The organism is Shinella sp. H4-D48 (assembly GCF_022637395.1).
Classification (GTDB): domain Bacteria; phylum Pseudomonadota; class Alphaproteobacteria; order Rhizobiales; family Rhizobiaceae; genus Shinella; species Shinella sedimenti.
The window spans coordinates 57672-519044 of sequence record NZ_CP093338.1; the positions used below are offsets into that span (position 1 = coordinate 57672).

At 61.6% G+C, this 461373-nt stretch carries 410 protein-coding genes, 4 pseudogenes and 2 riboswitches (2 of these 416 running past the window's edge); of the genes and pseudogenes, 162 read left to right on the forward strand and 252 right to left on the reverse strand.

Going from position 1 to position 461373, the window contains the following annotated elements; genetic code table 11:
- The 4 genes in view from ytfR to MNR02_RS17390 are tightly spaced (at most 58 nt apart) and all read left to right on the forward strand, a layout consistent with a single transcriptional unit that may run on beyond the window.
- A protein-coding gene (ytfR, locus tag MNR02_RS17375) for a galactofuranose ABC transporter, ATP-binding protein YtfR (RefSeq protein WP_241949269.1) crosses the window boundary here: on the forward strand, positions 1–832 show its 3' portion. 692 nt of this gene lie to the left of the window's left edge; only the last 832 of its 1524 coding nucleotides appear in the window; the start codon falls outside the window, past its left edge; it ends in the stop codon at positions 830–832.
- Positions 829–1854, forward strand: coding sequence for an ABC transporter permease (locus tag MNR02_RS17380; protein ID WP_241949270.1), 1026 nt, complete (start codon positions 829–831; stop codon positions 1852–1854). Before ytfR ends, MNR02_RS17380 begins: the two co-directional genes overlap by 4 nt.
- Positions 1851–2819, forward strand: a complete 969-nt coding sequence (gene yjfF / locus MNR02_RS17385) for a galactofuranose ABC transporter, permease protein YjfF (RefSeq protein WP_241603622.1) — start codon at positions 1851–1853, stop codon at positions 2817–2819. The genes MNR02_RS17380 and yjfF overlap by 4 nt, the downstream gene beginning before the upstream one ends.
- 58 nt (positions 2820–2877) lie before the next feature.
- Positions 2878–3672 (forward strand): FadR/GntR family transcriptional regulator, encoded by a 795-nt coding sequence (locus tag MNR02_RS17390; RefSeq protein ID WP_241949271.1) that lies wholly within the window; start codon positions 2878–2880, stop codon positions 3670–3672.
- A 24-nt stretch (positions 3673–3696) separates the two neighbouring features.
- Here MNR02_RS17390 and MNR02_RS17395 read toward each other — a convergent pair whose 3' ends face one another.
- The 8 genes from MNR02_RS17395 to MNR02_RS17430 form a co-directional block, all read right to left on the reverse strand.
- Positions 3697–4461: a triose-phosphate isomerase gene (locus MNR02_RS17395; protein ID WP_241949272.1), complete on the reverse strand. Its 765-nt coding sequence runs from the start codon at positions 4459–4461 to the stop codon at positions 3697–3699.
- A gap of 14 nt (positions 4462–4475) precedes the next feature.
- Positions 4476–5408: a sugar phosphate isomerase/epimerase gene (locus MNR02_RS17400; protein WP_241949273.1), complete on the reverse strand. Its 933-nt coding sequence runs from the start codon at positions 5406–5408 to the stop codon at positions 4476–4478.
- A gap of 49 nt (positions 5409–5457) precedes the next feature.
- Positions 5458–6141 (reverse strand): phosphoglycolate phosphatase, encoded by a 684-nt coding sequence (gene gph / locus MNR02_RS17405; RefSeq protein ID WP_241949274.1) that lies wholly within the window; start codon positions 6139–6141, stop codon positions 5458–5460.
- A 9-nt stretch (positions 6142–6150) separates the two neighbouring features.
- The gene (lpdA, locus tag MNR02_RS17410; RefSeq protein ID WP_241949275.1) at positions 6151–7560 is read right to left on the reverse strand and encodes a dihydrolipoyl dehydrogenase; all 1410 of its coding nucleotides are present in this window, start codon (positions 7558–7560) and stop codon (positions 6151–6153) included.
- Between the two features lie 82 nt (positions 7561–7642).
- A complete protein-coding gene (locus MNR02_RS17415; protein WP_241949276.1) occupies positions 7643–8968 on the reverse strand; it encodes an acetoin dehydrogenase dihydrolipoyllysine-residue acetyltransferase subunit in 1326 nt (441 codons plus the stop codon).
- 13 nt (positions 8969–8981) lie between these two features.
- A complete protein-coding gene (locus MNR02_RS17420; RefSeq protein ID WP_241949277.1) occupies positions 8982–10202 on the reverse strand; it encodes a transaldolase family protein in 1221 nt (406 codons plus the stop codon).
- A 22-nt stretch (positions 10203–10224) separates the two neighbouring features.
- A complete protein-coding gene (locus tag MNR02_RS17425; RefSeq protein ID WP_241603647.1) occupies positions 10225–11229 on the reverse strand; it encodes an alpha-ketoacid dehydrogenase subunit beta in 1005 nt (334 codons plus the stop codon).
- A gap of 21 nt (positions 11230–11250) precedes the next feature.
- Positions 11251–12237, reverse strand: a complete 987-nt coding sequence (locus tag MNR02_RS17430) for a thiamine pyrophosphate-dependent dehydrogenase E1 component subunit alpha (protein ID WP_202402433.1) — start codon at positions 12235–12237, stop codon at positions 11251–11253.
- A 440-nt stretch (positions 12238–12677) separates the two neighbouring features.
- Here MNR02_RS17430 and MNR02_RS17435 point away from each other — a divergent pair, with 440 nt between their 5' ends.
- Positions 12678–13589, forward strand: a complete 912-nt coding sequence (locus MNR02_RS17435) for a MurR/RpiR family transcriptional regulator (protein ID WP_241603651.1) — start codon at positions 12678–12680, stop codon at positions 13587–13589.
- Between the two features lie 41 nt (positions 13590–13630).
- Here MNR02_RS17435 and MNR02_RS17440 read toward each other — a convergent pair whose 3' ends face one another.
- From MNR02_RS17440 to MNR02_RS17480, 9 genes are all read right to left on the reverse strand, one after another.
- On the reverse strand, positions 13631–14332 hold the full coding sequence (locus MNR02_RS17440; RefSeq protein ID WP_241949278.1) for an HAD family hydrolase: 702 nt from the start codon (positions 14330–14332) through the stop codon (positions 13631–13633).
- A gap of 4 nt (positions 14333–14336) precedes the next feature.
- Positions 14337–15212, reverse strand: coding sequence for a class II fructose-bisphosphate aldolase (locus tag MNR02_RS17445; protein WP_241949279.1), 876 nt, complete (start codon positions 15210–15212; stop codon positions 14337–14339).
- Between the two features lie 294 nt (positions 15213–15506).
- Positions 15507–17228, reverse strand: a complete 1722-nt coding sequence (locus tag MNR02_RS17450) for an ABC transporter substrate-binding protein (protein ID WP_241947924.1) — start codon at positions 17226–17228, stop codon at positions 15507–15509.
- Positions 17229–17310: 82 nt separating this feature from the next.
- Complete coding sequence (locus tag MNR02_RS17455) at positions 17311–17730, reverse strand: DUF2160 domain-containing protein (protein ID WP_241949280.1); 420 nt, start codon at positions 17728–17730, stop codon at positions 17311–17313.
- 13 nt (positions 17731–17743) lie between these two features.
- Positions 17744–18634 (reverse strand): carbohydrate ABC transporter permease, encoded by an 891-nt coding sequence (locus MNR02_RS17460; protein ID WP_241949281.1) that lies wholly within the window; start codon positions 18632–18634, stop codon positions 17744–17746.
- A gap of 70 nt (positions 18635–18704) precedes the next feature.
- Positions 18705–19568 carry a carbohydrate ABC transporter permease gene (locus tag MNR02_RS17465; RefSeq protein ID WP_134653061.1) on the reverse strand — a complete coding sequence of 288 codons (864 nt, stop codon included), beginning with the start codon at positions 19566–19568 and terminating at the stop codon, positions 18705–18707.
- Between the two features lie 3 nt (positions 19569–19571).
- A complete protein-coding gene (locus tag MNR02_RS17470; RefSeq protein WP_241601217.1) occupies positions 19572–20642 on the reverse strand; it encodes an ABC transporter ATP-binding protein in 1071 nt (356 codons plus the stop codon).
- Between the two features lie 12 nt (positions 20643–20654).
- The gene (locus MNR02_RS17475; protein WP_241949282.1) at positions 20655–21737 is read right to left on the reverse strand and encodes an ABC transporter ATP-binding protein; all 1083 of its coding nucleotides are present in this window, start codon (positions 21735–21737) and stop codon (positions 20655–20657) included.
- A gap of 35 nt (positions 21738–21772) precedes the next feature.
- Positions 21773–23314 (reverse strand): FGGY-family carbohydrate kinase, encoded by a 1542-nt coding sequence (locus tag MNR02_RS17480; protein ID WP_241949283.1) that lies wholly within the window; start codon positions 23312–23314, stop codon positions 21773–21775.
- A gap of 266 nt (positions 23315–23580) precedes the next feature.
- On the opposite strand from MNR02_RS17480, the gene MNR02_RS17485 reads away from it, so the two are divergent.
- From MNR02_RS17485 to lipA, 3 genes are read left to right on the forward strand one after another with little or no spacing between them, the layout of a single operon-like run.
- Positions 23581–25314: a glycerol-3-phosphate dehydrogenase/oxidase gene (locus MNR02_RS17485; RefSeq protein ID WP_241949284.1), complete on the forward strand. Its 1734-nt coding sequence runs from the start codon at positions 23581–23583 to the stop codon at positions 25312–25314.
- Positions 25315–25324: 10 nt separating this feature from the next.
- Positions 25325–26095: a triose-phosphate isomerase gene (gene tpiA / locus MNR02_RS17490; RefSeq protein WP_241949285.1), complete on the forward strand. Its 771-nt coding sequence runs from the start codon at positions 25325–25327 to the stop codon at positions 26093–26095.
- Between the two features lies 1 nt (position 26096).
- Entirely contained in the window at positions 26097–27065 is a 969-nt protein-coding gene (lipA, locus tag MNR02_RS17495; protein WP_241949286.1) for a lipoyl synthase, read from the forward strand.
- 39 nt (positions 27066–27104) lie between these two features.
- On the opposite strand, the gene MNR02_RS17500 is transcribed toward lipA, so the two are convergent.
- The 9 genes from MNR02_RS17500 to MNR02_RS17540 form a co-directional block, all read right to left on the reverse strand.
- A complete protein-coding gene (locus MNR02_RS17500; protein WP_241949287.1) occupies positions 27105–28718 on the reverse strand; it encodes a ribulokinase in 1614 nt (537 codons plus the stop codon).
- On the reverse strand, positions 28715–29722 hold the full coding sequence (locus MNR02_RS17505) for an ABC transporter permease (RefSeq protein WP_241949288.1): 1008 nt from the start codon (positions 29720–29722) through the stop codon (positions 28715–28717). Before MNR02_RS17505 ends, MNR02_RS17500 begins: the two co-directional genes overlap by 4 nt.
- Positions 29719–30723 carry an ABC transporter permease gene (locus MNR02_RS17510; RefSeq protein ID WP_241949289.1) on the reverse strand — a complete coding sequence of 335 codons (1005 nt, stop codon included), beginning with the start codon at positions 30721–30723 and terminating at the stop codon, positions 29719–29721. The genes MNR02_RS17505 and MNR02_RS17510 overlap by 4 nt, the downstream gene beginning before the upstream one ends.
- Positions 30716–32236 carry a sugar ABC transporter ATP-binding protein gene (locus MNR02_RS17515; RefSeq protein ID WP_241949290.1) on the reverse strand — a complete coding sequence of 507 codons (1521 nt, stop codon included), beginning with the start codon at positions 32234–32236 and terminating at the stop codon, positions 30716–30718. The genes MNR02_RS17510 and MNR02_RS17515 overlap by 8 nt, the downstream gene beginning before the upstream one ends.
- 67 nt (positions 32237–32303) lie before the next feature.
- The gene (locus MNR02_RS17520) at positions 32304–33335 is read right to left on the reverse strand and encodes a sugar ABC transporter substrate-binding protein (RefSeq protein WP_241949291.1); all 1032 of its coding nucleotides are present in this window, start codon (positions 33333–33335) and stop codon (positions 32304–32306) included.
- A gap of 82 nt (positions 33336–33417) precedes the next feature.
- A complete protein-coding gene (xylB, locus tag MNR02_RS17525) occupies positions 33418–34896 on the reverse strand; it encodes a xylulokinase (protein ID WP_241949292.1) in 1479 nt (492 codons plus the stop codon).
- Between the two features lie 83 nt (positions 34897–34979).
- The gene (glpD, locus tag MNR02_RS17530; RefSeq protein ID WP_241949293.1) at positions 34980–36503 is read right to left on the reverse strand and encodes a glycerol-3-phosphate dehydrogenase; all 1524 of its coding nucleotides are present in this window, start codon (positions 36501–36503) and stop codon (positions 34980–34982) included.
- A complete protein-coding gene (locus tag MNR02_RS17535) occupies positions 36496–37320 on the reverse strand; it encodes an HAD-IIB family hydrolase (RefSeq protein ID WP_241949294.1) in 825 nt (274 codons plus the stop codon). Before MNR02_RS17535 ends, glpD begins: the two co-directional genes overlap by 8 nt.
- A complete protein-coding gene (locus MNR02_RS17540; protein WP_241949295.1) occupies positions 37320–38666 on the reverse strand; it encodes a sn-glycerol-1-phosphate dehydrogenase in 1347 nt (448 codons plus the stop codon). The genes MNR02_RS17535 and MNR02_RS17540 overlap by 1 nt, the downstream gene beginning before the upstream one ends.
- Positions 38667–38919: 253 nt before the next feature.
- Here MNR02_RS17540 and MNR02_RS17545 point away from each other — a divergent pair, with 253 nt between their 5' ends.
- The 8 genes from MNR02_RS17545 to MNR02_RS17580 all read left to right on the forward strand — a co-directional run bounded on the left by MNR02_RS17545 (position 38920) and on the right by MNR02_RS17580 (position 49649).
- Complete coding sequence (locus MNR02_RS17545) at positions 38920–39834, forward strand: sugar-binding transcriptional regulator (RefSeq protein WP_241949296.1); 915 nt, start codon at positions 38920–38922, stop codon at positions 39832–39834.
- Positions 39835–40055: 221 nt separating this feature from the next.
- Positions 40056–40556 carry an RNA polymerase sigma factor gene (locus MNR02_RS17550; protein WP_241601233.1) on the forward strand — a complete coding sequence of 167 codons (501 nt, stop codon included), beginning with the start codon at positions 40056–40058 and terminating at the stop codon, positions 40554–40556.
- 116 nt (positions 40557–40672) lie between these two features.
- The gene (locus MNR02_RS17555; protein ID WP_241949297.1) at positions 40673–41668 is read left to right on the forward strand and encodes a FecR family protein; all 996 of its coding nucleotides are present in this window, start codon (positions 40673–40675) and stop codon (positions 41666–41668) included.
- A 332-nt stretch (positions 41669–42000) separates the two neighbouring features.
- Complete coding sequence (locus tag MNR02_RS17560; protein ID WP_241949298.1) at positions 42001–44436, forward strand: TonB-dependent receptor; 2436 nt, start codon at positions 42001–42003, stop codon at positions 44434–44436.
- 90 nt (positions 44437–44526) lie between these two features.
- Positions 44527–45309 carry a heme acquisition protein HasA gene (locus MNR02_RS17565; protein ID WP_241949299.1) on the forward strand — a complete coding sequence of 261 codons (783 nt, stop codon included), beginning with the start codon at positions 44527–44529 and terminating at the stop codon, positions 45307–45309.
- A 13-nt stretch (positions 45310–45322) separates the two neighbouring features.
- Positions 45323–47140, forward strand: a complete 1818-nt coding sequence (locus MNR02_RS17570; protein ID WP_371746770.1) for a type I secretion system permease/ATPase — start codon at positions 45323–45325, stop codon at positions 47138–47140.
- Entirely contained in the window at positions 47127–48437 is a 1311-nt protein-coding gene (locus MNR02_RS17575; protein WP_241949301.1) for an HlyD family type I secretion periplasmic adaptor subunit, read from the forward strand. Before MNR02_RS17570 ends, MNR02_RS17575 begins: the two co-directional genes overlap by 14 nt.
- Before the next feature lie 111 nt (positions 48438–48548).
- Entirely contained in the window at positions 48549–49649 is a 1101-nt protein-coding gene (locus MNR02_RS17580) for a hypothetical protein (RefSeq protein ID WP_241949302.1), read from the forward strand.
- A 284-nt stretch (positions 49650–49933) separates the two neighbouring features.
- Here MNR02_RS17580 and MNR02_RS17585 read toward each other — a convergent pair whose 3' ends face one another.
- Positions 49934–50134 (reverse strand): cold-shock protein, encoded by a 201-nt coding sequence (locus tag MNR02_RS17585; protein ID WP_241601240.1) that lies wholly within the window; start codon positions 50132–50134, stop codon positions 49934–49936.
- A 378-nt stretch (positions 50135–50512) separates the two neighbouring features.
- On the opposite strand from MNR02_RS17585, the gene MNR02_RS17590 reads away from it, so the two are divergent.
- The 3 genes from MNR02_RS17590 (at position 50513) to MNR02_RS17600 (ending at position 53905) form a co-directional block, all read left to right on the forward strand.
- Positions 50513–51412: a DMT family transporter gene (locus MNR02_RS17590; RefSeq protein WP_241949588.1), complete on the forward strand. Its 900-nt coding sequence runs from the start codon at positions 50513–50515 to the stop codon at positions 51410–51412.
- Positions 51413–51730: 318 nt separating this feature from the next.
- Positions 51731–52186: a hypothetical protein gene (locus MNR02_RS17595; RefSeq protein ID WP_241949303.1), complete on the forward strand. Its 456-nt coding sequence runs from the start codon at positions 51731–51733 to the stop codon at positions 52184–52186.
- Positions 52187–52405: 219 nt separating this feature from the next.
- Complete coding sequence (locus MNR02_RS17600; RefSeq protein ID WP_241949304.1) at positions 52406–53905, forward strand: DegQ family serine endoprotease; 1500 nt, start codon at positions 52406–52408, stop codon at positions 53903–53905.
- 58 nt (positions 53906–53963) lie between these two features.
- Here the strand turns inward: MNR02_RS17600 and MNR02_RS17605 are convergent, their stop codons facing one another.
- From MNR02_RS17605 to MNR02_RS17635, 7 genes and pseudogenes are all read right to left on the reverse strand, one after another.
- Positions 53964–55376 (reverse strand): PepSY domain-containing protein, encoded by a 1413-nt coding sequence (locus tag MNR02_RS17605; protein ID WP_241949305.1) that lies wholly within the window; start codon positions 55374–55376, stop codon positions 53964–53966.
- 218 nt (positions 55377–55594) lie between these two features.
- Complete coding sequence (locus MNR02_RS17610; RefSeq protein WP_241949306.1) at positions 55595–55987, reverse strand: hypothetical protein; 393 nt, start codon at positions 55985–55987, stop codon at positions 55595–55597.
- A gap of 81 nt (positions 55988–56068) precedes the next feature.
- Positions 56069–59035, reverse strand: a complete 2967-nt coding sequence (locus tag MNR02_RS17615) for an autotransporter outer membrane beta-barrel domain-containing protein (protein WP_241949307.1) — start codon at positions 59033–59035, stop codon at positions 56069–56071.
- 267 nt (positions 59036–59302) lie between these two features.
- Positions 59303–59641, reverse strand: a pseudogene (locus MNR02_RS17620) (MFS transporter); the annotation flags it as partial.
- Between the two features lie 88 nt (positions 59642–59729).
- Positions 59730–60878 carry a fumarylacetoacetate hydrolase family protein gene (locus MNR02_RS17625; protein ID WP_371746771.1) on the reverse strand — a complete coding sequence of 383 codons (1149 nt, stop codon included), beginning with the start codon at positions 60876–60878 and terminating at the stop codon, positions 59730–59732.
- A 91-nt stretch (positions 60879–60969) separates the two neighbouring features.
- Positions 60970–62247, reverse strand: a complete 1278-nt coding sequence (locus tag MNR02_RS17630) for an L-fuconate dehydratase (RefSeq protein WP_241949308.1) — start codon at positions 62245–62247, stop codon at positions 60970–60972.
- A 62-nt stretch (positions 62248–62309) separates the two neighbouring features.
- The gene (locus tag MNR02_RS17635) at positions 62310–63044 is read right to left on the reverse strand and encodes an SDR family oxidoreductase (RefSeq protein ID WP_241949309.1); all 735 of its coding nucleotides are present in this window, start codon (positions 63042–63044) and stop codon (positions 62310–62312) included.
- Between the two features lie 350 nt (positions 63045–63394).
- Between MNR02_RS17635 and MNR02_RS17640 the strand changes: the two genes are divergently transcribed.
- A complete protein-coding gene (locus tag MNR02_RS17640) occupies positions 63395–64183 on the forward strand; it encodes an IclR family transcriptional regulator (RefSeq protein ID WP_241949310.1) in 789 nt (262 codons plus the stop codon).
- Positions 64184–64194: 11 nt separating this feature from the next.
- Here MNR02_RS17640 and gcvA read toward each other — a convergent pair whose 3' ends face one another.
- The gene (gcvA, locus tag MNR02_RS17645; RefSeq protein ID WP_241949311.1) at positions 64195–65124 is read right to left on the reverse strand and encodes a transcriptional regulator GcvA; all 930 of its coding nucleotides are present in this window, start codon (positions 65122–65124) and stop codon (positions 64195–64197) included.
- 136 nt (positions 65125–65260) lie between these two features.
- Between gcvA and MNR02_RS17650 the strand changes: the two genes are divergently transcribed.
- Both MNR02_RS17650 and MNR02_RS17655 read left to right on the forward strand, forming a co-directional pair.
- A complete protein-coding gene (locus MNR02_RS17650) occupies positions 65261–66514 on the forward strand; it encodes an SRPBCC family protein (RefSeq protein WP_241949312.1) in 1254 nt (417 codons plus the stop codon).
- Positions 66504–67589: a hybrid-cluster NAD(P)-dependent oxidoreductase gene (locus MNR02_RS17655; RefSeq protein ID WP_241949313.1), complete on the forward strand. Its 1086-nt coding sequence runs from the start codon at positions 66504–66506 to the stop codon at positions 67587–67589. The genes MNR02_RS17650 and MNR02_RS17655 overlap by 11 nt, the downstream gene beginning before the upstream one ends.
- Positions 67590–67606: 17 nt before the next feature.
- On the opposite strand, the gene MNR02_RS17660 is transcribed toward MNR02_RS17655, so the two are convergent.
- Entirely contained in the window at positions 67607–68200 is a 594-nt protein-coding gene (locus MNR02_RS17660; protein WP_241949590.1) for a dimethylsulfonioproprionate lyase family protein, read from the reverse strand.
- On the reverse strand, positions 68200–70236 hold the full coding sequence (locus MNR02_RS17665) for an NADH:flavin oxidoreductase (RefSeq protein ID WP_241949314.1): 2037 nt from the start codon (positions 70234–70236) through the stop codon (positions 68200–68202). Before MNR02_RS17665 ends, MNR02_RS17660 begins: the two co-directional genes overlap by 1 nt.
- Positions 70237–70385: 149 nt before the next feature.
- On the opposite strand from MNR02_RS17665, the gene MNR02_RS17670 reads away from it, so the two are divergent.
- From MNR02_RS17670 to MNR02_RS17705, 8 genes are all read left to right on the forward strand, one after another.
- On the forward strand, positions 70386–71015 hold the full coding sequence (locus MNR02_RS17670) for a TetR/AcrR family transcriptional regulator (RefSeq protein WP_241949315.1): 630 nt from the start codon (positions 70386–70388) through the stop codon (positions 71013–71015).
- A complete protein-coding gene (locus tag MNR02_RS17675; protein ID WP_241949316.1) occupies positions 70996–71823 on the forward strand; it encodes a pyrroline-5-carboxylate reductase in 828 nt (275 codons plus the stop codon). The genes MNR02_RS17670 and MNR02_RS17675 overlap by 20 nt, the downstream gene beginning before the upstream one ends.
- Positions 71824–71887: 64 nt before the next feature.
- On the forward strand, positions 71888–72889 hold the full coding sequence (locus MNR02_RS17680) for an ABC transporter substrate-binding protein (RefSeq protein ID WP_241949317.1): 1002 nt from the start codon (positions 71888–71890) through the stop codon (positions 72887–72889).
- Positions 72890–73303: 414 nt separating this feature from the next.
- A complete protein-coding gene (gene minC, locus MNR02_RS17685) occupies positions 73304–74053 on the forward strand; it encodes a septum site-determining protein MinC (protein ID WP_241949318.1) in 750 nt (249 codons plus the stop codon).
- Between the two features lie 29 nt (positions 74054–74082).
- The gene (gene minD / locus MNR02_RS17690) at positions 74083–74898 is read left to right on the forward strand and encodes a septum site-determining protein MinD (protein WP_241601260.1); all 816 of its coding nucleotides are present in this window, start codon (positions 74083–74085) and stop codon (positions 74896–74898) included.
- On the forward strand, positions 74895–75158 hold the full coding sequence (minE, locus tag MNR02_RS17695; protein WP_241601261.1) for a cell division topological specificity factor MinE: 264 nt from the start codon (positions 74895–74897) through the stop codon (positions 75156–75158). The genes minD and minE overlap by 4 nt, the downstream gene beginning before the upstream one ends.
- A 133-nt stretch (positions 75159–75291) precedes the next feature.
- Positions 75292–75477 carry a hypothetical protein gene (locus tag MNR02_RS17700; RefSeq protein WP_241601262.1) on the forward strand — a complete coding sequence of 62 codons (186 nt, stop codon included), beginning with the start codon at positions 75292–75294 and terminating at the stop codon, positions 75475–75477.
- Positions 75478–75764: 287 nt separating this feature from the next.
- Positions 75765–77936, forward strand: coding sequence for a right-handed parallel beta-helix repeat-containing protein (locus tag MNR02_RS17705; protein ID WP_241949319.1), 2172 nt, complete (start codon positions 75765–75767; stop codon positions 77934–77936).
- A gap of 46 nt (positions 77937–77982) precedes the next feature.
- On the opposite strand, the gene MNR02_RS17710 is transcribed toward MNR02_RS17705, so the two are convergent.
- Entirely contained in the window at positions 77983–78846 is an 864-nt protein-coding gene (locus tag MNR02_RS17710; RefSeq protein WP_241949320.1) for a DMT family transporter, read from the reverse strand.
- A gap of 112 nt (positions 78847–78958) precedes the next feature.
- On the opposite strand from MNR02_RS17710, the gene MNR02_RS17715 reads away from it, so the two are divergent.
- Positions 78959–80377 (forward strand): PLP-dependent aminotransferase family protein, encoded by a 1419-nt coding sequence (locus MNR02_RS17715; protein ID WP_241949321.1) that lies wholly within the window; start codon positions 78959–78961, stop codon positions 80375–80377.
- Here the strand turns inward: MNR02_RS17715 and MNR02_RS17720 are convergent.
- The 6 genes from MNR02_RS17720 to MNR02_RS17745 form a co-directional block, all read right to left on the reverse strand.
- The gene (locus tag MNR02_RS17720) at positions 80340–81137 is read right to left on the reverse strand and encodes an ABC transporter permease (RefSeq protein WP_241949322.1); all 798 of its coding nucleotides are present in this window, start codon (positions 81135–81137) and stop codon (positions 80340–80342) included. The two genes, MNR02_RS17715 and MNR02_RS17720, sit on opposite strands and share 38 nt — an antisense overlap.
- Before the next feature lie 2 nt (positions 81138–81139).
- Positions 81140–82318, reverse strand: coding sequence for an ABC transporter permease (locus MNR02_RS17725; RefSeq protein WP_241949323.1), 1179 nt, complete (start codon positions 82316–82318; stop codon positions 81140–81142).
- Positions 82315–83394 carry an ABC transporter ATP-binding protein gene (locus MNR02_RS17730; RefSeq protein WP_371746782.1) on the reverse strand — a complete coding sequence of 360 codons (1080 nt, stop codon included), beginning with the start codon at positions 83392–83394 and terminating at the stop codon, positions 82315–82317. The genes MNR02_RS17725 and MNR02_RS17730 overlap by 4 nt, the downstream gene beginning before the upstream one ends.
- A gap of 92 nt (positions 83395–83486) precedes the next feature.
- A complete protein-coding gene (locus MNR02_RS17735) occupies positions 83487–84539 on the reverse strand; it encodes an ABC transporter substrate-binding protein (RefSeq protein WP_241949325.1) in 1053 nt (350 codons plus the stop codon).
- Between the two features lie 197 nt (positions 84540–84736).
- Complete coding sequence (locus tag MNR02_RS17740; RefSeq protein WP_241601270.1) at positions 84737–85477, reverse strand: SDR family NAD(P)-dependent oxidoreductase; 741 nt, start codon at positions 85475–85477, stop codon at positions 84737–84739.
- 72 nt (positions 85478–85549) lie between these two features.
- Positions 85550–86230, reverse strand: a complete 681-nt coding sequence (locus MNR02_RS17745; RefSeq protein ID WP_241949591.1) for a GntR family transcriptional regulator — start codon at positions 86228–86230, stop codon at positions 85550–85552.
- Between the two features lie 210 nt (positions 86231–86440).
- Between MNR02_RS17745 and MNR02_RS17750 the strand changes: the two genes are divergently transcribed.
- Both MNR02_RS17750 and MNR02_RS17755 read left to right on the forward strand, forming a co-directional pair.
- The gene (locus MNR02_RS17750; RefSeq protein ID WP_241949326.1) at positions 86441–87451 is read left to right on the forward strand and encodes a phosphotransferase; all 1011 of its coding nucleotides are present in this window, start codon (positions 86441–86443) and stop codon (positions 87449–87451) included.
- Positions 87452–87453: 2 nt separating this feature from the next.
- The gene (locus MNR02_RS17755) at positions 87454–88770 is read left to right on the forward strand and encodes an aspartate aminotransferase family protein (RefSeq protein ID WP_241949327.1); all 1317 of its coding nucleotides are present in this window, start codon (positions 87454–87456) and stop codon (positions 88768–88770) included.
- Between the two features lie 36 nt (positions 88771–88806).
- On the opposite strand, the gene MNR02_RS17760 is transcribed toward MNR02_RS17755, so the two are convergent.
- Genes MNR02_RS17760 through MNR02_RS17780 form a run of 5 tightly spaced genes read right to left on the reverse strand, consistent with a single transcriptional unit; the run spans position 88807 to position 93895 of the window.
- Positions 88807–89739, reverse strand: a complete 933-nt coding sequence (locus MNR02_RS17760; RefSeq protein WP_241949328.1) for a phosphatidate cytidylyltransferase — start codon at positions 89737–89739, stop codon at positions 88807–88809.
- Entirely contained in the window at positions 89736–90386 is a 651-nt protein-coding gene (locus MNR02_RS17765) for a lysophospholipid acyltransferase family protein (protein WP_241949329.1), read from the reverse strand. The genes MNR02_RS17760 and MNR02_RS17765 overlap by 4 nt, the downstream gene beginning before the upstream one ends.
- Entirely contained in the window at positions 90383–90805 is a 423-nt protein-coding gene (locus MNR02_RS17770; protein ID WP_241601276.1) for a hypothetical protein, read from the reverse strand. The genes MNR02_RS17765 and MNR02_RS17770 overlap by 4 nt, the downstream gene beginning before the upstream one ends.
- Before the next feature lie 11 nt (positions 90806–90816).
- Complete coding sequence (locus MNR02_RS17775; protein WP_241949330.1) at positions 90817–92130, reverse strand: phosphatase PAP2/dual specificity phosphatase family protein; 1314 nt, start codon at positions 92128–92130, stop codon at positions 90817–90819.
- Between the two features lie 28 nt (positions 92131–92158).
- The gene (locus MNR02_RS17780; RefSeq protein WP_241949331.1) at positions 92159–93895 is read right to left on the reverse strand and encodes a bifunctional alpha/beta hydrolase/class I SAM-dependent methyltransferase; all 1737 of its coding nucleotides are present in this window, start codon (positions 93893–93895) and stop codon (positions 92159–92161) included.
- Between the two features lie 119 nt (positions 93896–94014).
- On the opposite strand from MNR02_RS17780, the gene MNR02_RS17785 reads away from it, so the two are divergent.
- Entirely contained in the window at positions 94015–94611 is a 597-nt protein-coding gene (locus tag MNR02_RS17785; protein WP_241949332.1) for a CDP-alcohol phosphatidyltransferase family protein, read from the forward strand.
- On the opposite strand, the gene MNR02_RS17790 is transcribed toward MNR02_RS17785, so the two are convergent.
- Together MNR02_RS17790 and MNR02_RS17795 are read right to left on the reverse strand one after the other, a co-directional pair.
- Complete coding sequence (locus MNR02_RS17790; RefSeq protein ID WP_241949333.1) at positions 94608–95924, reverse strand: replication-associated recombination protein A; 1317 nt, start codon at positions 95922–95924, stop codon at positions 94608–94610. The genes MNR02_RS17785 and MNR02_RS17790 overlap by 4 nt on opposite strands.
- Before the next feature lie 152 nt (positions 95925–96076).
- Complete coding sequence (locus tag MNR02_RS17795) at positions 96077–96616, reverse strand: flavin reductase family protein (RefSeq protein WP_241601281.1); 540 nt, start codon at positions 96614–96616, stop codon at positions 96077–96079.
- Between the two features lie 229 nt (positions 96617–96845).
- Here MNR02_RS17795 and MNR02_RS17800 point away from each other — a divergent pair, with 229 nt between their 5' ends.
- Complete coding sequence (locus tag MNR02_RS17800) at positions 96846–97460, forward strand: hypothetical protein (RefSeq protein ID WP_241949334.1); 615 nt, start codon at positions 96846–96848, stop codon at positions 97458–97460.
- An 8-nt stretch (positions 97461–97468) separates the two neighbouring features.
- On the opposite strand, the gene MNR02_RS17805 is transcribed toward MNR02_RS17800, so the two are convergent.
- The 12 genes from MNR02_RS17805 to MNR02_RS17860 all read right to left on the reverse strand — a co-directional run bounded on the left by MNR02_RS17805 (position 97469) and on the right by MNR02_RS17860 (position 111213).
- The gene (locus MNR02_RS17805; protein WP_241949335.1) at positions 97469–98842 is read right to left on the reverse strand and encodes an FAD/NAD(P)-binding protein; all 1374 of its coding nucleotides are present in this window, start codon (positions 98840–98842) and stop codon (positions 97469–97471) included.
- A 141-nt stretch (positions 98843–98983) separates the two neighbouring features.
- A complete protein-coding gene (locus MNR02_RS17810; RefSeq protein WP_241601284.1) occupies positions 98984–99997 on the reverse strand; it encodes a CorA family divalent cation transporter in 1014 nt (337 codons plus the stop codon).
- Positions 99998–100006: 9 nt separating this feature from the next.
- Positions 100007–100915, reverse strand: a complete 909-nt coding sequence (gene ppk2 / locus MNR02_RS17815) for a polyphosphate kinase 2 (RefSeq protein ID WP_241601285.1) — start codon at positions 100913–100915, stop codon at positions 100007–100009.
- Positions 100916–101069: 154 nt separating this feature from the next.
- A complete protein-coding gene (locus MNR02_RS17820; protein ID WP_241949336.1) occupies positions 101070–102530 on the reverse strand; it encodes an FAD/NAD(P)-binding protein in 1461 nt (486 codons plus the stop codon).
- Between the two features lie 2 nt (positions 102531–102532).
- Complete coding sequence (locus tag MNR02_RS17825; RefSeq protein WP_241949337.1) at positions 102533–103945, reverse strand: LLM class flavin-dependent oxidoreductase; 1413 nt, start codon at positions 103943–103945, stop codon at positions 102533–102535.
- Between the two features lie 228 nt (positions 103946–104173).
- A complete protein-coding gene (locus MNR02_RS17830; protein ID WP_241949338.1) occupies positions 104174–105388 on the reverse strand; it encodes an SfnB family sulfur acquisition oxidoreductase in 1215 nt (404 codons plus the stop codon).
- Between the two features lie 67 nt (positions 105389–105455).
- Positions 105456–106496 carry an isopenicillin N synthase family oxygenase gene (locus tag MNR02_RS17835; protein ID WP_241949339.1) on the reverse strand — a complete coding sequence of 347 codons (1041 nt, stop codon included), beginning with the start codon at positions 106494–106496 and terminating at the stop codon, positions 105456–105458.
- A gap of 215 nt (positions 106497–106711) precedes the next feature.
- Positions 106712–108073, reverse strand: a complete 1362-nt coding sequence (locus MNR02_RS17840; protein WP_241949340.1) for an O-acetylhomoserine aminocarboxypropyltransferase/cysteine synthase family protein — start codon at positions 108071–108073, stop codon at positions 106712–106714.
- 25 nt (positions 108074–108098) lie between these two features.
- The gene (locus MNR02_RS17845) at positions 108099–108395 is read right to left on the reverse strand and encodes a hypothetical protein (RefSeq protein ID WP_241949341.1); all 297 of its coding nucleotides are present in this window, start codon (positions 108393–108395) and stop codon (positions 108099–108101) included.
- Complete coding sequence (locus MNR02_RS17850; RefSeq protein WP_241949342.1) at positions 108385–109173, reverse strand: ABC transporter ATP-binding protein; 789 nt, start codon at positions 109171–109173, stop codon at positions 108385–108387. The genes MNR02_RS17845 and MNR02_RS17850 overlap by 11 nt, the downstream gene beginning before the upstream one ends.
- Positions 109173–110174: an ABC transporter permease gene (locus MNR02_RS17855; RefSeq protein ID WP_241949343.1), complete on the reverse strand. Its 1002-nt coding sequence runs from the start codon at positions 110172–110174 to the stop codon at positions 109173–109175. Before MNR02_RS17855 ends, MNR02_RS17850 begins: the two co-directional genes overlap by 1 nt.
- Before the next feature lie 4 nt (positions 110175–110178).
- Complete coding sequence (locus tag MNR02_RS17860) at positions 110179–111213, reverse strand: ABC transporter substrate-binding protein (RefSeq protein ID WP_241949344.1); 1035 nt, start codon at positions 111211–111213, stop codon at positions 110179–110181.
- A gap of 435 nt (positions 111214–111648) precedes the next feature.
- Here MNR02_RS17860 and ssuD point away from each other — a divergent pair, with 435 nt between their 5' ends.
- Positions 111649–112818: an FMNH2-dependent alkanesulfonate monooxygenase gene (gene ssuD / locus MNR02_RS17865; RefSeq protein ID WP_241949345.1), complete on the forward strand. Its 1170-nt coding sequence runs from the start codon at positions 111649–111651 to the stop codon at positions 112816–112818.
- A 102-nt stretch (positions 112819–112920) separates the two neighbouring features.
- On the opposite strand, the gene MNR02_RS17870 is transcribed toward ssuD, so the two are convergent.
- The 8 genes from MNR02_RS17870 to MNR02_RS22935 form a co-directional block, all read right to left on the reverse strand.
- Positions 112921–114594, reverse strand: a complete 1674-nt coding sequence (locus tag MNR02_RS17870) for a glycerol-3-phosphate dehydrogenase/oxidase (RefSeq protein ID WP_241949346.1) — start codon at positions 114592–114594, stop codon at positions 112921–112923.
- Positions 114595–114609: 15 nt separating this feature from the next.
- The gene (locus MNR02_RS17875; protein ID WP_241949347.1) at positions 114610–116133 is read right to left on the reverse strand and encodes an FGGY-family carbohydrate kinase; all 1524 of its coding nucleotides are present in this window, start codon (positions 116131–116133) and stop codon (positions 114610–114612) included.
- Positions 116134–116201: 68 nt separating this feature from the next.
- The gene (locus MNR02_RS17880; RefSeq protein WP_241601298.1) at positions 116202–117056 is read right to left on the reverse strand and encodes a DeoR/GlpR family DNA-binding transcription regulator; all 855 of its coding nucleotides are present in this window, start codon (positions 117054–117056) and stop codon (positions 116202–116204) included.
- Between the two features lie 114 nt (positions 117057–117170).
- Positions 117171–118118: a D-ribose ABC transporter substrate-binding protein gene (locus MNR02_RS17885; protein WP_241949348.1), complete on the reverse strand. Its 948-nt coding sequence runs from the start codon at positions 118116–118118 to the stop codon at positions 117171–117173.
- Between the two features lie 116 nt (positions 118119–118234).
- The gene (locus tag MNR02_RS17890; protein WP_241949349.1) at positions 118235–119275 is read right to left on the reverse strand and encodes an ABC transporter permease; all 1041 of its coding nucleotides are present in this window, start codon (positions 119273–119275) and stop codon (positions 118235–118237) included.
- A gap of 12 nt (positions 119276–119287) precedes the next feature.
- A complete protein-coding gene (locus MNR02_RS17895) occupies positions 119288–120829 on the reverse strand; it encodes a sugar ABC transporter ATP-binding protein (RefSeq protein WP_241949350.1) in 1542 nt (513 codons plus the stop codon).
- On the reverse strand, positions 120826–121476 hold the full coding sequence (locus tag MNR02_RS17900; RefSeq protein WP_241949351.1) for a DUF2291 family protein: 651 nt from the start codon (positions 121474–121476) through the stop codon (positions 120826–120828). The genes MNR02_RS17895 and MNR02_RS17900 overlap by 4 nt, the downstream gene beginning before the upstream one ends.
- Entirely contained in the window at positions 121469–121591 is a 123-nt protein-coding gene (locus MNR02_RS22935; RefSeq protein WP_256464536.1) for a hypothetical protein, read from the reverse strand. The genes MNR02_RS17900 and MNR02_RS22935 overlap by 8 nt, the downstream gene beginning before the upstream one ends.
- A gap of 631 nt (positions 121592–122222) precedes the next feature.
- Here MNR02_RS22935 and MNR02_RS17905 point away from each other — a divergent pair.
- The 6 genes from MNR02_RS17905 to MNR02_RS17930 all read left to right on the forward strand — a co-directional run bounded on the left by MNR02_RS17905 (position 122223) and on the right by MNR02_RS17930 (position 128568).
- On the forward strand, positions 122223–123773 hold the full coding sequence (locus MNR02_RS17905; protein WP_241949352.1) for an FGGY-family carbohydrate kinase: 1551 nt from the start codon (positions 122223–122225) through the stop codon (positions 123771–123773).
- A gap of 46 nt (positions 123774–123819) precedes the next feature.
- Positions 123820–125331, forward strand: coding sequence for a glycerol-3-phosphate dehydrogenase (locus tag MNR02_RS17910; RefSeq protein WP_241949353.1), 1512 nt, complete (start codon positions 123820–123822; stop codon positions 125329–125331).
- Positions 125332–125339: 8 nt separating this feature from the next.
- Positions 125340–126275 (forward strand): sugar phosphate isomerase/epimerase, encoded by a 936-nt coding sequence (locus tag MNR02_RS17915; RefSeq protein WP_241601575.1) that lies wholly within the window; start codon positions 125340–125342, stop codon positions 126273–126275.
- Between the two features lie 73 nt (positions 126276–126348).
- On the forward strand, positions 126349–127293 hold the full coding sequence (locus MNR02_RS17920) for a sugar-binding transcriptional regulator (RefSeq protein ID WP_241949354.1): 945 nt from the start codon (positions 126349–126351) through the stop codon (positions 127291–127293).
- A 28-nt stretch (positions 127294–127321) separates the two neighbouring features.
- On the forward strand, positions 127322–128092 hold the full coding sequence (locus tag MNR02_RS17925) for a triose-phosphate isomerase (RefSeq protein ID WP_241601305.1): 771 nt from the start codon (positions 127322–127324) through the stop codon (positions 128090–128092).
- A gap of 14 nt (positions 128093–128106) precedes the next feature.
- Complete coding sequence (locus MNR02_RS17930; protein WP_241949355.1) at positions 128107–128568, forward strand: RpiB/LacA/LacB family sugar-phosphate isomerase; 462 nt, start codon at positions 128107–128109, stop codon at positions 128566–128568.
- 42 nt (positions 128569–128610) lie between these two features.
- Here the strand turns inward: MNR02_RS17930 and MNR02_RS17935 are convergent, their stop codons facing one another.
- Both MNR02_RS17935 and otsB read right to left on the reverse strand, forming a co-directional pair.
- The gene (locus MNR02_RS17935) at positions 128611–129057 is read right to left on the reverse strand and encodes a PPC domain-containing DNA-binding protein (RefSeq protein ID WP_241949356.1); all 447 of its coding nucleotides are present in this window, start codon (positions 129055–129057) and stop codon (positions 128611–128613) included.
- A gap of 54 nt (positions 129058–129111) precedes the next feature.
- Positions 129112–129924: a trehalose-phosphatase gene (gene otsB, locus MNR02_RS17940; RefSeq protein WP_241949592.1), complete on the reverse strand. Its 813-nt coding sequence runs from the start codon at positions 129922–129924 to the stop codon at positions 129112–129114.
- Positions 129925–130030: 106 nt separating this feature from the next.
- On the opposite strand from otsB, the gene MNR02_RS17945 reads away from it, so the two are divergent.
- Positions 130031–131107 (forward strand): ROK family protein, encoded by a 1077-nt coding sequence (locus MNR02_RS17945; protein ID WP_241949357.1) that lies wholly within the window; start codon positions 130031–130033, stop codon positions 131105–131107.
- Positions 131108–131127: 20 nt separating this feature from the next.
- Here the strand turns inward: MNR02_RS17945 and MNR02_RS17950 are convergent, their stop codons facing one another.
- The 4 genes from MNR02_RS17950 to MNR02_RS17965 all read right to left on the reverse strand — a co-directional run bounded on the left by MNR02_RS17950 (position 131128) and on the right by MNR02_RS17965 (position 133823).
- On the reverse strand, positions 131128–131430 hold the full coding sequence (locus MNR02_RS17950; RefSeq protein ID WP_241601310.1) for a plasmid stabilization protein: 303 nt from the start codon (positions 131428–131430) through the stop codon (positions 131128–131130).
- 92 nt (positions 131431–131522) lie between these two features.
- Positions 131523–132272, reverse strand: a complete 750-nt coding sequence (locus MNR02_RS17955) for an SDR family NAD(P)-dependent oxidoreductase (RefSeq protein ID WP_241949358.1) — start codon at positions 132270–132272, stop codon at positions 131523–131525.
- A gap of 10 nt (positions 132273–132282) precedes the next feature.
- Positions 132283–133062 carry an SDR family NAD(P)-dependent oxidoreductase gene (locus tag MNR02_RS17960; RefSeq protein WP_241949359.1) on the reverse strand — a complete coding sequence of 260 codons (780 nt, stop codon included), beginning with the start codon at positions 133060–133062 and terminating at the stop codon, positions 132283–132285.
- Positions 133063–133091: 29 nt separating this feature from the next.
- Positions 133092–133823 carry a GntR family transcriptional regulator gene (locus MNR02_RS17965; protein ID WP_241949360.1) on the reverse strand — a complete coding sequence of 244 codons (732 nt, stop codon included), beginning with the start codon at positions 133821–133823 and terminating at the stop codon, positions 133092–133094.
- Positions 133824–134005: 182 nt separating this feature from the next.
- Between MNR02_RS17965 and MNR02_RS17970 the strand changes: the two genes are divergently transcribed.
- Both MNR02_RS17970 and MNR02_RS17975 read left to right on the forward strand, forming a co-directional pair.
- Positions 134006–135019 (forward strand): SIS domain-containing protein, encoded by a 1014-nt coding sequence (locus MNR02_RS17970; protein WP_241949361.1) that lies wholly within the window; start codon positions 134006–134008, stop codon positions 135017–135019.
- Between the two features lie 80 nt (positions 135020–135099).
- Positions 135100–135912, forward strand: coding sequence for a PfkB family carbohydrate kinase (locus MNR02_RS17975; protein WP_241949362.1), 813 nt, complete (start codon positions 135100–135102; stop codon positions 135910–135912).
- A gap of 9 nt (positions 135913–135921) precedes the next feature.
- On the opposite strand, the gene MNR02_RS17980 is transcribed toward MNR02_RS17975, so the two are convergent.
- The 6 genes from MNR02_RS17980 to katG form a co-directional block, all read right to left on the reverse strand.
- A complete protein-coding gene (locus tag MNR02_RS17980; RefSeq protein ID WP_241949363.1) occupies positions 135922–136893 on the reverse strand; it encodes an amino acid ABC transporter permease in 972 nt (323 codons plus the stop codon).
- 26 nt (positions 136894–136919) lie between these two features.
- Positions 136920–138200 carry an FAD-binding oxidoreductase gene (locus MNR02_RS17985; protein WP_241949364.1) on the reverse strand — a complete coding sequence of 427 codons (1281 nt, stop codon included), beginning with the start codon at positions 138198–138200 and terminating at the stop codon, positions 136920–136922.
- Between the two features lie 59 nt (positions 138201–138259).
- Positions 138260–139087, reverse strand: coding sequence for a transporter substrate-binding domain-containing protein (locus tag MNR02_RS17990; RefSeq protein WP_241601318.1), 828 nt, complete (start codon positions 139085–139087; stop codon positions 138260–138262).
- Positions 139088–139533: 446 nt separating this feature from the next.
- The gene (locus MNR02_RS17995) at positions 139534–139839 is read right to left on the reverse strand and encodes a hypothetical protein (protein WP_241949365.1); all 306 of its coding nucleotides are present in this window, start codon (positions 139837–139839) and stop codon (positions 139534–139536) included.
- A complete protein-coding gene (locus MNR02_RS18000) occupies positions 139836–142127 on the reverse strand; it encodes an FdhF/YdeP family oxidoreductase (RefSeq protein ID WP_241949366.1) in 2292 nt (763 codons plus the stop codon). Before MNR02_RS18000 ends, MNR02_RS17995 begins: the two co-directional genes overlap by 4 nt.
- A gap of 188 nt (positions 142128–142315) precedes the next feature.
- The gene (gene katG, locus MNR02_RS18005) at positions 142316–144499 is read right to left on the reverse strand and encodes a catalase/peroxidase HPI (RefSeq protein ID WP_241949367.1); all 2184 of its coding nucleotides are present in this window, start codon (positions 144497–144499) and stop codon (positions 142316–142318) included.
- A 167-nt stretch (positions 144500–144666) separates the two neighbouring features.
- Between katG and MNR02_RS18010 the strand changes: the two genes are divergently transcribed.
- Both MNR02_RS18010 and MNR02_RS18015 read left to right on the forward strand, forming a co-directional pair.
- Positions 144667–145593 carry a hydrogen peroxide-inducible genes activator gene (locus tag MNR02_RS18010; RefSeq protein WP_241949368.1) on the forward strand — a complete coding sequence of 309 codons (927 nt, stop codon included), beginning with the start codon at positions 144667–144669 and terminating at the stop codon, positions 145591–145593.
- 160 nt (positions 145594–145753) lie between these two features.
- Positions 145754–152542, forward strand: a complete 6789-nt coding sequence (locus MNR02_RS18015; RefSeq protein ID WP_241949369.1) for an S-layer family protein — start codon at positions 145754–145756, stop codon at positions 152540–152542.
- 70 nt (positions 152543–152612) lie between these two features.
- On the opposite strand, the gene aguB is transcribed toward MNR02_RS18015, so the two are convergent.
- The 4 genes from aguB to MNR02_RS18035 form a co-directional block, all read right to left on the reverse strand.
- Positions 152613–153491: an N-carbamoylputrescine amidase gene (aguB, locus tag MNR02_RS18020; RefSeq protein WP_241949370.1), complete on the reverse strand. Its 879-nt coding sequence runs from the start codon at positions 153489–153491 to the stop codon at positions 152613–152615.
- A 129-nt stretch (positions 153492–153620) separates the two neighbouring features.
- Positions 153621–155345 (reverse strand): biotin carboxylase N-terminal domain-containing protein, encoded by a 1725-nt coding sequence (locus tag MNR02_RS18025; RefSeq protein WP_241949371.1) that lies wholly within the window; start codon positions 155343–155345, stop codon positions 153621–153623.
- Between the two features lie 10 nt (positions 155346–155355).
- Complete coding sequence (locus tag MNR02_RS18030; RefSeq protein ID WP_241949372.1) at positions 155356–156945, reverse strand: 5-oxoprolinase/urea amidolyase family protein; 1590 nt, start codon at positions 156943–156945, stop codon at positions 155356–155358.
- A gap of 49 nt (positions 156946–156994) precedes the next feature.
- Positions 156995–157762 (reverse strand): LamB/YcsF family protein, encoded by a 768-nt coding sequence (locus MNR02_RS18035; RefSeq protein ID WP_241949373.1) that lies wholly within the window; start codon positions 157760–157762, stop codon positions 156995–156997.
- A 154-nt stretch (positions 157763–157916) separates the two neighbouring features.
- Here MNR02_RS18035 and MNR02_RS18040 point away from each other — a divergent pair, with 154 nt between their 5' ends.
- Positions 157917–158579 carry a GntR family transcriptional regulator gene (locus tag MNR02_RS18040; protein WP_241949593.1) on the forward strand — a complete coding sequence of 221 codons (663 nt, stop codon included), beginning with the start codon at positions 157917–157919 and terminating at the stop codon, positions 158577–158579.
- Positions 158580–158586: 7 nt separating this feature from the next.
- Here MNR02_RS18040 and MNR02_RS18045 read toward each other — a convergent pair whose 3' ends face one another.
- The gene (locus tag MNR02_RS18045; RefSeq protein WP_241949374.1) at positions 158587–159594 is read right to left on the reverse strand and encodes a D-alanyl-D-alanine carboxypeptidase family protein; all 1008 of its coding nucleotides are present in this window, start codon (positions 159592–159594) and stop codon (positions 158587–158589) included.
- Between the two features lie 211 nt (positions 159595–159805).
- A riboswitch (cobalamin riboswitch) is annotated at positions 159806–160034 on the forward strand.
- Between the two features lie 159 nt (positions 160035–160193).
- Here MNR02_RS18045 and MNR02_RS18050 point away from each other — a divergent pair.
- From MNR02_RS18050 to MNR02_RS18090, 9 genes are all read left to right on the forward strand, one after another.
- Positions 160194–161210 carry an ABC transporter substrate-binding protein gene (locus MNR02_RS18050; RefSeq protein WP_241949375.1) on the forward strand — a complete coding sequence of 339 codons (1017 nt, stop codon included), beginning with the start codon at positions 160194–160196 and terminating at the stop codon, positions 161208–161210.
- The gene (locus MNR02_RS18055; protein WP_241949376.1) at positions 161207–162247 is read left to right on the forward strand and encodes an iron ABC transporter permease; all 1041 of its coding nucleotides are present in this window, start codon (positions 161207–161209) and stop codon (positions 162245–162247) included. The genes MNR02_RS18050 and MNR02_RS18055 overlap by 4 nt, the downstream gene beginning before the upstream one ends.
- Positions 162244–163008, forward strand: coding sequence for an ABC transporter ATP-binding protein (locus MNR02_RS18060; RefSeq protein ID WP_241949377.1), 765 nt, complete (start codon positions 162244–162246; stop codon positions 163006–163008). The genes MNR02_RS18055 and MNR02_RS18060 overlap by 4 nt, the downstream gene beginning before the upstream one ends.
- 4 nt (positions 163009–163012) lie before the next feature.
- On the forward strand, positions 163013–163786 hold the full coding sequence (locus MNR02_RS18065; protein ID WP_241949378.1) for a class I SAM-dependent methyltransferase: 774 nt from the start codon (positions 163013–163015) through the stop codon (positions 163784–163786).
- Between the two features lie 109 nt (positions 163787–163895).
- Positions 163896–166304, forward strand: a complete 2409-nt coding sequence (locus MNR02_RS18070; RefSeq protein WP_241949537.1) for a glucan 1,4-alpha-glucosidase — start codon at positions 163896–163898, stop codon at positions 166302–166304.
- A gap of 45 nt (positions 166305–166349) precedes the next feature.
- Entirely contained in the window at positions 166350–167357 is a 1008-nt protein-coding gene (gene gnd / locus MNR02_RS18075; protein ID WP_241949379.1) for a phosphogluconate dehydrogenase (NAD(+)-dependent, decarboxylating), read from the forward strand.
- 22 nt (positions 167358–167379) lie between these two features.
- Complete coding sequence (gene zwf / locus MNR02_RS18080) at positions 167380–168795, forward strand: glucose-6-phosphate dehydrogenase (RefSeq protein ID WP_241949380.1); 1416 nt, start codon at positions 167380–167382, stop codon at positions 168793–168795.
- Entirely contained in the window at positions 168776–169477 is a 702-nt protein-coding gene (locus MNR02_RS18085; RefSeq protein ID WP_241949381.1) for an ROK family protein, read from the forward strand. The genes zwf and MNR02_RS18085 overlap by 20 nt, the downstream gene beginning before the upstream one ends.
- A gap of 137 nt (positions 169478–169614) precedes the next feature.
- Positions 169615–170376, forward strand: coding sequence for a DeoR/GlpR family DNA-binding transcription regulator (locus MNR02_RS18090; RefSeq protein ID WP_241601337.1), 762 nt, complete (start codon positions 169615–169617; stop codon positions 170374–170376).
- A gap of 16 nt (positions 170377–170392) precedes the next feature.
- Here the strand turns inward: MNR02_RS18090 and MNR02_RS18095 are convergent, their stop codons facing one another.
- Positions 170393–171262 (reverse strand): LysR family transcriptional regulator, encoded by an 870-nt coding sequence (locus MNR02_RS18095; RefSeq protein WP_241949382.1) that lies wholly within the window; start codon positions 171260–171262, stop codon positions 170393–170395.
- Between the two features lie 93 nt (positions 171263–171355).
- On the opposite strand from MNR02_RS18095, the gene MNR02_RS18100 reads away from it, so the two are divergent.
- Entirely contained in the window at positions 171356–172345 is a 990-nt protein-coding gene (locus MNR02_RS18100; protein WP_241949383.1) for a bile acid:sodium symporter family protein, read from the forward strand.
- 139 nt (positions 172346–172484) lie between these two features.
- On the opposite strand, the gene MNR02_RS18105 is transcribed toward MNR02_RS18100, so the two are convergent.
- Complete coding sequence (locus tag MNR02_RS18105; protein WP_241949384.1) at positions 172485–172736, reverse strand: hypothetical protein; 252 nt, start codon at positions 172734–172736, stop codon at positions 172485–172487.
- Positions 172737–172929: 193 nt separating this feature from the next.
- Positions 172930–173886, reverse strand: coding sequence for a LysR family transcriptional regulator (locus MNR02_RS18110; protein WP_241601341.1), 957 nt, complete (start codon positions 173884–173886; stop codon positions 172930–172932).
- A 128-nt stretch (positions 173887–174014) separates the two neighbouring features.
- On the opposite strand from MNR02_RS18110, the gene MNR02_RS18115 reads away from it, so the two are divergent.
- The 10 genes from MNR02_RS18115 (at position 174015) to lhgO (ending at position 185854) form a co-directional block, all read left to right on the forward strand.
- On the forward strand, positions 174015–175415 hold the full coding sequence (locus MNR02_RS18115) for an amidase (protein WP_241949385.1): 1401 nt from the start codon (positions 174015–174017) through the stop codon (positions 175413–175415).
- 123 nt (positions 175416–175538) lie between these two features.
- Positions 175539–176765, forward strand: coding sequence for an ABC transporter substrate-binding protein (locus MNR02_RS18120; protein ID WP_241949386.1), 1227 nt, complete (start codon positions 175539–175541; stop codon positions 176763–176765).
- Positions 176766–176839: 74 nt separating this feature from the next.
- Positions 176840–177640 carry an ABC transporter ATP-binding protein gene (locus MNR02_RS18125; protein ID WP_241949387.1) on the forward strand — a complete coding sequence of 267 codons (801 nt, stop codon included), beginning with the start codon at positions 176840–176842 and terminating at the stop codon, positions 177638–177640.
- The gene (locus tag MNR02_RS18130; RefSeq protein ID WP_241949388.1) at positions 177637–178362 is read left to right on the forward strand and encodes an ABC transporter ATP-binding protein; all 726 of its coding nucleotides are present in this window, start codon (positions 177637–177639) and stop codon (positions 178360–178362) included. The genes MNR02_RS18125 and MNR02_RS18130 overlap by 4 nt, the downstream gene beginning before the upstream one ends.
- 5 nt (positions 178363–178367) lie before the next feature.
- On the forward strand, positions 178368–179255 hold the full coding sequence (locus MNR02_RS18135; RefSeq protein ID WP_241949389.1) for a branched-chain amino acid ABC transporter permease: 888 nt from the start codon (positions 178368–178370) through the stop codon (positions 179253–179255).
- A gap of 9 nt (positions 179256–179264) precedes the next feature.
- On the forward strand, positions 179265–180335 hold the full coding sequence (locus MNR02_RS18140; protein ID WP_241949390.1) for a branched-chain amino acid ABC transporter permease: 1071 nt from the start codon (positions 179265–179267) through the stop codon (positions 180333–180335).
- A gap of 9 nt (positions 180336–180344) precedes the next feature.
- Complete coding sequence (locus MNR02_RS18145) at positions 180345–181928, forward strand: GMC family oxidoreductase (RefSeq protein ID WP_241949391.1); 1584 nt, start codon at positions 180345–180347, stop codon at positions 181926–181928.
- 12 nt (positions 181929–181940) lie between these two features.
- Positions 181941–183446, forward strand: coding sequence for an aldehyde dehydrogenase (locus tag MNR02_RS18150; protein WP_241949392.1), 1506 nt, complete (start codon positions 181941–181943; stop codon positions 183444–183446).
- Between the two features lie 14 nt (positions 183447–183460).
- The gene (locus MNR02_RS18155; RefSeq protein WP_241949538.1) at positions 183461–184564 is read left to right on the forward strand and encodes a class II histone deacetylase; all 1104 of its coding nucleotides are present in this window, start codon (positions 183461–183463) and stop codon (positions 184562–184564) included.
- Positions 184565–184666: 102 nt separating this feature from the next.
- Positions 184667–185854 (forward strand): L-2-hydroxyglutarate oxidase, encoded by a 1188-nt coding sequence (lhgO, locus tag MNR02_RS18160; protein ID WP_241949393.1) that lies wholly within the window; start codon positions 184667–184669, stop codon positions 185852–185854.
- 30 nt (positions 185855–185884) lie between these two features.
- On the opposite strand, the gene MNR02_RS18165 is transcribed toward lhgO, so the two are convergent.
- Positions 185885–187117 (reverse strand): acyl-CoA dehydrogenase family protein, encoded by a 1233-nt coding sequence (locus MNR02_RS18165; RefSeq protein WP_241949394.1) that lies wholly within the window; start codon positions 187115–187117, stop codon positions 185885–185887.
- 564 nt (positions 187118–187681) lie between these two features.
- Between MNR02_RS18165 and MNR02_RS18170 the strand changes: the two genes are divergently transcribed.
- The 3 genes from MNR02_RS18170 (at position 187682) to MNR02_RS18180 (ending at position 190993) form a co-directional block, all read left to right on the forward strand.
- Positions 187682–188644 carry an amino acid ABC transporter substrate-binding protein gene (locus MNR02_RS18170; protein ID WP_241949539.1) on the forward strand — a complete coding sequence of 321 codons (963 nt, stop codon included), beginning with the start codon at positions 187682–187684 and terminating at the stop codon, positions 188642–188644.
- A 148-nt stretch (positions 188645–188792) separates the two neighbouring features.
- On the forward strand, positions 188793–189938 hold the full coding sequence (locus MNR02_RS18175) for an amino acid ABC transporter permease (protein WP_241949395.1): 1146 nt from the start codon (positions 188793–188795) through the stop codon (positions 189936–189938).
- A complete protein-coding gene (locus tag MNR02_RS18180) occupies positions 189935–190993 on the forward strand; it encodes an amino acid ABC transporter permease (RefSeq protein WP_241949396.1) in 1059 nt (352 codons plus the stop codon). The genes MNR02_RS18175 and MNR02_RS18180 overlap by 4 nt, the downstream gene beginning before the upstream one ends.
- Before the next feature lie 39 nt (positions 190994–191032).
- Here the strand turns inward: MNR02_RS18180 and MNR02_RS18185 are convergent, their stop codons facing one another.
- The 10 genes from MNR02_RS18185 to MNR02_RS18230 all read right to left on the reverse strand — a co-directional run bounded on the left by MNR02_RS18185 (position 191033) and on the right by MNR02_RS18230 (position 202555).
- On the reverse strand, positions 191033–191809 hold the full coding sequence (locus MNR02_RS18185) for an ABC transporter ATP-binding protein (protein ID WP_241949397.1): 777 nt from the start codon (positions 191807–191809) through the stop codon (positions 191033–191035).
- A gap of 49 nt (positions 191810–191858) precedes the next feature.
- Complete coding sequence (locus MNR02_RS18190; protein ID WP_241949398.1) at positions 191859–193208, reverse strand: ABC transporter substrate-binding protein; 1350 nt, start codon at positions 193206–193208, stop codon at positions 191859–191861.
- Positions 193209–193263: 55 nt separating this feature from the next.
- A complete protein-coding gene (locus tag MNR02_RS18195) occupies positions 193264–194592 on the reverse strand; it encodes an ABC transporter substrate-binding protein (protein ID WP_241949399.1) in 1329 nt (442 codons plus the stop codon).
- Positions 194593–194609: 17 nt separating this feature from the next.
- Positions 194610–195662, reverse strand: coding sequence for a branched-chain amino acid ABC transporter permease (locus tag MNR02_RS18200; RefSeq protein ID WP_241949400.1), 1053 nt, complete (start codon positions 195660–195662; stop codon positions 194610–194612).
- Positions 195663–195665: 3 nt separating this feature from the next.
- On the reverse strand, positions 195666–196547 hold the full coding sequence (locus tag MNR02_RS18205; protein WP_241949401.1) for a branched-chain amino acid ABC transporter permease: 882 nt from the start codon (positions 196545–196547) through the stop codon (positions 195666–195668).
- Positions 196544–197338 (reverse strand): ABC transporter ATP-binding protein, encoded by a 795-nt coding sequence (locus MNR02_RS18210; RefSeq protein ID WP_241949402.1) that lies wholly within the window; start codon positions 197336–197338, stop codon positions 196544–196546. Before MNR02_RS18210 ends, MNR02_RS18205 begins: the two co-directional genes overlap by 4 nt.
- 125 nt (positions 197339–197463) lie before the next feature.
- Positions 197464–198870, reverse strand: a complete 1407-nt coding sequence (locus MNR02_RS18215) for an LLM class flavin-dependent oxidoreductase (RefSeq protein WP_241949403.1) — start codon at positions 198868–198870, stop codon at positions 197464–197466.
- Between the two features lie 189 nt (positions 198871–199059).
- Positions 199060–199695 carry a 3,4-dihydroxy-2-butanone-4-phosphate synthase gene (gene ribB, locus MNR02_RS18220; protein WP_241601361.1) on the reverse strand — a complete coding sequence of 212 codons (636 nt, stop codon included), beginning with the start codon at positions 199693–199695 and terminating at the stop codon, positions 199060–199062.
- 86 nt (positions 199696–199781) lie between these two features.
- A riboswitch (FMN riboswitch) is annotated at positions 199782–199928 on the reverse strand.
- Positions 199929–199984: 56 nt separating this feature from the next.
- Entirely contained in the window at positions 199985–201328 is a 1344-nt protein-coding gene (locus tag MNR02_RS18225) for a DUF4038 domain-containing protein (RefSeq protein WP_241949404.1), read from the reverse strand.
- A gap of 27 nt (positions 201329–201355) precedes the next feature.
- A complete protein-coding gene (locus MNR02_RS18230) occupies positions 201356–202555 on the reverse strand; it encodes a glycosyltransferase family 4 protein (RefSeq protein ID WP_241949405.1) in 1200 nt (399 codons plus the stop codon).
- 218 nt (positions 202556–202773) lie between these two features.
- On the opposite strand from MNR02_RS18230, the gene MNR02_RS18235 reads away from it, so the two are divergent.
- The 3 genes from MNR02_RS18235 to MNR02_RS18245 all read left to right on the forward strand — a co-directional run bounded on the left by MNR02_RS18235 (position 202774) and on the right by MNR02_RS18245 (position 206574).
- Positions 202774–204012, forward strand: coding sequence for a polysaccharide pyruvyl transferase family protein (locus MNR02_RS18235; protein ID WP_241949406.1), 1239 nt, complete (start codon positions 202774–202776; stop codon positions 204010–204012).
- 132 nt (positions 204013–204144) lie between these two features.
- Positions 204145–205599: an oligosaccharide flippase family protein gene (locus tag MNR02_RS18240; RefSeq protein WP_241949407.1), complete on the forward strand. Its 1455-nt coding sequence runs from the start codon at positions 204145–204147 to the stop codon at positions 205597–205599.
- Positions 205600–205602: 3 nt separating this feature from the next.
- Positions 205603–206574 carry a glycosyltransferase family 2 protein gene (locus MNR02_RS18245; RefSeq protein ID WP_241949408.1) on the forward strand — a complete coding sequence of 324 codons (972 nt, stop codon included), beginning with the start codon at positions 205603–205605 and terminating at the stop codon, positions 206572–206574.
- Between the two features lie 4 nt (positions 206575–206578).
- Here MNR02_RS18245 and MNR02_RS18250 read toward each other — a convergent pair whose 3' ends face one another.
- The 6 genes from MNR02_RS18250 to MNR02_RS18275 all read right to left on the reverse strand — a co-directional run bounded on the left by MNR02_RS18250 (position 206579) and on the right by MNR02_RS18275 (position 213682).
- Complete coding sequence (locus MNR02_RS18250; protein ID WP_241949409.1) at positions 206579–207835, reverse strand: polysaccharide biosynthesis/export family protein; 1257 nt, start codon at positions 207833–207835, stop codon at positions 206579–206581.
- A gap of 11 nt (positions 207836–207846) precedes the next feature.
- On the reverse strand, positions 207847–210030 hold the full coding sequence (locus MNR02_RS18255) for a polysaccharide biosynthesis tyrosine autokinase (protein WP_241949410.1): 2184 nt from the start codon (positions 210028–210030) through the stop codon (positions 207847–207849).
- A 26-nt stretch (positions 210031–210056) separates the two neighbouring features.
- A complete protein-coding gene (locus tag MNR02_RS18260) occupies positions 210057–210860 on the reverse strand; it encodes a response regulator transcription factor (RefSeq protein WP_241601369.1) in 804 nt (267 codons plus the stop codon).
- A 67-nt stretch (positions 210861–210927) separates the two neighbouring features.
- A complete protein-coding gene (locus tag MNR02_RS18265; protein ID WP_241949411.1) occupies positions 210928–211581 on the reverse strand; it encodes a PIG-L deacetylase family protein in 654 nt (217 codons plus the stop codon).
- Positions 211578–212390, reverse strand: coding sequence for a glucose-1-phosphate cytidylyltransferase (locus MNR02_RS18270; RefSeq protein WP_241601371.1), 813 nt, complete (start codon positions 212388–212390; stop codon positions 211578–211580). Before MNR02_RS18270 ends, MNR02_RS18265 begins: the two co-directional genes overlap by 4 nt.
- Positions 212387–213682, reverse strand: a complete 1296-nt coding sequence (locus MNR02_RS18275; RefSeq protein WP_241949412.1) for a class I SAM-dependent methyltransferase — start codon at positions 213680–213682, stop codon at positions 212387–212389. Before MNR02_RS18275 ends, MNR02_RS18270 begins: the two co-directional genes overlap by 4 nt.
- Before the next feature lie 291 nt (positions 213683–213973).
- Between MNR02_RS18275 and rfbC the strand changes: the two genes are divergently transcribed.
- Positions 213974–214519, forward strand: a complete 546-nt coding sequence (rfbC, locus tag MNR02_RS18280) for a dTDP-4-dehydrorhamnose 3,5-epimerase (RefSeq protein WP_241949413.1) — start codon at positions 213974–213976, stop codon at positions 214517–214519.
- Here rfbC and MNR02_RS18285 read toward each other — a convergent pair.
- The 4 genes from MNR02_RS18285 to MNR02_RS18300 all read right to left on the reverse strand — a co-directional run bounded on the left by MNR02_RS18285 (position 214510) and on the right by MNR02_RS18300 (position 219078).
- A complete protein-coding gene (locus MNR02_RS18285; RefSeq protein ID WP_241949414.1) occupies positions 214510–215829 on the reverse strand; it encodes a DUF4910 domain-containing protein in 1320 nt (439 codons plus the stop codon). The two genes, rfbC and MNR02_RS18285, sit on opposite strands and share 10 nt — an antisense overlap.
- Positions 215830–215838: 9 nt before the next feature.
- On the reverse strand, positions 215839–216909 hold the full coding sequence (locus tag MNR02_RS18290; protein WP_241949415.1) for an NAD(P)-dependent oxidoreductase: 1071 nt from the start codon (positions 216907–216909) through the stop codon (positions 215839–215841).
- Positions 216910–217039: 130 nt separating this feature from the next.
- Positions 217040–218416, reverse strand: a complete 1377-nt coding sequence (locus MNR02_RS18295) for a glutamate-1-semialdehyde 2,1-aminomutase (RefSeq protein WP_241949416.1) — start codon at positions 218414–218416, stop codon at positions 217040–217042.
- 104 nt (positions 218417–218520) lie between these two features.
- Positions 218521–219078: a response regulator transcription factor gene (locus MNR02_RS18300; RefSeq protein ID WP_241949417.1), complete on the reverse strand. Its 558-nt coding sequence runs from the start codon at positions 219076–219078 to the stop codon at positions 218521–218523.
- Positions 219079–219574: 496 nt separating this feature from the next.
- Between MNR02_RS18300 and MNR02_RS18305 the strand changes: the two genes are divergently transcribed.
- Entirely contained in the window at positions 219575–222835 is a 3261-nt protein-coding gene (locus MNR02_RS18305) for a response regulator (RefSeq protein WP_241949418.1), read from the forward strand.
- Here the strand turns inward: MNR02_RS18305 and MNR02_RS18310 are convergent.
- Entirely contained in the window at positions 222826–223815 is a 990-nt protein-coding gene (locus MNR02_RS18310) for a GDP-L-fucose synthase (protein ID WP_241949419.1), read from the reverse strand. The genes MNR02_RS18305 and MNR02_RS18310 overlap by 10 nt on opposite strands.
- Positions 223799–224869, reverse strand: coding sequence for a GDP-mannose 4,6-dehydratase (gene gmd / locus MNR02_RS18315; protein ID WP_241949420.1), 1071 nt, complete (start codon positions 224867–224869; stop codon positions 223799–223801). Before gmd ends, MNR02_RS18310 begins: the two co-directional genes overlap by 17 nt.
- Before the next feature lie 296 nt (positions 224870–225165).
- Between gmd and MNR02_RS18320 the strand changes: the two genes are divergently transcribed.
- From MNR02_RS18320 to MNR02_RS18330, 3 genes are read left to right on the forward strand one after another with little or no spacing between them, the layout of a single operon-like run.
- Positions 225166–226428: a glycosyltransferase family 4 protein gene (locus MNR02_RS18320; protein WP_241949421.1), complete on the forward strand. Its 1263-nt coding sequence runs from the start codon at positions 225166–225168 to the stop codon at positions 226426–226428.
- Positions 226425–227657 (forward strand): glycosyltransferase family 4 protein, encoded by a 1233-nt coding sequence (locus MNR02_RS18325; RefSeq protein ID WP_241949422.1) that lies wholly within the window; start codon positions 226425–226427, stop codon positions 227655–227657. Before MNR02_RS18320 ends, MNR02_RS18325 begins: the two co-directional genes overlap by 4 nt.
- Positions 227654–228850, forward strand: a complete 1197-nt coding sequence (locus MNR02_RS18330) for a glycosyltransferase (protein WP_241949423.1) — start codon at positions 227654–227656, stop codon at positions 228848–228850. The genes MNR02_RS18325 and MNR02_RS18330 overlap by 4 nt, the downstream gene beginning before the upstream one ends.
- Before the next feature lie 11 nt (positions 228851–228861).
- Here MNR02_RS18330 and MNR02_RS18335 read toward each other — a convergent pair whose 3' ends face one another.
- The 4 genes from MNR02_RS18335 to MNR02_RS18350 form a co-directional block, all read right to left on the reverse strand.
- A complete protein-coding gene (locus tag MNR02_RS18335) occupies positions 228862–229455 on the reverse strand; it encodes a putative colanic acid biosynthesis acetyltransferase (RefSeq protein WP_241949424.1) in 594 nt (197 codons plus the stop codon).
- Positions 229452–230732, reverse strand: coding sequence for a hypothetical protein (locus MNR02_RS18340; protein WP_241949425.1), 1281 nt, complete (start codon positions 230730–230732; stop codon positions 229452–229454). Before MNR02_RS18340 ends, MNR02_RS18335 begins: the two co-directional genes overlap by 4 nt.
- A gap of 76 nt (positions 230733–230808) precedes the next feature.
- Entirely contained in the window at positions 230809–231642 is an 834-nt protein-coding gene (locus MNR02_RS18345) for a glycosyltransferase family 2 protein (RefSeq protein WP_241601386.1), read from the reverse strand.
- Positions 231643–231652: 10 nt separating this feature from the next.
- Entirely contained in the window at positions 231653–232729 is a 1077-nt protein-coding gene (locus MNR02_RS18350; protein WP_241949426.1) for an MraY family glycosyltransferase, read from the reverse strand.
- A 51-nt stretch (positions 232730–232780) separates the two neighbouring features.
- On the opposite strand from MNR02_RS18350, the gene MNR02_RS18355 reads away from it, so the two are divergent.
- The 8 genes from MNR02_RS18355 (at position 232781) to MNR02_RS18390 (ending at position 237780) form a co-directional block, all read left to right on the forward strand.
- Positions 232781–232984, forward strand: coding sequence for a hypothetical protein (locus MNR02_RS18355; protein WP_241949427.1), 204 nt, complete (start codon positions 232781–232783; stop codon positions 232982–232984).
- Between the two features lie 275 nt (positions 232985–233259).
- The gene (locus tag MNR02_RS18360; protein WP_241601389.1) at positions 233260–233469 is read left to right on the forward strand and encodes a cold-shock protein; all 210 of its coding nucleotides are present in this window, start codon (positions 233260–233262) and stop codon (positions 233467–233469) included.
- A gap of 130 nt (positions 233470–233599) precedes the next feature.
- Positions 233600–233824, forward strand: a complete 225-nt coding sequence (locus MNR02_RS18365; RefSeq protein WP_241601390.1) for a hypothetical protein — start codon at positions 233600–233602, stop codon at positions 233822–233824.
- A 33-nt stretch (positions 233825–233857) separates the two neighbouring features.
- Positions 233858–234238 (forward strand): DUF6481 family protein, encoded by a 381-nt coding sequence (locus MNR02_RS18370; RefSeq protein ID WP_241601391.1) that lies wholly within the window; start codon positions 233858–233860, stop codon positions 234236–234238.
- 76 nt (positions 234239–234314) lie between these two features.
- Positions 234315–235124, forward strand: a complete 810-nt coding sequence (locus MNR02_RS18375) for a transglutaminase family protein (protein ID WP_241949428.1) — start codon at positions 234315–234317, stop codon at positions 235122–235124.
- A gap of 122 nt (positions 235125–235246) precedes the next feature.
- Positions 235247–236320 (forward strand): AI-2E family transporter, encoded by a 1074-nt coding sequence (locus tag MNR02_RS18380; protein WP_241601579.1) that lies wholly within the window; start codon positions 235247–235249, stop codon positions 236318–236320.
- A 225-nt stretch (positions 236321–236545) separates the two neighbouring features.
- Positions 236546–237283 (forward strand): cytochrome c oxidase assembly protein, encoded by a 738-nt coding sequence (locus tag MNR02_RS18385; protein WP_241949429.1) that lies wholly within the window; start codon positions 236546–236548, stop codon positions 237281–237283.
- On the forward strand, positions 237280–237780 hold the full coding sequence (locus MNR02_RS18390) for a CopD family protein (protein ID WP_241601393.1): 501 nt from the start codon (positions 237280–237282) through the stop codon (positions 237778–237780). Before MNR02_RS18385 ends, MNR02_RS18390 begins: the two co-directional genes overlap by 4 nt.
- On the opposite strand, the gene MNR02_RS18395 is transcribed toward MNR02_RS18390, so the two are convergent.
- Complete coding sequence (locus MNR02_RS18395; RefSeq protein ID WP_241949430.1) at positions 237758–238258, reverse strand: DUF2231 domain-containing protein; 501 nt, start codon at positions 238256–238258, stop codon at positions 237758–237760. The genes MNR02_RS18390 and MNR02_RS18395 overlap by 23 nt on opposite strands.
- A 27-nt stretch (positions 238259–238285) precedes the next feature.
- Between MNR02_RS18395 and coxB the strand changes: the two genes are divergently transcribed.
- From coxB to MNR02_RS18410, 3 genes are read left to right on the forward strand one after another with little or no spacing between them, the layout of a single operon-like run.
- Entirely contained in the window at positions 238286–238990 is a 705-nt protein-coding gene (gene coxB / locus MNR02_RS18400) for a cytochrome c oxidase subunit II (RefSeq protein ID WP_241949431.1), read from the forward strand.
- Positions 238987–241488 carry a cytochrome c oxidase subunit I gene (gene ctaD, locus MNR02_RS18405; RefSeq protein WP_241949432.1) on the forward strand — a complete coding sequence of 834 codons (2502 nt, stop codon included), beginning with the start codon at positions 238987–238989 and terminating at the stop codon, positions 241486–241488. Before coxB ends, ctaD begins: the two co-directional genes overlap by 4 nt.
- Positions 241485–241802, forward strand: coding sequence for a hypothetical protein (locus MNR02_RS18410; RefSeq protein ID WP_241949433.1), 318 nt, complete (start codon positions 241485–241487; stop codon positions 241800–241802). Before ctaD ends, MNR02_RS18410 begins: the two co-directional genes overlap by 4 nt.
- A 15-nt stretch (positions 241803–241817) precedes the next feature.
- Here the strand turns inward: MNR02_RS18410 and MNR02_RS18415 are convergent, their stop codons facing one another.
- The 6 genes from MNR02_RS18415 to MNR02_RS18440 form a co-directional block, all read right to left on the reverse strand.
- Complete coding sequence (locus MNR02_RS18415; protein ID WP_241949434.1) at positions 241818–242882, reverse strand: ABC transporter ATP-binding protein; 1065 nt, start codon at positions 242880–242882, stop codon at positions 241818–241820.
- The gene (locus MNR02_RS18420; protein WP_241949435.1) at positions 242879–243802 is read right to left on the reverse strand and encodes a PfkB family carbohydrate kinase; all 924 of its coding nucleotides are present in this window, start codon (positions 243800–243802) and stop codon (positions 242879–242881) included. The genes MNR02_RS18415 and MNR02_RS18420 overlap by 4 nt, the downstream gene beginning before the upstream one ends.
- Entirely contained in the window at positions 243803–244819 is a 1017-nt protein-coding gene (locus tag MNR02_RS18425; RefSeq protein ID WP_241949436.1) for an SIS domain-containing protein, read from the reverse strand.
- A gap of 2 nt (positions 244820–244821) precedes the next feature.
- Positions 244822–245667 carry a carbohydrate ABC transporter permease gene (locus tag MNR02_RS18430; protein WP_241949437.1) on the reverse strand — a complete coding sequence of 282 codons (846 nt, stop codon included), beginning with the start codon at positions 245665–245667 and terminating at the stop codon, positions 244822–244824.
- The gene (locus tag MNR02_RS18435; protein WP_241949438.1) at positions 245667–246551 is read right to left on the reverse strand and encodes a carbohydrate ABC transporter permease; all 885 of its coding nucleotides are present in this window, start codon (positions 246549–246551) and stop codon (positions 245667–245669) included. Before MNR02_RS18435 ends, MNR02_RS18430 begins: the two co-directional genes overlap by 1 nt.
- A 70-nt stretch (positions 246552–246621) precedes the next feature.
- Positions 246622–247860: an extracellular solute-binding protein gene (locus tag MNR02_RS18440; RefSeq protein WP_241949439.1), complete on the reverse strand. Its 1239-nt coding sequence runs from the start codon at positions 247858–247860 to the stop codon at positions 246622–246624.
- 199 nt (positions 247861–248059) lie between these two features.
- Between MNR02_RS18440 and MNR02_RS18445 the strand changes: the two genes are divergently transcribed.
- Positions 248060–249265, forward strand: coding sequence for an ROK family transcriptional regulator (locus MNR02_RS18445; protein ID WP_241949440.1), 1206 nt, complete (start codon positions 248060–248062; stop codon positions 249263–249265).
- 35 nt (positions 249266–249300) lie between these two features.
- Here MNR02_RS18445 and MNR02_RS18450 read toward each other — a convergent pair whose 3' ends face one another.
- The 8 genes from MNR02_RS18450 to MNR02_RS18485 all read right to left on the reverse strand — a co-directional run bounded on the left by MNR02_RS18450 (position 249301) and on the right by MNR02_RS18485 (position 258559).
- Positions 249301–250788 (reverse strand): sugar ABC transporter ATP-binding protein, encoded by a 1488-nt coding sequence (locus MNR02_RS18450; RefSeq protein WP_241949441.1) that lies wholly within the window; start codon positions 250786–250788, stop codon positions 249301–249303.
- A complete protein-coding gene (locus MNR02_RS18455; protein ID WP_241949442.1) occupies positions 250785–251855 on the reverse strand; it encodes a hypothetical protein in 1071 nt (356 codons plus the stop codon). The genes MNR02_RS18450 and MNR02_RS18455 overlap by 4 nt, the downstream gene beginning before the upstream one ends.
- Positions 251852–253975, reverse strand: a complete 2124-nt coding sequence (locus MNR02_RS18460) for an SMP-30/gluconolactonase/LRE family protein (protein ID WP_241949443.1) — start codon at positions 253973–253975, stop codon at positions 251852–251854. Before MNR02_RS18460 ends, MNR02_RS18455 begins: the two co-directional genes overlap by 4 nt.
- A gap of 60 nt (positions 253976–254035) precedes the next feature.
- Positions 254036–255064: a sugar ABC transporter substrate-binding protein gene (locus tag MNR02_RS18465; RefSeq protein ID WP_241949444.1), complete on the reverse strand. Its 1029-nt coding sequence runs from the start codon at positions 255062–255064 to the stop codon at positions 254036–254038.
- An 83-nt stretch (positions 255065–255147) separates the two neighbouring features.
- Entirely contained in the window at positions 255148–256077 is a 930-nt protein-coding gene (locus tag MNR02_RS18470; protein ID WP_241601580.1) for an ABC transporter permease, read from the reverse strand.
- A gap of 193 nt (positions 256078–256270) precedes the next feature.
- The gene (locus MNR02_RS18475; protein WP_241949540.1) at positions 256271–257260 is read right to left on the reverse strand and encodes a quinone oxidoreductase; all 990 of its coding nucleotides are present in this window, start codon (positions 257258–257260) and stop codon (positions 256271–256273) included.
- A gap of 12 nt (positions 257261–257272) precedes the next feature.
- Positions 257273–257683: a carboxymuconolactone decarboxylase family protein gene (locus tag MNR02_RS18480; RefSeq protein ID WP_241601409.1), complete on the reverse strand. Its 411-nt coding sequence runs from the start codon at positions 257681–257683 to the stop codon at positions 257273–257275.
- Between the two features lie 21 nt (positions 257684–257704).
- Positions 257705–258559: a branched-chain amino acid aminotransferase gene (locus MNR02_RS18485; RefSeq protein ID WP_241949445.1), complete on the reverse strand. Its 855-nt coding sequence runs from the start codon at positions 258557–258559 to the stop codon at positions 257705–257707.
- 142 nt (positions 258560–258701) lie between these two features.
- Here MNR02_RS18485 and MNR02_RS18490 point away from each other — a divergent pair, with 142 nt between their 5' ends.
- On the forward strand, positions 258702–259589 hold the full coding sequence (locus MNR02_RS18490; RefSeq protein ID WP_241949446.1) for a LysR family transcriptional regulator: 888 nt from the start codon (positions 258702–258704) through the stop codon (positions 259587–259589).
- Positions 259590–259645: 56 nt separating this feature from the next.
- Here the strand turns inward: MNR02_RS18490 and fabZ are convergent, their stop codons facing one another.
- Both fabZ and MNR02_RS18500 read right to left on the reverse strand, forming a co-directional pair.
- The gene (gene fabZ / locus MNR02_RS18495) at positions 259646–260119 is read right to left on the reverse strand and encodes a 3-hydroxyacyl-ACP dehydratase FabZ (protein WP_241949447.1); all 474 of its coding nucleotides are present in this window, start codon (positions 260117–260119) and stop codon (positions 259646–259648) included.
- 26 nt (positions 260120–260145) lie between these two features.
- The gene (locus MNR02_RS18500) at positions 260146–260889 is read right to left on the reverse strand and encodes a phosphatase PAP2 family protein (protein WP_241949448.1); all 744 of its coding nucleotides are present in this window, start codon (positions 260887–260889) and stop codon (positions 260146–260148) included.
- 299 nt (positions 260890–261188) lie between these two features.
- Between MNR02_RS18500 and MNR02_RS18505 the strand changes: the two genes are divergently transcribed.
- Both MNR02_RS18505 and MNR02_RS18510 read left to right on the forward strand, forming a co-directional pair.
- Complete coding sequence (locus MNR02_RS18505) at positions 261189–261881, forward strand: response regulator (RefSeq protein ID WP_241949449.1); 693 nt, start codon at positions 261189–261191, stop codon at positions 261879–261881.
- Positions 261878–263044: an ATP-binding protein gene (locus MNR02_RS18510; protein ID WP_241949450.1), complete on the forward strand. Its 1167-nt coding sequence runs from the start codon at positions 261878–261880 to the stop codon at positions 263042–263044. The genes MNR02_RS18505 and MNR02_RS18510 overlap by 4 nt, the downstream gene beginning before the upstream one ends.
- Positions 263045–263114: 70 nt before the next feature.
- Here MNR02_RS18510 and MNR02_RS18515 read toward each other — a convergent pair whose 3' ends face one another.
- Complete coding sequence (locus tag MNR02_RS18515) at positions 263115–264068, reverse strand: DUF535 family protein (protein WP_241949451.1); 954 nt, start codon at positions 264066–264068, stop codon at positions 263115–263117.
- A gap of 150 nt (positions 264069–264218) precedes the next feature.
- The gene (locus MNR02_RS18520; protein WP_241601417.1) at positions 264219–265118 is read right to left on the reverse strand and encodes a LysR family transcriptional regulator; all 900 of its coding nucleotides are present in this window, start codon (positions 265116–265118) and stop codon (positions 264219–264221) included.
- A 160-nt stretch (positions 265119–265278) separates the two neighbouring features.
- On the opposite strand from MNR02_RS18520, the gene MNR02_RS18525 reads away from it, so the two are divergent.
- From MNR02_RS18525 to MNR02_RS18555, 7 genes and pseudogenes are all read left to right on the forward strand, one after another.
- Positions 265279–266889: an ABC transporter substrate-binding protein gene (locus MNR02_RS18525; RefSeq protein ID WP_371746772.1), complete on the forward strand. Its 1611-nt coding sequence runs from the start codon at positions 265279–265281 to the stop codon at positions 266887–266889.
- Between the two features lie 90 nt (positions 266890–266979).
- Complete coding sequence (locus tag MNR02_RS18530; RefSeq protein ID WP_241601418.1) at positions 266980–267954, forward strand: ABC transporter permease; 975 nt, start codon at positions 266980–266982, stop codon at positions 267952–267954.
- Positions 267954–268904 carry an ABC transporter permease gene (locus MNR02_RS18535; RefSeq protein ID WP_241601419.1) on the forward strand — a complete coding sequence of 317 codons (951 nt, stop codon included), beginning with the start codon at positions 267954–267956 and terminating at the stop codon, positions 268902–268904. The genes MNR02_RS18530 and MNR02_RS18535 overlap by 1 nt, the downstream gene beginning before the upstream one ends.
- Before the next feature lie 11 nt (positions 268905–268915).
- The gene (locus MNR02_RS18540) at positions 268916–269896 is read left to right on the forward strand and encodes an ABC transporter ATP-binding protein (protein ID WP_241949452.1); all 981 of its coding nucleotides are present in this window, start codon (positions 268916–268918) and stop codon (positions 269894–269896) included.
- Positions 269893–270720: pseudogene (locus MNR02_RS18545) on the forward strand (ATP-binding cassette domain-containing protein); the annotation flags it as partial. The gene MNR02_RS18540 and the pseudogene MNR02_RS18545, both read left to right, overlap by 4 nt.
- 98 nt (positions 270721–270818) lie before the next feature.
- A complete protein-coding gene (locus MNR02_RS18550; RefSeq protein ID WP_241949453.1) occupies positions 270819–272042 on the forward strand; it encodes an amidohydrolase in 1224 nt (407 codons plus the stop codon).
- Position 272043: 1 nt separating this feature from the next.
- The gene (locus MNR02_RS18555; protein ID WP_241949454.1) at positions 272044–272928 is read left to right on the forward strand and encodes a shikimate dehydrogenase; all 885 of its coding nucleotides are present in this window, start codon (positions 272044–272046) and stop codon (positions 272926–272928) included.
- Here MNR02_RS18555 and MNR02_RS18560 read toward each other — a convergent pair.
- Positions 272925–274238: a four-carbon acid sugar kinase family protein gene (locus MNR02_RS18560; RefSeq protein ID WP_241949455.1), complete on the reverse strand. Its 1314-nt coding sequence runs from the start codon at positions 274236–274238 to the stop codon at positions 272925–272927. The genes MNR02_RS18555 and MNR02_RS18560 overlap by 4 nt on opposite strands.
- A gap of 2 nt (positions 274239–274240) precedes the next feature.
- The gene (gene oiaX, locus MNR02_RS18565; protein WP_241949456.1) at positions 274241–275497 is read right to left on the reverse strand and encodes a 3-oxo-isoapionate-4-phosphate decarboxylase OiaX; all 1257 of its coding nucleotides are present in this window, start codon (positions 275495–275497) and stop codon (positions 274241–274243) included.
- Between the two features lie 150 nt (positions 275498–275647).
- Here oiaX and MNR02_RS18570 point away from each other — a divergent pair, with 150 nt between their 5' ends.
- Positions 275648–276394, forward strand: coding sequence for a transcriptional regulator NanR (locus MNR02_RS18570; protein WP_241949457.1), 747 nt, complete (start codon positions 275648–275650; stop codon positions 276392–276394).
- Here the strand turns inward: MNR02_RS18570 and MNR02_RS18575 are convergent.
- The 15 genes from MNR02_RS18575 to MNR02_RS18645 form a co-directional block, all read right to left on the reverse strand.
- The gene (locus MNR02_RS18575; RefSeq protein ID WP_241949458.1) at positions 276367–278229 is read right to left on the reverse strand and encodes a hypothetical protein; all 1863 of its coding nucleotides are present in this window, start codon (positions 278227–278229) and stop codon (positions 276367–276369) included. The genes MNR02_RS18570 and MNR02_RS18575 overlap by 28 nt on opposite strands.
- Positions 278226–279260: a Gfo/Idh/MocA family protein gene (locus MNR02_RS18580; protein ID WP_241949459.1), complete on the reverse strand. Its 1035-nt coding sequence runs from the start codon at positions 279258–279260 to the stop codon at positions 278226–278228. Before MNR02_RS18580 ends, MNR02_RS18575 begins: the two co-directional genes overlap by 4 nt.
- Before the next feature lie 103 nt (positions 279261–279363).
- Positions 279364–280632, reverse strand: a complete 1269-nt coding sequence (locus MNR02_RS18585; protein ID WP_241601428.1) for a TRAP transporter large permease — start codon at positions 280630–280632, stop codon at positions 279364–279366.
- Positions 280629–281117 (reverse strand): TRAP transporter small permease, encoded by a 489-nt coding sequence (locus tag MNR02_RS18590; RefSeq protein WP_241949460.1) that lies wholly within the window; start codon positions 281115–281117, stop codon positions 280629–280631. Before MNR02_RS18590 ends, MNR02_RS18585 begins: the two co-directional genes overlap by 4 nt.
- A 57-nt stretch (positions 281118–281174) precedes the next feature.
- Positions 281175–282143 carry a TRAP transporter substrate-binding protein gene (locus MNR02_RS18595; protein WP_241949461.1) on the reverse strand — a complete coding sequence of 323 codons (969 nt, stop codon included), beginning with the start codon at positions 282141–282143 and terminating at the stop codon, positions 281175–281177.
- A 179-nt stretch (positions 282144–282322) separates the two neighbouring features.
- Positions 282323–283150 carry a phosphogluconate dehydrogenase C-terminal domain-containing protein gene (locus MNR02_RS18600; protein WP_241949462.1) on the reverse strand — a complete coding sequence of 276 codons (828 nt, stop codon included), beginning with the start codon at positions 283148–283150 and terminating at the stop codon, positions 282323–282325.
- Between the two features lie 518 nt (positions 283151–283668).
- The gene (locus MNR02_RS18605) at positions 283669–284094 is read right to left on the reverse strand and encodes a heme-binding protein (RefSeq protein WP_241949463.1); all 426 of its coding nucleotides are present in this window, start codon (positions 284092–284094) and stop codon (positions 283669–283671) included.
- Between the two features lie 167 nt (positions 284095–284261).
- Positions 284262–285398 carry a mannitol dehydrogenase family protein gene (locus MNR02_RS18610; RefSeq protein ID WP_241949464.1) on the reverse strand — a complete coding sequence of 379 codons (1137 nt, stop codon included), beginning with the start codon at positions 285396–285398 and terminating at the stop codon, positions 284262–284264.
- A gap of 56 nt (positions 285399–285454) precedes the next feature.
- A complete protein-coding gene (locus MNR02_RS18615; protein ID WP_241949465.1) occupies positions 285455–286450 on the reverse strand; it encodes a Gfo/Idh/MocA family protein in 996 nt (331 codons plus the stop codon).
- On the reverse strand, positions 286447–287328 hold the full coding sequence (locus tag MNR02_RS18620) for a sugar phosphate isomerase/epimerase (protein ID WP_241949466.1): 882 nt from the start codon (positions 287326–287328) through the stop codon (positions 286447–286449). Before MNR02_RS18620 ends, MNR02_RS18615 begins: the two co-directional genes overlap by 4 nt.
- Positions 287329–287386: 58 nt before the next feature.
- A complete protein-coding gene (locus MNR02_RS18625; protein ID WP_241601436.1) occupies positions 287387–288220 on the reverse strand; it encodes a carbohydrate ABC transporter permease in 834 nt (277 codons plus the stop codon).
- Positions 288217–289158, reverse strand: a complete 942-nt coding sequence (locus MNR02_RS18630; protein ID WP_371746773.1) for a carbohydrate ABC transporter permease — start codon at positions 289156–289158, stop codon at positions 288217–288219. Before MNR02_RS18630 ends, MNR02_RS18625 begins: the two co-directional genes overlap by 4 nt.
- A 56-nt stretch (positions 289159–289214) precedes the next feature.
- Positions 289215–290414 (reverse strand): sugar ABC transporter substrate-binding protein, encoded by a 1200-nt coding sequence (locus tag MNR02_RS18635; RefSeq protein ID WP_241949468.1) that lies wholly within the window; start codon positions 290412–290414, stop codon positions 289215–289217.
- 24 nt (positions 290415–290438) lie between these two features.
- Complete coding sequence (locus MNR02_RS18640) at positions 290439–291422, reverse strand: alpha/beta hydrolase (protein ID WP_241949469.1); 984 nt, start codon at positions 291420–291422, stop codon at positions 290439–290441.
- Positions 291419–292096, reverse strand: coding sequence for a GntR family transcriptional regulator (locus MNR02_RS18645; RefSeq protein ID WP_371746774.1), 678 nt, complete (start codon positions 292094–292096; stop codon positions 291419–291421). The genes MNR02_RS18640 and MNR02_RS18645 overlap by 4 nt, the downstream gene beginning before the upstream one ends.
- 100 nt (positions 292097–292196) lie before the next feature.
- On the opposite strand from MNR02_RS18645, the gene MNR02_RS18650 reads away from it, so the two are divergent.
- Positions 292197–293273: an ABC transporter ATP-binding protein gene (locus tag MNR02_RS18650; RefSeq protein WP_305854558.1), complete on the forward strand. Its 1077-nt coding sequence runs from the start codon at positions 292197–292199 to the stop codon at positions 293271–293273.
- A gap of 105 nt (positions 293274–293378) precedes the next feature.
- Here MNR02_RS18650 and MNR02_RS18655 read toward each other — a convergent pair whose 3' ends face one another.
- From MNR02_RS18655 to MNR02_RS18675, 5 genes are all read right to left on the reverse strand, one after another.
- Positions 293379–295178 carry an NAD(P)/FAD-dependent oxidoreductase gene (locus MNR02_RS18655; protein WP_241949471.1) on the reverse strand — a complete coding sequence of 600 codons (1800 nt, stop codon included), beginning with the start codon at positions 295176–295178 and terminating at the stop codon, positions 293379–293381.
- A 65-nt stretch (positions 295179–295243) separates the two neighbouring features.
- Positions 295244–296317 carry a 2,3-butanediol dehydrogenase gene (locus MNR02_RS18660; protein WP_241949472.1) on the reverse strand — a complete coding sequence of 358 codons (1074 nt, stop codon included), beginning with the start codon at positions 296315–296317 and terminating at the stop codon, positions 295244–295246.
- A gap of 166 nt (positions 296318–296483) precedes the next feature.
- Positions 296484–298355 carry a sigma-54-dependent Fis family transcriptional regulator gene (locus tag MNR02_RS18665; RefSeq protein ID WP_241949473.1) on the reverse strand — a complete coding sequence of 624 codons (1872 nt, stop codon included), beginning with the start codon at positions 298353–298355 and terminating at the stop codon, positions 296484–296486.
- 75 nt (positions 298356–298430) lie between these two features.
- The gene (locus MNR02_RS18670; protein WP_241601444.1) at positions 298431–298793 is read right to left on the reverse strand and encodes a ribbon-helix-helix domain-containing protein; all 363 of its coding nucleotides are present in this window, start codon (positions 298791–298793) and stop codon (positions 298431–298433) included.
- A gap of 90 nt (positions 298794–298883) precedes the next feature.
- On the reverse strand, positions 298884–299441 hold the full coding sequence (locus tag MNR02_RS18675; protein ID WP_241949474.1) for a DJ-1/PfpI family protein: 558 nt from the start codon (positions 299439–299441) through the stop codon (positions 298884–298886).
- 322 nt (positions 299442–299763) lie between these two features.
- On the opposite strand from MNR02_RS18675, the gene MNR02_RS18680 reads away from it, so the two are divergent.
- From MNR02_RS18680 to MNR02_RS18690, 3 genes are all read left to right on the forward strand, one after another.
- Positions 299764–300225 carry an MgtC/SapB family protein gene (locus MNR02_RS18680; RefSeq protein ID WP_241949475.1) on the forward strand — a complete coding sequence of 154 codons (462 nt, stop codon included), beginning with the start codon at positions 299764–299766 and terminating at the stop codon, positions 300223–300225.
- A gap of 103 nt (positions 300226–300328) precedes the next feature.
- Entirely contained in the window at positions 300329–300550 is a 222-nt protein-coding gene (locus tag MNR02_RS18685) for a hypothetical protein (RefSeq protein WP_241949476.1), read from the forward strand.
- On the forward strand, positions 300550–301347 hold the full coding sequence (locus MNR02_RS18690) for a Ku protein (RefSeq protein ID WP_241949477.1): 798 nt from the start codon (positions 300550–300552) through the stop codon (positions 301345–301347). Before MNR02_RS18685 ends, MNR02_RS18690 begins: the two co-directional genes overlap by 1 nt.
- 2 nt (positions 301348–301349) lie before the next feature.
- On the opposite strand, the gene ligD is transcribed toward MNR02_RS18690, so the two are convergent.
- Positions 301350–303905: a DNA ligase D gene (gene ligD, locus MNR02_RS18695; protein WP_241949478.1), complete on the reverse strand. Its 2556-nt coding sequence runs from the start codon at positions 303903–303905 to the stop codon at positions 301350–301352.
- Positions 303906–303907: 2 nt separating this feature from the next.
- Complete coding sequence (locus MNR02_RS18700) at positions 303908–304759, reverse strand: Ku protein (RefSeq protein WP_241949479.1); 852 nt, start codon at positions 304757–304759, stop codon at positions 303908–303910.
- 122 nt (positions 304760–304881) lie between these two features.
- On the opposite strand from MNR02_RS18700, the gene MNR02_RS18705 reads away from it, so the two are divergent.
- The 8 genes and pseudogenes from MNR02_RS18705 (at position 304882) to MNR02_RS18740 (ending at position 314229) form a co-directional block, all read left to right on the forward strand.
- Complete coding sequence (locus tag MNR02_RS18705) at positions 304882–305577, forward strand: DUF72 domain-containing protein (protein WP_241949480.1); 696 nt, start codon at positions 304882–304884, stop codon at positions 305575–305577.
- 32 nt (positions 305578–305609) lie between these two features.
- Complete coding sequence (locus tag MNR02_RS18710; RefSeq protein WP_241949481.1) at positions 305610–306149, forward strand: DNA-3-methyladenine glycosylase; 540 nt, start codon at positions 305610–305612, stop codon at positions 306147–306149.
- 238 nt (positions 306150–306387) lie between these two features.
- The gene (gene kdpF / locus MNR02_RS18715; RefSeq protein ID WP_241601453.1) at positions 306388–306489 is read left to right on the forward strand and encodes a K(+)-transporting ATPase subunit F; all 102 of its coding nucleotides are present in this window, start codon (positions 306388–306390) and stop codon (positions 306487–306489) included.
- A gap of 14 nt (positions 306490–306503) precedes the next feature.
- On the forward strand, positions 306504–308213 hold the full coding sequence (gene kdpA / locus MNR02_RS18720) for a potassium-transporting ATPase subunit KdpA (RefSeq protein WP_241949482.1): 1710 nt from the start codon (positions 306504–306506) through the stop codon (positions 308211–308213).
- A gap of 81 nt (positions 308214–308294) precedes the next feature.
- Positions 308295–310273: pseudogene (gene kdpB / locus MNR02_RS18725) on the forward strand (potassium-transporting ATPase subunit KdpB).
- Positions 310274–310275: 2 nt separating this feature from the next.
- The gene (gene kdpC, locus MNR02_RS18730) at positions 310276–310845 is read left to right on the forward strand and encodes a potassium-transporting ATPase subunit KdpC (RefSeq protein WP_241949483.1); all 570 of its coding nucleotides are present in this window, start codon (positions 310276–310278) and stop codon (positions 310843–310845) included.
- Positions 310846–310852: 7 nt separating this feature from the next.
- A complete protein-coding gene (locus MNR02_RS18735; RefSeq protein WP_241949484.1) occupies positions 310853–313540 on the forward strand; it encodes a sensor histidine kinase KdpD in 2688 nt (895 codons plus the stop codon).
- Positions 313540–314229 (forward strand): response regulator, encoded by a 690-nt coding sequence (locus MNR02_RS18740; protein ID WP_241949485.1) that lies wholly within the window; start codon positions 313540–313542, stop codon positions 314227–314229. Before MNR02_RS18735 ends, MNR02_RS18740 begins: the two co-directional genes overlap by 1 nt.
- 42 nt (positions 314230–314271) lie before the next feature.
- Here MNR02_RS18740 and ehuA read toward each other — a convergent pair whose 3' ends face one another.
- The 11 genes from ehuA to MNR02_RS18795 form a co-directional block, all read right to left on the reverse strand.
- Complete coding sequence (gene ehuA, locus MNR02_RS18745; protein ID WP_241949486.1) at positions 314272–315051, reverse strand: ectoine/hydroxyectoine ABC transporter ATP-binding protein EhuA; 780 nt, start codon at positions 315049–315051, stop codon at positions 314272–314274.
- Positions 315048–315740, reverse strand: a complete 693-nt coding sequence (ehuD, locus tag MNR02_RS18750) for an ectoine/hydroxyectoine ABC transporter permease subunit EhuD (RefSeq protein WP_241949487.1) — start codon at positions 315738–315740, stop codon at positions 315048–315050. The genes ehuA and ehuD overlap by 4 nt, the downstream gene beginning before the upstream one ends.
- A gap of 12 nt (positions 315741–315752) precedes the next feature.
- A complete protein-coding gene (ehuC, locus tag MNR02_RS18755) occupies positions 315753–316418 on the reverse strand; it encodes an ectoine/hydroxyectoine ABC transporter permease subunit EhuC (RefSeq protein ID WP_241601461.1) in 666 nt (221 codons plus the stop codon).
- Positions 316419–316479: 61 nt separating this feature from the next.
- Positions 316480–317331 carry an ectoine/hydroxyectoine ABC transporter substrate-binding protein EhuB gene (gene ehuB / locus MNR02_RS18760; protein WP_241949488.1) on the reverse strand — a complete coding sequence of 284 codons (852 nt, stop codon included), beginning with the start codon at positions 317329–317331 and terminating at the stop codon, positions 316480–316482.
- 61 nt (positions 317332–317392) lie between these two features.
- Complete coding sequence (gene doeB, locus MNR02_RS18765) at positions 317393–318406, reverse strand: N(2)-acetyl-L-2,4-diaminobutanoate deacetylase DoeB (RefSeq protein ID WP_241949543.1); 1014 nt, start codon at positions 318404–318406, stop codon at positions 317393–317395.
- A gap of 7 nt (positions 318407–318413) precedes the next feature.
- Complete coding sequence (gene doeA / locus MNR02_RS18770; protein ID WP_241949489.1) at positions 318414–319592, reverse strand: ectoine hydrolase DoeA; 1179 nt, start codon at positions 319590–319592, stop codon at positions 318414–318416.
- On the reverse strand, positions 319589–320602 hold the full coding sequence (gene eutC, locus MNR02_RS18775; protein WP_241949490.1) for an ectoine utilization protein EutC: 1014 nt from the start codon (positions 320600–320602) through the stop codon (positions 319589–319591). The genes doeA and eutC overlap by 4 nt, the downstream gene beginning before the upstream one ends.
- On the reverse strand, positions 320599–321618 hold the full coding sequence (eutB, locus tag MNR02_RS18780) for a hydroxyectoine utilization dehydratase EutB (protein WP_241949491.1): 1020 nt from the start codon (positions 321616–321618) through the stop codon (positions 320599–320601). Before eutB ends, eutC begins: the two co-directional genes overlap by 4 nt.
- Positions 321619–321687: 69 nt before the next feature.
- Complete coding sequence (locus tag MNR02_RS18785; protein WP_241949492.1) at positions 321688–323136, reverse strand: PLP-dependent aminotransferase family protein; 1449 nt, start codon at positions 323134–323136, stop codon at positions 321688–321690.
- Between the two features lie 186 nt (positions 323137–323322).
- Positions 323323–323985 carry a hypothetical protein gene (locus tag MNR02_RS18790; protein ID WP_241949493.1) on the reverse strand — a complete coding sequence of 221 codons (663 nt, stop codon included), beginning with the start codon at positions 323983–323985 and terminating at the stop codon, positions 323323–323325.
- 43 nt (positions 323986–324028) lie between these two features.
- On the reverse strand, positions 324029–324262 hold the full coding sequence (locus MNR02_RS18795; RefSeq protein WP_241949494.1) for a hypothetical protein: 234 nt from the start codon (positions 324260–324262) through the stop codon (positions 324029–324031).
- A gap of 246 nt (positions 324263–324508) precedes the next feature.
- Here MNR02_RS18795 and MNR02_RS18800 point away from each other — a divergent pair, with 246 nt between their 5' ends.
- Positions 324509–325723 carry an MFS transporter gene (locus MNR02_RS18800; protein WP_241949544.1) on the forward strand — a complete coding sequence of 405 codons (1215 nt, stop codon included), beginning with the start codon at positions 324509–324511 and terminating at the stop codon, positions 325721–325723.
- Positions 325724–325814: 91 nt separating this feature from the next.
- On the opposite strand, the gene MNR02_RS18805 is transcribed toward MNR02_RS18800, so the two are convergent.
- From MNR02_RS18805 to MNR02_RS18885, 17 genes are all read right to left on the reverse strand, one after another.
- The gene (locus tag MNR02_RS18805; RefSeq protein WP_241949495.1) at positions 325815–326612 is read right to left on the reverse strand and encodes an HpcH/HpaI aldolase/citrate lyase family protein; all 798 of its coding nucleotides are present in this window, start codon (positions 326610–326612) and stop codon (positions 325815–325817) included.
- On the reverse strand, positions 326609–328033 hold the full coding sequence (locus tag MNR02_RS18810) for an FAD-binding oxidoreductase (protein ID WP_241601470.1): 1425 nt from the start codon (positions 328031–328033) through the stop codon (positions 326609–326611). Before MNR02_RS18810 ends, MNR02_RS18805 begins: the two co-directional genes overlap by 4 nt.
- A gap of 75 nt (positions 328034–328108) precedes the next feature.
- Positions 328109–329116, reverse strand: a complete 1008-nt coding sequence (locus tag MNR02_RS18815) for a DctP family TRAP transporter solute-binding subunit (protein ID WP_241949496.1) — start codon at positions 329114–329116, stop codon at positions 328109–328111.
- Between the two features lie 56 nt (positions 329117–329172).
- Entirely contained in the window at positions 329173–330450 is a 1278-nt protein-coding gene (locus MNR02_RS18820; RefSeq protein ID WP_241601472.1) for a TRAP transporter large permease, read from the reverse strand.
- Positions 330447–330968: a TRAP transporter small permease gene (locus tag MNR02_RS18825; RefSeq protein ID WP_241949497.1), complete on the reverse strand. Its 522-nt coding sequence runs from the start codon at positions 330966–330968 to the stop codon at positions 330447–330449. Before MNR02_RS18825 ends, MNR02_RS18820 begins: the two co-directional genes overlap by 4 nt.
- On the reverse strand, positions 330965–331687 hold the full coding sequence (locus MNR02_RS18830) for an SDR family NAD(P)-dependent oxidoreductase (protein WP_241949498.1): 723 nt from the start codon (positions 331685–331687) through the stop codon (positions 330965–330967). Before MNR02_RS18830 ends, MNR02_RS18825 begins: the two co-directional genes overlap by 4 nt.
- Complete coding sequence (locus MNR02_RS18835) at positions 331684–332544, reverse strand: oxaloacetate decarboxylase (RefSeq protein ID WP_241949499.1); 861 nt, start codon at positions 332542–332544, stop codon at positions 331684–331686. Before MNR02_RS18835 ends, MNR02_RS18830 begins: the two co-directional genes overlap by 4 nt.
- A gap of 4 nt (positions 332545–332548) precedes the next feature.
- The gene (locus tag MNR02_RS18840) at positions 332549–333241 is read right to left on the reverse strand and encodes a GntR family transcriptional regulator (protein WP_241949500.1); all 693 of its coding nucleotides are present in this window, start codon (positions 333239–333241) and stop codon (positions 332549–332551) included.
- Positions 333242–333525: 284 nt separating this feature from the next.
- Positions 333526–334194: a class II aldolase/adducin family protein gene (locus tag MNR02_RS18845; protein ID WP_241601477.1), complete on the reverse strand. Its 669-nt coding sequence runs from the start codon at positions 334192–334194 to the stop codon at positions 333526–333528.
- Between the two features lie 8 nt (positions 334195–334202).
- A complete protein-coding gene (locus MNR02_RS18850; RefSeq protein ID WP_241949501.1) occupies positions 334203–335243 on the reverse strand; it encodes a 2-hydroxyacid dehydrogenase in 1041 nt (346 codons plus the stop codon).
- The gene (locus MNR02_RS18855; protein WP_241949502.1) at positions 335240–336799 is read right to left on the reverse strand and encodes an FGGY-family carbohydrate kinase; all 1560 of its coding nucleotides are present in this window, start codon (positions 336797–336799) and stop codon (positions 335240–335242) included. Before MNR02_RS18855 ends, MNR02_RS18850 begins: the two co-directional genes overlap by 4 nt.
- A gap of 1 nt (position 336800) precedes the next feature.
- Positions 336801–337925: an ABC transporter ATP-binding protein gene (locus MNR02_RS18860; protein ID WP_241949503.1), complete on the reverse strand. Its 1125-nt coding sequence runs from the start codon at positions 337923–337925 to the stop codon at positions 336801–336803.
- Positions 337922–339040, reverse strand: a complete 1119-nt coding sequence (locus MNR02_RS18865; RefSeq protein ID WP_241949504.1) for an ABC transporter ATP-binding protein — start codon at positions 339038–339040, stop codon at positions 337922–337924. The genes MNR02_RS18860 and MNR02_RS18865 overlap by 4 nt, the downstream gene beginning before the upstream one ends.
- Before the next feature lie 4 nt (positions 339041–339044).
- Positions 339045–339902: a carbohydrate ABC transporter permease gene (locus tag MNR02_RS18870; RefSeq protein ID WP_241601482.1), complete on the reverse strand. Its 858-nt coding sequence runs from the start codon at positions 339900–339902 to the stop codon at positions 339045–339047.
- Between the two features lie 10 nt (positions 339903–339912).
- Positions 339913–340836 (reverse strand): carbohydrate ABC transporter permease, encoded by a 924-nt coding sequence (locus MNR02_RS18875; protein WP_134646633.1) that lies wholly within the window; start codon positions 340834–340836, stop codon positions 339913–339915.
- Between the two features lie 142 nt (positions 340837–340978).
- Positions 340979–342421 (reverse strand): extracellular solute-binding protein, encoded by a 1443-nt coding sequence (locus MNR02_RS18880; RefSeq protein ID WP_241949505.1) that lies wholly within the window; start codon positions 342419–342421, stop codon positions 340979–340981.
- 122 nt (positions 342422–342543) lie between these two features.
- On the reverse strand, positions 342544–343512 hold the full coding sequence (locus tag MNR02_RS18885; protein ID WP_241949506.1) for a sugar-binding transcriptional regulator: 969 nt from the start codon (positions 343510–343512) through the stop codon (positions 342544–342546).
- A 386-nt stretch (positions 343513–343898) separates the two neighbouring features.
- On the opposite strand from MNR02_RS18885, the gene MNR02_RS18890 reads away from it, so the two are divergent.
- From MNR02_RS18890 to catE, 5 genes are all read left to right on the forward strand, one after another.
- Positions 343899–344693: a hypothetical protein gene (locus MNR02_RS18890; RefSeq protein WP_241949507.1), complete on the forward strand. Its 795-nt coding sequence runs from the start codon at positions 343899–343901 to the stop codon at positions 344691–344693.
- Positions 344694–344873: 180 nt separating this feature from the next.
- Positions 344874–346865: a BCCT family transporter gene (locus MNR02_RS18895; protein WP_241949508.1), complete on the forward strand. Its 1992-nt coding sequence runs from the start codon at positions 344874–344876 to the stop codon at positions 346863–346865.
- 224 nt (positions 346866–347089) lie between these two features.
- Positions 347090–347992, forward strand: coding sequence for a hypothetical protein (locus MNR02_RS18900; RefSeq protein WP_241949509.1), 903 nt, complete (start codon positions 347090–347092; stop codon positions 347990–347992).
- A gap of 180 nt (positions 347993–348172) precedes the next feature.
- Positions 348173–348679, forward strand: a complete 507-nt coding sequence (locus MNR02_RS18905) for a ferritin-like domain-containing protein (RefSeq protein WP_241601489.1) — start codon at positions 348173–348175, stop codon at positions 348677–348679.
- A gap of 92 nt (positions 348680–348771) precedes the next feature.
- Positions 348772–350922: a catalase C gene (gene catE, locus MNR02_RS18910; RefSeq protein WP_241949510.1), complete on the forward strand. Its 2151-nt coding sequence runs from the start codon at positions 348772–348774 to the stop codon at positions 350920–350922.
- A gap of 58 nt (positions 350923–350980) precedes the next feature.
- Here catE and MNR02_RS18915 read toward each other — a convergent pair whose 3' ends face one another.
- Complete coding sequence (locus MNR02_RS18915; RefSeq protein ID WP_241601491.1) at positions 350981–352312, reverse strand: NAD(P)/FAD-dependent oxidoreductase; 1332 nt, start codon at positions 352310–352312, stop codon at positions 350981–350983.
- Positions 352313–352571: 259 nt separating this feature from the next.
- On the opposite strand from MNR02_RS18915, the gene MNR02_RS18920 reads away from it, so the two are divergent.
- Genes MNR02_RS18920 through MNR02_RS18940 form a run of 5 tightly spaced genes read left to right on the forward strand, consistent with a single transcriptional unit; the run spans position 352572 to position 356186 of the window.
- Positions 352572–353087, forward strand: a complete 516-nt coding sequence (locus MNR02_RS18920) for a sigma-70 family RNA polymerase sigma factor (RefSeq protein ID WP_241949511.1) — start codon at positions 352572–352574, stop codon at positions 353085–353087.
- Positions 353084–353737 (forward strand): ChrR family anti-sigma-E factor, encoded by a 654-nt coding sequence (locus MNR02_RS18925; protein ID WP_241949512.1) that lies wholly within the window; start codon positions 353084–353086, stop codon positions 353735–353737. Before MNR02_RS18920 ends, MNR02_RS18925 begins: the two co-directional genes overlap by 4 nt.
- Before the next feature lie 3 nt (positions 353738–353740).
- Entirely contained in the window at positions 353741–354556 is an 816-nt protein-coding gene (locus MNR02_RS18930; protein ID WP_241949513.1) for a DUF1295 domain-containing protein, read from the forward strand.
- Positions 354553–355590, forward strand: coding sequence for a cyclopropane-fatty-acyl-phospholipid synthase family protein (locus MNR02_RS18935; protein WP_241949514.1), 1038 nt, complete (start codon positions 354553–354555; stop codon positions 355588–355590). The genes MNR02_RS18930 and MNR02_RS18935 overlap by 4 nt, the downstream gene beginning before the upstream one ends.
- Positions 355590–356186 (forward strand): hypothetical protein, encoded by a 597-nt coding sequence (locus tag MNR02_RS18940; RefSeq protein ID WP_241949515.1) that lies wholly within the window; start codon positions 355590–355592, stop codon positions 356184–356186. The genes MNR02_RS18935 and MNR02_RS18940 overlap by 1 nt, the downstream gene beginning before the upstream one ends.
- Here the strand turns inward: MNR02_RS18940 and MNR02_RS18945 are convergent.
- Positions 356151–356552, reverse strand: coding sequence for a DUF2177 family protein (locus MNR02_RS18945; protein WP_241601497.1), 402 nt, complete (start codon positions 356550–356552; stop codon positions 356151–356153). The two genes, MNR02_RS18940 and MNR02_RS18945, sit on opposite strands and share 36 nt — an antisense overlap.
- 121 nt (positions 356553–356673) lie before the next feature.
- Here MNR02_RS18945 and MNR02_RS18950 point away from each other — a divergent pair, with 121 nt between their 5' ends.
- Together MNR02_RS18950 and MNR02_RS18955 are read left to right on the forward strand one after the other, a co-directional pair.
- Positions 356674–357054 (forward strand): DUF2147 domain-containing protein, encoded by a 381-nt coding sequence (locus MNR02_RS18950; RefSeq protein WP_241949516.1) that lies wholly within the window; start codon positions 356674–356676, stop codon positions 357052–357054.
- A gap of 22 nt (positions 357055–357076) precedes the next feature.
- Positions 357077–357901 (forward strand): DUF1365 domain-containing protein, encoded by an 825-nt coding sequence (locus MNR02_RS18955; protein ID WP_241949517.1) that lies wholly within the window; start codon positions 357077–357079, stop codon positions 357899–357901.
- 59 nt (positions 357902–357960) lie between these two features.
- On the opposite strand, the gene MNR02_RS18960 is transcribed toward MNR02_RS18955, so the two are convergent.
- Positions 357961–358293: a response regulator gene (locus MNR02_RS18960; RefSeq protein ID WP_241949518.1), complete on the reverse strand. Its 333-nt coding sequence runs from the start codon at positions 358291–358293 to the stop codon at positions 357961–357963.
- Positions 358294–358522: 229 nt separating this feature from the next.
- Positions 358523–360010: a PLP-dependent aminotransferase family protein gene (locus tag MNR02_RS18965; RefSeq protein ID WP_241949519.1), complete on the reverse strand. Its 1488-nt coding sequence runs from the start codon at positions 360008–360010 to the stop codon at positions 358523–358525.
- Between the two features lie 148 nt (positions 360011–360158).
- Between MNR02_RS18965 and MNR02_RS18970 the strand changes: the two genes are divergently transcribed.
- Together MNR02_RS18970 and MNR02_RS18975 are read left to right on the forward strand one after the other, a co-directional pair.
- A complete protein-coding gene (locus MNR02_RS18970) occupies positions 360159–361742 on the forward strand; it encodes an ABC transporter substrate-binding protein (RefSeq protein WP_241949520.1) in 1584 nt (527 codons plus the stop codon).
- Between the two features lie 58 nt (positions 361743–361800).
- Complete coding sequence (locus MNR02_RS18975; RefSeq protein ID WP_241949521.1) at positions 361801–362640, forward strand: alkaline phosphatase family protein; 840 nt, start codon at positions 361801–361803, stop codon at positions 362638–362640.
- Between the two features lie 128 nt (positions 362641–362768).
- Here the strand turns inward: MNR02_RS18975 and MNR02_RS18980 are convergent, their stop codons facing one another.
- Both MNR02_RS18980 and MNR02_RS18985 read right to left on the reverse strand, forming a co-directional pair.
- Positions 362769–363674 carry a homocysteine S-methyltransferase family protein gene (locus tag MNR02_RS18980; RefSeq protein WP_241949522.1) on the reverse strand — a complete coding sequence of 302 codons (906 nt, stop codon included), beginning with the start codon at positions 363672–363674 and terminating at the stop codon, positions 362769–362771.
- Positions 363675–363926: 252 nt separating this feature from the next.
- Entirely contained in the window at positions 363927–364823 is an 897-nt protein-coding gene (locus tag MNR02_RS18985; protein ID WP_241601505.1) for a LysR family transcriptional regulator, read from the reverse strand.
- 105 nt (positions 364824–364928) lie between these two features.
- On the opposite strand from MNR02_RS18985, the gene MNR02_RS18990 reads away from it, so the two are divergent.
- From MNR02_RS18990 to MNR02_RS19005, 4 genes and pseudogenes are all read left to right on the forward strand, one after another.
- The gene (locus MNR02_RS18990) at positions 364929–366011 is read left to right on the forward strand and encodes a 4-oxalomesaconate tautomerase (RefSeq protein ID WP_241601506.1); all 1083 of its coding nucleotides are present in this window, start codon (positions 364929–364931) and stop codon (positions 366009–366011) included.
- A 41-nt stretch (positions 366012–366052) separates the two neighbouring features.
- Positions 366053–367054 (forward strand): ABC transporter substrate-binding protein, encoded by a 1002-nt coding sequence (locus MNR02_RS18995; protein WP_160870390.1) that lies wholly within the window; start codon positions 366053–366055, stop codon positions 367052–367054.
- Between the two features lie 65 nt (positions 367055–367119).
- Positions 367120–367887, forward strand: a complete 768-nt coding sequence (locus MNR02_RS19000) for an ABC transporter ATP-binding protein (protein WP_241601586.1) — start codon at positions 367120–367122, stop codon at positions 367885–367887.
- Positions 367874–368651, forward strand: a pseudogene (locus MNR02_RS19005) (ABC transporter permease). Before MNR02_RS19000 ends, MNR02_RS19005 begins: the two are co-directional and overlap by 14 nt.
- A 106-nt stretch (positions 368652–368757) precedes the next feature.
- Here MNR02_RS19005 and MNR02_RS19010 read toward each other — a convergent pair.
- The 7 genes from MNR02_RS19010 to MNR02_RS19040 all read right to left on the reverse strand — a co-directional run bounded on the left by MNR02_RS19010 (position 368758) and on the right by MNR02_RS19040 (position 377870).
- The gene (locus MNR02_RS19010) at positions 368758–370401 is read right to left on the reverse strand and encodes a tetratricopeptide repeat protein (RefSeq protein WP_241949523.1); all 1644 of its coding nucleotides are present in this window, start codon (positions 370399–370401) and stop codon (positions 368758–368760) included.
- 80 nt (positions 370402–370481) lie between these two features.
- Complete coding sequence (locus MNR02_RS19015; RefSeq protein ID WP_241949524.1) at positions 370482–371990, reverse strand: CoA-acylating methylmalonate-semialdehyde dehydrogenase; 1509 nt, start codon at positions 371988–371990, stop codon at positions 370482–370484.
- Positions 371991–372067: 77 nt separating this feature from the next.
- On the reverse strand, positions 372068–373564 hold the full coding sequence (locus tag MNR02_RS19020; protein ID WP_241949525.1) for a tripartite tricarboxylate transporter permease: 1497 nt from the start codon (positions 373562–373564) through the stop codon (positions 372068–372070).
- A gap of 2 nt (positions 373565–373566) precedes the next feature.
- Positions 373567–374067 (reverse strand): tripartite tricarboxylate transporter TctB family protein, encoded by a 501-nt coding sequence (locus MNR02_RS19025; RefSeq protein ID WP_241949526.1) that lies wholly within the window; start codon positions 374065–374067, stop codon positions 373567–373569.
- Positions 374068–374095: 28 nt separating this feature from the next.
- Positions 374096–375445: an MmgE/PrpD family protein gene (locus MNR02_RS19030; RefSeq protein ID WP_241949527.1), complete on the reverse strand. Its 1350-nt coding sequence runs from the start codon at positions 375443–375445 to the stop codon at positions 374096–374098.
- A gap of 103 nt (positions 375446–375548) precedes the next feature.
- Complete coding sequence (locus MNR02_RS19035; RefSeq protein WP_241949528.1) at positions 375549–376520, reverse strand: tripartite tricarboxylate transporter substrate binding protein; 972 nt, start codon at positions 376518–376520, stop codon at positions 375549–375551.
- Positions 376521–376562: 42 nt separating this feature from the next.
- Complete coding sequence (locus tag MNR02_RS19040; RefSeq protein WP_241949545.1) at positions 376563–377870, reverse strand: CapA family protein; 1308 nt, start codon at positions 377868–377870, stop codon at positions 376563–376565.
- 297 nt (positions 377871–378167) lie between these two features.
- Between MNR02_RS19040 and MNR02_RS19045 the strand changes: the two genes are divergently transcribed.
- Positions 378168–379067: a LysR family transcriptional regulator gene (locus tag MNR02_RS19045; protein WP_241949529.1), complete on the forward strand. Its 900-nt coding sequence runs from the start codon at positions 378168–378170 to the stop codon at positions 379065–379067.
- Between the two features lie 81 nt (positions 379068–379148).
- Here MNR02_RS19045 and MNR02_RS19050 read toward each other — a convergent pair whose 3' ends face one another.
- From MNR02_RS19050 to MNR02_RS19095, 10 genes are all read right to left on the reverse strand, one after another.
- Complete coding sequence (locus MNR02_RS19050) at positions 379149–380231, reverse strand: AbrB family transcriptional regulator (protein WP_241949530.1); 1083 nt, start codon at positions 380229–380231, stop codon at positions 379149–379151.
- A gap of 20 nt (positions 380232–380251) precedes the next feature.
- Entirely contained in the window at positions 380252–381337 is a 1086-nt protein-coding gene (locus MNR02_RS19055; RefSeq protein ID WP_241949531.1) for a 4-oxalomesaconate tautomerase, read from the reverse strand.
- A gap of 77 nt (positions 381338–381414) precedes the next feature.
- The gene (locus tag MNR02_RS19060; protein ID WP_241949532.1) at positions 381415–382014 is read right to left on the reverse strand and encodes a glutathione S-transferase family protein; all 600 of its coding nucleotides are present in this window, start codon (positions 382012–382014) and stop codon (positions 381415–381417) included.
- Positions 382014–383381: an MmgE/PrpD family protein gene (locus MNR02_RS19065; protein WP_241949533.1), complete on the reverse strand. Its 1368-nt coding sequence runs from the start codon at positions 383379–383381 to the stop codon at positions 382014–382016. The genes MNR02_RS19060 and MNR02_RS19065 overlap by 1 nt, the downstream gene beginning before the upstream one ends.
- 23 nt (positions 383382–383404) lie before the next feature.
- The gene (locus MNR02_RS19070; protein WP_241949534.1) at positions 383405–384760 is read right to left on the reverse strand and encodes an MmgE/PrpD family protein; all 1356 of its coding nucleotides are present in this window, start codon (positions 384758–384760) and stop codon (positions 383405–383407) included.
- A 5-nt stretch (positions 384761–384765) separates the two neighbouring features.
- Positions 384766–386154, reverse strand: a complete 1389-nt coding sequence (locus tag MNR02_RS19075; protein ID WP_241949535.1) for an MmgE/PrpD family protein — start codon at positions 386152–386154, stop codon at positions 384766–384768.
- A 51-nt stretch (positions 386155–386205) separates the two neighbouring features.
- Entirely contained in the window at positions 386206–386973 is a 768-nt protein-coding gene (locus MNR02_RS19080) for an amino acid ABC transporter ATP-binding protein (RefSeq protein ID WP_269470865.1), read from the reverse strand.
- Between the two features lie 21 nt (positions 386974–386994).
- The gene (locus MNR02_RS19085; protein ID WP_241601589.1) at positions 386995–388041 is read right to left on the reverse strand and encodes an amino acid ABC transporter permease; all 1047 of its coding nucleotides are present in this window, start codon (positions 388039–388041) and stop codon (positions 386995–386997) included.
- A 61-nt stretch (positions 388042–388102) separates the two neighbouring features.
- Positions 388103–389299: an amino acid ABC transporter permease gene (locus MNR02_RS19090; protein WP_241949536.1), complete on the reverse strand. Its 1197-nt coding sequence runs from the start codon at positions 389297–389299 to the stop codon at positions 388103–388105.
- A 63-nt stretch (positions 389300–389362) separates the two neighbouring features.
- Positions 389363–390403, reverse strand: coding sequence for an amino acid ABC transporter substrate-binding protein (locus MNR02_RS19095; RefSeq protein WP_241601522.1), 1041 nt, complete (start codon positions 390401–390403; stop codon positions 389363–389365).
- 130 nt (positions 390404–390533) lie between these two features.
- Between MNR02_RS19095 and metC the strand changes: the two genes are divergently transcribed.
- Together metC and MNR02_RS19105 are read left to right on the forward strand one after the other, a co-directional pair.
- On the forward strand, positions 390534–391697 hold the full coding sequence (gene metC / locus MNR02_RS19100) for a cystathionine beta-lyase (RefSeq protein ID WP_241601523.1): 1164 nt from the start codon (positions 390534–390536) through the stop codon (positions 391695–391697).
- Positions 391698–391824: 127 nt separating this feature from the next.
- Positions 391825–392481, forward strand: coding sequence for a GntR family transcriptional regulator (locus MNR02_RS19105; protein ID WP_241948915.1), 657 nt, complete (start codon positions 391825–391827; stop codon positions 392479–392481).
- A 113-nt stretch (positions 392482–392594) separates the two neighbouring features.
- Here the strand turns inward: MNR02_RS19105 and MNR02_RS19110 are convergent, their stop codons facing one another.
- On the reverse strand, positions 392595–393347 hold the full coding sequence (locus MNR02_RS19110) for a sulfite exporter TauE/SafE family protein (RefSeq protein ID WP_241948916.1): 753 nt from the start codon (positions 393345–393347) through the stop codon (positions 392595–392597).
- Between the two features lie 97 nt (positions 393348–393444).
- Between MNR02_RS19110 and MNR02_RS19115 the strand changes: the two genes are divergently transcribed.
- Positions 393445–394326, forward strand: coding sequence for a LysR family transcriptional regulator (locus MNR02_RS19115; RefSeq protein WP_241948917.1), 882 nt, complete (start codon positions 393445–393447; stop codon positions 394324–394326).
- 60 nt (positions 394327–394386) lie between these two features.
- Here the strand turns inward: MNR02_RS19115 and mtnA are convergent, their stop codons facing one another.
- Positions 394387–395481 carry an S-methyl-5-thioribose-1-phosphate isomerase gene (mtnA, locus tag MNR02_RS19120; protein ID WP_241948918.1) on the reverse strand — a complete coding sequence of 365 codons (1095 nt, stop codon included), beginning with the start codon at positions 395479–395481 and terminating at the stop codon, positions 394387–394389.
- Positions 395478–396749, reverse strand: a complete 1272-nt coding sequence (gene mtnK / locus MNR02_RS19125; RefSeq protein ID WP_241948919.1) for an S-methyl-5-thioribose kinase — start codon at positions 396747–396749, stop codon at positions 395478–395480. Before mtnK ends, mtnA begins: the two co-directional genes overlap by 4 nt.
- A gap of 147 nt (positions 396750–396896) precedes the next feature.
- Here mtnK and MNR02_RS19130 point away from each other — a divergent pair, with 147 nt between their 5' ends.
- The 3 genes from MNR02_RS19130 to MNR02_RS19140 are packed head-to-tail and all read left to right on the forward strand — an operon-like array spanning position 396897 to position 400557.
- The gene (locus MNR02_RS19130) at positions 396897–398411 is read left to right on the forward strand and encodes a sugar ABC transporter ATP-binding protein (protein ID WP_241948920.1); all 1515 of its coding nucleotides are present in this window, start codon (positions 396897–396899) and stop codon (positions 398409–398411) included.
- Positions 398411–399463: an ABC transporter permease gene (locus tag MNR02_RS19135; RefSeq protein ID WP_241949546.1), complete on the forward strand. Its 1053-nt coding sequence runs from the start codon at positions 398411–398413 to the stop codon at positions 399461–399463. Before MNR02_RS19130 ends, MNR02_RS19135 begins: the two co-directional genes overlap by 1 nt.
- A 50-nt stretch (positions 399464–399513) precedes the next feature.
- Positions 399514–400557 (forward strand): substrate-binding domain-containing protein, encoded by a 1044-nt coding sequence (locus tag MNR02_RS19140; protein WP_241948921.1) that lies wholly within the window; start codon positions 399514–399516, stop codon positions 400555–400557.
- Positions 400558–400658: 101 nt separating this feature from the next.
- Here the strand turns inward: MNR02_RS19140 and MNR02_RS19145 are convergent, their stop codons facing one another.
- The 6 genes from MNR02_RS19145 to MNR02_RS19170 all read right to left on the reverse strand — a co-directional run bounded on the left by MNR02_RS19145 (position 400659) and on the right by MNR02_RS19170 (position 408303).
- Positions 400659–402713 (reverse strand): bifunctional aldolase/short-chain dehydrogenase, encoded by a 2055-nt coding sequence (locus MNR02_RS19145; RefSeq protein WP_241948922.1) that lies wholly within the window; start codon positions 402711–402713, stop codon positions 400659–400661.
- A 57-nt stretch (positions 402714–402770) separates the two neighbouring features.
- The gene (locus tag MNR02_RS19150) at positions 402771–403766 is read right to left on the reverse strand and encodes a sugar-binding transcriptional regulator (RefSeq protein ID WP_241948923.1); all 996 of its coding nucleotides are present in this window, start codon (positions 403764–403766) and stop codon (positions 402771–402773) included.
- A gap of 494 nt (positions 403767–404260) precedes the next feature.
- Entirely contained in the window at positions 404261–405061 is an 801-nt protein-coding gene (locus tag MNR02_RS19155; protein WP_241948924.1) for an ABC transporter permease, read from the reverse strand.
- 1 nt (position 405062) lies between these two features.
- Positions 405063–405926, reverse strand: coding sequence for an ABC transporter permease (locus MNR02_RS19160; RefSeq protein WP_241948925.1), 864 nt, complete (start codon positions 405924–405926; stop codon positions 405063–405065).
- Positions 405913–407004 carry an ABC transporter ATP-binding protein gene (locus MNR02_RS19165; protein WP_241948926.1) on the reverse strand — a complete coding sequence of 364 codons (1092 nt, stop codon included), beginning with the start codon at positions 407002–407004 and terminating at the stop codon, positions 405913–405915. Before MNR02_RS19165 ends, MNR02_RS19160 begins: the two co-directional genes overlap by 14 nt.
- 78 nt (positions 407005–407082) lie before the next feature.
- Positions 407083–408303: a PotD/PotF family extracellular solute-binding protein gene (locus MNR02_RS19170; RefSeq protein ID WP_241948927.1), complete on the reverse strand. Its 1221-nt coding sequence runs from the start codon at positions 408301–408303 to the stop codon at positions 407083–407085.
- A 344-nt stretch (positions 408304–408647) separates the two neighbouring features.
- Between MNR02_RS19170 and MNR02_RS19175 the strand changes: the two genes are divergently transcribed.
- Positions 408648–409535: a LysR family transcriptional regulator gene (locus MNR02_RS19175; RefSeq protein WP_241948928.1), complete on the forward strand. Its 888-nt coding sequence runs from the start codon at positions 408648–408650 to the stop codon at positions 409533–409535.
- On the opposite strand, the gene MNR02_RS19180 is transcribed toward MNR02_RS19175, so the two are convergent.
- From MNR02_RS19180 to MNR02_RS19200, 5 genes are all read right to left on the reverse strand, one after another.
- The gene (locus tag MNR02_RS19180; RefSeq protein ID WP_241948929.1) at positions 409524–411011 is read right to left on the reverse strand and encodes an L-fuculokinase; all 1488 of its coding nucleotides are present in this window, start codon (positions 411009–411011) and stop codon (positions 409524–409526) included. The two genes, MNR02_RS19175 and MNR02_RS19180, sit on opposite strands and share 12 nt — an antisense overlap.
- Before the next feature lie 76 nt (positions 411012–411087).
- Positions 411088–411624: a secondary thiamine-phosphate synthase enzyme YjbQ gene (locus MNR02_RS19185; protein WP_241948930.1), complete on the reverse strand. Its 537-nt coding sequence runs from the start codon at positions 411622–411624 to the stop codon at positions 411088–411090.
- Positions 411596–412306, reverse strand: coding sequence for a triose-phosphate isomerase (locus tag MNR02_RS19190; RefSeq protein ID WP_256464533.1), 711 nt, complete (start codon positions 412304–412306; stop codon positions 411596–411598). Before MNR02_RS19190 ends, MNR02_RS19185 begins: the two co-directional genes overlap by 29 nt.
- 3 nt (positions 412307–412309) lie before the next feature.
- Complete coding sequence (locus tag MNR02_RS19195; protein ID WP_241948932.1) at positions 412310–413077, reverse strand: TIM barrel protein; 768 nt, start codon at positions 413075–413077, stop codon at positions 412310–412312.
- An 80-nt stretch (positions 413078–413157) separates the two neighbouring features.
- On the reverse strand, positions 413158–413934 hold the full coding sequence (locus MNR02_RS19200) for an SDR family oxidoreductase (protein ID WP_241601542.1): 777 nt from the start codon (positions 413932–413934) through the stop codon (positions 413158–413160).
- Between the two features lie 371 nt (positions 413935–414305).
- On the opposite strand from MNR02_RS19200, the gene MNR02_RS19205 reads away from it, so the two are divergent.
- From MNR02_RS19205 to dhaL, 6 genes are all read left to right on the forward strand, one after another.
- On the forward strand, positions 414306–414818 hold the full coding sequence (locus tag MNR02_RS19205; protein WP_241949547.1) for a MarR family winged helix-turn-helix transcriptional regulator: 513 nt from the start codon (positions 414306–414308) through the stop codon (positions 414816–414818).
- Between the two features lie 67 nt (positions 414819–414885).
- Complete coding sequence (locus tag MNR02_RS19210) at positions 414886–415224, forward strand: DUF6616 family protein (RefSeq protein WP_241948933.1); 339 nt, start codon at positions 414886–414888, stop codon at positions 415222–415224.
- Positions 415225–415752: 528 nt separating this feature from the next.
- On the forward strand, positions 415753–416700 hold the full coding sequence (locus tag MNR02_RS19215) for a substrate-binding domain-containing protein (RefSeq protein WP_241948934.1): 948 nt from the start codon (positions 415753–415755) through the stop codon (positions 416698–416700).
- 74 nt (positions 416701–416774) lie between these two features.
- Entirely contained in the window at positions 416775–418274 is a 1500-nt protein-coding gene (locus MNR02_RS19220; protein ID WP_241948935.1) for a sugar ABC transporter ATP-binding protein, read from the forward strand.
- Positions 418264–419226: an ABC transporter permease gene (locus tag MNR02_RS19225; protein ID WP_241948936.1), complete on the forward strand. Its 963-nt coding sequence runs from the start codon at positions 418264–418266 to the stop codon at positions 419224–419226. Before MNR02_RS19220 ends, MNR02_RS19225 begins: the two co-directional genes overlap by 11 nt.
- A 36-nt stretch (positions 419227–419262) precedes the next feature.
- Positions 419263–421029, forward strand: coding sequence for a dihydroxyacetone kinase subunit DhaL (gene dhaL / locus MNR02_RS19230; RefSeq protein WP_241948937.1), 1767 nt, complete (start codon positions 419263–419265; stop codon positions 421027–421029).
- A 6-nt stretch (positions 421030–421035) separates the two neighbouring features.
- Here the strand turns inward: dhaL and MNR02_RS19235 are convergent, their stop codons facing one another.
- Positions 421036–421992, reverse strand: coding sequence for a sugar-binding transcriptional regulator (locus MNR02_RS19235; RefSeq protein WP_241948938.1), 957 nt, complete (start codon positions 421990–421992; stop codon positions 421036–421038).
- A 158-nt stretch (positions 421993–422150) separates the two neighbouring features.
- Complete coding sequence (locus MNR02_RS19240; protein ID WP_241948939.1) at positions 422151–422354, reverse strand: hypothetical protein; 204 nt, start codon at positions 422352–422354, stop codon at positions 422151–422153.
- A gap of 69 nt (positions 422355–422423) precedes the next feature.
- Between MNR02_RS19240 and MNR02_RS19245 the strand changes: the two genes are divergently transcribed.
- Positions 422424–422813, forward strand: a complete 390-nt coding sequence (locus tag MNR02_RS19245; protein WP_241948940.1) for a helix-turn-helix domain-containing protein — start codon at positions 422424–422426, stop codon at positions 422811–422813.
- 62 nt (positions 422814–422875) lie between these two features.
- Here MNR02_RS19245 and MNR02_RS19250 read toward each other — a convergent pair whose 3' ends face one another.
- Entirely contained in the window at positions 422876–423751 is an 876-nt protein-coding gene (locus MNR02_RS19250) for an AraC family transcriptional regulator (protein WP_241948941.1), read from the reverse strand.
- Between the two features lie 170 nt (positions 423752–423921).
- Here MNR02_RS19250 and MNR02_RS19255 point away from each other — a divergent pair, with 170 nt between their 5' ends.
- On the forward strand, positions 423922–424677 hold the full coding sequence (locus tag MNR02_RS19255) for an SDR family NAD(P)-dependent oxidoreductase (RefSeq protein WP_241948942.1): 756 nt from the start codon (positions 423922–423924) through the stop codon (positions 424675–424677).
- Positions 424678–424797: 120 nt separating this feature from the next.
- Here MNR02_RS19255 and MNR02_RS19260 read toward each other — a convergent pair whose 3' ends face one another.
- The 6 genes from MNR02_RS19260 to MNR02_RS19285 all read right to left on the reverse strand — a co-directional run bounded on the left by MNR02_RS19260 (position 424798) and on the right by MNR02_RS19285 (position 431559).
- Positions 424798–425850, reverse strand: a complete 1053-nt coding sequence (locus tag MNR02_RS19260) for a carbohydrate kinase family protein (RefSeq protein WP_241948943.1) — start codon at positions 425848–425850, stop codon at positions 424798–424800.
- Positions 425847–426878: a hypothetical protein gene (locus MNR02_RS19265; RefSeq protein ID WP_241948944.1), complete on the reverse strand. Its 1032-nt coding sequence runs from the start codon at positions 426876–426878 to the stop codon at positions 425847–425849. Before MNR02_RS19265 ends, MNR02_RS19260 begins: the two co-directional genes overlap by 4 nt.
- A 48-nt stretch (positions 426879–426926) precedes the next feature.
- Positions 426927–427697 carry an ATP-binding cassette domain-containing protein gene (locus MNR02_RS19270; protein ID WP_241601554.1) on the reverse strand — a complete coding sequence of 257 codons (771 nt, stop codon included), beginning with the start codon at positions 427695–427697 and terminating at the stop codon, positions 426927–426929.
- Complete coding sequence (locus MNR02_RS19275; RefSeq protein ID WP_241948945.1) at positions 427697–428683, reverse strand: ABC transporter permease; 987 nt, start codon at positions 428681–428683, stop codon at positions 427697–427699. The genes MNR02_RS19270 and MNR02_RS19275 overlap by 1 nt, the downstream gene beginning before the upstream one ends.
- A gap of 152 nt (positions 428684–428835) precedes the next feature.
- On the reverse strand, positions 428836–429837 hold the full coding sequence (locus tag MNR02_RS19280; RefSeq protein WP_241948946.1) for a substrate-binding domain-containing protein: 1002 nt from the start codon (positions 429835–429837) through the stop codon (positions 428836–428838).
- Positions 429838–430011: 174 nt separating this feature from the next.
- On the reverse strand, positions 430012–431559 hold the full coding sequence (locus MNR02_RS19285; protein WP_241948947.1) for an FGGY-family carbohydrate kinase: 1548 nt from the start codon (positions 431557–431559) through the stop codon (positions 430012–430014).
- Between the two features lie 156 nt (positions 431560–431715).
- On the opposite strand from MNR02_RS19285, the gene MNR02_RS19290 reads away from it, so the two are divergent.
- Positions 431716–432924, forward strand: a complete 1209-nt coding sequence (locus MNR02_RS19290; RefSeq protein WP_241948948.1) for an ROK family protein — start codon at positions 431716–431718, stop codon at positions 432922–432924.
- A 48-nt stretch (positions 432925–432972) separates the two neighbouring features.
- On the opposite strand, the gene MNR02_RS19295 is transcribed toward MNR02_RS19290, so the two are convergent.
- The gene (locus MNR02_RS19295) at positions 432973–433920 is read right to left on the reverse strand and encodes an MYG1 family protein (RefSeq protein WP_241948949.1); all 948 of its coding nucleotides are present in this window, start codon (positions 433918–433920) and stop codon (positions 432973–432975) included.
- A 271-nt stretch (positions 433921–434191) separates the two neighbouring features.
- Between MNR02_RS19295 and MNR02_RS19300 the strand changes: the two genes are divergently transcribed.
- The 6 genes from MNR02_RS19300 to ggt all read left to right on the forward strand — a co-directional run bounded on the left by MNR02_RS19300 (position 434192) and on the right by ggt (position 440685).
- On the forward strand, positions 434192–435202 hold the full coding sequence (locus MNR02_RS19300; RefSeq protein ID WP_241949548.1) for an ABC transporter substrate-binding protein: 1011 nt from the start codon (positions 434192–434194) through the stop codon (positions 435200–435202).
- 11 nt (positions 435203–435213) lie between these two features.
- Positions 435214–436257 (forward strand): iron ABC transporter permease, encoded by a 1044-nt coding sequence (locus MNR02_RS19305; RefSeq protein ID WP_241949549.1) that lies wholly within the window; start codon positions 435214–435216, stop codon positions 436255–436257.
- The gene (locus MNR02_RS19310; protein ID WP_241948950.1) at positions 436254–437015 is read left to right on the forward strand and encodes an ABC transporter ATP-binding protein; all 762 of its coding nucleotides are present in this window, start codon (positions 436254–436256) and stop codon (positions 437013–437015) included. Before MNR02_RS19305 ends, MNR02_RS19310 begins: the two co-directional genes overlap by 4 nt.
- A gap of 22 nt (positions 437016–437037) precedes the next feature.
- On the forward strand, positions 437038–437973 hold the full coding sequence (locus MNR02_RS19315; RefSeq protein ID WP_371746760.1) for a DMT family transporter: 936 nt from the start codon (positions 437038–437040) through the stop codon (positions 437971–437973).
- 208 nt (positions 437974–438181) lie between these two features.
- Positions 438182–438856 (forward strand): GntR family transcriptional regulator, encoded by a 675-nt coding sequence (locus MNR02_RS19320; RefSeq protein ID WP_241601561.1) that lies wholly within the window; start codon positions 438182–438184, stop codon positions 438854–438856.
- Between the two features lie 236 nt (positions 438857–439092).
- Positions 439093–440685 carry a gamma-glutamyltransferase gene (gene ggt, locus MNR02_RS19325; protein ID WP_241948951.1) on the forward strand — a complete coding sequence of 531 codons (1593 nt, stop codon included), beginning with the start codon at positions 439093–439095 and terminating at the stop codon, positions 440683–440685.
- Between the two features lie 78 nt (positions 440686–440763).
- On the opposite strand, the gene MNR02_RS19330 is transcribed toward ggt, so the two are convergent.
- The 5 genes from MNR02_RS19330 to MNR02_RS19350 all read right to left on the reverse strand — a co-directional run bounded on the left by MNR02_RS19330 (position 440764) and on the right by MNR02_RS19350 (position 444290).
- Positions 440764–441495, reverse strand: a complete 732-nt coding sequence (locus MNR02_RS19330; RefSeq protein ID WP_241949551.1) for an amino acid ABC transporter ATP-binding protein — start codon at positions 441493–441495, stop codon at positions 440764–440766.
- Between the two features lie 73 nt (positions 441496–441568).
- The gene (locus tag MNR02_RS19335; RefSeq protein ID WP_241948952.1) at positions 441569–442210 is read right to left on the reverse strand and encodes an amino acid ABC transporter permease; all 642 of its coding nucleotides are present in this window, start codon (positions 442208–442210) and stop codon (positions 441569–441571) included.
- 11 nt (positions 442211–442221) lie between these two features.
- On the reverse strand, positions 442222–442890 hold the full coding sequence (locus tag MNR02_RS19340) for an amino acid ABC transporter permease (protein WP_241948953.1): 669 nt from the start codon (positions 442888–442890) through the stop codon (positions 442222–442224).
- 22 nt (positions 442891–442912) lie between these two features.
- Entirely contained in the window at positions 442913–443356 is a 444-nt protein-coding gene (aroQ, locus tag MNR02_RS19345) for a type II 3-dehydroquinate dehydratase (protein WP_241948954.1), read from the reverse strand.
- 103 nt (positions 443357–443459) lie between these two features.
- A complete protein-coding gene (locus tag MNR02_RS19350) occupies positions 443460–444290 on the reverse strand; it encodes a transporter substrate-binding domain-containing protein (RefSeq protein ID WP_241949552.1) in 831 nt (276 codons plus the stop codon).
- A gap of 420 nt (positions 444291–444710) precedes the next feature.
- Here MNR02_RS19350 and MNR02_RS19355 point away from each other — a divergent pair, with 420 nt between their 5' ends.
- Positions 444711–445385, forward strand: coding sequence for a GntR family transcriptional regulator (locus MNR02_RS19355; RefSeq protein WP_241601566.1), 675 nt, complete (start codon positions 444711–444713; stop codon positions 445383–445385).
- Between the two features lie 2 nt (positions 445386–445387).
- A complete protein-coding gene (locus MNR02_RS19360; protein WP_241948955.1) occupies positions 445388–446092 on the forward strand; it encodes a GntR family transcriptional regulator in 705 nt (234 codons plus the stop codon).
- A gap of 260 nt (positions 446093–446352) precedes the next feature.
- Here MNR02_RS19360 and MNR02_RS19365 read toward each other — a convergent pair whose 3' ends face one another.
- The 5 genes from MNR02_RS19365 to MNR02_RS19385 form a co-directional block, all read right to left on the reverse strand.
- Positions 446353–446850 carry a hypothetical protein gene (locus tag MNR02_RS19365; RefSeq protein ID WP_241948956.1) on the reverse strand — a complete coding sequence of 166 codons (498 nt, stop codon included), beginning with the start codon at positions 446848–446850 and terminating at the stop codon, positions 446353–446355.
- Positions 446851–446974: 124 nt separating this feature from the next.
- Positions 446975–447640: a transcriptional regulator gene (locus MNR02_RS19370; RefSeq protein ID WP_241948957.1), complete on the reverse strand. Its 666-nt coding sequence runs from the start codon at positions 447638–447640 to the stop codon at positions 446975–446977.
- A 503-nt stretch (positions 447641–448143) separates the two neighbouring features.
- Positions 448144–448470, reverse strand: coding sequence for an Atu4866 domain-containing protein (locus MNR02_RS19375; RefSeq protein ID WP_241948958.1), 327 nt, complete (start codon positions 448468–448470; stop codon positions 448144–448146).
- A gap of 105 nt (positions 448471–448575) precedes the next feature.
- Complete coding sequence (locus tag MNR02_RS19380; protein WP_241948959.1) at positions 448576–449130, reverse strand: nuclear transport factor 2 family protein; 555 nt, start codon at positions 449128–449130, stop codon at positions 448576–448578.
- Between the two features lie 100 nt (positions 449131–449230).
- Positions 449231–450289 (reverse strand): aldo/keto reductase, encoded by a 1059-nt coding sequence (locus tag MNR02_RS19385; protein WP_241948960.1) that lies wholly within the window; start codon positions 450287–450289, stop codon positions 449231–449233.
- Positions 450290–450385: 96 nt separating this feature from the next.
- Here MNR02_RS19385 and MNR02_RS19390 point away from each other — a divergent pair, with 96 nt between their 5' ends.
- Positions 450386–451276 (forward strand): LysR family transcriptional regulator, encoded by an 891-nt coding sequence (locus MNR02_RS19390; protein ID WP_241948961.1) that lies wholly within the window; start codon positions 450386–450388, stop codon positions 451274–451276.
- A 216-nt stretch (positions 451277–451492) separates the two neighbouring features.
- Here the strand turns inward: MNR02_RS19390 and MNR02_RS19395 are convergent, their stop codons facing one another.
- The gene (locus MNR02_RS19395; protein ID WP_241948962.1) at positions 451493–453304 is read right to left on the reverse strand and encodes a methyl-accepting chemotaxis protein; all 1812 of its coding nucleotides are present in this window, start codon (positions 453302–453304) and stop codon (positions 451493–451495) included.
- A gap of 281 nt (positions 453305–453585) precedes the next feature.
- Entirely contained in the window at positions 453586–453810 is a 225-nt protein-coding gene (locus tag MNR02_RS19400; RefSeq protein WP_371746761.1) for a hypothetical protein, read from the reverse strand.
- 101 nt (positions 453811–453911) lie between these two features.
- Between MNR02_RS19400 and MNR02_RS19405 the strand changes: the two genes are divergently transcribed.
- Positions 453912–454082 (forward strand): hypothetical protein, encoded by a 171-nt coding sequence (locus tag MNR02_RS19405; protein ID WP_241948963.1) that lies wholly within the window; start codon positions 453912–453914, stop codon positions 454080–454082.
- 141 nt (positions 454083–454223) lie between these two features.
- Here MNR02_RS19405 and MNR02_RS19410 read toward each other — a convergent pair whose 3' ends face one another.
- The 3 genes from MNR02_RS19410 to MNR02_RS19420 all read right to left on the reverse strand — a co-directional run bounded on the left by MNR02_RS19410 (position 454224) and on the right by MNR02_RS19420 (position 458634).
- The gene (locus MNR02_RS19410; RefSeq protein WP_241948964.1) at positions 454224–455300 is read right to left on the reverse strand and encodes a siderophore-interacting protein; all 1077 of its coding nucleotides are present in this window, start codon (positions 455298–455300) and stop codon (positions 454224–454226) included.
- Between the two features lie 8 nt (positions 455301–455308).
- The gene (locus MNR02_RS19415) at positions 455309–456382 is read right to left on the reverse strand and encodes an ABC transporter substrate-binding protein (protein WP_241948965.1); all 1074 of its coding nucleotides are present in this window, start codon (positions 456380–456382) and stop codon (positions 455309–455311) included.
- Positions 456383–456453: 71 nt separating this feature from the next.
- Positions 456454–458634, reverse strand: coding sequence for a TonB-dependent siderophore receptor (locus tag MNR02_RS19420; protein ID WP_241948966.1), 2181 nt, complete (start codon positions 458632–458634; stop codon positions 456454–456456).
- A 280-nt stretch (positions 458635–458914) separates the two neighbouring features.
- Between MNR02_RS19420 and MNR02_RS19425 the strand changes: the two genes are divergently transcribed.
- On the forward strand, positions 458915–459919 hold the full coding sequence (locus MNR02_RS19425) for an AraC family transcriptional regulator (RefSeq protein ID WP_241948967.1): 1005 nt from the start codon (positions 458915–458917) through the stop codon (positions 459917–459919).
- Positions 459920–459986: 67 nt separating this feature from the next.
- On the opposite strand, the gene MNR02_RS19430 is transcribed toward MNR02_RS19425, so the two are convergent.
- Positions 459987–460448, reverse strand: coding sequence for a MarR family winged helix-turn-helix transcriptional regulator (locus tag MNR02_RS19430; RefSeq protein WP_241948968.1), 462 nt, complete (start codon positions 460446–460448; stop codon positions 459987–459989).
- Between the two features lie 298 nt (positions 460449–460746).
- On the opposite strand from MNR02_RS19430, the gene MNR02_RS19435 reads away from it, so the two are divergent.
- Positions 460747–461373, forward strand: partial view of a substrate-binding domain-containing protein gene (locus MNR02_RS19435; RefSeq protein ID WP_241949554.1) — the 5' portion only. The gene runs 417 nt beyond the window's last position; the window shows 627 of its 1044 coding nt (coding positions 1–627); it begins with the start codon at positions 460747–460749; its stop codon lies beyond the right edge, outside the window.

Consider the following 461373-nt stretch of genomic DNA (forward strand, 5'->3'; position numbering starts at 1 on the left):
GCCGCGCCGTGAACTCATCGCCATGATGCTCGGCCGTGAACTCGTGCACGAAGTCAGCGAAGCAAAACAGAGTGAAGCGAAGGCGCCCGGCGCCGCGCGCTTCCGCTTCCGCGGCTTCGGTCGCAAGGGGCATATCCAACCGTTCGATCTCGATGTCGCCTCCGGCGAAGTGGTCGGCATTGCCGGCCTCCTCGGCTCCGGCCGCACGGAGACGGCAGAAATTCTGTTCGGTGCCGAGCGCGCCGACAGCGGTACGGCCGAGGTCGATGGCCGCCCGCTCGACCTCTCCTCGCCGCGCGCTGCGATCCGCGAGAAATTCGGCTTCTGCCCTGAGGATCGCAAGGTCGACGGTATCGTCGGCGATCTCTCGGTGCGTGAAAACATCGTGCTGGCACTGCAGGCGCGGCGCGGCTGGGCGCGGCCGATCAGCCGGAGCGAGCAGGACAGGCTTGCCGATCACTACATCAAGGCGCTCGATATCCGCACAAGTGACCGTGAAAAGCCGATCCGGCTTTTGTCCGGCGGCAATCAGCAGAAGGCCATCCTGGCCCGCTGGCTGGCGACCAATCCGGAATTCCTCATCCTCGACGAGCCGACGCGCGGCATCGATGTCGGCGCGCACGCGGAAATCATCCGCCTCATCGAAACCCTGTGCGAAAAGGGCATGTCGCTGATCGTCATTTCCTCCGAACTGGAAGAACTCGTCGCCTATTCAAGCCGCGTCCTCGTGCTGAGAGACCGGGCACATGTGGCCGAACTGACGGGGGAAGAGGTCACCACCAACGCCATCGTCGAGGCGATCGCCTCCGCGCATGAAGGGAGGCCGTCATGACGGGCACGCTCAAGGCCTATGCTGTCAGGCTGTTTCCGCAGGTCGCGGCGCTCGCCATCATCCTCTTCATGGTGTCGCTCGCCTTCCCCGGCTTTTTCAAGCTGTCGTTCCAGAACGACCGCCTCTATGGCAGCCTTATCGATATCCTGAACCGCGGCGCGCCCGTCGCCCTGCTGGCCATCGGCATGACGGTGGTGATCGCGACAAAGGGCATCGACCTTTCCGTGGGCGCGGTCATGGCGATCTGCGGCGCAGTGGCTGCTGCCTCCATCACCGCAGGCCACTCCCTGGCCTTCACCCTCCTGGTTACGATTTCGACCGGCATCCTGTGCGGCCTGTGGAACGGCGTGCTCGTCGCCGTGCTCGATATCCAGCCGATCATCGCAACGCTGGTGCTTATGGTGGCTGGGCGCGGCATCGCGCAGCTTATCACCGAAGGCGCCATCCTCACTTTTAACCATCCGGGCCTGATCTTCATTGGCAGCGGCTCGCTGTTCGGCCTGCCGATGCCTGTTATCATTTGGCTGGGCTTCGGGCTCATCGTGGCGCTGCTCGTGCGGCGAACGGCGCTCGGCATGCTCATAGAGGCCGTGGGCGTTAACCGCCGTGCATCCCGACTGTCCGGCGTGTCGACAGGCGTCCTGCTGATCGCGGCTTACATACTCTCCGGGCTTTGCGCAGCCCTGGCAGGCATCATTGCAGCCGCCGATATCCGCGGTGCGGACGCCAACAATGCCGGCCTCTGGCTTGAGCTCGACGCCATCCTCGCCGTCGTCGTCGGCGGTACCTCCCTGCTCGGCGGCCGCTTCAGTATTGCCGCCTCGCTGCTTGGTGCAATGATCATCCAGTCGATCAACACCGGAATCCTGCTTTCAGGCTTCCCGCCAGAATTCAACCTCATCATCAAGGCGGCCATCATCGTGCTGATCCTGGTCATCCAGTCCCCGCGCGCGCAATCGGCCTTCATCTGGATGTCGCGCGTCCGCGCCGCCGAGCCCAAGAAGGAGCAGGAGGCGAAATGAACCCGCGCTACCTTCCGCTCACCGCGACCGTCGCGATCTTCCTCATCGCCTACGCCGTCTGCATCGCGCAATATCCCAACATGCTGTCGACCCGCGTGATCGGCAACCTGCTGACGGACAATGCCTTCCTTGGCATCGCAGCTGTGGGCATGACCTTCGTCATTCTGTCTGGCGGCATCGACCTGTCGATCGGCGCGGTGATCGCCTTCACCGGCGTCTTCCTTGCCGTGCTTCTGCAATCGACAGCGATCCATCCGCTCGCCGCGTTTGCTCTGGCGCTGATCATCACGACAGCCTTCGGCGCGATGATGGGGGCCATCATCCACCATCTAGAAATGCCGCCCTTCATTGTCACACTGGCCGGCATGTTCCTTGCCCGCGGCATGGCGTTTGTGCTTTCCATCGACTCCATCCCGATCAAGCATCCGTTCTATACGTCGCTGAAGAGTTTCTATTACGTCCTGCCCGGTGGCGGACGCCTGACGCTGATTGGCGGACTGATGCTCGTGGTCTTCCTCGTCGGTATCCTGATCGCCCACCGCACGCGCTTCGGCGCCGATGTCTATGCGCTGGGCGGCGGCACCGCCACGGCGCGGCTCATGGGTGTGCCGATCGGCCGCACAACTGTCATGATCTACGCTCTATCAGGGTTTCTCGCCGGCCTTTCGGGCATTGTCTTCTCACTCTACACCTCGGCGGGATACTCGCTGGCAACCGTTGGCGTCGAGCTTGATGCCATCGCGGCCGTGGTCATCGGCGGTACGCTGCTCACGGGCGGCTCCGGCTTCGTGGCGGGAACGCTGATCGGCATCCTGATACAGGGGCTGATCCAGACCTACATCACCTTCGACGGCTCGCTTTCGAGCTGGTGGACCAAGATCCTCATCGGCCTGCTGCTCTTCGCGTTCATCCTGCTCCAGAAGGCCCTGATCCTCCTGTCCGACCGAAGGCGACGCCATGCCTGACGCGATCCGAAAGGCACAGGCCGCCCCGCGGGGCCACCCCGAAAGAAGGCGATAGCAGATGGTCCGCCGGAAGGGAGTGCTCGATACGGTGATCACGGGCGCGGGTGTCCGCACAAGCCACTGGCAGGTGGTGAACGCGCTCGGCAAGGCGATCATCGCCGGAGAGTTTCCCGTCGGCACGACCCTACCCGGCGACGCTGAACTGGAGGCCAGATTCGAGGTTTCCAGAACCGTCTTGCGGGAAGCGATGAAGACGCTGGCTGCCAAGGGTCTGGTCGTGCCGCGCGCCCGCATCGGCACGCGTGTGACGCCGAAAAGCCAGTGGAACCTCTTTGACGGCGATATTCTCACCTGGCATTTCGCCGTCGGTGTCGACGAGAATTTTCTCTTGCACCTCAGCGAGATCAGACTCGGCTTCGAGCCGCATGCCGCCGCACTTGCCGCGCGCCATGCCTCCGAGGCGGATATCATTCAGATGATGCATCTGGCCGTCGCCATGGGTGATCCCAGTCACACCCCCGAGACGATGGCGATCGCCGACCTGCGCTTTCATCTGAGCGTGATGGAGGCCTCGCGTAACCCCTTCATGCGCACGGTAGGAAGCCTAATCGAGGCCGCTCTTGCCGGCGTTTTCGAATTGAGCTCACCAGCAACCGCGGATATCCGCATCACCGACGTCTCATCGAGCCATATCCGCATCGTCGAGGAAATCCGCAGGCGCGACGAAGACGGCGCACGCCGGGCGATGGAGAACGTCATCCTCGTTGGCCGAAACCGCATACTCGGCGCACGACCCGCCACGGCGCCGGGCGGGAACGGTGACAATGACGCCTCTCCGGTTCGTGCCGGCTGAGGCGCCATATCGGACCCGTGCCGTTCAGACCACGCTGGCGACCCGTTTGAGGATGTCGAGATAGCCCTCGATGGTCCAGGCCGAGCGGCCGATGAACAGGCCATCGATATGCGCTTGTGACACCAGTTCCGCACAGTTTGCGGGGTTGACGCTGCCGCCATAGAGCAACGGCAGACGCCGGCCCATGGCCGCTTCCACGACCGCGCTGATCTTCTCGTGACGGGCATTGGCATAATCCATCGTGGCGGGGATGCCGTTCACGCCAATCGCCCAGACCGGCTCATAGGCGATGAGGATTTCCGCCTGTTTTTCCGCCGGGGTGAGCAGAGCCAGAGCCGCCCTTACCTGACGCGCCAACACTTCGTCCGCCCGCCCGGCCTCTCGTTCGGCAAGTGTCTCGCCGATGCACACCAACGGGATCAGTCCGTGGCGCACCGCAGCCGCGGTTTTGCGGCCAACCGCCTCATCTGTCTCGTTGAAGAACTCGCGACGCTCGCTATGCCCGATCTCGACAAGGTCGGCATTGCAGTCCTTCAGCATGACCGGCGAGATCTCGCCGGTCCAAGCCCCGCCGTCGTCCCAATGCATATTCTGCCCACCGACCTTCACGCTGGTCTGCGCAAGGCGGCTCTTGACCTCCCTGATGGCCGTGAATGCGGGCAGGATGAAGCGTTGAACATGCTGCGCGCGTTCACCATCCGCCGCCTTGAGGCCGTCTGCGAAAGCCAACGCCTCGGCAAGCGTCTTGTTCATCTTCCAGCTTGTGCCGACCCAGAGCGATTTTGCCATGTCTTCTTCCTTCCTCAGCCGCGAAAACCGTTCATGCCGGTATCGATATGCGGTTCCCAATAGGCGACCGATTCCCGAATCATCTCGACCACGCGTCCATCCGTCGGTTCGCGCTCGCGGAATGACAGTTCCATGCAGATTTCGTTATCCGCGCCGCCGGCCTCCCTGACGGTGCGGATCAGCTTTTCAGGCTGGATGCGGCCGTCCTTGTTGTGTTCGGCGGTGAAAGGCCAGTGCCCGCCCTTGTTCATGGAGGACTGCTTGACGTGGATGATCGGCGATTCCTGCGGGAATGCCGCCGCCCAGGCATAGGGGTCGGTATCATCGGGGTTCGAAGAGGTCACGTCGCCGTGGTCGATGTCCACGATCATGCGGAACGGTATGGCGAAACCCGCGCTCGCAAGCCGCCGGTCGAGCGTGCGGCACGCGGCAATCGTCTGGCCGAACTCACGGCCAACCGACATCGGCTCCCAGAAGATGTATTTGAGCCCAGCCGCCTTGCCCTGTTCGGCCACGTCCTTCCAGCAGTCGATCACGGTTTCGATGAGTTCCTGCCGCCGCGTCTGGTCGTTGTAGTCCTTCTGCGTGAACACCGCGAACTGCGAGCCCATGCCGTCCGCGCCCAGTTCACCGGCTATATCGGCCAGCGTACGGAACCATTCGAGATAATAGGCGCGCACATCGGGGTCGGAATGACCGAAATGATTGAGGCGACCGTAGGTGCTCGTCATGACGGACGTGACCCGCACGCCGGTTCGGTCCAGCGCGCGGCGGAAGGCGCGAACACGGCGCGTAATGACGGAGGCCGGCCACGACGGATTGATGAACTCAGGGGTCAGCTGGATATGACCGATACGGATTCGCTCTGCGATGGTTTCGATGAGATCATCGACATCGGCGAACCGGTTGACCAGCGGATTGGTGTTGAGCGACAGCCGCAGCGCCATTTTCTTCTCCAAGAGTTATGCAATGCCGGCGCCGGCCGGCATCAGGATGTCATGTTTCCGCCAGCCGGCGCGCCTGTAGCGAGGCGATAGCGTCGGGCAGTTCCGCGAAGGCATCGATGAGCCGGTCGGCGCCGAGATCGTCCAACGGCGTTTTCGTATAGCCGTAGGTCAGCGCAATCACCGGCACCCCAGCTGCCTTTCCGGTTGCGATGTCGACCTCTGAATCGCCGACGAAAAGAACCGGATGCGCGCCGCCGGCCGCCGCCGCGGTTTCCGTCAGATGGCGGGGGTCCGGCTTGCCGACGCCGAAGGTGTCCGGCCCTGCAACCACGGCAAAGAAGCGCGAGAGGCCGAGGTGATCGACGATCTGTCGGGCGAAGCGCTCCATCTTGTTGGTGCAGACCGCCATCTTCCAGCCCTCACCCGCAAGCTGCTCCAGCACGGTCTCGACATCGGCATAGGGCCGTGTCTCCTGAGCGACGCGTGCGCCGTAGATTTCGGTGAAGCGTTTGACGGCGGCCGCGCCGGCGTCGTCCTCCCATTCCACACCGCGCTCGCCCAAAGCCCGGCGCACCAGGTTCGGAATACCGTGGCCGATCAGCCTACGGGCGGTTTCGACACCGATCGGCGCCAGCCCCCTTTCGGCCATCAGCGTGTCGAGAGACCCTGCCAGGTCCGGTACGCTGTCTACCAGCGTGCCATCGAGATCGAAAACAATCGTGCCTTTGCTCATGTCCATCCTCTATGCGTGAATCGCGCGTGAATCGGAGGCCAGCGTAGCCTCATGCAGCGCTTCCGACAGCGTGGGATGGGGAAATATCGTGTGGAGAAGATGCTCGCGCGTCGCGCCCATGGTCAGCGCAAGGGAAAAGACGGGCACGAGCTCGCTGACCGAGGGACCGATCATGTGCGCGCCGACGAGCCGCCCGCTCACCTTGTCGAACAGGACTTTGACGAAACCGTCTGTTTCGTCAATGGTGACCGCCTTGCCATTTCCGCGAAAAGCGAAGCGGCCGATATCGACGACAAGCCCTTTTTGAAGAGCGGCCTCTTCCGTCAGGCCAATGGAGGCGACCTGTGGCGTGGCGAAAATGCAGGACGGGACCGGCCCCATGCCAGCGTGCAATCCACGTCCCGCGATCGCCTCGACACAGCGCACGCCCTCATGCTCGGCCTTGTGTGCCAGCATGGGCGGGCCGGCAACGTCGCCGATGGCATAGAGTCCGGAAATGCTGGTCCGGCCGGCCGCATCGGTAGCGATTGTGCCGTTGCGCAGGGCGATCCCAAGCTTCTCCAAGCCAAGCCCGTCGACATTTGCCACGACACCCGCGGCGGAAAGAAGCTTATCGGCTGTGATTTCGCGAGGACCATCGGGTTGGCTGAAGCGCACCGTCACGCCGGCCACATCGGGCGAGACCTGCGAAATTTCAACGCCGGTCAAAACCTCGATGCCCCGCTTGCGCAGGGACTTGCTCATCTGTTCGGCCACCTCGGCGTCTTCCTGCGGCAGGATACGAGCCAGACGCTCGATCAGCGCCACTTTCGCGCCCAGCGAACTGTAGAGGCTTGCAAACTCCACACCGATGGCGCCGCCACCCACAATGGCAATGGAAGCCGGCAGCGCAGCCGGCGTCATCGCATGATGATAGGACCAGATGCGTTCGCCGTCGGTAACGATGCCGGGCAGGCGGCGCTCGGAGGCGCCAGTGGCGATAATGATATGTGCCGCATCGTAATCGCCGGGTGCAAGCGTGCCCTTCGGCGCCTCGCCCTCAACGGCCGTGACGCGCACCATGCCGGGCGCCAGGATTTCGGCGCCCCCCCAGATGACGTCGACCTTGTTCTTGCGCAGCAGGAACTGCACACCGGCATTGAGCTGGCCAGCGACCATGCGCGAGCGCGCGACAACGGCCGGAAAATCGACGGAGGGCGTTTCGCTGCGAATGCCGAAGGTAGCAGCATGACGGACCTCATCCAGAAGGGCCGCAGAATGGAGCAGCGACTTCGTGGGAATGCAGCCCCAGTTGAGGCAGACGCCGCCGAGATGCCTGCGCTCGACAACCGCCGTCCGCAGACCCAGCTGCGCCGCACGAATGGCCGCGACATAGCCGCCCGGCCCAGCGCCGATCACAATGATATCATAGGCCGGCATGCGGCAGTCCTTTCGAGGGATATTGGCTCGACGCGGCCACGCACCAGCGAGAGGTGCGTGGCACGGCCGGGAGGCGAAGCGCTCAGCCGGCGCTTCGAATGGCCTGCGACACGAGGCGCCCGACGAGTGGAGCGGCTTCGAGTTGCGGCAGATGCCCGACCTGCGAGAGACGATGCAGCCCCACATGCGCCGGCAGCGCATTGCTGTGCTCTGCCGGTACGATGCGATCCTGCTCCCCGACGATGACGCGGGCGGGCCCGCCGAAACGGTTCAGAGCATCGCGCACGGAGAAGAGCTGCGTGCTTCCCGCAAAGACACCGGCCGCAAGCCGCGTCTGGTTCGCCACCATACCCGTTCCTTCGCGACCGGAAAGTGTCGCGCGGACCAGGACACCGGGCAGGCTCGCCGGTTCATGAACCAAAAGGCCAAGCCAAGCCTGAAGCGCCGCCTCGCTGTTGGCAGACAGGAACCCGCTCACATAATCGCCGTTGATCTTGGGTCCGAGGCCGGCCGGCGCAATCAGCGTCAGCGACCGCACGTCGAGATCCCCGCCGCCTGCGATGGCCGTGGCGACTGCCGCGCCGAGCGAATGGCCGACCAGATGCAGTCGTTCGATCTTCTCGGCGGCAAGTGTGGCTCGTACGACGGAGACAAGATCGTCGAAGCTGTCGGCCGATGCATTCGCCGCGCCACCGTGACCGGGAAGGTCGATCGCGAGGATCGGATTGGTCACGCTGATATGGCCGATGAACGACCGCCAGGCGGAAAGTTCGGCGCCGAAGCCGTGGATGAACAGCACCGGGTCTCCCACACCGGCTTGCAGCGTCTTGAGGACGCTGCGGCCGCTTGAAGCCGTGGAAGCGGCGCCGCCGAAGTTGACGAGCGTGCCCGAGCCTGGGGAGCGCTTGAATGCCTCCACGTCGCGCTTCACCACAGCACCGCGTGGGCCGGAGCCGGACACCCGCTTTATGTCGATGCCGGCGGAGGCGGCAATCCGTCGGGCAAGCGGCGAGGAACCCCCGGCGCCCGATTTCAGGAAGGCCGTCTCGTTTTCGCGGACGGACTCCCGCGGGAAGACGGCGAGGTTCTCCTTGGCCGTCTCGACGATGGACTGGGCATCCTCGCCGGAGAAAGCTGCGACAGGAGCGGCGGCGACTTCCAGCTTCTCGCCCTCTTCGCCGACCATCATGAGGGGTTCAAGAACAACCCCCATGTCGCCGACATTGTAGCGTATCTCGAGGATCGTACCCGTCTCGAAGGCCTCGACCTCAAAGACCGCCTTTTCGGATTCGACTTCAGCGACGATGTCGCCCTTTTTGACCTTGTCGCCGACCTTGACGAGTATAGCCGTGATCTTGCCTTCGGTCAGGTCCTGACCGACCTGCGGCATCAAAATGGGACGTGCCATGACGGTTCTCCTCTCAAGCCACGCGACGGTGGAGCGTTTCGACGGACTGCGCGACGAAATCCACGGTCTTGCGGGTGGCGGCTGCGAATTCCGCTGCCGTTGCAGCGAAGGCGCCAAAGCGTGAGAACTCCTCCGGCTTCATGCCGTCGAATTCATAGGCCTGGCGGAAATAGGGAATGCGCAGCAGCTTTTCGATGAGCTCCGCCGACGCGTCCGTATCGATTGCGGCAGGATCGAAATCCGGCAGCCGGTCCTCGGCCTTCATGAGCTGCGCGATGTAACCGGGCGGGCAGGTATAGACGAAGTCGCCGCCGGCGATCAGCGCGATATGGCCGCTCGATGCCTTGCCGCCCTCCCCTTCGTCCTGCACGCGCATGGAGCATTGCAGCATCTTGCTGGGATGGTTTCGATCCTTTCCGTAGCGATAGGCACGCTTCAGCACCGCCATCTCGCCTAGCAGGATTTCCTCCGGCGAAAGCGCAATGCCACGCGCATCGGCCTGGGCCTTGAGGTCCCCGACATTCCCGAGACGTGAGGACATGTGGGTGATGACGGAGCGCCATTTCGACAGATCGACACCCGCTGCCTTCGCCCGCTCAAGGCCGCGTGAAACGGCGTCCATGCAGGCGACATATTGCGGAACGGTGAAGGACGTCGTGTTGTTGGTGGAGATGCCGCGGGCCGTCAGCTCTTCGATGACCTCATAGCCTTCCTTCGAGCCGGGGATCTTCACCATGACGTTCGGCGCGATCTCTGCAAGCTGAAGCCCCTGCTCCAGCATGCGCGTCTTGTCCGTGACGAAACGCGGGTCGACCTGGCCGGAGACATAGCCGTACTTGCCGCCTGATGTATCGAAGACCTTGCGGATCATCGCCGCGCCGCGGCGCACGACATCGAGATAGACCGCCCAGTAGATATCCTCGACATCATCAGCGTTGCGTGTCGATGCGATCTTGCGGATCTCGTCCGCCCAGAAGGCCGGATCGGCCTGAATCGCCTGCAGCGAGAGCGGCGGGTTGGTCGTGACGCCGCGAAAACCCATCGTGCCGTCACGGGCAGCAGTTTCCGCGTCGAAGAGGCGCGACAACTGCGCCTCCCAATCCGCCCGCTTTCCGGCAGGCGCATCCTTCAGGACAGAGGCTTTCCAACCTTCGTAGATCAGGGGTGAGGAATCCCACCAGATTTCACAGTCCGGATTTGTGGCTGCGAGCTTTTCCAGCACATGCAAGGACATGGTCGTCTCCCGATCTCTCTTCTCACTCAGCGGCTTGCGCGAGCGGCTTCGAATGAAGCGTGCGGCGCACGGCAAGCACGATGTCGTCCACCTGTGGAACGCTCGCCTTTTCAAGCTCGAGATTGAACGGGATCGGAATGTTGAGGCCCGCGACGATCTCGATCGGCGCGTCCAGCTGGTAGAACGCCTCTTCCTGGATGATGGACGCGATGTCCGAGGCGACGCCGCCGCGGCGCACGGCCTCCTGAACGATGACGGCGCGGTTGGTCTTGGCGACCGAGCCGAGGATCATATCCTTGTCGAGCGGCACGAGCGTGCGCGGATCGATCACCTCGGCATCGATGCCTTCGGCAGCCAGTTTCTCGGCCGCTTCCAGCGTACGGGGGATCATGTTCGACCAAGCGATCAGCGTCACATCCTTGCCCGGGCGCTTGATATCGCCCTTGCCGAACTCGATGACGTGCTCGCCATCGGGAACGAGGCCCTTTGTCATGTAAAGATGCTTGTGCTCCAGGAACATGACGGGGTCGGACTGGCGCAGCGCATATTTCAACAGGCCTTTCGCGTCCGCAGGGGTCGACGGCATGACGACCTTCAGACCGGGAATGTGGTAGAACAGCGCCTCGAGGCTCTGCGAATGCTGTGCCGCCACACCGCCGCCCGTACCGCCCTGCGTGCGCATGACGAAGGGAACCCGACCGTCGCCGCCGGTCATCAGACGGAACTTGGCGGCCTGGTTGACGATCATGTCCATACCGAGCATGGCGAAGTCGATATAGAGAATTTCCACGATCGGCCGGGCACCGGCAATGGCCGCGCCCACGCCGACGCCGATCATGCCGGCTTCGGCAATCGGCGTGTCACGCACGCGCTTGGGACCATATTTCGACAGCAGCCCTTCCGTGACCTTGTAGGAGCCACCGCGTTCGGCAATACCTTCGCCGATGATGAAGACGGTGCTGTCGCGTTCCATTTCTTCGTCGATCGCCTCGCGCAGCGCATCGCGGTACATGATTTCTCTGGCCATGGTGTGATCCTCCCCGTCTGCTCAGTAGGCTTCGACGAATTCGTTGAACTCGGCCAGCGTGATCTCACGGCTCGCCTTGGAGAATTCGACGGCATCCTCGAATTCCTGCTTGATCTCGTTTTCGATCGCTTCGATTTCGGCCTGGTCGAGACCCACGATCTCGACGAGAGCATTGCGCGCGCGGTCGACCGGGTCGCGTTCCTTGTAATAGGCCAGCGTGTCGGCCGGCATATACTTGCCGGGATCGTTCACATGGTGGCCCATGTGGCGGTAGGTCTTCGCCTCGATGAGGATCGGGCCTTCTCCACGGCGGCACTTTTCAACCGCATCCTGCATGAGGTGATAGACGGCGAGTGAGTCATTGCCGTCGACCTGATGGCTTTCGACGCCGATGGCGAGGCCGCGCTTGTAAAGATCGACGTCGCGCGTCGATTCCTCGATACGCGTTGAGACGGCATATTGGTTGTTTTCCACGACGAGCACGTAGGAAAGGTTCCAGATCGCCGCCAGATTGAGTGATTCCAGAAACGTGCCGTTGTTGGAGGCGCCGTCCGTCGAGAAGGTCACCGTAACGGCATCGTTACCCTTGATCTGGTTGGCGAGCGCCGCACCGACGCCGAGCGGCGTACCGGCGCCCACGATGCCGTTTGCGCCAAGATTGCCGGCCCTGATGTCGGCGATGTGCATGGAGCCACCGTAGCCGCGGCAGTAACCCGTCTCCTTCTGCAGGAGTTCGGCCACCATACGCTTCACATCGGCACCCCAGGCGATGCAGTGGCCGTGCCCGCGGTGGGTCGATGCGATGAAATCGCCCTCCTGCAAGGCGGCGCAAACGCCCGTCGCGATGCCCTCCTGTCCGAGATAGGGATGGAAGTATCCACGGATCAGCCCCTGACGATAGAGCTTGATGCCTTCGGACTCGAAGACACGGATTTTGTAGGCCGTCCTGAAAAGTTTTTCCAGAAGCTCCCGCGAGGGTGCATTCGCCTTCTGAGCCTGCGCTGCCATGGATTTCTCTCTCCCCGATATGAAGATCGCTTGTCGATGAATGGCGTTCTAACATCCGAAAAACATGTTGTCGAGAAAATTTTCTTCATAAATGAAAGCGCTGAATTCAGCGGGGAAATCACTCACAAACAGCTGACGAGCAACCAATATCGTTGTTTTTTAATGGTTTTTTGTGTCGCATGGGATCGCAAACAAAAAATGGAGTGAAACTTCTGCCTTGTGCCGCCTGCGAAACCAGCAGAGAAATCCAGTAAAAAGTAAAATTCTTTCCACAATCTGACGCGCGTGTTTATGGCGCAGCAAAACGAGCGATCACGCGGTGAGCTTTTCGCTGCACGTACCGACTTGAAAAGCAGAGAGTAAACTTTTCTTCCTCAGTCGATAGTGCTACCAATGTTCAGCAGACCTATCGGCCTCGGCCGGCACCTTGGATTGAAGTCATGACTGATGCTCGACCGTTGAGCGACCTTAAGCAGAGCGATCTTCTGGAACGGATTCAGGAACGCTATGGCACGCTCAGGAAATCGGAGCGCATCGTCGCGGACTTCCTGCGGGAAAATGCCGGACGGCGTCTCGATTCATCCATTACGGAACTCGGCCGCACGCTTGGCGTCTCGGAAGCCACGATCAGCCGCGTAAGCCGGGCGCTTGGCTATGACGGCTATTCGGACATGAAACTGTCGCTTGCCGAGGGCGCACGCGCACGCGCGAGCTTCGTCAACCTGCCGCTCGAGATCGAAGATACGGACTCCCTGATCAGCACATCGAGCAAGCTTGCCAATCTTCTGATTGCCGGCGTCGACGGCACGCAGCGCATGCTGGACGCCCACAGGCTCGAGCAGGCCGTGGAAGCGTTGCGCAATGCGCGCAAGATCGTCTTCGTCGGCGTAGGGGGTGCGGCGGCGATCTGCGACGAGGCCGCCCATATGTTTATGAAGGCGGGCTTCGAGGCCACCAGCCTGCGCGACGGCTATACCCAGACGATCGTCGCCGCGACGATGACCGAGAAGGACGTGATGGTCGGCATCTCGCATACCGGCACCACCGAGACCGTAACGGACGCTTTGCATCTGGCACGTGAGCGAAAGGCAACGACGATTGCCATCACGAGCAATGTCGGTTCGGAGGTCGGGCGCGCTGCCGATGTCGCACTGACCACCTGGAGCGCGGGACAGCAGCTCGTCCCGCTGCACGGCGACTTTCTGGAGGGACGGCTCAGCCAGCTGTTTTTGATCGACTTGCTTTATGTCGGCACGATCTTTCGTGCGGGCGAAGAACCGGCCAAGGCGCTGAAGGTCACAGGCGAGGCCCTCGAGAAACGCTATCGGCATAAAGGCGGAAAGGCCGGCTGAACGAACGGCCGGCCTTTGATCGCAAAGCGGAATGCCGATCGTCAGGCGTCGATGAGTGCGCGGCAAAAAGAGATATCGACGTTTCCTGCATCCAGATCATCCACGACCCGGTCAGCGAGCGAAAAATCCTCCTCGCCGGTATAGGACGAGATCGTCACGACGCAGTGCATGCCGGCCGCTTTGGCCGCGCGCAGCCCGTTGTTGCTGTCCTCGATCACCACGCAATGACCCGGATCGAGCCCGAGCGTCCGGGCGGCGAGGTTGTAGATATCCGGCGCCGGTTTCTTGGCGGCGACCACGTCGCCCGCGAAAACTCTAATCTTCTCGGACCTTTCAGGTCCAAGCATCACATCGACCACCGCCTGGACGGCCTTCTCGTTCGAGGTCGAGCAAACCGCGAGCGTGATACCGTTTGCGACGGCCTCGTCTACGATGCGTGCGATGCCAGGCCGAAGCGGGAGACTGCCCTCTTCGATCAGGCGCATGAAGATTGCGGTCTTGCGCTTGTGGATCGTCGCGATCAACGCGTCCCGGTCCTCGGTGCCCGCGGGCCAGCCCGTCTCATCGAAATGACGCCGCATGCGTTCCTTGCCGCCAGCGGTCAGAAGCAGTTCGCCATAGCGCTCGACCGACCAGACGCAGTCTATGCCGAGTTCGGCAAAGGCCTCGTTGAAGGAAACGCGGTGTCCGTCGCGCTCCGTATCGACGAGAACGCCGTCGCAATCGAAAATCAGAGCCTGCATCGTTTCACGCCCCCGCAGCATGCGCGGCCTTGCCGGCCGATCCGAAGATGCGGATCATGTCAACGACGTCCTTCTTCATGGCGTCATATTGTCCGACGATGAAAGGAAGCGGCTCTTCCAGCTTGGGCTTTTCCGCACGCACGCCGATAAAGCCTTCGATGAAGCGATGTTTGTGCATGGTCGAGATGTTGACCTTCGCGCAGCCGCCGGCGATGCAGCGGTCGAACTGTTCCTGGCTGAGCCCCGTCCCGCCATGCAGCGCAATCGGCACGGAAATCGATTGCGTGATGCGCTCGAGAAGATCATAGGCGATCTTCGGCTGCCCTTTGTAGAAACCATGTGCCGTCCCGATGGCGGGCGCGAAGACTGCGAGGTTCGGCATGTCCTTCACGAAAGCGAGGCATTCGTCGTAGTTTGCAAGGATCGCGGCATCCTCCGCCACGAACTTGTCGTCCTCGACGCCACCGATCGCACCGATCTCAGCCTCCAGCCCGACGCCGGCCTGTTCGGTCATGCGGTAGATTTCCTCCGAGCACGCCTTGTTCTCGGCAAAGGGCAGCGAGGAACCGTCGAACATGACCGATGACCAGCCGGCATCGATACAGCGACGGATCACGTCCGCATCACTGCAATGGTCGAGATGAAGCGCCACCGGAACATCGACATCATCCGCCAGCATGCGCACCCAGGTGGCGATCGCTTTGTAGCCCCAGTGCTTGATCGTCTTGACCGAGACCTGCACGATGATTGGCGCATCCAGCTCCGCCGCGCCCTCGATGATCGAGCGCACGCTGTTGTAATCGATCATGTTGAAGGCGGCGATGCCGTAGCGGGCCGCCTGCGCACGCTTCAGCATCGGACCCATAGTGACGAATGCCATGACTTTCACTCCACCTGCCGGTTTTCGCCGCCTACGCCATGCGACGAAGCAGCACTATCGCTACAATCTCCCTAGCAAGAAGATGTATTCTTGTAAATTATTTTCTTAGCCGGAGCTGCGAAAAATCATTTGTCACACGCAGTTTAGCGCATAACTCAAAGAAGCCGCGACGCGATGCGCTCTCAACAGTCCCATCAATCTTCAAAATCATGAAATATTTTTTACTTCACCGCCACGACATGCAAACGGCCGGGGCATGCCCCGGCCGTCGCCTTGTCTCAAAAGGAAAGAACCTTACTTCTGCCAGGATTTGACGAGTTCGTCATAGTTGACGGTGGTTGGTTTTTCCTTTTCGTTTTCGATCTTGAGCTGAGGTGCGAGGTTGCCCTTTGCGACGGCGTCCTTGTTCCAGTATTCGAGATCGTGCTCTTCGGCGAGCTTGGGACCCATGTCGCCCTGGACGCCGGCGCGTTCGAGGCGTTCGAGCACCTTCTCCTGCTCGGCGCACAGCGAATCCATCGCTTCCTGCGCGCTCTTGGCGCCCGAGGACGCATCGCCGATCGCCTGCCACCACAGCTGCGCCAGCTTCGGATAGTCGGGGATGTTCGTGCCGGTCGGCGACCATTGCAGACGGGCCGGCGAACGGTAGAACTCCACGAGGCCGCCGAGCTTGGGCGCGCGGTCGGTGAACGACTGGTGGTCGAGCGTCGACTGGCGGATGAAGGTCAGGCCGACATGGCTCTTCTTCACGTCCACCGTCTTGGAGGTCACGAACTGCGCATAGAGCCAGGCGGCCTTGGCGCGGTCGTCAGGCGTGGACTTCATCAGCGTCCAGGAGCCGGCGTCCTGATAGCCGAGCTTCATGCCGTCCTTCCAGTAGACACCGTGCGGGGACGGCGCAAAGCGCCACTTCGGCGTGCCGTCCTCATTGACGACGGGCAGGCCTTCCTTGACGAAGTCGGCCGTGAAGGCCGTATAGGTGAACATCTGCTGGGCGATCTCGCCCTGCGCGGGAACCGGGCCGGATTCGGAGAAGGTCATGCCGGCTGCGGCAGCCGGCGCATAGGCCTTCAGCCATTCGAGATATTTCTCGATCGAATAGACGGCCGCAGGACCGTTGGTGTCGCCGCCGCGCGCCACGCACGAGCCGACCGGACGCGAGTTCTCGTCGACCTTGATGCCCCATTCGTCGACCGGCAGGCCGTTGGGAATGCCCTTGTCGCCGTTGCCGGCCATCGACAGCCAGGCGTCGGTGAAGCGCCAGCCCAGCGAGGGATCCTTCTTGCCGTAGTCCATGTGGCCATAGACCTTCTTGCCGTCGATCTCGCGGCCGGTGAAGAATTCCGCGATATCCTCATAGGCCGACCAGTTGACGGGCACGCCGAGGTCGTAGCCGTACTTCGCCTTGAAGTCGGCCTTGTTCTTCTCGTCGTTGAACCAGTCGTAGCGGAACCAGTAGAGGTTGGCGAACTGCTGGTCGGGCAGCTGGTAGAGCTTGCCATCCGGCGCCGTCGTGAACGACTTGCCGATGAAGTCGTCGATGTCGAGGCCCGGATTGGTGACGTCCTTGCCCTCATTGGCCATGAAGTCGGTCAGCGAGCGGGCCTGCTGGTAGCGCCAGTGGGTGCCGATGAGGTCACTGTCGTTGACATAGGCGTCGTAGATGTTCTCGCCCGACTGCATCTGCGTCTGCAGCTTCTCGATGACGTCGCCCTCGCCGATCAGGTCGTGCGTGATCTTGATGCCGGTGATGGCGGTGAAGGCCGGCGCCAGCACCTTGGATTCGTATTCATGCGTCGTGATGGTTTCCGAGACCACCTTGATGTCCATGCCGGCGAAGGGCTTGGCGGCATCGATGAACCATTGCATCTCGGCTTCCTGGCCGGCGCGGTCGAGCGCCGACTGGTCGCCGATCTCCGCATCCAGGAACTTCTTGGCCGCGTCCATGTCCGCGAAGGCGGAGCCGGTAAGCGCCAGCAAGATCGCTGCCGTCGTCGTCAGAAGTTGCGTTCGCATGGTATCCTCCCTAAGGTTTTGCGATTGCGACTGCATGTGCGAAGGTCCCTCCACTCTCTCCCGGGACCTTCATTCCTTTGCCTCACACGAAGCGGAACACGCCGATGGCGTAGACCACGGACAAGGCAAGAGCCCACCACAGGTTGGGACCGACAAGCCCCAGCCATGCGAGATGAATGAACGCCGAACCGAGCAGCGACACGAACAGCCGGTCGCCGCGTGTCGTCTCGAAGCGCAGGATGCCGATGCGCGGCGAACCGCCGGGCCGCGCATATTCCCAGACCGCCATCAGCGCGATCAACAGGAAGATGGTCAGGAAGAACATGGCCGTCGGGAACGACCAGGCCATCCAGCCGCCGGGGATGAGCGAGGCGAACCAGTCGCGCGCACCGTCCTTGACGGGCAGTGCGGCGACGAGAAGCCCGACAATCACGGCATAGAGGACGAGCACGGCGGCGAGTGCGACCGGCCAGCGAGTGTTGCGGTTGGCGACGGCGACCATAAGCCCCTCCCCTTCAGACCCGGCCAAGGGCAAAGCCCTTGGCGATGTAGTTGCGCACGAAGTAGATGACGAGCGCGCCCGGAATGATCGTCAGCACGCCGGCCGCGGCCAGCACGCCCCAGTCCATGCCCGACGCCGAGACCGTGCGGGTCATCGTGGCGGCGATCGGCTTGGCGTCCGTCGTCGTCAGCGTGCGGGCGATCAGAAGCTCCACCCAGGAGAACATGAAGCAGAAGAACGCCGCCACCCCGATGCCCGACGCAATCAGCGGCACGAAGATCCTGGTGAAGAAGCGCGGGAACGAATAGCCGTCGATATAGGCGGTCTCGTCGATCTCCTTGGGCACGCCCGACATGAAGCCTTCCAGGATCCACACCGCCAGCGGCACGTTGAACAGGCAATGCGCGATGGCCACCGCGATGTGGGTGTCGATCAGGCCGAAGGCCGAATAGAGCTGGAAGAACGGCAGCGCAAACACCGCCGGCGGCGCCATGCGGTTGGTCAGGAGCCAGAAGAACAGGTGCTTGTCGCCCAAAAACCGGTAGCGCGAGAACGCATAGGCCGCCGGCAGCGCCACCGACACCGAGATCACCGTGTTCATGACCACATACAGGATCGAGTTGATATAGCCCGAATACCACGCCGGATCCGTGAAGATCACCGCATAGTTCCTCAGCGTCGGGTTCGCCGGCCACAACGACACCGACGTCATGATCTCCGTGTTCGTCTTGAAGCTCATGTTCACAAGCCAGTAGATCGGCAAAAGCAAAAACACGATGTAAAACGTCGGCACAAGCCAGGACAGGCCGGCTTTGCTCTTGCGGCGGCCGAGCACGAGGCTCGTTGCCGGACGGCTTTGGGTATGCCCCGCATCGAGGGCCGCCGTCGAGGTGTTGAGGCTCATCGCATCGTCCTTTCGAAGTTCGCGGAACAGGCGTGGTTCAGGCTGAAAACTGGAGTCGATAAGATCGGGGTCACGCCTGATCCCCCTGTGTCATGACCGTATAGAAGATCCAGGAAAGCAGCAGCACGATCAGGAAGTAGACGATCGACATGGCGGCTGCCGGACCCAGGTCGAACTGACCGACCGCCATCTTGACGAGATCGATCGACAGGAAGGTCGTCGATGAACCGGGGCCACCGCCGGTAACGACAAAGGGCTCGGTGTAAATCATGAAGCTGTCCATGAAGCGCAGCAGGATAGCGATGAGCAGAACACGCTTCATCTTCGGAAGCTGGATGTAACGGAAGACAGCGAGGCGCGACGCACCGTCGATCTTGGCTGCCTGGTAGTAAGCTTCTGGAATGGAGACGAGGCCGGCATAGCACAGCAGCACGACAAGGCTCGTCCAGTGCCAGACATCCATGACGACGATCGTCACCCAGGCATCGACCGGGTCGGCGGCATAGGCGAAGGGAAAGCCGAGCTGGGTCAGCCCCCATCCGACAAGGCCGATATCGGCACGGCACAGCAACTGCCAGATCGTTCCTACGACATTCCACGGAATGAGGAGCGGCAGCGCCATGAAGATCAGGCAGACCGGCACGCCAAGCCCGTGACGCGGCATGTTGAGCGCGATGAAAATGCCCAGCGGGATCTGGATCGCCAGAATGACCGCAGAGAAGGCAAGGTTGCGAACAAGCGAATCCCAGAAGCGGGCGGAATCCAGCACCTGCGTAAACCAGTCGGTCCCCGCCCAGAAGAACTGGTTGTTGCCGAACGTATCCTGAACGGAATAGTTTACGACCGTCATCAGTGGGATAACCGCCGAGAAGGCGACCAGCAGCAGCACCGGTAGCACCATGAACCAGGCCTTGTTGTTCCAGGTCTTATCCATGGCTCAGGCTCCCCTTTCGACGCGCCAGCTGTCGGCATAGATGTTGATGGCTTTGGGATCGAAGGCGATGCGGGCGTCCGCCGGCACCTCGTCCTCCTCCGGCATCACCGCCGCAACGGACTGGCCGGCAAATGTTGCGCGCACGATCTTGTGCCTGCCGATATCTTCGACCTTGTCGATGCGGACGGGATGGCCCTCTCGGCCGATGCGGACGAATTCGGGGCGAATGCCCAATTCCAGTTTAGCAGCGACCTTCGGAGACGGAGCGAAGCCGAGATCGATCCGCTCGCCGCCGATCACGGCAGTCGCGCCATCGACCTGCATTGGCAGGACATTCATGCCGGGCGAGCCAATAAAGTAGCCGACAAAGGTGTGGCGTGGTGTCTCGAAGAGCTCGGCTGGCGTGCCGATCTGCACGATCTGGCCATCGTACATGACGACGACCTTGTCGGCAAAAGTCAGCGCCTCCGTCTGGTCGTGGGTGACATAGACCATGGTAAAGCCGAACTGCCGGTGCAGCTTCTTGAGCTGCGAGCGCAGCTGCCATTTCATGTGCGGGTCGATGACGGTGAGCGGCTCGTCGAACAGGATCGCGTTCACATCATTGCGCACAAGGCCGCGGCCGAGCGAAATCTTCTGTTTCTGGTCCGCTGTCAGCCCGCGCGCCTTGCGGTTTGCCCGGTCAGCGAGCCCCGTCATCTCGAGAATCTCCTCGACCCGGCGCTTCACAGCACTCTCGGCCACGCCACGGTTACGCAGCGGGAAGGCCAGATTATCGTAAACGGTCATGGTGTCGTAGATGACCGGGAACTGGAAGACCTGTGCGATGTTGCGCGCTTCCGTCGGAAGGTCCGTCACATCCTCGCCATCGAACAGGATGCGACCCTCGGAAGGCTGCAAGAGGCCGGAGATGATGTTGAGCAGCGTGGTCTTGCCGCAACCGGAGGGGCCGAGCAGCGCATAGGCCCCGCCGTCGCTCCACTCGTGATTGACCTCGCGCAGTGCGTAGTCATTCGGTGCTGAGGGGCGGATCCCATAGGCATGACGGATGTGATCGAGCGTGATGCGTGCCATGAACTTTTCCCTCTATGCCGCCATCGCGACCGGCGCGCCGAGCGCCCTGCCATCCATGCCGAAGGCCATCAGATGGCGTGTATCGACATGGACGGTGATCAGCGCATCGGGCTCGATGTCGTGAATGCCGGGCGACAGCATGACCCAGCGGCTACCCTCGAATTCGATATGGACGAAGCTCTCCGAACCCGCGATTTCCGAGATGGCAGTGCGCGCCTGAAGCGGCGCAGAACCTGGCGCCTGGCTGGAAAGCGAGAGGTGGTGCGGGTGAAAGGCGATGGTGCAGGGACCGTCTGCCAACTGGGACAGGTGCGGCGGCACTGCCAGAAGCGGCCGATCGCCGGCGGTGAACTGACCATTCCGCTTGACGACATCCATGGCGTTCAGCGGCGGATCGGCAAAGGTGCGTGCCGTCAGGAGATCGTTCGGCCGGCGATAGACATCGATAGTGCGGCCGAACTGCGTGATGCGGCCTTCGGACATCGTTGCCGTGTTGCCGCCCAGAAGCAGCGCTTCCGAAGGCTCCGTCGTTGCATAGACGAAGATCGCGCCGGAGGCGGCGAAGATTTTCGGCAGTTCCAGGCGAAGCTCCTCGCGCAGCTTGTAGTCGAGATTGGCAAGCGGCTCGTCGAGCAGCACGAGGCTGGCATTCTTGACGATGGCGCGGGCCAGAGCCGTGCGCTGCTGCTGGCCGCCGGACAGGTTGAGCGGCGTGCGGTCGAGATAGGGTGTGAGCTTGAGCAGTTCGGCCGCCTTGCGCACCTCGCGGTCGATGGTCGCCTTGTCGGCACCCTTGATGCGCATCGGCGAGGCGATGTTCTCGTAGACAGTCAAGGCGGGATAGTTGATGAACTGCTGGTAGACCATGGCGACGCCGCGATCCTGCACGCGCACGCCCGTCACATCCTTGCCGTCGAACCAGACGGACCCCGCCGTCGGCGTGTCGAGCCCGGCCATCAACCGCATCAGCGATGTCTTGCCCGACAAGGTCGGACCAAGCAGCACGTTCAACGAGCCGCGCTCCAAAGCGAGCGATGTCGCATGGACATGCGTATCCCGGCCCACGATTTTTTCCACATGGCGCAATTCAAGCACGGTTCAGTCCTCTTCAATGCGGTTGGGCGATGCGCTCAGCTTGCACAGGCAAGCGCCTGATCGCCGCTGCCGGCCGACCAGAGATCCGCCACCATGTCGATGGCCGTGAGATAGGTCTTGTATTTCTGGCTGAGCACGGCCGCGCGTGCGCCATCCGGCTCGAGCCGCTGTTCGACATGGACCATGTTGGAGATCGCGGTTGCCACATCCGGGTAGACGCCCGTTGCCACGGCCGCGCAGATCGCACCGCCCTTGGCGCCGAATTCACTGCCATTGGCGATTTCGACAGGTAGGCCGAGACCGTCGGCAAACATCTGCGCCCAGACACGACTGCGCGTGGGACCGCCCGCGAGCCTAATGACCTCGGGGTTGGCCGCATCAGGTCCTGTCAGCAGGTAGGTCATGTCGTAGCGATGGGCGAAGACCACGCCCTCATAGACCGCGCGCACAATATCGGGAAGCTGCACGCCGGCGCGAAGCCCGAGGAAGCCGCCCGGCGCACCGCGCGGGCCGTCATAGAGGAACGGGAAGAACAGGATGCCGTTGGTTCGGTCAATGGCGCCGGCGACGAGTTCGTTGCACACATCATAGATGCTACGCCCCTCCAGCACCGCGCGCTGCGCTTCCGCCGACAGCATGGTCTTGCACAGCCATTCGAGATTGCTGGCCGAGGTCGGCGTCGCCGTCGTTGCCAACACCTGCCCATCGACGGGATAGGGTGTCTGGATCGTCGGGAGCGGGTTAAGTGCGGGCTTGCGATGGACCGTCGAATGGATGCTGAACGTGCCGGCAACCGCTGCAAGCTGCCGGGAACTCACGGCACCAGACGCGAGGGCACAACCGACGACATCATACACGCCGCGCACGACGGGCGTTCCTTCACGAAGTCCGGTCAGGGCCGCAACGGATGCTGGAATATAACCTACCACCTCGACGGAAGGCCGAACCGGCGGAAGCTTTTCGAGCCACCCCTGCATGCCGGCGGCCTCGAAGGCCTCCCGGGAAATATCGGATTTCGTGACGTTGATGATGCCGGCACAGCCGCCGTCCGTAGGGTCCGTCGAGATATCGCCGCAAAGCCGCATGCGCAGGAAATCCTTGCAGGGCAGCATGTATCTGGCACGCCGCATCACCTCCGGCGCATTCTCCTGGAACCAGGCCATGATGGGAAAGGTCTGGCCCGGCCAGACCTGCTGCTCGATATGCCGCGAGACTTCGGCGGCAAGTCCAGAGCGCTTCCAGCGCTCGATAAGCGGTATGGAACGCGTATCGGTGGAGACCAGCCCGTTGGCGACCGCATTACCTTCCGCGTCGACGAAATACGCACCGCCACCATAGCCTGACGGCGTGACCGCAATGATGTCCGCGGGGTTGGTTCCGGTCTTTTCAAGTAGCACGCGCAGGCACTCGCAGGTCGCGCGCCACATGACGTCGGCGTCCCGCTCGGTCCAGCCCTCTTGGGGCAAAAGCATGATGTTTGGGCGACGCTCGCAGGCGAGCTCGTTTCCCTTGACGTCGAACAACACGACCTTGGTCATGGTGCCACCGGCGTCGATGCCGATCAGGCGTTCCCGCATGGTTCCTCCTCCTCGCCGACGCGCCGTCTCCACCCGGCACATGGACCATTCGGTCTCATCGGCTTTGTTCCTCGTGAGCTAGGCTATTGGACGAGCCTGAATTGTCAATCGAATTCGTAAGGAAATTTTTTACAGAAATAAATAACTGATATTACGTGATATTTTTTACATTCCGGTTCGCGACCAAAACATGACGCCTTTCAAAAGTAATAAAATGCCATTATAGCAGCCCCATCTTCTGAGGATGACGGTCAAGAGGGGCTTTCGTGCGAAACAGAACAGAAGCAATCGCCGCGTTAAGGGCTGCCACAGCCGCACAACCGGTCCTTATTGTCGGCGGCGGCATCAACGGGATCGGGCTCTTCCGTGACCTGTCCCTGCAAGGCGTGCCCTCCGTCTTGGTGGACAAGAGCGACTTCGCCTCCGGCACCAGCGCGGCGCCCTCGCGGCTCATCCATGGCGGGCTTCGTTATCTCGAGACGGGCGAGTTCGCGCTGGTGCGCGAATCGGTCATCGAACGCAATCACCTGGTGCGAAACGCCCACCACCTCGTCAAACCCCTGCCCGTTTGGGTTCCAGCCTTCAGCTGGTTCGGCGGGCTGTTTTCCGCAGGCCTGCGTTTCCTCAAGCTGAAGAAAACGCCGGGCGCCAAGGGAATTGCGGTGGTAAAGCTGGGGCTGGTGTTTTTCGATCGCTTTGGGCGGGCCACGAGCGCGATGCCAGGCCATCGTATCGTTTCGCGCGGCGAACTACGGACCCGGATGCCCAGCCTTTCGCAGCGGATCAAGGCGGTGGCCGAGTATTATGACGCACGGTTGACCCACCCGGAACGCCTCGCGCTGGAACTCATCAAGGACGCCGAACGGGATTGCCCCGCATCCATCGCCGTACCCTATATGGCGCTGGCGGGTTCAGATGGCGATCAGATCATCCTGCGCGACGAGATCAGCGCAGAGGAGATTGCACTGCGGCCACGTCTCGTCATCAACTGTGCGGGCCCCTGGGCAGACGAGGCAAATCGCAAACTCGGCATCGAAGGGCGGCTGATCGGCGGCACGCGCGGTTCGCATATCGTCCTGCACCGGCCTGACATCGCCCGCCAGCTGGGCGATGGCATGCTCTACTTCGAGACCCGGGACTTCCGCGCGTGCCTCGTCTATGCGCTCGACGCGGAGCACATCCTCCTCGGCACCACCGACATTCGTGCAAGCGATCCTGATACGGTGCGCTGCTCGGACGAGGAAATCGACTATCTCTTTGATGTGCTGGAACAGATCATGCCCGGCGCGGCCGCACGGCGCGAAGAAATCGTCTTCACCTATGCCGGGGTTCGTCCGCTTCCCTATAGCGGTGAAGGAACGACCGGCGCGATCAGCCGCGACCACTTCCTTCGGGATTTCGAGCCGGAGGGCAATCGGCGCTTCCCCGTGTCAACGCTGGTCGGCGGCAAGTGGACCACCTATCGCGCCTGCGCAGAACAGATCGCCGATACGGTTCTGACGCGCCTTGGCGTGAGCCGCCGATGCAGCACGCTGGATGTGCCGATCGGCGGAAGCGCTGGGCTCGACAACGACGCCCAAAAACGCCTTCCCTTCATCCATGGGCTGATGGCCCGCCACGGCCTCAACGAGGCCGTCTGCACAGCACTCGTCGAGCGGTACGGCAGCCAGGCCGATGATGTCGCGCGTCATGTTTCGGCCGATGGCGGCGAGACGGTGGGTGAGGCCTCGCTCTATCGCGCAGGCGAAATCCGCTGGATCGTGGCCGAGGAGCGCGTCACCAGACTTTCCGATATCGTGCTGCGCAGAACGCTCATGCCGTTTGAAAACGCCGTCACGCGGGCGAGTCTTGATGCCATCGCGCGTATCGCCGCAGATGCGCTCGGTTGGGACAGGCAGCGCCGCGAGGCGGAAATTGCCGCGACGGTAACGATGCTCGACGAGCGGTATCGCGTGGAATTGCTGCCGGTGCCAGCCGCCCTCCGTTCCAACGCTTCCTAGGGATTCTCACATGACACCCGCTATCAGACCCCTCCTCGCCGGCAACTGGAAAATGAACGGCACGGCCAGCGCACTTGCGACCCTCGACGCAATCGCCGAGGGGATCACGCGCCTGCCGGACGTCTTCGACACTTTACTCTGCACTCCGGCAACGCTTGTCCACCGAGCCGCCTCCTCAGCAAAGGCAAGCCGGATCCAAATCGGCGGTCAGGATTGCCATCCCGACCAGGTTGGTGCGCATACCGGCGATGTCTCCGCTGATATGCTTGCCGATTGCGGCGCCCAGTTCGTCATCGTCGGCCATTCAGAGCGGCGGACGGATCACGCGGAAACGGATGGACTCGTTTGCCGCAAGGCGCTGGCGGCCATCGCCTCGGGCCTGACCGCCATCATCTGCATTGGCGAGACCGGCGGAGAGAAGGCCGAAGGCAAGACGCTTGCAGTCGTCGAGCGGCAACTCCTGAAATCCGTGCCGGATAGCGCGACAGCGCAAAACGTCGTTATCGCCTATGAACCGGTCTGGGCGATCGGCACCGGCCTCACGCCTACCGTCGAGGATGTCGCGTCGGTGCATCGCTTCATACGCGACCAGCTGGTCGCGCGGTTCGGCGCCGAGGGTGCCGGGATGCGTCTGCTCTATGGCGGGTCCGTAAAGGGCGCCAATGCGCACGAGCTGATGGCGATCGATCATGTGGACGGTGCGCTTGTCGGCGGCGCGAGCCTGAAGGCGGAGGATTTCCTGGCGATTGCAAGCGCATTTCCTGTTCTGGCAGAGGCCTGAAATGGTCACCATTCTCGACCGCACCAATCTCGATCCGAACGCGCCGCGCGTGCGCCATCCGGAGAAGGCCCACAAGCCGGATACGGAAGTGTTGCGCAAGCCGGAATGGATCCGCGTCAAGGCGCCGGTCTCCAAGGGTTACCAGGAGACGCGCGAGCTGGTGCGCTCCCACAAGCTGGTGACGGTGTGCGAGGAAGCCGGCTGCCCGAATATCGGCGAGTGCTGGGACAAGAAACACGCCACCTTCATGATCATGGGCGAGATCTGCACCCGCGCCTGCGCCTTCTGCAATGTCGCGACCGGCAAGCCGAACGCGCTCGACATGGCCGAGCCGGAGAATGTCGCCAAGGCCGTCAAGCAGATGGGACTTTCCCACGTCGTCATCACCTCGGTCGACCGGGATGATCTGGACGACGGTGGCGCCGAGCATTTCGAGAAGGTGATCTGGGCCATTCGCGCGGCGTCGCCCGCAACGACCATCGAAATCCTCACTCCCGACTTCCTCAAGAAGCCGGGCGCGCTGGAGCGTGTCGTCGCTGCCAAGCCCGATGTGTTCAACCACAATATGGAGACCGTGCCGGGCAACTATCTGACGGTGCGTCCGGGCGCGCGCTACTTCCACTCCGTGCGGCTTTTGCAGCGCGTGAAGGAGCTGGACCCGACCATGTTCACCAAGTCGGGCATCATGGTGGGGCTCGGCGAGGAGCGCAACGAAGTGCTCCAGCTGATGGACGACCTGCGCACGGCCGATGTCGACTTCCTGACCATCGGGCAGTATCTCCAGCCGACCCGCAAGCATCATGCCGTCATGAGCTTCGTAACGCCCGACGAGTTCAAGTCCTATGAGACGGTAGCCTATTCCAAGGGCTTCCTGATGGTCTCCTCGAGCCCGCTGACGCGCTCCTCGCACCATGCCGGAGACGATTTCGCCCGCCTGCGCGCCGCGCGGGAGAAGAAGCTGCTCGGTTGACGATATGAAGAAGCCCGTCCTGCACAGACGGGCCATTTTTCATTCGGCAGGTTGCGCCATGGCCGTGCGCGGCGCGGTATCGGGCAAAGCAAGATCTACCGCCTTGCCACTCCTTGGCGTGTCGTGTCCACGCCGCGCCATCCGGTGCATGAGTGGCGACAGGGCCTCGTGGGTTTCCCGGTAGAACTCGAACACCGCGCCATAGGCCTCGTTGCGGCCCATGTCGGGTTCCACGACATGGCTTTCTTTCACCATGTGTCCCGACGCCTCGGGCAGCGAGCCATAGAACCCGGCGCCGACCGCCGCATTGATCGCGGAGCCGAAGGCCGTCGCATCCAAGACTTTGGGAACGGCAATCGGAATGCCGCAGACATCGGCATGCATCTGCGTGAGGAACGGCGTTCGGGTGGCACCGCCGCAGATCACCATCGTTTCAATGGAAACCGCATGCGCCCGCAGCGTGCGCAGAATGTTTTCCGTGCCGTAGGCGACGGACTCGATCAGCGCGCGCAGCATGTGGGCGGGCGTGTGCTTCAGCGTCAGCCCCCATAGCGCGCCCTGAAGTTCGTAATCGGTATAGGGATTGCGGTTGCCCTGCCAGAAATCAAGCGCCACAAGGCCGTCGGCGCCGATCGGCATGCTCTCCGCCTGGCGAAGCATGTCGCCGTAAGTGTCCGCACTCCCCTGGCCGAGCCGGCCGATATGATCATGCCACCATCGCACGATGGACCCCGAAGAGACCTGCCCGCCTTCCATAACGAACAGGCCAGGCACCACGCAATCGGGATGCGGCCCGAAGATGCCCGGCACCTCCACATCCCGGTCCGTCATCGGCAGGACGAGATGCGAGGAACCGGTGATGAAGGCCGTGCGACCGGGGCGGCAGACGTCAAGGCCCACCATCGCGACATAGGCATCCGTACCGCCGCACACGACGAGCGTTCCCGGCAAAAGGCCCAACTGGTCAGCGGCCTCGGAGGTCAGCGGCCCTATCGGTTCGGCGAGCGGAAGAATCTCATCCGGGAAGCGTGCGGTGATGTCGTCAAGGCCGATCCGGGTGAAGAAATCCTCCGGCCAGCCACCGCGTCGACCGTCGTAGAACCATCGGTTGGTTATGTGGTTGAGGCCGAGTGTCAGCCGTCCCGTGAGGCACAGTGCAAGATAGTCCGTCATCTCGACGAACCAGCGGGAGCGCTCGTAGATCGCTGGCGTCGATTCCTTGATCCAGAGGATTTTCGGCAGCATCCATTCGGAACTGACGCCAAGGCGCGACCGGCGAAGCGCCGCATCGTTGGTCTGCGTCATGCGGCGGGCCTGCTGGGCGGCGCGGCTGTCCATCCACAGGATCGCCGGCATGGTCGGCTGTAGATTGCCGTCGAGTGCAACAAGCGTGCTGGACGTGCCGTCGGCGGAGATGGCCTTGACGGCGGCTACGGGTATACCCGCTTCTCGCACCGCCTGACGAACCGCCAGGCACGCGGCGCGCCACCAGTCGGCGGGCGTCTGCTCGGCCCAGCCCGGACGTGGAAATGTGGTCTCGTAGTCGTGCGTGGCCATCGAAACGACGTTGCCGTCCTGATCCACCACGATGGCCCGGGCGCCGCCCGTGCCGCCATCGAGCCCGACGAAGTAGGCCTTGCCGTTCATGGTCATGATGCCTCCGGATGTTGGGACTGCCGGCCATTCACGGCCCGCATGGCGACGGTAACGCCGATCAGCAGCAGGATGCCTTTGATGATCTGGCGTTGGTAATCGGCCCAGCCCAGTAGCGCGCTGCCGCTGACGAGAACGGCGAGGATAAGGATGGCGGTGGTCGTGCCGAGCACATTGGGCTTGCCGATCCTGAGCATCATGCCGCCGAGCAGCACCGCCGTCAGGCCGTCGATGAAATAGGACGACCCGATCATCGGCTGGCCGGAAGAAAGGCTCGCCGCCAGCAGCACGCCGGTCAGCGCCGACATGACCCCGGAAAAGACGAAGAGCAGCATGAGCAGGTTGCGAACCGAGACCCCCGCCTGATCGACCGCGGCCTCGCTTTGCGCCGTCGCGAAGATATAGTGGCCGAAGGTCAGCTTCTCCTGGGCATACCAGGACAGGGCGTAGAGAACGGCAACGGCGATTGCGATGACCGGCACGGGACCGATATTGGTGAAGATGAAGTCGCCAAGCGGACCTGGATCGGCGATGCGGATGGATGTGCCTTTGCCGAGTGCTGCGGCGATGGAGGCGCAGATGCCGCCCGTCGCGATGGTGACGATCAGCGGCTGAAGCCGCATGACAGCTACGAGCAGGCCGTTGAACAGACCCGCGATTGCGCCCACGGAGACCCCGGCAAGCCCGGCCACCAGCCAGCCATGACCGCTGGCAAGAAGATAGGCCGTGGTCATGTTTCCGAGGGCGGCGACATGCATGAAGCTGACATCGATCTTGCCGGCCGCGATCACCCAGGTCAGTCCCAGGATCATGATCGCCGTCAAAGCCGAGGAACGCAGGATCGTCGCAATGTTGGAGCTGTCGACGAGTTGCGGTCTGAGGAAGGCAAAGACGGCGACCATGAACACGAGCGTCGCGAGAAGCCAGTAGCGGCTGACGAGACCGTTCTTCGGCTTCTGCGTATCGAGACGGGCGACGGACCGGTGGGCGATAGCGTCGGTCATGAACGCTTCTCCTTCTTGACGGATGCGGGCTGGAGAAAGCTGCCGATATCGCTCAGGAACTCACGCAGGCGGGCATCGAAGAACACCACACCGGCCAGCAGGATCGCGCTGACGACGCCGTCGCTGTAATAGAACGGAATGCCGAGCAGCGAAAATCCATCGAGCAGCATGGTGATGAGGAATGTGCCGGCAAGCGTCGCCATAACGGACGTTCGTCCCAAGAGCGCCGTGCCCAGGAAGACACCGGCATAGGCGGGCATCAGCAGGTTGGCGCCTTCATTGGTATCGGCAGTCCCGGATTCCGCGAGAATGAGCAGTACCGCGAAGACACAGGTCACGCCGCAGGCGACGAAGGCGAGCATGGTGTAGAGCCTCGTCGGCACCCCGGAGTAATAGGCCGCGACCGGGTTCTCGCCCGTGGCGTAGAAGGACGCGCCATAACGCGTGCGGTGCATGAAGAACCAGGCGACGGCGTAGAGGCCGAGCAGGAAGACGAAGGACAGGCTGTAACCGAAGACGCGCGCATCGTTCAGATCGAGGATGCCCGACGACATGAAGTTCTGGAAGATCGTGCGGCCATTGGAATAGACGAAGGCGAGGCCTGCGGCGATCGACCCCGTCGCGATGGTCGTCACGATGTCGGGAAAACGGAAGTAGCTGATGACGACACCGTTAAACGCGCCGATGGCCGCACCGACGACGATGCCGGCCGGAATCGCGATCCAAAGTGGTTGGCCGAGCGCTATGAGATAGCCGATGGTCATGGCGGCGAAACAGGCAGTTCCGGCAAAGGAAAGATCGAATTTCCGGACAATGACGACGAATGTCAGGCCGAGTGCCGCCAGTCCGTTCGCGGCCATATGGCGCGTGACGGCAGACATATTCTGCGTCGAGAGGAAGCGTGGCTCGGCAAGCGTGAAGGCCATCGCAACGAGGACGACGAGAAGCAGGAAAGCAAGAAATCGCCCGCTTCCCGCTGGAAGCGTGAAGGTTCTAGTCACGATGCAATTCTCCCATGATGCCGGCCATAAGCAACTGGTTGCGGGTCTGGAGACCATCCGACGATGCGATCTGGCGGCCCTTGTAGAGCGCGAAGGTACGGTCGGCGATGCCGTGGGCTTCATCGCAATCGCTTGACAATACGATGACGCCGGCCGTGCGGCTCAACTCGCGCATCAGCCCGTAAAGCTTTGCGCGCGCACCGATATCGACGCCGACCGTCGGCTCCACGAAGATGTAGACGTCCGCCTCGGCGAAGAGGCCCTTGGCCACGACGATCTTCTGCTGGTTGCCGCCACTGAAACCGCTGACCGGCATGGAAAGGTTCGGCGGGCTAAGCGCGAGGCGAGCGGCGAACTCACCGCTGGCAGTGCGATTGCCCGCTCGTTTCAGGATACCGGCGGCACCTGAGGCGCGCTTGAGATTGGCAAGCGTGATATTGAAAATCGAGGTTTCCGTGAGCGCCAGCCCCTCGACACGTCGATCGCCCGGCACGAGGAAAATCCCCGCCTTCAGGGCTTCGCGCGGCGAGCGCGGCGCGATGGTGTGCCCTTTAAGGACGACGCTGCCGCCTTCGATGGGGATCGCGCCGAACAAGGCCTTGGCAAGTTCGTCGGCGCCGGAACCAACAAGGCCGAAAATGCCGAGGATTTCTCCGCGCCTGAGCTCGAAGCCGATGTTGGAAAAAGCACCGGCCGCGGTCAGGCCACGCACCGCCAGGACCATCTCACCAATGGCATCAGTTTCGGCCCTGGCTGGAAAGACGTGCTCGAGCGCCTCGCCAAGCATCAGCTCGGCGAGTGAAAGGTTCTTCGCCTTCACATCGGCGACGGGCATGCTCGCCACCATGCGCCCGCCGCGAAACACGGAGAGCCGGTCGGCGATCTCCATCACCTCTTCCAGGCGGTGGGTGATATAAAGAACGGAAATGCCGCCGTGGCGCAGCGTGTCGATCAGGCGGAACAGCACCGTTTTCTCGACTTCCGTCAGCGTGGAGGTGGGCTCATCGAGAATGAGGACACGGATGTGATCGCCGGCGAGTGCCTGCAGGATCGCGACGATCTCGCGTTCGACAGCAGACATCTCCGCCACCGTCTTAGAGAGATCGATATCGACGGGAAAACGTTTCAAAAGCGCGTTGGCGCGGCGCGAGAGATCGGTGCGCTCGATGCGCGAGAACAGGCCGGAACGAGCCGACTCGCGTCCGAGAAAGATGTTCTCGTAGCCTGTGAAATCGGCGACAAGTTCGGGATGCTGCTGGACGGTCGCGATGCCGTGCCGGATCGCTTCCTTCGGATCGCGGCAGTCAATCGCCTCCCCGCCAACTTCTATGGAGCCCTCATCCTTGCGGTAGACGCCGGAGAGAATCTTGATGAAGGTCGATTTCCCCGCGCCGTTGACCCCGAGCAAGGCGTGAACTTCTCCGGTCTCGAGAACGAAATCGACGTCGCTGAGCGCATTCACGGGGCCGAAACGCTTTGAAATCGCCCGTGCGCGCAAGGCTGGAGCCGTCATGTCTCACTCCTTCGCTTTGTCTTGGTCGGATGGGCGGCCCGCCGTAGCGAACCGCCCGACGCTCAGTTCAGACGGCGCGCACCCAGCCGAGCTGGTCGGCGCGGCCCGGAACGTCGAAGTCGTCAGGAATGCCATCCTTCAGCATGGCCTCCTCGACGGCATAGGTCGGCGTGACGACGAGGCGCGGGGTCTTCTGGCCGGCCAAATGCTGGTGGGCGTAGAACACCGACAGATAGGCCATCTCGTAAAAGCTCTGCGCCATGGAAAGCTTCAGCTGCGAGGGACCGGCGATGTAGTTGAAGGCCTGCGAGCCGCCGTCGATGCCGGTGATGATGAGATCGGGTTTATTGGCGGCGCGTGCCGCAAGCGTGCCTTCGACCGCAGCCCCATCCCAGGCGCACCAGATCGCGTCGATATCCGGATTGGCCGTCAGAATGTTGTCGACTGCCTGGCGCGGCGTGACATTGCCCGCCAGTGCGAAGGCCCAGTCGGCGACGATCTTGATGTCGGGATAGCGGCGCAGCGTCCACTCCATCCCGAGCGTGCGCTGATCCCAGCTTTCGTTCTGCGGCAGCAGGACGCGGGCGATATTGCCCTTGCCGTTCAGCTTGCGCGCAATGAAATCGCAGGAATAGGCACCCATACCGAAATTGTTGGACATGGACGTCGTGTTGACAGCGACCCCGGGAACGGCGCTGTCGGCGCAGAACACCGGAATGCCGGCGGCGATGGCGCGCTGCACGGCCGGTGCAATGGCGACGGCATCGGCCGGCGTGATGAACAGCGCCTCCGGCTTGCTCGATATCAGCGAGTCGATCTGATCGGTCTGGGTTTTGGCGTCGAAGCCGGCATCGGTCGTGGTAAGCGTGCCGCCAAGTTCCTTGACCGCGGCGGTGAAGCCGTCCTGAAGGTGACGCCCGGAATCATAGGTCGTCCAGCCAAGTGCCGCGGCGAACTTGCGGTCCGCCGCCTCGGCACGGGCACCCGATGCCGCGAGATATTGTGCCGCAAAGAGCGCGGCACTGCCCCCGAGCAAGGCACGCCGTGAGATATCGAAATTGAACTTGTCCATGTCCTTGGTCTCCTCCCAGATAGACATTGTCATCCTCCAGACCCGAGCCCTGCTGGGCTCGGGAACAACCCGCGCATGACCCGACCTCCTCGGGGCGCAACGCGGTATTTCAGGCCGCCTTTCCCAGAGCGACCGAAGCCCGGCGAACCTCCGGCATCACCGAAAGCCAGGTGTCGTATGCATCTGCATAGGCCGGTGCGAGGTTCTGCACGGGGGAAATCACGCGCTTGATGCGCGGTGACGTGAGAACGCTCTCCGGGCTTTCGCCACTTTCGGCGATCAGCGCGAGCCGCGCCGCGCCGAAGGCTGCCCCCAATTCGCTCGCCTCGGGCACGCGCAGGTCCACACCGAGCGACGTCGCGATCATCGACAGCCAAAGCTCCGAACGAGATCCGCCGCCGATCGCCAGCAGGCTACCGATGGTAGAGCCGGCAGCACGGAATGCGTCGGCGCATTCACGTAGCGCGAAGGCAACGCCTTGCAGAACGGCGCGCGTGAGGACCTCGTCATCGCAGGAATGCTGCAGGCCAAGCAGCGCACCGCGGATTTCCACATCCGCCCGCGGCGACCAGCACCCGTCCAGAAAGGGCACGAAAAGAACCGGGCTGGGTGCGCCGAGCGACGTGCCGAGTTCAGCGACAAGCTCGGATGCCGGCCGCTTCACGACCTTGGATAGCCAGTTGATGCAGGACGTCGCCGACAGGATCACCGACATCTGGTGCCAGACACCGGGCATGGAATGGCAGAGCGTTTCGATCGCGTGATCGTAGCTCGGGCGCACCTCGCCGGTGGCCAGGAACAGCACGCCCGATGTACCGAGAGAGACGGTGCCCTCCCCGTCACGGAAGACGCCTGTGCCGCAGGCGCCGCAGGCATTGTCGCCACCCCCGCCGGCGATGACGGCGCGAGACGAGATTCCCCAGCGTTCCGCAAGTTCAGCGCGTAGATGCCCCGTCGGATCAATACCTTCGTACAGCTTAGGCATCTGCCTGCGATCAAGATCGGTTGCCGCCAGAAGGGTGTCGGACCAGTCGCGCGCCGCAAGGTCGAGCCACATCGTGCCACTGGAATCCGCCATGTCGGATGCCTTTTCGCCGGAGAGCTTCAGCCGCAGATAGTCCTTCGGCAACAGCACAGTGCGGATGCGGCGGAAGGCGTCCGGCTCATGGTCGCGCAGCCAGGCAAGCTTGGGTGCGGTGACGCCGGGCGTCGGCCTGCGACCCGCGATGCGACGGATATCTGGCGCTCGCGCTTCCAGATCGGCGCATTCCTTTTCGGTGCGCGTGTCATTCCACAGGATGGCAGCGCGGATGGGCGTATCGCGTTCATCAAGAACCGTGGCGCCATACATCTGTCCGGAAAGGCCGATTCCTCTGACGGCGCCCATCGCCTTCGGATGGCTTGTGGCAAGCGCGTCGAGGCTTTCACAGACGGCATCCCACCATTGTTCAGGATGCTGCTCCGACCAACCCCGATAAGGCCGCGACACGCCTATCGGACGCGACGATGATTCTGCAACCAGCGCCTGGTTCTCATCCATCAGCATGGACTTCACGCCCGACGTTCCCAGATCGATACCGAGATACATGGTTCCTCCTCCCATGCGGGCCTTTCGGGCACCCGCTTTCCCACTTATTCCTCCGCGCGTCTCTCCCGGCCGCGGCGGGCTCCTCAACCCGCCAGCGACTGCCGCTTTCCCTCCAGAAAGCGGTCGAGTGCCGCGATATCTTCCGAACGCATTTTCAAACCGAGCTTGCTGCGGCGGAAGACGATGTCCTCGGCGCTCTGCGCCCACTCCTCCCGCATGAGATAATCCACTTCCGCTTCCGTCAGGCCTGCGCCGAAGGTCCTGCCGAGATCGGAGAGGCTCTTCGCATGGCCCAGCACGAGGGGAAGCCGGCTTCCGTAATAGGTGAAAAGCCGCCTCAGCTGCTCTTCAGGCAGGAAAGCATATCGGGCGCGTAGAGCGGCAAGCTGTTCCTCTAAAGCATCGATCGCGAAGTCTCCGCCCGGCAGCGCGGTCCTGCCCGTCCAGCCGGCACGAGCCGCAACGGCCTTCGCCTTCTCCCGTGCAAGCAGCGGCTCAAGCCTGTCCATCACAGCCTCGGCCAGCCGGCGATAGGTCGTGATCTTGCCGCCGAAGATCGAGATCAGGCCGATACCGGCCTCCTCGTCCACCTCGATCACATAGTCTCGCGTCGCTTTCTGGGCTGCACTCGCGCCATCGTCATAAAGTGGGCGCACGCCGGAATAGCTCCAGACGATATCAGCTGTCGTCAACGGTTTATCGAAGCAGCGGCTGACCGCGTTGCAGAGATAGGCCTTCTCCTGCTCCGTCGCGGAGAACTGGTCGATATCGCCATCGAAATCGCGATCCGTGGTTCCGACGAGCGTGTAATCGCCCTCATAGGGAATGGTGAAGAAGATGCGGCTGTCGCTGTTCTGGAAGATGAAGCAGCGGTCGTGCGCATAGAGTTTCGGCACGACGATATGCGATCCCTGTACAAGCCTGACCTTGCCGCGCGCCGGCCGACCCGCGGTGCGCGAGACGATGTCGTTGGCCCAGGGACCGGCGGCGTTGATCAGCGTGCGCGCGCGGATCGTGCGCTGGTGTCCGCCGCGCGAGACCGTCACGGACCACCCGTCCCCATCGCGTTTCGCCGCCGTCATGGCTGTCTGCGTTTCGACCACCGCGCCCAGTTCGCTTGCGGCCTTGGCATTCATGACAACGAGACGGTTGTCCTCCACCCAGCAGTCGGAATATTCGAAGCCCGACTTCAGCGACGATGCCAGTCCTTTACCGAGCGCCTGCCCGGCCAGCCGAACGCTCGTCGTCCCGGGGAGGCGCACGCGCCCGCCGATATGGTCATAGATGAAGAGACCGAGGCGAAGCTGCCATTTCGCCCGCATGCCGGGCATGTAGGGCAGGACGAAGCGCAGCGGGCGAACGAAATGCGGTGCGATCGCCCAAAGCCGTTCGCGTTCCTGCAAGGCCTCACGCACCAGCTTGAACTCGTAATGCTCAAGATAGCGCAACCCGCCATGCAGCAGCTTTGTTGACGCGCACGACGTCGCACCGCCGAGATCGCCTTTTTCGCAGAGATAGACATCGAGCCCGCGTCCCGCAGCGTCGCGGGCAATACCGCACCCATTGATGCCGCCGCCAATGATCGCGATGTCGTAGATCTCAGGCATGGGCGCGCTCGCGGATCTCGGAGGGCCGGGCAGCCAGCAAACGGGACGCGATCTGGACGAACCCCTCGCCGCCACGCTCGGAGGCGACAAACGCCGGCAGCGCAGTCTCGCCGCCGGCGAAGTCGGTCACGTTCGCCACGCCGCAGGAGTTCGGAAAGAACGAGAACATCGGGCCGTCATTCGGGCTATCGCCGGTGAAGATGAACCGTGCCTTATCGGCGTCGAGATCCATTCCAAGCACATCGGCGGCGAAACGCCGGGTCATCGAAAGCTTGTCATAGCTGCCGAACCACCCGTTGACGTGGATCGAAGACAGCTTCGCGACGGCGCCTGCTTCCTTGAAGAGAGCCAGCACGCGTTCCACCTCGCCCTGCGGCAGCGGTTCGACATCCTCGCAGACATCGATGGCTAGGTCGGCCTCGCGGTAGAGTTGGTCGGAGGCGATGCCTGTGCCGGGCACCTCTTGCAGGATCCGGTCCCGCAAGGCATCAAGCTTCCGGCGATTTTCGCGACGTTCATGTTCAGTGGCGAAAAAGGCCTGACGCATCTTTCGCGCCTCGCGATCATAGGAAAAATAGAAGGCGCCGTTTTCGCCGACCACGCCTGCAACGGGCCAGAAGCGGGCGATCATGTCGCACCACCCGGCCGGCCGGCCAGTGATGGGCACCACGGCGAAGCCTGCGCGCGCCAGCGCCTGCAGGGCGGCGTAAGGTTCGGCGCGAAGCTGGCCTTCGGAGGTAAGCGTGTCGTCGATATCGGTTAGGACGACCTGCACCTGTGACAGCAAGCCATCGGAAAGCTCGTCGAGCGGGCGCATCAGCACTCCTCCTCGATGAACTGCTCGAGCAAGCCCATATCGGCAGCGAGGTCGAGCATGGAATAGCGGTTACGCATCTCCTTCGAATAGCGCACCGCATCGCGATAGAGATCGCGGTCGATACCGATCTCTTGCGGGGTCGCGCCGCCGCCGGCGGCACGGATATGCGCAGCAAGGGTGGCCGAGGGGATCGCCATCTGCTCGAGGGTTCGACGCAACTGCGGCCAGAGCGCCTCCAGTTGTGCGTTGAACCTGTCCGCAGAGGCGGCATCGAGAACCTTGGCGCGTGACGCCTCGAGGCAATGGTCGACCGCGGCGGCAGGATAGCGCGCCCGGATGTCCGCTTCGTCAAAACGGGTCGGCCTAATCTGGGGCGCCTTTTCGCTCGCCAGGATGATCTCCTGAAGCCGCGCCATCGTCACGGATGACACGCCGACCTGCTGGCCGTGCACCGTGCCGGGATGACGCGCGCCGGCAAAGCTGTCGATCCAGTGGGAAATCTGGTGTTCGCCCATCGAGCCCGGATGGCTCATGCCGGTCACGCTGATTCCGATTCCGCCAAGGGTCAGGATGCGGTGCAGATAGCCTATGGCGTCATGCTCACGACGGCCCAGTCCAGCGGACCTTGCCAGCATCTCCCTCTCATCCGCTTCCTGTAAGATGTAGGGAGACGTGGCATAGGCCGTCCTGAGCATGACATGGGAAAAATACCAGTCCACCTGCGCAGTCGAGCGGCAGAGGCTGTCGCCGAAACCGGCGGCGATCAGGTACTGAGGTGCATTCGCGCTGATCTCTATATCGAGGAAGACGCCCTTGGCGGCATGTGCGTTCAGCGTCGTCTTCAACCCGTTGTCGAGCGTGATGGATGCCGTCGTCGACGTGTAGCCGTTCATGGACGGCGCAGTGCCGAAAACGCAGTAGTCCTTGCCATCCAGAAACGTCGTGTATTTGCACAGATCGTTGATTGTGCCCGATCCGACAGCAATGACGGCGTCGGCGTTGCGGGTTTTCTCCCGAAGCTCGCGGATCGCGGCTTCGTCCGCATGGGGGTGATCGAGCACCACGGTCGTTGCACGCCCGCCGAGGCTTCGGGCAACGGCATAGCCGAGCGCGTCATAGGTATCGGCGTCCGCGACGACCGCATAGGTCGAGGCCGGCATCACGCTTGCGACATAGTCGGCCTCGCCGCCACGCACGCTTTCCTCGATGAAGATGGCCTTGAAGGGAACCTCGGCGGCGACGCCGGTATCGGGGTCGATCCACCGTCCGGCACTCACGTCGCGGATAAGCGTGTTCCAGTCTTGCCACCCGACAGGCCGTCGGGCGGCGGGTGCCGCATGCAACATCATGTCCTCCCAGACTTGTTAATGGCAATTTTCACGCACCCATGCAAAATGTCAACAACATTTTTCATTGTTGCATGAAATTTGCCAGAACCGCTGCGGGCAGGCGCTCCTGCGAAACTGGACTTGCGGATAAAAAGCTGCCAAATGAGGAGAAAGGAGGCCAACGACGCTGATGCAATCAGAACACCCTCAGGACCGTAATGGCCGAAAAAAAGCACCACCCATGCAATTCGGCGCGGATTTGCCCTTGTGGGTGGCTTGGCTTTACTACGAGGAGGGACTGAAGCAGGACGAGATCGCCACGCGGCTCGGCATATCCCGCTCCTCGGTGTTCAACCTGCTTCAGAAGGCGCGTGACGAAGGCATCGTCACGATCACCATCGACCCGACACGCCTTGAACGCGCCGACCTGTCTGTCGAACTGAAGGAGAAGGGGCAGCTCGCCGAGTGTTATGTCCTGCCCTCGTCATCGGGTGGGGCCGCGCTTTCCGAACAGATCGGGCGGCTCGGGGCGCGGATTTTCGAACAGAAGCTGGAAAAGGACGACGTCGTCGGCGTCGCGTGGGGGCGCACGGTCATGGCGCTGTCGAAGGCGCTTTCACCGACCAGCATGCCCGGCGTCACAGTGGCCCAGGTTACCGGCAGCTCGATAGCGACATACGACTTCTCCCCCGAACTGTGCACCTCCAACATCGCCGCGCGCCTGAATGCGCGCTGCGTCAACCTGCACGCGCCGGGCGTCGTGTCGAACGCGAACATGAAGTCGCTCCTCATGCAGGAGCCGATCGTCGGTCAGCATTTCGAACTCCTGCGACACTGCACGAAATCGCTCTTCGGCGTTACCCACATCACCGGCCCCACCCTGCTGGAAGATACCGGCGTCATGACGGAAGAGCTTCTGCGGCAGTATCAGGACAAAGGCGCAGTCGGCTTCGCCTCAGGCTATTTCTTTGACATCGATGGCACGATCATCCGCACAGGTTTCGACGACCGCCATCTTGTCATGCCGATCGACGATTTTCTGAATGTGCCGGACCGTCTGTGTATCGGTGGCGGGCCGGAAAAGGTGGATGCGATCCACGGGATGCTGAAGGCCCGCATCGCGACCATCCTGATCACAGATCAGGAAACGGCAAAGGCCGTCTGCGCCAACCTCAGCGCGGCGTAGACCGGCGCGATTTGTCGACTGGACCAGGTGAGCACCGCATTGCGGGAGTTGTATCCGTCCCGCTGTTTTAAAACAGCGTATTCGCGGTATGTCGTTGCCCGCAATAACATGATTGCAAAACTCATCTTATTATGGCTATCACAGTCACCAACGGCAATCGGGGGTGCCGGAGTCCTGCGAAAGGTAATGCTGGACCGTGACGGAAGGCGCTTGGCGGGCATATGGGCAGTCAGGGACGAGATACGCGCAACGAAGCCTATGTGGCCTATCGCGCCGAACTGGTTCGGTACGCCACGCCGATTCTCGGCTCCCGGGAGGATGCCGAAGATATCGTGCAGGAGGCCTTCGTGCGCTTCGTGCCGGAAGCGGCGGAATCGCCCTCCCGCCTCAAATCCTATCTGTATCGTATCGTACGCAATCTCGCCTTCGACACGAGGCGGCGGCGCCGGCTTGAAGCGCGCGGACATCCTGATGATACACCCTGGTGGGGCCTCCCACAAAACCATGACACACCGGAAGACCAAGTCCTTCTCTGTGATCGGGTCCGCCAGGTTGAGGCCATCATGGAGACGATGCCGACAGAAAAGCGCATAGCGCTCGAAATGCATCGTTTCGGCGGCTACCGCATCGAGGAGATCGCGCGTCACCTTGGCGTTTCGACATCAAGCGCCCATCGGCTGATCCAGTCCGGCCTGGCGGAACTGCTTAAAAAAATACTCTAGGAAAGAGAAATCGCACCGGATCCTGAGAAAATCCCCGAAGCTATTCGTCTTATAGGTAACGAGTGACATTCGCGAGGGCTTCTGCGGGTACGGGCGAGACGAAAGCGATGACCGGCATGCGCGATACAGGAACGGACATACCCCAGAAGATCGCCGACGAGGCGGCCGGGTGGATGATTGCCTTGCAGGAAGAGCCAGGTGATCGCCTCTGCCGGGATCGTTTCGAAAATTGGCTCGACCAAGCCGAACAACATCGGCAGGCATGGGCGCGCCTGCAGGTCACTTGGCAGGCCCTCGGCGCAACCGCTCCTGTCTTCAAGGAAAGCTGGAAGGACGCCGCACACGCCTCGGCCTCCCCGAAATCCTACCGCCCGCGCCGCGCAGCCTTGGCACGTCGCGCAGGCATGTTCGGGGCCGCTGCTGCCGCCATGCTCTGTCTCGCGTTCATCGTCGGACCAACCGTCATGCTTCGTGTGGAAGCTGACTACAGGACACAGACCGCGGAAAGCCGTACCGTGACGTTGGAGGACGGCAGCCTCGTTCACCTCTCCGGCGCCAGCGCCATCGCCACGGATTTCAAGAACGGGCGCCGTTCCGTGCGTCTCCTGGCAGGCGAGGCCTTTTTCGAGGTGACGCCGGATAAAAGCCGCCCCTTCACCGTCGATGCCAACGGGGTCACGGTCACCGTGCTCGGTACAAAATTCGATGTGCAGACAGACGGCGAGTTCACGGTCGTTGCCCTGGCGGAAGGCTCCGTCAAGGCGTCTGTCACCAACGATGCGGAGGATGAGTTCCTCGTGCCAGGCGATCAACTGACCGCAAACAGCGCCACCGGCGAAGTGTCGCGCACGATCATTCCGGTTTCCGACATCGCCACATGGCGCGATGGGAAGATATTCGTGGTCGATGCCACAATCGGCTCCGTTGTGGAGCAGATCCGCCGCTACCACCCCGCTTGGATCTCGCTGCCCGACGGCACACTGGCCAGCCGGCGGGTGACAGGCTTCTACGACCTTCGCAATCCCGATCAGGCGCTCCACGCGCTCGTGACGCCCTATGGCGGAAAGGTGCGTCGTGTTTCGCCGGCCGCGCGTCTCATCAGCCGCTTCTGATAATAAAAATATGACTGGGATAATCAAGGTTTAGCGTAAACTACGAAAAAAGCCGGGAAAAAATCCGCAGCTGTCCGTCTTTCCGTTGAGTGCCGCATGAAGCGGCGCTGCAAGGAAGAGACCAAGACATGCATACCAAGTACCCGGTGACACCAATTGCGAAAGGCAACGGAACAGGCCTCGCCCGCACAATATTTGTCACAACGACGGCGCTCGCCCTGATGTGCACATTCGCACCGACACTGGGACAAGAGACACAGACTCAGGAAAGCGGATCCGAGACCAGTTCGACGGAAACGGCACGAATTGCCTTCAATCTCCCGGCGCAAACATTGGCCAATGCCGTGGGCGCGTTTGGTCGGCAATCCGGGCTTCAGGTTACCCTTTCCTCGACGCAGGCAGGAAACGTCCGCACAAACGCGGTTAACGGCCGCTTCACACCGTCGCAGGCCCTGTCCCGCATGCTCGCCGGCACCGGCATCCATGGTCGTGTCAGTGGCAATTCAGCCATCCTGAGCAGCGACGACCAGACCTCGGATCTCGGGGCGACCGACGGCTCCACGGTGCTGGAAACGATCAATGTGGGAAAAGGTCCGCGCAGCGCGGCGAGCGGTGCCGGCTTCCAGGGCACGCCTGACTGGGTCTACGAAACGCCGGCAAGTGTCAGCGTCATATCGCGCGCGGCCATCGAGAAGAAGCAGCCGCGCAACGCCTATGATCTGTTTTCCGGGGTTTCCGGCGTTTCTGTCGCCGGCGCGGCACAGAATCCCGGTGTCGCCATCAATGTGCGGGGCCTGCAGGACCAGACCCGCGTAACGACGACGATCGACGGCGCACGTCAGAACTTCCAGCAGGCAGGACACGGCTACACGTCGAATGTTTATGTCGACCCTGCTCTGATCAGAACCGTGGAGGTTGACAAGAATGCCGGCGCTGGCGTCGGCAGCGGTGGCTCCCATGGTGGCGTCGTCGGTTTTCGCACGCTGACGGCCGACGATGTGCTTCTTGAAGGCCGCAATGCCGGCGGCTGGATCGATGCGACCAAGGGTACCAACGCCTATGAATTCTACGGCTCTGCAGCGCTCGCAGCCCGTACCGATGACGGCATCGACGTCGTGGCGGCGCTCAGCCGCAAGAACCTCGATGCATATGAAATCGGCAAGAATGGAACGCTGGAAAGCAATCCGGGCGGCGACAAGCCCGTCTTCACCGGCTCGGACACCACGTCCGGCCTCATCAAGGCCGGCCTCGACCTGGAGAACGACCAGCGCATCGAGTTCGGTTTCGTCGGCTACGATGCGCGCTTCACGACCAGCACGGCGCTCGCCACGAACGAGAACACCAACCATGTGCGCAATCTGACGGGCACGCTGACGTACACCTACAAGCCCGACGATCCCCTCTTCGACCTGAAAGGCCAGCTGTGGTGGAACCGGACGGAAAACCATCAGTGGCGCTCGGCGCGCAACGGAAGCGGCGCGTTCGATCTCGACTACGGCCTGAGCACGTACGGCTTCAACATCGAGAATACCAGCACCTTCGCACTGGCCACGGGGGATCTCTCGTTGCACTACGGAACGGAGCTCTTCCTCGATCGCGCCGAAACGGAAGCTGCGGCAGGCAACCCGACTGATGCTACGAACACCTGGTGGTTCACAGGCCCGAATCCCACCGGCGACCGTTGGTTGTCCAGCACATTTGCCACCGCGAAATATGAGCATCAGGAATGGCTCGAGGCATCGATCGGCGGACGATATGACTACTATAAAACTACCGGCTCTTCTCTCGTCAACGGAGGAAGCGAGCTCGTCATCGTCCAAGAGGCATATTGCGCGCAGTACCATCCTCTAAATCCGACCCGATGCATCAGACGTATCCCCGCGGTCTATGCCCAGCGCGATATCATTCATAATATATCCATCGACAAATCTGCTGGTCGCTTCTCGCCGGAGGCTCTCATTGCGCTGAAGCCGCAGGACGGCATCCAGGTTTTCGGAAAGTACAGCGAGGGCTTTCGACCGGGTACGCTCGGAGAGATGCTGCTTGGCGGCGTCCATGTAGGCGGCATACCGATCAGCAACGCACCGAATGCGAACCTACAGCCGGAAACGTCGAAGACGTGGGAAGTGGGCGTTAACCTCAGCGGCGACGATTTGCTGGCAGCAGGAGACAGCATTCGTTTCAAGGCAGCCTATTTCGACAAGACGATCGACAACTATATTGCGCTCGGGAGTGTCACGGGCAGTCCAGTCACTGGCGGCCAGATCGACAGCTTCTATGCTTATACAAACCTCTTGGGCGAATCGCGTTTGCGCGGTGTCGAGATTGAGGGCAACTACGATGCCGGGCCTTATTATTTCGGCGGCACCTTCACCTACACGAAGGGCGATTTCTCAAAGGTCTATAACGACAATCCCTGGGACAATGCCACGTCCACAGGAAATGGCACTGTCCTGTATGTTTCCGTCGCTCCGAAGTATCGCTTCACGGCCGATGTGGGCATGCGGTTCTTCGACGACAAACTCAATGTTGGCGCTCGCGCAAACCGTGTCGTTCCCTCTGAACAGCTTGGCCTCTTCTCGACCGTCTACAAGGCCAAGCCCTTCACCACCTTCGACATCTACGGCTCCTGGGAGTTCAACGAGAACGCCTCGCTGCGCTTCGCCGTCAACAACCTGACGGACGTCGCCTATGTCGACCCGATGAACTCATCCGATTTCCCAGCACCCGGCCGCACGGCGACCCTGTCGCTCAAGGTTCGCTTCTGATCCCGCGATCGCGCCGGTTCAAACCCGAACCGGCGTGAGACCAGCTGCATCCGAGGTCCGGATGCGGCGCATCCTAGAAAGGAAAGCACAATGGCAACGATCGATTTCAACGACGCCAACAACGATGGCGAAGGCGTCGACTTTCTCGCCTATCTGAACACCTGGGGCACCACCTTCACACCCGGCTACTACGGCTTCTTCTCCACCAATCCGGTTGACTTCTCAGGTAATCAGTTTGCCGTCGCCGACAGCAACAGTGCGACGGTCGGTGGCGTCGGCGGTGCCGATACTGTCGTGATCGATTCCGGCAGCGCGGGCGACCTCTATTATGACATGACGTCCCATGTTCTTGCCGGTGCCGTTGATGGCGCTACCTTCGGCCAGGGGCTTAGCTACAATGCCGGCACGGACACGTTCTCTCAATCATCGTGGGATATCGACATCAGCGGGCTTGGGCTGACGGGCACGGGTGCCGCAAACCCGGTTCACAACTTCGTCTACGGCATCATGCAGGGCAATCCGGCGAACCTGATCAGCGTGCTGAACAGCCAGAACAATACGTTCAACGGCAGCTCTGGCGACGACGTGATCTATAGCTTCGACGGAAACGACACGCTGACTGGCGGCGATGGATATGACCGGTTTGTCTTCAGCGGAACAGACGGCAACGACGTCATCACAGACTTCAACGCTGCACAAGACATCATCGATATCTCCGCATGGGCGGCCGGCAGCGCACTTTCCGTAACCTACGCCTATGATACCGTCAGCGGCCTCTACGATGCCACCATCACGGATGGCGTGAACGGCAGCATTTCCGTCCAGGACATTGCGAACAATTCGCTCGTCAGCGGCTTAAACCTGTTCGTCTGAGAAGTTTGCTGTAGTGTTGGTAGCCCCACAGCAGGCCCCGTCGCAGTCTCTGACTGCGGCGGTCGCCTCACCTCTCAGACGAGCATCCTTGGGGATAGCGCTCATCAGCGGCGTGGTCAACGTTCTGGCGCTGACCTCGCCGCTCTTCATGCTTCAGGTCTACGACCGTGTTCTGGCAAGCGGCAGCGTGCCTACACTCGTGGGTCTGGCCGTCCTGGCGGCAGGGCTATACCTCTTCCAGGCAGGGCTCGATATCGTTCGGGCGCGCATCCTGCTGCGCATAGGCGAGCATGTGGACGGCGTACTGTGCGGCCCTGTGCACGATGCTGTCGTGCGCCTGCCTCTTGTCGCCAGTATGCCGGGCGATGGGCTTCAGCCGCTGCGTGATTTGGACAATGTCCGCGGTTTCCTTTCGGGACAGGGCCCGACCGCGTTTTTCGACCTTCCCTGGATGCCGCTCTATCTCGGCATCTGCTTCCTCTTTCATTTCTGGATCGGCGTGACGGCGCTCGCGGGTGCCCTCGTGCTCGTCGCCCTGACCATTCTCGCCAATGCGCTTTCGCAGAATCCCGTGCGGGAGAGCATCACCCACAACATGATGCGCAACAGCCTCCTCGAGGCGTCGCGTCGCAACGCCGAAATCGTGCAATCGCTCGGACTTGCCGGGCGACTGGAAGCGCGTTGGCAGCAGGCGAACGCGGACTACCTCGCCGCCAACCGCCGCGCCGGCGATATCGCGGGTGGCCTTGGCAGCCTGTCGAGAACCTTGCGCTTGATGCTGCAATCGGCGGTGCTCGGCGTTGGCGCCTGGCTGGTGATCGAACAACAGGCCACCGGCGGCATCATGATCGCGAGCTCCATCATGGTGGGGCGGGCGCTGGCCCCCATCGATCTGGCGATCGCCAGCTGGAAACCCTTCCTGATGGCCCGGCAGAGCTGGACGCGCCTTCAGGATCTGCTCGGCAGAATCCCGCCCGTGCCGGAGACAATGGCCCTTCCAGCGCCGTGCCGGGACCTGCGTGTTGAGAACGTCACCATTCTGCCGCCCGGCGAGAAGCGGCCGACGGTGGCCGGTATCTGCTTCCATATCCAGGCTGGGAGCGCGCTCGGCATCATCGGTCCCTCCGGATCGGGCAAATCGACACTTTCGCGCGCACTCGTCGGCGCATGGGCGGCGGCTGGTGGCAAGGTGCGTCTGGACGGCGCCAGTCTCGATCAGTGGGACCGTGCGGCACTTGGGCGACACATCGGCTATCTGCCGCAGGGCGTAGAGCTTTTCGGCGGCACTATCGCGGAGAACATCGCCCGCTTCGAAGAGGACGCCGACGCCGAGAATATCGTAGCGGCCGCCCGGACCGCTGGCGCCCACGGCCTGATCCTGCGCTTCGAGGACGGATACAAGACGCGCATCGGTGAAGGTGGCTCTTCGCTTTCAGCCGGTCAGCGCCAACGTATCGGGCTGGCGCGTGCACTTTATCGCGATCCTTTCCTCGTTGTGCTGGACGAGCCCAATGCCAATCTCGACGCCGAAGGCGAGGCAGCGGTCGTGCGCGCCATCGCCTCGGTGCGGGAACGCAACGGCATCGCCGTGGTGGTCGCCCACCGCCCGAGCGCCATCGGCGTGGTCGATCAGCTCTTGATGATGGAGGGCGGACGCCAGAAGGCATTCGGTCCGCGCGACGCCGTTCTCGGGCAGGTGTTAAAGCCGGCGCCTGTCACCAGAAACGGCTTCACCACAACCGGCCATGGGATCATGCCGCTGCGCGTCGTCGCAAACCCCGCAAAATCCGAAGATCACAGCGAGGCGGATAGGACAGATGGTAACACCTGATGTGACGACCGTGACCCGTTCCATCCGCATTCACCTTGCGGCGGGCCTCGCACTTGTCACCCTGCTGACCGGCGGCGTCGGCGGGTGGGCGGCCACGACGAAACTCGCCGGCGCGGTGGTGGCGTCCGGCCATTTCGTCGTCGATTCCTACCCGAAGAAGGTGCAGCACGCCAAAGGCGGCATCGTTGGGGAAATACGCGTACAGGAAGGCGAAGCCGTGAAGGCAGGCGCGGTCGTTCTGCGGCTCGACGCTACGCAAACACGGGCCAACCTCGCCATCGTCACGAAGCGTTTGAACGAGCTTCATGCCCGCCTGGCCCGCCTCGAAGCCGAGCGCGATGACAGGGAAGCCATTGGCTTTCCGCCCGGTCTGAGCACGGATAGCACTGATCCAGACATCGTCTCGACGGTCAGGAGCGAGACCCGCCTCTTCGAATTTCGGCGCGACGCCCGCAATGCCCGAAAAGCCCAGCTTGCCGAACGCATCGCCCAGTATGAGCACGAGATGGAGGGACTGAAAGCACAGGAGATCGCCTATGCCGGCGGACTCACCGTGCTGCGCACGGAAATTGCCTCGCAGGAATCGCTGCACGACAAGGGCGTCGTTTCGGTCCAGCGGCTCAACGGCCTGAAGACCCAGGCAGCGACCTATGATGGCGAGCGCGGCGAGAAAATCGCCTATCAGGCACAAACGCAGGGCAAGATTACAGAGACACGGCTCCAGATTCTCTCCATCGATCAGGACATGAAGACGGAAGTCGGGCGAGAACTGCGCGAAATCCAGGGGCAGATCGGCGAATATGTCGAGCGCAAGGTGGCCGCGGAAGACGAATTGAAGCGCATCGATATCCTCGCCCCGCAATCGGGCATCGTTCACCAACTCGCCGTGCATACGGTCGGTGGCGTGATCAATCCGGCTGAAACGATCATGCTCGTCATTCCGGAAGGAGATGATCTAGCCCTTGAGGTCCGCATCGCGCCGCGTGACATCGACCAGATCCAGCCCGGCCAGCGCGCAGTCCTCAGGCTATCGGCGTTCAACCAACGCACGACACCCGAACTTTCAGGTCATGTCTCGCGCATCGCGGCCGACCTCACAGTCGATGAAAGGACTGGCCTCTCGTTCTACGTCGTGCGCATCGCCGTGCCGCATGAAGCGTTGCAGAAACTCGGCGGTCTCACACTGCTTCCCGGCATGCCGGCCGAGGCGATGATCCAGACCGGGGAACGAACCGCCCTCTCCTATCTCGTCAAGCCGCTTGCGGATCAACTCAATCGCGCCTTCCGGGAAGAGTGAAAGCCTTCCTTGGGTTCGCCCGTGCTGGAGTGCAAAATTTCAGCGAATGAATAATACCCCTGCGCCGTCTTGTCTCTGGCAGCACAATAACAGTATCACCTCAGGCAGATTATGACTTTCCCGACAATCAAGCTTCCCACCCGCCCCCTTGCCGTCAAGCGCGGGACGATCTCCACCCCGTTCGTCTACTACTTCTCCATCCCCGTCCTGCTGGCGATCGCCGCCTTCATGATGCTGACGGAAGCACCGGGCATTCTGCGCGATTACACGATCAGCCAGAATCCGGTTTTCGTCGACGGCAGGATCGACGGCAGCTGCAAGACGCGGAAGGCCATCTTCACCACCTGCGAGGTCGATCTTTCCTACGAGCAGGGCGGCCAACGCTACGAGAAGGATGTCGAGATCATGTTCGTCGACATCCACAGCGGCGATTACGAGGCCGGCCTTGTCGTGTCGGGTGATCACCCCGAACTCGCGACCATTACGCTCGGCCTAGACATGCTCTGGAACCGGGTCATCACGTTGTCGATCTTCACCCTGCTGCTCGGCGGCGGCGGTCTTGCCATGATCTTCCTCCTGCTGCGATTCTGGCGGGTCAGCGGCCAACTGCGCAATCCGGCCCCGCTCACCGTGGTCCCTGTCGAGATCACGGCCATGGACACGAAACGCAATCGTCTGAACGTCACCTATGCCGACCGGGTCAGCGAACGGAAGACCAAGCGCGTCGCCTTCACCCGCTTCGAGCCGGGTCAGGAGCCGATTATCGTCGGCGATGCCGGCAGCAACGTGGTCGCGCTTGCCGTCTGGCACGGCAACACATCGCTTCCCGTCTTGCTGGACGACCGCTTGGAGCGGATCGAGATGACGGAGCAGGAACGCGCCGCAGCGCTCGCTCCGCTTCAAGAACTGGCGCAATCGACTGACCATGCGTCCGCCGCCAGCCGCGCCGAGCCGTCGAACAAAGGCATGTCCCTAGCACGCAGGGCGGGCGTTTTCGTGCTCGTCCTCCTGCTGCTCGTTGGCGGTATTTTCGGCTATTGGCTCTGGTACGTGACGAGCGCGCCTTCGCAGTACAATTCACCGGGAATGGACATCAACAACATGATGCCGGAGGCCCTCAACCGGTGGGGCTGTGACCAGCTGAAAAGCCGCTTTGGCAACGGCAACGCCCCATTTGGCTGCACAGCCGCGGATCATATCAGCTGGAAGTAAGCTCCCTGCCGGCGCGTTGACCATTCAAGCGCGGTACATTGCCAAGTCGCAGAAGCAGGGCGCAGCTGAATATGGCTGCGCCTTTCTCGTGCCGACCACATGGCGCGCTCAAACACATACAGCCGTCGTTTCGAACGGATGCGCTGAAGCTGCGTCTAGAAGTTCATTCAGGGAAAAACGAAACTGCTCTCTGGCGCCAAAAGGCAAGCGGCAGCAGTACGCACTCGGACTCACCCGGGGCCGGGATACGGGCGCCGGACTTGATCCGGCGCCCGTAATATCAATTAGATAACGCGGACGTTCTCAGCCTTGGACTTACCGGTCTTGCGGTCCTGTCCCATGTCGTAGCTCACGCGCTGTCCGTCGCTCAATGCGCCGCCCTGAACTGCGGAGATATGGACGAAAACGTCGGTTCCGCCGTTTTCGGGTGTGATGAAGCCAAACCCTTTGTCGGTGTTAAAGAATTTGACTGTGCCGTTCGCCATGATTTATCTCCAGAATTCAGCGATGGACGATGGGGCGCAAACCTACAGGTGCACGGCGGCAGCCGCAATACCCTCATTTGCTTTGAAGCAAGCAAACCGTCATTTTCTCTCGTTTTGCTGGTGAGCACCGCGCATTATCATGACACGCGCGGCCGCAACCTGCCGGATTCGGGGCAAATTCGGACGATCGGCGGAGGTGAAAACGGCCTCCCCCTTGGCAAACCGCTCGAATATGGTCAAACAGACACGTCTTCCTCGTCTGGATACGGCGTTCACAGCCATGTATCGCAGAGGCCTTCCTGGATCTTTCCGAATGCGCACGCCCTACTTTTTCGCCGACCCGGCGCCGTTTTCCGCCACTTCGGGCAGGAAATCTCCATGAGCGTGGGCCTGATCGACTCACGACCGCTGGCCGGGATAGCGCTTGCCTCAGCCGGCTACGCCTGCTTCGCCTTGCAGGACGCACTCGTGAAGTGGCTCGTGGCAACGTATGAGGTGCCGCAAATCCTCTTCATGCGCAGCCTGGTGATTGTGCTCATCTCTGGGGTGTTGGTACGCTTCTACCGTCATCCGTCGATTCTGAAGAGCCCCTATGGAGGAACCGTCGTCCTGCGTGCAGCCCTGATGCTGATCGCATGGCTCCTCTATTATAATGCCGCGCGTTATCTCGGGCTTGCGGAACTGACGACGCTTTATTTCTCCGCGCCGATTATCACCGTGTTCCTGTCCATCCTCGTCCTCAAGGAGGCAGTTGGGGCTGGTCGGTGGATTGCTTGCGTGGTGGGTTTCGCCGGCGTGGTGATTGCGGCAAACCCATCGCACTCCCCCAATCTCATCCCTGCGGTCATGTGCCTAGTCGCCGGCTTCTGCTGGGCCTGGAGCACGATTCTCATCCGGCTGGTCAGCCGTAGCGAAAGCACGCTGACGCAGATGTTTGCGACGAGCCTGCTGTTCGGGCTGGCCTGCGCGGTGTCGTTTCCCTGGATCTGGCGAACACCAGACATGGAAGGCTGGGCGCTGATGCTGGCGCTCGGTCTTATAGCGACGATTGGGCAATACCTGCTTTATGAGGGTTTCCGCTATGCCCCGGCCTCGGCGCTTGCACCGGTCGAATATACCGGGCTGATCTGGGCTTTCATTTACGGCTATGCGATCTGGGCGGAGATTCCTACCCTGAACGTCTTCATCGGCGCCATCTTCATCGTGACCGCCAGCCTCGTGCTGGTCTATTGGGAACGGCGCAGCGACCTGATCGCGAAGAAGCGGCTCATGTCATGATACGTCCGCTCGCACTCAGCGCGCGGGAAACATTACAGGCATGTCATGTGCCGGCGGTCGAATCTGAAATACGGCTGCCGGACCAGTCCGTTGAATCCAAACGACATTTTTCGCCAAAACCGATGCAGCGCTCCGCGAAATCGGCAATATTTTGGCAAATCCCCCCTTCGGAACTTTATTTAATTGTAACATGACCCCGCGAGCCGGGCGGACCTATAAATGATGTCAGGCTGGATGCCGCCGGCGGTTGGAAACCGTGACGCGACGGCACCGGACAGCCTGCCGGGGAGAGGTCTCCCCTTTTCGAGGACACGCACCATGCGCTCGACACTCAAAACCATCGCTCTTGCCGCTACTGCTCTTTCGCTCGCCGCCGGCGGCACCTTTGCTGCCAGCCGACCAGCAAATCCAAATCCGGCGTTGCAAGAGCACCACCGCTATGACCGCTCCTCAGGGGATCACGACTCCGCTGACGATTTCATGATGCCGGCACAGCCCACCCCCGTACGCATGACGCCTGCCATGACCTATAAGCCGCGCCTGCACCAGGTTCTTGCCGATGTCCGCTCGGCGGAGAAGAGCATCCGCAGGGAAGAAGCCATGCACAAGCTTTCGGCCGGCGCCGCAGGCCGTCTCGAAGCCGAGGCCCAAGGCATCCGGCAGCGCGCGATGGCGGTTGCCGACGCCAATCACGGCACGCTTCCGAAGGCGAACTTCCAGCGTCTGGAAGCCTCCGTCCGCAAGCTCGACCGGGATATCGTCCGTTTGAGCTGAAACATGCCGCAGGCGGATCATCCTTGATCCGCTGAAATCAAGCCGCCGCCGCGCTTGGCGGCGGCCGGTGTCGCATTCAGGCTTCACCCTGATGCCTTACGCGCCACCCCTTCCACCTCAAAGAAACAACAGGACCGGCCAGCAAACAGCGCGGCCGGAGCGCTCGCTCTCGCCCGAAGGGCAGGCAGCGCAACACCGAGCAGAACAAAGGAAACGACCATGATCAGGATTCTTCAAAGACATCGCGCCGCAGCGCTTCTCGGTGTCGCATTGCTTGCGGTGCCGATCGCAACGTCCAGCCTCGTCGGCGCACGAAACGCGCAGGCAGCAGCACCTGCGAGCGTCAATTCTCCCCTTGCGGACGGCTCCTTCGCCTCCATCGTTTCGAATGATAAACCGGCCGTCGTCACCATCACGACGGTTTTGAAGGCCGAGAACGCCTCGGCCGACGGCGCCATGCCGTTTAGCGGAGACTCCCCGTTCGACCAGCAGTTCCGCGACTTCTTCGGTGAACGCCAGGTGCCAAAGCAGCGCAGCGAGAAGGCGCAGGCACTCGGCTCCGGCTTTATCCTCACCAGTGACGGCTATATCGTCACCAACAACCACGTCATCGACAAGGCGAGCACGATAAAGGTGACGCTGGACGACGGCACCGAACTTCCCGCAAAGCTGATCGGCGCCGATCCGAAATCGGACCTCGCCGTGGTGAAAATCGAAAGCGACAAGCCGCTGGCGACGATCGGCTGGGGCCAGTCCGACAAGTTGCGGGCGGGCGATCCGATCCTTGCCATCGGCAATCCGTTCGGCATCGGCACGACTGTCACGGCGGGCATCGTGTCGGCCCGTGGCCGCGACCTTCACAGCGGGCCGTATGACGACTTCATCCAGATCGATGCGCCGATCAACCACGGCAATTCGGGCGGCCCGCTGGTCGGGCTCGATGGCAAGGTGGTCGGCATAAACACGGCGATCTATTCGCCGAACGGCGGCAGCGTCGGCGTCGGCTTCGCCATCCCGTCCGACCAGGCGCAAACCGTCGTCGACAAGCTTATGAAGAACGGATCCATCGAGCACGGCTTCATCGGCGTGCAAATCCAGCCGGTGACCTCTGACATCGCCGATGCCATCGGCCTGGCCAAGCCGGCCGGTGCACTGGTGGCACGCGTCGATGACGGCACGCCTGCTGCTGCGGGCGACATCCACTCCGGCGATGTCATCACCGCGCTTGGCGGCAAGCCTGTGGGCTCCCCGCGCGAGCTCTCCCGCATGGTGGCCGACCTGACCCCTGGCGAAAAGGAGACCATGACCGTCTGGCGCGACGGTGCGGCAAAGGACCTCGCCGTGGTCATCGGCAACAATGACGATGGGGGGCAGGTCGTGGCTAACGCCGGCGGCAAATCAGGCAAGGCGGAACAGCGCGTGCCCACCATCGGCGTTCAGCTCGGTGACCTCACGGCGGACATGCGCCAATCCCTCGGCCTGCCGAAGGAGGAAAAGGGTGCCGTCGTGGAGGGCGTCAACCCCGATAAGCCGGCAGCCGATGCGGGCCTCCAGCCCGGCGACATCATTCTATCGGTGAACCAGAAGCCGGTCGGTTCGGCCAGCGAGGCCAAGACCGCCGTTGCCGAAGCCGGCAAGGCGGGCCGCAAGGCCGTTCTGCTCCTCGTGCAGCGACAAGACGAACAGACCTTCGTAACCGTGCCCTTCGCCGCAGGTTGACGGCCTGAGCCGCCGCCCGGCACAAGCCGGGCGGCGGCTGTCCTTTTTCTCGCAACCCTCAGCTCAACGCCCTCTTCAGGGGCCGTATGTTGCGGATAACCAGAAGATCCAGCACGAGCACGCTGACAAGCACAGCCCCCGTCAGCGGAAACAGCAGCGACACCGCCAGCATGACAAAGGCACCGGTTTTCCACAGCGGGCCCGGCTCACTGATGTTCGGCGCGAAAAGGCGGACCGCCCCCTTGGGACGACGCTTCCACCACATGACGAAACCGCTCACCGACAGGAACACGATCGACAGGCAGAAGAGCGTGTTGAGAGCGAGATTCCAGAGGCCCATATCGCCCTCGTGAAACGCGATGCCGACGGCCATGGCCTTGCCGGGAAGGCCATAATCCGCAAAGCCGACATCGGCGAGAACCTTGCCGGTGTATTGATCGACATGAACCGTGCGGTCGGACAACGGGTCGGAGCTGTCATTGCTCATCGTGTCCCGTGCAATCGTCCACACACCGGTTTCGCCATTCGGGAAAGTGAGCTGGAAGCGCTGATCGAAGCCGACCTTGCGAGCCAGCGCCACAACGGCATCGATCGTCACCGGCTCGCCTTCGGGCGTTCCCGCAATGCCGGCATCCGAGCCCGAGGCGGGCATCGGCGTCTGCTCCAGCGTCCATGGCACCTGCTTGATGCCGCCATGGTTCATGCTGGCATGCGTGAAATCGGAAAGCGGCACATTGTCCCATTTCTCGGCTGGAAAGGTGCTCCAGGCCTGCGTCATGCGTTCACCCCACACGCCCGCCCAGGTGAGACCCGAAAGCAGGAAAAGCACAAGAATGAAAGATACATAGAAGCCGATGCTGAGGTGCAACGACTTCCACAATTGTCGGCCCCTAGCCGACAGGTCAGGCACAAGCACTGCGCCCAATCGCTTTCCGTCACGCGGCCACCAGAGATAGAGCCCCGTGATGACCAGCACGATACCGAAGCCTGCGGCGATCTCGATCAGCCTGTCGCCAAGTGTGCCGATGAGCAAGCTGCCATGGATGACGTTGGCGAGATCGTAGAGCGCATCCCGCCGGCTCCACTGGGCGACAACATCAGCGGTGTAAGGATTGACCGCGACCATCGAGGCAGCGCCGTCGTGATCGATACGGAAGACCGAGACCCCGTCTGCGGTGCGCGGCGCGATATACTGGATTACCTGCCCGGGTACGGCGATGAAGGCGGCGCTCGCCTGCTTCGACACAGCGGCCACCGACTGGCCGGGCGCGACCTTGAATGCATTCTCGCCGTCGCGGCCGACGAGGGCGCCAGCCCACAGCATGATGAGCCCGGTGATCGCAAGCATGATGAGGAAGGGCGCGACATAGAGGCCGGCATAAAAATGCCAGCGCCAGGCGGTCAGATAGAAACGGCGCGTAAGGCCGGACGTTTCATTTGAGGGCTTTGACAGCCCCGTTACGGTAGACATGGAGAGAACCTCTCGAAAATCTTGTATCGACAAGAAAAATCGTCATGAGAGGCCGTTCGGGAACGATGCTGCGGAAGCGCTCTGAGGTATAAGGGGTCTTGCCCCTAATTCACGCATGCAGTCGATACCAACGAACAGCCCGGTAAGCCGCTTCTGGTGGAAGAAGCAGCGAGGCTGCACAGGTCAGCCGCCCCATAGGGTGGCTTTCGGTCCAGCGATCAGGCGACGGCAGGTGGTCCGCGCGGGGTCGCGTTCGGCGGAAAGAGCTTGCGATAGGTGCCTTCGACCGAAACGGGCAGATAGAAGACGGTCGTGAACGCGATACGGGCGCCGGTGATATCGGCCGGTTCCGGCACAACGGTATTGCCGGCAATACGGCACGCTTCGCAGGTCGGTGGCTGGCTATGGTCCTTGCCACCGTCGTCATGGCCCGTGAGGCATAGGTCGGGTAGCGTTCCGTCAGGAAGCGTGTAGAGCGCGATTTCAGCGGGGGTGTAGACTGGGACGGCCAGCGCCGGCGTGCGGTGGCCAAAGCCAATCGCCATCAGAGCGATGGTGCAGAGAGTGCACACCGCCCATTGAAGGCTCCAGCTCAATTTCCGCCGCGCCATATCATCCCCTCGGCATAGCGAGACAGCCGATAGCAGCAACATGGCCCCGTCGCAACATCAAGATTGCCGCAGGTCCAGGTGCTAGAACCGCATATTAAAGCCTGCTCTTCCCGTCAGGGCGTAGCTGTCACCGAGGCTTCTGAGACTCGTATCGATGATGGCTTCGCCGTAAACCGCGTATCGGTCATTACCCCAGCTATAGGTGTCGCCGAGACCAACGCCGCCCCACAGGGCTTCCGGTTTGCTCGATAGGCTGACGCCCGAGAGCCTCGTGCGCGCTTCGGCCTGGAAATTGTAGTAGAGGTTGGCGATGCCGTAGGCGTGGAGGCGGCTCGTCTGGTTCGCGGCATCCTTCCAGCTGTCCTCGTAATCGGCTGAAACGCCCAGGCGTCCCTTGACGTCACGCGATCCCCTGAGCGCGACGTCGCTGCCGAAGACATCCTTGAAGTCGTCATAGTCCACCGACGAGTAGGTGAGTTGCGCCTGCGGGGTAAGCGACCAGTGTCCGTCGAGTGCTATCTGTTGCCCGGCTTCCAGGCCGAACGCATAGCCAGTGCCATCATTGCCTGTGACCAGATTGCGACCGGACGTGGAGGAAAACAGATCGCTGTCATACCATGTCGCATTCGCCTGGGCATCGACGTAGAACCCGGCATTGGCGTACCAGGTCAGGGAGCCGCCCACGCCGTAACCCGTGCTGTCGATCGAGCCGGAACCGTAAACCGAAGAGACATCGGCGGAGATCGTGCCGTAACGCATCGATAGGCCGCCGATGAGGCTGCCGGCATCGCCCGAATAGAGCGCGCCATCGGCCCCGGCCTGGATCTGCCAGAGAGCGGTGTCGTAATCGGCACCAGTGGTCGAATATTTCGGGTCGCTGCCGGCGCGGCGCGCCATGATCCGCCCCCACGTGCCGCTTTCGGCACCGACAGATTGGTGCGACATATCCGCGTCGGCCGCGCCATCGGACCAGGACCGGTTGCCGAGACGCTGTTGCAGCGTATCAAGCATATTGAAGTTCTGCAGGACACCGGCATAGGCTTCGTAGAGCGGCGCGCCAGCCTGGTAGAGCGGCGTGGCGGGGCCGCTGGAATTCAGCAGAGCCGAGCGCAGATACCAGTCGCCGTCGGCAGGTGTGCTGGTGCCACCCTGATACAGGCGATAGGCGTAGGCGCCTGCGACCACGGCCTGCTCACCCTGGAACGTGTAGCTGCCCAGAAGCGTGAAACTTCCAGCGGAAACACCACCCACCTCGATAATCCTGATGCCTTCAGTGGTCTGCGCGCCGCTGCCACCGAGGTTGATCACCCGGACATTGGTGTTGCCGGACGTGTTTCCCGTCACCACAAACCTGTCCGTCGCCGAGCTATCGTCGCCCAAAACACTCTCGATCTCGAGTGTGCCGCCGCTGCCGGTATAATCGCCGGCAACGGTCAGCGTGCCGATAGAATTGCCGGGCGCAATCGTGCCGCCGGCAAAATTGGTCGTGCCGCCCACCTGGCCGGCACCCTGAAGGCGCCCACCTATGACCTCCATCGTCCCGCCCAGCGATCCGTTGACAGAGAGGATGCCGTTTTTGACCTGCGAAACACCGGCAAGAGCCGAATTGTCGGCAGTAAGCCGGGTCATCCCGGAGCCGACCTGGTGCACGCCGCCGGTTCCCGCAATCGTTCCACCGAAGATCACGTCGTCGGAGCGATTGAAGGCCAGGATGCCATCATTGCTCACGTCTCCCAGAATGGAACCTGACGTACCGCCGGCACCCAGTTGCAGTGTACCGAGGCTGATGGTCGTATCGCCCAGATAAGTGTTTGCACCCGTCAATGTTAGCGTGCCCGAGCCATCCTTGGTCAGAGCGCCAATGCCCGTCAATTCCGGCGAGATGCCGATATCGTGCCCGTTCGTATCGACAATACCGCCCCCGGCGTCGAGCGTGACCGTCTGGGTTTTGAAATCGACGAAGAAAGACGTCGTGTTCTGCGTGGCGCGGAGGATGCCGCCGGCGAGGGTGACATCGGCCGTTCCAAGTCCGCCCCGCAGGAAATTGGTCTCCAGAATGCCGCGCGCACCCGGCAAACCGTTCACGGTCAATGTACCGCTTGACGACGCCCAACTGCCGAGCCACACACCGTCTTTTACAGAAACCAGCGCTCCGTCTTTGATTATGATCGAACCGGATCCGTAGTTCCCAAGGGTGAGGCTTGAGTCCGTTATATCCCAGCGCGAGCCGGGCCCCGTAACGGTGACTTCGCCTACCACGCCGGGGCCGGCGCCCACGTAACCCTGTTTGCTGGTGACGGCGGCGGCGGCCTCGATTAGCATGGTGCCGCTGCCGTAGCTGCCGACTGTAAGCTGGTCCGAGTTGACCCATGTCGAACCCGCGCCGCTCACCTCAACATCGCCATGTCCGCTCGCTCCAACTGTACCGAGGCCGTTGGAGACATGACCGCCATCGTCAATGCGCAGAATCCCATTGTCGATTGTCACGCGCCCCGTGTTTTCCCACGAAGAACCCGTTCCGGAAACACGTGCCTCGCCAAAATAATCATAACCGAGCGAGGTATCACTACCGACGATAAGCTTGCCACCATTGAGGATATTGAGTGTGCCTGCTCCACCTTCGCCGACCGTGAAATAATTGTTGTTGGTCCACGTTGACGCGTTGCCGCTCCCGTCCGTGCCGGAAACAGTGGCCATGCCGGCAACGATCCCGCTGTTGTTGGTAACCGAACCGCCGTCGCGGATGGTGATTGCGCCGCCGGATATGCGCGTTTCCGTTGCGGTCAACGACGCCCCGGATCCATCAACTGTAACCACGCCGCCGGACTGTATTTCGACGTTGTCTGCCGCGGCGGCACCCGAAATGGTGGCGTTACCCGTGCCGACCACGACATTGCTGGCAGAATTCGGCTGCGTGTTGCTGTCCCAGTTGCCGTCTACTGACCAGTTTCCTGAGCCACCGGTCCAGTTCTGCGCGAATGCCGGAAAGGCAACTCCGGCGATCAGGATGCCTAGCACGGTGGCGCGCGACAGGCGCGGCTCCGCCAATTCCAATCCCCGCCCAAGACCTTTACGCCCCGCCGCAGCACGACGTCCCCAAAGCGTCAGGACCGGTAGGGAAGGACAGACATCCTCAGAGAGCGATGCGGAGGAAATTCCATCTGGCTTCTTCACGCAAAATCGGCTCACGGGCATCGCTCTCTCTAAGAAAGAGAATCAAAAATGATAAGAAAAATCCAAATTAATCAGAGCATTATATCGTTAATTTCTTCTAAATTGCCGCTCTCACATCGAAGCAATTTAGCCCGTTCCAAAACCAAGCGCGAGCAGCAAACGGGCGGCGATCAGCAGAGGCGCGTTCGGCGCAAATGCCGCCAACACCGAAGCGGTGCCGAACAGGGTAAGGCCGACGAGAAGGATACGACGGTTTCCGACCCGGTCGGCCAGCGTGCCCATCGGCACGAGCAGGCCCGCCATCAGCAGGGGATAGATGTCTATGATCCAGAGGACCTGCGTGCTGGAGGCACCGAGCGCCTGCGTCAATGTCGGGACGGCGACATGCAGAATGGTCATGTCGAGTACGACGGGCAGAAAGGCAAGCATGACTGCCACGAGGACCAGCCAGCGTCCGGCATGGGGAGGAGCGGAGGACATCATTCACCCGATAGGTATCGCGCGCACGGGTATAAATGGATGAATGCCGATTTCAATCAGAATGTTGACGGTCAGGCAGCAAGCCGCCCTATATCAGCCCGCGCGCTGCAAGATTACGCATGAGATGGGAGATGCCGAAGGTCCAGGGCGGGCAATCGGTCGAAAGCTTTACCGTGTTGACGAGCGCGCCGAGCCGGTCGTTCGAGATCGTCACGACATCGCCGATCTTGTGCGTGAACCCCTCGCCCGGCGCATCGCGATCCTCTACCGGCGCGAAAAGCGTGCCAAGGAACAACACGAAGCCGTCGGGATATTGATGATGGGCGCCACGGGTCTGGGCGACGAGGTCAAGCGGATCCCGGCTGATCTCCCGCATAGAGCTCTTGCCGCGCAACACGAAACCGTCCTTGCCTTTCACGTGCAAATCCAGCTCGGCGTTGCGCACGTCTTCGATGGTGTAGGTCTCGTCGAACAGGCGGATGAAGGGTCCGATGGCGCAGGACGCATTGTTGTCCTTCGCCTTGCCCAGCAAGAGGGCCGACCGTCCCTCGACATCGCGCAGGTTGACATCGTTGCCGAGGGTTGCGCCCTTCACACGGCCTTCGCTATCGACAGCAAGCACGATTTCCGGCTCGGGATTGTTCCATTTCGAAATAGGATGCAGGCCGACTGCAGCCCCGGTCCCGACCGAGGACATGACCTGTGCCTTCGTGAAGACCTCGGCATCGGGACCGATGCCGACCTCCAGATACTGCGACCACAGGCCTTCCTCGATCAGGGCTGCCTTCACGCGCTGGGCATCGTCCGATCCGGCCTTGAGGTCGCGCAGGCTGGCGCCGATGATCTGCGACACCTTCTCACGAATGCTTGCCGCACGTGCGGGATTGCCGGCTGCGCGTTCTTCGATGACGCGTTCGATCATCGAACGGGCGAAAGTAACGCCGCAGGCTTTCACCGCCTGAAAGTCGATGGGAGCGAGCAGGTGGACCTGCGAGAGGTCAGGCTCGTTAAGGGAGAGCAGATCTTCGAGCGGACCTATGTCACGGCCCGGCGCATTGTGTGCGGCATCTGCGGGCGCCTCCTGTTCGAGGAGGTCGCGCATCGTGGCGCAATTCTTCGCCGTTATGTCAAAGAGGCGGCCATCGCGGACCGTCACGAGGACTGGCCCTCCAACCTCGGGAAGCCAGGCCCGACCGACGAAACTTCCCGTGGCGAAGGTCGAAGTAATATGGGTCACGGTGGTCGATCCTCCCTGTATTCTCATGCCAGTACTACCTTCGCCGAACTCCACAAAGGCGGAAAGCCTTGATTTTCCCCCTCGGACGAATTCACGGCCTGAATGTGTAGGCCGCAATCGATTCCGGTTTCATCTGGATGGAAAAGCCCGGCAGCGACGGGGGCATATAGGCGGCGTTTTCGATGCGGCAGGGATCGAGGAAGTGCTCGTGCAGGTGGTCGACATATTCGATCACCCGGCACTGCTTGGTGCCGGATATGGCGATATAGTCGATCATCGAGAGATGCTGCACATATTCGCAGAGGCCGACGCCGCCGGCATGCGGCCACACCGGCAGGTCATACTTGGCAGCCATCAGGAGAACGGCGAGCACCTCGTTCAGCCCGCCCATACGGCACGCGTCGATCTGCACGATGTCGATCGCGCCGCCGGCGATCATCTGCTTGAAGATGATGCGGTTCTGGCACATTTCTCCGGTCGCCACCTTTACCGGGTGAACCGCATTGCGGATCGCCTTGTGACCGGCCACGTCGTCGGGGCTCGTCGGCTCCTCGATGAAGAACGGCTTATAGGGCTGCAATTCCTTCACCCAGTCGATCGCCTGCCCCACCTCCCAGATCTGGTTGGCGTCGATCATCATGGTACGCTCTTCGCCGATCACTTCGCGGGCGATGCGCAGACGCCGCTTGTCATCTTCGAGGTCGCGACCGACCTTCATCTTGATATAGGCGAACCCCTGATCGACAGCCTCCTGGCAGAGGCGTCGCAGTTTTTCGTCGTCATAACCAAGCCAGCCGGCAGAGGTCGTGTAGCAGGCGTAGCCTTCGTCCTCGAGCGTTGCGACACGCTCCGCCCTGCCGGCTTCCGCCTTCTTCAGAATGGCCAGTGCCTCCTGCGGCGTCAGCGCGTCCGTCAGGTAGCGAAAGTCGATGATATCGAGAATTTCCTCCGCGCTCATCTCGGCGATCAGGCGCCAGACAGGCTTGCCGGCCCGTTTGGCAAGCAGGTCCCAGACGGCATTGACCACAGCACCCGTCGCCAGATGCATCGCGCCCTTGTCCGGGCCGATCCAGCGCAACTGGCTGTCACCAGTGACATGCCGCCAGAAGCGGCCGGGATTTTCCCGCACCCAGTCGAGATCGAGGCCCACGACAAGATGCTTCATTGCATCGATTGCCGCGCAGCAAATCTCGTTGCCCCGGCCTATTGTAAAGGTCAGGCCGTGGCCTTCCAGCCCCGCCGCATCCGTGCCGAGAACGACATAGGCGGCGGAATAATCCGGATCGGGGTTCATCGCATCCGAGCCGTCAAGGCTCAACGAGGTGGGGAAGCGAAGGTCGATCGATTGCAGGCTGGTGATCTTTGTCATTGGAAGCGGCCCTTGGAAATGGTCGGGTGGCTATCGGAGCAACCCCGATGGCCGTCAATGCATCAGATGGTCCAGCCGCCGTCGATGGCGTAGGCCTGGCCCGTCGTATAGGTCGCGCCGGCGAGATAGACGGCGAGATCGGCGATTTCTTCAGGCGTGCCGATGCGCCCGATCGGCTGGCGGGCGATGAAGGCAGTGCGTGCGGCTTCGAAATCGCCCTGTGCGCGCAGGCGCTCCTGCAGAGAGGGGCTCTCCACCGTGCCGGGGCAGATGCAGTTGCAGCGAATGCCCTGTCCGACATAATCGGCTGCGACCGATTTGGTGAGGCCGACGACGGCCGCCTTGGTGATGGTGTAGGCGGCCCGGTTTGGCACGCCCTTAACGCTGGAGGCGACCGACGCCATGTTGATGATTGCGCCGTCCTTCCTTTCCAGCATCGCCGGCAGCACCGCACGGATGGTTCGCACCATGGCGCGAACATTCAGGTCGAAGGCGAAGTCCAGGTCTTTATCGGGCATCTCGAGGATCGTGCCGGCATGCACGAAGCCGGCGCAGTTGAAGAGAACATCGAACGGACCATTGGTCGAAACGACGCGGTTGACCGCCTCCTCGCTCAACACGTCGAGAAGACACGTTTCGATTTGGGCTTCGCCGGCAAGGCTCTTCAGCGCCTCGGCGTTGATATCGGTCGCGACGACCGTCGCACCGGCACGCGCAAAGGCGAGTGCGCTCGCCCGGCCGATACCCTGGCCGGCCGCGGTCAGAAGGACACGCTTGTTTTGGAGTGAAAGGCTCATGGCTGCTCCTTGACTGCATCAGGCGCCCGGACTGCGCTCGACGATATAGATATGATGGGCGATGAAAACGGTCTCGCCCTGAACGGAGGCTTTCGCCTCATTCGGACACGCCCGACTTACCGGCAAGATCTGGTACGCTCGCGATTATGGTATCGTGACAAGAAGCCCTCGATCCAGGGCGAAAAATCTCGACATAAGCTCCTCCCAAACCGCTCACCAGCCTCCACTGGCCCTCCAATAATTCAAATACAAATCAGTTATTCATTTGCAGTCAAGTGATATATGCCTCGCACTCATTGTCAGTGACTTTTCATGCGTATATGAATTTATCGATTTACAGGAGATGACGGGTGACTGACGACGAGAACGACCGCTACCGGGCGCCGGCTCTGGATAAAGGTCTCGACATCCTTGAACTGCTCGCCGCGGTAGATGGTGGATTGACGCAGGCGGAAATCGCCAAGCGGCTCGATCGCAGCCCGAATGAATTCTACCGCATGCTCGATCGACTCGTGAAGCGAGGCTATGTCACGCGCATCGACGGCGACCGCTTTTCTCTGACCCTCAAGCTCTTCGGCCTCGCCCAGCTCCACGCTCCCGTCAGACGGCTGGTCTCCTTTGCGGTTCCGCTGATGCGCGAGCTTGCGGAGACATCGCGGCAGGCCAACCAGCTTGTCGTTTTCGATCGGGGCAATCCTATCGTCATCGCGCAACAGGAGGCGCCGGGATATTGGGGTATCTCCATCCGCGTCGGCTCGCGCATCAGCCTGTTCGATACGGGTTCGGGTCATGCTCTGCTCGCCTTCCGCTCACCGGAAGAGCGCGCGCGCATGATCGCCGAGCATGTCGGCGGTGGCGGAGGCGATGCGCGCGTGACGCCTGAATTCCTGGCGCGCCTCGATCTCATCCGCACCCGCGGACACGAGATGATGCCAAGCGCCCAGACGGCCGGGGTCATCAACCTGTCGGCCCCTGTGCTTGGTGCCGACGGCACGGCGATCGCCGCGCTGACCGTGCCTTACATTACACTCATCAATGCGCCGGCCGCACCCGACATCTCCACCACGATCCAGCTCCTGATGGATGCGACGAGGACGCTTTCGGATATGGCGGGCGCCGGATTCTCGGCTGAAAGCTGAGCAACTGCCCTTCACGCATTGCGCACAAACGGCTCACCGGAGGCGTGCTCCGAGCCCAGCCACTCGATGAACAGCCGCGCGCTTTCCTTGACAGGCCTTCGCGCCGGTATGACGACAAAGTAAGCGGCGCGGGTGCGGATCGACGCATCGGTCAGGCGCACCAGACGGCCCTGCTGGATGAGATCGGATACGAGACGGCTCCAGCCAAGCGCGATGCCTTGGCCATTCATCGCAGCGTAGATAACCTCTGTATAAAAGCTGCATCGCAGCCCTCGGCTTTTCTTCGGTGCCTTCACGGAAAATGCCGCCAGCCATTCCTCCCATCCGGTCCAGGTCGGATCGTCGGCGTCGCTGGATATCAGCGGTTGGTCAACGAGATCCGCCGGCGAAAGGATTGGGCCTCTCGTCTGCATGTAGTCGGGACTGCAGATAGGAAACACCTCGTCTTCGAACAGGAACACTGCCTGTCCATCCGGCCATGTTCCCATGCCATAGCGCAGCGAGAGGTCTATATCGCCGCCTTCCGTTCCGATGCGTGCATCCTGGGTTATGATGCGCAGTTTGATTTCGGGATGCGCGCGCGAGAAAGCGGCGATGCGCGGCATCAGCCAGAAATGAGCGAAGGATATGGTTGCGGATATCGCCAGCTCGTCATCCGGCCCATCTGCGCGCAGGTCCGCCACCGCATCGGCGATCAGGCTGAAAGCATCTCCTGCCGCGGAGAAAAGCAGCCGCCCCTTCTCCGTCAGCTCGATCCTGCGATGAAGCCGGTGAAACAGCGGAAACCCGAAATCCTCCTCGAGAAGATGGATCTGGCGACTGACAGCGGCCTGCGTCACACCCAATTCTGCGGCCGCACGCGTGAAGCTGGCATGCCGCGCGGCCGCTTCAAAGGCCGTGAGTGCGGTCAGCGGCGGGAGTTTCTTCCGCAGATTTGCCAAAGCGGCCGGCCTTTCCAAAACAACGCATTACGCATTACATCCAGTAATGCGAATGTCGCACATTTTTGCCGTTGAGCAACCGATAAACGTGGGCGATGCTGTCACGGGAACTCCAGCCTCGACATAAGGTGGCATTATGCTTCAGACGTTCGCGACACCGATCTCCTCCCTGCTTGATGAGAGAGCCGAAGGGCACTCCTTGCCGGCTGGCCTTTATACCCGACAGGATGTCTTCGAGGCCGATCTGGAGGTCTTCTTCCGCAACCACTGGATCTGCATCGGTCTCGATTGCGACGTGCCGGAAGCCGGCGACGCGACGGTGGTCGACATCGGCAAGACCAGCCTCATCCTGCTGCGTGACGACGACAACCAGATCCGGGTACTGCACAATGTCTGTCGTCATCGCGGGTCCCGCCTGCTGGATACCGGCAAATCCATCGTTTCCAAGCTCGTCTGTCCCTATCACACATGGACCTACGAACTGACGGGCGAACTCAGCTACGCTCCGCATATGGGCAAGGGCTTCGACAAGGAATGCCGCAGCCTCAAACAGGTCGCCTTCAAGTCGATCGGCGGTCTTGTCTATGCCTGTCTTTCAGACAATCCGCCCGAGGACATCGACCGTCTCGAAGAGGTGATGACGACGCGTCTTGCACCCTACGATATCCGCAATGCCAAGGTCGCCCATGAGACCGATGTGATCGAAAAAGGCAACTGGAAGCTGACGATCGAAAACAACCGGGAATGCTACCACTGTTCCGCCAACCATCCGGAACTGTGCGTTTCCTTCGTCGATCTCGATTTCGGCTTCGATCCGGACGCGCTCAGCCCCGAGGACAAGGCGCAGGCGGAAGAGCATTTTGCCTTGTATGAGGCACGAACCAGCCAGTGGGAGGCGGACGGCTTTCCCTCCGCCGCCGTGGAGCAACTGGTCGATTGCGCCACGAATTTCCGCACGCAGCGCTTGATCATCTCCGGCGCGGGTGAATCCCAGACGCCGGATGCGACCGCTGCATCCGCCAAGCTGCTCGGCACGATGACCCGTAAAGACCTCGGCGATGTCCATCTGTGGGGCCACAACAGCTGGAACCATTTCATGGGCGATCACGCCGTGGTTTCTATCGTCATTCCGCTTTCACCGGACACGACATTGGTGCGCACCAAGTGGCTCGTCCACAAGGATGCAACCGAAGGCGTCGATTACGATCTCGACAAGCTGACCAACGTCTGGATCGCCACGACGGACCAGGATGCCGAGCTCGTCGCCCGCTCGCAGGCCGGCGTCGAAGATCCCGCCTACATCCCGGGGCCCTACTCGCCCTTCTCCGAGACGAACCTCGACAAGTTCGCAACTTGGTACATCGAACGGATGCGTGCCCATGGATACTAGGAGCGATATTCTGCCGGCCGAGCGCGCGCACCACGCCCCCCTCTGGAGGCGGGAAACGGACGAGGAACTCGTCTGCATCGACATCCATCAGGAAACGCACGACGTGAAGACCTTCACCTTTGCGTCGCCAGAGGGAAAACGCTTCGCCTTCGAGGCCGGACAGTATTTCCTGTTCGACCTTGACGTGGCGGGCGAAATGGAAAGCCGATGCTACAGCATTTCCTCCTCCCCAGCGCGGAGCCATGCGTTCTCGATTACGGTGAAACGCGTTGCCGGCGGGAGGATATCCAATTGGCTGCACGACAACCTCATGGTCCACTCGAAGGTGAAGGCGAATGGGCCGCTCGGTCATTTCATCCGGCCCAATGCGCGCAAATATCTCTTCCTCTCCGGCGGTTCGGGCATCACTCCTGTCATGTCGATGCTGCGCGACATCGCCGATACTTGCGAGCCCGCCGATATTGTCTTCCTGCATGCCTCGCGCAGCCCGAAGGATCTGATCTTCCGCGAAGAGCTGACATGGCTGGCGGAACGCGTGAAGGGTTTGCGCCTCCACTTCCTGCCGGAAACGGTGATGGGCGAGGCACATTGGCCCGGCCTGACAGGGCGCATCTCCCCGGACTACATGAAGCTTGCCGTTCCCGACCTTGCCGAACGCATCGTGCTGTGCTGTGGCCCTGCACCGTTCATGGCGGCTGCGCGCGCGATCGCAGCGGAGCTTGGAGTTCCCTCGGCCAACTATCTCGAGGAGAGTTTCGACGCTGCGGTCATCGATGACATCGACCTTCCGGTCGTGACCGAAGCGGCGACGCGCAGCTTTCAGGTCTCCTTCGCCAAGCAGTCGCGGGAGATTGCGGTATCAGGCGACCAGACAATACTCTCCTGCGCCAAGAAGGCGGGCGTGAAACTGCCGTCGTCCTGCTCCAACGGCGTGTGCGGAACCTGCAAGTCCAAGCTGATCTCCGGTAGCGTGGACATGAACCACAATGGCGGCATCCGACAGCGAGAGATCGATGCCGGCCTCTTCCTGCCCTGCTGCTCGAAACCCCTCAGCGATCTCGTCATCGACAGATAGGGACAGCGGTCGGACGGTTAGGGCAACAATGCCCAGAAGGCGAAGAGTGGCTTTTCGCCCGAGCGCATGGCGTGGCGAATGCCGGGCGGATTGTAGAAGGTCCCGCCCACACCCGGCGAAAACCAGCCGGAATCGCCATGCCGGAATTCACCGTCCGACATGACGAGATAGGTTTCTTCCGGCGCGTGATCGTGATCGGGATAGCGCACATGCGGCGCCAGCAGGCTTACGCCCAGCCAGATATCCGCCCGGTCCTCAAGCCCACCGGGGCCGACGATCATGGTATTGGCATGCCCCGATGGGAAATTATCGCTTGCAGTTTCATCAAATTGCGGGCGGCTCTTCCATTCCAGCAACGGCTCCAGCGCTCTGAACCGTTCCAGCAGACGAGCAAACGGCGGTCGATCGCATCCTGCCGAAAGGGCATCCTCCAGATAAGGCTCGCAGACCGGCAGCCGCCGGCCGATGTCCTGCCGCTCCGGATGAGGCACCTTCGATGCCGCGACGATCCGCTTGATCGACGCGCGCCCCAGCGCGTCCGTCACCCGGTCATCGAAGGCGTCGAAGATGGCATCGAGGAAGCCCTGCAGGACATCGCTGCGCGCCATGATCAGAGATCCTTTGCCAGACGCAGGGCGTCGTAGATCGCGGCATGGGTGTTGCGTGCAGCAACCGCATCGCCGATCCGGAAGAGCTGGTAGGTGCCGTCAGGGTTGCGCTGTACGGTCTGAGGCGCTCCTGCGACGAGGTCGTTATAGGAAACTTCGCCGAGATTGCTCGAACCGGGCTTCAGCTCGAAATAGAGGTCATCAAGCGGAATGGTGCCGTGGTTGACGACGATCTGGTCCACCGTGCGCTGCCGCGAGACGCCGCCGTAATCGCTGCCGACATGGGCGATGATCTGGTTGCCGCTCTTTTCGGCCGCCTCGAGCCTATACGTGACGGTGAAGGTCGTATCGAGCGTCTGCAACGAGCGCATATAGGGCACGAGGTTCATGGCCATCACTTCGGGCGCGAAGGAGCGGTCGGGCGTCATGATCTCGACCTTGCCACCGGCCTTGGCGATGAACTCGGCGGCCTGCAAACCCGCATGGTCGCCAGCATCGTCATAGACGAGCACATTGGTGCCCGGCTTAACATCGCCGGAAATGATATCCCAGGAGGAAACGACCAGTTCGTTGCCTTTCGACAGCACATCCGTATGCGGCAGGCCACCCGTAGCGATGATCACGACATCCGGCTTCTCCGCCGTGATCGTCTCGGCATCCGCCCAGGTGTTGAAGTGGAAGGTGACACCCAGCTTCTCGCACTGGCTCATGCGCCAGTCGATGATGCCGATCATCTCGCGGCGACGCTCGCTCTGCGCCGTCAGCCGGATCTGGCCGCCGGCATTGTTCGCAGCTTCGAAGATAACGACGTCATGGCCGCGTTCGGCCGAGACACGCGCGGCCTCCAGCCCGGCCGGGCCGGCGCCGACGATGACGACCTTCCTGCGTGCCGCCGACTTTGGAATGACATGCGGCATCGTCTCTTCGCGGCCGGTCGCAGCATTGTGGATGCAGAAGGCCAAGCCGCCCTGATAGATGCGATCAAGACAGTAGTTCGCCCCGACGCAGGGCCGGATGTCGTCCTCACGTTTTTCGATGATCTTGCGCAGGATATGCGGGTCGGTCATGTGCGCACGCGTCATGCCGATCATGTCGACCTTGCCTGTCGCGATGGCATGGCGTGCGGTGGCCACATCCTGGATCTTGGCCGCATGGAAGGTCGGGAACTTCGTAGCGGCGCGCACATCGCCGGCGAAATCCAGATGCGGCGCACTTGCCATGCCCTGGATCGGGATAACGTCCGTCAGGCCCGGATCGGTATCGATATGACCGCGGATGACGTTGAGGTAGTCGATCAGGCCGCTTTCCTTGAGGCGACGGGAGATTTCGAGGCCCTCGGCCTTTCCGGTCCCGCCGGGAAGACATTCGTCGGCGGTGTAGCGCACGCCGAGAATGAAATCGTCGCCCACCCGCTCGCGCATCGCCTTGAACACGTCGAGACAGAAACGCAGACGGTTGTCGAGCGAACCGCCATAGGGGCCGTCCAGCTCATTGGTCAGCGGCGAATTGAACTGGTCGATCAGGTGGCCGTAAGCCTCCAGTTCCACCCCGTCCATGCCGCCGGCCTTCATACGCTCGGCCGCATCGGCGAAGTCCTTGATGATGCGCGTGATATCCCAGTCTTCCAGCTTCTTCGGAAACGCACGGTGCGCGGCTTCACGATGATGCGACGGCGCCACGACAGGCAGCCAGTCGCCCTTGTCCCAGCGCGTGCGGCGGCCGAGATGGGTAAGCTGGATCATGATCGCCGCACCCTCTTCATGTACGGCATCGGTCATCTCGCGGATCCACGGAACGATCTCGTCCTTGTACGCCAGCAGGTTGTTGAAGACCGGCGGACTATCCTTGGACACCGCGGCGGAACCGGCCGTCATCGTCATCGCGACGCCGCCCTTCGCGCGTTCGACCGTATAGGCACGGTAGCGGCCCTTCGGCATGCCATCCTCGGGATAGGCTGGCTCGTGCGAGGTGACGATGATGCGATTGCGGAGAGTCAGATGCTTCAGCTGATACGGCTGGAGCAGAGGATCGTTCGACATGCGCCGGGCTCCGGTCTGGTGGGGGATTACGCTGAAAGCTAAACCGAAATGTACACAAGCGTCAATATTATCTGACAGTCAGGTTCGGGTAATTGACATAGATGTACATTTTTCTTGCCCCGAAGACGCGAATTTGCTAGGGGAATTCCATGGAACAGGCGACCACTGACAGCGGCTGGCGTGGCTCCCAGGAGGGATGGCTGGAGGCCGCCTATGAAGCGCTGCTCGAGTCCGGCGTTGAATCGGTCAAGATCCTGCCGCTTGCCAAGCGACTCAGTCTCTCCCGCACCAGCTTCTACTGGTTCTTCAAGGACCGGGAAGAATTGCTCGACGCGCTGATTGCGCGCTGGAGGGACAAGAACACCGGCAATCTCGTAAAACAGTCCGAGGCTTATGCGGAGACGCTCGCCGAAGCGATGCTCAATGTCTTCGATTGCTGGCTGAACAAGGATCTGTTCGACTCCCAGTTCGAATTCGCCGTTCGCAGCTGGGCTTTGCAATCGCCCGATATCCTTGCGGAGGTGCACGCCGCCGACCAGACACGAATGGAAGCGCTGCGCCGAATGTTCGTGCGCTTCGGCCACGAGGAAGGCCCCGCCGACGTTCGCGCGCGCACCACCTATCTGGTCCAGATCGGCTACATCTCAATGCAATCACGTGAGGATATCGCGCTGCGCATGAAGCGCATCCCCGAATATATCGCAATCTATACCGGCGAGGTTCCGCAACAGCGGGAACTCGACCGCTTCTTCGCGCGCCATGGATACAAACCGGAGTGAAAGCAGGGTGGAACAGGGCAAGGACCTGAGAATCGGTATTATCGGCGGGGCCGGCTGGCTGGGCGGCGCTATGGCCGCCGCTATGCTGGACGCGGGTGTCGTCGCCCCGGAGAACCTTACCCTCTCCTACCGCACCATGCGGCCGGACCGTTTCTCCCGCGCCTTCTGGACAAAAGACAACCAGGCCCTCGCCGACCGCTCCGACATCATCATCCTCTCCATCCGCCCGGTCGACTGGCAGGACCTGACCATGACGGCAGAGGGCAAACTCGTGATTTCCGTGATGGCCGGCATCCGCCTCGCAGCACTTGGCAACCGCCACCGCACACACAGAGCCGTCCGCGCCTTGCCGAATGCCGCCGCAGAAGCCCGCAAATCCTATACGCCATGGCTCGCGGCCGACGGGATTGATGATGCCGATCGCGCGGTCATCAGGGCGATCTTTGACGCCTGTGGCGTGCAGGACGAGGTGCAAAGCGAAGCGGAGATCGACTATCTCACAGGCCTCACAGGCTCCGGCCCGGCGTTTCCCGCGCTTCTCGCGGACGCCATGATGGCCGATGCCATTTCAAGGGGTCTCGACCCGCGCGTCGCACGCCGCGCGGTCAACATGCTTCTGGTCGGTGCCGGCCGGATGTTGGAGCAACGCAACGACTGTCCAACTGAAACGGTAAAGACCTTTCTCGATTATCGCGGCACCACCGCTGCCGCCATCGAGACGATGACAAGCGCGGGGTTTCGAGCCGCCGTCGCGCAGGGTCTAGCTGCGGCCTATGAGAAATCACTGCATCTGGGAGATGCCTCCTAGCAACGCAGGATACGGGCCAAAGCGGCGGCCCGCACAGAAGATGCCGCAAACAAAGGGAACCACAATGAAGAAACTGCTCGCATCAACCTGTTTGACACTCGGTATTTTCGCCGCGGCCTCCGGCGCCAGTGCCGCGGAATGCGGCGATGTCACCATCGCCAGCATGAACTGGCAAAGTGCCGAGGTGATCTCCAACCTCGACAAGATTATTTTGAACGCCGGCTATGGCTGCAATGCCGATATCACGATCGGCGACACCGTACCGACGATCACGTCGATGGCCGAAAAGGGCCAGCCGGACATCGCCCCCGAAGCCTGGATCGATCTTTTGCCCGACGTCGTCAAGAAGGGCACGGATGAGGGCCGCATCGTGCAGGTCGGCTCGCCGCTACCGGATGGCGGCGTACAAGGCTGGTGGATCCCGCAATATGTCGCGGAAGCCCACCCTGACATCAAGACGATCCCGGATCTCCTGAAGCATCCCGATCTGTTCCCGGACAACGAAGACAAGAGCAAGGGCGCCATCCTCAACGGTCCGCAGGGCTGGGGCGGCACGGTCGTCACTTCGCAGCTCTTCAAGGCTTTCGACGGCGAAAAGCTCGGCTGGAAGCTTGTCGACACGGGCTCGGCAGCCGGTCTCGACGGCTCGATGGCCAAGGCCTACGAGCGCAAGGAGAATTTCGTCGCCTACTATTGGGCGCCGACGGCGCTTCTCGGCAAATACCAGATGGTCCGCCTCGCGGAAGGCGTCGACAACGATGCGGCCGAGTGGAAGCGCTGCAACACCGTCGAAGCCTGCCCGGACCCGAAGCCGAATGGCTGGCCGGTGGACACGATCGTCACGCTGGTCGCCAAGCCGTTTTCCGAGCGTGTCGGCCCTGAGGTCATGGACTATCTCAACAAGCGCTCCTGGAGCAACGACACCATCAACAAGCTGATGGCCTGGATGACCGACAATCAGGCGAGCGGCGAGGACGGCGCCAAGCACTTCCTCTCCGAAAACAAGGATACCTGGAAAGCCTGGGTCACGCCGGAAGCCGCCGAAAAGATCGAAGCGTCGCTCTGACGGTACCTCGTCAATGAAACGTGCGATGCGCACTGCGCATCGCACGTTTTCCGCAACCCATGAGATGGTGTTCACCGCTGCGTCGACGTTACCGCCGAACATATCCTGACATATGAGTCGGCGCGTTTACCGCCACAGACAGCAGAATCATTGCCAGCCTGAAGGCAGACAGATTATTTTCATTACGCAGGAGTGGGTGGCTGGCGGCTGAATGTGGCGTCAGGCCCTTGCGGCGATGGCTTACTCATCCCCTGGCTCGCCCCGCCAAACGACCCGCTACAGACGTTTTCGCGCGGCATTAGCGCTGCGCACGCCGGTGAATTGTGGCGCGTCATGCTTCGCGCCAGCCAGGCCTGAAATTAACCATTTGTTAACCATTTCACCGCTACACAAAGCTACCGAAAATTAACCAAGATGACTGACGTGTTAACTCAACCCCGGCCGATCCGCCTCAAGGGGCGGTCCTTCCTTGCGCTTGCGCTGACCCCGGAGCTGCCCGTTGCGGACTGGCTGGTGCGCCTTGACGATCTTGCGGCCCGTTCGGCCGGCTTCTTCCTTCGTCGTCCGGTCGTTCTGGATATCGATGGCCTCGATATCGACCGTCAGGAACTGCGCGAACTCGTCGAGCAATTGTCGTCCCGCAATGTCCGCGTGATGGGCATCGAAGGCGCGCGCACCTCCCAGCTTGGCCCCGACATGCCGCCGGCGATGACCGACGGCCGCCCGGCGGCCGATTTCGAAGCCCCTGCCGAATCGGAGAAGGCGGACAAGCATGCGATCGACTCGGTCGAGAGCGCGGCACCGGTCCCCGCTCATCAACAGTCGGTTACTGCGGCGCCATCCCTGATCGTGTCCCGCACGGTACGATCCGGCCAGTCGATCTTCTTTCCCGAGGGTGACGTGACCATCGTCGGTTCGGTCGGTTCCGGCGCCGAAGTCGTGGCGGGCGGCTCGATCCACGTCTACGGCGCACTGCGCGGCCGGGCGATGGCGGGCTCCACAGGCAATGCCGAGGCACGCATCTTCTGCCGCAAGCTGGAAGCGGAACTCATCGCAATCGACGGCTTCTACAAGACCGCCGAAGACATGGAACCCGAACTGCGCGGCAAGGCCGGGCAGATCTGGCTCGAAGGCGAAACAATCAAGGCCGCGATACTCGGCTGAACACGAATTCCTATGGACTGGAGAGGTATATGGGCAAGGTAATCGTTGTCACATCGGGTAAGGGCGGCGTCGGCAAGACGACGTCGTCGGCCGCATTGGGTGCCGCACTGGCGCAGAACGGCGAGAAGGTCGTGGTCGTCGATTTCGACGTCGGCTTGCGCAATCTCGATCTCGTCATGGGGGCGGAACGCCGCGTCGTATACGACCTCGTCAACGTCATTCAGGGCGAAGCCAAGCTCACGCAGGCGCTCATCCGCGACAAGCGCGTCGAGACGCTCTATTTGCTGCCTGCCTCGCAGACCCGCGATAAGGACAACCTCACGCCTGAGGGCGTCGAGAAGGTCATCGCCGCGCTGAAAAGCGCGTTCGACTGGGTGATCTGCGATAGCCCCGCCGGCATCGAGCGCGGTGCAACGCTCGCCATGCGCCATGCGGACATTGCTATCGTCGTGACCAACCCGGAAGTCTCTTCGGTCCGCGACTCGGACCGCATTATTGGCCTTCTCGATTCGAAGACGCTGAAGGCGGAGAACGGCGAGCGCATCGAAAAGCACCTGCTTTTGACCCGTTACGACGCCAATCGCGCCGAACGCGGCGACATGCTGAAGGTGGACGACGTGCTGGAGATTCTCTCCATCCCGCTGCTCGGCATCATCCCGGAAAGCATGGACGTGCTGCGCGCGTCGAACGTTGGCGCTCCCGTGACGTTGGCCGACGGCCGCAGCGCGCCTGCGCTTGCCTATTTTGAAGCCACGCGCCGCCTGAAGGGCGAGGATTTACCGGTCACCATTCCTGGTGAGAAGCGCAGCTTCCTCGGCAAGATTTTCGGAAGGAAAGCGGCATGAAGCTTTTCGGTTTCTTCTCCCGCGGCCAGTCGGCGCCGGCAGCCCGTGAACGGCTGCAGGTCCTGCTTGCCCACGAACGCGCCTCTACCGGCGACATCGACCTCGTCAACAAGCTGCGCGACGAAATCCTGAAGGCGATTTCCAAACACATGCAGGTTGATGACGAGAAGGTCAGCATCAAGATGGAACGCGGCGCGCAGGTCTCCACGCTGGCCGTGGACATCGAGATCCCCTTCGACGCCGGCAAGAAGGCCGCCTGACGGCCATGCCGATCACGCCGCCGCGCCCGACTCGGGCGGGCGGCACTGTTCAACGCTCAGGAAGGACACCTGGCCGACCGCAGCCCGCTTTGGGCGCACCCCTCTACACATCAAGCATAGCAAGGAGGCTGTCATGACCCGCTTAGCCCTTCTGGAGAGACTGAAAGCAGTCCAGCAGATGCCGAAGTTCGAGCGCCGCGACATCACCACCATCGCCGCCATCCTCAACACGAAAGCACTCGCCCGGCATGTCGAAGTGTGCGAGAGCGACGCAGGGATCACCAGACCCGGTGTCGATGTGCCGAACGGCCCGGCATAGTCTCGTCGCATCCCGCCAAGACGCTTCCCCTGACTTTCCTGATTGCGCCATTTTGTCACCTTCAAGTGCCATGCTCAACCGCTGGCATGGGCGCTATCAATCGCAGGCGAAGCGTTTACAGCAGTTGAAGCGCGTTCGCGCATCCAGAAAAACATTCGGCCTATCGTAGAAGTTGCGTTATCGAACAAAGCGCAGCTGGGCTCTCCCGCATATAAAGTTGGCTCTTTTATTCATGTATCATATCGCCGCGACTGTCCGCCGATCGGACAATCGAATTGGAGATTTTTATGTGTATCTTGAGAGGGTTAGCCGGGCCGCTCCTCGCGGTGGCCACGGGGTTTTCGCACGCCTATGCGTCAGATTTTGGTGGTCTTGCCGAATTCGAGGGGCGTTTGGGAAGTGAAGCGTCGACTGGTGGCCTCGGCATCATGCTCCCCTTCCAGCTGGACGCCGGGCAAACATTCTTCCTTGATCTCAATGGCGCACTGGTATCCGGTGGCGTCGAACAGGGCTCGCTTGGAGCCGGTTACCGTTTTGCGACATCGAGCGATTGGGTGCTCGGCATATACGGCTACTACGACTACCTGAACTCGCGCCTCGGCAATGATTTCCATCAGCTGTCCTTTGGCGCGGAGGCCATTGGTGCAGTGCTGGAAACGCGCGCAAATGTCTACCTGCCACTCGGAAATGGCTATTCGGTCGACGGCTTAGGTGTAGCGGTTGTCGATAACGGTGTCCTTCGCTTCCGCGACGGCCGCGAACAGGCACGCCCCGGCCTGGATGTTGAGGCTGGCATCAAGATGCCGGGCCTTGACGACGATACGCAGCTGAAATTCTTTGCCGGAAGTTACTGGTATGGCGGCAAAAATGTCAGCGACATGTTCGGGGCCAAATTGCGGGCGGAGCTCGCCTTTACCGGTATCAACGGATTGCCGTCCGGATCTACTGTCTCCTTCGGCGCGACCGGCACCTACGACAATCAGGACAAGCTTGGCGGCGCGGTCATGGCACGGCTGCGTATTCCATTTGGCGGAGCCGGCAGCGCGGCCGGCGACCCCTTCGACCCGGCAATACAGGCCGTTAGACGAGCCTCGACCATCAAGACTCATTTCGGCGTGACCGGCGACATCGAAGATGCGGTTCTTGACCTGAATGGCCAGACGGCTGGCAGGCTCGTCAACATCTCTGCGGGGAGCGGCGACGCCGCAGCCATCAATGCCATCCTCGCAGGAGCGGGAGACGGCGCGGTTGTTCTCGCCGATGGCGATATCGGCCTCAATGGCTCCCTGATGCTGGCGAACGGACAGACTCTCCTTGGCGGTGGCGGGACGCTGGCTCTTCGCGGCGCGAAGAGCGGCGGCCGGGGCAGTTTCACCAATAGCGGCGCTCATACAACGCTGACCGGTTATGACCCGGCCAGCGACCTCGTGACAATGGCCTCCAACAGCATGGTCTCCTCGCTGGGGATCATCGGCGGCCTTGCGGGAATTGGCAGCGCCGGTACGAGCAGGCTGACGATCCACAATGTCGACATTTCGAATACGGCCCATGACGGAATCCGACTGGCAAGTGTCGATGGCGCCGTCATCGAGAACAGCCGTATCCACGACCTTTACATCTGCGACAACAATACGCTTTGCGAGTTCGCCGTCGGCAACCCGAACCGCGCGCCTTATGCCGCGATCAGCGCGCACGGCACGGCGAATCTCACCATTCGCGATACAACCATCGACAACGTGACCTATGGCATTTTTGCCGGAAGCGTTATCGATGACAGCGACTGGCCTCCTGTCGTGACGGACCTTGCCAGAAACATTACCTTCGACAACGTGTCCATTTCCCGCTCGCGGCGGGAGGGCATCCTGCTTGTGGCAGCGGACAAGGTCGACATGAACAAAGTGACGATCGACAACACACAGCAAGGCCGCGACATGGACCTCGTCGTGCTCCAGGGCACCTCGAACGTCTCGATCACTGACATGTCGCTGAAGGGCGGCATCAATGGCCTGATGCTGGTGACGGCGTCCACCCTTCCCGAAGATGCCGTGACGACAAATGTGAAGGTCAAAGGCCTGACGACCGATGGTACGACGAATGCCGGCATCTTCTTCAATCCCGTCTCGGGCATTTCACTCGAAGATGTCACGATCAAGAATGCCGGCACCTACGGCATGTTCATTTACGGAAGCGACTATGCCTTCCTCGGCGGGCCGGTGGCCGATATCGACTTCAAGAACGTGGTTATCGACAAGGCGGCGAATGCCGGCCTCTACTTCATGGGACCGGCGAGAGACCTGAAGGGCGATATCACCGTTCGCAACACGCCACGCGATTGCAAGTCCGATCCGCATTGGAGCGGCACTGGCGTCAACGGCTCCATTACGCAGTCGCCAGGCTCCGTCTTCACCGTCAACGGCCAGGAGATCGGCAACACGACGCTTGCGGCACGTTGCGGCTGAAAACGATAAGTGCGACGAGGGGCGGCTCGCGCCCCTCGTTTGCGTTTCAGCGCGCGAACTTCCGCGCGCCGGCGACGCAGAGCACGACCGCGAGCGTCGTGACAATCATAACTGGGCTGACCTTCTCGTGAAGCAGCACAGCGGCGATCAGAAGACCGAAGAAGGGTTGCAGCAGCTGCAACTGGCCGACAGCGGCGATACCGCCCTTAGCCAAGCCGCGATACCAGAAGAAGAAGCCGACCAGCATGCTGAAAACCGAAACGTAAAACAGCCCGGCCCAGGCACTAGGCGCTATGCCGCTCCAAGCATCCGGAAGCCATAGCAGCGCGATGATCGCCATCGGCGGCAGGGACAGGACGAGCGCCCAGCAAATGACCTGCCATCCGCCGATGGCGCGCGAGAGCTTGGCCCCCTCTGCATAGCCGAGGCCGCAGAGGATGATTGCAGCGACCATCAGCAAATCGCCGACAAGCGAGATCCCCACGCCGGCCGTCAGCGCAAAGCCGACCACCGTTGCGCTGCCGATGCAGGAGAACAGCCAGAAGAGCGGCTTCGGCCGCTCGCCGCCGCGCAGCACCCCGAAAATTGCGGTCGCCAGTGGCAGGAGCCCGATAAAGACGGCGGAATGCGCGGCCGTGACATATTGCAGGGCAATCGCGGTCAGAAGCGGAAAGCCGACAACAACACCAAGTGCAACGACGGCGAGCGGCAGGAGATTTTCCCGCGGCGGCCGGACTTGCCGCAAGGCGAGAAGAAAGATCGCCGCCAGCGTCCCGGCGATCACCGCCCGCGCGGAGGTCAAGAACAGCGGCGAGAAATCTCCAACTGCCAAGCGCGTCGCGGGGAGCGACCCACTGAAAATGACAACGCCCGTCAGCCCGCTGCCCCAGCCTTCCATCGATGTTTTCATAGCACCTTGCCTTTCCTGTCCTGTTAAGCGCGGGGAGACTGGAAATGACAGGAACAGTGCAGTACAATTATGAAAAACTGTACTGATGCAATAACCAATACAAAGGCCTGACATGACAACGACAGCGACAGGCACACGGACCTCCCATGTCATGAATGCCGTTCGCGGGCGGATCGCCGGACGCATGCTCGGCCCCGGAGATCGCCTGCCCTCGATCCGTAATTTTGCCACCACCATGGGCGTTTCCCCGTCGACTGTCGTGGAGGCCTATGACAGACTTGCAGCGGAAGGATTGATCCGACCCCAACAGGGATCGGGCTTCTATGTGACTGGCGCCGCCCTTCCTCCCCTCAAGCTCGCCGAGGCCGAAACGCCCAAAGCCCGCGCTGTCGATCCGTTCTGGGTATCGCGACAGTCGCTCGATGCGGACGATACGACGCTCAAGCCCGGCGGCGGCTGGTTGCCGGCCGACTGGATGCCCAACGATGCCCTGCGGCGGGCGATCCGAAGCCTTGCGCGCAGCGACGACGCGCTTTTGGCCTACTACGGCAGTACGCGCGGCTCCCCTGCCCTTCGACGCCTTCTGCTCGGTCGTCTCGCCGAGAACGGCATTCCGGCCGGACCCGACAACCTGCTTCTGACCAGCACCGGGACGCAAGCGCTCGACCTTATCTGCCGCTTCCTCCTGCGGCCCGGCGACACGGTGCTGGTGGACGACCCCTGCTATTTCAATTTCCAGGCGATGCTGAAGGCGCATCAGGTCAAGGTCATCGGCGTCGCCCGCACGCATCATGGGCCTGACATTGCCGCTTTCGAGGCAACGTTGGCCGCGCACCGACCCCGTCTCTACATCACCAATTCGACGATCCACAATCCGACGGGCTCCACCCTTTCCCCGCAGGTTGCCCACCGGGTGCTGAACGCCGCTGCGGCCAACGAAACGATCATTGTCGAAGACGACATCTTCGCAGATTTCGAGCCGGAGCCCTCCACCAGGCTCGCAGCGCTCGACGGGCTCGAGCGGGTCATTCGGATCGGCAGCTTCTCGAAAACCCTGTCGGCTGCGGTGCGTTGCGGCTATATCGCGGCCCGCCCGGATTGGGTCGAGGGCCTGATCGACCTGCAGATCGCCACAAATTTCGGTGGGCCGAGCCCAATCGCCAGCGAAATCATAACCCATATGCTGGCAGGCGGCGGCTACCGCAAGCACATGGAGGATGTGCGCCGCAAGCTGGTGCGCATCCGGCGCGAGACGGCCGACCGCCTGTCCCGCCTCGGCATCGAGCCATGGCTCATGCCACGCGGCGGTATCTACCTCTGGTGCCGGCTGCCGGAGGGACTGGATTCCGGTGAGGTCGCGCAGGCAGCCCTTGCACAGGGCGTGGTTCTGGCGCCGGGCAACGTGTTCAGCGTATCGCAGAGCGCCGGCAACTTCATGCGCTTCAACGTGGCCCTCATGGTGGAGCCACGCATCTATACCGTGCTTGCCGACGTCATGAAGCGGCCGGTCTCGTCCGTCTCTCCAGCATAGACCGCGACAGCACCACGACGAGGCCGATCAGGATCGTCGCAGCGATGAACAGGAACGCCGCGGCGGCAATCGCCGGGCTGATATTCTCACGAATACTGGAGAACATTTGACGTGCCAATGTGCGCTGGTTGGGGCCAGCGACGAAGAGTGTCAGCACCACCTCGTCCAGCGATGTGGCGAAGGCAAGCACGGCACCGGACAGAACCCCCGGCATGGCCAAGGGCAGTGTCACGCGCCGGAAGACGGTGACGGGCGCCGCCCCAAGACTTTGCGCGGCAAGCTCGACCCGTTCGTCGATGCCGGCAAGCGCCCCCGTCACGCTCACCACGACGAAGGGAATAGCGACGACCGTATGGGCGATGATCACGCCGGCATAGCTGTTGATGAGGCCGAAGCGTGCGAGCAGCACCTGCATGCCCACGCCCAGCACCACAGCCGGCACGACCATCGGCAGCAGAAAAAGCGTGCGCATCGAGCCCCGGAAGAAGAACAGCCTGTTGCGAAGGCCGAGCGACGCTGCGGTGCCCAACACGGTGGCGAGCAGCGTCGTGCCCGTGCCGATGATCAGGCTGTTGATGATCGCGCGGCGCCAGGCATCCGCAAAAAACAACTCCTCGAACCAGCGCAGAGACCAGGACGGGATCGGATAGGTGAGGATGACGCTAGACGTGAATGCAAGCGGCAGGATGGCGATGAGCGGTGCGACGAGAAACAGGATCGTCAGCAGGGCGAAGGTAAGTTTTGCGATCTTCATAGGCATGGTCAGCGCCTCCCTGGCTCGTCCGAGGAAAGCCTGGCATAGACGCTGTAGAGCAACAGCGTCGCCACCAGCAGCACCATGCCGAGCGCGCCCGCCATGCCCCAGTTCGCCGAACCCGTCGCGTAGAAGGCGATGATCGAGGAGATCATCTGGTCGCCCGGCCCGCCGATCAGCGCCGGCGTGATGTAGTACCCGATGGCCGAAATAAAGACGAGTAACCCGCCTGAAGCGACGCCGCGCAGGCTAAGCGGCAGGAGAACGCGCAGGAACGCCCGGATGGGCGGCGCGCCGAGCGAGGCCGCCGCCGGCATGAGGTTCTTAGGGATGGTGATAAGCACCGAGTATATCGGCAGCACCATGAAGGGCAGCAGCACATGCGTCATGGCGATAATGACGCCTGTGCGGTTGAAGATGAGCGCCAGCGGTGCGTCGATCAGGCCGATGGCGCGCAAGAAATCGTTGATCAGTCCCTGTTCCTGCAAAAGGATGAACCAGGCGGCCGTGCGCACCAGAAGCGAGGTCCAGAGCGGCAGGAGAACGGCGGCCAGCATCAAATCGCGCTTCCATCCGGTCAGCGAGGCGGCGATGATCGCATAGGGAAAGCCGATACAGGCACAGAAGAAGGTGACAAGCGCCGCAATCCAGAAGGTCCGCACGAGGATAACGCGATTGACGGACTGGTCGGCAGGCAGATGTTCTATGGCACCGGCTGAATTGCGCCCGAGATCGACGGCGGCGAGCAGGTTGCGGTCGGTGAGCGGCGACAGCGCGTCGGCGATGGCGATCCAGAATTCCGGTTTTTCCCAGCGCTTGTCGATGGAAACGAGATCGGGCGGCGGGCTGGCGGCATCGCCAAGCGCGCTCGTCGTCTTCGACATCAATGTGCGAAAACCGGAGCGGGCGCTGTTGAGGCGACGCACCATGTCGCCGAGTGCCTGATCATCATCGACAGCCTTGAGATCTTCCATCAACGCCGTCTGCATCGGCATGCTCGGCGGGGATTCGCGATCCCAATCGCCCATGATTTCAGCTGTGCGCGGCAGGAGGCGCAGGACCGCCGGATCGGAGACGGCCTGCGACATCATGCTGAACAGCGGCCAGACGAAGAAGCCCATGAGGAAGAGAAAGAGCGGCGCGAGCAGCAGAAGGGAACGCCCCATGCGGGACGACGAGCCACTCATGGCGCGATAACCCGGCAATCGCCCGCCGAAAAGGCGGCGAAGACCTTGGTGCCCGGTGCGAATTCACGCGAGCGACGGCCGAGCTTGGCAATCAGCGGATACGCCTCGTTCTGCAACTGAACACGCAGGTGATCCCCCTGATAGACGCTGTCCGTCACCTCTGTCTCCAGCACGTTTCGGGCGGCACCGCGGGCTTCGGCAAGATCGATGCGTTCCGGGCGGATGGAAAGATAGACCCCCTGGCCGGCCGCAACACCGTCAGACACGGCAGAGACGATCTGCGCACCGTTCGGCAGGCGCACCGTCGCCTCCCGGCCCTCGATCGCTTCCACCACTCCCTCGACGAGATTGGTCTCACCGATGAATTCGGCAACGAAGCGCGTCGCCGGCTCGTCGTAGACCTGGCGCGGCGTGCCGATCTGCTCGATCTTGCCCTTGTTGAAAACCGCAACGCGGTCCGACATGGTCAGAGCCTCGGACTGGTCGTGCGTCACAAAGACGATGGTCAATCCGAGTCGGCGATGGAGTTCGCGGATATCGAGTTGCATCTGCTCGCGTAGTTGCTTGTCGAGCGCACCGAGAGGCTCGTCCATCAACACGACGCGCGGCTCGAAGACCAACGCGCGGGCAAGCGCCACGCGCTGCTGCTGGCCACCGGAAAGCTGCGAGGGACGGCGATCGGCCAGCGTAGACAGCTGCACCATATCGAGGGCCTGCTTGACGCGCGCGGCGGTCTCGGCTTTGTCGATGCCGCGCATTTGCAGCGGAAAGGCGATGTTTTCGCCAACCGTCATATGCGGGAAGAGCGCATAGCTCTGGAAAACCACACCCATATCCCGCTTGTGGGTCGGCACATCGTTGATGGCCGCGCCATCGAGCAGGATTTTTCCTGAGGTCGCCTGCTCGAAACCGGCAAGCATCATGAGCAGCGTCGTCTTGCCGGAACCGGACGGCCCCAGGAGACTGACAAACTCGCCCTTCGCAATGCTCAGATCGAGATTTTCGACGACACAGAGCGGGCCATAGAATTTGGTGATGCGATCGAATTTGATAAATTCGGCCAAGGAATGCTCCATCGCTAGCGGCGAAGGATGCGGCATGAAGGATCGCGACGCATCCGGCCAGTCAGGAAGGGCGCCCGTGAGGACGCCCTTCGCTGCGGATATCCTTATTGGGCCAGCCAGGCATTGAACCGCTGCGTCAGCGATTCCGCATTGTCGATCCAGAAATCGACGTTAAGCGCGATGGCTTCCGGCAGGTTTGCCGGATCGGTGGGCAGATCTTTTGCAAGATCAGCGGGCACCATCGCCGCGGCTTCCTTGTTTGGCAGACCGTAGGCGACGGATTCCGGCAGCTTCGCCTGATTTTCCGGCAGGCTCGCGAAGGCGATGAAGTCCTGCGCCACATCCTTGTTCTCGGCGTCCTTGAGAACGACCCAGCTGTCGACGGCGTAGATGCTGCCCGGGAAGACGACCTTGAAGTTCTTGCCTTCGGAACGGTTGATGCCGGTGATGCGGCCGTTATAGGCCGACGTCATCGCGACTTCGCCGGATGCGAGGAACTGGATCGGCTGCGCGCCGGATTCCCACCATACGATGTTCGGCTTCAGCTCATCGAGCTTCTTGAAGGCGCGCTCGACACCTTCTTCGGTAGACAGGACGTCATAGAGCTCATCCTTGGAGACGCCATCGGCCAAAAGCGCGAATTCAAGCGTGTATTTCGGGCCCTTGCGCAGCGAGCGCTTGCCCGGGAACTTTTCGACGTTCCAGAAATCCGCCCAGGACTTCGGCCCTTCGGCCAGCTTGTCGCCGTCATAGGCGATGGCCGTGGACCAGACGATGGCGCCGACGCCACAATCGTTGACGGCACTGTCGAGGAACTTGTCCTTGCCGCCCATCTTGTCCCAGTCGATCTTCTCGTAAAGGCCATCGGCACAGCCGAGCGCGAGCTCCTCGGCTTCCACCTGCACGGCGTCCCAGTTCGGCGCACCGGCCTTGACCTTCGACTGGATGACGCCGATGCCACCGTCCCAGGCTTCGTCGAGCACCGGCTTTCCGATCTTCTCGGAGAAGGGCTTGAAATAGATGTTGCGCTGCGCGTCCTGATAGTTGCCGCCCCAGGAAACGACGGTAAGGTCCCGCGCAGCAGCCGGAAGAACCAGGCTCGCGGAGAGGGCGACCGCTGCGGCCGCCAGGATTCCGGATTTAACGATAGTCTTCATTGCACTCCCCTTTTCTGTTTTGTGGAAGAGCCGGTGCGGGCTCTGTTGCGACTTTCGACCCGCTCCGCGCCCGCCTTTTGGCGTGGCACGGCATCATGGCCTCTCCAGTCGGCCTGTCCTTTCCCCGGGACATGTCGACCGATTCATGCATTCCGATCATCGCCGGTCAACGGAAATCCGCCGCGGCTTGATTATCGTCAGACGTGCTGCCCTCCATTGATGTGGATTTCCGCGCCGTTGATGTAGGAGGACTGCTCGGTGCACAGGAAATAGATGGTTTCCGCGACTTCGCGCGGTTCGCCCAGCCGTCCCAAGGGCACTTCCGCAGCCACCAGTGCATCGGTGCCGGGTGACAGTATCGAGGTTTCGATCTCGCCTGGCGCGATCGCGTTGGCCCGCACGCCGCGCTTGCCGAATTCATGCGCCATTTCGCGCGTCAGCGAGGCAAGTCCGGCCTTGGAGGCCGCATAGGCGACACCGGCAAAGGGATGCACGCGCGAACCGGCGATTGAGGTGACGTTGACGATCGACCCCTTGGCCGCTTCGAGCTCGGGCATCAGCGCGCGCGCGATCAACGCTGTCGAGACGAGATTGACGTTGAGGACCTGTGTCCACACGTCGGCATCCGTGCCCATTACCCCGAGACGGCTTCTGTTCGGCCCCTTCGGCGAGATGCCTGCATTATTGACGAGTGCATGCAGCCTGCCGTTGGGCAGCCGCTCGCGCACCGTCGCGGCAAGACGATCGATCTGGCTGAGGTCGGCAAGGTCGGCCTGAATGTGGCTTTCACGTGCGGAAGGCCAGGCACACTCCTCGGAGAACGGCTGGCGCGAAACGGTGAATATCCGCCAGCCTTTCGACTGGAACAGCTTGACCGTTGCGTGCCCGATGCCGCGGCTTGCGCCCGTCAGCAACATGTAGCGGCGTTCTTCGGTCATCCGGCAGTCTCCGTTGATGCTTGATACATCGTAATCCGCGGTCGGTGAAATGCAAGTCCCTTTCGGCGGGGTTCAGGCCGAACGCTCTGCGCCGGGCACGACAGCTCCAATGCGTTCGAGAATCGGCTTCCCGCCCAGAAGGATGTCGTCCACGATTGCCATGGACGCCGCGGCCGGGTCGTGCCGCTTCAGCGCCTCGACGACCGGATAGTGATGATCGATCATCGCCCGTCCGCCGGCAAGGTAGGCATCGGAAATATGCGGTCCCATCTGTAGCCACAGGCGTCGCAGGATCGTCGTCAGAACGGGAAGTCCGGCGATCTGCGGCAGTCTGAAGTGGAAAGCCTGATTGAGCTGCGTGCCCCGCAAGCGATCGCCATCGGCGATAGCCGCTTCATTTTCCTTGAGAATTTGTTCCAACGCCTGGATATCCGCGCTCGTCGCGACCTGTGCTGCGGTCTCCGCGGCAAACCCTTCTAGGCGCACGCGGATGGCGCGTATTTCGCGATAGCGGTTTTCACTCAGGCCGGCGACGCGGATATCGCGCGGCGAGCGGAAGGTGATCGCCTCATCATTGGCCAGACGCAGAATCGCATCACGGATCGGCGTGACGCTGGTGCCGAACTGCTCGGCAAGGTCGCGGATCTTGAGCCGGTCGCCCGGTTGGAACCGTCCCTGCATCAACGCGTCGCACAGAGCGCCATAAACGACGCTGTTGAGGTTCTCATGTTCCAGTGTGGTGAATTCCGCCATGGACCGGCCCATAAAATTGCGCAATAACATACTTGATGCATCTTTTTTGACGTGTTTCAAGTATGGGGTCGTACCAAGGGTCGTTCCTCTTGCGAAAACCTTCGGAAATCCCGCATGCCCTTTATCTGCGGCAGAACGATACGCCGAACAGAGCGCGCCAACGGAGCCAGCATGACCGAGCCACCGCTCGCCAGTCCCAGAAAAGATTCGATGTCCGCGACCCTGACGGTGACGGCCTTGCCGGAGGCCGCGGCAGCGGTCGCCGCGGTGTACGGGCTCAAAGGCGAGGCCAAGCGTCTTTCGAGCGAGCGGGACGAGACCTTCCTTTTCAAGCGGACTGACGGCACGGCATTTATCCTGAAAATCGCCAACGCTGCGGAGGATCCTGCGGCGCTGGAATTCCAGGATGGCGCGCTGCTGCACCTCGAAAGGGCCGCCCCTTGCGTACCGGTTCCAAGACTGATCCGCACCCAGGCTGGCGAGCAGAGCCACACGCTCGCGAGCCCCGACGGGCCGCGCATCATGCGCTTGCTTTCCTTCCTGCCCGGCGAACTGCAATATCGCACGCCTGCAACGCCGTCGCAGAGCCGCAATGTCGGCCGTGCGCTCGCCGAACTCGGCCGTGGGCTTGAGGATTATCAGGGCCGCCCTCCGGAGGGAAAGCTGATGTGGGACATTTCCCACATGCTCGATCTTGCCGCCGTTGTCGGACACGTCGCCCCCGAGCGTCGCGCCCGGGCCGAAGCCGTTCTGGCGGAATTCGAGGGCGCGCTACCAGCCATCAAAGCCCTCAGGCGGCGCCAGATCATCCACAACGATTTCAACCCGCACAATATCCTGCTCGATCCCGCCACGCCGGACGTGGTGGCCGGCATCATCGATTTCGGCGACATGGTGCATGCACCGCTCATCAACGATCTCGCTGTCGGCCTTTCCTATCATCTGGCGACAGAGAACTGGGCGGCGCGCGCCAGCGGCTTCCTTGAAGGTTTCCTCTCGGCGCGACTGCTGGAGAAGGCGGAGATCGAGGTTCTGCCGCTCTTGCTGCGCTGCCGATTGGCCATGTCCATCATCATTGCCGAATGGCGCTCGGCGCTTTTCCCGGAAAACCGGGATTACATCATGCGCAACCACGCCACCGCCCTCAGGGGCCTGCAGAACATTTCCGATCTCAATCCGGCCGGGCTCGCATGGCTCGTGCCCAATCTTTCCGAGGCCTGATCATGTCGATGGTGAATGCATTTTCGCGTGCGGATTTCGAGCGGCTCGACGAAGCCGACCGGGCGCTGATCGCCCGCCGGGAAAAGGTACTCGGTCCTGCCTATCGCCTGTTCTATGAAAAGCCGCTGCATCTTGTGCGCGGCGAAGGCGTCTTTCTCTACGACACCTCCGGCGAGCGGTATCTCGATGCCTATAACAACGTTGCCTCGGTCGGCCACTGCCATCCGCGCGTGGTCGAGGCGATCACCCGTCAGACGGCCGTGCTCAATACCCACACGCGCTACCTGCATGAAGGGATCATCGACTATGCCGAAAAGCTGACGGCGACGTTTCCCGATTCGCTCAGCCAGGCCATGTTCACCTGCACGGGCAGCGAGGCCAACGATCTTGCTGTGCGCATCGCACGCTTCGTCACAGGCGGGACAGGCATCATCGCGACGGAACTCGCCTATCACGGCCTGACAAGCGCGGTCGCGGAGTTCTCGCCGTCGCTCGGCGAATCCGTCACGCTCGGGCCGCATGTGCGCACCATTCCCGCACCGGACAGCTATCGCCACACGCCGGAAGACATGATGGAAAAATTCGGCCGCGACGTTCGCGCCGCCATCGCGGACCTGAAGCGACACGGCATCAAGCCGGCCATGCTGATCACCGACACGATCTTTTCGAGCGACGGCATCTTCGAGGGGCCGAAGGGCTTCCTGAAGCCTGCGGTGGACGCCATCCACGAGGTGGGCGGCCTGTTCGTCGCAGACGAAGTGCAGCCCGGCTTCGGACGCACGGGCGAAACCATGTGGGGTTTTGAACGCCATGGTGTCGCGCCCGACATGGTGACGATCGGCAAGCCGATGGGCAATGGCTATCCCATGGCCGGCATCGTGCTTCGACCGGAAGTGATCGCCGAGTTCGGGCCACAGGCCCGTTATTTCAACACGTTCGGCGGAAACCCGATCGCCGCTGCTGCCGGCAAGGCCGTATTAGAGGTCATCCACGAAGAAGGCCTTCAGCAGAATGCGCTGGATGTCGGCCGCTACATGATGGATGGTCTGAAGAGCCTATCGGACCGTTACCATGCCATCGGCGACGTCCGCGGCTCCGGCCTGTTTATTGGCGTTGAGATCGTCGCAGACCCCGCGGCAACGAGCGCGGATGCCGCGCTCACGGCCCGCATCGTCAACGGGCTGCGGGAGCGCCGCGTGCTCATCAGCGCCTCCGGCCCGCGCGCCAACGTCTTGAAAATCCGCCCGCCACTCGTCTTCTCGCGCGAAAATGCGGACATGCTGCTCGACGCCCTGCGCGGCGTCTTGCAGGCGCTCTGACCGACGACGACGGCGGGTTTCAGGAGCGACCCGCCGTCAGGTCCAGGCGTAACGAACAATGTGGAAGAAAACGGGAGCGGCAAAGACCAGGCTGTCGGCACGGTCGAGCATTCCGCCATGGCCTTCGATCATGTGGCCCCAGTCCTTCACCCCGCGATCGCGCTTGATGGCAGAGGCGACGAGGCCGCCGAAGAAGCCCATAATGCAGGCGAGCGCCGCCAAAACCCCGGCTTCGAGCGGCGAGAATGGCGTCAGCCAATAAAGCCCCGCCCCCATCAGCGATGCGCTGGCGATGCCGCCGATGAGGCCTTCCCAGGTCTTGGATGGAGAAATGGCGGGCGCCACCTTGTGCCGGCCGAACAGCTTGCCGAAGATATATTGCAGCACATCGCTGCCCTGCACGGTGGCGATCAGGAAGGCAATCAGAAGCAGTCCTCGCCCTTCATTGCCGGGAATGGGCAGCGTCACGAGCGCCGGCACATGGCTCAGGCAATAGACCGAAAGCATGATACCCCATTGCTGCTCGCTAACCCGCTCAAGAAAGCGGGAGGTATCGCCGCGCAGCGCCGTCAGCGCCGGCATGGCGAGAAAGCAGTAGACGGGAATGAAGATCGAGTAGAGCCCGTACCAGTCGATCCAGATCAGATAGTATTGTACCGGAATGACGATCAGGAACATGCCAAGCAGCGTCCAACGGTCTGCGCGGCGGGTATTGGTGAGCGTCACATATTCCCGCAGCGCCGCGAATGACACGAAGGCGAACAGCAGGATCACGCCGCCTTTGCCGAAGACGAAGGCCACCGAAATGCCCGTAACCATGATCCACCACGCCTTGATGCGGGCGTTCAGGTTGTCGAGCGTGGAAGGCAAAGGCTTGGGACTGCGCCAGGAGAGGATGGCCGCGACAAGGCTCGCCACCGACAGCACCGCGACAAGCCCGAGAAAAAGACAAGTGGTATCGTCGCTCATTGCGGGGTTCCATCCTTTCGCGGCGCAAGCGCGAGAAGCGCCACTCGGGCGCGGTCAAGAAAGACTTTGCGGTCCTCGCCATTTTCCAGCTTAAGCGGCGCGCCGAACACGACGCGGCAGAGCAGCGGGATGGGCAGGAACGCTCCCTTCGGCAGTACACGGGACATGTTCTCGATCCAGCACGGCACGAGTTCCACCTCGGGACGTGCGGCCGCGAGATTGTAGAGGCCAGAGCGGAAGCGCAGCAGCGGCTCCTCCGTCATGTTGCGCGTGCCTTCTGGAAAGAAGATCAGGCTCTCGCCCGCATCGAGTGCCGCGAGCATCACCTCCATAGGATCCACTCGGCGCTCGACCCAGTTGCGTTCTACCAGCACGGTGCGCAGCAGCCTGCCGGCGATGAAACGCCTGACGGGACCGGCATTCCAGTAATCCGCGCCGGCGACCGCCGCTGTGCGACCACGCTCGGCCAGATGAAGGCAGGTGCAAACCAGAATGAAATCGCCGTGGCTGGCGTGATTGGCGAAGTAGATGCGCAGCGGCCCGTTCGGCGACGTGCCCGCCCAGATCGGGCGCACACCGGTCACGGCGCGGGCGAGCACGGCGAGCACAGCGGCTGACGCTTTCTGGAGGAGGCTCGCCCCGCTCATGCCCCGCCCCCCTCGATACCGTCGAGCAGCAGGATGGCAAAAAGGGAAAGCGCGAAGGCCAGAAGAATGCGCTGCATCCAGACCAGCCGCCGGCATCCCGCAAGTCTGGTGGCAAGGGGAGCGGGCTGGCCGTTGCGCTTGCGAAGGCCCATGCGCTCCAGTACGTCGTCGATGGCCGATAGCGCGGCATCTTCCCTCTTATGGGAGGCAGCCAGCCTGAATAGCCCGGCATCGAACAGAAGGTGAGCCGACAGCCCGAGCGGCGCGAGACAGAAGGCGAGCAACAGCCACCAGCCGAGCGGCGCGGTAAAACCATGGGCGCCGGCGGTCGGCGGAGCGACCGCGAGGATCAGCACCGCAAGCGCTCCGCCCGCAAGTCCGTTGCGCCTGAAGCTCAGCGCTGCTTTCGTCATACGCATCCGCCAGTCCGTCATCGCGCTGCCTCATCGATCACAGCATAGGCCTCGACCGGCAGATGAACCGGCCGGCCGGCGGCCCTGATCTGCGCCACCGCAATAGCCGCACTTGCCGCATACCCCATGCGAACCAGAACGCAGGCAGCAACCACCGCACTGCGCTGGAAACCCAGCGCGCAGCAGATGAGGACGGGGCCGTGACGGCGGGCCTCCTCCACGGAAAGCGTGGCTTCACGGATGCGGCCGGCAGACAACGACAGGAGATCGAGGGACGGGAATGCGCGCCAGGCAAGCCCCGGCACCACGAGACCCGGCAGCTCTGCCGTCATGTCGATCACCGTCGCGATCGTCGAAAGCGTCTTTCGTTCGGGAAACCGCCCGAGCAGCACACCATCACCGATTTTCACCGTCGCCGGAAGCCGGCGCGTCCACCAGAGCATGTTGAGCCACGCGCCGAACCGGTAAGGCATGAGCAGCCAGCGGCTCGCCAGGCTGACACGGCCGTCGGTAGCCTTCTGGAAAACCGCCTCGCCCGCCCCCGCATAACCGAGAGCCACGATGGCAAGCGCCAGCGCCGGCCAGAGCAACAACAGCCCGGCGCCGTAACTGTGCGTCGTGAGGATCGCCAGAATGAGCAGGATCGCCGCTGCGGCTGCGTAGAAGGTGGCAAGCCGCCGTGGCTTTGCCTCCGCCGTCCATCGGACGCCGGAAAGCGGCGACTTTCCTCTCGAAGGAAAAAGCCAGAGCGCAAAAAGCCCGAGAAGTGCGCCGGCTGGAATGTCCAAAACATGATGCTGCCATGTCGTCAGCACGGAGATTCCGATTAGAGCGCTCCAGAGATGCCAGATCATTCTGACTGCGCCGGCAAAGCGACCGCGCCAGTGATCCCAGATGATCACCAGAAGTGCAATATGCAGCGACGGCGCCTGGTTGAACGGCTTATCGAAACCACCGAGCACATCGAACATGAAACCCGGCAGCCCCTCTGTCGGCGGTCGCACAAAGATGGCCTGGAGGGGAAACGCGACGAAACAGGCGATGGCTACAACCTGTGCCGTCAGATAGCGCCGCGCCAGCCGGCCGACTGCGTCCGGCGTGGCATTGACGAAGAGCGAGAGGGCATAGAAGACATTGATCGACCAGTAGGGCACGATCGTCCAGGCGAGGAAAGGGATGTGACGTTCCCAGCCGAAGGCGATGTTCGGCACACCGGATCGCAGCGAGGCCAGCCAGTTCGCCGTGCCGTAGGTCAGGTAGAAGAATGGCGCCAGGAAAAGCAGCCACAGTGCCGCCGCGCGCAACACTGCGCGGCGCTGGCTCCCGGGCATGGATGCGACCCCCTCCCCCATTATGGCCTCAGACGCGTTCGGCCAGTGAGACGGTGAAGATGCCCCACTTATCGATGCGCTGCTCGATCTTGCGGAAGCCCGCCGCGGCCACGAGTTGGTCCATCTCCTGCTGCGTGCGACGGCGCATGATCCAGGCTTCGCCGCCGCGATGGGAGGTCAGCGCCCGTGCGATCATCTCGAGCTGCGGATGCCAGGGTTGGCCGGTATAGACGAGCAGCGATCCCGGCTCGAGCGCTCGGCCCAAGCCGGCAAGCGAGGCCTCGACCATGGCATTGTCCGGGAAGAGTTCGTAGAGGCCGGAAACGATGGCAAGCGTCGGCTTCGGCTCGATGGACGCAAGGCCTTGCGTATCGAAGGCATCCGCCCGATGGAATGCCGCGCTGTCTCCAAGGCCCCGCGCCGCGATCAGCGCCGTGCCTTTTTCTACGTTGATCGGCGAATAATCCTGCAAGCGGATGCTTTCCGGCTTCACCTCGGATGCGGCGACGGCGTCGAGCAAATACCGTCCATGGCCAGCGGCGATGTCGAGAACGCGCGCCGGCTTTCCTTCGGCATCGAGGCGTTTGAGCGCCTTGCCGATCAACTCCTCCAGATGCACCTTTCTCTGGCGGATACCGCGCCAGCCGATGGCATCGAGGAACTGCCGGTCGATCAGCCGTCCGCCGGGGCCAAGCCCGCGCGCCTCGTCCTCGTAGACGTAATCGAGCGTGGAACCGGAATCGAAGCCCGTGCGGCTTCCGGTGGCAAGCCCCTTGGAGAACAAGCCGCCAAGGCGGATCGAGGCGCGTGTGAGCGCCCAGTAAAGGCCGCGCGGCGAAAGCAGCGGCAGGGGCGTCGCCAGCCGGTCGGCTTCGTCACGGGTGTAGCCGGACAGGTGGGCGCTCCGCACATCGGCCACGGCGGGTGGTTCGGCAAAGCGGGCGAGGAGGAAGGTGCGCACCTTCTCCAGCGCCTTGGCCCGATCCCGCTCGCCCAATGTGTCATGATAGAAACCGGGCAGCACGTGGCGTTGCTTGATCGTCGCACCAAGGTTTTCGAAGAAGCGATGCTGCGGCGCGTGGCGCACGACGAAGTCGCTGCCCGAGATCAGGATTTGCGTCGGCACCGTAATGGCGCGGGCATCCGCCACCACACGGTCGGCAGCCTCATAAAGCTCCAGCAGGATGTTGGACGCGATAGGGCGCGTGATCAACGGGTCGGCCTCGAACGAGGCGATGCGCGCGCGGTCATGGGTCAGGAAGCGCGCCTTGACGTAGGAATTGACAAAGAAGGTACCCTTCAGCTTCTGCCAGAGCGCAATGCCCTCCTTCGCGAAGGGAACGTAGAGCTTGACGTCGAAGGCCGGCGCGGCCAGCACGAGCGCACGGATATCAGGCGCATAGTCATGCACCCAGGTCGCAGCCAGCACGGCCCCGACGCTCTGGGCGACGACGGCGATATCGCCGATTGCAAAACCGCCGGTCTCCATAATGTGCCGGACGAAGCAATCGAGGTCGCGCACCGAATGGGCAAACGACGGCGAAAAGCCGCGTTCGCCGGGCGAGCGGCCGTGGCCGCGTGCATCCCAGGCGTAAAAGGCGAAATCGTCCAGGCCCAGTTCATCGACAACATGCGCCACCCGGCCACCATGTTCGTGGCCGCGGTGCAGAAGCACGATGGCTCCCTTCGGCGTGCCGGAGCGGGCCGGCCAGTAACGGTAGAAAAGCTCGACCCCGTCGTGGCTGGTAAACGTCGATTCGATCATGCCTGTCCTCGTTTCGCGTATGAACACACATCCTATACGGATGAGACCGCCTGTTTGCAGTTGATTTCATACCGCCGCACCTGCATTTGTTGAATCGAGCGAAGCGGATTCAAGCCCTTATGTCGATCTATAAACTGAAATCGTCCTTCCAGAACCTGCTGCGGCCACTGGTCGGGCGCCTCGCCGAACGGGGCGTCACCGCCAATCAGGTCACGCTTTTCGCGGCCATCGTCTCGGTCGGAATCGGTGCACTTCTCTTGGCCAATCCCCAACCCGCGCTCTTCGCGCTGGTGCCGCTCTGGATGTTCCTACGCATGGCGCTGAACGCCGTTGACGGCATGCTGGCGCGCGAGCACGACCAGAAGAGCGCGCTCGGCGGCTATCTCAACGAGATCACCGACGTCGTTTCCGACGCCGCGCTTTACCTGCCCTTTGCGCTGGTCGCACCCTTCTCGCTGCCGTGGCTGACGGCCATCGTGTTCCTGGCGACGCTCACGGAATTCACCGGCGTTCTGGGCGTCGCGCACGGCAAGGGCCGCAGCTACGAGGGACCGATGGGCAAGAGCGACAGGGCGCTGCTTTTCGGCGCGCTCGGCGCGCTTGTGGCCGGTTTCGGCACCCTGCCGGACTGGACATGGCATATCCAGCCCATGGCCTGCGTCCTGCTCGTCTGGACGGTCGTCAACCGCGTGCGGGCCGGCCTCGCCCCGTCCTAGCGCTTCGCGCCGAACCGGCCGGGCGTCGGTCGCCCTGTGACCTGCTCCCAGTGTTCGTCCGCACGCCGCTCGAAGGTCGCGGCATCGCGCGCATCGCTTTGGTAGAACGCGCCGCGGGGCACGTCCGGTGCATAGACCTGCTCGCTCCAGCCGCGCCCGTCATCATGCGGGAAGGCGTAACCGACATGGCCGAGTGCTGCCGCGCCCTTGTAATGCGTATCGCGCAGATGCATCGGCACCGCCGATGGCGCTTCGTTCGCCACATGCGCAAGCGCAAGCGAGATACCCCGACAGGCGGAGTTGGATTTCGGTGCCCGCGCGACATGAAGGGCGGCATGGGCCAGCACGATCTGCGCCTCGGGATAACCGATCTTTTCCACGGCATGCAGGGCCGCGACCGCGGTCTGCAACGCGGTGTTGTCCGCAAGCCCGACATCCTCGGAGGCATGGATCATGATGCGCCGGGCGATGTAACGGGGATCTTCGCCGCCGTGGATGAGCCGCGCCAGCCAGTAGAGCGTCGCGTCGGGATCCGAGCCGCGCATCGATTTCACGAAGGCCGAGACCACATCGTAATGGGCATCGCCCGATCGATCGTGATTGACCGGCGCGGCCGCATAGGCTTCCTCCACCATCGCTTCGGTGATGACGACGGGCTGGCCGTGTACATGGCCGACAGCGAGGCTTTCGAGCACCGTCAGCGCGCGGCGCGCATCACCACCGGACCGGCCGGCAATGCGACGCAGTTGTTCGGGCGGGAGATCGACAGCGACGCCGTTTGCGGCGAGGTGTTGCAGGCCACGCCGCACGACCTCCTCCATTTCCTCGATCGCCAGAGGCTCCAGCTTGAGAATGGTGGAACGGGAGATGAGAGCGGGTGTCAGCGTATGATAAGGATTGCCCGTCGTCGCACCGATGAAGTCCGCGACGCCCTCCTCACACAGCGCAAGCAGATGATCCTGTTGCGTGGCGCTGAAGCGATGCACCTCATCCGCGAAAAGCAAGGTCGGGCGCATACGCGCCTCGTCGGCGATCTTGCGGATATCGGCGACATTGTTGTGCGCGGCATGCAGCGGGCGGAAGTTCTTGCCAAGCATGTTGCCGATGGCGCGTCCGATGGATGTCTTGCCGAGGCCCGGCGGTCCGTAGAGGATGATGCTGCCGAGCCGTCCGGCCGCAATGCGCCGGCGCAGCATGGTACCCTCGCCTATCACCTTCTGCTGACCAATGACGTCATCCAGCGTCGACGGACGCATTTCCGCGGCCAGCGGCATGGAGCCCGTGCGCGGCGCCGCGTCGAAAAGATCGGACATGGGACCTCCCGTCGAAAACCAGTGCAGGCGGCGGGCGTGACGGAAAACCCGCCTGCCCGGCCGATGACTGTCGTCTATCGAGCGCGGCAGGCGGGGTCAAAGGCATTATTCGGCTTTCCGGCCGGCGGGCGACGTGTTTCCGGCGTCCGTCGTCAAGCGACCGCGTGGTAGCGTCCATCCTGATATAGTAGCGAACGGCCCGTGCCGAGGCGGATAGCCAGCACGGTGCCGATGACGATAACGTGGCTGTGCCGCTCGATGGCCTCTTCGACGACACAGTCAATCGCCGCAACGGCATCGACCAGCAGCGGTGCGCCGCTGACGGCCGTTGTCCACTCGGCGCCGCGATAACGGGCCGGCCCGCGCAGGCCGCCGCGGCCGGCGAACTGGTTGGCGATCTCCTCATGGGCCGCCCCGACGATGTTAATCCCGAAATGACCGTAGCGCTCGACCACGGGCCATGTGGAGGACGAACGGTTGAGAGAGACCAGCATTCGCGCGGGCTCGACGGACAGGGCGGTCGCGGAGGTCACGGTGGCTCCTGTGCGCGTTTCCCCCTCGCCCGCCGTGATGATGCTCACGCCGCCGCCAAGCGTGCGCAGGGCCGCCTTCAGGCTGTCCGCATCCGTTGGCTGGTTGAGCAATGCCGTGTTTTCGGCGTTGAAAAGAATGTTTTCGACATGCGCGTTCATCGTTCCCGCTCCGGCAGAGACTTCGAATGATGAAAGGCATAGCAAACCCGGCAGGGCATCAGCAGGCACGTCTTTCTTAATTTGACTATTTTTATAGAAAATATGCACTCTGTGCGTCTGCCTCTATGCGCCCTGTTTTGTGTCAGGCAACACGATTGCGGGTGGCGCCCATCGAAAATTCCGTCTTTCATGCTACGTTGGGGAAGCGCCCGACATGCCGGAGCCAACTATGAGTTTACAGAACCGCGTCACACCCTTTGGCGAGATCGTCGCCATTGCGCAACGAGGCCTTTTCACGGGCAATCGCGGCATCATCCACGACCCCGCTACCCGTACTTTGTTGAAGAGGCGCTGGACGAGCAAGGCCTGGATCATCTGCGACTGCGATTTCAAGAACGTCCGCCGCGACGTGATGAGCACGCGCAGCTGGACGGAGCTTTTCTTCCTGGACGAGGCCATTGCGCTTGCCGCGGGGCATCGGCCCTGCTTCTTCTGCCGCCGGCCACAGGCCGAACAGTTCCGCGCCTGCTATCCGGCAGAACAACCCTCGGCCCGGGAAATCGATGCTCAACTCCATGCCGAACGTCTGGAAAACGGGCAGAAGCGCCGGCATCCCATGGAGGGTCCGCCGTCCGCCCTGCCGGACGGTTCCGTTGTCGCGGCCGGCACGGACGCCTACACAATGCGCCGCGGTCACGCCCATCGCTGGACCGTTGAAGGGTATGCGCCTCCGCGAGGCCTCGATCATGCCGACGGCCTGCTGACACCGCCCTCGACGGTCATGGCGCTGCGTGCTGGTTACCGTCCAGTCTTCCACCCGTCCATCGACACCGCGCTCCCGTAAGAGGGCTGTCATTCGGCCCGAACGACATCGACGCCGATGAGTTGACGCTCGGCGAGAGCCGACGCCGCCGCATAGGCCTGCGTCACGATCTGCGGCACGAGGTCGATATCCGGCAGACTGCCAAGGCCCAGCGGCCCCATGGCGAAAAGACCTTCGAAACGATCCTCGCCATTCACCACGCGGCCGCTGGCATCGACAAAGACGCCGAGGTCGAGTTCGTCCCGCTGCGCGACGCCGGTGGAGAACAACGCCCTGAACAGCGACGAATCCAGATCCGCCGACCGAATGCGACAATCGATCGTCACGTCGGCGGCAAGAACCTGTAGGCCTCCGGCCGTCGACAGGAGCACCCCGTTTGTCGCGATGCGCTCGACCTTGCCCTTTCGGACGGTAATCGCGCCGCTGGCGATCGCCTCACGCAGACGTGCATACTGGGCGGGCGGCAGACGGTTTCGATGGCTGTCATAGATCGGCTTGACGTGCCGCTTGAAGCGTCGGCGCTCCTCCGGCGTCAATCCTCGCCAGAGATCGCATGCCCGTTGACGGAAATCATTCATGATCCCCTGCCAGCCAGATCCGTCCACGGCCGCGCGGTTGGCCGCTTCGCGCAGCGAGCGGAAAGCCCCGCGCAACGTGTTTGGGAAAGGCTTGTCCGACACCACAGTGCCGACAGCAGCGGCGGTATGCGGTTGGGGCAGGAAACCGGACGCGGAAATGAGCGTCACATGCGCCGCGCCGCCGGACGCCAGCAGGCGAAGCGCGCGATCGACCGCATGGACCCCGCCGCCGATGACAATCGCCTCTGTGGCTGTGCCCTGCGCAGCCGTGTCCTCGCGCCCGTCGCGCAGGCCATAACCTGTCGCCAGGAACACCGCATCGAAGCGCGCGCGCTCCCCGCCGGAGACGACATTCAATCCGCCTTGCGCGTGCCGCTCGACGGCAGTCACGCTCTCCGCGCTGATCTGCATGATGACGTCGGTGCGACCGTGCAGCGCCTCGGCGAAGCGCTGATAGACATACGCACTGAAAATTTCACCGGGAACGAACGCATGGTCGACCGCGCCATCGGCGCTTGTCTGACCACCCTCATCCCAGCGACCGTCCGTTTCCAGCCAGGCTCGAAAATCATCGCGCAGGATCGGATCGATGGAGAGATCCCGTACCCGGCTGTTCAGCAGCGGCGAGGCCGTATGGGCGATGCCTTCGCCGCCATCGATCCTTGGATAGGGATCGTGCAGTACGAGGTGGAACGGCCTGTCGAACGTCTTCAGCAAGGCAATCGCCGTCATCATGCCGGTAAAGCCGCGACCGACCACGGCGATGCGGGCAAGGGCTCCGGTCTCTCGCGATTGCTGGGCGAAATGGCTTGGAACAAGCGTCATCTGTCGGCTCCTCTCCTGTGTTGCATCAGGCGGTATTCCAGGGCTCGCCCCACGCGGGACGAGCGGTGACTCTGCATTTCCCTACTAAAACAATAGAATTTAGATGAGATTGCAAGCCCCTTTTTCGCGGTCTCGCAATCCTCAGAAGCGCAGGCTGATCCCGGCACGCCGCAGCAACCAGTAGAAAAGTCCGGTCGCGGCGATCCCAAGTGCCACGGCCCAGCCGAAACCCGAATCACCGTGGCTGAATGGCAAGCCGGCCGTGTTCATGCCGAAGACGCCCACGACAAGCGTGCCGGGCAGAAGAAGCGCGCTCATGATCGCCATCGCACGAAGGCTGCGGTTGGACTCATCGGCAAGCTCGGCCGCCATTTCCTCCTGAAGCAGTCGGGCGCGATCATTGACGGTGACAATTTCGCGATCCAGCCTTTCGAGACGCAGGGAAAGCCTGCGCAGCACGGCATGAGCGGTTTCCGACAGCATCCAGCCTTCGCGGTCCTCCTCATCGAAGAGCGCCACCATGCCGGCGACGGGCCGATGCAGGGAGACCGCAAGACGGCGGACCTCCTTCAGGCTGCGCCGTTCGTCGCTCAGCCGTTCGGTGACGATACGATCCTCAATGGTATCGAGCAGGCCCGAGGCCTCCTTGAGCCGAAGATTGGTGTTCTTGCAGAAGGCGGCGACAATGCCTTCGAACAGTTCGTAGGCCGTGGCGGGCGCAAATCCCTCGGAGAACGAGCGGCGCACCCTATCCACCGCGGCGAGCGGATGACGCCTCGCCGTGACGAGAAGCCGGTCGGTCAGCGCGAAATGCAGCCGTCCGACGACAGTCGTCACGCGTCCCATGTCCTGTTCCAGGTCGACCACGACGCCGTGGGTGGTGCCCGCCTCATGGCCCAGCACCAGGCTCTCGTCGTGCCCGTCGAGGACGGCACGTGCGGCGATGGGAAGGGCACAGCGCCCGGTCAGCCAACCGTGCATGCGCTGATCGACGAGATCGACATGCAGCCAGACCCACCCGCTGCCATCGGCCAGTGCCGTATCGAGATCCTGCGGCGCGATCGGCCGCACGCGGCCGCCGCCTTCTCCACGCCATGCGCCGACGAGCCCGGGCGCATGTCCGCTTTCACTCTCATTCAGAAGGGCCAGGGACATGACCGCGCGTCAGAAAACCTCGGGAACGTACATTTCGTCCGGCGGCTCGCGGCGGATGTAGTCGTCGTGCCGCACGCGCTCGGGCAAGTCGACAGCGGCCTTCGGCACATCCTCGTAGGGCACCTGCGCAAGAAGGTGGGCAATGCAGTTCAGGCGCGCCCTCTTCTTGTCGACGGCCTCGACGATCCACCAGGGTGCCTCGGGAATGTGCGTACGTTCCAGCATCTCTTCCTTGGCCTTGGTGTAGTCCTCCCAGTGAACGCGGCTTTCCAGGTCCATCGGAGACAGCTTCCATTGCTTCAGCGGATCATGGATACGCATGCGGAAGCGGAATTCCTGCTCGTCGTCGGTGATCGAGAACCAGTATTTGATAAGGATAATGCCGGAGCGGACGAGCATGCGCTCGAATTCCGGCACCGACCGGAAGAATTCCTCCAGTTCGTCGGGCGTGCAGAAGCCCATGACGCGCTCGACACCGGCGCGATTATACCAGGAGCGGTCGAACAGCACCATTTCGCCGGCCGTCGGAAGATGCGGCACGTATCGCTGGAAGTACCACTGATTGCGCTCGCGCTCGGTCGGTGCAGGCAGGGCGACAACGCGGCAGACGCGGGGGTTAAGCCGCTGGGTGACACGCTTGATGGCGCCGCCCTTGCCGGCGGAATCACGGCCTTCAAACAGCACGACCACCTTGAGCTTCTGGTGCTGAACCCAGTCCTGAAGCTTGACCAGCTCGTGCTGAAGGCGAAACAGCTCGCGGAAATAGATGCGGCGCTCCAGCGTCTGCGCAGGCGCCTCGGACATGCCCTCAGAGATGAGGTCGTCCAATCGATCCTCCTCGATCTGCATTTCCAGCTCCTCGTCGAAGCTGTCGGCAATTTCCGCCTTGATGCGGTTCAGATGATTATCGTTGAACATGACCGGTATCCGCCAATGGAAGCTGCGCCCGGAAGCGGCCGCCGCCGGGGTCAGTGAGGCGCGTGCGGACCGGGAGGCCAGCATCGGCGCGGCTTAGAGATAGGAAGGCTTCATGAAGGTATTGTGACGGCAGCCACGTGCATGCCGTCGCGCCTCAGTCGATCCGGCATTCCCCCGCCGTGACCGTTTGCGAGGCAGGCCGAGCCAGTGCCGCTGCGACCCGCTCAGCCACGAAGACTGCATGCTCCGTCACCTGGGGAAGGCCCATAAGTTCCCCGAACGTGCCGCGGGCAAGCGGTCCGGCGACGTGGATATCTCCGACGTTCATGCCGTCTTCGCCGATCGCGCGGCTTTCGGCATCGACCGCTATGCCGAGACCGACGCTGTCGACCTTCAGAACGCCGGCCTCGGCAAGTCCGGCAAGAAAGGGCTGGCTGGACAGGATGCTGCCATGCCCCGGCCCTGTTGCCAGCACGACGGCATTGTATCGCCCTTTAAAGGGCAGACCGCCGCGGCGCGGGCGAAACGTGACAGCGATCGTGTCGTCCGGTTCGCGGACGACCGAAACAAGCGATGCCGCATGAAAGCCGAGACCACCGGTCGAAAGACGCTGCTCGATGGCCGCCTCGACCTGCGGGGCTATGCGGAAGCGGTGGACATCCCAGTAGGGCCGCAGAAAGCGCACCAGCCGTCTTCGCTCGGCAACCGGCAAGGCGCGCCAGATGTCACCACCCTGCGCCCGCAGCCGATCGAATACCGCATGCCATGTCACGCCGTGCGCCTCGGCGACTGCGATCGTACGACGAACCTGCCGCAACAGAGCACGCGCCGTGCGGCTCGGCGGATCGACGAACTCGCCGAACGGCTCCTGCGGGAGCAGATTGTGGCCGCGCGAGCGCAGCCCGCGCCGGGAAACGGCGGTAATATTGCCGGAATGGCCGGCCGCGTCGAGCGCCGCGATGATGTCGGCCGCCGTCAACCCCGTTCCGACGATAAGCACACGGTCGTGCGCACGGATCGCCGCGAGCGCCGATGGCCTCGTCGCGTCTGCGACGTAACGAGGGTGCCCGGCAAGCGCCCGCTCGATGGCAGCCGGCGCCTGCGGCCCCGGATGGCTTGTCGCCAGGACGAGGTGGTCGGCCACGAGGCTGGTGCCATCCTCCGCCTCGATCCGCCATGCCTTGCCTGCCGGCTCGATTGCGACGACGCGCGCCCTGTGATGTTCGACAGCGCCCGCCGCCAGAAGCGGCTGAAGGTGGGCTGCAACGTAACGCCCGAAGGTCGAGCGGCGCGCGAAGACGTGCCCATCGGGCGTCGTCGCTTCCGCATCGTCATCGAGCGCGCCTGTCTCGAGCAGCCAATCCTGAAAATGTTCTCCCTGGCTCGGAATGAGCGACATGCGCGACGCCGGCACATTGATGCGGTGGACCGGTACGGCCGTGTCATAGGCAAGTCCGCCGCCGAGCGTGGCACGCGGCTCGTAGACGACGATCCGGACAGCCGCAGCACCTACAAGACCGGCGAGATGATAGGCCAAGGCCGCCCCGGTGAAGCCACCGCCGATGATGGCAACAACAGGCCGGGCCGGTCCTTTGTGCTGGAAAGGCACGGTCATGCTCACCCCGCGATCTTCACGGCCGAGATCACCTCAGCTTCGCGCTGTTTCAACGCCTCGATATCCCTGTAGCTCTCCGCCGGGTGGGACTTCGGCAGATATGCCCCCTCCCCGAAGAGCTTCTCCCGCAGCGTTCCCGGCTTGTAGGCCGTGGGATAGGCGTCGCGCTTCTGCAGTTCTGGCACGATATGACTGACGACATCCTCGAAACTGTCCGGTGTGACGGCATAGGCGATGTTGAATCCATCGACATCGGTATCCGCCACCCATTCCTGCAGGATATCGGCGATGCGCTCCGGCGATCCGACAAAGACCGGCCCCATGCCACCGATGCCGCCGAACTGTGCCAACTCGTCGATGGTCCACGACTTGTCGCCGCCGGCAATGTGCTCGACGAAGGAGTGGATGGCGTTGGTCTCGATCCTCTCCACCACGTCGGTCGGCGCATACTGCCCGAAATCGATGCCGCTCCAGCCCGACATGAAGGTCAGCGAGCCATCATAGGACACGTAGTCGCGGTAGTCCTCGAATTTCTTCTGCGCCTTCTCTTCCGTTTCGTCCGTAATGATGGTGACGAGCGTGTAGATATAGACCTTCTTCGGATCGCGGCCGGCGTCGGCAATCCGCTGGCGAATGTCGGCGACATAGGCCTTGAGCACGGCCTTGGTCGGCGCGGCCACGAAGATGCACTCGGCATGCGCGGCGGCGAAAGCCTTGCCGGGGCCGGACGCACCGGCCTGATACAGCACCGGCGTGCGCTGCGGCGAGGGCTCCGTCAAACCGTAGCCCGGCACCTCGAAATACTTGCCCTTGTGAGCGATCTCGTGAACCTTTTCGGGATGGGTGAAGATGCGATTTTGGCCATCGCGCACAACGGCGCCCTCTTCCCAGGACCCCTCGAGCAGTTTGTAGAGCACTTCGAGATATTCGGCGGCGACTTCGTAGCGGTTGTCATGCCGGCGAAGACCGCCCTGCCCCACATTCTTCGCCCCGCTCTCCAGATAGGAGGTGACGATATTCCAGCCCACGCGGCCCTTGGTGTGATGATCCGCCGTCGCAAGCCGCCGCGCGAAGGTATAGGGGTGCTCGAAGGACGTCGACGCGGTGATGCCTATACCCAGATGCTTCGTGGCAAGCGCGATCGGCGCTGCCAGCTGGAGGGGATCGTTCACCGGAATCTGCGCGGCCTGGTGGATGGCGTGGTAATTCGAACCCTTGTAGACATCGTAGTAACCGACGACGTCGGCGATGAAGATGCCATCGAAGACGCCGCGCTCCAGCGTGCGGGCAAGGTCCTGCCAGTAGTCCAGGTCCTTGTACTTCGAGGACTTGTCGCGCGGATGCGCCCACAGGCCCGGTGACTGGTGGCCCACGCAGTTCATGTCGAAGGCATTGAAGCGAATGTGGCGTGCCATTTGTGTCTCCAGAGGTGGGGAATGCCGAGCGGCTTCCAGTTCTGGCTGAGAATAATGCTCCGGTTCATTAAATACAGAAATTCCATATTTTATATAGATTAATTATGGAAATCGCTTTTCAACGGAACCGTCGGGGTGCCAGATGCACCGATGGGGGCTCGGTCGATAGAAAAGACCGCAATCCCCAGAGATTGCGGCCAGGCGACCACCCCCACCACGAGGTTGATTTCACAGCGCTCCGTTTCTCGGCGGAATAACATCGTTGAGATGATAGTTGCCCACGACGTGGTACTTCCAGCGCACCGGATCATGCAGCGTGTGTGTACGGGCATTGCGCCAATGGCGTTCGAGGTTGAGGCCGCGCTTCGTCGCGGATGTGCCGGCAAGCTCGAAAAGCACGTTCGTTGCGTCGATGACCAGCTCCGTCGTCAGCACCTTGGCAGCGGCGACAGCAAGCGTCGCGGCGACCGCATTGTCCGCGTTGAGGCTCACCTGCGCCTGGTCGATCTTCCGCCCGGCCCGCTCCACCGTCGCCTCGGCCGCCTCAATACGGATCGCCAGATCGCCGATGCGTGCAATGGTCAGCGGATCATCTGCGGCACGCTCGACGCCCGAATCCATCCAGGGACGTGCCTTGTCGCGCACATAGCCGATAAGTTCCTTGAAGGCGGCGCGAGCAATGCCCAGATCGACGCCGGCGTGGATGATCTGGCCGACGGACCCGATCGTACCCGGCCGTTCAAAGCCCTTCTGATGCGGTACGACGGCATCGGCGGGAACATAGACGTCGCGCAGGATCGTCGTACCGCTTCCCGTCGTGCGTTGACCGAAACCGTCCCAGTCATCGACGACCTCGATGCCGTCGGTCTCGCGCGGCACGAAGGACATCGTCAGCCGCTCCTGGTCGTCCACGGCGAAGACCGTTACCCAGTGGGCGAACAGTACACCCGTCGAATAGAACTTCCGCCCATTGATGCGAAAGCCCGCCCCGTCAGGCGTGATGCGCGTGTTGTAGTCCCCGACCGTTTTCGTACCGACTTCCGAAAGGGCATTGCCGAAACGGTCGCCGGCAAGCGCGCGGCCGAAATAGAAGCGCTTCTGCGCCTCGCTCCCGTCATGGCGCAAGGCCTCGAGGATATAGAAATGGTTCTGCGGAATCTGCCCGATCGAGCTGTCGGCTTCCGACAGGATCGCCGTGACCTCGGCAAGCACCGCATTCGAGACGTCGATGCCGCCGTATTCGGCTGGAACCGTGATCGCGAGCAGGCCCGAGTCGGAAAGCCTGTCCAATTCCTCGTGTGGCAGCGCGCGTTCGAAATCACGCCGACTGGCACCTCCGGCGAATTCAGCCGCAAGGGCGCGGGCAATCGACAGCGCCTCTTCCTCGCTTGCGATGCGATTGGCCGCCTTGGGAGGCTGTACGAGCGTGGTGACGCTGCTCATGGATCTTCCTTTCTAAGTAAGGGCGGTATCGGCGCTCGTGTGGCGGCGCTGGAAACCGCGACCTGCATCATGCTTTCGCGGGCTTCTCCAGAAGATGGAGCAGGTCGGCATGGTGCCGCTCGGCCACATCGGGGTGCGAGCGCAAACGGCTTTTCAGGTGGTTGACGCCGACCTCGCGAAAGATGGGATTGAGCGGATCGACCGTGACGCCGCGCTCGCCGCGCTTCAGTTCTTCCGGCAGCGGAATAACCGGGATGATCGCGTCGTAACGCGCGCCGAGGAAGAAGGCGACCGAGAAGCGCTCCACACCGGCCGGCGGCGTGACGACATCATGCACGTCGGCGCGCACGAAACCGTTCGTCGCCAGTTCGAGCAGCTCGCCGCTGTTGATAACGAAGGTGCCCGGCACCGGAGGCGCCTCGATCCAGACACCCTCTTCCGTGCGGATGCGCAGGCCGGGCGTCGTATCCTGCAGCAGGACCGTGACGAAGCCGCCATCTTTGTGCGCACCGACGCCCTGGTCACTGCCGGCGGCCTCGCGGCCCGGATAGCGGATAATCTTCAGGAGCTGCGACGGCGTCGGCTCGTAGATGTCGGCGAAGGCATTTTCCGGCTGTCCCAGCGAAAGCGCGATCGCCTTCAGCACGTCGATGCCGATGCGTGTGACTTCCGCCTGATAGCGCAGGAGAAGCGGCTTCAACTCCGGCAGTGCCTCGGGCCATTGATTGGGTCCGTGAAGCCGGTCCCAGGGGGTGTCTACGCCACCCTCGACAGCCTCGCCCTCGGTGTTGATGTCGAGCTGTTCGCGCCAGTCCTGCTCGCCACGGGTCCGCTCGTATCCGGCTCGATTGTAGCCGCGGAAATGCGGCGACCTCACCATCTCGATCGACAGCTTGTCTGCCTCCGGCAGGGCAAAGAATCGCTTCGAAACCGCGATCACATCGTCGATCAGACTCTGCGGAACGCCATGCCCCGTGAGGTAAAAGAAGCCGTGATCATGCAGAATGCCGGTCAGTTCCCGGATGAAACCATCGCGTTCTGCGGCATCGCCGTAGAACCGTGAAAAATCGATCGTCGGCAGATGAACCGGCTTGGTGTGTATCGTCATATCGGAGGTCCCGCGTTGTTCTGGCGTGGCCGGAAAATCCGCCGCGCCCGTGATCTGACACGAGACTAGCGGTAGCCCCGCGCAAATACAGAAATTCTATCTTTTTTATGCGGTTAAAGGTGAAATGCATTTCTTTTTGCGCAACCGGCCTTTTAGCAAGGGAAGCCCCGGCGCGGGAGGAGGTACGCCGGGGCCATGCCGATCGAACGGACGGATCAGGCCAGTGCAATGGCGCGTTCGAGATCGGCGATCAGGTCTTCGGGATGTTCGAGGCCGATGGACAGGCGCACATAGCCGGGCGTGACGCCTGTCGCGAGCTGATCGTCCTGCGACAGTTGCGAATGGGTCGTCGTTGCGGGGTGGATCGCCAGCGAGCGGGCATCGCCGATATTGGCGAGGTGGTAGAAAAGCTGGAGCGCGTCGATAAAGCGGCGCCCCGCCTCGCGCCCGCCCTTCAGCTCAAAACCGATAAGCGCACCGAAATGGCCGGGCTTGAAGTATTTTTCGGCACGGGCACGGGCCGTTCCATCCTGGAATTTCGGGAAGATGACGCGCTCGACCTTGGCATGGCCTTTGAGATAGTCGGCGACCTTCACCGCATTCTCGTTGTGCTGGCGCAGACGCAACGGCAGGGTTTCGAGGCCCTGAATGAACTGGAACGCATTCTGCGGGCTGATTGCAGCGCCGATGTCGCGCAGCAGCACGGCACGGGCACGCAGGATGTAGGGGTGGAAGCCGATCACCGACGCCTTATCGATCCAGGTCTTGCCCTGATAGCTCGCGTCGGGCTCCGTGAGGTTCGGCTGCCGCGTTGGGTTTTCCGTCCAGGGAAAGCTGCCGCTATCGACGATCGCGCCACCAATAGAGGTGCCGTGTCCGCCGATATATTTCGTTGTCGAATAAACGACGACAGCGGCGCCATGCTCCAGCGGCCGGATGATCAAGGGAGCGGCAGTGTTGTCGATAATCAGCGGGACGCCGTGCCGGCGGCCGATTGCAGCGACTTCGGCAATCGGGAAGACTTCCAGCTTCGGGTTTGGCAGGGATTCGGCGTAGTAGGCGCGTGTGCGTTCATCCGTCGCCTTCTCGAACGCCTCAGGATCGGCAGCGTCGACGAAGCGCGTCTCGATGCCGAAGCTCTTGAGCGTAGCGGCAAACAGCGCCCAGGTGCCGCCGTAGAGGCCCGCGGCGCTGACGATATTGTCTCCGGCACGCGCAAGATTGAGGATAGCGAATGCCGACGCCGCCTGTCCCGAGGAAACCGCCAGCGCAGCCGCACCGCCCTCCAGTTCGGCCAAGCGTTGCTCGAAGACATCCTGCGTCGGGTTTGAGACACGGGTATAAAGATGGCCCGGCGCCTCAAGCGCAAAGAGCTTGTCCGCCCCTTCGGTGCCGGGCAGTTGGAACGAGGAAGTCTGGTAGATCGGAACCGCGACCGCGCCCGTCGTCGGATCGAACCGGAAGCTTCCGCCGTGGAGCGCGATGGTTTCGGGATGACGGCTCTTGAAGGTCGCGTTTCCGGCGGGAACGTCGATGATATCCGGCTCGGCGACCTCTGGGGATTGATGAATCGTCATGACATTTCTCCTTTGATGAGGCGCGTCAGGCGCGCGCGGGACGAGCCGACAGCAACGCGCCGGCAAGGAATAGGCTTGCTGCAGCCCAGAAGGCTTCCGGCGCGTACCACCGGATGCCGTAGAGGTGATCGTCGGTGCAGAGTGCCTGGGCGAGCGCACAAAGGTCCGTCGCCCCGGCAATGCAGGTGACGGCCTGGCGGACGGTCAGGTAGTCCGCCTCAACGACCTTGCTGAAGATCAGCCACCACCAACCGATCGCGACGAGGGAGAAGGCGCCCCCCGCGGCTGCGACGATCGGATAGGTTCGGGCGCTAGACGTCATGGGAGATCCCAAGCTTTTCAAGCAGTTCGCGACGAAGCGCCACAAGACCGGCATCATCGCGACGACGCGGATGAGGCCGATCGACGCGAACCTCCGCAACGATGGACGCCGGACGGTCCGAAAGCACGATCACCCGATCGGCGAGAAGCAGTGCTTCCTCGACATCGTGCGTCACGAGAAGCGCGGTGAAACCGGCGCTCTTCCAGAGGTCGAGAAGCTCGTTCTGCATTCTCAGCCGCGTCAGCGAGTCGAGTTTGCCGAAGGGCTCGTCGAGCAACAGCAGCTTGGGGTCGTTGACGAGGGCGCGGGCAAGGGCTGCGCGCTGGGCCATGCCGCCGGACAGCTGATGCGGGTAGACATCGGCAAAGCCCTCGAGCTTCACTAGTTTCAGCACCTCGTCGATACGGTACTCCCGCTCGCGGATTAGGCCCCGCGCCTCAAGACCGATGGCGACATTGTCTCGTACCGTGCGCCAGGGAAACAGCGTCGCGTCCTGAAAGACGAGGATGCGATCCGGATTGGGCGCGGCGATCGGCAGGCCGTCCTCCAGCACGTTCCCCACGGTGGGTGTCTCCAGCCCGGCGGCAAGCCTCAGAAGCGTGGACTTGCCGCACCCCGACGGTCCGAGCAGGGCAACGAATTCCCCTGGCTCGATAACGAGGCTCACATCGTCGAGAACCTGAAGATTCCTGCCGTCGAGGTCGTAGTGGTGTGTGACGCCTTCGATGTCGAGGGCAATGCTGTTGGCGACAGCGTTTTCCGCAGGAGCAAGGGCCATCAGAGAATCCCCTTCTGCCAGCCGAGCAGACGGTCGCGCACCACGAAGAGGAGACGCACGAGGCCAGCGCAGATCAGCGCCATGATGATGAGGGCGGCATAGACATTGGCGTAGGCCGAATAGGCCGTGTTGAACTGGAGATACCAGCCGAGGCCGAACTTCGCGCCGAGCATTTCGGCGACGACCAGCACGGCGAAGGAGTAGTAAAGGCCCATGAAAACGCCGACGAAGACGTTCGGCAACGATGCGGGAATGGCAACCTTGAAGATGAGGAAGCGATTGCTGGCGCCGAGCGTACGAGCGACATCATAGAACGAGCGGTTGACCTGCCCGACACCGGCGGCCGTGAGGATGGCGACCGGAATGCCGGATGCCAGCGCCACGAGGAAGATGGACGCGTGGAAAGTGGTCGGAAAGAGGAAGAACGTGCAGGGGATCCAGGCACTTGCCGGAACGGGTCCAATCAGTTTGAGAAGCGGCATGCCCCAATAGGCGAACCGCTTCGACCAGCCGAGCGCCACGCCGCCGGCAAAGCCCACGAGAATGCCCGAAAAGAAGCCGAGACCCCAGAGCCGCCCGGTATAGGCGACGCAGATCAGCAGCCGCTCCCAATCCGTGACATAGACATGCAGCAAACCCTGCGGTGGCGAAAAGAACGGTTTGGGCAACCAGCCGAGCTTTGCAGTCAGCACTTCCCAAATCGCAAGCCATAGGCCGAGGACGATGAACCAGGGCCCATAGTGCACAAGGGTACGTCCCAGGCCGCCGAGCCGGTGCACCGTCACCGACAGCACAAGAAAGAAGGCTGCGCCGAGAAGCGTCACGATTGCGAACAGCTCCGTTGCACCCCAGGTGATGACATCGGGCAAGCCGTAGGTCACGGCAGAGGCGAGCAGCCATGTTCCGGCTGCCAACAGGCCGTTTCGCCAGAGGCCGGTGACGGGCAAAGCGAGGGATCGCCGCCCTGCTCCGCCGAATGTACCCTCTATCGCAGCGCTCATGGCATCACGCGAAGATGTCTATGGTGATGCGGTTTGCGATCTCGTCCGGGTCCGTCGACGCATCGATGACGCCGGTCAGCTTGAGATCCTCGTAACCGATCTTAACCTCCTTCAGCAGCTCCTTGCCGAACCAGTGGTCGTGGTAGGTGAAGGACGAGAGGACTTCCGTCAGGTCCTCCAGCGGAAGGCCCGGCTTCAGCGTATCGAAATACCATCTGGCAACCTCGTCAGGGTGTTTCGCCGTGTACTGGTGGATTTCCAGATTGGCAGCGGCAACGCGCTTGATGGCATCCTTGTTGGCTTCGTAATAATCGCCATTGACGCCGAGCACGCAGCAGACGCGGTCCGTGAAGGTGCCGGTCTGCGTGTCCGCGACGCGGCGGAAGCCGTGTTGCTTTTCATAGGAATAGGCCCAGGGATCCATATGCGCAACGGCATCCGCCTCGCCCTTCAGCACGCCCTCCGCCACCAGATCGAACGGGAAGACCTTCCAAGTAACGTCTGTTTCGGGATCGAGGCCAGCTTTGGCGAGCGCGACGGAAAAGGCGACGCGCGAAGGCGACATCACATCGAAGGTGCCGATCGTCTTACCCTTGAGGTCCGTCAGCGTCTTGATGTCGGAGTCCGGCTTGACGAGCACGCTCTGGCAACCGCCATGCGAGCCGGCAAAGAGCCGCACGTCGAAACCCTGCTCGATGGGCTTCAGCCAGTCGTACAGCAGGCCCGGCCCGGCTTCCGCCTTGCGGGTGGCGAGCGCCTGGATCAGGGTCTGGCCGCTCGCGCCCTGATAAAACAGCTCCACATCGAGACCGTGCTTGGCATAGATGCCCTTGGAAAGACCGAAGCCGACAGGCGAATGGCAGGCCGCCACTTCCGTCCACTCCAGCTTGATCGGAATCGGATTGCCGGCGATCGCATAGCGCGTCGAACGGGCGCCGACGACGCCGGCCGTGGCGGCTGCCGCTGTCACCCCTGCTGCCTTGATCAGGCTGCGACGCGAAAAGCCCTTTGATAACGTGGATTCGGATTGCTGGCTCATCATTGGTCCCCTCGACTGTTGATGGCACCAGCTTAATCGAAACGTCTATTGTTTATAGATTTTATAGATTATTTCTGGTGGTAAGGTGGGAATATTGTTTTGCGCGGCGCCCCCGCCCGCGCATTCTCGTCCTCACCAAGGCAAGAGGGCATCGATTTCCTCCGCCGTGAGGCAGAGCCCCAGGCCCCGCGCTGAACGCTGGAATGAATATGGTGTCAGCCAAGTCTTGTTGAAGCGCCGCATGCCGGCTCAAAAACTTTGGCAGACACCGAACGCGTTTCCGCACATTCGCGGATCGCGATAAAAATCCACCGGGCCTCGTCACAAGAGAATTAAATTCCTTATGGAAACTATAGAATTTATTATTCTCGGGGAAACGCCTGTTTCCGCAGGCGCATCACCAGACGACGCCATGCGCACCGCAGGAGACATTTCGTGACCAAGACAGCCACTCCCCTTGATTTCCTGTGGTTTATCCCGTCATCCGGTGACGGTTCCTATTTGGGCTCTGACAAGCTGAGCCGCCCTTCGGATCCAGGCTACTTCCGCGAGATCGCCGTTGCCGTTGATCGGCTGGGTTATTCGGGCGTGCTCATCCCGGTCGGGGCGGCCTGCGAAGAGTCCTTTGTGCTTGCCGCGGATCTCGCCGCACGCACGGAAAAACTGAAATTTCTCGTCGCCATCCGTCCCGGCACGGCAACCCCAGCCTATTATGCCCGGCTCGCCTCGACGCTTGACCGCGTGTCGAACGGCCGCTTGCTGCTCAACATCGTCGTGGGCGGCAGCGCGCAGGAACTGGCCGGCGATGGCATCTTCCTGCCGCATGACGAGCGCTACGATCACGCAGCCGAATTCTTCAAGGTCTTCAACGAACTGATCGAAACCGGCAAGTCCAACCTCGACGGCAAGTATATCAAGGCAATCGACGCCCAGCTTGGCCTTCCTCCGGTGCAGCAACCGCGCCCGCCGATCTATTTCGGCGGCTCCTCGGACGCTGCAATAGACTTCGCCGGCGGCCTCGTCGACAAGTACCTCACGTGGGGCGAGCCGCCGGCGCAGGTGGCCGAAAAGATCGCGCACGCCCGAAAGGCCGCCGCTGCCAAGGGCCGCGATGCCTCGTTCGGCATCCGGCTGCATTTCATCGTCCGCGAGACGGACGACGAGGCGTGGGAGGCTGCCGACAGGCTGATCTCCCATCTTTCCGACGAGGCGATTGCAGCGGCACAGGACGTGCTGACCAAGAATTCGGATTCGGTCGGCCAGGCGCGCATGGTCGCCCTTCACAACGGCCGCCGCGACAAGCTTGAAGTCTCGCCCAACCTGTGGGCCGGCATCGGGCTTGTGCGGTCCGGCGCGGGCACCGCGCTGGTCGGCTCGCCGAAGACGGTTGCCGCGCGCCTGCGTGAGTATCAGGACCTCGGCATCGATACGGTCATCGCCTCGGGTTATCCGCATCTCGAAGAGGCCTACCGCGTCTCAGAACTGCTCTTCCCGGAACTCGGCCTGCCCGGGCCGCGCAACCAATTGCGTGCCTCGTTCGGACACCATCAGGTCTTCGGCGGCGGTGGCCACGGCGGCAACGTCAAGCTCACATCCGCCTCCTGAGCGCCTTGCTCGTAGACCGGGTACGCCGGGTCCTCCGGCGTACGCTGTCACAACGGATCCTCTCCATTGCGGTCAGGTTTGATCTGGGGACAATCGCGCGGCTTAGAGGCTGACGCGGTTGAACGTTGTGAGATGCGCGGTCACGGAAGCCAGTTCAGCGGCCAATTTGTCATCGTTCCAGCCGAGAGCCGTCGCCGCAACGCGTGCGATCTCATCGAGCCCCGCTGCCGTCAGCTTGCCTTCGATGGCAAGCGTCGTGCGCCGCATGACGATATCGGCGAGATGGCCGACCATCTCATTACGCACGACCCAGTCGATTTCACCTTGGCCATAACCCTCGGCGTGAGCGAGCGGCTGGTCGCCCACCTTACGGATATGCGCCAACACAGCGTCGGCGGTCGTGCCGTAACGCGCAAGCAGTCCCTCTATCCGAGACGCCGGAAGGCCACTCTCCGCCGCACGCCGGGCAATCCACGCCTTGCGTGCCGCGTCGTCCGTCGGAAAATCTCGTCCGCCGCCGATCGGCAGCATCTGCGTGCTGACGATGCGGCTACGACCGATGCGCGAAAGGATCGTGTCGGCGACTTCTTCGGCAAATCCACGGAACGTCGTCCATTTGCCGCCGACCAGCGAGATGACCGGGAACGGTCGTCCCTTGGCCGGCTCTGCGACCGGTGCAGAATGGTCGCGGCTGATCAGGCCCGGATTGCTGGCGTCTGACGCCGGAAGCGGGCGGATGCCACTATATGCATAGACAATCTGGTCGCGACTGAAATCGAGCTTCGGCAGGAGCGAGCGCAGGCTGGCGATGAAGTAGTCGATCTCGTCTTCCTCGCAGCGCACGGTATCAGGATTATCGGCCTTGATATCCGTCGAGCCGACCAGGGCGAGCCCGAGAAAATCGTAGACGAGGCAGATACGCCCGTCGTCGGCCTCGAAATAGATCATCCGGCCCTTCAGGCTCTTCACCAGTTCCGGGTGCTGCAGCAGGATATGCGAGCCCTTGGTACCTCCGATGAGCTTGCCCGATATGCCTAGCGTTTCATTGACGTGATCGATCCACGGGCCGGCGGCGTTCACCACCGTCCCGGCGCGAACCAGCCGTTCGACTCCGTCTGCGTCGCGCAGCGTGATCAAACCGTCCCGTTGGCCAACCAGCGTGGCGCCATTCATCGCGCCGGACCCCGTGCTGGCGTCGAGACCATCGCGCACCAGTTCCCAGACGAGCCGCTCGGGCCGGCTTATCTTGGCATCATAATAGATGCCGCCGGCAACGATGCGCGGCGTCAGCGCGGGCATTTCCTGAAGCGCCTTGCGGCGGAAGAAGAACTGGTGCTTCGGCATTACGCGATGGCGCGCGCCGTAGAGGTCATAAAGCGCAAGGCCGATCTTGATGAGCACAGCACCACGGCTGCGCGGCGCGGTGGTGGAGCCGAGAAGCGTGCGCAACGCGGCAAAAGCCCCCTTCATGAGCGAGAAGGACGGGATAAAGGTCGGCAGGGGCTCCACGCAATGCGGCGCGTTGCGCAGAAGCAGGTTGCGCTCCAGCGTCGACTGCGCGACGAGGCCAAGCTCGCCGGTCTCCAGATACTTGATGCCACCGTGGATGAGGCGCGAGGGCGCTGCGCTGGTGCCGGCGCCGAAATCCGACTTTTCGACAATGAGGCACTTCAGTCCCTGGAGGCAGAGGTCGCGAAAGAGCCCTGCCCCGTTGATGCCCGCACCGAGAATGATGACGTCGAATGTTTCGACCGCATCGGCTGCCATGTCCGTCATGATGGGTATGTCCTGTTACTGTACCGCGCCGCCGAGACGCCGCAGCGTCGGCCAGAGCGGCTTCATCGCCTCGGCGAGATCGAGAAAGACCCGGTACTTCTCGTCATAGGCTTTCTGCCTGTCAGGGTCCGGCTGATAGATCGTTTCGATCGACGCCAAATCGCGGGGATCGTCCGTCGGAGAGGCGAAAAGCCCCGCACCCGCACCGGCGCAGAGCGCCGCGCCCCAGGCCGCAGCCTCCTCGGTGCGCGTCGCCGTCACCGGCATACCGAGAATGTCGGCGAAGAGACCGGCCATGGCCGGATTGCGCGAAACGCCGCCCGTCAATCGTGCAGAACTCGGTTCAAAGCCGTCGCGCAAGGCTTCGACATGGACGCGGTGGTTGAACGCGATGCCTTCCAGGACCGAGCGCACCAGATCGCCACGATCGTGCCAGGCATTAAGGCCATAAAACCCGGCGCTCGAGGCCCCTCCGAAGGGTGAGCCAAAAAGATAGGGATGGAAGAAAACGCTCGACGGGCGCCCACGCGCCGCCTCGAATTCCTTGCCGAGGATGGTGTGAATGCTCTGGCCGGCAGCTTCCGCCGCCTTCGCGTCGCCAGCGCAGAACTGATCGATGAACCAGTCGTAATTGGCAGTCGAGGCCGGTGAGATCGACATGCTGTTCCATTCACCGGGAAGGATGCCGTTGCGGCAGAACCAGCGCGCATCGACCTTCGGCGCACGCGACACCGTCTCATTGATCGAGTAGGTGCCGGCAATGACGGCGACGACACCCTCGCCGTACCCACCCATGCCGAGCGCGGAGGCGGTGACGTCGTGGAGACCGGCCATGACGAGCGTGCCCTCGACGAGGCCCGTGAGGCGCGCGGTGGCCGCAGTCACGCCGCCGACGACCTCGGTAGAGCCTGCGATCGGTGGCTGCCGGCCGACGAGCCCGTCCAGTCCGAACAGGCGCAATGCGTCGTCAGTGTAGTCCTGGGTGCGAACGTCGGTGAAGGAGGTGCTCGCCTCCGTGCGGTCCGTGCCGATCGTGCCGCAGAGGCAGAAGCGCAGCCAGTCTTTCGCGGCGATGAAATGCGCAATCCGCGCGTAGCGCTCAGGCTCGTTGTCGCGTATCCACCTCAGGATGGCGGAAGGCGCGGAAGCGTGTGGCTTCTGGCCGGTCAGGGCAAGCGATCGTTCGCCGATCTCGGTGCTGTTCCAGGCATCCGCAATCGCATCGGCGCGCGTGTCCAGCGACACGATGGCATTGCCGAGCGGCCGCGTCTCCTTATCAAGCAGGTAGATGCCGTCGCCATGCGCCGTGGCCGCGATGGCGACGATGTCGGAAGCCGGCCGGCCGCAGGCGGCAACCGCCTCGCGGATCGCATCGGCCGTTGCCTCCCAGAGGCAATCCATATCGCGCTCAACATGCTGCGGAGCGGGGATGAGCTGTGGAACGCGCCGGCGGGCGGTGGAAAGGACCGTTCCATCCGTATCGAAAATTACAGCCTTCGTTACGGTCAGGCCGCTGTCTATACCCAGAATGCAGGGCATCATATTCTCCATTCTCAAGCGTAGGAGAAACGGCGCCAGGCATCAGTCGGTCCGCAATAGCGAACCCTTCAGCCGGACCGCTCTCCGTCCGCCACTATCACGTTGATCCCCTTCGAGCGCAGGCGCGACAGATGGGAGACCGGAATATCCTCATCGACGATCACGGCGTCGAATTCCTGCAGCGTCGCGAAGTGATGCAGCGCGCGCCGCTCGAACTTGGTGTGATCAGCCAGAAGTACGCGCCTAGATGCGCATTCGAACATCGCGCGTTTCGTCTCTACCGTCTCGGGCGACTGGTGATAGACCACGTCGTCGACGATGGCCGACAGCGACATGAACACGGTATCGGCGCGCAGCCGGCGGATTTCGTTGGTGGTGATGTGCCCCATGAAGGCATTGCACCAATGGTAGAACTGCCCCCCGAGACAGATGAGGTTGATGTCCTTCACCTCCTTCAGCTCGGTGATGAGGACGAGCGAATTGGTGATGACCGTCAGAGGCACCTTGGCCGGCAGGAAACGCGTCATCTCGTGGACGGTTGTCGCATCGTCCATGAAGATGGCCTGCCCCGGCTCGACGAACTGCATCGCTGCCTTCGCGATGGCCTTCTTCTCCTTGGCCTGCTTCGTCGCGCGATAAGCGTCGGAGGATTCGATCAGGCTGGTGGGCGCTGCGGAAACGATGCCACGCGTCTTGCGAAACAGCCCGCGGCTGACGAGTTCATCGACATCGCGGTGGGCGGTCATCAGGCTGATGCCAAAACGTTCGGTCAGATCCTCGATGCGCAGTGAGCCTTCGGCAATTACCGCCTCGGCAATCATCTGGCGTCGCGCGATCTGCCGGGCCTGCCGGCTGTCGCTCGGCAGTTCCTCCGAAAGCAAATCCTTGACATCGACTTTCTTGTTCACGGGAAATCCTGCCATGCTTCGAGGTGAGAGCTGTCGTATCTCGTATCGGGCGGCAAGGAGAATGCCAAGCTGACCGGGCGGTGCCCTGGATCCGGGTGGGAGCGCCCCGAAAGGCGCTCCCAGTCTTGATTACTCGCTCAGAACGAACGGAGCGGTGTACTTGTCGACGTTGTCCTTGGTGATCAGCAGGCAATCGAAGAGCTGCTTTTCGGTTTCAACGCCGGTCGAGCCCGTCTTGATGACGTTGTCGGCCTGCTTGACGGCTGCTTCCGAGAAGACGGCAACCGGCTGGAGAACGGTGTACTGCAGTTCACCGGCCTTGATCGCGGCAACAGCGTCAGGCGAACCGTCGAAACCGCCGACCTTGACCTGGTCGAGCTTGCCGGCTTCCTTCAGGGCCGCGATGGCGCCAAGGGCCATTTCGTCGTTACCGCTGATCACGCCGATGATGTCCGGGTTTGCCTGAAGCAGGGACTGCATCTTGGCGTGGCCCTTCGTGCGGTCCCAGTCAGCCACTTCGCGGCCGACCTTCTCGAGGTCCGGGTACTGCGTCAGGACGGTTTCGTAACCGTTGGAGCGCGTTGCGGCGTTGTTGTCCGAAGGCGCGCCGAACAGTTCGACATACTTGCCCGTCTCGCCGACCGACTCGACCCACTGCTGCGCACCGAGAGCGGCACCCTGGGCGTTGTTCGAGACGAGCTGAGCCTTGGCAAGGCCTTCCTGGTTGATCTCAGCGTTGACGAGAATGACCGGGATACCGGCAGCAACGGCCTTCTTGACCGCGCCGACAGAACCGTCGGCGTTGGCCGGGTCGAGGATGATCGCAACCGACTTGTTGGTGATCGCGGTGTCGATCAGGTTGCTTTCAGTGTTCGTGTCGCCCTTGTGTGCGCCGACATTGGCCGTGTAGCCCAGGCCTTCAGCCGTATTCTTGGCAACTTCGCCTTCCGTGAACCAGTACGGGTTGGACGGATCGTTGACGATGACGGTGATGAGGCCTTCGGCCCAGGCCGAGCTGAACAGCAGCGGCACGACGGCAGTTGCTGCGAAGAGGATACGCATACCTTTTTTGAACATAGTCTCACTCCCTTTGTTGAGTCTGTTGACGCCGATTTTCGGCAATACTTTCCGCTGCCGGCTCCTCGATGGTCCGCCTCGTCCGGCCGCGGTCAGTTCCAGTCAGCCGTCGCGTTTCAGCGACGGCCGTATTTGACGCTGTTCAGAAGAACGGCGGTGACGATAACGGCGCCGGTGAAAACCGTCTGCCAGTATGCGGAGACGCCGATAATCACGAGGCCGTCCGACAGGAACCCGATCACGAAGGCGCCCAGCATCGTGCCGATGACCGTGCCGCGGCCGCCCGTCAGCGCCGCGCCACCGATGACCACGGCCGCAATGGCCGTCAGTTCGTAGGTGGTGCCGGCAGTCGGGCCTGCGGATGTCAGCTGCGAGGACAGGACGAGGCCGGCCACGGCAGCGCAGATGCCGGAAAGCACATAGACACTGATCTTGACGCGCTTGACCGGCACGCCCGACAGTTCTGCTGCGCGCTCATTACCGCCGGAAGCATAGAGCCAGCGGCCGAAGGCGGTGCGCGTCAGGATAATGTGGCAGACGACGGCGAAGACCAGCAGCACAATCACACCGATTGGAACGCCGGCCAGGCGGTTGAAGCCGAGCCAGTCGAAGCCGGTATTGCCAAGCTCCGGACGACCGCCAAGATTGTTGTAGGTTAGCCCGTTGGTCATCAAGAGAGCGATACCGCGGGCGACGTAGAGCACGCCGAGCGTGGCGACGAACGCCGGGACACGCAGATAGGCGATGAGTACGCCGTTGACCGCGCCGACGACCGCACCGAGCAGGCATGTCAGAACCACGACGACCCAGACAGACGGATAAAGGATCACTCCGATCTGCGGCAGCGTCACGCCCTGCATCAGGAAGCCCGCAACAACGCCGGCAAGCCCGAGCGTCGAACCCACGGACAGGTCGATACCGCCATTGAGGATGACGAGCAGCATGCCGATGGCCAGCAACCCGAAGATCGCCACGTGCGACGCCATGATCAGGAAATTGTTGATCGTGAAATAGTTCGGCGACATCAGCGAGAAGACGACCACGATGGCGATCAACGCGAAGAAAGCGCGGCCTTCGAACAGCAGTTCGACAAGGCTTTTCTTGCGCTTGCCGCCGCTTGTCGCCGCCTTCGTGTCTATTGCAGGTGTGACTGACATGCTTCAGCGCTCCTAATGGGCATGCACGGCTTCGCCGGAGGCGGCCATGATCTGTTCCTTGGTCGCATCGGGACCGAATTCTGCGGAGATGCGGCCACGCCGCATGACGATGACACGGTGCGCAATGCTGAGGCACTCGCCGACCTCGGAGGTCGTGTAGACAACGGCAAGTCCCTGCCTTGCGCGCTCGGCCAGCAGCTTGAACACTTCCGCCTTGGCGCCGATATCGATGCCGCGGCTGGGCTCGTCGAGCAGGATGACCTCAGGGTTGGTCGCCAGCATCTTGCCGATAACCACCTTCTGCTGGTTGCCGCCCGAGAGCGAACCAATTGCGGCATCGCCTCCGTCCGTCTTGATGTGCACTTTGCGGATCGCGTTGCCGACAAGATCAAGCTCTTTGCCGGCGGACGTGAAGAGACCGCGGGTGAAGGAGCCGATGCTGGCAAGCGAGAGGTTTCGCCCGACAGTCATGGTCTGCACCAGACCGTCGCGCTGGCGATCTTCCGGCACGAGCACGAGACCGTCGCGAATGCACTGCGCAATCGACTGGCCTGTTACGTCCCTACCCTTCAAAAGCACCTTTCCGGCGGTTGGCAAGAGACGTCCTGCGGCCGTTTCCAGCAATTCCGTGCGCCCTGCCCCCATGAGGCCATAGATGCAGACGATCTCGCCCTCGCGCACCGACAGCGACAGGTCGTCGACGACCGAATAGCCGGCACCGCCAGGATCGGGAACCGTCAGACCTTCGATGGAAAGCGCGACGCCGCCCATCTCATAACCTGTTGGCGGCGAGCCAAGATCGAAATTTTCACCGACCATGTGGCGCACGATCCATTCCAGATCAATGTCTTCCCGCCCGGCATAGGCGGTCATGGCGCCGTCGCGAAGAACCACCGCGTGGTTTGTGATCTGCAGCGCCTCCTCGAGGTGGTGCGAAATGTAGACGATGGAGACGCCGCGGGCGGTCAGATCGCGGATGACCTTGAACAGCACCTCCACCTCGGACGCACTGAGCGCCGAAGTCGGCTCGTCCATGATGAGAATGCGCGAATTGACGGACAGCGCGCGGGCGATCTCGACGATCTGCTGCTGACCGAGGCGCAATTCCTCTACCGGGGTCAGAGGATCGATATCCTCTTCGAGCTCTTCCATCAGGAGGCGCGTCTGGCGCTCTTCTTCTGCGAAGTCCACGCCCGTCGCCGTCATGATTTCGCGACCCATGAAAATGTTATCGCGGACGTTCATGTTGGGAGCGAGGCTGAGCTCCTGATGGATGATGGAGATGCCGCGGTCGCGTGCTTGGGAGGATGACGCGAAGGCGACAGGCTCCCCATCGAGTATGATTTCGCCGGACGTGGGCTGTACCACGCCGGACAGGATTTTCATCAGCGTCGACTTTCCGGCGCCGTTCTCGCCGAACAGCGTCGTCACTTCGCCGCGGCGAATGTCGAAGTTCACACCCTTGAGAGCGTGGATATTGCCGTAGGATTTCGCCACGTTGCGTGCAGCAAGGACGACTTCACCCTTCTGGCCGATGTCGGCAACTTCGCTCATTGGACGTCGAACCTCACGGGCGTGACGATCCAGCTCTTCGGGTTGACCAGCTTGAAGACGCCGATGACAGTTACGGTCTTGCCCTCGATCGTCGCAGGATCGAGATCCCCGAGGACGACCTTCTTGACCTCGTTGTTGATGGCAGAACCGGCATCCTGATATTCGATCTGGTTCTTGAACTGGCCGAACTCGATCTTGCCCGTCGCGTCGCGCAGGTCCGTGCCGTTCAGTGCCGGCCCGGTCTGGACGCGCACGGTCAGCTCAGCGGGCAGGCCCTCGACCGCAACGACATTGTAGTTTGCCTTGCGCTCGCCGAGCACGCCAGTGAATTTCACAGGAAAGACCGGCCCGACGGACGTAGCGACGCCATACTTTTCACCGGCGGCCTTCCTGTCGGCCGCAATGGCCTGCGACAGCTCGACCGCATCGACGGCGCGCTCTTCCACATTCTGCGTGATGAGCGGGAACTGCTCGGCGCCGAAGGCGACCGGTGAGAACTTCTGCACCTGGACATCAGCGTCCGAGCCGATCGTCACGATCTTCGTGTCGAAGGCCATGGCGCCGACGAGCACGATGGCGGCGGCAATGCCAAACCAGCGATAGGACCGCGCCGGCTGCGGCGATTTCGAGAGCGTGGCTTCAGTCATGTCCGTTGGCCTTGAGATAGAACGAGGAGGTTGTCAGCGAGGACGGCGACGACAGGAACGGCGCATCGCTCATGCGGCGACCGTTTACGGGCATCTGGAGATCAGAAGATGTCACGACGTCCTCCCATGAACCGCGCTGGCCAGATCTCCTCACCTGCTTCGCGCTGCATTGCACACATCTTCGCATCTGCGGTATGTGCACGTTATATGTCCCAACACATATGTTAAGTTAACACAGGCTGTCAATCGGGCTTTTTGCGGCAATCCACATTCATTCGCGATGACTGCCCTCGTCGAAACGTCAGAATTCCCGCCCCGACAGAAACAAGCCAGACAGAGTGAAATCGTCGCCTTGGAAGCATAGAGAAACCCGATATAATGCTGATTTTACTCAATTAACCTCGCAAGCCGTGTGAATACAGGGCACTTTTCGACAACGTATGAGAACACAATCACAATCTGGCACACGATGCTGGGACCTCAAAAATTGCGTCGACGCAACAAGCACCACAACCTGGGCTTACCTTGAAAAAAACTCCACAGGCCGAAAATTTTTCCGAGACATGCGATAACTTTGTGTTATCTTCCATCGCGAGGTACGGAATATCTGCGTTCATTTCCTTTTGGCGTCACCGCCGAACACGAAAAAGCACGCACTTCCGGAAAGACTTGTCGGGAGGATTGAATGCCCTGTTTCGGATCAGGCAACGCGGCGGCCACCGCTTCGCGTGGCGTGGGTGCGCGACATGACTGAGTCGCATGATCTGATCATCGGCATCGATGCCGGCACGTCGGTCATGAAGGCGGTGGCCTTCAGCCTGAACGGCCGCCAGATTGCCAGCGCCTCGGTGCGCAACAGCTACAAAACGGGCGACGACGGGTCCGTCACGCAATCCCTGGACCAGACCTGGCACGACTGCACACGCGCACTGCTCGGACTGGCGGAAAAGATCGATCGTCTTGCCGAACGTACCGCTGCCATCGCTGTCACAGCACAGGGCGACGGCACCTGGCTCGTCGGCGCCGGAAATCGCCCGGCTGGCGATGCTTGGCTCTGGCTCGATGCCCGTGCTGCCTCCACCGTCGAGCGCCTTGCCGCTACCGACGAGGATAGGGCGCGATTCGCTGCGACGGGAACGGGCCTCAACACCTGCCAGCAGGGCACGCAACTGGCCCATATGGACCGTTATTATCCCGAGCTCCTCGCCGGGGCGGAAACGGCCATGCACTGCAAGGACTGGCTCTATCTCAACCTGACGGGCGTGCGCGCGACGGACCCGTCCGAGGTCAGCTTCACCTTCGGTAATTTCCGAACACGCCAGTACGATACGGATGTTTTGGCCGCCCTTGGCCTCACGCATCGGCGCAACCTGCTGCCCGAGGTCATCGACGGCACGCAGACATCGCACAAGCTGACGGCGGCCGCGGCGGCGTCATCCGGTCTCAGGGCCGGCACGCCTGTCTGCCTCGGCTATGTCGATATGTGCATGACAGCGCTGGGGGCCGGCGTACGCAGCGAGGGCCGCAACGCCGCCTGCTCCGCCATCGGCTCGACCGGCGTTCACCTGCTGGCCAAGGCTGTAGAAGACGTCGTTCTGAATGCCGAACGCACCGGATACGTGATCGCCCTTCCGATTCCGGGCATCGTCACCCAGGTCCAGACCAATATGGGCGCGACGATCAACCTCGACTGGTTGCTGCAGGTGGGCGTCGGCATGCTGGGCGAGTTCGGCGTCAACGTCGGGCTGGACGAGATGATCGCCCGCGTCGACCAATGGTTTACGGCAAGCAGGCCGGGCAACATTCTCTATCATCCCTATATTTCGGAAGCCGGGGAACGCGGGCCATTTGTCAACGCACGCGCGCGTGCCAATTTCACCGGCCTTTCCAGTCGCCATCGCTATCCCGATCTCGTTCGCGCCGTGGTCGAGGGCCTCGGAATGGCAACGCGCGACTGCTATGCCGCCATGGGGGGCCTGCCCTCCGAGTTGCGCGTGAGCGGCGGAGCAGCCCGGTCAGCCTCCCTTCGACGCACGCTCGGCGCCGCCCTTGGAGCGCCCGTGCGCGTCAGCACGCGCGAAGAAGCCGGAGCCGCCGGCGCCTCGATGATGGCAGCTGTCGCCATCGGCGCCTACAGCACCATGGACGACTGCATCGCCGATTGGGTGACACCCGAGCTGGGCGCGGCCGAACAGCCTGATGCAGAAGCATCCGAACGTATGACACGCCTTTTCACCGCCTATGCGGATGTGCGCCGGGGCATCGCGCCCGCCTGGGACATCCTTGCCGCGCGTTGAGGACAACGACGATCGTGCCGCCGCGGCGGCGCCAGAGGAGACTGATATGAACGAGCCAAAGCTTATTGACCTCTTCGTCATCGGCGGGGGCATCAACGGCGCGGGCATCGCACGCGACGCTGCCGGACGCGGCCTTTCCGTGGTACTCAGCGAAAAGGACGATCTTGCCGAAGGCACATCCTCGCGCTCGGGAAAACTGGTGCATGGCGGCCTTCGCTACCTTGAATATTACGAGTTCCGCCTGGTACGCGAGGCGTTGATCGAGCGCGAAGTGCTGCTCAACGCGGCGCCGCACATCATCTGGCCGATGCGTTTCGTCCTGCCGCATAGCCCGCAGGACCGGCCGGCCTGGCTGGTACGCCTAGGCCTCTTCCTCTACGATCATCTTGGCGGCCGCAAGAAATTGCCCGGCACACGCACGCTGGACCTGAAGCGCGATCCCGAAGGCACGCCGATCCTCGACCAGTATACGCGCGGCTTTGAATATTCCGATTGCTGGGTGGATGACGCCCGCCTCGTTACGCTGAACGCCATCGGCGCCGCAGAAAAGGGCGCCGTCGTGCTGACCCGCTCGCCGACCGTATCGGCCCGCCGCGAGAACGGCGCCTGGACGGTCACGACGCAGAACAGCGTGACCGGTGAAAGCAGGATCTTCCGCGCAAAGTGCCTCGTCAACTGTGCAGGCCCGTGGGTCACTGACATCATCAACCGCGTCGCCGGCTCGAATTCCGCACGAAATGTCCGCCTCGTGAAAGGAAGCCACATCATCGTTCCGAAATTCTGGGCGGGCGCGAACGCCTATCTGGTCCAGAACCACGACAAGCGTGTCATCTTCATCAATCCCTATGAGGGCGACAAGGCGCTGATCGGCACCACTGACATCGCCTATGAAGGCCGCGCCGAGGATGTCGCCGCCGACGAGGCCGAAATCGATTACCTGCTGACGGCCGTGAACCGCTACTTCAAGGAGAAGCTGCGCCGGCAAGATGTGCTGCACTCCTTCTCCGGCGTGCGCCCCCTCTTCGACGATGGCAAAGGCAACCCCTCTGCTGTCACCCGCGACTATGTCTTCGATCTCGATGAAACCGGCGGCGCACCGCTGCTCAACGTGTTTGGCGGCAAGATCACGACATTTCGCGAACTTGCCGAGCGCGGCATGCACCGCCTGAAACATATTTTCCCGAATATGGGCGCGGACTGGACCGAGAAGGCACCCCTGCCCGGCGGCGACATGCCAAACGCCGACTACGAGACCTTCGCCAACAGCCTGCGGGACACCTATCCCTGGATGCCGCGCAAGCTCGTCCAGCACTATGGGCGCCTCTATGGCACGCGCACGAAATCTGTCGTCGGCAGTGCCACGGGCATCGAAGGCCTCGGTCGGCATTTCGGCGGGCAGCTCTATGAAGCGGAAGCCCGCTATCTCGTCGAGAAGGAATGGGCGCTGACGGCGCAGGACATTCTCTATCGTCGCACCAAGCACTACCTTCACCTGACTGAATCCGAACGGGCCGCCTTCGCGGACTGGTTCAGCACCAGCCGCCTTACAGCGGCGTGAGGATGACCATGCCGCTGACGCTCTCGCTCAACACCAATCCGCTGGTCAACCGCTTCGCCGACCCTGACGACCTTATCGACACGGTCGCAAGGGATCTCCGGCTGCGCGATCTTCAGCTGACCCATGAGTTCATCAACCCAAGCTGGAACGCCGATACGATCCGCCGCCTGACGCGCCAGATGGACCGCGCGCTCCAGCGCACGGGCGTGCGTGTCACATCCGGTATGACCGGCCCTTACGGCCGCCTCAATCATTTCGGCCACCCGGATGCGGAAGTGCGGCGCTATTACGTCGACTGGTTCAAGACCTTCGCCGACATCATCGGTGACCTTGGCGGCCAGTCCGTCGGCACGCAGTTCGCGATCTTCACTTACAAGGACTACGATGATCCGGTTCGTCGCGAGGAGCTGATCAAGATCGCCATCGACTGTTGGGCAGAGGTCGCGGATCACGCCAGGGACGCCGGCCTTTCCTATGTGTTCTGGGAACCAATGAGCATTGGACGCGAATTCGGCGAGACCATCGAAGCCTGCCTTGCCTTGCAGGATCGGCTGACGGCGGCGGACATGGCCGTTCCCATGTGGATGATGGCCGATATCGACCATGGCGACGTCACATCCGAAAACCCGGACGATTACGATCCCTATGCCTGGGCGCGCGCAGTCCCGAAGGTTTCCCCCATCATCCATATCAAGCAGAGCCTGATGGATAAGGGCGGCCACAGGCCGTTCACCGCCGCATTCAATGCCAAGGGCCGTATCCAGCCGGAGCCGCTGCTGAAGGCGTTTGCAGAGGGTGGCGCGGTCGAGAACGAGATTTGCCTCGAACTCTCCTTCAAGGAACGCGAACCGAACGACCGCGAGGTCATCCCGCAGATTGCCGAAAGCATTGCCTTCTGGGCGCCCTATATCAACACCGGTGCATCCGATCTCAAAGTGGGCTGACCATTCCCGGAACGCTTGTCAGGACATCTCTGACAGGGACGTTGCGGGCGGACAGCAGGACAGGACATCATTGATGACCGACAACGAAGATTCCCTCGCCGTCCGTGCTGCTTGGCTGCACTATGTCGGGGGCTTCACCCAGGCCGCCGTGGCCAAGCGGCTCGGCATTCCCTCGGGCAAGGCACACCGCCTGATTGCGCGTGCTGTGGCCGATGGTGTGGTGAAGGTCAGCATAGATGGCGACATCGCCGAATGCGTCAACCTGGAGGTCGCGCTTTCGGAGCGCTACGGCCTCGATTACTGTGAGGTCGCCCCCGATGTCGATGACGACGCGCTTGCGCTGACGGCGCTCGGGCATGCCGGCGCGGATTTTCTCCGTCGTGAAATCGAAAGCGGCACGGCTGCCGTGATCGGTCTTGGTCATGGCCGTACGCTTTCAGCGGCCGTTCACCACCTGCCGCGCATCAACGCGGGTAATACCCGTTTTGTCTCGCTTCTCGGCGGGCTTACCCGCGACTACGCCACAAATCCCTATGATGTCATGCATCAGCTCGCCGCAAAGACCGGCAGGCAAGCCTATGTGATGCCTGTGCCCTTTTTCGCCAATACGGAGGACGACCGCGAGGTTCTGCTCTCCCAGCGCGGCGTCAGCGATGTGTTCAATCTCGCTCGCAGTGCCGATCTCAAGGTCGTCGGTATTGGCACAGTCGACAACCAGGCGCACCTGGTCACATCGGGTATGCTGCACGCCGACGAGTTGGAAGAGATCGCAACGCTTGGCGGTGCTGGCGAACTGCTCGGTCACTTCTTCGACAGCAAGGGCCGCATCCTCGAGACATCCGTGACGGCGCGCACACTTGCAGCCTCGTTCACCGACGCCGGCCGGGATCGCATCGTTGCCGTTGCGGGAGGCCCGGCCAAGACCGAAGCCATCCGGGCCGTTCTGCACAGCTACAAGCTTCACGGCCTGATCACCGACGAGCGCACCGCCCGTCTTCTGCTACAAAGCTCCGCATGAGGCACACAATGACGAGGGAGAATACACTATGAGCGACGGCCGGAACTTCTGGGTCGGCACAAGCTGGAAGATGAACAAGACGCTGGCCGAGGCAAAGGTTTTCGCCGAGGGCCTGAAGGCTGCCGACAAGGATCGCCATGCCCGCATCCAGCGCTTCATCATCCCGCCCTTCACCGCCGTGCGCGAGGTCAAGGCGCTGCTTGCCGAAACCTCCGTCAAGGTCGGCGCACAGAATATGCACTGGGCCGACGAGGGTGCCTGGACCGGCGAGATCTCTCCGGTCATGCTGAAGGACTGCAATCTCGATCTGGTCGAGCTTGGTCATTCCGAACGCCGCGAGCATTTCGGCGAAACGGACGAGGCCGTTGGCCTGAAGACGGAAGCCGCCGTGCGCCATGGTCTCGTGCCGCTGATCTGCATCGGTGAAACGCTGGCCGACCGGGAAAGTGGCAATGCCGACGCTGTACTGGCGCAGCAGGTTCGTGGCGCCCTCGGAAAGCTCCAGGGCGCACAGAAGGAAGCGGAAATCCTGCTCGCCTATGAGCCCGTCTGGGCGATCGGCGAAAAGGGCATACCGGCGACCGCCGACTATGCGGATGCCCGTCATGCGGAAATCGCCAAGGTCGCGGAAGATATTCTCGGCCGCCGGATTCCTTGCCTCTACGGTGGTTCGGTCAACCCGCAGAACTGCGAGGAACTGATTGCCTGCCCCAATATCGACGGGCTTTTCATCGGCCGTTCAGCCTGGAAGGTTGAAGGCTATCTCGACATCCTGGCGCGTTGCGCCGCCACCATCTGAAAAGGAGTTGCACCATGAAACTTGCTATTGCCGGTGACAGCGCGGGCGAAGGCCTCGCCAAGGTTCTCGCCGATTACCTCAAGGACCGCCACGAGGTGCACGAAATCTCGCGCACCGAAGCCGGCCCGGATGCTTTCTACGCCACCCTCTCCGACCGCGTCGCTTCGGCGGTCATCGCGGGCGAATATGACCGCGCTATCCTCGTCTGCGGCACCGGCATCGGTGTGTGCATCGCCGCCAACAAGGTGCCCGGCATCCGCGCCGCGCTGACCCACGATACCTATTCGGCCGAGCGCGCGGCGCTGTCCAACAATGCGCAGATCATAACGATGGGTGCACGCGTCATCGGTTCGGAAGTCGCAAAGACCATCGCGGACGCCTTCCTTGCCCAGACCTTCGACGAAAACGGCCGCTCGGCCGGCAACGTCAATGCCATCAACGACGTGGACGCCAAATACAACACCGCCGGCAAGTAAACCGGCCTGGAAGGGCGGAGACGGTTGTTTCCGCCCTTTCTGTCAAGCCTGATCGATATCGATCAATGCGATGCCAAGTTCGGCATTGTGCCTTCGGCGCAGTTTCGCCGGCGTTTCGCGCACCACCACCTCCAATGTCGGCCGCACATGGCCTTCGAGGAAATGTCCGCCCCTCGTGCTGCCATCGGACAGGCCGAGCACGACGTGAAGATGCAGACTCGCTTCGTCCTTCTCATTGACCGCGACGTCGCCCATCAGGCTCAGCACCTCCGTTTGCACCTCGACGGGTATCTTCTTGTAGTTCTTCGTCTCGAATTCGAAGAAGGCGATGGTTGCCGAGCGGAAGGCGCCGATCGCCGTGATGGACGCCGCCGTAATGCGTTCCTGCCGCGCGAAGGCGGTGAGACACGCAAAAGCCTCGTCGTCTTCCTCGAGGATAAGGATGAAGGTGCGCTCACCCGCATCGTTTGCCAGCAATTTGTGCTTCATCGATTTCTCCCTTGTTCTCGGGGAAAGGCGCGGAACCGGTCTGGGTTCCGGCGCTTACGACGCAGAAGCCTTTCGATCGGCACTCGTGGACGCGATGGTTGCCAGTGCCGAGCGGATGGCAGAGGGAGAAGATGCCTTGGCAAGCGCGCAGGTTTCGGTCGACAACGAGCCAACACGGATCGACTTTCCGCCCCGGGCATTGGCCAGTGCAAACATGGATTCGTCCGTCAGATCGTCACCTATCGCGATCGGCAGGCGCCCGGCAAACACCGGTTCTTCCAGGTAGGACGCAACCGCTTCGCCCTTGTCGGCGCGCGATGGTCTGATTTCGAAAACCATCTTTCCGGGTTGTAACACCCAGTCCGGTCCCGCCTCCTCGGCAAAGGCACGCATGATCTGCTCTAGCGCCTTGTCATACGCTGGAGCCAATCTGTAGTGGGCCGCGACGGCAGCCCCCTTGTCCTCGATCAGCACACCCTCCATCCACGCCGTCTGCTGCAAGAGGCGCAGCTTGATGTCGGCAAAAGCCGGCGTCTCCACGACGGCATTGACCTTGCCATCCGCGCCACGGAACTGCGCGCCGTGCAACCCGGCGATCGGGAAACGATGCGGCGCGAAGAGCCGATCGACATAAGGAAGGCTTCGGCCCGTCACCAACGCCAATGCGCCACCGAGGCGGGCCGAAACCGCGCTGAGATCCGATCTCAGCGATAGGGGCACCTGAATGGCATCGGGGGTCGCCGCGAGGTCGATCAGCGTGCCATCGATATCGAGGAAGAGTGCCCAGCGGTCGGGCTCGTCGACGATGCGGCGAACAAGATGGCGGATGGCCGCGTCCGACGGACGCAATTTCTCCAGTTCAGTCATGGCATTGCAATTAGATCGTAAATCCGGCCCGGCAAGGGGTGCGCTGGAACAACTTTCATCGGGCGGCATTTGGGTTCTGCGTTTCGTCACGGGGCTGGGAGCTGGCATGACAAAAAAGAAAAAACCGCAGGATAGCAACGGTGGCGCGGCGCCTGTCGCGCACGGTGCAGAGGATCTGCCGGCGGTGACGGTGGCAAGCTACAATCTGGAGGTCCGTGACAAGGAGGGCTTTATTGGCGACCGCGCCAACAAGTCTGCCTTCCGCGACATGCTCGACGAATGGCGCAAGCGCGCTGGAGATGGTGGGCCTGACCCAATAGGGGACATTCGCACAGGCGATCTCTCCAAAAAGGATGTCGACGCATTTCTGGAGCAGCTCGAAACGGAGAAGGCAGCACTCGTTCTTTCTGCCATCGATGACTTTTCGCGGGAACTGGCCGGCGTCCTGACTCGCTACATGAAGGAAGAGCCCTGGAAGGGCGTGAAAAAGATCGTGGTCGGCGGTGGATTCAAGGACAGCCTGTCCGGCCTCATGGTGATTGCACGAACGGGCCTTCTACTGAAGGCGGCCAGAATGAAGGTGGATCTGCTGCCGATCGAGCATCACCCTGACAAGGCAGGCCTCATCGGCGCGGTGCATCTCATTCCCGCTTGGATGCTTCGAGGTCACGACGCCATTATCGCCGTCGATATCGGCGGCACCAACATCCGTGCCGGTATTGTCAAACTCAATCTCGATGAGAAGCCGGATTTCTCTAAGGCAAAGGTATGGAAATCGGAACTGTGGCGTCATGCGGAGGATGAGCCGCGACGCACAGCGACCATCGCCTATCTGGTCAGCATGATCGAGGACCTGATTGCCAAGGCGAAGAAGGCCAAGATCGCGCTGGCGCCTGTGATCGGCATCGGCTGCCCGGGCATTATCGCGGCCGAGGGCTCGATTGCCCGCGGCGGCCAGAATTTGCCCGGCGGGAATTGGGAAAGCACCCATTTCAACCTGCCGGAAGCACTGTGCAAGGCGATTCCGCAGATAGCGGACCACCCGACCTTCGTCATCATGCATAACGACGCAGTCGTTCAGGGCCTATCGGAAGTGCCGCGCATGGCCGATGTCGATCATTGGGGCGCAATCACCATCGGCACTGGCCTCGGCAACGCAAGCTTCGTTCGAAAGAAAGACTAGGCCGGCACGACGCGACCGCGTCAATGGTGCCGTTCCTTGCGGGTTTCGGCGGCTTTCTTCGCGCTGGCCGACCGCTCGGATGCGGGGCGGTCAGCCGATGCGGCACCGCCCTTTCGCCCGCCTTTCTCGGCGGAAGCATTCGTATCCGGCTTGCCTCGGCCAGATCCGGATTTGTTGCCGCCGCCGCTATCCTTGTTGACGGTTGCCCAGGCCCGGCGCTCAGCTTCATCCTCCGAAACGCCACGCTCCTTATAGCCTTCCTCGATATGTTCAGCCTTGCGCTTCTGCTTTTCGGTATAGGCGGATTTGTCTCCACGGGGCATATCGGATCTCCTCACTGGGGCATGGATCATGCCGAAACGACAGGGCACGCCTGATGTTCCAGGCCCAACAAGCGTCGATCGCACCCGGCAGGTCAGGTCTTTGCCTCTTGGAGGATGTTTCCGCCGTCTACGACCAGCACTGCGCCGTTGATGTAGCTGGCCTTCGGCGAGGCCAGAAAGACAACGGCTGCGGCGACCTCGTCGGGCCGGCCTGCGCGACCGCAGGGTGTTGCCTTCGCCGCGCGGCGTTCTTCTTCTGTAGAGGCTCCCGTGTCGATCCAGCCCGGCGCGACGGCATTGATCGTGACACCATGCGGGCCGGCTTCCAGCGCGAGCGCGTGCGTCATGCCCACCATCCCGGCCTTGGCGGCGGAATAGGCGGTCTCGCCGCGATTGGCGACATAGGGCCCTGTTACCGATGCCACATTGACGACGCGGCCATAGCCGTCCGCCAGCATGTCCGGCAGGTAGATACGGGTCGCTAGGAAGGCGGTTTTCAGCGTGACGGAGATGCCGCGATCCCAATCGGCCTCCTCCAGATCGACGAACTCACGCTGCAATGCCGGCTGTGCGAGGCTGCCCATACCGGCATTGTTGACGAGGATGGTGGCGGGTCCTGTCACACCGCGCAGGTTCTCGACCGCCGCCTTCGCGGTAAGATCGCAGATATGACCCGTCGCCGAAAAGCCAGCAGCCCGAAGCTCGTCGGCCCGCTGGAGGATGCGTTCGCTGGTGGCAACGAGGTGAACGATGAGGCCTTCCTCCGCAAGGCTTTTCGCACAGGCGAAACCGATGCCGTCCTCGGCGCCCGCCCCCGTGATGATCGCGGTCTTGCGCTGCATGGGCTTCTCCTCAGTAGCCAGCCGTCACGCCGAAATCGATCGACAGCGCCGCGCCGGTGATCGGGGCCGCACCCTCCTCGCACAGAAAGGCCACCATGCGCGCAATCTCGTCCGGCCGTATGAAGCGGGCGGCTGACTGCTGCGGATAGTTGGAAAGCAGCTTCGCCTTGTAGCCCTCCGGATCGCCATCGCCATAGCGCTCGGCCTGGAAGTCTATCATCGGCGTGGCGACATCGCCGGGGCAAACGGCATTAACGCGGATCTGCCGGGGCGCAAGTTCCAGCGCAAGCGCCTTGGTCAGAAGCACGAGCCCGCCTTTGGACGCGCAATAAATCGAGGCGCCGTTATTGCCGACCAGTCCGGCATCCGAGGCGATATTGACGATGGACGCACCAGCCGGGAGATGCGGGATGGCCGCCTGGATTAGGAAGAACGCGCCCTTGAGGTTGACATCCAGAACAATGTCCCAATCGTCTTCCGTCATCGTAACCGCATCGCCCTCGCGCCAGACGCCGGCCGCATTGACCAGCACGTCCAGACGGCCATGCCAGTCGATCACTGTTTCGACGGCGGCTGCGCAGGCGGAAACCTTGCGGATATCAAGCGGTACGGCCAGCGCTTCGGCACCTTGCGACGTCAGCGCAGCGACTGTGGACGTCAGACGCTCGGACGCGAGATCAGCGACGGCGACGGCATAGCCGGCGGCCACGAGACGCGATGCGATCGTCACCCCCATGCCGCCGGCTCCTCCGGCCACAAGCGCTACTTTCCGATTGGTCTGGTCGGTCATGTCCACCTCTGATGTAAAAGGTCTTGGCGCTATTTGCGCGTCAGGCTGAAAGAGAAATGGCTGCCACGATGATAGTCTATGGCGTAGTTCACCGGCACGCCGGCAGCGTTGAAGCAGGTTTCTGTGATGAGAAGTGCGGGGCCGAAATCGCGCAGGCCATGCCGATCCACCACGTCCTGTGGCAGCATGACGGCCGAAACGCTGGCCGCCGACATGCGTGGCCGGTTGCTATACCGCTCGAGCAGGTCAAGGAGCGACCCGCTCCACTCGATGTCATAGAGCGGACCAGGAACGATGTCGCCTGGCAGGTAGTCGACGCAGTAGAGAATGGGCGTATCGTCATGAAGGCGTAGACGCTCGATCCGGATGACCCGATCCGTCGGCGCGAGCCGCAGGCTTTCTGCTACACGCTTGTCCGGCGCCTCCTCGGCAATCGAAAGCACCTTGTTGACCGGCCGGTAGCCATATTGGCGCGCCATGTCGGTAACGCTCTCGAAAACCGTTATCGGCCGGTCGACCTGCACGGCCGACAGCGCGGAGACGAAACGGCCGCGGCCATGCTCCACATAGATCACGTCGTCCTGTTCAAGCAGTTTCAACGCCTCGCGCAGCGCAGGGCGGGAAATCTTGAAGCGCTGGGTCAGTTGGGCTTCGGTCGGCAGCTTGTCACCCGGCCTCAACCCCTCCTCACGGATGAGGTCGGCGATCCGGTCGCGGAGCTGGACGGCCAGCGTGCGAGAATCGCGCAGGGGTTCGTCCACCGTAAGCCTCGTCCGATTGTTGTACTTCTCCCTTCTTGTCTGACAAATCCTGGCGGGTCAAGGCTAGCGTACACATCCGATACTCTGCCGCACCACGGCTGCGCGCTTTGAGAACGTATTGACAGACGATATCAGTGATGTCAGTTGTCTTACAACTTCATCATTCCTCGAAAAGAGCCACCATGTTGAACTTCGATGAACAGAGATTCCTCCGTATCCAGTCCGGCGCCGTCGCATTGCGGCAACGCCTGGAGACCATTGTCGCCGGTTGCCTCGACGCGGGCGCGGAGAACATCTTTTTCCTTGGCACGGGTGGTGCGGCGATCCTGATGCAACCGGCTGCGCAGCTTCTACAACGGCGCTCGCGCTTTCCCGCCTTCATCGACATGCCCGCCGAACTCGCGGTTACCGGTTCTGTACATCTCACGAACAGGTCCATCGTCGTCATGCCCTCACTGTCCGGCACCACAAAGGAAAGCGTCGCCTTGCTGGCGAAGCTCAAGGAGATCGGTGCGACGGTCCTCACGCTCGTCGGCAATGCGGCTACGCCGCTCGGAGAAGGCGGCGACCACGTCTTCGTCAATGCCGCGGCGGACGATACCTCGTCAGAATCCTTCTACCTGCAATCCCTGTTTGTCGCGCTGGCGATCCTGAAGTATCGCGGCGAGATCGCGAACTACGACGATATCGTGGCTGGTCTTGACCGCATGCCAGAATTGCTGCTGGAGGTGAAGCGCGCGTACGAACCGCAGGCCGAGGCCTTTGCGAAGGTGCTCGCCGGATCGGACTATCACATTATCACCGGCGCGGGGAACGTCTGGCCGGAAGCATTCTACTACGGCATGTGCATCCTGGAAGAGATGCAGTGGATACGCACGCGTCCCGTCCACGCCTCCGATTTCTTCCACGGCACGCTGGAACTGGTGGAGAAGGATGTCAGTGTTATCCTCTTCAAGGGCGAGGACGAACTGCGGCCACTGGCGGACCGTGTCGGCACCTTCGTGCCGCAATATACCGACAAGCTGACTGTGCTCGACACCGCTGCTTTCGCGCTGCCGGGCCTATCGTCGGAGGTTCGGGCGCTGGTATCACCTGTCGTACTGGCAACCGTTCTCGAACGTATCAGCGCGCATCTGGAAGTCATGCGCAATCATCCGCTGACCACCCGGCGCTATTACAAGCGGGTCGCCTATTGAAGCCACGGCATGACGCAACCTAAAAGCCGGAAATGCAGGATCAAGACCCCGTACTTTCATGGCCTTACCCCGGAATATTCATGACGCGCCTTAAGTTCGCAGTCGTCGGCGATAACTGCATCGACCGCTTCGGCCCGCCGCTCTCTAGATCTCTCGTGGGCGGCAATGCCGTGAATGTCGCCGTACAGCTCGCACGGCTGGGGCACACATCGTTATATTTCGGCGCGGTCGGTGAGGATGCAGCCGGACACAGGACAGGCGCGACACTCACGGCAAACGGCGTAGACGTCACATATCTGCGAAAACGCCCCGGCATAACGGCCTATACCGATATCGAGATCACGCCCTCAGGCGAGCGCATCTTCGTCCATGAGGATTTCGGCGCATGTACCGGCTACAGGCCCGACGACGCGGACATTGCGGTTCTCAAAACCATGGACCACGTTCATATCGGCTGGCTGGATGACGGCGGCGCCCTCAGGCGGGCGCTCGCAGCGGCCGGCGTCAGCGTCTCGCAGGATATTTCCGTAAATACAGATCCGAGCAATCTCGGCACCGCGGGTCTTTCCATCGTCTTCGCCTCGGCAGGCGACGGCCGTGGCGCGGCCGATGCCCTGTTGCATAAGCTGCTTGGAGATGGCGCGCGGCTTGCCGTCGTCACGCGTGGCAGTAACGGTTCGGTTGCCGGCGACGGACATGAACGCGTCGCGGTCTGCAGCTTGGCCGTGCCCGTCGTGGATACGACAGGCGCAGGCGACAGCTTCATCGCCGGCTTCCTTGGCGCACGCATCGCCAAACGTCCGCTTTCGGAATGCCTCCTGTCCGGGCGTGACCACGCGGCACTGACCTGCACCCATTTCGGCGGGTTCCCGCAGGAACCGCAACCGCTCTGAAGCCCCCTCTCAACGCGCGTTGAAGCGTCCGAAGCGCTCTTCGATCCGAGACTGGGCGAATTCCAGGCCGATGGACAGGATCCAGTAGATCATCGACGCGGTGATCAGCATCTCGATATGACGGAACTCGGTCTGGCCCTGCGTGCGGGCGAGATACATGATTTCCCAGACACCGACGACGGACACGAGCGAGGAATCCTTCAGCATAGCGATGAACTGGTTTCCGGTGGGCGGGATGATGACCCGCATCGCCTGCGGCAGGATGACGAGCATCATTGTCTGGGCAGGGCTAAGACCGAGCGCCGTCGCACCCTCCGTCTGTCCGCGATTGATGCTCTGGATGCCTGCGCGGAAAATTTCCGTCATATAGGCCCCGTAGCAGAGCGACAGAGCAAGAATACCTGCCGGCACAGCACCGATCACGTAACCGACCTGCGGCAGGCCGAGATAGATGATGTAGATCTGCATGAGCAGCGGCAGGCCGCGAAACAGCGAGGTGTAAAAGGTCGCGAGGCCGTAGATAACACCATTGCTGGATAATTTCGCGATCGCGCCGGCAAGCGCGATGATGGTCGCGATGATGATCGATATGGCCGAGATATAGAGCGTCGTGACGACGCCCTGCGAAATGAGGAAGCCGATCTTCTTGGCGATGAAGGCGAAGGACAGATCGAAGGAATAGAAGAATAGCATCAGCAGCGCGAAGAGTTCGACCCAGACCGCCACGATCTGCTGACGCCTTGAGAGCTGGCGCAACGCCTTCCAATTCGCAGCGAGGATCAGAGCGATCAACACCGCAGAGATAAGCCGGCCAACGCCCGGATTGGCCTTGATCCATTCCGCCGACGAGGGCAGCAGATGGCCCATCCAGACGGGGCTCACCCCAAGCGCATAGAGGGTGGCCACAATGAAGGCGAGGATCAGCAGGCTCCCGACCCTGCGCGCTGTTTCGGGATAGGAGAGTATCAGTCGACCGATCATGTTTCGCCCTTTCCCGTTTCAGACATTCAGGCTGCGCGCTCGCGCCACCAGTCCTGCGCCTGAAGCTTCCAGTAAGTAAGTTGCGCCACCGCAAGCCCGGCCAGACCGCCGGCCCAGACGAGCCCGAAAGGCTCGTAGAGCCGGTAGCGATCACTTTCACCGAGAATCCCTTCGGCAATGACCTTGCCGCCGATCGCCGTGGTGTTGAGGCCGTGCCCGCCGAACGCTGTGCAATACCAGACGCCCGGGCTCATGCGCCCGATCTGGGGCATCAGATGGCGGGCGTAAGACATGAGGCCCGACCAGGCGAGTTCCGTTTTAAGGCCGGCAAGCTGCGGATAGGTGCCGACCATCTCGGCGCGCAGTTCCTTGACAAGACCCGCCGTCGAGGCCGCGTGGGTGGTGATACGACCGCCCCAGAGCAGCCGTCGTCCATCATCGATGACGCGGTAGTAATCCCCTGCCCTGCGGTTGTCACCGATAGCGTCGCGCGTGGCGATGGCCGAGGCGATCAGCTCCGGCGCCTCTTCGCTGACCATGACGTAAGTCGCGATCGGCAGGAAGGAGCGTTTCAGCCTGGCGTTGAGCCCGCCCGTATAGCCGCCCGTCGTGAAGACAACGTGCGGCGCGAGCACCTCGCCGCCTGCAGTTTTGACCCGCTTTTGGGGCTTGGAAAGTTCCGTCGCCGTTGCCGGGGACTGTTCGAAGATCAGTCCGCCGAGGCGCTCGATTTCGCGTGCGAGCCCGCGCAGGTAGTTCAGCGGATGGATGTGAAAGGCGTTCGGATTGCGTAGCGCCTGAAAATAGCGATCCGACTTCAGGACCGCCCGCACGGCGTCGCGGTCCATATATTCGAGTTCATAGCCGTAGTGGCGGCGGCTGCGCTCGGCATAGGCCTTGAGACTGGCGGGATCATCGTAGCGCAGTACGCTCATGAGACCCGGCACGGGTTTGGCATCATCGATACCGAGCACCCGGATGTTATCGCGAACGAAATCCACGCCTTCGATGGACAGCAGGTGGAGCTTGTGCGCCGTATCCTTGCCCGCGATCCGGGCGATATCGTCACCGTCTGTCGCATAGCCGGCACTGACGAAGCCGCCATTGCGACCCGACGCGCCGAAGCCGACGCTTTCTGCCTCCAGCACCGTAACGCGCTTGCCGGCGCGGGCAAGCTGCAGGGCGGTCGACAGGCCGGCCAGGCCCCCACCGATGATGACCGCGTCGCACTCCACAATGCCCGACAGGACCGGCCGCGTCGCACCGTCCGCCATTGTTCTCTTGTAATAGGTGTCCGGATAGGACATCGGCATGCTTCCCCTGGAATTAAAGGGCGCGGGCGAAGGACGCCCGCGCCGGCCTTGCCTCAGTCGGCGCTGTAGTCCTTGCCGTACCACTTGGTGGTCAGCTGGCCCAGCGTCCCGTCCTTCTTCATCTCCTCGATGATCCCGCCAACCTTTGCGGTCCATTCCGGATCGACCTTCTCCGCAATGACGACGAGCGGTTCGCGGAAAGCATATTCCCCTTCGAGTATTTTGACCGGATAACCGTTCTTGATGGCGTTCATCGCGGTCTGTTCCGGCGCGATGACGGCATCGAGGCGAACGCCGGCGCCCAGACGCAGATCATCGAAGGGCAGCATGGAATCGGCGAAGGTGCGGATCTCGCCCGGTTCGAGCTTGTATTCCACCGGCGGAAGGCCCGGCGCATCGATTTCCAGGCGGCGATTGATGAAGTCTTCAGAGGTCGTCGCAGTCTCGACGCCGATGACCTTTCCGTTGAGATCAGTCACGGACTTGGCGTCGCTGTCCTTGTGCACGACATAGACATAGGGGCTGTAGTAATAGATTCCGACAAAGTCGATGACCTGCGCGCGTGCCTTGGTGGGCGTGACCGAGCCGACGCCAAGGTCATAGCGGCCCTGCCAGCGGCCACCCGTCAATGTCTGCCAGTCTGGCGTATCGAAACTCACCTCGACACCGAGGCGCTTGGCAATTTCGCGCGACACGTCGATGTCGAAGCCGACCATCTCGTTATTGTCGTCAAGGTAGCTCTGGGGCGGCCAGCCGCTGTTGGTGGCGACAACCATCGCCTTCTTTTCCATAACGCGGTCGAGCGTTTCACCGGCTTGTGCCGATACCGCAGCCGCCATGAAAGCAGCGCCAACGGCAAATCGCATGAAGAGCGTTTTCATATGGTCCTCCTATGATGGGTCAGCCTTGATCCCCATTATTATGTAAGATGTCTGACAACGAAATCTGTCAGCGCAAAGCTTCCAGTGTCAAGGGCGAAGCGACGGAGACCTCATGAAACAATAAGATCACGTCATAGGCTATGGTGATGGCGGAAAACGGGGCATTGTTGGGGATTGGCATTAGACCGTAACAGCAGTTCGCTTTCAAAACGTGCTGAAAGGGGTGAAATTTTCCCGGCGCGGGCTGATTGTGGCGTCGCTCGCTCCGCAATACCGTTTTTCGAGCAGGTTTATTTGCGCAACCGTACCCGATTCGCCAGATCAGACCTTCCTTGCCGATGATCAAAACCGTAGTGGGAGTTACTCGCGTTCTCGCGAGCTTCCCCGCGTCACCGGGAGCCAAACCGTGGCGCTTGCTGCCCCGCTTCGTGCGGGGCTCTTTTTTTTCAGGGCCCGGCCGCCGCGAGAAGACACTTAGCTGCTTCGCTGAGCGAAAAATGCGTACGCATCGTGCGACCGTCCTTCTTTTCGATATGTAGCAATCCGCCGCGTTGTGCGAGACCGTTTACCGCGCGCAGCACCAACGCATGCTCAATGTCGAGCAGCCGCGCGAACGTGCGGCTGTCCCTTGCAATATTGGCGTGCGCGGCGACGAGAAGACCGGCCTCGAGCGCCGTCAGGCCACTATCTCTCTCCTGCAACTGCCCGACTGCCGTAAGGAAAGCGTCCGCGGCGGGTGCTGCGGCGCTCACGCGGCGCGCTTGCGGAACGTGACCATGATCGACTTGGAGGTCGGCGTATCGCTCTCCTCGCCGGCGCTGGCAAGTGGCACGAGCACGTTCAGTTCCGGGTAGTATCCGGCAATGCTGCCGCGCGGAATATCATAGGGCACGAAGCGGAAATCGGTGGCGACACGCTCAATACCGTCGTGATGGTCACCGACCACATCCACGCGTTCGCCGGCTGCCGCGCCCATGGCCTTCAGGTCCTCCGGGTGAATGAAGATCACCTGACGCTCACCATAGACGCCGCGATAGCGATCATCGAGGCCATAGACCGTGGTGTTGTACTGGTCGTGCGAGCGGAAGGTCTGCAGGGCATAGCGGCCGCCGCCGCGCTTGGCGCGCTGGTGCACCGTCTCCGACGGCAGCGGGCCGGCGAAAAACGTCGCCTTGCCGGCAGGCGTGCTCCACTCCCGGTGAGCCGCCGTGTTGCGCAGGTGAAAACCGCGCGGTTTGCGCAGACGCGTGTTGTAGTCCTCGAACCCCGGAATGGTCGCCTCGATGTGGTCGCGGATTCGGTCGTAATCGTCTGCGAGAGCCCGCCAATCGATGACGCCATTGCCGACGGTCGCAGCCGCGATGCCGGCGATGATCGCGACTTCCGATAGCAGGTGCGGCGAGGCCGGACGGTTGATGCCCGCCGAGCCATGCACCATGCTCATGGAGTCCTCGACGCTGATCAGTTGCGACTGGCCGGCGGCATTCAGGTCCATTTCCGTGCGGCCAAGGCAGGGCAGGATGTAGGATACCTCACCCGGCATCAGGTGCGAGTGGTTGGGTTTGGTGGCAATGTTCACCGTGAGCTTGAGGCCACTCAACGCCTTCTCGACAAGGGCGCTGTCGGGTGTCGCACGCGCGAAATTGCCGCCGAGGCCGATAAACGCCTGCGCCGATCCATCCAGCATGGCTCCGATGGCCGACAGCACATTGTGCCCTTCCTTTCGCGGCACCGTAAAACCGAAATGCGCCTCCAGCGCATCAAGGAAAGCCTTCGGCGGCTTCTCGTTGATGCCGACGGTACGGTCGCCCTGCACATTGGAATGGCCGCGCACCGGGCAGAGGCCGGCACCAGGCCTGCCGATATTGCCGCGCAGGAACATGAAGTTGGAAATCTCGCGGATCGTCGCGACGGAATGCATGTGCTGCGTGATACCCATCGCCCAGGTGCAGATCACCCGGTCGGCCTTCATGTAGACCTCGGCCGCCCGTTCGATCTCGGCGCGCGTCAGGCCAGACTGATCCTCGATCTCGGCCCATTCCGTGGCATCGACGGCGGCACGGTAGGCGGCAAACTCGGCGCAGTGTTCGGCAAGGAAAGCGTGGTCGAGAACAGACGGACGACCGGTGGCAACCGCCGCATCCTCGGCCGCCAGCACGACCTTCGCCATGCCGCGAACCGCGGCCATGTCGCCGCCGAGCTGCGGCTGGAAATAGTGGCTGGCGATATCCGTCGCGCCGCCCCGCAACATCTCGATTTTGTCCTGCGGATCGGAGAAGCGCTCGAGCCCGCGCTCGCGGATGGGATTGAAGACGACGATGTGCGCGCCACGCATGGCAGCACGACGCAGGTCGCCAAGCATGCGGGGATGGTTGGTGCCGGGGTTCTGGCCGATCACGAAAATCGCGTCCGCGGCCTCAAAGTCCTCCAGCAGGACGGTCCCCTTACCAACGCCGATTGCCTGCTTGAGGGCGACGCCACTCGCCTCATGGCACATGTTCGAGCAATCAGGGAAGTTGTTGGTACCGTAGATGCGCACGAAAAGCTGATAGAGATAGGCCGCCTCGTTGCTGGCGCGGCCGGATGTGTAGAACTCGGCGCGATCCGGGCTGTCGAGCCCCTTGAGAATGCCGCCGATCTCCGCGAAAGCCTCGTCCCAGGCCACCGGCAGGTATCTGTCACTCGCTGCATCGTAGCGCATGGGATGCGTCAGACGCCCGTTTCGCTCCAGCTCGTAGTCACTCAGCTTGCGAAGTTCGGCAACGGTGTTGGCGGCGAAGAAGGCCGGCGTCGCCCGCATTTCTGTCGATTCCCAAGCAACGGCCTTCACGCCATTCTCGCAGAACTCGAACGAGGAGCCGTGGGCTGGGTCGCCCCAGGCACAGCCTGGGCAGTCGAAGCCATCCGGCTGATTTGCCTTCAGCAAGGTGCGTGCGCCGGAGAGCGGTGCACCGCTCTCCAGTAGACGCTTGCCGCAACTCTTCAGCGCTCCCCAGCCACCCGCCGCGGAGGATTTCTTACCGATAAAGGGTGTGTCCATGACCCCGATATTTGTGATCTGTCAGGAATGATCAAGGGGACGGTTCGTATGGCTTGATAGAGAACGTCTATCGAGCACAATGGAGAGCTTCGTGCGCGGCCGGACATGGCCGGCATCGGCCCGTCCGCCTTCCAAACAAAAACGCCGCGGAGGTTACCCGCGGCGTTTTCGATGCGACGATCGCTCGATCAGGCGAGATCGAACCGGTCGGCGTTCATGACCTTGTTCCAGACGGCGACGAAGTCGCGTACGAACTTCTCACGGGCGTCGGACGAGCCATAGACTTCAGCGAGCGCACGCAGCTGGGCGTGCGAACCGAAGATCAGATCGACGCGCGTGCCGGTCCACTTCACCTCGTTCGTCTTGCGGTCGCGGCCTTCATAGACGCCGTTCCGGCCCGCAAGCGGAGCCCAGACCGTGCCCATGTCGAGCAGGTTGACGAAGAAGTCGTTCGTCAGGGTTTCCGGGCGGTGCGTGAAGACGCCGTGCTCGGGCGTGCCTGTCTTCAGTACACGAAGGCCACCGAGCAGCACCGTCAGTTCCGGTGCGGTCAGCTTCAGGAGCTGCGCGCGGTCGATGAGGGCCTCTTCCGCCTTGAGGAACTGTTTGCGGTTCGCGTTCACATAGTTGCGGAAGCCATCGGCACGTGGTTCCAGCGCAGCGAAGGAGGCAGCATCGGTCTGTTCGGCAGACGCATCCATGCGGCCGGGCGTGAACGGAACGGTCACGTCGTGGCCGCCCTCCTTCGCCGCCCTTTCCACACCGGCGCCACCGGCAAGCACGATGAGGTCGGCAAGCGAGATCTTCTTGCCGCCCGTCTGGGCTGCATTGAAGTCCGACTGGATACCTTCGAGAACGCCGAGCACGCGAGCGAGCTGCTCCGGCTGGTTGACTTCCCAATCCTTCTGCGGAGCCAGGCGGATGCGTGCGCCATTGGCGCCGCCGCGCTTGTCGGAACCGCGGAAGGTCGAGGCCGAAGCCCAGGCGGTGGACACCAGTTCCTGAACCGAAAGACCAGAGGCCAAAACCTTCGCCTTGAGATCCGCGATGTCCCTCTCGTCGACCAGCGGATGGTCGACAGCGGGGATGACATCCTGCCAGATCAGGTCTTCAGCCGGCACTTCCGGACCGAGGTAACGGGCCTTGGGGCCCATGTCACGGTGGGTGAGCTTGAACCAGGCGCGCGCAAAGGCATCGGCGAACTGGTCAGGGTTCTCCAGGAAGCGGCGGGAGATCTTCTCGTATTCCGGATCGAAGCGCAGCGCGAGGTCCGAGGTGAGCATGCGCGGCAGGTGCTTCTTGTTCGGATCGAACGCGTCCGGGATCGTGGCACCGGCGCCCTTGGCGACCCACTGATGCGCGCCGGCGGGGCTCTTTTCCAGTTCCCAGTCGTAGCCGAACAGGTTCCAGAAGAAATTGTTGCTCCACTTGGTCGGCGTCGAGGTCCAGGTGACTTCGAGACCGCTGCCGATCGCATCCGTGCCGACACCGGAATTGAAGGTGCTCTTCCAGCCGAGGCCCTGGGCCTCCAGCTCGCCGCCTTCCGGGTCGATGCCAACGAAGGATGCGTCGCCTGCACCGTGGGTCTTGCCGAAGGTGTGGCCGCCGGCAATGAGCGCGACGGTCTCTTCGTCGTTCATGGCCATGCGGGCGAAGGTGTCACGGATATCGCGCGCCGATGCGAGCGGGTCCGGGTTACCGTTCGGACCTTCCGGGTTGACGTAGATGAGGCCCATCTGAACGGCGCCGAGCGGTTCTGCCAGTTCACGCTCGCCGCTGTAGCGCTCGTCGCCGAGCCATGTGCCTTCCGGACCCCAGTAAAGCTCTTCCGGCTCCCAGACGTCGGCACGACCGCCGGCGAAACCAAAGGTCTTGAAGCCCATGGATTCAAGCGCGACGTTGCCGGTCAGGATGAGCAGGTCGGCCCACGAGATCTTGTTGCCGTACTTCTGCTTGATCGGCCAGAGCAGGCGGCGGGCCTTGTCGAGGTTGACGTTATCGGGCCACGAGTTGAGCGGCGCAAAGCGCTGCTGCCCCATGCCTGCGCCACCGCGACCGTCGGTGATGCGGTAGGTGCCGGCAGAGTGCCAGGCCATGCGGATGAAGAGGCCGCCGTAATGGCCGAAGTCCGCCGGCCACCAGTCCTGCGAATCCGTCATCAGCGCGTGCAGGTCCTGCTTCAGGGCGTCCAGATCGAGCTTCTTGAATTCCTCGGCATAGTCGAAGTTTTCGCCCATCGGGTCGGACAGGTTGGAATGCGTATGCAGCACCTGGACATCAAGCTGGTCCGGCCACCAGTCGCGGTTCGAGCGACCCTTCGTGACGGAATGCGCGACGGGACACTTGCCCGCGGTGTCGGTTTTCTGGTCCATTTTGGTCTCCTGTTCGTCATTACCCAGTGGTCGAATGAAAGCACAAAGCGACCTGGGACGCCTTGCCTGACGGCAAATAGACAGCCGCGCCTTCGTTGCCTCCTTCATAGCTGACGGATATGATAAATTTAAGTTGGATTTACTGATTATCCCGATAAGATATCCTTATGGCAAACCTGACCCTGAAACAGTTGCGTTATTTCGAGGCGTTGACCCGACACGGCCGATTTCGCCTTGCCGCCGATGCATGCGCGATTTCGCAGCCCGCCCTCTCCATGCAGATCCGGGAGCTGGAGGATCAGCTCGGCAACGAGCTTTTTGAACGGACAGCCCGCGATGCGAAACTGACGGCCTTCGGAGAAATCTTCGCCCACCGGGTACGAGATATCCTGCGCGCAGTGGACGAACTGGGCGAGCTTGCCCGGGCCGCACGCACCCCGTTTCTCGCGCGTCTACGTATCGGCATCATCCCGACGGTGGCGCCCTATCTGTTACCGGTCGTCATCAATGAGATTAATCGTACTTTCGAGGGCATCCAGATCGATGTGCGAGAAACCCAGACTGCCCGTCTGATACAGGAACTGGCGCAGGGCGAGCTGGACATGGCCATCGTGGCGCTGCCAGTTTCGGAGCCCTCGCTGACGGAGTTCAAATTGTTCGACGAGGACTTCGTGCTCGTCCGGCGGCAGGAGGACGCGGGAAAACCTGTGCCCGAGCGGGATGCACTGCGGGAAATGCGGCTGCTGCTCTTGGAGGAAGGCCATTGCTTTCGCGAGCAAGCACTTTCTTTCTGCCGGATCGGTTCCGCACGTCCGCGTGAAGTCATGGAAGGCAGCTCTCTTTCCACGCTGGTCCAGATGGTGGGGGCAGGCATCGGCATCACCCTGATCCCCGAAATGGCCGTTCCGGTCGAAACACGGTCGGCACAGGTTTCCATTGCCCGCTTCCCCGCTCCTTCGCCATCACGCACCATCGGCATGATCTGGCGCAACGCGACCCCGCTTGCCCGCCAGCTCCGCCAGATTGCTGATGTCATCCACGCCTGCACAGCGCCCATGCGCGAACGAGCAGAAGGCGGCACCGGCCGGCCTTAGGTGATCGGGCAAAAGCGCCGGATTCTCAGGAAAGACAATGGGCCGCACAGGCGGTCTGAAGGCAAAAAGACAGGCTCAGGCAAGCTCATCCGCGTATGGAAAAGCCTGCCTAGTTGTGGAATCGCGCGTTTTTTTCGCTATTATTTTCAGGGTTTTGCTCATGACGTCGGTCGTTTCATCGCTCACCATCAACCAGATCCGGCAGCTGAAGCCGGAGGTGATCCGGGAGTGGACGACGGAAGACGTGGCCTCGCTTTCCACAGGCCAGTTGGGCGCCCTCTCGTCCGCGCAAGTCGCCGCCCTGGAAGCGGAAGACATCGGCGTATTGGGAGCGCGTATCAGCGCGATCTCCCGCGGCGCTATTCTCGGCCTGTCGCTGGAACATATCGGCGTCCTCGAAAAATTTGCTATCGAAAGTCTGACGACCGGTCAGGTCGGCGCGCTGTCGACTGCCCAGCTCGGTGCATTGACGAGCGACCAGGCCGAGGCCCTGACGCCCGGCCAGATCAACATGCTGAGCGCCGCGCAGCTCGCCGCGCTTGGTCCCGAGGAAGTCGCGACCTTCTCCACCGAGGACATGGCGGCAATCAGCTATAAGTCGGTTCAGGGGCTCAGCCCCGCCGCAATCGCCGCGCTCTCCACCGACCAGATCGCATCGCTTGCACCGCTTTCGCTGGCCGGGCTCACATCCGCGCAGGCCGCGGCGCTCACTGCGGAGCAGATCGAGGCGCTTTCCATCGAGCAGGTCGCCCTTCTGAAGCCCGCTCAGATCGCAGCACTCGGCCCGGACGCTATCCAGGCGTTCTCCGCCGAACAGATCGCCGCGCTCAACAACGGCGCGATCGGCGGCCTGACAACCGCACAGATCAAGCTTCTGGACACTGACCAGATAGAGGCCTTCACGACGGCACAGGTTCGGGCGCTCACTGCACAGCAGCTTGCCGCCATCGGTCCGGCCGGCATCGTCACCTTCTCCGCCGCCGACATGACCGCGATCTCGGCCAAGTCGATCAGCGGCTTGAGCCCTGGCATGATCGCCGCGCTGGACGGCGAGCAGATCGCGGCCCTTGACCCGAAAACCATTGCAGGCATGACGGCCGCTCAGGCCGCGGCGCTGACGCCTGAGCAGATTGGCGAATTCACACCCGCACAGGCCCGCGCGCTGACTGCAATCCACCTCGGGGCGTTTTCCGCCGATAGTCTCGCAGCGCTGTCGAGCGAAAGCATTGCCGCTCTGTCGAACCAGGCGATAAAGGGCATCAGCACGACCGCAATCGCGGGGCTCGCCGGTGAGGTCGCAACGCTGGTCGAGTCACTGAGTGCGAGCCAAGTCAGCGCGCTCGACGCAAAACAGATCACCGCCCTCGGCGCAGACGGTCTGCGCTGGTTCACCCCTGCTCAGATAACCGCCATAAGCCCGGCGGGCGTCAAGGGACTGACCGCGGCCGAGATCGCCGAGCTCGATACCGATCAGGTCGCGGCGTTCACGCCGGGCCAGATCAAGCTCTTCGCATCCAGCCAGATCGCCGCGTTCGACAGTCTTTCGATCGCCGCCTTCTCGCTGGAGGATATCGCGGCCATCGCCGGCAGTACCATCGGCGGTCTCAGCACCGATGCTATCGAAGGTCTGACGCCGGCGCAGATAGCAGCCCTCAGCCCGAAGGCCATTGCCGGTCTCACCGCCCAGCAAATCGCAGCATTCTCGCCTGAACAGGCCGCCGCTCTCACGCCCGCCCAAGTGAAGGCGATGACGCCGACCCAGGTCGGCGCGCTTTCGCCCGAAGCCGTCGCCGAGTTTTCCCCTGCCAAGATCGCAGCGATTCCGACCAACGCCATCGGCAGCCTGAGTGCGGAAGCGCTCGAAGCCCTCGACGGCACCCAGATTGCAGCCATGACAGGTGCGCAGATTGCTGCGCTCAAACCCGCCCAGGTCGCTTCGCTCGATGTCGAGGTCCTTTCGCCGGCACAGATCCGTTTCATGACCGCGCAGCAACTCGCTGCGCTGAGTGCCGAAGCGCTGTCGACCTTCTCTGCCGAGGACATGGCCGCGATCACGAACAAGGCGATCAGCGGGATCAGCAGCGCTGCGATCGCCGGCCTGCCAGACGGTCACCTCGCCGCGCTCAGCACGGCAGCCCTCGCCAGCCTGACCACGACACAGATGCGTGGCGTCACAAGCGAACAGCTGCTGGCGCTCTCCACCGGACAGATCGCGGGTCTTAACGCGGGCCAGATCTCCGCCCTTTCGTCCAGCGCGCTGCTGGAACTGTCGCCCGCACAGTTCGGCGCCATCAGCGGGAAGGCGATCGCCGGCCTCTCCACGTCGGCGCTCGCTGCCCTTTCGACGGACCAGATCGCCGCGCTCAGTTCGGGCGTCATCGCCGGATTGTCGACACAACAGATCGCAGCCCTCAGCACCAGCCAGGTCGAGGCGCTCACGCCGACCCAGGTGCGCGCCCTGAATGCCAAGCAGCTCACCGCGCTCGGCTCGGCAGGCATCGCAACCTTCTCAACCGAGGATATCGCGGCGATCAACGCGAAGGCCGTGCCCGGTCTCACCAGCACCGCCTTTGCCGAACTGACATCCAGCCAGCTCGCTGCCCTCACCACCGCTCAGATCGCCGCCCTGCTTCCCGCACAGATCAGCGGCGCCAGCGAAGGCTTCTTTGCCGGGCTCACGCCCGCGCAGGTCGCCGTCCTCGGCACGGGCATCATGGCCAGCCTCAAGCCCGAACAGATCGAGGCCATGACGACCGCGCAGGTCGAGGCGCTGACGCCGGTTCAGGTCCGCGTGCTGAGCTCCGCGCAACTTGCCGCACTCGGCTTCGCGGAACTCGCGACGTTCTCGACCGCCGATATCGCGGCGATCAGTAACAAGGCCATCTCGGGCCTGACACCCGGCGCGCTTGCCGGCCTTACCACGCCGCAGACCGCCGCGCTCAGCCGCGCCGCGCTTTCCGGCCTCACCGCCGAGCAGGTCGAAGCCCTGTCGACGGCCCAGATTGCCGCGCTCACGACCACGCAGATCGGGGGGCTTACCTCCACGCAGATCGCGGCACTCCAGATCGAGGACCTCCAGGCCCTGACCGCAGCGCAGGTCACGGCGATCAGCGGCAGCGCCCTCAAGGGGCTCGGCACGGATCTCCTGGCGGGCCTCTCTTCGGCCCAACTCGCCGCGCTTACAACCAGTGCCGTCGCGAGCCTCACCAGCGTCCAGGTGGAGGCGCTGACATCCCAGCAGATCGGCCTGCTGTCATCCGGCCAGGTCAAGGCGCTGACCGCCGCACAGCTGGGAGCGCTTGGCAACAATGTTTCGGCGCTCACCCCCGCCCAGATTGCCAGCCTGAGCGCCGCCGCCATTGGCGGTCTGGCGACCGACCAGGTTTCCGCCATGCATTCGGGCCAACTGGCCGCGCTGACGGCAGCGCAGATCGGTGCACTGTCCTCGAGCCAGGTGGCGGCGCTGGGAAGCGACAATCTGGCCGCTTTGAGCACGGCGCAGATCGCCGCCATCAGCGCGGGCGGCATTTCCGGTCTGACCTCCGCACAGATCAACGCGCTCGGCACCGGGCAAATGGCCGCGCTTACCGCCAAGCAGATGGCGGGCCTGACCTCCACACAGATCCCGGCTTTGAGTACAGCGAAGATCGCCGCGCTCACGACCGCGCAGATTGCCGGTCTCAATGCCGGCAGCATCTCCGGTTTCACGACCCAGCAGCTCGCCGTGCTGAACCCGGCCCAGGCCGAAGCCCTGACGAGCGCACAGGTCGGCACGCTGAGTTCCGAGCAGATCGCGCAGTTCGGCACCGACAGCATCGCCGCCTTCTCCACAAAGGACATCTCGATGATCACGGCAGGCGCTGTTGCCGGCCTCACCACCGCAACCCTCGCCTCGCTTTCGACCGCGCAGATCGCCGCGCTCAGCCCGGCAGCCGTCGGCGCGCTCAGCACACGCCAGATCGATGCCTTGAGCAGTGGGCAGGTACAGGCGTTGACCCGCACCCAGATCGCCGCAATGAGCTCCGCGCAGATCGCCGCTCTCGGCCCTGACGACATCGCCACCTTCTCCGTACAGGAAATGGGCGCGATCAGCGCAGGCGCGATGGCCGGCCTCTCCACCGAGGCGCTCGGCGCGCTCTCGACGGCGCAGATCGCGGGCCTCAGCACGGCTGGCATCAGCGGCCTGACGACAAGGCAGATATCGGCGCTGAGCCTGGCACAGGCCGAGGCGCTTTCGACCACACAGATCGGCAGCCTGTCGTCAACGCAGCTTGCCGCCTTCACGACGGACAAGATTGCCACCTTCACGACGCGCGAGATCGCCGCGATCGGCGCAACGGCGGTTGGCGGGCTTTCGAGCGACACCATAGCCTCCCTCTCGACGGCCCACATCGCGGCGCTGAGCACGGCGGCGATCAGCGGGCTGCAGCCGCGCCAGATCGCGGCGTTGACGAGCGCGCAGCTGGATGCGCTGCGCCCGGACCAGGTACGGATCCTCGACGCGCGTCAGATTGCCTCCCTCGGGCCGGAGTATATTGCGTCTCTGACGCCCGCGCAGATCGCAGCCCTGGGCACCGCGGCCATCGCTGGCTTGTCAACCGAACAGGTCGCCGCGCTCTCCACGGCCCAGGCCGAGGCGCTGGCGCCGGCGCAGATCGCCGCCTTCACGTCCCGCCAGATCGCGGCGCTGAGTGCCGAACAGCTCGACACTTTCTCGCTGGCCGACATGGCGGCCATCAGTTCCACCGCCATGTCCGGCCTGTCGACGGGCATGCTGGCATCGCTCTCCACAGGCCAGATCGCTGCCCTCGGCCCCGCCGGGCTTTCGGGAATGACCAGCGCGCAGATCGGAGCCCTCAGCCCCGCGCAGCTCGAGGCCCTGACCACGGCGCAGATCGGCGCCCTCGGCTCCCGGCAGATCGCTGCACTGACGCCGCAGAACCTCGCGGGCTTCTCGTCCGCGCAGATTTCCGCGCTGAGCGCCGGTGCCATTCCCGGCCTCACCACGGCACAGATCGCCGGCCTGTCCAGTGCGCAGGCGGAGGCGCTCACCAGCGCGCAGATCGCGGCCCTCGGCTCCGCCCAGATATCGGCCTTCAGCGCTGAAAACATCGGCACCTTCACGACGGGCGAGATCGCCGCAATCGGCTCGTGGGCCGTCGCCGGTCTGCCAACCGCCGTCATCGCAGCCCTCCCGGCAGGCCAAATCGCCGCCCTCAATGCGGCCGGCCTTACCGCCGCGCAGGTTGCTTCGCTCAATGCCAGCCAATTTGAAGCTTTGACCAATCTCCAGCTTGCCGCGCTCGGCTCCACACAGATCGCGGCCTTCGGCACGGCCGGCATCGCCGCGCTCTCGCCGGCCCAGATCGCAGCCCTCAGCACGGCAGCCGTCGCCGCGCTCAGCACCGCGCAGATCGGCGCGCTCTCGACCGGGCAGGCGGAAGCGCTGACGCCGACGCAGGTCGGCGCGCTGACCTCGCAGCAGATTGCGGCCTTCAGCGCGGACGATCTCTCGCTTTTCTCAACGGCTGATATCGCCGCCCTCGGCTCGCGGGCCATTCTCGGCCTGTCGACCGCGATGCTGGCAACGCTTACCACCGCGCAGATCGCCGCCCTCAGCACGGCCGGCATTTCCGGACTGTCGAGCGCGCAGATCAATGCATTGACAGAGGAACAGATCGAGGCCCTGACCGCCACACAGATCGGTGCGCTCTCCTCCAAGCAGGTCGCCGTCCTAGATGCCGCCGACATCGCCTTGTTCACCACGGCGGAAATCGCCGCCATCGGTTCGGCGGCCGTTGCGGGCCTGGCGGCGGCGATCATTGCCGGTTTTTCGCCCGAACAGATTTCAGCCATCAGCCCTGCGGGCATCGGTGGCCTGTCCACAAGCCAGATCGCCGCACTCGGCTCGACCCAAATCACCGGGCTTTCCAGCCAGCAGATTGCAGCCCTCGGTTCCAAACAGATCGCAGCGCTTGGCGCGGCCGACATTGCAGCACTTGCGCCCGGCCAGCTTGCCGCTATCAGCCCCGCAGGCCTTGCCGGACTCACCGGTCCGCAGGCCGCAGGCCTGACCTTCGAGCAAGCCGAAGCCCTTTCCGCCAGCCAGATCGCGGCGCTCGGTTCCGCAGCGCTCGGCGGCCTTTCGAGTGCGGCTCTCGACACGTTGTCGACGGACAAGCTCGCCGCCATCGGATCGGCCGCCATCAAGGGCCTTCCGGCATCCTACCTGGCAACGCTGGAAACCACTGAAATCGCCGCCTTAAGCACAGGCGCCATTTCCGGTCTCAGCAGTGCACAGGTCGCCGCGCTCTCGACGCAACAGGTCGAGGCGTTGTCGGCAGCACAGATCGCAGCCCTCAGCTCGCCGGGCACGGCCGGCCTGACGCCCGCGCATATGGAAACCATCTCCACGGAAGAACTGGCGTCGATGAGTTCGTCGGCGATCCGGGGCCTGACGACGGCCTTCATCGGCGCGCTCTCGACGGAAAGCGTGGCAGCGTTGCGCAAGGAGCAGATCGCCGCCCTCACCTACGGCCAGATGGGCGCCATGAATACCAGCCAGGTCGCCATCCTCTCCACGGAGCAGGCCGGCGCGCTGACCGCCACGCAGGCGGCAGCTCTCGGCCCGGCAGCCCTCGCAGCCTTCCCCGTCGACAACATCATCGCGCTGGGATCCAACGCCATCTCTGCCCTGAGCACGGCGGCGCTTGCCGGCCTGACGTCGGAGCAGGCAAATGCCTTCACGCCCGGCCAGCTCGCCGCCATGAGCCAGTCGCAGATCGACGCGCTGCCACGCGGACCGGGCGCCTCGCCGTCCGCCTTCCGCGCCGCCGGGGAAGACAGCGTTGTGCCGGAGGGCGTGCAGTCCACGGCCGAGAATACGGCAGAAACGAGCGGCCAGCAGGACGATATCGCCGCCTTCATTTCGTCCTATCTGGACGTTTGAGGCCTCCCACAAATGCAAAGGAGCCGGACGAGACGTCCGGCTCTTTACGATCGCCCGTTCATCGTGAACGTTACAAGGCGGCGCGGCCGTCCAGGGTCGCAAGATGCCTGTAAAGCTCCGGCCGCCTGTCGCGGAACACACCCCAGGATCGGCGCTGATGATCTATGGCGTCGAGATCGAATGTGACGGTCAGCACCGTTTCCGTCTTCCGATCGGCCTCGGCGACCTTCGCGCCCGTAGCATCTGCAATGAAGGATGAGCCGTAGAACGTGATCTTCGTGCCGTGGCGTCCGTCTTCCGTACCGATGCGGTTCGATGCAAGGAGCGGCATCAGGTTCGCCCCGGCATGGCCCTGCATCACGCGCTGCCAGTGTCCGCTCGAATCCAGCGTTGCATCATGCGGCTCCGAGCCGATCGCCGTCGGGTAAAGCAGGATCTCCGCGCCCTGCAAGGCCATGGAGCGCGCGGTTTCGGGAAACCACTGATCCCAGCAGATACCGACGCCGATGCGGCCGGCGCGCGTGTCCCACACCTTGAAACCGGTATCGCCCGGCGAGAAATAGAACTTTTCGGTATAGCCGGGGCCGTCGGGAATGTGGCTCTTGCGGTAGTTGCCGAGCACGGTGCCATCGGCATCGATAATGGCCACGCTGTTGAAATGGGATTGTCCGGCGCGCTCAAAATAACTGATTGGCAGGACGACGCCAAGCTCGGCGGCGAGCTTGGCAAAATGCGCGATCAACGTGTTGCCCTCGAAGGGCTGCGCCAGCGCGAAGAAATCGTGGATCTGGTCCTGGCAGAAATAGGGTGTCGCAAAGAGCTCCTGGATGAGCACAAGGTCGGCGCCTTTGTGCTTCGCCTGGCGGACGAGCCGCTCGGCCCGCTCGATATTGGCCTTCTCGTCCCAGATACAGGCCATCTGGGTGGCCGCGACCGTTACATTGCGCATCTGCCGATATCCTTCACTCGACGTCCTTCGGTGCGGACCGCCCGAATGCCCACTTCGCAGCGCTCCGCGCTCGCATTTAGGCAGGCGCGCGCCTCTCCGGTCAATGTGCGATTTACAAGCGGCGTGCCGTCAGGGCTCGTAGATCAGCAGCGCATCGCCGGCATTGACATACTCGCCTTCTTTCACCCGCCTGCGTAAACGACCGGCGCGGACCGCGAAGACCTGCGTTTCCATCTTCATCGCTTCCATCACGGCAACAAGGTCGCCTTGCGCAACCTCCGCACCGTCTTCGACCCGGAAGGCCTGCAGCGTGCCGGAAACGGGTGCGACAACGGCATCTTCGTCCGGTTTTGCGGTGCCAGCAGGCGCCGAGCCTTGTCCCGCCCCTCCCAGACCGGCAAGCAGTATGGCCGGCAAGGCTAGGGCGACGCGCCGGCCGTCGATTTCCAAATGCGTGCGGATCAGTGTTGGGTCGGTGGCAAGCGCCGGCCGCACCTCCGCCTCAGGCATGGCCGCGAAATCCGTTTCGATCCAGCGCGTATGCACCTTGAAGCCGTCAGCGCCGATGAAATCCGCAGTCTCGATGGCTGCGCGGTGGAACTCCAGGACGGTAGCGACGCCCTCGATGCGAAACTCACGCAAAGCACGGCGCGCACGGCGCAAGGCTTCCTCACGGGTCGCACCCGTGACGACCAGTTTGGCCATAAGGGAATCGAAGGCGCCGGGAATGGAAGAGCCGCTGGCCACACCACTGTCGAGCCGCACGCCGGGGCCCGTTGGCGGCTCGAAGACCGTGATCGTGCCCGGTGTCGGCAGGAAGCCTCGCCCCGGATCCTCGGCGTTGATGCGGAACTCGATGGAATGGCCACGCGGCGCGGGTGTTTCAAGCACGGACAAGTGCTTGCCCTCAGCGATGCGAAACTGTTCGACGACCAGATCGATGCCCGTCGTTTCCTCCGTAACCGGGTGCTCCACCTGAAGGCGGGTGTTCACCTCGAGAAACGAAATGGTTCCGTCCGCGCCAAGCAGGAACTCGACCGTCCCGGCGCCGGTATAGCCGGCCGCCGCGCAGATCGCCTTTGCCGCCGCATGGATCGTTTCCCGTTGCTGCGCGGTGAGAAAAGGGGCCGGCGCCTCCTCCACGAGCTTCTGGTTTCGCCGTTGGAGCGAACAGTCACGCGTGCCGAGTACCACCACGTTGCCGTGCCGGTCGGCGATAACCTGCGCCTCGACATGGCGCGGACGGTCGAGGAACCGTTCGAGGAAGCATTCGCCCCGGCCGAAGGCGGCCGTCGCCTCGCGCACGGCCGATTGGTAGAGATCGGCGATCTCGTCCATCTTCCAGGCGACCTTGAGGCCGCGCCCGCCTCCGCCATGCGCCGCCTTGATGGCGACCGGCAAACCATTCCGCTCGGCAAATGCGATGACCTCGGCAGACGATGAAACGGGTCCGTCGCTGCCAGCCACAAGCGGCGCTCCGACACCCGCGGCGATCCGGCGCGCCTCGACCTTGTCGCCAAGCGAGCCGATCACGTCAGGATCGGGGCCGATCCAGGTGAGGCCAGCGTCCAGCACAGCGCGCGCAAACTCGGCTCGCTCGGACAGAAAGCCATACCCGGGATGCACGGCATCCGCCCCGGAACGTTTGGCGATGGCGATCAGCTTTTCAATATCGAGATAGGTTTCGGTCGGCCGCACGCCATCGAGACCATAGGCCTCATCGGCCTGATGGACGAAGAGTGCATCCGCATCCGGGTCGGCATAGACGGCAACCGACTGCAGCCCGTAGTCGCGGCAGGCCCGCACGATCCGGACGGCAATTTCGCCGCGATTGGCGATCAGGACTTTCTTCACGGCATGTCTCCTATCGGGTCGCGGCAATGTCAGCGAAAGGGCCGAGCGGGCGGAAACGGATCCTCGCACCGACGGGAACCTGACCCGCCAGATCGAGATGGTATTCGGCGACAGCCCCGATCACCGGATAACCGCCGGTCAGCGGATGGTCTGCCAGGAAAAGTACCGGCTGCCCGCTATGCGGAACCTGGATCGCCCCGGTCGCCGTACCCTCACTCGGTAACTCGGCACTGTCCTTGCGTTCCAACGGCACATCGCCGGCCAGGCGGATACCGATGCGGTTGGATTGCGGGGTCACCTGCCAGAGTTGGTTCGTCAGCGTTTCCAGTCCCTTTTCGGTGAACCAGTCGGTGCGCGGGCCGAGCACGACATCAAGCGTCACCACGTCAGCGGCGCCGGGAAGATCGAAGGCGGCGGCCTCGTTGAGCCCAACGCTCGAAAGCCCCAACACCTCTTGCTTCAGCGCGAGCGCGGCGCCCGAGACGACGGGTGGGGGACCGACGATGGCGAGCGTATCGGTCGCGGCGCTACCCAGCACTGGCGCGACCTCGAACCCGCCCCTGACGGCGAGATAGGTGCGCATGCCCCTTCTGGGGTGACCGATGGTCACGACATCGCCGGGCTCCAGGGCGATCGGCGCATAGGTCCCATATTCCTGACTTGTCCCAGCATTGTCGCGTACGTTTGCCACTACGGATGCGCCGGCAAGCGCGATCACGGTGCGCGCATTGCAGGCGAAACTGAAGCCACCGACTGTGATTTCCAGCGCTGGCGTGTTCACCGGATTGCCGACGACGCGATTGACGGCGTTGAAGGCCGAACGGTCCAGCGCGCCGGAGGCGGATACGCCCTGTCCCGTCTGGCCGAAGCGGCCGAGATCCTGGAAGACCGCCGGGATCGGCGCAGCCAGCACGCTGAACTGAGGTCCATCGGTGTTGACGACCGGCGCGGGGCGCGGGATCGACTTGGGAACGTCGATGGTTTTGCCCGCGTCGATGTCGCGGAACCGCACCCGGTATCCGGGCTGCAAGAGGGCGCCCGGCTCGCGATCGATATCCCACATCCTGACGGGCGTCGTGCCGATGATCTGCCAGCCGCCGGGGCTCTCCTGCGGATAGACGCCGCTGAAAGCGCCGGCAATGGCCACCGAACCGGCAGGAACGCGGGTGCGCGGGCTCTTGCGGCGCGGCACATGCAGTGCCGGATCGCCGCCGACCAGATAGCCGAAGCCCGGCGCGAAGCCGCAGAAGGCTACGGTGAATGTGCTGTCCGTGTGCCGGCGGATGACCTCCGCGACGCTGAGGCCGGTCAGCTCCGCGACATCCGAGAGGTCTTCGCCATCATAGCGCACGGGGATCTCGACGAGATGCCGGGAGGGTTCGATGCGTGCCGACAGATCGCGTCGTCCGACCTGTATGGCGATCGTTGCCGGAGAGATTGCTTCGGGCCGGAAACGGATCATCAGCGTACGGGCGGCCGGCACCATCTCCTCGATGCCGTCGATAGGCTCAGCCTGCAACGCGGCGAAGAGCGCGAGTGTCTCGTCGAGATCGGCAAGTGCGACAAGGACCGTGGTCAGGCTGACGGGGAGAACGCGCATCGGAGCCTCGCGAGGCGATGTTTCAGGGCATTGCCGGCAGAGACGAGCTTCAGGCCGCTTCAGCAAAGGAACGAATGACGATACCTTCCGCCTCGAAACGACGCCGGATTGCGCGGGCAATGGCAACGGCGCCAGGGCTGTCGCCGTGCACGCAGATCGACTGCGCCTCGACACGGATCGTGCTGCCGTCGATGGCCTGGAGTGTCCCACCGCGGGCAAGCTGCACCATTCGGTTTGCAATGACGGTCTCATCATGCAGAACGGAGCCGGCTTCACGACGCGAGACCAGTTCGCCCTTCGGCGTGTATGCCCGGTCGGCAAAGGCCTCGGCAACGACGGCAAGGCCCGCGCGTCGGGCGAGATCAAGGATCGGGGCATTGGCGAGCCCCATTAGGATGAGAGAGCGATCGACAGCAAGAATGCCATCGATCACCGCCTGCCCCTGCCCCGCGTCGTAGGCAATGCGATTGTAAAGCGCTCCGTGGGGTTTCACGTAGCAGACCGTCGTTCCCGCCGCCGCCGCGATGCCCTTCAGCGCGCCGATCTGGTAGATGACGTCGGCGGTCAGATCTTCCGTGGTGATATCGAGATCGCGCCGACCGAATCCGACGCGATCCGGGTAGGAAACATGTGCGCCGACCACCACGCCATTCGCGGCTGCGGCCTTTACGGTGCGATAGATCCCGGCCGGGTCGCCCGCATGGAATCCGCAGGCGATGTTGGCGGAGGAAACGACGGCAAGCATCGATGCATCATCGCCCATCCGCCAGGCGCCATAGCCTTCACCGAGATCGCTATTGAGATCCATCACCGTCATGGTCTTCTCCTTCACATGTTAAACGAGAGTACATGAATGAACAAAAATATCAATATTGTTCAACAATCATTCCTGAGGAATCGGCTATATGCTAGAGTGCCGGGAATTCCTGCAAGCAGACAACCGTTTGGACATGATGGTGAAACAAAACGCTATGACGGACGACGCACAGGGCCTGCCGCTTGCCGACCGCCTGGCGCGACGCATCCGCGCGCTGCTGATCGCGGGCGAACTTTCGCCCGGACAGCGCCTGTCCGAAGCTGCGTTCAGCGAGCGCTTCAACGTGTCGCGCAATTCGTTGCGTGAGGCGTTTCGCCTGCTGACCAAGGATGGGCTTGTGCGCCACGAGGCCAATCGCGGCGTATTTGTCGCAGTCCCGACAATGGCCTCCGTCATCGACATTTACCGCGTGCGGCGCTTGCTGGAATGTGCCGCCCTGCGCCAGGCTTGGCACCAGCATGCGGCCATCCGCACCATGCGCGACGCGGTCGCCGCAGGACGCGAGCGGCGCGATGCCGGCGACTGGCTCGGCGTCGGCAGCGCCAACATGACGTTCCACACCGCTATCATCGATCTCGCCGACAGCACGCGCATCAGTGAATTCTACGAGCGCATATCAGCGGAATTGCGTCTCTGCTTCGGGCTGCTGAAAGACCCGGAGCACCTACACGCGCCGTTCGTGGACATGAACGGCGAGATCGTGACGCTGCTTGAACAGAACAAGCGCGAAGAGGCCGCGGCGCAGCTCGACGCCTATCTCAACCTGGCGGAGCGGACGATGCTGAAGACGCTGGAACGCGCCTCCGAGCCCTCATGATGCCGGACTAGGACGGCCGGCGGGCCGGTATCGGTACATCCACGGCCGTATCGTCCGCCCATGTGCTGATAGTGTGGACCTCGCCTTTCGTTTCGCCCTGCAGATAGCTTTCGTGGCCGGGAAGCCCCATCGGGTAGAGCGCGTCGCGGCTCGTCTCATAGGCCGCGCTCTGATCGGTGCAGAGACGCACGCGCATATCCTCTGGGGCGACATCCTTTCGGTTCGCCAGGTCGTCCACGCGTCCGGCACCGCCGGAAAGCTGCCCCTCAAAGGCCTGCGTCATGTATTGCGCGGAGCGTTCGTTGCGTTCACGCTCCGTCGTCGCGCCGAGAATGACCACCATCACACGCTTGCCGTTGCGCGAGGCGAGCCCGACGATATTGCGGCCGGATGCGCACAGGAAGCCCGTCTTCATGCCCGTCGTGCCCGGATAGCGGGTCAGCAGCAGATTGTTGGACTTGATCTCCTTGCCGTCGATGGTGACCGACGACGCCAGGAAGAAGCGCCGAAATTCGGGAAACTGCCGGTCGACTTCCATGCCGAGGATCGCGAGGTCGCGTGCGGTCGTATAGTTGCTCTTGTCAAACAGGCCGTTCGGATTGGCGAAATGCGTGCCGGTCATCCCCAGACGCGCTGCGGTGTCATTCATGCGCTTGACGAAGGCGGCTTCGTTGGGCGCGACCGTTTCGGCGACCGCGACCGCCACGTCGTTGGCCGATGCGGTGATCATCGCGAAAAGGGCGTCCTCCAGCGTCATTGCGCGACCGAAGGTCAGCCCTGATTCAAGGAACGCCTGCTTGGTTGCGTTGCGCGTCATCGTCACCGGTGTCGTCAGCGCCACCTCGCCCGCTCTCAGTGCTTCGAACGTCACGAAAGCCGACATCAGCTTGGTCGTCGACGCGGGATACCACGGCACGCCGGCATCCTCTTGATACAGCACCTGATGGCTGTCGGGATCGACGACGAGAACTGGCGTGGCATTGGCGACACTCGCCATGAAAAGGGACGCAGCCAATACCAGACATTTCCACGGTCGCCCGACCATCGTGCTTTCCACCATGTATCCGTCTCCAGAAATCAAGCTATTCTAATGGCATGGCACGCCCTTGAAGGGCAAGACGCCGATGCGACGCAGGCTTGCGCACCCTGCGGAGCCGTCCACACTGCATATATAAACGTCGTTTTGGACGAACAGGCGGCAGCGCCTTGACGCGGATCGGGACGCATCATAAGGGGAATGCGACGGTTCCCGGAGGACGACTCCGAAGGGATTAATAGGGAACACGGTGCGGACGACCCAATAGGGACCAAAACCGTGGCTGCCCCCGCAACTGTAAGCGGATTGCCGACCATCCCCGGGCCTTGAAGGCCATGCCACTGCGAGACATCGCGGGAAGGCAGATGAGCGACAGATATCCGTGAGCCAGGAGACCTGCCGTCGAACACGATCCAATCAGCCGGGCGGGGATGCCTGGAAAGGAGCAGATATGTCTGACCTGAACCTTTGCCGTTCGACGGCATCCATCCGCCTCGATTGGGCTTTCCGCGCGAACTGACACTTATGTCGCCCGCTGCACCTGCGCAGCGCTCGCCCTCTTCGGAATTGAGGTTTCCATGCGCCAGATCATTGCCACCATTACATTCGCAGTCGGCCTGACCGGCCTTGCCGGCACCGGCTTCGCTGCCACGCGGTATCCGCTGACCATCAGCAATTGTGGCCAGCAGGTCACCTTCTCCAAGGCTCCCGAAAAGATCGTCTCGATCGGCCAGGGCATGACCGAAGTGCTGTTCTCCCTTGGGCTTGCTGACAAGATTGCGGGCACCGCCGTATGGGTCGGCCCTGTTCTTCCCGCCTATGCCGAGGCCAACGGCAAGATCAAGCGACTTGCCGACAACGATCCGAGCTTTGAAGCCGTCGTCGGCGAGGAGCCCGATCTCGTCGCGGCCGAGTTCGAATGGCATGTCGGCGTACAGGGCGCGGTCGGCAAGCGCGAGCAATTCGCCGATCTCGGCATCAATACCTATGTCGCGCCGGCCGACTGCGTCGCCAAGATCAATGAAGATGGCGGCGACGGCGTGCGCAAGGAACTGTTCACGATGGACCTGATCTATCAGGAAATCGCCGAACTCGCTGAAATCTTCGACATCAAGGAGCGCGGCGACGCCCTCATCGCCGACCTGAAGAAGCGCGAGGCGGATGCCGTCGCATCGATTGCGGGTGCCGCCGGCAAGAACCTTCCCGTCGTGTTCTGGTTCTCCAGCAAAGAGGTGAACGGCGACGCCTTTATCGCCGGCAAGAACAGCGCGCCTGCCTATATCCTCAAGACGATCGGCGCCAAGAACGTCGTCGCCACCGAAGAGGAATGGCCGCTGGTGGGCTGGGAGACCATTTCCCAGGCAAACCCCGCCGTCATCGTGCTCGCAACGATGGAACGCCGCCGCTACGCAGCCGACGACCCGCAGACGAAGATCGACTTTCTTGAGAACGACCCTGTAACCAAGGAACTCGACGCGGTAAAGAACAGGCACTTCGTGATGATGGATGCCCAGTCGATGAACCCGACGATCCGCACGATCGACGGCATCGAGACGCTGGCGGCCGGCATCAAGTCCTTCGGCCTGTCGCAGTGAGAGCTGCCGCATCCCGACAGCATCGGTGGTGGGCGCTTGTGGCGCTCACCATTGCCGCAGTCATCCTGCTCGCGATCATGATCAGCTTCGCCGTCGCCATCGGCGAGATCGCCATTCCCGTTTCCACGACGGCCAAAGCAGTGTCGAACCGGATCTTCGGCACATCCTTCGAACTCAACCGCATCCACCAGGGCATCGTGTGGGACTACCGGCTCAGCCGCGCGCTGGTTGCCGCAAGCGCCGGCGCATCGCTTGCCCTCTGCGGCGTCGTGCTCCAGGCCATGTTGCGCAATCCGCTTGCAGAACCCTATGTGCTCGGTATCTCGGCAGGCGCCTCGACGGGCGCTGTGTGCGTCATGATCCTTGGCCTCGGCTACGGCGCGCTGACGCTCTCGGGCGGCGCTTTCATCGGCGCGATCGTCGCCTTTCTGCTCGTTGGCGTCCTGGCCGCCGGCGCCGGCCGGTCGAGCGAACGCATCATCCTGTGCGGCGTCGCCGGCTCGCAGCTCTTCAACGCGCTCACATCCTATATCGTTACAACATCCGCCAATGCCGAACAGGCGCGCGGCGTGCTGTTCTGGCTGCTCGGCTCGATGAGCGGCGTGCGCTGGCCCGACGTCTATCTCTCCGTGCCGGTCGCCATCGCCGGATATCTCGCCTGCCTGTTCCATGCCCGTGCGCTCGACGCCTTCGCCTTTGGCACGGATGCAGCCGCCGCACTCGGCATCGCCGTGCGGCGCGTTCAGGTCGTGCTGTTCGGCATCACCGCGCTGATGACTGCGGCCGTCGTCAGCATGGTCGGATCGATCGGCTTCGTCGGGCTCGTCATTCCCCATGCCGCGCGCTTCATCGTCGGCCCTTCGCACCATAGGCTCCTGCCGGCGACAGCACTGGGCGGGGCAATGTTCATGGTTTTCGCCGACATCGTCTCGCGCATCATCATCCCGCAGCAAATCCTGCCCATCGGCGTCGTTACCGCGCTGTTCGGCGCTCCTGCTTTTGCCATCATTCTCTTTCGTGCCCGGAGAAGCGTGTGAGTATCGCCGTCGAAAACGTCGCCTATACTGCCGGCAAGACCATCGTGGTCGATGGCATCACGCTGGCGGTGGAGCAGGGCAAGGTGCTCGGCCTTCTGGGGCCGAACGGTTCGGGGAAGTCCAGCCTGCTCCGGCTGATCTGCCGCCTGCGCAAGGTCGATAGCGGCATCATACGCCTTGCCGAACAGGACATCGCCGCCGTTCCGCGTGCAAGCCTCGCGCGTCGCGTCGCCTTCGTGGAACAGCAGGCGACGACCGATACCCAGTTGACGGTGCGTGATGTCGTCGAACTCGGGCGGACACCGCATCGTGGCGTCCTGTCGCCCTGGGGCATGGATGACGATATCGCCGTCAACGACGCGCTGGCACGGGTGGACATGGCCCATAGGGCGGACCAGTTCTGGCATACACTTTCGGGCGGCGAGCGTCAGCGGGTGCACATCGCGCGGGCACTGGCGCAGACGCCGAGCGAACTTCTGCTCGACGAGCCGACAAACCACCTCGACATCCAGCACCAGCTGGAGATCCTGTCGCTCGTCACCCGGCTCGGCGTCACGTCGATCATCGCCCTGCACGATCTCAATCTCGCGGCGATGTTCTGCGACAGTCTCGCCGTCCTGCAGAACGGCAAGGTCGTGGCCGCCGGCGCCCCGCAGGATGTGCTGACCGAGGACCTTATTGCCCGCGTGTTCGGCGTGCGGGCGCACATCGAGCGCTCCGCCGTCCATGGTCGCTACAACATCCAGTACGCAATGGGCTGAACGGATGGACGGCCGAAACTTCAATCTCAAGGAAGAAATCCGCGAATACTGGTCGAAACGGTCGCAGACGTTCGACCTCGCCTTCGGTCACAGAATTCCCGCCGGGCCCGAGGCCGATGCCTGGCAGCGGCCGATCCGGGAACTGCTCGGCGAGGAGCCGAAACGCGTTCTCGAGCTTGCCTGCGGCACCGGCGAGGTGACGCGCCTGATCCACGACCTCGGCCACGAAGTCACGGCTCTCGACTTTTCCGAGGCCATGCTGTCGGTCGCGCGCGCCAAGCATGCGGGCAAGAGCGGACTTCGCTTCCTGCTGGCGGATGCCGAAAACACCCTTGAACCGGATCAGTCCTACGACGCCATCATCTGCCGGCACCTCGTCTGGACGCTGACACGGCCGGAAGAAACCTTCCGCGAATGGTTCCGCATCCTGCGTCCAGGCGGATGCCTGCTCGTCTTCGACGGCGACTGGGCAACACCGAAATTCTCCGGACGCGTGGCCGGTCTGCTCATCTCGCTCATCGACCGCATCATCGGACCCGACACCAATTATGACGGCGCCATGAGCGAGCGCCATGCGGCGATCATGAACGCCCTGCCCTTCGGCGCCGGACTGCGGCCCGCCTTGATCGAGCCCTTGCTCGCATCCGCGGGCTTCCGCGATATCGCCCTGCATTCGCACGGACCGATCGCGCGGGCACAGCGCCGTAACGCCAGCCTGCGCAACCAGCTTCGAACCTTCGTATATCGCCGCTTCATTCTGACCTGCCGCCGTCCCTGAGCGCGACCGAATGGCACACCGTCCGTCGTACGGCGGCCTCTGGCGAAGCGATTGCAATACCCTACATTAGGGATAGCATCGGCCGCCTCGCGTGGAGCAGAACTTGGACATAGCCGCCAGCCAGAATCCCGCCCCCGGTGCGCCGGGAATTGATGCCCGATGGACCTCCAGCGCCAAGAGTGGAGTGGGAACGGCGCTGACCGCGGCCTCGCGCACCTGGTTTACCATCAGCCACGGCATTCTGAACGAGGTCTACCATCCGCGCCTCGATCACGCCTGCACGCGCGATCTCGGCCTGGTGGTCACGCGCGACGACGGTTATTTCTCGGAAGAGAAGCGCCACGCGAGACATGATGTTGCCTGGTTTGCGGACGGCGTTCCCGCCTTCCACCTCATCAACACGGCGCTCGACGGCGCCTACCGGATCGAGAAGCGCATTCTCACCGATCCGTTGCGGCCGACGGTCCTGCAGAATGTTCGGTTCACCCCGCTTTCCGGCGGGGCAGCGGATTATCACGTCTACGCCCTGCTTGCTCCCCATCTCGTGAATGCGGGGATGGGCAATTCCGCATGGATCGGCGATTACAAGGGCGTGACGATGCTCTTTGCCAGCGGCCGGGGACAGTTCCTGGCGCTCGCCTCATCCCTGCCCTGGCGCGAGGCGTCTGCCGGCTATGTCGGCACCTCGGACGGCTGGCGCGCCCTGTCTGCCTCGGGCAGGCTCGACGCCCAATATGCAAGTGCGTCGAATGGCAACGTCGCGCTGACAGGCGAAATCGGCTTCACCGCAACGCAAGACCTCGCCCTTCTTGCGCTCTCCTTCGGGCCGAGTGCGGATGAAGCGGGTTACAACGCCCTTGCCAGCCTCAATGCCGGTTTCGACGCCGCTGCGCGCAGCTACGTGGCCGGATGGCGCGACTGGCAGAAGGATCTTCTTCCGCTCGATCAGCCCGGTCATAAAGGCCCCAACCTCTACCGCACCAGCACGGCGGTGCTCGGCACGCACCGCTCCTCCAGCTTTCCCGGGCCCGCCATCGCCAGCCTCTCCATTCCCTGGGGTTTCGACAAGGGCGACGATGATCTCGGCGGCTATCATCTCGTCTGGCCGCGCGATCTCGTCGAAACGGCCGGCGGTTTTCTTGCCGTCGGCCTCGTCGACGATGCACTGGAAATCCTCGCCTATCTGCGCACCATTCAGGAGGCCGACGGGCACTGGCCGCAGAATGTCTGGCTCGACGGCACAGCCTACTGGAGCGGCATCCAGATGGACGAATGCGGCTTTCCGCTGCTGCTGGCTGATGCGCTGCACCGCACGGGCGCGCTTTCGCGCGAGATGCTCCTGTCCTACCTGCCCATGGTGGAGCGCGCGACCGCCTATCTCTTGAAGAATGGTCCCGTCACCGGCGAGGACCGCTGGGAGGAGGACAGCGGCTACTCCCCCTTCACGCTTGCCGTGGAGATCGCGGCCATGCTTGCTGCCGCAGATGTTCTCGACGCCTGCGACAGGCCACAGGCTGCGCGCTTCGCGCGCGAGACCGCCGATTGCTGGAACGACCAGATCGAGAAATGGACCTATGCGAGCGGAACGGATACATGCGCCGCGCTCGGCGTGTCCGGCTACTATGTGCGCATCGCTCCGAGCGATCTTTCCGGCGCGGCCTCTCCCCGGGATGGCTTCGTTCCCATCAAGAACCGACCGCCCGGCGATGCCGACCGGCGGCCGGACCTGATCGTCAGCCCGGATGCGCTGGCGCTGGTGCGCTTCGGCCTGCGTGCACCCGACGATCCCCGCATCATCGATACGCTCAAGGTCATCGACGCGTCTCTGCGTGCCGACCTCCCACAGGGTCCGGTCTGGTACCGCTACACCGACGACGGCTATGGAGAACATCCCAATGGTGACCCCTTCGATGGAACGGGCCAGGGGCGGCCCTGGCCGCTGCTGACGGGCGAGCGCGCGCATTACGAACTCGCCGCCGGCCGCCCACAGGTCGCCTTGGATTTTCTCGGCACCTTTGCCGCCTCCGCCGGGCCGGGCGGATTACTGCCCGAGCAGGTCTGGGACGGCGCCGACATGCCGGAACGGGAACTGCTGCGGGGCTGCCCTTCCGGCAGCGCCATGCCGCTCGTCTGGGCGCATGCGGAATATGTCAAGCTGCTGCGATCGCTGCGCGACGGACATGTCTTCGACATGCCGCCACAGGGGCCGGCGCGCTATATCAAGAGCAGGACCACCGCGCCGTTCCGCTCATGGCGTTTCAACAACAAGATCCGCACACTCGCCGAAGGCAAGATGCTGCGCCTCGAGCTTCTGGCTGCCGCGACCGTTCGCTGGAGTGCCGACGCCTGGGTGACCGCCGAGGAAAGCGCCACGTGCGAGAATGCCTTCGGCATCCATGTCGTCGACATTCCGGTTTCGCATCTCGTCATCGGCCAGGGTGTCGAGTTCACGTTTTTCTGGCTTGACGCGCAACGCTGGGAAGGGCGCAATTTCGGCGTGATCGTCGCGCCGGAGTGACGGCTCGACCCCGCCAGACCACTATCTCAAACGAAGGACGTAGCAATGCAGATCGGCATGATGGGATTGGGGCGCATGGGCGCCAACATGGTACGGCGCCTTATGAAGGACGGCCATGACTGCGTGGTCTACGATATCAACCCCGAGGCCGTCGCGGTGCTCGTCGCGGAGGGTGCGACTGGCGCGTCCTCGCTAGAGGATCTCGTCGCGCGGCTTGCAAAACCCGCCTGCCTCTGGCTGATGCTGCCCGCCGCCATCACCGGCAAGATCGCAAACGAAGTCGCTGCAGAAATGCAGCCGGGTGACATCATCATCGACGGCGGCAATTCGCATTATCAGGATGCTGTCGATCTCGCCGCGGAGCTTTCCGGGCGTGGCATCAACTTCGTCGATGTCGGCACCAGTGGCGGCGTCTGGGGGCTGGAGCGCGGCTATTGCCTCATGATCGGCGGCCCCGACGCTGCAGTGCGACACCTCGATCCAATCTTCGCCACGCTTGCGCCCGGGGCTGACAAGGATACGGCGCCGTCCCTCGAACAGGGCACGGCCCCGTTCGGCTACCTCCATTGCGGCCCAAGCGGCGCAGGGCACTTCGTCAAGATGGTGCACAACGGCATCGAATACGGGGTGATGGCGGCTTATGCGGAGGGGCTGAACATCCTCAAGGCCGCGAATGCCGGCAACCGGCCGCGCACCACCGATGCCGAGACGAGCCCGCTCAAAAACCCGGAATACTATCGCTTCGATATCGACCTTGCTGCCGTCACAGAAGTTTGGCGGCATGGCAGCGTCATCGGCTCCTGGCTTCTCGACCTGACGGCCGGCGTCCTCAAGAACGACCAGACGCTTGGGGGCTATGGCGGGCGCGTCTCGGATTCCGGCGAAGGACGGTGGACGCTCAAGGCGGCGATCGACACCGGCGTGCCCGCGCCTGTTCTCTCTTCGGCCCTCTTCGACCGCTTCAGCTCGCAGGGTGAATCAGCTTTCGCAGACAAGCTATTGTCGGCAATGCGCTTTGCCTTTGGCGGCCATGTCGAGAAGAAGGCGGATTGATACCCGTTCGAAGGAGACCACGATGACGAACGATCGTTCGGATGCTCTCGTATTGTTCGGCGCAACGGGGGACCTCGCGCACAAGAAAATCTTCCCGGCGCTCTACCGCATGGTGGCGCGCGGCGCGCTTCACGAGCCGGTTATCGGCATCGCCTATGACGACTGGCCGCGTGAAAAACTGATCGAACGGGCGCGCGACGGCATCACGAGAGCCCTTGGCACGATAGACGAGGCCGTTTTTGCCAACTTTGCCAGCCTGCTGAACTATGCCAGCGGCGACTATCGCGTGCCCGGGACTTTCGACACATTGAAGCGCGCGCTCGGCAGTGCCCGCAATCCATTGTTTTATCTTGCTGTACCACCGAGCATGTTCGCGCCGGTGGTGGAAGGCTTGCAGCACTCGAACCTTGCGAAAGGCGGGCGACTGATGGTGGAAAAGCCGTTCGGGCGCGACCTGGCCTCTGCCCGGCAGCTCAACGCCATCCTGCACACGGCCTTTGCGGAGAAATCCATCTTTCGCATCGATCATTACCTCGGCAAGGAGGCGATCCAGAACCTGCTTTACTTCCGCTTCGCCAATTCCTTCCTCGAGCCGATCTGGAACCGCGATCATGTGGAAAGCGTCGAGATCACCATGGCCGAGGATTTCGGCGTGGAAGGCCGTGGCAAGTTCTACGACGAGGTCGGATGCCTTCGAGACGTGATCCAGAACCACCTGCTCAATGTCCTGCTGCTGCTCGCGATGGAGCCGCCGGCCGGTCGCGCAGTCGATGACCTGATCGACGAAAAGGTGCAGGTGCTGAAGGCCGTGCGCACACTCAAGCCTTCCGATGTGGTCCGGGGACAGTTCAAGGGCTACCTCGACGAGCCCGGCGTGCACCCGCTCTCGTCCGTGGAAACCTTTGCAGCGGTGCGTTTCCACGTAGATACATGGCGCTGGAAGGATGTTCCCTTCCACATTCGTGCCGGCAAGAACCTTCCGGTCCACATGACCGAGGTTGTGGTGCGGCTGAAACGGCCCCCCATCGATGTCTTCGACACCATCCGCCGTGACGATGCCAACTATCTACGTTTCCGCATCTCGCCGCAGGTCGCGGTGGCACTTGGTGCACGGCGCAAGGCGGCCGGCGACGCAATGGCTGGTGAGCCTGTCGAACTTCTGGCGGTCGATGACGATACGGGCGACATGACGCCCTACGAGCGGCTGATTGGCGACGCCATGAACGGCAATGCCCAACTGTTCACGCGTCAGGATGCGAGCGAGATCGCTTGGCGCATCGTGGAACGTGCTCTCGAAGACCCGTCACCGCTCCACGTTTACGATCCCGGCTCGTGGGGTCCGCCTCAGGCCACGCAGGGATTTGGGCCGCCCGGTGGCTGGTACGCAGCCCCTGCGCAGGACAATCAGGAGAGCGGGCATGACGACGCAAGAGGATGACGCCTCATCGACCGACAAGGTCGTTCTATCGATCGATGTGGGCGGCTCGCATGTGAAAATCATGACGAGCACGCATGTCGAGGAGCGACGGGTGGAATCCGGTCCAAGCATGTCTGCGGCGCGGATGGCCGACGCAGTCCGCGACCTTGCCAGGGGCTGGTCGTATGACGTTATCTCCATCGGCTATCCTGGCCCCGTCAGGGAAAACAAGCCGATAAGGGACCCCGCCCATCTCGGGAGCGGCTGGGTCGGCTACGATTTCGCGGATCATTTCGGAAAGCCGGTTAAGGTGGTCAACGACGCCCTCATGCAGGCCATCGGCAGCTATGAGGGCGGGCGGATGCTCTTCCTCGGTCTCGGCACGGGTCTGGGCACCGCAATGATCCTCGACAATGTCTGTCATTCCCTGGAAGTTGGCCACCTGCCCTTTCGAAAAGGCCGGAGCTTCGAGGATTATGTCGGCGAGCCCGCCCTTGAAAAACGGGGAAAGAAGAAATGGCGCAAGGCCGTCGCCGCGGTCACGGACTGCCTGAATGCGGCCCTGCTGCCCGACTACATCGTCATCGGCGGCGGCAATGTCGCACACCTCACCGACCTGCCTGTCAACAGCGTACGCGGCGACAACACACGCGCCTTTGCCGGCGGCTTCAGGATATGGAAGGACGCATCGCTTCGCCTGTAAGGCGCGGTCCCATCGTCACGGTCGATGCCTTGTCATTGATGTGGCATTTTCTGCTTTTTTGACCGATCATGCGGCTTTTCTTGTCAGCGCCCATCGAACGGATTAAGGAAGCAGAAAGCCTTGTGGACATGACTGACATGAACCCTTCCAAACGCCACAGCGATATCCTCCGCCTCCTCCAGCAGGACGGCACGGTGACGATTGCCGAACTCGCGAGCAAACTTGGCGTTTCGCTCGAAACCGTGCGCCGGGATATCAAGCCTCTGACGTCGAACGGCAGTGTGGTGAAGATGCACGGCGCCGTGGCGCTGCCCTCCATTGTCGGGGAGGCGCCCTTCGAGAAGCGCATGCGCGAAAACAGCGAAGCGAAAAAGGCGATCGCGGCCGCCCTGGCCCTGACCATTCGCGACGGCGATTCCGTCATGCTGGATACGGGCACCACCACGAGCTATCTCGCACGCGAGCTGCTCGGGCACCGGCGCCTGACGGTGGTGACGAACTCCTCCGACATCGCCCGCACGCTTTCCACGGTCAACGACAACCGCGTCTATATGGCCGGCGGCGAGCTGCGCAGCGACAATGGCGCCGCGTTCGGCGTGTCAGCGATCGATTTCGTCAGCAATTTCACTGTAAGCCACGCCGTCATCACGACAGGCGCGGTTGACGCTTCAATCGGTATCATGGACTACGATCTGGAGGAGGCGGAATTCGCGCGAACGGTTATCTCCCGCGGAAAGCGTGCGATCGTCGTCACCGACCACAGCAAATTCGGACGGCAAGGCCTTGTCAGGGTTTGTGCATTCAACGCACTGACCGACCTCTTCACGGACAAGGCCCCACCCCGCGATATCGGCTCAGCCCTGAAAACTGCCGGCGTCAGTCTGACCCTGGCGGGTTAGGCGTCCGACGAAAACCTCAGCCCACGCTCCCGACCGGAACGAAACCCTTGCCGAACCTCTCGCGCACCCGACGAGAAAAGGCACAAACGGTTGCACGGTCGGCGGATGCCGATGTCACCAGCACGAATTCAACGTCTTCGAGAGCCGGCAGATGGGGCGGCGCGATTTCGCGCAGACCGGCCGGCGCAAGGCTGCGGGGCTGCACCAGCACGCCCATGCCGGCGCGGGCCGCCGCCGTCAGGCCGCTGAGGCTGGGGCACGAGCAGATGATGCGCCATGCCGTACTACTTTGCTCAAGCGCTTCCATGAGCAGCATGCGCGTCAGGCTCGGCGGCGGGAAAACGATCAGCGGCAGGACGGGTTTCGCCAGCACGGCGGCGGGATCGCTTGCCAGCCAGATCAAGGGCTCGCGCAAAACGCTGTCGCCCCGCCTGTCGCCAATCCTGCGTTTGGCCATGACGAGATCCAGCTCGCCGCGATCCTGCATTTCTCCGAGCGTCCTGGAAAGCGCGACGGAAAGCTGAAGGTCGACGGAGGGATAGTCCGCGATGAAATCCTCCAGAAGGCCCGGCAGTTGCCCGCTCACAAGGTCCTCGGAGACACCGAGCCGGAAAGCTCCCCGCGGCGTCTCCGTCTCGAATTGCGCGACCGCCTGGCGCTCGAGGGCCAAAAGCTGCCGGGCATGCGGCAGCAGAGCTTCGCCGTCCAGCGTCAGTCGCACAGTGTGCGTGTCGCGGTGGATGAGCCGTCGCCGCAGATCGCGCTCCAGACGCTGCACATGCTGGCTGACCGTTGACTGACCGAGCTGCAGGCGTTCGGCGGCTAGGGTAAAGCTTTTTACCTGCGACACCGTGAGGAAACTGCGCAACTGCACGAGATCAAGCACATCACGATCCTTGATAACTGTTATTTCTTGCATCTCGATTCAGGATATCCATGATCGCGCGATAGTCGAGACTTGATCGATCTGGATACACACGTGAAGAACCTTCTCCCTGATACCTTCACCCTTCTCCTCCTGGCAGCTGTTGGCCTGGCCTCAATCCTGCCGATTTCCGGCGAACCGGCGGATTGGTTCGGCATCGCCACGATGCTGGCGATCGCCGGCCTGTTCTTCCTGCATGGCGCGCGTCTTTCCACCGATGTGGTTATTGCGGGCTTCCTGCACTGGCGGCTGCAACTGTTCATCCTGGTCACGACCTTCGTTGTCTTCCCGCTGCTCGGACTGGCGCTCGGCATGCTTTCGCCATGGCTTATTCCCCAACCGCTCTATCTCGGCCTGCTCTTCCTCTGTGTGCTTCCGTCCACGGTGCAGTCGTCGATTGCGTTTACCTCGATTGCCGGCGGGAACGTGCCGGCAGCGATCTGCGCAGCATCGACCTCAAACATTCTCGGCATCTTCCTAACCCCGGTGCTGGTCGCCATGCTGTTTTCCGCCGGCGGCCATGTCGGGGTTTCTTTCGACATGGTGTGGAAGATCATGCTGCAGCTCTTCCTGCCCTTCGTGGCCGGCCAGCTACTGCAGCCATTCATCGGCAACTGGGTACGCGCCCGCAAGGCGCTGCTCACCCCATTCGACCGCGGCTCCATCCTGATGGTCGTCTATCTCGCGTTCTCAGAGGCGGTGACGCAGGGCGTCTGGCACCAGCTGGACGGAAAAGATCTGGCACTGCTTGTCCTGATCGACACTCTCCTGCTGACGACGGTGCTTTTGATCACCAGTTTGGGCGGAAAGCTGTTCGGCTTCAACCGTGAGGACCGCATCACCGCGCTGTTCTGCGGTTCGAAGAAAAGCCTGGCGAGCGGTGTGCCCATGGCCGGCGTCATCTTCGCCGGCCAGTCGGTCGGGGCCATCGTCCTGCCTCTGATGCTGTTCCACCAGATCCAGCTCATGGTCTGTGCCTGGCTGGCGCGGATCTACGCTCAGAAGAAGGCAACGACCGCACCGGACCCCGCGCCCGCATCATGACGGCGACAGCAGCATCGTTGATTTCACCGAAGATGCGGAGTCATGAGCAAACGCGGTCCGTCACGGCGTTCGGTAATCTCCTTCCTGGAGATTGAACGATACGACGCTACCGACGGGAACCCCGTTGGAGGGACGCAGCCTAGGAAAACATAGTCGGAGGCTGGTTCGGAAACTCGGCTGAGAATTTCAGTTTAAACAACATATTCCCTGCCTCATCTGTGACGGCCATCATCCATTCGTTGCCCAGCCACAGGTTCATATTCTCATCTGTGAGCATTTCACCGGCACCGCGAAGCGCCTCGAATCGAGCTTGATTTTCATTGGCAAGAAAAAGGCCGTCAACGTCGATCGCTGCGCGCCCATCCAGTACGTGGAAGAAATATCTAGGCATAGCTTGCACTCCTTGCGGCGGGAGCGCGGTATAACTCTCTGTCTCAGCGTGCCAGGGGATAGCTGATGATGCGTTATTGTACGCCTATTGTGCTCCAGAGGAAATGGTCAGTTTGTGACGGCGTTTGGCAATCTCCTTTCCAGAAGGCGAACCATACGACGCTATCGAGATGCCCTCCCTTATGGGACGCAGCCTAATTGAAAATCAGGGATGAATGCCGCTCTTCGACGCAGACGGAAAATCCGGCGGGGCCGACCTCACGGAAAAACCGGCGGATGATTTCGATGAACAGCCGCACGAACAGTGGCTTGGCGTTGCCATAGAGGTCCAGCACGATAACCGACGGCGGCGGAAGCTCGTCGAGGATCGGCCGACGCACGATTCCCTGCCCATCCGACGTCGCCCGGCCGATGGGTCGCATGTTGAGGATCGACATGCCGAATCCCGACGCGACTGCGGAACGGACCGTCTCGTAGGAGCGGGTGTGAAAGCGCACATCGGGTCTTTTTGCGAGGATATCGAACAGCGTCAGCAGGTAGGTCGCCGTCTGCGGCATGTCCAGCAACACGAACGGGCGCGTTGCGATTTCCGACAGCCACACGGCATCCCGGGCGGCAAGCGGGTCATCGACATGCAGGACCGCATGCGCCGGAACCTTGCAAATCTTCGTCATCGCCCCCGTCGTGATCGAACCGATATCGTAGAGAACGGCCAGATCGATCAATCCCTCGCCCAGCCAGGTTTGCAACTGCACCTGGTCGCCCTCCAGAAGGTCGATTTCCACGTCGGCGACGTTGTCGATGTACATGCGCAGCATTTCCGGCATGAACAGCGCGCCGAACGGCTCGAAACACCCGATGCGCAGCACCTTTGGCACGCGGTCGGCAAGGTCGCCGATCGCCCTGTCGAACTCCGTGGCAGCGGATAGCATAATGCGGGCCGCGCTGATGAAGCGCTCGCCGGCGGGCGTCACCTGCACCCCGCGCGCAGGGCGCCGCTCGAAGATGCGCGCACCCATCTCCCCCTCGGCAAGCGTGATGGCCGCGAGAATGGACGATTGCGAGATGTGCAAAGCCTTCGATGCAGCCTGTACGCTACCCAGGTTCGCCACTTCGCAGACGTAACGAAGCTGCCGGATTGTAAGGTTCATCGCACGCACGCTCCACAGAATGTATGAAGTTATGCGAAAGAATACATTTTGTGAGTGCGAAAGAAAGGTCCATTCTGCCCGCAACAAATCAACCTGCCGAAGATGCAGGGAACAAGGGGAACGACAGAATGCCTTTACAGAACCCGCTCGAAGGGGCGGCGGAGCTATGCCGTCTTGATGCGGACGCGCTGACCGCAGCCTATCGCAACGGCACGCTTTCGCCCGTCGAAGTCGCCATGGCCGCGATGGAGCGCGCAGAAGAGGTGAACGCAGAGCTCAACGCTTTCACGTTCATTGACCGGGAGGGCGCGCTTGCGGCAGCGGGTGCCTCCGAGAAGCGCTGGGCTCAAGGAGCGCCCCTTTCGGAGGTCGATGGCATCCCGACCACCCTCAAGGATATCGTATGGGTCGACGGCTGGAGTGTGCGCTATGGCAGCGCCACCACGCCGGCACGCCCTTACAACGAAGACGCGCCATCCGTGGCCCGCCTTCGTAACGCCGGTGCGGTCTTTGTCGCGCAAACCACCACTCCGGAATTCGGCTGGAAAGCCGTCACCGACAGTGCCCTTTTTGGCGTGACCCGCAATCCCTGGAACAGGCAGAAAACCCCGGGCGGCTCATCGGGCGGCGCAGCCGTGGCCGCAGCGGTCGGTGCGGGCGTCTTTCATCTCGGCACCGATGGTGGCGGCTCGATCCGTATTCCGGCATCGTTCACCGGGATCGTCGGCCACAAGCCGACATTCGGCCGAGTGCCGGCTCATCCGGCAAGCGCTTTCGGCACCGTCGCCCATGTCGGGCCCATGGCGCGAACCGCGCGTGATGCGGCGGCTATGCTCCGGGCAATGTCCGGCAGAGACATCAGGGATTGGGCGCAGGGTGCCGGCGTGCTGGCGAGCCTCGATCATCCCGCGAAGGTTGATCTTGCCGGCAAGCGCATAGGATACTGGTCGAAACCCGCGAGCGGCAAACTCGATCTCGACATTGCTGCGATCGTTGACGCCGCCGTCGCAAGACTGTCTTCGGCGGGCGCCCGCGTGGAACCGATCACGCTCCCGGCAGAGGGTCTGCTCGACCTCTTCCATCATCACTGGTTCACCGGGGCGGCTGCGCGCCTGTCCGTCATTCCTGAAGCCCAACGCGCGTCGATCGACCCGGGCTTTCTGGAAATCGCTCGCGCCGGCGCTGCCTACAGTTCGACGGAGCTTGTGCTCGCGCAGGTGCGGCGCGGCGATTATGGCGCAGCGATGGATCGTCTGCTTGCCGAATACGATTTCGTTGTTTCGCCTGGCACGGCGCTGCCGGCCTTCGATGCAGGTCTTGAGATACCTACGGGAAGCGCCTTTGAACGCTGGACGGAATGGGCGGGCTTCAGCTTTCCCATCAACCTCAGCCAGCAGCCCGCCTGCGTCATACCCTGCGGCTTCACGCCGGACGGCCTGCCGGTCGGTTTCCAGATCATAGGAGCGCGAGGCGCAGATGCCAGCGTTCTTTCCGCCGCTGCCGGCCTGGAGGTGATCTTCTCCAGATAAGCATCGATACGCGCATGACGAACACAACCAAATATAAAAGGGGTAACCGTTATGATGAATAGACGTGCAATGCTTCAGGGCGCCTTGGGCGCCGGCGCCGCCGGTGGGATGCTTCTTGCCGACATGAACAGATCCGCCAAGGCGCAGGACACCTCCCCGATCGCAGTGGGCTCTGCGCTGCCGATGTCCGGCATCGCGGCGGCGGATGGCATCGAGTTCAAGAACGGCCTCGACCTCGCCGCCGAGGAAATCAACGCCGCGGGCGGCATTCTGGGCCGGCCCGTCGAGATCCATATCGAGGACACCAAGGAAATGGGTGCGGACCTCGTGTCCCAGTCCATGCAGCGGCTGGTCGATCGCTACAATACCCCGGTGATCATCAACGGCTATAACCTCGGCACCAACATGATCGAAATGGACGTCGCGGCCGACAACGACGTTATCATGATGCATTACAACACGCTCATCTCGCACAATGAGAAGTTCAAGACCGACCCTGAGCGGTATTACGGATCGTTTCAAGGCGATCCGCCTGAGTTCTGGTATGGCCCGGGTTGCCTGAACTTCCTGAAGTCGCTTTCTGACGCCGGCACGTGGAAAGCGCCGAACAAGAAAATCGCGATCATTCCCTCGGCAAACGAGTATTCGATCGTCATCGCCAACGCGATCCGCGATCAGGCTAAGGATTACGGTTTCGAGGTAAGCCTGTTCGAAACCGTGCCGTTCCCGACGAACCAGTGGGGGCCGACACTGGCGAAACTGCGCCAGGACCCGCCGGCAGCCATCATCGTGACGCACTTCCTGCCCCAGGATCTTGCCCAGTTCATGGTGCAGTTCCTCACGCAGCCCACTAACAGCCTCGTCTACATGCAGTACGGCCCCTCACTTCCCGCCTTCCGCGAGATCGGCGGCGAGAATATCAACGGCGTCATCTATTCCACGGTCGTCGGCTGCCTGCCGGATGACTTCTCGAAGCCGTTCCGCGAGTCCTATCGCGCCAAGTTCGGCCCCAACTCGGCCTATATCACGGGATCGCAGACCTATGACGGGCTGTGGATGTGGGCGATTGCCGCTGCCATCGCCGGCGGTGCAGGCGAGCCTTTCAACAAGGAGCAGGTGAGCAAGGTCGCCGCCGTCATGCGACGCAACGTCTATCGCGGCGTCAACGGAACCTACCGGGCCGATCCTGCCGGCCAATCGGCCTATTGCTACCCGACACAGACCGCCGATCCTTCGCTGGGCATGCCGCATCAGTTCCTGCAGCATCAGGACTATAAGACCGACCCCAAGCTCATCGCGCCGGCGCTCTACGCCACCGATACATTCCTCCTGCCGCCCTGGATCAAATAGGCTCTGGCAACGCAGCCCTGAACGGGGTGTCGGCCGCCGCAGCGGCCGATACCGATGGCGAGAGGAGCGGATTGATGGAAAACAGCGGGACAGTCTTGCTGGAATGCGAAGATGTCGTGAAGCGCTACGGCTCGCTTGCGGCGGTCGACGGCATGTCGTTGACGGTAAACCGCGGCGAGATCGTCGGCATCGGCGGCCCGAACGGCGCGGGCAAGACGACCTTCTTCGACGTGGTGACAGGCGTGACGCCCGCCACCGAGGGACGGATGGTGTTCGATGGCCATGACATTTCAAGGCTTGGCGCCGACAGCATATGCCAGCACGGCATTGCACGCACATTCCAGCTCAACGCCGCCTTCGAAAGCCTGACGGTGCGCGAAAACATCGATGTCGCCGCCTATTTCGGGAGAAGCCGGAGGGCGATCCCGGGCCTGAAGCTCGGCCAGGATGTGCGCGAACAGACGGAAGAGGCACTGGCCTTCGTCGGCCTGTCGGACAAGGCGGACGCCACGGTGGCGCAACTTCCCGTGCTCGACCGCAAGCTGCTGATGATCGCCGGCGCGATCGCGACACGGCCGAAACTGCTTTTCCTGGACGAGCCTGTCGGCGGGCTCAATTCCAGCGAGATCGATCACATCATCGGTCTGGTCGAACGGCTCAAAGCAAACGGGATGACCGTCGTTCTCATCGAACATGTCATGCGTTTCCTGCTGGCGCTCTCCAGTCGCGTCATCATCATGCACCACGGCAAGAAGATCTTCGAAGGCCCACCGCAAGCGGTGGCTGAAGATCCGGTCGTGGTGGACTCCTATCTTGGAGAGGGCACACGCAAGCGGCTTGCGACGTATTTTTCCCAAGAGGAGGTGCAGCCGTGAGCGCTTCCGCAGAACCGCCCGTCCTCAGCCTTTCCAATGTGGTTTCGGGCTACAAGGGACTTCAGGTCCTCAAGGGCATATCCTTCGACATTGCGGCCGGCGACTTCGTGACCGTCGTCGGCCCCAACGGCCACGGCAAGTCGACCCTGCTGAAAACCATTTCCGGCCTCGTAGCGCTGACGTCTGGCGCGATCCGCATCAACGGAGAGCCGGCCCCGGCCAAGCCGCACACCATCGCCGGGCTCGGCGTGGCCCACGTTCCGCAGGGCGACATGCTGTTTCCGGAAATGAGCGTTCTGGAAAACCTGCTCATGGGCGCTTATCTCGCGCCCTCGAAAGCCGAAGTCGAGCGACGGCTCGACGAGGTCTACACGCTCCTGCCCAAACTTTCCGATCGGCGGGACCAGCTCGCATCCTCCCTCTCGGGGGGCGAGCGACGGATGGTCGGCATCGGTCGCGGGCTCATGATGGGCGGGCAGATCCTGCTGATCGACGAACCGTCACTGGGGCTCGCGCCGCTGATCATCGAGCAAATATACGGCGTCATAGCGGAACTCTCCAGAAGCGGCCGGACCATCCTGCTCGTCGAGGAAAATCCGGCCCGTGTCGCCGACCTCGCCGATCATCTTCATCTGCTGGACGACGGTGTGATCGTGTGGTCGGGCCCGCCGGCCGAACTGCTCGCCCGCGACGAGCTCCTTGCAACCTATCTCGGAGGCTGACGATCATGTTCGACATCCTGACCGCCATCCTCATCGCCGGCCTGACGACAGGCGCGCTCTATGCGCTCGCAACCGTCGGCCTCTCCCTCGTCTGGGGCTCCATGGGCATGCTCAACATGGCGCATGCCGCCATGTTGACGCTCGGCGGCTACTCGGCCTTCACGCTCTGCACCGTGCTTGGCCTCCCGGTCATCGTCGGCTTCGCAGGCGCTATCGTGATCGGCGCCGTCGCGGGTGGGTTGCTCTACGTACTGATCGTGCGCAACCTGTTGAAGACCGACAAGGCGACGTTCGAAGCCAATGTGATGATCGCGACCGTCGGCATCGGTATCGCACTCGAAAACGCCATCCTTCTGACCTATGGCGGCCAGCCGTTGAAGCAGCCGATCTCGGCGACCGGATCATTCGTCCTCGGACCGGTCAGCCTGCCCTTTCAGAACATGCTCATCGTGCTGGTCGTCATCGCGCTGATGGCTGTGATAGCACTGCTGCTCGGCAAGACGCGCATGGGCCGCGCCATCCGCGCCACGGCGCAAAACCGCGAGGCGGCCCAACTGATGGGGGTCGCGGTCAACTCGGTCTACTTCCAGGTGCTCGTCCTGTCGGGCGCCATCGCCGGCATCTGTGGCGTGATGGTCAGCTCCATGACCCAGCTTTCGCCGCCTCTCGGCAACGATCCCATGTTGAAGGCCTTCATCATGTGCGTGGTCGCAGGCCTCGGCAACCTTCCGGGCGCGGTGGCGGCCGCCTTCGGCCTCGCCCTGCTGGAAGCCTTCGTCCAGTACGTTGCCGGCGCGCGCTGGGGGTTCCCCACCCTGCTCTTCGTGGTCATCGCTGTCCTGATATGGCGGCCCGCCGGCCTCTTTGGCCGTGTCCAAATCCGTCGCATGTGAGGTGGCGCCATGAACAAGACTTCCAGCTCCAAGGGCATGTCCATCAACGCCCGTATCGACCTCCTCGTCAGCCTGCTGCTGATCGCCGCCGCAATCGCGCTCCCCTTCATGATCGACAGCCGATACGTGATGGGTCAGATCGTGCTGGCGCTGTTCTACGCCACCATTGCCTCGCAGTGGAACCTGCTGTTCGGCTTTGCCGGCGTCTTCTCCCTTGCACAGATGGCAATGTTTGCCTTCGGCGGCTATGCGACCGCGATGATCTGCTTCTACTTTGGCTGGAATGTCTGGGCGGCTTTGCTCCCGGGCGCGCTTTCAGCCGTCGTCTTCTCGCTGATCGTCGGCCTCGCCTGCCTTCGCCTCACGGGGGTGTACGTCGCGCTGCTCACCCTCGCCATCGCCCAGACAATGTATCTGCTGATCGTCACGGATACCGAATGCTTCACCATGGTGGGCTCCATCTGCCGGCAGTTTACCGGAGGCGCGGTGGGCTTCGCCCGCTTCGGTGATCTCGGCACGCGCGCGCTCCTCAAGGGCCAGTGGCTTGCCGGCAACTATGCCATTATAGCAACGCTCTTCGCGGTCACGATGCTCGTCACCTACATCATCGTCAAAAGCCCGATAGGCCTCGCGTTTCGCGCCCTCAAGGACAATCCGGGCTATGCGGTGGCCCGCGGCGTCAACCGGTTTCAGGCCCAGCTTCTGGTGTTCGGCATATCGGCCTTCTTCACCGGTCTTGCCGGCGGTTTCTATGCCGCGCATTTCCAAGCCATCGGGCCCGGCATCCTGTCGATGTCGCAGCTGATGTTCATCATCGCCATCACCGTCGTCGGTGGCGTCGGAACCTTCTGGGGGCCGCTCGTGGGCACCATCGTGCTGGTGGCGGCTGACGAACTGATGCGTGAAGCCGGCGAATTTCGCACGCTCGGGCTTGGGCTCATCATCGCGCTGTCGATCCTGCTTATGCCGAAGGGCCTCGTCGGGCGGCTCGGCGATCTCTTGTCTTGGCTGCGCCACCGCAACCGCGCCGCCGCATCTGCCATCACGTTTCAGGAAAAGCCGGCAACCACCGGGAAGTGAGGAGTTTTCATGTACGACACGATCATCATCGGCGCCGGTTCTGCCGGCTGCGTGCTTGCAAACCGGCTGAGCGCCGATCCGAACCGCAAGGTCCTCGTGCTGGAGGCCGGCCGGGCAGCGCCGCTGGCCTCGGATATTCCGTCCGACTGGGTAACCATGTTCAACACGGGGGCCGACTGGGGTTACTACACCGAGCCTCAGGCCGGTTGCCGCGGGCGCCGCATCTTCTGGCCGCGCGGCAAGATGGTGGGCGGTTCAGGCGCACTCAACGCGATGATCTACATCCGGGGACTGCCCTCCGATTACGATGCATGGGAAGCGATGGGATGCAGTGGCTGGGGTTGGAAGGACGTGCTTCCGGTGTTCCTGTCTTCCGAAGTCAACGCCGACATCAAGGACAGTCCCTATCACGGCAACGATGGCCTCCTGCATATCGGCAATGTGCCCTATGTCGACCAATACGAGCGGATGTGGATCGAGGCCGCAGAGGCGGCCGGTTACCCCTACAATCCCGACTACAACGGCGAGACCCAGGAAGGGGTCGGCCTTTTCCAGTTCACCATCAAGAACGGCGAGCGCTGGGGAACCGGCAAGGCCTATCTGCGGCCTGCGCTTGAACGCCCCAATCTCACCGTCGAGACAGGCGTTCTCGTCACGAAGCTCATCGTCGAAAACGGCCGTGTAAAGGGTGTCAGCTATCTCATCGACGGTGTTGCGCACACGGCCTATGCCGAAAGCGAAGTCGTGCTCTCGGCGGGTGCGATCGCATCCTGCCAGCTCCTGATGCTGTCGGGGATTGGGCCGGCGGACGAATTGAAGGCGGTCGGCGTCGATCCCATCCACGACCTTCCCGGCGTTGGCAAGGATTTGCAGGATCACCTCAACATCCCCATCACCTTCTACACCAAGGAACCGCTCGGCATAGGCGCCTGGACCGACGAGGTGATCGCCGACAGCTTCGAGGAATGGCGCGACCACCGTACCGGCATCCGCTCCTCGCCCTGGGTGGCCTCCGGCGGTCATGTGTGCAGCCGTCCTGGCGTCGAACCCGACTTGCAACTCTACGGCGCCATGAGCCCGCACCGCGACTACGCACGCTTCCTGGGCGGCCAGTCCGGTATAACCACGCATTCCACGCTTCAGCGCCCGAACAGCCGGGGTGAGATCAGGCTGCGCTCGGCCAATCCGATCGAATATCCGTCGATCGACCCCAAATATTTCGTGAGCGATCCGGAGGGGCTCGACCTCGCCACCATGGTGGAGGGCGTCAAGATCAACCGCCGCATCATGGAACAGTCGCCGATGCGCGATCTCGTCGATTACGAAGTCAGCCCCAGCGCCGAGTGCAGGACGGACGCCGAAATCGCCAACTACGTCCGCGGCCACATGACAACGCTCTATCACCCGTCTTCATCCTGCCGCATGGGGACAGACGCGATGGCCGTCACCGATCCCGCGACCCTGAAGGTGCACGGTCTCGAAGGCCTGCGCGTCGCAGATGCATCGGTCATCCCGAAGATGGTTTCGGGCAACCTCAATGCGCCGACGATCATGGTCGCCGAGCGTGCCGCCCAGATGATCCTCGCCGGTTAAGGAGACGCATCCATGAACATCGCCCCATCCACAGGCAGCTGGCACGACAGGGCCGCGAAACTCTCTTTCGAAGGAAGGCTCTTCATCGACGGCGACTACCGCGAGGCGGTCTCCGGTGCGAAATTCGAGACGGTCAATCCGGCGGATGACAGCATCATCGCGGCGGTGTCGCGAGGCGACGGCGCCGATATCGACCTCGCCGTCGCTTCCGGGCGCAAGGCCTTCAAGTCGGGCGTCTGGTCGCGCATGGCGCCGCGTGCCCGCATGGCCGTCATGCTGCGGTTCGCCGACCTTGTCGAACAGCACGCGGGCGAATTCGCTGTTCTCGACACCCTTGACATGGGAAAGCCCATCCAGGAGATGCTGGCCGTCGATATCCCGCTGGCATTGACCTGCCTGCGCTTCACGGCCGAATGCATCGACAAGATCGAAGGCAGCGTCGGCGCGACGGCAAGCGACGTGCTGTCCTACGTCATGCGCCAGCCGCTCGGCGTCGTCGGCTGCATCGTTCCATGGAATTATCCGCTGCTGATGACGGTGTGGAAAATTGCCCCCGCCCTTTCGGCCGGCAATTCCGTCGTGCTGAAGCCGGCCGAACAATCCCCGCTCTCGGCGCTGCTGCTTGCGCGGCTCTTCATGGTGGCTGGCGGGCCCGCGGGCGTGTTGAACGTCGTCAACGGCTTCGGCGCAGAGGCCGGCAAGGCGCTGGCCTTGCACGACGGCGTCGACAAGATCGCCTTTACCGGCTCGGCAGAGGTCGGCAAGCTGATGCTGATCTATGCCGGCCAATCCAACATGAAGAAGGTCGCGACAGAGTGCGGGGGCAAATCTCCGCACATCGTCCTGGCGGATGCGGAAAACCTCGAAAAGGCGGCCTGGTGGGCGGCCATGGGGATCTTCGGCAACCAGGGAGAAGTGTGTTGCGCCGGTTCGCGCATCATCGTGGAAAAGTCCGTCGTCCCAGACTTCATCGATGCACTGTCGGCGCAGGCGAAATCCGGCTACGTGCCCGGCGACCCGCTGGACGAGGCCACCACGATGGGCCCGCTCGTTACCCGGGAACAGCAGCAGCGCGTGCTGAACTATATCGACATCGGTCGCCGGGGCGGCGCGGACTGCATCCTCGGCGGCGGCGTGCCCGACGGTCTGGAGCACGGCGCCTATGTCGCGCCCACCATCTTCACCGGCGTCGATAATAGCATGACGATTGCGCGCGAAGAGATCTTCGGACCGGTCGCCAGCATCATTCCGGTGTCCGGTTACGAAGAGGCGGTCGCCATCGCCAATGACAGCCCGTTCGGCCTCGCCGCCGGCATCTGGACGAGCGACCTGGGCAAGGCGCATCGTTTCGCACGCGATGTCGAGGCCGGCATGGTCTATGTGAATAGCTACATGAATGGCGACATGCAATTGCCCTTTGGCGGCTGGAAGGAAAGCGGCAACGGCCGCGACAAATGCATGGGTGCGATCCTCTCCTACACGCAGAGCAAGGGCGTGTGGGTAACGGTCGGCGAATGACGAGGACTGAGATGATGAGGACCGGATGGAATTTTCATGAACTCTACCTCTGGCACGATACCGGCGCGGCCGCGCAGTTCTTTCCGGCCAGCCTGACCGTTGAACCCGGCGAGCATGCGGAAAACGCCGAAACGAAGCGGCGTTTCCGCAATCTCATGGAGGTCTCCGGGCTCACCGAGCAGCTTACGAGCGTCAAGTCGGTTCCGGTAGACGAGGACGACCTCGCGCTGTTCCACACCCGCGACTACATCCGGCGCATCAAGGCGCTCAGCGACGACCGCGGCGGCGATGCGAGTTACCTCACGCCGTTCGGACGCGGCAGCTACGAGATCGCCTGCCTTGCTGCCGGCGGCACGTTTGCCCTGATGGACAAGGTTCTTTCCCGCGAACTCGACAACGGTTACGCGCTGGTGCGCCCGCCGGGTCACCATGCGGAAAGCGACAAGGGCATGGGTTTCTGCGTGTTCGGCAATGTCCCGGTGGCCATTCTGAAGAACCGCAAGAAGCACGGTTTCGAGCGCGTGGCGACAGTGGATTGGGATGTCCACCATGGTAACGGCACCCAGGCCGCATTCTGGACCGATCCCGGCGTGCTGACGATCTCGCTTCACCAGGAGAGGCTCTATCCCCATGACAGCGGCGACCGCGAGGAACGCGGCGCCGGTGCGGGTCTCGGCTACAACCTCAACATTCCGCTTCCGGCCGGCAGTGGGCACGGCGCCTATATCGCGGCCTTCGAACAGGTCGTGCTTCCAGCACTACGGGCCTACAAGCCAGATCTCATCGTCGTCCCCTCGGGTTTCGACGGTTCGGGTGCCGATCCGCTCGGCCGCATGATGCTGCACAGCGATACCTATCGCGAGATGACTCGGATGCTGATGGAAGCGGCCACCGACCTGTGCAGTGGGCGTCTCGTCATGTCGCACGAGGGCGGCTACTCCGCCGCCTATGTGCCTTATTGCGGCCTCGCCGTGCTGGAGCAGCTTTCCGGCATCAAGACCCACATCGACGATCCCTTCCTGCCTGTGTTTCGAAATTACGCGGGACAGGATCTGCGCCCTTGGCAACAGGAGGCGATCTCGGCCGCCGCCGAGCTGGTGGCCGGCATCCGCGCTTAGCAGGCTCGGCCATCGCTGCGGCGTGCAAGGTAGCAAACGCAGTTTCAGCTATGGCGAACGCCATCTTGTGGGCGCATAATCGGCCGAGCAAGGGCGAGGCGGATGATTTACGATTATTGCGTCATTGGCGGCGGTATTGTCGGGTTGGCGACGGCCATGCGACTTCTCGAAGCGCGGCCCGGCAGCAGCCTTGTCCTCATCGAGAAGGAAGACGTGCTAGGCCGGCACCAGACCGGCCATAACAGCGGCGTCATCCATGCGGGCATCTACTATCCGCCGGGCAGCCTCAAGGCCGAACTGTGCCGGAAGGGTGCGGCGGCCACAAAGGCGTTCTGCCAGGAACAAGGCATCCGTTTCGAGGTCTGCGGCAAGCTGCTCGTCGCGACATCCGATCTCGAAGTGGAGCGCATGGAGGCGCTTTACGAACGGTCGAAACAGAACACGATCGAGGTCCAGCGCGTCAGCGAAGGCGAACTGCGGGAACGCGAACCCAACATCAGCGGCCGTGGTGCGCTTTTCGTACCCTCGACAGGCATCGTCAGCTATGCCGAAATCTGCCATGCCATGGGCCGGCGCATCATAGCACTCGGCGGAGACATCCGCCTTTCGACACGCGTTACCGCCATTCGCGAATCCATCGACGCCGTCGATATCGCATCCGCCGGCGAGAACTGGCGGGCAAGGAAGCTGGTCGCCTGCGCGGGCCTGCAATCGGACCGGCTGGCAATCCTTGCGGGCCTGTCGATCGAGCACCGCATCGTCCCCTTTCGCGGGGAATATTTTCGGCTGCCGGCCGACAAGAACGACATCGTGCGCCACCTCATCTATCCGATCCCCGATCCCGCCCTGCCCTTCCTCGGTGTCCACCTGACCCGGATGATCGACGGCAGCGTGACGGTCGGGCCGAATGCCGTGATCGGCTTTGCCCGCGAAGGCTATCCGCGTCTTTCGGTCAACGTCGCCGACATGGCCGACTATGCACTCTTCCCGGGTTTCTGGAAGACGGTGCTCGCCAATCGGAAATCCGCGATGACGGAACTGCGCAACTCCCTCTGGAAGGCAGGCTATCTCGCGGAATGCCGCAAATACTGCCCGAGCCTCGCGCTGAAAGACCTCCTGCCGCACGAAGCCGGCATCCGGGCGCAGGCCGTGCGGAAGGATGGGGCGCTCATCCACGATTTCCTCTTCGCAGAGACCAATCGGATGCTGCATGTCTGCAATGCGCCGTCACCAGCCGCCACATCCGCCATACCGATTGCCGAGATGATCAGGAGCCGGCTGGAGACATAGCCGGCCCCGCAAGATTGCCGTTCACCTTGGTCAGCCTGCACTCGCGCCGATGCGCCACTGGTAGGGCGGCGGCGTGCCGTTGACGGCGAAATCGCCGATGATGCGGTGCTTGTAGATACGCGGATTGTGCGAGGCGAGCGTGCGAGCGTTGCGCCAGTGACGGTCGAGGCCGGCGGGCTTCTTGGTGGCCGAGGCGCCGAGCGCATCGAACAACAGGGTAGACGCCTCGAGGACCAGGTCGGACACGACCGTCTGGGCCTGCGCCGCCTCGAGTTCTGCTATCGCATTGGCTTTCTCCTCGGCAGCCTCGTCGTCCACGAAATGCGCGTCGAAAGCGCGCTGAAGACTTGCCGCGGCCTGGAGCGTAATGGCGGACGCCGCATAGGCTGCGGCACGGATGCGCCCGACGACCTGCAAGACCTGCGGGTCCTCGCTGGACCGCGCCGCGGCGGCGTGGGTATAGGTTCGCCGCCGCTCTGCCACCGCCTTGGCGACATCGGCCGTAATCGCACGGCCGATACCGGCAAGCGTTGTGAGATGAACGAGTTGGTAGAAGGCAGCCGCGTATCTGAAACGTTCCTCGTCGACGACGATATCCTCAGGCTCCACCACGACATCGCGGAAAGTGGTGGTGCCGCTTGCCGTCAGAACCTGACCGAAGCCGTCCCAGTCATCGACGACATCGACACCTTCGGCGTGGCGGCGCACCGCGACCGAAATACCCTCGCCCTCGGCATTCGAAGCTCCGACGTCGATCCAGTCGGCGAAGAGAGAGCCGGTCGTGTAGTACTTCGCACCGTTGAGAACCAGCCTGCCGTCCCTCTCCGCGATATGGGTGGCGAAGCGGTCAAGTGCTGCACCGGCGCCGATCTCGCTCCACGCGTTGCCCGTGATCTCGCCGCCGCCGATGCGCCCGAGCCAGAGTTTACGGCGTTCCGCATCCCGGGTGTTCAGGATGTCCTCTGTGAAGCCGAAATGCCCGCGTAACGCCTGCGTGATGTTGGAATCCGCTGCGGAAAGCTCGATCAGCAGGTTGAAGAACTGCGGCAGGCTGGCGCCCCTGCCGCCCGATTCCACCGGCAGCCGGACGGCGCCGAAACCCGCTTCCTTCAAGTCGCGGATCGCCTCATGCGGCAGGTCGCGTCCAAGGTCCCGCGCGATCGCATTTTCAGCGATCCGCGCAAAAATTGGACGAAACGGCGCGGCGATGGTCTCGTAGTCCTCACCAGGGCCTGCGCCCCAAGCATTCTCGATCTGCGTCATGTCTTCTGCTCGTTGCTATGGCGCCGGCCATGGGCCGGTCACGCTTGGAATTGCAGCGAGGGTAGCCGCGCCAGAAATGGAATACAGAAAATCCATGTCTTTTATGTACTATAAGGTGAAAAGCTGTTCCGTCTTTGGCTGTAAAAGGGGCGCCCCATCGAGGGAAAGGCAGCGGCGTAAACGTAGAGCCGCCTACCTGGGTCGAGCGCCGCTCTGTCCGAAAGGCTCGACAAGTCGCGGATTGAAACGGTTTCGATCCCCTTCGAAACCGGACAACCATTAACAGGTCTCGATACCAAACGATCCCAAGTGCGGCCGCCTTATCTCGGCCTGTCTCACTGGCACAAACTGGTAGCAATTTTCGCTTCCGTACCGAAATTTGGTATGCCTGTTTCTTAAATAAAGTAATTTTATAGATAACATGAAAAATACTTTCACTGCCCGGCATACATCCCTGTGGTGGAAGCTCTTTTTCGAGAATGGGGACATTTCCATATGAGTGCACAGACCACCTTTCGGCGGGCCGTACAGTCCGTCGCCGCCGCCACCTTCCTCGCCACGACCATGCTGTCCGGCCTTGCTCACGCCGGTCCGACGCTCGACAAGATAAACCAGCGCGGCACCATCAAGGTCGGCGTCGGCACGACCCCGGGCTTTTTCACGCCCGACAGCAACGGCAAGTGGCAGGGGTTCTTCATCGATTACGGCCGCGCCCTTTCCATTGCCGTCTTCGGCACGCCCGACAAGGTCGAGTTCACAGCGTCCTCGCCGCAACAGCGTCTTCCGGCCCTGCAGAGCGGCGAATTCGACATTCTTTTGTCCGGCGTGACAGTCACCGCTACCCGCGCCTTCAAGCTCGGCTTCCATTTCGGCCCGACGGTCTTCTATGACGGCCAGGGCATCCTGGTTCGCAAGGACCTCGGCGTAACGAAGGCTGCGGATCTCGACGGAGCGACGATCGGGGCGCAAAGCGGCACGACGGGCGAGCTGAACGTGGCCGACTTCTTCCGCAAGACGGGCAAGACCTTCACACCCGTGACCATCGAGGATACCGGACAGTTCATCGACGCACTGGAATCCGGCCGCGTGGACGCGATCACGCAGGACTCCTCCGATCTCGTCGGCAAGCGCACCCAGCTGAAGAAGCCGGACGATTATGTCCTCCTGCCGGAACGCCTTTCGAAGGAGCCGCTCGCACCGGCTATCGCCGGCGGCGACGATCGCTGGCTGGAACTTGTGAACTGGACCGTGAATGCGACGATACAGGCCGAGGAATGGGGCATCACGTCGGCGAATGTCGATGACTTCCTGAAATCGGAAGATCCGGCAATCCAGCGCTTCCTCGGCGTCGATCCCTCTTTTGCCAACGATATCGGGCTCGACCCGAAATGGGCCTACAACATTATCAAGACCGTCGGGAACTATGGTGAGATCTTCGACCGCAACCTGAAGCCGCTGGGCTGGGAGCGCGGTTACAACAGCCTATGGACCGATGGCGGCCTGCTTTATTCGCCACCCTTCCGCTAAGCCGGCGCCGTGACGATGACGGGCGGCCGTATGGTTGGAATTGCGTAAAGGCGAACACATGGAGCATTTTCGCAATTCCGGGCGAAACGCGCCGGTTGCAGATCGACGCGTTTTCCAAATCGCCTTGTCGGGTCCTCCGCGGCCCAGCATGGCGGAAAAGTTCCGGACATGGTGGGGCGGCTGGCCGTGGGGCCAGCTTGCCCTTCTCGCCGTGTTTGCGGCGCTGGGCGTGCTTTTCATCAGCAATGTTCTGGAGAACATGGCGCGCATCGGCATCCTGCCCGGTTTCGCGTTTCTCTCGAGTTCCGCCAATTTCGAAATCGGGGAAAGCCCGATCGCCTTTCGCGCAGGGGATACCTATCTGCGCGCGCTTCTGGCGGGCCTTCTCAATACATTGAAGGTGTCCCTGCTCGGCTGCCTTCTCGCAACGATCCTCGGTGTCGCGGTGGGTGTGGCGGGGCTGTCGCGCAATTTGCTGCTCTCCCGCTTCGTGCGATGGTTCATCGAGATCACCCGCAACACGCCGCTTCTGCTGCAGCTTTTCTTCTGGATGGCGCTGGCCAAGGCGTTGCCGGCACCGCGCCAGGCATCTGGCCTTTTCGACGCGGTTTTCCTCACCAACAGAGGTGTCTACATACCCTCGCTCTCCTTCGTGGGTGGTCCCTTCGGGATTGCCGCGGCTCTCGGCACAGCAGCGGTAGGAACTCTTTTCCTCATCATCGTCCTGCGGGCCATCGGCAAACTGACGCGCCGTTCCGGCATGGTTGTAGCCGGGCTCTCGGTTGCGGCACCCTTCGCTTATCTCCTTCTGGCCGGTGCGCAGCCGGCGTTGGACCTGCCAGCGTTGTCAGGCTTTAACATCAGAGGCGGCCTCAACCTCTCCCCGGAATTCGCCGCACTGCTGACCGGCCTCGTGGTGAAGTTCGCGGCGCTGATCGCGGAGATTGTCCGCGCGGGCATACAATCGGTCGGCAAGGGTCAGTGGGAGGCAGCGCGGGCGCTGGGGCTGCATGACGGTCAGATTATTCGCCTCGTCGTGATGCCGCAGGCACTGCGCGTGATAACGCCGCTGACGACGTCGAGCTATCTGGACCTCACCAAGGATTCGAGTCTGGCCGTCGCCATCGGCTTTCCCGACCTGGTCAGCATCGTCAACACGACGGCCAACACGACCGGCCAGTCCATGGAGGCGCTGATCATTCTCATCGGCGCATTCCTCACCATCAATCTCGCGCTGTCGGCCCTGATGAACATCTACAACAACCGTGTCGCGCTCAAGGGAAGCAGACGATGACCACACGCCTTTCCCGCGCGCTGCCTGGCCTGCGCGCCGGCCTCTTCGGAACGCGTGCCAATACACTCGTCACGCTGGCGACGCTCCTTTTGCTGTGGCAGATCGTTCCGCCGCTTCTGCGCTGGTCGGTGCTCGACGCTACCTTCGCCGGCGAAGCGAACGCCTGCACGCGTGCGGGCGCCTGCTGGGCCTTTGTTACGGCGAAGCTGCGCTTCATCGTCTTCGCCTTCTATCCGCCGGACCTGCAATGGCGACCGCTTCTGGTGATTCTTCTCCTATGCGCGATTCTTTCGGCAAGCGCCCTGCCGCGCTTCTGGGGGCGCTCGCTCATCCTTGCCTGGCCGCTGACGATCCTTGCCTGCTGGCTGCTCATGCAAGGTGCCTTCACGGCAACACCCATCCCCTCCAATCAGTGGGGCGGTCTGCCGGTGACGCTGTTCGTCTGGGCGTTGTGCTTTGCCGCCGCCACGCCCATTGCCGTCCTTCTGGCGCTGGCCCGCCGCTCGACCCTCGGAGGGCTGCGCACCTTTGCCGTCCTCTATATCGAACTCATGCGCGGCACGCCGATGGTCGCCATTCTCTATGTCGCCATGCTGATCCTGCCGATGGCGTTGCCGGACGGGCTTTCCATCGACAAGATGCTGCGTGCGATCATCATGGTGACGCTGTTCTGGGCCGCCTATATTGCCGAGGTCATCCGCGCCGGCCTTCAGGCCGTGCCGAACGGACAGACGGAAGCAGCAACGGCGCTCGGGCTCGGATACTGGCGTATCCAGGGCCTCGTCATCCTGCCGCAGGCCTTTCGTATCGTTATCCCAGGCATCGTGAACCTCGCCATCGGCTTCCTGCTGGCGACCTCGTTGCTCGCCGTCATCGGGATATTCGACCTCCTGAATGCCGCCCGTGCCTCCGCTGCCGATCCGCAATGGCTGGGCTTCTACAACGAGGCATATATCGTCGTGGCCGTCATCTACTTCGTGATCTGCTTCGGCGCCTCGCGCTATAGCCAATGGCTCGAGCGCCGGCTGGGAAATAGCGGGGCAGCGCCCGTATAGGCGCACCCCGCCGCACACAAATCAGTGAACGTTTGGAACTCAGGCACCGGACCCAAGATAGATGTGATGAAGGTCATCGCGCCGCGCGAGATCCTCCGCCTTTCCTTCCAGCGCCACCCGGCCACTTTCAAGAAAGTAGGCGCGGGATGCGTGGGCGAGGGAAAGGGCGGCATTTTGCTCGGCGAGCAGGAAGGCCACCCCCTTCTCGCGATAGAGCCGGACGATGATCCTGAAGATCTCCTCGACGATGGTCGGCGCGAGCCCCATGGACGGCTCGTCCAGCAAAACAAGGTGCGGCTGCGTGAGGAGCGCGCGGCCGATCGCGAGCATCTGCTGCTCGCCACCGGAGGTGAGCCCGGCGAGAGTTCGTCTCTTGTCCTTCAGGCGCGGGAACCACGCATAGATGTCGTCGAGCTGGCGCACGAGTTCGCCCCGCGCCGGCTTGTGAAGGAACGCGCCGGACAGCAGGTTTTCCTCGACTGTCAGATGCGAAAACACCCGCCGCCCCTCAAGCACATGCACGATGCCGCGTTTCGCCAGCCGGTTTGCCGCCGTCCCCAAAATGTCCTGGCCGTCAAAGCGCACATGCCCTTGCCGCACGGTCGCCCTGTCGGCAGCTGCAAGCCCCGATATCGCCTTGAGCACCGTGCTCTTGCCGGCACCATTGGCGCCGAGCAGCGCGACGATCTCGCCCTGGCCGACGGTCAGCGAAACATCCGCGACCGCCAGGATTGCGCCGCCATAGACGACCTCTATGCCCGACACGTCCAGAAGACGACGGTCGGCAGCGACAGGCAGTTCAGGCTGAAGGGTCATTTTTCTCTCCTTATAAGGCCGGGGCGGCGACCGCCCCGGTCCTGATGGATCAATTGGTGCCGACCTCGCGCGGCGTGATGCCGTGCTCCTTGGCATAGGCGGCGGACTTGGCGTCGATCAGCGGGCGCAATGCCTCGCGGTCGGCCTGAACCCAGTCGCTGACAAGGTTCCAGTTCTCGCCGGTCCACTGCTGGACACGCACGGCACCGCCACCCTCGTGGTCGGCAGGCGTCAGCTGGAGGTTCTGGACGAGACCGAGGAAACCGGCCTTATCGAGTGCTGCGTCGTCAAGCTTGAGGTGCTCCAACGCCCACTGGCCTTCTTCACCGGTGATTGGCCGGTTGCCGAATTTCGCCTGCGCCTGACGAACGATTTCGACCGATATCAGCGCATCAACGAGCCCGGAATTGTAGTACACGCTGCCGAAAGCCTTGGTATCGCGCAGGTCCGACTTGCCGGTATCGATGATGTGCTGCTTGAGGCGTTTGTGGATTTCGAAATCGGCGCCGGCTGGATAGGGCGTCAGCGCGAGATAGCCCTTTGCGGCGTCGCCGGCCGGAATGACGTCCTCTTCCGAGGATGCCCAGACATCGCCGATGATGCGGTCGGCCGGGAAGCCGAAGCGCTGCGCCGTCTTAATGGCGACCGGCGTGGAAACGCCCCAGGTGCGCAGGAAAACCCAGTCCGGCTTCTGCTCACGAACCTGGCGCCAGTGCGAAGACTGCTCGCTGCCCGGATCCGGCACCGGAATCTGAATGTTCTCGAAACCGTACTTCTCGGCAAGCAGCGCCAGCGGATCGAGCGTTTCTCGGCCATAGGCGCTGTCATGGTAGACGGTGGCGATCTTCTTGCCCTTGAGCTTGTCAAAGCCGCCTTCCTTCTCGGCGATGTAGTTCACGACGGCCGAGGCCTCGCTGTAGAACGTCACCATAACGGGGAAGATATAGGGAAAGACGCGCCCATCGGTCGCTTCGGTGCGGCCATAGGCCAGCGTCACCAGCGGAATCTTGTCCTGCGCCGCACGGTCGGACAACGCATAGGCGGCCGGTGCGCCGTTGGGGAAATAGGCAGAGACCGGCGCGCCGTTCAGGCCGCGCTTGAAGCGTTCGTAGCATTCGATGCCCTTTTCGGCCGTCCATTCCGTCTCGCATTCCTGCCAGACGATCGGCACGCCGTTGATGCCGCCCTCCACTTCATTGATGTAGCGATAATAGTCGATGCGCCCCGCCCATATCGATGCGCCGGAGGCCGCATAGGGACCGACGCGATAGCTGGCGATCGGGAAGAACTGCTTGTCGCTGTCCGGTCCCGGCGTCGTGTCGATTGCCTGTGCGGACCCCGCGAGCACCAGCACGGAAGCGGCTGCGACGATCGCGCCGCGCAAGAAAGTCTTGAACATACCCATCTCCTGTTGGGGGGTCGAGACGTGGCACCCGCCACGCCCCGCCATGGAATCAATTGGTTTCGGTTTCCGGCGTGCGCGGCGTGATGCCGTTTTCCTTGGCGTAGGCCGCAGCGCCCTCCTTGATCAGCGGATTGAGGAGTTCGTGGTCAGCCTTGATCCAGTCGGTCTGGAGAACCCACTTCTCGCCGTCCCAGCTCTGGATGCGGGCCGCGCCGCCGCCCTCGTGATCGGTGGGCGTGATCCTGATCTGCTGGAGAAGCCCCTTGAAGCCGATTTCCTCAAGGCGCTTGTCATCGATGGTCAGATGTTCGAAGGCCCAGCGGCCCTCCTCGCCGTTCAGCGGGCGCGCGCCGAAATGCTTGTAACCGGTGCGCAGTGCCTCCACGGCGAGCGCCGCATTGACGAGGCCGATATTGTAGTTGACGGCACCAAACAGCTTCTGGTCCCGCAGGTCGGACTTGCCCTTGTCGAGGATTTCGGCCTTGAGACGCTTGTGGATCTCGAAATCCGTTCCGCCCGGATAGGGCGCGAGCGCGGAATAGCCGATGGCCGCCGTGCCCGCGGGAATGACATCGGATTCGGAGCCGGCCCAGACATCGCCGATGATATGATCGGCCGGGAAGCCGAAGCGCTGTGCCGTCTTCAGCGCAACGACCGTCGAGACGCCCCAGGTACGCAGGAAAAGCCAGTCCGGCTTCTGCTCGCGGATCTGGCGCCACTGCGGCGACTGCTCGTTGCCCGGATCGGCAACGGGAATCTGGATGTTCTCGAAGCCGTACTTCCTGCCAAGCGCGTCAACGGCCGGCTGGCTGGCGCGACCATAGGCGCTGTCATGATAGACGGTCGCGATTTTCAGGCCCTTGAGCTTGTCGAAGCCGCCGACCTTCTCGGCGATATAATTGATCCCCGTCGAGGCCTGGCTGTAATAGCTGAAAAGCAGAGGGAAGGCGTAGGGGAAGACCGTGCCGTCGACCGTCTCCGTCTTGCCGCCGGCCGGATCGATCAGCGGAATCTTGTCGGCCGCCGCCTTTTCGAGCAGCGCATAGGTCGCCGGCGTGCCGTGCGTGAAAAAAAAGGCGAGCGGCGAACCGTCCTTGCCGGCCTTCACGCGCTCATAGACCTCGACGGTACGGTCCGGGCTCCACTCTGTCTCGAATTCCTCGTAATTGAGCTTCACGCCCTCGACGCCGCCTTCAACCTCGTTGATGTAGCGGAAATAATCCCGCTCCCCGCCCCACCAGAGTTCGCCCGAAGAGGCATAGGCGCCGACGCGATAGGTCGGCAGCGGGATGTACTGGCTTACTTCCTCGGCGCAGGCCGGGGCGAAGCTGGAGAGAAGCGTGCCGGCTAGGAAAGCGGCGACAAGCAGACGTTTCATGGTTCAACTCCTGGGTTTCAAGATGGAAAGAGACGGCGGCGCGTGCCCTGCGCACGCCGCAAACCGAGCAGACGCGCCAACCCTTCCGGCTCCTTGATCAGGAACCAGATGATGAGGAGGCCGAAGATGGCTTTCTGGATGTTCTGAAGCAGGCCGGCATCGACATGGCCGCTGAAGACGTGCTGGAACAGCCAGTCGAGCGCGAGCGGCAGAAGGCTGACGAAGGCCGCGCCGAAATAGGCGCCACGAATGGTGCCGAGACCGCCGATGATGATGATGAACAGTATCTGGTAGGAGCGCGTGAGGCCGAAGCTCTGAACGCTGGCCGATCCGAGATAGGCAAAGGCCCAAAGCGCGCCGGCAATGCCGAGAATGAAGCTCGAGACGGCAAAAGCCTGCAGTTTTGCGCGGAAGACCGGGACGCCGATGACTGCGGCCGCCGTATCCATGTCACGGATCGCCATCCAGTTCCGCCCCGTCTGGCCGCGGATCAGGTTGAAGGAGAAGAGCGTCAGGAGCGCGACGATGCCGAGCGTCAGGTAGTAGCGCCCATGCGGTCCGTTGGCATCCAATCCGAAAAAGGACAGGCCGCGCGACAACGCAATGGTGGCGGACGAGTTACCGTTGTAGAACCATGGAAACTTCAGGAACAGCCACTCGAAGAAGAACTGGGCGGCCAGTGTGCTGACGATCAGGTAGAAGCCCTTGATGCGCGTCGATGGAATGCCGAAGAAAAGCCCGACAGCACCCGCAATGAGACCCGCCACGATCAGCGCCAGCGGCAACGGCAGATCGGGAACACGCAGCTGAAGCGAGAAGGTCGCGTAGGCGCCGACCATCATGAACGCGCCGGCGCCAAGGGAAAGTTGGCCAGCGTAGCCGGTCAGGAGATTGAGGCCGAGGCCAGCGAGGGACAGGATCAGGAACGGCACGATGATCGCGTTGATCCAGTATTCCGAAGCGAGGAAAGGGGCGGCAAGAAGCACCGCTATTGCAGCCGCAACACCAAGCGCCTTGAGGCCGATGGAATCCACGGGTTCGGCAGCGGCGGGCAGGTTGATCTCGGACATGACTCAGACCCTCTCGATCTGTCGTTCGCCGAACAGGCCGGCCGGGCGGATGAAAAGGAAGACGAGCGCCAGCACATATGCGAACCAGGGCGTGATGCCGCCGCCGAGATAGGGGCCGATATAGGTTTCGGCCAGGCTCTCGCCGGCGCCCACGATCAGCCCGCCAACGATGGCGCCGGGGATCGACGTGAAACCGCCGATGATGAGGACCGGCAACGCCTTCAACACCACGAGCGACAGCGAGAACTGCACCCCCTGGCGCGCGCCCCAAAGCAGGCCGGCGACAAGGCCGACCAGCCCGGCGACCGCCCAGACGATCTGCCAGATGCGGTTGATATCGATACCGAGCGAAAGGGCCGCGCGCGTATCATCCGCCACGCCCCGCAGCTGGATACCGATACGCGTGCGATTGAAGAGCAGTGACAGGACGACGACGATTGCAAGCGCCACGGCGGCGGCAATGAGATCGAACTGGCTGATCATGATATCGCCAAGGAAGATGGGCAGATCATCGATGCCAAGGTTCAGGGCGCGCACCTGCGATCCCATGATGCCCTGCGCCACGCCCTCCACGACATAGGAGAGGCCGAGCGTGGCCATGAAGAGCGTCATGGGGCTGCGATTGGTCAGCGGGCGCAACAACAGCTTTTCGATGGCGATGGCTGTGAGGATCAAGAGGGCAATCGTCAAGGCAATCGCGCCGAGCGCCGGCACGCCTTGGTCGGTGAGCGTGACGAAAGTGAGCGCGCCGAACAACAACAGAGAGCCCTGGGCGTAGTTGAAGACGCCCGACGCCTTGTAGATCAGCACGAAGCCGATCGCGACGAGGGAGTACATCGTGCCGGCGAGCAGGCCGCCGATCAGGGTTTCCAGGAACATGTTCATGCCGCGGCCTCCGCATGTTGCGCACCCAGATAGGCGGCGATGACATCCGGGTTGTCGCGGATGGTTTCCGGCGGGCCGTCGGCCAGCTTGCGTCCGTAGTCGAGTACGACGACGTGGTGGGCGAGTTTCAACACGATGCCGATGTCGTGCTCGATGAGGACGATGGTGAGGTCGAGTTCCCTGTTGAGCCGTGCGATAACGGCCGCGATCTCCTGCTTTTCGTTGGCGTTCATTCCCGCCAGCGGTTCGTCCAGCAGGAGCAGGCGCGGCTTCGCGACAATGGCGCGGGCGATCTCGACCTTCTTCTGCACGCCATAGGGCAAGGTGCCGACAACGGTTTCGGCATGTTTTTCGAGGTCGAACAGCTTGAGCACATCCAGCGCCCGCGCACGAAACGCATTCTCCTGCGAGAGTGCCCGCGGCAATCGGAATGCCTCCTCGAACAGCGTCACACGGGATTTGCGGGACAAGCCGGCAATGACATTGTCCAGTACGCTCATGCCGGAAAACAGCGCATTGTTCTGGAAACCCCGACCGATTCCGCGCCGCGCGGCCTCGAGCGCTTGCATGCGCCGGAAGTGCTCGCCCTCAAAGACGATTTCACCGGAATCCGGAATATAGACGCCGTTCAGGATATTCAGGAGAGAGCTCTTTCCGGCGCCGTTCGGGCCGATCAGAGCGCAGATTTCACGACGCTCGACCTGAAACGAGAGCTCCGAGATCGCTTTGACGCCCTTGAAGGAAAGCGAAACATTTCTGACTTCCAGGGCGGGACCGGCTGATGTGGCCATCGGATCATTCTCCTCATTTCGTCCTGACGCACACACGGCCGCGCTCGCCCGCATCGGTAACGGGGCGTCCGGTCTGTGTGCTGGGAATGGTTGGCGGTTTCAGCCGCGGTTGAACTAGGCCGGCATCATGCAGCCTCGCCGGCGGCGGCATTCGCCTCCTCGCGCTTGACCCGTTCGATATCGCGGAAGCGATGGGCCGGGTGGCTTTCAGGAAGATACGGGCCATCGCCGAAGAGTTTTTCGCGAAGCGTGCCGTCGCGGTAGCCCGTGGCATAGACACCGCGCTTCTGGAGTTCCGGCACGAGATAACCGATCACGTCGGCAAAGGTCTCATGCGCAAGGGCATAGGCCAGGTTGAAGCCGTCGATATCGGTCTCTTCCACCCATTCCTGCAACAGGTCGGCTACCGTGGCGGCGGACCCGACAAACAGCGGCCCAAGCCCACCGATGCCACCCCATTTTGCCAGTTCCTCGATCGTCCAGACCTTGTCGCCTTCCGCCAGGTGCTCGACGGCGGAGATGATGGCGTTCGTCTTGACCTTCTTGACCGTGTCGGCGGGCTTGTAATGACCGAAGTCGATGCCCGTCCAGCCGGACATCAACACAAGGGCACCGTCATACGAAGCATATTTCACATATTCCTCGTATTTCGCCCGTGCTTTGGCATCGGTTTCATCGACGATGATCGTCGCCATTGCATAGATGAGGACCTTCTTCGGATCCCGGCCCTGCGCGCCGGCGCGCTGGCGGATGTCAGACACATAGGCCCGCGTCGCATCCTTGAGCGGTGTCGAAATGAAGACGCATTCCGCATGGCCTGCCGCAAACTGCTTGCCCGCGCCCGATGCGCCGGCCTGGAAAAGCACCGGCGTGCGCTGTGGCGAGGGCTCACTCAGGTGATAACCCGGAACCTCGAAATACTTGCCCTTGTGGCCGATCTCGTGAATCTTCGAAGGGTCGGCGAAGATGCCGCGCTCCTTGTCCCTGACAACAGCGCCCTCTTCCCAGCTGCCCTCGAGGAGCTTGTAGAGCACCTCGACATATTCGCTCGCCACATCATAGCGGTTGTCATGGGAGCGAAGCCCGCCCTGCCCGACATTTTTGGCACCGCTCTCGAGGTAGGAGGTCACGATGTTCCAGCCGACACGACCCTTGGTGTGGTGGTCTGCCGTCGAAAGGCGCCGCGCGAATGTGTAGGGGTGTTCGAAAGAGGTGGAGGCGGTAATGCCAATCCCGAGATGCTTGGTCGCCTGGGCGATGGGGTTGGCCAGTTGCAGCGGATCGTTGACGGGAATCTGCACGCCCTGGAGCAGGGCGTTGTCCAGATTGCCCTTGTAGACATCATAATAGCCGACGACATCAGCGACGAAGACGGATTCGAAGAACCCCGTTTCAAGAAGCTTCGCAAGGTCCGTCCAGTAGTCGAGATCCTTGTACTCCCAGGAACGGTCGCGCGGATGACGCCACAGGCCGGGAGACTGGTGTCCCACGCAATTCATCTCGAAGGCATTGAACCGTATTGTTTTGCTCATGAAGGCTCATCCGTTTGACTGGACGAGACATTATGATCCCAAAACGATGCCGGACAGGCATTCTATATTTTTTATAGAATTTATCTTGAAACAAATTTCCGCTGCGCTTCAGGCTCAGAGTGTCGGCCTTTTACCAAGCCGACACCCTGAGTTCAAAGCCCTTCGTCGTTGACTTAGCCAGAGACCCGATCAAGCCGCGTTCGCGGACGCGCCGGATTGGCGTGCCTCAATGAAGCTAATCAGATCCTCGATGGTGATCAGCGGCAGCTGATGCTGCTCTGCGAAGGCCATCAGTTCCGGCAGGCGCGCCATGGTGCCGTCATCGTTGGCGACCTCGCAGATCACACCCGACGGCGCCTTGCCAGCGAGACGCGCGAGATCGACGGCGGCTTCCGTGTGGCCCGGTCGGCCGCGCACGCCGCGCGGATGGGCGCGCAGCGGGAAAATGTGGCCCGGTCGTGCAAAATCCTGCGGCCGTGCGGCGGGATCCATCAGAGCCTTGACGGTTACCGCCCGATCAGCCGCCGAAATACCCGTCGTCGTGCCGGAAAGATAATCGACGGAGACGGTGAAGGCGGTCTGGAGATACTCCGTGTTCTGGGGAACCATCAGCGGAATGTCGAGTGCATCGAGCCGCTCGCCCTCCATCGCCACACAAATGAGACCGCGGGCGTGTTTCATCATGAAAGCGATGATCTCCGGCGTCACCGCCTGCGAGGCGACGATGATGTCCCCCTCGTTTTCACGGTTTTCGTCGTCGACGACCACGATCATACCACCACGCGCCAAGGCCGCGATTGCGTCTTCAATTTTCGAGAGTGCCATTTCATTGCCTTTCAAGGGTTGCCGTACCGGCGATTCATCCCTTGGGCGAACAGGCCTGCAACCGCCCTGAAAGAGCGGGTTTACAGACATGTCCTCTTCCATCCGGACTGTGACCGTCGGCTCCGGCATCGCACCGGATCTGCTGACCCCTTCATTCGCGAAAGGCGCTCGCGGGCTCCGGGCTCTCACCCGATACCGCCGGTGGGGAGTTTCACCCCGCCCTGAGAACATCTCTAGATAAGGAATTTTGGTGGGCAAATGCAAGAGCCGGCTTAAAGCATCAATCGATCTAGTTGTCCTGCAAGCCACCATCCGTCCGCAGCACGACAAGCCAGTCCCCGGCGTCAGATACTTTCGAAGACGTCGGCACCACAAGTCGCCTCAGGTCGGCTTCGGGCTCCGCGACGGCCAGTGCACCGGTCGAGGGATCGTACCATTCGACGGCGCCGCTCGCGGCCGCAAGAACGGTCGGGTCGAGATCGAGCGCGACCGCACCCTGGATGTAGGCGACGGCGAAGGTTCCATCGCCAGCGACCGCGGATAGGGCGGTAGCGGATGGCGCACCCTCGAGATGGCGCACAAACCGTCCGTCGTCGGGCTTCAGCTTCCACCAATCAAAGCGTTGGAACAGGGTCGCCAGATGGCCGATGCTCTTTGCTCCCTCGCTGTCTAGCGACTGCCGCCAGCCTGCCGGAGTGTCGTAAAGCGCAGGGCCACCGAAATGCCAGACGGGGTTGTTGCCGAAAACCTGGCCACTTGCGCCCGACAGAAGCGCGCCGTAGGCGATCTTGCGGATTTCCTCCGTCTTGACCCCGTGCTCTCCTTCATAACGCGCTTCAATCAGGAAGAACGGCCGGTGCGGCCCGGCGCGATAGCGCCCCTGCACGGCTGCGGCAACATCGTCATAGGTGTAAACCGTATCGATCGACAGCCATTTCGCATCGGGCCAATAGGCAGCGGTCACGCTGTCGCGATCGCCGTGCACGGTCTGCAGAGCGCCCGGCGCAACTTCGGTAATGCCCTTAGCCAGCGCATCGACAAGCGCACGATCCGGCGGATCGTAATCACCGCCCTGCACCCAGATAATGTTGGGATAACGAGCATAGCGCTTGCCGAGATAGCGCCCGTAGGCGCGCAAGGCGTCCGGCCCCGCTGCCGCCATCTTGGTATACCATCCCTGCGGCCCGCCATTCGCACCGGCATAGGCGGGTGCCAGCAACACCAGCATGCCCGCTCGACGTGCCGCGTCGAGCACATGCTCGGCATCGGCAAAATAGTGATCGTTCGGCCGCGCAAAATCGCCGGGTGCCAAAAAAGGTGCGATGCCGGCGGCGTTGTTCGGCGCGTTGCGGGCGAATTCATGCTCGATCAGCGAGACCAGTATGGTGTTGAAGCCCCGCGCCTTGCGATCGGCGATGTAGAGGTCTGCATCCTCGGGCGGAAGATCTGCGATCAACGACCAGGCCGCATCGCCCGTGATGAGGAAAGGTTTTCCATCCGCATCCTCCAGATACGTGCCTGAAGCGGCGATGCGCAAGGGAAAGCGCGCCTCGGCGCCAGCGGGCATGACGCGGCCGGCCAGGAAGATCAGCAGCACGAAGACGATCCGCATAGTGAAGCCGATGATCTGCATCCATTTGCTCCTTGTTTCAGACATGGCTCAAAGCCGCTCCCGGATACCCCGCAGCCAGTTCTTCACGGGTCGCGGCAGGAACGTGCGCAGACCGGCGCGCAGCCCGCGCGGCATCGACCACGCGTCCATTGGAAGGGGTGCCGCGATCGGCGGCGGGTCTGCCGCGACGCCGCGGAGTATGGCGGCGTAGTCCGCCGCCATACGCTCTACCGTGAATGCGCCTTCGACCTTGCGGCGCGCAGCGGCCGAAAGGCTGCCGAGTCGCGCGCGGTCCTTGTCCAGCGCGCGGACGATCTCCGCAACACCGACGGTATCGCCGACCGGGAAAAGCAACCCGTCACGGCCATGCTCTATTATCATCTCGGTAACGCCGCGAATCCGCGAGGCGACCGGCACGCATCCGGCCGCCATGGCCTCCACCAGTGCCATCGGCAAACCTTCGTAGCGTGAAGGCATGAGGAAGATGTCGTGGCGCGCCAGCAGCGCCGGCACGGCTTGCGCCGCAACGGGTCCGGCGTAGATGACGCGCGGCGCATCCTCCGGCATGACAGCCTTCAGTCGCCTAAGATCCGGCCCCTCGCCAGCGATGGTAAGGGTAGAAGATGCCGGCAGCCGCGTCAGAATATCGGGCAGCCAGAGCACACCTTTCGAGGCATCCTCGATCCGGCCGAGAAAGAGAAGGCGAAGCCCCTGCCCGATCGGTCGCGGCGACCGGTCGGTTGCAGAAAAGGCATCGATCGCAACGGCATTGGCGATGACGCTGGTGCGCATGGCCGGAAAATGGTGGCGTTTCACAAGGTCGTCGCGGCAGCGCTGCGATACGCAGACGGTGGCATGTACATGGGGTTGGATCACCTCGGCCGCCGCGTAGGTTCCGGGCGTGATGTTGTGCACGACCATCAAACGGAGGAGATCAGCCGGAAGATAGCGTACGATATTGGTCTGTATGCGATCGCTGAGTACGTTGACCACCACACCGTCGAACGCGCCGGCAAGGATTGCCTTCTCCATCAGGCGCGCAGCAACCCTGTCGTCATCCTGCGACGGCACCTCGACAAGCGTACCGAATGCGGCTTCCCGTTCCAGTCCCGGTGCTAGTCCCTGTCCGACCGGCACGAGGCCGAGCCAGCAAAGCTCGATACCGTGCGGCGCCAGACCAGCACGCAGGTTTCTGAAGACAGTGTAGGTTCCGCCGAGATGCGGCAGGACGAAGTAGGCGATCTTCAAGGGCAGCCCTCCGCTTCTCTTGTTAAGCCGGACGGGCGATTGGGGAAGGTGGGCATTGGAGAGCGCAAGCGGCTCTTGGCAGAATACGGTCGGTTTTCTACCTCTTTCGGCGCAGGTCCTGTCGCCGAACATCGGCGTTTTCCGCACTGCGTCATGGCGCGATAGTGCGGCCGCTTGGGCTGTCCATTCAACTTACACTCGACAGCGGCGGACATTTCATGAAAATCGCCTTGCTTGGGCAATTCGGGTCCGGAAACTCTGGAAATGACGGCTCGCTGGAAGCGATGCTGGGCTTTCTGCGCAGCGCGTGTCCCGATGCGGCCCTGTTGTGCATCTGCTCCAATCCCGCGGCGATCCGCGAGCGCTTCAGGCTTGACGTGACCGGGCTGCGCGCCCGCACGGCCCTTTTCCCACCGACGCGGCGCTGGCTCGACAGCAGGCTGGGACGAAATATCGGTCGGTTGCTCGGCCTCGCCTCCATCCTGCGGATACTGGGCGATGTCGATGTGATGGTGATCCCGGGGACGGGAATTCTCGACGACTTCCAGGAGGCGCCTTTCGGCTGGCCTTTCATCGTCTACTGGTGGTGCTTTGCCGCCCGGCTACGCGGTACCCGCATTGCCTTCGTCAGCATTGGCGCCGGCCCGATCCGTGGCGGCCTCAGCCGCTGGTTCCTCACATCGGCCGCGCGCATGGCCAGCTACCGCTCCTACCGCGACGACTTCTCACTGCGCTATGTCCAGGGCCTGGGCATCGACACCGATTCCGACCATCGCTTTCCCGATCTTGCCTTCGGGCTGCAGGAGCCGGCGCAATCCGGAGCCGTACGTGACCGGCAAAAGCCGGCGACGGTGGGAATTGGCGTCATGCAATATCGAGGGTGGGAGCGCGACCATGCCAATGCTGATGCCATCTACACCACTTACATCGCAAAGATCGCGACCCTCACACGCCGACTCCTCGATGGCGGCCGTGATGTCCGCCTCTTCATGGGCGACAGGGCTGACGAAAAGGCGCTCGATGATATCCTTGCGACCCTGCCGCAAGGAAACGGTGCGGGGCACCTTTCAGCCACCCGCACCGCCTCTTTGCAAGCGGTCATGGGCGAGGTCCTGAAAGTCGATATGGCCATCGTATCACGGTTTCATAATCTGCTCTGCGCGCTCAAGCTCGGCCGGCCTACGCTCTCGCTCGGCTATGCGGAAAAGAATGATGAGTTGATGGCGGCGTTCGATCGGGCCGAATTCTGCCAGCATATCGAGTGCTTCGACGTGGACCAGGTCCTGCGGCAGGTGGACATCGTTCTGGATGACCTGACAGCCGCCGAAAGCGCCATATCCCGCCACAATATCGCGATCCGCGCCGAGCTCAGGCGGCAGGAGGATCTGCTTCTCGCAGAGGTGTTGGTCGATCGGCGGGGCAACGCCCTACCACTTGTACAGGATGCCCTACGCTGAATGGACAAGTGGGCATCGTTGCGCGTGCGCCTACACTGTTTGCAACCAACGAAGTGAAGCCCATGATCCAGAGACCGGAAGGCTACAGTCCTTCCCGAAAGTGTGAACCGCATGGTCCGACGCGCTTATGTGATGGCATCCCTCGAGCAGTATTTCGCGCTACTCATCAATTTCACAGTGCTGGTGATCATGGCGCGCATCCTGACACCTGGGGAGATCGGCGAGGCAGTCACGGGCCTGGCCATCGCGGTGGTCGCCTTCTCCGCGCGCGAATTCGTGACGTCCGAATTTCTCATCCAGCGTGGCACGGTGGATGTCGAGACGCTTCGCACTGCGCTGACGCTTCAGGTTGCGGTCAGCGTGGTGATCGCGGCAGCCCTCGTTGCCCTCTCTGATCTTATCACCCGCTTCTATGCTGCTCCGGACCTTTCGTTTTTCCTTTCTCTGGCAGCGGTGGCGGGCGTCGTCGAGGCGCTCGCCCAGCCCGTCATCGCTCTTTTGAGACGCGAAATGGGATTCGGGGTTCTCGCCTGCATCAGAACCGCGGTTTCGCTGACCGCCGCACTGGCCACGATCATCCTCGCCTCTCTCGGCTTCGGCCCCATAGCTTTCGCATGGGGTATGCTCGCGGGATCCTTGACGCTGGCAGTCCTGTCCGTCACCTGCTCACCATTTCCCGCAGCGGCGATCTTTCGCCCGGGTCTTGCGCGCTGGCGCGAAGTGCTGAGCTTCGGCCTGTTCAAGGGCGCAGCGCTCGTGGTTGAGCGCCTGCACGAAACCGTGCCGCAGTTGATCCTGGGGCGCATCGCCTCCATGACCTCGGTCGCGCTCTACAACCGCTCGAACACCCTTTGCGGCATCCCTGACCGCATCATCATGTCAGCCTTCTACAGCATGGCCTTTCCCGCGCTGGCAAGCCGCGTACGGGAGGGGCATGACATCGAGAAGACCTATCTCGGCGTGCTTGCCTATCTGTCCGTTCTCTACTGGCCGGGCGTGGTGCTGATTTCTTTCCTCGCCCCGTCGATCGTCGGGATCGTGCTTGGCCCGCAATGGACGGAGGCCGTGCCGCTCGTCCGTGTGCTCGCGCTCGCTGCCGTCTTCTGGCTGCCCGTCATCGTCACGGGACCGCTTCTGCTCGCGCTTGGCCGCAACAGGGACGCCTTCCTTGCAAGCCTAGTCTCGCGCTGCCTTGCCGCCGGCATCCTTTGCACCGCGAGCCTCTACGGCGTGATGGCTATGGCGTGGAGCCAGTTCGTCTCGCTGCCCCTCCAGATGATCATTGCGCTGGCCTTCGTGCATCGTCACGTGCGCTTCTCCCTGTCGAGCCTTGTGGCAGCGCTGATGCCGAGCGCGATCGTGACCGGTTTCGCGCTGATCGGGCCTGTCGCGCTGATTGCATTGCCCGGACATGAGGAAGGGGGCCTCCTCGTCTTACTTGCAACGGTCCTTCTTGCAGGCGGGGGCTGGCTGATCGGGCTTCTCGCCACGCGCCATCCATTTCTCACCGAACTCCACGTCCTGCTGAATGCAGGCCGCAATCGCGCACGCCGTCTGCGACGGTTTCTCGTCGCATCAGGAGCATGAGCCATGGCAAGCGTTGACGTCGTTATCCCCAACTACAATTACGGCCGCTATCTCGAGGCCTGCGTGAACAGCGTGCTGTCGCAGGATATGGCCGAGGTCCGAGTCCTGATCGTCGACAACGCCTCGACGGACGACAGCACCGATGTGGCGAAGCGCCTTGCGGCCGCGGATCGACGTGTCGAGCTGCTGCTGCGCCCGAAAAACCTCGGTCCCCACGCCTCCTTCAATACCGGGATCGACTGGGCGCGAGCCGATTACTTTCTCCTGCTCTTTGCGGATGATTTTCTGGTGCCGGGCGCGCTACACAGGGCGACCACCGTCATGGAACAAGATCGCGGTATCGCCTTCTGCTACGGCCGTGATGTGGCGATTCAAGGCAATGTTCCGATCCCAGAGATCGAGCCACAGCCGACCAGTCCCCCAGTCAGATTGATGACAGGCAGAGCCTTCATCGAGCGCTTCTGCCGCCTCGGTGTCTTCCAGATACCCGGACCGTCCATTATCGTGCGCACGAGCGCTCAGAAGCGTGCCGGCCATTACCGGCCAACCCTGCCGCATAGCGACGACTACGAACTCTGGCTGCGCCTTGCGCTGCACGGAACCGTTGCCGAGCTGGATTGCGTTCAGGCCGGCATCCGTTCGCACGACGCCAACCGCTCGACCGAGCTTTGGGCGCACCAGATCCTGCACATCCGCCATACGGCGGACGCTGCGGAGAGCTTCTTCTATCATGAAGGACGATGGCTCGATGGAGCGGAGATGCTACGTCGCCGCGCCCGACGTGGCATAGCAGAACGCGCCTATTGGTCGGCAGTATCACATGTGCTCAGGGGAAACGGGGAAGCGTGGAAGCTGCTGATGCTCGCCTTTAGCATGGCACCGGCGACAGCTGTACTGCCGCCGCTAGGCTACCTACTGCATCGGCCCGATACGATGTCGCGCATGCGCTCTCTACTCGCCAAGGTCTGGCGATAGTATCTCAGCGTTCCGCCACGTCGCCCGTATCAAGGGCAAGGCTGACCCGAAGGATGTCGCCTGCCCGCACCGCATCCGTCTGGCCCACCGGCACTTCGCGGTACTTTCCGTCGACCAGCCGCACTGCGGAAAACCGGAATGCCGTCTGTCGCGCGCCGCCCTTCCTTTCGATCGCGATGCCGGCCTCGGCCATTGCCTGCAGGTTGTAGTTCATCTTGCGGCGAAGGCGCAGGATATCGATGTTCAGTTCGCGCAGCTCCACTGCGACTTCTCCCCGGCGCTGTTCGCGCAACGACCCGAGGCGGCTATCGATCACGGTCAGGTTCTGTCGGGCGCGCGCCAGGAAGGAGCCGAATTCCAGCGCATCGCGGTTGGTCGCGGAAATTTCCCGCTGTTTGTCCCTCAGTTGGGTCTTCGAGGTCAATCCCCGCGCCACCATGCTTTGTGCGAGCTTGACGTCCTCATCCAGCAAGGTGAGCTCGCCATTGCGCAGCTTGCCGCTCTGTTCCAACGTTTCGATCTCGTCGACATAACCGGCCCGCTGCTGCTCCAGGCTCTTCAACTCGGCTTCCAGCGTCGTGCGGCGAAGTTCAAAGACTGTGCGTTCGGCTTCCACGATCTGATTGACGATTCGCGGATCCGGCGTGCCGATTTCGTCGTTCGGACGATAGGTGAACGGCTGCCCGTTGAGCTCTGCCTCTAGTCGCACTCGCTTCACGTCCTGGCCCAGAAGCTGTGCACCGAGATCGGCATATTCCTGCCGCAGGCCGGCGAGTTGTATTCCGGCGTTGTCGCCCCGCGCAAGCACCTCCTTCTGTCCGCCGCCGAGCGCAAAGAGTTCGAGCGCGATCATGCCGGGGCGGAACTCATAGCGGCCCGGTCTCTGGACTTCGCCAACGACGAAAACCGGCGCATAGGTTTCCACCACGACCGCGACCGACAGGTTTGCGATGTGCTCTTTAAGTCCGGCATCGATGGCCTGGCGAACCTCTTCGACGGGCCTGCCATTGACGGCGACATTGCCAAGCAGCGGATAGCCGATCGTGCCGTCAGTGCCGATGGGGAAGGACCCGCTCAGTCCCGGATCGCCATAAACGGTGATGCGCAGCACATCGCCACTCGTAACCTTGTAATCCTGTCCCTGCGCGCCTGCCGGCACAACCGCAGCCACGAGGAGCAGGATAAAGGCGCAGACCTTCTGAAGGAGGGAACGCCATCTGAAGTGTTGGTCGTTGCAGTGTTCAGCTTGAATATGTGCCATTGCATTCAACCTCACAACCCGACAATCGAAGGCATGTCGGTGGGCATTTCCATACGCTTCCGGGCTTCAGCGGCTGAACCTGCATAATCGTTCGCAAAGGAAACGACATTGCTGCGCTCCAGAGTGGCGCGCGACGCCCCATTGACGACGAGACCGTCGATCGTGAGACCGGCCATACCGAATTTGCGAATGGCGCGGTCGGTATCTGCGCGTTCGACACTTTCGGGAACGACGAGGATCGTCCGGTCGGAAAGCGCGGAAACCAGCAGCGCACCCGAACCGTTTGACACCGCTGTGGAGTCGATTACCACTACGTCGTAGGCACTTCTCAGTGCGGCCAGGAGACGCGCGAAGCCGCCGTGCCCGAGAATATGCTCGGCGGGACCGCTAGACGTCCCCGCGCAGATCAGATCAACGCCCGAGGAACCATCGTGGCGAACGAAGTCGCCGATCTCCAAGTCTTCGCGCCCGCTGATTGTATCCACGGTGCGCGACGGGCGCGCGCAGAACTCGGCGGCTACGCGGGGCGCGGTGAGATTAGCGTCAAGCAACAGCGTGCGCAGGCCGGTGGCCGCAAGGGAGCGGGCAAGGCAGGACGCGACGAGCGTCTTTCCTTGTCCGGAGGTGGCCGATGTTACCGCGATGACCGGCACTTGGCCGGGTCGGGCGGAAAGGCGCAGGCGGCTTTGAATGTCGGCAATGGCGTGGGCAAACGGCTCGCGGGCATGGCGAACAAGATCGCCGATACCGGCACGCTGCAATGCGGAAAGCTCGGGGATGCGCCCGATGACCAGAATGCCGGAACCACCCTCCTCCGGATCGGCGCGGCGCAGGTATCCGGCGCGAAGTTCGAGAAGAAGGGCTGCAAGCGCGCCGCCGGCGAGGCCAAAAACCAGACCGCCCATGAGCCAGGCGGGAGCGCTCGGGCTTGATGGCGACGCAGACGGCACGGCGCGCGATATGATGCGCGCCTCGGCCATCGCAATGCCATCCTGTTCGATCGTCTGCTTGTAACGCGTGAGATAGCTCTCGTAGATCGCCCGGTTTGCGCTGGCCTCGCGGTCAAGCTGGTCAGCCTGCACGAGTGCATCGTTGGCGTTCGACATCTCGGCCTGCAATTGCTTCAGGCTTGCCTCCAGCCCGGTCTGCTGGCGCCGCGCCACCTCTATCTCCGTACGCAGGCTGTCAACGATCTGTTCCACCTCCGCGTCGATCTGCTTCTGAATTGTCTCCAGCTGCGAGGTGAGTTCCGGGATTTGCGGATTCTTGATCGCGCCGCTTTCGCTGATCGCGGCAAGCTGGCGCTTGAGGCGCGCCTCCTCGGTCCGCAACTGCTGGATCGCTGCCGAATTCAGAACCTCGGGAAGGGCTAGACCCGCTTTTCCATCCGACATGTCGACCGCGGTCGCAAGACGCGCGAGCGAGCCGGCGAGTTGCGCCCTCAGCCGCGCAAGTTCGTTATTCAGCCCAGCAATTTGCTGAGCGAGCAGCGTTGTACCGTTCGACTTGGCGACGCCGGACTTCTCGCGAAACACCGTCGCCGCATGTTCGGAGCGCTCGAGCTCGCTACGCAGGCTGATCAGGCGTGTCCCGAGCCAGTCGCTGACCCGCCGTGTCGCCGTCGTCTGCACATCGACCTGATAGTTGATGTAGGCTTCGGCATAGGCATTGGCGACTGCGGCCGTGAATTCCGGTTCCATGCCTGTGAAAGCGACATAGATCGTGTAGGAACGGCCGTCATTGGTGACGCGCACCCCGGACATGAGGCTGTCGAGAAGGGCGCGCCGGTCCGAAACCACACGGTTCACACGCCCGGAGGCCGACTGACCGGTTGCATTTTCTGTTGTGAGACCGAAGCCTTTGGCGGCATCGATGCCCTGAGACTGCAGGAGGGCGAGAACCCGCTCGGCCATGGAACGCGAACTGATGATGTCTACCTCGGTTCGCAGCACCGGACTTTCCTGCGGCAGCGGCGAAACGACCGATTCCGTCGGCAGCGCCTGGAACTTGCGCATATCGAGCGCCAGCACCGCCTCCGCACCGTAGCGGGACGGCTGGTCGAGATAACCGATCACCGCAAGGGCGACACCGGCGGCAAGACAGGCAAGGATCGCCCGCCTTCGTTCGACAATGACTGTCAGGACCCGGGGAAGGACGAGCTCCTCCGGGGCAGCCGGTTTCATTGACCAGATCATGGCATTGTTCCCGCTTTACGAGCCGGTTACACCCGGCTGTTATGATAGGCATCGTCCGACATGATCTCGCCGAACTTGCAGGCCACCTCGGTGCGATTGGTCGCACCAAGCTTCTTCATGATGTTGCGGATGTGAACTTTCACGGTGCTTTCACAGAGATTGAGTTCACGGGCGATCATCTTGTTTGCCTTTCCCCGGCGCAGCGCCTCGGCGATGGCCGCCTGCCGTACCGTGAAGGCATCCCGGCCGCAGAATTTCTGCGGATAGCTGCCGAGCAGGCCCCGCATCGCCAATATGCTGCTCGCCGGAACGAACTGCCCACCCGCAATGGCGAGCCCGATCGCCTCGATGCAGACGTCAATATCGACCGAACTCGGAATGAAGCCGTGTACGCCGAGATCGATGACGTCGAGCACGTGCTCAAGCGTCTGGTTGTCCGAAAGCACCACGATAGGCACCGGTTCGAGTGTCGTCAGAAGCTGCGTGATCTCGTCCCTGAGTTCGGGATCAGAGACGCTCTTGCTGCCGATGTTCACGAGACTGGCACGGAGGGTGCCGAGGCTGGCCTTGCTCTGCTGCCAGGCGGCAAGCCCTGAAAAGGTGAAGACATTGATGCCGATGCGATGGGAATGCAGGCTGTTTGCGAGACATTCCCTGTCCAGGTTGCGCTTGTCGAAGATTGCGACATAGTCGCTTGCGGCATATTGCTGAGGTTGTCGCCGGTCGACCGGCACCCTGATTTCTGCCTTTTGGTCGCTGTCGATAGAATTCCTTGCCCGGAAAATATCGATCGACTGGTCATCGAAATCCGCTCTGTCACTTCTTGTCATGGTACCCCTCACTAATTTCCTGGTCAGAATTACGAGTTCGGGCCTGCGTTCGATTGTGCTGTCCGCCCTATACAAGAGCCATCTTGCGTACCGTGAAGGCCTCCGCGAAAAGCGAGGGCGATCGGCATTCCATCCCGCGCATGCGGGCCAAACCCCGAAAGACATCCGCGTCGAACCAGTCCTTGGACCGTTGGGTCGCGAAATGCGCCATGAGCAGATCGATCTTGCGATCGATCACCCCGGGCTGGAGAGGCACGTAGGCATTACGCTGCGTGATGTCCCCGTCCCATTTCGGGATCTCATACTCTAAGACGAAATGGTCTCGGAATATATTCATTGTTAACTTATTTAGCTCTCGATGATCTTGATGTGCATCATGGCGGCTGTGGGTGAAGATGACGTCCGGCTCGACACGGTCGCGCAAGGACAGCATGAAAGACTTGATCTCGCGGCTCTGGCTTGGAAAGTAGCTGTCCTCGAAGCCGCAAACCTCCACCGTCGCTGAGGCCGCGCCCTCAAGGAACGCGGCCGCGGCCAGTCGCGTCTCGGCGGCGCGCTCCGGCGTCGCGCTCATCACGCACCAGAAAACCTCCAGCTCCACGCCGGCAGCGATAAGACCGAGGATCGTGCCACCTGCACCTATTTCGATATCGTCTGCATGCGCGCCGAGACAGAGAACCCGAAGCCGGTGCCCGGCGGAGGCAAGGGGCAGCATTTTCATGATCTGCCGACCTTGCGAAGCCGGGAAACGCGTTCTCTTTCCGTCTGACGCACCCACGGCATCTCGCCGCGTTCCACCATTTCCTCCAGCATCTGCCAGTCGCGCAGCGTGTCCATCGAGCGCCAGAAGCCCTCGTGCTTGTAAGCCATAAGCATGTCGTCTCGGATCAGCCGCTCGAAAGGTTCGAGGACCAGCTCCTCGCCCTCGCGCATGTAATCGAATATCTCGTGGCGCATCAGGAAATAGCCGCCGTTGATCCATATCTCCGACCGGTCCGACGAGCGGAATTCCCGCACCTGGCCTGCTTCATCGATATCGGCGAGATGGTAGGTAAGCGGCGGCCGCACCGCGAGAAAGCAGGCGATTTTGCCGCTCGCCTCGAAGCGGGCGACCATGTCGTCGAGGTCGACATCCGTCAGGCCGTCGCTGTAGTTGGCAAGGAACATCCGCTCACCGCGCACTTGCTCGCGCACGGCCCACAGACGTTCGCCGATGTTGCGCCAGATACCGGTATCGATCAGCGCGATGCGCCAGTGTTCCTGCGCATCGCCGAGAAGCTCCACCCGTCCCTCGCCAGACACGATGCAATCCGAAAATGTCTGCGGCCGGCAGTTCAGAAAGAAGTCCTTGATGACGTTGGCCTTATAGCCAAGGCACAGCGTGAAATCGTCGTGGCCGTAGGACGCGTAGTACTGCATGACGTGGCGCAGGATCGGCTGCGCGCCGAGCGGGATCATGGGCTTGGGAACAGCTTCGGAATATTCACGAATACGGGTTCCGCGTCCGCCGCAGAATAGAACGACCTTCATGACAGATCCTCCAGCGGATCAATGACAGCGACCTCGGGAATGGGAACGACGAACTTCGCGCCCCACTGGCCGACATGGCGCATCTGGTCGACGATTTCGGCCTTCAGGTTCCAGGGCAGGATCAGAATGTAATCCGGCCGGTGACGATCGATCGCCTCGACGGGCAGGATGGGAATATGCATGCCCGGGGTAAAGCGGCCGTGTTTGTAGGGGTTGCGGTCTACGGTGAAATCCAGGAAGTCCGTGCCGATGCCGCAATAGTTCAGAAGCGTGTTGCCCTTGCCGGGCGCACCGTAGCCGCAAATGCTCGCCCCCCTCTCCTTCACGCTGATCAGGAAATAGAGGAGGTTGCGCTTGGCCTGCCGCGCGCGCTCTGCAAAGGACGTGTAGGCCTCTACGCCGTGCAGGCCGGCCTGCTGCTCCCGTTGAAGGAGAGCCGCGACATTCGCGCTGATCACCCCGGATCGTCCGGCGTGGCCAAGATAGACCCGCAGTGACCCGCCATGGGTCGGCAGTTCCTCGACGTCGAAGATCTCCATGCTGTGTATGCGAGCAGCCACCTGCACCGTGAACAGGGAAAAATACGAGAAGTGCTCGTGGTAGATCGTGTCGAACTGGTTCTGTGCGATCAGGGTGGCGACATGGGGGAATTCCAGCGTCACCACCCCCTGGGGCTTGAGGATGCGCTTCATGCCGCTCAGGAAATCGTTGATGTCAGGCACCTGCGCCAGCACGTTGTTTGCTACGATCAGGTCTGCCTTCTGGCCGACTGCCGCCATGTCGCCGGCAAGCCGTTTGCCGAAGAAAGCGATCTTCGTGGGTATGTTACGGGAAATCGCGACCTCGGCCACGTTGATCGCCGGCTCGATACCAAGAACAGGGATGCCCCGCGCCACGAAATGTTGAAGAAGATAACCATCATTGCTGGCGAGCTCGACGACAAAGCTTCGTGCGTCTAGACCAAAACGCTCGATCATCTTCTCGCAGTAGCGCTGCGCATGCGCCACCCAGCTGGTGGAGTAAGAGGAGAAATAGGCATACTCCTCAAAGATGCTCTCGGGGCTAACATATTCCTCGAGCTGCACCAGCATGCACTCTTCGCACACCCGGACATGCAGAGGATAATAAGCCTCCATAAGGCCGAGTTCGCTTTCCTGGCGAAAGCTTTCGCACGGTGGCGACATGCCGAGATCAACGACCGTATGTTTCAAGGTTCTGCCGCACAGTCGGCACGCCGGCCGGAGCGACAGGTTGTGAGACTGATCGAGCGAATGGCTGGCCTGAAAACTCATGACAACGCCTCCATGGAGATTTCCGGTCCAAACCTGGAAAGGGAGGCGATCGAAGCTAGCCTGCCTGCGAAGGGACCGTTTCTCGACGTGTTGCCAGATTAGACGTGGCGTACGAAGCCAGCCATACTACCTTGCGAATACCGCACCTGTCCGAAAGGCGTAGCACTATGAAACGCACTTAAACGAACATTGACTATCCTACCGCTGCGCTTGCGGCGATACGCCGGAAGCGGCACTTGGCAGTCGCGCTGCATCCGTCAAATTCGGGGAAATCAGGGAGAAGACGCAGCGATGCTGTTCACCAGAACCGATCTCAAGGATGTATGGCTGCTTGAGGCGTCGCCGATCAGGGACGAGCGGGGCTCGTTCGCGAGGACCTTCTGCGTCGACGAGATGGAAGCGCGAGGGCTCGAGCATTGCTTCGTTCAGCATAGCCTCTCGCGCTCAGCGGCAAAGCACACCCTGCGCGGCCTGCATTTCCAGCGCGCGCCGCACGAAGAGGTCAAGGTGGTGTCCTGTCTGAACGGCGCGATCTGGGACGTCGCCGTCGACCTGCGCCCGCAATCACCGACCTATTGCCGCTGGACAGCCGCCGAACTCAGCGCCGATAACATGCGCCAGCTCTATATTCCCAGGGGCTTCGCCCATGGTTTCCTGTCGCTGACGGAGGGTGCGGTCGTGGGCTACCTGATATCGACACGCTATCACCCGGCGTCAGCCGCCGGTATGCGCTATGACGATCCTGCCCTCGCGATTGACTGGCCGGCAGCACCGGCCGTGATGTCGGACAAGGACAGGAACTGGCCGCTGCTTGCGGACATCACAGGTCACGCCTGAACGTCTCCGAGCAGCCCGCACGCTTCCAGCCGCGTGGCGGCAGTGGCGATCGTCGAGAACGGAAGCCCGGATCGACGGGCGATGTCGACCAGGGAATGGCTGCCATCGGCAAGGTTCAGCACCCAGAGATAGGCCCTCGTGATTTCAGGCGTCGTCTTGTGGCCACCGGTCGCAGAATACAGCCCCCGTTTTCCGAGCTGCGGTTCGCCGTTCGGCGAGAGATTGAGGGGTATTCGGTCGGTTTCAATTACGTCGATAATGTCCATGATCATGCGAAAGGAGGAGGCAAGGTGCTCCGGCCGTACGAAATCCAGATCATCCGCCGACGTGTGGTATTCGGCAAAGGTGCCAAAGGCGCTGCGCTGTAGGAGGCCGACAGGCAGGTTGAACCCTGGCGAACAGAACTGCCGCTCATCATAGCCAAAGGGACTGAAATCGACCATCGTGACCTTCCGACCGTCACACCGGATAACCTCGATTGCCCGGTCGATCATCGCATCGCCGCGACGGCTGCGCTTGTAGATCGGCCCGCCACCATCTCCGATACAGGAAACGACGAGACCGTGATGAACCCGTGAAAGCCGGTCCTCGTTTGCCGCGAGCCAGCAGAGCGCCCCGATCGTTCCGGGCGCAAAGAGAAAACGGTATCCAAACCGCCTGCGCCGCCCGGCAAGCGCCCGTGCCAGGAAAGCGAGAACCGCAAGGCCGGAACAGTTGTCATTGGCGAGCGAGGGGTGGCAGATGTGGGCGCTGAGCAGGACCTCGTGTTCAGTTTCGCCCGGCAGCAAGACCTCGCCATAGGTAAGCGATCCATCGGCAAGCGTTGTATCGATCACGACGTCGTAATCCCCCTCCTCCAGCCCCAGATAATCGCGGTGCGCCATGCAGAAGCCCCAGCTGCGGCTGTAGTAGCTCGTGCGGTACGGGATGAGATCCGGCTGGTCCGGCAGCGTGTGGATATGAGCCCGCAGCTCCGAGAGCGGCATGCGGCGCGCCACCGGCTCGCTGTAACCGACGAGGTGGAGATTGGAGTCCGCGATATCGACCACGGTTTTGCCGCTCGCGGTGCGGATGGAGGCGCTCCGCAGATTCCATTCCTGCGGAACGGTCCAGTCGAAGACCTTGGTGCCGGAGGGCACTTCGCGGATAGCGACGTCAGCATGCTCGGACAGGATTGCGAGCGTGCGGCGCACCCCCTCGCCCGTAATGCTGCGACAGATCGGAAAAAGCCGGGACACGAGCGCATGGATCTCCCCGCCGATATCGGCCGCCTCTTCCGCCGATGGAGGGAACCATGCCGCCTCGTTCATTGCCGTCCCTCAGGCGCGCATTGCCATCATGTCCGCAGGCACCTTCGCGGCAGCACGCCATCTCAGGTTCCGGTCGAGCGTGTTGCTGGCGAGAAGCGAGCGGATATGGCCGATGCGCTGGTAGCGCGGGCCCTCGAACTCCTCGAGCGTCAGTCCGGAGCTGCGATAGGCGTCGTAGAGCTGCTGCGCCCCGGAAACCACGTCCCACCTCGGACTGAAGGCCGGCAGCGTGCGTGCGATCTTGCCGAAATCGACGCGGTAGGAGCGTGGGTCAGGCCCGGCCTCGCTGGCATATTCCAGCCGGCAGCCCGGCACGGTTCGCGCCACCACGTCGGCGATGTCGCGAACTTGATAATTGTGCTCCGTCCGACCGACATTGAACGCCTCGGCGAAGACGGCATCCCTCGGCGCTTCGAGCGCTGCCAGAAATGCGCCCGAGATATCCTCGATATGCACGATCGGCCGCCAGGGCGTGCCGTCCGACTTGAGCAGGATAACGCCCCGCGTGACGGCCCAGGCGACGAGGTTGTTGAGAACGATATCGAAGCGCAACATGGGCGACAGGCCGTAGGCCGTCGCCGGTCGCAAGAAGACCGGGCAGAAACCGGCATCCGCCAGCGCCGCGATGTCGGCTTCCGCCATCACCTTGGAGCGGCCATAGGCCGATACAGGATTGAGCGGCGCGTCCTCATCGACGAGGTCTTCGCCAGAAAGACCGTAGTTGCTGCAAGATGAGGCAAAGAGAAAGCGCGCCACGCCCGCCTGTCTGGCCGCACGCGCGACGCGCACGCTGCCCTTGTGGTTGATGTCATAAGTGACTTCGGGGTCGAGATTGCTCAACGGGTCATTCGACAGCGCCGCCAGATGGATCACCGCGTCGAAACCTTCGAGGTCGCGAGGTACAATATCCCTTACGTCCTTCAGCGTGGATGGAACCTCGGTCATCTGCCCGCCGGGCGCATAGGCGCAGCGCCGGTAGAGCCTGCTGTCGTAGCCATGCACCTCATGCCCTGCCGCCAGGAGGGTCGGCACCATCACGGAGCCGATATAACCCTGGTGTCCCGTTACAAGCACCTTCATGTCCGTGTCTCCCGCTTCTTTGCTGAAGCAGATGCTATGTCGGCGCAGTGCGGACCACGATTGACGACAAAGACGGCGGCGCGTGCCCGAGTGACGTATTGGAAGCTTCTCCCTACGTCTTTTGGACAGGTCAGGCTGTCTGAACCCTTGCGACCGGCTCGGCGTTTCGGGGCTCTGACTCGGTGTTGAAGCGGCGGAAAACGACGTCCGAAGGACGGCCGACCAGATGGCTCTCGATGCCGTGATCGAGGGCCCGACGGTAAACACCGAGCGCACCATCGAACGCCTCGATCGTCTGGTCAATCTCGTCGTTGCCGTGCGTGTAGCTCACCACGAGCGATGGCGCGAGCACGCCGCGGCGTATGGTTTCCTGCAAAAGCAGCGTCCTGAAGGCCTGCGAAGGTGTTCCGCTGCCGTCCTTCGTAAAATAGCTGAGGCAGGCAGGATGGCCTGTGACGCCGACAAAGCCGGCGAGCCCATGCCGGGCAACCGCCTGCTCGATACCCGCCTTGAGCCGCATTCCCTGGCTGCGCAGGTGCGGGATGACCGGTTCCTGCGCGTAGACATGCATGGTCGCTATCGCCGCCGCCATGGCATGCGTTTCTGCACCATGGGTGGTGGACAGCAGGAAGACGCGGGGCTTTTCGGTCTGCTCGATGCCGCCGAGCGACATGAATTCCCGCTTTCCGGCGAGCGCCGAGATGGCGAAACCGTTGCCGAGCGCCTTGCCGAAGCAGGAAAGGTCCGGCCGCAGCCCGTAATACTCCTGCGCGCCGCCGCGCGCCCAGCGGAAGCCGGTGATCATCTCGTCTAGGATGAGCAACGCGCCATGGCGATGGCAAAGCGCCTGCAGATCCTGCAAATAGCCTTCGGCCGGATCATCGCCGCGCGAGGCCTCAAGAATGAGAGCGGCAATCCTGCCCGGATGACGGGCGAAGAGGTCACACGCATCATCGAGGTCGTTGTAGCGGAAGCCGAGCGTGAGTTCTCGGATGGCTGCGGGAATGCCGGCATTCATCTCCGTCGTGCCGATGAACCAGTCGTCCGTGGAGAAGAACGGGTGATCGCGGCACCTTGCAATAAGATCCCTGCCCGTTGCGGCTCGCGCGAGGCGCACCGCCGCTGAAGTCGCGTCCGATCCGTCCTTGCAGAATTTCACCATGTCCGCGCCGGGGACCATCTGGAGGAAGGTCGAGGCGCATTCGAGCTCTATACTCGCGGGCCGCGTAAAATTGCAGCCGAATTCCAGCTGCCGCGCCACGGCCTCCACGACATGGCGATAGGCGTGCCCGAGACCGACCGCGCGATTGCCCATGCCGTATTCGATATAGGCGTTGCCATCGACGTCCCACACATGGCAGCCGTAACCGTTGACGATGAAACCCGGGGACAGGACTGGATACTGATCATCGCCCTTGGCATAGGTATGCGCGCCGCCGGGAATGATCCGGTGCGCGCGCTGGCGAAGCCGATCTGAATTCTCGAAGTCGTGAATGAACGCGTCCATCGCAGTCTCCTTTCCCCACCAGCCCGTCAGGGCACTATCGCGCCACACGCGGCAGGCGCATCCGCGCTTTTGGTGGATAGGGTATGACCCGATAGGCGTAGAAATCAGCCGTAAAGGTCATTGAGCTTGAAGATCACTTCCGTCCGATTACGGACTTTAAGCTTCTTCATGATGTTGCGGATGTGGACCTTGACCGTGCTTTCGCGCAGGCCGAGTTCGTAGGCGATGATCTTGTTGGCCTTGCCGAGCTTGAGCATGGCGATCACGTTTTCTTCTCGGCACGTGAAGATTTCTGCCCGTTTGCGCTCTTGCTGATCGGCTGCCGACATCAACCTTCGCAGTTCGGGCAGGCTCTCGGTGGAGATGAAGACGCCACCGGAAAGTGCAAGCGAGATCGCCTTCACGCATACCGAAATGCCCACGGCCGAGGGAATGAACCCTTTCACCCCGAGATCGAGCGCCGTCAGGACCTGGCGCAAATCATGATTGTCCGAAAGGATGATGACCGGCAGATTTGGGAAGCGTGATACGAGCATGCGAATGTCATTTTCGATGCGCGGCTCGGTGCAATCGCGGCTGCCGATGTTGATCAGCACGCCGCTGGATGCTTCCGCATATTTCGACATCCACGCTTCGATGGAGTTGAAAAGCACAATCGTCATGTCGAGACCGTGCGATACAAGGCTTTGAGAAAGACACTCCCGATCCAGAGCCCGTTCGTCGATAACGTCCAAGACGCGCAGGCCTGTCAACGCATTCTTTGCGGTATTGGCAAGCTTGAGCGCTGGCAACCTCATCGCCGCATTTGCAACAACGCGGTGATTTGCCCCGTTAGCACCTCCGACTTCAACCACAGCACTACCCCCACGATTGAGAAATCACACCTGGAGCACCCATTCTTTAATAAACAAGCTCACAGAAGGCCACATTTGTCTCAGGACGAGACATCATATAGACGCTTAAGGAATAACATTTATTCCCGTCATCATCATTTTTTACAATTTTAAATCCATATCAAAATGAAATTCTTGCGAAAAGATTCGGAAAATACCTACAGCCGAGGGTAGGCAATCACGGCGACGACACCTATACTATCGTGAACTCCATACACCCGCGACGAATTCTCAATTTGCTTGCATAATTATTGAGATTGCACCCATGGGTTTAAACCGCTCTTTTTCAAGCATCTCATTTGGAGGCGAAACCACCTCCGGGAAACCTGTGACCGGTGTTGTCGCCATCAGTGTCGCAGCCGGCGATCTCGATGCCTGCCGAACCCTGTTCGAGACCATACCTTCGGGCGGCGGAAACGCCTTCATCCTCGTCCATCATCAAGACGCGATGCATGAAACCATGTTGGTGGAATCCTTCTCCAACCATACGACCATGACGGCCGTCCAAGCCGAAGACGGCCAGACGCTTGCGCCTGAACATCTCTTCGTAGTCCCGGCTGGCTGGTCCATGACGGTGCAGGACGGCACGATCCAACTTACCAAGCCGCCGAAACCCCTTGGCCTGCACACCCCTTACGATGTGCTGCTGCGTTCTCTTGCTGCCGAATACGGCACGCGGGCCACCGCCGTCGTCCTGCTTGGTACAGACACAGATGGAAGCATGGGTATCCGTTTCATTCTAGACGCAGGCGGCCGTGTCTATCTGCGAGACCCGGCGGAAGCCGACTTTAAATGGACGGGGAAGGGCATGATCGATCCGGAAATGGCCGTGCATGTCACACCGCTTGCGGCCATCGCGCAAGCCTTGCACGAGCCCAACAAGCCGGCGGGTGAGGATGTAGGCGACAATATTATGGTGCAAGAGGAGCCGGGTCCCGTCGTGGGACGACAGCTGTCACTCGGCGAACTCTGCCACAGCACGATCCTCGACACCTACGCCCCTGCCACGGTGCTGATCAACCGGAAGTATGAATGCCTTCATTGGCTTGGTCCTGTGCAGCGCTACTTGCGCGGCGCGCCCGACCATTCGGCCCAAGACCTCCTAAGCATCATGCCGCTCAGCGTGCACGCCAAACTGCGCTCAGCGTTGCACCGCGCGGATGAGGAAAAGGCGCGCACAGTGGCGGTTGGCCTGCACGAAGGCACCTCCGATATGCGAATCCGTTACGACATCGCGGTGCAGCCTGTGACAAGCAACGGCGAAGATTTTTTTCTCGTAAGCTTCCTTGATGCTGACCGGCCAAGCCCGACGTACGATGCCACCGGGACACTCCGCGATGAGCTGACGGATGCATCGGTCCAGCGCGCGACGGCCAGCGATATCGAGAATATGCTTGAAAGCACCGACGTCGCCACAGTCTTCCTCGATGGCGACTTGAACATCCGCTATTTCACACCCGCAATACTCTCGATTTTCAAGATCACCATGCACGACGTCGGTCGGCCTTTGGCGGACATCTGCGCACGCGCGCCCGATCCGACCCTGCTCGGCGACGCCGCGGGGGTCCTGGACGACAGCGTGACAAGGGAACGCGAAATCCGCATCGCAAACGGCACCTGGTACATGCGGCGTGTCATGCCGTACAAAACCCAAGAAGGCGGGACAGCTGGTGTCGTGATCATTTTCTCCGACGTTTCCGCGCAACACCGTGCCCATGAAGCGCTCACCCGGGCAAAACGGGCGGCTGAGCGCGCCAATGCCGCGAAGTCCCGCTTCCTCGCCACCGCAAGCCACGACCTGCGCCAACCGCTTCAGTCGCTCGCACTGCTACAAGGCCTCCTGGAGAAATCAGCGGAAGGAGAGCGATCCCAGAAGCTCGTGCGAAGCTTTCGCGACACTCTCGCCTCCATGTCTGGAATGCTCAACACGCTTCTGGACATAAACAAGATTGAAGCGGGTACGGTCTATCCGCGCATCGTGACATGCAGGGTCGATGACGTCTTGCGACGCCTGAATGACGAATTCAGCTACAGCGCTATGGAAAAGGGCCTTTCCCTTCGCTTCGTATCATCGAGCCTGCTGGTGCGGACCGACCCTCGTCTTCTCGAACAAATGATCCGCAATCTGATGGCGAACGCCCTCAAGTACACGCGACATGGCAAGATCCTGCTAGGGTGCCGGCGGCACGACGATGCGATCACCATCGAAGTCTGGGACAGTGGTATCGGCATTGCGGCGCATGAACTTCAGACCATTTTTGACGAGTACCACCAGGCAATCGGTGATGGTGCCGACAGCGAGTCCGAAACCGACCTGGGCCTTGGCCTCGGGCTGTCCATCGTCAAGCGCCTCAGTACGGTGCTCGGCCACCGCATTCAGGTTCGATCCGTTCCCGGCAAGGGCTCGGTGTTCTCCGTCCATGTCGCGCTTGGCCGAGACGACGGACAGCACGAACCGCTCCCAATAAAGAGACGAGGCCAACTGGGACCGCCTATCCGTGGCACCGTTCTTGTCGTGGAAGATGATGGGAAGGTCCGCAGCTTGATCGAGATCGGGCTGCGCGACGAGCAGCACACGGTCTACGCCGCAGAAGACGGCGCAACTGCGGTGGACCTTGTTTCCACCGGCATCGTGGACCCGACACTCATTCTCGCCGACTACAACCTTCCAAACGGGGCCAATGGCATCGATGTCGTCAGGGATATTCGCTCGGCCCTTGGCCGCCATGTTCCTGCGATCATCCTCACGGGGGATATCACGGCCAATACCCTGCGCCTTCTGCCGGCTGAGGATTGCCTCTACATGCCAAAGCCCGTGAGCCTCAGTGATCTACTGAAGGCTATCCAGCTTCTGCTGCATGCCAGCAGGCTCGAACACGACGCCGGGCCGCGAGTACTCGAAGTCTCTTCGCCAGACAGGCCGACGATCTTCGTCGTCGAGGACGACCACGCGACACGAACCGCCCTGCATGAGTTCTTCGAAGTCGAGGGGCGTCGTGTTCAGACATTTCCCAATGGCGAGACTTTTCTCGCCGCGTTCGACAACGCATCCATCGGATGTCTTGTGATCGACGTAAGGCTCCCGGGAATGAGCGGGCTGGACGTGGTCAGCACACTACGCGCGCGCCGGGCACGGCTACCCATCATCGTGATAACAGGCGAAGGCGACGTTGCGACCGCTGTCATGGCGATGAAGGCAGGGGCGTCCGATTTCATCGAGAAGCCGGTCGGCCCTGCCGAATTGCTTGCAAGCATCTCCGAGGCTCTCTCGTATAGCTCCAGCACAGGGACCGAGAATAAAAGGCAGCGGGATGCGAAGCTCCGCCTGGCGCGGCTGACGAAACGCCAGAGGGAGATCCTCGACCGGGTGCTCGCGGGCCAGCCCAGCAAGGTAATCGCCCAAGATCTGGATGTCAGCCAGCGCACGGTCGAAGCCCATCGCGCCGCAATCATGCGGCGCATGCAGGTCAGTTCTCTTCCGGCGCTCGCACGGCTGGTCATGCTCGCACACGACGATCAGGGATAATCCTGTCGCACGGCCGGCCGGCTGTCACTTTCCCTCCACCGGTGATACAGGTCACGGATGCCGGTACGCAGCTGCGTCTCGTGCGACCAGCCGAGCGCACGAAGCCGCGAACTGTCCAGGAGCTTGCGGGGTGCGCCGTCCGGCTTGAAGGCATCGAACACGATGTGGCCGCGATAATCGACGATATCTGCGATCAGGAACGCCAGTTCGCCGATGGAGATCTCCTCCCCCGATCCGACATTGATGGGTTTTGGGCTCTCATATTCCTTCATGAGGAAAACACAGGCATCTGCCAGGTCGTCGACATGCAGGAACTCCCGCTTCGGCGTTCCCGTTCCCCAGACAACCACGCTATCGCGATGTGCGACCTTCGCATCGTGCATCTTGCGGATCAGCGCGGGAATGACGTGGGAATGGTCGAGATCGAAATTGTCGTTCTGACCATAGAGATTGGTCGGCATGACGGAGATGAAACGGCGGCCATATTGCTCTGCATAGGCGGCTGCAAGCTTGAGACCAGTGATCTTGGCGAGCGCGTAGGCTTCATTTGTAGGCTCGAGACTACCTGTCAGAAGCGCGTCCTCACGGATGGGTTGCTCGGCATGTTTCGGATAGATGCAGCTCGACCCCAGGCACATCAGCTTCTCGACGCCAAGTTCCGACGCGGTCTTGATGACATTGACCAGGATGAGCACGTTCTCCGACAGGAATTCCGCCGGATAACGGGCATTCGCCCCGATGCCGCCGACGCGCGCGGACGCTATGAAGATAGCTTCCGGCCGTGCCTTGCGCATCCAGCTTTCTGTATCGGACTGTCGTGTCAGATCGACTTCGGCATGCGACACTGTCTGGATATCGCAACGCTCCCGCTTGAGCCGCCGCAGAAGGGCGGAGCCGACCATCCCCGAATGGCCGGCGACCCAGACACGTTTGCCGCGCAGATCGTACGATACCGCGGTCTTTTCATCCGTGAAGATCATTGCGGCCTTCCTCCCTCGTGATGACGCGCAGATCCGATTCCACCATTTCCGAGACGAGATCCTCGAAGGATACGGTCTGCTGCCAGCCGAGCCTGTCCCGCGCCTTGGTTGCATCGCCGAGCAGAATGTCCACTTCCGCAGGACGAAAGTAGCGCGGATCGATCTCAATGAGGGCGCGGCCGCTCCTGCGGTCGTAGCCGATCTCTTCGACGCCGACGCCATCCCATTCGATGGACTTGCCGACAACCTCGAAGGCGCGTTCCACGAATTCGCGAACGGTATGCGTCGTGCCCGTGGCAAGCACGTAATCATCGGGAACATCCTGTTGGACAATCCGCCACATACCCTCCACGTAGTCGCGCGCATGGCCCCAGTCGCGCTTGGCATCGAGATTGCCGAGGAAGAGCTTGTCCTGCAGTCCCCATTCGATTGCGGCGACCGCCCGCGTGATCTTGCGCGTGACGAAGGTTTCGCCCCGCCGCGGGCTTTCGTGATTGAAGAGGATGCCGTTCGAAGCATGGAAGCCATAGGCCTCGCGATAGTTGACCGTCATCCAGTAAGCGTAAAGCTTGGCCGCAGCATAGGGACTGCGTGGATGGAAGGGCGTGCCCTCGCGCTGCGGCGTTTCGCCGATGCCGCCGAACAGTTCCGATGTCGACGCCTGGTAGAAGCGGCAATGATCTCCCACCTTCAGAAGGCGCATTGCTTCCAGTAGCCGCAGCGTGCCGAGCGCATCCGTATTGGCGGTGTACTCCGGTGTCTCGAAGCTTACCTGCACATGGCTCTGGGCGCCGAGATTGTAGATCTCGTCAGGGCAGACGTCCTGGATAACCCGGCAAAGGTTTGTTCCATCCGTCAGATCGCCGAAATGCATGTGAAAACGCACATCCGGCGAGCGCGGATCGACATACAGGTGATCGACGCGGGCGGTGTTGAAGGAGGACGAGCGCCGCTTGAGACCATGCACCCGGTATCCCTTTTCGAGCAGCAGTTCGGTGAGATAGGAGCCGTCCTGGCCCGTCACGCCGATGATCAAGGCTTTCTTTTCAGACATGCGCCACCAGCTTTCACACGAGGAAATGGCGTGCACGATCCTCCGCACACCGACTGTCGGAGAGTTAGCGACAGTACGGTTTGAGCGGCAAGGTAACCGTTCGGGGGATGGACGCCGGTTCGCTAACCGCCGGATGGGTGATGCCGTTATCCGATACGCCGAAGGTGCATGTCTTTCGGGCGGAAGGCGTAGAGCGGTTGAAAAGCCGGCATGCCCGCTAGCGCCTTTGGAGAACTTGTCGCCCGCCAGCCTGCTGTCAAGATCACGGCTTACAGGAAAAAATGCGGGGCGGCTCGATGAGGACGATCTTCGTAAACCGGTACTTCCATCCCGACCAGTCGGCGACGAGCCGCATGGTGTCCGCACTGGCATTCGGCCTCGCCAGACACGGTGGCGCGGTCACCGTCCTCACCAGCCGAACGCTTCACCACGACCCCACCGCGGCGCTCGCCGGGCAAGAGATCTGTTCGGGCGTGGAGGTCGTGAGGCTGTCCACCTCGCGCTTCGGTCGTGGCAGCCTGCCCGGCCGGGCCGCCGACTACCTGTCCTTCCATCTTTCAGCCTTCGCCTGGCTCTCCCGCAACGTCCGGCGCGGCGATGTCGTCGTCGTCTGTACTGATCCGCCGCTGATCTCGCTTGCCTGCGCGCTGCCCATCCAGCTGCGCGGCGGACGCATGGTCAACTGGGTCATGGATCTCTTTCCCGAAACTGCAATCGAGCTTGGTCTCCTTCGCACCGCCCCTATCCTCGGCCGGCTTGCGGCATGGTTGCGCGACCGGTCGATTGCCCATTCGCGGCTGACCATCTGTCCGACAGAGCGGATGGCGGACTATCTCGTGACACGAGGTCTGCCGGCAAAGCGGATCCGCGTGTTGCACCATTGGTCAGACGCCGCCGAAATTCACCCTATCGCAAAGGAAAAGAACCCCCTGCGAGCCGCCTGGGGTTATTCGGACAAGTTTGTGGTCGGCTACTCCGGCAATTTCGGCCGTGCTCACGAATTCGAGACACTGATCGAAGCGGCGACGCTTTTAAAGGACCATCCTGACGTCCGCTTTCTTATGGTCGGGGGCGGCCACAAGCTACAATCCGTTATGGATGCCGTACACAAGCGCGGCCTGGCCAATGTAGCCTTCAAGCCGCTGCAGCCGGCCAGACAGCTTGCTGACAGCCTGGGCGTGCCGGACCTTCACGTCGTCTCCCTGCTGCCTTGCCTCGAACACTGCATCATTCCAAGCAAGTTCTACGGCATCCTCGCGGCGGGAAAACCGACACTCTTCATCGGCGATCCCAGGGGGAGTGTCGCAGCCGTCGTGGCCGCCGAGCGCTGCGGCGTCAATATAGAGATCGGTGAGTCGCAAACGCTTGCCAGAACGATATCCGATCTCGCCGCCGATCCAGAAAGAGTGACGGCGATGGGCGCAACCGCAAGGGCAGTGCTCGAAGCCGACTATGCTTATGAGCGCGCGCTCACGACCTGGAGCGCACTTCTCGCCGAGATCGCCGAGAAAGACCCCGTTCCGGCGGGTGCTATCGTGCTGGAGCATCGACCGTCATGACCCAGACCGTCATCGTGAGCCAGCTCGGCGCCCGCATGCATTATGCCGTCGCCCGCATCCTGGCGAAGGAAGGGCGGCTTGGCCATTTCTTCACCGATATCTGCGGCACGAAAAGCTGGCCGGCACTGCTGCGCCTCCTGCCGCCCGCCCTGCTGCCTCGTCCCGTGCGACGGCTGGTCGGACGGGTTCCGAATGGTGTACCGCCGAATTTGATTACGGATTTCCCGCTTTTCGGCGTCCGTTCCGCCATCCGCCGTTTGCGCATCGAGGATGCCGCAGAAGAAGCCTCGCACGCCGTGTGGGCTGGCAGCCGGTTCTCGACTCTCGTCGCCATGCAGGGCTTCCACGATGCCGCGGGCCTCTACGCCTATAGCGGTGACGCGCTGGAGCAGATGCAGGCGGCGAAACGGCAAGGTCTTTGGGTCACCGTCGAGCAGATGATCGCACCGCGCGCCATCGTGGAGACCGTTCTCGCCGAGGAAATGCGGCGTTTCCCGGAATGGGCGGGGCCGCCGCCCCCGAATCCTCACGCCCAGGCATTCGCGGAGCGCGAGCGCGCGGAATGGGCGCTGGCCGACCGCATCGTCTGCCCTTCGGAATTCGTGCGCGACCATGTTGTCGCCGAGGGCGTTCCGGCAGAGCGCTGCGTGGTCGTACCCTATGGCGTCGATGCGAAGGACCATTCGAGCGCGGCCATACGTACACCTGGGCCGCTGCGCATATTGACGATCGGCGAGGTCGGCCTGCGCAAGGGCTCGCCCTATGTGCTGCAGGCTGCCGAACGCCTCGGATCCGCTGTGCGTATGCGCATGGCCGGCCCCGACCGGCTGCCCGAACCGATCCGCCGCCGGCTAAGCCGTTCGATCGAGCTGAGGGGCATCGTACCACGCGCGGCAATCGCAGACGAATATCGCTGGGCGGACGTGTTCCTGCTGCCTTCGCTTTGCGAGGGGTCGGCAACAGTGGTCTACGAAGCGCTGGCCTCGGGTCTCCCCGTTATCACCACTTACAGCACCGGAAGCGTCGTGCGCGACGGCGTGGAAGGACTGATCGTGCCGGAGCGGGATCCGCAGGCCATCGTCGATGCCGTCCGTTATCTTGCCGACAACGAGGACGTGCGCACGACCATGGCAGCCAACGCCCGGCTTCGCGCGCAGGAATATACCGTCGAACAATATGGTGCCCGCCTTCTCGGCGTCCTTTCCTCGCTCAGCGGATCTCCCTCATGAAGATCGTCCACGTGATCACATCGATCGACCCTGACAGCGGCGGGCCGCAGGCCGTGGTGATGCGGCTCGCCGCAGCCCAGGCGAGCCTCGGGCACGATGTCCGCGTGGTCAGCCAGGCCGACGACCGCACGCTCGCCAGTGTCGCCCGGCTCGGCGCGACAATTCCAGGCTTCCGGCAGGTCGTCTGGAATATTCTGCCGCCACCAGGCACGATCGAGGCGATCCTGTGCCTGAAGGCACGCCCCTTCCTTACGCGCATTCTCACCGACAGCGAGCAGGTGCATCTGCACGGCGTGTGGGAACCGATCCTTGCCTGCGCGGCGGCCATCGCCACGCGCAACGGCATTCCCTATTGCGTCTGCCCCGCCGGGATGCTCGACACATGGAGCCTCGCGCAAAAGCCCTGGAAGAAACGTTTCGCTCTCGCCGTGGCTTTCCGTCGAATGCTCGATAATGCTGCGTTTCTTCACGCGCTCAACCGCGACGAGGTCAAACTGATGCGCCCACTTCAGCTGAAAGCGCCGGCGGAAATCATCCCCAACGGCGTTTTCACCGAAGAATTCGAAACCCTGCCGTCCGCAGCAGATTTCCCAACCGTGCTGGGTTTGCCGACGGGGCGACGTTTCGTGCTCTTCCTGTCGCGGCTGCATTACAAGAAGGGGCTCGATCTCCTGGCAAGCGCCTTCCAGCTGGTGGCGCGGCAATGCCCAGATGTCGATCTCGTCGTCGCCGGCCCCGATGGTGGCGCGGAGAACGATTTCCGTGATCTCGTGCGCCGCTTTGACCTCGAGAGCCGCGTGTTCATGGTAGGCCCGATCTACGGCGAGACCAAGCTGCAGGCCTTTGCGGCGGCGGCCTGTTTCTGCCTGCCCAGTCGTCAGGAGGGGTTCAGCATCGCCATCACCGAGGCGCTCGCCTGCGGCACGCCCGTGGTCATTACCGATGCCTGCCATTTTCCGGAAGTTTCCGCGGCCGGTGCGGGCGCAGTCGTCAGCCTCGATCCGATGGAAATAGCCACAGCCCTGATTGATGTGCTCTCCCATCCTCTCGCAGCGACGGCAATGGGATACAAAGGCCGCCGGCTGGTGTTCGAGAACTACACCTGGCCGCGCATAGCGCATCGGACCATCAGCCTTTACGAGGCCTACAGACCGGTGGCGGTAAAACAAAGCCTGACGGCTGCGAGACGATAGTCACAGCCCGATTAAACGTCGTCCGCACTCCGCCGGCGGCTCGCGACAGCCTTCGCCGGATTGCCGGCATAGACCGTCCAGGGCTCCAGTGATTTGACGGCCACGCCCCGCGCACCAAGCACCGCACCCTCTCCCATTTCCGTTCCCGGCCCGACAAAGGCTTCTGCGGCAACCCACGCCCTGTGACGCAGAATGATGGGTCGCGCCACCAATGGGAAGGATGCCTTATGAATATCGTGGGTGCCTGTGCACAGATGCGCGCGTTGCGAGACGATGGCAAGAGCCTCGAGCGTCACCGGTGCCACGTTGTAGCAGATGACACCCGGCCCCATCGAAGCGTTACGCCCCATCACGAGATTGCCCGGCCACCAGATTGCCGTGCTGCCGTGCACGATGGCGGTCGGGTGAACCTTCGCACCGAACAGCCGCAGCACAAGGTTTCGCCATGGATGGAGGGGCGACGGTGTCCAGGCGGCAAGACATTGCCAGGCAACGAGCCAGACAAGCCGCATGAGGCGGAACCGCAACGCGAAAGTCGGCCCGCCGAGAAGCGGTGTGGCGAGGCCGCTTGCTTTGAACGCGGGATCGTCATAGCGCGATTTCATGAATGGACGAGCCTCCTTGACGCGAACGGATCGGGATGGGCGCCAGGATCTCGCCGTGCGGGAACGGCCGCCAGCGCCAGCGACGGCACGAGAAACAGCACCATGTGTACCCAGGCCATAATGACCCAGTCGGTCTGATGCGACACGACATGCATGGCCGGCACGACCGACAGCATGTAGACGATCTGACCCGCTGCCTGGCCCTCCTTTGCGCTCGCCCAGAGCCGGGCGAGAAGATAGGCGATCAGGAAGAACTTCAGCGCGCCGAAATACCAGAACGACTGAAATGCGTCGGCCATGCCTGTCTCCGTCGTGCCGGTCAGCGCGTTGTAGTCGCGTGCCATTGCCGGCGTTCTGAGCATCAGCGACCGCTTCGCCGCCTCACCGACGATCTGGGAGGGCACGTAGTTGAACACCAGCCGGTTCCAGTGAAATTTGCCGTAGTCGAATTCGAGCGAGTCGGCGGCATGATCGATCCGCAGGATCGCATTGCGCACTTCCAGACCACCCTCCTTCAGGGTTGCCCTGAAATTGGCGGTGACGTCGATCTGGCTGATATCCTGCCAGATTGGGGAGGAATTCTCCCGCGTGATCGCGCGGTAATCACCCATGCTGTTCATGAGGAACGTCCCCACCAGCACGCCCGCAAGTATGATCGTCCGAGGCGCCAGCCACCCGCGGTGGAACCAGAAGGCGACGGCGAAGATCGCGAACAGCTCGACGGTTTCCGCCCTTTTCCCCGTCACCACGATGCGGTCGAGGTAGAAGACAAGATCGAAGACAACGATCGACAGCGCGAAGAGCGACGTCCGTCTTGCAAGGCAGAGCGCGCCGATAGCAAGCCCGTAGGTCATCAGACGCGCAACAAAAAGGTATATAACCGGCACGCCACTCATCTGCACGCCGACGACCATGTCGCCCGGCAGGCGACTGAGCTTGAAATAGAAATAGGCGCCGATGACGGAAAGCGCGGCGGCGATGATCAGCAGGCGCCTCTCGCCGAAATTCCCCCGGAGGAAGGCGACAGGCTTGCGGGTGGAAATCCAGCCGAGCCACGCGGCCACAAGGCACAGGATCGTGAACGCCACCATCCGGTCGTAGGCGCCGCGCGGCAGGAACCGGTCGTCCATCAGTCCGGGAAGCTGCGGCAAAAGAAAGCTCCCGGCCATGACGCCGACCAGGAAGGGAAGCTGATAGATGCGCGCCGGGGCCAGCATGCCCCACAGAAGGAGCATGGCGACCGTCAGGCAAAGCAGACAGGTCAACACCAGCGTCACGGGCGCGTCTCCTTCTTTAATGAGCGGGTTCACGAAATATCAGCCGCCGTAAGGCACGTGCGGCCCGCAACAACGATCAGACCGGCAAGCCTTCTTCCCTGCGTCGCAGTTCTTCGGTCTTGATGACGATCATGTATTCGTAAGCGGCGAGCAGCCGGCAGTAGTGGTAGCCTTCCTTCCCATCGAGGAAGCCGCCGCGCAGCACATACATGTAGAGAAAGCGGGCAGTTGGTCGGAATGGCAGACGCATGGACAGTTCCTTGAGTGCCCGCCGACGAAGCTCGGGTACGCCGCTTAGGACATCACGCCAGGGCACGCGCTTCTCGCGCAGGCTGACCACCGTCTCGCGCGCCTCCGAAGAGGAGTAGCGATTATGCTTCTCGTACCAGGCGTTCATGCCCTTGTTGAAGCTGTAATGGATGAAATGCGCGTTGAGTCGGCCTTCCGGGCCTTCGGTCAGGCAGCGGGAATGGGCGTCGCGTTCGTAGCGCACGCGGTCAGGCCGCACCAGCCGGGTGATCCAGGTCGGGTACAGGCTGCTGTGTTTGATCCAGCGTCCCATGAACATGTTCTTGTAACGGATGCGAAAGGCGCTTTCGGGCCGTCTCTGGTCGCGGGCAATCGCCAGCATCTCGTCGCGCAGGTCGGGCGGCGTCACCTCGTCGGCATCGGGCGTATAGACCCAGGGATGCTTGTATTCGATCTCTTTCAGTCCATAGGTTCGCTGGTTCGATTCAGTATCGTGGACCCGCTGATAGACACGGGCGCCGGCGGCCCGCGCGATTTCCACGGTCGCGTCGGTCGAGTAGGAATCGAGCACGACGATATCGTCGCACCAGTCCAGCGAGGCGAGGCAGGCGGGCAGGTTCTTCTCCTCGTTCAGCGTCATGATCAGCACGGAGATCGACATCGTGCTCCTCCTATATCTGCAGCTTGATGGATGGGCTTGCTGCCCGATTGGCGCGCCGATGCGTGGCGGTCTCGACGGTCAGAACGAAAGCGCTGTGAACGACCGTCACGAGCAGCAGGCCGGCAACCATTACCTGCTGCGGCACCTCGAAGAGCAGGCCCAGATAGCCGATACCGCCACACAGAAACGAAACGAGGATGATGATGTAGCTCGTCGCAGCCTGAGACAGACCGGAATCGATCATGAGGTGGTGCAGGTGCCGGCGATCCGCCGACATCGGGCTGCGGTGATCGAGCAGGCGGCGCACCATGAGGCTCAGCGTATCGATGACAGGAACGATCACCAGCCACAGAAGGGATGGGAACGGCAGGCCCTGCGCACCATCCGACAGGCGCAGGATCAGATAGGCGATGATCGCGCCCAACCCCGTGCTACCGGCATCGCCGAGATAGACTGAGGCGCGTGCGCGCCATGGGCTGCGCAAATTGAAGACGAGAAAGCCACCGACCGCCGCAAGCAGCGCCGCGACTGGAAAGATGAGCCCGTCTTCTCCCATCTGAAGCACGAGGACGAGGATCCACACCAGAGTGGATGCGGCCATGCCGCCAGCCAGGCCATCAACGCCATCAGCCATGTTCCAGGCATTGATCAACCCGACGACGAAGCCAACGGAGATGACGAGCAGCACGACATAGGCGCCTGGGCCGGCTACCGGCAGAATGTCGCCGAACGACATCTGCCCCAGGCTTTCGGCGGCGATCATCGCCACGGCAATCATGACCTGTGCAGCGAACCGCAAACGCGCAGGCAAGGTGAAGCGGTCATCCAGGACCCCTAGCGTGACGACGAGGATCGTCGCCAGCCAGAAGCCCGGCCCGACATCCATTCCATTGGCCGTGAGCAGGTTCATGCCGGCGAAGGCCATGAAGATCGCAATCCCCCCGCACAGCGGGACGGCGCCCTCATGGATCTTGCGGTGGTCCGGCAAATCGATCAGGCGAAGCGGCACCGAAAGCCAGCGCAACAGAACGACAAAAACGGTGCTCAGCACGAGAGAAGCCGAGCTTTCGACCAGCAAGAAGATCATCTGACGCCCCTGCAATCGCGCCGATGCCCTTCCCTTAATCGGTCAGGTCGCATGGGCGATGATGCAAGCATAGCGTTTGATTCGCCGGTCACACCATTCGAGCAAAAGGCCAAGGCGATCGGCGCGAAGGGTGAATTCAACGGCATGGCCCACCCCGTCTACTCCCTTTCCATCCCTGTATCCTCCCTTTGGCCGAGGGTGGCAGATGTCGCTGCCACCCACTTTGCGACCGGCATTCTGTACGACGTGCCCTGAGACAAGAAGACAGCGCCCAGGATCAAAGCGGTCGTTGAACGAGCCGGCGCGTGTACGCCATCACCGCACAACCAAATGACGAGATTGAATGCTGAAAAAACTAATAGTTGACCCGCCCACATTACCAGGGTACAAGTGCGCATCGAATTTGCTTTGAGCTTTGCTTGTTGCGCGCCTGGCACCGCGCCCTGAACGAACTTCCTTTCAAAATCGCTATCATCCTCCGGCGCGCCTTGGCGCATCGGTTTCTCAATGTTGCTATGAAAGGGTTCATCATGACCACTGGCACAGTTAAATGGTTCAATTCCACCAAGGGCTTCGGCTTCATTCAGCCTGACAACGGCGATGCAGACGCATTCGTTCACATCTCCGCCGTCGAGCGCGCCGGAATGCGCGAACTCGTCGAAGGCCAGAAGATCGGCTTCGACCTGGAGCGTGACAACAAGTCCGGCAAGATGTCGGCCTGCAATCTCCAGGCTGCCTGATCAGGTAGCGCTTCCCTTTGACCACGGATGTACTGGCACTGCCGGAAGCGCGCCACCCAAAGCAAGGCCAGGCAAACCGCCTGGCCTTTTGTTTTCCGCTCGCCTGCCGGGCGTCACCACAGGAAATCCAATGACCGAAAAACACAGCCGCTCGCGCCAGATGGCCGAGATCGCGTTCAATGCCATCCAGACACCCTTCTTCGCCAAGGCCGAGGCGGTTGAGGAGCTTGCCTCCATCAGCCAGTCCCGCGACGCCAAGACCCAACGGCTCCGCGAAGCACGGCTTGCGAAGAAAATGGAAGACAGCGCATCCGCCACCTCAGCTCTCCTCGCAAAGCGCGCTACGGCGCGGTGATACCTTCTCAACCACAACAGACAGGACGAAAATTTGAAGAACGCCAGAGATAACCAGCTTTCCGACCGCCGCACGGCATCGGCCGATGCGAAGTCGGCCCTGCTGAAAGCCTATCGCGCGGCCCAGGCCACCGCGGCACCTGCCAGAGCGGAGCGCCAGGCTGAACGTGCACTCGTCGCCGCGGCACGCGAGGAACGGCGCGCCGAACGCGAACGCGTAAAGACGGAAGAGCAGGCACGAATCGCCGCCGAAGAAGCCGCCTTGCAGGCCGAGGCGCAAGCGGCTGCGCTTGCCGAGACGCATGCCCGCGAGAGCGCCGAAAAAGCGCGTGTCGCGCGCGTGATCGAAGACGAGGCAGAGCGAAAGGCAGCGCGCGACCTACGCTACGCAAACCGCAAGGCCCGGCGCGCATAGGTCTTCTTCGCCCTGAATGGAACGTCAAGCATGCGAAAGCGTTGCGCTTTATCATGGCTGTTCCAGGGGTATGCCAATGAAAATACGCGCCGGCTTCGACATCGGTTACGAGTGCGAGAACGATACGGCCATGCTGCTGGTTCTCAATATCCACCCCAGCCGGCGCGCCGATCTGCTCACGGAGCAGATCCTGACCTTCGACCGCCCGATTGAGGCTTGGGAATATCTGGACGGGTTCGGCAACGCCTGCAGCCGCATCTTGGCCCCCGCCGGCCTGACGACGATCTCCACCCGCTTCGAAATCTATGACAGCGGCCTGCCGGATCCCATACCGGAGAACGCCTTCCAGCACGACATCAAGGATCTGCCCGACGACGTGCTGGTTTTCCTGCTCGGCAGTCGCTACTGCGATACGGACCGGCTCGCAGATTTTGCCTGGAAACGGTTTTCTACCACGCCGCTCGGCTGGCCGCGCGTGCAGGCGATAGTCAACTTCGTACACAATCACATAACCTTCGATTACAACAAGGCCGACCCGCTCCGAACAGCTTACGGCGGGTTCAACGATCGGACCGGTGTCTGCCGCGATTTCGCGCATCTCGCGATCACCCTTTGCCGCTGCATGAACATTCCCGCACGCTACTGCACCGGCTATCTTGGCGATATCGGCGTTCCCAGGGATCCGCATCCCATGGATTTCAGCGCTTGGTTCGAAGTCTATCTCAGCGGACGCTGGTATACGCTTGATGCGCGTCATAACACGCCCCGCATCGGCAGGATTTTGATGGCGACGGGGCGGGATGCGACTGACGTCGCCCTTTCGACGGCCTTCGGACCCGCACTCCTGACGCGATTCGAGGTCGTGACGGAAGAATCTGCAGGGTAACAGCCACCCTCGCCGGGCGGTTTCCCATTGGCCTTTGATTGAATCTGTCTTTATTGTTCGCCCGAAATGTTCTGCATCCGTCCGGCAGGAATGTCACGAGCGGCCTAGCCAGCAAGGCAACCATGTCTATTCAACGTACGAGCTTCTACGTTCTTCTGACACTCCTGACGGTCGCGTTCCTCTGGCTCCTGCTGCCCTACTACACTGCGATCTTCTGGGCAGTTATCCTTGCCATCATCTTCTTTCCGGTCCACACGAGGCTGGAACGGCGGCTCCACGGCCGCAGCACCATCGCCGCCCTGTTGACGGTCTTGTTGTGCATCTGCCTCGTCATCGTGCCGGCCATGATCATACTCGGTTCTCTCATTCAGGAGGGAACGAGCCTCTACCAGCGGATCAGCAGCAACGAGATCGACCTGAATGCCTATTTCACGCGTATCCAGGACGCGTTGCCGGCGAGCGTCGACAACTGGCTCAATTCGATGCGGCTGGGCGGCTTTGCCGAACTGCGCGACCAGATTTCCTCTGCCTTCATGCAGGCCGGCCAGACGATTGCGGGAAGCATTCTGAGTTTTGGTCAGAACACGCTGCAGTTCTTCGTCAGCTTCGGCATCCTGCTCTACCTGCTTTTCTTCCTGTTCAGAGATGGCGCCGCGCTCGGCGTGACGATCCGCAAGGCGATACCGCTGAGTGACGACTACAGCCGCAAATTCATCGACAAGGTCGCAGACGTGGTTCGCGCCACCGTCAAAGGCAACATCATCATCGCAATCGCTCAAGGTACGATCGGCGGCGTCAGCTTCTGGGCTCTGGGTATTGAAGCCGCCCTGCTGTGGGGCGTGGTCATGACGTTCCTGTCAATGTTGCCCGCTGTCGGTGCGGCACTCGTCTGGATTCCGGCCGCGATCTGGCTCTTCCTTGCAGGCGCTTGGTTGAAGGGCGTGATTTTGGTTCTTATCGGCGTGTTCGTGATCGGGCTGATCGACAACCTGCTGCGGCCACCGCTTGTAGGCAAGGGAACGCGGCTGCCCGATTATGTCGTGCTGATCTCCACGGTCGGCGGTATTTCGCTGTTCGGCATCAATGGCTTCGTCATCGGCCCCCTGATAGCCGCCCTTTTCATCTCCGCCTGGTCGCTCTTTATGCAGGAACAAAACGCCGAGAAGAAAAGGCCCACGGACTCTACGGCCTTATGAACATGCGCGAAGTGGAGATGTAGGGCTGACAAGCCCTGCTTCTTTTGTTCTCACCCCTCGCATCGTCGGTGGAAAAAAGCAGCCGGTTTATGGACTTGCCGCCACCGCGACCTATGTCGCTTCGGACAGGGGCAATCTGGGCGGCGCGGCGACGCCGGACAAAGCACAGGCGCTGGCCAGCCTGCTTGCGAAAACCCATGCGTGAAGCACCGAGCGGAGAGAACGATGCCGAACGACGAAATCTATTGCGGGCCGGCCCCGGACCTTCTGTCCCTGCCGTGGCGGTGGAACTTCGATCCTGTTTTGCTCGTGGCGCTGGCGCTTCTTTCTTTTTCCCTTTATCGCCACGGTAGCGATTGGCCGCGCCGCAACTATGCTGCCGCCGCCGTCGTGGTGCTTCTCGTCGCCTTCGTGTCCCCGCTCTGCGCGCTGGCGTCCGCCCTTTTCTCCGCCAGAGTGCTTCATCACATTCTGCTCGTCGCCATAGCAGCGCCGCTCCTGGTTCTTGCCCTGGGCCGGCTGCCATGGCGGCCCCGCGCGCCGCACATAGCCTTCGCGGTCCATGCGCTGCTGTTCTGGCTCTGGCATTCGCCCGTCGCCTATCACTTCGCGCTTTCCTCCTATGCCGCCTATTGGCTGATGCAGCTTTCACTACTGGGCTCGGCGATGTGGCTGTGGATGATCGCGCTCGATCCCCGGACCTCCGCTGGCAATGCCTGCGCGGTTCTGTTCGGCACGGTGCTGCAGATGGGTATGCTGGCTGCACTTCTCACTTTCTCGCGCAACCCACTCTATGACGTCCATCTGACCACGACTGCGGCTTTCGGCGTGACGCCACTCGAAGACCAGCAACTGGCCGGCGTTCTGATGTGGGTTCCGGCCGCCGGTCCTTATCTCGTCGCCATGCTGTGGCGCATCCGCACCCTGCTGTCGCAGAACAGCCTCGATCGGCCGGCATCGTGATCGCGCTTGCCAAATTCCTGCATATCGCCGCCATCGCGATCTGGGCGGCCGGTGTCGTCAGTCTGCCGGGGCTTTACGTGCAGCGCGCCCATGTGAAAGACGAGGATGCGCTCTTGCGTTTGCAGCGGCTGGTGCGGTTCGCTTATATCGGCATCATATCGCCGGCAGCTTTCGTGGCCGTTCTCACCGGGACGATGCTGATCTTCCTGCGACAGACGTTCGAGGCGTGGTTCTCCATCAAACTCGCCCTCGTCGGCGTCTTCGCCATTCTGCACGTGCTGACCGGTCTCGTCGTCATCAGGCTTTTTCGCGACGGTGAAATTTATCCGCCCTGGCGCTTCGTGACGGCTACGGTTCTCAGTGGCGGGGTCGTGGTCGCGATCTTCTTCATCGTGCTGGCCAAGCCGACAGTGGATCTGGCGCTCATCGACGTCCTCTCCGAGCCAGGTGGCCTGAAGCGCCTCTACGACGAATTCAATCCTTGGGGGAAACCATGAGGCCGACGCCGTGATCGAAGATGAGCTTGCCGCCATGCCAGCCTGCTATCCCCGTGAGAACCGCGGCCAGCCCCGAGAGCAAGAGGCCCTGCGGGAGAACGTCGAGCGGATTGATCATGCGCGTTCCCCAGTTGGCACCCATCACGGCAATGAGGGTCATGGCGGCAATGGCATGCGCCCAACTGGCCGCCCGTGCGCGAATACCCGGCACAAGCAGAAGCTCTGCGGTGCCGACGAGGCCCGCCGCCATCCCCAGGAAGAATGCGCCGCCGGAAGACCACAGCCCGACACGAAGCCAGAAGGCATCGCCCGTCCACCAGTAGAGCACGTCCACGCCAAGCGTGGCGAACACGAAGGCGATGGGAAAGTGCACACTCATGGCATGCAGCGGGTGCCCGCTGATCGCGACCAGCGAGCTGGCATCCTTTTCGTCGACCTTCTGGATGACGGGATTGCCCTTGTCCTGCGTTTCTTCCATGCGTGTTCTCCCTTCCCGCCGATAACCGTGCGACAAGCAATCGGGTTCCGCCGCGTCTTCGTCTTTTCGTCCCCGCTTCTGCTCACCGGCTGCACCGGCGATCTTTCCGCGCTCGATCCGGCAGGTCCCTTCGCCGGCGCTATCGCAAACCTCTGGTGGCTGATGCTGGCTGGCTCGGCGGTAATCTTCCTGCTTGTCCTTGCACTTTTCTTGCTTGTCGTCTTCCGGCCGGGAACCGGACGTCGGGTATCACCTTCCCGCTGGATCTGGCTAGGTGGAATCGTCTTTCCGCTCGTGACTCTGGTCGCGCTGATCGGCCATGGACTGATGCGCGGCGAGTATATCCTGAATCTCGGGATCGGTGGCGAACCCTTCAACGTCGAGGCGCGCGGCAGCATGTGGCGCTGGGACTTCCGCTATGCCGAAGGTGTGCGGACAAGCCAGGGCACCCTTCACATCCCGGCAGGCAGGACGGTCGTGGTGACGGCGACCAGCAATGATGTGATCCACAGCTTCTGGGCGCCCCGCCTCGGAGGCAAGATCGACGCAATCCCCGGCCACGCCGCCACAATACGCATTCTCGCAGACCGTCCCGGCATCTATGGCGGCGTCTGTTCGGAATATTGCGGAACTGGTCACGATGGCATGTCCTTCGAGGTGCATGCCCATGCACAAGAGGATTTCGAAGCCATTCTGGCCGGTCTGCCTCAAGCGCAGGAGCCCGCCCGATGACGCAAGCCCCCCGGAAATCGGCGTTGCGCCTTCATCGTGAACTGACGGAAATATGGGGCACGCCGCCCGGATGGGGCCGCCTGCAGGCTGTCAACCATACCGTCATCGGCAAGCGCTTCATGCTGACCGCGCTGGTCTTCTTCGCCATCGGCGGCATACTGGCCATGCTCATCCGCACGCAGCTCGCCACAACCCAAAGCGCCTTCCTCGACGCAGCCACCTATGCACAGGTCTTCACCATGCATGGCGTGGTGATGATGTTCCTCTTCGCCATCCCCTTCTTCGAGGGGCTCGCGATGTATCTCCTGCCGAAGATGCTGGGAAGCCGCGATCTCGCTTTCCCGCGCATGTCCGCTTACGGCTACTGGTGTTACCTGTTCGGCGGGACCTTTCTCGTCGGCGCGCTCGTTACGGGCGTCGCGCCCGACGGCGGCTGGTTCATGTACACGCCGCTGTCGTCATCGACCTATTCGCCCGGCGTCAATGCCGATGTCTGGCTGCTCGGCATTACTTTCGTCGAGATTTCGGCGCTTTCCGCGGCGGTTGAGATCCTCGTTTCGGTGCTAAAGCTTCGCGCACCGGGCATGTCCTTGACGCGGATGCCGATCTTCGCCTGGTACATGCTGATCGTCGCCGGCATGATGCTGATCGGCTTCCCGCCGCTCATTCTCGGCTCGATCCTGCTGGAAGCGGAGCGGGCCTTCGGCCTTCCGTTCTTCGATCCGACCCGCGGTGGCGATCCACTGCTGTGGCAACACCTCTTCTGGCTGTTCGGCCATCCCGAAGTCTATATCATCTTCCTGCCGGCGGCCGGCGCACTCTCGACGATCATTCCAACGCTCGCGCGTCGCCCGCTCGAAGGCTACGAGATCGTCGTGGCAGCGGTCATCGCGCTCGCATTCCTCTCCTTCGGGCTTTGGGTCCACCACATGTATACGGTCGGCATTCCCCATGTCGCTCTCTCCTTCTTCTCGGCCGCCAGCGGGCTGGCGGCGGTTCCAACCGGCGTGCAGATTTTTGCCTGGCTTGCCACGCTCGCCCATGGCAAGCCGCGACTTTCGGTGCCGATGCTTCATATATTCGGCTTCATGTTCGTCTTCGTGTTGGGTGGGCTGACTGGCGTCATGCTTGCGATGGTGCCGTTCGACTGGCAGGCGCATGATACGCATTTCGTCGTCGCCCATCTCCACTATGTGCTGGTCGGCGGCTTCGTCTTCCCCATGCTCGCCGCAGCCTATTACTGGCTACCCCACATCTTCGGCCGGCAGGCCGTGCAGCATCTTTCGCATGCCGCCTTCTGGATGATCTTCATCGGCTTCAACCTGACCTTTTTCGCCATGCACCTGACGGGTCTGCGCGGCATGCCGCGGCGCATTTCGACCTATCCTCCGGAGGCGGGCTGGGAAACGCTCAACTTCATCTCCTCGATGGGCGGCTTCATCATGACAACGGGTTTCGCCCTTGTCGCGCTCGACCTGTTGCTGCTTGCCGTCTTCGGAAAGCCCTTCCGCCGCAATCCGTGGCAAGCCGGCACGCTGGAATGGGCTATGCCAACGCCTCCGACTGCCTATGCCTTCGCGTCGCTGCCCGAAATCTCGGCGCGCGCCGACCAGCTCGATCCGGACCGTCTCGGGCCAATGCTGGCTTCGGGACAAGGCTATCTTGGCGCAACACGTCACGGCTGGATGGAGGTGATTGGCGTCGACATGGTGACGGGAAAGCCAGAGCAGGTCGTCGTCTTGCCGAAGAGAACCGGCCTTCCCTTGCTGACGGCAATCGCGACCGGCAGCTTCTTTGCGCTTCTCCTCGTGAAACTCTATTGGCTTGCGCCCATTGCACTCCTGATCGTCGCGGCGCTCTTCCTGCTATGGACCCGCGATTGCGGCCTGAAATCGGATCTGGCCGACCTCCCTGTCGGTCACGGTACCAACCTGCCGCATCACTACCAGACCGAGCAGCCTCCATCCTATTGGGCGATGGCATTCACCCTGACCGCCGATGCAACGCTCTTCGCGTCGTTGCTCTTCGGTTCGCTCTTTCTATGGCTGTCAGCCCCGAACTGGCCCCCGGAGAGCGCAATTCCCATCGATGTCACTACGTCTCTGATTGCGGCAGCCGCGCTTGTCGTGGCAGCGGGTTTCGGGCGAGCAACCTTCACGGGCCGAACCGAAAGAAACCTCTGCATCGTCGCGCTTGCCTATGGCGTCGCCCTCCTGGCTCTCGGCTACTTCCTCATCAACACCCACGGCGAGGCGACGCAGCATGCGGCCATGGCCAGCATCTTTGCGGTCAAGACCTATGCGATCCTGCATATTTTCGTCGGGCTTATCCTGTCGCTGTTCTGTCTCTGGCGCGTCAGAAGCGGATATGTCTCCGTCCGCAGGGATCTCGACTTGCGGCTTGGCCGCCAATGGCACCTGTTCACGCTGACCACAGGCCTGATCGCCTTGGCATTCCCTCTGGTCATCAATCTTCTCGCCGGAGGGGCCGGCCCATGAGCGGACGTGCGTTGCTCGGTATCCTGATCGCCTGGATCGGCTGGGCGGGCGGCTTTCTGTTTCTCTACGCCGTTCAAGCGACAGGGTGCCGGGCCGGTTGGAACGAGCAGATGCTCGGCCCGATCTCACTGCTACGCCTGCTGCTGATCATCGCAACAGCAGCCATCGTCCTTCTGCTTTTCTGGCTTACCGCGAAGGCACAACGGGATGGCTCGACCTCTTCGCTGGCGAGGATCGGAGTCCTGGCGAACGGCGCCGCACTTCTCGCCACGATGTGTTTTACCGGCGTGGTATGGCTGCGCCTGTGCGCGTGACCTGAGAGAAATCGGTCAGTTGAGGCGCTGCTCCGTTTCGGCGTCAAAGACATGAAAGGCAGAGGCATCGGCATGGATGGTGATTTCGTCTCCGGCCTTTATGCCCGCATCCGCCGGCATGGCCGCCACGACACGCTGATCGCCAATCCGCGCGGTGACGACGAGCTCCGGGCCGGTCAGCTCGGCAACCTCGCAGCGCGCGTCGCGGAACAAGGGCTCGCGCGATTTGCCGATCGCTTCCGGACGGATGCCGAGTGTGACGCGACGGCCCGGCGCGATGGCTTCCAGCCCTGGAACAGCAACCGTCGCGCCTGTCCCATTGATCGTCACACCCTTTTCTCCCATCGTCCCGGCCAGCAGGTTCATGGGCAGAGCGCCGACAAAGGTCGCGACATAGAGCGTGGCCGGGCGGTTGTAGATGTTTTCGGGCGTATCGAGTTGCTCGATGCGTCCATTGCGCATGACGGCAATGCGCGTCGCGAGCGTCATCGCCTCGATCTGATCATGCGTCACATAAACGACTGTCGTCTTCGTCAGTTGATGCAGGCGCTTCAGCTCGGTGCGCATTTCCAGACGCAGCTTTGCGTCGAGGTTCGACAGCGGTTCATCGAACAGAAAGACCTTCGGGTTGCGCACCAAAGCGCGGCCGATGGCGACGCGCTGACGCTGGCCGCCCGAAAGCTGAGCGGGCTTGCGATTCAGCAGGTTTTCGATCTGCAGCAGCTTTGCAGCCTCCAAGACCGCCTTGTCTCGAGCAGCCTTGTCGACCTTGCGCATTTCCAGCCCGAAGCCGATGTTTCGGTGCACGGTCAGATTGGGATAGAGCGCGTATGACTGAAAGACCATGGCGATGTCCCGGTCCTTCGGATGCACTCCGATGATCGAGCGCTCATCGATACGCACGTCTCCGCTGGTCGGTTCACCGAGGCCTGCGATGATATTGAGCAGGGTGGACTTTCCACAACCGGACGCGCCGAGCAGAACGAGGAACTCTCCGCTCTCCAGCGCTATGTCGATGCCCTTCAGCGTTTCGACCGGACCGTAGCTCTTGCGGATAGCGTCGATGGTCAGAGTGCTCATGCCATGGCTTTCTGCTGGGGCGCTTCGTAACGTCGCGGATGGGTCGAAATGGCGCGCGATGCGACGCCCGTTCCTGCTTCGAGGCTCGCCTTCACGCCCTTGCCCTCCGCATAAGCAGCGAGAAAGGCCGCATTGAAGACGTCGCCGGCGCCAATCGTATCGACCACGGCCACGCGCGGCGCATCCACACGGGTGACTGTTCCGTCGCCTTCAATGGCGATCGCGCCCCTTGGGCCGCACTTCACAACGACAAGACCACCGGCAGACATGCCCCGACGCAAGACGTGACCGGCTTCCACGGGATCGGAAACACCGGCGAGGTTCGTCGTCTCCACTTCATTGAGAAGCGCAATCCGGCAGCGCGACAGCCATGACGCTGCATCGCGCCTGTTAGCATCGGTCCAGCCCTCCAGCGGCCAACCGGTATCCAGCGCCACGCAGATATCGTGACGGTCCGCCCAATCGAACAGGCGGTAGTAGTCCTCGACCAGCTTGTCGGTGAGGAAGGAGCCGCAAAGAAGGGCAATGCCACCCCGAAGGCGGTCACCGTCGAGCACCGCGAAGACATCCTCCAGGCTGAACAGCGGCAGGTGGCCACGCGTCGTGAAGAAGGTTCGCTCGCCATCCGGATGGGTGATGCCGACGGACAGCGTGGTGCTTTCGCCATGTGCCGGCCAATGCCGCGCGTGGTCGCCGAAGCTTGCAGCAAGCCAAGACCCGAACTGATCACGACCAATGCTGGCGGCGATCTCGAACGGTGTGCCGAGCGCCATCCACGCCAGCGCCGTATTGCCGGCCGAACCGCCGACCCGCAACTCGTCGTGACCGACGATGACCTCGGTACCCGGCTGCGGCCAAGGCGCGGCCGGCCCCATGATGAGGTCGACATTGACGTTTCCGATGACGGCGAGCGGTCTCACTCATTCACTCCGGGTAATCTTGGTTGACCGCACCGGCGTTCCCGCGTCGGGAACGCGCGCATCAGCGAAAGCGATCATCAGGCGCTGCGCCGTCGGCAACATCGCGAAGATCGCAGCAAGGCCGTTCGATGCCGGGAAGGCAATCGTTGAGGCACCCGCCACCGGTGGCCGGCCGGAGCAATCGAACATTACGAGTCTTGCGCCGGTATCGACAACGGAAACCGCCATCGCGGTCACCAGATCGGCCGTCTCGTCGTCACCACGAAAGAGAATGACGCCCATCTCTGGAGAGAGCATCTCCATCGGTCCGTGGCGCAACTGCCCGCCCTCCAGCGAGAAGCTTGGTATCCGGGAGAGTTCCGCAAAGCCAAGCGCGATGGCTTCGGCCATGCCCTGCAATCGGCGGCCGGATGTCACGACCGATTGCACATCCGAAAGAGTGGCGACAGCCTCGTCGATCGGCGGCGCCAGGGGTGTATCAAGGGCTGCGAGCGCCGTCGAAACGTCCTCGCCCAGCGCTGCCAAAATGGCCAGATGCAGTGCAAAACTGATCGTGAGGCTGCGCGTCGCGGCGAAAGCCTGCTCGGTGCCCCCCGCACCCACGAGGCAGGGAGCGCTGCGGCCGAGGAAGGAGCCGCTCTCAAGCGTGAAGCCAAAGCTATCGGCATTGCCGCCCGCCTCCGCAAACCAGCGCAGCACTTCCGCGCTTTCACCGGACTGGGAGGTGATGAAGACTGTCCTCCCATCCAGGGAAAGCGGTGCGGAAAGCTGCTCGGACAGGGGGACGGCGATGGCGTCGATGCCGAGGTCACGGTAGAGCGATTCGACGGCACGGCCGACCGCGTGCGAGCCGCCCATGCCGAGCAGCAGAAGTTTGCCGGTCCGCTTCAGGCTGGCGGCGGCCTTCTCGGCCGTCTCGCCATTGGTGCGGAAAGAGGCAACGGCATCGGCATGCTGGCGCTCCATCTCTCGATCGATTGCCTGGAGCCCCTTCGGCCGATTTGTCGTCTCGGTCATGATCATCCTTTCACACCGCCGCTGGTGAGACCCGAAATCAGGGCCCGTTGCATGATGAGGCCGACAAGGACGGGCGGCAGCGCGGCAAGCACGCCGGCCGTCGCGATCAGCCCGTAGTCGGAAACCCTGCCGCCCGCGAGTTCGGCTATAGCCACCGTCAGGGTTCGGGCGCGCTGGTCCGAGGTGAAGAGCAGCGCATAAAAGAACTCGTCCCAGGCAAGCAGGAAGGCAAAGAGCGCCGAGGTCGCGACGATGGGCATGGCAAGCGGCAGCGTGATGATGCGCAAGGTCGCAAGCAGGCTCGCGCCATCCATCATCGCCGCTTGCTCGATCTCTCGGGGAATACCGTCGAAGCCAGACTTCATGAGCCAGGTCGTGAAGGGTGCCAGAATGGTAAGATAGACCAGCGCCAGCCCAAAGACGGAGTTCAGCAGCCCGAGAGCCGCCAGTGCCATGTAGAGTGGAACCGCAAGGGCGACCGGCGGCAGCATGTAGGTGGCGATCACGAGCGACAGCGACCAACTGATGGAGGGCGTGCGCGAAACGGCCCATCCGGCCGGCACCGCAAGCGCAATAGCCGCGAGCGTCGCCATGCCGGCGACGAGGACGCTGTTGACCAGCGAGGCAACAAAGTTGGCGCCCGCACTGTTGGGAATGCTTGAAAGCAACGTCGCGTAACGCGAGAAATCGACCGCGCTCGGCCACCAATTTAGCGGTCGGGCAACGAGATCGGCAGCCGGCGAGATGCTCATCACGAAGAGCCAGAACACCGGCGCGACGATGACGACGGCGAGAAGCAGCGCCGCGGCGTAAATAAAGACGGAGACGAGAAGGCTGCGGCGTTCCATCAGGCGGAACTCCCCGCCGTGCGACGCACCAGCATGCCATAGCCGACCGCGAGCACCGTCACGATAAGCGTGACGACCAGAGCAAGCGACGCCCCGGAGCCTGCGCGCTGGAAGGAGAAGGCTTCCTGATAGACGAGAATCGACAAGGTCCGCGTCGAATTGGCCGGGCCGCCGCGCGTCATCACCCAGATGATGTCGAACACCTTGAAGGCCTCGATCGTGCGCAAAACCAGCGCCACCATCAGCGGGCCCGCAAGATAGGGCAGGATGACGAAGCGAAAGCGGGCGAAGGGTCCCGCGCCATCGACAAGCGATGCGGCGGTGATGTCACGCGGCACCGCCTGAAGCGCGGCAAGCGCAATGAGCGCCACGAGCGGAAAGTTCTTCCAGCAATCCGCGACGATCAGCGCGGTCATGGCCGTGCCCGGCTCACCCAGCCAGGAACGATAGCTGTCGAGCAGCCCGATCTGCGTGAGCGCGGAATTCAGCGCGCCGTATTCGGGATTGTAGATCAGCCGCCACAGCGTGGCGTTGACGACGGTCGGCAGCGCCCAGGGCAGGATCAGCAGCGCGCGCAGCACGGCGCGGCCGTAGAATTGCTGGTTGAGGAGAAGGGCAGCGAGGACACCGATCACCATTTCGGCGGTGACCGAGATGACGGCAAACCACGTCGTGGCAAAGAGCGCGCGCTGGAAATTGTTGCTCGACAACATCTTGACGTAGTTGTCGAACCCGACGAAGGCGCCTCCCGTCCCGACAAGCTTGGCGCCGGTAAAGGAAAGCCTGACGGTATCGATCATCGGCCAGCCGATGACGGCTGTCATGATGATCAGAAGGGGCAGCATGAGAAGCCATGCCCGGGTCGTCATCCAGGTGCTGGACATCACGTCTTCTTCGTCGCTTGTCGGGGGCAATACTGTGCGGGTGGCCGAAGCCACCCGCAAGCGCTCGGGATCAGAGCCCGCTGTTTTCGGCGGCGGATTTCAGCGCGTCTTCAGGCGTTACCTGATCGAGCAGCGCTTCCTGTATGCCCTGCTGAAGGGCCGTGGAAAGCTCCTGATACTTCGGTGTCGTTGGCCGCGGATACATGGCCGCAAGACCAAGCTTGGCGGCAGCGATCAGCTCTTCCTGGCCGGCAGTCACGGCCGGATCCTCATAGGACGATGCCCAGATCGGCAGGCTCAGCTTCGCATAGGCATTCTGCGTTTCCTGCGAGGTCATGTGCACGATGTACTTCCAGGCTTCTTCCTGATGCTGGCTCGTGGAGGTGATGCCGAGGCCCATCGAACCGTTGACGGCCGAAACCTCGCTCTTGCCCTCGACACCCGGTGCGGGAACGATGCCGACCTTGCCGGCAACCTTGCTGTCCTTGCCGCCATTGGCCATGTTGTACATGTAGGTCCAGTTGAGCGCGAAAGCCGCCTCGCCGTTCTGGAAGATGTTGCGTACATCCTCCTCCAGGAATTCCTTGGAGTTCGGGTTGGTGAGGCCCGACTTGTAGCTCTCGACCATGTATTTCAGCGCGTCGAGCCCACCGCCTTCACCGAAGGCCGGCTTGCCATCCTTCAGGAATTCGCCACCATAGGCGCTGACAAGCGTGGTGTAATCGCAGATCACGGCTTCCGCCTGCGCCCAACTCCAGGCGATGGGTGTTGCAAGCAGGCCCTTGTCCTTGATGATCTTCGCCTGCTCGGACAGCTCTTCCCAGGTCTTCGGCGGCGTCTTGATGCCGGCCTTTTCCAGGATTTCCTTGTTGTAGAACAGGTATTTGGTGTCGAGAATCCACGGCATGCCGTAGGACTTTCCGTCGTAGTTGACGGTCGTCCAGGCGCCCGGCAACACCCCCTTCTTCATCTCGTCGGTCACACGGCCGGTCACATCAACCAGAACGTTGTTGGTGGCATATTCCGCAGGCCAGATCACGTCGAACAGAACGACGTCGTAACCGCTGCCGGAACCTTGTGCCAGTACGGTCTTATCGTGCAGGCCCTCATAAGGAACGAATTCGAGGTTCACCTTGATATCGGGATTCGCCTTCGTGAAGGCATCGGTCATCGCGCGGACATCCGCCTCGCTATAAGCGGCCTGCGCCATGAACAGCGCGTTGAGCGTCGTTTCGGCGAACGCGTGCGGAGCCGAAACGGCCGCGACCAGCGCTGCATACAACAGGGTCTTCTTCATCGATTTCAACATGCCTGCCTCCAGTTTGGTTTTGAATCCCGACGTGCCCTCGGGCACGCGTGCTCACTGCGCCTTATGGCTTTCGCCGGATCGCTCTGGGCGCGGCATCGCCTCGCCCCTTGTTCCCCGGAACTCTTTGGTTCCTTATTAAGTCAAATGTATTGACTTAAGTCTTGTGTAATATCCAAATGGTGTCAAGAGGGAATCGTCGATGAACGAACTGCGGACGATCCGCGCCAGAAGCGGGACCAATCAGGAGGGCACGAGCGCGCATAACCGGCGCGTGCTCATCGAGGCCATCCGCGTCAATGGTCCGATGTCGCGCGCCGCCCTCGCCCGTGCCACGCACTTGACCAAACAGACCGTCTCGAACCTCATCGAGAGCTTGGAAGCCGATGGGCTCGTGGCATCGGAAGACGTTGTGCGCGGCGGCCGCGGCCAGCCTTCCACGCCCTACAGGCTGGTTCCCGAGGGCGCCTTTGCGCTCGGCGTTCAGATCGATCGGGAACTCACACGGATCGTGGCCGTCGATTTCCTGGGCCAAGAGGTGGCTCGTGCCGTTGCAAACCTTCCGCCCGGCGAGCCTGAGGAAGGCAGCAAGGTGATCCTCCATCACATCGGACAGGTCCGGCGCGATCTTGCCGACCGTATCCCGATGTCCACGCAGCGCCTCACCGGTCTCGGCATCGCCATGCCAGGCCCATATGGGCTGAAGCCGTCTGGTGACGATCCCTGGATGATGGCGAAGTGGCAGTCCTTTCCCCTGCTGGAAACACTGGCCGCAGGCACCGGTCTCGAGACGACCCTCCAGAACGACGCGACCGCCTGCGCGACCGCCGAACGCATGAACGGCGTGGCTGATGGCCTTGACCACGCCGTCTGCCTCTATTTCGGCTATGGCATCGGCGCCGGCCTTATTCTCGGCGGCGAGATTTATACCGGCAGCAACCGCAATGCAGGCGAGATCGGCATGGTTCTCTTCTCGCGGGGTGGCACGGTCGCCCCATTCGAACACCGGTCCTCGTTCGCCTCACTGCTCCAGCATCTCGGCCTTGGCACCGCAACGACCGACGCCTATGACGAGGTCGAAAGGCTGACGCTTGCAGACGATCCGCGCATCCGCCAATGGCTGGAAGGTGCCGGTGCCGATTTCCGGCAGGCCGTTCACATGGTCGAGACCATCTTCGACCCCGAGACCGTCATCCTGAACGGCAGCGCGCCGTCCGCCCTCTCACGAAGGCTGTTCGAGGCGATGCACCCCCCTCTGCCGTCGATTGCCGAACGCCCCGGCCGAACCATACCGCGCGTCCAGCTCGGCATGATCGATCCCTGGGCCGTCGCGCTCGGCGCCGCAGCTGCCCCCATCCGGCGCGCATTCGACCCGCTCTTTTCAGCGATCCTGAAGGAAGCCCCCTGAACGCCGCCTTTATACCCGGCAGCTGTCCGCTCGCTTCAGTGCACCGCGGCGTACATGATGTCCTCGCTGGAGGCGTCCGTCGGGGAGAACTCTTCCACGACCCGCCCCTGGCGCGCGACGAGGATGCGATCGGATAGGGCAAGAATTTCGGGAAGGTAGGACGAGATGACGACGACGGCGAGCCCTTCGTCGGCAAGCCGCTGGATCAACGCATGGATCTCAGCTACCGCGCCGACATCAACACCTCGCGTCGGCTCATCGAAGATGATGAGACGCGGCTTCTGGATGAGCGCCTTGCCGATAACCACTTTCTGCTGGTTGCCCCCGGAAAGCTCGACGACACGCGCCTCGCCGCCGATCGAGCGGATCGCAAGCTTGTCCGTCCACACCTCCGCCAGCGACTTCATCTCGGCGATGGAGACAAAGGGAAAACGGTTCAGACCGGCTGCCAGAAGACCCGCATAAAGATTTTCGGCAATCGACATGTTCTCGAAGAAGCCTTCGAGCTTTCGATCCTCCGTGACGTAGACAATCCCGTCCGCGACAGCCGGACCGGGCGTCGCGTAGCGCACCGGCCTGCCTTCATAGGCGATGGCCCCGCCTCGCAGGAAGTCGCGCTTGAAGACGCCCGCGATGATCTTCGCCGTCTCGGTGCGGCCGGAGCCGACAAGGCCGAAAAGGCCGGTCACCTGTCCCGCAAAGACCGAGAAGGACGTGTTGCGCACAAGCGTCCCCATCGACACGTCTTCGACCGAAAGCACGCGTTTTCCAGCCGGACGCGTTTCGCTTCGCGGTGAAAACTCCGTTTCGAGTTCGCGGCCCACCATGGCCTGGACAATACGCCCCTGCGTGAGATCTCCGGCATTTTCCGTCAGCACACGCTTCCCATCGCGCATGACAGTGATGCGGTCGGACATCTGTAGCGCTTCCTCCAGCGCGTGCGTGATGAAGATGATGGCGACGCCGCGGGAGCGAAGACGATTGATCAGCGAGAAGAAATGCCGACGCTCCTCGGGTGTAAGCGTCGCGGTCGGCTCGTCGAAGATGATAACTTTTGCATTCAGCCTCACCGCACGCGCAATCTCCACCATTTGCCGTTTCGCGGCCCCGAGGCTGGAGACCAGCGCCGTCGGATCGACGGTGAAATTCAGGGATTGCAGGAACTGCTGGGCGGCGATCGTGATGCCCCGCAATCGGTTGAAGGCCTTCTCGTGCCCCAGAAACAGGTTCTGCGCCACGGTCATCGATGGCACGAGGCTCGTCTCCTGATAGACCATGGCGATACCGCGACGCAGCATCTCAGCCGGCCCATCCGCTTGCAACGGTTTTCCAAGATAGAGGATTTCCCCGCCTTCAGGCGGATAGACGCCGGCGAGCAGCTTGCTGAAGGTCGACTTCCCAGCCCCGTTCTCGCCAAGGAGCGCGTGAACCTCGCCGGCGTGCAGGTCAAAGTCAACAGCATCGACCGCCACATTGCCGTGGAAAGCCTTGGTCAGCGCGCGTGCCTGGAGGATGCTTGTCATGCCAGAGGCTCCCGCTTGCGGATATCGACGATCTCGCCCGCGCCTTTGAGGGCCACCATTCGGGCATTTGGCAAGTCCAGAACCGAAACCGCACCATGACGATGCCCGTCGGCGCGCGAATGATGACTCCCGACCGGCTGGAACTGCGCGTCCAGCCTTGCGACGAGACCATAAGACCGCGCCGGCGCCCAGGGTTTGCGCACGCCCATGGTACGAACCCCGCCGCGCTGCAACGGTTCAAGGAAGCTTTCGCCCGATCGTAACGCAGGCGCGATCCAGTAATCCTGCGGCACGGTGGCAATCATATCGGCGCGGAACCGGTCTTCGCGCAACACGAGTTCGATGAGCCGGTTGCGCGGCGCAAAGACCGCCAACCACCAGCCGCCGTCATGCGCCGGTGCCAATCGGCCGGGATAGCCGGGAATACGGTCGAGAACCGTGCGCGCACGCCCGCCGGCCAAGCTGATGATGCGGTGGGCGAATGCCTCCGCCACCACCGGCGCGCCATTTTCGTCAAGCGCCAGCCCGGCCGGGAACGCAAGTCCGTCGGCGATGCGCTCTGCCTTGCCGCTTGCAAGGTCCAGCCGCCAGATGGCGCCGTCACGCTGCTTGCGCATGAGGGCCTGCACCCAATCGGTCGCGGCGGAATGCGCCGAGCCCTGCGCGACGAGGAGCGCGTTGTCATCGCCCGCGAGAAGCGCCGTGGCCGATACGACCGTGGGAAAAGCTGTGCGAAGATCCTGCGTCTCACCGTTCCGCCGCAGCATAAGGCCGCCATCGGCCGTCGCGATCGCAAGCCCGCCCTGCGGCGGGGCGGCAAGCGCCGTCACGGGCGAGGAGAAACGCTCGACCGGCGTCGGGTTCCCGTCGTCGAGCCGGTAGAGCGCATAGCCGGCCGTCAGCCAGATTTCGCCTTCCGCATCCTGCACGAGATTGTCTACCTCCGGCAGGCTTGCCACACGGGCGGCGGTTTCGATATCCGTATTCGGCTTCCACGCGCCGTCATAGGGCGGGATGGTGACGGCCTCGCCGCGAAACGGATCGAGCAAACGGTCGAGGAGCGTCATGCCCGACCTCCCCAGTAGGAATTCCAGCTTGTCCAGTTCGGATCGGCATCCGGCAGGCGGATACGGCCGATCCGGTTGTTCAGGATACCGCCGACATAGAGCCAGCCTTTGTGCTCGCGCATGGAGGTCACCATCGGATGTGCCGCCCCGCCAAGATCGCCTAGTGTCCCGACAATGGCGCCGGTCTCGTCGAATTTTACGACGCCGCCCGTGTTGATGTTGGGGAAAAGCCAGTCATCCTGCGGCAGGTTGCGTGTCATGCGCTTTCGCATCGCCGGATGACGCAGGGCCAGGTCGAAGCTCGGGGTGCGCATGCCGAGCCACGCCATCCAGTAAGTACCGTCGGAGGCGCGATTGATGTTGTCGGGATAGCCCGGCATATCGCGGATCACGGGTTCGAGTTGCCCCTCCTTCGGCCCCGCAATCCAGTACCGGTGCACCGAGCAGGCCCAGCTTTCGGCAATCAGCAGCGACTGGCCGTCATGGCTGAGGCAGACACCGTTGGCGTAGCGTAGGTTCCTCAGCACCGTCCGCGTCTTGCCGGTCTTCGGATCGTGTACGAGAAGCCGGCCGGTCGGGCGGCTCTCGATGGAATCGAGCGCCCAGTCATGCGCGTCGTAACGCGTGGTGGAGTCGGTAAACCAGATGCGCCCGTCCGGGCCGATGTCGCAGTCGTTCGGATCACGCAGGCGCGCGTCGTCGACGACGGAAAGAAGCGACCGTTGCGTTTCGGTGGAAAGCTCTTTGACCTTTCCATCCTTCGCTACACCGTAAAGCCCCATCGCACCCACGCAGGAAACGATTTCCCCATCCCGCGCCATCGCGAGCCCGAGCGGGAACCCACCAATATGTGCGAAAACCTCTGAGCGCGTGTAGTCGGGTGCAAACCAGCGCACGATCTCGCCATGGCGCGTGCCGGCGTAGAGATTGTCAGCGGCATCGAGAATGACATCCTCAGGGCCTTCAACCGTGCCGAGTGCAATCGCTTGAGCAGAGGCAAGCGTGTTGTTCAGCGCATAGGCCGTGCCGGAGCCCGGCAGGGCGGATTGCGCGGGCTGCATGGCGTGGTGGAGCGGGGCTACATAGACCTCTGACAGTACTTTGTGCCTGTTCTTCAGCCATCGGACATCGAGCACGATCGCGGCGGCGAGCAACAGGCCGACAATGAGCTGGCTGGTGCCGGTGCCCGCCCCCATGCGGATCAGGCCATTGGTAATCAACAGAACGATGATGGCGCCCATCAGGCCCTTGGCGATGGAGCCGCGGCCGCCACCCAAGCTGTTGCCGCCCACGACGGCAGCGGTCAGCGCCGCCAGCTCCAGTCCAAGCCCTGTGCCCGGCCCCACGCCGGAAAGACGCGCGGCAAACAGGAAGCCGGCAATGCCGCAGGCCGCGCCCGAGACGACATAGGTGAGAAAGATCGTCCGGCGGACATTGATGCCCACATTGAAGGCCGAGCGCCGCGCACCACCGACCGCGGTAAAATGCCAACCAATGCGCGAGCGGCTCATGACAATATGCGCAGCCAGCGCGAAACCGAGTGCAATAAGCGCGCTGATCGGCTGCCCCCAGATCGCCCCCGTGCCGATGTGATCGAAGGTGTCGTTCCACACCGGTGAACTCTGGATGCGGGTGCCCCAGGTCGTGATCAGGATATCATAGATCGAGCGCCCGATAATGAGAGTAACCAGCGTGGTCAGGAAGGCCCGAAGCCTGAGATAACCGACCAGGAAACCATTCAATGCGCCGAAAAGCGCGCCGGCACCGAGCGCAGCCAGAAAGGCGAGCCAAGCGGGGCCCTCTGCGATATAGATGACGCAGAGGGCCGCAAACGCGCCCAACGCGAAGATGGAGCCCACTGAAAGATCGATGCCGCCGCCGATGATGACGATGGTCAGGCCAAGCACGACGATCAGGAACTCGCCGAGCTGGCGCGTGGTGTCGAGCAGGCTCGACGGCGCGAAGAAACCCGGCAGCAGAATGCCAAACGCCGCCACAACCACGACGAGGAAGACGAAAGGCACAAGATTGTCGGCCCAGCTCTTCGAGAGAAGTTCTCCCAAAAGGTGATCGGGCAACTTGTTGTAGCGCAGGCGGGTTAGTCTTTCGCGAAGGTTCATGCGTGCCGCTTCCGTAGGCTGGAGGAGGCTGGCCGCTGGCCGGCCCCCTCCGTGTCATCGTTACTTCTTGGCGGCTGCCTCGATGGCGGCCTGGCTCCAGCACGTGTTTGGCGTCAGGTCCTTCTTGGTACGGGCAACTTCATGCGTGTAGAGGTAGTTCTTGCTGGCGCCGGGCTTGATGCCGCTCTGCAGCAGGATCTTGATCGCGGCCACGACGTCCTGCGACTGGCGCGGCAGTTCGCTCGTCACGATGGCGCCGAAGGTGCCGTCTTCGAGCAGCTTGCAATCGATGGCTTCGCCGGACCCCGTCGTTGCCAGGAAGATCTTGTCCTTCAGGCCGGCGTCGCGGATCGCCGAAGCCGTACCCTGCGCGGTCGCATCCCAGAAATCGACGATACCGCAGACATCGGGATGCTGCTGGAGGACGGTTGCCGCCGCGTTGCGCGCGGTCGTCGCATCCCAGTTGGAATCGGCGGTACCGGCAACCGTCCAGCCCGGATTGCGCTCCAGAACGGCCTGTACACCGGCCCACTGATCGAGGCTCGACGCATTGACCTGGTCACCCTGGATGACCGCGATCTTCTTGGAGGAGTTTTCGCCGCAATGGTCGATGACCGCCTGCGTCTCCAACTCGCCGAGACGCTTCCAGTCCGAACCGGCAAACACGTCCGATGCATAGTTCGACGGGTTGTCGACCTGCACGACGAAGATACCGGCTTCCTGCGCACGCTTGAACAGACGCGAGTAGGAGTTGAGGTCCGGCGTCTGGACGATCAGCACATCCGGCTTTTCGGCAGAAGAGATCAGGTCGGTGATGGCCTGTGCGCCGGCGTCGACACTCCAGTTCGGATCACGGGTCTCCCAGATGCCACCGAACTGCTTGACCTCCTCACCGATGAAGTGGTTCCAGCCCTGAGCCAGGTCGAAGCCCATGGTCATCGGCACCATGACGACGCGCTTGCCTTCCAGCGCCGAACGGTATGCCTCAGGGCCTGGGTTGGTTTCCTGCGCGTAAGCACCGCTGACTGCACCGGCAAGGCAGGCGCCTGCAAGAACGATATCCCGGAATGTCTTTTTCAGGCTGCTCATGTTTACGTCTCCGCTGAGAATGCGCCCCTCTCCGGGCCGCGGTTGTTGCGATCTTCATGAACGGAGGGCATTACGCCCTCCGGCTAGATGTCCCCCTGCTGACTGGTTTGTTCGTCGCGCGGGTTGAGTTGCCCATCGAGAATGATCGCGCCGAGCAGGATCAGTGCCTTGATGAGGTTCTGGTGGATATTTGGGAGGTTGAGAATTGTCATTCCATTGAGCAGGATACCGATGAGAAGCGCGCCGACCACCACATTGCGCATACCGCCTTTGCCGCCGGACAGTCCGATGCCACCGATCACCACGACAAGAACCACGTCATAGAGCAGGGCCGAATTGACCAACCGGGTGTTCATGCTTTGAAGGCTGACCGCACTGGCAATGCCCGCCAGCCATGCCAGCACCGCGCTCGCGACAAAGGATGCCACGATCAGGGGCCGCACGGGGATGCCCATTGTGCGCGCGGCCTGGAAGTTGTCGCCCATCAGGTAGAGAAAGCGACCGGGCCGCGACCAGCGAAGCAAAACCAGCGCTATCAGCACGACCGCCAGAAAGACGATAACGTCGAGCGGCAGGTCGAACAGACGGGCCTTGCCGAGCCACAGCAGCGATCCCGCCGTCTCAGGTATGTAGATCACATCCTGAGTGAGAATCTGCGAGCGAACGAAACCGAAGACGAAGGCGCTCGAGGCCAGTGTGGCAAAGAGCGCGGAAACACCGGCGTAGGCCACCATGAAACCGTTCATCAGGCCAAGTCCGACCGTGATGACAGCCACAATCGCCGTGGCCGACCAGAGCGACCATCCAGCCTGCAACAGCTGAAGCTGGATAGCGACCGTCACCACCATGATGGAGACCATCGAGAGATCGATGCCCCGCCCGATAACGACGATGCCCATGCCCGCCGCCAAGATGCCCAGCACCGATACGCTGCGCACGATATTGAGCAGATTGGCTGGAGCGGTGAAACCGTCGAGCGCCACAGCGAAACCGGCGAACAACACGACCGCCATTAAGAGAACGATGGTTTCCTGTGTGAATATTCTCAAAAGCGGGCGGTTGCTTGGCACCTGATGACTTCCGTCTAATGCATTCGATTTCGGGCGCACCCGTGGTCAAGGTGATACTGCCGGGCGCAAAGGCCGACAATATCTATGGATTTTGTTTTACATGCTTGATGGGGCAGGTTTTTCCGCCGATTGAGCCTCACGCGGAAAATCCGTCCATCGTCAAAATCGTCGATCCGGTGGTCGCTCTGCCTTCGAGGGCGCGATGCGCCCGCGCCGCCTCGCGCAGGGGTATGCTCGACGCCGCACCCGCGCGCAGGCTGCCATCCGCAAGACGCGCAAAGAGTTCTGCGCTGCGCTGACGACGCTCTTGCGCGCCCGTCAGATAATCGAACACGACCGGCCGGATGACCGATTTGGAGCCTGCGGCAAGGTCAGAAATTTTGAACCCCTCGATAGGTCCGGACGCTTGGCCGAAATTCACGAAACGGCCGTGCGGGCGCAGGCTACTCAGCGAGCCGCGCCACGTATCCTTGCCGACGGCATCGAAAACCGTGTCGCACAGCGCTCCATCCGTGAGTTCCGCCACGCGTGCTGCGAAATCCTCGCGGCAGTACTCGATCACAGCGTCATAGCCATGAGCACGGGCCAGTTCGGCCTTTTCCGGCGAACCCGCCGTTCCGATCGCGCGCGCCCCCAGTGCCGAAATCCACTGACCGAGCAGCAGTCCCACGCCACCGGCGGCGGCATGAACCAGAATTGTCTGCCCCGCCTTGACGGGCGCTGCGGTTGAAACCAACGCCTGTGCTGTCAGCCCTTTCAGCAGCACGGACGCCGCCAGAGCCGTATCGATGCCGTCGGGAAGCAAGAATAGCCTTTCGGCTGGCATGACGCGCATTTCCCGGTAGGCGCCGGTGCGTTCCAGATAGGCGACACGCTGGCCGACCGAAAAATCCTCGACGCCCGGCCCGATCGCTACAACGGTGCCAGCCGCTTCCGCACCCGGGACGAGCATCTCGCCCGGCCAGGGATAAAGCCCGGAGCGATAGTAGGTATCGATGAAGTTAAGCCCTGCCGCTTCCTGACGGATAAGAACCTCACCCGGGCCTGGCGTATCAACGGCGAACTCCGCCCATTCCAGAACCTCCGGGCCACCGGGCTTGCGTGCAACAACCGCGCCAGCATTCATCGGCGCCATGTCTCAGCTTTCGACCAGGAACTGCGGATCGATCGGAAGCTGCATGGCATTCAACAGGGCATTGGTCTGCGAGGCCATTCCGATGACGGCCAGCAGTTCTTCGTGCTGCGCCTCGGTCATGCCTTTTGCCTTCGCGGCCGCCGTGTGTGAATGGACGCAATAGCTGCAGCCGTTGGCGGCCGACACCGCGATGTAAAGCATTTCCTTGACCAGCGGATCGAGCGCGCCAGGCTTGACCATGACATCCTTCAGGCCCGCCCAAATGCGTTCCAGTGTATCGGGCTGGTTGGCCAGTCCACGCCATACATTGTTGACGAAGTCGGATTTACGAGTGGCCCTGATATCGTCGAACACCGCCTTAACGCGCGGGTTCGCTTCAACTTCGGCGTCGGTCCACAGACGAACTGTGCTCATTGAAAAACTCCTCTCAAGGCCTCAGCCATGTGCCCAATCCCAGTAGAGCTGCCGCGCCCTGCGTGCGAATGGGCCGTATTCAAAAGTACGGTCGTCGAAACCGAGCACAGGCATGACCTTGGAAATGTTGCCGGTGCTGAATATCTCGTCCGCCGCCCGGAAATCATCGACCTTCAGCGTCTTCTCGTAGACTTTTACGCCGTCCTGGCGCAGCAGTTCAATGACACGCTGCCGGGTGATCCCGTCAAGGAATGTGCCGTTCGGGACGGGTGTGAACACAGCGCCGTTCTTGGCGAAGAAGACATTCGATGTCGCCAGTTCCGCGACATTACCGAGCGTGTCGCAAACAAGCGCATTGCCGAAGCCCTTGGCGCGTGCCTCCGCCAGCATGCGGGCATTGTTGGGATAAAGGCAGGCGGCTTTGGCATTGACCGGCATCGTTTCCAACGTTGGTCGGCGAAAGCGGGTCGTGGTAATCGTGAAGCCACCGGGTACGGCCATGGGCCGCTCTTCCAGGCACAAGGCAAATGCGGTCGATGCCGGATCGGGCGCAACGACGCTCGCATCGCTTTCCTCCGCCCAGTACATCGGGCGGATATAGATGGCAGCATCGGGCGCGAAATGCTTGAGCCCCTCTTCGACCAGTTCCATGATGCGTGCGGCGGTTAGTGTCGGCGCGAGGCCAAGCGCGCGAGCGGATTCGTTCACCCGCTCGGCATGAAGGTCGAGATCGGGAACGACACCCTCAAAACGGCGGGCACCATCGAACACCAGCGAGCCGAGCCAGGTTGCATGCGACCCGGCGCCGAGAATGCGAATATCGCCCTCGTGCCACTGGTTCTCGTACCACGTCCACACGGAAGGAGTTTGCGACATCGGAAACCTCGATTTTATACGGTCCTTTACCTACACACACCTTGCCTCATGCGTCCAATGCAAATATTCCACTTCAATGCATGCACAAATGGCATGGATGTGAAGGGGACGAACGGTGGATGAGCGGCTCTTGAAGAGTTTTGTGACGACCGCACAGCTCGGCAGCGTCACCTCAGCGGCGGAACGGCTGAACCTCACCCAGCCGGCTTTGTCGCGACAGATCCAGAGGCTTGAGCAGGAGTTGGGCTTGACGCTGTTTCAGCGCAGCGGCCGAAATCTACGCCTATCCGTGCATGGCGACCGACTCCTCGGCGACGCGCAGGCCGTTCTGGCAGCAAGCAAGCGCCTGCACGACGCTGTTTCGGAAATGCGCGAGGGAGAATACGGCATCCTGCGGATAGGCGCCTGCTCGCAGATGATCGAGCGGCATATGAGCGAGGTGCTGCCGGCCTGGAAGCAGGACAACCCCAACATCGACATCAGGCTGGAGGAAGGCGGCGGCGCCGAGCTTGCCCGCCGTCTCGATGAAAACGAATTGCACTTGGCGATCAATGCCCGCCACTTTGCGCGGCCGGACCGCTTCAGCCGCGTTGACCTTGGCGCGATGCGCGTGCGCGCCTTTTGCATCCGCTCGGCCTTCACCGCCGAGCCGGACACGGTCACGCTCGCGCAGCTCTGCTCCAAGCCGCTTCTTCTTCTCAATCGCCGGCATTTCACGCGCGAACTCTTCGAAACGGCCTGCCAGGCGGAGAGCTGCCTCGCGCAGCCGGCGCTCGAATCGGGATCGCCGCATACCCTGCTGGCTATTGCCCGAAGCAGCGGCGGCGTCGCCATCGTACCGCATATGGGCACGGGCGCAGTCGAAGGCCTGGTCGCCCACGATATTCTGCACCGCGGCAAGCCACTCGATTTCGAAATGTCGGCGATCTGGCCCTCCTCGGTTCCCCTGCCCGGCTACGGCCACCGGTTCATCGCCCACATCCGCGAGCGCCTCTTGCCCGCACCAGCAACCGTGGTCAGCGCGCAGTAAGGTTCCGAATGCGGGCAGCGGCAATCCGCTTCGCCAAAATTTTATAGCGATAACAGTCAGATATATTCATTTTCCTCGATTACGAGCATCGCGCAAACATCTGCCTCAGCGACAACAGCACCGTCGACTTTGGCTTCGCAATGAAACTTCCAGACATTGTGCCTCCGGTGGCGCTTGCAGACATGAATTTCAAGCCGATCACCGGGTTCGACGGGTTTTCGAAACCGGGCTTTATCGATCGTCATGAGATAGACGAGATGGCCGACGCCTACCTGTTTGCGGGCGCATATGGCCCCTGCCGTCTGGCACATCGCTTCAACGATCAGAACGCCCGGCATGACCGGGCGCTCGGGAAAATGACCCACGAAATGCGGCTCGTTTGCCGTGACGTTCTTGATGCCGATAGCTGAATTGTCGGCATCGATGTCGATAATCCTGTCGATGAGCAGAAAGGGATAACGATGCGGCAAAAGCTTCATCAAATCATGGATGCCGACTACACCAAGCGTCGTGCTCATTTCTTCGGACATGATCGCCTCGCCCAACAGTTTGCGCCTCATCGCCGCGCCCTCGTGATGAACCGGCAAATGGCGTCTGAGCGGGGCTCCATCCATCGCCAGATCAGCACCATGGCGAACATGGTGAAAAGCCAGCCAAGCATGATGTCGGACAAGAAATGCGCGCCGAACAGAACGCGGTTGAATGCGATCATCAATATGAACGGCACCATTGCCAGAGCCGCGATCCCTCTCAGCCTTGCCGGGACGAAAACCAGAAGGGAAAGGGCTGCCGCGGCCGCAGACGACTCGCCAGACGGGAAGGAACAACTGCGGCTGCACGCGGCGGAAAATTGCCAGACCGGCGTAAAGTCGGCGCTTCCGCCGAACTCGTACAGGTCGCGAGGGCGCACGCGTCCAATCAGGAATTTCAGGACATGGACGACGATGAATGGCCCAACCGCAAAGCTCAGAAGCACGAACAGCGGCTTGTGGGGCTGGCCGAATTCGTAGCGTTTCGGCCCGAACGCCTGCAGGCCCATCAATAGCAGCATCGCGCCGATGAGATAGATCTGACCGTCTCGGCCGATCCGCCGCACGGCCTGCAGGAACGGCTGCTCTGCCAGAACGAAGACCTGATCCCGGGCGAACCATTGTGACACTGCAAGATCAACCATGGGAAAGATCATGAAGAAAAAGCTGACGCAGATGATCGACGTCCCCAGAACGGTCAGCGCTTTGTCGGCGGTGGACGGCTGTTGGATGGAAAATTTAAGCAGGTCGCTCGATACAGCTTTTTGCATGTCGATCTTTCAACAAGGCGACAGCCGCGACCCGCAAATCTCTTTCGATTGCCGTGCCGCCGGATGCGCGATTTTGATGGATAGAGCGGTCGCAAGCGACTGGAAGGACGCCGCGCGCTCTGGAACGACGGCAACTTGGAGCGCGATTATCAAGAAACGGCCAAGAGAGGATCAAGGGCCCGTCCGGAATCGGTTATCCGTCCGTCGAGAGGCCGTTTGGAATTGCGCAAGCCGATCATCTCGCCGATAGTCGTTGCGCGGCAAAGCCGCGAGTAAAGACAAGGCAGCAAGGCATCACAGTGGATAATAATCTTGTTCTCATCGTTGAGGATGAGCCGGCGATTGCAAGAATTCTCGAAGGGTATCTCTTGCGTGATGGCTTCAGGACCGTGCAGGCCGCCGATGGCGAAACTGCCCTTCAGCACCATACGCTCCTGAAGCCGGACATCGTGCTTCTGGATGTTCGCATCCCGAAATTGGACGGACTTGGCGTGCTCGCCCGCCTTCGGCAAACCAGTTCGACGCCTGTCATCATGGTGACGGCGCTTGCCGATGACCTCGACCGATTGAGCGGCCTGCATCTCGGTGCAGACGACTATGTCGTTAAGCCCTTCAACCCGCAGGAAGTCGTCGCGCGGGTGAAAGCCGTGCTGCGCCGGACGCTTGGGGAGCGACGGGATTCCGTCCGCCGGTTCCGCGAAATAGAAGTCGATTTTTCCAGCTACTCCGTTGTCGTCAACCGCGACGGAAAGCGCAGCCCGATGTCCCTGACGCTCAGCGAGTTCCGCATCCTCGCCCATATGATCCGCCATCCGAACCAGGCCTTTGCGCGCGCGGATATCCTTGATGCCTGCCTGCCGGAAAGCGATGCGCTCGTGCGTACCGTGGACACACACATTTCCAACCTTCGACGCAAGCTTGAAGAGCTGGGTCAGACCGGTTTCTTCCCTGCCGTGCGTGGCGTCGGCTACCGGTTCTTTGATCCCCAATGAAGATGCCCAGATTCCCGACCCTGTCGCTTGCCACGCTCACCGCGACCGTGATTACGACGATGCTCTTGCTCAGCGTGAGCATCGCCTATTTGGGGGTGACCTGGTATTCGACCTATCTCGAGGACAGCATGGCCGACGCGCTGCCACCCGAGGCTGCGAACGCCTACAAGATGGTCAATGAAGGCCGGGTTCCCGACAGCAACGCGCTCAAGACCCTGCTTGAGCATCTTAACGAGCAGGCAGCACCGACAGATTTCAAGATCCAGCTCGCTGTCCTGATCTGCGGCCTGCTTTCCGCTCTCGTCTGCGCCGTTATCGGCATCTATCTTGCGCGACGTATCGCCCGGCCTCTGGAGGATCTCACTGTCGCTGCGACATCCCTCACGTCGGGCGATTTTTCGGCCCGGGTTGCCGCTTCATCCAGCAGCACGCGCGAGGTGGCAAGCCTTGTAGAGACCTTCAACGCTCTCGCCACAAGCCTCGACAGGATGGAGGAGCGACTGCGCTTCAACAACATGGCCATTGCGCACGAGCTGCGTACGCCGCTGACGATACTGCAGGGTGCGTTGCAGGGCATGGTAGACGGCGTCTTCGCGATGGATCGGAAGATCATTTCCGATCTTCTCCTCCAGGTGGAAGGTCTGGGGAAGATCGTCGAGGATTTGCGCACTCTTTCCTTGGCGATCGGCCAGAAGCTCGTGATGCAGCGGCAGCCAATCGATGTGGCAGAGGTCGTGGAAACCGTCCTTGCGGCAGCAAAACCTATGCTGGATGCGAGCCAGATGGAAATCGAAGCCGGGCTTCAGCCGGCCTGCATATCCGCGGACCCCTCGCGAATCCGCCAAGCCGTGCTGGCAGTTCTGGAAAATGCCAGCCGCTATGCGCAAAGCGGTGGATGGCTGCGGTGTGAAACGGAACGGCTGCCGGACGAAAGCGTGATCATTCGTATTCTCGACCGAGGTCCAGGCTTTCCTGAAGACATGGATGCAATAGCCGTCAATCCTTTCTGGCGGGGCGACGCGTCACGCTCGCGCGCCACAGGCGGAACGGGGCTGGGGCTCTCGGTGGTTCAGGCGATTGCGACCGCGCATGGCGGCCATCTGGAATTTACCAACCGGCAGGGCGGTGGCGCGCTGGTCGCCATCCATTTGCGCCCCGAATAGCAATGGAGCAGGCGCGCGCTGAATGTGGGAGCCGATCGGCAAGGCCCTCGACGCAATCCGCGTTGGCCCCTCAGCAGAACAACTCGCCAACCCGATTGAACTGCGATTTGCTTGCGTTTCGCCGGTCGCTTCTATCGATCTGCGAATAGGGAACGACGAAGCCATAGGTATCATCCGGCTCACCGCAGCGTTCGCACCAGAAGCCGTCGATATTTGACAGCAACATAGACTGCCGCCGGGAGCGCCGATAAAGGATCGGGTGCTTGGCCTGCGATATGGCCCGGAAATGCCGGGTATTTCCTTCTGCGACCAGTCCCTGCAACACCATGAGGATAGCCTCCTTCGGCCGAAGGCCGTACAGATCGCGGGTGGTCTCGACCATCAGCCGCTTGGCGTTGCGCGGGCCTTGCAGGCTTCCCACCACAAACGTGTACCCTCGCCCTTCGCTCTCACGCACGAATGTGAACCGGACAGTGCATAGTGCCGCGTTGTCTCGGGTCCGCACAAGCTCGATCCCGAAGGCGCCCTCATGGCGCCCGCCGCAGCGGTCGGCTAGAACGAGACGGCACGAATAGGTGTCGTTGCGTCCATGTACCTCTCCCATATCGACGGTTTCGCCGCTCCAGAGCCGTATCATGCTGTCTCTCGACAGGATTGTCTCGGCAATCGTGAAATGATCGATGAGCAGCCTGAGCCGCTGCGAACCGCTCAGGCCGTAGACGAGAAATTTGGACAGCGGCTTCTGCAGAAGATCGTCGTGCGGGAGAGGATAGCCGCGTGACGCGGCAAAGGCTGCCATCCATCGCCACCATCCCAGGGTAAGCGGCGGATTGGCTGCAAAGCGCATCCAGAGCAGAACACTGCGTTTCCACCGCATTCTCGAAACGGCGGTCAGGATGCGCCAGGCCATGGCATGGGGCGGGTTCGGCACCCGCGCTCGATGGGGCGACATGCCCTCAAATGGCAGGGCGCTCAGCTTTTTCTGTTGCATGATTAATGTCCGTCGGTGATTTTCCGCGAACATCTGCGCCCACATTGTCAAGGTTGTGCGAAGAAAGGGTCTGCCTTTCATGGACGACCGGATGGCTGATATCGAATGCAGGTGCATCCTGCCGGCACCCGCACCGAAGCACGCAAGTACGCCTTGCCATGGAGTGGCCGCCGGCGCGCTCGCTTACCCGAACTGGCCACTCTCGATGAGCGACTTGATCAGCATGCGCATCGCGTTGGTCAAATGGCGCTCGCTTCTCGTGATCACCTGCGTTTGCGACGTGACTTTCGAGGCATAGTCGAGTGGCAGCGGCACGAGCTCGTCATCAAGCTCGCGCTGCGGTGATGGGCGAAACGGCATCAGGAAAACCCCTTCACCGAGCAGCACGAACTTGCGCACGATGGCGTAGGAATTTGCCGTCAGCGACGGACGCAGTACCACATTCTCCGACCGCGCAATGAGATCCGTGACCTGCCGTCCGCCGAACTCCGGATGCAGCATCCCGATGGGATAATCGACCACATCCGTCAGCTTGGGATCACGCCCGAGCCGCGTCAGCGGATGGTCCTGATGAACGACGACACAAATCGGTACGTCGGACCGGGCATGAAACTTCAGATCCCTGTCATTCGGCGCAAAGTAGGTCACGCCGATATCGGCCTCATCCTCCAGAATGGCGCGGACGGTCTCGTCCGTCGGATGAATGCGGATATCGAGGTCGATACCGGGATACTGCGTCTGGAAGGCCCTAAGCGGCCCATTCACCACCCACTCCCCGAAGCCCTCCCCCATCGAGAGGCGGATGAGGCCGCGCTTGATGTTGCGAAACTCGTCGAGGCGCGCCCGCAACTGGATGTCGGCGGATCGTTGCGTCCGGTAATACTCGCACAGCGCGCTGCCGGTCTCCGTCACCTTCACCTTGCGGCCACGTTTTTCCAGGAGCGTAAGTTGAAGTTCCCCTTCCAGGATAGCGATCTGCCGGCTGATGGACGATGGATTAACCTTCAGTTCTTCAGCCGCCTGACGGATGCCACCGCAAGCATCGGTGTAGAACAGATAGCGCAGGCGGGTGGGGTCAAGCATCGTTTCTCCGGGTTGACTGTTGCGCAACTGTTGCCTTTTGCGCAACATGCAATATGCCTCTCGGCAATTGTTCGCAACAGAATTTCCTTCTATGGCTGGCGGCGAATGCGATGAAGGTGACGTCGCGTCGATCACGACAATTAGCGATTGGGAGATAGCTTTGCGTATCAGAAGAATTTTGACAGCGGCGGCGCTGGCACTTGCAACGTCGGTTTCGGCTCTCGGTGGTACGGTAAGCGCAGCTCAGGCCGAGACGTTCCGCTTTGCTTCTCAGGGCGACCTCAAGTCGCTCGATCCGCACGCGCTCGCCGAGACCTTCTCGCTGGCCATGATCGGCGGCATCTACGAAGGCCTGGTGGCGCGTGACGAAAACCTCAAGCTTGTGCCGGCGCTCGCCGAGAGCTGGGATGTTTCCGAGGATGCCCGCACATGGACATTCCATCTGCGCAAGGGCGTGAAGTTCCAGGGCGGCCAGGATTTCACCGCCGACGACGTCATCTTCTCAGCCGATCGCGTCCGCTCGGCTGGCTCCGATCTCAAGACCCGCGTTCCGGCCAATGCGGTGTTCAAGAAGATCGACGACTATACCGTGGAGGTAACAACGCCGGAGCCCTCTCCACTTCTGCATGCCGTGTGGGATACGTGGTACATCGTCTCCAAGTCCTGGGCCGAGGAACATGCTGCGACTGAAGTCGCCAGCGCCTCGTCTGCTCCGTCCTATATCTCGCTCAATGCAAACGGCACGGGACCTTTCAAGCTCCAGCAGCATCAGCCGGGCGTTCGCACAACTTGGGTTCCGAACCCGGAATGGTGGGGCACGCCGAAGCACAATCTCGATGAAGTGGTGTTGACGCCGATTGCATCGGGCGCGACGCGCGTCGCGGCGCTGCTTTCGGGTGAAGTCGACATGATCGACCCGGCGCCTTTGCAGGACGTCGACCGCATCAATGCGAGCGGCAACGCGTCGGTTCTGCAGGGGCCGGAAGTCCGCACGATCTATTTCGGTTTCGACCAGCGCCGCGATGAGCTGCTGTTCTCCTCGGTGAAGGGCAAGAACCCCTTCAAGGATGCCCGTGTGCGTCGTGCGGTCTATCAGGCCATCGATATCGAGGCGATCCACAAGCGCATCATGCGCGGCGCCTCCGTGCCGACGGCGCTCATCGTCGCCAAGGAACTGTTCCCGCTGGCCGACCAGTTCGAGCGTCCCGCCTATGACCCGGATGCCGCCCGCGCGCTGCTGGCCGAGGCAGGCTACGGCGACGGCTTCGAAGTCACGCTGGATTGCCCGAACGATCGCTACGTCAACGACGAGCGCATCTGCCAGTCGGTCGTTCCCATGCTGGCGCGCATCGGCATCAAGGTGAACCTGAACGCCGAGCCGAAGGCCACCTATTTCGGCCGCATCTTCGCCAGCGGCGGCTACCGCACCTCGTTCTACCTGCTCGGCTGGCAGACAAACGGCTCCGGCAGCCTCGGCGTTCTTCAGGACCTCTACCGTTGCCGCGACGATGCCGGCAATGGCGGCGGCTCGAATGTCGGCGGCTACTGCAACGAAGAGGTCGATGCGCTGATCACCAAGATCGGGCACGAGCCCGACGAGGCGAAGCGCAACGAACTCATTCGCCAGGCCTACGACATCGCCCAGAACAAGGAGACGGCGTATTTGCCGCTGCACCAGCAGTCGCTGGCGTGGGGCGTCTCGAACAAGGTCAAGGTTGTGCAGCGCGCCGACAACGACTTCCGCTTCTACTGGGTCACGAAGGGCGAGTGATGTGCCTTTCGCCGGCGGTCTTTCGATCGCCGGCCGATCCCGACCAGGCGCCTGACGCAGTCCTGCGCGCCGCATGACAGGATGAACCGAATGATTGCCCTTGTCATCCGACGGCTTTTGCAATCGCTTGCCGTGATGCTGGTTGTCTCGCTGCTGGCCTTCGTGATGTTTCGCTATGCCGGCGATCCCGTCAACCAGATGGTCGGCGCGGAAACCACATCAGCGGAGCGGCAGGCCGTCCGTGAAAGCCTCGGCCTCGATCAGCCGACCCTCGTGCAGTTCGCCCGCTATGTCGGCCGCGTTGTCACGCTGGATTTTGGCGTTTCCTACCAGTTCCGCCAGCCCGTGACGAAACTTCTCGCCGAGCGGCTTTCAGCGACGCTGGAGCTATCCTTCGTCGCCGCGTTGATCTCGCTTTTCGCCGGCATCGTGCTTGGTGTCTACAGCGCGCTCAATCCGCGCGGCCGAATTTCCTCCCTGTTGCAGAGCGTGTCGCTGGTCGGCGTGAGCCTGCCGACATTCCTGATCGGCATCCTGCTGATCTACATCTTTTCCGTCTCACTCGGCTGGCTGCCCGCCTTCGGCCGCAACGGTCTCATCCCCGTGACGGAAAACTGGTCGACCGGCCTCCTGACTATCGAAGGCTGGAAGTCGCTGCTTCTGCCTGCGATCACGCTCGGGCTCTTCCAGATGACGCTGATCATGCGCCTCGTGCGGTCCGAAATGCTGGAAGTGCTGCGTACCGATTTCATCAAGTTCGGCGTCGCCCGCGGCCTGCCGCGTGCACGGCTCTACTTCCGTCACGCCCTCAAGAACACGCTGGTGCCCGTCATCACCGTGGTCGGCCTTCAGATTGGCTCGATCATCGCGTTTTCGATCATCACCGAGACCGTGTTCCAGTGGCCGGGCATGGGGCTCCTGTTCCTGCAGGCTGTGCAGAATGTCGATATTCCGATCATCTCCACCTACCTGTTGTTGATCGCGCTGCTGTTCGTCACGGTCAATCTCATCGTCGACCTGATCTACAATCTCATCGATCCGCGCCTCAAGGACGCTGCAAGCTAATGGCAGAGGCCTCTTCCGATACCACAAAGCCGGTCGAACCGAGCCTGCGCGAGCGGATCGCCGACAACGACATCTTCATCGACTTCAAGCGCAACCGGTTGGTTATGTTCGCCACAGCGCTGCTGGTCCTGATCCTGGGTGCGTCCCTGCTGGCTCCCTGGATCGCACCGACGGACCCGTTCGACCCGCTGTCGCTCGACATTATGAACTCGAACCTGCCGCCGGTCTGGCAGGCCGATGGCCAATGGCCTTTCCTGCTAGGAACCGACGATCAGGGGCGAGACATGCTGTCGGCGGTGCTCTACGGCCTTCGCGTCTCGATCATCATCAGCGCGCTCGGCGTGTTTCTTGCCGCGGCCATCGGCATCTGTCTCGGCGTGCTTGCCGGCTACTTCGGTGGGTTCCTCGATGCGTTCATCATGCGCGTGGCCGATATCCAGCTCACCTTCCCTGCCATCCTGATCGCACTTCTGATCGATGGTCTTCTGCATGGCATGCTACCGTCGCTATCGCGCGAAAGCAGCGCGTCGTGGGTGATCATCATTTCGATCGGTCTGTCCTTCTGGGTTCAGTATGCCCGTACCATCCGATCCTCCACCATGGTGGAGCGAAAGAAGGACTACGTGAACGCCGCCCGTCTCTTCGGTCTGCCGCCCGTCGCCATCATGGCGCGCCACATTCTGCCGAATGTGATGGGGCCGGTCCTCGTGATCCTGACCATCAATTTCGGGCTGGCAATTATCACGGAGGCGACACTGTCTTATCTAGGCGTCGGCCTGCCACCGATGCAGCCTTCGCTCGGCACGCTCATCCGGATCGGCCAGGAGTTCCTGTTCTCCGGCGAGTGGTGGATCGTCGCCTTCCCCGGCATCGCGCTGGCGGCACTGGTCCTGACCATCAATCTCCTGGGCGATTGGCTGCGCGACGCGCTCAATCCCCGGCTGCGGTGAGGAGGAGAACCATGTCCGAGACGATTCTTTCGGTTGAAAACCTGCGCGTCGAATTCGAGACGCGCCGCGGAACGCTCGTTGCCCTCGACGACATCAGCTTCTCCATCGCCAAGGGCGAGGTTCTCGGCGTCGTCGGCGAATCCGGTGCGGGCAAATCGATGACGGGTGCCGCGATCATGCATCTTATACCGCGCCCGGGCCGTATCGCGGGCGGCCGTATCATGCTGGGCGACCAGCGGATCGACAACCTGGATCGAACGGGTATCGAAGCCATTCGCGGTCGGCGTATCGGCATGATCTTTCAAGACCCGCTGACCAGCCTCAATCCGCTGATGACCGTCGGCGATCACCTGACCGAGACGATCCGGGTGCATCTGCCGCTCAACCGGCGTCAGGCACGCGCCCGCGCGATCGAACTGCTCGAGGAGGTGGGTATTCCTGACCCGACGGTGCGCATCGATTCCTACCCGCATGAGTTTTCAGGCGGACAGCGGCAGCGGGTGGTCATCGCGCTCGCGCTTTGTGCCGAACCTGAACTGGTCATTGCGGATGAGCCGACAACAGCCCTCGACGTTTCGGTTCAGGCCCAGATCATCAAGCTGATCCGCAAGTTGTGCTCCACGCGCGGCACCGCCTTCATGCTGATAACGCACGACATGGGCATGATCGCCGAGACGGCCGATCGCGTGGCGGTAATGTACGCCGGCAAGGTCGCCGAAATCGGCAAGGTCAGCCCAGTCGTCGGCGCACCGCTTCATCCCTATGCGCAGGGTCTTATGGGGGCCATTCCCTCGCTCGACAACGAGGAGCCGCGACTTCGCCAGATTCCCGGCTCGATGCCTTCGCTGACGGCGCTGCCGGGCGGCTGTTCGTTCCATCCGCGTTGTGAGCGCGCCATGGACATATGCCGCCAGCGCACACCGGCCCTTCTTGGTGGCATCGACCACAAGGTCGCCTGCCATCTTTACGAGCGCGAAGAGGTGGCGGCATGAGCGACAGTGAATTCGTCCGGGTCGAGAAGCTCAACCGGGTCTTTGATGTCTCGAAGCCGCTCCTGAACCGCATCATCGAGCGCCAGCCCAAGCGCTTCGTGCATGCCGCGACCGATGTCAGCTTCTCAATCGCCAAGGGTGAGACCTTCGCGCTGGTCGGCGAGTCCGGCTCCGGCAAGTCGACGGTGGCCAAGATGGTCGTCGGGCTCCTGCCAGCCACTTCCGGAACCGTCGAGATCGACGGCGTTTCGATCACAGGCAAGCATGACCGGGCACAGATGCGTGCGCTGCGCCGCCGTATGCAGATGATCTTCCAGGATCCCTATGCCAGCCTCAATCCACGCTGGCGCGTCGCCAACATCATCGCAGAGCCCATGCTGGCCCTCGGCATCGTGAAATCGAAGGCCGAAGCGCAGCACGAAGCGAGCGCGCTTCTGAAGGTCGTTGGTCTCAATCCGCTCGACGGGCGCAAATACCCGCACGAATTCTCCGGCGGCCAGCGCCAGCGCATCGCAATCGCCCGCGCACTTGCGGCAAAGGCGGAGTTCATCGTCTGCGACGAGCCGACCTCGGCGCTCGATGTGTCGGTTCAGGCGCAGATCCTCAACCTCATGCGCGACCTGCAAGAGCAGTTCGGCCTGACCTATCTTTTGATCAGCCACAACCTTGCGGTCGTGCGCCACATGTCCTCGCGCATCGGCGTCATGCATTTCGGCAAGCTGGTGGAAGTGGAGGAATCCCGGGCCCTGTTCAAGAATCCCCGCCAATCCTACACGCGCATGCTGATCGACGCTGTCCCGGACATTTCCGCGGCAACTCGCAGATAATCACGCCGCAAGCGCATCCGCGAACCAAACATGCCTGTCGCCGTCTCGCCACGGCGCAAGACCTTGTCGTCCTCCAATCAAGGAAATGACCTTCCATGTCCTCCATCGATCGCAGCAAGCTCGACGCCTACATGCCGGACCTGATCGCCCTGCGCCACGACATCCACGCCCATCCCGAAACGGCCTTCGAAGAAGTTCGCACCTCTGCGCTGGTCGCTGAAAAGCTCAGGGAATGGGGTATCGAGGTCCATGAGGGCATCGGCCGGACCGGTGTCGTAGGCGTGCTCAAGGGGTCGCGCCCTGGCCAGCGCCGCATCGGCCTTCGCGCCGATATCGACGCCCTGCACATCTTCGAGCGCAACGAATTCGACTACGCCTCGACGGTCGAGGGAAAGATGCATGCCTGCGGCCACGACGGCCATACGACCATGCTTCTCGGTGCGGCCCGCTATCTCGCGCAGGACCCGGATTTCGCCGGCACCGTGCACTTCATCTTCCAGCCCGCGGAGGAAAGCGCCGGCGGCGCACCGGCCATGATGAAGGACGGCCTGTTCGACCGCTTCCCCTGCGATGCCGTCTACGGCCTGCATACGGAGCCCGGTCGTCCCGTTGGCGAAATCGCCTCGCGCATCGGTCCTGCGCTTGCCGGATCGATGTCGTTCCACGTTACCTTCAAGGGCACGGCCGGACATGGCGGGGCCGCTCCGCATCTGGCGGACGATTGCACCATCCCTGTCGCGCATTTCATTCTAGGGCTCCAGTCGATCGTGGGCCGCAAGGTCGCGGCGATCGATGCAGCCGTGATTTCCATCGGACACATTTCGGGCGGCTCGAAGGGCTCGCCGAATGTCATGCCGGCTGAAATGCTGGTCTCCGGCACCGCACGCTACTTCCGGGACGACGTACAGCAAATCATCGTGAGCGGCCTGCGCGATCAGGCCGAACTCTTCGCAAAGGCCAGCAACTGCGGCGTCGACATCCAGATCAATGAAGGCACACCGCCCCTGGTGAACCACCCCGAGGCATTCGAGAGCGCGCTTGCCGCCGCTGAAAAGACCTTCGGCAAGGACAAGGTCGAGCGTGAACGCACCCTGTCGACCGGTGGCGAGGATTTCGCCTATTTCGCCAATACCGTGCCAGGCACCTATATGTGGATGGGGGGCGGTGTAGGTCCTGATGGCCTCGTGCACGACGTCCATACGGATCGTTTCGACTTTAACGACGCATCGATCCCCTACGGCGTCTCCTATTGGGTCAATCTCGTTCACACCGAGCTTCGTTCCGACGAGACAGCGACGCCAGACGGAAAGGTCGCGTGACATGCACGCATCGAAATCGACGCCGGTCGGACCGTCACGCGTCAAGCTCGGCTTGATCGGCGACAACATCGCCCGCTCGCAATCACCCCGCCTCCACCGGCTGGCGGGGCGTATGTGCGGGCTGGACGTCAGCTATGCCTCTCTCATACCGGCCGATCTCGAGATGAACTTCGATCAGGTCTTCGAGCGGTGCAGGACCGACGGCTTTCGCGGCGTCAACATCACCTATCCCTACAAGGAAACCGTGATCGACAAGGTGCGGATAGATGATCCGACAGTGCGGGCTCTGGGCGCCTGCAACACGATCCTTTTCGAGCAGGACGGCCCGCGCGGCTTCAACACGGACAGCAGCGGCTTTGCCAGCGCCTTCGTGAGCGCGTTTGGCAGTGTGGCGCCGGGGCGCGTCACGATGGCCGGCGCTGGCGGCGTCGGCAAGGCGATCGCTTTTGCGCTCGGCAAACTCGGCGCCACACACCTCGCCCTCGTCGATCCCGACCAGTCCAAGTCCGCCGCATTGGCGGCGTCACTGACGGCCTACTTTCCGAACCTCGACATCAGCCGGCCGGAGACGCTCGTCGAGGCTGTGGACGGTTCCGATGGCCTGATCAATTCCACCCCGATCGGCATGGTCGGACATGACGGCAACGTGTTCGATGGCCTTGACCTCAAGCATAGCCGTTGGGCATTCGACGCGGTGTACACTCCCGTCGAAACGCAGTTCCTTGCGGCCGCGCGAACAGCTGGCGCCGAAATCCTCTCCGGTTACGAACTGTTCTTCCACCAGGGCGTCCACGCATTCCGCTTGTTCACCGGGCAGGAACCTGACGAAGGAGCCTTGCGCACCGCGATGCTCGCCCCTGAACAAGGCGACGCTGGCCGCGCCTAGGTCGCGTGACCTGTCCCACCGGCTCTGATCATGCTGAAATAATCGTCACCCCCAACCTGGCCGCCTTTGAGGGCGATCTCCAGGCCGTCTGCAACGCCACCATGGGCTTTGCACAGCGGCGAACCCGGCGTTTGCGGAAGCGGCATTTTCAGCGTCAAGGCGCTGATGCCCATTTCCCCGAGCGCGTGGCTCGACGTATCGCCGCCAGCGACGACGGCACGCGAGAGGCCAGCGCGTTTGATCAGTTCGGACTGGATGCGGCCCAGTGCACGGCCGAGCCGGTGACGCGCGCCGGCGGAGGAATCCAGTTCATTGCCGCGATCGGCGGACGGTCCGAGCGCGGTGTAGAGCACCACGCTTCTGCCGCCCTCCAGCACCTTGAGACCGGCCGAGATAGCGTCCGGGATAGCACTCGCATTCTCTTGCGCCGACAGCGCGATTGGATCGATCGTCACCCCTTCGAACCCATTTGCCAGCGCATGCCGGATCTGGCGCTCCGTCGTCGGGGACACGCTGCCGGATACGACCGCAATGCGGTCCACCGGACCGGCAGCGGCAAAGGCCGGAGCCGCACCGATCAGGCCGCTATCCCGCCACGCAGGTATGAGGGCATATTCGACGCCCGAGGAGCCACAGACGAAACGGCCCTTCGCGCGCAAACCGTTCCAGAGCAGGTTGCCGGCGGCCTTCTGCGTCTGGGCATCGAGCACGTCGAGCAGCAGAATGTCCGCTTCGTCAGGCTTCGGATGACCGAGTAGCGCGACATTATCCACCAGTGCGGACGATAGTCCGGTCTGTCGTGCAAGATGCAGCAGCACGTTCGCCTCACCCATCGGCGTAACGGGATGGCGAGACATGACCGGATGGCGGTCGATACGATAATTACGGCCCTGATAAGCAGCGAACAGTTCACCGAAGGCCGTGTAACGGCGGACCTGCGGCGCACCGACGATGAGGGGAACAGTGGCCTGGCCGAAAATTGAACGGCCGATTTCAATAGCCCGACCGATGTTACCGACTTGCGGCGCGGAATCGAAGGTCGAGCAGACCTTGTAATGGCAAAACTCTGCGTCCAGAGACTTGAGCCAGGCAAATGCTTGAGCCAGGTGAACATCCATCCATTCGGGCGTTTCGCTGCGGCTGGTGCCGGCAAGGCCGAAGGCACGGGCTCCGGGGAAGCGCGAGAGCAGGTCGGCGTCCGGCATCTTCAGGAAGAGCACGGTTTCGACGCCGTTCGAGGACAGCGCCTCCATGACATCGGTGGAACCCGTGAAATCGTCGCCGTAATAGCTGATCAGAGGTCGCGTCATGTTCACGCCGCCTTGCCGTCGGCAAATTTTTCGATGGACTGCGCCAGTTCCGAATGTTCCCTGGCGTAGGTATCGAGCGGTATGCGCGCGACGGCAGCCTCCCACGCCTGTTTGACGGCCTTCACCCCGGCACCCGGTCCGCCCGGATGGCTGACGATACCGCCGCCGCAGAGGTAAAGCAGATCGGTCGAGCCACCAGTCGCGGCAATCGTGTCGGGCGCCTGGCCGCCCCACTGACCCGAGCCGATGACCGGAAGCGCCACGTCGCTCTCCGCGAAGAGCGGAGTGGTGACGGCTTTGTAGGAGCGCACGAAACTTTCATCCGGCTCCCAATATTTTACACGGATGCCGTTGATCTGGAACTGGTCGACACCGAGCAGCCGCCAGAACTGCTGCCAGACAGAGAACTCGAAACCGAGGCCCGCGTGGCGCGTGAGGATATCCCAGCCGTTGCGATGGGCGTGCAGGACGAGCCCGGATCGTTTGCGCAGAAAAGCCATGCCGCCGAAGCCGATAGAATTGATGTTGACGACCGCGCAATTGCCGCCTGCCGCCAGAACCAGATCGTGGTTGCGCATCATCTCGTCGGGATCGGTATGACTTATGCCGAAGGCGTACATGACCTTCTTGCCGGTCTTCTGTTCGTGATCGAGGATTTTCGGCATGATCGCTGCCACACGATCGCCCAGCGACGAATATGCAGGGCTCATCAATTTCTCATCGTCCTTGATGAAGTCGACGCCGGCGTCGATAAGTTCGCCGACCATCTCAGCGGTCTCATGCGGTCGAAGGCCGAGCGCCGGCTTGACAATGGTACCGATGATCGGCCTGTCTTTCACGCCTGTCAGCGCAAAACTGCCCGGCACACCGAATTGTGGGCCGAGATGGGCAGCCGCGAATTCTTGCGGCAGCTTCATGTCGACGATGCGGATACCTGTCATGCCTTTGATGGAGAAGACGCCGCCGATCGCGATCGTCATCAGCGCGGCAAGATCGGTGCCGACGGCATCGAGCGGGAAATCGATATCGACATCCGCTCGGTTGAAGCGTGTCGCGCCGCCAGCTTCGTCGGGAAACGATGGTCGATCGGCCGGAGGCAGCGCACGGATTTCAACCACGCGGGCCGCGACGCGCGCCTTCAGCTCTTCCGTCTCGCCGGGCAACGCTACAAAGGTACCGGTGGACTGGTCGCTGGCAATCTTCGCCGCCATCTTCTCCACCGAACCTGCTGTCTCTATCCGATAGGTCAGACGGATCATGTGCTCTCCTTTAAGGTCCGGCGCATTATGCTTGTTTGGTATAGAAAACTGGTATAATGAGTATTCATGTCATTGCAAGCCGGTTGCGGCGAAAGCTGTTGCGACAATTGAACTTGGTGCATATTCAGACCTGTCAAAATCAGGTGACTCATGAACGTCGTTTCCGAACCGATCATCCGCAAGAAACTCTCCGATGAAGTCTTCGCGCGGCTTAAAGCCATGATCGAGACCGGCGAACTGCAGGCCGGTGATGACATGCCCTCCGAACGTGAACTCATGGAGCGCTATGGTGTGGGCCGCCCGGCTATCCGCGAGGCCATGCAGGCGCTCGCCGGCAAAGGGCTGGTCGAGATTTCGCAGGGGGAGCGCGCCAAGGTGCTGCGCATCACGGCGGAGTCCATCATCCGGCAGGTGGATCTGCCGGCCAAGCTGATGCTCTCGGGTTCTTCCGACTCGCTGGAACACTTGAAGAATGCCCGCATCTTCTTCGAACGGGGCATGATCCGCGAGGCCGCCGTCAAGGCGACGCCGGAGCATATCGCTGAGCTGCGCACCCTTCTCGACAGGCAGAAGGCAAATTTTGGCGATGCGGACGCCTTCATCGAGGCCGACATGGATTTTCACCAGTGCATCGCACGCATTTCCGGCAATCCGATCTTCGCCGCCGTCAGCGGCGCGATGCTGGGCTGGCTGAAGTCCTATCACACCGAAATGCTGATCTGGACAGGCCGTGAGAATGTCACCCTCGCCGAGCACGAGGAGATCATCCGCGCTATCGAGAAGGGCAATGCGGACCAGGCCGAAAAGGTGATGATCAAGCATCTCGAACGTTCCCGCGCGCTCTATACGCTGAAGGGACACAAATTGCCTCAGAGCACTGCTTCTACGCAGCCGTAGGACGGCAGGACGACCTGTTCGTCCGCCGGCAGCCCCCCGCCGCCGATCAACGAAACCTGGCGCGGTGGAGACGGTAGCACCACGGTCTGTGGTTCCGGCGTGATGTTGGCGAGCAGGATCACCCTATCCGACGCAAGCCCCAGAACGGCATCCGGCCGTGACGTTTCGACAGACCGCACATTGTGTCCCGCCAGCGCGCCAAGGCGTGCGAGGACATGGGCAAGCGGCCGCAGTTCGCCAGGAGCCATCACCTCGCCCGCCCCTGCCACCAACCCGCAGGGGCCGGCGAGTGTCGAAAGCGTCAGCACCTCGAGCCCGGTTGTGGCGACCGTTGCGGCGTAAGCCATCGTCCAGGCCGCGCCGAACTGACCATTGTGGCGCGGATCGACACTGGCCATCGGAATGCGCTTGCCGGCAGAGTTCTCCTTGGTCGCACTGCCATAGGGGTTCTGGCGCATCGCAATCGTCGAAGGCCCGATGCGATAGGGCGTCTCGCCATAGAGTGCCCGGACCGAGCCGGCCACGTAACGCAGAGCCTCGAACGTCTGCATGACCGAGAGATCGTCGGCGGCGTGCACGATGGGGTTCGTGCAATGGCTCACATAATCGATGAGGTTGCCGGGCACGCGCTTGCGGTTGAGCTCGGTAAAGTAGCTCATCATGCCGCCACCGAGCCGGACATTCGGGAAGGCAGTCCGTGCGGCGGCGTAAACATCCTCCAGCGGCGGGCATTCCGGCCATGCGCTTCCCGGCGGCGTCGACTGGCGGTCGACCGACGGGCAGACGAAGAGGCTTTCGAGCGACAACCCCGCTTCGCGAACCAGCGACGCGAGTTCGGACATTTCCTCGTCCAACGAACGCTGGCAGGCGACGGCGACCTCCAAGGTGACCTTCAGTCCCGATTTTTCCGCAATGTCGGCATAGCCCTTCAGTGTGGGCAGGCCATGCCCCGCACCGGGATCGAAATGCGCGATCAGGTGGCGTGCGCCGACGGTCTCGAGCGCCCCGAACGCCGACCGTTCCTCCACAAGGCATTCCGGACGCAGGCCGACGCCGATCTCGGGGAAGCGGCGGTCCGTCCGCGAGAGCGTCAACGTTACCGCATCGGAATTGTCCTTAGCGACGCCGGCATCATCGACCGACTGAATTTCAACGAGAACCTTCTGGGTGAACGGCTCATGCGGCGCGATACGGTAAGGCCAGGGCAGCGCCAGCGGGCGCACATAGGTCTTGTAGGAGCCGTCCGTCCAATTGCGCTGGTCTTCCATCTCGAAGATGTCGCCGACGAACTGCGTCACCGCCGAGACGCCACGCGCCACCTGATGGGTGATCGCCGAAATATCCATGAAGGGTTGCCAGGGCTCGATCCGCTCCGGCCAATGCGCATGCTCGACGCTACCATCGCCGTGACGCACCGAAACGGGTTGTCCTGCGACACCGGCGACGGGATGCAACACGACAAAGCCGGCGCGCGCCGTCTCGAACGGCGCGTCGCTGACGCAATCGGCCGAAAATGCCACGGTCTTGGCTGCGCCCGATATAGCGATGGCACAATCGAGATTGGCGCCGTCGGGAGCGGTGAAGCGAGCCTTGTAGGTGACCGAGAAGCCCGCGTCCGTCGCCCGCACCTCAAGATCGTTGATTGCCGCCCCGCAGGTACCCCAATCCTTGTCGCGAACGAGGAAGGCCACACCGCGCAGCACCTCATGGCCACGGTACCGCAGGGTCCTCAGATTGCTGTCCTGCAATACCACGCTCAGGTCGCCGGCGACGAGCGTGCGGCTGTCCGGCTCGCGTTCGTTCGTGCCGTAAAGCCTGAGCAGGTCGCCGCTCATGCCAGCAAATCCGCAATCACGATGGTCTCGCCGCGTTCGGCGCTGAGATAGGCGGCCTCGACGAGGGCGAAAGTCTTCAGATTGTCGCGCCCAGACGTATCCGGCTCGCGGCCTTCCGCCAGCCGTTCGGCCCAATGCTTCTGGATGAGCGCAACACTTTCCTGAATGTTGTGCCAGGGCCGCGACGCCCAGGGCAGCAGGTTCGGCGCGACCACGCTTTGTACCGTGCCGTCAGGGCCATGGACCGTCAGCTTGTAGTCCTTGCCAAGACGCAGCGTGCCCCTGGTTCCATCGATCTCTACGAAGGTTTCAGGAAAGGGTTCTTCCGGTAGCTTCGTCGCATAGCTGACATCAACAATGGAGGTCACTCCGCTATCATGGTCGAGCAGCATGGTGGCCACATCCTCACCGGCAATCTCAGGATTGACGCGCCGAGTGCGGGCGGTCATGCGGCTTGCGTCCCCGAAGAGGAAGCGCGCAATGTCGAGCGAATGGATGGCGAGGTCTTCGATGATGAAGCGCTTGCCCTTGGCGAGATAGGGCTGGCCGGAAAAGACGTCGAAGCCTGAGCGGAAGGAGACCCGGCCCCAGAAGGGCTCACCGATCGCGCCGCTATCCAGCACCGCCTTGACCGCGAGGATCGGCGTCTGCCAGCGGAAGTTCTCATGGACCATCAGCGGAATGCCGGCGGCATCCGCGGCAGCGACCATGGCTTTGGCATCGGCCAGCGTCGGCGCAAAAGGCTTCTGGCAGATCGCTGGAACCTTGTAGCCGGCGGCAAGCTCGACGAGCGCGCGGTGACTGCCGACGGTCGTCGCGATATCGACGAAATCGAAGCCGCCATCGGCGAACATTTTCTCTGCCGACTGGTAGCGCCGTTCTACGCCGAACTGGTCGCCGACAATTCTCAGCCGCTCCGGATCCCGGTCGCAGATCGCCACGATCTCCACGTTGGAAAGGTCCCACCAGCCATGCATCTGGTTGACGGCGAAGAAGCCGCAGCCGATCAATGCACCCCTATATGCCGCCATGCAGCCGCTCCTCCTCGATACGTGGGCCCTGCCCCGCCGAGGCGGAGCAGGCATTTCGGACTTTCGCTTCATCCTGCTGATCGCGCAAGCAGGAGGGCGCGCCTTATCCCTTGCCCGGAAGCCAGGTGGCGATCGCCGGGAAGAAGATGATCGCCAGCACGACCGCCATGATCGACGCGAGATAGGGCACGCAGGCAAGCGCCACGCGCATCACTGGCTGTTTGGCAATGGAAGCAGAGACGAACAGGCAGATCCCCACCGGGGGCGTCACGAGCCCGATGGCAAGGCCGATGATCGTGACCATACCGAACTGGATGGGGTCGATCCCCAGCGCCACCGTCGCCGGGAAGAGGATCGGCACGAGGATGATGATGTTCGCCGTCAGGTCGAGGATCGCCCCGGCGACGAGATACAGGAGCAGGATGAGCAGAAGAACCACATAGGGACTGCTCGTCAGGTGCGCGATCATTTCCGCCACCGCCTGCGGAACCTGCGCCCGCGTCAGGATCAGACCGTAGAGCGACGCAGCCGCGATCATCAGCATGACCACGCCTGTGGTGGACGCCGCCGAAAGGAAGATGGGGCGAAGGTCGCTCAGCGACAGGCTCTTGTACCAGTAGCGGCCCACCAGGTATGCATAGACAACCGCTATTGCCGACGCCTCGGTGGGCGTCGCGACGCCGAAGCGGATGGAACCGATGATCACCACTGGCAGGGTCAGGGCGACGATGCTGCGCAGGAAGGCTTTCCCGATCTCGGGCAGCGCCACCCGTTCGCCACGCGGCAGGTTCTGGCGGCGGGCGACGAGGCTGATCGTCAGCATCATCCCGAGCGCCATGAGCAGACCGGGAATGATGCCCGCGATGAACATGCGGCTGACCGAGGCGCCCGTCACCACGCAGAAGACGATCATCGGCACGGAGGGTGGCAGGACGACTGCGATGGTCGAGGAGCAGGCGGTGATGGCGGCGGAAAACTGTCCGCTGTAACCGCGCTGGACCATCGCCGGAATGATGGCGGTGCCGCTCGACGCAGTGTCGGCGACCGCAGAGCCAGTCATGCCGCCCATCAACACGCTGGTGGCGACGTTTGCGTGGCCGAGCCCACCGCGCAGACGCCCAAGCAGCGCCTCCGCGAAGGCGATGATGTCGCGGGCGATGCCGCTCTGAGCCATCAGGTGGCCGGTCAGCAGGAAGAACGGCACGGCCAGCAGGACGAAACTGTCGATCGAGGCCACCATGCGCTGCACCACCAGCGTCAGCGGCATGCCCTCCCAGATAAGGGCCGCCATGGAGGAAAGGCCGAGCGCGAAGGCGACGGGGGAACCCAGCACGACGAGTATGACGAATGTAACGACGAGGACGGCGATCATCCTTCGGTCTCCGGAACGGGGTGACGCCAGCGGCTGAACCAGTCGAGCAGAATCTCCAGCGAGACGAGGATCATCGCGACATAATAGGAGACGTAGATCCAGGCCATCGGCACGCGCAGCACCGCGGACGGTTGGCGGATGGATACCTCGAGGATGCGCTGGCCGTAATACAAGCTGGCGATCGCGAACACCAGCACTGTGAATTCGAGGAAAGTCATAAGCAGGCGGCGCGGCCGCGGCGGCAGCATCTGCGGCAGGACATCGATACCGAGATGCTCTCGCCTGACCCAAGCATACCAGACGCCCAGGAACGACAGCCATATGAAGACATAGCGAGAGAGTTCTTCAGACCATGTCAGCGGCGCATTGAATACATAGCGGCTGATGACCTGCCCGACCGCCGAGGCGACCATGATGCCGAACAGGACGATAATGGCGGCCTCACCGATCCGGCGAGCGACCATACGGGGCTTCGATACTACCATGTGGCGGTTCCCGGCGTGGAAAAAGCGGCGCGGCCTCAAGGGCCGCACCGCCATGCATCATTCGGCTGCGACGGCGCGGATGCGCTCCAGCAGGGCCGGGTCGAAATCGAAGCTGGAATAGACAGCCTGCGCCTTTTCGCGGAACGGCGTGGTGTCGATCTTGGCGATGTTCACGCCGCGTTCGCGCAGCAGCTCGGCCTGCTCGGTCTCCAGACGAAGGCTTTCGGAGCGCTGGAAGGCTGTCGCATCCGGAAGGGCTTCGAGAACGGCGGTGCGGACCTCTTCCGGCCAGCTTTCCCAAACGGACTTGCTCGCCAGCACCATGTGCGGGCCGTAGACGTGGCCTGTCAGCGCGATATGGCTCTGCACTTCCCACAGCGAATTGGTGTAGAAGATGGTGATCGGGTTTTCCTGGCCGTCGATGACGCCTTGGCCGAGGCTGGTAAAGACCTCGCCCCATGCCATGGGAATGGGTGACGCGCCGAGCGCTTCAAAGGCACGCATGTGGACCGGGTTCTGCATGGTGCGAAGTTTCATGCCGGAAAGATCGCCTGGCTTTTCGACGGCTTTCTTGGCGGACAGGTGACGCCAGCCGTTTTCCCATATGGCAAGGCCGACCATATCGGCGCCGTCGAACTTCGCCAGAAGCTCCTTGCCGATATCGCCGTCGAAGACCTTGTAGGCGTGCGCGGAATTCTCGAACAGGAATGGCAGGTCGAGCACGCCGGCTTCAGGTACGAAATTGACGACAGGGCCGGTGGAGACGACCGTCATCTCGACCGTGCCAAGCTGAAGACCTTCAACCATCTCGCGCTCTTCGCCGAGCTGCCGGTCGGGATAGACCTGGATGACGACCTTGCCTTCGGTGCGCTCCTTGACGAGTTCGGCAAGCTTCAAGAGGCCGATATGCGTCGGATGGCCGGTCTGCACGCCGTGCCCGATATTGACGACGGTTTGCGCCAATGCCGGGGCAAAACCGGCAGCGGCAAAGATTACGGCCGTGGCCGCGAGACGTTTCATGTTCATATAGTCCTCCCTTGGATCGTTCTGATACCGAATCCTGCGCCTGCCATAAACCGGACCGCTCAGCCAAAAGGCCGCAATCACGCGACAACAACAGGCATTCCGCCGGCCGACGGCCCGCTTGGCCGGCCGCACTCCTCGACAGCCGGACACCGGGAGGGCAACGCCACTCCCGTATTTTTTTAGGTGATACGCTGGATGCTGGCCGCGATTTCCGCCGGCTCGAACACGCGCTTCCAGTCATCCTTCATCAGCACGGGTTTGCCGAACTCGATGGCCTTGTTGCAGGCGTCCGAGAACACGCCGGGCGTCTCTTCGAAGATGACGGCGCCAAGCACGTTCATGTGGCCGAGCAGGAAGTCGCGCGCGGCCTCCTTGGGCACACCACGGCGCACGCATTCATCCATTGCTTCTCGCATGACGTCGAGCAGCGAAGCACAGACCGTTTCCGAAAGGCCAGGCTCCAGAAGCGCCATCTGCTCCACGGTGACACGATGCGAACGCATGACGGGTGCCCAGATGACCTTGGCGATCTCCTCTCCGAGCGCATAGGCCTCTTCGGGACCCTGCATCAGCGCGGAAACGATGTGCTGCTTGGCGGCGACGCCTCCGAAAAAGTCCCGCTTCGCCGCAGGATCCGTTTCGTCGTTGAAGATGGGCGGATGGCAAGGATGCGTAACGAAGTAAGTAAGATCCGCACGCTCGGGCAGATGGCCCGCAAAGGGTGCGGCCGCATCGAGGGCTACGACCATTGTGCCCGGTTTCAGCTTGTCGACGATACCGGCAGCCACCTTTCCGATCGCCGTATCGGGAACGGCGAGAATGACGACATCAGCACCTTCGAGGCCCTGATCGGCGGATACACACGCGAGGCCGAGATCGTCGGACAGTCGCTTTTGGCCCGCCTCGCTCACCTCGATATGACGCACATCGAACCGCGAACCCTTGAGGTTCTTGGCGAGCCGATAGCCCATTTTGCCGCCGGCGCCGAACAACGCGATTGATGTCATTGAAATCTCCAAAATGCGAACGGTCGGGACGCATAGACCGACCCAACCGGATGTCCTCAACCGGCAACCCGCCGTGCGCCTATATTTCCCAACTGGTATAACAAGTCAATAACTATCTCATAGAATATGCCATGGGATATCGATCCCCGGCAAGAAGCCGTGACCAGCGACCGACGGACCTCCGGCGCAATTATTTGAGAAAAAACTATTATTTGTCTGAAGACTGAATGCAGTCACCGGATGCGGCAAACGCTCGACGCTGCCATCTACCTCCCCGGCGCCTTGCGTCGCAGGATCGAACAGCTTGCGCGTCCTGTGGTTCTCGGTGTTAGGAAACGTCTCGGGCGAGCCGATCATACCGCGCGGCAATGCGCGCGCGAACCGCTCATTGCGGTCAAGGCCGGCGGGCCGGCCGCTAGTTCGTTTTTGAAAGCCGAGAATTCCGGCCTCCGGTGGCCCAGCAACCTTGTGCGGTTCACTGGACCACGCATGGGGGAAATGCTGCCTTTGCGGCTTCCTTATCCTCTCGTTGCCAAAAAATGATCGATACCAGCCTGGGCGCACTGCGTATCCTGCGACGGCGTACCGGAGCTGAGGCCGATGGCGCCCACGACGTCACCATCGATTATAACCGGCAGTCCGCCAGCAACCACCATCAGACGACCACCGATTGCGGAATTGATGCCGTAGGCAGGGTTGCCCGGCTGGCTTGCCGATCCATAGCTCTCGGTCGTCCGCTTCGCGCCCGCGGCTGTGTAGGCCTTGTCCTGTGCGATGATGGTACTCGTGATCTTTCCGCCATCCATACGCTCGAACGCAAGCAACTGGCCCGACTCATCGGTGATGGCTATGCACATCGGCACCCCGATTTCCTCTGCCTTGGCGCGGGCGCCCGCAATCAGGATGCGAGCATCTTCGATGTCCAGACGGCGGATAGTCAACATAATGAAGGTCCTTCCCTCGTAAAATCCAGGTTTCCAAAAGCCTTACTATCTGGATGTCAGGTGATTTCAACGATGTAATCGGCTGGATTGCGATCGGAGTAGGCGAACAGGTTCGAAAATCTGGCCGTTGCTACGCCATGGCGCGGGTTTGACGAGGTTTGCTGTCGTCACCCATGCGCGGCCTCCAGAGCGGCTGCAAGAAGGGGTTGGGCTATCGGCGGCTTCGCAGCCTGCCCCCTGTCAAACATAGGCTTGATGCGTCGCAATTTCTTTTCGGTATGATTGCCTGCGATATCAGAAAGGCGATGATCGAGATAAGGATTGAGGAACCGCTCGCGCACCTCGTCGATGTAGCTCAAGGCTTCGGCCTGCATTCCGTCCAAAGCGAAAACCGGCACGACCTCTTCACGCCAGACGGTTTCCAGGTCGCGACGGACGGCGGTGTCCGCCATGATTTCGCGCACCGTCTCGTCTCGGGGACGATTGCCCGCAAGCCAACGTTCTGCAAGATAGCTGTGGCCGAGGTTGAGAATATGCAGCTTCAGATGTTCGTAACGATCAAGATCGTCGGTCACGACTACGGAAAGGTGCCGACAGGGAAGAACAAGACCTTCCTGCGCCTCGATAGCCCATAGCGCATAGGGCTCGGCAACCGCTCCAACCGGTTCCAACGGCTCAGACACGATCCGATCGACCAGACTGTTGGCAAAGTGACATTGCCGCCCGATGTAGCCGAGAAAGTCGGGTGACAGGTTCCAATCCTTGGCGATCGTCAGGATGATCGCCTTCAGTTTGTCGCCGTTACGCTGTACGAGCTCGCAGGGAAAAATTGACAAGGGCTGTTCCGGCCGCACGCGCCAGCGTACATGAAGCAGCGTCAGCAGCTTTACGGGAAAGCTTGCCGGAACCCTGTCCGGCTCGGAAAGGAGCGAGACATCATCGCCGTCGTCCAGATCATAGCCCCTGTCCCCGGTATTGCTGAGGATGACGTCCGCGGCGATCCCGGCGCTAACGATGGCAGGCCAGTCCGTTCCGGTGAACAGCGCCCGTGATATGGCCCTGCCCTGCCGCACTTCGTCGATCGTCTTCCCATCTTTGAGGCCGCGGATTCGCACCGGATAGGTTTGCCCGTCGGCAAGAGCCTCGATCCGGCGGGCGCTGACCGGGTTGCCCGTCGTCTGCACGACGGTGATGGACCCAAGCGCTTCATCCTGTTCCATAGCCTCGGATATGAACAGATCGGCATGGGCGAGAAGGAAACGGCTCGTTCCGAACTGGAGTATCGGGGTCAGGGCAACAGCCATCGTTTTGTTCCTCGTGAAGAGCCGGCCCCGGACGTTCCGGGGCCGCAGTTCGATACCTAAAGATCCAGTTCGCGGCGCAGGGTTTCCAAACGCTCCATGGCGATCACCCCATCTGCGATGGTCGGCGCCGGCGTCGAGGCGCCACCAAGCGCCGGGACGACATCGGCCAACAGGGAATGGTAACCCTTCGGATCCTCGTTGGCAGCCGCCGTGAAATTCGGCTTCCAAGTCAGCGTGTCGCAGTCCTCCGAGAGGGTCGCACCGAGATCGTCGATCTTGAAGGGTGGATTGCGATGCCACTTGATCTCGATAACGTCATCGACCTCGATGCGCTGGTGGTCGCCCATGAGTTCGATGCGTTCGACCGGCGTGCCGCGAGACTGGATCGTGCCCATGGCAATGTTCCCGATCGCGCCGCATTCGAATTCGAAGCCGACATGGAAGAGCACCCGGCCCGGCGTCTTCTCCACCTTACGGGCAGAGATCGAACGGACTGGCGAAACAAGGAAGGACACCAGATCCATGTAATGCACGCAGTGGTGCAGGAAAAACCCGGTGTAGTCGACATTGCCGGCGAAGTAGCCCGGCGCCGTCATGTAATAGCCCGTCACGCCGAGCACGTCGCCGAACCGGCCGGATTTGACGATGTTTGCCGCCATCCGGTTGCCGATCGAATAGCGCTTCATGAAGCCGAGTAACAGTGGCTTCTTCGCCTTTTCAGAGGCTGCAAGAAGTTCGCGCGCGCCGGCCGCCGACCCCGACGGCGGTTTCTCCATAAAGACCGGCAGACCGCGCTCCAGTGCAGCCTTACCGAAGGCAAGGTGCTGGTCCGGCCCGACCGCCATGCCGACCGCATCGATACCCGGCGTCTTCAGCAGGTCCTCGACATTGGTTACGAGGTTCCTGACGCCAAACTGGCGACCGGCACTCCTGAGGCGTTCGGCATCAATGTCGCAGAGCGCGACGAGCTCGACATCGTGGCGTACAAGCTGCGGAAGCAGCATCTGGGTGGCGTGGATGCCGCAACCGATCCAACCGATTTTCATAGTCATCGACGATATTCCGTAAGCAGGAGATGGGACTTGATGAAGGCGCTGGATGCAGCAAGACGATCGCTCTCGTCCTCGTGCGGCGCACGCCACTGGGCGAAAGGCACACCGAAACGGTCATCGGAACGGCGGAAGGGTTCGAGTGAGATCGGCCCCTTGTAGCCGACGGCATGTAGCGCGCGGCACACCTCGACCCAGTCGGTCTGCCCGGTACCGGGGAAGCCTCTATGGTTCTCGTTGGCCTGGAAATGCACCAGGCGATCGCCGCCGAGACGGATGGCTTCGCCCAGCGAGCTTTCCTCCATATGCATATGGAAAGTGTCGAGCATGAGCTTTACGGCCGGATGGTCAACGGCGTCGAGCAATTCCATCGCCTGCTGCGTTGTGCAGAGCACGTCGCTTTCGAAACGGTTCAGCGGCTCGACCGCGAGAAGAACGCCTGCGCTGACAGCATAGTCTCCCGCCTCTTTCAAGCCTCTGACGCATCGGTCCTTTCGCGCGAGGCGTTCGGCCTCATCAACCGGCTGCGGGGGGCGGCCTGCAAAAACGAGCGGGTTACCGGTCAAGGGCCCGCCGACAATCGTCGCGCCAAGGCCGGCGGCGCAATCGACGGTGTATTTCAGATAGTCGATCCCGGATCGATGCGCTTCGGCTTCGGCGGAGGACAGGTTGCGCTGCAGATTGACACGGGCGGCGAGAACGACGCCAAGGCCTGCATCGTCCAGCGCTCTCCGGGTCTCAGCGATATCGAGCTCGCCGACTTCGGGCACGAGAAGCTCGACGAAGTCATAGCCATGGTCGCGCATCTTCGCAAAGAGCGAGAAGTGTTCAGCGGTGAACGGTCTGGCATATTGCATGGAAATCAACCCGACGGGGTTCATCTGTCTTTCCTTTTCACTCGTATAACATTCATTGTTAGGCTGGTTTCGCGACCGACCGTCACCCCTTCACGGCACCCTGGGTCAGGCCGCCGATCAGACGGCGCTGAACGAGCAGGAACAGGATCGTTGCCGGCATCGCACCGACCACGGCGCCTGCCGCCAGCAAGCCCCATTCGATCTGATATTCCCCGATCAGTGTCTGGATCGCGACCGTCACCGGCCGCACGTTTCGGCCGCCGAGCGTCAACGCGTAGAGATATTCGTTCCACGCCGTGATGAAGATGTAGATGCCCGTCGATATGATCCCCGGCATGGTCAGTGGCAGAACCACCTTGCGGAGGGCCGTTAGCCGGGAGCATCCATCCGTCATCGCCGCCTCATCGAGGCTTTTGGGGATCGCGGCGATATAGCTCGTCAGCATCCAGACCGCGAAGGGAATGGCCACCGTCGCGTTGGCGAGGATCAGGCCGAAATGCGTGTCGAGAATGCCGATGCTGCGCATGAGAACGAAGAGCGGCAGGATCAACAGCACGATCGGGAACATGTTGATCAACAGAAACTGCATCATCAGCAGCTTGCGGCCGGTAAAGCGAAACCGGGAGAAGGCATAGGCGGCCGTCACCGAAACGAGCAGGCCGACAACGACTGTCCCGCCGGCGATGATGAGGCTGTCGAGCATGTTCTTCAGGAAAGAAGTCTGCTCGAAGAGCCTGATATAGTTGTCCATGCTCCAGCCCATCGGCGAAAGCGAGACACCGGTAGCCGACAGTATCGCCGTTGGCGTCAGCGATGTCAGGATCATCCAGACGAACGGCGCCATGGCGAAGAGAACGATCAAGAAAACCGGCAGGTCGGTGGTGACGATCCGGCGAAGCGTGCTTTGCTGCGTCATCGTTCTACCTCACGCATGGTGCGGGCGAGATAAAGGACCACGAACGCACCCAGAAGAATGGTGAAAGTGACGGCTATCGACGTACCGTAGCCGAAGTCGAGATTCTGGCGGGCCTTGATGAAGGCGTATAGCGGCAGCGTGTGCGTCGCATAGCCCGGCCCACCACCAGTCATCACGAAGATGACGTCCATGGAATTGGCGACCCATATCACCCGAAGCAGGCCGGCCGTCGCCAGGACCGGCGCGATGCCCGGCAATGTTATGTGGATGAACTGCCTCCAGGCGGAAGCCCCGTCGATCGATGCGGCCTCGTACTGGCTTTTTGGAATACCCTGCAGGCCCGCCAGGATCATAACTGCGAAGAAGGGAAAGCCCTGCCAGGTCAGCGTCGCTATGATGGCGTAGATTGCAACATCGGGATCGGCGAGCCACGGCACGGCGGTCTGAACGATCGACAGATAGACCAGGATATCGTTCAGAACGCCCGTGTTCGGGTCATAGATCCAGCGCCACATCAGCGCGATGACCACACTGGGTAGCGCCCACGGAATGATGATCAGCGCGCGCGCCAGGCCGCGCCACGGAAACTCTCTGTTCAGAAGCAGGGCGGCGAAAAGGCCAAGCCCCATTTGCAAGGGAACTGTGAGGCCGATCCACAGCAGCGTGTTCCACAGCGCCGTCCAGAAGACGGGATCATTGAAAAGCTTCACATAGTTGCCGAAACCGACAAATTTGCTGGCATTCGGCTTGAACAGGATGAGATCGTAGAAGCTCGTCCAGACCGCCTGCACCATGGGCATGAAGACGATGACAAGGGTGACGGCGACGGCAGGTGCAAGCAGAAGATGGGGAAGAAGCCGTTCCGACCGCCACGCGAAGATCGAATGACGCTTTACGGGGGATATATTCGACAAAGACATGACTGCTCCTGCCTCCATTTCAAGGCCGGGGGAAGCGCCCCGACACGGATGTCGGGGCAATGCGGTAGCGTGTGTTATTCGGCAAACAGCGTCTGGAGCTGTTCCATCATCTGCGCCGCCGTGATCTGGCCGGTCAGCGCCTGCTGCATGTTCGTCTGCCAAGCCGTGTTGACGAATTCAGAGACGGCTGAAGTCTGAGGCAAAACCTTCGCGAACGGCAGGGACTGGACCGTTGCATCCACAAACCGCCGTTCATGCAGCTTCCAGTCGGCCGAGCCGCTCTTGGTCACCGTCATCTGGCCCGTCGCGCTGTTGAATGCGACGTTGTTCTCGCCTTCTGCAAGGAAGGAGATCCACTTCCAGGCTGCGTCCTTCACCTCGGAATTCGAGAAAATCGCCAGGGACTCGTCACCGTAGGATGTCCACCGGCCATTGCCGCAGGCTGGCACAGGCACAGCAGAAACCTTGTCGCCCAAAGCCGCTACCAGATCCTTGGAAGAGCCTATGTGGTGAATGGTCATGGCCGTCTTGCCCGACTTGAAGGCGGCGATGATTTCCTGGAAGCCGTCGTTCGGGGCGGACGGCGGAATAACCTTGTCCTTTTGGAACAGATCAATCAGCCACTGATTTGCGGCGATAGCCTCGGGATTGACGAGACCGCCGGGCTTCAGTTCGGCGCCCTGCGACATCACGAACGCACCCCACTGGTCCCAGCCACCCTTGCCGCCGCGCAGGCCAAACCCATAGGTCTCAGGCGCCTTCGTCAGTTTGATGGCCGCGTCGCGGAAGTCTTCGCAGGTCTTCGGCGGCTGCAAACCAGCCGCTTCGAACAGGTCCGTCCGGTAATAGAGGTAGAGAACGACATATTGGATCGGCAGGTAATATTGCGTGCCGTCCGGCCCTTTGTTCAGTTCGAGCACGTTGTCGAGCAGGTCAGACTTGCCCTGCCAGGCATCGATCCGTTCCGCGAGCGGCTCAAGCGCGCCCATCTCCACAAGTCGCGGCTGCGCAAAAAGCTTCACCATCGCCGCGTCAGGCGCGTTACCGCCGACAAGCGATGTATAGAGATTGTCGTAGTAGCTGTTCCACGGCACATTTTCTGCTTCGATCGTGATGCCCGGATTGGCGGCCTCGAATTTCTTGACCAGATCGCCCATCGGATTGGCCGGGTTGTCGAAGTGATACCAGAAGCGGACGGTCTCAGCCTGAGCCTGGGTAAAGGCAGCGGACGCCGCAAGAACGGCGCCTAGTGCGAGTGTTTTCAGAATTTTCATGTCTTCCTCCTCCGAGTTGATAGATCAGATGCGGCCGGTTAGCCGCCTTGCTGCCCGCCCTGCCGCCGCCAGAGCCTCCCGTGCGGCAGACAGTTCGTATGTGTTTTGCAGGAAACCGTGCATGACGCCGGGGACGATGCTCAGTTCGTCGTCTCTCCCGAGCGCCTTGAGGCGCTCGCTCAAAATCAAGGTATCGGACAGCAACGGATCGACCGCCGCCGCCATCAGATGAAGCGGCGGCAAGGCTGCGAGTGCGTCATCGCAGGCAAGCAGAGGGCATGCCAAAGGATGGACCTCGATTGCCTGCTCGCCGGCATAGAAAGACCAGTAGCGCTGCATCTTAGCGCGGGTCAGGCCAGGCCCCTCGCTGAAGCGAATATAGGACGGCGTTTCGAACGAGCGCGCATAATTGCCATAGAAAAGCAGCGCACCATCCGGAAGCGCACGATCCGCAGCCAGCTCATGCAGCATGGCCGCGAGCGCGAGGTTGGCGCCTGCGGAATCGCCGGATATCAGCAACGGACCGCGTGAAATGCCAGCGCTTGCCGTGACATCGAACATGCTGCGAAGGGCCGACACCACATCCTTCAAGCCGGCCGGAAACGGATCTTCCGGGGCAAGCCGGTAGTCGGGCAATACGACCGGCATGCCGCTTTCGATTGCCAAGACGCGGGCGCAACGCTCGTGGGTTTCCGGCGAGCAGAAAGCGAAACCGCCACCATGAACGAAGAGTATCGCGCCTTCTGCGGCACCCGGCGGCACGAGGACCTTCAAACGACATCGCGTGGCACCGAGCTCGGCATCTTCCTCGACCCACACTTCGTAAACACCTTGCATAGACGGCAAATCGACGTTGCAGCGCGCGTTGGCGAAGAGGGCTAGCGCCCGCCCTTCCGTTGGCGGCAATGTTGTCGGATCCGGTAAGGGCCCGAGCTCCGCGAGCACCCTTTCAACCAAGGCAACGGTTTCGCGCGACAGTACGCCTGACATGTCAGGGCCGGCGCTCACTGCACGGTCTCCGGGAACACTTCAGGCCCGAGATCAACGATCGTCGCGATATGATGCTGCATGGACGCGGCTGCGCGGCCCGCATCCCCGCTTCCGATAGCCTCGATGATGCTGCGATGGCGAAGTGCAGTCGCCTCGAGATCCCGAGACATCGGGCTGCGAGAAATCTTGAACCGATGATTGTGAACCAGGCAACGGTGCAGGATGGGATCGAGTGCCGGCAGGTTGGCGTCCTCGAAGAGACGACGATGGAAATCGCGGTCGAATGAAGCAAGCTCCAGCTCATCAGCCGCGGCAGCCGCTTTGAGCATCTTGTCAAGAAGTTCACTTAAGTCTTTGATCAATGTGCGACTTGGCGAGCGCATCACCCGCACCATTCCGTTGCCTTCGATCTGCTGGCGCAGCCGAAACATCTCGATCGCCTCGTCTTCGGTGCACTCGGAAACTTGCGTCCCGCGGCGCCCTTTGCGAAGGACGAGCCCCTCCTCCTGCAGCTGAAGCAAAGCCTCACGAACAGTCCCCTGGCTGCACTGAAAATGCGCGGCAAGCTCCAGTTCGGTCAAACCGGTGCCAGGCTCGAGCACGCCCAACATGATGTCGCGCTTCAAGGCATCGAATGCGGCGCCGGACTTAGGAGATTTGGTATTTTTCTGCCTGGGTGGAAAATACGCCATCGTGACCTGCCTGAGCTGTTGCGTATTCGTGAACTTATCATTATCGATATTGACATCGATAATGATCGTCAAGCACGAAAGTTGCGCTTAGGAGGAAATCGTGGCTGGAATTGCACTGAAGGAAATCCGGAAGTCGTACGGCAATCTAAAAGTCATTCATGATATCGACATCGACATACAGAGCGGCGAGTTTCTAGTGCTCATCGGGCCGTCCGGATGCGGCAAGTCCACGCTGCTGCGGATGATTGCAGGCCTGGAAGAAATCACGGGCGGAGAACTCAATATCGATGGCAAGGTGGTCAATCTGCTGCCGCCCGCAGAGCGCAATATCGCGATGGTCTTCCAAGACTATGCACTTTATCCGCATATGAGCGTGCGCGAGAACATGTCGTTCGGCCTGAAGATGCGCGGCAATAAGGACGCGGACATAAGCGGCAGGGTCCAGCACGCCGCCGAGATCCTGAAGATCACGGATTACCTCGAGCGGCGGCCGGCCCAGCTGTCGGGCGGGCAGCGCCAGCGCGTCGCCATGGGCCGCGCAATCGTTCGTGAACCGGCTGCGTTCCTCTTCGATGAGCCTCTCTCTAACCTCGACGCTGCATTGCGGGTGGAAATGCGCCTGGAAATCGCCAAGCTGCACAATCGCATGAAGGCCACCACCGTCTATGTCACGCATGATCAGGTGGAGGCCATGACGCTCGCCGACCGGATTGTCGTCATGAACGGCGGCGTCGTCGAGCAGATCGGCAAGCCGCTGGACCTTTACCACAACCCGGCCAGCCTGTTCGTGGCGCGCTTCATCGGCAGCCCGACTATGAACACGCTTCCGGCAACCCTATCGGGTGGTGCGCTTCAGATCCTTGGTCGGACGATCAAATTTGAAGGAGCGGCTGGTGTGGCCAACGACGGCAGATCCGTTGTCGTCGGTCTGCGACCGGAAGATATCGCGCAATGTTCGCCCGACGAGGCCTGGTTCAGCGGAGAACTGGTTGTTGCCGAATGCCTGGGAAGCCAGACCTACGGCTACATCGAAATCGGGCATTCGAAGATGCTGAGTGTCGAATTTCCCCGCAACAGCAAGCTTGAGGTCGGCCAGACCCTGCATTTCCGTGGCAATCCGGAGAGCGTCCATCTCTTCGATGCGAAGACTGAGAAACGGTTACCGACAAACCACTAGACGTGTTGCAGTTCCCGAAATAACTGCTCGGGCTTTCATCACCGGAAGCGTGTCCGAACAGTCCTGATGGCAGGCGGCCTCGGCGGGCCGCCTGATCTGGGCGCTCTACTTTCGGTGATGAACGGCCTGGAGGCCATAGACTGGAGTGGGGATGCCTTCCAGCCGCGCCTTCAACTGCAAAGAGAGATACTGCGAATAGTGGCGCGACTGGTGCAGGTTTCCGCCATGGAACCACAGCGCTTCCTGCTGCGTCGGCTTCCACATGTTTCGCTGCTCGCCCTCCCACGGACCGGGATCCTTGGGCGTGTCAGAGCCAAGCCCCCACACCTTACCGACCTTATCGGCGGTCGCCTGGTCGATGAGGTCGGCCACCCAGCCATTCATCGAACCATAGCCCGTCGCATAGACGATGACATCGGCCGGAATTTCCTTGCCATTCGAGAGCTTGACGGCGTTTTCCGTGATCTCCTCGACCTGACCCGCAGCCAGCTTCACCTTACCGTCGATGATCAGCTGAGAGGCGCCGATATCGATGTAGTAACCGGAGCCGCGGCGCAGATACTTCATGAAGAGACCAGAGCCATCCGCGCCCCAGTCCAGCTGGAAGCCGGCCTTTTCCAGCGCGGCGTAGAAATCGGCATCGCGCTCGCGCATCTTGTCATAGAGCGGGATCTGGAATTCGTGCATGATCCGGTAGGGCAATGATGCGAAGATGAGATCGGCCTTTGCCGTCGTCACCCCGTTTTCCAGGGCCTGCTCGGAATAGAGTGAACCGAGACCGATATCCATCAACGTGCCGGATTTCACGATATGGGTCGTTGAGCGCTGGATCATCGTGACATCGACACCGGCCTCGTAGAGCGCCGCGCAGATATCGTGCGCCGAATTGTTCGAGCCGATCACCACCACCTTCTTGCCCTTGTAGCCATCCGGTCCCGGATGCTGGGAGGAATGGTGCTGTTCGCCGCGGAACCGCTCGCGGCCCTTGAAGTCCGGGATATTCGCCTTGCCGGACATGCCGGTGGCAAAGACCAGTTGCGTCGGCCGCAGCACCAGTTCCTCGCCGTCACGCTCGACGACGATTGTCCATTCTTTCGTTGCATCGTCCCATTTGGCCGATTTGGCGGTCGAGCGTGTCCAGTAGTTCAGCTCCATCACCTTTGTATAGAATTCCAGCCAGTCACCGATCTTGTCCTTCGGCGCGAAGACAGGCCAGTTCTTCGGGAAGTCGATATAGGGCAGATGGTCGTACCAGACGGGATCGTGCAGGCAGAGAGACTTGTAACGCTTGCGCCAGCTATCGCCGGGACGGTCGTTCTTCTCCAGGATAATGGTCGGCACGCCAAGTTGGCGCAGCCGGGCGCCAAGCGCGATGCCGCCCTGCCCGCCGCCGATGATGACGACATAGGGCTGCTTTTCATAGCCGAGCGTGCGTTCCTCCTCTTCGCGCTCTTCCTTCCATGTCTTGGCACCGAGATCCTGACCGTGCTTGGCACCGAGCGGACGGGTGAAGCCGGATTTCTCCTCGTGTCCCTTCAGTTCGGAAAGCGCGGTGAGCAGCGTCCAGATCAGGCCGTTCTTGAAGCGCACCAGGCCGTAGCCACGCCCGGTCGCCGTCTCGAAGGTAATCCAGCTTTCCAGCACGCCGTCGGCTTCCGTAGCCTCCTCGCCTGCAGCAACGCGCCAGTCGGACGGCCTGGCCGTCGACAGCTGCGACTGCAGCATATCCCGCACCTGATCGCGTCCTTCGACGGTCTTGATGTTCCAGGTGAAGGCAACGAGGTCGCGCCAATAGCATTCTTCTGCGAAGAGATTGACAGCGTCGTCGATCCGGCCGGCGGCTAGGGCGGTGCCGAGTGTATCGAGTAGCGTCTGGACGCGAGTGGTGGCGGTTTTATCGAGCATAGTTTCTCCTCCTGCTCAGTGGAAAAACGGGACGGCTCCTCAACCGCCCCGCAGAACGGACCGGCCTATCGGGACAGGTCGATCAGAATTTTCAAATGCTGGCCGGCAGGGTCGAGCAACTGGTCGAACCCCTCAGTGACAGCCTCGCCCAGCGAGACATATTTCGTCACGATGCGCTTAGCCGGAATCTGGCCACTGGCGATCAGCCGGGCGACGCGCGGCCAGTAGTGGGTTGGATAGGCCCAGGAACCGCGGATATCGATGTCCTTGAACGTAACATCGAACCAGTTCAACGGATTTTCGCCCGGGTGAAGCCCTGTCTGGACCACGACGCCCTGCTTGCGAACCGCATCGGCACAATTCTTCAGCGCATGCTCGTTGCCGACGCATTCGATCGCGACGTCACAGCCGACGCCGCCTTCCGTCTCCGCACGGATCACGTCACCAACCTTTTCCGTCTTCGGATTGATGGTGCGGACCTCGCCCAGCGCCACGCGGGCCAGCGCCAGCCGTGTATCGTTGAGATCGGATAGAAATATCTGCGAGGCTCCGGCCGCCCGCGCTGCCATGGCGACAAGGATACCGATCGGCCCGGCACCGGTCACGAGCACGCTGTTGCCGGCCGTTACACCGCCGCGGTCACAGGCATATACGGCAACCGCCGTCGGCTCGATGAGGGCCGCCTCCTCGTCGCTCAAATCGTCGGGAATTGGCTGCACGTTGTAGTCATTCAAAAGCGACGCTTCCGCCATGCCGCCGGAATGCCAGGAAAGCCCCACAAGCGCGAGGCCGCTGCTCAGGTGAAAGAGGCCGCGGTCGGCATAATAGTCGCCATGCCGCGGCATAATGAGCGGCTGCACCGACACCCGGTCACCCGGCTTTACATGGCTGACGCCGTCGCCGACGGCTTTGACGACGCCGCCGAATTCGTGACCGAGGACTTGCGGGCCATGGGCACCGGTAAAGGGATGCGGTTCCTTGGGCACGAAGATCGGGCCGTAGGCATATTCATGCAGATCCGTGCCACAAATCCCGCAGAAGCGGTTTTCGATCAGCACCTCGCCCGGGGCCGGCGACGACGGAGCGTCGATAGTATCTATACGCAGATCCTTGGCGGCGTGAAAGCGCAGAGCTTTCATTGGCATTTCCTCCTGATGTTGTTCTTGCACAGGAGGGACAGCAAGCGCCGTGCCAGAAAACTGACATGCCTATTTCTTGATTGCTATCAAAAGCTTGCAGCGAGGCCTCGCGAAGGCATCCATCAAATGCACCAGATCGCCCGCAACAGGTGTTGCAGGTGTTGCATCAGCTGAGGCGCTTCAGACGGCGATGGACCGTGGACCGGTTGACACCGAGTTTGCGAGCGAGTGCGGAGACATTGTCACCGCACTCGCTCAGCGCGCGGCGCAAGGCTCCGCCATCGTCCACGGCTGCGGGCGCGGACACAGCGAAAATGTGATCAGGCAGGCAATCCGGTGTGACGAGACCACCGTCCGACAGAGCCGCAGCGACCCGCAGCGCATTGGAAAGCTCGCGCAGATTGCCCGGCCAGGCATGCGACAGAAGCGCCGCCCGCGCATCCTTGTCCAGACGATAGGCCTCCCCATTCTCCTTCTCGATCCGTCCGAGAAGCTGGCCGATCAGCCAGCCCAAATCGGTTCGGTCGCGCAGCGGTGGCAGGCTGAGCGTCGCGGCGTTGAGGCGATAGTAGAGGTCCTGACGGAAGCGGCCTTCCTTCACGAGTTCGGCGAGATCGCGATGAGAAGCGGAGAGCACGCGCAGGCGAACCGGCCGTGCCTTCAGCGCGCCAACGGGCTGCACCTCATTTTCCGAGAGGACCCGCAGGAGCCGGCTTTGCAGGGCAAGCGGCATATCGCCAATCTCGTCGAGGAACAGCGTGCCACCACTCGCCTCCTCGATCAAGCCGCGCTTGCCCTTTGGATTGGCGCCGGTGAAGGCACCCGGCACGTATCCAAAAAGTTCGGACTCGATGAGATGCTCAGGGATCGCAGCGCAATTGACCGCTACGAAGCTGCCCGGACTGGCGCAACTGTCGTGAATTGCGCGCGCAAGAAACTCCTTGCCGCTGCCGGTCTCGCCCTGGATGAGGATTGGGATGTCGCGGGCAGAAAGTTTTGCCGCACGCGCCTGCACGCGCTCCATGGCAATATCTCCGCCACTCAGATCACGCAACACTCGCGGCAGGCGCGGTTCAGGCGCGGCGGGCCCACGCAGGCTAACGGCGGGCGCGATGGCGCTGGCAAACAGCACAAGTCCGTTGCGCGCCCGTATCAATCGTTCGCCGTTGGGCCTGCCGCGCATGAAACGGGGCAGATCATCGACATCGATATCGAAAACCTGAGAAATCGACTGCCCCAGGAAATCCCGTGTGGAAAAGCCGCGCAGGTTCATCGACCGTGCAAGCGCGCCGAAGCCGCCGTGGGTCATGCCCGTGATGCGCCCGCTGCCATCAAGTGCGATGGCAGCATCCGGGTCGACGTCCAGAAATTCCGGCGAGCGCGCGAGCCGCAGCACCCAGTCGTTGCGGGTGCGGGTCATAAGGTTGGCAAGCTCGATGCGGCGCGCCGTGGAGGCGACGAGGTGCAGCGCGAGTTGCTGGCTTGCCTTGGCTGTCGGCGATCGTAGCTGCGATATGTCGAGCACGGCCGTCAGGTCGCCCAGCGTGTCGAAAACGGGTGCAGCGGTACAGGTGAGGCCGATATGGCTGGTATCGAAATGGTCGTCCTGATGAATGATCACCGGCTCGCCAGAGACGAGGCAGGCGCCGACCGCGCAGGTACCCGCCCGGCTCTCCGACCATTCAGAACCGAGATAGAGGCCGGCCCGGCGCAGTTGGTTGTCGAAGGTCGGATCGCCCATGAAGTCGACGGTCACGCCCCGCGCATCCGACAGGAGCAGCACATAGTTCTGCTCGGCGATCTGATTGAACAGGGTTTCGAGGCCGGATCGGCCGATGCGGATCAATTCCTCCGCCTGCTCACGATGTTCGCGCAGCTTCAGCTCGGGAACGATATAGGCTTCCTGCGCGACCGTCGGATCGAGCTTGTAGTCGTTGAGACAGCGCAGCCAGGACTGGACGACGGGCGCATCACGCGGGCTGACCGCCCCCATTCCGACGCGCTCGATCTCCCGTATGTGCGACAATGTCGACACCATCCGCTCTTCCTCCTGTGCGTATCGTTGCACAGGATCGGGTTGACGGCAATTCAGAGAATGCGCCGGCAGGTAGGGTCAGTTGATCACGGCGTGACGGCGTTGGGCTTCCCGGGCGAGGATCTCCCGCGCCGCGTGATCGGCGATGGGGACATTGAGATCCTTTGATATCTCACCAGCTGCAATGAGCGCGTGATACCGGGCACAACACACCCGCAGGAACGAGGTGAAATTGCCGAGATCGTGATCAGCATCCATCGCTTCGTGCCAGAGCCTCGTTATGAGCTGCGCGACAGTCATGCCGTCGCGCAGTCCGATTTCGGTCAGCGTGTCCCAAAAGTGGTTCTCGATGCGGATCGAGGTGGCGACACCATCTATTCTCAGGCTGTGGGTTCGGCTTTGCCATTGGCTGGCATCGGCCTTGATGAAGAGTTCGCACATACAGACGGCCCTCCTTGCCTTCGATCCCGGCGCCGTCCGGATGTCGAACCGGTCAGCCGCGCTGTTCGCATCACTCCACCCGCGTGGGTCTTACAGGATCGCCAGAAACTGCTTGAGCCATGCCGGATGTGCCGGCCATGCCGGCGCCGTCACCAGATTGCCATCCGTCACGGCTTCTGTCACCGCGATATCGGCGAATGTTCCACCCGACGCTGTCACCTCATAGGCGCAGGCGGGGTACGCCGAGCAGGTGCGCCCCTTGAGAACGCCGGCCGCTGCCAGCAGCTGTGCGCCGTGACAAATCGCGGCAATCGGTTTTCCCTCATCAAAGAAGTGTTTCACTTTGGCGAGCACATCCGGATTCATTCGAAGATATTCGGGCGCGCGACCGCCCGGAACGACCAGCGCATCGTAGCCGGCCGGATCAGCAGCAGCGAAATCGGCGTTCAACGCGAAATTATGCCCGGGCTTTTCCGAATAGGTCTGATCGCCTTCAAAGTCGTGGATCGCCGTTTTTACCGTCTCGCCAGCCTTCTTGCCGGGGCAGACAGCATCGACGACATGGCCGCAAGCCAGAAGCGCCTGGAACGGGACCATGGTTTCATAGTCTTCCGTGAAGTCGCCAGTGATCATGAGAATCTTCGCCATCGTACATTCTCCCTTGCCTTGATGGTTATCGCGGCAGAATAGGTCTTGTGACTTCGAAGCGGGTGTTATTCCGATACTACCCGCCATGCCCTCGCGCTTTTGCCGAGCTTTTGGTCATGTCTTCAGCGCCGTCGGTATAGGCGCACCTGGTCGCCCAGTGGCGGCGGCCCGACACTCCAGGTCGATCTCACATAGGTCGCAAGCTCGTCATCATCCGCTCCAGTCGAAGTGATAAATCAAATATCTGAGTGGCAGCGATCTTGTCGCAGGGCGAAGCGAGGATATCTGGAGGTTTAACCCAACCGAACCCAAGGATCCCGTCATGCAGTGGTTGCAGAGCATCGGCATCAACCTCGACGTTCTACCTCATCTCGGCACCCTGTTGACCGCCTACATCCTGGCGCTGCCTATCGGCTGGGATCGGGAACGTCACGAACGGAGCGCCGGACTGCGGACATTTCCTCTCGTCGCCATCGCGAGCTGCGGGTTCGTGCAGGCGGCGGAACCGCTCATCAATGGCAATGCCGAAGCGACCGCGCGTATCGTCGAGGGGCTCATCACCGGAATGGGCTTCATCGGCGGCGGCGCCATTCTCGTTGTGAAGAACAGCGTGCGCGGCACCGCAACGGCTGCAAGCCTCTGGGCAACGGGCGCCATCGGCACCTCCGTCGGGCTCGGTTCCTATGACACGGCAATCGTGCTGTCCGTCGTGACGCTCCTGACCCTTCGCGCCATGTCGACCTTCAAGGAAGAGCCGGAAGACTTCACCCGCAAATCAGAGTGATCCTTGCGGCGAGGAATGCTCGAGCCCCTGCCCCGCCGTTGTTTAGGAACCGATGCGTCAATTGCGCATTACATCCAGAGGCATCGCGACTGCGGAGATTTGCATGGATAACAAGGACAGGCTGATCCTGGCGTTGGCGGCCCTGCTGCGTGCGGAGCGCGAAACCCGCGGCGCGTTGATGGACGCGCTGGAAGAAGAATCCATCTCGCGCGAAACGCTCCTCGCCATATTGTCAGACCCCATCCCCATCGTGACGCAAGAGGATATCGAGTTCGCCGAGCGTTTTGCACTCTCGAAGCATCTTCCGCTTGAAAGGAACGGATGATGGCGCCGCGGGCCTTTTGGAAGGGTTATCTCAAACTGTCGCTGGTGACGTGCCCGGTGGCGATGTCGCCCGCGATTTCGCAGGAGGACAAGGTCCGCTTCCGCACCTTGAACGGCAAGACGGGCAATCCGGTGGTCAGCCGCTATTTGGATGCCGTCACTGGCAAGGAAGTCGGTGAGGACGATGAGGTGAAAGGCTATCCCCGCGGCGAAAACGATTATGTCATGCTGGAGGACGACGAAATCGATGCGGTGGCGCTGGAAAGCACGCGCACCATCGATATCGAGACCTTTGTGCCGCGCGAGACGATCGAATGGATCTGGTACGATTCTCCGCATTTTCTGGTACCGAACGATAAGGTCGGGGAAGAAGCGTTCTCCGTCATCCGCGAGGCCATGGCCTCGACCGGCACAGTCGGTATCTCCCGGCTCGTGCTTTACCGCCGCGAACGGGCCGTTATGCTGGAACCGCGAGGCAAGGGCATCGTGCTATGGACCTTGCGGTACGGCGATGAAGTGCGCGGAGAGGCAGATTACTTTGCCGACCTGAAGCAGGCAAAACCGGATTTAAAGGCGCTGGCCCTCGTCAAGACGATGATCAAGGAGCGCACCAAAGCCTGGGATCCCAAGATGGTCGACGATCCCGTACAAGAGAGATTGCTCGACATCATCGCGGCCAAGAAGAAGAGGCGCAAGCAGCCTTCCAAACGCAAGGCTCAGCCGAAGACATCCGGTAACGTCATCAATATCATGGATGCCCTGCGCAAGAGCATCAAGGCTGAAGGCAAGGGCAAATAGGATCAGGTCGTCTTCTGCCTTACAGTCTTCAACGGCCGGGCGGCACCCGTGAAATCAGTCCATGGATCAGCCTTCAGCGACTGGAGTCGCGCCGGTGTGTTTTCGACCGTGAAATAGGCCGGGCCGATATCGGCGCTGAGTTCATCCCATGCCAGCGGCATGGAGACGGCGGCGCCAGGTCGTGCTCGCGTCGAGTACGGGGCGACCGCGGTCATGCCGCGCTGATTGCGCAGGTAGTCGATCAGGATTTTTCCGCGACGCTTCGATTTGGTGATCGTTGCCACATATTTGTCCGGGCTGTCCTTTGCCATGGAGTCGGCAATGCCCTTGCAGAAGGCCTTGACTGCGGGCCAGCGCGCGGAAGGCTTGAGCGGCGCGCAGACATGCAGGCCCTTGCCGCCCGAGGTTTTGACAAAAGCGTTGAGACCCGCAGCTTCAAGGCGCTTGCGCGTCTCCTCCGCGCCATCGATGACCGTCTGCCATTCGACGCCTTCGCCGGGGTCGAGGTCCATGATGATGCGGTCGGGCCGCTCCCAGTCCGCAAGCGTCGAGCCCCATGGGTGGATTTCAAGCACCGCCGCCTGAACGAGACCTATCAGGCCATCGAGATCGTTGATGGCGACATAGGGCTCGTCATCCTTCTCCGCAGGGTCCTGCACCTCGACAACGTTTGTATTGATGCCCTTCCAGGCATGTTTCTGGAAGAAGGTCTGTCCATCGATGCCGCTCGGCGCGCGCAAAAGCGCAAGCGGCCGACCGACGATGTGCGGCGCGATATAGCGCCAGACCTCGGTATAATAGTCCGCGAGCCCCTCCTTGGTAACCCCTTCTTCCGGCCAGTAGACCCGGTCGGGATGGGTGAGGCGCACGGTACGGCGTTGCGGGTTTGGCCCTTTCGCCGCGGTGGCTTTCGTTGACTTGGGCATTTCGGCAACGACCTCCTGTGCGGGCTTGTCTTCCCTGAGACCGCGGAAGGATGCGTGCCGAAGATGGCCGTCGGCCGTCCACGCACGGAATTCCACCTCCGCCACCAGCTCGGGCCGCACGTAACGGGCCTGGCGCGCCTCTTCCGCCGTCAGCTTCCGGCCAAAGGGACTTTCCTCCGTCCGAATGCGCGACAGACGCTTGAAGATATCCTCTGCTACGAGCGCAGAAAAGCCCGTGCCGACACGGCCGACCGGCTCCAGCTCGCCCTTGTTGTAGACACCGAGCACCAGCGAGCCGATCGCCTTGCGTGAAACGGTGGATGGCACGTAGCCGCCGATGACGAACTCCTGCCGCGCCGAGCATTTCGACTTTATCCAGCTTTTGCTGCGCCCGGCCCTATAGGGCGCATCGCGCAGCTTCGATACCACGCCCTCAAGGCTGAGGCGGCAAGCATGGCGTAAAACTAGAGCGCCGTTTTCGTCGAAGTGGCCGCTATAGCGCAACGGCCCCTCCGCTCCCGGAACAAGCTTTTCGAGCAGGCTCTTGCGTTGCTCAAGCGGCAGACGTGTCAGATCATATCCGTCGAGATAGAGGAGGTCGAAGAGATAGAAGGTGAAACGATCGTCGCGTCCGGCGCTGAGATCGGCTTGCAAGGCTGAAAAATCGGATGCGCCGGTGCCGGTCTCCACGACAAGTTCGCCATCCAGGATGGCCGTGCCGACTGGCAAGTCCCGCAGCGCTTCCGGCACGGCCTTGCCGAATTTCTTGGTCCAGTCGAGCCCGCTTCGGGTGAGCAGCTTGACCCGGCCTGCCTCGATGCGGGCCTGAAGGCGATACCCGTCGAACTTGATCTCGTGCAGCCATCGCTCGCCGGCAGGCGGAGCGTTGGCGAGCGTCGCAAGCGTCGGCGGCAGGAAATCCGGCAGCTTCCCTTTGCGAGCACCTTTCATATCCGAAGGGTCAGGTGCGTTCGTTGCCGTCTCTTCGACCTCTGCGGCCTTTTCTTGTTTTTTTGCCTTCGATGATTTGCGGATGCGTCCCGTTTTTGACGACCAGCCGGGCTCTTCACCAGCCACATCGCCGATTTCGCGTCCCGTTTTTACCGATTGCGGACGCTTCTCGAGCAGGTCGTCTTCCCCCTCAGCTACTGCGAATTCATCATCGCCCTTGATGAGCAACCAGTTTTCCCGCTTCTCGCCGGGCTTGCCATGCATGCGCACGAGATGCCAGCGCCCATGCAGCTTCTCACCGTCGAGCGTGAATTCGAGATGCCCTTTTGCATAGGCCTTTCGGGCGTCGCCGATCGGCTCCCATGTTCCGCGGTCCCAGACGATGACTGTGCCGCCGCCATATTCACCTTTGGGGATCGTCCCCTCGAAGTCGCCATAGGCAAGAGGATGGTCCTCCACGTGCACGGCAAGACGTTTTTCGCTCGGCACCAAACTTGGGCCGCGCGTCACAGCCCAGCTTTTGAGGACACCATCCATTTCGAGACGAAAATCGTAGTGCAGCCGTGTGGCGTCGTGCTTCTGGATGACGAAGCTGTTGCCGCTCTTTTGTGCCTTCTTACCGCGCGGCTCAGATGTCGTCTTGAAATCCCGCTTCTGCCGATAGACGTCCAGCGTCGCCATGATCATCCTGCCTTTCGACGGCCGGCCGCCGGCTTTCCTGTGGCCGCGGGCTTCTTCGCTTTGCGTTTTGCCGGTTGTTCGCTCTTGCCCGCACTCTGGCGAAGCGCCTCCATCAGATCGACGACCTTACTTTCGGCCTTCGGTTTGGCAGGCTTGATTTTTCGTCCCTCGATCTTTGCCTTAACCACCTCGGCGAGCGCGGCGTCGTAACGGTCGTCAAAGCCCTTAGGGTCAAACCGCCCCTTCTTGGTGTTGATGATGTGTTCAGCAAGCTCCAGCATTTCGCCCTTGAGCTTGACATCCGGTATCTCCGAGAAGGCTTCCTCGGCCGAGCGCACCTCGTAGTCGTAGTTGAGCGTGGTTGCGACAAGGCCCTGGCCTTCGGGTCTGATCAGGACGGTACGGACACGGCGAAAGAGAACGGTTTCGGCAAGGGCGGCCACGTTCGATCTCTTCATGCCCTCGCGGATCAGCGCGAAGGCTTCGACGCCGTGACGGTCGGATGGCGTGAGGTAGTAGGGCTTGTCGAAATAGAGGTCGTCGATGTCGTCGCAGGCGATGAACGCTTCGATTTCCAACGTCTTATCGCTTTCAGGCAGGGCGTCGGCTATCTCCTCCGGGTCGAGCGCAATATAGTCGTTGTTGCCGACCTCATAGCCTTTGACCTGGTCCTCGCGCTCGACGGGCTTACCCGTCTCGCTATCGATAAATTCCCGGTGAAGTCGATGGCCTGTCTTGCGGTTGAGCATGTGAAAGGCGATGCGGTCGCTGGTCGAGGCGGCGGTGTAGAGCGCTACCGGACAGACCAGTTCGCCCACTTTCAGGAAACCTTTCCAGTTCGCTCTTGGCGCCACACCCGTTCTCCAGCTTGAACATCGGCAATGCCGAAACGAGCGGAATGTTCCGGCGTTCGCGGGGAACCAAAGCGGCAAAGTAGAATTCCATTTGACGCTTGTGAAGAGGAGCGGAGGACACGGTGCCCTTCATCGCAACAGCAGCATGGTCCATTCCCAGGACGGTCGCACGACGGTTTCCCGAAACGGGCACCGGCCTGGAACGATACGCCGCCGTCTTCGATGGCGTCGAAGTCAACTCGACGTTCTACCGCCACCATCAGGTCAAGACTTTCGAGCGATGGGCCGCCTCGGTGCCGGAGCACTTCCGTTTTGCCGTGAAGATACCCCGCGAGATTACCCACACAAAACGGCTTCGCGGCATAGACGGCCTTTTCGATGCATTTCTAAACGAGATCCGCAGCTTGAAAGACAAGCTTGGTCCGCTCCTGTGCCAGCTGCCGCCAAGCCTCGAATTCGACGCGACGATGGCCGACGAAGCCTTTGCTGCGATGCGCCGCAACCATGCTGGTATGATCGTGGTCGAACCACGCCATAACAGTTGGGCGTCGGAGCCTGCAGAATCGCTCCTGCAACGCCATGCCATTGAGCGTGTTCTGGCCGATCCGGCACCCGTCTGGCCCGAAACGAGTTTCGACAAGCCTCCAAATTATGTGCGACTCCACGGCTCACCGAAAATCTACTATTCCAGCTACAGCAAAGCGGACATCGAGCGCTTCGGCAAACGCCTGGCCGATGACAGCTGGTGCATCTTCGACAACACAGCGTCCGGTGCCGCCATCGAAAATGCGCTGACGATGCGGGATCAATTGATTTGACGGGTTTGGACGAACATTTCTTCGCACGAGATGTGCTCGCCGTCGCGACCGACCTCCTGGGAGCAAGCCTGCAAGTCGACGGCATCGGGGGGATCATCGTCGAGACGGAAGCCTATCGCCGCGATGATGAGGCGTCACATAGTTTCAGGGGGCAAACGGTTGCAAATGCGGCGATGTTCGGTTCGCCGGCGCGCGCCTATGTCTATCGCTCCTACGGGTTGCACTGGTGCCTTAATTTCGTCTGCGAACAGGGCAGCGCGGTGCTCATCCGCGCCTTGGAACCGGTATATGGCATCGAAACCATGAGAGAACGGCGGTCGGTGAGCGAAACACGAAAGCTATGCTCGGGGCCGGGAAACCTTTGCAAGGCGCTCAGCGTCACCGGAAATATGAACGGACTTTCCGTTCTTGCCCCCCCGTTTTCGCTGGAACTTCCGGCCGCTATTCCCGCGATGACGAGCGGCGTGCGTATCGGCATCAGCAAAGCCGCCGAGCGGCCCTGGCGCTTCGCGGTGGCGGGATCGCCTTATCTCAGCAAGCCGATCCGAACGGAACGGAACGTTACGGACTGAGACGGCAATCTCGTGCTGATCGGCGGATGGCGATATTATCCCGCACGATCACCTCACATCCTCTCCTTATGTTTTCTTTATTCCTTCGACAGGACTTCCCAATCGAAGCCTGAGCCGTGAGGCGCGTATTCTGCTCCTGATCAACAGGAGACACAGACATGTCCGACCTCTTCTTTATCGCGCTTGGCGGCGGCACTCTTCTTGTGCTTGCGTTCTATGCCCGCGCGCTCAACCGTCTTTGAGGAAAACGACGATGGTTGAACCTCTCTTCGGCTTTCTCGTCGCCATCGGCCTCGGCGCCTATCTCGTCGTGACGCTGCTGCGTCCCGAACGTTTCTGATCGGGAGCAGATCCATGACAACAATCGGATGGTTGCAGATCAGCCTCCTCTTCCTTGCCGTCCTCCTCGCGATCAAACCGCTCGGGCTCTACATGGCGCGGGTTTTCAGCGGCGAACGAACCTTTCTCTCGCCGGTACTTGCCCCCGTGGAGGGCGGCTTCTACCGCGTGAGCGGGGTAGATCCGAACAAGGAGCAAAGCTGGCTCGGCTACACGCTTGCCATGCTCACCTTCTCGCTAGCGGGCTTTCTTGCGCTTTACGCGATGCTCCGGCTGCAAGCCCATCTGCCGTTGAATCCGCAGGATTACCCCGCCGTTCCATCCGATCTCGCCTTCAACACCGCGGTCTCCTTCGTCACGAACACCAACTGGCAGAATTACGCCGGAGAAACGACGCTCAGCCATTTCAGCCAGATGGCCGGACTCACCGTGCAGAACTTCCTGTCGGCGGCCACCGGCATGGCGCTGGCGGTCGCCTTCACCCGGGCGCTCGCCCGCTCCAAGGTCACGACACTCGGCAACTTCTGGGTCGATATGGTCAGGGCCACGCTTTACGTGCTGCTGCCGCTCTCCATCATGGTCGCGCTCGTCTTCGTCGCCATGGGCCTGCCACAGACACTCGAAGCGTCAGTCACGGCTAAGACGCTCGAGGGCGCTAACCAGGTCATCTCGCTCGGCCCCGTCGCCTCGCAGGAGGCCATCAAGCAACTCGGCACCAATGGCGGAGGATTCTTCAACGTCAACGCGGCCCACCCCTTCGAGAACCCAACCGCGTGGTCGAATTACCTGAATATATTGGCCATGCTGTCCATCTCCGCGGCCCTCGTCTACAGTTTTGGCCAGATGGTCGGCAATCGCCGACAGGGCTGGGCCCTTATCTCTGCGATGGCAATCCTGCTGATCGCAGGCGTCGCCATTACATACTGGGCAGAGGCGCAGGGCAACCCGATCCTGACCGCAGTCGGCGTCGACCCGGCGCTCGGCAACATGGAAGGCAAGGAAGTCCGCTTCGGCCAGGCCATGACCGCACTCTATGCAGCAGTGACCACCGGCCTGTCAGATGGTGGCGTCAACGGCATGCACGGCTCGTTCACAGGCCTCGGCGGCCTGGTGCCGATGTTCCTCATGCAGCTTGGAGAAGTGCTGCCAGGCGGTGTCGGCTCGGGCCTTTACGGGATGCTGGTCTTCGCGCTGCTCTCCGTCTTCGTCGCCGGCCTCATGGTCGGTCGGACGCCCGAATTCCTCGGCAAGAAGATCGAGGGGCGCGAGATGACATTCGCCATGCTGGCTGTCCTGATCCTGCCGCTCGTGATCCTCGGCTTCACCGCCGTCTCGGCGATGCTGCCCTTCGCGGTTGCCAGCATCGGCACATCAGGCCCGCACGGCCTGTCGGAAATCCTCTATGCCTACACGTCGACAGCGGGCAACAACGGCTCGGCCTTCGGCGGGCTTACCGGCAACACGCCCTGGTACAACACCACGCTCGGGATCGCGATGCTGCTCGGCCGCTTCGCCTATGTCGTGCCGGTCATGGCAATCGCCGGATCGCTCGCCGCCAAGGTGAAGGCCCCGGCCTCGGCCGGCACCTTTCCAACCGACGGCCCGCTCTTCGTCGGGCTCCTGATCGGCATCATCCTTATCCTCGGCGGCCTGCAATTCTTCCCCGCACTGGCGCTCGGCCCTGTTGTCGAACACCTCGCCATGCTCGCCGGCCAGACCTTCTGAAGGAACTCCCATGTCCACGCCTACAAGCCGACAGATCACAGGGCGCCAGGTCTTCTCGATCCGTCGATCCTGTTTCCGGCAATGCGCGACGCCGTCGTCAAGCTCGATCCCCGCAAGTTGCTGCGCAATCCGGTCATTTTCGTAACCGAGGTCGTCGCTGCGGTCGTGACGATCCTCTTCATACGCGACCTCGCCTCCAATCCGCCCCAGGCCGGTTTCTCCGGCCAGATCGCCGCATGGCTCTGGTTCACAGTGCTGTTTGCCACCTTCGCCGAAGCCGTGGCCGAGGGCCGAGGCCGCGCCCAGGCCGACAGCCTGAAGAAAACCAAATCCGACCTGGTCGCCCGCAAGGTCGCGGCAAACGGCACGACGGAGACGATCCCGGCATCCAGCCTCAAGGTCGGCGATGTCGTGCTCATTGCCGCCGGCGAATTCATTCCTGGCGATGGAGAGGTTATCGAGGGCGTCGCCTCGGTTAATGAAAGCGCCATCACCGGCGAGTCCGCGCCCGTCATCCGGGAATCGGGCGGCGATCGGTCTGCCGTCACCGGCGGCACGCAGGTGCTGTCCGATGAGATCAGGGTGAAGATCACGGTCCAGCCCGGCTCCTCCTTCGTCGACCGCATGATCGCGCTGATCGAGGGCGCACAGCGCCAGAAGACACCGAACGAGATCGCATTGTCGATCCTCCTGTCCGGCCTCACGCTGATTTTCCTGTTCGTCTGCGTCGCGATATGGGGGTTGGCCGGCTATTCGGGCACGGTGCTTTCCGTGACGGTTCTTGCAGCCCTTCTCGTCACGCTGATCCCGACGACGATCGGCGGCCTGCTCTCGGCCATCGGCATCGCCGGCATGGACCGCCTTGTGCGTTTCAACGTCATCGCCACGTCGGGCCGCGCCGTTGAGGCCGCCGGCGACGTCGATACGCTACTTCTCGACAAGACGGGCACCATCACGTTCGGCAATCGTATGGCGAGCGACTTCCTGCCGGCCCCCGGCGTCACCGCAGGAGAACTGGCTGAGGCCACCCTCCTCGCCTCGCTTTCCGACGAGACACCGGAAGGCCGATCGATCGTAGCGCTCGCTACCGGCGAGTTCGGCGTTGCCATGCCGAACATGACCTTCGATGCCGTCATCGACTTCACCGCCGAGACGCGGCTTTCCGGCGTCGATATGGGCGCACGCCGCCTGCGCAAGGGCGCCGTGGATGCCGTGCTGCGGTTCGCTGGCCTCAAGGAACAGAACGGGCCAGCCGATTTCCACAGCGCGGTGGAAAGGATCGCCCGCACCGGAGGCACGCCCCTTGCCGTCGCGGACGGCGAGCGCCTACTCGGCACCATCCACCTGAAGGATGTGGTGAAACCCGGGATCAAGGAGCGCTTCGCAGCGCTTCGCGCCATGGGAATCCGCACCGTCATGGTCACGGGCGACAACCCGGTGACGGCTGCAGCCATTGCGTCGGAAGCCGGCGTGGATGACTTCCTCGCCCAGGCCACGCCGGAAGACAAGCTCGCCTATATTCGCCGCGAGCAACAGGGCGGCCGTCTCATCGCCATGTGCGGCGACGGCACGAACGACGCGCCGGCGCTCGCCCGGCCGATGTCGGAGTCGCGATGCAGACCGGCACCCAGGCCGCGCGCGAAGCCGCCAACATGGTGGATCTCGATTCAAGCCCGACCAAGCTCATCGAGATCGTCGAGATCGGCAAACAACTCCTGATGACACGCGGCTCGCTGACGACCTTCTCCATCGCCAATGACGTGGCCAAGTACTTCGCCATCATCCCGGCGCTGTTCGTCGCGACCTATCCGGCTCTCGACGCCCTCAACGTAATGGGGCTGGCCTCGCCGCAATCGGCCATCCTGTCGGCGGTCATCTTCAACGCACTCATCATCGTGGCGTTGATCCCCCTCGCACTGAAGGGCGTGGCCTATCGTCCCTCGGGTGCAGCATCGCTCCTGCGCCGCAACCTGCTGGTTTACGGCGTCGGCGGCCTCGTCCTGCCCTTCGCCGGCATCAAGCTCATTGACGCCGCCGTCAGCGCACTTCATCTGGTGTAATCATGCTCAATCATCTCAGACCCGCCTTCACCCTGGTCGTTGTCCTGACCGTTCTCACCGGCCTTGTCTATCCGCTCACAATCAACGGTATCGCTCAGGCGGTGATGCCGGCGAAGGCCAATGGCAGCCTCATCGAGCGTGACGGCGCGGTCGTCGGTTCGATGCTCATCGGGCAGAACTTTATGGCTGATCGCTACTTCTGGCCGCGTCCCTCGGCCACCGGCCCGGGCCCGTACAATGCCGCGGCCTCGTCCGGCTCTAACCTCGGCACAACCTCAGCCAAGCTGCGGGATCGCGTCGCAGCCGATGTCGCCCGCTTGAAGGTCACAGGCATGACATCGCCAATGCCGGCCGATGCCGTCACGACGTCGGGCTCTGGTCTCGACCCGCATATCTCACCGGCTTTTGCCGAGGCGCAGGTCCCGCGCATCGCACTGGCTCGGGGGCTGGAGCCAGCCGTTGTTGCCTCACTCGTCAAGCAGCAGATCGAAGGCCCGGCCTTCGTTATTATCGGCGAGGCGAGGGTGAATGTGCTAAAGCTCAACCTGGCGCTCGATGCCTTGAATATGTGAGAGCCTGATGGCGGATGACGACCGCAGGGACGTGCGACGTCCCGACCCGGATGCCCTGCTTGCCCTGACGGAGAAAGACCACCGGGGCAAGCTCACCGTTTTCCTCGGCGCAGCACCCGGGGTCGGCAAGACCTACGCCATGCTGTCGCGGGCAAAGCGCCTGAAGACAGACGGCGTCGACATCGTCGTCGGCATTGTCGAAACCCACGAGCGAAGCGAGACGGCGGCACTCCTCGAAGGCCTCGACGTCCTGCCCAGGCGGCGGATCTCCTACCGCGGACGGATGCTCGATGAGTTTGATCTCGACGCGGTTCTGGCGAGGCGGCCGCGGATCGTCATCGTCGATGAACTCGCCCATTCCAACCCCGACGACAGCCGCCACCCCAAGCGGTACCAAGATATCGAGGAACTCATAACGGCCGGCATCGATGTCTGGACGGCCTTGAACATCCAGCACCTCGAGAGCCTGGCAGACGTGGTCGCCCAGATCACTGGCGTGACCGTACGCGAGCGGGTGCCAGACATCGTGTTGAAGCGTGCAGACGAGGTTCTGCTGGTGGATCTTGCGCCGTCCGAACTGATTGAACGGCTTCGCGACGGCAAGGTCTATCTTCCGGAAAGCGCAAACCGCGCCGTCGATCGCTTCTTTCGGCTTGGCAACCTGACGGCACTTCGGGAACTTGCCCTTCGCCGCACGGCCGACCGTGTCGACGACCAGATGGTCGATTATCTCAAGCAGAACGCAATCGACGGCCCCTGGGCGACGGGCGAGCGGCTGCTGGTCTGTGTGGGATCCGATCCGCTGTCGGAAAAAGTCGTGCGGGTGGCAAGCCGCCTGGCCTCCGGCCTTAACGCGCCCTGGCTGGTCGTGTCGCTCGAGCGGGCGGACCGTGAGATCGATACGGCCGGGCATGTGCAGCGGATCGAGGCGCTTTTCCGGCTCGCCGAGCAACTCGGCGCGGAAACGCGCCGCGTGATCGGTAACGACTTCGTCGAGGAAATCCTGAAGCTCGCGCGCCGGGAACATGTCACTCAGATCGTGATCGGCGCACCGAAACGCGCCGGCTGGCGCAAGCATCTCAAACATGCACTTCCGGAGGCGCTGACGAACAGGGCCGCCGGCCTTGGCATTCACATCGTGACGCCGGAGGGGCCTTCCGGTGAGCGCATGCGACGGCCGCTCATGATCCCCAAAGCGCAAGCGTGGCGGCAATCGGCGCTGAGCGCCGCAGGCTTCGTCGCTCTCACAGTGCTGCTGGGCAAGACGATCGACATCTTCGTCGATCTGCCCAATATCTCCCTGCTCTTTCTCCTCTCGGTGCTCGGCGCTTCCGTCGCCGGGGGCTATGTCGCTGCATTCCTGGCGGCCATTCTTTCGGCCCTTGCCTACAACTTCTTCTTCATCGACCCGCAGCGCACCTTCACGATTGCCGCGCCGCATGAAGTTTTTGCGCTTTTCGTGTTCCTGATCGTGGCAATGATCGCGGGCGGCTTCGCATCCCGCATCCGTCAACAGGCGGAGGTGGCGGGCCTGCGGGCAACCGAACTGCAATCGCTTCACGACTTCTCCCGAAAGCTCGCGACAACGGAAAAGAGCGAGGATGCGATCTGGCTGACCGTTTCGCAACTCCAATCGCGATTGAAGCGCAACGTCGTTTTCCTGCTTCCTCGAACGGGCGACCTCGGTGTGGCAGCTGCCTGGCCACCGGATACGGATCTCGACGTTACCGACCTGACTGCCGCACGATGGACCCATGACAAACGCGAGCCGGCGGGTCACGGCACCGGCACGCTTCCCAACAGCCGCTTCGAGTTCCGCCCCTTGCTAGGTCCACATGGAATCGTCGGGGTCTGTGGCGTCGAGCATGCTGCCGAGCCGCTCGCCCTGAATGCGGAGCGCATGTTGAGCGCTGTTCTCGATCAGACAGCGATTGCCCTTGATCGCGCTCGGCTTGCGGACGAGACGATCGTCCAGGCGGCGCGCCTGGAGGGTGAACGTTATCGCGATGCGCTGCTTTCATCCATTTCGCATGACCTGAGGACGCCCCTCGCCACCATTACCGGCGCTGTCACCGCGCTTCGCGAGCTCGGCGAGCGGATGAGCGCGGAGAGCCGCGACGACCTCCTGAAATCGATCGAAGAAGAAAGCGGCAGAATGAGCCGCTTTGTTGCGAACCTGCTCGATATGACGCGAATTGAGGCCGGTACGCTGAAGCCGAAGCGGGACTGGATCGACGTGACCGACGTGGTGCAGTCCGCCGTCGAGCGCACACGCAAGCACGCACCGGGACATATCATCGAGACGAGCATCGCGACCGACCTGCCGCTGATCCGAGGCGACAGCGTCCTCATCTCCCAGGTGCTTTTCAATCTGCTCGACAACGCCATCAAGTATGGTGGCAGGGAGCCGGTCAACGTCTATGCGCGCCGCGAGGGCAAGGATGTGATTATCTCGGTCACCGATCTCGGCAAGGGCATTCCGCCAGAGGACCTGGACCGCATCTTCGAAAAATTCTATCGCAGGGGTAACCCGGACGGGCGCGCGCCCGGCACGGGGCTCGGGCTATCCATCGCGCGCGGTTTCATCGAAGCTATGGGCGGCAAGATCCATGCGGAGAGCCCGGCGCTCAAAAAGCGAGGCACACGTATCGTCATGCGGTTTCTCGGAAGCGAAGAAGCAAAGGGCAGTGCCTGATGAATCCGTCGCGTATTCTCGTCGTGGATGACGAGCCGCAGATACAGCGTTTTCTGAAGCCGTCCTTGGCCGCCGCGGGCTACGAGGTGATCGAGGCTGTGAACGGCGCCGAGGCGCTCAAGTTCGTTGCAACTCAGGCGCCCGATCTCGTGATCCTTGATCTCGGCCTGCCGGACATGGACGGCAAGGCGATAATCGCCAGCCTCAGGGCGTGGTCGGACATCCCCATCGTCATACTGTCCGCCCGCGATCGTGAAAGCGAGAAGATCGAAGCACTCGATCTTGGCGCCGACGACTATATCGAAAAGCCGTTCGGCATCGGGGAGCTGACCGCACGTATCCGCACCGCGCTGCGCCATCATGGTCGGCGCGATGCGATCTCGAGCGTCATGGACGTGGACGACCTGAGGATCGATCCTATCAAGCGGCTCGTCACGCGCGCAGGCGAGATCGTGCACCTGACGCCCAAGGAATATGACTTGCTGCTCCTACTTGCCCGCCACGCCGGCCGTGTCGTGACCCATCGGACCCTGCTGACGAGTGTCTGGGGACCTGCTCATGGCCAGGACATGCATTATCTGCGCGTCTTCATCGGCCAACTACGCCAGAAGATCGAACGCGACCCTACCCAGCCGCAAATCGTGCGCACGGAGCCCGGCGTCGGCTACCGGATGGCGGAGCCGGATTGATTCACGAGCGCCGTCGCTCAGATGACGGCTACAGCATCCAGACTAAGCAAGAACCGATGAGAGGAACTCGCGCGTGCGAGGCTCGCGCGGTGCACCGAATATTTCATCGGGCGCGCCCTGTTCGCAGATACGACCCTTGTCGAAGAAACAGACACGATCGGAAACCTCTCGGGCGAAACGCATTTCGTGCGTCACCAACAACATGGTCAGGTCATGTTCGTGGGCAAGGCCGCGAATGACCGAGAGCACCTCGCCCACCAGCTGCGGATCGAGCGCGGATGTGGGCTCATCGAACAGAAGGACGCGCGGACGCATCGCAAGAGCGCGAGCGATCGCAACGCGCTGCTGCTGCCCGCCGGAAAGCTGCGAGGGATAAAAATCCTTCTTGTCCGCCAACCCGACCATATCGAGCAGTTGCAGCGCACGGCATTCAGCCTCCGCCCGCGCAATGCCGAGAACACGCAGCGGCGCTTCCACGACGTTGCGCAGAACCGTCATGTGCGGGAACAGGTTGAAGCTCTGGAACACCATCCCGACGTGGGTGCGGATCTGGCGCAGATGACGTTCGGAGGCCTTGAAGGGGCCCTTGCCGTTCGGCTCGTGATAGGACATGCCCGACAGCGTCAGCCTGCCGTCTTGAAACGGCTCGAGTGTCATCAGGATGCGCAGAACGGTCGACTTGCCCGAACCGGACGGGCCGATCAGCGTGACCTTCTCACCCTTACTGACGCTGAAATTGAAATCGTCCAGCACCGTGAGCGGGCCGAAGCGCTTGGTGACGTTGGAGAATTCGATGATGGGCGCGGAGTTGTCTTCGGTCATCGCAAGGGGATTCCTGCTTTTGGAAGCGCTTTCTGCAAACGGTGAAGGCCCGCCGAGCAGATCAGCGTGAGGAGGAGGAAAATCAGGCCGACGAGCGTCAGCGGAACGAGATATTCGAAGGTGCGTTCGCCGATCATGTTGGCAAGCCCCATCATTTCCATGACGGTGACGACGGACAGGACGGGCGTTTCCTTGATCATCGCGACGAGGTAGTTGCCCATCGCCGGTACGATACGCGGGATGGCCTGCGGAATGATGATGTCACGATAGGCCTGCATCCGGGTGAGGTTCAGCGCGGTCGCCGCTTCCCACTGGCCACGGGCCACAGCCTCGATGCCGCCCCGATAGACCTCCGATGTATAGGCTGCATATTGCAGGCCCAGCGCGAGTGCGCCCGTCAGGAATGCCGGGAGCACGATCCCGAATTCGGGGAGCACATAGTAGAGGAAGAAGAGCTGAACCAGGAGCGGCGTGTCGCGCAGGAACTCCACGATGACGGCCGTCGTCCAAGAGATCGCGACCAGCCGGCTGCGGCGCAGCAGGGCGAAAACGAGACCGAGAACGAGCGCGATGGCAAAGCCTGCCGCCGCCGCCTTCAGGGTAACGGTCAGGCCGATCAGAATAATGGGCAGGATCGAGGTCGTGTAGGTGACCCACGTCGTCGTATCCCATTCGTATCCGTACATCATCAGATCATATCCTTACGAACGGGGCATCTGCGGGAACGCATGACCGCGTCTGACGAGACGCTCGATCACGCGGATCGCGACCATGAGGACGAGGGACATGGCGAAGTAGCAGAGAAGCGTGATCGAATAGATGCTCGTGCTGTCCAGCGTGATGTTGCGGATCGACTGCGCCGCGAAGGTCAGATCGGCAATCGAAATCAGCGATACGAGCGAGGAAAGTTTGAGCGTCTCGATGGCCAGGTTTCCGAAGGCCGGCATCATCTCGACGATCGCCTGCGGAAGAGAGACCCGAAACAGCGTCTGCAACCGGCTGAAGTTCAAGGCACGCGCAGCCTCGAGCTGCTGTGTGGAAACGGAGGATAGCGCACCGCGCACGATCTCGGCGCCATATCCGCCCGCATGGGCCGCCAGCACAAGGATACCGGTCGTGACGGGATCGAAGCTCAGCCCGACAAGCGGCAGCGCATAGTAGAACCAGAAGAGCTGAACGAGCAGCGACGTGCCGCGAAACACCTCCGTGTAACACAGCGCGACGGTGGAAAGGATTGGCCCTCCTTCCACGCGCATGATGCCGAACACGAAGGCAAGCACCGCGCCAACGGCGATCGATGCCAGCGTGATCGTCATCGTGACGAATGCCCCTTGCCAGAGCATCGGCAGGTAGGCTGTCCAGTCCATGCGGAAGTCTCCCGATCCCGAGGAGTGGCGCTCGACCGACGATGATCGAGCGCCTTTGCCGTTACTTACCCGCGCAAAGGTCTTCGACCTTCTTGCTCGCGGCAGCTTCGATACTCTGTTCGGACAGACCGTACTTGGTCAGGATCGTCTTGTACTCATCCGTCTTGCGGAATTCGACAAGGGCGACGTTGAAAGCGTCGCGCAGTTCCTTGTCCTCCGGGCGGAAGGCAAAGCCGCCGTAATTGCGAACGGGCGCGCCTTCCACGACCGGATCTTCGAACGGAGCGACCTGCTCGACCTGTGCCTGATCCTTGGCGAGTGCTGCGACGGTCAGTTCTGTCGCGGCATAAGCATCGGTCCGGCTTTGAACCGTCGGGATGGCATCCGCATTGGCCGGGATGAAGACGATCTGTTCGTCCTTCACGCCGACGGCGCGCAGGAAGTCCACATTGTTGGCGCCCGAAACAACGGCGACCGTGAGCGACGGGTCCTTGGCGATGTCGGCATAGGTCTTCAGGCCCTTCGGGTTGCCCTTCTTGACCAGCAGGCCCTCGCCGTATGACGAGTTCGGCTCGGTGAAGGCGACCTGCTTGCAGCGCTCCGGCGAGATGTTCTGCTCGGCAGCAGCGAAGTCGAAGCGCTTTGCCTTGAGGCCGGGGATCAGTGTGCCGAACGGCGTGACGGTCCAGTTGATCTCTTCGACCCCCATCGATTTCAGAACGGCGGTGGCGACATCTGGCCCGATACCGGCAGAAGTGCCGTCGGGCTGCATGTAGGAATAGGGCACTTCGTTGGCTGTCGCCGCGCGGATGTATCCCTGTTCCTTGACTTCTTCGAGCGTCAGCGCGTTGGCGTACGTCACACCAAGGATAAGGCTAAGAGCGGAAAGGCCGGCGGTTTTCTTGATAGGCATGTGAATTCTCCTCTGGCTGTGGTTATGCGGTCCGTTTTCGGATCTCGCGTTGGTTTGCGGGCTAGGTTTCCTCCGTGACCGTGGCGATCACGGAAAGGCAGTCGCCGGCCTTGATCAGGCCGGGTACGTGGCGCGCCGCAAGCACGCCATCCATGGCCGCGCGGTAGGCGATGGGCGCAACGCCGGTTTTACCGACGGGGTAGACATTGGCGATGATGTCGCCCGTCCCGACGGCGTCGCCGAGATCGACGGCAAAGGCGATGAGCCCCTCGTCTTCGGCAAAGGTGAAGCAGTCGCTCGAGGGCATGTCCAGCCAACGCGTAGACCCCACATCGGGTTCACCCGAGAGAATGCCGGCATGTCGGAGCAGGTTGAGGCTCCCGTTCCGGGCAATTTCTATCGAGCGTGCGGTGGCGGTGCCAGCACCACCAAGCTCCGTCGTCACGAACACCTTGCCCATATCCTCGACGGTGGTGTCGAGCATCCCGACCGCATCGATCTCCAGCATCTTCATCGAAAATGGCGCCGCAAAGGCTGCCACGGCCGCAAAACAACGGGCCTCCTGATCCTTGTCCGGCAGTTCGTGCGCGGCAGCGTAGGGAAGAAAGTCCAATGTCCTGCCGCCGGAATGGAAGTCGAGGACGATATCGGCCAGCGGAATGAGATGGCGTGTCACATAGTCAGCTATCTTCTCGGTCACTGTCCCATCCGGCCGGCCCGGGAAGCTGCGGTTGAGGTTGCCCCGATCGATGGGCGACGTACGTGTGCCGGCCCGAAAGGCAGGATAGTTGAGGGCAGGAATAATAATGATGCGTCCGCTTATTTCGGATGGGGCAAGCGCCTGCGCCAGCTCGAACAGTGCTGCAGGTCCCTCATACTCGTCGCCATGATTGGCGCCGGTCAGCAGGGCCGTCGGCCCCTCGCCATCGGCGATGACGCAGATCGGGATCATCACAGAGCCCCAGGCGCTATCGTCGCGGCTATAAGGTAGACGCAGGTGCCCATGCTGCACGCCCTTCGCGTCGAAATCGACGGAAGGGGTGATCGGCGAGGGGCGCAGCGCAGCATTGTTCAGCATCGTATCAGTCCTTCACGAACAGCTGGCGCGGCACGTTGGACAGGCATTCGACGCCGGTCTCGGTGATGGCGATGCTTTCTGTGATCTCCAGCCCCATATCCTCCAGCCACAAGCCGGTCATGAAGTGGAAGGTCATGCCGGGCTTCAGCTCCGTCCGGTCGCCGGGGCGCAGGCTCATGGTGCGCTCGCCCCAATCCGGCGGATAGGACAGGCCGATTGGGTAACCCGTGCGGTTATCCTTGATGATGCCGTATGTCTTCAACACCGTGAAGAAGGCATTGGCGATGTCTTCGCAGGTATTGCCCGGCTTTGCGGCCGCAAGACCCGCCTCCATGCCCTCAAGCGTTGCCTTCTCGGCGTCTAGAAAGGCCTGCGTGGGCTTGCCCAGGAAGACGGTGCGCGACAGCGGGCAGTGGTAGCGCTTGTAGGCGCCGGCGATCTCGAAGAAAGTGCCCTCACCCGACCGCATCGGCTTGTCGTCCCAGGTCAAGTGCGGCGCAGAGGCATCGGCGCCAGACGGCAGAAGCGGCACGATCGCCGGATAATCGCCTCCGAATTCCGACGTGCCGCGAATGCCAGCGTCATAGATTTCGGCGACGAGATCGCATTTGCGCATGCCGGGCTCGACGACCTCGACAATACGCTTGTGCATCAGCTCGACGATCTTGCCGGCCTTACGCATGTAGTCGAGTTCAGTCGGGCTCTTGATGGCGCGCTGCCAGTTTACCAGACCGGCCGCATCCTTGAAGCGTGCGTTCGGCAGGTTTTTCTGCAGCGAGGCGAAAGCCGCGGCTGAGAAGTAGTAGTTGTCCATCTCTACGCCGACGGTGAGACCTGACCATTTGCGTTCGTCGATGATCTGCGAGAGCAGGTCCATTGGATGACGCTCGGTCGACTGCACATAATGGTCGGGATAGCCGATCATATTGTCGTGATGGAGATAGGCGGTGCGCCTGGCGCCGTTAGCATCCTGCTTACGGCCATACCAGATAGGCTCGCCGCTCGGCGGCACCAGAACGCATTGATGTACGTAAAAGGACCAGCCATCGTATCCCGTCAGCCAGTGCATGTTGGAAGGATCCGTGACGACCAGAAGATCGATTCCGGCCTTCTCCATGGCTTGACGGGTCTTGGACAGACGCGCGGCATATTCCTCACGCGTAAAGTTCAGCGTCACGCTCACGCGTCACCTCCCATTTCTCTCTTGTTTTCGATTGTCTTTCCGCTGCCTGCGCCTGCTGCGCGACTGACGGCGAGATTGGCGATCGCGGTGTCCTGCACGCCGGTACCCGTCAGGTCGGCGAAGGTAATGTCATCGGCGCCAGCACGGCCCTTTGCCGAGCCCGCAATCACCGCGCCGAGTTCCGCGAACGGATCATCGGGACCGACCAGGCCCGCCTCGATGGCATGGTGCAGCTCCCCGAGTATACGGGTCTGCGACAGACGGTCGGCGATGTAGGTGGCGCGGGCGAAAACAGCGGGATCGATCTCGTTCTTGTGCTCGGCATCCGACCCCATTGCAGTAAGATGCTGGCCGGCTTCGAGCCATTCCGCCTTCAGGATCGGCCGTTCCGCCGGCGTGGTGGTAACGACGATATCGCTGCCGCGCATCGCTTCATGCGGATCGGCGACGGCGGCAACGTCGAACCCGTACTGCCGTGTGCATTCGGCGGCCAGCTTCTCCGCCTTGGCATGGTCGCGCGCCCAGATGCGCGCCGACCATATCGGTCGGACAAGCGTCAGCGCTGCGAGCTGCATCTGCGCCTGCATGCCGGCGCCGAAGATCGTGGCGACGGAAGCGTCTTTACGCGCGAGATGCCGGGCGGCAACGGCACCGGCCGCCGCGGTACGCACATCCGTCAGATAGCCATTGTCAAGAAGCAGGCCTTCTACAAGGCCCGTCTTGGCGCTGAACAGGATCATCAATCCGTTGAGACTGGGCAGGCCAAGCTTCGGATTGTCGAAGAAGCCAGGGCTCACCTTGATGGCAAAGCCATCGAAACCCGGCACATAGGCCGTCTTGACATCAACCTCGCCGCGGAATTCAGGGATATCGAGACGCAGGATCGGCGGCATGGCGACTGGCTTGGTTGCGAGCGCCAGAAAAGCCTGCTCGATGCAGTCGACGACCGAAGCATCCAACTGAACTGCGGCCCGCAGGTCGTTTTCCGTCAGGATGAGAATGCGGCTCATACAGCGCCTCCCGCAATGATATTCCGGTGAACGTCCGGATCGATATTGCAGCCCGAGAGGATGACGACCGTTGGGCCGAACAACTCCACCTTGCCGGCGAGAATGGCGCCGACACCGACCGCGCCGGCACCCTCGACGACCTCCCCCTCCTCGCGTGCGATATGGCGAATGCCTTCGGCGATTTCGTCCTCGGTCAGCAGCACGATGTCGTCCAACAGCGCGCGACAGATCGGAAAGGTTACGCGGTTCGAAAGGCCGATGCCGCCGCCGAGCGAATCCGCCAGCGTCTCCTCTTCGCGCACCGCAACCGGCTTGCCGGCGGTGATGGAGGCATGCATAGCCGCACCGCGCTCCATCGAAACGCCGATGATCCTGGCGTGCGGCTTGAGCGCCTTGAGCGCTACGGCGATGCCTGCGGCGAGACCGCCACCGGAGAGAGGAATGAGGACAGTGGTGACATCAGCCAGGTCCTCGACGATTTCGAGGCCGATCGTGCCTTGACCAGCGACAACATCGGCATGGTCGAATGGTGGGATCGGCGTGAGACCACGATCTGCGACGAGGCGGTCAACTTCCACCTGCGCATCATCCTGGGAGATGCCGACAATACGGATTTCAGCGCCGAGCGCCTTGATGGCCTGGATCTTGTTGGCGGGAACCAGTGACGACATGCAGATCGTCGAGGACATGCCGAGCATCTGGGCGGCATAGGCGACCGCCCGTCCATGGTTTCCCGTCGAGGCCGTTACAAGGCCGCGCTCGCGCGCCGCTTCATCAAGCGAGACGATGGCATTGGTCGCACCGCGCAGCTTGAAGGCGCCGATCGGCTGGCGTGTTTCGAGCTTCAGATGAACGGACTGGCCCGTCAGCTGCGAAAGGGAGGTCGAGCGAACGAGCGGCGTGCGCGCTACACGACCCCGAATGCGGCCGGCAGCGCACTCGACGTCCGCGAGGCACACCGGCAGCTGCTGATTTTCGATTGGTCGGGTCAGTTCTTCGCTCTTCATGATTGTCATGTTGAGAGCGAAACAAAATCATGTCAATTATTATATTGTAATGATTCAATGATTGCCTCTTGGCGAGCGTCAACCGATGGCGCCGACGTCATAGACCGGCGGTAACTGCTCGAAAGCATGCCGCACCGTCGTCAGCGCCTTTTTCAGGCTCGCGTGGCTCATACGCCCACCGAGGCAGATGCGAATGCCCCCACCATGGCCCGGCCCGGCGATGAAGGGCTCGGACGGCGTGACAGCGACGTTCTGGCTGGCGAGCGCGCGAACCAAACCGTCTTCGGTCCAGTGCTGGGGCAACTTCAGCCAAGAACACAAGGAAAGAGGGTGGCTTGATGCGAAATGATCACCCAGGATGTCAGCGGCGATGCTTTGACGTACCCTCGCTTCCTCCCGCTGAAGTGACAGCAGGTGCTGCGCCATACCGTTTTCAACCCAGCGCGAGGCGATCTCGGCAGTGAGATAGGTTCCGCTCCAGCTCGAGACACGCAGGATGGATGCCGCCCGGATGGAATAGGCGGGCGGCACGACGAGATAACCGACACGCAGGCCGGTTAGCACGGTCTTGGTGAAGCTTGTGACGAAGAAGCCAAGCGCTGGCAGCAATTCGGTAATCGAAGGCAAATCCTCCTCGATCATCGGCCTGTAGACCTCGTCCTCGATGACGAAGACGCCGTAACGCCGTGCGATCTCCGCGATCGCGCGCCTGCGCTCGGCACCAGCAACATGACCCGTCGGATTGTTGAGCGTCGGAATGATGACCAGTGCCCGGACGCCCCCCGCGGTGCAGGCCGCTTCCAGAGCGTCGGGCAAAATCCCTTCCGCGTCAGTGGGGAGACCCTTCAGGCTGAAGCCGAGGATGTTGGAGAGCCCGATAATGCCGTGATCGGTGAGATTTTCGCACAGGACGACGTCGCCGGAGCGAATGATGCAACTGAGGGCAAGGAAGATGCTATGCGCCGCACCGTTCGTCACCAGGATGCGCTCCGCGCCCGCGCTGACCCCCATCGGCTGCAACCAGAGCCGCGCGATTTCTCGGTGACGCTCCAGTCCCGCTATCGGGCGGCACGGACGCATAAAGCTCGCGATGTCGCTTTCGGCAAGCTCGCGGAAGATCTCGCGCGAGGCGGCTTCATGCGCATCGAGGTAGACGGCGCGGATAATGGAAAGGTCCAGCACTTCATTTTGGCTATGGTCGAGCATCATGCGGCCGGCACGATCTGTCACGCGGGCCTTGACGAAGGTTCCCCGGCCGATCTCACCGCTCAGATAGCCGAGCCTCTCCGCTTCCTTGTAGGAGAGGCTAACGGTCTGCACCGAAAGGCCGAGCTCGCGCGCCAGATCACGATGGGTCGGCATACGGTCCATCGGCTTGAGAAGGCCGGAATCGATGTCGGCGATGATGCGCTCCGTCAGAGCGGCATGCTTCGTTTCACCCTTCTGTTTTGCCAGGACCGGGCGCCAGGCCACGACCTTAGTGGCAGGGACCGGGTCGGCAGCAAGGGGATTGGCGTGGCGGCGCATAAATTGTCTCGTTTCAACGGCGAATGTTTCATGACATTATGCACCTTTGAAGCAAAAGATGAAGCACCGCGCATTGCATTGGCATCGCTTGCTCAGGACTTTGTGTGACCGACACCTTGTCTTGCCGCCTTGGCACTCAATTCATGAACACATCGAACGCTCAATCCTCAGCCTGCCCGCTGCCGTTCAAGGCTCGCCTTCCAGCATCTCCTGGATATCCTGCCCTGCATCGCCGGCCATCGTATCGGCTTTGGCAGCTGCGTCGAGAAAGTCTTTCTGCGACGCAATCGCATAGTTGCAGCCGACGAACATCGTCTTAGGCTTTCCTGCTTCCATCGGCATGCCCAGCATTACGGCCAAGGCGTCATCGGTTGGGGCGAAGGCGCCGATCATCGGTCCACTCTCCGGATCGACGAACCGATAATACTGCTCAGTCACCTTGATCGGCGCGCGCTTCATGTCCTGCTTGCGGATCGTTTCCAGTGCGGCATCATATGTCTGCTCCGTCACGACCCATTCCTGGAGGAACGCGATCCGTGTCGTGGGTGCGCCAAAAACCGTGATCGGCGTCTTGAGGTCGAAGGTCTCGAGCCCCATCATTCCATCATGGCCGTCATCGTCAACCGGCGCGAGCCATTCGGGAATAGCACTTCCCGTGAAAAGCGCCATTCCGGTCTCGCCGAGAACATCTCGCGGCGCGCGGCACTCCGCAAGCGCAGCAAGGATCTCTGGCGCGAGTTCAAAAGTGCCCTGCTCAACGGGCTGGTCCTCGGCATACGCAATTCCGTTGCCTGTCAGTTGGCACACAAACGCAAGCGCGATGAACGTGCTCAGACAGAGTTTCATCATATCCACGTCCGTTGCCCCTCTCGGCTCGAAATCACGGCAAGCTTCACGAAGCGGCGTATTTCACTGTCACGCCACGCTGGCGAAAGTAGGCCTGCATGAGTTTTCTGCCTGAGCGATTGTTCTGCACGAGCCGGGCAGGGTCGAACACGGCCTCTTTCACGCCTTCCCTCACCAGCGCCGCCTTCAGTGTCGCGATGTGCACATCGATGTCTGCATTGTCCGCTTGAAGCGATCCATAAATGCGCTCTACTGCCTCTGCCACGGTCGGTTCGCTCACGTCGGTACTCCTGTCGTTATTGGGCGGAGGGCCGCCCCGTTTTCCGCGTTTAGCAGCCCTGATCATCCCGATCTACCGGCCTTCATGGACTTCAACAAGGGAATCCATCGAAGCGACGCCGACAGGTGAACACCAATGTCGGGAATTGACGCCGGCAAACGTCTTTATACAGTCGCGTTGAATTCCGACTGCCAGAACGCGATGCAACACATTCTGCCCGGCCCAAACCGTTACGGAGAGAACAGCATGCGCAAGACCGGATATCGTTGGATTGTTGTGGCTGTTGGCGGCCTGCTTGGCTGCGTGGCCATAGGGTCGATGTTTACGTTGCCAGTCTTCATCCGCCCCATCGTGACGGAGACCGGGTGGTCGGTCACCGGAATATCCACCGCCATGACAATTGCTTTCCTCGCGATGGCGCTGGGCAGCATCGTCTTTGGATCGCTATCCGACCGGATTGGCGTTCGACCGGTCGTTCTGGGCGGATCCGCGGCACTTGCCGGCAGCCTGGCATGGGCAAGCCGCGCAACTTCGCTCGTCGAATTTCAGCTGATTTTCGGCCTGCTGGTCGGTCTGTCGATTGCAGCGATCCTGCCGCCTCTCATGGCCTCGGTCATGGGCTGGTTCGATACCCAACGCAGCCTGGCTGTTTCACTCGTATCGGCGGGTATGGGCATGGCGCCGATGACGGTATCGCCCCTCGCCGCCTGGCTCGTCTCGACCTATGACTGGCGCTCGTCACTGCTTGTCATTGCCGCAATTGCGGCGGTGACGATGTTGCCGCTATCCCTTTTTCTCCGGCAGGCCCCAGAGACCAGCGACGAAGGTGATGCGCCACTATCAGACGCCCAAACCGGTGCGCCAATGTCGGTTTCAACAGCGCTTAAATCCCAACCTTTCATCATCCTGATGCTGGTCAACTTCTTCTGTTGCGCAACCCATTCCGGACCCATCTTCCATACCGTCGGATATGCCGTCAGCTGCGGCATCCCCCTGATGGCGGCCGTGACGATCTATAGCGTCGAAGGTTTCGCCGGACTTGGCGGGCGCGTTGCCTTCGGCTTGATGGCCGATCGCTTCGGCGCCAAGAACATTCTGGTTCTCGGCCTCCTCGCGCAGGCGATCGTTGCATTCTTCTTTTTCTTCGTCCGTCAGTTGGAGGGGTTCTACGCCGTCGCGGCGATGTTCGGCTTCATCTATGCCGGCGTCATGCCGCTCTATGCCGTTCTGGCGCGTGAAAATTTCCCGCAAAGGATGATGGGTACGATCATTGGCGGCACCGGAATGGCGGGCGGCCTCGGCATGGCGCTTGGCCCCTGGGCCGGCGGCCTGATCTACGACACGTTCGCCACTTACACTTGGCTCTATCTCGGTGCCTGCGGCATGGGCCTCGGAGCCTTCCTCATCGCCATGACGTTCAAACCCTTCCCCACGACAGAACGACAGGTGGCTGCGGGTTAGAGGAGCGAGCGGCGTCCATCAGGCGCTCTTTGGGGAGCGCCTTGCCAGGACTGGTAAGGCTACTGGACGCTTGTAGCTTTTCCCTTGGTTCTCAGTAGGTGCTGACTGTGACGGTTTCGCCCAACGCGCCAAGTTGCCTGTCGCGATCGGCAGCGGCTTCGCGGGCACCGTTGACGATCAGCGAGACGTCGTTGGTGCCGATGATGAAACGGTAGCCGAGACGCGTCAGATCGGCGAAATCGCGTCCCGCCCCGACGATCGTCCCGAGCGGTTTACCGGCTTTCGCCGCGCCGTCCTCGATCGTTTTCAGCAAAGCCTGGGGCTCGGGTTCCAGCATGCGCTCCATCTTGCCGATCGATGCGGCAAGATCGTTCGGCCCGACGAAGAGCATGTCGATGCCTGGCACGGCAGCGATTGCCGCGAGGTTTTCGACGGCCTGGTGATGCTCGATCTGCACCATCAGCAGCAATTCGTCATGGGCATTGGCGGCATAGTCGGGCCGCGCGCCGTAGCGGGAAGCACGGACGATGGGGGCGGCATAGCCGCGACGGCCGCGGGACGGATAAGTGCAGAATTCGGCGATGGACCGCGCGTATTCGGCCGTGTTGACCTGCGGCACGATCAGCGATCGGATGCCCCGGTCTAATACGCGTTTCAGCGTCGTCTCCGAGCCATCGGGAACGCGCATGACGACCTCGCCGCCGGCGGCCTCGACAGCGCGCGCGACATGCACGGCCTCCTCGATGCCGCCGATGCCGTGTTCGCCGTCAATAACGATGACGGGCCAGCCATTCATCACCATTGCCTCGGCATTGTCGGGGCTACCCATCTCCGACCAGGCGGCTGTGACGGTCTCACCAGCAAGGATGCGCTGCTTGATCGGGTTCACGAGATTGCCTCCACATCAAGGTCAATGACTTTGCCAGGGTTTAGGATGTTCTTCGGATCGAGCGCTTTCTTGATGGTCGCCATGAGAGCGAGCTCCTCAGCACTGCGGGAATATGGAAGATAGGGTTTTTTGACCGTGCCGATGCCGTGCTCGGCAGAGACCGTACCGCCGAAGGAGCGCACCGTTTCATAGACGATCCGGTTGATATCGGCCGAAGGTTGCTGTGCAGAACCTTCAACCAGCGCGACGATGTGCAGGTTGCCGTCACCGATATGGCCATAATAGACTGAAAGGCAACCGGGAACTTCGGCCTCAAGACGCGACCGGCACGCCTTGGCGAAATCGTCCATGGCGTCGACGGGCAGGCCGATATCGAATGCACAATGTGCGCCGAGCACCGTCTGGAACTCGCCCGCGGCATCGCGCGTGCGCCAGAAGGCCAGCGTGTCCGCCTTGCTCTGGGAAATCGCCGCGTCGGCGATAAGCCCTGCCTCGAACTGGCTTTCCAACCAGGTCTGGAACCGGCCGCCGTCAACCTGCTCGTCAAGGCCCTGCGCTTCGACAAGCACGTAGAAGGCGTGGTCGCCTTCGACCGGCCGGCGGATGCCGGGCACCCGAACCGTGGCGGCATGCCAGTAATCCGGCCACATCACCTCGAACGCCGACAAAAGCGGGCCAAGCCCCCGACGCGCGCCATTCAGGAGCTTGACGACGCTGCCGTAATCATCGACGCCGCAAAGTGCCGCCATCGTGCAGCCGGGCTGCGGATGAAGGCGCAAGACCGTGCGCGTGATAACGCCGAGCGTGCCCTCCGACCCGATGAAGAGCTGCTTGAGGTCGAAACCGGCATTGTTCTTGATCATCTTGTTGAGGCTGGTCATCAGCGTGCCGTCGGCCAGAGCGACCTCGATGCCCAACACCATTTCCCGCGCCATCCCATAACGGATGACGCGGTTGCCGCCGGCGTTCGTGCCGAGATTGCCACCGATGGCGCAGCTGCCGCGTGCGCCGAGATCGAGCGGAATGAAGAAGCCCGCCTCATCCGCGGCCTTCTGGATCACCTCGAGCGGCGTGCCCGCCCTGACCGTCATGGTGGCGGCAGCGGCGTCGATCTCCTCGATACCCTGAAGACGCTCGAGGGAGAGGGCAACCGCGCCTTCGATCGGATGTGCGCCGCCGGCAAGCCCGGTCAGTCCACCCTGCGGCACCACCGGCACGTCATGGGCGGCGCAGATGCGCAGCACATCGGCAACACCTTGAGGCGTGTCGGGGCGCGCGACGGCAAGAGGACGGACCGGAGGCAGAAAGCTCGTATCGGCCGTGTTGCGGGCTGGAATGTCCTCGCCGGTCAAAAGCGCATTTCGGTCCAGAATGGCGGAAAGCGCCTGTATGCATTCACCGGCGCGGGCTTGGGCGATCATGTCGTAATAGGTCCTGAAACTGTTGAATGCGTCCGACGGCGCGGCGGACCGCGCCGTCGGTTGGGAGGATCGAGCTTATTGGCCGCGCATCGCGGCAAGCTGGTCCTGAACGAGTGTGTAGGGTTCTTCCCCGATCGACGCCTTGTTGGCCTCATAGACGGGTTTGATCGCTTCGCGCAGGCGCGTCATCTCGGCGTCGCTCAACGTTTCCACGACTTCGACGCCGTGACTGCGCAAGGCTTCGAGAGCCTCGAGTGCCGCCGCGCGGCTACGCTCGAGCTGGGCGGTGCGTGCCTCCGCGGCACAGGTCTGCAGCAGTTCCTGTTCCTGCGGCGTATAGCTGTCCCACACCTTCTTGGAGAACATGACCGGCGTCGGTGAATAGGCATGCCGCGTCAAGGTGAGATACTTCTGCACCTCGTAGAACTTCGATGCCTCGATCAGCGGCAGCGGGTTTTCCTGTCCATCGACGGCACCGGTCTCGAGCGCAGTGAACACTTCACCGAACGCCATCGGCACCGGATTGGCGCCGAGACGGCGGAATGTGTCGAGGAAGATATTGTTCTGCATCACACGGAAATTGAGTCCGCGGAAATCTTCGATCTTCTCGATCGGGTGCTTTGAATTGGTGGTGTTGCGGAAACCGTTTTCCCAGAACGACAAAAGCACCAGCCCGTGGTCGGGCATACGCTTGGACAGATAGTCGTAGAAGGGGCCGGTAAGAACGGCGTCTGCTTCTTCATTCGAAGCGAAGAGGAAGGGCAGGCCGAACAGGTTCATGGCCGGCTCGATGCCCGCAAGCGCGTCGGCACCAGCGACAACCATTTCAAGCGAGCCGGACCGCACGGACTGCGTTGCGTCCAGATCGTCGCCCAGCGCGCCCGAGTAGAAACCGCGCAGCTTCATCTTGCCGCCGGAACCGGCTTCCAGGCACGCCGACATCGCGTCGACGCCGGCCGCGACCGGATGGTCCTTCGGCGCTCCATTGGAAACCTTTATATTGCGGCTGTTGAACTCGGCCGACGCCGAACCGGCAAACATGGTGGCAGCCATCAGGGCGGCAGCGAAGATTTTCAGTTTCATTTTTCACTTTCCTCCAAAGTGGGGCGGGGCAAAGGATTTTGTCCCGCCAAGAAGCCTCACCGCAGGAAATTCAGCGGGACGAGAACGAGTTGCGGGAACATGACCAGCAGGAACAGAACGATGACCTGCGCGGCGATGAAGGGCAGCGACCCCTTGATCACTTGATGCAACGGGATGCGCGCGACACCGCTCGCCACGCTCATCACGATACCCACTGGCGGCGTGATCAGGCCGATCGCGCAGTTGATGACGAAAAGCACGCCGAAATAGACGGGGTCGATACCGGCTGCCGTGACGACCGGCAAAAGCACCGGCGCCAGGATCAGGATGGTCGGGCCCATGTCGAGCGCCATGCCGATGACGAGAATGATCAGCATGATCACCCCCAGAAGCAGCTTGGGATTGTCGGCGAGCGGTGCGACAAGGTCCATAACGACGCCGGAAAGATCGGCCACGGCAATGAACCAGGCGGTGGTCAGGGCGGCTGCTGCCAGCATCATGACGACGGCCGTTGTGACCGCAGCGTTGCGCAACGCCTCGTACATCGCCGACAAGGGCAGTTCGCGATGGACGAAGATACCGACGAAGGTGGCATAGACCGCGGCAACCACGGCGGCTTCCGTCGGCGTCACGATGCCGAATCGGATGCCGCCCAGAATGATGACCGGCATGCCGAGCGACCATCCTGCCGCACCGAGCGTCTGAAGGCGGACTTTCCATCCCTGGCGCGGCATCACATCGACATTGTCGGTGCGAGAGACGATCGCCCAGGCGACAGCGATGCCGACACCCATCATAAGGCCGGGCACGATACCCGCCAGGAAGAGCTGGGTGATCGAGACGTTGGTCGCCACACCGAATATGATATAGGCGATCGACGGCGGCATGATCGGCGCGATCGTCCCGCCGGCTGCCATGAGGCCGACGGACCGTCCCTGTTCATAGCCGGCCGCACGCATCATTGGCAGAAGCATGGCGATCAACGCCGCCGTGTCGGCGGCCGCCGAACCGGACAGGCTCGCCATGATGACGGCGGCAAGGATCGCGACGAAACCGAGGCCGCCGCGACGATGCCCGAGGAAAGAGCTCGCGAAGGCGATGATGCGCTTCGACATGCCGCCCGCATTCATCAATTCGCCGGCCAGCAGGAAGAACGGAATGGCCAGCAGTGGGAAGCTGTTCGCGCCCACGACCATGCGCTGGGCGATGATCTGTGTGTCGAAAAGGTCGAGATAGATGCCCATCGTGAGCGCACACAACACGAGCGCAAAGGCAACGGGAACGCCGACAGCAAGAGCGCCACCGAGCGTGGCAAGGAAAATTGCAAGCGTCATAGCGCGCGCTCCACCAAAGCGTCCGTCGTTTGTGGCACGGCGTACGGATCATATGTGCCCCGAAACGCGCCGATCATGCGGTGGATAGCGATAATGCCGATGCCGATCGCGGACGGGATCACGATGCCGAACACAAATATCATCGACAGGCCGGTGACCGGCGAGCGGTCCGTGGCAGTCACGCCGGATTGCCGCCAGGCGCCGTCGAGCAGCAGCCAGCAGACGAAAACGATGAGCCCGTTGGCGATGAACAGAAGCACACGCCGCACATTCGGTGTGGACGCGCTCACAAGAAGATCGAAGCCCATATGCGCGTGGTTGCGCATCGCAACGACGCCACCGATGAAGATAAGCCAGACGAAGAAGAAGCGCGACAGCTCTTCGGAAACATCCAGACCTGAACTGAAGACGTAACGCAGCACGACATTGGCGAACACCATGACTGTCATGCCGGCGAGTAGCAGCACGAGCAGAACCTCGAGCAGCTTGAAAAACACATTGATCGAACGGTCGATCATTTCCTTCCTCCCGAAACGGTGACCACCTCTCCCGTGGTGTATGCAGCGCGGAACAGCAGCCATGCAGCGGCTTCCGCAACGTCCGCGGCGTCGCCGAGACGATGAAGCGGTATGGTCGCGACGCGCGCGTCCATCTCGGCGCGGTCAGCGAAGACATCCTTCTGGATGTCTGTGTCGATGATTCCGGGCGCCAGCGCATTGACGCGAATGGCCGGCGCGAGTTCGCGGGCCATCGCGAAAGTGAGCGACTGCAGGGCGCCTTTGCTTGCGGCATAAACCGCGTTTCCGGCCGCCCCGCCATTACTGGCCGCAATGGACGACAGGTTGACGATCGCGGCATCAGGATGTTCTGCCCGGGCACGCAGAAAGGCTCGTGTCACCACGAAAGCGCTGCGCACATTGATGCCGAGAACCCGGTCGACCTCCGCAGGGTCGATGTCGATGAGCGGCATGCGGCGGCCGATGATGCCGGCATTGTTGACGAGATGGGTCGGCGCCCAGTCGTCGCCAATCCGCGCTATCGCTTCGTCGACGGCGGCGGCATCCGAAACGTCAACGTTCTCCACCCGGACTCTATCGCCAAGCGCATTGCGCGCTCTTTCGAGCCGCTGCGCATCGACATCCCAGAGGATCGCGCGCGCGCCGCCGGCGATTACGGCATCCGCAATGGCGCGGCCAATCCCGGCCGCACCGCCCGTGACGAGGACGACGGCGTTCATCGTCCGAAACTTTCATCCAGTTGCTGATGGAAGCCGAGATCGACGATCTCGCAGAACTCGGCGTAGCTGTGCTTGGCGGGGCCACCTTCCGGCGCACCGGTGGCGCGTAGTTCCGTCAGGGCGTCTTGCATGGCACGCGTTGCGCTGAGCAGCGCCGTGAGTGCATAGAAGACGACACTGAATCCCATGTCTTGAAGGTCGGCCAGTTTCAGCGCGGTGGTTTCGTTGCCATCGACGATGGAAACGACCTTTGGTCCATCGATCGCCCTAGCAACGGCCTCGACATCGGCAATCTTCTTGATGCCGTCGACGAAGACGAGATCGACGCCCGCGTCCTGATAGAGTCTTGCGCGATAGAGCGCCTCTTCGATGCCGTCCGCCTGCAGCGCATCCGTGCGACCAATGATGACGAGGTCGTCCTTCGCCCGCGCCGATATGGCCGCCTTGAGCCTCAGAGCCGATTCTTCACGGCCCATCAGCTTTACACCGGCCATCTGCCCGCACCGCTTGGGTGCGACCTGGTCTTCCAGGTGGATCGCGGCAACACCGGCCTGGACGTATTCGCGTACCGTGCGGTGAATGTTCGACGGACCGCCATAACCGGTATCGGCATCGGCAATGACCGGGATCGAGACGGCGCGCGTCATGTTGCGCGCGTGTTCCGTCATTTCGGTCTGCGTAAGAAGACCGATATCGGGCGTTCCCAGCCGCGTCGCCGTCGCGCCGAAACCGGTCATGTAGACCGCTTCGAAGCCCGCGCGCTGGACCAGCCGGGCGCTCAGGCTATCGGGAGCACCCGGCGCAGCAATGATCCGCCCGCCTTCCAGAAGGCGGCGTAGGTTTTGTGCTTCATTCATGATTTTAGGGTCTCCTGCTACCCGCATCCTCGGGCAGCGCATCGCGAGCGACACGCAGTGTTCGCCAGACATGTTCATCCATGATGGCGGCGAGAGCGTCGATATCCTTGGCGGCAATCAGATCCGCCATCTGCCTGTGTTCTGAATAGCTTTGATCGCCGGGCTGGCCATAGGCCACGCTGAGAGAGCTTCGGATCGCGCCGAGCTGGCCTTCCGCGACGGCATAGGCATCCCTGATCAGCCGATTACCGCAAAGAACGAAGAAGGCCCGATGAAATTCGGCGTCGGCGCGGGCATAGGCGAACTGGTCGCCGGCCTCGAGTGCCGCGGTCATTGCAGCGACAGCCGACTGTATCGTGCCGGTGAGTTCGCGATGATTGCGCGTCATCGACAGCCGCAATGCCTGCATCTCAAGCATCAACCGGTATTCACAAAGGATTTCCACGTCCGCAAGAGTCGGGGAGAACACGAAGCTCCCGCGCTTGGGGCGCACGATCACCAGCCCGGACTGCTGAAGCTGCAGGAGAGCATCGCGTATCGGCGTCCGGCTCACCCCGAACGTCTCGGCAAGCTTGTCTTCCGAGATATTCTCGCCAAGCCCGAAATGCCCGTCGATGATGGCCTCTCGCAGTCGCTCCACCACCATCTGCGCGATGGATTGCGGCTGTTTGATCCGTAATTGGCGCGTGCCTCCCAACCGTGACCTCCTCCTGCCCGGTTCATGTTATGTGTTACATACAACAAAAAGTGCGCACGCGTAAACAGCCAAAATTCTGCGACGCGAGGGATCGGTTAGCGAAATTGATTTTCGTGCAGGAGATCGCGTTCGTTGCCCTGTCTACACGACAAGAAAACTAAAGAAGTCAGACCGAAGCGACCTCAATCCAGGCATCAGCGGGAATGTCCGGACACAGAAAAATGGCCCGGAGCTTTCTATAAGCACCGGGCCACCGAGCGGTTCTGACTATTTGGGCAACCGCCTCAGGCAGCCTTGCCACCCGTCTTGCCGTCCTGGAGGCCGTAGGTGGCGAAGCCCTGAAGCACGCCCACGATTTCTTCGTCGGGCAGGATCATCGGGCCGCCGATAAGCAGCGTATGGTAGTACTGCTTTGAAAGCGTTTCGAGTTCGACGGCTGCCCACATCGCCTTTTCCAGCGTCGCGCCGGTGGCGATCATGCCATGGTTCGCCATCAGGCAGGCGGAGCGGCCTTCCATCGCCCGGATGACACTGTCCGAAAGCGCCTTCGTACCATACCGGGCATAGTCGGCGATCCTGACGTCCGGGCCGCCGAACGCCGCGATCATGTAGTGGCATGCCGGGATCGGTTTGCCCGCCATGGCAAGGATCGTCGCGTAGGTGGAATGCGTGTGCACCACAGCGCCGACATCCGGCCTCGCCTTCATGATATCAAGATGAAACGGCCATTCGACGGACGGCTTTTTCGGGCCGTCATAGTCCCCGTTTCCGGCGAGTGGAAGCGACGCAATCATGTCTGGCTGCATCGTATCGTAGGGAATGCCGGAAGGCGTGATCAGCATGCGGTCGCCGAAGCGCACGCTGATATTGCCGGACGTGCCCTGATTGAGCCCGGACGCGTTCATGCCGCGGCAATGGTCGATGATCGATTGACGAATGGAAAGTTCTGTCATGGGAGGCCTCAGCAGGGATTGACCGGCGGCTGACCGGCGATATAGCGACGCACCTCGTCGGCCGCCATCTCGGCAGCATATGTCACGGTACGCACGGATGCACCGGCAATATGCGGCGTGAGCGTGACATTGGGCAACTGCAACAGCGGCCAGTCGGCCGGCACCGGCTCGACCGCGAAGGTCTCCAGCATGGCGCCGCCAAGATGGCCGCTGGTCAGCGCCTCATAGAGCGCATCATAGTCGCAGAGTGGCCCGCGCGCCGTATTCACAAACAGGGCGCCCGGCTTCATTTGCGCAAAGGCATCCGCGTTCATCATGTTGCGCGTCTCCTCCGAAACGCGCGGATGCAGCGTCACCACATCCGCGCGCGACAGCAGCGTGTCCAGCGAGACATGCTCGACGCCCGCATTATGATCGTCGGCGGAGAGCTGGACATAGGGATCACAGACCAGAACCTTCGTTCCAAAGGCCCTGAGCAGCCGCACGACCTTCGTGCCGATATTGCCGTAACCGATGACGCCCACGGTCAGCTCGGAGAGTTCACGCCCCGTTACGTCCGCGCGGTAGAGTTCGCCGCGCCATTCCCCCTTTCGAAGCGACTCGTGGCCACTGCGAATGAGTCGCGTCTCGGCGAGGATTGCGCCGATGGTGAATTCAGCGACAGCGCTGGAATTGCGGCCGGGTGTATTGACAACCGTAACGCCGGCCTCACGTGCCGCGCTCATGTCGATGTTAACAGGGCCACCGCGGGAGACGGCGACGAACTTTAGACCAGGCATACGTTCGAACATGGCATGCGAAAGGGGCGCCAGCTGCGTGATGAAGATTTCAGCGTCGCCGATAAAATCCACGATCTGGTCGGCTGAGCCCAGATATTCCTTGAGCCCGTCCATGCCCGCGACCTCATAACCGTGCTCCATCGGAACGTCCGGCCAGGGAAGCTCGAGCAGCCTGATGTCGTGGCCGTCGCCACAGGCTTCCACGAGCTTTTCCTGAAAGACCTGCGGGAGCATGAAACGGTCACCCGCGATGGCTATCTTCTTCGTCATTGAACCTTATCCTGTTTTTTGGTCATCGTCTCCCAGACTGGCCGAAGCGCCTCACGCGAATGGCGATAGGCGGGAAACACCGAATCGAAATATCGGGAAAGCTTTTGGTCGGCGGGTTCGGCCGGCCGCTGGCAGGGCGTCACCCATTCCTTAATGCATTCCGCCATCGATCCGTAAAGGCCAAGCGAGACTGCAGCGATCATCGCGGCACCCGCCGCGCCCGCCTCCTCCCGCTCGCTGGTCTGGATGCTGGCGCCCAGCGCACCGCCGAGGATGCGGCGAAGCGAGGCGCTACGTGCGGCCCCGCCTGTCAGCCGCACGCGTTGTGGCAACGGCCCCATGGCGAGGTAGCAATCGCGCGAGGCAAGCGCCAGGCCGTCAAAGACGGCGCGCACCATGTCCGGGAAGCCGCTCGAAACGGTGAGTCCGATGAAGGACGCCCGCGCCGCCGCATCGACGAACGGCCCCCTCTCACCGGCTTCCGATATGTAGGGATGGAAGATCGGCGGCCGGTCGTTCGCCTCGGCGAGCCACACCTCCATCTGCGCCAGAAGTTCCGCCTTCGTCTTCTCGACCCCCATGCCTTTAAGCAGCCCGCCCGCCACCGACAGTATCCAGTCGATATTGAGGGTCGCGGCCATGTTGGATTGCATCTGCGCGTAGACACAGGGGATCGGCATGCACATCGTGTAGCCGGTCAGGTCATCGTTGAGCCGTACATCGTCAGGGCTCGTCGCAAGACGCATGTGCATGCCGGTCGAACCGATGATCGAGCAGCCCGTATCGGTCCCGGGATCATAGAGGCCGGCGCCTAGCGACGTACAGACCACGTCGACATAGCCGAGCACGACGGGCGTGCCGGCGACGAGGCCGGTCAGCGCAGCTGCGCTTTCCGACAGGCCGTGATGTGTCACTGCGCCATCGACGATTTCGGGCAGGAGGTGGTCCTGTCCCTGCAGGCCGAGGATATCGATCACCGTCTGAGAGTAGGCCCGCTTGCGAAAGTCTCCGAAGGTGAAGCAGGCTTCCGACGGATCCGTCGCGCGTATTCCCGTCAGCTTGAAATAGAGCCAATCCTTACAGTGGAAGGCTGTCACCGCCCCCTCTAGCATTTCCGGCGCCTCGTCCAGCATCCAGCGGATCTGCGACCCCTGCTGGCAGGCGGCAAGCCCTGAGCCGGTATGGCTGAAACGCTCGGCGTCTCCACCCTCCAGGCGAAGCCGCGAGACGGTGTCTCCCGCCCGCGCGTCGAGCCAGAGCCATCCCTTGCCGACGGGATCGCCCGCCTTGTCGATGAGCCATGTCCCATCCCCCTGCCCGGTCACGGCGATGGCTGCGACGCGCGCGCCGAGGTTTTCGACCTTGCCCGCAAGCTCCGAAAGCGTGCGGGCGGTGTCCGCCCAGGTCCGCGCCATGTCCTGGACCGCCCCCGTCCGCCCCACGGTCTCGTAGCCGTTGGGAACCGCCGCCGCCGCGATCTGTCGGCCCTTCAAATCGAAGGCGACCGACTTGATGACGGACGTCCCGGCATCTATGCCGATCAAGATATCACGCATGTCAGGCAAGCTCCGGGCCGTGGCTGACCGCGACGCCGCTCTCGCCGTCGAAGACATGCAGGTTGTGCGGATCTAGCTTCAACGCGATCATGTCGCCCAGACCAAGACGCACGCGGTCGTGCTCGACGAGAACCATCGTTCCGCCGGCAAAATCCGCGGCAATATGCGTCTGGTCTCCGAGCCACTGGCTGACCGATACTCTGGCAGGTACGCCGCCATCCTCGCGCCGAACCGCATAGGGCCTGATGCCGAGCGACACCTTCTTGCGATTGCGCAGCTCGGCAAGAACGGCAGGAGAGAAATCCGATACCGCATATTCGAGCCGCACCCCCTCGTTGAGGCCGAACACCATCGTGTCACCACTTACCGTGACGGTGGCGTCGAACACGTTCATGGGCGGTTCGCCGACGAAGGTGCCGGTGAAGAGGTTCGCCGGCCGCTCCTTGATCATCTGCGGCGTGTCGAACTGCTGCAGCACCCCGCCCTCCATGACGGCGATGCGGTCCGCCAGCGCATTGGCTTCCGTCTGGTCATGCGTCACGAGGATGGCAGTCAGGCCCTTTTCCTTGATATAATGCTTGATGCGGCCGCGCAGGATGGCACGCAGCTGTGGCTCAAGCTGGCCCATCGGTTCATCGAGCAGATGCAGGTCGGCATCGCGGATCAGGGCGCGCCCGAGCGAGGCGCGTTGCTGCTGGCCGCCAGAGATCGAACTCGGGTAACGGCCGAGGATATCCTCGATCTCCAGAAGCTTTGCGATATAGGCAACTTTCTCATCGACCAGGCTCTGCGGCAGCTTGGAAGCCTTGAGCGCAAACGCGATGTTTTCGCGCACTGTCAGCGGTGGATAGAGCGAATAGCCTTCGAAGGCCATCGCGACGTTGCGTTTGACCGGTGCGAAGGTATGGACCTCCCGGCCCGCAAGCGAAATCTGTCCGCGCGAGACGGCCTCAAAACCGGCAATCATACGCAGAGTCGAGGTTTTTCCGCAGCCGGACGAGCCAAGCAATGCGACGATCTCGCCCTTCGCAATCTCCATCGACAGCTGCTTGACGGCGTGAACACCGTGATCGACCGGCCCATAGAACTTGTCGACGCCCTTGATCTGAAGTCCCGCGCCGCTCATGCCGCTTCTCCCTGCGTACCCGTATGGCTGCCATGCCGGGCGATCAGCGCGCCCGTCTGCTTGTCGAAGAGGAAGGCATTGGCACCGTCGACCGCAATATGCGCGGACCCGGACGCTGGGCCCGGCGTTCCCGCCGGCCGCGACACGAGGATTTCCCGGCCGCGCACGGTCAGGGCGAGCGTCACGGTCTTCTCGTTGAGCGGCGTTTCCGCCTCGACCGTAACGGGAATGGCGCCCGGCGTTCCCGCCGGCACGAAGCTTAGCGCTTCGGGACGGAGCCCGAGCACGCAGGCCTTGCCAGCAGCGTTCGCGGGAATTCCGGGTAGCACGATCCGCACATCGGAAAGCAAGACTGACACGCCGTCCGCCTCCGCGTTGGGCTTGACGTCGAGCAGATTGATGGTCGGATCGCCGAAGAGGCGGGCAATGTCGATATCCGCCGGTGCATTGTAGATGTCCTCGGGCGTGCCGATCTGGCGGATCCGGCCTTCCGACATCACGGCGATGCGGTCGCCGAGCGCCATCGCCTCTTTGTAGTCCTGGGTCACATAGACGACTGTCGCTCCCTGCGCGGCCAGAACACGCGGCAGTTCAAGCCGCATCTCGAAGCGAAGCTTCGCGTCGACGTTCCTGAGGGGATCGTCGAGCAGCAACAGCGGCGGCGAGCCGGCAAGCGCCCGGGCCAGTGCCGTGCGCTGCTTCTGGCCATTGGAGAGCGCCTTTGGCCGGTGCGTCAACACGTGGTCTATCTTGAGAAGCTTTGCCACGCGGTGGACGCCGGCCTTGATTGTATCCGCCGAGGAGCGCTTCGCCTCGAGCGGCGTCGCAATGTTCTCGAAGGCGTCCATGTGCGGGAAGAGCGCGAAGTTCTGGAAGGCCATGCCGATGCCGCGATGCTCGGCATCGACATCGGTCATATCCTCGCCGCCGATCAGGATGCGGCCCTCTTCGGCGTCGATGACACCGGCGATCAGCCGCAGGAGGACCGACTTGCCGGCGCCCGACGGGCCAAACAGTACAAGCGTCTCGCCATCCTTTACGTCAAGCGACAGGTGGTCGAGCACGGTGTGATTCTTGTAGCGCTTGACGATGTTTTCGAGTTGAAGCGTGGTCATGGCCTTACCCCTTCACCGCGCCGAGCGACAGGCCTTCGACGAGGTAGCGCTGGGCATAGAGTGCGAGTGCGAGCGTCGGCGTGACGGACAGCACGATCGCGGCGGCGATCTGCCCATACTGGATGCCCGAAGAGGTAACGAAGGCGAGCGCGCCCACCGTCACGGGCTGCTTGTCGGCGGATGCCAGCACCAGAGCGAAGACGAAGTTGTTCCAGGCGAAGATGAACGCGAGCAGGCCGGCGGCGGCAATGCCCGGGCCGGCGAGCGGCAGCGCTATCCGGCGGAAGGTCGCAAACCAGGAATGACCGGCGATGCGATAGGCATATTCCACGTCCGCCGAGATATCCTCGAAATAGCCGCGCACGATCCACAGGATCAGCGGCAGGCAGATAAGCTGGTAGACCCAGATGAGGCCGATATAGGTGTTGGCAAGGCCGAGCCACTGGAAGTACTGCGTCAGCGGCAGCAGAACGAGAAGCGGCGGCGCGAAACGGAAGGACAGGAGCGTGAAGGCAATGTCTTCCGACCCCTTGAACTTGTGACGGGCAAAAGCATAGGCCGCGGGAACGCCGAGCACCAGCGCCAAAGCGACCGAGGTCACCGACAGGAAGACGGAATTGCCGAGGTTCTTCATGAATGCGATGTCGAGCGTACCGGCGGCCGATGTCAGCTTGCCGGTTATTAGTGCCGTGTAGTTCGACAGTGTCGGTTCGAAGATAACCTGCGGGGGAATGCGCAGGATCGTCTCGTTCGTCTGGAACGACATCAGGAAGATCCAGAAGATCGGGAACATGAAGAAGATGACGACGAGCGTGAGCGCAAGGAGGCGCAGCGTCTTTTCGAGTGTGGAAGTCGTTTCCATGATCAGCGCCTCATGCCTCACCGCGCGCGCGTTCGCGCAGACGCAGCCAGTTTTTGATGAAGATGTTGGAGAGGATGTAGGTGATGGCCCAGAGGATGATGAGCAGGGCTGCCGAGCGCCCGACATTCGTCGACTGGAAGAAGTTCAGATACGCCTCGACCTGGAACACCGTCAGCGTGTTACCCGGGCCGCCCTGCGTCATCGCGTAGATGATGTCGAACTGCTGAATGCTGTCGAGCAGGCGGAACAGCGTCGCCGTCAGGATATAGGGCGTCAGCATCGGCAGAGTGATGCGGAAGAAGACGAAGAGCCGCGGCACGCCATCGAGCGCGGCAGCCTCGAAGGGCTGGGTCGGCAGCGACCGCAGGCCGGCGAGCAGCAGGATCATGATGAAGGGCGTATAGACCCAGATGTCGACGAGTACGACCGTCAGCAATGCCGTAGACGGCGAGGACGCCCAGCGGAAATCGTGCAAGCCGACGAGGCTTGCCAGATAGCTCAGGACACCAAAACCCGGGTTGGTCATCAGCTTCCACATCAGCGCGGCCAGCGCCGGCGCGATCATCAGCGGCAGGAGAAGCATGATCGAAATGAAATTGTTGACCGTAGACCGGCGCTGCAGGAGAAGCGCGATGCCCAGACCAAGCAGCAATTCCAGCACCACCGTGAAGCCGGCATAGAGCAAAGAAACCTTCAGCGTGTTCCAGAAAGCGGGATCGCTGAAGAAGTTGAGATAGTTCTCACCCCAGTTGAACTGCCGCGCCCAGGGCTGCGACAGTCGGTAGCGCTGGAACGAATAGACGACGGCCGTGAAGAACGGAATGAGGATACCGATGCAGACCAGCAATGCGGGAAGGCTGAGCACATAGGGCAGCGCCTTCTTGCTGATCCGGAAGCCGGAGCGCCTGGATTCGGGTGTTGCCGGGGAAGCCATGACAAGGTCTCGTTCAATAGGTCCGGCACCGCGTCGTTGTTCGCCGGGCCAAAAGCCCCGCGTTCGTTCTGCGCCGACCGGTTTTCATGTTCCTGTGGTGGAGCCCGGCATGTCGCCGGGCTCCTGCGAGCAATGCGCGGTCTCAGCCGAGACCGGCTTCCTTGAGCTGCCGATTGATGCTCTCGGCCAGTTGGTCGAGACCTTCGTCCACCGGAACCTGCTTGGCGACCATGCGCTGCAGCGTCGCTGCCCATTCCGTCGTCACATCGAAGAACAGCGGCTGCGGAGTGAACTTGATGGAAGCGCCGGCGGCCGAAGCGTCGAACATTTCCACATAGCCCGGATACTTTTTATTGAGCTTCTCGCGGAACGCCTCGTCCTTCCAGATCGAGTTACGGACCGGATCGACGAAGTCCATCTCCACCGCGCCGAAGAGCGCGTGTTCCGGACCCGACGCCCATTGCAGGAAGTACCAGGTGGCGTCCTTGTCCTTCGAGAAATTGGACATGGCGAGCGACCAAATCCAGATGTTCGGCGTGGACTGAGTGGCTTCCGGGTTAGCTACGAAGGCGGCATAGCCGAGTTCGCCAGCCATCTTGTTGTCGCCGCCGTTCATGAAGTAGCCAAGGCAATCGGCGTCGTAGATCATGGCGGATGCGCCCGCGCCGAGATCCGTGCCGACCTGATACCAGGTATAGGTCGACCAGTCCTTCGGGCCGCTTTCCTGGATAAGCTGCACGAACTTCTCGTGATAGGCCTTTGAGCCGGCCGTGTTCATGGCAGCCGACAGCTTGCCATCGGCATCCACGTTGAGATCTTTCTCGTTGAAGTTCGCATAACCGGACAGGAAGCCCGGATGGATCGTCGCCCAGGAGCGGGATCCACGAAGACCGATGCCATAGATGCCGGGCACGTCCTTCTGGAGCTTCGCGGCAACCGCGATCATGTCGTCGAGGTTCTTCGGAATCTGGACGCCAGCCTTGTCGAACATCGCGCGGTTATACGTGATGTTGTTCTGCTCGAAGGCCCACGGAATGCACCACTGCTTGGCGTCCTCCGAGCCCAGGGCGCCGCCGGGCTGGCCATTCCAGGCGCAGGAGTTTTTCACGCCCTCGACAAAGTCGCCCCAGTTGTAGTTCGGGTTGGTCTTCGTCGGATCGTTGATCCACTCCTTGAGGTCGGTAATCCACCCCGCCGGACCATAGGTCCAGGTCATGTAGGCGCCGGTCATGAACGCGTCATATTCCGACGAGCCCGAGGACAGGGCCGCCGTCACCTTGTCGAAGTAGACGTCTTCCGGAAAAACGTCGTAGGTGACCTCGATGCCCGTCAGGTCCTTGAACGCCTGCAGGTTGGCAATCATGGCATCGGCATAGGGGTGCTTGTTGAGCAGAAGCTTCAGCGACTTGCCGGAATGCGCCTTCCAGTCGAAATCGGCCGCAAGCGCCCGGGTTGCCATCATGTTGAAGAGCGTTCCGGCAGCCGCCGTGGTCATGCCGGCGGCCGCGATGCCCTTTAAAAGGTCGCGGCGGCCCATCTGTCCGCGCATGAATGCGCCGATAAGATCTTTCTCTTTATCATACATTCTTGTTCTCCTCCGTTGCGGGTACTTCTTGCTTGGACAAGCATGTTACCGGCTACCCAGACCGGTATTCCTCCCACCGGGGCGGGCCTGCGCCCTCTCCCGGACCGATTTTCAGAACTCCCTCACCTATCGTGTCCTACAAGCGCGGCCGCGGTCGCCTCGTCGGTGATGAGGCCGCTGAGCAGCCCGCTGGCCAGAACCGCCTTCATCGCTGGCAGCTTGATCTTGCCACCGGAGATCGCCACCATCCGCCTGTCACGAAGTTGGTCACGCCCGAGTGTAAAGGTGCGGTCGGAAAGCGCCGTCTCTACCGGCCTTCCCTTGGCGTCGAAGAAATGGCCGAGGATCTCGCCGACGCCTCCCGCGCGCTTGATCTCCTCGAGCTCGACTTTCTCGATCATACCGGTCGCCACAAGCGATGCCTCCCGCTCGACCGTACCGACACCGACCATGAGGAGGTCGGCGCTCGCGGCCAGATCGAAAACGTCACGGACACCGCGCTGGCTGAACAGGATATCGCGATCCTCCACAGAGTTGGCGAAGAACGGCACAGGCATGACATAGGCTTCCGCGCCCGTGCGCTCGGCCAGCCGATGGATAACGTCATGCGGGTTGGCCGAGAATTTGCGAGTCAGCCCCCCCAGCAGCGAGACGAAGCGCACGCCGCCCGTGGTGGTGCGTGGCAGGTATTCGACGCAGGCAGCAAGGGTCCTTCCATGTCCCATGCCGATCAGCATGTCGCCGCCGCGCTCGATCTCTCGCTTGAGAAACTGTGCGCCCGCGATACCGAGCGCCTTCAGCGGCAATGCATCCGGATCGAAATCGGGGACCACTTCACAATAGTCCAGTCGATAGCGCTCGATCAGGGCCTGCTCCAGTTCCACGCATTCGGAGACTTCACCATCGATATAGACCTTAACCAGCCCGTCCTGGTTGGCCTTTGTAATCAGCCTGTGGGCCTTCAGCGACGTAAGTCCGAGACGTTTGGCAACCTCGGCCTGCGTCAGACCGCCCGCATAGTGCAGCCATGCGGCACGGGCTGCCATGCTCGCCTCGTCATCCCTGAGGGATCCGCCACCGCCCGCTGCCATGCCTCCGCTCCGATATGATAATTTTTGCTTTTCTTGAAATATTTTTCAGGCGAAAATTTTCACGCCCCGTAGAAAGTGTCAAGCGGATTACATTCCGCATGTGCGAAGCATTCTGACTGAAACCGCGCGACAACTCGGCTAGATCTGCGTTGGCATGACTGAATAATTCAACGATTCAGCAACTTGCCGCAGCGCGCACTGTGCGTGCAGTGCAAAGCACTTTCCTTATGTGATTGAGGATGACCATCAGCGATGCCGCTCGAGGGACGAAGCGAAGGTGAGCCTCCGGGTTGTGGCCATGTCGCATATCCTGCTCTAGGTAGGTTCGCTATATGAGTGGGCCATCGCCTAATGCGCCGAGCGGCCCTGATGAGAGACTACGTGATATGTTCGACAAAGCACCCAATGGGGCCGCCATAGTACTCACAGCGACACTCGTAGCGGGCAGCACCGTCTGCGCGGGTGCATCAGACGCAAACCTCACGATAGAAGTAAGCGGCGCGCTTCTCGAACACGGCGGCGTTGTAACCATCTATCCGATACCAGTAACGCCGGAGGACCTGCGCGCACCAGACGGAGAGGCCGCCGACCGCATTGCGGTTACCTCCCGCTATGCCGAGGTACAGCTGAAATATCCCAAGAACGGCAAGTACGTCTTCCGCTTCCGAAACCCGGCAGAAACCCCAGATGATCAGAAACTTGGCACACAGGCGCTCTCGGTCATCGGTACCGATAATCAAGATCGGGGCCCGCAGATGACGGCTGGTTTCAAGGATGCCTATTCGTCAGGTGGGCAGGTCATCCGCGTGTTGCCGCGCGCCGAATACGCCGCGGAAAGTGAAGCGGCGCGGACAAATGCCCGATGGGGAAAGTTAGAGGGAAAGGAGGTGTTGCCGCCGGCCGATGAACGCGGCGCCCGCGCGCTGGCGGCAATCGTCGGCTACGGCATGTCCGATTTCACGTTCCAGTGCACAGGTAACGCGTCCGTACAGGTGTGCACGATCCCGCCAGACCAATGGCCAGCGCTCGACATGCGCTGGTGGCGCGATATCGCGGAAGCCCGGCTTGAACGGTTGGATCACCACGCATTGCGGCGCTGCTACAACAGCTCATGGCTGGGCGGTGGCACATGCGAAGCCGATCCGCAATCCGACGAGCCTGCCTATAATCACCGGAAGTGAGCTGGCGTCATTGAGCCGTCTCCGCGTCAGGCCATCCCGGCGCAGCGGAGTGCAAGGCCGACACCTGCATGCGACGCTCTTGGTCGACCTCTTGATTTTTGTTCTATATTCCCTTTGCCAAGATACAGGTTCGATCGCGTCTTCAGGCGCATCGGCCGTCAAGCAGTGGATGCCAGCATCATGTTCAAGCCGTTCGTCATCAACCCGCCCGTTTTCTTTGGATCGCTCGCGATCATCGGACTGTTCCTGGCCGTCGGCATTCTGTTTCCATCCCAGGCAGAGGAAATATTCAGAAGCCTTCAGGCCCAGATCCTGGCAGGCTTCGGCTGGCTGTACCTTCTTGCCGTCGGGATCATTCTGGCTTCCATGCTGCTCTTGTGTTTCAGTCGGTATGGCGACCTGAAGCTGGGCCCCGACGATTCCACACCCGACTTCAGCTTCCTGTCGTGGATCGCAATGCTGTTCGCCGCCGGCATGGGGATCGGCCTGATGTTTTACGGCGTCGGCGAGCCTATGACCCATTATCTCGCTCCGCCGACCGCCGAACCGGGATCGATCGCTGCCGTCCGCGAGGCCATGTCCGTCACATTTCTGCATTGGGGTATCCACGCATGGGCCGTCTATGCCCTGGTCGGATTGTCACTCGCTTATTTCGGCTATCGCTACAACCTGCCGCTCACCATACGCTCCGGCCTCTATCCCTTGCTGAAGGAGCGCATCAACGGTCCAATCGGCCATGTGGTCGATATCTTCGCCATTGTCGGGACCATCTTTGGCATCGCCACGTCGATGGGTGCCGGCGTAACGCAGATCAATTCCGGCCTCAACTTCGTCCTGGGTGTGCCGATCGGACCTGCGGTGCAACTGCTCATCATTGCCTGTGTCACAGGCCTCGCGACGGTGTCCGTCCTCACGGGGCTCGACAAGGGTGTCCGTATCCTCTCTGAGGCTAACCTGCTTGTGGCAATCCTTCTGATGGTGTTCGTCCTCATGGTCGGCCCGACGACCGAACTTCTGCGCGACTTCGTGCAAAATCTCGGCCTGTATCTAGATGGCCTCGTGCTTCGCACGTTTAACATCTACGCCTATAATCCGACACCATGGATCGATGCCTGGACGCTGTTCTACTGGGCCTGGTGGATTTCCTGGTCGCCCTTTGTCGGCATGTTCATCGCCCGCATCTCGCGCGGCCGGACCGTCCGCGGCTTCATTACCGCCGTACTCTTCATACCCGCCGGCTTTACCTTCATCTGGATGACCGTGTTCGGCAACACCGCCATTTGGATCGACAAGGGCGTGGCCGCCGGGGCGCTTGGAAAGGCGATCGTCAGCGATCTTTCGGTGGGGCTCTTCGAATTCTTTACCTATCTTCCGTTCACGGCGGTGACATCGACCCTCGCCATTCTTCTGGTGGCAATCTTTTTTGTCACCTCGGCGGATTCGGGATCGCTGGTCGTCGACGCCATCGCTGCCGGTGGAGAAACCGAAACGACGACCCTGCAGCGCGTCTTCTGGTGCGCCTTTTCAGGCATCGTTGCTGCCGTACTACTGCTTGCCGGGGGGCTGTCTGCCCTACAATCGGTCACGATCGCGAGCGCTCTGCCCTTCGTGATCGTCATGCTCGCGTTGCTGTGGTCTCTCCTTGCGGGCATGCGCGCCGACATGGCGCAGCAATGGGCCGGGCGCACGGCAGGTGGCCCCACCCCCGCCTACCCAGCCGCCGGGGCCTCCTGGCAGCGACGCCTCGGGCACATGCTTCGCGCGCCGCGCGAAGGCGAAGTGCGGGCCTTTATCATGACCCATGTGCGCGCAGCGCTGGAGCAAGTCGCCAGGGAGCTTTCGGCTCGCGGTCGTCCGACCCATATCGAGGAAGGAGAGAACGGCGCAATCGCCCTCCGCGCCCAATCCGAAGGGGTGCGTGACTTCGTCTACGGTGTCGCCGTCGCCAGTCATCCGCTCGCGGTACTGTCTCCGATGGCGGCCGGGAAACCGGAAATGCGCTTTGAAGCACGCACCTATTTTTCGAGCGGCAGTCGTGGCTATGACGTCATGGGCATGGAACGCGACCAGATCATCGCGGATGTCCTGGGCCAGTTCGAGCGCTACCTCAAACTTGTCCAGTCACCCGACGCCCAACTGGTCCACGGCGCGCCGGAACACGGGGGTATCTGACACCGGAAGCCGCGACCCCTGACGGGATCGATATCCATCGCGCATATTGCTGCGACGTTTTTGGAACATCGGACGATACAGCGAGTTGGGCCACCATGCTGCGGGCCGTCGCCTGCGCGTTACAGGAGGTCTCAACAATGGGTCGTGGTATTCTTCTCTGGCTTCTGGGTATTCCCCTGCCGCTCGTCATTCTGCTCGTCCTCTTTCTGCGATAGGAGGCGGCGATGTCCCTTTACAGCTCGGATGTTTCCGATGTCGGTGTCGAATCCGGCAGGCCGGCCCTCGCCTGGGGTCCGGTTATCGGGGGCGCGGTCGCAGCCGCAGCCGCCACGATCATTCTCCTTCTTCTCGGGTCAGGTGTTGGTCTGACGATGGTGTCGCCCTGGGCAGGCGACAGCGCCTCGTTCGCTACCGTCGGCGTTACGGCCGCGATCTGGTTTGTCGTCGTTCAATGGCTTTCTTCGGCACTGGGCGGCTATCTGACCGGACGCCTTCGCACCAAGTGGGCCAATGTTCACACCGACGAAGTGTTTTTTCGCGATACCGCGCATGGGTTTCTGAGTTGGGCCCTGGCAACGGTGGTTGTGTTGGGTATGGCGGGCTCTGCGTTCACTGCACTCGCCGGGGCGGGCGCCCAGGCGGCATCCTCCGCAGTGGCGACCGCAACAGTCGCGGGCACGGCAGCTGCCGCAAACAGCGACGCATCCAGCCCCGATGCGGCAACCGGCTACTTTACTGACATCTTGCTGCGCCCGCAGGACGTAGCCAGCCGCGCTCGAACGGACGATGCGTCCGCAGCAGCCGAGGTCTCGCGTATCCTGATGCGGGGTGCGGTGAGCGATGGCGTACCGGAAGCCGACAGAGCATATATTTCGTCGATCGTCGCCGCGCGCGCCGGCATAACGCCGGAAGAAGCCCGTGCCCGTGTCGATCAGGTGCTGACACAGATCGAAGATGCAAAGAACGCCGCCCTTAAGGCGGCTGATGAGGCACGCAAGTCCGCCGCAACTGCGGCCATGCTCGGCGCCCTGTCCTTGCTGGTCGGTGCATTTATAGCATCTGCCGCTGCCGCCCTTGGCGGACGCCAGCGCGATGATGAAGAAGCTGCATTGATCGTTGCACGATGAGTGACTGAGAAGCCGCCCCCCGGGGGGCGGCTTTACACCAACCAAAGCCACGTCTGTTGCACAGGCTCGATGTGGTTGGGGCACCGCAACCCACGGATTTATTTTCCGCCGAGCGGAACGTCGTCTCCACTCCCCGGTTCAGTAAGTCCTATTCCTCTCACAAATTGAACGGATTCTATCATGGCTACAGAAAAAACATTGAACGACCTGTTCCTCGATACGCTCAAGGACATCTACTTCGCCGAAAAACAGATCCTGAAGGCACTGCCTAAAATGGCGCGTGCGGCGCAATCGGAGGAAGGCAAAGCAGGCTTCCTCCAGCACCGCGATGAAACGCAGGGCCAGATCGAACGCCTTGAACAGGTATTCGAACTTCTCGGCAAATCCGCCCGCGGAAAGACCTGCGAAGCCATCCAGGGCATCATCGCTGAAGGCGAAGAAATCATGGAAGACTACAAGGGCACAGCTGCCCTCGACGCCGGTCTCATCTCCTCCGCCCAGGCGGTCGAGCATTACGAGATCGCGCGCTACGGCACGCTGAAGGCCTGGGCGAAACAGCTTGGCATGAAGGACGCCATCCCGCTGCTCGACGCCAATCTTCAGGAAGAGATCGCCACCGACCAAAAGCTGACCGCTCTCGGAGAATCCTCGGCAAATGCCAAGGGCTCCATGAAAAAAGCCAGCTAGACCGTCAGCACCTCCAATCAGGCCGCCCTCGAGGGCGGCCTCTTTGCTTCCGGGCCATGGCGCCCATCGATCCGTTTACAGGAGCCAGTTCCATGGCCAAGAAAACAACGGCTACATCGCAGCTCAGCACAACCGATACCGTCACGATTCACGACGCAAAGCTGCAACGGGGTCAAGGCGGCGAGCTCCACCAGACGGCCGATGATGGCGATGCGGCCGTTCTGACGACCGCGCAGGGCGGGCCGGTCGCGGATGACCAGAACTCGATGCGGGTCGGCCCGAGGGGCCCGCTCGTTGTCGACGATTTCCATTTCCGCGAGAAAATCTTCCACTTCGACCACGAGCGTATTCCCGAACGCGTCGTTCATGCCCGCGGCTATGGCGCGCATGGCTTCTTCGAAACCTATGCTTCGCTTGCGGCCTATACCAAAGCCGATCTTTTCCAGCGGCCCGGCGAGCGTACGCCTGCCTTTGTCCGCTTCTCCACGGTTGCCGGCAACAAGGGCTCGGCAGACCTCGCGCGCGATGTCCGGGGTTTCGCCGTCAAGCTCTATACCCAGGAAGGCAACTGGGATCTCGTCGGCAATAACATTCCGGTTTTCTTCATCCAGGATGCGATCAAGTTCCCCGACCTGATCCATGCCGCCAAGCAGGAACCCGATCGGGCCTTTCCGCAGGCGCAGACCGCCCACGACACGTTCTGGGATTTTATCAGCCTGACTCCGGAAAGCATGAACATGGTCATGTGGATCATGTCGGACCGCACAATTCCGCGGTCATTTCGCTTCATGGAAGGCTTCGGTGTCCACACCTTCCGGTTCGTCAACGCCAAGAACGAATCGATCTTCGTGAAATTCCACTGGAAGCCGAAGCTGGGGTTGCAATCGGTCGCCTGGAACGAAGCCGTCAAGATCAACGGCGCGGATCCCGATTTTCACCGTCGCGACCTCTGGCAGGCGATACAGTCCGGCAACTACCCGGAATGGGAATTGCAGGTTCAGCTGTTCGACCAGGATTTCGCCGACAGCTTCGACTTCGACGTACTCGACCCGACGAAGATCATCCCGGAAGAAATCCTCAAGCCGCAGCCGGTCGGACGTCTGGTGCTGGATCGCATGCCGGACAACTTCTTTGCGGAGACCGAACAGGTCGCCTTCATGACGCAGAACGTGCCGCCGGGCATCGATTTCAGCAACGACCCGCTGCTGCAGGGTCGGAATTTCTCTTATCTCGACACCCAGCTGAAGCGCCTTGGAAGCCCGAACTTCACGCATCTGCCGATCAATGCGCCAAAGTGTCCGTTCGCGCATTTCCAGCAGGATGGTCACATGGCGATGCGAAATCCGGTGGGTCGGGCGAACTACCAGCCGAATTCCTTCAACAAAGGGCCACGTGAATCCCCGATGCGCGGTCATCGCTCCTACGCCGTTGAAGAGCAAGGGACCAAGGCGCGGTTGCGTCCCGAGAGCTTTGCCGACCACTACAGCCAGGCCCGGCAGTTCTACATCAGCCAGACTCCGCCCGAGCAACGCCATATCGCAGCCGCGCTCACCTTCGAACTGAGCAAGGTTGAAACGCCTGTTATCCGCGAACGTATGGTCTCGCATCTTCTCAATATCGACGAGACGCTGGCCGCGACCGTTGCCCAGAAGCTCGGCTTCCAGTCGATGCCGAAGCCCGCAGACGCGGCCGTGCCGACACGCCAGGATCTGGAGCCGTCGCCGGCACTCAGCATCGTCGTGAAAGGCCCCAAGCACTTCGAGGGCCGCAAGCTCGGCATTCTCGTCACGGACGGCGTGGACGCCGAACTGCTGAAGGGCATTATGGCGGCGATAGAAACGGAAAGTGCCGTCTATGAACTGATTGCTCCGAAGGTCGGCGGCGTCACGGCATCGGACGGATCATGGGTCGAGGCGCATCATATGATTGACGGTGGACCGTCCGTCCTGTTCGATGCCGTGGTACTCCTGACGTCTACCGAGGCGATCGACGACCTCGTGATGGAAGCAACGGCGCGCGACTTTGTTGCCGACGCCTTCCAACACTGCAAGTTCATCGGTTACGACTCGTCGGCGGTGAAACTACTGGAAAAGGCCGGCATCGCTGATGCCCTCGACGAGGGCGTGATCATGCTTCCCGGCGAGGACGGCATTGCCGGCTTCGTTTCCGAACTCGGCAAATTGCGTGTCTGGGGACGCGAACCATCAGTAAAGCTTGGCAAGGCATCACCGACAATCAAATAAGGCGGCATGAGCGCGGCATAAATGCCGCGCTTCTTTTCTACCGGTCCGGCCGACAAAATCAGACATTTTGCGGGCTGCAAAAAATCCTGTCGGAATGCCCGGGGACGGTCCATGGCCTGCTGGCTCCCCCGAGGCTTTCGCCGACCGCAAGCCCCGCCTGAATGGCGTCCTCGTGGAATCCGGAACCGAAATACGAGCCACAGAACCAAGTGTTGCCTTCGCCTTGAAGGGACCAAAGCTGCTTCTGCGCTGCAAGTGTCGCCGCGTTGAATAGAGGATGTTGATATAGGCCGCGCCAGATAACCTTGTCCTCGGCGGGAGCATGAAGAGGGCTGAGGGTTACGAAGAACGGACGCTTGTCAGAGATACCCTGAAGCCTGTTCATCCAATAGGTGACGCAAGGCTTTCGAGGAGCCACACCATCCCGCCCGGACGTCGCCAGATAGTTCCAGCTCGCCCAGACGCGACGACGACTGGGCATCAGGCTTTCGTCCCGGTGCAGTACCGTTTCGTTGTCGGCATAAGCGAATACGCCCAACAGATCAGCCTCCCGTCGCGACGGATCTGCCAGCATACCCAGTGACTGGTCGGCGTGGGCGGCAATCACGACATGATCGAACCATTCCGGCTCAGCACCCGGGACAGAAATCTCGATTGCGCCGTTCACCCGGCGGATCGACTTCACCGGTGCATTGATGCGGATGCGATCACGGAAAGAAGCTGTCAGCCGTTCGACATAGGCGCGGCTGCCACCCTCGACCGTGCGCCAGACCGGCCGGCGCACGAACTTTAGTAGACCGTGATTTTCGCAGAAACGCACGAAGGAAAGCGCCGGATAATTGCCGATCTCCAGCGCTGGCGTCGACCAGATCGCAGCGGCCATGGGATAAAGGTGGTCCTCTCGAAAGGCGCGCCCGAAGCCGGCGCTGTCGAGATAGTCATTGAGGCTGGCGGACGGATCGAGATCTCTTACACCGCTCGGCGCTTGCCGGTAAAAGCGCACGAGGTCGCGCAGCATGGACCAGAACCGCGGGCTTGCCAGATTGCTGCGCTGCGCGAAAAGGCCGGCAAGGTTGGTCCCCGCATATTCGAGTTGCCCTCCATCCATCGAGACGGCGAAAGACATATCGGATGCCCTCGTGGGCACGTCGAGATGTGCAAACAGCGCCGTTAAGTTGGGGTATGTCGCCTCGTTATAGACGATGAAGCCGGTATCGACAGGTGCGCCCCCCGTGTCCACCGTGTGGGAATGGCCGCCGACGCGGCTGTCCGCCTCGAAAACCGTGATTTCATGGCGTTGCGACAAGAGCCATGCAGCGGAAAGACCGGCAATGCCCGTGCCCACAACCGCAATTTTCAGGGGCCGGTCGGATTGAGGAAAATGGCGCATGACAATCCTTCTGCGGCTGTCGAACTCGTGAGAAACTAGTAGAACTCTTTACGAGCCTGGTGTTCTGACGGATCACCGCCATAACCCAAATTCGTCCGGTGTGATCCACTCTGGAGAACGCCGCGTAGAAGGACGCATGAATGAAGTTTCGAGCCCCATTGAGATTGATCGCAAACCCAGCGTGCCGACAGGCCGGCGGCTTGCCGTGGTGAGTTCAAGGGATACACAACAGACGCCGTCGCCCGACGCGCTCGTCGAAATGATGATGCAGGTCGCTCAGGGACGCGACCGGCAGGCCTTTGCGCTGCTTTTCCGTTATTTCGGCCCGCGACTGAAGACGTTCTTCCTGCGTTGGACGATTTCTTCCGCTGTGGCGGAGGATCTCGTGCAGGAGACGATGCTGACCGTCTGGCGCAAGGCTTCGTATTTCGATGCCGGGCGGGCGGGCGTCGCGACCTGGATCTTTACGGTGGCGCGCAACATTCGCATCGATCACCTGCGCCGGCAGCGCGACCCGTCGGCGCTGCCGGCCGATCCCGAGGGTTCACCGGACACAGTCGAGGACGGATTGCTCGGAGCCGAGCGCGACGCGCAGGTGCGCCAGGCGCTGAAGACCCTCTCGCCCGAGCAGCAGACCATCATTCGGCTCTCCTACTTCAGCGAGAAATCGCAGACAGAAATCGCCGATGAGCTGGGTATCCCTCTCGGCACCGTGAAATCTAGAACTCGCCTGGCCATGAACCGCCTGCGCGCGCTGCTGGAAGACAGATCATGACCGCCAACCATCACGCAACAGACGAGACCCTAATGCGCTTCGCCGCCGGCACGCTCGCCGCTGGTCCGGCCATCGTGGTCGAGGCGCATTTGGCAAGCTGCCCGGCCTGTCGGGCCCGCATTGGTACTTTCGAGGCTGTCGGTGGTGCCATCCTCGAAGACATGGACCCCACCCCGCTTTCGGCAAAGGCGCTGAACGATACCCTGGCTATGCTCGATGACGATGAGGAAGCTTCGGCAGTCGTGCCGTCGCCGCCCACACCTGTTGAAATCGAGGGTATCCGTCTGCCGGACGCCCTGCGTGGCTGCGATATCGGGCGCTGGCGCTGGATTGGCCCCGGCATGAAGATGAGCCGTGTCGGCGTTCCGCAGGACCCGGACGCCAATCTCATCCTGCTGAAAGTCGGTCCTGGTCGCGCTCTTCCCGATCACGGGCATGTCGGCACGGAGTTCACCTACATCGTCTCGGGCTCGTTCTCCGACAAGTTCGGCACGTTTCGCCCCGGAGACCTTGCTGAAATGGACGACGACGTCGAGCACCAGCCGGTTGTCGACCGGGATGTTGAATGCATCTGCCTTGCCGCCATGGAGGGCAAGATGCGCTTCAAAAACGTCATCGGCCGCATGCTGCAGCCGATCTTCGGGATCTGAGCCATGACGGCGGCGGTGCTCTTCCTCCTTCTTGCCGTCGCCGCGGGACTCGTAATGACCGTTGTGTGGTTTGCCGTCGTAAAGGGGGCTACATCCGGCTGGGTCGATGCGGTCTGGTCGTTCCTTGTGGGCGCCACCGGCATCACGGCCGCGCTCGTGCCCGTTATCGGCTGGGAGGGCGACTGGCAGCGGCGGCTCTTTATCGCAGCCGCCGCGGGTTTCTGGTCATGCCGGCTGGGCGTCCATATCCTGCGGCGCACGTTGGAAGGCGGCGAGGATCCGCGTTATGCCAGACTGCGCGAGGAATGGGGGGAAAGCTGGCGCTTGCGCCTTTTCATCTTTCTGCAAATTCAGGCCGCTGCTGCACTTCTTCTGACGGCAACCATCTTCATTGCCGCACGAAACCCTGCAGTAGGGCTGCAATGGAGCGATATTGCCGGCATCGCCATCCTCGCCATGGCTGTAATCGGTGAAGGTGTGGCCGACGCGCAGCTGTCGCGGTTCCGCGGCAAGACGGCAAACAAGGGGAAGGTCTGCGACGATGGGCTATGGAGCCTCTCGCGTCACCCCAACTACTTCTTCCAGTGGCTTGGCTGGTGCGGATATGCGGTCATCGCTGTCGGCCCCGCGGGCGACTGGGGCTGGGGATGGTTGGCGCTTGCCGGCCCGGCCTTCATGTATTGGCTGCTTGTACATGTCTCGGGAATTCCCCCGCTCGAAGCGCACATGATGCGTTCACGGGGCGCGGCCTTCGCGGCTTACGTCACTCGCGTCAACGCGTTTTGGCCCGGTTTAAAGAAAAGGGAGAAGACGTCATGAACCTTGCCGTTACTGCTATTACCGCCGCGGAGCGTCTGCCCGTTCCTGATCCCGCCCTGCGCTTCGGCATCAGCCGGCTCGTTGGGCGCACGCGCCGTCTGCTGGCGCAGAGCGGTGGCCCGACGGATAGCGACTTTGCCCGATCCATGACCGATTGGCCGATCGCTGTTCACACAGATGAAGCCAATGCCCAGCATTACGAACTTCCGGCGGCATTCTTCGCTCTGACGCTCGGGCCGTGCCGTAAATATTCCTCCTGCCTCTATTCCTCATCCAGCACCACGTTGGCGCAAGCCGAGATCAAGGCGCTTGAAGAGACGTGCCGCCATGCGGACCTTGCCGATGGACAGGACATTCTCGAACTGGGGTGCGGCTGGGGATCCCTCTCCCTTTTCATGGCCGAACGTTATCCGTCCGCACGCATCGTCTGCGTCTCGAATTCGGCCTCGCAACGAGCCCATATCGAGGCACAGGCCATCAAGCGCGGTCTCGGCAACCTCACGGTCGTCACCGCCGACATGAATATCTTTTCTCCGGAGAGAACTTTCGACCGAATTGTTTCGGTGGAGATGTTCGAACACATGTCCAACTGGAAGTCTCTGCTGGAACGGGCGCGCGGCTGGGTCCGCGACGACGGTCGTCTCTTCCTGCATGTCTTCTCGCATCGCAAGACGGCTTACCGCTTCGACCATGCCGACAAGGCGGACTGGATCGCCCAGTATTTCTTCACCGGCGGCGTCATGCCGAGCCATGGCCTCGTGCGGGAGTTCAGCGACAGCTTCATCGTTGAGAAGGACTGGCGCTGGAACGGCACGCATTACGAACGCACGGCCCTCGACTGGCTCGACAATTTCGACAAGAACCGAGACGAAATCCGTACCATCTTCAACGCGACCTACGGGCCCGACGCGGCACTCTGGATGCGGCGCTGGCGACTGTTCTTCCTCGCCACGGCCGGACTTTTTGGGCATGCGAATGGCGAGGAATGGGGTGTCAGTCATTACCGCCTCCGTCCCGCCGGCACCAGATCGTGATGTCCCTTCTCGCCAACCCCATCGAGACAGTGCGGGCCTATGCCCGCAATCCCGATCCGCGCGTGGCTGCGGCAAATGTCATCGCGCTCGTGGTCGCGTCCAATCAGCCGTTCTATCCGCTTTATCTTTTCTGGCTGGTCAGCGACGACATCACGGCCGCCTGGTTCACATTCCTGTCGACACCCTTCTTCCTTGCCGTACCGGCCGTTTCACGCTGGAACGATACCGCCGGTCGCGCGCTCCTGCCTTTGGCGGGTATAGGCAATACGGTGCTCTCGGCCTGGCTTTTCGGCACCGCCTCGGCGGTCGAGATCTTTCTCATTCCCTGTGGGGTCATCTCACTGTTGCTGTTTCGTCCTCGGGAGCGTCTGGTCGCGCTGGCAATCACGGCAATTGCTTTCGGCGTCTTTCTTTTGCTGCACGACGTCTATGGACCGCCGCTCGCCCACTATGACGCAACGGAATATGCCGCGCTCTCCCGCCTCAATCTCATCAGCGCCAGCACGCTGACGGCTTTTGTCGCCCTTATATTCTCCGGGGTTCTCGCGGAGGCGGAACGATCATCCAACGCGGCTGGCGACAAGAAAACCGGCTGAGGCGCCGACGGCTGTCACAAAGGCACCCCAAGGGATATCGGCAAGTGTCACTGAAAGCGGCCAATCCTTCAGCGTCGCTTGGTTGGTAAGGTCATAGGTCGCATAGGCAACCAGGCCAAGCACGGCACCATTCAGCGCAGCCTTGGCAAGCCCGCCGCCCTCGATTGCGGGCATGACGGCGAAGAACACGATGCCGGCGACATAGATCAGATAGAACACGATGGCCGGAGCCAGATGAAACTGCGGCGCGAGCTTGTCGCCCATCAGCGGCCTGTAAAGCATGTCCGCCATTGTCGAGAGCCATATGGCATCAACGATCAGGAACGCGATGCCGGTTGCCAGATAGGCCGTTGCGATCGTCTTCATACCATTTTCTCCTGCGGTGTCCTCGACACTGTCTACGCCATCCCGTCTTCGGCGGATCACCAAAAGTGAACCGATCGACCAGCGCTTCCGTATTTCATAGGAAAGCAAGGAGGATGGATCGATGAGAATAGCCGTTCTGACTGCATGCGCCGCCTTGATGTCGACCGCCGCTGTGTCCTACGCGCAGGAATCTGCCGATCCCAGCGGAACATGGCTGCGCGACGATGGAAATGCACGTGTGCGTATAGCGCCCTGCGGCAGCAATATCTGCGCCACAAATCTCTGGATCCGCGATACCAGCAAGGGAGAGGAGGCCGGAGACCGGCTCGTCATGTCGCTCAAGCCGAAATCGGCGGACACGCTTGCCGGCACCGCGTATGATGCCAAACGCGACCGAACTTATGCCATCACGGTGCAGGTCTCGGGCAAATCGCTTCTCACCCGCGGCTGCATCCTGGGCGGTGTGTTGTGCAAAGACGTCCACTGGCAGCCTGCGCCGTGAAAAAGCGGGCAAAAGAGAGAAGATGAGGCACGACCGTATCACGAGTATGGCCGAGAATGGGGCGCCGCCAGCGGCCGCTGGCACGCTTTACCCCGGCAAGGTCATGCACCAGCGGCTCAATCCCTTCGGACACCGTTTCAGCTACAGCGTCTTCTCCCTGCTGGTGGATATCGACCGTCTCGATGCGCTTTCCCAGAGCACCCGCCTCCTCGCCGTGAACAGGCCGGGCATTCTTTCTTTCCGCGAAAGCGACCACGTCGAGAACAAGGGTGAGACGCTGCGCATGTTTGCAGACAGCCTGCTGGCGCGTGCCGGGCTCGACAAGCCGGCGGCGCGCGTGCTGCTGCTCGCCTATCCCCGTATGTTCGGCTATGTGTTCAATCCACTGTCCACCTATTTCGCCTATGACGCGGACGAACGACTGGTCGCGATCATATACGCCGTGCGGAACACCTTCGGCGAGCGGCACAGCTATGTGGCACCGGTGCTGGAGGGAGAGGAAAGCCCGGCCGGCATCCGCCAGACTCGAACCAAGATTTTCCATGTCTCACCCTTCATGGATATGGGATTGCGCTACCACTTCCGCGTCCTTCCGCCGGGCAAGGCCGTGCGCATCCGCATTCACGAGACCGCAGGCAAAGAGCCGGTGCTGGCCGCAACATTCCAGGCGGACGCCGCGCCGCTGACTGACGCCAACCTCGCTCGATGCCTCCTGCGCTTCCCCTTCATGACGCTCAAGGTAATTGCCGGCATTCACTGGGAGGCGCTCAAGCTCTGGCTGAAAGGAGCGCGCTTCCGTACAAGCCCGCCTCCCCCCGAGACGGCGAGCTTTCGGGATGCCGCATGACGGCATGATCGTGACCAGGGCTCGGGAGCACAAATGCCGAGTGCGATCGGGCTATTGCATTACGCCTTTATTCGCCGCTCACCTCGGCGATCTCGAAGGTTCAGGTGCGCGACCATGTCATCCATTCGATAGGGCTTCGCAATAAAAGTCTCGCCGGGCTTGAGGTCTGCGTTGCCGGGCCTGTTTCCACCGGACGTGACGATGACGCCAACGCCGCTGTCGTGATGCCGAACGAATCTTACGAGATCGAACCCGTTAAGCCCACCCGGCATATCCACATCGGTGATCAGAAAATCGATATGGTGCATGCCGAACGCCGCCACGGCCTCAAGCACGCTCGACGCTTCGATCACGTCATGCCCCTCGTCCAGAAGGGCATCGACCAGTGTCATGCGGATCAAAGGCTCATCTTCAACAACGAGCACGGTTAGATGAGACATGCTGAGACCTCCGTACTTCGGTTACGCGTTCAACGCGGTCTCCCCACAATCAGTCGGCCCCTTTTCAAGAGTTTTCTCCAACAAACTTAATAAAATGCGAACGATAGTTTCAGGGATGCTTAACCATGTCAGACTGTTGGCGTTGCGGTCAGCCTGAGCGGTTAGAACAGCGGGGACGACACTATTCCACGTCAACACAGCTCCTTAACAACTTGGTTGCGCTCTCGATTTCCTCCTCATTGGATGCGGCAAACCCGATGAGGAGCGCTTTGCGCGGTGATGATCGATCTGCATAGTAGTAGGAGAGTTGCTCGACCCCGAGATTGTGCTGACGGCACCGGATCAGCACCGCATCTTCGTCGATTGACTGATCCTTGAAGTAGCACAGATTGTAAAAGCCCGATGCAAACTCGGGGGGCTCGAAAATGTCGGAAAAATCCGACCGCAGGATCTGCAGCAGGCGGTTCTGGCGCTTGGCGTAGATCCGCCGCATGCGATGAAGATGCCGCGTGTAATGACCATCCTCGATAAGGCGCCCGACGATCTGTTCGGTAAACTGCGGCAAAGCCCTGTAGCGCACCTGGATCAGTCGGCGGCACCGGTCTGCCAATGGGCGCGGCATGATCATATAGCCGACGCGCAGCGATTGCAGCAGCGTCATGCTGAAGGCGCCGACATAGATAACCTGCCCGGCCTGATCCAAGGCCTTAAGCGGCGGAATGGGCCCGCCGCGGTAACGGAATTCGCTTCCCAGGTCGTCCTCGATGATCAACGTGTCACGATCGGCGGCCCAATGCAGCATTTCCAGCTTGCGTTTCAGCGGCATGGCGACTGTCATCGGCTGCTGCTTGGCTGCGGTGACAAAGGCAAGCTTGACGTCACGATGTTCGACTGTCTCCGGGTTTGGACCGGACGCGTCGACATGCATCGGCACTATATTGCAGCCAGCGGACTGGAAAATCGACCGGATTGCCGCCATTCCCGGTTCCTCGAACGCAACCGTGTCTCCGGGATTCAACAGCAGTTCGGCAAGAAGCGTCACTGCGTGGTGGCCACCAAGCGTGGTGACCACTTCCTCCGGTTCGCAGCGGATACCGCGGCTTACCGCGATATGGCGGGCAATCTGCTCTTCGAGCAGGGAGGGTTGAAAGATTTCCCGATAGTTGACGATGCGGAAATCCCCCTCCGCATAAACCTCCCTCGTCAGCCGCGACCAGATGTCCACCGGAAACAGCCGGTGATCGGGGCTTGCCATATGAAGGTGTTGCGAGCCGTCGTTCAGCGTCAGTGAGGTCCGCCACGTCAGCGCCTGTCCGCGCCGTGACAAAAGTCTCTCGAAGCGCCCAGGTGTCGTCTTGTCAGGCTGTGTCGCCAGACTGGCTCCAGCGCTTTGCCGCATAGGAACGGTTTCCACATAGGTGCCGCTACCTCTAGTAGAGTGGAGATAACCCTCCGCTGCAAGTTGATCGAGCGCGGTGACCACTGTGAAACGGGAAACACCGAGGCTCTCGGACAGAACGCGTGATGACGGAATACGTGCCCCGCCGGCAATCGCGCCAGAGAGAATCAATTCCCGCAACCCGTCGTACAGCTGGAGATAGAGCGGTCGGGCGCTTTGGCCGTCGAGCATCAACCCGTCCAAACTGAAACCATCGATTGTGCGGGCCATGACAGCGCTCCATGCAGACGTGCCGGTCGAAAGTGGACTGGTCATTCTTACGATTTCTGGACATGTATACGGCAATCTTGCGGATTAGTATCCCGGCCGAAACGATCGTCCGAGCGGTAGGCGCCCGGTCGCATCAGGGGAAAAATCGATGGATGAACTGACCTATCTCTCCGGCCTCGTCGCACAAGGCCGGATGTCGCGGCGCGACTTTCTCGGCCGTAGCGCGACGCTCGGCGTCGGCCTTGTAGCGGCAGGCTCTTTGCTGTCCACGGCCGCGCGAGCGGAAGGACCCGTGCGCGGCGGTACGATCAAGGTCGGCATGCAGGGTGGCGCCTCGACGGACAGCCTCGATCCGGGCCTGGCGACAAACCAAGTCAGCGCCATGGTGAACCATCTGTGGGGCGAAACCCTGGTGTGGCTGGCGCCCGACGGCTCGCCTATCCCGGTGCTTGCCGAAGAATGGACGGCCTCTGCCGATGCCAAGACGTGGACCTTCAAGATCCGGAAGAACGTGCAGTTCCACGATGGCAAGACGCTGACGCCCGACGACGTCGTGGCAACCATCGAACGGCATTCGGACGAGAGCGCGAAGTCCGGTGCCCTAGGCGTCCTCAAGGGCATCCAGACCGTGAAGTCGGACGGCGATGCCGTCGTCATCACGCTCAGTGAAGCCAATGCCGACATGCCGTTCCTGATGAACGACTATCATCTCGTCATCCAGCCGAACGGCGGAAAGGACAATCCGGAGGCTGCGATCGGTACGGGACCGTACAAACTGGCCGGCAGCGAGCCGGGCGTCCGCTACAATGCGACACGTTTCGAGAACTATTGGGGACGCGAAACGGCGGGCTTTGCCGAGCAGGTGGAGATCATCGTCATCAATGATGCGACCGCGCGCATCGCCGCGATGCAAAGCGGTCAGGTTCACATGATCAACCGCATCGAACCGAAAACGGTTGCGCTGCTCAAGAACATGAAGAAGGTGATGATCAAGAACGTCTCCGGGCGTGGCTTCTATCCCTTCAACATGTTCTGCGACACGGCCCCGTTCGACAACAAGGACCTGCGCCTCGCCCTGAAATACGCGATGGATCGCCAGACGATGATCGACCGGATTCTGATGGGTTACGGAAGCGTTGGCAACGACACGCCGATCAACAAGGCCTATCCGCTCTTCGAGGAAATCGAACAGCGGACCTTCGATCCGGAAAAAGCAGCCTTCCACTTCAAAAAGTCCGGTCATAGCGGTGGTATCGTGCTGCGCACATCGGAAGTCGCATTTCCCGGTGCAGTCGATGCCGCGGTTCTCTATCAGGAGAGCGCGAAGGAGGCCGGCATCACGATTGATGTGAAGCGCGAGCCCGGTGACGGATATTGGTCGAACGTGTGGAACGTCCAGCCCTTCTGCACCTCTTATTGGGGCGGCCGTCCGACGCAGGACCAGATGTATTCCACCGGCTACATATCCTCGGCGGACTGGAACGACACGCGCTTCAAGAACGAGGCTTTCGACAAGCTCGTTGTCGCCGCCCGTGCGGAACTCGACGAAGCGAGGCGGCGCGCCATGTATCGCGACCTCTCAGAAATGATGCGCGACGAAGGCGGTGTCATTTCGCCAATGTTCAACGATTTCATCGACGGCGTCAGCGAGAACATTCTCGGCTGGGAGGACAATCCCGCAGGTGAGCTCATGAACGCGGATGCGCCGTTGCGTTGCTGGCTCAGCGCCTGACGAACCGAGCCTGGCGCACCGCTTCGGGCGGTGCGTCCTTCAATACCAGGGATACACAATGGCGCTTCGCAACAAACTCCTGCTCATCATTCTCGACGGACAGCCGTGGCGCAATGCTCGCCGGCTCATGGGCAACCTGGAGGGCTGGGTCCAAGCAGGCGAAGCGCGCGTCTGGCGTATGCGATCGGTTCTGCCGTCGACCTCCGCGTCCTGCTATGCCTCGATCCACACGGGGGTACCGCCGCAGGTGCATGGCGTGCTTTCCAACGAGACGCTCTTTCGCGTGACGCAGCCTGATATCTTCTCGGAAGTGGCGAAGGCAGGCGGCAAAACCGGCGCCGTCACCCATTCCTTCTGGTCTACCTTCTTTCGCCGCTCGCCCTTCGATATGGTCGAGGACATCGAGTACGACGACGCGGAGGGACCGATCCATCACGGCCGGTTCCACACCATGGCGGGGTACAACCATCAAAACCAGATGACGCCGAGCGACCTCGACCTGTTCGCAACGCTGACAATGCTGACCGAACGCCATCACATCGACTACGGCATCCTGCACACCTGCACGCTCGACAGCATGGGGCACCGCTACGGGCACGACTGCTCGCAGATGGATCATGCCTGCTTCACCATCGACGCACAGCTTGCCGCCTTCCTGCCCCGTTGGCGCAAGAACGGTTATGAAGTCATCGTGACAGCCGATCACGGCCAGACCGACCGGGGCCATCATGGCGGGCATGACCCGGAAATGCAGGACTTCGCCTTCTACTGGTTCGGCGACGGGAAAGGCCCGCCCGAAGATACGCTCCTCGACCAATTGCAGGTCGCACCGACAATCCTGTCACGCCTTGGCGTCGACGTGCCTGCGAGCATGGCGCAAGCCGCTTTCCTCGATTAGCTATCTCCAAGCCGAAACGGATGAGGCGCCAAGGCGCCCATCGCTGCTTCCGGTTGTCGCGGGCGGTCACGAACGATACAGGAACGACCGCGTCATGGTGAAATGAGAGGCGAGCGCCGTTCGGTTCGTCAATCCTTCGACACGCGCCGCTTCACGCGATGAATGTGGGAGGCACCGACACCGCAGCAGCCGCCGATCATCGTTGCACCGCTTTCGACCCAGTCACATGCAAAGCTCGAGTAACGATCGTCCGAAAGATCGTCCCGAATCGCGTGGAGTGTTTCGTTCGCCGCGCCTTCCTCCTCTGTCGTGAACGCATTGGCATAGACACCGAGCGGAACGGTACGACCGGACTTCGTAAGGACGGCGCCGGCAACGGCGAGAGCGCTCTGCATGACCTCCGGGCGGCTGCAATTGAACAGAAGCGCCGCGGCATTCGAGCCCGCTATCCAGCGCGCGGCTTCCTCGACGCTTTCGCCGGAGCGCAATACCGGTGGCCGCGCCTCCGCGCCGGGCTCGTCCTGCAGCGTGAAGGAAATCCAGAACGGCTTGCCGGTTGCCGCGACGGCCTGCTCGACGGCTTCGGCTTCAGCAATCAAGCTGAGGGTTTCTCCCAGGAAGACGTCGACCGAGGAATTCAGTTCCGCCACGAGAACGGAGAGGTAATCCCGCACACGATCCGGATCGAACAATTGCGGTTCATAGGAGCCGAAGATCGGCGGCAGCGAGCCGGCGACACGGATCCGGCCATCGCCGGCTGCATCCGCCGCCTCCCGCGCCAGTCGTCCCGCAAGAGCGATGAGTTGCCTGCCCTCTTCGCGAAAACGGGTCTCGCCGATATGAAACGGCACCAGGGCATAACTGTTGGTCGTAATCACATCGGCGCCTGCACCGATGAATTCCTCATGCACGCGCCTGACGATCTCCGGGTTTTCCATGAGCGCAAGCGCCGACCACTCGGGCTGCCGAAGCGTCGCGCCAAGGCGTACCAATTCACGGCTCATGCCGCCGTCGAGGATCGTGATTGATGTCATGGTTTTCTCCCAGGTTCTGCATGCGCAATGCGAGTGCTGCGCGGCCTCGATACAGCCATCCAACGCGGGTGCGGTCATGAGGGCTGTCAGCCACTAGTCGTTTTAATAAGCCGGGATGGATATGGCAAATCGCGTGGATCTGCACGGACAGAATCTGCCAAGACGTCATCAGAGTGCGCACACGAGTGCGCAGCCTTAAACGCTCACGCCGGCGCCTATCGTACCTTATATCGTCTCTCGTAAGGCTAAAAATCATCGTTTCCAAACGTTTAGCAGGACTTCGATGAACTTCTCCGCCGCCGGCGATAGCGGTGCGCTGCGGCGGCGCACGATGCCGATGGTCCTTGTGACGACGGGGTCGATGATCGGGCGGGTCACCAGATAGGGGTGCTCCTCCTGTGGCGTGGCAAGCCGCGGCAGAACCGATATGCCGAGCCCGGCTTCAACCAGACCGAGGGACGTGTTCAGATGCGTCACCTCGTAGAACCAGTTGAGACGCAGGTTATGCTTAGCCAGGGCGCCATCCAGGAGCGCCCTGTTCCCGCTGGAGCGGTCGACCACCACCAGGGGATAGCCGTCGAGCTGGCGCCAGTGGATTTGATCGAAGTCAGCGAGAGGATGGTCCTTGCGGATCGCAAGCACGAACGGATCGTCGATGAGCGGTTCGAACGACAGGTCCGGATCCGAGTTCCCCATCAGATTGATGCCGAACTCGACCTCTCCCCGCGCGACCGCCTGCAGGCCTTCATTGGCGGTGAGATCGCGGATACGGAGCCTTATGTGCGGGTAATCGTTGCCGAATGTCTTGATGACCGTCGGCAGGAAGTAAAACGCGGCGGTAGGCACGCAGGCCATCGTGATCAACCCACGACGCTGAGAGCCGCCTTCCTTCAGAGCGAAGAGGGATCCATCGAATTCCTCCAGCATGCGGCGAACGAGCGGCAGCAATTCCTGTCCGGTTGCCGTGGGCGCAACGTGCCGGGTGGTGCGATCGAGCAGCGGCGCGCCGATGGATTGTTCCAGTTTCTGAATGCGTCGCGTCAATGCGGGCTGGGAAATATGAAGGGCCTCGGCAGCGCGGTGAAAACTTTCGAGATCGACAACAGCCTGAAAGGCACGCAGATCAAAAATCTCGCAATTTATGCTCATGACGCATCAATCCCTTCAAACATTGCATTTCACAGTTATCCCACATTTCGCATATTGCAACAAGACACCCGATTAATTCGGGTTACGCAATATTGAGGTGAGGAAATGAACGATCTGATACGCATTCCATGCGTCCTGATGCGCGGTGGCACGTCGCGAGGCCCGTTCTTTCTTGCTTCCGATCTGCCTGCCGACAGGGAGCAGCGCGATGCGGTCCTTTTGTCCATCATGGGGTCGGGGCATCCCCTCCAGATCGACGGAATCGGCGGAGGAAATCCTGTAACGTCGAAGGTCGCCATCATCGGCCCCTCCAGCGTCGATGGGGCGGATGTCGACTATCTCTTCGCTCAGGTGCGCACCGACAGGCAAATGGTCGATTATTCGCCGAATTGCGGCAATATGCTTGCCGCTGTCGGTCCGTTTGCCATCGAGGCCGGGCTCGTCCAGGCCAGTGGGTCGACCACGCTGGTGCGCATTCACAACGTCAACACCAAGAAGATCATCGAGGCCAAGGTTCCAACCCGCGACGGTGAGGTCATCTATCTCGGCGACGCATCGATCGACGGCGTTCCGGGACTGGCCGCGCCCATCGCCCTCACCTTTCTTGACGCAGCAGGCGCCAAGACGGGCAAACTGTTCCCCACGGGAAATCCTTTGGATATCATCCAGGGAATACCCGTGACATCGATCGACTGCGCCATTCCGATGGTTCTGGTGCGGGCGGAGGATGTCGGTGTCTCCGGTTATGAAGATGCTCCATCCCTGTCGGCCAACCACGAATTGATTGCGAAGCTGGCATCCATCCGTACCGAGGCGGGCCGCCTGATGGGGATGGGCGACGTGTCCGACATGGTGATCCCGAAACCGGTCATCCTTTCGGCACCGCGCAAGGGCGGTACCCTGTCTGTCCGCTACTTCATGCCGAATGAATGCCATCCCGCTCTTGCGACCACCGGCGCTGTCGGCATCGCAACGGCGGTGGCCAGCATGGGTACCGTGGCCTCGTCGATTGCCGGCGCTACGGAACTGCCGGTCTTGGTTCGTATCGAACACCCAGGCGGACGCATCGACGTCCAGCTGGAGACACGAAACGGGGCCACTGTCGCGGGCCTGGTAAGGACCGCGAGACGACTTTTCGAAGGTCATGCCTTCGCAAAGCCCAAAGAGCGTGTGGATCACGCTGCTTAACGCGCTCTGGTGAGGACCGGAGCATTTAACGGAGGAAATTCATGCGCAAACTACTTCTGGCGACTGCCGCTGTGCTCGCCCTGACCACTGCTGCCCACGCCGATTCCGTTCGTATGAGCGTCGGCTCCTACAACCTTAACAACCTGCCCTTCCCGGTTGCCGAAAGCCTCGGTTTCTACAAGGAAGAAGGTCTCGACGTAACGATCGAGAACTTCGCCCAGGGCGGTTCGAAGGTGCTTCAGGCGCTCGTTGCCGGGTCGACCGACGTCGCTGTCGGCTTCTACGACCATACGATCCAGATGCAGGCGCAGGGCAAACACGTCATCGGCTTCATCCAGCTCGCGCGCAACTCGGGCCTCGTGCTCGCAGGCAAGAACGACACGGATTTCGACCCGGCCAAGCCGGAAACGATCAAGGGCAAGAATGTCGGCATCACCGCGCCGGGTTCGTCGTCCGACTTCTTCATCCGCTACTATCTTAAGCAGCACGGCCTGACCGACGATGACATCTCGATTATCGGCGTCGGTTCGGGTGCCGCCGCCGTTGCAGCCCTACAGCAGGGCAAGATCGACCTTCTGGTGAATTACGACCCGGCCGCGACCATCGTCGTCGAGCGCGGTCTCGGCAAGATCCTGATCGACGCCCGCAGCGACGAAGGCGCGAAGGCCGTCTACGGCGGCATCTATCCGACATCTGTCCTTTATGCGAACCAGGACTATATCGAAGCCAACCCGCAAGTCATCCAGAAGGTCACCAATGCGACGCTCAAGGCGCTGCACTGGATGAAGGATCACTCGGCCGAAGAAATCGTCGCCAAGCTGCCCGAGGACTTCGTGTCCGGCGACAAGCAGACGTATATCAAGGCCGTCGAGAACGCCAAGGCGATCTTCTCCGAAGATGGCAAGTTCGTCCCGGCCGATCTGGAAACCCCGCTGGCCGTTCTCAAGAGCTTCAACGAAAGCGTCGGCAACGCCACAATTGATCTCGGCGCGACCTACACGAACAAGTTCGTCGAGGCTGCAGGCCAGCCCGCGAAGAACTAAGGAAAACCATCATGTCTATTGCAGCAGCTAAAATCGAGGCTGTGTCGCAGCCCGGTCTGCCTCCGATGGTCACGATCGACGACGTCACGATGGCGTTCGGCTCGTTCGTTGCGGTCGAGAACGTCAATCTCACCGTTGGAAACGGCGAGTTTCTGTCGATCGTCGGGCCGACCGGGTGCGGCAAGTCGACCATTCTTAACGCGATCGCCGGGCTTTTGAAGCCCGCGAAGGGCGAGGTCTCCATCGACGGAGCGCCGGTCAAGAGCGTGCAGAACAACATCGGCTATCTCTTCCAGCAGGACGCCCTCCTGCCTTGGAAGACGGCGTTCCAGAATGTCGAGCTCGGCCTGATGTTTCGCGGCGTGCCCGTCGAGGAGCGTCGCGTCAAGGTCATGGCCTGGCTGGAAAAGGTGGGCCTGAAGGGCTTCGAAGGCCGCTTCCCGCACCAGCTTTCGGGCGGCCAGCGCAAACGCGTCCAGATGGCGCAGGCGTTGATCACCGAGCCGAAGGTCATCCTCATGGACGAGCCGTTCTCGGCGCTCGACATCCATACGCGCCACCTGATGCAGAACGAACTGCTGCGCCTTTGGCAGGAAGACCGCCGCGCCGTCGTCATGATCACCCATGACCTCGAGGAAGCCATTGCGCTGGGCGACCGCGTCGTCGTGCTGGCGGCAGGTCCGCGCAGCCGCGTCATCGAAAGCTTCGGCGTGGATCTCGAACGTCCGAGAAACGTCTCCGAAATCAAGCTCGACCCGAAGTTCATGACCCTTTACCGCGACATCTGGGCGTCGCTCAGGGGCGAAGTGGAGAAGTCCTATGCAAGCCGTTAACGTTCGTCTCATCCAGGTCGCGCTTCTGACCGTGCTTCTGGGTGGTTGGCAGCTCGGTGTTACGACCGGCGTCATCGACCGCTTCTTCTTCCCGGCCCCGCTCGACATCGTCCAGCAGGTCATCACCTGGGTCATCGATCCCGGCTTCTACAAGCATGTCGGCATCACGCTGAGCGAAACCGTACTTGGCTACCTGATCGGCACCGGCCTCGGCGTCGCCGCAGGTGTCTGGCTCGGCCTGAGCCCCTTTACGGCCCGCATTCTCGATCCGTTCATCAAGGCCATCAACGCCATTCCGCGCGTCGTTCTTGCACCGATCTTCGTGCTCTGGCTTGGCCTCGGCCTATGGTCGAAGGTGGCACTGGCCGTAACGCTCGTGTTCTTCGTGACATTCTTCAACGCCATGCAGGGCGTGCGCGAAGTCAACCCGGTCGTGCTGTCCAACACCCGCATTCTCGGCGCTCGCCGCTCCGACCTGCTCCGCCACGTCTACTTCCCGGCGGCAGCCAGCTGGATCCTGTCGTCGCTGCGCACCTCCGTCGGCTTTGCGGTCGTCGGCGCGATCATCGGCGAATATCTCGGCGCGTCTGCTGGCCTCGGCTACCTGATCGCCCGTGCGGAAGGCAACTTCGATGCAGTCGGCGTCTTCGCCGGGATCATTATCCTCGCGGTGTTCGTCCTGATCATCGACCTGCTTCTCGATTGTCGCCGAAAAGCGCCTGATCACCTGGCGCCCCAAGGCCGGCGAAGAACGCCCGGCCTAAGCGGATCAACGAACGTCAGATAGTCCATGGGCGGCCTTGTGCCGCCCATTTTCTTTTGGGAAGTGCAGGGAGGCATGGCTCGGCCAGCCCCCCGATTACAGTATGATTAGGCCTTGCGGCAGAAGCAGGAGAAGCGGATCGCGACGTCGCTATTCTGCTCCAGCTTGTCAATCTTGCCGCGGATCGTCGTCGCTTCCTCGAAGCGTCCGAGCTTCTGTAAACACTCGTGGTAACCTTTCAGGCTCCAGATGTTGTCAGGATGCTGGCAGGCGCGCGGCAGAGAAGCATTCAGCCCGAGATCGGCCTCGTAGACAGCCAGCGACTTCTCGACATGGCCCTGCTCCAGCATCAGCGCTCCGAGCGCATGACGGGCCGGCTGCATCCAGCCCCAGGGCTCGTCGTAGGGAAGCGCATCGTCAAGCGCGACCGCGTTTCGCAGATGCTCGAATGCTTCGGGATAAGCGCGCTCACGATAGGCTATCTCACCCAGCATCATTTCTCGCGCGACCGCCAGAATGTCGATGCACCGGTTGTTGAAGAGATAACGGCTTTCCTGAACGCGCGCGAGCGCAGCATCAAACTCGCCGGCGCAGGCCTTTGCCTCCACGACATTGCCCAGCACGCCATGGGCAACCGCCTTGGCATACCAGATCATCGCCGTGGTGACGCTGAACAGTGTTTGATCCGAGGGGAGTTCTTGTGCGATGATTTCCTTCCACCGTCCGAACCGGACCAGCACGTGCTGCTTGACGGACACGAAGCTTTCGAGCCAGTCGGCCATCGGCGGGGATTCGACGCGCAGCAGTTCCTCCGGCAAGGTCGCCAGCATTTCGTCCGCGGTGGTGATGGCCGTTTGATACTGGCCCGCGAACATCGCGCCGTAAATCTTGAAGTGGAAATTGTGGCACCGATAGAGAGAGTAGAAATTGATCGGGCCGCGCAGCTCGAGATACTTCTTATCTGCCTCGATCGCCTTCGAATTGGCATCGATGGCTGCCACGTAGTCGCCGACGAGCACATCGATATGGCTCGGCATATGGTTGAGATGGCCAGCGTCCGGGACGAGATTGCGCAACGCGTTCGCCGCGGCGAGTGCCCGCTCGGGATGCGGCGACATCTCCATCGCGTGGATGTACATATGAAGCGTGCCTGGATGGGACATGCCCCCGTTGGCAAGAGCCTTTTCCAGAACGTCGAGGACTTCCTGCGTATCCGCACCTTCGGCGATGGTGCCCTTGTTGATGTCCCACAACTGCCACGGAGTGCGGTTCATCATCGCTTCGGCAAAAAGGGCAGCGATTTCGAGATTGCCCGGCAGCTGCTCATAGGCCTTGCGCATCGCGTTGGCGAAGTCGTTGTTCCATTGATCGAGGTCGCCGCCGGGAGAGCCCGACTGATATCGGGTCGGAAGCGCTTCGATCAGCAGCCTCTCGACGAGCGTCGTTCCCTCCCTTAGCGCCATCGCCTTCTGGGTCATTGCAAAGGCTTCATCAATGGACTTTGCCGCGTCAACCGGATCGAAGGCGGCCCATGGCTTGTTGTAGTTGCAGCCGAGAACGAAAGCCTTGCCCCAATAGGCAATCGCGCAACCCGGATCGGCCGCGATCGCACGGTTGAAGCATTCATATGCCTCCTGATGATTGAAGGCGTAGCAGAGCATCAGGCCGCGATTAAACCAAAGCTCAGCATCTGCCGAAGATGTCGTTACGGTGACGGTGTAACTGCCGAGATCGAAATAATCCGATGTCATGTCATTCTCCATTCCAATGAACTGTCTGCTCCCGTCCGCGACACCATGACGGCATCGAGCATGCGGCTTTCCGGCCGCGATCAGCCTTTTGTGTCACTGCCTGCGTGGAAATTGAAGACCGCGCCCTCCTTGATGCCGCTCGGCCAGCGCGTCGTCATCGTTTTCAGACGGGTGTTGAAGCGCACGCCTTCCATTCCGTGAATATGGTGATCGCCAAACAGCGAGCGTTTCCAGCCACCAAAGGAATGGTAGGCGACAGGCACGGGGATCGGCACATTGACGCCGACCATGCCGATGCGCACACGGGTGAAGAAATCGCGCGCCGTATCGCCGTCACGGGTGAAGATCGACGTGCCGTTTCCGTATTCGTGGGCGTTTATGAGGCCGACGGCCTCGTCATAGGATTGTGCGCGCAGAACCGACAGAACGGGTCCGAAAATCTCGTCCTTATAGATCGACATGTCCGAGGTGACGTTGTCGAACAGGCAGCCTCCGAGGAAGAAACCCTCCTCATAGCCCTGCAACTTCACCCGACGACCGTCCACGACGAGCTTGGCACCGGCACTTTCGCCTTCGGCGATGTAATTGAGTATCCGGTCCAGACTCTGGCGCGAGATGACAGGCCCCATGTCGGACGCGGGATCATCGAAGGGCGCAACCTTCAGAGCCTCGACCCGCGGGGCTAGGACTTCGATCAACCTGTCCGCCGTCTCGTCACCCACCGGCACTGCAACGGAGATTGCCATGCAGCGCTCACCGGCCGAACCATAGGCCGAACCGATCAACGCATCGACGACCTTTTCCATATCTGCATCGGGCATAACGACGAGATGGTTCTTTGCGCCACAAAGCGCCTGGACGCGTTTACCGTTGGCGGTACCCCGGCTATAAATATACTGCCCGATAGCGGTCGATCCGACGAAGCTGACCGCATCGATATCCGCATGATCAAGAATTGCATCAACAGCCTCCTTGTCACCGTTGACGACGTTGAACACGCCGGCCGGCAGGCCCGCCTCATGCAGCAGCTCGGCGATCCGCATCACCACGGACGGCGCCTTTTCCGAAGGCTTCAGGATGAAGGCGTTGCCGCAGGCAAGCGACACCGGATACATCCACAATGGGACCATGGCCGGGAAATTGAACGGCGTGATGCCGGCGACGACACCGAGCGGCTGGCGAATGGAGAAGCTGTCGACCTGGGATGCGACCTGCTCTGAATACTCGCCCTTCAGAAGATGCGGAATACCGCAAACGAACTCGACGACCTCGATGCCACGGGCGATCTCGCCCTTGGCATCCGCCAGCGTCTTGCCGTGCTCGCGCGACAGCAAAGGAGCCAATTCGTCGATGTGGCGCAACAGGAGATCGCGGAATGCAAACATCACCGTAGCGCGCTTCGCCGGCGGCTGCGCGCCCCAACGGACCTGTGCAGCCTTGGCAATGGCAATCACATCCGCAACGTCTGCTGCACTGGCGAGAGCCACCTTCGACATCGCCGTGCCGAGGGCAGGGTTGAAGACATCGGCGCTACGGTCGGAATTGCCGGCCCAGATCTTGCCATCGACGAAATGCTGTACTGTGTACATGTGGGATTCCTTGTTTGGATTTCGGCTCGGCGCGCAGCGTCGGCGCGCCTAAGCCAGGAACGGAATGATGGAAAGCCTCAGGAGAGCGCCACGAGCTTCCTATTGCGCATGCGCGCCATGATCTTCCAAACCGACAGGAACAGGATGATCGCGTATACGACCATGGCGAGCTTGCTGGAGATGAAGGCGGCGGGATCACCACCCGACAGGACGAGTGTGCGGCGGAAATGCTCTTCGAGCAGTGGGCCGAGTACATATCCGAGGAGCAATGGCCCGAGCGGGAAGCCCGCCCTGCGCGCCCAGATACCGAAGAGACCGGACAGGACGACCAGGCCGACATCGACGACATTCAACCGGATCGAATAGGTTCCGATGCTGATAAACATCATGATCATGGGATACATGTAGCTGGTGGGAATACGCAGCAGCCGGACCCAGACACCGATCAGCGGGATATTGAGGATGACAAGGATGAGATTGCCGACCCAGAAGCTCATGATCAGCCCCCACACGACCTGCGGGTGATCAAGGATAAGGCGAGGACCGGGCGCAATGCCGTGTACGATGAGCAGGCTGAGGATCAGCGCCATCGACGCCGAACCGGGAACGCCCAGCATCAGGGTTGGGATGAACGACGTGATGCTCGCGCTGTTTGCAGCAGCTTCAGGCGCCGTCAGCCCCTCGACGGCCCCCTTGCCGAAGCGGGACTTGTCCTTGGCGACACCGCGCTCGAGACCGTAGGCGATGAATGTGGAGACGGTTGCGCCGGTCCCCGGCAGCGCGCCGAAGAAGGCGCCGACACCGGTGCCGCGCAATATCGGACTGACGATCCGACGCAGGTCGTCGCGGGTCGGCAACATCGACCGCATCGTCACCGAGTTCACCGGAAGCATCTTGCTGTTGTAACTCATGATGAGTTCGGCCACCCCGAACACGCCCATTGCGACAACGACCAGGCTTATGCCGTCCTTGAGTGTCAACAGACCGAAGGTGAAGCGGTCAGCACCGGAATCGACATCGACACCGACGAGGCCAAGCACGATGCCGAACGCCGCCATACCCAGGCTCTTGCTCGCTGCGCTGTCGGACATCGCCGTCGTTGCAAACAGACCCAAGGTCATCAGGGCGAAATATTCAGGTGAGCCGAAAGCCAGCGCGACCTTCGAGATGGCGGGCGAGAAGATGATGGTGATCACGATGCCGATTGCAGCACCGCCGAAGGCTGCAAGCGTGGTCAACAGGAGAGCAACGCCGGCCCTCCCCTGACGAGCCATCGGATAGCCGTCAAGGCAGATCACCGCCGCATCCGTCTCGCCCGGCACGTTCATCAGGATAGCGGTTATCTTCCCGCCGTAACTGGTCCCGTAATAGATGCCCGCGATCATGATCAACGCGAAACCGGGCTCGATGTGATAGGTCACCGGAAAGAGGATGGAGATCGCCGCCAATGCGCCAAGCCCCGGCAGAACGCCCACGATCATGCCCATGACCACACCGAAGGCGCAGTAAAGCAGTCCTTGCCAGGACAGAGCCACGGAGAGCCCGAGAACAACGTTGCTGAGTATGTCGTTCATGCTTATCTCCCGAATGGCCACTTTACGATCGGCACAGGCACCGACAGAAGCACGGCAAACATGAGGGTTGCCGCCGCGGCGGCACCAGCCGCCAGCAGCAGGCGTGCCGTCCAGGAAAGCTTGTTTCCGATGGATGCCGTTATGAATATCTGCGCAAAAATCGCCGGCGCGAGACCGAAGTTCTCCACGAACAAGGCGAACACACCCAATGCGAGGATGACGAACAGGGCAACCTTGAGATCGAACCGCTCCTGTTCTTCTTCATCGGGCTGAACCACGCGGGCAGGCAGCTCCCCTGCACGGCTTTTCCACGCGATCGTCAGTGTCGAGACAACCCCGGTCGCTGTCATGAACAGTCCGAGCACGAGAGGAAACGCGCCGGGCCCCGGGCGCGAGATGGAGCCCATGCGCAGCGTCATATAGGCGTATGTCACGACCGCGAGGCCGACTCCCAGGATAAGAACGCTGGGCCAATATCGAGAACCAAAACCTGCCTCTTCCATCGAATCCTTCTCCTGAGAGGGGTTGCGATCAATGTGCGATAAAATCCCTGAGCTTGTTCAGGTCGCCTTCACGTTCTCCGAAGCCCTTCAGCAGATCGAAGAAGGCCTCGGTCTTCGCGGCACCCAGGACGGGAGAGACGAGCTCGGTGAATTTGCTGTGATGGTCGTCCCATGTGAAGGGGCGACGCGGGTCACCGAACGGGATTTCCGATACGGTCTCGATCTTTTCACCGTTTTCCAGATAGACCTCGAGCCTCGTCTCATCCTCCGGTTGATCCGGCTCCACGATGGTTTCAATCTTCTGAAGAAGGTTCAGGATTTCCGGATCCTTGGTGATCTCGTCCTTGAAATCGAACGGGCCAAGATTGCGGCCGACCAGGGCCATGGCGATGCAGAACGCAATACTGAAGCGGCATTCCAGACCGGTCTTTGGATTGGTCTTGCCGGCGGTAACCAGCGCCGTTCGGTCGAGATAGACGACGATACGTTCAATGGGGCGACCGTCGATCAGCGGGCGGGCCGCAAAGGCGGTCTCGGCCGGCGTATGCGTCGCGCGGCAGCTTGCATAGCGCTTGTAGCCGGTTTCAAGCAGCTCCCACCGTTCGATGAAATCGAGTTCAGGGATGACGAAAGTGTCGTCTCGCAGGAATGCGCTGAGCCAACCGTTCTTTTTCTCATAGAGCTGATGACCGCCGATGAAACCTTCCTTGGCCAGCTCCGCCGACAGGATACCGTCCATCGCAGCCTTGCCGGCATGGAACGGCTTGCCATGTGTTCCGAACGAACCCAGCAAGCCGCTTGCGGTCGTGGCCACACAACCGAATGCATTGTCGATCTGACGTGCATCGAGGGCGAGGATCGAACTGGCAGCAGCTACCGCGCCCATGCGCCCGACCATCGATGTCGGATGAAAGCCTCTGACCTGCAAGGTGCGGCCGACACCGAAGGTGCCGCCACCGCCCAGCCGCGCCATGACTTCGTAGCCCGTGACGAAGGCAGCGATCGCCTGCGCTTCGGTGCTGTCATACTGCTGCGCCATGGCAAGAGCGGTCGACCAGCACGGCCCGGACGGATGACCGCACCCCTGGCTGTGCGTATCGTCGAGATCCATCGCGTGCGCCATGGTGCCATTGGCCAGCGCCGCCATCATCGGCTGCGTGCTTCCGCCAAGGATGATCTGTGCCTTGCCGGGCATGTTCCAGTGGGCAGCGAGCTTTCGGGGTGAGGATGCGGCGGCATCGTTCACTGCCGCGATCGCGACACCCAGATAGTCGACCAGAGCTTGTCTGGCAGCCTCCACGACCTCGTTTGGCAATGCGCTGAAGCTATTCTCAGAGACAAACTTGCTCAGCTGAGCGCCACGCAGGAACTCGGACATTCTATTCTCCAGTTTTTGTAAGATTGCGGGCCGATCGTGATATGTGCCCGATGCGAATTTGGCATTGGCCGGCCCTGATGGCCGGCCGTTACAGTCAGGAAGACTATTCCTGGATCATCTTAGCGGCAGCCTGATACTGAACATACTGCGTTTTCAGGAGCGCCTTGAACTTTTCAGGACCTGCGGCATCGACCTGGAAGGAGGTTTCCGTCTGCAGTTTCTTGGCGACCGTCTCCGAATGAAGCGCCTTTGCGATAGCGTTGTTCAGGATTGCGACGACGTTGGCGGGCACGCCTTTCGGCGCCACGACGCCATAACTCTGGATGATGTCGTAGCCCGGCAATGTCTCTGCAACCGTCGGGACGTCAGGAAGCGAGGGATGCCGCTCCTTCGACGTTACGGCGAGATAGAAGGCCTCGCCGCCGTCGATGTACTGTTTCACCTCATAGGGGAAGGCCAGGAAAAGCGGCACACGGCCGGACAGGAAGTCTGCGAACATTTCGCCACCGCCCTTGTAGGCCACTTTGATCATGCTGATGTCGGCTGCCGCGGAAAGCTCTGCAAACACAACGGCCTGTAGCGTTGCCTGGCCGGAAACCGGATAAGGAATCGTGCCGGGCGCTTCCTTCGCCTTTGCGATGAGCTCGGGAAGTGTCTTCACCCCAAGCGAATTCCATGCCGTCAGGAAGTAAGGCGTCGAAGCCAGGTTGATGACGGGCTCGAAATCGGTCTCGAAATCATAGCCCACGTCGGCGCCGATCACCGCCTGCGCTACGAGCATGGAGCTGCTCATGCTCATGACCGTGCAACCATCCGCCGAGGCCGCTTTGAGAGCCTGCGCAGCGATGGCGCCGCTTGCGCCGGTCCGGTTCTCGACCGTGATGGTCAGGCCGGGATGCTCCTTCTGCAACTCGTCCACGACCACGCGTGCCATCCAGTCGACGCCACCGCCGGCCGAGAAGGGCACGATCCATTGCATGGACTTGCACGGGAAGTCCTCGGCCTGTGCCGGGCTCGCGAACGATGCCAGGCAAAGAGTGCCGACCAATGCCGAAATATACGTTTTCAGTGCCATTTTCCCGACCCCTCGGAGGTTGTTAATATGCGTTGTTGATTTTCATGCGATGTCGATAATGCCAATGTTTCCTTCAAGCCGGATGGCGGTTCCATACGGTTGGGAATAGCTTGCGATGTTGCTGATAATTCTGGCCGATGTCTCGGCGTCCGCAATCCGCGGCAGACCGCGCTGCGACCGCTTTACGTCATAGGTCGAGACGGCATGCAGGCGAATGGAGCTCAGCCTGCCGTTATCGAAGACGATATCGGCAATGGCTGCTTCATGCCATTCGAGATACTCGTTTCCGGAACGCAACGGCCTGATATTGTCCTTCTTCACACGGCCCGAGCGGATCGCATCGCGGTATTCGATGGCTTCCTGCGGCAGAGCGTCAGGACGCATTCCGCCTCTCAGATACATGTCCGGCGGGAACGCCTTGATGGTTTCACTCTGATAGAAGAAGTTCCCGAGACTGTAGAGGATCGGCTTGCCATTGTAGATCTCCACGCCCTGGAGGAGATGGGGCCCGTCGCCGACAATGACGTCGGCGCCTGCGTCGATCAGCTTTCTGGCAAGATTTTCTATACGTTCCGACGGATAGTGTCCTTCCGTCTCCTGGTGCAGGTGAACGATCACGTAATCGGAGGCCAGCTTCGCGTCGGCAATGGCGCGGCAGTTGCGACTAACGTCATAGGCGGAGGGCGTGTAGACGGCCAGGTTTTGCTGTGATTTCTCGAACACCTGTCCGAAGGCCAGAACTTGACCATCTCGGACGGCCTTCTTCATGTCCAGTTCGGTCATCAGCCTGGAGAGACTGGCAAAGGTCTCGTCATCGACCTCATATTTAACGTCATGGTGTATCGCATTGATACCGGCCCGCCCGATCGTTAGCTGACCCTGTTCGCCGGCGGGGCAATGCGGCGGGAAATCCGTGCACATGGACAGAAAGCCGACACGACCGTTCGGTGTTTCGAAGAATGTCGGACGTGTGGCCTCGGCCAGATTTTTACCGGCGCCGGCGTGAAGCAGGCCGGCACGGTCGAGGATCTCGGCCTCTTCGATCAGCATCTCCGCACCATAGTCCATGCCATGGTTGTTCGACCGACCGATCAGGTCGAGCCCCATCCACTTCAGCTCGTCCGCAACGAACGGATCGGCCTGTTGATACGATTGCTCCATGCCCATCGTATCAACAGGCATCGGCGCACCCTTGAATGTGTGGACCCGCGTTTCAAGATTGGTGCATGCGACGTCGGCACCACGAAGGATGTCCACGACGTCGAGAAAAGGCCTGTCCACGAAACTGGAATGCCGTCTTGTGCAAAGGGTCTCACCTGTAGCGGCAATACGAAGCACGAAAACCCCCATCTGCTTGGAAGCGCGGCCTGCATCCTCGGTTATCGAGGCATCGTGCGTGGCGCGCAACCGATTGATATGGAAGCACTCTAGTCGCACATCATGGATGCGCCAAATGCAAATATAAGTGAGATAATTGCGCCAAGTAGATACAATGACGCCAGCAATCAGCCATAATACCTCATATGTTGCATCAATCGGTCATTCTCTGCATATACGGCCAGATCCCGGCCCACCGCCTTAATGGCGCTGAATTTGCCAGGCGGTGCGAAAGCCGGATGAATATGAACGGGCAGGATTGAGGGGAAAATGAACGTCAACTTCGAATTGCGCGATCTTCGGTTGTTCGTATCGGTTATCGACAACGCCTCGTTTCGCAAAGCCGCAGAACAAAACAACATCTCGCAGCCGGCCTTGTCGCGCAGGATTCAATCGCTCGAAACATCCTTCGGCGCTGTGCTGCTGGAGAGGTCGACACGGCAGGTCGCCCTCACCCCCTATGGCCGTGAAGTCGAGGTGATCGCACGCCGCACAATCCACGAGCTGGAATTTCAACTCGCCGCGATCTCGCGAAAGCGAAGCGAGGAGACCGGCCTTGTAAAAGTGTCGTGCCTGCATACGACGGCGTTTCAGTATCTTCCCTACGCCATCGAAAAATTCGGCGAGCGATTTCCCAATATCCGTTTCAAGATTTTCGAGGCACCTGCCTCGCAAGCCCTTGCGGCAGCAAGAAACAAGGAGGTGGATATCGGGATCAACTTTTTCGGCTTTTCAGACGAGAGCCTGTCCTACACGCCGCTTCTCGACGATCCCTTCATGATCGCAATCCCGCCAGGCCACCGCTTTATGGAGCAGGATGCCGTGCAATGGAGCGATCTTCAGGGAGAACGCCTGATTGGCGTGAACAGGGAGAGCAGCAACCGCATCCTGATCGACTCCAATCTCAGCAAGTCAGGAATCTACCTCGACTGGTTCTACGAACTTACGCACTCCGCGACATCGATAGGCCTTGTCGAACGGGGCATCGGCATAGCGGTCCTGCCGAAAATCGCCATGTCGCCATCGCACCACCAGTCGGTCAAGATGATGCCCCTTATCAATCCGGTCATTACCCGCGCCGTGGGCCTTGTCCAGCGACGCGACCACATGCTTCCTTTCGCGGCCCAGAGCTTCCGCGACTTCCTGCTGCTGGAAGCCAATGCGGGCTGATATCCGCGCCGCCTGCCGCGTTTAGCGGCCAGGAGTATATCAGGGCACTGTTGTCGCGCTCATCTCAACGAAGGCGTGTGCCTATCGATCCTGCGCCAAAAAAGCCTTGCCGCGGCTACGAAAGAGCCAGACGGCGCCGACATTGACAAGAAGGATCCGCACCAGCTGGCTGGAGGTGACCAGCGCCACATTGGCATGCAGCGCAAGCGCGATCAGCGACATTTCGGTCGTTCCGCCCGGCGCCAGCGAAAGGAAGAGGACACTGCGGTCGAGGCCGGCGAGCGGTGCGATAAGCAAGGCGACGCCCAGGCAGATGCTGACGAGAATCGGCAGGAGGCAAAGGCCATGGCGCAGGGAATGCCACAACAGGGACCAATTCGTTCCGATGAAGTTGGAGCCGAGGGACGAACCGAGGATGAGCTGGGCAAGCACGATGCTGCCAGGCGGCGGTGCGGCGGCGGAAGCGCCCCCGAGATGGATCGCCGCGCTCAGAAGCAGCGGCCCGATGACCGGCGCGTTCGGAACACCGAACCGTCTCGCAAGCCACCACCCGATCGCACCGGCGCCGATGAGCCAGAGCCAATCGGCCACGGCGATATCGGCTGCGCTATGTTGGAAAATCCGGCTCGACTGCGAATCGACGTGAAACAGCGCCGCAAAGGCGAGCGGTACCACCATGACCAGAAGGAAGATGCGCGTGCCGTGTATCAACGCGATGCGGCGTTCGTCACCGCCTGCAAGCCCGCCCTGAAGGGCCATCTCCTGCAAACCGGCCGGCATGCCTGCGAAGTAGGCGGTGATGGGATCGAACCCCGCCACGCGGCGCAGATACTGATATCCAGCAAAGCCGCATAGAATCGTGGTCAGCGTGATCGCCCCAACGAGCATCAGCAAGGTGCCGATCTCCGTGAAGGCCGACGGCTGGAACGCCGAGCCGAGCATGACGCCAAGAATGGCTGCGAAGGGCGGACGGATCGGCCGTGTCCGGGCGAGAGGCACACCGGACAACGCAGCAAGCATTGTCACTGTCATCCCGCCCAGCATCCACGGCAAGGGTAGATGGAGCCGATGGAAAACCCAGCCGCCGGCTGCCGCAAGGGCAAGCGTCAGCGCAATGCGCCACGATAACACCGAGCGGAGGAAGCCGGTCACCACATCAATCATCGTCCTGCACTCATCTTTCGCTATGGCCAGACTGCGTGCGGCACCATCACCTCGCCGCGAACCAGCAGCCGCGCCGTGCGCATGATCCCAGCGGACCGCAGCCGAAGGCCACCATCGACAAGCTCGTAGTCGACGACGACGTCGATGTGGCCTGAAGGATGCTCCAATCGTAACCGAGCGGGAGACGCCGCGACCTCCTCTACGAGATCCGCGGCGACGCTTCCAGGTAGAAGCAGACTTGCGGCGATGCATTGCGCACCGGTTACCGCCATTGTCGGGTGACAGGTCGTCGGCATGAAGTATCGCGCACTCACCGAACCGCCCCGGCAGGGCGGGCCGAGAATGGCGAACTTCGGCGTCACGGACCCCGCCACATCCCCCATGCCCATTCGCTTGCCGGCTTCGATCCGGACGGCTTCGCGTCGCGCGGCAAAGGTAGCATTCGCATCAAGCGCGCCAGGCGTCTCAGCCCCCGTCAGGCCGAACGCCTCGGCACGGGCGATGACAACGGGCATGGCTACATCGAGGCAGGTTACCTCAATCCCGTCGATCAAGTCGCGTGGATTTCCGGTCGGCAGCAGGCTGCCCGTCACGGAGCCGACGGTCTCGCGAAAACTGAGCTGGATGGGCGCACTGGTGCCCGGCACCCCGTCGATCGCCAGCCTTCCCTCGTAGGAAACTTTGCCAGCCGGTGTCTGCACCATAGCATCGACAAGTGCCCCGGTATTGACCGCGCGAATACGTATCCGTGTTTCGCCTGGCTGTGCTTCGAAGAGGCCCATCTCGATGGCGGCCGGTCCGACACCAGACAGGATGTTGCCGCAGGTTGGCCTGAAGTCGACACGCCGTTCCTCTACGAGCACTTGCGCGAAGAGGTAGTCGATGTCGGCGCGGGGATCCTGTGACCGCGAGAGGATGGCAACCTTTGTCGTGACCGCAACCCCGCCCCCGATGCCATCGATATTGTAACGGTGGCCGGAGCCAAGAGCCGCGATCAACACGTCCGCCAGCGTCTCACGATCCTGAGGAAGGTCGTCCATGCGGAAATACGGACCTCTGGACGTCCCGCCGCGGAAAAGAAGAAATGGGATCGCGCGTTGCGACAAGTCAAAGTCCTCCTATGCGGGCATGCATGCGCCATGCCCGATGGAAAGTGCAGAGGTGGAAGCCCCCGAGGGCGGAATCAGCTCAACGCGTCGCGGATATGACGACGGTAGCCGGGCCTTTCAGACAGACGCTCGGCGTAGGCCGCCAGGTTGGCGAACCCCTCACTGGCTTCGGGCAGCCGGAACCAGCGGTGGACAGATGGAGCCGCAACGATATCGGCGAGCGACAGCGCGTCACCGGCAAGGAAGTGCGAACCCGCCAGCAACTCGTCCATGGCGGTAACGGCCGCGAGCACGGCCGGCAGATCGCCATCGCCTGATCGCCCGGCCGAACGGGCCTTCCGTAACCGTGTCAGCGGCGGCGTCAACGAGAGGGAGGCCCAGTCCATCCATCGGTCCACGATGCTGCGTTCCGCATGATCGTGAGGCCAAAGCGTGGTGGGTCCGTAGCGGCCGGCCAGGTAGCGCAACACCGCGTTGGACTCCCAGACGACCGTCTCGTCGTCACGCAGCACGGGCACTTTTCCAAACGGGTTCATCGCCTGGAATTCCGGTGTATCGGTGGCGCCAAAGCCGCGGCCCGTGAGGATGAGATCATAGTCCATGCCGAGTTCGTCCAGCAGCCAGAAAACCTTGGCGCTGTTGGAAGAGTTCGGGCGTCCGTAGACCGTCAGCATCATGCGTCTCCCTTGCCGGAAAGCCCTGCCATGAGCGGCCCGATGGGTGTGTCGGCGTCGAGCGCGAGGAAGGCGCGATAAACATTTCCCGCGTCCAGTTCGCCCAGGCTTGCCGCAGCGCAATCAACGAACTTGTCGCCGAGTTCGTCATCCGACATGGGATTGGCGGGACCTCGGCCGAAGTTGGTGGATGCGCCGGCCTCGAAGACGCGGCCGTCCTTCAGCACCACACGCACATCGCCGCGATAGGCATCGGCATCCTGATGCGCGCGCGCGGTAATGCGCGGCAGCAGCGATGCGATGTCAGAGGTCAGGAAATGCGCATCGTCGAAGTCACCGAGACGGATGCGGCCGGCAGTCAGCGCCTTGGCGGTAAGGAACTGGACACTGAACTTCGCATCCAACCCCGAACGCGGCTCGGGCCGGTTGGTATGCGCAAGGCGACGTTCGTGCGTGCGGGTCTCGATTGCCTCGATGGCGTCGGCTGCAATAAGGCCTTCCCGCGCGACGATATGCAAAGCGGCGTCAATTGCGGAATGGGCGCTTCCGCAACACGGGTGCTGTTTGATCGCAATGCCGGGCTGCAACACTTCCAGCGGGCCGTCCCAACCATCCAGGATCGCATCGGCATCATAGGTGCCCGCGCCATTGAACAGATTGAAGAAGCCGTAATTGTGCTCGAAGGCCTCGAGGTTCGCGGTCATTCCGCGGCGTGTGACAAGAGCGGCCATGATGCCGTTGTGCGCGGCCTGGCCGACATGCAACGGTTTCACAGGCGTGCCGAAATTCGATTTCAGGCCTGAGGCCATCGAGACTGCAACAGCAAGAGCGGTTGCCATCTGCTCCTCATCGAAGTCGAACATCCGGCCGGCGGCGGCTGTGGCGCCGAAAACGCCGAGCGTTGCCGTCGGATGCCAGCCCTTCTCGTAATGGTGCGGAAGCAGGCCGCGCGCCAGACGGGTCTCGACCTCGACGCCGGTGATCCAGGCTTCGATCGCCTTGCCGGCGGGCAGGCCGAGCGCCTCGGCCAACCCCAACACGACAGGCACGACGGGTGCCGACGGGTGCCCGCCCATCGTGGTCGAGCAATCGTCAAAATCAAGCGCATGCGCCGCCGTGCCGTTGACGAGCGCGGCGTGCAGCATGGAAGCGCGGCGCCCGCCCCTGCCCCAAAGCGTTACCTGCCCCGGTGCTGCATCGCATTCCAGGACAGCCTCCAACGCATCGAGATAGGGCGCATCGGCCCCGGCCAGCGCGACACCGACCGTATCGGCAAAGGCGCGGCGACCGATGTGGACGGCTTCCTCAGGTACGGTGGCGAGGCGGATCGAAAGCGCCCGGCGGGAAAGTTCGCGTGCAAAACTCATATCTCTCGTCCCTTTGGATATCTTCAGAGCGTGGCGGCTTCGATGGCGGCCGTGAGGTCCGCCATGGTTGGCAGCTCATCGAGGCCCATCAACTGGCCAAAGATTTTGGTCGCGCCGTCGTCGGTAAGGCTGCGGCGGGCGCAGTCGATGAACTTCGCCTCCAGCATTTCCTGCGGAAGGGGAGCTTCCGGGCCGCGCCCGAGCGGAGCGGCCACCGTCTGGCGTAACACCGTGCCATCTTCCAGCGTCACCACGACCTCCGCGCCATAGTCGTTGGCGTCATCGTCGTGAGGCTCCATGCGGATCAGGCCCATGATGCGCATGACGGTGGGATCGTGAAGCGCCGCGTCCTCGAAATGATCGAGCAGCACCGCCCCGTTTACGAGACCCCGCGCCACGGCGTAAGGCAGCGAGAACTTTGCATTGAGCGCGCTCGTCGCAGGATTGCGTACGTGCGGCAGCAGGCGGCGGGGATGCATCCGCACAAGCACATCCGTCACCGCCGCAGTGGTGCCGAGCGGACCGTCATGAAGCTGGATTGCAGCGTCGATCGCGCCATGGACGCTATAGACGCAGGGGTATTTCTTGATCGAAATGCCGGGCGCCAGCAGGTCTAGCGGCTCCGCCCATCCGGCCAGCATCCGGTCAATATTATAATTGCCGGCTCCATTGAAGACTTCCAGGAATCCTTGCGGATGCTCCAGCGCGACGGGCGAACCGGCGACGCCCTTGGAGGCCATCAGCGCTGCGAAAAGTCCGTTTCGCGCCGCGATACCCGCATGCAACGGCTTGGTCGACGTGCCGAAGTTGGCCTTCAGACCAGAGGCGAGAGAAGCGGAGATCGAGATCGCATTGGCGATCTCGTCCTGCGAAAGCTCCATCAGGACGGACGCAGCAACCGCGGCACCAAAGATGCCGAGCGTGGCGGTTGGGTGCCAGCCTTTTTCATAATGCTGGAAGTTGACGCCACGCGCAAAGCGCGTCGCCGCCTCGACACCGATGATATAGGCATCGACGAAAGCCTTACCGCTCGCGCCTCTCATCTCGGCGAGCGCCAGCAAACCGGGTACGATGATGACAGTCGGATGGCCGGACAGGGATTTCGACGTGTCGTCATAGTCCAGCGCATGGCCAGCCGTGCCATTGACGAAGGCGGCGTCCAACATGCCGAGCCTCTCGCGACGGCCCAGGACAAGGCAGGAGCCCGCACCATGAAGCTCAGGCATGCGTGCGGCGTCGGTCGTGTCGGTCGGCGCACCCAGCAAGGTGCAGCCGATCATGTCGGCGATGGCGTTTCGCGCCCATTTCGCAGCGTCTGGGTCGAAGCTGTTCGGATCGAGCGCGACGACGCGCGCAGCAAGTTCGCGGGAGAGAGACATCGGGATCACCTTTCGTTGGCCGCGCACGAGGCGGAACGGTTCTGGGTGGTGGAAACAGGCTGCATCAGGCTGGTCAGACTGCGCATCGAGGGCTGATCGGGCAGCGCAATGAGACTTGTGTAGAGGCGTGAGGTCCCGTCGGGCGAAAGGACACGTCCGGCACAATCGTCAAACTTCGCGCGGAACTGAGCCTCGGTCATCGGATTGGACGGGCCGCGGCCCATGGCGACGCTCGCGCTCGCAGACAGGCTGCGACCATCGGCAAGACGCAGCGTAACGTGGCCAAGCGACAGATCCGCTTCGTCATGGGCAACGAGCCGCACGCGAGCGGCAAGCGCAGACGTCGCGCCATCGGATAGCAACGGCTCCTCGAAATCCGCAAAGCCGACGGTGCCGGCGATCAGCGCGCGCGCCGTCAGATATTGGGTCGAGAACTTGGCATCCAGTCCATCACGCGGTTTTGGCCGGTCGATGTTTCGCAGGCGGCGCGCATGCAGTGCGACCTCGATCTCCTCGATTTCACCGACGGCGAAGGCGCCACGCAGTTCGCAGGCGGCGTCGATGGCGCAGTGAATAAAGGCGCAGCAGGGATATTGCTTGATCGCGATACCCGGCGAAAGGAGCGCGAAGTCCTTGCCCCAGCCATCCAGAGCGGGCGCGATATCGGTCGTGATACCGCCATTGAAGGCAGCCATGAAACCAAATTTGTGTTCCAGCACAGCCGGTCCGGCCGTGAAGCCTTTTTCAGCCAGCAATGCGGCCTGCAAGCCGTTACGGTTGGCCTGCCCGGCATGCAAAGGCTTCGTCATCGTTCCGGAATTGGCCCGGAGACCGGCAGCGCAGGACGCTGCAATCCCGATGGCGGCCGCCATGCCTTCGGGGGTAAGTCGCAGTAGCCGCCCGGCCGCGACGGCCGCGCCGATCACCCCGAAGGTGACGGTCGGATGCCAGCCTCGGTCGGCATGGGCGGGATTGGAAATGCGCGCAACGCGGATTTCCGTCTCGACGCCTGCGACATAGGCCGTCAAAAGGTCGGCGCCATTGCAATCAAGTTGATCGCCGAGCGCGAGAAGCGCCGGAACGATCGACACGGACGGATGACCGTCCATTTCGAGGTTGCAGTCGTCGAAATCCAGCGCATGGGCGGCAATGCCGTTGATCTGTGCGGCGTCGAGCGCATGCAGGCGCCCTTCACGACCGAAAAGCGCGGACGGGCCGGGAGCGGCGGACAGAACGGCGCCGGCCAGGTGCACGACGTCCTCGCCGGCACCGGCGATTCCGCAGGCGACCGTATCGGCAAAGGCGCGGCAAGCCCAGTCACGGGCGGCGGCGCTGAGGTCAGCAAGGCTCAGGCCTGCGGCGCGGGCCGCAAGCTCAGGCGTCAAAGACGTCACGGAAATCTCCTGTCTTTCGGGGTGGCCCGCCGCAGCGGCGGGCCGTAAAGGTCAGTGTTTGAGGATCTGGTCGAGGAAGGTGCGTGTGCGCTCCTCACGCGGATTGCCGAAGAACTCCTCGGGCGGCGCACTTTCGACCATCCGGCCGTCGGCCATGAAGACGACATTGTCCGCAACGGTGCGGGCAAACCCCATCTCATGGGTCACGACGATCATCGTCATGCCGCTTTCGGCGAGTTCGATCATCGTATCGAGCACTTCCTTGATCATCTCCGGGTCGAGCGCAGAGGTCGGCTCGTCAAACAGCATGATCTCGGGCTCCATGCAAAGCGAGCGGGCAATAGCCACACGCTGCTGCTGCCCCCCCGACAGCTGCAACGGGTACTTCCGCGCCTGTTCGGGAATGCGGACCTTGCGCAGGAAATGCATCGCAAGGTCTTCGGCGTCGGCCTTCTTCATATGGCGGGTGAGCATCGGACCGAGCGTGAGGTTTTCAAGAACCGTGAGATGCGGAAACAGGTTGAAGTTCTGGAACACCATGCCGATGTTGCGGCGAATGGCGTCGATGTTCTTCACATTGTCCGTCATCTCCAGGCCTTTGACAAAGATCCGGCCTTCCTGATGCACTTCCAGGCGGTTGATGCAGCGAATGAGCGTGGATTTGCCGGAACCGGACGGCCCGCAGACGACGACTCGTTCGCCCTTTCGGACATCGAGATCGACGGCGCAGAGTACCTGGAACTGGCCATACCATTTGGAAACGTTGTGCAGGCTGATGATCGGGGCGTCTGCCGCCTGCGTGGACGTGGACTGGGACATGAATATCTCCGATTTCAGCTGTTAGATCCGGCCGCTGGCGATCCACTTCTCCACCTTGCGCGCATAGAGCGAGAGCGCGTAGCCGAAGAAGAGATAGACAGCCGCGACGAACAGGTAGGCCTCGACGTAGAACTTGCGCCAAAGCGGATCCTGCATGACAGCCGTGGTTGCGGTGAGGATATCGAACAGGCCGATGATGATCACGAAGGATGTGTTCTTCATGGCGGCAATGATGTGGTTCGTGATAGCCGGCAGGCAGATGCGCAGCGCCTGAGGCAGGATGATGCGACTGGTCGTCTGCCAGTAGGTCAGGCTGAGCGACGCTGCCGCTTCGTACTGCCCACGTGGAATGGCCTGGAGACCACCGCGTATCACTTCTGCCTGATAGCAGGCGAAGAAGATGGCAATGCCGATCGTGATGCGCAACAGCTTGTCCACCTGGACACCTGCAGGCAGGAACAGCGGGAAGACGTTCACGGCGACGAAGAGGATGGTGATGAGCGGAACGCCGCGCAGGGCCTCGATAAAGACGACTGAAACACCCCTGGCGACAGGCAGCGGCGCACGTCGGCCAAGTGCGAGCAGCACCGCGACCGGCATGCCGAACAACACGGTGCCCGTGAAGAGCAGCATGGTGAGCGGGAGGCCGCCCCATTCCGACGTCGGCACATAACGCAGCCCCAGGACGCCACCGAACATCAGCACGCCGATGGAGACGGCCGCCACCAACCATAGGGGCACGAGGAAACGCAAATTCCAGTTGCGCGGCATAAGCGAGACGACGACCGTGACGAGGTAGATAACCATCATCAGGACTAGCCGCCAATGCTCGTCATAGGGATAGAGCCCGAACAGCATCGGCCGGTGCTTTTCGACGATGACCGCCCAGCACGCGCCCGTGGCGGCCCGGCACACGTCAGGATCGGACGTGACCCATACCGCGTTGATCACGCCCCAATCCAGTACGAACCAGAAGAAGCGCAGCAGTACCGCGGCCGTAACGAGGGTCAGGAGGGTCTGCCAAACCGAGCTGAAAAGATTCCGTTTCAGCCAGTCGGCTGCAGACATGCGTGCAAGTGGATCGTAAGCGGCCGTGACGAGCCGAGTTTGCGAGGAAGCCGTCGTCATTCTACCGCTCCTTGATCGCCACGAGGCGGTTGTAGGTGTTCATCAGAAGCGAAGTCACGACACTGATGATGAGATAGACCGTCATCATCACGGCGATAGCCTCTACCGCCTGGCCGGTCTGGTTCATCACCGTATTGCCGATATTCACAAGATCGGGATAACCGACGACGACGGCGATGGAACTGTTCTTGATCAGGCTGACATACTGGCTCGTCAGCGGCGGCACGATCACGCGCAGTGCCTGAGGCAGAACGACGTAGCGCATGATGAAGCGCGGACGAAGCGCGATGGACCGGGCGGCCTCGACCTGCCCCTTGGGCGTCGCCTCGATGCCAGCGCGGACGATCTCGGCGATGAAACCCGAAGCATAAAGCGAAATCCCCGTCATCAACGCTACGAATTCCGGGCTGATCGTGTAGCCACCGACGAAACTGAAGCCCTTGCGCTCGGGAAAACTGATCAGGTGCGGTGCACCGAAAGCAAGCCACACAACGAGCGGCAGACCAATGACGACGGCGAGGCTCGGCCACAGCATATCGACGTGCTTGCCGGTCGCCTCGCGATGGCGCCGCGCCCATCGATCGCCAATGCCGGCCAGCGCGATACCGGCGACGAGGGCAAGGAACATCCAGCCATGCGCGGGATCGGCGACCGGGGTCGCGAAGGTCAGGCCCCTGTTGCTGAGGAAACCCAATCCCCACAGCTCGAGGGCCTGACGCGGCGCAGGCAGGTTGCGGGTGACCGCCGCCCAGAAGATTACCTGAAGGATGACCGGGACGTTGCGTACGATTTCGACATAGCCCGTTGCGATGCGCTGCAGCAGCCAGTTATTCGAGACACGGGCAATGCCGACCGAAAAGCCGATGATGGTGGCAAGAACGATGCCGGCTGCCGAGACGCTGAGCGTATTCAGAAGGCCGACGAGCAAAGCGCGGGCATAGGTGTCACGCGCGGAATAGTTGATCAGCGTCTCGCCGATTTCGAACTGGGAGACCTCCCTCAGAAAGCCGAAACCCGTCGCAATATTCTGGCGCTGCAGGTTTTCGACCACGTTCTGGTACAGGAACAGCCCGACGAAGACGACAGCGGCCGCAAGGGCGATCTGGTAGGCTGCTGCGCGGAAGCCCTCACTGTAGAGCAAGTCCTTCGACCGGCGGGCAGAAGGCTGCCCGTCGCGTGCCGGAGTGGCATCGATCATGTTATATCTCCAGTGGATATGCGTGCATGGAATCCGCGCCCTTCAGGGCGCGGATCGACCGACTTATTGCATCGGCAAACCGTAGAGCAGGCCGCCCTCGGTCCACAGCACGTTCTGATCCCGGTCCAGGGCCACAGGGCTATCCGGGCCGAAGTGGCGCATGTAGATATCCTTGTAGTTTCCGACCTGCTTGACGATGTCGTAGGCCCACGTATTTCCGACGCCGAGCTTGGTGCCGTTGTCGCCGATAACGCCCAACAGGGTCTGGACATCGGGGTCCGTCGAGGCCTTCATTTCATCGACATTGGCCTGCCCGACGCCCATTTCCTCGGCATTGAAGGTCGCATACACCACCCACTTGATCAGGTCGTACCACTGATCGTCACCCTGGCGCACTGCCATGGCGAGCGGCTCCTTGGAATAGATGCCGGGCAGGAGAACGTGGTCGGCGGGATTTTCCGTATCGACAGCACGCACGCCTGGAAGCGCCGCCTTGTCCTTCGTCAGCGCATCGCAACGGCCGGTCACGTAGGCATCGACCAGCTGCTTGTTGTTTTCGATGACGACGGGCGTGTATTTCATGCCGCGTGCGGCAAAGATCTGGGCGACGTTACGCTCCGTGGTCGAGCCCGGCGCCATGCAGATCGCCGCACCGTCGAGATCCTCGACCTTGGTGATGCCGTCGTCCTTACGCACCAGGAAGCCGGTTCCCGTATAGAAGATCGGCGGAGAGAAATTGAGACCCAGAGCCGTATCGCGGCTGAGCGTGGCCGTCACATTGCGTGCCAGCACATCGACTTCGCCCGACTGGATGGCGGGAAAACGCTGCTGCGAGGACAGGGCAACGAAACGCACCTTGCTCGCATCGCCAAAAATGGCGGCGGCTACCGCATGGCAGAAGTCGACCTCGAAGCCGCTCCACTTGCCCTGACTGTCAGGCGCAGCAAATCCGTGGCGTGCCGGGTGGACGCCGCACAGAACCTCTCCACGCGCCTTGACGGCGGCAAGCGTATCGCCGGAGTTCGCCTGTGCTGCAGAGGCGCCCAGAGCACCAGCTACAACACCCGCCAGGACCGAGCGAATAACAGCTTTCAATATTGTCATGTCTTCTCCTCATCGTTCCCCAGGGCGGCGGGCTTTATACCTCGCCATGTGATTGACGCCCCTTAGGTTACTGTATACATATGTATTCAATGGTATGCAATAGACATCAAACACCCTCGGGAAAATGCTTATGAACAACGACGATCTGGGTCTGGATACCCGCCTGGCGCATTGCGGCCGCTCGCCCGCTGACCACTCCGGCACCGTCAACACGCCCGTATACCGCGCCTCCACCATCCTCTTTCCCAACCTCGCAGCCCTTGACGCAAAAGAAAGCGCACGGCTGCGCTATGGTCGACGCGGCACACCCACCACACACGCACTTGAAGACGCAATCTGCGCCCTGGAGGGCGCGGACAAGGCGCTCGTTACGCCCTCCGGCGTCAGCGCGATCAGCATCATCCTCATGAGCTACGCAGAACCGGGCGCGCATTTCCTGGTGACCGACAGCGCTTATGGTCCAACGCGCAAGTTCTGTGAATTCACGCTGAAGAAGTTCGGGATTGAAACGACCTATTACGACCCGACCATCGGTGCAGATATCGAAACCCTCATTCGCCCCGAAACGAAGCTGATATGGATGGAATCGCCCGGCTCGCAGACCTTCGAGATCCAGGACGTCTCTGCGATCACCGAAGTGGCGCGCCGCCGCGGCATCGTGACCATCATCGACAACACATGGAGCGGTGGTTACTTCTGCCAGCCTATCGCCCAAGGCGTCGATATCTCCGTCCAGGCCGGCACAAAATACATTTCGGGACACTCCGACCTTATGCTCGGCACGATCGCCTGCCGCGAGTCGGAATATGACCGTCTTCGCGAGGCCTATCTGCGCTTCGGCCTCTGCGTCGGACCGGATGACGCCTTTCTCGCCCTGCGCGGCCTGCGCACGATCGGCGTACGCATGGCCCAACACCACATCAACGGACTGGAAGTTGCACACTGGCTCGGCGAGCAGGAAGACGTGCTGCGCGTCATGCACCCGGCCCTGCCTGACGACCCCGGGCACATGTTGTGGAAGCGCCATTTCACCGGAGCGTCCGGCCTGTTCGGCTTCGTGATACCCGCTGTTGATCGATCCGCACTTGCCCGCATGTTCGACGGCTTCACACTCTTCGGCATGGGATCGAGCTGGGGCGGTTTTGAAAGTCTGATGGTGCCGAGCAATCCATCCGTCTACCGCACCGCAACCACTTGGGAGCCTGGCGGACAAACGATCCGCATCCATGTCGGACTGGAGAACCCGGCCGACCTTATTCGCGAGATACGCCAAGGGCTTGATCGTTTGCGATGACAGCCGCATGCATCTGCGGCTAGTGTTAAACGACATTTGTGGTACGGCAGAAAAAACGTCTGTATAGGGGCTAAGAGGTCACCCGCCCATCGGCTGGAGGCCGCGCTTGAAAGGCATAGGTAGTCGCATGAAGCAAGTGTTGGAGCCGAGCTCAGCGCGCCGCAATCCGGTCGACCACATCCTCGATCTCATCGAGAGCGGCGAACTGCGTCCGGGAAGCCGGCTGACCGAAACCGATCTGGCGCAGCGACTTGGCATTAGCCGGACCCCGGTGCGCGAGGCCCTTCATCGGTTGCATACGATGGGGCTGGCCGAACACGGTCCACAACGTGGACTGGTCATCGCACATCCGAGCGTCGATCACATTCGCCAGCTGTTCGCGGTTCGTGAAGGGCTTGAGGGCATGGCAACCCGGCTCGCCGCAGAGCATGCATCACGTGCGGAAGTCAATCTGCTGCGGGAAATGGTCATGCAGGATCGCGAGCTTACCGATCCGCTCAAGCTTCTGGCGCGAAACAAGCTCCTGCATAGTCAGATCGTACAGGCCTCGCACAATAAGTTCATGGTGGAGGCGCTCAGCAACCTGCGGGTCCACCTGAGCCTCTTGCCCGGGTCCACATACACGAAGGCTGATCGCGTACAATCCGCGCAGGCCGAGCACGAGGAAATTGTTGAAGCGATCGCACAGGGTGACGGCGATCGCGCCGAACGTGCCGCACGCCTGCATATTTCAGAGGGATTTCAGATACGCCTGAAGATGCTTGCTGAGGGCTCCAACGCTTGACGACCTGACCGTCAATCGCGTGGCGGATTTCAAGACTTGTCAAGAAGAGACGTTCGCTGCTCGTGGCGGCTTCCCTACCAGAAGCGATAGGAACGCGCGATGAATCAGCCGCGCTAAAGCACGCCCCGAAGCATCATCTCCAACCCGAGAAGCGCAAGCGCGATCAGAAAACAGCGTTTGAACGCCGCGGGGCTGACACGCCGCCTGATATACTGACCCATCCACATGCCGAGCAGCGCCGGAGCAACGGCGGCTGCGGAAAGCAGCAGCGTCTCCATCTCAACGACGCCCCGTGATCCCAACGCTGTGGCAAGCGCGACGGTGGACACCGTAAAGGAAAGGCCCAGAGCCTGAACGAGGTCATCCCTTCGCAGTCCAAGGGCTTGCACATAGGGCACGGCCGGAATAACGAAGACACCCGTCGCGCCGGTAACAAGGCCCGTCACGCCTCCGACAAGAGGCGAGAGCCAGCGTTCGCATTGCGGCCCCACCTGAAAGGGACGTGCGAGCAGGGTGTATACGGCATAGACAGCGAGCGCGAGCCCAAGCATGAAGTTGCCGAGAACCGTCCCTCCGTCTTTCAGAAGAGAGGAGCCGGCGAACGTCCCCAGGACCACGCCCGCCATCATGGGCCAGAGGCGCCGTACAATCGGCATGATGCTTTGCCCTGCCAGCAGCTGCGAGACGTTTGTCACGAAAGACGGGATCACAAGTAAGGCAGCGGCAGCGAGTGGCGAAAGCAAGCCACCGAGAACCCCCATCGCAACGGTCGGAAGCCCCATGCCGGTGACACCCTTGACGATTCCAGCGACAAGGAATGTCGCGGCAACAGCAACGAGCAGCGGGGGGTCAGACAGGTTAATCATCCCCTTTTGATAGTTGACCTGAAAACCGCGACAATGCGTTTCTCCCTGAGTGAGCCTTCGTCTGGACCGAAGCCTGAATCGGCTTTAAAATCGTGCCATGCGCTTCGACTTTACCGATCTCCGGCTGTTCCTCGCCGTTGCCGATGCTGGCAGCATCACGCATGGCGCGTCTGCCGTGGGGCTATCGCTTGCTGCAGCAAGCGATCGTTTGCGCGAGATGGAGATCACCGGGCAGGTCAAGCTCATGGAAAGGGGACGGCGCGGGGTGGCCCTGACGGAAGCGGGCGAGGCACTGTCCCATCACGCCCGTGAAATCCTCAATCGGGCATCCGTCATGCGTGGGGAAATGGCGCGCCATGCCAAGGGGATACGGGCCACGATCCGCCTGCACGCCAATACGGCCGCCATCGCGGAAGCCCTCCCGGCGCGGCTGGTGCCTTGGCTTGCCAAGCAACTCCAAATCGACATCGACCTACAGGAGCGGCAAAGCCAAGAGATCGCACGAAGCGTCGCCGCCGGATTTGCCGATATCGGCGTGTTGTCTGACGCGGCCGCCACAGACGGTCTGCAGCTGAAGCCCTTCACCGTAAGCAGGCTTGCCGTAGTGTCGGCGCAGTCCCATTGGCTTGCACACGAAAAGGACGTTCCGTTCTACAACATTGCCAGCGAATACTTCGTGGGATTGGAGACTGGCGCATTGCAGGATCACATCGACCTTCAGGCGGACCGGCTCGCCATGAAGCTCCGGTACCGGATCCGGCTGCGTACATTCGAGTCGATATGTTCAGCGGCAGGCAGTGGGATTGGTGTGGCGATCGTTCCCGAGACGATCGCACGGCGATGCCGACGTTCGAATGCCATTGCCGTCACCCCGCTTGTGGACAGCTGGGCAAGACGGCATCTTTCGGTCTGCTTACCCGCGAATCTCGACATCGCGCCCGCGGCGCGGGAGCTATTCGACCATCTGGCGCAGGCTTGACAGACGAAGGGGTCCGGTTTCACGGCACCCCTCAATTCTGTCTACAAAATCTACCCGGATTTACCTGCGTTCCGGAAAGAGCGCTTTCAGACCCTCTGGCGATGGCGTGGCTATGCCGCGTTCGGTAATGAGGCCGGTTATGAGGCGCGCAGGCGTGACGTCGAAGGCGGGATTGGCGGCAGGGCTGCCTTCGGGCGAGATGCGCACGCTGGCAATCGAACCGTCGGCGGCGCGGCCCTGCACGAAACTCACCTCGTCGGCAGTGCGTTCCTCGATCGGAATTTCCTTGACGCCGTCATGCACCGTCCAGTCGATCGTGGGCGAAGGGAGCGCGACGTAGAAAGGCACGTCATTGTCGCGCGCGGCAAGCGCCTTCAGATAGGTACCGATCTTGTTGCAGACATCGCCGTTCGCCGTGGTGCGGTCGGTGCCGACAATCACCATATCGATGTCGCCATGCTGCATCAAATGGCCGCCAGCGTTGTCGACGATCAGCGTGTGCGGCACACCGTGGCCATTCATCTCCCACGCCGTCAAATAGGCGCCTTGGTTTCGCGGCCGTGTCTCATCGACATAGACATGAACAGGAATGCCCGCCTCGACAGCCATATAGATCGGTGCCGTCGCGGTTCCGTAATCGACGGTCGCAAGCCAGCCGGCATTGCAATGGGTGAGGATACGCACGGGCTCGCCGGGTTTTTTCTTCGCCGCGATCTCGCGGATCACATCGAGGCCGTTGGCGCCGATGGCGCGGTTGAGCTCGATATCCTCTTCGGCAATTTCCGCCGCTCGCTTGTAGGCGGCGTCCGCGCGGTCGGCTTGCGGCAGCGGGCGAAGATGATCGCGCATCGCATTCAGTGCCCAGCGCAGGTTGATGGCGGTCGGACGGGTCTCGTTCAACTCTTCCCAGACCGAATCGAGATGGGTATCTGATGGATCCCTTGCCATGGCGATGGCCATACCATAGGCCGCGGTGACGCCAATCAGTGGTGCGCCACGGACCCACATATCCCTGATCGCGACGGCGACATCGGCAACGGTCTTGAGCGTAACGACGCGGAATTCGTGTGGCAGCCAGCGTTGGTCGATGATGTCAATGGAGCAGCCATCCTCGTTGAGCCAGATCGTACGGTAGTGGCGTTCTTCGACTTTCACGCGATGATCTCCTTTTCAAGCCGCTCCACCATTTCGCGGATGTCGCGAAGACTGTGGATGCGCTGCCGGTTGACGGCGAGGTGACGCCCGAGCTTCAGGGCCTTGCGCTCGCAGGGCGCGCGGCGGTCGGGGTCGGCGATGGTTTCGAAATCGGCATTGTGAGCAAGACCGAGGATGCGGCGATGGATCTCGATGCCGGCAAAGCCCAGCATTTCGTGCCAGATCTCGTCGATGACGATGGAGAGCGCCTGTTCGGCGGCGAGCGGGTCGTTGCGGTCCTCGAAGAGGCTGGCCTGATAGAGGATGCCCTTGCGCTCCGTGCGCCAGAGATGCGCGAATTCGGCACGGAACGTTTCCCACAGCGTATCGATCGTATCGAGCAGATAGGCGCGCATATTGTCGCGTGCACCGGGCGATGCTTCATGGCCGGTCTGCGAGACGTAGCTCATCCAGAAATTGGCGATCAGCATGCCGACGTCGAAGCTGATTGGGCCATAGAAGGCAAATTCCGGGTCGATGACGCGGGTTTCGTCTTCGGTCACCATGACAGAGCCGGTATGCAGGTCGCCGTGGCAGAGCGTCTCTGCCTTGGCGGAGAAGAGATGCTTCAGCCTCTGCGCTTCCACCTTCAGATCGCGGTCGGCGCGTAGTTCGGCGACGATGGTGTCGAGCTGCGGTGTGGTGTGGCGGTTCAGCTCGGCTTCGAAATAGGGATCGGAGAAGACGAGATTTTCGGTGATGTCGCAAAGCTCGACATTGTCGGAAAAGAGAGCCACATCCGCCTTCTTCTCACGCGTCGGCATGGAAAGATCGGAGCCGCGGAAAAGTGTGCGGGCGGCAAAGAGACCGAGGTCACGGCCGATCTTCGGCAGCTGACGCCCCTCAATGAGCGCGCGGCGCAGGATCACATGCGGCGTCAGGAATTCCATGACGATGATGGCCTGTCCCTCATCGAAAAACAGGATCTCCGGCACCATGCCGGGATCGCGCGCGCCCTGGCGCTTCAACGCGTGATATTCGAAGAAGGAACGCTTTAGCGGCAGCGGCCAGCTCTCGCCGACGAGCCGCACATAGGGCAGCGCCTGCTTGACGATGACGGCCCCTGTCTCGCCTGTGACGATGAAGACCAGATTGAGGTTTCCGTCGCCCACTTCCTTGATGGTCCAGCGAGACGAATCGGCGCCGATCCATTCTTTCAGGGCGGCGTTCTCGCCCAGCCGAACTGGCAATGTCTCGGCGCTCAGCGCCTCGAAGACGTGGCTGTTCATGTTGTTCTCCTCCTGCCGCATGGGGCAGTCGCCTCCGCTTGCCGCCATGCCGTTCTTGCCCACAGCTAAGGCATCATTCTGTCAAATGTCAACGACCTTGACATTTGATGATAGCCTATCCTAACGTGGCGTCATTGGGAGGCGGAAATGAGCGAACAGGCAGTGTTTCGCATTGATGGCGTGCGCAAATCCTTTGGGCCGGTCACGGTTCTCCAGGGTGTTGACCTCGACCTCAAAGCAGGCGCAGTGACGGTTTTGATGGGTGCCAACGGTGCCGGCAAATCCACGCTCGTGCGCATCCTCTCCGGCGTTTACACACGCGATGCCGGCACGATCACGCTGGCTGGCGCTGCCTTCGAACCGGCAACGCCGGCTGAGGCGATCCGCGCCGGTGTCGTCACCGTGCACCAGAACATCAATGACGGCGTGGTCGCTGATCTCGACGTCGCAACCAATCTGACGCTCGACCGGCTGAACGGACGCGGTGCTCGGCTGTTCTTCAATCCGCGCAGGGTGCGCCGCGAGGCTGCCGCCGTCGCGTCGCGCATGGGTCTTGCCATCGACCTCACCGCCAGTATCAACGACCTGACGCTGGCCGACCGCCAGATGGTGGCGATCGCGCGCGCCATGGCGCATGAGCCGAAGGTGCTGATCCTCGACGAACCGACCTCGTCTCTATCGAGTGCGGAGGCCGACCGCCTGTTCGACCTCATCGACCGCCTTAAAGCGCGCGGCGTTGCTATTCTCTATATTTCGCACCGCATGTCGGACATCCGCCGCCTTGCCGACAGCATCGTCGCATTGCGAGACGGCCGCATCACCGGCCGGTTCGAGGGGCCCGACCTCGACTATGAAGGCGCGGTCAACGCTATGCTCGGTCGCAAGGTATCAGCCGGTGCCGTCGCGGTGCGTGACGCAGACCGGCCGATCTTCAGCGTGCGCGGCCTCAAGCTTTCTGACCAGACGCGATCGTTCGACTTCGACCTCGGTGACGGCGAGATCGTCGCTGTCACCGGCCTTGTCGGCGTGGGCAAGACGGCGCTCGCCGAAACGCTGTTTGGCGCCCGCGCGCCGGCGGCCGGGGATATGACGCTGGACGGCAAGCGCTATGCGCCGAAGACAACGGGACAGGCAATTGCCCAGGGCGTATTCCTCGTCGCCAAGGATCGCGCGATCAGCGGCATCGTTCCGGATTTCAATATCTACGAGAATATCAGTCTGCCGTTCCTGCGCCGCCTCTCATCTCTTGGCATTGCCAGCCGTCGGGCCGAGAAGGTCAAGGCACGCCAGCAGATCGCAGAGCTCGGCGTCGTCTGCCGCAGCGAGCGCGATGAGATGCAGACGCTGTCTGGCGGCAATCAGCAGAAGGTCATGGTCGGCCGCTGGCTGTCCGAACCGTCGCGGCTCCTCATCCTCGACGAACCCTTCCAGGGTGTCGACATCGCTGCCCGGCGCGACATCGGCGCGAAACTGCGCGGGTCCGCCGCCGGGCGCAGCACCATTCTTTTCCTAACGGAACTCGACGAAGCCTTCGAGGTCGCTGACCGCATCCTGGTGATGTCGGAACAGGCCATCGTGGGTCAGCATCGCAATGCCGACATCGATGTCGAGCGGCTGCTCTCCGAGATCGCTGGGCAATTCTATCAACAGGTCAGTGCATGATGACGAGTGAACAGAGCAAATCCGCCGCGCCCACCGGCGCCGTTCCACCGGCCACCCTGAACATCCGGGAAACCGCGATCAAATACGGCTTCCTCGTGCTGCTCGTTGGCATGGTGCTGTATTTTTCGCTGGTCACCGGAGGCTTTGCCTCGCCGCAGAGTGCGGTCTTCATCCTGCAATCCGTATCGATCACCGGGATTCTGGCGCTAGGCGTGACGGCAACGCTCGTCGTGGGCGGCTTCGACCTTTCCATCGGCTCCGTGGCCACCACGGCTATGATGGCCTCGTCCTATGTGATGGTTGTGATGGGCGGTGATGCCCTGACGGCGACACTCGTGTGCCTTGCCGTTGGCGTGCTCGTCGGCCTCGTCAACGGCATCATCATCGTCTACATGCGCGTGCCGGATTTGCTCGCTACGCTCGGCATGATGTTCCTCCTGCTCGGCCTCCAGCGCATTCCGACCGAAGGGCGTTCGATTGCCACCGGCATGACGCTGCCCGACGGTTCGACGGCGACGGGCGCTTTCAGTCCGGCCTTTCTTGCGCTCGGCCGCCATCGGTTCGATTTCATCCTGCCAAATCTGGTGCCGGTTTCGGTGGTCGTGCTAATCGTGCTTGCGATCGTCATCTGGTTCTTCCTCGAATATACGCGTTTCGGCCGCATGATGTATGCCGTCGGGTCCAACGAACGCGCTGCAAGCCTCGCCGGTGCGCCGGTCAATGCCTACAAGATCTCGGCCTACATCATATCTGGCGTGTTTGCCTCGATCGGCGGCATCCTGCTGGCCGCCCGCCTCGGGCGCGGCGATATCGCCTCGGGCAACAACCTGTTGCTTGACGCCGTCGCCGCCGCACTCATCGGCTTTGCCGTGCTTGGCACGGCCAAGCCGAATGCCTTCGGCACGGCCATCGGCGCCCTATTCGTCGGCATCCTGCTGCAGGGTCTGACGATGATGAACGCGCCTTACTACACCCAGGATTTCATCAAGGGCGCCGTACTCGTGATCGCCCTGATCTTCACCTTTGCGCTCTCGAAAAGAGGCAAACGCTGAGGCGGGAGCCCTTAGCGGACAACAGAAATTCACCAGTGGAGGAGACTGATATGAATTTTACGCGTAGAACCCTGGGCAAGCTGACGCTGGGGCTGATGGCCGCAACCTCGTTTGCCTTGCCATCGTTTGCGGCGGATATGCCCAAGCCATTCGACAAGCCCGGCGACGTCAAGATCGCGCTTGTGCGCTATCTCTCGACCGGCGACTTCTTCCAATCCTACCTTGCCGGCGTGGAAGCGCAGGCCAAGGCACTCGGCGTCCAGCTTCAGGTCTTCGACAGCCGCCAGGACGCTGCACTCCAAGCCGACATGGTCGATCAGGCCATCGCGCTCGGCGTACAGGGCATCATCATCCAGCATGGCCTGACGGAATCCATGAAGGAAGCCGCCCAGCGTGCGGTCGATGCCGGCATCAAGGTCGTTGCCTTCGACGTCAATGTCGAAAATGACAAGATCCCGCAAGTCGAGCAGTCGGACCGCGACCTCGCCCGTCTCGCCCTTGAACAGGCGATCAAGGACAATGGCGAAAGCTTCAAGGCCGGCTACGTCTATGTCGCGGGCATCGCGCCGCTCGACCGCCGCGACGAGACCTGGAAGGAATTCAAGAAGAAATATCCCGGCATCAACGAGGCCGCCCAATTCGGCACGATGGACAACCCGATCGCCAACTCGGTTGCCAATCAGGCGCGTTCGGTCATTTCGGCCAATCCTGATATCACCGTGATGTTCGCTCCCTACGACGAATTCGCCAAGGGTGTGAAGATCGCCGTCGACGAAGCGGGCCTGTCCTCCAGCGTCAAGATCTATTCGGCCGACATCTCGACCTCGGACATCGCCGCGATGCGTGAGTCCGGCTCGGCGTGGGTCGCAACGGCTGCGACGAACCCTGCCGTGGTCGGTCAGGTCTCGGTACGCTCACTCGCCATGCTGCTTGCCGGGGAAGACCCGGGCAAACAGGTCATCGTACCGCCGACGCTGATCACCCAGAAGGACCTCAATGATCAGGATATCAAGAACATGGAAGAACTCGGCGCCAAGCTGCCGCAGTTCGCCCATGCTGATGTCGCCATGCCTACCTGGATGCCGAAGCCCTGATTTCCGTGTGTTGGAACCAAAGAGGGGCGGCCCATCGGGCCGCCCCTCTTTGCATATGCGGTTAAAACGAAAACGGGGCAGTTGCCTGCCCCGCCTGGAGATTAGCGCATTGCCGCTGCGATGTTGCCGCCATCGACCGTGGTAACGTCGGCGGTCGTGCGTTCGGCAAGCGCGTGATGTATGAAGGCGCGCGCGACGTCTTCCGCCGTCACTTCGAGGCCGAGCAGGTTGCCGCCCATATATTCCTTTACAGAAAGGCCGCGGGCGGCCGCGCGGTTGGCAATCATCTCATCATTCAGTAGGCCGGAGCGGATGCGGTCGGCATTGACGGCATTGACACGGATGTTATCGGCGCCGTGCTCGAGCGCATATTGGCGCGACAGGAAGAGTGTCGCCGCCTTCGGCAGGCCGTAGGCCCCGAATTTCGCTCCGGGATTGACCGCCTGCTTGGAGGCGTTGAACAACAGCACACCGCCGGTCTTTTGTGTCTTCATGATGCGCACGGCATTTTGCGCGACCGTCTGATGGGCGAAGAAGTTCAACTCGAAACTCTTACGCAGCAGCGCGTCATCCATCGTGGCGATCGGGCTTTCCCAAGCGGCACCCGCATTGGAAACGACAATATCCACGCCGCCGAAGGTGGCGACCGCCCTGTCGAAGGCGGTGCGAACGGAGACGGGGTCGGTGATATCACAGGCGATGCCGATGGAATTGTTGCCAGCCGCCTTGGCGACCGCTGCTGCCTTTTCACCGTCTAAATCAAGTGCCACGACATGCGCGCCCTCGGTGGCAAATGCCTTGACGACGGCCGCACCGATGGCGCCTGCCCCACCGGTAACCACCGCCACCTGTCCGGTAAACGGCTTCGGCTTGGCACCAGCGAGCTTTGCCTGTTCCAGCGACCAATATTCGAGATCGAAGAGATCGGGCCGACTCACCGGCTCGAAGCGGCCGATGGATTCAGCGTCACGCGCCGCCTCGATCCACATCTCACCGACATCGACGGCGATGGTCGCATCCTTGAAGGTCCGGCCATGGCCAAACATGCCGAGGCCCGGGACCAGCGTCAGGCGCGGCATCGGATCGAGCATGATGCGTTTGACGTCGTCGCGGGCATCGTTGCTGCGGAAGTATTCCGTGTAGTCGGCCGCGAAGGCGGCAACATGCTGGTCAATGACTGCGCGGTAGCCCGCCAGGTCGCTCTCGGCCGGCGCCGGCAGCACCATCGGACCGGTCTTGATGCGGATCGAGAGGTCAGGTGTCGAGACGCCGCGCGCGGCCATATCCTGAACTTCAGCCGCATTGACGAAATCGAGAATGGCCGAGGACGAGCGAAAGACGCTGACCATTCGATCATAGCGCCCTTCACCCTTGTCTACGGCCACTGCGCCACGCAGCATAGGGGCGATATCGGCCGGACTTGCGACCTTTGCGGGCAGAGTGGCTGGAGTGAAGGGGTTGTGGCCGTTTTTCTTGACGTGGTTTTCCGCAACCGTGACGTAGTGGATCATCCGCTCATAGGCTTCCTTGGCAGTGTCGCCGAAGGTAAAGATACCGTGTTTGTCGAGAATCAGACCCTCGACCGTCGGGTCCTGTTCGAACACTTCGGCGGCCGCCTTGGCGAGTGCGAAACCGGGCATGATATAGGGCACGAAACCCATCTTCTTGCCGAAGAGTTCAGCACTCATCTCACGGCTCTTCGCTTGGTCGGCGATGGCAAGAATTGCGGTCGAATGGGTGTGATCGATGAACTTGTGCGGCAGGAAGGCGTGTAGCAGCGCTTCTACGGAAGGATTCGGCGCACCAGGGTCGATGAGATTGGCGCGCAGCAAAGTGACCATATCCTCGTCGGAGAGCTTGTCGAGCTTGCGGCTCTTGAGGAGCGCAGTGATCTTCACGGCGGGCAGGCCCGGCGGCTCGATCGTGCCCATGTCCCACCCGCTGCCCTTCACGCAGAGCACGGCATGAGTATCGCCGACAAGGTCGGTCACTTCGGTCTTTACGGAAGTGTTGCCGCCGCCGTGCAACACCAGCCGCGGCTCGCCGCCCAAGAGCCGGGTCGTATAAGTGCGCAACGCCAGATCGCGGTTCACGCCCTTGGCGGCGTAGCCGGCGACGACCGTTTCGGCTTCGTCGTCGCGCCAGAGATTTTCCATGTTTTCATCCTCCCGATAAACCGGTCCAGCCGGCATCGGCGGACCCAAAGAATTGGTTCAAACCTCGCCAGAGCTGCCCTTGGCCGTACCCCTACTAACAAGCCTTTCCCTTGACCAGCGTTCCAGGATGCGGCGCGCCATCGAGGTGGTCACGACCAGATGCGAGGCAAAACCGCCCTTCAAAGCGGCCATCAAAGGTTCGAACTTGTTGTCTTCCTGCACAACCAGCATTCGCTTCTCGATTGCCCTGATAGAATCGAGGTCGGCGGAAATGCAGCGGCGGTTATGGTTGCAGTCCATCCACTGGCCGTCGTGATCGATCAGCTGGCCTGCAATGACCCCGGCCGCTCCGTTTTCACCCATGGCGTGCATGTCGGCCGCAGACAACGCACCGCATTTGACAAGATGGCTGTCGTCCTCGATACCGCCGACGGAATAGAGTGCAAGGTTGCAGTCCGAGATCGTTGCCAGCTGTTCCTTGATAACGGGCTCACCGCGCAGCTCCTCCGCGAGACGTTCGGAAGACAGGACGAGCGGCGCGTAGAAGTTGATGCCTTCAGCATTCAGACGCCGGGCGATTTCCGTAGTGCACTGGTCGGGACGATAGGAATAGGGTGCGCCGAGATTGCCACAAAGCTGCACGACGGTGACGCCGCGAAGGTCTGCAAACGGCATGACATCGGCGATGTGGTAGACGGTCCTTCCCCAAGCAACACCCACTCTGTCGCCCTTACTGAGCAGTTCCAGGAAGACGGATGCTGCGACAACAGGCATTTCCGACGCGGGGTCCATTGCCTGACGGTCCTCGGGCACAAGCCATGCCGTGCTCAAGCCTGTAGCATCCTCAAGTTCCCGCGCCAGCACGTCGTCCGAGAACAATTCCGAGGATGTCGAAATAGTCACGATGCCCATCTCACGCGCCTTGCGGAGATACATGGCGATAGATGCACGGGAAATTCCGAGCCGCTGCGCCACCTCATCCTGCCGCAGGCCATGCGTATAGTACAGCCAAGCGGCTTTGTGGATGATCTGGTCGTTGGCTCGGATTGGCATCAGGGCTCCATCTGTCGATGCCCTGACATTAGTCAATGTGCCTGACAAAAGTCAACAGATGGCTTCATGCTGTAGGGATTCGGCCCGTGGCGTCTCACGGCGCATGGAACCTGGGACAGAAGAAAGATACGAGGCCGCGGAAGTCTAGCTGTTCAACAGGCGTGGACCGATCGGCAAGGTCTCTCGCATTGTGCTGGCAACTGCTCCGATTAAGAAATGGACAAGCCGCGAACCATAGTAGTTGCGGCTTGTCCACTCACCTCTCTCGCCTGTGTCCGGAGCCCATCGAACCTGTTGGATCAGCTGCCCGGCGGGTTTGTATTCCGGGTTGGAAGGAGAGCCGAGCAATGACGCCGGATGAAGTCCCATGCCGAAATTTGCAATTCAAACATCGACATGGTTTTTCCGAGCTTGCGATACTCAGTGAATATTGCAGCTGAGAACGAATGCATCATTGCAGTTTCTCCCCCCTTCTAACGACAGGCCGTTGCCGGCTAAGCGGCTTTTCGTTTCAGCCTGATGGCGACAAGCAGTGCGATGATCATAGCAAAAACGACGATGTTGATGAGGCTTGAGAGAGCGTAAAGCTCAGGCTTGACGCCGTAGCGAAGCGCTCCCCAGGCGACAGACGGCATGGTCGGCGTTGCCCCCAGAAGGTAGAAGGACACATCCAGCCCGTTCAGGGACAGGACGAATGCGGTGATCAGGCTGCCCATGATACCCGGCCACGTGATTGGCAGCATGACCTCGAAGAAGGAACGCAGAGGCGAGGCGCCGCAGACGATCGCCGCTTCATTCATTCGCCAGTCGTACTTGTAGAGCATCGCCGCCATGATCAGAAAGCAGAAGCTGAAACAATGCACGGCGTTCGCAATGATCGCAGTCAGCATGTTCCCCTGGAGTTCGAACAGCATGTAGTAGAGCGCCATACTCGAAATACCCAGGAGGATTTCGGCAACGAACAGAGGCGCGGCGAAGAATATGGCGTAAATCAGCGCCCGCTTGCCAGCGAACCGCAAAACGCCAACGGTTGCGAGAAAGCCAAGCACGGTCGACAGAACCGCTGTGCAGGAAGCAAGCAGCAGACTGTTGAGGAACGCGCTTTGGTAGACGGTGTTGGTCGAGAGGCGGATATAGCTCGCGACGTTGAACTCCGGCGGGTATGGAAAATTCGGACGCGTCGAAAGCGACGCGAACAAGATATGCACGATAGGCATATAGAGGAAGGCGAAGACCACGACGAGGAAGACTGCCAGCGTCCATTTGATGAGTGAATCTGTAAAATTCGGGTTCATGCTATTGTCTCCCCAATCCCGTAAAGCCAGTCCGGCGGAGATCCACGCCATAACTCAGGATCGCAAGTGCAATCGCCGAGAATAGGAAGAGAACGACACCCATAGCGGCACCAAGAGCCCAAGTCCCTGACTCACCGAATTGCTGAGCCATGGACATGCCATACAGCGTGCCGTTGGGTCCGCCGAGGAAGCGTGGCACCAAGGAAGCCGAGAGGGTCGGGATGAAGGCGAGCATGAAGCCGACGATCGTACCAGAGAGATTGAGCGGCCAGACGACCTCGGTAAAGATCCGGAACCGGTTGGCGCCACAGGCGCTGGCGGCATGAGCGAGCCGGAAATCAAAGTTGATCAGCGACAGATAGATCGTCGTCACCACCAGCGGCAGATACAGATAAATGAAGGCGATAAACGATGCCGCATTGGAGTACATGATCATTCGAAGAGGTGCTGCCCCCATGCGGATCAAGGCGCCATTGACCAGCCCCGCAGGGCCGAGCATGCCCTGCAGCGCGATGAGGCGGAGGACCTCGCCCGACAGGAAGGGTATGACCAGAAGAAGCGAAAAGATGATGCGGTAGCGCCCCCCGTAACGAACGATGAAGTAGGCAATCGGCCAGGACAAGGCCACCAGCGTGACAGATACCCCGATCGCCATGACGAGCGAGCGGAGAAAGAAGGTGATGTAGGCGCGCTCCGTCGCAAGCGTACCGTAGTTCATCAATGTCCATTCATGGACGATCTTGTAGTTCTCGGTCTGCCAGAAACTCAGTGTCACCAGCGCCGCCAGCGGCATGACGAAGAAGAGCAACAGGAAACCGGTCGGGATATCGAGAATGAGGCGGCGCTGGAGATTAGCGTCTTGCATCGTCAGCTCCGTCCTTGAAGATATGGCAATCGGCCGGGTTCCACGAAAGCAGGACTCGTTCCCGGATCGGGATCGGATCGTTCCGCTTCGGCTTGACGGCGATTACCGTGTCGCCGCGATCGGTTTCCAGCACATATTCGAGAAAGGGCCCGCGCAATACGACGTCCACCACCGTGGATGGAATGCCCACGCCGCCATCTTGCTTGCTGGATATGTCAAACCGTTCGTTCTTGACGAAAATCTCGACTGCATCGCCCGGGTTGAATTTCTTGTCGGGCGGCAACGCGAATTCGTAGTCATGTCTGGCGAGACGCACGGTTGCCCCGTCAGGTTGGACGACACCTTGAAACTTACTCGACTTGCCAACGAAACGAGCGACGAACGGTGTCTGCGGGTGATCGTATATCGCCTGCCGCTCACCAAGGGCTTCAAGACGCCCGTTATTGATGACCGCGATCCGATCGCTCATCGAGAGCGCTTCCTCCTGGTTATGCGTCACATAGATGAAGGGAATACCGAGCTGTTTCTGGTATCGCCGGATTTCGATCTCCATCTCCTGCCGAAGCTCGCGGTCGAGATTGGCCAGTGGCTCGTCGAGAAGCAGAAGCGTCGGTCGTGCGACAAGGCCTCGGCCAAGGGCGACACGCTGCTGCTGACCGCCCGAAAGCTGGCTGGGATAGCGGTCCAGCATCGTGCTCAGCGACAGGATGCCCGCCACCCATTCAACCCGTTCCTCGATCTCGGCCTTGGCCTCGTTGCGCATTCTCAGGGGAAAGGCGAGATTTTCCCTTACGGTCCTGTGTGGAAAGAGCAGAAATTCCTGGAAAACCATACCGATTCCGCGCTTGTGAGGCGCAAGCTCGGTGACATCCTTTCCCTCGAAATGGATACGGCCTTCCGTCGGCCGATCAAGACCGGCAATAAGGCGCAGCAAAGTGCTCTTGCCCGAGCCGCTCGGCCCCAGGATGGCGATGAATTCTTCCTTGGAGATGTCCAGACTGACGTCGTCCAGTGCTTTGAAGGCGCCATAACGCCGCGACACCTTGTCGATGCGGATATAGGAACTTGTGTTGCTCATGAGATTTCCTGCGTTACAGGCGGCCCGGGCAGGAAACTGCCCCGAGCCGCCCTACCCCCGGGAGGATGAACTGATCGATCAGGCTGCCTGAACGTTCGACCAGACGCGTTCCCACTTTTCAGGCGAGGACGGCTGATCGAACATGAAGAGGTCGGCGATCTCGTTTGAGCGATCCATCAGGAACAGCTTACGTTCCGTTTCATTGGAGATAGAACGCAGATCGACGGTCGTTGAGCAGCCAGCCACCTCGCCGATCTTCTTCATGACCGTGGGCGAGATCATCAGATCGATGAAGCTGTTGCAGAGGTCGAACTTCTTGCCATCCTGAACGCCCGATGTGACCAGCCAGGTGTCCACCCAGCCAAGGCCGCCTTCCTTCATCTTCAGCGCATGCCGAAAGTCGACGGGCGCCGCTCCTTGCGCTTCGGCCGTCAGCAACTGCCGGAAGACCTGAGCAAACTCGGTTGCGGCGACGACGGCGCCGCTCTGCAGAAGCTGGAAGAGAGTAGGATTATCCTGGTATCGCGTGAGCAGCAGGCTCTTCTGCTGGATCAAAAGCTTTTCGACCTCTGCAAGCTCCTCATCGGACAAAACATACGGATTGAACGGCTTTCCATCGGGGCGAGGCTTGTCGCGGCTGCCTAGGCGCTCCGTCACCAGAAGTGCCGCAAGGGCAATGTTCTCCTCAAAGCGAGCGCTGGTCGACAGCATGCCTGAGTAGTCGGAGCTGAACATGCATTCGAGCGTCTCGGTTCGTTCCGGCTGCACCTTGCCGGCGTCATACGTAATCCCATAAGCGCCCCAGCAGAATGGGAAGCCGATTTTTTTGCCGGACTGCGGATCGGAAAGCACCTTGAAAACCTCGGCTCCAAATTCCGGCAGATAGCCCGACGAGTTAGGGACCTTTGAATAGTCCACCTCCCGCAACAGTCCTTCGCGGAAGTATAGCTGCGGCCAAAATCCATCAGCCTGCACGAGATCGAATTCTTTCGAGCCGCCAACGCGCAGCTTGTTGTACGCTTCCGAGTTGCCATCGAAGAAGGAAGGAACGAACTTGACCTTGTTCGATTCCTCGAAGGCGGTAATCTGGTCGGGAAGAAGATAGGCTTCCCACATCAGCGCACGAACCGTATCCGGAGCGGCCCAGGATGGGCGCACGAACGGTGCAGCGAGCGCCGTAGCGGCGCCAGCGACAAGAATGCTTCTGCGTGTGAGCTTGGTCTCAAACATGTAGGAATTCCCCTTCGTTGTTTTGGTCGTCATGTTGCCTGTATTTAAACAATAATGGTCTGTTGCCACTTGGATCACGTCAGTGGCAAGGCTGCGCGTGCTGATGGCTTGATGACGTCATAGATACGGACGTTTGTGGCGCCGGCGACAAGTGGCGGGCGCCAGTACCAAGCCTCCAAAATCGTGACGATCCGTCATTTTTCCAGTACGCGCCCATGCCCTTCCTTCACTGTGATTAAGAACCAGAAAGCCACTGGCAACAAGGACGATTGGCGAATTGATTAATTCACACAACTTATCAATACTCCATACTTCGTCGCCACACTGCGATGCCGCCTCGACCTGTTTTCATAGGCCGCTCCATCACGTCGACAATTGACAAGAAAGGGTTCGCAAATTTATCATCTCTGCTTATGAATATTCAGTTGCGGCATATAAAGTCCTTCATCGTCGTCGCGCAGGAGAAGAGCTTCTGTCGGGCGGCGGAGCTGCTTAACGTTTCGCAGCCAGCCCTTTCTCAGACCATCATTCAGCTGGAGACAAATGCGGGGTTCCCGTTGTTCACGCGTACAACACGCGCGGTCAGCCTGACGCCATTTGGCGAACAGATGCTGACAAAAGCACTGGCGGTCAGCCGGTCTATGGACCTTTTCCAGGAAGAGGCACGGCGGGTCCAGTTGGCCCTCAAGAGCGAGCTGCGCGTCGGCTTCATGATCGGCACGGCGGTGGAGTTCATACCGGCGATCGTCAAGGAATTCGAGCGGGTGCGGCCCGGCGCAATCCTCAAACTGAAGGAATACGATTTTTCGGATCCGAGTGCCGGTCTGATTTCAGGCGAGGTCGACTGTGGAATCATCCGCCCTCCGATTGGGGAGGACGACATCAATATCGTTGAAATCACACGCGAGAAGTGCGTCGCCTGCCTTCCGACAGGACACCCGCTGGCAGCTAAGGAATCCGTTGTTCTTGCGGATATACTGGACGAGCCATTGATAGGTGCTCCGACACCGGGAAAATGGAGGGACTACTGGCTCGCGGGAGAATACCGGGATGCGGAGCACCCGGCGCAAGTCGTGCTCGAGGTGGCAACCGTCGAGTCGGAATTGCAAGCCGTCGCCATGGGACGCGCCATCAGCATTACGGCAGATAGTACGGCGCGATACTACGCCCGCCCTGGCGTGGTATTCCGTGACATCACAGATATGCGAGAATGCATTATCGGGATTGGCCACCGCGGTTCTCCCACGGCGCTCATGGCTGACTTCATTGATGTCGTCAGGCGTATTTCGTCATCGATCTGACGGGAACTGGGAAAAGACAGGCCCGAGTGCATCGTATAGCCGACAAAACAGTCGATATTGCATGTCGGCTTCTGGATTTTGCAAACTCGGATAGTAAATCGTCTTCATCTCGACGCAGTGTTTTGCCGCCTCTTCATAGGTCGTATAGAACCCGCAGGACACCGCGCCGATGATGGCCGCACCGAGACTGGGAGCCTCTTCTTCAGCCGGAACTGCAACCGGCATTCCGCAGATGTCGGCCTTGATCTGAGACCACAAAGCCGATTTTGCGCCTCCGCCTGTCGAGATGATTTTCTCGAAGGCAATGCCCGACGACTGCAGGTTCTCGATGTTCTTTCTCAAAAGGCAGGCAACGCCGTACATGATGGCCAGGGCAAAGTCATAAGCGTCGTGTGCAATGGTCGCGCCGAAGAACACGCCGGTCGCATTGGGATCGAACTCGGGTGGGTTGACGCCGGTCAGATAGGGCAGAAACGTCAGGCGTGGATCGAACGTCTTTCGGCTGCCTCGCGCATCCACATCTGCAAAGGAGATGTCGGGTAAAAAAGCGCTCCTGAACCATTCAAGGCTGATACCACCGGATTCACAAACCGGAAGATAGATGTAGCTGCCTTTGAAAGGCCCGCAATAGACTGGCACAGCCGTAGCTGCCGAAAACGGATTTTCGACCAGGGTTGCGATCGACGACACTGTCCCCGCAGACTCGCTTACGATACCATTCACGGTGTTACCGGTACCGATCATGGCGGCGAAGTGATCCAGCGTCCCCGCGTTGACGACACAGTCCGGCGGCAATCCCGTCATCTCCCGCATGTCGGGCAGGATTTCCCCAATCACGGAGCAAGGCTCGACGAGAGCCGGCAGCTGAGAGACATCGACCCCGCAATACTTGAGTGGCGCTTCCCAATAGGTTTTGTTGACGATGTCGAAATAATGGGAGAACGGATAGATGGAGTGCTCGCCGACGAAATGGCCAGTCAGCCGGAAGATGATATAGTCCTTCAGGAGAAGGAACTTCGCAGCGTTGTTGAAGCATTCCGGCTCATGATGCTTTAGCCAAAGGATCTTGGTGAGCGGCCAGGTGGGAATGATCTCCGGCTGCCCTGTCACCTGATAGCATGTCGTCTTGTCGAACAGCGCCGACAGTTCATCGCATTCGCTTCGGGAGCGCATGTCCAGCCACGAAATGCCGTTTCGAAGCGGCTCCCCGACCGCGTCGGCAACAACCAGCGATTCCGCCTGCCCGGTGATGACCAGTTGCTTCGGATGCCAGTCTGCAGCCGCCGCCGATTTTTGAACGCAGGACCGGATCAGACTGACGATATCGCTGAAATACTGCTTGGCGTCGAACTCGATGAAGCCGTCCGCATGAATATAGGCTACGGTTTTGCTTCCCAGCGCGATCTGTCTCAGATCACGCGTGTAGCAGGCAACTTTTATGTTGGTTGTTCCCAGATCGAGGCTGATGATCCCCATCGGTGGCACAACTCCTTCTTCCGCGATATCGTTGTCGTCAGCCGGCTGCCCTTTAGCGTAGCTCTCGCCTCAGCCATTAGCCGACGATCTGCACCCGGACCGTGCGCTCCCGTGGCCGGGTCTGGTCCAGATCGGCAAAATAGATCCGGCCGAACTCACCCAGAGTCATTTTACCGTCCAGCAAGGGAATGCTTTCCGAGCGGCCGAGCAGGGAGGAACGAATGTGGCCATCGGTATTCAGGCACCAGGCATTAAGTTCGCCGCGAAGTTCGAAGGCCTGGCTGGTGTGATACGGGCCCGGATGGAGATACTGCCCTTCGTATTTGCAATCGGGAATGATCTTCTCCAGGCAATTGATCGTGTCCTGGAGAATGAGGGGGATCTTCGCATAGGTCTCCCCCTCTGAATCCTCCTGGATCAGCACGCTGCAGCTGGTGTGCTGGCTGAACACGACCACGATGCCATCCTTGATGCCGGCCTCCGTAACGATCGAAGCGACCTTGTCGGTGACGTCTTCGAAATAGATGCCATGAGGCGAATTGACCGGTATCGTTTTATGAAACACGGGCATGCGTCCAACTCCTTTAATCTGTGGTTCTTTCGCGGTGCGCACGGCTCATCGCCTCAATCATGCGCGACAGCATGTCCTTGGGATCCGCGGCACGCATGATGGCGCTTGTCGAGCCGGTGCCATCCGCACCTGAACGAATGATCTGGTAGACGTCATGCTCGTCGCTGATGCCCGCCCCGTGCAGCACAAGAATGTCTTTGCCCACGGTCCGCACGGCCGCGTTAATTCTTTCGACCTCCAGCGCATCGTCGTCGCTGCGTTTGCCGCCACCGATGAGGGCCGGAGATTCCGCCAACACCACGTTGGGCTCCATCACCGCGACTGCCGCGCTCTCCGCGACGGTTGCGGCGCAAACCAGCGTGGCGAGCCCGACCTCGTCGGCGCGGCGGATCGTTTCGTTGAGAACCGAAAGGCTCAACGGTTTTTCCGCGTGGTTCAACAGAACGCCGACGGCGCCGGCCTGCTTGAGGGCTTCGGGCAACACCGCGCCAACGCCCCGGCCAACCGGATTGGCATCCATGTGCTGGGCAAAGACCTTCAAATGCGTGGTCTCGTGCGCGATCCTCGAAATATCGGTGTACTGCGCCGTAAAAATGATATCGACACCGAACGTCCGGCACAGCGCATCGGCGTGGAGCGCCAGATCAAGCGCTTCGTCGCCATGCATGTAGACCTTGGGGCCGATCTCGAAATAGGGCGCCTTCAGCTTGAACGGCCTGAACATAACTCAGATCCTGGCGAGAATTCTGTTCAGGTAGTCGGCAGCTTCGGGCAAGGTCACATCAGGCCTCCCCATCGTGCTGCATTCCAGGCTGATGAACTTGTTGTAGCCCGTTGCCTTGAGGGCCTTCAGGCCACGCTCCCAGTCAATGCTGCCCTTGCCCGGCGTGCACCGATTGTTGTCGCCCAGATGCACATGCCGGATTGAACCCGCGACCGCGGCAATGGCGTCGGCGATGTCGGCTTCTTCGATTGACATGTGGAAGAAATCCGGCAGGACACCCACCTCCTTCATGTCGAGCTTCGCAGCCACGCGGGCGCAGTCTACGATGCTGTTCATGTATGGGCTTTCGTAGCGGTTTATGCCTTCCAGAAGGACGGCCGCCTCGGTGCCTGCAACCGCTTGAGCAATCTCCCTGTATGCCGCCAGGAAATTCTCTTCCTGCTCTGGCGTCATTTGCTTGTAGACGTCGAACAGAGGCAGAGGATCCTGAGGGCCGAGCAAATATTCGATTTCAGTGATTGCGCCTATCATGGCACATACTTCCGCCGCTTCGATATAGAGGGCCTTCGTCGCAGCCCGCTCGTCCGCATTGTCGCTCATCAGCTTTCCGGCTGCGGGGGACATGAAGAGAAACTCGCAGGGAACGACGCCGGTGTTGTTTTCAAGCGTCAGCAGTTCCTCGAGCTTCTCGTCGTTCCAGCCCGCGTGGTCCGCGAATACGGTCACGCCCCTGTAGCCCCAGCGCCGTAGGAGATGTGCTTTCTCGGTCAACGTCTTTCCGGGGACCATGATATTGGTGCACGATAAAATCATTTCATTCCCTTCAGGACTTCGTGGTCCATGCAGCACGCTCAGAAGCAGGTGTAGGCGCCGTCAACGATGAAGTCGGAACCCGTCGTGAAGGAGCTGGTGTCTCCCGCCAGATAAACGGCGATCGATTGCAGTTCTTCCGGATTGCCCATGCGCTTGATGGGCGAAAGTTCGTTCCATTGATCGATGAGCGGAACGAGCGCCGGCGAGTTGAGGGTCATTTCCGTCGCCATGTAGCCGGGGCTGATCGTGTTGACGCGAACGTTTCGCGTTGCCCATTCCACGGCCATCGCCTTGCACATCTGAATGACCCCGGCTTTGGATGCCGCGTAGGACGCTTCACGCTGAGGAACATTGACGATATGCGCGGACATCGACGCCGTGCAGATGATGGAGCCCTTGCCCTGCTTCAGCATGACACGCCCAGCAGCCTGTGCGGTGAGGAACGTACCGTTGAGGTTGACCTCGATGATCTTTTTCCAGTCCTCGTAGGTGTCATCCTCGACAGCGACCTCGTTTGAGATGCCGGCATTGCAGAATGCGATATCGAGCTTGCCGAACTCCGACAGGATGCGATCGATCATTTCGCTCACCTGCTGAGGGCTGGTGATATCCGTCCTGATCGCTATCAATCTGTTTGAGGTCGCCGATGATATTTCGGCACATGTTTTTTGAGCCTCATCCAGATCGAGGTCGACGATAGCGACTTGCGCTCCGGCTTCGGACAAGGCCGTCGCGATGGATTTCCCGATGCCCCTCGCGCCACCGGTGACGAACGCGATCTTGCCGTCCAGCCGCATTTTTTCAAGAATACCCACAGTGAACCTTTCCCACAGTGATTTCGCCGTCTGCCCGTAGGCAAAAGGCTTTGCGAATTACGTCGTACGACCTTCCGGGCTCGGAAATCGGCGGATCAGATGGCAGGCACCAGGCGCGAAGACGCGCACCACCCCATGCCGCCATCGGTGAGCTCGCCATCGATGAATTTTCATACTGCTCATATTCTGGTGGCGGGCGTGGTAACCGGCCGGCCATCTGACCTGGCCAAATTATGCATGCGGCGATGGTGCCAACAATGACGAAGAGTGGAATGATTGATTGGCCGAGATTATTAATTAAGCATCACGCTGGCGCGCATGACAGCACTTTTCGCTTGCATTTAATTAGGCGCCATATTATAGGCCGCCATATGATAGAGATTGAACAAAAGCACACAGCATTGCTTCATGAGGCTCAACGCAGAGGCCAGCACGGCGTCGAGAATATGCGGCTATGTTTCGAGGTCCTCGCGCTGGCCGCAGCCATCGACAGAGCTTGTGCGCACAGGCTGGCGCCGCACGGTCTGTCGGAAGGCAAGTTCGTGCTTCTTTTTCTCCTCCACGAAAAAAAAGACGGGCTATCGCCGCATGAACTGGCTGAACGGGCTGGCGTCACACGAGCGACGATTACGGGGCTACTCGATGGCCTTGAGCATGGTGGCCTGGTTGCCCGTCGGCCCGATGCCGTGGACCGGCGCAAACTTGTGATCTCTCTTACGACAGCAGGAGAAGCCTTGGCGCTTGACCTCTTCAACGAGCACAGCCGCTGGATTGCATCGCTTTTCAAAAACTTTGACGGCCCAAGCCGCAATACGCTGAGCGGTCTTTTGCAACGAGCACGGCTCAACGTCGATGCAGATACGGCGACGCAGCAACCTCTATGAACCACATACGCAAAACACGCACTGCGTTCACGCATTCCGCATGAAATGACAATAGAAAGGCGTTCGAATGACTTACTACCTTGCCGAACTTTATAGTCCCAGACCTGCCTGGCTTGCATTGGATCAGGCCAGCCGCGGCGAATTTTTCGAGACTGTCGGCGCGGGAATGGCGTCCCTCATCGCGCGGGGCATCGAGCCCCTTGCCTCGGGCGAAGTCGAAAGCACCGCACTCCATTCCGCATCGCAGCAGTTTTTCGCATTATGGCGTGCCCCCGATCAAGCGAGTATGGACGCGCTTTTGTCAGCAATTGCAGACACGGGATGGCATGAATACTTTGAGACCATCAACGCAACGGGCGTCGGCGGCGACCTTAATCGGCACTTGGGACAACTTGCAGCCGCGTAGCTTCCGCCTCAGCACGGCAGTTGACCGCCCGCGACCTTATGATGGCGGGCCTCTATCTCATTCATAGAAACCGCAACGTTACCGATGCAAACCCAGACCTCGCTGAGGCGGCGGGGCCATGTCAGCTGTGCGCAGCTGGCTGGCATACTCGCGTGAGGGATCCGCGGGTAAAATTGATCCAGGCGAACAGGAATTCTGCACTGAAGCCAGTCAGATATACGAGACCGGCCGGATAATGGGCGGCGCGGTTGCATCGATGCGTCTGCGTGGCGCTCTTCCCATCCGCAACCAAGCGAACTGGAATAATCGCGAATCCAGTCAACGCCCGTGAGAGTTCCGAAACTAAATCGCATGGCAGGCCGCATCACACCGCGCGCTGGTTTTCGCCCATCGCGCCGTCGCGTTTACTCTTGTATTTTCAAACTTACATGTGTATCAAATAGCGCGCAGGCCGAGAGTTACGGGATTCGAGGCCGCCATGCACCATTCAGGCGGGAGGAGACTTCGCCTGGCCCAAGGGAGACCATCATGAAGAAAATCGCCATACTTTTGGCATGCGCAACTGCGCTTGCTCTGCCCTTCACCGCGACCGCTCAGGACGCCGAAGGAACTACCAAGAAGGATGCCTACCGCTTCGTTGTCGTGCCGAAGGTCGTGCATCCCTGGTTCGACAAGGTAAACGAGGGTGCGCAGGCCGCGGCCGCGGCCATCAAGGCCCAGACCGGCTCCGACGTCGAAGTCATCTACTCCGCACCGCAGGCTGCCGACGTGGTTCAGCAGAATCAGATCATCGACAGCGCACTTGCGACCCAGCCGGACGGCTTGGCGCTCGACCTGCTTGACCCCTCTGGTAACCGCGCATCCCTCGAGGAAGCCCAGAACCAGAAGATTCCGCTGGTCATCTTCGATTCCGTACCGCCGGAAGGCATGGCCATTCCCTATATCGGTTCGGATTTCTGCGAGCAGGCCAAGATTGCGGCCCGCCGCCTCGTCGAGGTTCTTGGCGGCGAAGGCGAAGTCGCCATCATGCAGGGTGTTCCGACGGCGCCAAACCACTCGATCCGCGCTGAATGCCACCGCCAGGTCTTCGCCGAACATCCGGGTATCAAGGTCGTCGCCGAAGGCATCGACAATGACAGCATCGAAACGGCCCAGCAGCAGGCTGCTGCCATCATGCAGGCAAACCCGAACCTCAAGGGCTGGGTTGCATCGGACGCTGCCGGCCCGATCGGCATCGGCCAGGCGATCGTCGAAGCCGGCAAACAGGGCAAGGTCACGCTCGTCGGTCTCGACAACCTGCCGGAAATGCTCGACATGATCCGCGAAGGCGTTGCTGACAGCTCGTCTGCTTCGCAGCCGGAACTGCAGGGCTACTGGTCTGTCATGCTGCTTTGGGCGCAGGCTACCGGCGCAAAGGTCCCCGGCTATCTGGACACCGGAAATGCCTTCCTGACAAAGGAAAATGTGGGCGGCTGATCCAAAGGGATCGCATGGCCTGAGGCGCGGGCTTCCCGCGCCTCCTCCATTTCTTTAAGGCGCTGAGGTGCCCAATGGCTTATCTTGAAACCCGCGGCCTTGGCAGGGATTTTCCCGGCGTGACCGCGTTGAACGGGGTCGATCTGTCGATTGAACTCGGCCGCACGCATATTCTCGCGGGCGAGAATGGTGCGGGCAAATCGACCCTCGTGAAAATCCTGACCGGCACCGACCGGGCTTCCCGTGGCGACATCCTCATCGACGGTCGCAACCCCGTCGATGACTCATCCCTTTACAAGAATGTCGCCTACGTTCCGCAAGAGCTCAATCTCTTCCCCCAGATGAGCGTTGCCGAGAACCTGTTCATGCCGTTCAGCCGGACGGGACATGGCGGGCTTCTGGTCAACCGCAGCGCTCTGGTCGAGGAGGCACGCGGCTATCTCGAACGCTTCGGCATCGAGGCCGATCCGCGCGAACTTGTGGCCAACATCTCGGTTTCAGACCAGCAGCTGCTTCAGATCGCCCGCGCCTGCACCAATGCAGATATGAAGGTGCTGATCCTCGACGAACCGACGTCGTCCCTGACGCGCGTCGAGGTCGACAGGGTCTTCAGAGTGATCCGCACCCTGCTTGATCGCGATCACGCCATCGTCTTCATCAGCCACAAGATGGATGAGGTCTTCGCAATCGGTGACGACTACACGGTCCTGCGCAACGGCGAGAAGATCGAAAACGGAAAGATTGCCGACATTTCCGAAGCCGACCTCATCCGCGCCATGTCGGGTCGCGACATCGCCTTTGAAGAGCATTTTCGTCCGAAAGGTCCGATCAACGACACGATCATGAGCGTCCGGGGGCTTTCCGGACGGCGTTTCCAGGATGTCGACTTCGAGCTGCGTCGCGGCGAAATCCTAGGTTTTGCCGGGCTCGTCGGCGCCGGTCGCTCGGAGGTCATGCAGACGATCTTCGGCTTCCTCAAAGCGAAAGCGGGCACCGTCACCGTCGAGGGAAAGTCCTGGACACTCAACGACACGGCCGCGTCGGTGGATGGCGGGATGCTCTATCTTTCGGAAGAACGAAAGCATCACGGCATCTTCCCGCTGCTGTCGCTGCGTGAAAACATCGGAATTTCCATCCTGTCGCTGACGAAGGGCACCCTGGGAATCAGCAGCGGGCGCGAGCGTGAGGCCGTACAGAAGATCATCGACGAATACGGCATCCGCACCTCGGGAATGGGCAAGCGCATCTCGCAACTGTCCGGCGGCAACCAGCAGAAGGCAATCATCGGCCGGGCCATGGCAACACGACCTCGCGTGCTGATCTTCGATGAGCCGACAAAGGGCATCGACATTCGCACGAAGACCGAGATCTACCGGATCATGAAGGGCCTTGCCGAAGAGGGCGTGGGCGTCATCCTCGTCTCGTCAGAGCTCGATGAACTCAAGAAGTGCGCAAGCCGCATTATCACGATGCATCATGGCCGCATCACCGGCGCGTTCGATACCGCCGAGACGAACAATGAAACACTCGTAGGCGCCATCTTTGGCACGGAGGCGAAAGCCGATGCAAACTAAACCCCTGGCACTTCTGACGCGCAGCCCGCTTGCCGGCGTTTTCGTCGCGCTGGCCGTCATCTTCACGCTTTCGGCGTTGATCTCCCCCTATTTCCTGACGCCCTATAACCTGTCCGTCATCGCGCGCGGCCTCGCCTTCGTCGGCCTCATCACGATCGCACAGTCGATGCTGATGGTGCTCGGCGAACTCGATCTCTCGCTCGGCGTGATCGGCGGTTTTTGCGGCGTCATCTCCGGCATTCTCATGGTGCGGCTAGGTGTGGAACCCTACTCCGCGATGCTTCTGGCTGTTCTGCTCGGTGCCGCTCTTGGCCTCGTGAACGGTTTGCTTGTGACCATGCTGAGGCTTCATTCGTTGGTGCTGACCATCGGCACGGCCGGCATCTTCGGCGGCGCGAACCTCGTCCTGACGCGAGGCGTGGCGATCACCGGCATCCCGAAAGATGTGCAGTATCTCGGCCGTGGTGATGTCCTCGGCATGCCCGTACCGTTTGTGATCATGCTGATGGCGCTGGCCGTCGCCACCTTCGTGATGCTCAAGACGCCTTTTGGCCGCTACATGTATGCGATCGGCAACAACCAGGCCGGCGCGCGCATGCTCGGAATCAAGGTCGACAAGGTCCGTCTGCTCGTGTTCGTGGTCGCCGGCGCGATCGCCGCCCTTGCGGGCGTGCTCATGGTAGCCCGCCTCGGCACGGCCCAGCCGTCGATCGGCGAAACATGGGTGCTCGCGCCCATCGCGGCATCCGTCATTGGCGGCGTAGCCACGACCGGCGGCGTCGGCAGCCCGATCGGCGCCATCTTCGGTGCCGGCATCATCGCCATCATTGAGAATATCATCGTACTGTTCGGCGTCTCACCCTATTGGCAGGGTATCGTCTCGGGCGCGATCGTCGTACTCGCCATTTCCTTCGACGCCATTTCCCGCCGCTATCTGCGTCGCGACGCGTGACGTATCGGCTGCACAGATTTGACGAAAGACAAGAGAATGAACCAGGAAGTCAAAACCAAGAAACTGATCAATGCGCCGGAAAACATTATTGCCGAGATGATCGAAGGCATGGTGGGCGCGCATCCCGAAATGCTGCGCGTGGAGGGGGAAACCGGACGTGCAGTGGTCGCCGTCGACGGACCGCGTGACGGCAAGGTCGGCATCGTCGTGGGCGGCGGATCTGGGCACGAGCCAGCTTTCGCAGGCTATGTCGGCCGCGGTCTTGCGGATGCCGCCGCAGTCGGCAACGTCTTCGCCTCTCCATCACCGTCGCACATCGTTGAGGCCGCGCGGGCAGTGGATGGCGGCGTCGGCGTTGTGATGCTCTACGGAAACTATACCGGAGACGTGCTCAACTTCACTATGGCGGCGGAAGAGCTGGAGCAGGCCGGCATCGCGGTGCGTCATGTGGCGGTCGCCGACGACGTTGCTTCTGCGCCGGTCGAACGGAAGTCCGAACGGCGCGGCATCGCCGGCGACTTCTTCGTCTTCAAGATCGCTGGCGCCGCCGCCGATCTGGGCGAGCCGCTGGCGCGCGTGGAGGCACTCGCGCAGGCCGCGAACGACGCGACCCGATCGATGGGCGTGGCGCTCAGCCCCTGCTCGCTCCCGCAGACCGGTAAGCCGAACTTCACGATCGGCGACGACGAGATGGAAATCGGCATGGGGCTCCATGGCGAACCCGGCATCCGCCGCCAGAAGCTCGCGACAGCAGACGAAGTGACGGATGAACTCGTCGATGCCATCCTGAAGGAACTTCAGGTGGAGGAAGGGCAGCGCGTCGCCGTTCTGGTGAATGGGCTGGGCGCGACCTCACAGATAGAGCTCTACGTCATCTTCCGCCGCGTCAAGCAGCGCCTCGACGAACTTGGCATCGAAATCCACGCGTCTTGGGTCGGTGAATATGCGACATCGCTGGAAATGGCCGGCGCATCGGTCACAGTGATGAAGCTCGACGAGACACTCCAGCCATTGCTGGACCATCCGTGCCGTACCCCCGCCCTCGTTGTTGGCGCGTTTGAGAAAAGCAGTGGTGTCGCGTCGCGCACCCGCCAAAGCGCGAAACTGGTTGAAAGCACGGCTCCTTCCGACGGAAAGCCCGGCGTTCTCGTTACGGAGGGTGACGTTACGCCTGCCATCTTCAAGGCTATGATGGACACGGTGGGTGAGCAGATCATCGCAGAGAAAAACTGGCTTTCCGAACTCGACGGCGTGATCGGCGACGGCGACCACGGCGTGACAATGGAAATCGGCTGGAAAGCCGTCCAACTGGCGCTCAAGGATGCCCAGGACGACGAGACGATCGAATCCATCTGCAAACGAATGGCCAAGGCATTCCTCGATGCGGTCGGCGCATCATCCGGCCCGCTCTATGCCACCGCATTTCTGCGAGCGGGCACTGCTGTCAGCAACCGCCTCAATCTCGACGGCGTGGGCATGGCGGAATGGCTGAGTGCGGCCTGCCAGGGTATCCGCGACCGCGGGCGGGCCGAACCCGGCGACAAGACGATGGTCGATGCATGGGTCCCGGCTGTCGAAGCAGCGGCAAGGGCAGCGGCTAGTGGCGGCTCCTCGCTTGACGTGCTGGTTGCGGCAAGAGATGGCAGCGAGGCCGGCATGAAGGCTACCGCGGCATTGGAATCACGGCGGGGTCGTTCCGCCAAGCTCGGCGAACGCTCCGTCGGCCATATAGACCCCGGTGCGGCATCAACCTACGTCACTCTGCGCGCCATGACAGCAGCGCTTGAAAAAACGCGCGGCTAAACGAGTTCAGCGCGGGCCCTGCAGGAGGGCCCGCGCGACCCCCTCATTCGTAACGAGCCGATTGACGTAGCCAGCGCGCAGAATGGCGCGGATGATCGGTATCTTGCGGACACCGCCCGAAACCAGCACAGAAATCGGCTTGAGCTTGAGCTTTTCCGGCGGCAGCGCAATGATCGACTCGTTCAGAAAATGATCGATGGGGCGACCTTGTGCGTCCAGAAACCACCCCATAAACTCTCCCACAGCGCCGCGCTTCAGAACCGTATCGAGATTGTCCTTCACGACGCGGATCTGGGTGAGCGAGGTGTCCTGCGTCAGCGCACCGCATGAAACGATGCCCACATCCGCTATCTCTGTTCGCGCAAGCACATCTGTGAGCTCGTCGTTCAGCAGCACCGCATCGCGGCTTTCGGGATTTGCGCAGTAGATCGGAGCCGTCAGATAATGACATTCGATGCCGAGCGCGCGTGCGAACGCCGTCGCAACCTCGAACGTGTTCGTCGACGAGCCGCTTGTCACGCCGCCGGTCAAGCCCACGACCCAGCTTTCCGACCGCGGACGCGCACGAAGCGCGCGAACGGCGAAGCTCAGGGTTCTGCCCGACCCGATGCCGACCCCCATGTCGCGGTCTTCTATGAGCTCACTTGCGAGCGTTCCGGCCGCCTCGCCAATGACGCGTTTCTGCTCGATGTAATCATCCAGGTCCGGCACCACGACCACGTCGGCGAGGCCATATCGATCGGACACTTCCTCCGCGAGTTCGATGCAGTCCGTCAAGGGCAGCGAAACGCTCACCTGCACGGCGCCGGAATCACGAACCTGGCCGATGATCTTGTTGACCTTCAACCGCGTGATATTCATCCTCTGGGCGATTTCCTGCTGGGTCTGCCCCCCTATGAAGTAGAGCCAGGCAACGCGCGCGCGCTCGAGGTCCTCGTCCAGAAATCCCGGTTCATTTGGCATTGAGCGGCACACTCCATATCGCGCCTCCTCAAATAGCGACTTCGCCCTGGACGGGCAACCGGGGTGCGGACCGGTACCGATATCGGCAACGTCAAAGGTGCGCGACATCCCTGCTTTAAAAGTGTGCCGGCGAACTTGCCGCCGGCACACTGTTGACATCACAGAACGAGAAATCCTGCATCGACCGGGTCATCGCGATTGCGGCCGGCGCCGCAAGCATAGCCGCCACCGTCTCCAACGCGGCAAGATCCCTGGGGTGGAAAGGCGAGAAAATTGTTCTCGGTGATCGACACGCCGATCACCACCACCAACGAAAGCACGAGATCGGTCGGCGTGGTCAGCGCTATGAGACGAATGATCATCTCAGTTTCCTGTCTTGTCATGCACGCCGATGCGCGTCATCCAGGACGAGATGCCGATAAGATCCACGGATGCGCCCGGCGAGTGTGCCGCAGGCGCATTTTTTCCAGTTGCCACCTGATGGAACCGACAGCCGCGTGCGCAAAGCGTTGCACTTCATGGAGCAGCAGCTCGACCAGCCACCCAACAGCCTTGCGATCGCACGCTATTGTGCGATTTCGCATCACCAACTTGAGCGCCTGTTTCGCGCAAATCTCAATCAGACCATAGGACAGGCCTTCAGAAGCATGCGACTGAACTATGGGCGCTACCTACTCTCGGGTGGCTCGCTCTCGGTCATGGAGATCGCGAATATCACGGGCTTCGCCGACACGGCACATTTTTCCCGCGAGTTTCGAAAGGCTTTCGGACAAACGCCCAGCAGCTTCCGGACATCGTCATGTCTAAGCGGTGCACTTTGAGCATGCTACCGATGTAAACGGTCTGATCGGCGGCCAAGATATCCTGTTGCTTTTGAGAGACGTCAAGCACCCAGCCTCGCTTCACGCATATCACGGCCGGGCGGCATTCCGAACAGACGCGTGTAGTCCCTTGTAAACTGCGGCACGCTTTCATAGCCGACAAGGTGGGCTGCGTGGGAGATGCCGGCGTGTTCCATAAGCATTGTCCGGCGCGCCTCGATCAGCCGCAGCTGCTTTTGGAACTGGAGCGGTGACAGTGTGGTGACAGCCCGGAAATGCTGATGGAAGGACGATTCACTCATTCCCGCCTCTGTCGCAAGATCGGCGATGCGTAGCGTGCTGGCATAGTCCTGGCGGATCACTGCCACCGCCCGCGCTATACGATCGGCGTGGGTATCGGCCCTGCCAAGCGAGCGGATCGCAGCACCATGCCGCCCTGTCAGCAACCAGTAATGCATCTCGCGTATCAATGCGTCACCCAGCACCGGCAGAGCGGAGGGCCTCTCCATCAGTCTCATCAACCGCTGCGCCGCATCCATCACGTCGGCGTCCGCCGGCTCGACATGGATCGGGCCGGAATCGACGGGACGCAGATCAGCCTCGATGGCCAGAGCACGCAGGAGAGCCGCATCGAGCTCAAGCGCGACCGCGTAATATGGAGTTGATGGGCTCGCGTCGAGAATCTGGCTTATGGTCGGCACATCCGCCGTGATGACCAAGGCTTCGCCTGGGCCATACTCGAAGCTCTCCGTCCCGATGGTCACGCGTTTGCGGCCCTGAAGGCAGATCGCTATCAGCGGCTTTTGCACCGCGACCTGCAATTCGCCTGGATGCAGCACACGAACCGCACCTAAACCGCGAAAGGGCGTGGGCGCAAAACCGGACCGGTCGGAATGCCCATTAGTATGACGACGAACCAGGTCGAGAAGAGTGTGCATTAGAACGTCTTATAAAAATTTCGTTGCCGTATCAGGCAAGGATATCCGCTCATTTGCAAGCCATATCATCGAGATTCGCAGAAACAGGCAAAACTAGGCGAGGAACAGGCAACTCTTCGGGGCGCTTCCGCGCCATCTTGGGCTCACCCTAACGACGGAAGGAGCGTTCCATGAGTAAAATCGCACTGATTACCGGCGCCAATCGCGGCCTTGGCCGCAACACAGCCATCGCGATTGCCCGCCACGGCGGGGATGTCATCGTGGTCTATCGTGGCAATGCCGCGCAGGCCCGTGAGGTCGTCGCGGAAATCGAGGCCATGGGCCGCAAGGCCGTCGCCCTACAGCTCGATGTTGCAAACCTGGCAAGCTTTCCGGCCTTTGCCGATACGCTGCGCAACAGCCTACACGAAATCTGGAACCGCGAAACGTTCGATCATCTCATCAACAATGCGGGCCACGGCGAATTCGCCCCGTTCCGTGAGACGACCGAAGCACAGTTTGACGGGCTGTTCGACGTTCACGTGAAGGGCGTATTTTTCCTGACCCAAGTGCTGTTGCCGCTAATCGCTGACGGTGGCCGGATCGTCAATTTCTCGACCGGCCTGACGCGTTTCTCTTATGAAGGCTTCTCGGCCTATGCGGCCGCCAAGGGTGCGGTCGAAACCCTGACGCGGTATATGGCGAAAGAGCTGGGCCCGCACGGCATTGCCGTGAATACCGTTGCGCCTGGAGCTATCGAGACCGATTTCGGTGGTGGAGTTGTGCGCGATAACAGGGATCTAAACGCACAGTTCGCCCAGCTGACGGCACTCGGTCGCGTCGGCCTACCCGACGATATCGGTCCGATGGTCGCGAGCCTGCTCTCCGATGACAACCGCTGGGTGACTGCGCAGCGCATCGAAGTTTCGGGCGGTCAGGCTATCTGACCCTCGGCCGGAGCGGTGGCGAGCCCAAGAGGGCCCTTGCCCATCGCTCCGCTGGCCATACACGTTGTCATAACGCGATCGGCAGCTTGGCCACCGAGGGAACGCTTCCGTCCTATTTGTTCAATAAGCATCGGCAGGAAACTGGCCATCACCTACGGGGCCTCGAACACCCCACGTTTGTGCAAGCGACAAGCACTCCCGCCATGGTACGATCGCGCCGGTCGTCGAGATGCTGCGAAGGGACGCGGCGGCGGCAGCATGAGCAAGTTGCAGTGATTGTGACATTGGCCAATCCTCGTGAAGGCCATAGATCATGCCAGCAGCAAAAGCGTCGCCCGCACCGTTTGCCCCCTTGATCTCGCTTTCGGGAATGGCAACCGAGGGCAGGACCGCATGCTCCCCGTCACGCGTTACGGCGATGGCGAAGCCCGGGCAATGCACGGCGACCAGCTTCATCGCCCCGCGCTGCATGACAGCCCCCGCCGCTCTTGTGCAGGCATTCTTGTCGGACATCCCAGCCCGAGTGGTCTCGACACCAGCAATCGCCCCGATCTCCACATCATTGACGATGAGATAATCGAGATGCGGCAGGCATGGTGCGACAAGCGCGGCCATCAGCTTCGGCTCGATGCTGGCCAATTCCATATTCGTCAGCAGGCCGGCCGCGCGCGCCTTTTTCAGCACAGCCACCCAACCATTCGGCTCATCGTGCCAGGGCGAATCGAGAATGCGATGCACGCCCGGCAGACCGAGATGCAAAAAGCGCATGCGTGTTTCGGTAAAATCGAAATGCTTAGGCGTCAGCAGTGCGCCTGTTCCGGCATGGAAGATATGAGTGCGTCTGTGCGTTGCGCGCGACACGAAGGCATCGCAGAACTGGGTGGCGGCGCCTCCCGTTGTCCTCATCTGCCGCGTATCGATCCCGGCGGCCTTGGCGGTCGCCATGAGGAAGCGGCCATCGTCATCGTCTCCGACAAGAGCGATCGTCTCGACTGGGATGGATGGATCGAGCAGCTTGATGTCAACGGCGAGATTGCAGCCCGATCCCCCGCCGTGACGCTCCTCCTCGAACAGTTCGGCAAGGCCATCCTCGCCGGGCCAGTGGCTGACCGTGCGATTGTAATCGACACACCATGTGCCGGCTGTGAGAATGCCCCGCCGGCCGCTGGTCATTTCGACTGTTCCGCCTTGAGAACGGCTTCGGTGACGATGTTATCCTCGGCAAGTGCGCGAATAGGTTTGATGCCGTCCTTCGCAAGGCTCGCGTGATAGGCCTTCACGGCCTCCGAGGGTGCAATTGTTCCCGAAGCGACCTCACGCATGAAACGCACCATTTCCAACGGATTTTCGGCAAGGTTGATCTTGCGACCAAACAACGCCACCCGTGCGCCGAAACGCTCTGCCTGATGCAGGAGCTCGAAGCAATCGCGGGTCGTTCCAGCGCCGCCACCGAGGACGCCGACGATGACGCTCGGATCATAGGAAGCGAGTTCCTCCATTGCCTTTGCGCCGTTGAACGGGATTTTGAGGAACTGCGGCCGGTCCGCCTTCGTCACGCCGGCAAGGCAACGCATCATGACGTCGTTGACATAATGCGGCACCATGTCAGGCGCGATACCGGAATCGACATTCGGATTGAAGACTTCGAGGAAGTATTTGAAATTGTTGCGTGCGGCGTCCTCCCGGAACGCATGGAATGCTTCCAGCGCCTGATAGTCATGGTCGAGGTCGTTGTTGAAGGTGATGGAATAAAGCCCAAGGTCCGTGCCGGTGATCGGAGCGCCCGGCGCCGGGTCGATGGTGCCGGTGGCAACGCGCGAAAGAGATGCCGTCCGGAACGGACGCGATGGCTGTTTCGAATAGGTCGCGCCGCGGCAGACCCACACATCGGTCGTGTCGTTGGCGCGGATTGCAGGCTTCACCGCGCTGTTGCGGTAGACGCCCATCTCGATCAGCGCCTCCATGTTGGAGGCGGATGTCAGCATGATATCGACGAGATCCTGCTCGACCACCGCGCGGATGTTCTCCAGGAATTCCGGCCGGGTGTAGTGACGCGACCAGCTCCCGTCTTTTGCGCGCTTGGGACCGCATGACGTCATGCTCGGCCCCATGTCGCCATCCTTGGCGTCGGCGATGATGAAGTCGTTACGCGTGTACTGACCGGCGCGGATGCGCGCAAGCTTCTGGTCGAGGCGGTACATGGGATTGGTTCCTTTCGTTGCGGCCCTGCCTTAGGCGGGCGGGAAGGCTCAGGCCGTCGCGGCACCGGTCATGATGGCGACGACATCGTTCATGGTATGGGTTTTCGGCGACACCACCGCCGCACGTCGGCCGAGCCGCATGATGTGAATGCGGTCGGCGATATCGAAGACGTTGGGCATATTGTGGCTGATTAGCACAACGGCCAGGCCGCGATCGCGGATCGAACGGATGAGTTCCAGAACCTGCCCGGTCTCCCGCACGCCAAGCGCGGCGGTCGGCTCGTCCATGATGACCAGCTTGCGGGCGAAGAGCGCCGCACGCGCGACGGCCACCCCTTGTCTCTGTCCGCCAGAGAGCGACTCGACAGGATTATCGATGGCCGGCAGACGGAACTTCAATTCGTTCATCGCGCGCCGGGCTTCCTCGCGCATCTTCTTCTTGTCAAGACGACGAAAGAGGCTGCCCAGGAGGCCCGGTGCACGCAATTCACGGCCGAGGAACAGATTGGACGCGATGTCGAGCGCCGGGGCGACGGCCAGATCCTGATATACCGTCTCGATACCGGCATGGCGCGCATCGAGCGGACCCTTGAAGTGGATCGGAACACCATCCAGCAGAATTTCCCCGCTGGTCGGGTGCAACGCACCGGTCAGCGCCTTGATCAGCGTGCTTTTGCCGGCACCATTATCGCCGACGACAGCAAGGATTTCGCCGGCGCGTAGTTCGAAGTCGACGCCGTCGAGTGCAGTGACATGGCCATAGGTTTTCACCACGTTGCGTGCCTCGAGAACGATATGGGGCGTGGTCTCGGCAGACATCAGTTTTTCCTCCGGGACATCTGATCGAGCGCGACGGCGATAATGACGAGGATACCCGTCACAAGGTCCTGCCAGAGCGGATCGATGCCGGCGAGCGTGAGACCGTTGCGCAGGACGCCGACGATGAGCGCACCGATCAGCGTGCCGATGAGGCCGCCGCGCCCGCCGAAAAGGCTGGTGCCGCCGATGACGACAGCAGTGATGGAATCGAGGTTCGCGCTCTGCATCGCGTTGGGATCGGCATTGGGTATGCGGCCGAGTGCGAGCCAGGCGGCGATACCGTAGATCAGGCCCGCGAGCAGGTAGACCGAGAGCAGATGGCGTCGCACCGGGATACCGACGAGGCGCGCAGCCTCGGTGTTGTTGCCGATCGCATAGACATGGCGGCCCCATTTCGTCTGGTTCAGCAGATACCAGACAACGGCGTAGAGCGCGAACATGATCAGCACACCATAGGTCAGCACGAAGCCGCCGAGCTTCATCGTGTTGCCTGTCCAGGCGAGAAAGGGATCGCGCACCGGAAAAGCGCCGCCCGCTGAAATCAGCCGCAGGGCGGCCGTCAGAATGCCGAGGATACCGAGCGTCACGATGAAGGGCGGAAGCCGGAGCCCGCTGACGAGGCCGCCGGCGGCAAGCCCGGCCGCTGTGCAAAGCAGGATGGCGAAGCCCATCGAAAGAACGGGATCGTAGCCAAGGTTGACAAGCTTGCCCGCGACGATCGTGCCGAGAACGCAGATGGCGCCGACAGCGAGGTCAATGCCGGCCGTCAGGATGACCAATGTCTGGCCGATGGCCAGCACACCGATGACGACGGTTTGCTGCAGGATAATCGACAGGTTGTGCGTTGCTAGGAAGCGCGGGTTGCTGAGTGCGAAAATCAGGCAGAACCCGATCAGCACCAGAAGCGGCCCCGCCGAGGGCGCACCCAAGATGCGCGATTTCAGGCTTCGCGATGCGTCGGCTGGAGAAACGGTGGCTGTTGTCATGGCGATCTCATGCTGATGGTCATCTTGCACGGCATTGCCCCTTCGGCATAGGCAGGCTGCCAGCAGCCGGCTCTGTGCTCACGGACGCAAATTGCCCCGAAACGGGGCCACGCTCGGCACGAACGTCACGTGGCCCCACCGGGAGAAAGCGTTTAATCACCCCAGCAGTTTTCAAGTCCCCAGGCGGTATCCTTCGATTCCAGGCCTTCGACCGGCTTGTCCGTAATCAGGAAAGAACCGGTATTGACGAAGCCGCTCGGCTTTTTTCCCGTGGCTGCGTATTCCACTACGGCGTCGACACCCATAGCGGCCATCTTGTAGGGGAATTGCATGACGGTTGCGGCGATCTTGCCGTCCTTGACGTCGCGAACACCGGCACACCCACCGTCGATCGAGGTCAGCATGACCTCGCCTTCCTTGCCAAACGACTTAAGGGCTGCATAGGCGCCGGCGGCCGCGGGTTCGTTGATCGTATAGACGGCGTTGATGTCGCCGTTCTTGGAGAGCAGGTTCTCCATGCCAACCTGGCCCTTGTCCTGTGCACCATTTGTAATGGCCGCACCGGCAATCGACGGATCGCCTTCGGCGATGCCGAAACCCTTCAGGTAGCCATCGTGACGGAAAGTGTCGACGGTACCACCCGGCGTGCCGTCAAGCATGGCGACGACGGCCGTCTTGTCGCCGAGCGCCTTGCGGGCATAAGTCCCCTGCTGCACACCGGCCTCGAAATTGTCGGTGGCGAAGGTCGCGTCGACAGCATCCGCCGGATCCGTTGCCGTGTCGAGCGCGATTACAAGCACGCCGGCCTCGCGTGCCTTCTTGATGACGTCGAGCATGCCTGACGAATTGTTCGGGGTGACCAGAATACCTTTTGCACCCGCGCTGATAAGATCCTCGATGGCGGCGACCTGGCCTTCATTGTCGCCGTCGAACTTGCCGGCGCGCGCTATCAGCTTCACGCCCTTTTCCTTGGCGCGGGCGTCGGCCGCCTGGCGCATCTTGACGAAGAACGGATTGACCTCGGTTTTCGTGACGAGGCCGACGATGACCTCTTCAGCCGAAGCCGAACCAGCAAAAAAAGTCACGCCTAGCGCGAGGCCGAGCGCGCCGAAAGCCGTGGAACGCACGGATGTGCGAATGCGATGAAGCGACATGAAATCCTCCCAAATTTGATGACGCCGCCGAGCCTTTGGCTCTCGCGGTCGGCGCAGCCTCTCCTCAAAGGCCAAGGGAATTTGCGCACTTCTTTTGGATAAAGTCAAATACTAATAGCGTCTCTTTTGTATGTTTTTATCCAAAATAGGAACAACGCAAAGACACTGCTTCTTTCAGAGATTGCGAAGCGCATGCATAGCCGAGTGAACAGCGCCGCCTGAAGTAAGCCCGCGGTAAACTTCATATACGGATCGGTAGCGGCAAGCGCTCTTGGCCCTCGGCTCGATGCGCGTGAACCGTTGCGCACCGAGGCGTGCGGCACCTTCAGCATAGGTCTCGACCACACCACTGGCGACGGCACCATGGATTGCAGCGCCCACGGCGGTAGCGTTTTCAATATCGGGCACTTCTACGACACAATCGAGAATGTCAGCCATCATCTGCACCAGCAACGGATTTGCGCGCGCAAGGCCGCTTGCCATCAACACGCGGTCCACCGGCAACCCTCCTGCAGGAAAAAGGTCGAAGATCGTTCGCGCGCCAAAACAGAGACCCTCCATGAGGGCAAGATAGATTTCGCCCGCTGTCGTCTGGCGGGTCAGGCCGGCAAGCAGACCCGAGAGATTACCGTCGGCGAACGGCACGCGGTTCCCGCCCAGCCAGTCGATCGCGACAAGACGGCCGGCTGCAGGTTCGAGCCCGGCAGCCTCTTCGTTGTAGGCAAGGAAGCTTGCCGGCATATCCGCGCCGCGCGGAAACGTACGCACGAACCATGCAAGCGTATCGCCGAAACTCGGCTGGCCCGCCTCGTAACACCAGAGCTGCCGCACGGATCCATCGAAGGCAACGCCTTCGATGCCGGGCGGCAATGGACGATACTCATTCCCGAGATAGAGGTAGGCAGCAGACGTTCCCAGCGCACCGACAAAACAGCGCGGCGAAACAGCGCCGATGGCAGGCAACAAAACGTGCGAATCGATAACTGCCACCGCGACGACCGCTGCTCCCTGAATGCCCGTTACGTCACGCCAGCCCGCCGACAGCGCCCCCGCGGCTGACCCGACCGGCAGGGGGATTGAAAGCCGCTCCTGAAGATCATCCACGATATCCTTCGGATAACCGGCAGCGGCGGAAAATTGTGCCTTGAAGGCGGCGAAGCCCAGGCCCCGCGCCTCGTGTCCGGTCAATTGCCAGACAAGCCAATCGCCGCTCTCGATGTACCGATCCGTCGCCGTCCACACATCCGGCGCTTCGGCCGCAATCTGCGCGGCCTTCGCCAGCAGCCATTCGCCGGAAACGCGGCCACCGAAGTTGTCGAGAAATGGTCCAGGGCGGGCGTTTATGCTGTCCGCATAGGCCTGCGCGTTGTGCTTCCAGAGTTTTACATAGGCGTGCGGATCGCCAGGGTATAGTCGCGAAAGCGGCACGCCGTCGGCACGGGCCGGAAGCGGCGAACTGGCTGTAAAACCGAGCCCGATGCCGGCAATCGTTCGTCCGCGCCCCAACTGCGAGAGGATGTCGACCGCAGCCTCCGTATAATCATCGGCGTTCTGCAGCGAGAAACCGGAGGGGATGCGACTTCCGTCAAGCAGGACATCCGTCATGATCCCGTGGCGATAGGGATGGACATGGTGGGCCATCTCTTGCCCCGTTTCGGCATCGACCAGCACGCCCCGTGCAGATTCGGAGCCGTAGTCCAACCCGATCAGATATTTACGCACGAACGATCTCTCCACCCGCAATCATGCGATACATACAAAAAGATACATAAATAGCAATCTTATGTATTTTATTATACATAATTGGCCAGAACATTGAAACGCGTCGCTTTATTTCGCCGACCTTTCCCGCTAGAGCGGCAACGACGGGAGCTTTGCATGAAAAAACCGAACCCTGATTTCGACAGGACGATGATCGATGGCGCGGGAAGCCTGCTTTCCCTGATAGCGTCGGGCACGGCGACCTCTCGCGCCGAGCTTCTGGACGCGTCGGGCCTTTCACGCGCCACGGTCACACAACGGCTGAACGGGCTTCTGGCAAGCGGGCTCGTGTGTGAGACGCAGGACACCCTTCCAAGTGGCGGACGCCCAACGCGGCTGCTGGCGATCAACGCGGCCAGCGGGTTCGTGATTGTCGCCAACATTGGCGAAACGCATATCCATCTTGCAGCCATGGATTTGCAGCCGGCCGTTCTGGCCGAGACGACGCTGCCCTTCTCGATCACCAGCGGTCCGGACGACACGCTTACACAAATCAGCGATGCGATTGCCGCCCTGGCAGTGGAAGCACGGAAGACGAACCGACTGTTCGTCGGGATCGGGTTAAGCCTGCCGGCCCCGGTCGACTTCAAGCGCGGCTGCGTCGTCGGCCCATCCGTCCTGCCCGGTTGGGATGAATTCGACATCATAGGTTGGCTGAAGAACCGTTTCGCGGTGCCGGTCTATGTCGAGAACGACGTGAACCTGATGACGATCTGCGAGCACAAGCGCCGTTTTCCGGCCATAGACGACATGGTCTTCGTCAAAATCGGGACAGGCATCGGAAGTGGCATGATCGCCGGTGGGCGGCTTTTTCGCGGCGCGCAGGGCGCTGCGGGTGATATCGGCCACATCCAGTTCCTGTCGGACGATGCGCCACTCTGCCGGTGCGGAAAATTCGGATGCATCGAGGCGCGCGCTGCCGGCTGGGCAATTGCGCGCGACCTGTCCGCGCGCGGCTTTCGCGCGGAAACGGCGCGCGACGTCATCGACCTCGTCGATCAGCGCAAACCCGAGGCCCTGATGCTGCTACGGGCGGCAGGACGAACCATCGGCGAGGTCGTTTCCGATGTCGTCAGCATCCTCAATCCGAGCCTGATCGTTATCGGCGGCACCCTGGCACGGGGTGGAGACTTGCTGCTTTCGGGCATTCGCGAGCTCGTCTATCAGCGCTGTCTTCCGCTCGCGACACGCAATCTCTCGATTGTGCTGTCGACCGCGCAAGAGGACAGCGCGATGTTCGGAGCAGCATATCTCATATTGGACGACCTGTTTGGCGCCGCGAAGATCGATCAATTGCTTGAGCGATATTGCAATCGCGCCGATTGAACATCGGTGGTTTCGACAACCTTCCGAGCCGTGTAAAACGTTGAACGACTATGCTGGGAGTTGGCGTGTTTCATCATGCGCGAGCGCCTGTGCAACCGCTATCCGCGCCAATTCGAGCGCTGCCTCCCGCGTCCTTGCCGCCGCAATAAACCGCCCGTTGTGACAGAATGTTGCATCAGCGACTCCAGTCGCCTTTGCAAGGTCAGTGCCCGTCAACCCTGCCCAAGTCGCCGGAAGATCGGCCCGCAGCTCGAACCCATCGCTTGATCGCCGGATGCCGGTAATGCACCAGTCGGTCTCTCGCGGATGAACGACGAACAACAGATGATCCGCACCCGCCTTCACGATCGCCGGGCGGAAGGGCATTCCCATCGGAAGCTCCAATATCCGGTTATCGCCGGCCGCAGCAATTGCCTGAAGGACGATTGCGTGCGCTCGAAGCTTTGCGGCACTTTGGCGAATGGCCGCTTCTACGAAACTGCGCGCTATGGATAGTGCTTCATGAAAGGCACGATCATCGGCCCCTAGCCCGCTATCGTCGAAAACCGGTTTCAGTGTCTCCAGGAGGACAGGCAGCGTAAGCTTGGAAAGAACCCCAGCCGACGACGGACTAAGAGCACCATTGTCCATCAGGTCGACAGGCAGCACGAAATCACGATCGAACCCATCGTGAAGAGGGTCGATGTCCAGAGCGGGAATACTCAAGGCATTTAGATAATCGCGTCCAAACCGGCGCCAAATCAACCCGAAAGAACTGAAGGGCTGGCCGTCGTCGCGAAGCGGGGCACCTCGCTGGTGATGATCGAAAATCCCGGCATCCGGATCGTATGCTCCACCCACGTCATAGATGATCCTGTCGGAACCCGGGGTGATCCACTCCGGCGCACGGCTTCGGATGACGTTGGCGCGCGGAAACAGCCGGGTCAGGATGACGCTCGATAACAGTTCGTCAGCATGAAAGCCGCCGGAATGAGTCACGAGGAAGTCTGGGGCCATGCTTGGTCAGCCTGTCGATCTTGAGTGTTGCAAATCCAGTGTGGGATACGGATTGGACAACGAGCTTTCAAGAGGGCGGCGCAATGTAATCCTCACGATGGGCAGCCAGCATACGCGGGAACACTCCGTTGGCGGATCTCGGCCGCTCGAATGATCCGGAGCGCGCAAAAGAAAGATGAGGAAAGTAATCTTGTTTTCCTCGGCGCTGGCGATTACAGGAGGCACATATTTGGTCGAGACCATGAAAAGGATGAGTGAGACGATGAACAGGATGTTTGCAGTTGCAGGAATTTGCGCGACTATCGGCATGCTCGCGACACCGACTCTTGCGGCGTCAACCGCCTATCCGCTCACGATAGACAATTGCGGCGCAAGGGTGACGTTCGACAAGGCCCCGGAACGCGCCGTCGGACTTGGCCAGAACAGTGCAGAGATCATGCTGCTGCTCGGCCTCGAGGACAGGATGGTGGGTACGGCTTTCTGGCCGAACAAGGTGCTTCCGCAACTCGCCGAAGCCAATGCGAAAGTCAAAGTGTTGACCGTCGAGTTTCCGACCTTCGAAGCCATTCTGGCGCAGACCCCGGATTTTGTCGCTGCCGCCTTGCCCAGCCTGATCGGCCCGTCGAGCAAGGTCGCCAAGCGTGAGGACTTCGAGAAGGTTGGCGTGCCAAGCTATATCTCGCCGAGCACCTGCGTCGCTGAAGGGGGAGCCAAGGACAAGTTCGGTTATGGCGACCGGTCGCAGCTCTGGAATCCGGATACACTCTACCAGGAGATCGATGAGATCGCCCAGATTTTTGACGTACGCGATCGGGGAGACGCGCTCATTGCAGATCTGAAGAAGCGTGAGGCTGCGCTGCGCGCCGACGCACCGAAGGACGGAAAGAAGCTGTCCTACGTCTTCTGGTTCTCCAGCCCCTCGCCGTCGGCGGATGCCTATCTTGGCGGCAAGAACAGTGCGTCCGGTTATATTGCCGATGTGCTGGGCGGAACGAACGCCATAACGTCAGAGGCCGAGTCTCCGGCTCTTGGTTGGGAAAGCATCATCGCCAGCAATCCTGATGTCATCGTCGTCGCGCAGGTCGATCGCAACCGCTGGGACCTGGATAAATCGGAGGCCAAGATCAAGTTCCTGACGACCGATCCTGGCACGAGCCAGATGCCGGCAGTCAAGAACAAGGCGATCGTGATCATGGACGGTCAGGCCATGAATCCGACCGTGCGCACGATCTACGGCGCCGAGCAAATCGCCGAGCAGTTGAAAACGCTAGGCCTGAAGTGACCACCGAAACCATCCGCAGTTCGTCTGGGAGACAATCGCAACACCTCTGGGCGGTCGTGGCGCTTGCCTTGGGCTCGCTGGCTGCCATAGCGCTGGTCGTCGGCATCAGCGTGGGGATTGGTGACATGCCGATCCCCTTGTCGACCACCTACTCGGCCATCACGAACAGACTGGGCTGGACGATGGTCCAGCTCAATCCGATCCATGAAACGGTGATCTGGGAGTACCGGCTTAGCCGTGCGCTGGTCGCGGTGTTCTGCGGCGCGGGCCTGGCGCTATGCGGCGCGATCATGCAGGCGCTGCTGCGAAATCCCTTGGCAGAACCTTACGTGCTGGGCATTTCCGCCGGTGCCTCCACCGGTGCCGTCGCGGTCGTCATTCTGGGCATTGGTGCGGGTACCCTTTCGCTCTCGGCAGGGGCTTTCGCCGGGGCATTCGCCGCATTTCTGTTCGTGGCGCTGCTGTCCAACGGCGCGCGCGGCGGAGCAGACAGAACGATCCTGGCCGGTGTTGCGACCTCGCAGCTCTTCAATGCGGCAACGTCATATATCGTCACCACCTCCGGCAATGCGCAGCAGGCGCGCGACGTGATGTTCTGGCTGCTCGGCAGCTTTGGCGGCGTTCGCTGGCCGGAATTCGCGCTGGTTTCCGTCGTCGTCGGCTTGGGATTGATCGTGTGCCTCTTCTATTCTCGTGTGCTTGACGCTTTCGCCTTCGGCGATGAGGCGGCCTCCTCCCTCGGGATCGACGTCGGTCGAATGCGCATCATCCTTTTTGCGCTGACGGCGGTCATTACCGCGACTATCGTCAGCATGGTCGGCACGATCGGCTTCGTCGGGCTTGTGGTTCCGCATGCCGCCCGCTTCGTGGTGGGGCCACTTCATTCCAGGCTTCTCCCCGCCTGCGCAGTAACGGGTGCGGTGTTCATGGTTCTGGCTGATATCGCCTCGCGCACGCTTATCCCGCAGCAGGTATTGCCGATTGGCGTCGTGACCGCACTGGTGGGCGTGCCCTTCTTCTCCATCATTCTCTACAAGCTCCAGCGGGCATCATGAGTATCAGGGCGGAAAATCTGGTCTGGAAGGTCGGTTCGAAGACGATCGTCAACGATGTCTCGCTCATTGCCAAGCCGGGAGAAATGCTGGGATTACTCGGGCCGAATGGCTCGGGCAAGACCTCCCTGCTCCGGCTGCTGGCAGGTCTGAAGCGGCCTTTTTCAGGACAAGTCACGCTTGATGGGCAAAGCATGGACAGGATCCGGCGACGATCCATTGCGCAGCGCGTGGCCTTCATCGAGCAGCACGCCACGACCAACGCAAATCTCAAGGTTGTGGATGTCGTCAAGCTTGGTCGTTTCCCACATCGATCGATGTTTTCGGGCTGGACCAGCGATGACGACGCGGCCGTCAACAACGCGCTCGATCGAACGGAACTCACCGCAAAACGCAATGACACCTGGCAGAGCTTGTCGGGTGGGGAGAAGCAGCGCGCCCACCTCGCCCGCGCGCTTGCCCAGTCGCCGAAAGAACTCATCCTCGATGAACCGACCAACCATCTCGACGTTCATCATCAGATCAGCCTTCTGCGGCTCGTCTCGGAGCTTGCCGTCACCAGCATCATTGCGCTGCATGACCTGAATCATGCGGCGATGTTTTGCGACCGGCTGCTTGTCATGCAGGCGGGAAAAATCGTCGCTTCCGGGGCGCCAGAAGATGTGCTGACCAGCGCGCTGCTCAGGGACGTCTTCTCCGTGGAGGCGCACGTTTCCCCCTCCCCCTATCATGCCAAACCGCACATCCATTTCGTGCGTTGACCGGCGACCCGCCCCAGGGGCGGTGGTCACACGGCCGTCGATATGTTGTGAAGGATCGAGAGTGAACAAAGCATCCGAGAAGCCGTCCGTAGGAATTGCGCTGCGCATCCTTTCCGGCTTCCTGTTTGCCGGCATGTCGATCTGCATAAAGGCCATGTCGGCTGAGATACCCGTTGGCGAGATCGTCTTCTTCCGCTCGGCATTCGCGTTGATCCCGCTCGTTGTCTTCCTTTGGCTACGGAAAGAGTTCCCGCATGGCCTGGCAACCAGGCGACCGCTCTGGCATCTCCTGCGCTCCAGCCTTGGCGCCGCGGCGATGTTCGCGTCCTTTGCATCGATTGCCCGGCTGCCATTGGCCGAAGCAACTTTGCTCAGCTACCTGTCTCCCACCTTTACGAGCATAGCCGGCGTTCTCCTTCTCTCCGAACGCGTAACGATCTGGCGCGTCGGCGGTGTCCTGCTGGGGCTTACTGGGGTTGTGGTTCTCGTATGGCCGGAAATTGGTCACAGGGACCTCGACGGCGATCGTCTGTGGGGATATGTCTTCGGCCTGCTGATGGGCATTCTGACTGCATGTGCGCTTATCATGGTCCGGAGCCTGAGCCGGACTGAAAATCCCGGCGCTATCGCCTTCTACTTTGTGATTGCCTCAATGCTGGGTGGTATCGCAACCATCCCATTCGGATGGGTCATGCCGGATAGCTACGGACTGATGATGCTCATTCTAGCCGGACTTCTCGGAGGCTTTGCACATATTGCCATGACGCTGGCTTTCAGGCACGCCGAGGCTTCCCTGCTTGCGCCGTTCGAATACCTTGCAATCATCTGGCCGGTCATCGCCGACACGCTCCTGTTCGACACACCCTTGTCCCTGGCATTCCTGACAGCGCTTCCGCTCGTTCTGGCCGGAGCGGCGATGGCTGCGTTTGAAGGACGCCGTCACTGGAAAAAGCGATAGCACTGTCCGGAGAGTGGTCAGTGTTGCAGGAATTGCCAGTTTCCGCAGTGGTCGTATTGGAAATGCATAAACACCGGGTGAGATTCGGCCCTAGCTGATTCTTGGCGGCGGATGCGTATCTTCCCGATCGCCGAACCTTAGCGATGAACCTTGACGAGACGCCACCGTTATGATTGGATAAGTGGATACAAAAATCCAGAATACCTCCATGACCTCAATCACCGCCTCGTTCGACCAGCCCCCCACGACTGCCGAAGAGGAAGCTTATCTCTACCTTCAGAAAGGCTTGCGGCTTTGCCGCTACAAGCCAGGCGATCGGCTGAAACCGGAGGAGATTGCGGCCGAAATAGGCATGAGCCGTATGCCCGTGCGCGAAGCCTTCCGACGTCTGGCCGCGGAGGGGCTCGTGACGCTACGCCCGAACCGCGGATGCATCGTCGCGGGTCTCACATTGGACGAGATTTATGAGATATTCGAGATCAGATCGGTTCTCGAAGGGCTGGCGGTGCGATTGGCGGCGCCGAAAATGGACCCCGATACATTTCTCGAACTTGAGCAGCTGCTCGACCGTATGGAACGTGCCGGACAGGCCGGCAGCAGCGATTGGGTCGTGCGGCATCAGGAGTTCCACGCGCTGATCTACAAGCTGAGCGGCCGACCGAAGCTTATCCGAAAGATCAACGCACTGCATGTCGTGATCGAGCCCTATATGCGCATCTGGTTCGACTACGCCGACAAGCCGCTGTCCGCCCGCGAAGAACATGAGCGTTTGATCCGCGCCCTGGCGCAGGGCAACGCACTTCAAGCAGATCAGATCATGCAGGAACACATTCTCGGCACCGCACCCTTGCTTGCCGAATTCGCAAGTCCCGGGCGGCGTTAAGCGTCGTTCGGCTAAAGTATCCAAACCGGGGAAACCATCCGGCAGGGACAGGGAACCGCCGTCTATAACGGCTTAAGCGAAGAGGAAAAGTCATGTCGATCCGTCGCATGGCCGTGCTGACGGCTGCCTTCACGACACAATGTTCGTTGCGGAATCGCTTGCACAGAGCACGTTGAAGCCCACACCCGCGTGGCCGACCGGCCCAACAAAATTCGTCGAACAAGGGGACGACAAGAATGCGCAACTTCGAAAAGCCGACCCGCTCCGTTGCCGTTGCCCGCCACGCAATGGCGGCAACTTCGCATCCCTCCGCAACATTGGTCGCATTGCAAATCCTGGAGGCTGGCGGCAACGCGATGGATGCGGCTATTGCTGCTTCGGCCATGCAATGCGTCGTCGAACCGGGCTCGACGGGCATCGGCGGTGATTGCTTCGTGCTGTATGCACCCGCCGGGTCCGACAAAGTTGTCGCCTACAATGGATCCGGCCGCACGCCGGCAGCGCTGACGCTCGACTGGTTCACCGAGCGCGGGCTTGCCGAAGTACCGCGGCAATCACCCTCCGCCGTGACCATTCCGGGCGCCATTGATGCGTGGACGCGGCTGCATGCCGATCACGGCCGAATGCCTTTCGCCGACGTGCTGGCACCGGCCATTCGTTTCGCTGAGGAAGGCTATGCGGTCAGCCCGCGCGTCCATCATGACTGGATGCTGGAAGAGACGCTGCTGGCCTCGGACCCGGCCGCTGCGCGCATCTTCCTGCCAAAGGGGCGCGCGCCCAGGATCGGCGAGGTACACCATCAGCCGGAGCTCGCAGCCACGCTAAGGCGCATCGCGGCCGAAGGGCGCGACGGGTTCTATACGGGGGCAGTGGCGGATGACATGGTGTCCTATCTGCGCGCGCTTGGCGGCCTGCACACCCTTGAGGATTTCGCGGATGCGCGGGGCGATTACGTAACACCCGTCACAACGGATTTTCGGGGCCATACCATCCACGAATGCCCACCGAACGGACAGGGCATCATCGCCCTGCTGATCCTCAACATCCTCGGTCGTTTCGATGCCAAGGGCGATCCGCAGTCGCCTGACAGGCTGCATCTGGAAATAGAGGCGACACGGCTCGCCTATGCCGCACGCGACGCCTGGATCGCAGACCCGGACAAGGCGCAGGTACCCGTCGAGGAATTGCTGTCAGGCGCTCTCGCCGACCGGCTGGCGGGCATGATCGACCTGAAGCGCGCGCTGACGGACCTTCCGGCCTTCGACATGCCGCTGCACCGTGACACGGTCTATATTTCCGTGGTGGACCGCGAGCGCAATGCCGTCAGTTTCATCAACTCGGTCTTCGACAGCTTCGGTACCGGTCTTGTCGCACCACGGTCTGGCGTTGTGCTGCACAATCGCGGTCAGAGCTTCTCCTTGAAGCCGGACCATCCCAATGTCGTGGCACCGGGCAAGAGGCCGCTGCACACCATCATTCCCGGCATGGTCACGCGAAACGGCCGCGTGGAAATGCCCTTCGGCGTGATGGGCGGCTATTATCAGGCAATGGGCCACGCTCACCTTATCTCCAAGGTCTTCGATTACGGCATGGACCTTCAGGAGGCGATCGATTTGCCACGCCTCATCCCTAAATCCGAAGGCACGCTCGTCGAAGCCGAACATACGCTGCCGGCCACCACCGCAAGCGAGCTCGAACGCCGCGGTTTCTCGCTCGTTGCTGCCGAAGGGCCGATCGGCGGGGCGCAGGCGATCCGCATCGACTGGGAAAACGGTACGCTGATCGGCGGGTCGGAATCGCGCAAGGATGGCATCGCACTTGGGATCTAGGGGCAGGTTCCTTGCCTGTTGGCCTCGGCGCCCCGATGCCCCGGTGCCCCGGTGCCCCGGTGCACGAGCCCGATCGCATCAATGCCGCCCGAGAACCTCCCCTAGGAATTTTCGGGTGCGTTCATGTTTCGGATTGGAGAAGAACTCGGCGGGAGGGGCCTCCTCGACGATCACGCCGCTGGCCATGAAGACGATGCGATCGGCAACCTGGCGAGCAAAACCCATTTCATGGGTCACGCAGATCATCGTCATCCCCTCTTCGGCCAGTGCAATCATCGTATCGAGCACTTCCTTGACCATCTCCGGATCGAGCGCGGATGTCGGCTCGTCGAACAGCATCGCCTTCGGCCGCATGCAAAGGGCGCGCGCAATGGCAACGCGCTGCTGCTGCCCCCCGGAAAGTTGGGCAGGATATTTCTCTGCCTGCTCGGAAATCTTGACCCGTTCCAGCAATGTGCGGGCTCGACCCTCCGCTTGCGGCTTGTTAAGACCAAGCGTCCGCATCGGGGCCAGCATGCAGTTCTGCAGCACGGTTAGATGCGGAAAGAGATTGAACTGCTGGAAGACCATGCCGACTTCCCGGCGAACGGCATCGATCACCTTCGATCCGTGCCCAAGCCTAATACCGCCGACATGGATATCGCCTTTCTGATAGGCTTCCAGATGATTGATGCAACGGATGAGCGTGGATTTGCCGCTTCCCGAAGGGCCGCACAGCACGATCTTTTCCCCCTTCGCGACAGACATGTTGATGCTATCGAGAGCCTGAAAAGCGCCATACCATTTGCCCACGCCGGATAGGCTGATCATCGGCTCGATCGAATTGTCGCTGGTTCGGACCTGGCTCATCAATGAAACTCCGGGTGTTCTCGCCACGCACTGCCTAGCGGCTGGCAGTCAGGAACTTGCGCTCTAGATGGGCGCCATAAATGGTGAGCGGGCAGCACATCAGGAAGTACAGCGCTCCAACGATGCCAAAGACGGTCAGTGGCTGGAATATCTGGTTTGAGATGATGTTGCCTGCGCGGGTAAGCTCGGTGAAACCGACGATCGAGGCGAGCGATGTACCCTTGATGAGCTGCACCAGGAAGCCGACCGTCGCCGGCAGCGAGATGCGGATCGCCTGGGGAAGCACGACGTCCTTCATGCGCGATACGTAACCGAGGCTCAGCGCCTTTGCCGCCTCCGTCTGGCCGCGGGGGACTGCTTCAATCGATCCGCGCCAGATTTCTCCAAGAAAGGCGCTGGCATGAAGCGTCAGGCCGACCGAGACCGCGGCCCACGCATCCATCTGGATACCAATCAGGGCAAGGCCGTAATACACCACGAAAAGCTGCATCAGGAGCGGCGTGCCCTGGAAAACCGCGATATAGCCAGCCGTCAGACGCTCGATGATGGCGACGCCGGACGTGCGCAGCAAGGCCACCATCAGCCCGGCAACACAGCCGCACACGAAGGCGACCGCGGACAGCGCGACCGTCCATTTGAGCCCTGTCAGCAGGAAAAGAAACTCCTCACGTCCCATTGGATCTCCTCCTATCTGAGCGGGTAGCTGAAGTAGCGGGCGGAGAAGAATGCGAAGATGCGCATCATCACCCACGAAATGACGAGGTAGAACACGGTCACGGTGAAATAGACCTCGAAGCTGCGGAAGCTGTCAGATTCTATCCGCTGCGACACCGACGTCAGTTCATAAGCCGATATGGCAGATGCGATGCTCGTCGTCAGCGTCAGCAGGATGAACTGGCTCGTGAGCGATGGATAGATCGTCCTCAGCGCCGGCTTGAGGATGATCAAGCGAAAGACCTGGGCTTTGTGCAGCCCGAGCGCCAGCCCCGCCTCCGTCTGGCCTTTCGAGATCGATTGCACCCCACCCCGGATGATCTCGATGGCGTAGGCCCCGCCGTTGATGCCGAGCGCGATGATAGCAGTCGGCGTCGGATCGAGCCGGATACCCGCCAGCGGCAGCGCGAAGTAGATGAAGAAGATCTGCACCAGAAACGGCGTGTTGCGTATCAGCTCGACAAAGCCAATCACAAGCCAACGCAATAGCTTGACTCTTGACTGGCGCAGAATGACGCCCCCGATGCCGATGACGATCGCCAGAAGCATGCCGGAGATAGCCAGCGTGAATGTTCCCAGACAAGCCCAGAGAAGGTTGGGAAGACCGTCGATGACCGGAGTGAAATCAAGGGTGTAATTCATGACATCTCCTGCGGCACACTCTTCAGGACGGCCTTGCCAGGCCCGCCATCGCCTCGATAGCCAGTTCGTAACCAGCTGCCCCAAAACCAATCATGACCCCGGTCGCGGTCCGGGAAATCAGGGAATTGTGATAGATGCTCTCGCGCGCATGCACGTTGGATATATGCAGTTCGATCTTCGGGCCATCGAAGGTTTTCAAGGCGTCCAGAAGGGCTATGGATGTGAAGGTATATGCCGCCGGATTGATGATGATGCCGCACGCATCCTTCCGCGCCTGGTGGACGGATTCGACCAGCTCCCCCTCGAAATTCGTCTGGCGGAAATCGACTGTGAAACCAAGGGACACGGCTTTCGCTTCGCATCGGTCCCTGATGTCACACAGTGTCGTGGTGCCATAAATGGAAGGCTCCCGCTCACCAAGAAGGTTGAGATTGGGGCCGTTAAGGACAAAGATCGTCTTGCTCATGGAAAAACTCCAGGCAGCATCGGCGCACGTGTAAACGCACGCCGACGCCTGCACCGCTGTCTGGTGCCGCCTCAAAAATACAGGCTTTACGAAGAGCCGTAGCTCAGTTCGCAGTGAACGGAATGCCTTCCAGACTGGTTGGGAACTCCGGCACGGGAACCTTCATCCACTTGTCATAGATCGTCTTCAGTTCGCCATCGGCCTTGATCTTGTCGATGAATGCGTTCACCGCGACGTTAAGCTCTTTCTCGCCGAGACGCGTGCACGCGCCATTGTAGAGCTTCTGGAACTCGAGCTTGTTCTCGAATTTGCCAGGGACAGCCTTTTCGACACGATCAAGATAGAAGATGTTGCCGCCGAGCGCGTCGGTCTGGCCGGAAACCAGCGCCTGAACACTCGCTGCGTCACCGTCATAACGGCGGATGGTTGCGGTGGACGGTGCATTCTTCGTGACCTGGGTATCCTGGGCTGCACCCTTGGCGACGCTGATGGTCAAACCGGCCATATCCTCGTTCGTCTTGATGGATTTGTCCTTCGGGCCAATCAAAACGATGGCGTTGGCATTGTATGGCTGGCTGAACTGCACGGCTTTGGCGCGATCCGGCAACATGGCCATCGTTGCGAACAAAATGTCGACACGCCCTGAGGTCAGCGCGGGAATGCGATTGTTCACTTCCAGCGGAACGAACTCTACCTCGACACCGAGTTCCTTGGCGAACAGGGCGCCCATATCGGCATCGAAACCATCTTGCTTGCCGGCGCTGGTGACGAAACCCCATGGCGGGTTATCGCCCTGAATGCCGACGACCAACTTGCCCTTCGCCTTGATTTCCTCAGGCGTGATCGCTGCTGCCGGCTGCGAAAACGATACTGCGGCGACAATTGCCGCGGCGCCCATCAGGGCGTGACGCCGATTCAATTTGAATCCAAACATAAAGTACTCCTCCTCCAGTAACCAAGGGGCCGGCAAGCTCTCCTCCAACCGGCACCACACAAAAACTGGCATAAGGCCAATTGCAAATCAACTGAGTTTTTATAAAATCTCCGATAAAATTCATTTCGGCATTCACATGGAAAATTGCTATACGGATTTAAGAGGTTGAGACGACTGCCCGAGGGAAGGATGATGAAAAACGTCGGTCGTCACCGCCTCGATCGGTTGATTTACCGAAAACTGTGAGTAATGCCGGCCCAGTGGGGCGGGAATCGCAAAGCGATTGCCCTCGGGCCACGCTGGGCCACATTCGAGTAGGGGCAGATCACTGCGCCTGAATTGTTCCGATTGCTTTGCAGGCGGGTTTAAATAAGCGGACGCAATATGTATGAGGAATTAGAAAATCTCTGAGATGAGCGCATGCTGTCCGATCTAGCAACCGAAACCATCGCCGAAAGTAGCTACAAGCGCATTCGGGCCGACATCATGTTCGGACGCCTTGCCCCAGGCCAGAAGTTGAAGCTTGAAAAGCTCAAGGAAGCCTACGACACCAGCATCAGCACACTAAGAGAAATCCTGAGCCGGCTCGCCTCCGAAGGTCTCGTCGTGGCGGAGGGCCAACGGGGCTTTCATGTGGCACCGATGTCATCAACCGACCTGAAAGAGATTGCCGCGCTGCGTCTGTTGCTGGAGACGCACGCGCTTGAGCAGTCCTTCGCACGGGGCGACGTCGATTGGGAGGCCCGGCTCGCATCAGCCCATTACAAACTGGCACGCATGGAAAGCATTATGGCCAGCGGGGATACCAGCCAGACAGAAGCCTGGAAGCGTTACGACTGGGAGTTTCACCAGGCTCTGATTTCCGCCTGTGGGTCCAGACTGCTGATGGAAACCCATGCCGCCGTCTTCGACAAGTACCTGCGCTACCAAATGGTTGCCCTCTCCTATCGCGGCAAGATCGCCGAGGACGAACACAGGCAACTCCTGGACGCTGCCCTCAAGCGAGATCAGGAGACCGCGAAGAAAATCCTCGGTCTGCACATTCAGGGCGGTGTCGAACATGCGTTGGCGGGGAAGTCACCCCTTCAGGATTGATCATGCACGAAGAACGATCAGGTGAGCACGAACGGGTGAATGACCTCGGCGAAAGCATCAGCGATGCGGTCTTTCGGCGTTTGCGACACGACATCATAATGGGAATCCTGCCGCCCGGCTCCAAGATCAAGCTTGAGAGGGCCCGCGAGCGATATTCGATCGGCATTTCCTCACTGCGCGAGATCCTGTCCAGATTATCGGCAGAGAACCTCGTGCTTGCGGAAGGGCAGCGCGGGTTCGAAGTGAGCCCCGTTTCCAGGCAGGAACTGACGGAGCTGGCCGACCTTCGTACCGTGTTGGAATGCCATGCAATCGGCCTGTCATTTGCAGTCGGGGATCTTGAATGGGAAGGATCGATCGTCGCTGCCCATCATCGACTGGCGGCCGTGGAACGCCGGCTTCTCGCTGGCGATATTACCCGTACGATCGACTGGGTCCGATGCGATTGGGAATTCCATCGGGCGATCGTTGCCGCGAGCAATTCGATGACGCTTCTTCAAAGCCTATCGTCGGTATTCGACCGCTTCCTGCGATATCATATGCTTGCTGGAAGCTTCCGAGGCAAGGCTGTCGTTGACGATCACAAACTGCTCTTTGAACGGGCGCTCGCAAGAGATGCCGATGGCGCAAGGCAGATCATAACAAGCCACGTTCAGAGAGGAATTGACCATATCCTGAAAGAACCGAAATTTCTTTCAGGAAAATGAGGCTTCCGAATTCGCTAGCTTGATCCGGCCTGAACCAATGGCCGTGCGAAGGAATCCGCCTTTTCGTGCATCTCACCTTCTCCGATTACCCGGCTAAAGCCTCATAACAGGCGACGCCAGATTTGTATGGTGCATCGGATCACCAAGCTGGTTGATCCGCTTGCCGATGCCTTCTCGACGAGCGGGAGGCGGCATGGTTAGGTCATGAGCGTTGGCGTGGGCATCTGCGGCGCCAACCCGACGCCACCTCGTGGGCCCGTTCAGCGCTCGAACCTGTCCAGCATCTTCCTCAGCTGCGTATTCTGCAGGCGAAGCTTGTTCGCCAATTGCTCCCGAAGAAACCTGATCTCGGCCTCTAGGTCGCTCATACCTTCGGAGATGGTGCGGGCAACTGGGGAGGTCTGCACGACAGCTGCGGGGGTCTCGACTGGTTTGAGACGTCCTGATCGCCTGTGCGAGACGGCCTTGGCGGTCTTCTTGATCTTTGGAGCGGCATCGTCCAGCGAAGCTGTGTTGCCTGTCGGGACGTCGGCATCATTCTTCGCCAACGTCCCGTCAATGGCATTGTCGCCGCCGGTCTCGTCGAACGGTCCGTGCGCGGCGGAAGGACCGTCAAGTTCATCGCCGGCCCCTGGCTTATCCGTAGAGCCAACGATCGGCGAAACGGCCGGGCTTGCGCCCTCGTCCGTGGCCTCGTCCTGCGCTGGCGGGCGTCGCGGCGACACGAGACGCGCAAGCAACTTCCATGGAGACGCCATTTGTTCGACCCCGCATTTATCCGTTCGCAGACTGCGCGTTCACCGTTGGTCGCAGCCAGGCGCCATCAGAACACTCGTCACGAAACGCATGACCATGCGGCCAACCATTGGCCACCTGCCTCGATCAGGCGAGCTTCAGCCGCTTGCGCAGATCGGCGTTTTCAGCGCGCAGCTTTTCGGCAAGCAGCTTGCGCAGCTTCTGGTTTTCTTCTTCCAGCTGCAGCAGATCCGCGATGTCGTCAATCGCCGGGGATACGGCAGATGCCGCCTGTACCGTCTTGGGAGCACGCTTCACGGGCTTGCGCTTTGCAGGGCTTGCAGCTTCGACCGCTTTTGCTTTGCGACCCCGCTTCTGCTTTCCAGCGGCTTCCGTTGAAACAGCGGCTGTTGCCGCCACAGTGCCAACAGAAGCGGGTTCTGCGGCCACTTTCTTAGCCCGGGGCTGGCGTTGCTTCTTCGGCAAGGTGGGCGTTTCAACAACGGCCGGGGCATCACCAGTGGTCATCGTTTCGCTTTCATCGGCCATGTTCGTCTCCTCGTTAGCGGCTTCAGTTGTGTGCTGCCGAACCGGTTGTGTCAAGAACGGTCCAACCGTCTCGGTGTTCGTCGCAAGCACATTGCCAGCGGATTGGCCATCCGGTTCATCTGCTGGCGGGTATGGCGCCGCCTCGACCTCGACATCGCGGGCAACAGACTTGAGGTCGATGCCGCCCCAGATGGAGTTGGACTTGGGGTCCGGCTTTCGTCGACCCTTATATTCGACGGAAAAACTGCGTTGCGTTTTTTTCAAAGTTCGAAGCCCTGCATATCCAAGGAAATGTCCGGCGGCGCATCAGGAAAGCCGCAGGCCTACTGCATAATGATTGGATGCCTATCAGTCCAGCCCCACTGTGACCCTAGAATTACTCTGTGTTCGCGGCTGATACCCGTTAAGGACTGCCGCCTTGCAACGAACAACACTTCTCAGGTGTTGCTTCTGTTCGCGTCACCTTTCTCATTAACGCGAAATTGGCATGACGGAGGACTTTGCAAAGACTGCGCAAAGCTAACGATAAAGAGGTGAACTATCATGAACGCCTGCTCCCTTGCGGCAACGCTGCTTCTTGCCCTCGCATCAACCACGAGCCATGCTGCGGAAAGCGCAATGAGGATCAACAATGGCGGAAGGGGCCTCGCCGGCATCCTGAACCTGCCGGACAATGGGAAGAACCCGCCCATCGTCCTTATGCTACATGGATTTACCGGCAGCCCACCGATCTGTGGTTTTCCCGATGGAGAGGCTCATCCTGCATGTCAAGGCATCACCGGCTTGCGGCGCAGGATCATACCGCCATGATGCAATGTGTTCGCATCCACGAAATCGCCATCGGCAGTGAAGCCCGTGTCGTCCCAGTACTCGATATGCGTCCCGTCGACTTCGTAGCGTCCTTCATAGGCGCGTTCTCGCTGCCCGCGGGCCTCGACGTAACGCCCGCTCGGTAGAAGTTCGTGTCGAACACGGTTGTCGTCCGTGACCCACATGCCGACATAGGGGTGGTTGGGTTGCAAATTGGTCTCCTGCGCTTCTACGGATTGAAAGGAAAGGGTGGCGGCCATGAGTGCCGCAAGTGACTGTCGCATGATGTGGCTCCGTCAAGCGTTACTGTTGTCGGTCTAGAGGTGACGGCGCATGGGGGCGCGGTTTCGGTTCGACAGACATCAGGTCTGCCGAACCGCAGGCACCGGTCATTGGGAACGCGGGGCGTTGTTATCGACAACCTGCTGATAGGCAACGAGGTCCAGGAAGGCTTCCGCCTTGACGACGAGGCCATCCTTCATCTGAAATATCCAGACAAACTGATTGCTGTAGGGTGCGCCCGACGTCGTGGTCGCCGATCCGTCGAAGCGTATGATGATCGTGTCGCCGTCGGCGAAGATGTCGCGCACCTCCGGCACGACCGGCGTCGCGAGGCGGCTTGTCAGCGGAAGCGAGGCCTGCTCGATAAAGTCCTTCTGGTTGCGATAAGTGCCCGCCACCGGGCCAGAGCCATGGATCGTCCAGACGACGTCGGGAGCAAGAAGGTCCCCAAAGACGTAAGTGCCCCCGCGCCATTTTTCGAAGGCGGCTTCGACGATCGCGCGATTCCGTTGCTCGATTGTGGCATTGTCTGGGGACTGCACCTGCGTTGCCGTGGTGATGGCGTAGGCTGTGACCGGCAGGGTGAACGAGATCAGCGCTATTGTGATCACAACAGTTATGCTCGCCCTGGCAACCCGTTGGTGTGTAGGAAGAGTGGTCATGGTATCGGTTCTTTCCTGGTTACTCGTTGCCTGTTGAGCGCCCCATCGACCCGCACTGACGTTGCATGCATCGTCGCCGGGCCAAATGTCGCTCGAACGGTCATTCGCGGCGTTCGACGGCAGAACCGCCAAAGATCAATTGTTGCACGAGGGGACGCTGCGTGAAGCGATCGGGAAAGACGGGACTCGGTTCGCTGATCCAGTTCAGTCGGTCGAGTTGCTCCGACGTCAGCCGAAGATCCAGCGCTTTGAGATTGTCCTCGGCTTGGCCAAGCGTCCGGGCACCGATGATGGAGGAAACGACAGCTGGATTGGCCAGCGTCCAGGCAAGTGCCACGCGCGACGGCGTGGCGTTTGCTTCCTCCGCGACGGCCTTAACCTCGCTCGCTATTTCGATCGCACGTTTGTTCAAATGTCCGGACGCAGCGATGACACCTTTCCGGCTGGCAGACACGGCCGCCTCGCGCGAATCCTCGACATCGGCAAGCGAGTATTTGCCGGTGAGCACGCCTCCGCCGAGCGGCGACCACGGGAGAACCCCAAGACCTAGCGCGGCAGCCGCCGGCAGAAGTTCGTGCTCGACGGTCCTCTCGACGAGGCTGTATTCAATCTGCATCGCCACGAACGGAGACCAGCCGCGGATGTCGGCAAGCGTCTGCATCTGTGCAACGCGCCATGCAGACGTGTTGCAGATGCCGAGGTAGAGCACTTTCCCAGAACGAACGAGGTCGTCGAGTGCCCTCATAACTTCATCCGGCTGGGTCGTCATGTCCCATGCGTGAAGATAAAGGAGGTCGATCCGATCCGTACCGAGTTGTGCCAGGCTCTGTTCGACGGAGCGCACCATGTTCAGGCGGTGGTTACCGCCCGAGTTCGGGTTGCCCGGGTCGCGCGCCATGGTGAATTTCGTCGCAAGGACGATCCGTTCGCGCTTGTCGCCGATGAAGGTGCCAAGCAGGCGTTCGGCGCCGCCGTCGGTATAGTTCACCGACGTGTCTACGAAGTTGCCGCCCCGGTCAACATAGAGATCGAAGATGCGGCGCGCCTCGTCACCGTCCGCACCCCACCCCCAGTCGGACCCGAAGGTCATTGTTCCCAAGCTCAACGGCGAAACGCGCAATCCCGACCGTCCAAGAAGTTTGTAATGATCAATCGCCATGTCAGCTATCTCCTGGTTGCGAAACCCAAGTTAAGCGCGTCGATAGGATCGGACAATTTGCCCAATGATTTCCAATCTGGTAAATGTATCTAACCAATGGCAATCGATCTGAACGGCATTTCAGTCTTTCTGGCAATCGCGGAAGCGCGGAGCTTCCGCGTGGCCGCGGAGAATCTCGGCGTGACACGGCCAGCGATCAGCCAGGCGATTCGTCGTCTCGAGGATCGACTGGGAGTAGCGCTGGTGCGGCGCACGACGCGCAGTGTCAGCCTCACGGAGGCCGGCGAACAACTGTATCAGCGGGTGGCGCCGGCGATTTCCGAAGTCGGGCTGGCGCTCGACGCGACGGCAGATCGCGACAGCGCACCAAGCGGGCTGCTACGGCTGGCGGTGTCATCCATCGCCGAACAGTTCATCTCCGGTCCGCTTCTGGCGCGTTTCGCCGATGGCTTTCCCGCCATTCAGATCGACGTCACTGTCACGGACGAGGAATTCGACATTGTCGCGGAAGGGTATGACGCGGGGGTACGGCTGGGGGAAGTCATTGATCAGGACATGATTGCCGTTCCGGTCTCGGGCGATCAGCGCCAGGGCGTCTTCGCTGCGCCGTCGTACATTGAACGTTTCGGCGAGCCAGAACACCCTTCTGAGCTTTCGGCGCATCGTTGTATCGGCTGGCGCCCCGCGCCGCACAGCGCACCCTATCGCTGGGAGTTCGGGCAAAAGGGGCATGACTTCGATGTGGCTGTGAACCCGCAGATCACCACCAATGACATGTGGCTTATGATCCGCATCGCCTGCGCCGGCGGCGGCATTACCTTCGGCATGGAGGACACCTTCAAGCCCTATGTCGAATCCGGCCAGTTGGTTCCTCTCCTTCAGGACTATTGCCCTTCCTTTGCAGGCTTCTTTCTATACTATCCCAGCCGTCGCAATCTCCCTCCGAAACTGCGCGCGCTTGTCGACCATGTGAAGCGGTGGCGGTAGCGTCCACGCTTTATGGCGATCAGGCGAATGCCATGCGTCAATCGATCGATCTTTTGATATGATCATCTGTCAGCAGGTTACGCAGTTTGTGCGTAAAGTCGTCGCCAACACGGAACAGATCGAACCTGCATCTGGGCGCATTGGTGCGGAGATACTGTACCAACCCGATCTACATGCTTGTCGATAAAGGCGTCGTCGGCAGTGACCGCTTCGTGGTCACGAGGCCATCTGAAAGCGCGACGTGCCTGCGTCATCGAAACGAAACTGCCCCACCAAGTCCCGCAGTTTACGAGTTTCCGCAGCCAGCGCCTGGGAAGCCGCCGTGGACTGCTCAACCATGGCTGCATTCTGCTGGGTCGTCTGATCCATGGTGTTGACGGCTCTGTTGACCTCGACCAAACCAACGGACTGTTCCTTCGCAGCAGTCGCGACTGCGTTCATATGATGGTTGATTCCGGAAATGCGCTGTCCGATTTCGTTGAGAGCGACGCCCGTTTCGCGAACCAGCCGCACGCCGCTTCCAACTTCGGCAGAGGATGTATTGATAAGGGCTTTAATCTCCTTGGCCGCTGTCGCCGATCGCTGCGCCAGTTCACGAACCTCCTGGGCAACGACGGCGAACCCCTTGCCGGCCTCTCCGGCGCGCGCGGCTTCGACACCAGCATTCAGCGCAAGCAGGTTGGTCTGAAACGCAATCTCGTCGATGACACCAATGATGTTTGAGATCTGTTGCGAGGAGCTTTCTATCCGCTGCATCGCTTCCTCTGCCTGGCGTACAACGTCAACCGAACGAACAGCTCCATGGTCAGCTTCCGTCGCAGCGGCACGGGCCTCTTCGGTGCGCTTGCTGGAATTGCTTACATTTGCCGTGATTTCATCGAGCGCGGCGGCGGTCTCTTCGAGGGAGGCAGCCTGACGCTCCGTGCGGTTGGCGAGGTCATTGGCGCCGGATGAAATCTCCTGCGTGCCACCATCGATAGCGGAAATTGCCTGAGAAATCGCCATCAGTGTTCCGCCCAACTGGGTCAGCGACGAATTGAAATCGTGGCGTAGGCTCTCGAAATCCGGCGAAAACTGTTCGTTGAGCTGGAAAGCGAGATCTCCTGAGGCCAGGCGCTTGAGACCACCGGCCAGGCCGGAGGTTGCAGCTCGCAGACGCTCGGCCGCGTCGGCTTCGGCCTTCTGCTGGGTCGCCATGCGATCGTCCTCTGCTTGCTGGCGTGCACGCGCGGCATCCATCTCGAGCGCGCGTTTGGCAATCGCCCCCTTGCGGAACACCTCCACGGCGGCAGCCATGGTCCCTATCTCGTCCTTGCGACCAAGACCGGTGCAAATTACATCCGTATCGCCATCAGCAATGTTCACCATGCCTGACGAAAGCTGAAGAATGGGGGTCGTCACGGATCGACGAAAGAACGCGAAAAGTGCGATGGCCAGGATCAGCGTCAGCCCGAGAATGGCTTTCAGTGTGTAGTTGATGGTATTTGCGGTCTGAGTGCTCAGGTCGGAGATGGATGTGGTGACTGTCTCGATTTGATCGCCGGCATGCTCCATCGCACTTTCCAGCTTCGAGAACTGCGCCATGAAATCCGGTAGCGCATTCATCGCGTCAACAGGGGTTCTCTCCGCCGCCGCCACCATGTTGGTCGCGCTGTCGATATAGGTAAGAAGCGGCGGCTCGACGCTTGCCAGCGCCTTCTGCGTGATGGGATCTTTCGCCAGCACCTTGTTCTCGTCGATCACGTTGCGGAATGAGGCAACATGTTCCGCAAGGTCCGCTTTGACCTGCTCGAACTTTATACCGGCGGCGGGATTGGAGGCATGCAGTGCGGCAAGAACATCGGCACGCAGGGCATCATGCATCATATCGGCCTGCATATGATTGCGAAGGATCTGCCCGGATCTGGCAATGTCGACAGCATCCGCATTCATCGTCGACGCCGACCAGATTCCGACACCGGCCGCGCCCCCGGCTATAACAAAAATCGCGGTGCTCGCAGCGGTAATCTTGTGTTGGATTGATGCCATCGTGTGATCCCCATATGAGGGCCAAGCATGTTAGATTATCCTTAAGAAGCAGTAAATTATACAAATCATCCCATGGCTGCCGCCGGGACAGCTTGTCGGGATTACGGATAGAGCGGCCCGGCACTCCGGGACGAGCGCTCTAGACGCTAGCGTCAAAGGCAGTTCCCGGCTGCATCGAAGTCTGGCTGTCCAAAACGCCGCGTCGGAGAGAGTCCGACAATCGCCCCGTCTATTGCTACCTCAGCGAACCTGCTGCGACCGGCGGAAAATTGCTTGGGAATTCAGACCACCATGCCGCGCGCCGTGACAGACCAGGCCTCGGCCCGAACCAATCCATTGCCAACGACAAAAACGGTATCGACCATGTTGGTGACCACACATGCGTGATTTGGCACGACACGGACCTTATGTCCGACAGACAGGCCAATCGGCCCGCTGCTGATCAGGCGTCCGTACTCTTCAACTGGTTGATGACGATGTCGTCGCGATCCCAAATGTGCCCACAACCTGTCCGTCCCAGGAGATTGGATGTCAGGACTGCAAGTGACGCCTTTCCTCGACGGAACATTCCACCGCCGGCCGGCCTTTCCCTCGAAAGGAGACCGTCATGGCCATTGCACCAGCCGACCCAACCCCGAAGGACCCGCCCGGCGTCGCTCCCAATCCGGCACCAGATTTGCCAGAGCCGCCGATCAGGGAACCGGAACCTGACGTATTACCTGATGAATTGCCAAACCCGAATCCCGATGAGAACGGCGATCTGCCGAAGACGCTCTAGGCCACCGGCTATGCCGGCAGTAGTCACTGCCCTCATGGCCGAGCCCGGATTTGTATCGCCTGCCACGATATGATCAGCAGAAGGGCGTTAACAGACTGGCCGCATTCTATGTGGTGCCCGGCTAGAAGGCCCTTCCACAATCTATTCGTCTTCCGGGGCACCCCGACGCCAGTAGGAGACGACGAGGTGCTGACTGCTTGCGAGCTTTCGCTCTTGGCGCGCAAAGGCGCGGATCGCACGAAAAGAGTTAAACTCGCAACCGGCCCATAGATACAGGCGTTCATCCTGCCCTGGAAACTTGGTCTCGCGAATGGCATCAAACAGAAGCGTCGTGGTCCCAGGAGGTCGCTCGCCTCGAAAGAGCCACACGACCTCGATTTTTGCTGCCATATCCAGCGTCTGAACATCGGCGCTGCCCGCCACTTCAAGGAACGCCTTTCCCCTCGCCCCGGCCGGCAGGTGTTCCAGCATTCGGACGATCGCGGGAAGTGCGGTTTCGTCTCCCGCAAAAAGATACCAATCTGCCTCGACTAAACCACCACCGCCGGGACCGACGACGCCGACCTTGTCGCCCACGCGCGCTTTTTCTGCAAAGCCAGAGCCTGGCCCGGCATCATGCAACACAAAGTCAATATCGAGCGTTCCGGCGGCGAGATCGACGGAGCGTACGGTATATTTGCGCATGAGAGGCCGAAGCTCGGGCTGGTCCCAGGCGATGATACCGTTTTTTCCCACATGCGGCCACTGTGGCTCGACGGCCTCCGGGCGCTGAATCATGAGGTTGAGATGCAGCGCATCGAGGCCAGCGAAGCGTGCAATGTTTTCGCCGGAAAATGTCAGCCGACGCATATGCTTAGTCAGCGTCCGACAGCCCACCACCTCCAGGATCTGGAAATTCGGGGGACGGACGATTTCTCCGCCATCGCCCGTCCAGGTGATGACCGGCGGGTCGTCCCCGGAAAATTCGAGAATATGGGATGCAATTGACATGCGTGCGAAGTAGAGACCCTCCAGATCGGGCGCAGCGACATCAACCACCGTTTCCTCGCCGTCCTTGGAGAAAGCGGCGCGACTACTGCCAAACGCAAGCTCTGGACCACCCGGACCTGCGGTCACCTTGGCATCGTGTTCGAGCATATGGTCGCAGAACTGCGCGATAACCCGTTCGGGTTCACGGAGCGCGATCCGGGCCTGAGCGGTGTACTCGCTGCCTTGCATATTCTATCCTACGGCTGGAAATCGACCCAGAACGTGCCTTCGAGCGGCACGGCCAGAAAGCGTTCGTTGATCTCTGCGAGGGTTTGGGCGGGATTGATATCTGCGAAGACCGCGGGGTGCATCCACTTGGCAAAACACTCGAAAACGAGGATGTTGAGCACTGAAATGGAGAGCTGATGCGACACGGCGTGAGCCCGGCCTTCCCTCACCGCCGTCAGCGCGTTGCGCATATCGCTTGCCAAAATGGCCGCAAGTGATGTTCGTGCGGCAGCCACGCTGACACCGCCACCCAGAACGAGACCACCCTGGGCGGCAAGATGTGGCCCGCCGGTCGCGATGTAGACCGTGGGGTCAGCGTCGAGCACATATTCGGAACTCAGCAAACCGTCATAGCCCGGCAAGTCGGCGCCAATATTTCTTCCTCCGGCGAACCGAAGATACTCCGTCATGCGATTTCCCTTGCCGGGCGTCGCGCAGCAAGTCGCGCCAGCATGGGCATCCAATAGCACCGAAACCGGTTCAAGCCCCGCCGTGCGATCTGTGATGCGCTTGTATCTCGCGCGCACGAAATCACCAAAGCTTTTACCTTTTTCCGCCTGCCCTACAGCCTCTGCGAGAAGCTCGACCGAGAACGCGGTCGTTTCTCCGGGGCCCTTGCCGTCATTGACCGGCCCATCGAGAAAGAGCACTGGAACGCCGGCCGCTTCAAGCGTCATCGTGACTTCCGTCCAGCCGGTCTCCCAGATCGAGACGACGAAGAGATCCGGCCTTACGGAAAGCACCGCCTCGACAGAGGTCTTCGCCGGCAGCACGCTTCCAACCGTCGGTATCGTGTCGATCGCGGGAAAACGCCGTCGATATGCCTGGTACATGCCGCGGTCGATTCTCTGTGGCGCCGCCCAGCCGGCAAAATGCGCCACAGGATCCGGATCCACGAGGGCCAGCGACAATAGAATGAGGCTTTCATTCGTGACGATACGCCGGGCAGGCTTGGCGAGTGTTACCGTGCGCCCGGCTGCATCGGAAAGGACGATCTGCGCCTGTGCCGGCGCAGCCTCAAGCGTTGCCAGCGGTAGAAACACCACCAGAATCCTGAAGAATGCCGCAGGCAGCCCCGTGCGGCGCTTTCCTCTGGCTTGTGTATACGCCGCGCTCACCACGAGTACTTCAGCGACGCCGTGATGGCGCGACCCGCACCGTAATTGCAGCTTCCCCCGGTGCTATTGAGGCAATGCGAAACATACACTTTGTCGAACAGGTTCGTGACGTTCACGCGAAGCTTCGTGCCTGCGAAATCCTTGTCGAGTGCAGCAAAGTCGTATTCCGCTCCGATATCGACCAATCCACGTCCTGGAATGCGCAGTTCTTCCTTGTAGGTACTGTCCGTCTGGTAGGAAGACAGAGCGCGCACGCCGGCACTCAGGGTCAGGCCTTCAAACACCTCCGGCCGATAAGCGAGCCAAAGGCTTCCCTGATGTTCAGGCAGACGCAGGACCTCCCGCCCGAGCTCCACGGGATTGTTGGTCTCAAGCACCTTCGAACGCGAATAGGCATATGAGGCAAGAATATCGACGTTCGGCGTCAGCTCGTATTTGCCCTCGATCTCAATGCCACGAACGCGCTGGCGGCCAGACTGGACGTTATAGAGCGTATCGGTCGGATCCGGCGTCAGCGCATTCTTCAGCGTTAGATCGAAGAACGATGCGGCGATCATGCCACGCCCGTCCGGCGGCTCATATCTGATACCGAACTCGTACTGTGCGGCCGTCTGCGCCTCAAAGGCCTTGCCATCCTTGTCTGCCCCCAGCGTCGGCAGAAAGGCGGTGGAGTAGCTGGCATAGGGCGCAACGCCATTGTCGAAGAGATAGGCAACGCCGGCCCGCCAGGTCAGTTTCTGATCGTCTGTCGAGACGACCGGCGACGGTGTCAGCATCCGGTTCGCGCTGTCGATATCGGAGAAATCGTAACGCATACCGACAGTGCCCACCCAGTTATCATATCGAACCTGGTCCTGCACGTAGAGACCAACCTGCTGGCGCTCCTGAAGCCCGGAACGCTGGATGGCGGGCACGGGAATGTCGACTTCGCCGTAGCGCGGATCGAGAAGATCTAGCGATGGAACACCGGCAATGGCGTTGCCGAAATTGGTGGATGACGTTGCCTTCAAATAGTCGAGGCCGAAGAGCATGGTGTGGTCTAGTGCACCAGTGCCGAAGCGGGCCTCCACCTGCGTGTCGACATTAAAGCTCGATACCCAGTCGTCGGAAATCGCCGCCGCGCGGTTCAGCGTGTGGCCATCCGGCTGGTAAGCGAAGGCCGGGTTGACGAGAACGAGCAGCATGTTCTGGTCAGAGCGACCGTAGCGCAGGTTTTGCTTCACCGTCCAGGTTTCGTTGAACTCGTGCTCGAACTCATAGCCCAGCATGTAGAAGTCACGCTCGAAGGTACTAAGGTTGGGATCGCCGAAATTGATGTCGAGCGGGATTTGGCCGATCGGGTTTTCCAGAAGCGTGCCCACGGCGGGGTAAAAGCGGGGATTGAAGTTTTCGGGGCGATCTTTCTGATAGTATCCATAGAGGGTGAGCGATGTCTGGTCGGTGGGCGCCCAGGTGAGGCTGGGTGCGATGACCAGTTGCCGTTCACGTTCCCGATCGACCTGGGTTCCCATGTTCTTGCCGAGAGCGGCGACCCGGTAGAGCCACTCGCCGTCCTCCGTCAGCGGGCCTGTCATGTCGAGCGTAGCCTGCAGACCGCCGTGCGAGGAGGTTTGCACACCGACTTCGTTATGTACGGTTGCCTGCGGCCGCTTGCTGACCTGATTGACGAGCCCGCCCGGCATCGAGCTGCCGTAAAGCACGGAGGTCGGCCCCTTGATCACGTCGATACGCTCCAAGGCGAAGGGGTTGACACTCGGCGTCGCGTAATTGCTGGGATCGCCCGCCAGAGCGAGACCGTCGAGCCACATCGTGCCGTAATTGCTGAAGCCGCGTATGTAGAGCCAATCATAACGGATATCGTAACCGTTAGGGTCCGGAAGAACGCCCGGCGTATAACGCAGTGCCTCGGCGACCGTATTCGCGCCCTGCTGATCGATTTGGTCGCGCGTCACGACGCTTACGGCTTGTGGCGTCTCACGTAGCGAGGTGTTCGTCTTGGCAGCGCTGCGAGCACTTTTGGCGACGATGCCTTTCTCCGGCTCGCGGCCGCCATGTGCGCCCCCTTCGATGGTGATGGTTTCCAACGCGGTCGCACCGGAATCCTGCGCATGCGACGAGACCGCAAATCCGCTAGCGACAATTGCAACGGAAGAGATCAGCCACAAGCGCCTGCGCAATACCCCGCCCCTTCTCGTCTGCCCTGCATTCGTGCCTGCGCTCTTAAACAAAATCATCATCACGGCCTCAACCGACAAGTCGCCTCGTATAAACTTGACCAACTAAATCAAGTTAATATATCTCTTAGGTCAGCATTGGCACGACAGGCAATGGCGGTTCCTTTGCGGGACGCGCAGACACCTTTGCAGTCCGAGAATTCTCGGAGAGGCTTCAAAGATCGATAAGACCGGGGCGGTCAATGTTGGCAGGTTTTCACGCACGGCAAATGAAGGATTGAGCATGGACGCCGCATCGGGCGAAGCCGGGAAAGGAGCGAACGAGGGGCGACTGCGCGTGCGCGACTTCCTGCGGCACGACGGCATTGCGCTGGACAGCCCTGATGACCGTCTCTCCCCCGACGATACGCTGATGAAAGGGGCGTTCCTGCATAAGGAGTTGCGCCGCGGCCTCGTTCTGCATGTCAGCGATGCGATAGAAGAGCGGGCCTTCACCGCAACCTCGCTCCTGCCGGAAGAGCTTTCGTGCATCTTCTTCCTTGAGGGCACCGTCGACCTGTCGATCGGTGACCGCCGCTTCGCCTTTCGAGCAGATCGCGGTGCGGCTCAAGGAGTAGCGATCATGAATGCCTGCCCCGAGCATTTCGCGCGCGCCTCGCGCGGACACCAGCACCTGCGTCATCTCGTTGTCTCCGCCACGCCGGAGTGGCTGCACCGGGATGTGCTTGAAACCGTTGTCGACAGCAAGGGCGGCGCGCGCTTGCTGCGCGATCATCTGGCCGAGCACCGCTGGACGCTCACACCTCGAATGGTTGCGCTCGTGCGCGAGATTTTCGCACCGTCACCGCTCATTCCTCAGCTTTGGGACCTTTATCTGGAAAGCCGGGCTGTGGAACTCGTGGCCGAGACCATGGCCGCCGTGCTCAAAGCCGACCGCAACGAACGCGGCGGGAGCATAATGACGCGGCACGATGCAAACTGCCTCCAGCGTGCAAAAGATTTCATCGATGCCCGTATCGCCGAACCGATCAGCGTCGATACCATCGCCCGCGAAGCCGGCATCAGCGCCAGTGGTCTGCAGCGCCTGTTCCGCATTTCGGAGAACCGCAGCATCTTCGACTACGTGCGCAACATCAGGCTCGAACGCGCGTTCACTGTTCTCGCAAGCGGCGATGTCAGCGTACAGGACGCGAGCGCTATCGCAGGCTACACGAACCCCGCAAACTTCGCGACCGCATTCCGCCGCCGGTTTGGCGTCGTTCCCACCGCAGTGAGAAAGAAGGCATAGTGGTGCGCGCTCGGACCCGCCATAGCCTCCGGCAGCTTTTAATCCGCAATACGGTTGCCGAAGAGAACTAAGGGGACGAGCGTGAGGTCATGGTGCGCTCATCGTCCTTCGCAGGCACGACGGACTTGGCATCAGACAATAGCAAGTACAGAACCTCCTCCAGTTCGGCACTGCCTTCATCACCCAGCTTCGCGTTGAGCTGCCGCTGTGCATCATTGCCGATGCTCTCAACCCTCGCCAATGCTTCCGCGCCCTTGTCCGATATAAACACGAGCACGCGGCGACGGTCCTCTGGATCGGGTCCGCGATAGACGTCCGCGGAGGCGACCATCTTGTCAATGATCCTGGTCAGGGTTGGCGAATCAACGAATACCCTGGCAGCAAGATCCCCCATCGGCATGCCGTCGACGACGTCCAGCGCCCTCAACACCCGGTACTGCTCAATTGAAAGGCCATGGGGCTTCAGATTCGCCTCGATTGACTGCTCAAACTTGCGATTGACGCTGCAGATCAAATCCACGAGATGCACGCTATGAACCTCCCGAGACACATTATCTCGATTTTCAATATTTCACTTTACATATAATTTGCATCACAGGAGCACAAGCCTTTGCCGAAATGCCCGCACAACAATTGTGCAGCGCGATTGCTTGTTGCGTACAAATTTGGCGCGGCGCCAGAAACCCCCGGCGAGTAGGCCAGGGAATTCCCGTCAAACGGGATTCTGACAGGACTAATTGGCTCATATATGTGTTGCGGCGAATGGCACGTTTCGTGCTTTCGTCAAACCTGTCGTCCCGGAGCGCAAAACGAAGAGGGGTATGGCAGTGCGTAGCGTGCGGATTGGTCTGCTTATCGCCCAGAGCGGCTCTGCGGGATTATGGGCTCCTTCAGCAGAGGCCTGCGGGCGCCTCGCGGTACAGGAAATTAACCGTGACAGCGGCATCCTCAAACGGCATGTCGAACTCTTCGTGATCGATGCAGGATCGACGGCGAATTCTGCAGCGACAGCCGTCGGGCAGGCTATCGAAGAACAGAAGGTGTCGGGCGTCGTCACCATGATCCCGAGCTACGCGCGCGAAGCGGTCGCCAACGTCACGAGCGACCGCGTGCCACTGGTCTACACGCCGCAGTTCGAAGGTTTTGCTCCGGAGCGCAACGTCATGACCACGGGCGAGACTTCCGATGAGCTGATCGCGCCCGCCCTCCGCTGGCTCATGGAGCGTAAGGGCGCAAGGCGCATTTTTCTCTGCGGCAACGATTACATCTGGCCGCGGTCGAGCCTCAGGATCGCTCGCGAACTCATCAGGCACGCCGGCGGTATTGTAACGGGCGAACTCTACGTTCCGGTCGGCGTGCACGACTACGACGAGATACTCGACCGCATCAAGACGACGGCATCCGATTTGGTCCTGCCCTACTTTCTCGGCTCGGACAGCGTCGCCTTCAATCGC

Bases quoted from the DNA above. Each gene is read 5' to 3' on its own strand.
- MNR02_RS17380 (WP_241949270.1), top strand. From the start codon at position 829: ATGACGGGCACGCTCAAGGCCTATGCTGTCAGGCTGTTTCCGCAGGTC.
- yjfF (WP_241603622.1), top strand. From the start codon at position 1,851: ATGAACCCGCGCTACCTTCCGCTCACCGCGACCGTCGCGATCTTCCTC.
- MNR02_RS17390 (WP_241949271.1), top strand. From the start codon at position 2,878: ATGGTCCGCCGGAAGGGAGTGCTCGATACGGTGATCACGGGCGCGGGT.
- MNR02_RS17395 (WP_241949272.1), bottom strand. From the start codon at position 4,461: ATGGCAAAATCGCTCTGGGTCGGCACAAGCTGGAAGATGAACAAGACG.
- MNR02_RS17400 (WP_241949273.1), bottom strand. From the start codon at position 5,408: ATGGCGCTGCGGCTGTCGCTCAACACCAATCCGCTGGTCAACCGGTTC.
- gph (WP_241949274.1), bottom strand. From the start codon at position 6,141: ATGAGCAAAGGCACGATTGTTTTCGATCTCGATGGCACGCTGGTAGAC.
- lpdA (WP_241949275.1), bottom strand. From the start codon at position 7,560: ATGCCGGCCTATGATATCATTGTGATCGGCGCTGGGCCGGGCGGCTAT.
- MNR02_RS17415 (WP_241949276.1), bottom strand. From the start codon at position 8,968: ATGGCACGTCCCATTTTGATGCCGCAGGTCGGTCAGGACCTGACCGAA.
- MNR02_RS17420 (WP_241949277.1), bottom strand. From the start codon at position 10,202: ATGTCCTTGCATGTGCTGGAAAAGCTCGCAGCCACAAATCCGGACTGT.
- MNR02_RS17425 (WP_241603647.1), bottom strand. From the start codon at position 11,229: ATGGCCAGAGAAATCATGTACCGCGATGCGCTGCGCGAGGCGATCGAC.
- MNR02_RS17430 (WP_202402433.1), bottom strand. From the start codon at position 12,237: ATGGCAGCGCAGGCTCAGAAGGCGAATGCACCCTCGCGGGAGCTTCTG.
- MNR02_RS17435 (WP_241603651.1), top strand. From the start codon at position 12,678: ATGACTGATGCTCGACCGTTGAGCGACCTTAAGCAGAGCGATCTTCTG.
- MNR02_RS17440 (WP_241949278.1), bottom strand. From the start codon at position 14,332: ATGCAGGCTCTGATTTTCGATTGCGACGGCGTTCTCGTCGATACGGAG.
- MNR02_RS17445 (WP_241949279.1), bottom strand. From the start codon at position 15,212: ATGGCATTCGTCACTATGGGTCCGATGCTGAAGCGTGCGCAGGCGGCC.
- MNR02_RS17450 (WP_241947924.1), bottom strand. From the start codon at position 17,228: ATGCGAACGCAACTTCTGACGACGACGGCAGCGATCTTGCTGGCGCTT.
- MNR02_RS17455 (WP_241949280.1), bottom strand. From the start codon at position 17,730: ATGGTCGCCGTCGCCAACCGCAACACTCGCTGGCCGGTCGCACTCGCC.
- MNR02_RS17460 (WP_241949281.1), bottom strand. From the start codon at position 18,634: ATGAGCCTCAACACCTCGACGGCGGCCCTCGATGCGGGGCATACCCAA.
- MNR02_RS17465 (WP_134653061.1), bottom strand. From the start codon at position 19,568: ATGGATAAGACCTGGAACAACAAGGCCTGGTTCATGGTGCTACCGGTG.
- MNR02_RS17470 (WP_241601217.1), bottom strand. From the start codon at position 20,642: ATGGCACGCATCACGCTCGATCACATCCGTCATGCCTATGGGATCCGC.
- MNR02_RS17480 (WP_241949283.1), bottom strand. From the start codon at position 23,314: ATGCGGGAACGCCTGATCGGCATCGACGCCGGTGGCACCATGACCAAG.
- tpiA (WP_241949285.1), top strand. From the start codon at position 25,325: ATGACACCCGCTATCAGACCCCTCCTCGCCGGCAACTGGAAAATGAAC.
- lipA (WP_241949286.1), top strand. From the start codon at position 26,097: ATGGTCACCATTCTCGACCGCACCAATCTCGATCCGAACGCGCCGCGC.
- MNR02_RS17500 (WP_241949287.1), bottom strand. From the start codon at position 28,718: ATGACCATGAACGGCAAGGCCTACTTCGTCGGGCTCGATGGCGGCACG.
- MNR02_RS17505 (WP_241949288.1), bottom strand. From the start codon at position 29,722: ATGACCGACGCTATCGCCCACCGGTCCGTCGCCCGTCTCGATACGCAG.
- MNR02_RS17515 (WP_241949290.1), bottom strand. From the start codon at position 32,236: ATGACGGCTCCAGCCTTGCGCGCACGGGCGATTTCAAAGCGTTTCGGC.
- MNR02_RS17520 (WP_241949291.1), bottom strand. From the start codon at position 33,335: ATGTCTATCTGGGAGGAGACCAAGGACATGGACAAGTTCAATTTCGAT.
- xylB (WP_241949292.1), bottom strand. From the start codon at position 34,896: ATGTATCTCGGTATCGATCTGGGAACGTCGGGCGTGAAGTCCATGCTG.
- glpD (WP_241949293.1), bottom strand. From the start codon at position 36,503: ATGCCTGAGATCTACGACATCGCGATCATTGGCGGCGGCATCAATGGG.
- MNR02_RS17535 (WP_241949294.1), bottom strand. From the start codon at position 37,320: ATGCGCCCGCTCGACGAGCTTTCCGATGGCTTGCTGTCACAGGTGCAG.
- MNR02_RS17540 (WP_241949295.1), bottom strand. From the start codon at position 38,666: ATGTTGCATGCGGCACCCGCCGCCCGACGGCCTGTCGGGTGGCAAGAC.
- MNR02_RS17550 (WP_241601233.1), top strand. From the start codon at position 40,056: ATGGGCAGTCAGGGACGAGATACGCGCAACGAAGCCTATGTGGCCTAT.
- MNR02_RS17555 (WP_241949297.1), top strand. From the start codon at position 40,673: ATGCGCGATACAGGAACGGACATACCCCAGAAGATCGCCGACGAGGCG.
- MNR02_RS17565 (WP_241949299.1), top strand. From the start codon at position 44,527: ATGGCAACGATCGATTTCAACGACGCCAACAACGATGGCGAAGGCGTC.
- MNR02_RS17575 (WP_241949301.1), top strand. From the start codon at position 47,127: ATGGTAACACCTGATGTGACGACCGTGACCCGTTCCATCCGCATTCAC.
- MNR02_RS17580 (WP_241949302.1), top strand. From the start codon at position 48,549: ATGACTTTCCCGACAATCAAGCTTCCCACCCGCCCCCTTGCCGTCAAG.
- MNR02_RS17585 (WP_241601240.1), bottom strand. From the start codon at position 50,134: ATGGCGAACGGCACAGTCAAATTCTTTAACACCGACAAAGGGTTTGGC.
- MNR02_RS17590 (WP_241949588.1), top strand. From the start codon at position 50,513: ATGAGCGTGGGCCTGATCGACTCACGACCGCTGGCCGGGATAGCGCTT.
- MNR02_RS17595 (WP_241949303.1), top strand. From the start codon at position 51,731: ATGCGCTCGACACTCAAAACCATCGCTCTTGCCGCTACTGCTCTTTCG.
- MNR02_RS17600 (WP_241949304.1), top strand. From the start codon at position 52,406: ATGATCAGGATTCTTCAAAGACATCGCGCCGCAGCGCTTCTCGGTGTC.
- MNR02_RS17605 (WP_241949305.1), bottom strand. From the start codon at position 55,376: ATGTCTACCGTAACGGGGCTGTCAAAGCCCTCAAATGAAACGTCCGGC.
- MNR02_RS17610 (WP_241949306.1), bottom strand. From the start codon at position 55,987: ATGGCGCGGCGGAAATTGAGCTGGAGCCTTCAATGGGCGGTGTGCACT.
- MNR02_RS17630 (WP_241949308.1), bottom strand. From the start codon at position 62,247: ATGACAAAGATCACCAGCCTGCAATCGATCGACCTTCGCTTCCCCACC.
- MNR02_RS17635 (WP_241949309.1), bottom strand. From the start codon at position 63,044: ATGAGCCTTTCACTCCAAAACAAGCGTGTCCTTCTGACCGCGGCCGGC.
- MNR02_RS17650 (WP_241949312.1), top strand. From the start codon at position 65,261: ATGCTTCAGACGTTCGCGACACCGATCTCCTCCCTGCTTGATGAGAGA.
- MNR02_RS17655 (WP_241949313.1), top strand. From the start codon at position 66,504: ATGGATACTAGGAGCGATATTCTGCCGGCCGAGCGCGCGCACCACGCC.
- MNR02_RS17665 (WP_241949314.1), bottom strand. From the start codon at position 70,236: ATGTCGAACGATCCTCTGCTCCAGCCGTATCAGCTGAAGCATCTGACT.
- MNR02_RS17670 (WP_241949315.1), top strand. From the start codon at position 70,386: ATGGAACAGGCGACCACTGACAGCGGCTGGCGTGGCTCCCAGGAGGGA.
- MNR02_RS17675 (WP_241949316.1), top strand. From the start codon at position 70,996: ATGGATACAAACCGGAGTGAAAGCAGGGTGGAACAGGGCAAGGACCTG.
- MNR02_RS17680 (WP_241949317.1), top strand. From the start codon at position 71,888: ATGAAGAAACTGCTCGCATCAACCTGTTTGACACTCGGTATTTTCGCC.
- minC (WP_241949318.1), top strand. From the start codon at position 73,304: ATGACTGACGTGTTAACTCAACCCCGGCCGATCCGCCTCAAGGGGCGG.
- minD (WP_241601260.1), top strand. From the start codon at position 74,083: ATGGGCAAGGTAATCGTTGTCACATCGGGTAAGGGCGGCGTCGGCAAG.
- minE (WP_241601261.1), top strand. From the start codon at position 74,895: ATGAAGCTTTTCGGTTTCTTCTCCCGCGGCCAGTCGGCGCCGGCAGCC.
- MNR02_RS17700 (WP_241601262.1), top strand. From the start codon at position 75,292: ATGACCCGCTTAGCCCTTCTGGAGAGACTGAAAGCAGTCCAGCAGATG.
- MNR02_RS17705 (WP_241949319.1), top strand. From the start codon at position 75,765: ATGTGTATCTTGAGAGGGTTAGCCGGGCCGCTCCTCGCGGTGGCCACG.
- MNR02_RS17710 (WP_241949320.1), bottom strand. From the start codon at position 78,846: ATGAAAACATCGATGGAAGGCTGGGGCAGCGGGCTGACGGGCGTTGTC.
- MNR02_RS17715 (WP_241949321.1), top strand. From the start codon at position 78,959: ATGACAACGACAGCGACAGGCACACGGACCTCCCATGTCATGAATGCC.
- MNR02_RS17720 (WP_241949322.1), bottom strand. From the start codon at position 81,137: ATGCCTATGAAGATCGCAAAACTTACCTTCGCCCTGCTGACGATCCTG.
- MNR02_RS17725 (WP_241949323.1), bottom strand. From the start codon at position 82,318: ATGAGTGGCTCGTCGTCCCGCATGGGGCGTTCCCTTCTGCTGCTCGCG.
- MNR02_RS17730 (WP_371746782.1), bottom strand. From the start codon at position 83,394: ATGGAGCATTCCTTGGCCGAATTTATCAAATTCGATCGCATCACCAAA.
- MNR02_RS17735 (WP_241949325.1), bottom strand. From the start codon at position 84,539: ATGAAGACTATCGTTAAATCCGGAATCCTGGCGGCCGCAGCGGTCGCC.
- MNR02_RS17740 (WP_241601270.1), bottom strand. From the start codon at position 85,477: ATGACCGAAGAACGCCGCTACATGTTGCTGACGGGCGCAAGCCGCGGC.
- MNR02_RS17745 (WP_241949591.1), bottom strand. From the start codon at position 86,230: ATGGCGGAATTCACCACACTGGAACATGAGAACCTCAACAGCGTCGTT.
- MNR02_RS17750 (WP_241949326.1), top strand. From the start codon at position 86,441: ATGTCCGCGACCCTGACGGTGACGGCCTTGCCGGAGGCCGCGGCAGCG.
- MNR02_RS17755 (WP_241949327.1), top strand. From the start codon at position 87,454: ATGTCGATGGTGAATGCATTTTCGCGTGCGGATTTCGAGCGGCTCGAC.
- MNR02_RS17760 (WP_241949328.1), bottom strand. From the start codon at position 89,739: ATGAGCGACGATACCACTTGTCTTTTTCTCGGGCTTGTCGCGGTGCTG.
- MNR02_RS17765 (WP_241949329.1), bottom strand. From the start codon at position 90,386: ATGAGCGGGGCGAGCCTCCTCCAGAAAGCGTCAGCCGCTGTGCTCGCC.
- MNR02_RS17770 (WP_241601276.1), bottom strand. From the start codon at position 90,805: ATGCGTATGACGAAAGCAGCGCTGAGCTTCAGGCGCAACGGACTTGCG.
- MNR02_RS17775 (WP_241949330.1), bottom strand. From the start codon at position 92,130: ATGCCCGGGAGCCAGCGCCGCGCAGTGTTGCGCGCGGCGGCACTGTGG.
- MNR02_RS17780 (WP_241949331.1), bottom strand. From the start codon at position 93,895: ATGATCGAATCGACGTTTACCAGCCACGACGGGGTCGAGCTTTTCTAC.
- MNR02_RS17785 (WP_241949332.1), top strand. From the start codon at position 94,015: ATGTCGATCTATAAACTGAAATCGTCCTTCCAGAACCTGCTGCGGCCA.
- MNR02_RS17790 (WP_241949333.1), bottom strand. From the start codon at position 95,924: ATGTCCGATCTTTTCGACGCGGCGCCGCGCACGGGCTCCATGCCGCTG.
- MNR02_RS17795 (WP_241601281.1), bottom strand. From the start codon at position 96,616: ATGAACGCGCATGTCGAAAACATTCTTTTCAACGCCGAAAACACGGCA.
- MNR02_RS17800 (WP_241949334.1), top strand. From the start codon at position 96,846: ATGAGTTTACAGAACCGCGTCACACCCTTTGGCGAGATCGTCGCCATT.
- MNR02_RS17805 (WP_241949335.1), bottom strand. From the start codon at position 98,842: ATGACGCTTGTTCCAAGCCATTTCGCCCAGCAATCGCGAGAGACCGGA.
- MNR02_RS17810 (WP_241601284.1), bottom strand. From the start codon at position 99,997: ATGTCCCTGGCCCTTCTGAATGAGAGTGAAAGCGGACATGCGCCCGGG.
- ppk2 (WP_241601285.1), bottom strand. From the start codon at position 100,915: ATGTTCAACGATAATCATCTGAACCGCATCAAGGCGGAAATTGCCGAC.
- MNR02_RS17820 (WP_241949336.1), bottom strand. From the start codon at position 102,530: ATGACCGTGCCTTTCCAGCACAAAGGACCGGCCCGGCCTGTTGTTGCC.
- MNR02_RS17825 (WP_241949337.1), bottom strand. From the start codon at position 103,945: ATGGCACGCCACATTCGCTTCAATGCCTTCGACATGAACTGCGTGGGC.
- MNR02_RS17830 (WP_241949338.1), bottom strand. From the start codon at position 105,388: ATGAGCAGCGTCACCACGCTCGTACAGCCTCCCAAGGCGGCCAATCGC.
- MNR02_RS17835 (WP_241949339.1), bottom strand. From the start codon at position 106,496: ATGACGATACACACCAAGCCGGTTCATCTGCCGACGATCGATTTTTCA.
- MNR02_RS17840 (WP_241949340.1), bottom strand. From the start codon at position 108,073: ATGACGATTCATCAATCCCCAGAGGTCGCCGAGCCGGATATCATCGAC.
- MNR02_RS17845 (WP_241949341.1), bottom strand. From the start codon at position 108,395: ATGACGTCTAGCGCCCGAACCTATCCGATCGTCGCAGCCGCGGGGGGC.
- MNR02_RS17850 (WP_241949342.1), bottom strand. From the start codon at position 109,173: ATGGCCCTTGCTCCTGCGGAAAACGCTGTCGCCAACAGCATTGCCCTC.
- MNR02_RS17855 (WP_241949343.1), bottom strand. From the start codon at position 110,174: ATGAGCGCTGCGATAGAGGGTACATTCGGCGGAGCAGGGCGGCGATCC.
- MNR02_RS17860 (WP_241949344.1), bottom strand. From the start codon at position 111,213: ATGAGCCAGCAATCCGAATCCACGTTATCAAAGGGCTTTTCGCGTCGC.
- MNR02_RS17870 (WP_241949346.1), bottom strand. From the start codon at position 114,594: ATGACGGACATGGCAGCCGATGCGGTCGAAACATTCGACGTCATCATT.
- MNR02_RS17875 (WP_241949347.1), bottom strand. From the start codon at position 116,133: ATGCCCTGCATTCTGGGTATAGACAGCGGCCTGACCGTAACGAAGGCT.
- MNR02_RS17880 (WP_241601298.1), bottom strand. From the start codon at position 117,056: ATGGCAGGATTTCCCGTGAACAAGAAAGTCGATGTCAAGGATTTGCTT.
- MNR02_RS17885 (WP_241949348.1), bottom strand. From the start codon at position 118,118: ATGTTCAAAAAAGGTATGCGTATCCTCTTCGCAGCAACTGCCGTCGTG.
- MNR02_RS17890 (WP_241949349.1), bottom strand. From the start codon at position 119,275: ATGTCAGTCACACCTGCAATAGACACGAAGGCGGCGACAAGCGGCGGC.
- MNR02_RS17895 (WP_241949350.1), bottom strand. From the start codon at position 120,829: ATGAGCGAAGTTGCCGACATCGGCCAGAAGGGTGAAGTCGTCCTTGCT.
- MNR02_RS17900 (WP_241949351.1), bottom strand. From the start codon at position 121,476: ATGACTGAAGCCACGCTCTCGAAATCGCCGCAGCCGGCGCGGTCCTAT.
- MNR02_RS17905 (WP_241949352.1), top strand. From the start codon at position 122,223: ATGACTGAGTCGCATGATCTGATCATCGGCATCGATGCCGGCACGTCG.
- MNR02_RS17910 (WP_241949353.1), top strand. From the start codon at position 123,820: ATGAACGAGCCAAAGCTTATTGACCTCTTCGTCATCGGCGGGGGCATC.
- MNR02_RS17915 (WP_241601575.1), top strand. From the start codon at position 125,340: ATGCCGCTGACGCTCTCGCTCAACACCAATCCGCTGGTCAACCGCTTC.
- MNR02_RS17920 (WP_241949354.1), top strand. From the start codon at position 126,349: ATGACCGACAACGAAGATTCCCTCGCCGTCCGTGCTGCTTGGCTGCAC.
- MNR02_RS17925 (WP_241601305.1), top strand. From the start codon at position 127,322: ATGAGCGACGGCCGGAACTTCTGGGTCGGCACAAGCTGGAAGATGAAC.
- MNR02_RS17930 (WP_241949355.1), top strand. From the start codon at position 128,107: ATGAAACTTGCTATTGCCGGTGACAGCGCGGGCGAAGGCCTCGCCAAG.
- MNR02_RS17935 (WP_241949356.1), bottom strand. From the start codon at position 129,057: ATGAAGCACAAATTGCTGGCAAACGATGCGGGTGAGCGCACCTTCATC.
- otsB (WP_241949592.1), bottom strand. From the start codon at position 129,924: ATGACTGAACTGGAGAAATTGCGTCCGTCGGACGCGGCCATCCGCCAT.
- MNR02_RS17945 (WP_241949357.1), top strand. From the start codon at position 130,031: ATGACAAAAAAGAAAAAACCGCAGGATAGCAACGGTGGCGCGGCGCCT.
- MNR02_RS17950 (WP_241601310.1), bottom strand. From the start codon at position 131,430: ATGCCCCGTGGAGACAAATCCGCCTATACCGAAAAGCAGAAGCGCAAG.
- MNR02_RS17955 (WP_241949358.1), bottom strand. From the start codon at position 132,272: ATGCAGCGCAAGACCGCGATCATCACGGGGGCGGGCGCCGAGGACGGC.
- MNR02_RS17960 (WP_241949359.1), bottom strand. From the start codon at position 133,062: ATGACCGACCAGACCAATCGGAAAGTAGCGCTTGTGGCCGGAGGAGCC.
- MNR02_RS17970 (WP_241949361.1), top strand. From the start codon at position 134,006: ATGTTGAACTTCGATGAACAGAGATTCCTCCGTATCCAGTCCGGCGCC.
- MNR02_RS17975 (WP_241949362.1), top strand. From the start codon at position 135,100: ATGACGCGCCTTAAGTTCGCAGTCGTCGGCGATAACTGCATCGACCGC.
- MNR02_RS17980 (WP_241949363.1), bottom strand. From the start codon at position 136,893: ATGATCGGTCGACTGATACTCTCCTATCCCGAAACAGCGCGCAGGGTC.
- MNR02_RS17985 (WP_241949364.1), bottom strand. From the start codon at position 138,200: ATGTCCTATCCGGACACCTATTACAAGAGAACAATGGCGGACGGTGCG.
- MNR02_RS17990 (WP_241601318.1), bottom strand. From the start codon at position 139,087: ATGAAAACGCTCTTCATGCGATTTGCCGTTGGCGCTGCTTTCATGGCG.
- MNR02_RS18000 (WP_241949366.1), bottom strand. From the start codon at position 142,127: ATGGACACACCCTTTATCGGTAAGAAATCCTCCGCGGCGGGTGGCTGG.
- katG (WP_241949367.1), bottom strand. From the start codon at position 144,499: ATGGACCAGAAAACCGACACCGCGGGCAAGTGTCCCGTCGCGCATTCC.
- MNR02_RS18010 (WP_241949368.1), top strand. From the start codon at position 144,667: ATGGCAAACCTGACCCTGAAACAGTTGCGTTATTTCGAGGCGTTGACC.
- MNR02_RS18015 (WP_241949369.1), top strand. From the start codon at position 145,754: ATGACGTCGGTCGTTTCATCGCTCACCATCAACCAGATCCGGCAGCTG.
- aguB (WP_241949370.1), bottom strand. From the start codon at position 153,491: ATGCGCAATGTAACGGTCGCGGCCACCCAGATGGCCTGTATCTGGGAC.
- MNR02_RS18030 (WP_241949372.1), bottom strand. From the start codon at position 156,945: ATGCGCGTTCTCCCCGTCAGCCTGACCACGGTCCTTGTCGCACTTGCC.
- MNR02_RS18035 (WP_241949373.1), bottom strand. From the start codon at position 157,762: ATGACGGTGATGGATCTCAATAGCGATCTCGGTGAAGGCTATGGCGCC.
- MNR02_RS18040 (WP_241949593.1), top strand. From the start codon at position 157,917: ATGACGGACGACGCACAGGGCCTGCCGCTTGCCGACCGCCTGGCGCGA.
- MNR02_RS18050 (WP_241949375.1), top strand. From the start codon at position 160,194: ATGCGCCAGATCATTGCCACCATTACATTCGCAGTCGGCCTGACCGGC.
- MNR02_RS18065 (WP_241949378.1), top strand. From the start codon at position 163,013: ATGGACGGCCGAAACTTCAATCTCAAGGAAGAAATCCGCGAATACTGG.
- gnd (WP_241949379.1), top strand. From the start codon at position 166,350: ATGCAGATCGGCATGATGGGATTGGGGCGCATGGGCGCCAACATGGTA.
- zwf (WP_241949380.1), top strand. From the start codon at position 167,380: ATGACGAACGATCGTTCGGATGCTCTCGTATTGTTCGGCGCAACGGGG.
- MNR02_RS18085 (WP_241949381.1), top strand. From the start codon at position 168,776: ATGACGACGCAAGAGGATGACGCCTCATCGACCGACAAGGTCGTTCTA.
- MNR02_RS18090 (WP_241601337.1), top strand. From the start codon at position 169,615: ATGAACCCTTCCAAACGCCACAGCGATATCCTCCGCCTCCTCCAGCAG.
- MNR02_RS18105 (WP_241949384.1), bottom strand. From the start codon at position 172,736: ATGCCTAGATATTTCTTCCACGTACTGGATGGGCGCGCAGCGATCGAC.
- MNR02_RS18110 (WP_241601341.1), bottom strand. From the start codon at position 173,886: ATGAACCTTACAATCCGGCAGCTTCGTTACGTCTGCGAAGTGGCGAAC.
- MNR02_RS18115 (WP_241949385.1), top strand. From the start codon at position 174,015: ATGCCTTTACAGAACCCGCTCGAAGGGGCGGCGGAGCTATGCCGTCTT.
- MNR02_RS18120 (WP_241949386.1), top strand. From the start codon at position 175,539: ATGAACAGATCCGCCAAGGCGCAGGACACCTCCCCGATCGCAGTGGGC.
- MNR02_RS18125 (WP_241949387.1), top strand. From the start codon at position 176,840: ATGGAAAACAGCGGGACAGTCTTGCTGGAATGCGAAGATGTCGTGAAG.
- MNR02_RS18135 (WP_241949389.1), top strand. From the start codon at position 178,368: ATGTTCGACATCCTGACCGCCATCCTCATCGCCGGCCTGACGACAGGC.
- MNR02_RS18140 (WP_241949390.1), top strand. From the start codon at position 179,265: ATGAACAAGACTTCCAGCTCCAAGGGCATGTCCATCAACGCCCGTATC.
- MNR02_RS18145 (WP_241949391.1), top strand. From the start codon at position 180,345: ATGTACGACACGATCATCATCGGCGCCGGTTCTGCCGGCTGCGTGCTT.
- MNR02_RS18150 (WP_241949392.1), top strand. From the start codon at position 181,941: ATGAACATCGCCCCATCCACAGGCAGCTGGCACGACAGGGCCGCGAAA.
- MNR02_RS18155 (WP_241949538.1), top strand. From the start codon at position 183,461: ATGAGGACCGGATGGAATTTTCATGAACTCTACCTCTGGCACGATACC.
- lhgO (WP_241949393.1), top strand. From the start codon at position 184,667: ATGATTTACGATTATTGCGTCATTGGCGGCGGTATTGTCGGGTTGGCG.
- MNR02_RS18165 (WP_241949394.1), bottom strand. From the start codon at position 187,117: ATGACGCAGATCGAGAATGCTTGGGGCGCAGGCCCTGGTGAGGACTAC.
- MNR02_RS18170 (WP_241949539.1), top strand. From the start codon at position 187,682: ATGCTGTCCGGCCTTGCTCACGCCGGTCCGACGCTCGACAAGATAAAC.
- MNR02_RS18175 (WP_241949395.1), top strand. From the start codon at position 188,793: ATGGCGGAAAAGTTCCGGACATGGTGGGGCGGCTGGCCGTGGGGCCAG.
- MNR02_RS18180 (WP_241949396.1), top strand. From the start codon at position 189,935: ATGACCACACGCCTTTCCCGCGCGCTGCCTGGCCTGCGCGCCGGCCTC.
- MNR02_RS18185 (WP_241949397.1), bottom strand. From the start codon at position 191,809: ATGACCCTTCAGCCTGAACTGCCTGTCGCTGCCGACCGTCGTCTTCTG.
- MNR02_RS18190 (WP_241949398.1), bottom strand. From the start codon at position 193,208: ATGTTCAAGACTTTCTTGCGCGGCGCGATCGTCGCAGCCGCTTCCGTG.
- MNR02_RS18195 (WP_241949399.1), bottom strand. From the start codon at position 194,592: ATGAAACGTCTGCTTGTCGCCGCTTTCCTAGCCGGCACGCTTCTCTCC.
- MNR02_RS18200 (WP_241949400.1), bottom strand. From the start codon at position 195,662: ATGTCCGAGATCAACCTGCCCGCCGCTGCCGAACCCGTGGATTCCATC.
- MNR02_RS18205 (WP_241949401.1), bottom strand. From the start codon at position 196,547: ATGAACATGTTCCTGGAAACCCTGATCGGCGGCCTGCTCGCCGGCACG.
- MNR02_RS18210 (WP_241949402.1), bottom strand. From the start codon at position 197,338: ATGGCCACATCAGCCGGTCCCGCCCTGGAAGTCAGAAATGTTTCGCTT.
- MNR02_RS18215 (WP_241949403.1), bottom strand. From the start codon at position 198,870: ATGAGCAAAACAATACGGTTCAATGCCTTCGAGATGAATTGCGTGGGA.
- ribB (WP_241601361.1), bottom strand. From the start codon at position 199,695: ATGGCACTCTCGAAAATTGAAGACGCAATCGCGGCCTTGGCGCGTGGT.
- MNR02_RS18225 (WP_241949404.1), bottom strand. From the start codon at position 201,328: ATGCAGATCATCGGCTTCACTATGCGGATCGTCTTCGTGCTGCTGATC.
- MNR02_RS18235 (WP_241949406.1), top strand. From the start codon at position 202,774: ATGAAAATCGCCTTGCTTGGGCAATTCGGGTCCGGAAACTCTGGAAAT.
- MNR02_RS18240 (WP_241949407.1), top strand. From the start codon at position 204,145: ATGGCATCCCTCGAGCAGTATTTCGCGCTACTCATCAATTTCACAGTG.
- MNR02_RS18245 (WP_241949408.1), top strand. From the start codon at position 205,603: ATGGCAAGCGTTGACGTCGTTATCCCCAACTACAATTACGGCCGCTAT.
- MNR02_RS18250 (WP_241949409.1), bottom strand. From the start codon at position 207,835: ATGGCACATATTCAAGCTGAACACTGCAACGACCAACACTTCAGATGG.
- MNR02_RS18255 (WP_241949410.1), bottom strand. From the start codon at position 210,030: ATGATCTGGTCAATGAAACCGGCTGCCCCGGAGGAGCTCGTCCTTCCC.
- MNR02_RS18260 (WP_241601369.1), bottom strand. From the start codon at position 210,860: ATGACAAGAAGTGACAGAGCGGATTTCGATGACCAGTCGATCGATATT.
- MNR02_RS18265 (WP_241949411.1), bottom strand. From the start codon at position 211,581: ATGAAAATGCTGCCCCTTGCCTCCGCCGGGCACCGGCTTCGGGTTCTC.
- MNR02_RS18270 (WP_241601371.1), bottom strand. From the start codon at position 212,390: ATGAAGGTCGTTCTATTCTGCGGCGGACGCGGAACCCGTATTCGTGAA.
- MNR02_RS18275 (WP_241949412.1), bottom strand. From the start codon at position 213,682: ATGAGTTTTCAGGCCAGCCATTCGCTCGATCAGTCTCACAACCTGTCG.
- rfbC (WP_241949413.1), top strand. From the start codon at position 213,974: ATGCTGTTCACCAGAACCGATCTCAAGGATGTATGGCTGCTTGAGGCG.
- MNR02_RS18285 (WP_241949414.1), bottom strand. From the start codon at position 215,829: ATGAACGAGGCGGCATGGTTCCCTCCATCGGCGGAAGAGGCGGCCGAT.
- MNR02_RS18290 (WP_241949415.1), bottom strand. From the start codon at position 216,909: ATGAAGGTGCTTGTAACGGGACACCAGGGTTATATCGGCTCCGTGATG.
- MNR02_RS18295 (WP_241949416.1), bottom strand. From the start codon at position 218,416: ATGGACGCGTTCATTCACGACTTCGAGAATTCAGATCGGCTTCGCCAG.
- MNR02_RS18300 (WP_241949417.1), bottom strand. From the start codon at position 219,078: ATGACGATTGTGCTTTTCAACTCCATCGAAGCGTGGATGTCGAAATAT.
- MNR02_RS18305 (WP_241949418.1), top strand. From the start codon at position 219,575: ATGGGTTTAAACCGCTCTTTTTCAAGCATCTCATTTGGAGGCGAAACC.
- MNR02_RS18310 (WP_241949419.1), bottom strand. From the start codon at position 223,815: ATGATCTTCACGGATGAAAAGACCGCGGTATCGTACGATCTGCGCGGC.
- gmd (WP_241949420.1), bottom strand. From the start codon at position 224,869: ATGTCTGAAAAGAAAGCCTTGATCATCGGCGTGACGGGCCAGGACGGC.
- MNR02_RS18320 (WP_241949421.1), top strand. From the start codon at position 225,166: ATGAGGACGATCTTCGTAAACCGGTACTTCCATCCCGACCAGTCGGCG.
- MNR02_RS18325 (WP_241949422.1), top strand. From the start codon at position 226,425: ATGACCCAGACCGTCATCGTGAGCCAGCTCGGCGCCCGCATGCATTAT.
- MNR02_RS18330 (WP_241949423.1), top strand. From the start codon at position 227,654: ATGAAGATCGTCCACGTGATCACATCGATCGACCCTGACAGCGGCGGG.
- MNR02_RS18335 (WP_241949424.1), bottom strand. From the start codon at position 229,455: ATGAAATCGCGCTATGACGATCCCGCGTTCAAAGCAAGCGGCCTCGCC.
- MNR02_RS18345 (WP_241601386.1), bottom strand. From the start codon at position 231,642: ATGTCGATCTCCGTGCTGATCATGACGCTGAACGAGGAGAAGAACCTG.
- MNR02_RS18350 (WP_241949426.1), bottom strand. From the start codon at position 232,729: ATGATCTTCTTGCTGGTCGAAAGCTCGGCTTCTCTCGTGCTGAGCACC.
- MNR02_RS18355 (WP_241949427.1), top strand. From the start codon at position 232,781: ATGGGCGATGATGCAAGCATAGCGTTTGATTCGCCGGTCACACCATTC.
- MNR02_RS18360 (WP_241601389.1), top strand. From the start codon at position 233,260: ATGACCACTGGCACAGTTAAATGGTTCAATTCCACCAAGGGCTTCGGC.
- MNR02_RS18365 (WP_241601390.1), top strand. From the start codon at position 233,600: ATGACCGAAAAACACAGCCGCTCGCGCCAGATGGCCGAGATCGCGTTC.
- MNR02_RS18375 (WP_241949428.1), top strand. From the start codon at position 234,315: ATGAAAATACGCGCCGGCTTCGACATCGGTTACGAGTGCGAGAACGAT.
- MNR02_RS18380 (WP_241601579.1), top strand. From the start codon at position 235,247: ATGTCTATTCAACGTACGAGCTTCTACGTTCTTCTGACACTCCTGACG.
- MNR02_RS18385 (WP_241949429.1), top strand. From the start codon at position 236,546: ATGCCGAACGACGAAATCTATTGCGGGCCGGCCCCGGACCTTCTGTCC.
- MNR02_RS18395 (WP_241949430.1), bottom strand. From the start codon at position 238,258: ATGGAAGAAACGCAGGACAAGGGCAATCCCGTCATCCAGAAGGTCGAC.
- ctaD (WP_241949432.1), top strand. From the start codon at position 238,987: ATGACGCAAGCCCCCCGGAAATCGGCGTTGCGCCTTCATCGTGAACTG.
- MNR02_RS18410 (WP_241949433.1), top strand. From the start codon at position 241,485: ATGAGCGGACGTGCGTTGCTCGGTATCCTGATCGCCTGGATCGGCTGG.
- MNR02_RS18415 (WP_241949434.1), bottom strand. From the start codon at position 242,882: ATGAGCACTCTGACCATCGACGCTATCCGCAAGAGCTACGGTCCGGTC.
- MNR02_RS18425 (WP_241949436.1), bottom strand. From the start codon at position 244,819: ATGACCGAGACGACAAATCGGCCGAAGGGGCTCCAGGCAATCGATCGA.
- MNR02_RS18430 (WP_241949437.1), bottom strand. From the start codon at position 245,667: ATGGAACGCCGCAGCCTTCTCGTCTCCGTCTTTATTTACGCCGCGGCG.
- MNR02_RS18435 (WP_241949438.1), bottom strand. From the start codon at position 246,551: ATGTCCAGCACCTGGATGACGACCCGGGCATGGCTTCTCATGCTGCCC.
- MNR02_RS18440 (WP_241949439.1), bottom strand. From the start codon at position 247,860: ATGTTGAAATCGATGAAGAAGACCCTGTTGTATGCAGCGCTGGTCGCG.
- MNR02_RS18445 (WP_241949440.1), top strand. From the start codon at position 248,060: ATGAACGAACTGCGGACGATCCGCGCCAGAAGCGGGACCAATCAGGAG.
- MNR02_RS18450 (WP_241949441.1), bottom strand. From the start codon at position 250,788: ATGACAAGCATCCTCCAGGCACGCGCGCTGACCAAGGCTTTCCACGGC.
- MNR02_RS18455 (WP_241949442.1), bottom strand. From the start codon at position 251,855: ATGACGCTCCTCGACCGTTTGCTCGATCCGTTTCGCGGCGAGGCCGTC.
- MNR02_RS18460 (WP_241949443.1), bottom strand. From the start codon at position 253,975: ATGAACCTTCGCGAAAGACTAACCCGCCTGCGCTACAACAAGTTGCCC.
- MNR02_RS18465 (WP_241949444.1), bottom strand. From the start codon at position 255,064: ATGAGCAGCCTGAAAAAGACATTCCGGGATATCGTTCTTGCAGGCGCC.
- MNR02_RS18470 (WP_241601580.1), bottom strand. From the start codon at position 256,077: ATGGCGGTCGTGTTGTTCGCCGGTTTCGCTGTGGCGCTCGACGGTTTC.
- MNR02_RS18475 (WP_241949540.1), bottom strand. From the start codon at position 257,260: ATGAATGCTGGCGCGGTTGTTGCACGCAAGCCCGGTGGCCCGGAGGTT.
- MNR02_RS18480 (WP_241601409.1), bottom strand. From the start codon at position 257,683: ATGAGCACAGTTCGTCTGTGGACCGACGCCGAAGTTGAAGCGAACCCG.
- MNR02_RS18485 (WP_241949445.1), bottom strand. From the start codon at position 258,559: ATGTCGCAAACTCCTTCCGTGTGGACGTGGTACGAGAACCAGTGGCAC.
- fabZ (WP_241949447.1), bottom strand. From the start codon at position 260,119: ATGTCCGAAGAAATGAGCACGACGCTTGGTGTAGTCGGCATCCATGAT.
- MNR02_RS18500 (WP_241949448.1), bottom strand. From the start codon at position 260,889: ATGCAAAAAGCTGTATCGAGCGACCTGCTTAAATTTTCCATCCAACAG.
- MNR02_RS18510 (WP_241949450.1), top strand. From the start codon at position 261,878: ATGAAGATGCCCAGATTCCCGACCCTGTCGCTTGCCACGCTCACCGCG.
- MNR02_RS18515 (WP_241949451.1), bottom strand. From the start codon at position 264,068: ATGTTCGCGGAAAATCACCGACGGACATTAATCATGCAACAGAAAAAG.
- MNR02_RS18520 (WP_241601417.1), bottom strand. From the start codon at position 265,118: ATGCTTGACCCCACCCGCCTGCGCTATCTGTTCTACACCGATGCTTGC.
- MNR02_RS18530 (WP_241601418.1), top strand. From the start codon at position 266,980: ATGATTGCCCTTGTCATCCGACGGCTTTTGCAATCGCTTGCCGTGATG.
- MNR02_RS18535 (WP_241601419.1), top strand. From the start codon at position 267,954: ATGGCAGAGGCCTCTTCCGATACCACAAAGCCGGTCGAACCGAGCCTG.
- MNR02_RS18540 (WP_241949452.1), top strand. From the start codon at position 268,916: ATGTCCGAGACGATTCTTTCGGTTGAAAACCTGCGCGTCGAATTCGAG.
- MNR02_RS18550 (WP_241949453.1), top strand. From the start codon at position 270,819: ATGTCCTCCATCGATCGCAGCAAGCTCGACGCCTACATGCCGGACCTG.
- MNR02_RS18555 (WP_241949454.1), top strand. From the start codon at position 272,044: ATGCACGCATCGAAATCGACGCCGGTCGGACCGTCACGCGTCAAGCTC.
- MNR02_RS18560 (WP_241949455.1), bottom strand. From the start codon at position 274,238: ATGACGCGACCTCTGATCAGCTATTACGGCGACGATTTCACGGGTTCC.
- oiaX (WP_241949456.1), bottom strand. From the start codon at position 275,497: ATGATCCGTCTGACCTATCGGATAGAGACAGCAGGTTCGGTGGAGAAG.
- MNR02_RS18570 (WP_241949457.1), top strand. From the start codon at position 275,648: ATGAACGTCGTTTCCGAACCGATCATCCGCAAGAAACTCTCCGATGAA.
- MNR02_RS18575 (WP_241949458.1), bottom strand. From the start codon at position 278,229: ATGAGCGGCGACCTGCTCAGGCTTTACGGCACGAACGAACGCGAGCCG.
- MNR02_RS18580 (WP_241949459.1), bottom strand. From the start codon at position 279,260: ATGGCGGCATATAGGGGTGCATTGATCGGCTGCGGCTTCTTCGCCGTC.
- MNR02_RS18585 (WP_241601428.1), bottom strand. From the start codon at position 280,632: ATGATCGCCGTCCTCGTCGTTACATTCGTCATACTCGTCGTGCTGGGT.
- MNR02_RS18590 (WP_241949460.1), bottom strand. From the start codon at position 281,117: ATGGTAGTATCGAAGCCCCGTATGGTCGCTCGCCGGATCGGTGAGGCC.
- MNR02_RS18595 (WP_241949461.1), bottom strand. From the start codon at position 282,143: ATGAACATGAAACGTCTCGCGGCCACGGCCGTAATCTTTGCCGCTGCC.
- MNR02_RS18600 (WP_241949462.1), bottom strand. From the start codon at position 283,150: ATGACATCAATCGCGTTGTTCGGCGCCGGCGGCAAAATGGGCTATCGG.
- MNR02_RS18605 (WP_241949463.1), bottom strand. From the start codon at position 284,094: ATGTTGACTATCCGCCGTCTGGACATCGAAGATGCTCGCATCCTGATT.
- MNR02_RS18610 (WP_241949464.1), bottom strand. From the start codon at position 285,398: ATGGCTGTTGCCCTGACCCCGATACTCCAGTTCGGAACGAGCCGTTTC.
- MNR02_RS18615 (WP_241949465.1), bottom strand. From the start codon at position 286,450: ATGACTATGAAAATCGGTTGGATCGGTTGCGGCATCCACGCCACCCAG.
- MNR02_RS18620 (WP_241949466.1), bottom strand. From the start codon at position 287,328: ATGAACCCCGTCGGGTTGATTTCCATGCAATATGCCAGACCGTTCACC.
- MNR02_RS18625 (WP_241601436.1), bottom strand. From the start codon at position 288,220: ATGACGCAGCAAAGCACGCTTCGCCGGATCGTCACCACCGACCTGCCG.
- MNR02_RS18630 (WP_371746773.1), bottom strand. From the start codon at position 289,158: ATGGAGGCAGGAGCAGTCATGTCTTTGTCGAATATATCCCCCGTAAAG.
- MNR02_RS18635 (WP_241949468.1), bottom strand. From the start codon at position 290,414: ATGAAAATTCTGAAAACACTCGCACTAGGCGCCGTTCTTGCGGCGTCC.
- MNR02_RS18645 (WP_371746774.1), bottom strand. From the start codon at position 292,096: ATGGCGTATTTTCCACCCAGGCAGAAAAATACCAAATCTCCTAAGTCC.
- MNR02_RS18655 (WP_241949471.1), bottom strand. From the start codon at position 295,178: ATGCTCGATAAAACCGCCACCACTCGCGTCCAGACGCTACTCGATACA.
- MNR02_RS18660 (WP_241949472.1), bottom strand. From the start codon at position 296,317: ATGAAAGCTCTGCGCTTTCACGCCGCCAAGGATCTGCGTATAGATACT.
- MNR02_RS18665 (WP_241949473.1), bottom strand. From the start codon at position 298,355: ATGGTGTCGACATTGTCGCACATACGGGAGATCGAGCGCGTCGGAATG.
- MNR02_RS18670 (WP_241601444.1), bottom strand. From the start codon at position 298,793: ATGTGCGAACTCTTCATCAAGGCCGATGCCAGCCAATGGCAAAGCCGA.
- MNR02_RS18675 (WP_241949474.1), bottom strand. From the start codon at position 299,441: ATGGCGAAGATTCTCATGATCACTGGCGACTTCACGGAAGACTATGAA.
- MNR02_RS18680 (WP_241949475.1), top strand. From the start codon at position 299,764: ATGCAGTGGTTGCAGAGCATCGGCATCAACCTCGACGTTCTACCTCAT.
- MNR02_RS18685 (WP_241949476.1), top strand. From the start codon at position 300,329: ATGGATAACAAGGACAGGCTGATCCTGGCGTTGGCGGCCCTGCTGCGT.
- MNR02_RS18690 (WP_241949477.1), top strand. From the start codon at position 300,550: ATGGCGCCGCGGGCCTTTTGGAAGGGTTATCTCAAACTGTCGCTGGTG.
- ligD (WP_241949478.1), bottom strand. From the start codon at position 303,905: ATGGCGACGCTGGACGTCTATCGGCAGAAGCGGGATTTCAAGACGACA.
- kdpA (WP_241949482.1), top strand. From the start codon at position 306,504: ATGACAACAATCGGATGGTTGCAGATCAGCCTCCTCTTCCTTGCCGTC.
- kdpC (WP_241949483.1), top strand. From the start codon at position 310,276: ATGCTCAATCATCTCAGACCCGCCTTCACCCTGGTCGTTGTCCTGACC.
- MNR02_RS18735 (WP_241949484.1), top strand. From the start codon at position 310,853: ATGGCGGATGACGACCGCAGGGACGTGCGACGTCCCGACCCGGATGCC.
- MNR02_RS18740 (WP_241949485.1), top strand. From the start codon at position 313,540: ATGAATCCGTCGCGTATTCTCGTCGTGGATGACGAGCCGCAGATACAG.
- ehuA (WP_241949486.1), bottom strand. From the start codon at position 315,051: ATGACCGAAGACAACTCCGCGCCCATCATCGAATTCTCCAACGTCACC.
- ehuD (WP_241949487.1), bottom strand. From the start codon at position 315,740: ATGATGTACGGATACGAATGGGATACGACGACGTGGGTCACCTACACG.
- ehuC (WP_241601461.1), bottom strand. From the start codon at position 316,418: ATGGACTGGACAGCCTACCTGCCGATGCTCTGGCAAGGGGCATTCGTC.
- ehuB (WP_241949488.1), bottom strand. From the start codon at position 317,331: ATGCCTATCAAGAAAACCGCCGGCCTTTCCGCTCTTAGCCTTATCCTT.
- eutC (WP_241949490.1), bottom strand. From the start codon at position 320,602: ATGAGCCGCATTCTCATCCTGACGGAAAACGACCTGCGGGCCGCAGTT.
- eutB (WP_241949491.1), bottom strand. From the start codon at position 321,618: ATGACAATCATGAAGAGCGAAGAACTGACCCGACCAATCGAAAATCAG.
- MNR02_RS18785 (WP_241949492.1), bottom strand. From the start codon at position 323,136: ATGCGCCGCCACGCCAATCCCCTTGCTGCCGACCCGGTCCCTGCCACT.
- MNR02_RS18790 (WP_241949493.1), bottom strand. From the start codon at position 323,985: ATGATGAAACTCTGTCTGAGCACGTTCATCGCGCTTGCGTTTGTGTGC.
- MNR02_RS18800 (WP_241949544.1), top strand. From the start codon at position 324,509: ATGCGCAAGACCGGATATCGTTGGATTGTTGTGGCTGTTGGCGGCCTG.
- MNR02_RS18810 (WP_241601470.1), bottom strand. From the start codon at position 328,033: ATGATCGCCCAAGCCCGCGCCGGTGAATGCATACAGGCGCTTTCCGCC.
- MNR02_RS18815 (WP_241949496.1), bottom strand. From the start codon at position 329,116: ATGAAACTGAAAATCTTCGCTGCCGCCCTGATGGCTGCCACCATGTTT.
- MNR02_RS18820 (WP_241601472.1), bottom strand. From the start codon at position 330,450: ATGACGCTTGCAATTTTCCTTGCCACGCTCGGTGGCGCTCTTGCTGTC.
- MNR02_RS18825 (WP_241949497.1), bottom strand. From the start codon at position 330,968: ATGATCGACCGTTCGATCAATGTGTTTTTCAAGCTGCTCGAGGTTCTG.
- MNR02_RS18830 (WP_241949498.1), bottom strand. From the start codon at position 331,687: ATGAACGCCGTCGTCCTCGTCACGGGCGGTGCGGCCGGGATTGGCCGC.
- MNR02_RS18835 (WP_241949499.1), bottom strand. From the start codon at position 332,544: ATGAATGAAGCACAAAACCTACGCCGCCTTCTGGAAGGCGGGCGGATC.
- MNR02_RS18845 (WP_241601477.1), bottom strand. From the start codon at position 334,194: ATGACAGAACTTTCCATTCGTCAATCGATCATCGACCATTGCCGCGGC.
- MNR02_RS18850 (WP_241949501.1), bottom strand. From the start codon at position 335,243: ATGACGAAGAAGATAGCCATCGCGGGTGACCGTTTCATGCTCCCGCAG.
- MNR02_RS18855 (WP_241949502.1), bottom strand. From the start codon at position 336,799: ATGCGTGATATCTTGATCGGCATAGATGCCGGGACGTCCGTCATCAAG.
- MNR02_RS18860 (WP_241949503.1), bottom strand. From the start codon at position 337,925: ATGAGCGGCGCGGGACTTCAGATCAAGGGCGTCGACAAGTTCTATGGG.
- MNR02_RS18865 (WP_241949504.1), bottom strand. From the start codon at position 339,040: ATGACCACGCTTCAACTCGAAAACATCGTCAAGCGCTACAAGAATCAC.
- MNR02_RS18870 (WP_241601482.1), bottom strand. From the start codon at position 339,902: ATGGAAACGACTTCCACACTCGAAAAGACGCTGCGCCTCCTTGCGCTC.
- MNR02_RS18875 (WP_134646633.1), bottom strand. From the start codon at position 340,836: ATGGCTTCCCCGGCAACACCCGAATCCAGGCGCTCCGGCTTCCGGATC.
- MNR02_RS18880 (WP_241949505.1), bottom strand. From the start codon at position 342,421: ATGTATGATAAAGAGAAAGATCTTATCGGCGCATTCATGCGCGGACAG.
- MNR02_RS18885 (WP_241949506.1), bottom strand. From the start codon at position 343,512: ATGGCAGCGGGCGGTGGCGGATCCCTCAGGGATGACGAGGCGAGCATG.
- MNR02_RS18890 (WP_241949507.1), top strand. From the start codon at position 343,899: ATGTTCGACAAAGCACCCAATGGGGCCGCCATAGTACTCACAGCGACA.
- MNR02_RS18895 (WP_241949508.1), top strand. From the start codon at position 344,874: ATGTTCAAGCCGTTCGTCATCAACCCGCCCGTTTTCTTTGGATCGCTC.
- MNR02_RS18900 (WP_241949509.1), top strand. From the start codon at position 347,090: ATGTCCCTTTACAGCTCGGATGTTTCCGATGTCGGTGTCGAATCCGGC.
- MNR02_RS18905 (WP_241601489.1), top strand. From the start codon at position 348,173: ATGGCTACAGAAAAAACATTGAACGACCTGTTCCTCGATACGCTCAAG.
- catE (WP_241949510.1), top strand. From the start codon at position 348,772: ATGGCCAAGAAAACAACGGCTACATCGCAGCTCAGCACAACCGATACC.
- MNR02_RS18915 (WP_241601491.1), bottom strand. From the start codon at position 352,312: ATGCGCCATTTTCCTCAATCCGACCGGCCCCTGAAAATTGCGGTTGTG.
- MNR02_RS18920 (WP_241949511.1), top strand. From the start codon at position 352,572: ATGATGATGCAGGTCGCTCAGGGACGCGACCGGCAGGCCTTTGCGCTG.
- MNR02_RS18925 (WP_241949512.1), top strand. From the start codon at position 353,084: ATGACCGCCAACCATCACGCAACAGACGAGACCCTAATGCGCTTCGCC.
- MNR02_RS18930 (WP_241949513.1), top strand. From the start codon at position 353,741: ATGACGGCGGCGGTGCTCTTCCTCCTTCTTGCCGTCGCCGCGGGACTC.
- MNR02_RS18935 (WP_241949514.1), top strand. From the start codon at position 354,553: ATGAACCTTGCCGTTACTGCTATTACCGCCGCGGAGCGTCTGCCCGTT.
- MNR02_RS18940 (WP_241949515.1), top strand. From the start codon at position 355,590: ATGTCCCTTCTCGCCAACCCCATCGAGACAGTGCGGGCCTATGCCCGC.
- MNR02_RS18945 (WP_241601497.1), bottom strand. From the start codon at position 356,552: ATGAAGACGATCGCAACGGCCTATCTGGCAACCGGCATCGCGTTCCTG.
- MNR02_RS18950 (WP_241949516.1), top strand. From the start codon at position 356,674: ATGAGAATAGCCGTTCTGACTGCATGCGCCGCCTTGATGTCGACCGCC.
- MNR02_RS18955 (WP_241949517.1), top strand. From the start codon at position 357,077: ATGAGGCACGACCGTATCACGAGTATGGCCGAGAATGGGGCGCCGCCA.
- MNR02_RS18960 (WP_241949518.1), bottom strand. From the start codon at position 358,293: ATGACACTGGTCGATGCCCTTCTGGACGAGGGGCATGACGTGATCGAA.
- MNR02_RS18965 (WP_241949519.1), bottom strand. From the start codon at position 360,010: ATGGCCCGCACAATCGATGGTTTCAGTTTGGACGGGTTGATGCTCGAC.
- MNR02_RS18970 (WP_241949520.1), top strand. From the start codon at position 360,159: ATGGATGAACTGACCTATCTCTCCGGCCTCGTCGCACAAGGCCGGATG.
- MNR02_RS18975 (WP_241949521.1), top strand. From the start codon at position 361,801: ATGGCGCTTCGCAACAAACTCCTGCTCATCATTCTCGACGGACAGCCG.
- MNR02_RS18980 (WP_241949522.1), bottom strand. From the start codon at position 363,674: ATGACATCAATCACGATCCTCGACGGCGGCATGAGCCGTGAATTGGTA.
- MNR02_RS18985 (WP_241601505.1), bottom strand. From the start codon at position 364,823: ATGAGCATAAATTGCGAGATTTTTGATCTGCGTGCCTTTCAGGCTGTT.
- MNR02_RS18990 (WP_241601506.1), top strand. From the start codon at position 364,929: ATGAACGATCTGATACGCATTCCATGCGTCCTGATGCGCGGTGGCACG.
- MNR02_RS18995 (WP_160870390.1), top strand. From the start codon at position 366,053: ATGCGCAAACTACTTCTGGCGACTGCCGCTGTGCTCGCCCTGACCACT.
- MNR02_RS19000 (WP_241601586.1), top strand. From the start codon at position 367,120: ATGGTCACGATCGACGACGTCACGATGGCGTTCGGCTCGTTCGTTGCG.
- MNR02_RS19010 (WP_241949523.1), bottom strand. From the start codon at position 370,401: ATGACATCGGATTATTTCGATCTCGGCAGTTACACCGTCACCGTAACG.
- MNR02_RS19015 (WP_241949524.1), bottom strand. From the start codon at position 371,990: ATGTACACAGTACAGCATTTCGTCGATGGCAAGATCTGGGCCGGCAAT.
- MNR02_RS19020 (WP_241949525.1), bottom strand. From the start codon at position 373,564: ATGAACGACATACTCAGCAACGTTGTTCTCGGGCTCTCCGTGGCTCTG.
- MNR02_RS19025 (WP_241949526.1), bottom strand. From the start codon at position 374,067: ATGGAAGAGGCAGGTTTTGGTTCTCGATATTGGCCCAGCGTTCTTATC.
- MNR02_RS19030 (WP_241949527.1), bottom strand. From the start codon at position 375,445: ATGTCCGAGTTCCTGCGTGGCGCTCAGCTGAGCAAGTTTGTCTCTGAG.
- MNR02_RS19035 (WP_241949528.1), bottom strand. From the start codon at position 376,520: ATGGCACTGAAAACGTATATTTCGGCATTGGTCGGCACTCTTTGCCTG.
- MNR02_RS19040 (WP_241949545.1), bottom strand. From the start codon at position 377,870: ATGGGGGTTTTCGTGCTTCGTATTGCCGCTACAGGTGAGACCCTTTGC.
- MNR02_RS19045 (WP_241949529.1), top strand. From the start codon at position 378,168: ATGAACGTCAACTTCGAATTGCGCGATCTTCGGTTGTTCGTATCGGTT.
- MNR02_RS19050 (WP_241949530.1), bottom strand. From the start codon at position 380,231: ATGATTGATGTGGTGACCGGCTTCCTCCGCTCGGTGTTATCGTGGCGC.
- MNR02_RS19060 (WP_241949532.1), bottom strand. From the start codon at position 382,014: ATGCTGACGGTCTACGGACGCCCGAACTCTTCCAACAGCGCCAAGGTT.
- MNR02_RS19065 (WP_241949533.1), bottom strand. From the start codon at position 383,381: ATGAGTTTTGCACGCGAACTTTCCCGCCGGGCGCTTTCGATCCGCCTC.
- MNR02_RS19070 (WP_241949534.1), bottom strand. From the start codon at position 384,760: ATGTCTCTCTCCCGCGAACTTGCTGCGCGCGTCGTCGCGCTCGATCCG.
- MNR02_RS19080 (WP_269470865.1), bottom strand. From the start codon at position 386,973: ATGTCCCAGTCCACGTCCACGCAGGCGGCAGACGCCCCGATCATCAGC.
- MNR02_RS19085 (WP_241601589.1), bottom strand. From the start codon at position 388,041: ATGTCTGCAGCCGACTGGCTGAAACGGAATCTTTTCAGCTCGGTTTGG.
- MNR02_RS19090 (WP_241949536.1), bottom strand. From the start codon at position 389,299: ATGATCGATGCCACTCCGGCACGCGACGGGCAGCCTTCTGCCCGCCGG.
- MNR02_RS19095 (WP_241601522.1), bottom strand. From the start codon at position 390,403: ATGACAATATTGAAAGCTGTTATTCGCTCGGTCCTGGCGGGTGTTGTA.
- metC (WP_241601523.1), top strand. From the start codon at position 390,534: ATGAACAACGACGATCTGGGTCTGGATACCCGCCTGGCGCATTGCGGC.
- MNR02_RS19105 (WP_241948915.1), top strand. From the start codon at position 391,825: ATGAAGCAAGTGTTGGAGCCGAGCTCAGCGCGCCGCAATCCGGTCGAC.
- MNR02_RS19110 (WP_241948916.1), bottom strand. From the start codon at position 393,347: ATGATTAACCTGTCTGACCCCCCGCTGCTCGTTGCTGTTGCCGCGACA.
- MNR02_RS19115 (WP_241948917.1), top strand. From the start codon at position 393,445: ATGCGCTTCGACTTTACCGATCTCCGGCTGTTCCTCGCCGTTGCCGAT.
- mtnK (WP_241948919.1), bottom strand. From the start codon at position 396,749: ATGAACAGCCACGTCTTCGAGGCGCTGAGCGCCGAGACATTGCCAGTT.
- MNR02_RS19130 (WP_241948920.1), top strand. From the start codon at position 396,897: ATGAGCGAACAGGCAGTGTTTCGCATTGATGGCGTGCGCAAATCCTTT.
- MNR02_RS19135 (WP_241949546.1), top strand. From the start codon at position 398,411: ATGACGAGTGAACAGAGCAAATCCGCCGCGCCCACCGGCGCCGTTCCA.
- MNR02_RS19140 (WP_241948921.1), top strand. From the start codon at position 399,514: ATGAATTTTACGCGTAGAACCCTGGGCAAGCTGACGCTGGGGCTGATG.
- MNR02_RS19145 (WP_241948922.1), bottom strand. From the start codon at position 402,713: ATGGAAAATCTCTGGCGCGACGACGAAGCCGAAACGGTCGTCGCCGGC.
- MNR02_RS19150 (WP_241948923.1), bottom strand. From the start codon at position 403,766: ATGCCAATCCGAGCCAACGACCAGATCATCCACAAAGCCGCTTGGCTG.
- MNR02_RS19155 (WP_241948924.1), bottom strand. From the start codon at position 405,061: ATGAACCCGAATTTTACAGATTCACTCATCAAATGGACGCTGGCAGTC.
- MNR02_RS19160 (WP_241948925.1), bottom strand. From the start codon at position 405,926: ATGCAAGACGCTAATCTCCAGCGCCGCCTCATTCTCGATATCCCGACC.
- MNR02_RS19165 (WP_241948926.1), bottom strand. From the start codon at position 407,004: ATGAGCAACACAAGTTCCTATATCCGCATCGACAAGGTGTCGCGGCGT.
- MNR02_RS19175 (WP_241948928.1), top strand. From the start codon at position 408,648: ATGAATATTCAGTTGCGGCATATAAAGTCCTTCATCGTCGTCGCGCAG.
- MNR02_RS19180 (WP_241948929.1), bottom strand. From the start codon at position 411,011: ATGGGGATCATCAGCCTCGATCTGGGAACAACCAACATAAAAGTTGCC.
- MNR02_RS19190 (WP_256464533.1), bottom strand. From the start codon at position 412,306: ATGTTCAGGCCGTTCAAGCTGAAGGCGCCCTATTTCGAGATCGGCCCC.
- MNR02_RS19205 (WP_241949547.1), top strand. From the start codon at position 414,306: ATGATAGAGATTGAACAAAAGCACACAGCATTGCTTCATGAGGCTCAA.
- MNR02_RS19210 (WP_241948933.1), top strand. From the start codon at position 414,886: ATGACTTACTACCTTGCCGAACTTTATAGTCCCAGACCTGCCTGGCTT.
- MNR02_RS19215 (WP_241948934.1), top strand. From the start codon at position 415,753: ATGAAGAAAATCGCCATACTTTTGGCATGCGCAACTGCGCTTGCTCTG.
- MNR02_RS19220 (WP_241948935.1), top strand. From the start codon at position 416,775: ATGGCTTATCTTGAAACCCGCGGCCTTGGCAGGGATTTTCCCGGCGTG.
- MNR02_RS19225 (WP_241948936.1), top strand. From the start codon at position 418,264: ATGCAAACTAAACCCCTGGCACTTCTGACGCGCAGCCCGCTTGCCGGC.
- dhaL (WP_241948937.1), top strand. From the start codon at position 419,263: ATGAACCAGGAAGTCAAAACCAAGAAACTGATCAATGCGCCGGAAAAC.
- MNR02_RS19235 (WP_241948938.1), bottom strand. From the start codon at position 421,992: ATGCCAAATGAACCGGGATTTCTGGACGAGGACCTCGAGCGCGCGCGC.
- MNR02_RS19240 (WP_241948939.1), bottom strand. From the start codon at position 422,354: ATGATCATTCGTCTCATAGCGCTGACCACGCCGACCGATCTCGTGCTT.
- MNR02_RS19245 (WP_241948940.1), top strand. From the start codon at position 422,424: ATGCGCCCGGCGAGTGTGCCGCAGGCGCATTTTTTCCAGTTGCCACCT.
- MNR02_RS19250 (WP_241948941.1), bottom strand. From the start codon at position 423,751: ATGCACACTCTTCTCGACCTGGTTCGTCGTCATACTAATGGGCATTCC.
- MNR02_RS19255 (WP_241948942.1), top strand. From the start codon at position 423,922: ATGAGTAAAATCGCACTGATTACCGGCGCCAATCGCGGCCTTGGCCGC.
- MNR02_RS19260 (WP_241948943.1), bottom strand. From the start codon at position 425,850: ATGACCAGCGGCCGGCGGGGCATTCTCACAGCCGGCACATGGTGTGTC.
- MNR02_RS19265 (WP_241948944.1), bottom strand. From the start codon at position 426,878: ATGTACCGCCTCGACCAGAAGCTTGCGCGCATCCGCGCCGGTCAGTAC.
- MNR02_RS19270 (WP_241601554.1), bottom strand. From the start codon at position 427,697: ATGTCTGCCGAGACCACGCCCCATATCGTTCTCGAGGCACGCAACGTG.
- MNR02_RS19275 (WP_241948945.1), bottom strand. From the start codon at position 428,683: ATGACAACAGCCACCGTTTCTCCAGCCGACGCATCGCGAAGCCTGAAA.
- MNR02_RS19280 (WP_241948946.1), bottom strand. From the start codon at position 429,837: ATGTCGCTTCATCGCATTCGCACATCCGTGCGTTCCACGGCTTTCGGC.
- MNR02_RS19290 (WP_241948948.1), top strand. From the start codon at position 431,716: ATGAAAAAACCGAACCCTGATTTCGACAGGACGATGATCGATGGCGCG.
- MNR02_RS19295 (WP_241948949.1), bottom strand. From the start codon at position 433,920: ATGGCCCCAGACTTCCTCGTGACTCATTCCGGCGGCTTTCATGCTGAC.
- MNR02_RS19300 (WP_241949548.1), top strand. From the start codon at position 434,192: ATGTTTGCAGTTGCAGGAATTTGCGCGACTATCGGCATGCTCGCGACA.
- MNR02_RS19310 (WP_241948950.1), top strand. From the start codon at position 436,254: ATGAGTATCAGGGCGGAAAATCTGGTCTGGAAGGTCGGTTCGAAGACG.
- MNR02_RS19320 (WP_241601561.1), top strand. From the start codon at position 438,182: ATGACCTCAATCACCGCCTCGTTCGACCAGCCCCCCACGACTGCCGAA.
- ggt (WP_241948951.1), top strand. From the start codon at position 439,093: ATGCGCAACTTCGAAAAGCCGACCCGCTCCGTTGCCGTTGCCCGCCAC.
- MNR02_RS19330 (WP_241949551.1), bottom strand. From the start codon at position 441,495: ATGATCAGCCTATCCGGCGTGGGCAAATGGTATGGCGCTTTTCAGGCT.
- MNR02_RS19335 (WP_241948952.1), bottom strand. From the start codon at position 442,210: ATGGGACGTGAGGAGTTTCTTTTCCTGCTGACAGGGCTCAAATGGACG.
- MNR02_RS19340 (WP_241948953.1), bottom strand. From the start codon at position 442,890: ATGAATTACACCCTTGATTTCACTCCGGTCATCGACGGTCTTCCCAAC.
- aroQ (WP_241948954.1), bottom strand. From the start codon at position 443,356: ATGAGCAAGACGATCTTTGTCCTTAACGGCCCCAATCTCAACCTTCTT.
- MNR02_RS19350 (WP_241949552.1), bottom strand. From the start codon at position 444,290: ATGTTTGGATTCAAATTGAATCGGCGTCACGCCCTGATGGGCGCCGCG.
- MNR02_RS19355 (WP_241601566.1), top strand. From the start codon at position 444,711: ATGCTGTCCGATCTAGCAACCGAAACCATCGCCGAAAGTAGCTACAAG.
- MNR02_RS19360 (WP_241948955.1), top strand. From the start codon at position 445,388: ATGCACGAAGAACGATCAGGTGAGCACGAACGGGTGAATGACCTCGGC.
- MNR02_RS19365 (WP_241948956.1), bottom strand. From the start codon at position 446,850: ATGGCGTCTCCATGGAAGTTGCTTGCGCGTCTCGTGTCGCCGCGACGC.
- MNR02_RS19375 (WP_241948958.1), bottom strand. From the start codon at position 448,470: ATGCGACAGTCACTTGCGGCACTCATGGCCGCCACCCTTTCCTTTCAA.
- MNR02_RS19380 (WP_241948959.1), bottom strand. From the start codon at position 449,130: ATGACCACTCTTCCTACACACCAACGGGTTGCCAGGGCGAGCATAACT.
- MNR02_RS19385 (WP_241948960.1), bottom strand. From the start codon at position 450,289: ATGGCGATTGATCATTACAAACTTCTTGGACGGTCGGGATTGCGCGTT.
- MNR02_RS19390 (WP_241948961.1), top strand. From the start codon at position 450,386: ATGGCAATCGATCTGAACGGCATTTCAGTCTTTCTGGCAATCGCGGAA.
- MNR02_RS19395 (WP_241948962.1), bottom strand. From the start codon at position 453,304: ATGGCATCAATCCAACACAAGATTACCGCTGCGAGCACCGCGATTTTT.
- MNR02_RS19405 (WP_241948963.1), top strand. From the start codon at position 453,912: ATGGCCATTGCACCAGCCGACCCAACCCCGAAGGACCCGCCCGGCGTC.
- MNR02_RS19410 (WP_241948964.1), bottom strand. From the start codon at position 455,300: ATGCAAGGCAGCGAGTACACCGCTCAGGCCCGGATCGCGCTCCGTGAA.
- MNR02_RS19425 (WP_241948967.1), top strand. From the start codon at position 458,915: ATGGACGCCGCATCGGGCGAAGCCGGGAAAGGAGCGAACGAGGGGCGA.